Here is a 437,964-nt window from a genome sequence, read left to right as displayed (position 1 = left end):
GGGCGTACAGGACCCCGCTACGCTTGCCTTTGTCGATCAGCCGCCGACGATAACACTTAATGAGGCGCGCGCGCTGCTGCGGCAGCTGGGAGCATTGGACGCCGACAATGGGCTGACCGCGCGCGGGCGGCTGATGCGCGATCTGGCATTGCCACCCCGGCTATCGGCCATGGTGATCTCGGCGGCGGATTTCGGCCAGGCGCGGGAGGCAGCAATGCTCGCCGTCTTGCTAACGGAACAGGGGCTGGGTGGGCCGAGCGTCGATCTGGAAGAGCGACTGCGACGGTTCAAGATGGAAAAGGGCGAGCGCGCCGAGGCGGCGCGCCGACTGGCCGGAAGGCTGGCGACGGCGGCGGGCGGTAGCAAGAGCACGACCGCGGGTGCGCCGATATTGGCCGGTTCCCTGCTGCTGCACGCCTTCCCGGATCGTATTGCCCTGCAACGCGGAGGACGCGGACGTTTTGTCATGGCGAACGGGCGTGGGGCCGAGCTGCCGGAAACGGAGCGGCTTGCCGGCTCGCAGATGCTGGTGATCGCCGATCTGACCGGCCGGGCCGCGCAAGCCCGTATCCTGGCGGCGGCGGAGATTTCGCGAGGCGATGTCGAAGAGCATCTACCCGGCGAAATCCGCACGGAAGACCAGAGCGTTTTCGACAAGACGAGCCGACAGGTGCGCGCGCGGCGCGTCACTCGCCTCGGCGCCATCATATTTGAAGAGACCCCCTTGCCGCGCCCATCCGGTGAAAAGGCGGCAAAAGCCTTGGCCGAGGGCATTCGCGAGCTCGGGATCGGCGTGCTGCCGTTTTCCAAGGAAGCAGCACAATTACGGGACCGGATCGGTTTCCTCTACCGCACGATCGGCGAGCCCTGGCCCGACATGAGCGACGAAGCTCTTCTTTCACAGCTTGACGACTGGTTCACGCCGTTCCAGACGGAGGCGCGCGGCCTTTCCGATATCTCTTCCGGCGGGCTCTCCAATGGATTGATGTCGCTGGTGCCACACGCGCTGCAGCGCGACCTTGGCCGGATGGCACCAACGCATTTCGAAGCGCCGACCGGCCAGCGCCACCCGATCCACTATGAGGGCGAGGAGCCGCTGTTGACGATCCGCGTACAGGAACTCTTCGGGCTGAAGCAGCATCCGGCCATCGGCGGCGGTCGCTTGCCGCTGGTGCTGGAACTGACGTCTCCGGCACATCGGCCGATCCAGACGACGCGCGATCTGCCCGGTTTCTGGGCGGGATCGTGGAAGGATGTGCGCGCCGACATGCGCGGGCGCTATCCACGGCATCCCTGGCCGGAAGACCCGGCGGAGGCTTCCCCCACAACACGAACCAAGCCGAGAGGAACCTGAACATGGCCAGCTTCTTCAGAGGATTGGACAAGATAGCAATTGCGGACGCCAAGCTGCAGGACGACTACCACACCAGCCGGCGGCTGAGATTGCAGACGTTGGTGCGCCTACGCTGGCTTGCCGTCGGCGGCCAGACGGCCACGGTGATGATCGTCGCCTTCTGGCTGAAATTTCCGATGCCGCTCCTGGCCTGCTGCGTGCTGATCGCCTGCTTGGCCTGGATCAACTTCTTCCTGACGCTGCGCTATCCACCGACGCACCGGCTGGAGCCGGCCGCCGCCTTCGCGCTGCTTGGGCTCGACCTTCTGCAGCTCTGCGGGCTGCTGCTGATTACCGGCGGGCTTGCCAATCCGTTTTCAGCGCTAGTCTGCGTGCCGGTCATCATCTCGTTTGCCTCGCAGCCGATCCGCTACAGCATGGTGTTGATCGTGCTGGCGATGATTTGCATCACCGGTCTTGCCTTCTCGCCCTTTCCCCTGCCCTGGTATGGCGGTATCGAGGTCAACGTCCATAGCGTCATGCAGCTTGGCGTCTGGTGCTCGATCGCCTCCACCATGGCCTTTGCCGCCTTCTATGCCTATCGTGTCTCCATGGAGGCGTCGCAGCTCGCCGATGCGCTGGCAGCGACGGAACTGGTGTTGCAGCGGGAAAAGCATCTGTCTCAGCTCGACGGGCTGGCGGCCGCCGCTGCCCATGAGCTCGGCACGCCGCTTGCGACCATCAGCGTCGTTGCCAAGGAGATGGAGCGCGAACTCAAAGAGGATGACCGTTTCCGCGAGGACGTGGCGCTGCTGCGCAGCCAGAGCGAACGCTGCCGCGATATCCTGCGGCGGCTGACGACGCTGTCGGCCGAAGACGAGGCGCATATGCGGCGGCTGACGCTGTCGTCGATGATGGAGGAGGTCATCGCGCCGCATCGGGAATTCGGGATAAAATTGGAGCTGATCGAAAAGAGCCCGAGGGCCGGCGAGCCGGTGCTCAACCGCAATGCCGGCATCATGTACGGGCTCGGCAATCTCGTCGAAAACGCCGTCGACTATGCGCGCAAGAAGGTGACCGTCACGGTGGAATATGGCCCTGACACGCTCATCATCATTATAGAGGACGACGGCAACGGCTATGCGCCCGATATTCTGACCAGGATCGGCGAACCCTATGTCACGACCCGGCAGCGTGACGACACGGCCGGCGGCCTTGGGCTAGGGCTGTTCATCGCCAAGACCCTGCTGGAGCGCTCGGGTGCTGCCATTTCCTTCGGCAATCGCGATCCGGAGACGCCGGGCGCCCGGATCCGCGTCGAATGGCCGCGCGTTTTGATCGACAGTAATTCGACAAAATGAGTTTCACGGCTTAAAACACCGATCGTTAAAATCAGTAGGACTGTGCAGGCGGGATGCCGCCGGGATTGAAGATGATGACGGATAAAGAGCTTGCCGACCCTCATGCGGGGGCCAAGGATATTGCGGACCATATCGGCCCGGATGCGACATTGTTGATCGTCGATGATGACGGCCCCTTTCTGCGCCGGCTGGCGCGCGCCATGGAAACGCGGGGCTTCACCGTCGAGACGGCAGAATCGGTGGCGGAAGGTGTCGCCAAATCCAAGACCAATCCACCCAAATACGCCGTGGTCGATCTTCGCCTCGGGGATGGCACCGGCCTCGAGGTCATCGAGGCGATCCGGCAGCGGCGCGACGACACGCATATCGTCGTCCTGACCGGCTACGGCAATATCGCAACGGCGGTCACTGCCGTGAAGCTCGGCGCGCTCGATTATCTCGCCAAGCCGGCGGATGCTGACGATGTCTATGCGGCGCTGACGCAGCGGCCGGGCGAAAAGGCCGAAGTGCCGGAAAACCCGATGTCGGCGGATCGGGTTCGCTGGGAGCACATTCAGCGTGTCTATGAAATGTGCGAGCGCAACGTTTCCGAAACGGCCCGTCGCCTCAACATGCACCGCCGCACGCTGCAACGCATCCTCGCCAAGCGCGCGCCAAAGTAGCCATCATTCAGGTGAAAAATCCTTGCCTGTCGCCCATTCGGCCAATAGCAGCCGCTGGGCGGCGGCGCGGGAGAAGTTCAGCGTCACCGACTTGCGCGTCGCCGGCGGCAGGCGATGCTCGGACGCCTCGCGGATCATATGGGCACCGTAACCATCCGACAGGAACAGCCCGCAGTCTTCCGGGAAGATATCGAGCGGCACATCCTTGTGCGTCGCGAAGAACAGACGGTCGCAATGCTGGCGGTAATCCGGCCATTTGCGATCGACACGGAAGTCCTCGATCGAGGTCTTGATCTCGATGATCCAGATCTCGCCCTTTTCCGACAGGGTGATGAGATCCGCCCGGCGGCCGCTTGCGAGCGGCAACTCCGGCAAGATGGCGTGACGCATCTCATGCAGTAATAGTTGCATGCCCCTACGTACAAGCATCGCCCGTTCAGACTGGCGGCCATCTATTAACGGATTATTATTGTAAACATTCAAAATCGTCATGAATTGCCTCGGGAACCGGCAAGAATCGTTGCAAAAAAGCCATGTCCCTTTAATTTGCGCAGCGGCGCCATTGAAGTAGGAGCGCTGCCGCTTGCAAAGCTAAGTTTAATGGAAAATAAACCATATTCAAAGATGGTGAATACCATCCCATTCCCTGCCACAACGCACCAAGAGACTTCCATGCGCACCCGCAATGCTATCACCGCACTCGGCCTTGTCGCAACGCTCGCTATGGCTGGCTATGCCACCACCGCCGCAGCCACGCCGACCGCCACAGCCAATTCCTCCGCCGACACCGTCCAGACATTCGACAGTGACTACGGCGTCACGAGCGACAACGGCTTCCAGCTGCCGGCGATCCCGATCCAGAAGGTGAAGCCGCAGTTCCGCCGCCAGATCGTCAGCTACACGTCTGGCGAAGCTGAGGGCACGATCATCGTCAACACGCGCGAACGTCATCTCTATTATATCCTCGGCAACGGCGAAGCGATGCGCTACGGCATCGGCGTCGGCAAGCAGGGTTTCTCCTGGTCCGGCACCGCCTATGTCGCCTGGAAGCAGGAATGGCCGACCTGGCATCCGCCGAAGGAAATGGCAGTGCGCCGTCCGGAAATCGCCAAGTATGTCGACGGCGGCATGAACCCGGGCCTCTCCAACCCGCTCGGCGCCCGCGCCATGTATCTCTACAATGAAAAGGGCCAGGACACGCTGTTCCGCCTGCACGGCACGCCGGAATGGGCCTCGATCGGCACGGCTGCTTCTTCGGGCTGCATCCGCCTGATCAACCAGGACGTCATCGATCTCTACAGCCGCGTTCTGCCGGGGCACAGCACCAAGGTCGTCGTGATCCAGTAATCACTGGCACTCGGAATTTAGAAAGGCCGCCGGACATCGATCCGGCGGCCTTTTTGTTTAGAGAATTGGGTCGATGCTATACCGCCCCATCCGCCCTCGTCCTTCGAGGCTTCGCTTCGGCTGCGCACCTCAGGATGAGGGCTGATCTTTCCGCCTAACCGCAAGATCCTCTCCACCTCATCCTGAGGTGCCTTGCCGTCAAAGCGTCAGCGCAGACGACAAGGCCTCGAAGGATCGAGGTGGCCTCCGATGGAGCGCAGGCTTACCCCGCCTGCTTCGCCTTCAGTTCGATGCGGCGGCGATGCAGGACCGGCTCGGTATAGCCATTCGGCTGTTCGCGCCCCTTGAGCACAAGATCGAGCGCAGCCTGGAAGGCGACAGAGCCGTCGAAATTGCCGGCCATGGCGCTATAGAGCGGGTCGCCGGCATTCTGCTGGTCGACCACAGCGGCCATGCGCTTCATCGTCTCGACAATCTGCGCTTCGGTGATGACCTTGTGATGCAGCCAGTTGGCCATGTGCTGCGCCGAGATGCGCAGCGTGGCGCGGTCCTCCATCAGGCCGATATTGTTGATGTCGGGCACCTTGGAGCAACCGACGCCCTGATCGACCCAGCGGACGACATAGCCGAGAATACCCTGACAATTGTTGTCGATCTCACGCTGGATCTCTTCCGGCGTCCAGTTCGGGCGCGAGGCGACCGGCACAGAGAGGATATCGGAAAGTTTGGCGCGGGCGCGGCTCTTCAGGGTCTGCTGGACATTGGCGACATTGACCTTGTGATAATGCGTGGCATGCAGCGTCGCGGCCGTCGGCGACGGCACCCAAGCGGTGTTGGCGCCGGCTTTTGGATGGGCGATCTTCTGTTCCAGCATCGCCGCCATCAGGTCCGGCATGGCCCACATGCCCTTGCCGATCTGGGCATGGCCGGAGAGGCCGCATTCGAGGCCGATATCGACGTTCCAGTTCTCGTAGGCGGCGATCCAGGCGGCCTACTTCATGTCGCCCTTGCGGATCATCGGGCCGGCTTCCATCGAGGTATGGATCTCGTCGCCGGTGCGGTCGAGGAAGCCGGTATTGATGAACACGACGCGATCGCTGGCGGCGCGGATGGCTTCCTTGAGGTTGACCGTGGTGCGGCGCTCCTCGTCCATGATGCCCATCTTGATGGTGTTGCGCGGCATGCCGAGCACATCTTCGACGCGCGAGAAGATCTCGACGGCGAAAGCGACTTCTTCCGGCCCGTGCATCTTCGGCTTGACGACATACATCGAGCCGGCGCGGGAATTCTTGCGACGACCGTTCGGGCCGATGTCGTAGAGCGCGATCAGGCCGGTGATCATGGCATCCATGATGCCCTCCGGCACTTCGTTGCCGTCACAGTCGAGGATCGCCGGATTGGTCATCAGGTGACCGACATTGCGTATCAGCATCAGCGAACGGCAATGCAGCTCGAAGCTCGAACCATCGGGGGTGGTGTAGACGACATCCGGGTTGAGACGGCGCGTGAACGTCTTGCCGCCCTTGGCGACGTCCTCCGTCAGATCGCCCTTCATCAGGCCGAGCCAGTTGCGATAGACCTCGGCCTTGTCTTCGGCATCGACGGCGGCGATGGAATCTTCGCAGTCCATAATCGTGGTGATCGCCGATTCCAGCCGGACATCGGAAATATGCGCCGGATCGGCCTTGCCGATATCGGTGCTTGGATCGATGACGATCTCGATGTGGATGCCGTTGTTCTTCAGGAGAATATGCGAAGGAGCGGCGACATCGCCGAGATAACCGGCGAAACGCCTGCCGTCGGCAAGAGCGACAGTGCCGGTCTTCGTCGTAATCGTTAGCGCCCCACCATTGACGGCAAAGCTCGTGACATCCTTCCAGCTGGCACTGGCAAGCGGCGCAGCAGAGTCGAGGAAATCGCGCACCCAGGCGATGACCTTCTCGCCGCGCTTGGAATTATAGCCCTTGCCCTTCTCGGCGCCGTCGGTCTCGGGGATGGCATCGGTGCCGTAGAGCGCGTCATAGAGCGAGCCCCAGCGGGCATTGGCGGCGTTCAGCGCGTAGCGGGCGTTCATAACGGGAACGACGAGCTGCGGGCCGGCGATAGAGGCGATTTCGGGGTCGACATTAGCGGTCGAGACCGTGAAGGCCGGGCCTTCGGGGATGATGTAGTCGATCTCGCGCAGGAAGGCCTCGTAGGCGGCCATGTCGACCGGCGCACCGTTCTTGCGATACCAATCGTCTATCATTACCTGCATCCGGTCACGCTTGGCGAGCAAATCGCGGTTTTTCGGAGCGAGGTCATGGACGATCGCCGAAAAGCCGGCAAAGAAGGTATCCGCCTCGACGCCGGAGCCCGGCAGGGCCTCCTTGACGAGGAAATCATACAGGACCGGTTCGATCTGAAGCCCGTTTTTCTCGATGCGGCTCATACACTCAACTCCTCACGGCCGTTTGACGGCTCAATTCTGACATGGTGCCACTTTGCGGTCAGTTTCGCCTTCCGTCAATTTGGCAATAGTTCGAAAGATTTATGCAATTCTGGAAACAATCAATCCACGGCAATCCGCGGGCGACCACTGGCTGTCGCGATAAAGCGCGCCTCGACCAGCTTGCGATTGCCCTCGACCTCTGGCGCATCGACCTGCTCATCCATGGCGATGACGGGATCGACGGCACCGTTCAGCCGTGCCTGCGCCATCGCCACCGCGATTGCCCGCTCCCGCGCCATGGAGAAACTCTTCTCCTCATCGGTAAACCGCAAGGTCTCACCGGCGCCGTTCAGCACATAGATGCCGTCCTCCGGCATGGTGACGAAGACGGTGGCGCTGATGCGGACCTGGCCGACGACGGCGCCAATGGCGTTCGCCACGTCCGAATCAGCGGGAATGGCGCTCTCGCTCGCCAGCATCGCGGCGATGGCTGGGTAATAGACCGGGGCGGAAGCACCGAGGCCGACCAGGGGACGATCGAGCGAGATGGAGAAACGGGCGATGCCTGGCGCGCGGCGAAGAGCGCGGTCGATCGAGATCGACTTGGCCGGATCGAGATCGGCAACACCGTCCTCGGCAAGACAAGCTGCGAGGATGACATCGGCGGACTGCCGCGTCAGGCGATCGACGATCTTTTGCGCCAGCTCCTCGACGGATGCCGCGATCGGGCGGCCGGAACCGTCCTTCATCCGCATTGCCAGCCCGAGGCCAAGTCGCGCGGCCTCCCCGTTCCACTGGCTCTGGCGACCAAGCACATGCATGGCATCCGATGGCGTCAGGCCGCTAAGATGTACGAGGCCGCGCGCCACCAGCCGATCCAGCGTCGCCTTCTGCGAGGTCGAGGTCAGAAGCTGGTCGAGGGCCAGGGGTGTCGTCCCGATCTTGTCGAACAGCGCCTGTTCCAGTGGCGTCAGCCCGCTTGCCAGATGATCCGGCACGCCGGTTCGCACCGCAAAGCGGCCGGCGTTGCGGCCGAGATGCGGCGCGCGGAGCTGCTGTTCCAGCACGGCGATGATGGTCTCGCTATGCGTATGGGCGACAAGGCTGAGGGGCAGCAGGCGGCGCGGCCCAAGCTCGAAGCCGGCGACAAGGCCACGATCGTTGATCTTCACCTCGGAATCGCCGCCGAGGCCATAGGTGCGCATGGCGACAGCTTCGACCATGGTGCGGTAACCGCCGACGACGGCGCCATCGGCATCGAGTCGTGGCCGGCCAGCCTCCATGACCGCGACATCGGTGGTGGTGCCGCCGATGTCGGACACCACGGCATTGTCGAGACCGGTCAAATAACGCGCGCCGACAAGGCTCGCGGCCGGGCCGGAGAGAATGGTCTCGATCGGACGGAGCTTGGCCTCGGCGGCCGAGATCAAAGCACCATCGCCGCGCACCACCATCATCGGTGCAGCGATGCCGCGCTCAGCCAGAAAGCCTTCGCAGGCGCCGACTAGTCGGTCGATCATCGAGACCAGGCGGGCATTCAGCAGCGTCGTCAGCGCCCGGCGCGGGCCGCCGAGCTTGGAGGAAAGTTCATGGCTACAGGTGACCGGCAGATGCGACAGCTCGCGAATGGCATCGCGCACGCGGATTTCATGGGCCGGATTCCGCACGGCGAAATAGCCGGCGATAGCAAAGGACGAGACACTCTTCGAAAGCTCCGGCAGCGCCTCTTCCAAGGCCGTCAGATCGAGCGGGCTCTCATTGCCGTGGACATTGTGCCCGCCGGGCAGGAACAGCACGGGATCGGATCCCAGCGCCTCGGCGAGACCATCGCGCTTCAGATCCTCCGGGCCGAAGCCGATCATCACCAGCCCGGCACGGCCGCCCTGCCCTTCGACCAGCGCATTGGTGGCAAGCGTCGTCGATAGCGACACGAGGCCGATGGCGGAGACGGGAACCCCGGCCTTGGCGATGACTGTATCCACGGCGCCGGCGATGCCGACAGCCAGATCATGCCGCGTGGTCAGCGACTTCGCCTTGGCAATGATGCCATCGGTTTCATGAAAGAGAACGGCATCGGTATAGGTTCCACCCGTGTCGATGCCGAGCAGGAAGTGAGATGTCACGCTGATATAGAACCTCTGGCCCCGGTAATAACTACGAACATCCGCAACACCGATGAGACACGGGCGAAGCAGCAAGCGCTGAGCCTATCTCGCCCTTGGCGGGCGAGAAAGCAATTTCATTGGTTTAGGAATTGCGACACGGAAAGCTCCACACGCTTAAAACCTAGCGCAATTTCTAAGCCATTGAAATTGCAAGAGAGGGGATTCTTTTCTTGCTCGAACAAGGTCAGAGCGCAGCATGCCCCTGCCTACCCCCGCCCTTGAAATTCCTAAGAAATTGCTTTCTCGCCCGCCAAGGGCGAGATAGGCCCCGCATTCACCGGACCCCCTACCGCCTCGACACCCGCATCGGCAGCCCGCCTTGCGGCTGCGTCGTCAGCTTCTGCACCGGCCAGGGATTGGTCTCGTCGGTGAGGTCGAAGCGGAAGCGGTGCATCATCACGGCAAGGGCGATGACGGCCTCCTGCAGGGCGAAGGTGGCGCCGATGCAGACGCGCGGGCCGGCGCCGAAGGGCAGGTACTGGAAGCGATTGATCTTGCCGCGGTTTTCCGGAAGGAAGCGTTCGGGCATGAAAGCGCGGGGCTTATCCCAATAAAGCGCGTGGCGATGCAGTGTCCACGGCATGATCAGCACGGTGATCCCGGCCGGTATCTCGACGCGTTCGCCGCTGGGGCTCGTCCATTCATCATCGGCGATGGAAGCGCGGTTGATCGAGGGTGCCGGCGGATAGAGGCGCATCGCCTCCTCGAAGGCGGCGCGGACATTCGGCATCAGGTCGAGCCAGGCGACGGGCTCGGCGCCGGTGGCAAGCACGCGGTCGATTTCCGCCTCCATGGCCTCGCGTATATGCGGGCTATTGGCGACGCAATAAAGCGTCCAGGCAAGCGCGCGGGCCGTCGTCTCGTGGCCGGCGCCAATGAAGGTGAGAATATTGTCCTCGATCTCCTCCATGGTCAGGCCGTCGGGGCCGGTCTTTTCCAGGAGCAGCGTCAGGAAGTCATCGGGTGCGGACGCGCGATCCCGGCGCATCTTGTCGAGGCGCAGGTTCATGGTATCGCGGACGATGCCACGAAACTTGTCGAGTACCTTCTGGCCGCCGATGCGGGTGACGCGCGGCACCCAGGAGGGCGCACGCAGGAGGTCCATCGGATCGACGCGGCCCATGCGATGCAGCAGCTGGTCGACGTCATCGGCGAAACTGTTGCCTTGCGTGACGATCTCGCCGGAAAACAGTGTCTCGGCGAGAATGACAAAGGTGAGCTCGGTCATATCGACAGCGATATCGAAAACCTCTCCCTCGCTGCCGACCTCTTCGTATTTGCGAACATAGTCCTCGCTCTGGCTCAGCATCTGGCCGGCGAAACCCTGGGCATGGCGCGGCGTGAAGACCGGGGCGACGGCCTTGCGCGAACGTTTCCAGACGGGGCCTTCCGCTGTCAGCAGACCGTCGCGCAGGATCGGTCGGAGTATGAGCTGGCGGATATCGGACATGCGGTAGTTGGAAGCATTGTCGACCAGCACATGCTTGATCAGGCCTGGATCGTTGACGATCAGCGTGCGCTCGCGAAAGAAGCGCGTCATGATCCAGGGCAGCGTATAGGAGGGCTCGCCCCATAATTCGAGCGGATTGCGCAGGATGGTGCGAATGATCGTCAGCCGCGACGGCGGCACGGTGCGCGGGATCGGGGCCGGCGGAGAAAAGGCTTCCGGGATCATATCCATGAGATCAAATCTCCTCGAAAACCTTATTTTCCCGACAGTTTGGAAGTCTAGAGCAGTTTAGCGTTTCACGGAAACGCTAAACTGCTCTATCTGTTGTTTTGACGCAATTCCGGACGGAAAACCGCTGCGCACTTTTCCTGGAATTGCTAGAGCAGCGACTTCAGATCGTCCAGCTTCTCATTGATCAGCCAGCCATAGTAATTTTCTTCCGGCCATACCGATTGGCCCGCGCCCCGGTTTTTGGCGGCAAGTGCTGCGGCGCGCTGGCGGGAATTGCCGACATTGTAGAGCGTCGCCGTGAGGCCGGGATTGCCTGATATATCCATGCCGGCGATCGAACGGTAGTCGTCGATCGACTTGCGGATCGAGCCGGCAACGAAGGCAAGCGACAGATCCGGATCCATGATCGCCTTGTAGACGCCGCTGGCATCCTTTTCATCCAGCTTCGGAATGCCCGACGTGGAGCTGACGAGATCGGAAAGCTCCAGAGCGGTCAGCGGATTGATCTGGCCGAGGCCGAAGGTCTGGCCGGCATAGAAGGGCTGGAAGAACACGGCGCTGAAACGATTGTCGGGGAAGGATTTTCCATCGACCTTCTTGCCCCGGAAAGCACTGTCCCAGACATCTTCGCGGCAGGTCCAGAGACTATAGGAATCCCTCTTGGCCTTGCAGACGTCGAATTGCGGCCGGGCAACGAAATCATCGATATTTTCGCCACTATAGGCAAAACGGAAGCTCTGGCCGGCATAGGAAGCGGCCTTGACGTAATAGGACTGCAGGCCGTCATAGGCGTCGACATTATAGGTATGCTCGCCGACCAGCGCGCCTATGATGTGGATCGGATCTATGCCGTAGTCGCGCGCCGTCGACTTGATCTTCGACATCAGCCTTGTGTCGGTCGCCAGCAGCTCGCGAACCTTCTGGTATTTGCGGTCGAAGGTCGAATTCGTGCCCCTTGTGCGACGCACGGAGGCGCCGGGGATCGCCGGCTGCTCGGCATTGCGGTTGCCGGGCGGCACCATGGTCGCCGCATCCGCATAGGCCGGTATCCAGGAAAAGCTGACAATCGCCAGGAGAAGGGGGATCAGTATGCGTCGCACGATGGCTGCCCTATCGAAGTTTTATCCGATGCTTCCATGCGGCTGCCTGAGGGACAATCTTGGCCGAATAAAGCCAAGCCACGCAAAGAAACGGGCCCCTAACTAAAAAGTTAACGGCCCGCTGTCGAGTGATTAATATTTCAAGATGCCGAAGCCGGCATCGGTCGCGCTAAAGGATGAAGCGCGACAGGTCGGTATTGTTGGCGAGATCGCCGACATGCTCGCGGACATAGTCAGCATCGATGGTCACCGATACGCCGGCACGATCCGAGGCATTGTAGGAAATCTCGTCCAGCACCCGCTCCATCACCGTCTGCAGGCGGCGGGCGCCGATGTTCTCGACGGTGGAGTTCAGATGCACGGCGACATCGGCCAAAGCGTCGATGGCGTCATCGGTGAAGTCGAGCTTCAGGTCTTCTGTCTCCATCAGCGCCTTGTACTGACGGATGAGGCTGGCTTCCGGCTCGGTCAGGATGCGGCGGAAATCTTCCTTGGTCAGCGGCCGAAGCTCGACGCGGATCGGCAGGCGGCCCTGCAATTCCGGCAGGAGATCCGAAGGCTTCGAGACATGGAACGCGCCGGAGGCGATGAAGAGGATATGGTCGGTCTTGACCGGACCATACTTGGTCGAAACCGTCGTACCTTCGACCAGCGGCAGCAGGTCGCGCTGCACGCCTTCGCGGGAAACGCCGGCACCCATGCCGCCGTCGCGGGCCGCGATCTTGTCGATTTCGTCGAGGAAGACGATGCCGTCATCCTCGGCGGAGCGCACGGCCTCGCGCTGGATCGCCTCATTGTCGATCAGCTTGTCAGATTCGTCGCGCACCAGTTCCTTATAGGAATCCTTGACCGTCGTGCGCACCTTCTTGGTGCGGCCGCCCATGGCCTTGCCGAACATTTCGGAGAGGTTGAGCACACCGATATTGGCGCCGGGCATGCCGGGGATCTCGAAGCCGCCGGGCATGCCGGAGCCGCTGTCGGCAACTTCGATATCGATTTCCTTGTCGTCCATCTGCCCGTCGCGCAGCTTCTTGCGGAAACTGTCGCGCGTCGCCGGCGAGGCGGTCGCGCCAACCAGGGCATCGAGCACACGCTCTTCAGCGCTCATATGCGCCTTGGCCTGCACCTCGGCGCGCTTCTTTTCACGCACCAGGCCGATGCCGACTTCGACGAGATCGCGGATGATCTGCTCGACGTCGCGGCCGACATAGCCGACTTCGGTGAACTTCGTGGCTTCGACCTTGATGAAGGGGGCGCCAGCGAGCTTGGCGAGGCGACGGGAGATTTCCGTCTTGCCGACGCCGGTCGGGCCGATCATCAGGATATTCTTGGGCATGACTTCGTCGCGCAGATCGGGCTCGAGCTGCTGGCGGCGCCAGCGGTTGCGCAGCGCAATTGCCACGGCGCGTTTGGCCTCATGCTGGCCGACTATGTAGCGGTCGAGTTCGGAAACGATCTCGCGGGGAGAAAAAGTGGTCATTTCGTTTGTTTCCCGTCAGGGCTGGATACGATCAAGATAGGAATTCAGGCTTCGGCATCGAGCGTCTCGATCACCACATTATGGTTGGTGTAGACGCAGATGTCGGCGGCGATATCGAGGGCGCGGCGGGCGACCTCCTCTGCGGATTTGTCTGTATCCATCAGCGCACGCGCGGCGGCGAGCGCATAATTGCCGCCGGAGCCGATCGCCAGCGCGCCGTGTTCCGGCTCGAGCACATCGCCGTTGCCGGTGATGGCGAGCGTCACGCTCTTGTCGGCAACCAGCATCATCGCTTCGAGGTTGCGCAGATATTTGTCCGTGCGCCAGTCCTTGGCGAGCTCGACGGCCGCGCGCATCAACTGGCCGGGATATTGTTCGAGCTTCTTTTCAAGCCGCTCCAGCAGCGTGAAGGCATCGGCGGTCGCGCCGGCGAAACCGGCGATCACGTCGCCCTTGCCGATGCGGCGAACCTTGCGGGCGTTGCCCTTCATTACGGTCTGGCCAAGACTGACCTGGCCGTCACCGGCCATCACAACCTTGCCACCTTTGCGAATAGTCACAATTGTCGTCATGTAACACCTGTTTGCCCCCATTCTGGCGGGCTTTCTGCCGGGCCGCGTTTCGGCCCCGTCGTGATCTATGTAAGAGGGCTTTTTGCGATTGCAAATGCCTTCCATTTTGGAATGATGCTTGGAAGCCGGCTAGATAAGTCATTGGCGACTTAACTTCTGGATATTTGCCGATGTGCCTGATAAGGAACGGCCGTCATCCCGATGGAGCAGCCCATGGCAGAGACTGTAGCGAGCCGCACGGCAAGCGTTTCCCGCAAGACCAACGAGACCTCGGTCTCCGTATCCGTCAATATCGACGGCAGCGGCAAGTCGACCATTTCGACGGGCGTCGGTTTCTTCGACCATATGCTGGAGCAGCTGTCGCGACATTCGCTGATCGACATGGAGATCGACACCAAGGGCGACCTGCATGTCGACGATCACCATGCCGTTGAAGATACCGGCATCGCCATCGGCCAAGCCATTTCCAAGGCGCTGGGCGACCGGCGCGGCATCACGCGCTATGCTTCGATCGATCTCGCCATGGACGAGACGATGACGAAGGCGGCCGTCGACCTCTCAGGCCGGCCATTCCTCGTCTGGAACGTTGCCTTCAGCGCCCCGAAGATCGGCACCTTCGATACCGAACTGGTGCGCGAATTCTTCCAGGCCTTAGCGCAGAATGCCGGCATCACGCTGCATATCCTCAACCATTATGGCGCCAACAATCACCATATAGCCGAGACATGCTTCAAGGCCGTTGCCCGCGCGCTGCGCACGGCAACCGAGATCGACCCGCGGCAGGCAGGCCGTGTGCCCTCGACAAAGGGCACCCTCGCCTGAGCCCCATCAATGGGGGAAGTGAAGAGATGGCAAGCTATCTGATTTTGACGCCACCCGGAGGACCGGACGGTAACCAGGACAAGACGCGCTTCATCCGCGACGGCTTTTCCTGGAGAGCGTTTCTGTTTCCGAGCCTGTGGATGCTTTACCACCGGCTGTGGCTGCATGCGGCCGCCGCCTTTCTGATGCAAGGCATCGCCCTTGAGTTGATCCGCCAGCCGGGATTTTTCGCCGCCGGTATCACGATCCTCATCGGCGTGCGCATCCTTGCCGCGCTCGAAGGCCCCCATGCCGCCTATCGTCGTCTTACCGACGCCGGATGGAAGGCGGAAGGGCTGGTTTCGGCGTATAATCTGGCGACGGCTGAAGAGATCCATTTCTCGGGCATCGAGCCGAAAGCGCAGGAAAATATCCGCGCGAACGGCTGGGATATTCCTTCCTATCCAAACAATAATTCCGGCCACGGCGGATCGACATTCGGTCTTCCCGGCTATGACGGAGGACGCTGATTATGCGCGTCGCGATTATCGACTACGGCTCGGGCAACCTGCGTTCGGCCACCAAAGCCTTCGAACGCGCTGCCCGCGAAGCCGGCATCGACGCCGAGATTGATCTGACCGACGATGCCGAACGCGTCGCCACGGCTGATCGCATCGTGCTTCCGGGCGTCGGCGCCTATGCCGACTGCCGTCGCGGGCTGGACGCGGTTTCCGGCATGGCGGAAGCCGTCATCGACGTCGTGGAACACAAGGCCCGCCCCTTTCTCGGTATCTGCGTCGGCATGCAGCTGATGTCGGCGCGCGGGCTGGAAAAGACGATCACTGAGGGCTTCGGCTGGATCAAGGGCGACGTCAAGGAGATGACGCCAAGCGATCCCTCGTTGAAAATTCCGCAAATCGGCTGGAACACGTTGGATCTGAGGCACCCACACCCGCTCTTCGACGGCATTCCGACCGGGCCGGATGGGCTGCACGCCTATTTCGTGCATTCCTACCATCTGGCGGCCGATCACGCCGACGACGTCATCGCCACGACGGGCTATGGCGGGCCGATGACCGCTTTCGTCGGCCGCGACAACATGGCCGGCTCGCAGTTCCACCCGGAAAAAAGCCAGAAGCTCGGCCTCGCCCTAATTGCTAATTTCCTGCGCTGGAAGCCTTAGAGTGCGCATGATCCTGTCCGAAAACCGCTTCACACTTTTCGGGATCATGCCTAAGGCTCGCGCGGAAGAAACGGAAAAAGTAAAATGATCTTGTTCCCCGCCATCGACCTAAAAGACGGCCAGTGCGTGCGGCTGAAACTCGGCGATATGAACCAAGCGACAGTCTATAATCCCGACCCCGGCGCCCAGGCCAAGGCCTTCGAGGACCAGGGCTTCGAATGGCTGCACGTGGTCGATCTCAACGGCGCCTTTGCCGGCGAGACTGTCAACGGTGCTGCCGTCGACGCCATCCTCAAGGCGACAAAGAACCCGGTGCAGCTTGGCGGCGGCATTCGCACGCTCGACCATATCGAGAACTGGCTGGCACGCGGGCTCACCCGCGTCATCCTCGGCACCGTTGCCGTGCGCGATCCGGCGCTGGTGATCGAGGCTTGCAAGAGGTTTCCGGGCCATGTCGCCGTCGGCATCGATGCCAAGGGCGGCAAGGTGGCGGTCGAGGGCTGGGCGGAAGCCTCTGAACTCGGCATCATCGAACTGGCAAAGAAATTCGAAGGCGCCGGTGTCGCCGCGATCATCTATACCGACATCGACCGCGACGGCATTCTGACCGGCATCAACTGGGCTTCGACGCTGGAATTGGCCGATGCCGTTTCGATTCCCGTCATCGCCTCCGGCGGGCTGGCTTCAATGGACGATATCCGCCGCATGGTCGAACCGGACGCCCGCAAACTGGAGGGTGCGATTTCCGGCCGGGCGCTTTATGATGGCCGTATCGATCCGAAGGAGGCCCTGGCGCTGATCAAGGCGGCCAAGGCGAAGGAGATCGCGCAATGACCTTGAAAGCCCGCGTCATCCCCTGCCTCGACGTCAAGGACGGCCGCGTCGTCAAGGGCGTCAATTTCCTCAATCTCGTTGATGCCGGCGATCCTGTCGAAGCCGCCAAGGCCTATGATGCCGCTGGCGCCGATGAACTCTGCTTCCTCGATATCACCGCCTCTTCCGACAACAGGGAGACGATCTTCGATGTCGTCGCCCGCACCGCAGAACAATGCTTCATGCCCGTGACGGTCGGTGGCGGCGTTCGCGCGATCGCCGATATCCGCAAGCTGCTGCTGTGCGGTGCCGACAAGGTGTCGATCAACTCGGCGGCGGTGAACAATCCGGATTTTGTCGCTGAAGCCGCCGACAAGTTCGGCAATCAATGCATCGTTGTCTCGATCGACGCCAAACGGCGGCGTACGCAAGAACTCGGCGGCGACAATCTGAGCGCCTGGGAGATCTATACCCATGGCGGCCGCAACGCGACCGGCATCGACGCCGTCGATTTTGCCCGCAGGATGGTCGAGCGTGGTGCTGGCGAGCTGCTCGTCACCTCCATGGACCGCGACGGCACCAAGGTCGGCTATGACCTGGAACTGACGCGGGCGATCGCGGATGCCGTGCGCGTGCCGGTCATCGCATCGGGCGGCGTCGGCGACCTCGACGATCTCGTCGCCGGTATCAAGGAAGGCCATGCGACCGCCGTGCTCGCGGCGTCGATTTTCCACTTCGGCACCTATTCGGTCGGCGAAGCAAAACGGTATATGTCAGAGCATGGCATCCCCATGCGGCTCGATTAGAAGGGACAAGGCGGATGAGCGGATTTACCCTTTCCGACCTCGAAAGGATCGTCGACGAGCGCTCCAAGGCGCCGCCGGAGGAATCCTGGACGGCGAAGCTTTGCGCCGCCGGCCAGCCGAAAGCTGCAAAGAAGCTGGGCGAGGAAGCGATCGAGGCCGTGATGGCCGCCGTGACCGGCGATCGCGACAATCTCACCTATGAGGCAGCTGATTTGCTTTATCATCTCATGGTCGTATTGAAGATAGCAGGCATTCCGTTGCAGAATGTCATGGGTGAGCTCGAAAGGCGCACCGCTCAATCCGGCCTTCAGGAGAAGGCAAGCCGGTAGAACGCGATGACAATAGCAACCAAAACCCCGACCACACCCGAGACGCTCGATATTTTTCAGGCGAAAGCCTATTCGCCCTACTATTTCTTCTCCACGGAGGAATGGGCGAAATTCCGGGCCGATACACCGCTGACCTTGACCGCCGACGAAGTGACCCGGCTGCGCTCCATGGGCGACCCCATCGATCTCGACGAAGTCCGGCGCATCTATCTTTCGCTATCGCGGCTTTTGTCGTCGCATGTCGAATCCTCGCAGATCCTGTTCGAACAGCGCAACCGGTTCCTTAGCCTCAACGGTGTCGCCAAGACGCCCTTCGTCATCGGCATCGCCGGCTCAGTCGCCGTCGGCAAGTCCACCACAGCCCGTATCCTGAAGGAACTGCTGCGCCGCTGGCCTTCGAGCCCGAAGGTGGACCTGATCACCACCGACGGTTTTCTGTTTCCGAATGCCGAATTGCAGCGCCGCAACCTGATGCAGCGCAAGGGCTTTCCGGAGAGCTACGATACCGCCGCCCTGCTGCGCTTTCTCTCGGCCATCAAGGCCGGGCAGCCGGACGTCAAGGCGCCCTGCTATTCGCATCTCGTCTATGACGTGCTGCCCGACGAATACAAGACCGTCGACCGGCCGGATATTCTGATCTTCGAAGGCATCAACGTGCTGCAATCGCGGCACCTGCCGGCCGACGGCAAGATCATACCTATGGTCTCGGACTTCTTCGACTTCTCGATCTACATCGATGCCGACGAGCCGCTGATCCACAATTGGTATGTCACCCGGTTCATGCGGCTGCGCGAAACCGCCTTCCGCGATCCGCACTCCTTCTTTCACCGCTATGCCTCGATCACCGAGGAAGAGGCGCTCGGGATTGCCGAGGGACTGTGGAAGAACATCAACCTGAAGAACCTGCGCCAGAACATCCTGCCGACCCGCCCGCGCGCCGACCTGATCCTGCAGAAGGGCAAGAACCATCTGATCGAGCAGGTAGCGCTGAGGAAGCTCTGACGCCCGCTCAGGGATTGACGCGCCGCAGCGTCAAATTGATCCGCCCGCCATTTTTCAGGAGCGTCGATGTCGCCGGATGGATGCGATCGACGCCGTGGAAGCAGAGCCTGCCCTCGCCACCGAGGACGACGATGTCGCCACTGGAGAGCTTGAAGGATAGCGTGCGATCATTGCGGTTGAGACCACCGACGCGAAAGAGGCAGGTATTGCCGAGCGAGATCGACAGCACGGGTGCCGCCAGATCCTGTTCGTCGCGATCCTGATGCAGGCCCATGCGGGCATCGTCATTGTAGAAATTGACGAGACAGGCTTCGGGCGGCTTTTCATAGCCGGCTATATCGCTCCAAAGTTCCAACAGTTGCGGTGGGATCACCGGCCACGGCCTGCCCGTAGCAGGATGGGTCGGCTGATAACGATAGCCGCGCTGCTTGTCCGTCACCCAGCCAAGCGGGCCGCAGTTGGTCATGCGCACCGACATCTCCTTGCCGGTGCCAGGCATGGCCGGCGTGTAGAGCGGTGCCTCGGCAACGACAGCGCGGATGGCCTCGACCAAGGCTTCCTGTTTGGGCCGGTCGAGATAGCCGGGCAGAGGGCGAATTCCGTTGGGAAGAAGCATCGATGTTTTCCTGTGGGTAGTGCCGGTCAGGTAGATGCGTGTCGCTGCATTTTTGCGGTCTTGTGTAGCAAAGGCTACCAATAATTTTGGCTCCACGCGCTCATCGACTTGGCGACTTGCCTATTGAAGGCGACAATTGAAGCCTATTGCTAGAAGCTAGAAAATTCATAAGCTGCGCTTACTATCTATTCGAATGGTTGAGGGAGTGACTGAAATGGGCCAGCATATTGGTGATTTGGTTGTGACCAAGATTGTGGTTGCAAGCAACACTGTCACCGGAGTTACCCATGTTAAACGCGGCGGAAAGCTGGTGTCGTCAGGAAGCCTGCTCGGTGGGCTCGTTATTGATGCCGGGGGAAACGCTGTGGTTTCTGGTAGGATAGGTCGAAATGTCGTGAATGACGGAAATTTCGTTTTGAGCGGCGAGGTCGCGGGGCGAATTGTCGGTCAAGGCATAGTCGTTATGGGTTCTAGCGCTCATGTTTCCGGTGACGATCTACCGATTAAGCCCGTGGCGGAGAATTCAGCCGCTTAAAGTCCTCTATTGGAGCTGCGGTGACACGAAACTCGCTTGAAAGCTCAGACAAACCACGGCCTGAAGTCTAGTCGCCGCCCGGCTTACCGCGCATCTTCTTCACCTCGGAGCGGCCGGATTTCTCCTTCAAGCGCCGCTCGATGGAGCCTTTGGTTGGCTTGGTCTTCTTGCGTGGCGGCGGCGGCGGAACGGCGGCTTCGAGAATTAATTCCCTCAGGCGCTCGCGCGCATCCTCGCGATTGCGGTCCTGGCTGCGGAAACGGCTGGCCTCGATCATCAGCACGCCGTCCTTGGAGACCCGGCGGCCGGCGAGCCTCACGGCATTGGCCTTGACGCGGTCGTTGAGCGACGGCGAATTCACGAGACCGAAGAAGAGCTGGACAGCGGTTGCGACCTTGTTGACATTCTGCCCGCCGGGACCGCCCGCCAGAACGAATTGTTCCGTCAGTTCCCAGCCGGCAATGGTGATCCGGTCGTTGATGTAAAGCGCGTCGCTGGCCATGGTTTTCTCCGCGCCTGTCTATCCCATATTGTTCGGCGGTTGAAAACAGCATGGCGGCAAAATGAAACCCCGGCAGACCAGCTGCCGGGGTTTCACGTGAGTCATCAATGCGATGCGGCCGATTATTCCGCCGCGGCGCGCAATCCCGGTGCCGCGTCGCGAACGTTGCCGTCGACATGGTCCTCGAACTTGGCGAAGTTCGACACGAACATCTGCACCAGCTTGGCTGCCTGCGCATCGTAGGCCTGACCATCGGCCCAGGTGGAGCGCGGGTCGAGAATGGCGCTGTCGACGCCCTCGACGGCAACCGGCACGGCAAACCCGAAATTCGGGTCTATGCGGAACTCGGCCTTGTCGAGGTCACCCTTCAGAGCGGCGGCCAGCAGCGCGCGCGTCGCCTTGATCGGCATGCGTCGGCCCGTGCCATAGGCACCGCCGGTCCAGCCGGTGTTGACGAGCCAGCAGCCGGCACCGTGGCGAGCGATCAGCTCCTTGAGCAGATTGCCGTATTCGGTCGGATGGCGCGGCATGAAGGGAGCGCCGAAGCAGGTCGAGAAGGTGGCTTCCGGCTCGACGACACCCTTTTCCGTGCCGGCGACCTTGGCGGTGTAGCCGGAGAGGAAGTGGTACATTGCCTGTTCCGGCGTCAGCCTGGCGATCGGCGGCATAACGCCGAAAGCATCAGCCGTCAGCATGATGATCGTCCCGGGATGACCGGTCATGCCGGATTCCGAGGCGTTCGGGATGAACTCCAGCGGGTAGGCGCTGCGGGTGTTCTCCGTCAGCGAGCCGTCGTCGAGATCCGGTACGCCATGCTCGTCGAGCACGACATTTTCCAGCACGGTGCCGAAGCGGCGAGTGGTTTCATAGATTTCCGGCTCGGCCTCGGCCGACAAGCGGATGGTCTTGGCGTAGCAGCCGCCTTCGAAGTTGAAGATGCCGTTTTCACCCCAGCCGTGTTCGTCATCACCGATGAGCGTGCGCGTTGGATCGGCCGACAGCGTCGTCTTGCCAGTGCCTGACAGGCCGAAGAAGATCGCCGCATCACCTTCCGGCCCGACATTGGCCGAGCAGTGCATCGGCATGACACCGCGTTCCGGCAGGAGGTAGTTCAGCACGGTGAAGACCGACTTCTTCATCTCGCCGGCGTAAGACGTGCCGCCGATCAGGACGATGCCGTTGACGAGGTCGCAGGCGATCACTGTTTCCGTGCGGCAGCCATGACGCTCGGGATCGGCGCGGAAGCTTGGCAGGTCGATGATCGTCAGCTTCGGCGCGAAGCTTTCCAGCGTCAAGCGTTCGGGGCGGATGAGAAGATTGCGGATGAACAGCGAGTGCCAGGCAAATTCCGTGACGACCCGCGTCGGCAGGGCGTAATCGTGGTCAGCGCCGCCGATTAGGTCCTGGACGAACAGATCCTTGCCGTGCACATGCGCCAGCATGTCCTTGTGCAGCAGTGCGAAATGCTCCGGCGACATCGGCTTGTTGTTGTCCCACCAGATCTGGTCTTCGGTGACGGCGTTGCGGACGACGAACTTATCCTTCGGCGAACGGCCGGTATGTTGCCCGGTCAATGCCCTCAGCGCGCCATGAGCGGTCAGATCGGCTTCGCGCCGACGAATCGCTTCCTCGTACAGGTGGGACTCCAAGAGGTTATAGCGCACGCTAGCGGCGGCTCCCAGGCCGATCGAGTCGAGTTCGATTGCGGGATTACGGACGCCGATTTGCTCCATCGCTTCATTCCTCTACAGGGCCGTGGCCGTTAAACTAAATCAAACGTAGCGGCGTCTTTTTAAAAGCACAAGAGCAAATAACGAGAAATATCGAATGATATCAGTCATTTAATCGATTTAGATAAATATCAATAATTTTAAATCGTTTGAATGTGCGCCATCGGGACGTTTCGTCGCACAACTCCTGATCAGGGTTTTTCGGGCTCGACAATCTACCCCTTTATCTTTGCCACAATTTGTTCCACCTTTACCCCCATAAGCGCGCCAGGTTATCGCCAACGAGCTGGCAACCCACCTGGGCTGGATTCCAAATCCGGGAGATGCGCACTAATGACGGAGACGAACACCATGTTGACAATCGCGCTCGTAGATGACGACCGCAATATCCTGACTTCCGTGTCGATTGCCCTGGAAGCCGAGGGATATAAGGTCGAAACCTACACCGACGGTGCTTCCGCGCTCGATGGTCTGCTCGCCCGGCCGCCGCAACTGGCAATCTTCGATATCAAGATGCCGCGCATGGATGGCATGGAGCTTCTGCGCCGCCTGCGACAGAAGTCGGATATACCGGTGATCTTCCTGACTTCGAAGGATGAGGAAATCGACGAACTCTTCGGCCTGAAGATGGGCGCCGACGACTTCATCACCAAGCCCTTCTCGCAGCGCCTACTGGTCGAGCGCGTTAAGGCCGTGCTTCGCCGCGCCTCCGCCCGCGAAGCAGCAAACAATGTCGGCAGCGGCACAGCCCCGAAGCCGGGTGCCACCCAGCAGGCCCGCTCGCTGGAACGCGGCCAGCTTGTCATGGACCAGGAACGCCATACCTGCACCTGGAAAGGCGAGCCGGTGACGCTGACAGTTACCGAGTTCCTGATCCTGCACTCGCTGGCACAGCGCCCCGGCGTCGTGAAGAGCCGCGACGCCCTGATGGACGCCGCCTATGACGAGCAGGTCTATGTCGACGACCGCACCATCGACAGCCACATCAAGCGGCTGCGCAAGAAATTCAAGATGGTCGATCTCGATTTTGATATGATTGAAACGCTGTATGGCGTCGGCTATCGCTTCCGCGAAGCTGCCTAGAGCCGGATGTCGTCCGGAAACCGCTTACACTTTCGGCATCATGCTCGAATAGCTAACTAGACCATGCGGCGGACAATGGAATAAGAGCATGCGGGCGGGATCGACGATCCCGCTCTTCGAAAGGGCCGTTGGCTTGGCACAGCTGGTGCAGCACAGAGATATCGACGACGCAGAAAACCCGAGCGGTGCCAGAGCCGCCCGCCGTCGATGGACTCATCCTTTCACGCTGATCCGCCGCATCTTCGGCAATGCCGTCTTTTCGAGCCTGACCCGGCGCATCCTGTTTTTCAATCTGGCCGCCCTCGTCGTTCTCGTCGGCGGCATCCTCTATCTCAATCAATTCCGCGAAGGGCTGATCGACGCCCGTGTCGAAAGCCTGCTGACCCAGGGCGAAATCATCGCCGGCGCCGTCTCTGCGTCCGCCTCCGTTGACACCAACTCCATCACCATCGACCCGCAGAAGCTGCTGGAGCTCCAGGCCGGCCAGAGCATCACGCCTGTCCCGAACGACGAGGACCTGGAATTCCCGATCGACCCGGAAAAGGTAGCGCCCGTACTGACGCGGCTGATCTCGCCGACGCGCACCCGCGCCCGCATCTTCGACGCCGACGCCAACCTGCTGCTCGACAGCCGCCATCTCTATTCGCGCGGTCAGGTGCTGCGCTACGACCTGCCGCCGGTCGATGACGAGAAGCAGAGCTGGTCCGACTGGTTCAGCGGGTTGCTCAACAAGATGCTGCAACCGGGCAACCTGCCCGTCTATAAGGAAGCGCCGGGTGGCGACGGCTCGATCTATCCGGAAGTGATGAATGCGCTGACCGGCGTGCGTGGTGCTGTCGTGCGTACCACGGAAAAGGGCGAGCTGATCGTCTCGGTCGCCGTTCCCATCCAGCGTTTCCGCGCCGTGCTCGGCGTGCTGCTGCTCTCAACCCAGGCCGGCGACATCGACAAGATCGTCCATGCCGAGCGGCTGGCGATCATGCGCGTCTTCGGCGTGGCGACGCTGGTCAACGTCGTCCTGTCTCTGCTTTTGTCCTCGACGATCGCCAATCCGCTGCGCCGGCTTTCGGCCGCGGCGATCCGCGTGCGTCGTGGCGCCAAGGAGCGCGAGGAGATCCCCGATTTCTCCGCCCGCCAGGACGAAATCGGTAACCTGTCGATCGCGCTGCGCGAAATGACCACGGCACTTTACGACCGCATCGACGCGATCGAAAGTTTCGCCGCCGACGTCAGCCACGAGTTGAAGAACCCGCTGACATCGCTGCGCAGCGCCGTCGAAACGCTGCCGCTCGCCAAAAGCGACGACTCCAAGAAGCGGCTGATGGACGTGATCCAGCATGATGTGCGTCGTCTCGACCGGCTGATCAGCGACATCTCCGACGCATCGCGCCTCGATGCCGAACTCGCCCGCTCGGACGAGAAATCCCTCGACCTCGAAGTTCTGCTGCGCGACATGATCGATATTTCCCGGCAGGTCGGACACAGCAAGAAGTCGGTCGAAATAGAATATATCGTCGACCGCAAGCCCGGCGCGAAAACCAAATTCACCGCCAACGGCCATGACCTGCGCATCGGGCAGATCATTACCAATCTCATTGAAAACGCTCGCTCCTTCGTTGCCAAGGAGACGGGAAAGATCACGGTCAAGCTGACGCGCACGAGAACGCGCTGCGTCATCTATATCGAGGATAACGGCCAGGGCATCCAGGCGGAAAATATCGACCGCATCTTCGAGCGCTTCTATACCGACCGGCCGGAAGTGGAAGATTTCGGTCAGAATTCGGGTCTGGGCCTGTCGATCAGCCGGCAGATCGCCGAGGCGCATGGCGGGTCGCTGCGCGCCGAAAACATCGTCGATGCCGACGGGACGACGCTGCTCGGCGCTCGCTTCATCCTCTCGCTGCCCGCCGAAACACCGGCATGAGTACCGAGACGACCAACGTCCACGCAACGGCGATCGTCGTCGGCAAGACCGGCCTGCTGTTTCTTGGGGCCTCGGGCAGCGGCAAATCCTCGCTTGCCCTTTCCTGCCTCGCCGCCGCCAAGCCGCTCGGCCTTGCCGCCGCTTTGGTCGCCGACGATCAGGTTTTTATCACGCGTCGGGACGGCGCCGTCATCGCCGAATGCCCGCCTTCGATCGCCGGCCTGATGGAGATACGCTACACCGGTATTGTCCGGCTTGCGCATGTTTCTGAGGCCGAAATGCATTTCGCCATACGCCCTGTCGATCCGGCAACGGCGGAGCGGCTTCCGCCCGAGAATGAGCAGGTCGATGTCACCGGATCCATCTGTCTGCCGCTGATCCGGCTCTCGGCAATATCGGTTAATCCGCTCGCCGTAATTATGGCAAAAATCGCTGTGGATTTAGATTAATCGGCCATTCTCGCCTCTACAACCGCGCAATTATCGTATTTTAAGCTTGCACTTCGTCTTTTCATCGCCAAGATGTCCCCCCACTGGTGGACGACATTGCTGCATTGCGATATGGCCCACCTGTTTGCGTGTGCGATGGGAGCAGTAATATCATGATCGGACTTGTGCTTGTCACTCATGGCAAGCTGGCTGAAGAGTTTCGGCATGCGGTCGAGCATGTCGTTGGTCCGCAGAAGTTCATAGAGACGGTATCGATTGGTCCCGAAGACGACATGGACAAGCGGCGGCAGGATATCCTGCAGGCCGTGACCAGCGCTGACGATGGGCATGGGGTCATCATCCTGACCGACATGTTCGGCGGTACCCCCTCCAATCTTGCGATCTCCGTCATGAATAGCGGCCACACCGAGGTGATCGCCGGCGTCAACCTGCCGATGCTGATCAAGCTCGCAGGCGTGCGCGGCGACAACAACATGGAGCGGGCCCTGGTCGAAGCTTCCGAGGCCGGGCGCAAATACATCAACGTGGCCAGCCGCGTACTCAGCGGCAAATGACGAGACAAGCATCCCGCCTATGACAACAGCGCTTTCCCGGGAACTTCTGATCATCAACAAGCGCGGCCTCCATGCCCGCGCCTCCGCCAAATTCGTACAAACCGTCGAAGCCTACGACGCCACCATCACCGTCTCGAAGGACGGGACCACGGTAGGCGGCAACTCGATCATGGGCCTGATGATGCTTGCCGCAAGCCCAGGCTGCAGCGTGCTGGTAACCGCCAGCGGTAAGCAGGCTACAGAAGCGCTCGAGGCGCTGGACCAACTCGTAGCCAACAAGTTCGGCGAAGAGATGTAAGCACTCGCTGCTTGGTCTCACGAATTGGGATATAAAGACATAAAGACTTCTTTATATCATTATTGATTTCCAGCCTGAAGCCTGCTACACGGCATCATCCTACCACGCTGTCAGCGTGCAATTTTGTTGCATTCGGCCGAGGCGTTAGCCCAGGCGCGATTGCATCGTTCAGGCTGGAGACCTCTGATGAGCACTGAAAACGACTACATCGTCGCGGATATCGGCCTTGCCGACTTCGGCCGCAAGGAAATCACGATCGCCGAGACCGAAATGCCGGGCCTGATGTCCTGCCGCGCCGAATTCGGCGAAACGCAGCCGCTCAAGGGCGCGCGCATCACCGGCTCGCTGCACATGACGATCCAGACCGCCGTTCTCATCGAAACGCTGGTCGCCCTTGGCGCTCAGGTTCGCTGGGCCTCGTGCAACATCTTCTCCACCCAGGACCATGCCGCCGCCGCGATCGCCGCTTCCGGCGTTCCGGTCTACGCCATCAAGGGTGAAAGCCTCGAAGACTACTGGATCTACACCGACAAGATCTTCCAGTGGACCGACGGCGGCGTCTCCAACATGATCCTCGACGATGGTGGCGACGCCACCATGTACATCCTGCTCGGCGCCCGCGCCGAAGCCGGCGAGGATGTCCTCTCCGACCCGCATTCGGAAGAAGAAGAAATCCTCTTCGCACAGATCAAGAAGCGTCTGGCGGCTTCGCCGGGCTGGTTCACCAAGCAGCGCGACGCCATCAAGGGCGTCACCGAGGAAACCACCACCGGCGTCAACCGTCTGTACCAGCTCAGCCAGAAGGGCCTGCTGCCCTTCCCGGCGATCAACGTCAACGACTCAGTCACCAAGTCGAAGTTCGACAACAAGTACGGCTGCAAGGAATCGCTGGTCGACGGCATCCGCCGCGCCACCGACGTGATGATGGCCGGCAAGGTCGCCGTCGTCTGCGGCTACGGCGACGTCGGCAAGGGTTCGGCTGCCTCGCTCTCGGGCGCCGGCGCCCGCGTCAAGGTCACGGAAGTCGATCCGATCTGCGCGCTCCAGGCTGCGATGGACGGCTATGAAGTGGTCCTGCTCGAAGACGTCGTCTCCAGCGCCGACATCTTCATCTCCACCACCGGCAACAAGGACGTCATCCGCATCGACCATATGCGCGCGATGAAGGACATGGCGATCGTCGGCAACATCGGCCACTTCGACAACGAGATCCAGGTTGCAGCACTGCGTAACCTCAAGTGGACGAACGTCAAGCCGCAGGTCGACCTGATCGAGTTCGCCAAGGGCAACCGCATCATCCTTCTGTCCGAAGGCCGCCTCTTGAACCTCGGCAATGCCACCGGCCATCCGTCCTTCGTCATGTCGGCTTCCTTCACCAACCAGACGCTGGCGCAGATCGAGCTCTTCACCAAGCCCGACCAATACCAGAACCAGGTCTATGTGCTGCCGAAGCATCTCGACGAAAAGGTTGCGCGCCTGCATCTTGGCAAGCTCGGCGTGAAGTTAACCGAGCTTTCTGGCGAGCAGGCTGCGTATATCGGCGTCTCAACGCAGGGCCCGTTCAAGTCTGACCACTACAGATACTAATCTTACGATCTATATCCACAACATCTTGTGGCCCCGGCATTGACAAATGCCGGGGCTTATTTTTTGGCCGACTCCCTTCCCGACGATTCCCTTAGGCGGTATTGTTTTTAGACTTGATTCGTGACGAACCGGGGCATGCCCGGAGCCATGAAAATGGGATGTCTTGTCGAGATGCGGCACATTATGGGACGGAGACAGACCGCTTATGTCTGAAGCGAACGACAACCTGCTTGAGTCGGCAATGCCCGAAAAGGCATCCGCGCGGCGATGGCAGGGCGGCGCAAATATGCTTTTGCCGTGGATGAAGCGGCGCAGGGATATCCGCCCATTGGCCTCGTTGGCGCGCTTGTTGCGCCTCAGCATTTTCGGCGGCATCGCAACCGGCCTGGCGGGTCCAGTTCTTGCGCAGACCATTTCGACCTCGCCGACGGTAGTCCGCCTCTTCACCTCCTCCGAAATGGCCGTGTTTTCGGTCATCATCGGCGTGATTTCAGCGGCGCTGCTGTCGACCGTATGGATGGTCCGCCAGCGCGGCAATCTGGAGAGCGAGAGCCGCGAAATCCGCACGGCGCTCTCCGATGCCAACCAGCGCATCTCGCAATATCAGGCGCTGATCGCCGACAAGAACCGCCGCATTATCATCTGGGACGGCCAAAACGCACGGCCGGAGCTGCTGGGCCAGCTCCCCGTCGAGACCGGCGCGCCGCAGGACAACGAGTTTCTCGCTTTCGGCCGCTGGCTGAAATCCTGGTCGGCCGGCGAGCTGGAAAAGGCGATCGACAAGCTGCGCGGCAATGGCCAGAGCTTCGACATCGTGGTCGAAACGAACCGCGAAGAGATATTGGAAGCGCAGGGCCGCATCTCCGGCGGTCGCGCTTTCGTCCGCTTCATCGCGCTCAACAATCTGCGCGCCGAACTGGCCGAGCTGAAGATCGAGCGCGAACGGCTGATGACTTCGATCTCCGCCTTCCAGAACCTGCTCGACGCCATCGACCTGCCGGTCTGGCAACGCGACGCCGACGGCCAGCTCACCTGGGTCAACCACGCCTATGGCGAAGCGGTCGAGGCCGTGTCGCCGGATGAGGCTATTCGCGAAAGCCGCGAATTCCTGACCACCATCGCCCGCGAGCGCATTCGCGCCTCCGCCACACCGGAATCGCCCTTCCACGACAAGATTTCCACCGTCGTTCACGGCAACCGCACCTTCTTCGACGTCGTCGACGTCAAGTTGCCGAGCGGTTCGGCCGGCATGGCCATCGACGTTTCTGAAACGGAGACCGTGCGCGCCGAGCTGGAACGTACACTGAAGAGCCACGCCGAAACGCTCGATCATCTGGCAACACCGGTTGCGATCTTCGACGGCGACCGGCGGCTGCAATTCTACAATCAGGCCTTCGTTCAGCTCTGGGAATTCGATATCGCCTTCCTCGAGAAGAAGCCGGACAACAGTGAGCTATTGGACCGGTTGCGCAGCGCCAAGAAGCTGCCGGAGCAACTGAACTGGAAGACCTGGAAAGACGGCGTGCTCTCCGTCTACCGCGCGCTCGACACGCAAACCGACCTCTGGCACCTGCCGAACGGCCAGATTCTCCGCGTCTTCGCCACCGCCCATCCGCAAGGCGGCGCCACCTGGGTGTTCGAGAACCTGACCGAGCAGGTCGATCTCGAAACGCGCTACAATACGCTGGTCAAGGTGCAGGGCGAGACCATCGACCATCTCTCCGAAGGTGTGGCCGTGTTCGGCCCCGATGGCCGCATTCGCCTCTCCAACCCGGCGTTCCGCATCCTGTGGAACATCACCGAAATCCAGGCCAAGCCCGGCACGCATATCCAGACGCTGGCCGAAGCCTGCACGCCCTCCTATGACCGGCCGGATGGCTGGAAACGCTTTGCCGAGCAGATCACCAGCTTCGACGACGAACGTCCGTCGTCGCAGGGCACGCTGGAGCTCTATTCCAACCTCGTCCTCGACTATGCCGTCATTCCGCTGCCGAACGCGCAGACCATGCTGACCTTCGTCAACAAGACCGACAGCGTGCGGGCCGAGCGGGCGCTCACCGAAAAGAACGAAGCGCTGCTGAAGGCCGACGAGCTGAAGAACGATTTCGTCCAGCATGTGTCCTACGAGCTGCGCTCGCCGCTGACCAACATCATCGGCTTCACCGATCTCCTGAAAACGCCCGGCATCGGTTCCCTGAACGACCGGCAGGCGGAGTATATCGACCATATCTCCACTTCGTCCGCAGTCCTCCTGACGCTGGTCAACGACATTCTCGATCTGGCGACCGTCGATGCCGGCATCATGCGGCTGAACTATTCCGAGATTGCGCTCGACGACCTTCTCGACGAAGTGTCGATGCAGATCGCCGACCGGCTGCAGGAAAGCGGCGTGACGCTGGAAATCACCGTCCCCGCCCATCTCGGCTCCGTCGTCGCCGATCAACAGCGGCTGAAGCAGATCCTGCTCAAGCTTCTGACCAACGCCGCCAATTTCGCGCCTGAAGGATCGACCATCGCGCTCAAATGCGCGCGTGACGGCACTGATTTCGTTTTCTCGGTCGCCGACAAGGGTCCGGGCATTTCGGAAGAGATCATGCGCACGGTGTTCAAACGCTTTGCCTCCAACGGCAAGGGCGGCAAACGCAGCGGCGCGGGCCTCGGCCTCTCCATCGTCGAAAGCTTCGTCAGCCTGCATGACGGCCATGTCTCGATCGAAAGCCAGCCAGGCAAGGGAACCACGGTCAACTGCCGGATCCCTTCCGCCGAATCGCCGCACTCCGTCGCAGCAGAATGACAGCAGCAAACACCAGCATCTCCCTTTTCCTGGCAGACGACGCAGCGACCACCCGGGTCGGCGAGGATTTGGCGCTGGCGCTAAGGGCCGGCGACTGCGTGGCGCTGTCGGGTGATCTCGGCGCCGGGAAATCGTCGCTTGCCCGCGCCCTCCTGCGCGCCATGGCCGACGACACCGAACTCGACGTGCCAAGCCCGACTTTCACGCTGGTGCAATCCTACGAGCTGCGCATTCCGGTCTCGCATTTCGACCTCTATCGCCTCGGCGATCCGAGCGAACTGGCCGAACTCGGCTTTGACGAAGCGCTGCAAACCGGCATCTGCCTGGTGGAATGGCCGGAGATGGCCGAGAGCGAGCTGCCGAGAGAGCGCATCGACCTCAAGCTGGAGCACGAGGGCGAAGGGCGCCGGGCGACGATAACGGCGCCTGCCAAGCAATTGGCCCGCATCCAGCGCGTTTTGGCGATCCGCGCTTTTCTCGATGCCAACGGCTATGCGGCTGCCGAGCGCCGGTTCCTGACGGGCGATGCGTCACTGCGCGCCTATGAATCGATCTATCCGCAGGACGGCGGCAGCCAAGTGATCCTGATGGACTGGCCGCGCCTGCCGGAGGGACCGGCGGTGCTCGACGGCAAGCCCTATCCCAAGGTCGCGCATCTGGCCGAAGACGCCTATCCTTTCGTGGCGATCGCCAATGAATTGCATAAAAACGGCTTTGCCGCCCCGGAGGTCTTTGCGGTCGATTACAACAAGGGCATCCTGCTGATCGAGAATCTCGGCACCGACGGCGTGCTCGACGATGATGGCAGGCCGATTGTCGAGCGCTATCGCGCCAGCGTTGCCTGTCTCGCGCATCTGCACGGTCTGACTATTCCACGGGATATTCCGGTCACGCCGAACCATATCCATCACGTCCCCGATTTCGACCGCACGGCCATGAAGATGGAAGCGCGGTTGCTCATCGACTGGCATCTGCCGTGGAAACGCGGCACACCCGCCACCGACGAAGAGCGCGCCGACTATCTGGCGATCTGGGACGCTCTGATCGATCAACTGGACGGTGCCGAAAAGAGCCTGTTGCTGCGCGACTTCCACTCGCCCAACCTCATCTGGCGGGCAAAGGAAAAAGGCATCCAGCGCGTCGGCCTCATCGATTTCCAGGATGCGATGATCGGGCCGACTGCCTACGACCTCGCTTCGATCGTCCAGGATGCGCGCGTCACCATCGAGCGTCCGCTGCACGACCAGCTGATGGCCGACTATCTCACGCTTCGACATGCGCAGGGCAATTTCAATGAAGCCGGCTTCCAGAAGAGCTGGGCGATCATGTCGGCGCAGCGCAATTGCAAGCTTGCCGGCCTCTGGGTGCGGCTATTGCAGCGCGACGGCAAGCCCGGCTACCTGAAGCATATGCCGCGCACACTCAGCTATCTCGCCATTGCTTTCGAGCATGAGGCGCTCGCCCCCTTGCGCGACTGGTGCGCGAAGGCCGGGATAGGCGAGGCATAGCCCTCGAGACCGGGCGACGGTTTTCCGGCGTTATGCTAAAGGAAGACAGCAGCCGAATCACGAGTTCGAGACGAGATGACCATCAAACAAGCCATGGTGCTGGCCGCGGGGCTCGGAACCCGTATGCGCCCGATCACCGACACCATCCCGAAACCGCTGGTAAGGATCGCCGGCAAGCCGATGATCGACTATGCGCTGGATGCGCTGGCAGACGCCGGCGTCGAGCAAGTAGTGGTCAATGTCCATCACCATGCCGACCAGATGGAGGCGCATCTGCGCAATTACCGCAAGCTCGAAATCCTGATTTCGGACGAGCGGGAGGCGTTGATGAACAATGGCGGTGGGCTGGCCAAGGGGCTGAAGCTTCTGGGCCGTGACCCGGTTTTCGTCATGAATTCAGATTTGTTCTGGATCGGTGAAACACAGGGTCGCCCCACCAATCTGCAACGCTTAGCCGGATTCTTCGATGCCGAGCGCATGGACATGGCCATGCTCTGTGTCGCGCTCGAAAAGACCACCGGCCATAATGGCAAGAACGATTTCGGCCTGGCTGACGATGGCCGGCTTTCGCGCTATCGCGATGTCGCTCAGAATGGCGTCGTCTATGCGGGTACGCTGGTCATGACCCCAGCCGTTCTTGACGATGCGCCTGATGATGCCTTCAACGTCAATACCTATTACGACAAGTCGATCGCCAAGGGCCGGCTTTACGGCACGATACTCGACGGTCATTGGCTGACTGTCGGCACGCCGGAGGCGGTCGGCGAGGCGGAGGAAACGATCCGGACTTTCCGGGCGTTTGCGTGAGACGATGACGAGTGGGCACCGGCAACGCATCCTGACGATCCCGGCGGGCCTGCCCTTCCTGAAGACCCTTGCCAGCGCCCTTTGCGACGGCCGGCTGACCGAGCATTTCCGCCATGATCCGAGCGATCCGCTGTCGCTCGCCAAGGTCACGATCTTCCTGCCGACACGGCGCGCGGCGCGCGTGCTGCGTTCGGAATTCGTCGATCTGCTCGGCGGCCGCTCCGCCATCCTGCCGGTGATCCGTCCGCTCGGCGAGACCGACGACGACAGCGGCTATTTCGAGGAGACGCTGCCGGCGACTGCGGATCTGGCGCAGCCGCTCGCCAATACCGCCCGCCTGCTGGAGCTGGCACGGCTGATCCTTGCCTGGCGCAACAAGCTGCCGCAGATCGTGCGCGACATCCATTCGGACTCGCCGCTGGTTGCCCCCGCAAGCCCGGCGGATGCCATCTGGCTCGCCCGCAATCTTGCAGAACTCATCGATTCCATCGAGACCGAAGATCGCGATTGGGCAGCCCTTGCCGATCTCAGCGCCGACGACCATGCGCTCTGGTGGCAACTGACCGCCGAATTCCTGCAGATTGCCAGCGCCTTCTGGCCGGCGCGGCTGGAGGAACTCGGCAAGTCCTCGCCCGCCCGGCACCGCAACGCCATTCTGCGCGCCGAGGCGCAGCGGATCGCCACCATGCAGCATGCCGGCCCGATCATCATCGCCGGCTCGACCGGTTCGGTGCCGGCAACGGCGGAGCTGATCGCGGCTGTCGCCTCCCTGCCGCAAGGGGTGATCGTCCTGCCGGGGCTCGATCTCACAATGCCGGAAGAGGACTGGCAGCTGGTGGCACCGGAAACCGGCATCGGCGAAAGGGTCGATCCGACGACGCGCAGCCATTCGCAATATGGCCTGTCGTTGCTGTTGAAGCGGCTGCACACGCCCCGCAGCGATGTCGAAGCCATCGCCGAGGCGACCGGGGACATGCAGATGCGCGCTGAGATCCTGTCGCGCGCCCTGGCGCCGGCAAAGGCGACCAGCGGCTGGGGCGCGTGGCAGCAAACACTTGGCTCCGACATGATCGCCAATGCCTTTGCCGATGTCGCCCTGATCGAGGCGGCAAACGAGCGCGAGGAGGCGACGGCGATTGCCATCGCCTTACGTCTGGCGCTGGAAAAGCCGGGACGGGATGGCGGCGAAAGCCAGGCGGCACTGATCACGCCGGACCGTAATCTGGCGCGGCGGGTGACGGCGGAGCTGGCGCGCTTCGGCATCACCGCCGACGATTCAGCCGGCACGCCGCTGACCGCCACGCCGCAGGGCGCGCTCTTGCAGTTGCTGCTCGAAGCGACGCTGCGCCCCGGCGATCCCGTCGCCATCGTTTCGCTGCTCAAGCACCCCCTTGCCCGTTTCAGCCTTCCGCAGGACGCGTTGCAACTCGGCGTCGATGCGCTGGAGATCTTGGCGCTCAGGGGCGGCATTGCCGATGTCGACATCGGCGCGCTGGAACCGCTGCTCGACCGCCAGCTTGCCGAACAAGCGAAAAGCCGCCACGCGCCGCAATGGCGCAAATCCTTGGCCCCCGAAGCGGTGGACCGGGCGCGCGAACTGGCACGCCAAGTCACCAGGGCATGTGAGCCCCTGGCATCCGCGCTTTCGCAGCAATCACCTGACGGCCTCCCCACCCTTTCCGAATGGGCCGAGCGCACCGGCCGGGCGCTGGAAGCCGTCGCCGCCGACGAGCGCGGCGATCTGGCCGCACTCTGGTCCGGCGAGGCAGGCGATACGCTCGCCAGCCTGCTGAAGGAAATCATCGATACCGACGGGCAGCTGGAAGCGGACGGGCCGCAATGGATCGATATCATGGCGGCGCTCTGCGCCGGCCAGGCGGTCAAGCCACGCGCCTTGAGCCATCCGCGCCTGTTCATCTTCGGTACGCTGGAAGCACGCCTGCAGAGCGTCGATACGCTGATCCTCGGCGGGCTGAACGAAGGCTCCTGGCCCGGCCAGACCGCCAACAACCCCTTCATTTCCCGCACGATGAAAACCGAGATCGGCCTGGAGCCGCCGGAGCGGCGCATCGGCCAACTTGCCCACGATTTCGAAATGGCGAACGGCACGCGCGACCTGATCTATTCGCGCGCATTGCGTCAAGGTTCGACCCCGACCGTGGCCTCTCGCTGGCTGCAGCGGCTGATGGCGCTGGGCGGCAAGGCATTTTCCAGCGAATTGAAGGCGCGCGGCGATCAATATCGTCATTGGGCCGGGATGATCGACCAGGGTGAAAATCAGACTCCGGCGCAAAGACCGGCACCAAGACCGCCCGCCGAGCTGCAGCCGAAAAGCTATTCCTTCAGCGAGGTTGGCCGTCTCCGCCGCGACCCCTATGCGATCTACGCCCGGCGCGTGCTGCGGCTCGACCCGATCGATCCCTTCAACCGCGATCCCGGCCCGGCCGAACGCGGCACGCTCTATCACAAGATCATCGACCGCTTCATTCGCGAGGGCCATATCGCCGGCACGCCGGATGCATCGCTGGCTATGGACTGTATTCTCACCGAGCTGTTCGATGCGGAACAATTGCCCGTTCATATCGACAGCGTCTGGCGGCCGCGCTTCCGCGAAGTCGCGCGTGCCTTCCTTATCTGGGAAGCGGAGCGACGGCCGGAGATCCGCAGGACGGCAACGGAAGTGCCGGCCGGCGTCCAGATCGAACCGATCGGCATCCGGCTCACCGGCGTCGCCGACCGCATCGACTTCAAGGGTGGCAAGGCTGCCGATATCATCGACTACAAGACCGGCTACAATCCCTCGCCGGCGCAGGCCCGCACGCTGCTTGATCCGCAATTGGCGCTGGAAGCCTATGCGCTCAAGGCCGGCGCCTTCCGCGATATCGACGCACTCGTCCCGGAAAACCTGCTTTACGTGCGGCTGAGACCCGGAGATCGCTTCAAGGTCGATCAGGTCAACAACGAGCTCTCGAGCCGTGGCGGCAAGACGGAAACGAAATCGGCTCTGGATCTGGCGCAGGAATCGATGGACCAGCTCGTGAAATTCGTTTCCCTGCTGCAATCCGGCGAAAAGGGCTTCTCCTCGCGGCTGATCCCGGCGCAGCAATTCGAATATGGCGGCGATTACGATCACCTCGCCCGCGTCTCGGAATGGTCGACGGCGGAGACCGAGCAGGAAGGCGGCGGCGATGAGTGATCTTCCCGTAAGCGAACTGGCCGCCCTGCCCGAGAGCGACGATGCCGGCGCCTGGATCGGCTGGACGACGGTGCAGCAATCCATCGCCTCCGATCCCGAGCGCTCCGCCTGGGTCTCGGCCAATGCCGGTTCCGGCAAGACGCATGTACTGACACAGCGTGTCATCCGCCTGCTGCTCGACGGCGCGCGGCCTTCGGCCATTCTCTGCCTGACCTATACCAAGGCCGCCGCCTCCGAAATGTCGAACCGCGTCTTCGACCGGCTGGCCGCCTGGGCAACCTTGTCGGATGAAGAGCTTAAAACGCGGATTACCGAGATCGAGGGCGCGGAGCCGGATCTGTTCAAGCTCGCCGAGGCCCGGCGGCTCTTTGCCAAGGCGCTGGAAACGCCGGGCGGGCTGAAGATCCAGACGATCCACGCCTTCTGCGAGGCGCTGCTGCATCAATTTCCGCTGGAGGCCAATGTCGCCGGCCATTTCTCCGTTCTCGACGACCGCGCAGCCGCGACCCTGCTGGAAGACGCACGTCGCTCGTTGCTGACGGCAACGACGCCGCAGCGGGATGCCGAACTTGCGGAGGCCTTTTCCTATGTTCTCGATCTCGGCGATGAATCCGGCCTGGAGACGCTGCTTGGCGATATTGTCGCCAAGCGCAACGCCATCCGACGCTTCACCACGGATGCAGAGCGGAAAGGCGGCATCGACGCCGTGCTGCTCGCCCGGCTTGGTCTTTCCGCCGATGACACGGAAGCCGGCATCGCGGAGCAATATTGGCCGCTGCCCGGCCTTTCCGGCGCGACGCTGGAGCTTTATCTGACGCTTGCCGACGAGAAAGGCGGCGCGAAGGCGCAAGAGGTTGCCTACGGGCTGCGTCTCGCCAAGCGCGAGGTAAATCCGGTCGCCCGGGCGGACATCCTCGAAAAGGTGATGCTGACCGGCAAGGGCGAGCCGAAATCCGACAGCCAGTTCTTCGTCAAGGCGATGCTGGCGGATGCGCCGGCACTTGCCGAAGCGGTAGCCACCGCCCGCGCTCATGTCGTTACCTGCCGCGACAGACTGAAGCTGATGCGGATGTATCGCGCCACCCGCGCGGCGCTCGTTCTGGCCGACCGGCTGAACCGCGACTATGAAGAGCTGAAGAAACGCCGCAGTCAGCTCGACTTCGAAGACCTGATCACCCGCACCGCCGATCTTCTGACCAAGAAGGATGTCGGCCCCTGGATTCACTACAAGCTCGACCAGGGCATCGACCATATTCTCGTCGACGAGGCGCAGGATACCAGCCCGATCCAATGGAGCGTCATCCAGTCGCTGGCGGAGGATTTCTTCTCCGGTGAAAGCGCGCGGCAGACGCTGCGGACAATCTTCGCGGTCGGCGACGAGAAACAGTCAATCTATTCCTTCCAGGGTGCGCGGCCCGAACGTTTCTCCGAGGAGAGCGACCGGACACGGCGGCGGGTGGCAACCAGCGGCCAGCAGTTTTCCTCGATCCGCCTGCCGCTCTCCTTCCGCTCGACAGCCGATGTGCTCGCCGCCGTCGATCATGTCTTCACCGCGCCCGAAAATGCCCGCGGGCTGAGCGCCGTCGACGAGCCGGTCGTGCATCGCTCAAGCCGCATCGGCCATCCCGGCGCCGTCGATCTCTGGGAGATGATCGCGCCGGAGCCGGCGGCGAAGGAAGAGGATTGGACGGCACCGTTCGATTCGACGCCGGAAAGCGCGCCGGCGGCGATCCTGGCGCGGCGCATGGCGCAGACGATCGGCAATCTCATTGGCCGCGAGACGATCATCGACAAGGGCAAGGCCCGTTTCATCGAGGCCGGCGACATTCTCGTGCTCGTGCGCAAGCGCGACAGCTTCGTCAATGCGCTGACCCGGGCGCTGAAGCGACGCAACAATATCCCCGTGGCCGGCGCCGACCGGCTGGTGCTGACCACCCATATCGCCATTCAGGATCTGCTAGCGCTTGGCCGCTTTCTGCTGCTGCCGGAAGATGACCTGTCGCTCTCTGCTCTTTTGAAAAGTCCGCTGTTTGATCTCGGTGAAGACGACGTCTTTGCCGTCGCGGCCCTTCGCGACAGCAATGAAAGTGTGTGGACCCACCTGCAGAAATTTGCCGATGACGGCAATGAGCGGTTCCGATATGCGGTCGACCGGCTGAAAACCTTCCTCGCTTTGTCGAAAAGCCTGTCCGTTCATGATTTCTATGCCCGCGTGCTCGGCAGCTTCGGCGGCCGGCGGCAGTTTCTGGCGCGGCTCGGCACCGAGGTCAGCGATATCCTCGATGAATTCCTGACTTTCACGCTCGACCACGAGACCTCCGGCCTGCCGGGCCTGCAGTCCTTCGTCTCGACGCTAGAACTGGAAGCGCCGACGGTGAAGCGCGAGCAGGACAAGGGCCGCAACGAGGTGCGGATCATGACCGTGCATGCCTCCAAGGGCCTGGAAGCGCCGATCGTCTTCCTCGTCGATGGCGGCGGCAAGGCCTTCACCCATACGCACCTGCCGAAGATGCGGTTGATCGAGACCGGCAAACAAGACATCCCGCTGCCGGTCTGGGTGCCGGTCTCGGCGCTCGCCAATTCATTGACGCAGGCCGATACAGCCAGACTGCAATCGCTGACGGAAGAGGAATATCGCCGCCTGCTCTATGTCGGCATGACCCGCGCCGCCGACCGGCTGATCATCTGCGGCTATCGCGGCATCCGTGAGAATGCCGATACATGGCACGCCATGATTTCCGCGGCACTGCGCCAGGACGGCGAGCGCTGCACGCCCGTCAGTTTCTCCGGGCCGGATGGCGAGTGGCAGGGATTGAGCTGGCGCGTCACCCAGGTCGAGCGCAGTTTCGAGCGTATGGAGCAAGCGGAAAAAGCCATCGACCGTGGCGCGCTACCCGTCGGGCTCAGCCGACCGCTGCCGCCGCAGCGAAACCTGCCTCGGCCGCTCAGCCCTTCCGGCGCCGGCACCGTCATCGACGACGAAGCTGACAATCTGCTCGTCGCCTCGCCGCTGTTCACCGAGAAGGCCAAGTCGGATCGCTCGCTGGAAAAGGGCCGCTTCATCCACCGCATGCTGCAGACATTGCCGGAAATCGCGCCAGCGGATCGCGCCGAGGCAGCGCGGCGCTATGCCGAACGGGCCGCACGCTTCTGGCCGCAGGCAGAACGCGATGCGCTGCTCGGCTCAGTGATGGCGTTGCTATCGCACTCGGAACTGCAGGGCGTTTTCAGCGCCCATGCCCAGGCCGAAGTCTCGATCATGGGCACGCTGACACTCGATGACCAGGCCTATGCCGTCTCCGGCCGCATCGACCGGCTGACCGTGCTCGACGACCGCGTCGTCATCCTCGACTACAAGACCAACCGGGTGCCTCCACGCTCGGCAAAGGAAATTCCCTTCGCTCATCGGGCGCAGCTTGCCATCTATCGCGAGATCCTCTCGCCGCTCTATCCGGGCAAGCGTATCGATTGCGTGCTCGTCTATACCGAGAATGCCTCGATCCACACGCTGTCCGGCGAGGCGCTAGCATTGACGCTTGCGGAGCTCAAGACAAAGTGAAATACCGAACATTGAAAATGAGGCACCGTACCCTCACATACATTCCAACCGCAAATCCCGGTAAAGGAGCAGCCTATGGCTACCGTAAAAGTCGATAATGCTAACTTCGCCTCCGAAGTTCTTAACTCCGCAGAGCCTGTCATCGTTGATTTCTGGGCCGAATGGTGCGGTCCGTGCAAGATGATTGCCCCGTCGCTCGATGAACTCTCCGTGCAGTTCGAAGGCAAGGTGAAGATCGCCAAGCTCAACATCGATGAGAACCCGGAACTGGCTGCCCAGTTCGGTGTTCGCTCGATCCCGACGCTTGCCATGTTCAAGGCCGGCGAAGTCGCCGACATCAAGGTTGGCGCCGCTCCGAAATCAGCTCTGGAAAGCTGGATCAAAGGCGCTGCCGCCGCCTGATCAGGTATCGACTGATATGAATCAAAAAGCCCGGTTTGTCCGGGCTTTTTTGTTGGGCTCAACTGCTTTGCAAAGGTGGCTCATCGCCCGATAGATCAATTGTCGTCCCAAACCTCTACGTCCGCATCGATGAGATATTGCGATCCATCGTACCAAACATAGGCAATGACGAGTTCCTTTTGGCCCGCACCTTTTGCGACCTCATAACGGCACATCAGACGATAAGCTCCCTGACGATCACGATTGGTGCCGCGCCGATCGGTGAAATTGCCTTCGCCATCGTCGACCTCACCAGTCACTCTCAGATTGTCGTCACCGCGCAGCCGGCGAAGCGCACTTTGGGCAACAGTGACCGGAGCGCAGGCCGCGCTCGTCTCCGCTGGCTTTCCTGTCTTGTCCAGCAGAACCGCCCAATGGCCTTTGGAAAAGCGGAATGGGATTTCCTGAAAGCCATCATAGGAGCCCTGTAATTTCAGGACGCAGAGCCGCACATTTTCCGGCCGCTGAAAAGCTGGCAGACAACCGGGAAACTCCGCAATCCGGGGAACACCCGACTTTACCGCTTCCATCGCGCTGTGCAATTGCACGGCGGTCGGAGGCGGCGGCGTTGCTGTGGAAGGAGCCGATTGGGCTGGAGCGGCTAAACCGAGATACAATGCGCCAATGGTAACGAGAGGCAGATACCAGGTGTTGAGAACGCCCTTCTTCATTTAGCCTCCTCGCAAGCCGTATTTGTTACTTCGGCGGCGTGCCGTTGTCGGCAAGGACATCACCGACGAGATAGAGCGAGCCGCCGATCAGGATGCGCGGAGCGGGCATGTTGGGTACGGCCAGTTCCCGGATTTCGTCCAGCGCCTGGCGGACCGTCAACATGGGCTCGGCCACCAGGCCGGCGTCATAGGCCGAATTTGCCAGGATGACCGGATCGATCATCGCTTCGCTGCCACGGATCGGCACGCAATAGACCTTTTCCGCCAGACCCGTGAATGCCTTGAAATAGCCTAGGGGATCCTTGGTGTTGATCATGCCGATGATCAGGAATAGCGGGCGCGGCTGACGCTCCTCGAAACTGGCCATAGCTTCGGCAATGACCTCGCCGGCGCCGGGATTGTGACCGCCATCGACCCAGATTTCCGCGCCTTCCGGAGCGTACGGCAACAGCTCGCCCTCTGTCAGGCGCTGCAGGCGACCCGGCCATTCGACCGAGATCATCGCCTTTTCCATCATCGTCTCGGTGACGACAAAGCCTGCGGCCTTGACGGCGCGGATGGCGGCGGCGGCATTGGCATATTGATGCCGGCCCGGCAGGCGCGGCAGCGGCAGGTCGCCAAGGCCGAATTCGTCCTGATAGACCAGTCGGCCATATTCCTCATGGGCAGAAAAGTCCTGGCCGAAGACGGCGGTCGGGCAGCGCAGCCGCTCGGCGGTCGATACCAGTACGTCGAGAGCCGCATCATGGTCCTGATGACCAATGACGACAGGCCGGCCGGCCTTCATGATCCCCGCCTTTTCGGCGGCGATCAGCTCGACCCGGTCGCCAAGATAGGGCTGGTGATCGAGCGAGATTGGCATGATCACCGAAACGGCCGGCTCGGAAATAACATTGGTCGCGTCGAAACGACCGCCGAGGCCAACTTCGATGACTGCGGCGTCGGCCGGATGCTCGGCAAACAGGATGAAGGTCGCCGCTGTCAGGATCTCGAATACCGTGATCTTCTCGCCGCCATTGGCATCGGCGATACGCCGAAGCACTTCGGCAAAGACCGCGTCGTCAACCAGCTCGCCACGGCTGCCATTGACGCCGATGCGGTAGCGCTCATGCCAGTTGACGAGATGCGGCGAGGTATGGACATGCACGCTGTAGCCGCCCGCTTCGAGAAGCGCGCGGCAGAAGGCCGTCACCGAGCCCTTGCCGTTGGTTCCAGCGACATGGATCACCGGCGGCAGCTTGTTCTGCGGATTACCGAGGATGTCGAGAAGGCGGGTGATCCTGTCCAGCGAGAGATCGTAGCCCTTGGGGTGCAACCCCATCAGCTTGGCGATTTCCTGCGCTGCCTCGCTCACTGCGGATTGATCCATCGCCGTCACCCGCACCTCCGCCTTTCGGCCATCCGCTTCAGGTCAGCCGTTCGCCACCAGCGGCGCTGCTGCGCCGTTCAGGCTCTTCGCGGACACATCATTTGCCGGAGCCTTGGTCAGGATCTTCAAAAGCGTCGCCAGGGTATCGGGGATATCATGGCGCTTGATGACCATGTCGACCATGCCGTGCTCAAGCAGGTATTCCGAGGTCTGGAAGCCTTCGGGCAGCTTCTCGCGGATCGTCTGTTCGATGACGCGCTTGCCGGCAAAGCAGATCTCCGCGCCCGGCTCCGCCAGGTGGACATCGCCGAGCATGGCGTAAGAGGCGGTGACGCCACCCGTGGTCGGGTTGGTCAGGACGACGATATAGGGCTGGCCGGCCTCCTTCAGCATGTCGACGGCAACCGTCGTGCGCGGCAGCTGCATCAGGGACAGAATGCCTTCCTGCATACGGGCGCCACCCGAAGCCGGGAACATCACCAGCGGGCACTTCTCGGCAATCGCACGCTCAAACGCCTTGACGATCGCCTCGCCGGCAGCGATGCCCAGCGAGCCACCCATGAAATTGAATTCATGGACGACGGCCACGAGCTTCAGGCCACGAACCTTTCCGACGCCGGCGACAATCGTGTCTTCCTGATCGGTCTTGATGCGGCTGTCCTTCAGACGGTCGGTGTATTTCTTCGAGTCGCGGAACTTCAGCGGGTCCTGCGCGACCTTCGGCTGCTGCAAGGCTTCGTATTCGCCCTTGTCGAAAAGATCGGCAAGGCGGGCCTTGGCCGGCATCTTCATATGGAAGCCGGAGGCAGGAATGACCCACTTGTTATCTTCCAGATCCTTGTGGAAGACCATCTCGCCGGTCTCCGGGCACTTGATCCAGAGATTTTCCGGTACTTCGCGGCGGCCCAGCATAGAATTGATCCGCGGGCGGACGTAATTGGTGATCCAGTTCAATTCGAAAACTCCTGATCGACTGAATTAATCGATATCGTAGTCGTCACCTAATGCCCATAGGCCTTTTCTTCAACCGTTTCCGATCGAAGGGTCCAGCCTATGTGGGGAAACTATTCGGCGGCAACAAGGCGCGCCGAGCGCGTTCCCGTCGACAGGCCTCGCACCAGCGTCGCAACAGACTGAATAGTGTCGGGGCCGGCCTTGCCATCCTTGGTCAGGCTGGTGGCGATCTGGTTGACAATCGCCGTGCCGACGACCACGCCATCCGCGGAACCGCCGATGACCTTCGCATGCTCAGCCGTCTTGACGCCGAAGCCGACGCAGACCGGCAGATCGGTATGCTGCTTGATGCGCTTGACGGCGCCGGACACCAGGGACGGATCCGGCAGGGCCGAGCCAGTGATGCCGTTCATCGAGACATAGTAGACGAAGCCGGATGTGTTTCTCAGCACGGTCGGCAGGCGCTTTTCGTCAGTAGTCGGCGTCGCCAGACGGATGAAGTTGATGCCCTTGCGGATCGCAGGGATGCAGAGCTCGTCGTCCATTTCCGGCGGCAGGTCGACAACGATCAGGCCGTCAATGCCGGCGGCGATCGCGTCATCGAGGAAGGTCTCGACGCCGTAGATATAGATGGGATTGTAGTAGCCCATCAGCACGATCGGCGTATCGACGTCCGTCTTGCGGAAATCGGCGGCGAGCTGCAGCGTCTTCTTCAGCGTCTGGCCGGCCTTCAAGGCACGCTGGCCGGCAAGCTGGATCGCCGGGCCGTCGGCCATGGGATCCGAAAAGGCCATGCCGAGTTCGATGACGTCAGCGCCGGCTTCCGGCAGCGCCTTCATGATACCGAGCGAGGTGTCGTAGTCGGGATCGCCACCCATGAAATAGGTGACGAGTGCCGGGCGGCCTTCAGCCTTCAGAGCGGCGAAGCGTTTGTCCATACGTGCGGTCATGGTGTCTAACTCACATTCCCAGAATCTTGGCGACGGTGAAGATGTCCTTGTCGCCGCGACCGGAGAGGTTCATCAGGATGATCTCGTCCTTGCCCATCTTCGGCGCGCGCTTAATGACTTCGGCAAGCGCGTGGCTCGGCTCAAGTGCCGGAATGATGCCTTCAAGTCGCGTCAACGTCTGGAAAGCTTCCAGCGCCTCGTGGTCCATGATCGGCACATATTCGGCGCGGCCGATATCGTTCAGCCAGGAATGCTCCGGGCCGATGCCGGGATAGTCGAGGCCGGCCGAAATCGAATGTCCCTCTTTGATCTGGCCGTCGCTGTTCTGCAACAGGTAGGTGCGGTTGCCGTGCAGCACGCCGGGCGAACCGGCGGTGATCGAGGCGCAATGCTCGTCGCCCTGCAGGCCCTTGCCGCCGGCTTCGACGCCGACGATCTTGACGCTTTCGTCATCGAGGAAGGGATGGAAGATGCCGATCGCGTTCGAACCGCCGCCAACAGCTGCGATGACGAGATCCGGCAGGCGGCCTTCGGCTTCCAGCATCTGCTGCTTGGCTTCGGTGCCTATCACGGCCTGGAAATCGCGGACCATTTCCGGATAGGGATGCGGGCCGGCGGCCGTGCCGATCAGGTAATAGGTGTCATCGACATTGGTGACCCAATCGCGAAGCGCCTCGTTCATGGCGTCCTTCAGCGTGCCGCTGCCGGCCGTCACCGGAATAACCTCGGCGCCCAGCAGCTTCATGCGGAAAACGTTCGGCGCCTGACGCTCGACATCGGTCGCGCCCATGTAGACGACGCAGGGCAGGCCGAAGCGGGCGGCAACGGTTGCCGAGGCAACGCCATGCTGGCCGGCGCCAGTCTCGGCGATGATGCGAGTCTTGCCCATGCGCTTGGCAAGCAGGATCTGGCCGATGCAATTGTTGATCTTGTGCGAGCCGGTATGGTTCAGCTCTTCGCGCTTGAAATAGATCTTGGCGCCACCAAGCTCGGCCGTCAGACGCTCGGCGAAATAAAGCGGGCTCGGGCGGCCGATATAATGGGTGCCGAGCGACGTCAGTTCGGCCTGGAAAGCCGGATCGTTCTTCGCCTTTTCCCATTCCGCCTGTAGGTCCAGGATCAGCGGCATCAACGTCTCAGCGACGAAGCGGCCACCATAAATACCGAAACGGCCGTCCTCATCGGGACCGGCGCGGAAGGAATTCAGCTTTGGCGTCTGGTTCACTCTTAACTCCCTGCTGCCGGTTCCGGCAGGCATGCTTCTGCAACAGCGTCGAAAAATTCGTCGATCTTCTTCGGATCCTTCACACCGGGCGCGCTTTCGACGCCGGAAGAAAGATCGATGCCCGTGGCCTTGGTGGATGCCAGTGCCTGGGCGAAATTGTCCTTGTTCACGCCGCCGGACAGCATGTAGTCGACGCTATCGTCGAGCCAGCTCATCAGGCTCCAGTCGAAGGACACGCCGTTTCCGCCCGGCAACTCAGAACCGGCCGGCGGCTTGGCGTCAAACAGGAAGCGGTCGGCAATACCGATATAGGCTTCGACCCGCTTCAGATCGTCGGCGTCACGCACCGACATGGCCTTCATAACAGGCAGATTATAGACCGCTTTGATCGTCAGCACACGCTCCGGGCTTTCATTGCCGTGAAGCTGGAGGATATCCGGACGCACCAGCGAGATGATCTCATCAAGATCGTCATTGGTCGGATTGACGGTCACCGCAACGATCTTTGCCTTGCCGCGAGCGCGCTCGGCAAGCTTGCCGGCAAGATCCGGCTCGATATAGCGGGGGCTTTTTTCAAAAAGATAAAACCGACATGCGTGGCACCGCGCTCAAGCGCACGATCCATAGCTTCCGGCGTTTTCAGACCGCAAATTTTGATATCGGGGTTCATGGCAGCGGAGTGACATGAAAATTAGAAAGAGTCGAGCCTAAAGGCGACAGACTGGGAATTTTACGCGTCTCCTACGGGGCCGAATATGGCTCAATCGAAATCGATCGCATGCAGGTGGCTGCCATGGCGCTTCAGCCAGGCCTTGGCCTCGTCCATGTCAGGGCAGAGCTTGCGGCAGAGCGCCCAGAAGCGCGGGCCATGGTTCATTTCGCGCAAATGCGCGACCTCGTGGGCGGCGAGATAATCGATCACCAGCGGCGGCGCCATGACGATGCGCCAAGAGAAGCTCAGATTTCCCTCCGACGAACAGGATCCCCAGCGGCTGCGGGTATCCTTCATGCTGATCGAGGAGACGGGCGCACGGATCGCTCCCGCATGCACAGCCACCAGTCTTTCCAGATCGGCACGGGCCTCCTTCTTGAGGAAGGTGGCGATGCGCCGGCCCGCATGTTCCGGCATGCCGCTGACGCGCAGCACCGGTGCGCCGTCGATAGTGGTCGCCTCAGTCAGGCCGCGCAGGGTGCCGGTATGCACGATGCGATGGCGGATGCCGCGCAGAAGGATTTCGCCGCCGCTGCGCAGGCTGCTTTCAGTGGAGAATTTAGCGAGCTTGGTGAGCAGCCAGCCCTGATGCCGGTCGAGGAAGGCGTTGACCTCGCGCGCCGCAAGGCCGCGTGGAATGGTCATCTTCAGCGCCCGTCCACCGGGCTCGATGCGAAGCGTGATCCGTGTCGCCCGCTCGTTCTGGCGGATCGTCAGCGGCATCAGCCGGCCGGCAACCTCGAGCGTGCGCGTTTCCGGCGCAGGCGGCTGGGGAGCGGATCGGCGGGATCTGGACAGAAGCGGAAACATGAAGAGCAGTTTTATACGATTCGCACGGGTTTCTGGCAAAGAAAAACCGGCATCGTTGGATGCCGGTTTTGTCGGAAAGCTGGCTGTCGACTACGGCGTCTTGAATTCCGGAGCCGGGCCGTTGTCGTCATTGCGCTTGACGTTGTTACGGTCGCGCATGAAGCGGTCGAACTCGTCCTGATCCTTGGCGCGGCGAAGCTCGCGGGCATAGGTGTCGAAGTCGGCACGCATTTCATCGAGCCTGCGGCGCTCCTCGTCGAGGCGCTCCAGCTCTGCCCGGCGCCAGTCGTCGAAGGCGACGTTGCCGGTGGTGAAATGAGCGCGATGACGGCCACGGTTGCGACCGCAGCCGGAGAAGCCATTAAACATGCCGTCGGCCTTCTGGTTCACATCCCGTTTGAAATCCCTCAGGCGTTCGCCGAAGAGAATATAGGCAAGCATGGCGAGACCTAGCGGCCAGAAGACCACGAAGCCAAGCACCATCAGAGCAATGGTGGCCGGAGTCCAATCCGGGCGAAGCAATGCTGACTGGTTCATCGTGAGGTATCCTCGCAGTAAGTCGGTTCGACCACATGCCGAACCGCTGGAATCGAGATGGTTACCTCGTCATGAGCCTTCAATGGTATTTGCCGGGGAAATCGAGCAAGCCTTTGATTCAAGCTCAATAATTCAGCAAAAGCTAATTCTTTGCGATCTCAGGCGGATTTGCCGCCCTTGATCACACGCTTGACGACCGGCTTGCCGCTGCGCGCGTGCTCGCGGGTGAAGGCGATGATGCGCGGCGCGATCTCGCGGCGGAAGCGTGAACCGTTGAAGACGCCGTAATGGCCGACATCGGGCTGCAGGTAATGCATCCGCATGTCGTCGGGAATATTCGTGCAGATGGTCTGCGCCGCCCCGGTCTGGCCGACGCCGGAAATGTCGTCGTTTTCGCCCTCGACCGTCAGCAGCGCCACATTGCGGATCGCCGCGGGATCGACGCGCTGGCCGCGATGCATCAGCTCGCCCTTCGGCAGCGCATGCTTGATAAAGACCTCATCGACGGTCTGCAGATAGAATTCCGCCGTCAGGTCCATGACCGCCAGATATTCGTCATAGAAATCGCGATGCTTCTCCGCCGGCTCGCCGTCGTTCTTGACGAGGTGCACGAAGAACTCTTTGTGGGCGATCATGTGCCGGTCGAGGTTCATCGACATGAAGCCGGAGAGCTGCAGGAAGCCGGGATAGACCGGACGCATGAAGCCCGGCTGCGGCCAGGGCACATTCATGACGACATTGTCGGCGAACCATTCCAGCGGCTTGTCCTTGGCGAGCTGATTGACCGCCGTCGGATTGATGCGCGTGTCGATCGGACCGCCCATCAGCGTCATCGAGGCAGGCGACAGTGGGTCACCGGCCGCTTCCATCACCGCGGCTGCGGCCAGAACCGGCACGGAAGGCTGACAGACGGCGACAACATGGGTATCCGGCCCGAGATGGTGCAGCATCTCGATGACGTAGTCGATGTAATCCTCCAGATCGAAGGTGCCCTCGGTCATCGGCACCATGCGGGCATCGATCCAGTCGGTTATGTAGACATCGGCGCCCGGCAGCAGCGCTTCGACGGTGCCGCGCAGCAGCGTCGCGTAATGGCCGGACATCGGCGCGACGATCAGGATACGCGGATCGCTGACATGACCGGCAGGCAGGCTGCGCTCGAAATGGATCAGATTGCAGAAGGGCTTCTTCCAGACGATCTTTTCATGGACCGAGACCGGCTTGCCGCCTATCTGGGTTTCAGGGAGCCCGAATGCCGGCTTGCCATATCGCCGCGTGGTGCGCTCGAACATCTCGAGGCTTGCCGTCATCGTGCGGCCAAGCACCGTATGGGAGACAGGATTGAGCGGATTGGCATAGGCCAGGCGCATCATGTCGGCGGCGGCGCGGAACGGCGCGAGGGCGGCATGATTGAGTTCATAAAGCTGATAAAACATCGGAAAGCGTCTCCTCTCGAGAAGCTGGTGCTAAGCCTCGAAAATCAGCGATTTCCGGAAAGCTTAAATGCGCCTTTAAGCGTTACTGCGTCCTCCGCAACGTGCTCCCGGACACGCTGCACAATCAGATAACGACCGCTCCCCACGCGTGGTCCTCATCCTTTGAGCCAAGATAGCATCTTTTGCTGCGAAGCAATATAAATTTTGCGTCGCACCAACCAGCAAAAATGCCGGGGAACAGGCTCCCCGGCATCCAGAATGGTCTCAAAACCTTAACGCACCGATTATCAGGCGTCGGCCAAGAACGTCTGGCGCTGCGAACCGAGGCCTTCAATCCCGAGCTCGACGACATCGCCGGCCTTCAGGAACTGCGGTGGCTTCATGCCCATGCCGACGCCGGGAGGCGTGCCGGTGGAGATGACATCACCCGGATGCAGCGACATGAACTGGCTGAGATAGGAAACCAGATAGGCGACGCCATAGACCATGGTCTTGGTCGAGCCATCCTGCATCGTCTTGCCATTGACCTTCAGCCACATGCCGAGGCTCTGCGGATCGGCGGCTTCGTCCTTGGTGACGAGCCAGGGGCCGATCGGGCCGAAGGTGTCGCAGGACTTGCCCTTGGTCCACTGTCCGGAACGCTCGGTCTGGAAGGCACGTTCGGAGACGTCGTGCGAAACGCAATAGCCGGCGACATAATCCAGCGCATCGGCTTCGCTGACATATTTGGCAGTCTTGCCAATGACGACGCCGAGTTCGACTTCCCAGTCGGTCTTTTGCGAGCCGCGCGGGATCAGCACATTGTCGTTCGGGCCGACGATGGCCGAGGTCGCCTTCATGAAGATGATCGGCTCTGGCGGCACCGTCGCGCCGGTTTCGGCAGCGTGGTCGGAGAAATTCAGGCCGATGCAGATGAACTTGCCGGTGCCGGCAACGCAGGCGCCGATGCGGTCTTCTGCCAATTCCGGCAGGCTCTTCGGATCGAGCGCGGCGATCTTCGCGAGGCCCGCGGGCGAAATCGCCTCGCCACCGATATCGGCGACATGCGCGGAGAGATCGCGGATCTTGCCATCGCTATCCAGAAGCGCCGGCTTTTCCTTGCCGGCCGCGCCAACACGCAACAATTTCATAGGTCTTCCTTCCCTGCATTTTAAAAGACGAGATTGATTTCACCATATATGAACGAATTATTCACCAGTGTCATCAATCGATTTCGGAGCATAACACGTCCTGTTTGGCCGCGCCGGAACAACAGCTTTTCCTATGTCGTCGGCAAGGATCGCGCAATCTCAACAATCGTCGCGAAGGCCACATCGATATCTTCCGCCGTGGTCTCGAACTGGCCGGCCTGAAAACGGATGACAAGCCGGCCGGCGACCCGCGTCTGCGTCAGATAGATACGGCCGTCATTGTTGATGGCGGCGACAAGGCGCTGAGTATGGCTCTCCTGATCGACGCCGGCTGGCGCCTTGTGATCGAAGGAGAACAGCGACAGGAACGGCTCCGTGACAATCTCGAAATCCGGCTCCGCCGCCAGGCGCTTGGCCAGATTTTGCGACCAGGTGACATGGTTTCGGATCATCGTCCGCAAGCCTTCAAGTCCATGATAACGCAGCAGGAACCAAAGTTTCAACGCACGAAAACGGCGGCCAAGCGGCACCGACCATTCGGAGTAATTGGTGATGCCGTCATGACCGTGGGTGCGTAGGAATTCCGGATGGATCGCCAGCGTCCGCACCAGCGATTCCGGCTCACGGATAAACTGGACCGAGCAATCAAACTGGGCGCCGAGCCATTTATGCGGATTGAAGACAATGGAATCGGCCTGCTCGACGCCTTGCCATAGCGTCCGGAATTCCGGGCAGATCATCGCCGAACCGGCCCAGGCGGCATCGACATGCACATAGAGACCATGAGCATGCGCGACATCGACAACCGCCGCAACATCGTCGCAGCCGCCGATGCTGGTGCCGCCGACACAGGCGATCACGCCGGCCGGCAGCAGGCCCGCAGCACGGTCCCGCTCGATCGCGGCCGCAAGCGCCTGCGCATCCATGGCACTGTTCGGGCCGATTGAAGGGATGCGAACAAGGTTGTCCGCGCCGATGCCGGAGATCCAGATGGCGCGGTCGATCGAGGTATGAACCTGATCCGTGCAATAGATCCGCACCGTCTTGTTTGCCGTGAGGCCTTGCTTGTTGCCCTGCCAATCCAGCGCCTTTTCGCGCATGACCAGCACAGCCGCGAGTGTCGCCGTCGAGGCGGAGTCCTGGATGACGCCCGTAAAACTGTCAGGCAGACCAAGGGCTTGGCGCAGCCAGTCAACCACCTTGGTTTCCAGCTCGGTGGCCGACGGCGAGGTTTGCCAGAGCATGCATTGGGCGGCGATGGCGCTGACCAGATACTCGGCGACAACCGAAACCGGAGCCGCATTGGCGGGGAAATAGGCGAAGAAGCGCGGATGCTGCCAATGGGTCATGCCGGGCACGAGGATATCCTCGAAATCCTTGAAGATATCCTCCATGGGTTCGCCGGATTCTGGTGGAAAATCAGCGATATGCGCCGCGATTTCGCCGGGCGCCGTTTGCGCCCTGACCGGCCGGTCGCGCAGCGATGCACGATAATCCGCACCCCAATCCGCCGCCTTCTCCGACCAGCGCCGAAACTCCTCCCAGTCCATGACGACCTCCCCGTTCCACCGAAGCGAGCGGACCTTAGACCGGTTTTACGAGATGGTCGAGTATCAGAAAGATGCGTCCAGCATTGAGCCGATCGGCATGATTCGGGATAGGATCTCCCCGAAATAACGCAATGTTGAAGCAGACTATCTACCTGGCAAAGCCGGATACGACTATGTAAGAAAACCTGTCCTTCAAATTCCAGTTATTGGAGTGCCGCATGCCCACCTCCGTTTCCTCCGTGAAAACCGACCATGCCAGCCGCTATCTACAGCAGCTCTGCAAGCATTGGAGCCACAAATTCACCATTGAATTCAACGAGACCGCCGGAAAGGTGCCTTTCAACCCCGAGACCTCGCTTGAGCTGAAGGCGGATGCCTCCGCATTGCTGATGACCCTGCATGTCGAAAATCCGCAGGACATCGACCGCATGCAGACCGTCGTGGCCGATCACCTGAAGCGCTTCGCCTTCCGCGAGGAGCTCGACGTGGTCTGGACTGCTGACGCGAGCAAGGTATAGATTTCCCGCGTACCCCCCCAGGGTTTGTCGCCCCGACCCACTCCCAGTGGTCAGCGACAGCCTCCTTCAGATGAAAGACCTCTCATGACGTCCAGCAACCACCGCGAATCGCAATATCCGATCGACAAGCTCTTCCTCGACCGTTGGTCGCCGCGTGCCTATTCCAACGAAACCATGCCGGAAGCCGACCTGCTGACCATTCTGGAAGCCGCCCATTGGGCGCCGTCCGCCTCCAATGTGCAGCCCTGGCGCTTCGTCTACGCGCTGCGCGGCTCGGAAAACTGGGACAAGTTTCTGAGCCTGCTGATCGACTTCAACCAGGGCTGGGCCAAGTCGGCCGCCGCCCTGCTTTTTGTCGTCTCGCGCACGCATAGCGGCGAACTTGGCTCCGCCGAGCAGAAGCCCAGCTACAGCCACTCCTTCGATGCCGGTACGGCCTGGGGTTTCCTGGCGCTGCAAGCGCACCTGGCTGGTTACGCAGCCCATGGCATGGGCGGCTTCCATGTCGAGAAATCCTATGAGGTTCTCGGCATTCCCGAAGGCTTCCGCGTCGAGACGGCCGTTGCCATCGGCAAAATCGGCGACAAGAGCCAGCTTCCGGAAAAGCTCCAGGAACGCGAAACCCCGAACGACCGCAAGCCACTTTCCGAAGTTGCCTTCAACGGTACTTTCATCGCCAAGTAATTGATCTCAACATAAAAAGGCCCGCCTGAAAATCAGGCGGGCCTTTTTCATTCGTCGGTATTCCGACAATCAGATGTCGAGGTTGGCGACGTTCAGCGCATTTTCCTGGATGAACTCGCGCCGCGGCTCGACCTCGTCGCCCATGAGCCGGGCAAACAGGCCATCGGCATCGGTCGCGTCGGGAACCCTGACCTGCAGCAGCGAGCGAGCGTTCGGATCGAGCGTCGTTTCCCAGAGCTGTTCGGCATTCATCTCGCCGAGACCCTTGTAACGCTGCATCGTGAGGCCCTTGCGGCCGGCGGCAAAGACTGCGTCCAGCAGCATGCCCGGGCCGGAAATCTCGGTCTCGCCATCACGGCGCGCCAGCTTCGGCGGCTGGTCGTAAACTTCCTTGAGGCGCGAGCCAACCTGATCGATCAGACGCGCGTCCTGCGAGCCGATCAGCGCCATGTCGAGAACAACGGCTTCCTTGACGCCACGCACCATGCGTTCGAAACGCAGGCCGCCTTCGCTGGTCACAGTACCGCTCCAGCCACGTTCGGTTTCCTCGGCAATCATATCCAGCCGTCTGGCGACATCGTTCACCAGACCCTCGGCACGCGCCGGATCGCTGACGAGTTCGGCGTTGAGAGCGCCGGCAATCGCCGCCTGCTCGACAACGGCACGATTGTAGCGCGAATGCAGATTGCCAAGCAGCGTACGCAGGCGCAGGGCATCGGAGATCAGTTCGTGCAGATCCACGCCGGCGCGGACTTCACCGGTGCCGAGCCGCAGGCTGGCATCGTCCAGACCCTGGCCAATCAGATATTCCTCGAACGCCTTCTCATCCTTCACGTACTGAACGGACTTGCCGCGCGTCACCTTATAGAGCGGCGGCTGAGCGATATAGAGATGGCCGCGCTCAATGAGGGCTGGCATCTGCCGGAAGAAGAAGGTGAGCAGCAGCGTGCGAATATGGGCGCCATCGACGTCGGCGTCCGTCATGATGATGATCTTGTGATAGCGCAGCTTGTCGGGGTTGAACTCGTCCTTGCCAATGCCGGTGCCGAGTGCTGTGATCAGCGTTCCGATTTCCTGGCTCGACAGCATCTTGTCGAAACGGGCACGCTCGACGTTGAGGATCTTGCCGCGCAGCGGCAGGATCGCCTGGTTTTCGCGCGAACGGCCCTGCTTGGCCGAACCGCCCGCCGAGTCACCCTCGACGAGGAAGACTTCAGACTTAGCCGGGTCGCGTTCGGAGCAATCGGCGAGCTTGCCGGGCAGCGATGCGATATCGAGTGCGCCCTTGCGCCGGGTCAGTTCGCGCGCCTTGCGGGCGGCTTCGCGGGCGGCGGCGGCTTCGACGACCTTGCCAACCAGCACCTTGGCATCAGCCGGATGTTCTTCGAGCCAGGTGCCGAGCGCTTCGTTGACGAGGCTTTCGACCACGGGGCGGACTTCGGAGGAGACCAGCTTGTCCTTGGTCTGCGACGAGAATTTCGGGTCCGGCACCTTCACCGACAGCACCGCCGTCAGACCTTCGCGGCAGTCATCGCCGGTCAGCGTCACCTTTTCCCTTTTGGTGATGCCCGATGACTCACCGTAGGAAGTAATCTGGCGCGTCAGAGCGCCACGGAAGCCGGCCATATGCGTGCCGCCGTCGCGCTGCGGGATGTTGTTGGTGAAGCAGAGTACGTTTTCGTGGTAGCTGTCGTTCCACCACATCGCCACTTCGACGGTGATGCCGTCTTTTTCGCTGCGGATGGAGACAGGCTTATCAACCAGGGGCTTCTTGGCGCGGTCGAGATATTTGACGAAAGCCTCAAGGCCGCCGTCGTAGAGCATCTCTTCCTGCCTGACGTCGGAATGACGCTTGTCGGTGAGCAGGATGCGGACGCCGGAGTTCAGGAACGCGAGCTCGCGCAGGCGATGCTCCAGCGTACTATAGTCGAACTCCGTCATGGTGAAGGTTTCCGTGCTCGGCATGAAGCTGACTTCGGTGCCGGTCTCGGTGCCGGCATCGCCCGTCACCCGCAGCGGCGCATCGGCGACGCCGTGCGTAAAGCTCATTTCATTGATCCTGCCCTGACGGCGGATCTTCAGCTTCAGCCAGACGGACAGAGCGTTGACGACGGAGACGCCAACGCCGTGCAGACCGCCGGAGACCTTGTAGGAGTTTTGGTCGAACTTACCGCCGGCATGGAGCTGGGTCATGATGACTTCCGCCGCCGAAATGCCTTCGCCGGTGTGGATATCCGTCGGGATGCCGCGACCGTTGTCGGTGACCGTCACCGAGCCGTCGGGATTGAGCGTCACCGTGACGATATCGGCATGGCCGCCGAGCGCCTCGTCGATGGCGTTGTCCACGACTTCATAAACCATGTGATGCAGGCCGGAACCGTCATCCGTATCGCCGATATACATGCCGGGGCGCTTGCGCACGGCGTCAAGACCCTTGAGGACCTTGATGCTGTCTGCGCCATACTCGGCATTGCCGTCGTTTTCGGTTACGGATATGTCGGTCATTTATTGAAGTCTTTCCAGTGTTTTAGAGAACACCGCCGATCGTTAACGAATCAGCAGTTTTTCTTTCCCTGAATATAGGATGTTTCGTCCGCAACTTCCAAACGGAAGGCCCCTATATGGGGTATAAATCAGGGGATTAAGGCGGTTTTCAGCCCCTTTTTCCGGCATTTTCCAGAACCAGGGACAGTTCCCCGATCGTGGTCGCATCGAGATTGCGAATCCGGCCCGCCAAGCGGTTGACAAACGCCGTATATTCCGGTGCCAAACCTGACGTATCGACGACGACACGCGGGTCGGAGAAGCGCGCCAGGAGGAACAATTCCTCCGCTTCGTCCCAGATGATGTTGAAATATCCGGCGACGCGCTGCAGCAGATCGAAGGTCGGCGTGCCGCGCTTTCCATGCTCCAGGGCAGATAAATAGGCCGGCGTCACATTCAGCGCCGCCGCCATGTCCTTCTGCGAAACACCTTTGCGGGCCCTCAGTTTCCGGACCGCTTCGCCGAAAGGGGTCAAGGCCTGTCCCCCTTTGGCCGCGACAGGCGGATATAGAGGGCGCCCTCGCCGCCATGGTGCTGCGCCGCAGTTTCGTAGGAGGAAATCAGGAAGCGGAATTCCGGCTTGGAAAACCACAGCGGCACGGCACGCTTCAAGGCACCGTCGCTGCCCATGGAGCTCCCCTTGCCGGTGATGACAAGCACATGGCGAAGGCCGCGCTCATGCGCCCGGAAAAGGAAATCCAGAAGCATCACATGCGCCTCGCTCTGGATCAGCCCATGAAGGTCGATCCGCGCTTCCAGCGCCAGCCGGCCCTTGGCGATCTTGCGCTTGACCGGCCGTTCCAGCGGGTAATGCGCACCAGAGGGCTGTTTTGCCACCGATGGCGGAGTTTGCGGATCGGCTGGTGTTATCGGAGCGACCCTCGCCTTTTCGGCGCGCACGGTCTCCTCCGCCCTTGCCTCTGCCGCCAGGACTTCCTCGAAAGCCTCCATGTCGGCCTGTCGCCCTGGCATCGGCCGGGTGCTTTTCGCCACCTTGCCCCAGAGGACACGCTCATCCGTGCTGAGCTTTCGGTCTTTGCTTTTGCCTTCTGGGCTTCTGCGTTCTGGGGCCATCAGCCAAACCTCTGAGCTGCCGCCTTTGGAACCAATATATAAAAATCCGCGTCGTTGCGCACAGTTCCGGCAAGCTCTCCGGCATCGTAGCCGGAACCGGTGAAGATATCGCCACGCGCCGGACCGACGATCGCCGAGCCGGTATCGAGCGCCAGCATCAGCCGCCCGAAGGACTGGCCGGCATCGAGATGGGTCAGACTTTCCGACTGGATGAAGAAGGGAAAGCCGAAGGTGTGGATCAGCCGGTCGACCGCCAGCGAACGACCAGCAACCAGCGGCACTTTCGCTGCCGCGATCGGGCCGAGCCCGGGATCACTGACATCGGCCTCGCGAAAAAAATATAGGACCGGTTATGCCACAGGACTTCGTCGACTTCCTGCGGATGGGCGTAGAGCCAATCGCGGATCGTCTGCATCGAGATCGTTGCCCGCTCAAGCAGACCACGCTCGATGAGCAGGCGGCCGACGGCCGAGAAAGCGTGGCCGGCCTTGGCGGCATAGGTGATACGGCCCATGTGCCCATCGGGATAGCGCAGCCGGGCAGCCCCCTGCACATGCACGAAGAAGACATCGACCTTGGACTTCGCCCAGGCGATCTCCAGGCCCCTGCCCTCCAGATAGCCGCGATCGATTTCGCCCCGGTCGGGATAGGCGGAGATCACTCCGTCTTTCGACCTGCCGAACATGTAGGATGGATCGAGCCCGGCGGGCCTGTTGGCATCATCGAGATCGATCAGATCATCCGGCCGGCGATAAAAGGGATAGCGATAGGTCTCCTCCGGCGTCGCGGAAACGGTAATTTCCGGCTCGAAAAAGGCGGTCACGAAACCTCTGCCGCCATCTCCACGTCGGATGAAAAAGGGCTGGCAGCGTTCTTCGAAGAAAGCGCGAGCCTCGGCCGCGTCGCGCGGCTCATAACCTTCGGCATCGTCGAGCAGGGTCAGGAGATCTTCGGCATTCAGGCCGGCGGCACCGGTGCGATAGGGCTTTACGTCCCGGACATGGTAACGACAGTCCCTCATCGCACGAAAAAGGCTGGAGGGATCATCATCCCCCCAGCCCTTCAGATCGGCGAAGGTTGCCGGCTCCAGCCTGAAATCCTTCGATGCGGTCGTCATTGTTCGGATTCGGTCGCCACGAGTTTCCAGTTGGGATCGCGCGAGCGGCTGTCGCGGGCAAAGGTCCAGACATCGCTGATCTCCGCCACAGACTCGGCATCGCCATCGATCAGCGTGCCGCCCTTGTCGTAGGTCGCCGAAATCATCTGGCTGACGATGCGCATGGTCACCGTGGCTTCCGTGTCCTTCATCTCGGCGCTGACGAGATCGGCCTTGTCGATGCCGACGAACGTGGATTTCACCTTTTCGCCCTTGCTCTCGCGCTCGGTGATGGCCGCATCGAAGCCTTCATAGACCTCGGGCGACAACAGACCCTTGAGCGCGTTGCGGTCGCCATCGGCAAAAGCCATGACGATCATCTCGTAGGCCATGCGGGCGCCGTTGACGAATTCCTTCGGATTGAAGCTCGGATCGGCCTTGTTCAATTCGCGCAGCGAATCATTGAGCGGCGTGCCGGCTGCCGTGAAGGCATCGATTGCGGCGAAGCGGTCCTCATCCTCGGTCGCATCGCGGCGCGGCAAGGTCACCACCTTGCCAGCATCAGGAGCATTCGGGCCAGCGGCCTGATCGGGCGAACCATAGAGATCGCGCGGCGGCTTCTCATTCCCCGTGCGGCGGCCAAGGACGCTGCGCAGCTGAAAGAAAATCAGCACCGCTGCCACCAGGAAAAAGATCGTCACAAAGTCGTTTGCACCCATCTCGTGTCGGAACCACCATTAAAATTAAGAGTTTCATTCCCCATATAGTCTGCATCCATCCATCATTCAAATAGCGGACCGGTATCTTTATTACATACGATGGACTAACGCTTTAGCATCATTCCCTAAAGTGTGACGCGGTTTTCGAGCCAAATCATGCTAAGTCAGAGATACGACCGCTTCCAGGACACCGTAACATGCGCCTATCCCTTGTACCTATCTTCGTCTTCCTGATGCCGCTTGCCGAAATCGCCGGATTCATCGTCGTCGGCAAAATGCTCGGAGTGTGGGCGACATTGGCACTGGTCATCCTGAGCGCCGTTCTGGGCGCAGCCCTTCTCAGGATCCAGGGCATCGGCATTCTGCAGCGCATTTCGGCTGAAAGCCGCAATGGTGGCGACCCCGGCCGCGAGATGGTGCATGGCGCCATGATTGTCATTGCTGCATTCTTCCTGATGCTGCCCGGCTTCCTATCCGATATAATCGGCCTACTGCTCTTCATTCCTGCCGTGCGCGAGCTTGCCTGGAAAGTCCTGCGCAAGCGTATCGTCGTCCTTGGCAGTACGCGCCCGTTCAGACGCGGGCCTGGCCCGAATACAGCGCCCGGCCCTCAACCCCGGCCGTCCGGCACTGGACGGGTCGTCGATCTGGACGAGACCGATTTCCATCGCGAACCCGATCGCAATTCGCCCTGGTCGGACCGCAAACGCCTTGAAGAGTAGGGCGACAGGGCTCCGGATCGCCTAGGGCTTGAGGGTTGTAAGCCCTTGTTCGAAATGCTAGATGGCGACACCTATTGACGTCAGAGGAAACCCCATGGCCAACGAAAACAGCAACGGCGCAGCCAGCCCGAGCCTTACCATCCTTGCTCAATACACCAAGGATCTTTCCTTCGAAAATCCAGGTGCACCGCGCTCGCTGCAGGCTCGGGAAAACGCTCCCGATATCAACATCAATGTCAACGTCAACGCCAACCCGCTGTCGGATTCCGATTTCGACGTCGTGCTGACGCTGAATGCCGACGCCAAGGATGGCGACCGGGTTCTCTTCCATACCGAGCTGGTCTATGGCGGCGTTTTCCGCATCACCGACTTCCCGCAGGAACATATGCTGCCGCTGCTCTTCATCGAGTGCCCGCGCCTGCTGTTCCCCTTCGCCCGTCAGATCATCGCCGACATCACCCGCAACGGCGGCTTCCCGCCGCTGATGATCGACCCGATCGATTTCGCGCAGATGTTCACGCAGCGCATGGCCGAAGAACAGGCCCGCGCCCAGGTTTCGGCGGTTCCGAACTAAGCCCACGGCCGGTTCCATCGATAGAAATAAAAATGCCCGGATGATTGATCCGGGCATTTTTCGTTTGGAGAACACGCCAGGCATGACTTGCCATTTGGTCGAAATTTGCTAGACGGGAATTCCGGCTCCATCCGAAGGGAAGACTTATGCCGGATCTCTCCACAATTGCACTTTTTGCCGCCGCCGCCGTGGTTCTCACCGCCACACCCGGCCCCGATATGCTGCTGATCGCTTCGCGCAGCGTCAGCCAGGGACGGGCCGCGGGTTTTCTGACCTATGCAGGCATTGCGCTTGGCACCTACTGTCATGCTCTTGCTGCCGCGCTCAGCCTCTCGCAGCTCTTCATGACCGTGCCGATCGCCTATGAGATCGTGCGTTGGGCCGGCTGTGTCTATCTTCTCTATCTGGCCTACAAAACGATCCGCTCGCAAGGATCGAGCTTTTCTCCAACTTCAGCGCTGAAGCGGCTTTCAAACAGGCGGATTTTCGCAGAAGGCCTTGCGACCAATCTTCTGAACCCGAAAATGGTGCTGTTCGTCCTTGCCCTGTTCCCTCAATTCGTCAGCACCGAGGGCGGCTCGATGATCGGGCAAATGCTTCTGCTCGCCACGATATTGAACGGGATCGGTTTCTTGGTGAATGGCTCGGTGATCCTGGTTGGCAGCCATATTCGCGCCCGCCTTGCCGGATTTTCCCGATTTCCGAAACTGCCGCAATATCTTCTCGCGACCGTGTTTGCGGGGCTGGCCTGCCGGCTTGCTCTGGGAACCAGGACCTAGCTCAGCCTTCGAGCGCTTGAGATATCCCTCAGTTCGATGTGCGATATTTCGCCCAGATGCCCTTTTCGCCCAGCTTGGCAACGAGGGCGGTGTGAGCGGCCTCCTCAGTCTCGCTCACCCTGCCAGGCAAGGGCTGAGGCCGCGCCAGAATATCCGCGACGACCTCTTCCGCGTCATCATTCTGGCGGGACCGCGCGGACGAACCGTTGCTGCTGCCAAGCCCAAGCGCCGTCTGTCGGCCGCCGATCATTTCGATATAGACGTCTGCCAGCAATTCGGAGTCGAGAAGCGCGCCATGTCGGGTGCGGTGGGAATTGTCGATGCCGTAGCGCCGGCAGAGCGCATCCAGCGAGTTCGGCCCCATCGGATGCTTGCGCCGCGCCATGGCCAAAGTGTCGGTCACCATGTCGGGTAGGATCGGCGGACGGCCAAGCCGGGCGAACTCGGCATTGACGAAGCCCATGTCGAAGGTGGCATTGTGGGCGATCCACTTGGCTCCTTCGAAAAAGGCCAGTATCTCGTCGGCAACGTCGGCAAAGGGCGGCTTGTCCTTCAGGGACTCGTCGGTGATGCCGTGCACGGCCAGCGCGTCCGGATGAACCTTGCGGTCGCCGGGATTGATATAGAGATGCAGGGTCTTGCCGGTCGGAAAGTGATTGAAGAGCTCAATGCCGCCGATTTCGATGATCCGGTCGGCCTTGTTGTCGAGCCCGGTGGTTTCCGTATCGAAAATGATCTCGCGCATATCAGGGCTCTCCGCCTGTGGGTCCACCGTCCACCGCTTGGCGCCGGAGGTCCGCTATGATGTCTCTTATCTGCTCTCGCGTCACGTCGATGCTGTGACTGGTATCGATAATATAGTCGGCCCGAGCCCGTTTCTCCGCATCCGGCGTCTGACGGGAGAGAATCATGTTGAATTTTTCCTCCGTCATGCCGGGCCGGGCAAGCACTCTTTCTCTCTGAATCTTTGGATCGCAGCTCACGACGACGATCTTCTCGACCCTTTGATCCGCACCGGTCTCGAACAACAGCGGAATATCCAGCACGACGATATCGGCACCGGCGGAGCGTTGATGATCCAGAAATATCCGTTCACGCTGCCGCACCAACGGATGGACGATCGCCTCCAGGCGCTTGAAGCCGGAGGGATCGACGGCCAATTGACGGCCAAGCTCCTGCCGGTCGACGGTCCCATTTTTCGTCGTTCCCGGAAAAGCGGCCTCGATCAGCGGAACGGCTTCGCCGCTATCGCTATAAAGATCATGCACCACCGCATCGGCATCGTTGACGGGAATGCCGGCCTCGGCGAACAGTTTGCCCGAGGTCGACTTTCCCATGCCGATCGAACCGGTGAGGCCAACGCGTATCATCGGTGCTTATCCATATCGGCGATAATCAGAGCTCGCAGCACCTCATCGACCAAGGGACGCTTGCCGAACCATTTTTCAAAACCCGGCACCGCCTGATGCAGCAGCATGCCGAGGCCATCGACAATGGCAAGGCCCTGTTCCTCGGCCTGCGCCAGCAATGGGGTTTTCAACGGCACATAGACAATGTCGGTGACAACAGCGTTTTCAGCGAGCGGCGAAAAATCGATTGTGGGCGCCACTTCGTTTTCCATGCCGAGCGACGTCGTATTGATGAAGAGACCGGCGCCTCGCATCACCTCGCCCAGCGCGCCCATAGGATGGGCATGGACATGCGCGCCAAAGCGATCCGACAGTTCTTGTGCCCGCTCGACGGTGCGGTTGACGACATGAATCTCTCCGACACCACGGTCCCGCACCGCCTGGATGACGGCACGGCTGGCGCCGCCGGCACCGAGGATCACTACCCGGTCGGTGTGGTCCCAGCCGGAATGACGCTCGTCGAGGTTGGCGGTGAAGCCGCGGCCGTCGGTGTTGGTCGCGTGCAGCAGCCCATCCTCGATCCAGAGCGTGTTCGACGCGCCAAGCTCCTCGGACAGTTCGTCCGGCCGATCCGCCAGCTTGAAGGCGATCTCCTTGTGCGGGATCGTCACATTGCCGCCGATGTAGCCGCTTGAGCCATCTTTCAAAGCCGCGATGAAGGCCGGAAAGCCATCCGGGGAGACTTCATGCGCACGATAGCTGCCCGCAAGCTCGAGCGAGCGCAGCCAATAACCATGGATCAACGGGGAGCGCGAATGCTTGACAGGATAGCCCGTGACGAAGGCATTCTGGCCGTGTGTTTCACGTGAATCACCCATCGATCGCCCCCAATTCGCGAAGTTTTTGCAGGAGCGGCAACATCGGCAACCCGATAATGGTGAAATAATCGCCGTCGATTTTCGAGAAGAGCTGGATCCCCTCACCCTCGAGCTGATAGGCGCCGACGCTCGACAAGGCCTTGCCGCCGACACGGGTCAGGTGGCGATGGACGAACTCAGCGGAGAGATCGCGCATCGTCAGTTCGGCGTGGGACACATGCTCCCAGATGATATCGCCGTTGCGTGCCAAGGCGATGGCGCTGTTCAGGCGGTGGGTCTTGCCCGACAAGCTCCGCAGATGGTTCTCCGCCTCCGCCATTGTCTTCGGCTTGTGGAAGACTTGGCTGCCGAGCGACATGGTCTGATCCGAGCCGATGACGAGTGATCCCGGAAAACGGTCGCTCACCTCTTTGGCCTTGGCCTTGGCCAGCACCAGCGCCACAGCATCCGGTCCGGCGCCATCCCGCTCCAAAGGCGCTTCGATCGCGCGCTCGTCGATATCAGCCGCAAGCGCCTGGAAATGCAGGCCGGCATTTTCCATCAACATCCGTCGGAACGAACTGGAAGAGGCAAGGATGAGCGGCGTGGTCATGATCAGACGAACCTTGAAAATATAATGCTATGCAGCGCTTAGCGCAGCTTCGGGCGCAGGGCAACAATCGCGGCTGCCGTCTCCTCGATCGAGCGGCGGGTGACATCGATGATCGGCCAATTATGCCGCGCGCAGAGCGACCGGGCATATTTCAGCTCTTCGGAGATGGTGGCGCGATCGGTGTAGCCACCACGGTCGAAGCCGGTGGTCGCGCCGAGAATGCGGTTTTCGCGCACCTGGGATATCCGATCGGTCGTGGCTACGAGCCCGACGATCAACGGCCTGGTTGCCAGGATCAGGCTTTCGGGTAAGGGCACGCCAGCGATGATCGGGATATTGGCGGTCTTGATGCCCCGGTTCGCCAGGTAAATGCTCGTCGGCGTCTTCGACGTCCGGCTAATGCCGATGATGACGACGTCGGCATCATTATAATCATCCTGCATCTGACCATCATCGTGGTCCATGGTGAAGTTCAGGGCTTCGATGCGCGCGAAATAATCGGCGTTCATGACATGCTGGGCGCCAACCCGGCGACGCGACGCCGTACCGAGATAGGTCTGGAAGACGTTCATGACCGGTTCAAGCACATTGACGCAGGGTACACCCATCTCCCGGCAACGCTCGTCGATGAAATCGGCAAGCTCGCGATCGACGATCGTATAGAGGACAATGCCAGGGCTATGATCGATCGCTTCCAGAACCGGCAGCAGCTGCTTGCGATTCCGAATCAGTGGGTAGACATGCTCAATCGGCTGGCTGGCATGGAATTGCACGGATGCAGCACGTCCGGCGGAGATCAGAGTCTCGCCGGTTGAGTCAGAAATCAGATGAAGATGAAAGAAGCTTGTCCGGTTTTCCACGCTACTTTCCATCACCTGTTGATATCATGGGAGAAAAGAGAGGTACGGGAACCGCCCGGTCGGGGGCAAGTGGAAAACCTCCGACTTTTCCACATTTCGGTTTTTCGGGAAGGCGTTCAGCGGCGCTTGTGGGTAATGTGGATAAGCTATTTTGAGCAACACGTCTCCCCAGTTTATCCCCAGATGGGATCGATAGGGAATCTGAGCCAAGCACTTAGAATTATTGATCTAACGCTTATCTTTTCCACATATCCCGGAGAGAGCCTGAACTTTTTGCGAAATCCGGGATGGAGGCGCGACAAATTGGATCAGCCGTGGATGAATTTTAATCCTTGATAGTCACAGACTCTAAGAAATAGAAACTTAAGATATATCTTTGTTTTTATATGGGATGATGACTGTGAACAGTGCGCGCCGGAAGATCTTAAGGGTACTCAGCGGGGAAACGCTGACCCCTCCCCCCATCTGGCTTATGCGCCAGGCGGGACGCTATCTTCCGGAATATCGGCAGACGAGAGCAAAGGCTGGAAGCTTTCTCGATCTCTGCTACAGCCCGGAGCATGCGGTCGAAGTGACGATGCAGCCGATCCGGCGTTATGGCTTTGATGCAGCGATCATGTTTTCGGATATCCTGGTGATCCCCGACGCACTGAACCGCAATGTCCTTTATACCGAGGGACATGGCCCAGAAATGGATCCGATCGACGAGGCGGGCATTTTCGCGTTGAAAGCGGATGGCGTGCTTCAGCATCTCGCTCCGGTCATGGAAACGGTGCGGCGGCTGCGGGGGGAACTGCCGGATGAGACGACGCTTCTCGGTTTCTGCGGAGCACCCTGGACGGTTGCGACCTACATGATCGCCGGACACGGCACGCCGGACCAGGCCCCTGCCAGGCTTTTCGCCTACCGATATCCAAAAGCGTTCGAGCATTTGCTGATGCTGCTTGCGGAGATATCAGCCGCCTATCTCGTGGCGCAGATTGATGCCGGCGCCGATGCTGTGCAGATTTTCGATTCCTGGGCGGGTGTGCTTGGCGAGCAGGAATTCGAGGCTTTCGCCATCAAGCCGGTGGCAAGGATCATCGCTTCGGTGAAGGCGCAACGACCGCACGCGCGGATCATCGCATTCGCCAAGGGAGCGGGGTATCAGCTGAAGACATATCGCCAGAAGACGGGCGCCGATGCGATCGGACTCGATTGGTCTGTGCCGCTCGCCTTTGCCAAGGAGTTGCAGCGGGAGGGACCGGTGCAGGGAAATCTCGATCCGATGCGTGTTGTTGCCGGCGGCAAGCCGCTGGAGGACGGGATTGACGATATCCTGCAGCAACTGGGCCACGGCCCGCTGATCTTCAATCTGGGCCACGGCATCACGCCGCAGGCCGATCCAGCCAATGTCACCGCGCTGGTGGAACGCGTTCGTGGATGGAAGGGCTGAGGCCATGAGCGAGCAACCGACGGAAAAACAGACGGATGCGGCTGCGGGCGCCCGCGCCAGCCGCCGTGCCTATTTCATGATCCTGCTGTTCGTGGCGCTGGCGATCGGCCTGTTCGCCTGGCATCCGGACGATCTCTACCTCTGGGTCAAGGCGCTGCATATCATCGCGGTGATCTCGTGGATGGCGGGTCTGCTCTATCTGCCAAGGCTGTTCGTCTATCACACGGATGCCGAGCCAGGTTCGCAGCAATCCGAGAATTTCAAGGTGATGGAGCGCCGGCTCCTGAAGGGGATCATGACGCCGGCGATGATGCTGACCTGGATTTTCGGGCTCTATCTCGCCTGGTCGGTCTATGGTTTCCATGGCGGATGGCTACATGCCAAGATCGGGCTTGTCGTGCTGCTGACGGGCGTGCATATGTTCCTCAGCCGCGCGGTGCGGGCCTTTGCCCGCGATGACAACCGCTATTCAGCCCGGCATTGGCGGATTATCAACGAAGGGCCGACCCTGTTAATGATCGTGATCGTCATCCTGGCGGTGGTAAAGCCCTTCGCGTAAAATCGGCGGAACTGCGCGTTAAAGTAAAATTTTCCTCATTTCGCCGGCCCCCCTTGCGGGGCGCCAACTGAATCGCTATTTTCCCGCCATCTCTTCTTCGTGGCATGTATCAGTTCTATCGCCCGCGAGCTCCCCCATCGCGGCTCTGAATACGACCAACATTGCCTTTCCCCTTCTAAAAATAGAGTAATTCCCTTCATGGCTGAAATGAAGCTTCAAGAACTTAAGAACAAATCCCCGACCGATCTTCTGGCATTTGCTGAATCGCTCGAGGTCGAAAACGCCAGCACGATGCGCAAACAGGAACTGATGTTTGCGATCCTGAAGGAACTCGCCAGCCAGGATGTTGAAATTATCGGTGAAGGCGTCGTTGAGGTTTTGCAGGACGGCTTCGGTTTCCTGCGCTCCGCGAATGCTAATTATCTCCCAGGTCCGGACGATATTTACATCTCGCCGTCGCAGATCCGCCGCTTCTCGCTGAAGACCGGTGATACCGTCGAGGGACCGATCCGTGGACCGAAGGAAGGCGAGCGCTATTTCGCGCTGCTGAAGGTCAACACCATCAATTTCGACGACCCGGAAAAAATTCGCCACAAGGTCCATTTCGACAATCTGACGCCGCTCTATCCGAACGAGCGTTTCCGCATGGAGCTCGACGTTCCCACCACCAAGGATCTTTCGTCCCGCGTCATTGATCTCGTAGCGCCGCTCGGCAAGGGCCAACGCGGATTGATCGTAGCGCCGCCGCGCACCGGTAAGACCGTGCTGCTGCAGAACATCGCCCACTCGATCACGGCCAATCATCCGGATTGCTATCTGATCGTTCTGCTGATCGACGAACGTCCGGAAGAAGTGACCGACATGCAGCGCTCGGTGCGCGGCGAAGTCGTCTCCTCGACCTTCGACGAACCGGCTGTGCGCCACGTTCAGGTTGCCGAAATGGTTATCGAGAAGGCCAAGCGCCTTGTCGAACATGGACGCGACGTTGTCATCCTGCTCGATTCGATCACGCGCCTAGGCCGTGCCTACAACACCGTCGTTCCCTCGTCTGGCAAGGTCCTGACGGGCGGTGTCGACGCCAACGCCCTGCAGCGCCCGAAGCGCTTCTTCGGTGCTGCGCGTAATATCGAAGAAGGCGGTTCGCTGACGATCATCGCCACCGCGCTGATCGATACCGGCAGCCGGATGGACGAAGTGATCTTCGAAGAATTCAAGGGCACCGGTAACTCGGAAATCGTGCTCGACCGTAAGGTCGCCGACAAGCGTATCTTCCCGGCCATGGATATCCTCAAGTCCGGTACGCGTAAGGAAGACCTGCTGGTGCCGCGTCAGGATCTGCAGAAGATCTTCGTCCTGCGCCGTATCCTCGCACCAATGGGTACCACCGACGGGATCGAATTCCTGATCGACAAGTTGAAGCAGACGAAGAACAATCCGGATTTCTTCGACTCGATGAACACCTGATCCTTAACCGGATTGACCGTCGCTCATGGGTGACGGACGCTATGACAATATGGATCGGGTCGCGTTTGCGGCCCGATTTCGTTTATTGTCCTGGAGGTACCATATGTTTCGATTGACCGGGTGTTACTGATTTTGCGGAGCGAGATCTTTGGTCTCATTCGCTCCGTGCTGCAAATCGTGAAACACTTCGCTTTGAGGTAATCGGACGAAAGACTGATTAGTTTGGAAGATAGTAAGAGATCGACTCCTTTGCCGCAGAGTGCCGGGAATCGATTCGGATGCGGATCAATTAGATGAACACAATCGGTGATACGATCTTTGCGCTTTCAAGCGGTGCTCTTCCAGCTGGGGTAGCGGTGGTGCGGATTAGCGGTCCTGAGGCACTTGCCGCGGTACATGCACTGGCTGGCTCATTGCCGAAGCCTCGACAGGCGGCATTGAAAACGATTCGGACTCGTAACGGTTTAACGATCGACCAAGGTCTGGTGCTGATCTTCCCCGCGCCAGCCTCGTTTACGGGTGAAGACTGCGCGGAAATCCAGGTTCACGGTGGCAAGGCCGTTGTTGCCGCGCTTTTGGATGAACTTACCGACTTCGATGGCTGCCGCCTGGCGGAGCACGGTGAATTCTCTCGTCGCGCCCTGGAAAACGGCAAGATGGATCTTGTCGAGGTTGAGGGCCTTGCCGATCTCATCGCCGCCGAGACAGAAATGCAGCGGCGCTTGGCTGTAGAGCATGCTGCTGGTGGCCTTTCGAAACTCTATGAAGGGTGGGCTGATCGCCTGACTCGCGCCCGTGCCCTGATTGAAGCTGAGCTGGATTTTGCCGATGAAGACGACGTGCCCGGCTCGGTATCCGATCTGGTCTGGGATGATATGGCGAAGCTGCGGGCGGAACTGTCAGCGCATCTTGCCGGCGCCGGCTTTGGCGAGATTGTTCGCGACGGTTTGAAGGTCGTCATCGCTGGTGCGCCCAATGCCGGAAAATCCAGCCTGATGAATGCGCTGGCGCGTCGCGAGGTGGCGATCGTCACCGACATTGCCGGCACGACGCGCGACGTCCTGCATGTTGATCTCAATATGGAGGGTTACGCGGTTCGGCTCTACGATACGGCCGGATTGCGCGAAACCGAGGAAGTCATTGAGCGCGAGGGGATAAAGCGCGCATTGAGGACAGCGGCGGAAGCCGATGTTGTTCTTTCTCTCGCGGAGATTGGCACGGAGGCGCAGACCGATTTTCCCGGCTTTGGCGGCCGGATTTTTCGCGTCGGCACCAAAGCGGATATTCATCGGGCCAGGGACTATGAATACGATCTCTGTATTTCCTCGAGCACTGGCTCCGGTCTCGCGGAATTGCATCAGCTATTGGTTGGAGATCTCCAGGAACGCTCTACTTCTCTGTCGTTGGCCCTGCCGAGCCGTTTGAGGCACCGGACTCTATTGGCTGAGAGCCTGGAGGCGCTGACGGAGGCGGTTAGCGCCGCTTCTGCCGGATTGGATATTCGTGCGGAATACCTTCGCCAGGCCGGGCATAGTCTCGGCCGGATTACCGGAAGGGTCGATGTCGAGGATCTTCTCGACGTGATCTTCTCCGAATTTTGCATCGGAAAGTGATTCACGTGAAACACGGCCTATGAGATAGGCGATTCAAAAGGTTTCACGTGAAACGTTCTTGACTCCTTAAATTGGTGTGCCAAACAGACGGCAACACTGAGGGCTTGGCAATGCTCGAGACTAGTTATGATGTGATCGTCGTCGGAGGCGGGCATGCGGGCAGCGAAGCTGCGGCCGCAGCTGCTCGGCTGGGCGCCAAAACGGCTCTGCTCACGCACAAGCGCGATACGATCGGCGTAATGTCCTGCAATCCGGCGATCGGCGGCCTAGGTAAGGGTCATCTGGTTCGTGAGATCGATGCGCTCGATGGCCTGATGGGCCGCGTTGCCGATGCCGGCGGCATTCAGTTCCGGATGCTGAACCGAAAAAAGGTCCGGCTGTCCGTGGTCCGCGCACGCAGGCCGACCGCAAGCTCTACCGCCTTGCCATGCAGGCTGAGATCGCCGCGATTGAAAATCTTGACATTATCGAAGGTGACGCCTTCGATCTGACCATTAGTAACGGTCGTGTCTCCGCTGTGGTGCTGAAGGATGGTCGGACATTCCGCTGTGGCGCCGTTGTCCTGACGACCGGCACATTTCTGCGCGGCTTGATCCATATTGGCGACAGGAAAATTCCTGCTGGCCGCGTGGGCGAAGAACCGTCGGTGGGCCTGTCGGGGACGCTGGAGCGCTATGGGCTGGCGCTGGCCCGCCTGAAGACGGGAACACCTGCGCGTCTTGATGGCACGACAATTGATTGGAATGCGGTCGGGCGCCAGGGCGCCGATGACGTGCCAGTGCCTTTTTCGTTCATGACGGATAGCATCGTGAATCCGCAAATCGAATGCGGGGTGACGCGGACGACGCCAGCGACGCATAAGATCATTGCCGATAATCTTATGCGTTCGGCGATGTATTCCGGGCAGATCGAGGGTGTCGGACCGCGCTATTGTCCGTCGATCGAGGATAAGATCGTCAAGTTCGGCGAGCGTGACGGGCATCAGATCTTTCTGGAGCCGGAGGGGCTCGACGATACGACGGTCTATCCCAACGGCATATCGACGTCCCTCCCTGAGGACGTTCAGGATGCTTTCATCAGGACTATTCCGGGTCTGGAACGAGTCCGAATCCTTCAATGCGGTTATGCGATTGAGTATGATCACGTCGATCCGCGCGAATTGAAGCCTTCGTTGGAAGTAATGAAGATCCCGGGCCTATTCTTGGCGGGGCAGATCAATGGAACCACGGGGTATGAGGAAGCGGGAGCGCAGGGGCTGATTGCTGGCCTCAACGCGGCGCGATTGGCCTCAGGTGGCGACGCGATCCAACTCAGCCGAACGGACTCTTATATTGGTGTGATGATCGACGATCTCACCTCGCGTGGCGTCGCCGAACCCTATCGCATGTTCACATCGCGCGCCGAATATCGACTGTCGCTGCGCGCTGACAATGCTGATGTTCGTTTGACGCCTCTTGGCCTGACTATCGGTTGTGTCGGTACTGCGCGCGCAGCTCGCTTTGGTGATTACATTGAGAAGCTCGACTATGCGCGGACTCAACTGAAGACGCTGAGCGTCACGCCGAATGAGGCAGAGAAGGCTGGTCTGCATCTTAATAAGGATGGTCAGCGCCGGACGGCCTATGATCTCTTGTCCTATCCGGAGCATTCGATTGAATCACTGTCCGGTCTATGGCCGGAACTGCGTTCGATCGATCGGCGTGTCGTTGAAGCTGTTGAGATCGAGGCGGCCTATGCGGTCTATATGGATCGCCAAACCTCGGATATCGTCCAGGTTCGGCGCGAGGAAGAGCGGCTCATCCCTACTGACTTCGATTTCTCGATATTGTCGGGGCTATCGAATGAGCTGAAGCAGAAGTTGATGAAAGCACGGCCGAAGAATATCGCCCAGGCTTCGCGGATTGACGGAATGACGCCGGCGGCGATATCGCTATTGTTGGCCCATCTGCGCAAGCTGACGGCGGTGGATGAGCGCAAGCTTGTTTCGTAATATCAAGGCATTGCAAGGTGTGAGAGTCCTGCCATGGAATTAAACGGTTTGCGTGTTTCACGTGAAACACAGGGGCGGCTGCAGCACTTTGCCGAGCTCTTTCAGAAGTGGGCGAAGACCATCAATCTGGTCGCGCCTTCGACCATCGATGATCTTTGGCGTCGGCATATTGCCGATAGCGCCCAGATTTTCCAGCTTCATCAGAAGCCGGCGCGCTGGGCCGATCTGGGAAGTGGCGGCGGTTTTCCAGGCATCATCACGGCAATTCTTCTGGCGGAGCAGAAGGACGGGCATGTCGATCTGGTGGAAAGCAACCAGAAAAAGGCCGCCTTTCTAAGGGTTTGTCTCCGGGAATGCGAGGCCCGCGGCGCCGTTCATGCGGTGCGCATCGAGGAGGCGCCGAAGATCATTGTTGATTGCGATGTCATCTCTGCGCGGGCGCTTGCCGAGCTGGATACGTTGCTGGACTATGCAGCGCCATGGGTCGAACGTAATGAAAATGTACGTTTGCTGCTGCATAAAGGCAGGGATTACGAACGTGAGGTCCAGAAAGCCCGTGGTCGTTGGGAGTTCGATCTGGTAAAACACAACAGTGTTGTCGAGAGCGATTCCGTGATCTTAGAGTTAACTCGCCCTCGTCGTCGAATTTAACCATGATGGATATGCGGCAAATGATCGGCGAGCGAAACCGGATTATTACTATCGCAAACCAAAAGGGTGGTGTTGGTAAGACAACCACCGCGATCAACTTGGCTACGGCTCTGGCCGCTATTGGCGAGCGTGTCCTGATCGTCGATCTCGATCCGCAAGGAAATGCCAGCACGGGCCTCGGAATAGACCGTCGCGACCGAAAAGTATCCTCTTATGATCTTCTGGTTGGCACGCATACGATCCTCGATACGGTTCAGGAGACGGCTGTGCCGAATCTCTATATCGTCCCCTCGACGATGGATTTGCTTGGTGTCGAAATGGAGATTGCGCAGCAGCCTGATCGGGTTTTCCGGCTGCGTCGGGCTCTGAACGGCGCTGGCGCGACGGCTTTCTCCTATATTCTGGTGGATTGCCCGCCCTCGTTCAACCTGTTGACCATGAACGCCATGGCGGCCGCGCATTCGGTCCTGGTGCCGCTGCAGTGCGAGTTCTTCGCGCTGGAAGGCCTTAGCCAGTTGTTGGAGACGGTCGATCAGGTGCGTCGTACTGTCAATCCGACCCTGGATATTCAGGGGATTGTGTTGACGATGTTCGATTCCCGCAACAATCTGGCGCAGCAGGTCGTCAATGATGTGCGCACGCATCTGGGCGAAAAAGTCTACCATACGTTGATTCCGCGCAACGTGCGCGTGTCCGAGGCGCCCTCCTATGGCAAGCCGGCGATCCTTTACGATCTGAAATGCGCCGGCAGTCAGGCCTATCTGCAATTGGCGTCGGAAGTTATCCAGCGGGAACGGCAGCGGAAGGCCGCCGCCTGATAGTGTATTTGTTCTGGAGTGAGTGTTGCGATGAATGATGATCTTTCGAAACGGCGTCTCGGGCGCGGCCTGGCAGCTCTCATCGGAGAGATGGATCAGCCAACGCCTGTTGAGGCCGGCAAGCCGGGCGTCAATCCGGATCGCTTGGTGCCGATCGAATTCATCAACCGCAATCCGAAGAATCCACGCCGTTATTTCGATGAAAGTGAGCTGCACGACCTCGCCAGCTCTATCCGTCAGCACGGCATTGTGCAGCCGGTTGTCGTGCGCACCGTTTCTGCCGATCGCTATGAAATCATAGCGGGCGAAAGACGCTGGCGCGCGGCGCAACTGGCTGGTTTGATTGAGATTCCGGTCATCGTTCGCGACGTTGACGATAAGACCGCGCTGGAAATCGCCATTGTTGAAAACGTTCAGCGCGCCGATCTCAACCCTCTCGAAGAGGCGTTGGGCTACGAGCAGCTGATCGCCGAGCATGGCTATACGCAGAACGACCTCGGCGAGATCATCGGCAAAAGCCGCAGCCATGTCGCCAATTCGCTGCGCCTGCTGAAACTACCGGAACAGGTTCGCGACATGCTCGCCGGCGGTAGCCTTTCGGCCGGTCATGCCCGCGCGCTCGTATCGACCTCCGATCCGGCGACACTTGCTCGCACGATCGTCTCCAAGGGCATGTCGGTGCGTGATGCCGAGCGGCTGGCGCAGAACGATATCAAGGCGCAAAACGATCCACGGCCCTTGGCCGCGCGCAAGGATGACAAGGATTCGGATACGCTGGCGCTGGAACGCACCCTGTCCGACACGCTTGGGCTGGATGTTGCGATCAACCATCGCGGCAGCGGCGGTCAGGTGAAGATTTCCTATAAGACCTTGGAGCAACTGGAAGAAATCTGCCGGCTGCTTGAGCGGCGTTGAGCTTTTTCCCGTGAAACACCGGGACATCCGCTTTCGGACAGTATCGTTCGAAAGCGGATATTATTATTTAAAATCAATATCTTGAAGTGATCGCCTCGCCTTTAAATGAGGGCGGCGCTCTAGCCCTTGCGGGCGGATTGCAGCGTGGTCGACAGCAGCGTCTGTGTGGCGATGGTATCTTCGAGGCTGGCGCGCTGTCTGGTTTGAAGGATGGCCGACTGCAGACGGTTCATCTCGCGGGCAATTGCCGGCGCCGTCCAGCTCCGAAGCGCCTGTTCGATGATCGGCTTGCGACGAAAATGCAGATGCCGGCCGAGCGTTTGCATAACCTGCGCCGGCGGCACACGTTTTTCATCCATCTCTGTGCGCATGACGTCCAGTAGCTGAAATTGTCTCAAGCAGCCTTGCAGGACAAGAAACATCGATGTCTTGGATGCGGCGATCTTCTGCATTGCATGCAGAAAAGCATCCGAATCCCCCTTCAGAACGGCATCCACGGCGTCATCCGCGGAAATGGCGCTGGCGTCGCCGATGATGTCGACGACATGTTCTTCCTCGATCGTCCCCTGCCCGCGGCAATAGAGCGCCAGTTTGCGGACCTCATTGCGCGACGCGATCCGGTCACCGCCCAGCAGTTCAAGCAGCACTTGCCGTGCTCCGGGCGAGATGCGTAGATTTTCGCTTGCAAGCTCGGTATCGATCAGGTTGTTCAGCGCGCGTCCGTCATCGGCATAGCACGGGACGGTCGCGATCTTGCGGGATGCTTCCGCCACTTTGCGCAGACCGGAGCCTTTTTTGAGATCGCCAGCCTCGATGATGACAAAACTGGCGTCGGGAGGATTGTCGGCGATGATCTGCAGCGAATCGATCAGCGCCTTTTCATTGGCTGCGCCGCGAATCCAGATCAGCTTCTCACCGCCGAACAGGCCGATGGAGTTGACCTCATCAAGCAGGCGGCCGGCATCGTTGTGGAGATCACCGACATCGAGCTTGATCAGCGAAAAGGCGTCCTTCAGGTCGACGCCTGTCTTGCCGGCCACCTGCCCTGCTCGCTCGGAGACAAGACCACGGTCCGGGCCATAGATGACAAAAAGGCGGTAAGTGCGGGCGGCGTTTTGAAGGAATCCGTCAAACTCGTGGGATTTGATCTCCGACATACCGCGCGCTCAGATCAGCGGCTAAGTGCTGCGCCGATATCGGCGGCAACCATCTCGGCAACTTCACGCGCGGCGCGGTCTTCCGAATCGCGAATGGCACGCTGCTTGGCGAATTCCTGGGTCGGGAAGTCCACCAGCGAGGTGACGGCGCGGCTGCCGGATTTCAGCACTTTGCCGTCACTGGCATTCTTCAGCGTGAAGGACGCGGTGACGGTGGTGCGGCCAGCGGCCGAGGTCGCCGACGATGGCAGGTAGAGAACGCCCGCCGTGCCGGAGCTGACGCTCAGATCGACCGTATATTTTGCCAGCTTCGTCTCACCAGCGCCGCGGCCGGCGATGAAGATCAACTGATTTCGGACTTCCTGGCCGACGCGCGAGTTGGCGTCGGAGAAGGAAACTTCGGCAAGCTTCTGGGTGACACCCGTGCTCACGGCGTAAAGTGGCCGAACCTGGCAGGAGGACACGAGACCCGCAACGGCAATCAGCGACGCGACGCCCGTAAGGCGGGCGAGTTTGAAGAGCTTATCAGACGACAATGTTTACGATCCTCTGTGGAACGACGATAATCTTCTTTGGCGCCTGACCATTCAATGCGCTTGCGACGGCATCCAAGGCGAGTGCCGCCTGTTGCACGGCATTCTGATCCGCATCGCGCGCAATTGTCAATTCGGCGCGCTTCTTGCCATTGATCTGCACCGGATACACAATCTCATTCTCAACGACGAGCGCTTCGTCATAGACAGGCCAGGCGCTCATGGCGATGAGATGCGCGTTGCCGAGCGCGGTCGAGCATTCTTCCGCTAGATGCGGTGTGATCGGCGCGACCAGCGCGATCAGGATTTCGACCGCCTCGCGAGCGGCGGAACGATAGCCGGTATCGGTTCCGCCGGCGGCGATCTTGGCCAGCGGCGCGGCCAGTGCGTTGACGAATTCGTAGATGCGGGCGACCGCCTTGTTGAAGGCGAGCTTGTCGTAATCGCCCTGAACGGCCTTCAGTGTGCGATGAGCGACTTGAGAAATAGCCAGTGCTTCGCCTTCCCTAGCCGGAACCGGATCGACTGCTTTCAGCTCGTCGGCGGCTTCCGACACCAGGCGCCACATGCGCTGGGTGAAGCGATAGGCGCCTTCGACACCGGCTTCCGACCATATGACGTCGCGGTCGGGCGGCGAATCGGAGAGCACGAAGAAGCGGGCAGTATCGGCGCCGTAGGAGGCGATGATATCGTCCGGGTCGACGACGTTCTTCTTCGACTTCGACATCTTCTCGATGGCGCCGATGGCGATATCCTCGCCGGTCGACAACAAGGTCGCGCTGCGCCGGCCGTCGGTTTCCTCGATGCGAATATCGGCGGGCGACACCCATTCGCGTGTCAGGCCATTGCCGCGGCTATAGGTCTCGTGAACCACCATGCCCTGCGTAAACAGGCCCTTGAAGGGCTCCCTGGCGTCGACATGGCCGGTTTCGCGCATGGCGCGGGTGAAGAAGCGCGAATAGAGCAGATGCAGGATCGCATGCTCGATACCACCGATATACTGATCGACCGGCAACCAGTGATCGGCTGCGGCCTTGTCGGTCGGCTCATCGGCCCAGGGTGCGGTGAAGCGGGTGTAGTACCAGCTCGAATCGACAAAGGTGTCCATGGTGTCGGTTTCGCGACGGGCATCCTTGCCGCATTGCGGGCAGGAGACGTGCCGCCAAGTCGGATGGCGGTCCAGCGGGTTGCCCGGCTGATCGAAGGTGACATCATCCGGCAGCTTGACCGGCAGGTCCTGTTTTGGCACCGGCAAGACGCCACAATCATCGCAATGGATGACCGGGATCGGGCAGCCCCAATAGCGCTGACGGGAAATGCCCCAGTCGCGCAGGCGGAAATTCACCTTGCGTTCGGCCTGCGGCGTATTGCCGAGGCTTATGGCCGACAGTTTCGTGGCCACCGTCTCAAAGGCTTCTTCCGGGCTCATGCCGTCGAGGAAGCGCGAATTGATCATCACGCCGTCGCCGTCATAGGCGACATCGCCGATGGCAAAGCTTGCGGCGTTGCCGTCTCTGGGCATGACGACGGGAATGACCGGCAGGTCATACTTGCGGGCAAAATCCAGGTCGCGCTGGTCGCCGGAGGGGCAGCCGAAGATCGCGCCGGTGCCGTAGTCCATCAACACGAAGTTGGCGACATAGACCGGCAGCTCCCAGGACGGGTCGAGCGGATGGCGAACGCGGATACCCGTGTCGATGCCCTTTTTTCGGCTGTTTCCAAGGCGGCGAGCGACGTGCCGGCGCGGCGGCATTCTTCGCAGAAGGCGTCGATGTCAGGATTGAGGGCCGAGGCTTCCCTGGCCAGCGGATGATCCGCCGAAATCGCCAGGAAAGAGGCGCCGAACAGCGTGTCGGGGCGCGTCGTATAGACGGCGATCTCGCGATCGGCGTTGGGCGCCGTTTCCGGCACGATTTCCCAGCGGATCGTCAGGCCTTCGGAACGGCCGATCCAGTTCTTCTGCATCAGCCGCACTTTTTCCGGCCAGTGGTCGAGTGTATCCAGCGCGTCCAGCAGTTCCTGGCTGAAGTCGGTGATCTTGAAGAACCACTGCGTCAGCTCGCGCTGCTCGACCAGAGCGCCGGAGCGCCAGCCGCGGCCGTCGATGACCTGCTCATTGGCAAGCACGGTGTTGTCGACCGGATCCCAGTTGACCTTGGATTTCTTCCGATAGATCAGGCCCTTCTGCATCATGTCGATGAAGAGCATCTGCTGGCGATGGTAATATTCGACGTCGCAGGTGGCGAATTCGCGGCTCCAGTCCAGGGACAGGCCCATAGCCTTCAGCTGCGCCTTCATCGAGGCGATGTTCTGGTAGGTCCACTCTTTCGGATGTACCTTATTGTCACGAGCGGCATTTTCCGCCGGCATGCCGAAGGCGTCCCAACCCATGGGATGCAGGACATTGTAGCCGCGGGCGCGCTTGTAGCGGGCGACAACGTCGCCCATGGCGTAGTTGCGCACATGGCCCATATGGATGCGGCCCGATGGATAGGGGAACATCTCTAGGACGTAATATTTCTCGCGCGGATCGGCGTTGTCGGTGAGAAAGACGTTCTCATCGTTCCATTTCTGCTGCCAGCGAGGCTCGGCATCGCGCGGATTATAACGTTCGGTAGCCATCTGATCTTGTATTCCAGAAAATCATGGGGAGTTGGCCGTGACCTTCATCATGAAACCAACCAAGCGTCAAGTTTAGCGGGCGCTGCAAGTGCTTTATCTTGCAAAGCAAAGTCGGATTCGGCAGCTTCTGCCCTTGGCAAAGGCCGCCTGTCTCATTACTGCAAAGTCTTGCGAGTAGGCATGGATATCGAGGCGAAAAGATGGAACTTCAAGAGCGGTTGAACGAGGTTCGTTCCCATATCGCGGCAGCGGGCCGTCAGGCCGGCCGGCCCGATGGCGCCGTGCAACTCGTTGCCGTCTCCAAGACCTTCGATGCCGAGGCGATCCGCCCGGCGATCTCGGCCGGCCAGCGGGTATTCGGCGAAAACCGCGTGCAGGAGAGCCAGGGCAAATGGCCGGCGCTGAAGGCCGAGACATCAGGCATCCAACTGCATCTGATCGGACCGCTGCAATCGAACAAAGCCGCCGATGCCGTGGCGCTGTTCGATGTCGTCGAAACCGTCGATCGGGAAAAGATCGCCCGCGCTCTGGCCGATGAAATCAAGCGGCAGGGTAAAGCCACCAGGCTTTACGTACAGGTCAATACCGGCCTGGAGCCGCAGAAGGCAGGTATTGCGCCCGACGATACCGTCGCTTTCGTCGATCTCTGCCGCAATGAGCTTGGGCTTTCGATCGAGGGATTGATGTGCATTCCGCCGGCAGACGAGAATCCGGGGCCGCATTTCGCGCTTCTTGCCAAGCTTGCGGCCAAGGCCGGCGTCGAGAAGCTGTCGATGGGCATGTCGAGCGACTATGAGATCGCCGTTGCCTTCGGGGCTACGAGTGTCCGCGTCGGCTCGGCGATTTTCGGAACAAGATAAAGTCCGGTCATCAAAAAAATAAAGCCCCGGTCGGGAAACCAGGGCTTTTAAAACATGCGGTCGATCACGTCTCAGTACTGATCGTCGTCTTCGTCCGGCGTGGCGGACTTCAGCGACTTCAGCTTGGCGAAGACAGCGTCGGCGTCGAGTGCTTTTTCCTTGGGTTCGTCACGCTCATAGCTGAAGCCGAGCTTCTCGGTCTCCTGCGCCGGCTGCAGCGTCGCGCCGAGTTCGGCGGCGGTCGGCAGCGGACGGCCCTTGGAGGCCTTTTCGACTTCCATGTCGAGATCGATCTGGCTGCAGAGGCCGAGCGTTACCGGATCCATCGGAGCCAGGTTCGTCGAGTTCCAGTGGGTGCGGTCGCGGATCTGCTCGATGGTCGACTTGGTGGTGCCGACGAGGCGGGAAATCTGCGCGTCCTTCAATTCCGGATGGTTGCGCACCAGCCAGAGAATGGCGTTCGGGCGATCCTGGCGCTTGGAAACCGGTGTGTAGCGTGGGCCACGACGCTTGGATTCCGGCACGCGGACTTTCGGCTCGGAAATCTTCAGCTTATGGTTCGGATTGGCTTCAGCACGCCCGATTTCGTCGCGCGAAAGCTGGCCGGTAGCGATCGGGTCGAGGCCCTTGATGCCCTGGGCGGCTTCGCCATCGGCAATGGCCTTGACTTCGAGCGGATGCAGCTTGCAGAACTGCGCGATCTGGTCGAATGACAAGGCTGTATTATCGACAAGCCAGATGGCCGTTGCCTTCGGCATGAGCAATTGTTGAGCCATAGATATAGTCCTTCTGTCAGTCCGCGCCGGTGTCGCGGTCCGGGGTGTAACACCACAATTTCCGGGAAATATGGCCCTATATAACCGCAGCGTCGTGGAATTGCAATTCTTTGCGGATGAAATGCGCTTTGTCCAATTGCTGTCGTAACTTGAGCTGCTATTGATTGCTTGGAAAGGGTGCCCATAATTGCGAAAAGGGTGCCAGGATTCGAGGAGGAAACCATGTCGGAAAAGATTCATCCGGTGACGAAACCGGTCAAGGCGCGCGCTCTGATCGACGAGGCGAAGTATCAGAAATGGTACAGGCAGAGCGTCGAGGACCCCGACAAGTTCTGGGGCAAGCATGGCAAGCGCATCGACTGGTTCAAGCCTTACACCAAGGTCAAGAATACGTCGTTTACCGGCAAGGTCTCGATCAAATGGTTCGAGGATGGGCTGACCAACGTCTCCTATAATTGCATCGACCGTCATCTGAAGAAGCACGGCGATCGCGTTGCCTTCATCTGGGAAGGCGATAACCCCTATATCGACAAGAAGGTCACCTATAACGAGCTCTACGAGCATGTCTGCCGGCTGGCGAACGTCTTGAAGAAGCATGGCGTCAAGAATGGTGATCGCGTCACCATCTACATGCCGATGATCCCGGAAGCGGCCTACGCCATGCTCGCCTGCGCCCGCATTGGTGCGGTGCATTCCGTCGTCTTTGGCGGCTTCTCGCCGGAGGCGCTGGGCGGCCGCATCGTTGATTGCCAATCCACCTTCGTCATCACCTGCGACGAGGGCCTGCGTGGCGGCAAGCCGATCCCGCTGAAGGAAAACACAGATACGGCGATCCATATCGCTGCCAAGCAATTTGTTACCGTCGAGAAGGTTCTCGTCGTGCGCCGTACCGGCGGAAAAACGGGCTGGGCGCCTGGCCGCGACCTCTGGTATCACGAGGAAACCGCCAAGGTGAAGGCGGATTGCCCGCCGGTGAAGATGAAGGCGGAAGATCCGCTGTTCATCCTCTATACCTCAGGCTCGACCGGCAAGCCGAAGGGTGTGCTGCACACCACGGGCGGCTATCTCGTCTATGCGTCGATGACGCATGAATATACCTTCGACTATCACCCCGGCGATATCTACTGGTGCACCGCCGATGTCGGCTGGGTGACCGGCCATTCCTACATCGTCTATGGGCCGCTGGCGAATGCCGCGACCTCGTTGATGTTTGAGGGCGTGCCGAACTACCCGGATCAGGGCCGCTTCTGGGAGATCATTGACAAGCACAAGGTCAATATCTTTCACACCGCGCCGACGGCGATACGCTCGCTGATGGGCGCCGGCGATCATTTCGTCAAGCGCTCGTCGCGCTCCAGCCTACGCCTGCTCGGCACGGTCGGCGAACCGATCAATCCGGAAGTCTGGGAATGGTATTACAATGTCGTTGGTGAGGGCCGTTGCCCGATCGTCGATACATGGTGGCAGACGGAAACCGGCGGCCACATGATCGCGCCGTTGCCGGGCGCCACCGATCTCAAGCCCGGTTCGGCGACGAAACCCTTCTTCGGCGTCATACCGGAACTGATGGACGGCGACGGCAAGGTGCTGGAAGGGGCGGCCAATGGCAATCTGGTCATCGCCGATAGCTGGCCAGGGCAGATGCGCACGGTCTATGGCGACCATGAGCGTTTCATCCAGACCTATTTTTCCGCCTACAAGGGCAAGTATTTCACCGGCGACGGGTGCCGGCGCGACGAGGACGGCTATTACTGGATCACCGGCCGCGTCGACGACGTGCTCAATGTCTCGGGCCACCGCCTCGGTACGGCCGAGGTCGAATCGGCGCTTGTCTCGCACCACCATGTCTCGGAAGCCGCCGTTGTCGGCTATCCGCATTCGATCAAGGGTCAGGGCATCTATTGCTATGTGACGCTGATGGCCGGTCAGGAGGGCTCCGACGCGCTGCGGCAGGAGCTTGTGAAACACGTTCGCACCGAGATAGGCCCGATCGCCTCGCCCGACAAGATCCAGTTCGCCCCTGGCCTGCCAAAAACCCGTTCCGGCAAGATCATGCGCCGTATCCTGCGCAAGATCGCCGAAGACGATTTCGGCGCGCTCGGCGATACCTCGACGCTGGCGGATCCGGCTGTGGTGGAGGATCTGATCGCCAACAGGCAGAACAAGGCGGACGCGGCTTAGGTGATTAAAACGCCACCTTAGAGAACCAAGGTGGCGTTTTCCAACAACCTATTAAGTCACTAAGTGCAATCGTCGACGGTAGGAATCAGCTTTTAAGTTCCGCACAAATGTAGGTTTCAGTGGCCAGTTTTTGTTGTGCTTCCCTCAAAAAGAACCGAGTGAAACCAAACAGTTGAATCATTTTATGCCGTTAAGTAAATGATTCTATTGACTGAATCGAATAATGTTCTACTCTAACGCTGCAACCCTTGCTTAGTGATAAAGGCCCCTGGGACTTTCAAAGGATAGCTAAGATCGCCGATATGGCGGGTTGCGCCCTACTCAGTAGTATAGTTCTTTGCCGTTTTTCCAGAGTTCGTATTCGTAAGAAATACGGTCCTTAATAAGGGCGTACGACCTATTATCGTCCCTTTCCCATTTCCTCTGAATTGCCCATGCGCAGTAGTCAGCCAACTGCAGGCAAGGATCACAATTAGATGGTCGGAAATCGACAGCCCATTGCACGTTGCGGATCGTTTGCGACATCACGTCACTAAGAGCGGTTGTGAATGTTGCTCTTTCTTTTTTCGTACCGATCGATGCAGCGGTAACTAACACCCGCGTATTTCTGTCGACGTGTTTCGCAACGCCATGTTTAAATTGATAAAACCAAGGATACTTATAAAATCTGGACTTGTCTTGACGAATATGCGGCTGAGCTTTTGCCTTTTCGCAAATAGTAGCTTGAACTTGGAAATCGTGTCTCAGAATTTCCTGGAAAACTCGATCTCTGACAGATTGAGAATCCACAGTAGCATGGAAAAAATCTCCGATATCGAATTTTTCCCAGAGCAATTGATGGCGAAGCTCCTGAAGCGCATGGCCAACGTCAAGTTTGTTCATTGTAACGGTGCAAATTATAAAGTACTTGCTCACATTTTGATTTCTATTAAATGTAAAGCACCCCGCCTCGTCGGCGAATATATAAGTATTATTTGCAGATTTTTGCTTTGAAACTGGAATAATTTGTTTGGTTTCAGATGGTGTTATTGGGAGTCTATAATCGACTTTTTCGCGCAATATTGTGTCAGAAGCGGACTCTTTCACTGCAATCTCCTACCCAGCGAATCGCGCCCTCCCAAACGCTCAGTAAATATAAGCTCGATTAGAAGTGAAGACGAATCTTATTTGCAATCTATGATTCCATCAAAAAAGGTGACTCGCCCTGGTTGAGCAAAATTTAATTTTAGTAGTTACTTCAAAAATCAATCGTACGCCCATTGATCTCCCAGTCGCCGAACCGTGAAGGGTCGGCGCCGCCGCGGCCGCCGATTTCGGGGGGAGGTCGGCTTGCGCCTGCGCCTTGCGGCGCTCCTCGGCCTCGGCGAGTGCGCGCTTGGCGGCTGGCGAGAGCGGTTTGCGGGGTGCTTCGCCGGCTTCGATGTCGGTTTTATTGTCGTTATCTGCTGTCTGCATGGCTTGGTGCGGCCTGGAACTGTTGAAATAGCCGGGTGAATAGCCAAATCATAGTGCGTCTGGCCGCAAAGAGAAAGGTTCGGACCGCCGATGTCTTGGAGACCTGAATGAATATCATGCGTACTGCCATGCTGCTTGCCTTCATGACCGCCCTGTTCATGGGCGTCGGCTATCTGATCGGCGGGCAATCCGGCATGATGATCGCGTTTGTCGTTGCCGCCGGCATGAACTTCTTTTCCTACTGGAATTCCGACCGCATGGTGCTGTCCACCTATAACGCACAGGAGGTGGATGAGCGTAGCGCGCCGGAATTCTGCGGCATCGTGCGCGATCTCGCCCGCAATGCCGGCCTGCCGATGCCGAAGGTCTATCTCTATGACAATCCGCAGCCGAATGCTTTTGCCACCGGCCGCAATCCGCAGAATGCCGCCGTTGCCGCCTCGACCGGCCTTCTGCATGCCCTGACGCCGGACGAAGTGGCGGGTGTCATGGCGCATGAACTGGCGCATGTGCAGAACCGCGACACGCTGACCATGACGATCACGGCGACGCTTGCCGGCGCCATCTCCATGCTCGGCAATTTCGCTTTCTTCTTCGGCGGCCGGCGCGACAACAACAATCCGCTCGGCGCCATCGGCGGGCTGGTGGCGATGATCGTTGCCCCCTTGGCGGCCATGCTGGTGCAAATGGCGATCAGCCGCACGCGCGAATATTCGGCCGACCGCCGCGGCGCGGAGATCTGCGGCAATCCGCTGTCGCTTGCCTCGGCGCTCGGCAAGATCGCCCGTGGTGCGGCGCATATTCCGAACGAGGAAGCCGAGGGACATCCGGCGACGGCACATATGTTCATCATCAATCCGCTCTCCGGCGCGCGCATGGACAATCTGTTTTCCACGCACCCGAATACGGAAAACCGCATCGCCGCGCTGCACGAGATGGCGCAGCGTGGCGGCGGTAGCGCAGGCCCCTCCGTGGACACGCCGACCCGCCCCGGCTCGACGGGACAGGCTATGACTGCTAATCCGGAGCGTAAATCGCGCTCCGTGCCGAATACGGGTCGCGGTGGTACGCAACCGCCGAAGGGACCTTGGTCTTGAGTTCTGATAATAAAAACAAGCATTTCAATAAAGACGGAAAGCAAGCAGGCAACCGGTCGGGAGAGGCTCGGCCGCGTGATTCGGTTTCCTCCAAGCCCGGATTTGCGGCGCGCGCCGCCGCGACGAAGATTCTTTCGGCTGTCATCGACCGCAAGACACCGCTCGATGGCATGCTCGATGCCGAAGGCGGCAATCCCGCCTACAAGGCGCTTGGCGACAGCGACCGGGCGCTGGTGCGCGCCATTCTCAACTCGGCCCTGCGGCACCTGCCGCGTATCGAGGCGGCGATCGCTTCGCTGCTGGATTCGCCGCTGCCGGAAGGGGCTCGCGCCCTGCATCATGTGCTGGTAGTGGGTGCCGCGCAGATGCTCTATCTCGACGTGCCGGATCACTCCGCCGTCGATATCGCCGTGGAACAGGCCAACCAGGATCCGCGCAATCGTCGCTTCGCCAAGCTGGTCAACGCCATCCTTCGGCGCATCGGCCGGGAGAAGCAGGATATTCTTAGCCAGGGTGCCGATGTGCCGGCCATGCCCAAATGGTTCCTGTCCCGTCTCGAGGCTGCCTATGGCAGGCAAGCGGCGCTGAAGATTTCGGATACGCAGCTGGAGCCGGCCGCCATCGACGTCACGGTGAAATCCGATGCCGAGGGCTGGGCGAAGCGCTTGAATGGTGTGGTTCTACCGACCGGCGGCGTGCGGCTTGCCGCTTTTGAAGGCTCCATCCCGTCGCTGGATGGGTTTACGGAGGGCGAGTGGTGGGTGCAGGATGCCGCCGCCAGCATTCCGGCAAAATTGTTCGGCTCGCTTGCCGGCCAGCGGGTCGTCGATCTCTGCGCTGCGCCCGGCGGCAAGACGGCGCAGCTCATTCTGGCCGGTGGCAAGGTGACCGCGCTCGACCAGTCCGCCAATCGCCTGAAGCGACTGTCCGGCAATCTGGCGCGGCTCGGGCTGGAGGCGGAAACCGTCGTTGCCGACATGGCGAAGTTCCAGCCTGACGATCTCTTCGACGCGGCCCTTCTCGATGCACCCTGCTCGTCCACGGGCACGACGCGCCGTCATCCCGATGTGCTCTGGACCAAGGGTCCGGAGGATATAGCCAAGCTCGCCGCGTTACAGGAGCGCCTGCTTCGCCATGCCCTGACCCTGGTCAAGCCCGGCGGGCTGGTGGTGTTTTCCAATTGCTCGCTCGATCCCGAAGAAGGCGAGGATCTGGTCGCGCGTGTTCTGTCCGACACGGACATGGCGGAGCGTTTGGCGATCAAGCCCGAGGATTGGCCGGGTCTGGAAGCGGCGATTTCCCCGCTCGGCGCCTTCCGCACCACGCCCGACATGCTGCAACTCTCCGGCGGTTTTGCCTCCGGCCTCGATGGCTTCTTTGCCGTGGTGCTCCGTCGCACGCATTAGTGGCGAAGCTCAACCGTTTGCTCTCGGTTGATGGAAAACTGGGCATAATGTCCCGATTTGACATAGTCCTAACCTCTTCTTAACCACCGGCATTGAGAGTAAGCACAAGCAAATATGCAGTTTTGCGGCAGGATTTAGTGAAATTACACATGCGGGAAGCATGGCGGCGGATGTCTCGCCGCGCGGCGTTGGCGCGATTGCGTCTCACCCGCCACACGATGCGTGTGCCGGAACGGCTGATCGTGGCTCCGACGGATCTGCGCAGCATCGATCCCTTCTTTGCGGAAGAACTTATCAATGGCCGCATCCTGCTGGCGGGCCGCGTGCTGGAAACCGAGGGCGGTTCGCCTTTCGCGCTGGAGCTTCCGTCACAAGTCTTCGCAACGCGTCTGCATAATTTTCGTTGGCTGAGGCACTTGCGGGCCGAAAAGAGTGATCAGGCATCGGCCTTGGCGCGCTCTATTCTCAATGATTGGATGGCCGTTCATGGTCGACGGCTGCAGGGCATCGCCTGGGCGCCCGATACCGCCGCCGAGCGGCTGATCGCTTGGCTGTCGCATTCGCCGGTTTTGCTGCAGGGCACGGATAGCGGCTTTTATCGCCGCTTCATGCGCATGCTCGTCTTGCATGTCCGTTATCTGCGCCGGGTTGCGGCAACGACGCGGGATGGAACGACACGCTTTCGGGTGCGGATCGCGCTTGCCATGTCTTCGGTCGCCATGCCGAATGGCGCCTCCGTGCTGAAGCGCGCCGGCCAGGCGCTCAACCGGGAAATCGATCGGCAGATCCTGCCGGATGGCGGGCATATCTCGCGCAATCCGCGCGTGGCGCTGGAGTTGCTGCTCGACCTGCTGCCGCTGCGCCAGACCTATGTCAATCTCGGCCACGACGTTCCGTCGCGGCTGATCCCCGGCATCGACCGTATGTATCCGGCCCTGCGCTTCTTCCGGCATCAGGATGGCGATCTGGCGCTGTTCAACGGCGCGACCTCGACGCTTGCCAACGAGCTGATGTCGGTGCTGCGTTATGATGAAACCGCCGGCCAGACGTTCAAAGCGCTGCCGCACGCGAAATACCACCGGCTGGCCGCCGGTCAGGCCGTCGTCATCGTCGATACCGGCTGTCCCGCCTCCGCCGACCTTAGCCGCACGGCCCATGCCGGTTGCCTTTCCTTCGAAATGTCGTCGGGCAAGGCCCGCTTCATCGTCAATTCCGGTGCGCCGGAATTTGCCGGCGATCGCTACCTGCAGGCTGCCCGCGCGACGGCGGCGCATTCGACCGTAACGCTCAACGACACCTCGTCCTGTCAATTTTCCAAGTCGAAGACCCTTGGTCCCGTCATGGTTGGTGGGGTGAAGAAGATTATCGTCGAGCGCGCCGAGACCGAAGACGGCCGCGACTATGTGCGAGCCGCGCATGACGGCTATCTCTCCGCTTTCGGCTATGTTCATGAGCGCGAGATCAGCTTGAATGCCGCCGGCACCATCCTTACCGGCCGCGACCGTTTCTTCGTGCCCGAAGGCAAGAAGCATCCGCCGAGGGGCGAAAGCCTGGCTTCGGCGCGCTTCCATGTCCATCCTTCCATCAGCCTGTTGCAGACCGAGACCGATAGTGCCCTGCTGATCGCGCCGGATGGCGAGACCTGGGTCTTCTCCTCGCCGGGCAACGAAGTGCTGGTAGCCGAGGATATCTTTTTCGCCGATGCCTCCGGCATGCGCTCATCCGACCAGCTCGAGATTGTTTTCCCGATCGCCGAAAAGCCGGAAATCCGCTGGTTTTTGTCCCATCGGCCATAGGCTAATAGCGTCAGCTATGCTAACGGGGCGGGCATATCGTCCCGCGCCGTTTTCGCCGGACATTTCGTCTCCCCATGTTCGACCGGAGAAAAAGCCCATGGCCGTCGTTTCCAAGAAAATCCCCGCTCCCGACAAAGTACAGGTGAAGACCGCGCTTCTGTCCGTGTTCGACAAGACCGGCATCGTCGAGCTGGCGCGTGCGCTTAGTGAACAGGGCGTGCGGCTGCTGTCGACCGGCGGCACGCACAAGGCGATCGCGGCGGCCGGCCTTGCGGTGACCGACGTTTCCGAAGTCACCGAATTTCCGGAGATCATGGACGGCCGCGTCAAGACGCTGCATCCGAAGGTGCATGGCGGCCTGCTCGCCATCCGTGACGACGCCGAGCATCAGGCGGCGATGAAGGAACACGGCATCGAGGGCATCGACCTCGCCGTCATCAACCTCTATCCCTTCGAAGACGTGCGCAAGGCTGGCGGCGATTATCCGACGACGGTGGAGAATATCGATATCGGCGGCCCGGCAATGATCCGCGCTTCGGCCAAGAACCATGCTTATGTGATCACCCTGACGGATCCGGCAGATTATCCCGAGCTGCTGGAGCAGCTTTCCGCCGATGCCGGACAGACGAGCTACGACTTCCGCAAGCGCATGGCCGCCAAGGCTTTTGCCCGGACTGCTGCCTATGACGCGATGATCTCCAACTGGTTTGCCGAAGCCCTCGATATCGCCACACCGCGCCACCGCGTCATCGGCGGCGTGCTGCGTGAAGAGATGCGTTATGGCGAAAATCCGCATCAGAAGGCGGCTTTCTACGTCACCGGCGAAAACCGCCCAGGCGTTTCCACGGCAACGCTGATCCAGGGCAAGCAGCTTTCCTACAACAACATCAACGATACCGATGCGGCCTATGAGCTGGTTGCCGAGTTCTTGCCGGAAAACGGTCCGGCTTGCGCGATCATCAAGCATGCCAATCCCTGTGGCGTCGCCACCGGCCCGAGCCTGGTCGAAGCCTACAAGCGGGCGCTCGCCTGCGATTCCGTCTCGGCTTTCGGTGGCATCATCGCTCTGAATAGCATTCTTGATGCGGCAACAGCCGAAGAGATCGTCAAGCTCTACACCGAAGTTATCATCGCGCCTGAAGTGACCGAGGAAGCCAAGGCGATCATCGCCCGTAAGCCGAACCTTCGCCTTCTCTCGGTCGGCGCCTTGCCCGATCCGCGCGTGGCCGGCCTGACCGCCAAGACCGTTTCCGGCGGCCTGCTCGTCCAGAACCGTGATAACGCGCTGGTCGAAGACATGGAGCTGAAGGTCGTCACCAAGCGCGCGCCGACAGCGCAGGAACTGGAGGACATGAAGTTCGCCTTCCGCGTCGCCAAGCATGTCAAGTCGAATGCCGTTGTTTACGCCAAGGACGGCCAGACGGCCGGCATCGGCGCCGGCCAGATGAGCCGCGTCGATTCGGCCCGTATCGCCGCGATCAAAGCGGAAGACGCCGCCAAGGCCATGGGGCTTGCCGAGCCGCTGACGCGGGGTTCCGCTGTCGCTTCCGAAGCCTTCCTGCCCTTCGCTGACGGCTTGCTGTCGGCGATTGCCGCTGGTGCTACGGCGGTCATCCAGCCGGGTGGCTCGATGCGCGACCAGGAAGTCATCGACGCGGCCAACGAGCATAATGTGGCGATGGTGTTCACCGGCATCCGCCATTTCCGCCATTAATTGGCGGATATACCAGATCCTGAATTAGGATATCCCGGTTGACTAGCTCAACCGGGATTTTCTTTGCCTATTTAGCCCTATCGGCGGGATAGGGTGTCCGCAGCAGAAGCAGCAGGCCGCCGGCGAGGAAGATGACCAGTGTCGCCATGCCGAAACGAGCCGACCCGCTCCAATAGGTCATTAGCGAGAAGAATAGCGTTGCCATGAAGCTGGTGGCGCGGCCGGAGAGCGCATAGATGCCGAAATAGCGGCCGGCTTCGGCAACGCTGACGCTGCGGGCGAGAAAGGAGCGCGAGGAGGCTTGCACCGGGCCGAAGGCGATGCCGATCAGCAGGCCGTAGCCGATATAGGCCTTCTCCGCCGCCGTCCCGAACAAGCCGCCGGAATCCACGGTGGAAAGCGGCACAAGGCCGAAGAGCGTGAAGCCTGGTCCTGTGGAGACGATGCCGAACGTTGCGACGAGCAGCAGGGCGAGGCTGATGACGACGGTTATCTTCGAGCCCAGCCAGCGGTCGACATAGCCGGCGATGAAGCAGCCGAAAATGGCGACGATGTTGAGGATGATGCCGTAGATGCCGATCTCGATGGTCGCCCAGCCGAACATTCCGGCGGCGAAGGTGCCGCCAAGGATCAGCAGGCCGTTGACGCCGTCCTGGTAGATCATGCGGGCAATCAGAAAGAGGCTGATGCCTCGTCGGCGCTTCAACTCACTGAGCGTCGCTTTCAGTTCGCGCAGGCCGGAGCGAACCGCGGCGGCGAGCGGCAGGCCGCGCGCGGCATCCGGCGTGAAGAAGAACATCGGCAGGATGAAGAGGAAATACCAGACGGCGGCGATCGGCCCGGTGATGCGTGCATCCTCGCCGAGTGCTGCGTCGAGGCCGAAGAGTGGTGTCAGGCCGAGAATGGTCTTGCCGGTTTGCGGATTGCCGGCCAGAAGCGCCACGACCGCGATCAGCACGATCATGCCGCCGAGATAGCCGAGCCCCCAGGCGGCATTCGACACGCGGCCGACATCGTCCTTGCTGACAAGCCGGGGCATCATCGAATCGTTGAAAACGATCGAAAACTCCGCCGAGATCGAGGCGAGGATCATGAAGATGACGGGATAGATGATTGGCGAGCCCGGAGCGGCACTCCAGAGGCAGAAGAGGCTGGCGATCTTGATGACGGCAAAGAAGGCGATCCACGGTTTGCGCCTGCCGGATTGATCCGCGATCGAGCCGAGGACGGGCGATAGCACGGCGATGATCACCGAGGAGATCGTCGCCATATTGCTCCACGTCGTCTGCGCGGCAACCGGATCGGCGGTCAGCCGTGCCACGAAATAAGGACCGAAGATGAAGGTGGTGACGACGGTGAAGAAGGGTTGCGCTGCCCAGTCGAAGAACATCCATCCCCAGATGCCCCGCGCCGGCACTTTTGCCGGCGCTTCGTCCCTTATCTCGGTGGTCACCAAATTCCCGTCCTTGATTCCGCCGATGGGCTATTGAGTCGGGCGGACTGTCTCACCTCGCTCGATCATGCGCAAGGTCGGTCAGAAGGCCTGCAGCAACCGTGATGCGCGCCAGGTTTGGATCACCGCTTTCGCTGAGGCTGGCCAGTTCTTCGGCAATGCGGTTGATGCGGATACGGTCCTCCGCATGCCATGCCTGGATCGGCTGTTTGTCCTTCGGATGGTTCGACAGCGCCGAAATGACGATATCGCGGCGGGCACCGGCGATCTGGTCGAGGCTGCGCGCAAGCGCCAGGCTCTCATAGTGATCGCCGGTGAGGATGCGGCTGCCGGCCAGCAGCAGGCGGCCGACACGGAAGGTCTGCGACACGGTGAAGTAGCTTTCGGCGGCGCGGTTGAGGGTATCGCCGGTGCGCTCGGCGATCTGCATGATCTCCGGCACGAGGACGAGCGCGTAGATCATGGCGATCTCGCCGGCGAGTTTTTCCGGCAGGCCGGCGGCTTGATAGTCCGTCTGGCGGGCGGCGATCTCGGCGGCGAAATCGGCCGGGATATGGCTGAGGAAGAGCGGCCGCAGCTTTTTCAGGGCCGCCTGGAGCCGGCTGATGGTTTCCTCGATATTGCCCTTGGCCGCGCCGGTTTTCAGCAGCAGGCGGGTGAGCGCCGTATAGACATCGGTGATTTCGCCGTAGACACGGTTCTGCATCTGTCCGGCGACCTTGCCATCAAGCGCATCGGTTTCGTCCCAGAGCCGGTCGAGATCGAAGCCGTCGCGGGCAAGCACCGCAGCCTTGACCACTTCGGCGGCAGACGCTGCCGTCGCATCCATCATGCTGACGGCAAAGCCCGGTCCGCCACGGTTGATGACTTCGTTCGCCAATACGGTCGCGACGATTTCACGCTTCAGCCGGTGGCCGGTGATATCTCCGGCATTCGAGCGCTGCATCTTCCCCGGGAAATAGTGGCTGAGCGTCGCGGCAAAATAGGGATCGTCCGGCAGGTCGCTTGCCGCCAGCGCGTCGAAAAGGACGATCTTGGCATAGGAGAGCAGAACCCCGATTTCAGCGCGCGTCAGCGGCCGGCCATTGGCGTAGCGCTCAGTGAAGGTCTGGTCGTCCGGCAGGGTCTCGACCTTGCGGTTGAGCTGCTTGGCTGCTTCCAGCACGCTCATGAAGCGGCTGAGCTCTAGGGCGTTGCCGGTGCCCTTGCGTTCCGTCAGCGAGATTGCCAGCGATTGCAGGTAGTTGTTGCGCAGCACCAAGGTGCCTACTTCGTCGGTCATCGACGCGAGCAGTGTATCGCGTTTCGCCCGCGTCAGGCGGCCGTCATGCATGGCAGATGCCAGCGCGATCTTGATGTTGACCTCGACGTCGGAGGTGTTGACGCCGGCCGAGTTGTCGATGGCGTCCGAGTTGCAGCGTCCGCCCTTGAGACCATAGGCGATGCGGCCCTTCTGGGTGACGCCGAGATTGGCGCCCTCGCCGATCACCTTGGCGCGAACCTCTTCCGCCGTGATGCGGATCGGGTCGTTGGCGCGGTCGCCGACATCCGAATCCGTTTCGACCGGAGCCTTTACATAGGTGCCGATGCCGCCGAACCAGAGCAGGTCAACCGGGGCCTTCAGGATCGCGGTGATGATTTCGAACGGCGTTGCCACCGTCTTGTCGATGCCGATCGCGGCCTTGGTTTCCGGCGTCAGCGTCACCGATTTCGCCGAGCGCGAGATAATCATCGCGCCCTTCGACAGGACGGACTTGTCGAAATCCTGCCAGCTCGAGCGCGGCAGGTCGAAGAGACGTTGCCGTTCGGCGAGCGTCTTTTCCATGTCCGGATCGGGATCGATGACGATGTCGCGATGGTCGAAGGCGGCGATGAGGCGGATCTTCGGCGACAAAAGCATACCATTGCCGAAGACGTCGCCGGACATGTCGCCGACACCGACAACCGTGAAGGGGGTCGTCTGGATGTCGATGTCCATTTCGCGGAAGTGCCGCTTGACGGTTTCCCAGGCACCACGGGCGGTAATGCCCATCTTCTTGTGGTCGTAGCCGGCCGAGCCGCCGGAGGCGAAGGCGTCGTCCAGCCAGAAGCCGGCTTCCTGCGCCAGCGCATTGGCGGTGTCGGAGAAGGTTGCTGTGCCCTTGTCGGCGGCAACGACGAAATAGGGGTCGTCACCATCCAGCCGCACGGTATCCAAGGGCGCGATGATATCGGCGCCGGAGATGTTGTCAGTGATCGACAGCAGCGTGCGGATGTAGGTCTTGTAGGCCTCGCGGCCGGCATTGAAGGTCTCGTCACGGGTGCCGCCAACCGGCAGTTTCTTCGGATAGAAGCCGCCCTTGGCTCCAACAGGCACGATGACGGCGTTCTTCACCTGCTGCGCCTTGACGAGGCCGAGCACTTCGGTGCGGTAATCCTCGGCACGGTCCGACCAGCGCAGACCGCCGCGCGCCACCTTGCCGAAGCGCAGGTGCACGCCTTCCACTTCGACGCCGTAGACGAAGATTTCGCGGAAGGGCCGCGGTTCCGGCAGGCCGTCCAGCAGTTTCGGGTCGAGCTTGAAGGCAAGCATCGCCTTCGGCGTGCCGTCGGCGTTTTTCTGGAAATAGTTGGTGCGCAGCGTTGCGTCGATGGCGTTGACGTAGCGTCGGAGAATGCGGTCGTCGTCGAGGCTTGGAACATCGGCGAGTTCGGTTTCGATGGTCGCATGCAGCTCGGAAAGCTTCTTCGTGCGGTTCTTCTCGCTGAGCTTGGGATCGAGCGTGTCGTAGAACAGCCGGAAGATTGCGGCGGCGATGCGCGGATATTTATCCAGCGTCGCGGCGATATAGTCCTGCGAATAGGCGATGCCGGCCTGGCGGAGATAGCGGGAATAGGCGCGAAGCACATTGGTTTCGCGAGCGGAAAGATCGGCGGAGACGATCAGCCGGTTGAAGCTGTCATTGTCGATCGTGCCACCGAAGGCGGCGAGGAAGGCTTCCTCAAGGGCTGCGCCGTGACGGGCGAGATCGATCGCCGTGCCGCTGCGGGCCTCCAGCTCCATGTCGTGGAGGACCACATGGCCGGGCTCGCCGTCCTTGCCCGTGACATAGATGTCGAAGGTCCGCTCGCTGATGACGTTGAAGCCGAGATTTTCGAGCAGCGGCACGCGTCGCGATAGCGCCAGATTGCCGTCGCCATGAAAGATCTTCAGCGACAGGATATCGCCGCCGTCATCCTTGCGGCTGTAGAAGGCGATGCGGATCGGCTCAACGCCGGCGGTGGCGGTGATATCCGGCAGGTCGGTGACGGCATCTTCCGGCGTGAAGGCTTCCTGGAAAGCCTGGCTGACGGAGATACGCGGCGCTTTCGGCCCGGCCAGCATGACGAAACGATCGTCCCAGCGGGCGGTGATGGCGCGGATCGCCTCTTCGAGCTTGGCTTGGGGAATATGCGGCGTCTTGCCGCCGCTGCGGCCGATGATGAAATGCACGCGCGCCACGCCGCCTTCCGGGAAAGCCGGATAATAGGCGGAAACGCGGCCGTCATAGACCGTTTTCAGATAGTTTCCGATCTTCTCGCGCACGAGCGAGTCGTATTCCTCGCGCGGAACATAGACGATGACCGAGACGAAGCGGTCGAAATGATCGATGCGGGGCAGCGCGCGGACGTGCGGCCGGTCGGTCAGGTCGTTGATCTGTTCCGCGAAGCTTGCCAGCAGTGCCGTGTCGATCTGGAAGAGATCGTCGCGGGGATAGGATTCCAGCGTGTTCTCCAGCAGGCGGCCGGAATGGCTGGCTGGATCGAAGCCGAAGTGATCCTTGACCTTCTGTACCTTCGAGCGCAGCAGTGGCACGTCGACGGCGGCGCTGGTATAGGCGGTCGAGGTGAAGAGGCCGACGATGCGCAGTTCACCGGTGACGTTGCCGTCTGCATCGAAGCGCTTGACGCCGACATAGTCCATATAGGCGCGGCGGTGGACGATCGACTTGACGTTGGCCTTGGTGACGATCAGGAAATCCGGCCCGTTGAGGAAGGCAAGGATCTCCGGCGTGGTGGTGACGGCGTCCTTGCCCTGGCGGAGAACGAGGACATCCGGATTGGAGAGGATGCCGAGGCCGGTGCCGCGATCGCGCTCCACCTTGGCGTTGGTGCCTTTTCCGGAATAGACGTATTCGCGCATGCCGAGGAAGGTGAAGTTGCCGTCGCGCAGCCAGGAGAGGAAGGCCAGCGCTTCGTCGCGGTCAGCCTTGCGGCGCCCGGTCGCTTCGTGGATGGAAAGTTCCGATATCACGGTATCGAGCCGCGTCTGCATCGACTTCCAGTCGGAAACGGTCAGATGCGTCTGGTCGAGCACGGTCTGCACGCGCTTGATCAGGTCGGCTGCTTGCGCTGCGGTCAGCGGCGCCAGATGCAATTGGATGTGGCTGACGCGATGGGCCGGATCGCTCGGATGATCGGCGGAATAAAGGCTCGGCTGCTTGCCATGCTCGATGATCAGGATCGGGTGCACGGCCATATGGAGGTCACGGTAGCTGCTTGTCACCTCGCCCATGACCGATTCGTAGAGGAAGGGCATGTTGTGGTCGGTGATCGACAGGATCGAGACGGGTACGCCATCAGGATCGATATCGGTCACCTGCTCGATTGAAACACGAGGAGACGTACCGCTCCAGGCCGCCAGCTCCTTGGCGGCGTGCACCGCAGCAAGGGCAAGCATTTCCGGGCTGTAGCGTTCCATGTCGTCATTGCTTGCCCGGCCGAACAGGATCTCCGGATCGAGATGTGTCTCTCCGGTCGCGGCAGCGATCTTTCGCGCCGCCTCAATCTGTTTTTCCCGTTTCGGATTGGTCCTCGACGCCATGAATTTCCTCCAAATTTCAAGATTTTGACCACAGTATCAGAAGATTTATCGAAAAAACTGGCAAAAAGAATACGAATTTGATCGCTTTTCGACGGATTCTGTCTCAAATCGTGAAGATTCTTGCCGAACGTCGTGATCCCGTTGCAAAGCGCATGATAGGGGCGCGGAATTGTCACCATAAGCTCCTCAACAGACGTTTTCATGACTCTGTGAAGCGCGGTTGACAGAGTGACGATAAAGAGATCATCACAACCCATCGAAGTCGGAAGATCGTAACCGGAAGCAAGCATCATGTCGGACAATTCGGCGGGCGCCGTTATCGTCATCTCCAGCCATGTCGTTAGAGGCTCCGTCGGCAATCGTGCCGCCGTCTTCGCGCTGGAAACCCTCGGCCATCCCGTCTGGGCGCTGCCAACCGTCGTTCTTCCCTGGCATCCCGGCCATGGCCGCTCGACGCGGCTGACTTTCAATGAAGATGATTTCGACCACGCGATCGACGATCTCATCGCCGCGCCCTGGCTGACGGAGGTTAAGGCGGTGCTGTCGGGTTATTTCGGCAATGCGGCGCAGGCGCGCTCCGTGGCCCGGCTGGTTCGGGCGCTGAGGGAAAAGAACCCCGATCTCTTTTATGCCTGCGACCCGGTCATCGGCGATGCTGGCGGTCTCTATGTGCCCGAGGCGACGGCGGAAGCGATCCGCGATCAGCTGATCCCGCTGGCGTCATTGGCGACGCCGAACCGCTACGAGCTTGCCTGGCTTGCCGGAGCGCCGCTGGAGGACAATAATGCCGTCATGGAGGCAGCCCTGGCGCTGGGACCGTCGCGCATGCTGGTGACCTCGGCTGTGCCGATGATGGCCGGCGGCATCGGTAATCTCTATCTCAGCGGCCGAAACGCGCTGCTTGCCGAACATCGCAGCATCGACAATGCCCCGAACGGGCTCGGCGATCTGCTTTCGGCCCTATTCCTGTCACGGCTCCTGTCCGGCATGGACGAGGAGCGAGCCCTGCAAATGACCACGGCGAGCGTCTACGAGGTACTGGCAAGGGCGGTGAAGCGCGGCAGCGACGAGCTGACGCTAGCGGCGGATGCCTCCAGCCTGTCGACGCCGATGGCGATGGTGCAGATGCGCCGGCTGATGCATCCGGCGCAGCGCAAGAGGTAGCGGTCGAGCCGATCAGAAGCTTTTTGCAGTGCAATAGTTGCCATCGACGGCGGCGCGCTGTAATTCAATCGCTATGGACAGCTTTCCCAACTCCCTTCTGAGCGGTTATCGCAACTTCATGAGCGGGCGCTATGTCGATGAGCGCGAGCGCTATCGCAGTCTCGCCGAGAGCGGCCAGAGCCCATCGACCCTGGTGATTGCCTGTAGCGACTCCCGTGCTGCGCCGGAGATTATCTTCGATGCCGGCCCGGGAGAGCTTTTCGTCATCCGCAACGTCGCCAATATGGTGCCGCCCTATGAACCGGACGGCCATTTCCATGCGACGTCGGCAGCACTTGAATTCGCGGTGCAGTCGCTGAAGGTCTCCGACATCGTCGTCATGGGTCATGGCCGTTGCGGCGGCATCCGCGCAGCACTCGATCCCAATGCCGAGCCGCTCTCGCCGGGCGATTTCATCGGTCGGTGGATGGGGCTTCTCAAGCCCGCTGCAGAGCAGATCCAGAGCAATGATATCATGACACAGGCCGAGCGGCAGACGGCGCTGGAGCGCATCTCCATCCGCAATTCGCTCGACAATCTGCGCAGCTTTCCGGATATCAAGGTGCTGGAAGAAGAAGGAAAATTGAACCTGCACGGCGCCTGGTTCGATATCTCGACCGGCGAGCTGTGGGTGATGGACGCAGAGACCCGCGACTTTATTCGCCCCGAAGCCTGAAAATACTCTATCTCTTTGTTTTTATGCAATTCCGGATGGAAAATCGCAGCACACTTTTCCTGGAATTGCTGTAGATCAAATGAAAAGGCGCTCCGGACCATCAGGTCGAAGCGCCTTTTTGATGTGTGTGGCTTTGATTACTGGCCGTCGATCTGCTTGCCGATAAAGGCGATCGCCTGCTGATAGACCCTTGCATCGTTCCAGCCGCCGATAGCCGCGAAATTCGTCTCGCCTGGCTGATAGGGAGCGCCTGCCTGCCAGCCATGGCCCTTCAGGAAGTTTGCGGTCGACGAGAGCGCGTCGGCGCGCGAGCCGACGAGATCGACCTTGCCGTCGCCGTCGCCGTCGACGCCATACAGCACGACATTCTTCGGCATGAACTGCGTCTGGCCGATTTCGCCATGGGCGGCGCCGCGAGCGGATGGGCTGAGATAGCCTTCGCCGACAAGCTTGAGGGCGGCATAGAGCTGATCGGTGAAGTAGGCGGAGCGGCGGCAGTCAAAGGCAAGCGTGGACACGGCCGAAAGCGTATTCTGATCGCCCATGAAGCTGCCGAAACCGGTTTCCATGCCCCAGATGGCGATGATCGGGCCGGGGGGGACGCCGTAACGCTTTTCGATCCTCGAGAACAGAGCGGCGTTAGCCTGCTTCATGCTCTTGCCGCGGTTGATGATCGTCTGACCACCGCGCTTCTTCATGAATTCATCGAAGGAGAGCTTGAAGCTCTTCTGGCCGCGGTCGGCGCGGATGGTCGGCTGATTGTAGTGGACGTTGGCGAAGGCGCGATCGAGTGTGGACTGGCTGATGCCCCGGCCCTGCGCTTCCTGCTTGAACTCGCTAACCCAGTTGTCGAAACCGGCTGATGTGTTGCTACAGGATGCCGCGTTTGCCGCAAACGGCGTGACCAACAACAACCCGCCTGCCAAGAGAGCTGCCATTCCAGACTTAGTGATGCGCATTCAGAATCCCCAAATTCTTACCGCGCGAAAGACGCGGCAACGTTTTTGAATGGCGCTCGAGCCTCTCCGTTCTCCGGGCTCATGCGCTGTCTTGTCGCCACAGGACCATGCCAGTATCCGATGGTTCTGTCATTATCCCATTTTAGCGATCAATGTTTTTCGCTTCGCTTGAAACAAGACCGCTCAAGAATATTTTGAAAAAGCCCCGCCTTTCGGTGTGAAATGGCGAGGCTTTTCCTCAAATCCTGCTTAGATGGACAAGGTTTATAAACCGTAAATTGGTCGATAGACGCTTATGCAGCCTGCTTGCGCGGCTTGATCAGGCCGCGGTTGATCAGGAGTTCTGCGATCTGTATGGCGTTCAATGCCGCACCCTTGCGCAGATTGTCGGAAACGACCCAGATGTTGAGGCCGTTTTCGACCGTGGCATCCTCGCGGATACGCGAAATGTAGGTCGCGTCTTCACCGGCGCACTCATAGGGCGTGATGTAGCCGCCCGGTTCATGCTTGTCGATGACAAGGCAACCCGGCGCCTCGCGCAGGATGTCGCGGGCCTGATCGGCGGAGATCTCGTTTTCGAACTCGATATTGACCGATTCCGAATGGCCGATGAACACCGGCACGCGCACGGCGGTGCAGGTGACCTTGATCTTCGGGTCGAGGATCTTTTTGGTCTCGGCCAACACCTTCCATTCTTCCTTGGTGTAGCCGTCTTCCATGAAGGTATCGATGTGCGGGATGACGTTGAAGGCGATGCGCTTCGGGAACTTCTTGTTCTCCATCGGATCCGCGACGAAGACGGCGCGGGTCTGGTTGAAGAGTTCGTCCATGCCATCCTTGCCGGCGCCGGAAACGGACTGGTAGGTGGAGACGACAACGCGCTTGATCTTGGCGAAATCATGCAGCGGCTTCAGCGCTACGACGAGCTGCGCGGTTGAGCAATTCGGGTTGGCGATGATGTTGCGCCGCGTAAACTGCGTGATGGCGTCCGGGTTCACTTCCGGCACGATCAGCGGCACGTCGGCGTCGTAGCGCCAGGCGGACGAGTTGTCGATGACGACGCAGCCCTGGGCGCCGATCTTCGGCGAATACTTCTTCGAAACCTCGCCACCGGCGGACATCAGGCAAATGTCGGTGTCGGAGAAATCGTAGTTCTCCATGTTCGAAACCTTCAGCGTCCGGTCGCCGAATGAAACTTCGGTGCCCTGCGAGCGGGCCGATGCCAGCGCCACGACTTCGTCAGCGGGAAAACCGCGCTCAGCCAGGATGTTGAGAATTTCGCGACCGACATTTCCGGTCGCGCCCGCTACTGCAACTTTGAAACCCATTTCTCAAGCTCTCTTTCTCTTCTCTCCTCTGTGGCGAGGGGGGAACCACGGTCATAACGACCGGTTCCTGTCCCCAGCCGAGCCGGGGAGAGAGCGGCAGGCCAGAGACGTCAGACGGTTTTCGTCGTCGTTTTGGCCTTGGTTTTGGAAGAAACCGGAAAATAGACATCCCGCCCGGCAAATTGCGCCAGGTGGTTGAAGCTATCGATCTGTTCGAAGCGAACCATGGAGGTCTTCCTTTTCCGTCGCCGGTTCTAAGAGGTTTTCCACAGGAGTCAAGGATTTTGCGTTCCCACCCCGGTGGGAACGCGCAGTTCTGCTCGCTCGCAGCCGTCAGCGATTGGTGCTGCGCGTAGCCTCGAACAGGAACCAGGTGCGGCGCTCGGTCTCGTCCAGCCAGTTTTCGAGCAGGCTGGCGGTGGCAATATCGCCATATTCGTCGCAGACGTCGTGAGTGGTGCGGATTTCGGCTGAAAGCTTGAGATTGTCGTCGGCCAGTTCAGCGAGCATGTCCTGAGCGTCGACATATTCGGCGTCATTGTCGGGAATGCGCTGCAGCTTGGCGATCTGGCCGATGGAGCGCAGCGTGGTGCCGCCGATTTTCCGGGCGCGCTCGGCAAGCGGATCGGTCATGGCGAAGAGCTGCTCACCCTGTTCGTCCAGCAGCAGGTGATAGTCGCGGAAATGCGGACCGCTCATGTGCCAATGGAAATTCTTGGTCTTGAGATAAAGGGCAAAAACATCGGCAAGGAGTGCCCTCAGCGATCTCAGAAAGATTTTTAGCGGAGTTTGATGACATTCGCTGTTGCGTGGGTGGGATGGATCTATCGCGAGCGTTTCGCGGCAGAACCGGCTGCGATGATCTGCGGAACCCCCGAATGGCAATGATAGTATGAAGACGGAAAGGGTTTGGCAATTGCCCGCTAATATAGGGATCGTGTCGCGGTATGCAAAACAACGCCGCTTCCCTGGGGAGGGAAGCGGCCGGAGAGGTGCGTGGTTATTTCAGGCCGCCGCCGGCATAGAGGGTTTCGCCGGTGAGCCAGGCAGAATCCTTTGATGCGAGGAAAACCGCGACTGGGGCGATGTCCGTCGGCTGGCCGAGGCGGCCAAGCGGCGTTTGCGAGACCAGATGCTTTTCGAAATCACTGCCGATGACGCCGGCCGCATGCACGCCTTCGGTCTCGACGCCACCCGGCGAGATGGTGTTGACGCGGATGTTGCGGGGGCCGAGTTCCTTGGCAAGGATCTGGGTGATTGAGGTAACGGCCGCCTTGGTCGCCGTATAGACGGCGGTGGTCGGCAGGTTCAGGGTAACGGCATTCGAGGCGATGTTGATGATATTGCCGCCTTCCGGGCCGAAGTATTTCACTGCTTCCTGCGTCGTCAGCAGCGTGCCGAGAACATTGATGTTGAATTCGCGGTGGAATTCCTCCTCGGTGATCTCTTCCAGCGGGGCGAATTTGTAGACGCCGGCATTGTTGACAAGGATGTCGACGCCGCCGAAAGCCTCCTTGGCCTCAGCGAAAAGCCGCTTCACATCAGCGGATTTTGAAACGTCGCCATGCGCCGCGATCGCCTTGCCGCCCTTGGATTTGATTTCGGCTACGACCCGGTCGGCGCCTTCCCGGCTTGATGCATAATTGACCACGACGGCTGCGCCCGCCTCGCCAAATGCCTTGGCGATGCCGGCGCCGATGCCCTTGGATGCTCCGGTCACGATCGCGACCTTGCCTTCTAGCTTGCTCATGTCATCTCCTGTCGAGATATTGTTAGATAGTTTTATAATTATCGAACTATTGACGTGAACAAAGCCCCAAAGTGGCGGCCATCATCCCGTCACTTTGATATTTAGATAATCATCTAATTGATACAAGAGCGAGCGCGCGTGGCAGGCAAAGAATTGTCAGATGTTGGAAAGCTCGGCCATGTAGGCGTTGAGCACATCGCGCCGGAGCAGCAGGCTCGCGAACTTGCCGTCTCGCAGAATCTCGATGAGACCGGCGTTCTCGAGTTCCTTGACATGATGGGAGATCGTGGCGGCGCTGACGGTGTGGCATTGGTTCAGCACGCTGCAAGGCATCGGCTCGGCGGTACCGCCGATCTCCTTCAGTATCTGCACGCGACGCGGCTCGGCAAGTGCGCGGGCAATCAATCCCATCTGCCTCTCGCTCAATCGTGTCTGCCCGGCATCGGTCATCGTCTTTACCACATCGCAAGCGGGATGGATTTCCCGCAGCTTCACCGCTCCAGATATATGAATGCGAGGGATGCTTGGCAACCATTCGGGGTGTAGTGAATGGGAGGCTACGACATATCGGAGAAGAGATCCCCTACTTCCCCTTCAGCAACGGCAATCTCGGAATCGGCCAGCTGGTCTCGCCGATACGAAAGAGCAGGCCGTAGCGGGAATAGACGATCGCCATCATGAAGGAGAACCAGCCGCCGAGCGCCAGGCCGGCAATGACGTCGCTTGGATAGTGCGCGCCGATCATCACGCGTGTCGCGGCGAGCCAGAGGGCACAGGCGATGAAGATGTAGCGATAGCGCGGGAAGAGGAAGGCCAGTGCCACGAAGAAGGCGCCGATGGTGGTCGCATGGCCGGACGGGAAGCTTTCGAAGCCGGCATGGCCATTGAAGGGCGAGAAGCCGAAGGGACCCCAATCCTGGAAATACGTGGGTCGGGCGCGGCCGATGGCGCGTTTCAACAGGTTGGCGAGAATGCCCGAAAGCGCGATCGTCGTCAGCAGATAGCCGCCGATCTGACAGATACGCAGTGCCTGGCAGCGGCAGCGCGCCGATTGCAACAGCCGGCTACCGGCCCAGCCCTCGAAGAACAGGAAGGCACTGATCAGGATGAGCCAGCCGGATTCGCCGAAGTTCGTGAGCATTTTGCCGAAAAAATGGATGGGCGGCGCCATGTTCTTGATGTTGGCGCCCACCGGCCAGTCGAACAGCAGGGCTGAGAGCAGGACAATATTGGCGGTCAGGAACAGGCAGATTTTCCAATGCGACGGCGCGAAGCCATGTCTGCTTCGCCGCCACCGCCTGTCGAGAGTCGTCAAGATCGCCTGCATGTCCACCGCCCGTTGCCGACATTTTCACCCCAGTCAACGACTACGCGTAGCAGGCTCCTGCTACAGTTTTTTTACAGATTTGAGACGGCCGGCGAGACCGCGAAGCCATGGTTTGTGTCCGGTTGCGGCTTCAACAAAAAAAGCCCCCGCTCCGCAGACCGAGAGCGAGGGCTTTGATGTTTCACGTGAAATATATAGCCGGCGATTTATGCCGATAGCGCCTTGAATTCGGCGAGGATGGCGTCGCCCATTTCGGTGGTGCCGACCTGGCGGCTGCCGGCGGACATGATGTCGCCGGTGCGGATGCCGCTGTCGAGCACGTTGGCGATCGCCTTTTCCAGCGCGTCGGCTTCGGTCACGAGGCCGAAAGAGTAGCGCAGGCACATGGCGAAGGAGGCGATCATGGCGATCGGGTTGGCAATGCCCTTGCCGGCGATGTCGGGTGCCGAGCCGTGCACCGGCTCGTAGAGCGCCTTGCGCTTGCCGGTCTTGGCGTCGGGGGCGCCGAGCGAGGCCGATGGCAGCATGCCGAGCGAACCGGTCAGCATGGCGGCGACGTCGGAGAGCATGTCGCCGAACAGGTTGTCGGTGACGATGACGTCGAACTGCTTCGGCTGGCGCACGAGCTGCATGCCGCCGGCGTCGGCCAGCATATGTTCGAGCTGGACGTCGGCATATTTTTCCTTGTGCGTCGCGGTGACCACCTGGTTCCAGAGCACGCCCGACTTCATGACGTTGCGCTTTTCCATCGAGCAGACGCGATTGCTACGGGTGCGCGCCAGTTCGAAGGCGACGCCGGAGATGCGCTCGATTTCATAGGTATCGTAAACCTGCGTGTCGATGCCGCGCTTCTGGCCGTTGCCGAGATCGATGATCTCCTTCGGCTCGCCGAAATAGACGCCGCCGGTAAGCTCGCGCACGATCAGGATATCGAGGCCTTCGACCAGCTCCGGCTTCAGCGAGGAAGCCGATGCCAGCGCCGGATAGCAGATGGCCGGGCGCAGGTTTGCGAAAAGCTGGAGATCCTTGCGCAGGCGCAGCAGGCCGGCTTCGGGGCGGACTTCGTAAGGCACGTCATCCCACTTCGGACCACCGACGGCGCCGAAGAGAACGGCATCGGCGGCCATTGCCTTGGCCATATCGGCATCGGAGATCGCCGCGCCGTGTGCGTCGTAGGCGCTGCCGCCGACCAGACCCTCGTCGGTAACGAAACCGGCACCCTTCGCCTCGTTCATATAGGCGATGACCTTGCGGACTTCGCCCATAGCTTCAGGGCCGATGCCGTCACCCGGCAGAAGAAAGAGATTGCGCACTGTCATGGGAAGAGCCTCCGCAAAAGAAACAAGTTGCCGGGTTCTTAGACCTGCAAATGCGGCTTTTCAAGCGAGGAAGGGCGGGAAACGGTACGGTTTTGCGGCTTTTGCGGCCAATCACCCGCCTCCCGGCCTTTCCGTGATGCTTACTCAGCCAGACCCAGCGAAGCCAGATAAGCAGCCGATGCCGGGATCTTCGACTTGTCCTTGATCTCGATGATCAGGCGCGGATTGCTGTCGAGCTTGGCAAGGGCGGCGAAGACGGCGCGCCAGTGGATGTTGCCCTCACCGAGGCTCCAGTGGCGGTCGGCATAGCCATCGGCATCCTGCAGGTGGACATGCTGCAAGCGGTTGCCGGCGGCGTGGACGTAGTAGTCGACCGGCGGCGCACCGGTGTAGCCGTGGGCGTAATGGGCATGGCCGGTGTCGATAGATACGGCGACGGCGGGAGAATTGAAGCTGTCGGCGAGGCCGACGCGGATATGGGGATCCTTGTCCTCGATGTTTTCGATGACCATGGTCAGCCCGATGTCTTCGGCGCGCTTGACAGCCTCTTTCAGAGTCTCATGCGTGTATTCGATGATCTTTTCGCGCTCGCCCTTGTTGTTGTCGAGGTTGTTGTAGGACCACGATGTGTAGGGGCTATGGATGACCATCTGCGTGGCGCCGATGTTGGCGCAGACGTCGAGTGCCTGCATCAGGCGCCTGGAAACGACGGCGCGGATATCGGGGTCCTGCGAGGCGATGATGAAGCCCCAGAACGGGCCGTGGATACCGAGGCGGCCCTGATGGCCGTCGAGCAGCTTTTTGGCGCGCTCGGCAAGCGGCGCCCAGTCGCCGTTCAGGATTTCGGCGTCGACGAAGCTCTGCAGTTCCAGGTCGCGCGGCTTTTCAAGCAGCCAGCCGCGATGGGTTTCGACGTCGGCAAGCGTCATGGCGGCGCCGACAATAGGAAGGGAGGTCATGGAATGCTCCAGTGGGGAGGAGGGAAATCGAGGGGCGGGAGAGGCCCGAAGGGCTCCGCGGAAGCTGTATGATCCCTATTTTTGTCGGGCATATTACAGCCGGCCGGATCTCATGACCTTTATCGTCGGGCAAAGAAAAAGCCGGGCTTTTCAGCCCGGCTTCGACACGCAAATGTGATGATGAAATCGATCAGGCGGCCCAGGGATGGGATGCGGCGTTCGACTTTTCGAACGTGTCGATCGCGGATGCCTTTTCCAGCGTCAGGCCGATATCGTCGAGACCGTTCAGCAGGCAGTGGCGCTTGAATTCGTCGAGTTCGAACTTGAGCGTGCCGCCGTCGGGGCCGGTGATCTCGAGGTTTTCAAGATCGATCGTCAGGATGGCGTTGGAGCCGCGCGAGGCGTCGTCCATCAGCTTGTCGAGATCTTCCTGGCTGACCATGATCGGCAGGATGCCGTTCTTGAAGCAGTTATTGTAGAAGATGTCGGCGAAGCTGGTCGAGATGACGCAGCGAATACCGAAGTCGAGCAGAGCCCAGGGAGCGTGTTCGCGCGAGGAGCCACAGCCGAAATTATCGCCAGCGACGAGGATCTTGGCGTTCTGATAGGCCGGCTTGTTCAGCACGAAATCCTGGTTCAGCGAGCCATCTTCATGGTAGCGGGCTTCGGCGAACAATCCCGTTCCGAGACCGGTGCGCTTGATGGTCTTCAGATAATCCTTCGGGATGATCATGTCGGTGTCGACATTGACGACCGGGAGCGGTGCCGCGACACCGGTCAACTTCACGAACTTGTCCATAGGTCCTGCCTTCAATTTTAGTCTATGCACGATTTATCCTGCCAATAGAGCAAATCCGGCCCAAAATGAAGGGGAATCTTGGAAATGCTCCGCAGGTGGGCGCATCAGTCGCGGTGCTGCAATTTAAGGATTGCGCACGGACGAGCGCATCGGGCGCGGCAAAGCGCCGCCCTGCCCGATATCAGAGGTCGATGATCGTGCCGCGACCGTCGTTCCAGATGCGCATCTCGCGCTGACCGTTGTTCGCCTTGGCGCGCACCGGAACAGGCTTCATCCGCAGCGAAATCGCGCGGCCCACCATAAGCGCGGTGAGAATGCCGCCGACGGCAAGCGTCAGCGAAACGGTAAGCAGCGCCATCGCCGCAAAAACGGTGATGCCGGTAAGCGCGATAAACAAGGAACGGATGTTTTTCATGGTCGAGACCTCTCTACTCATGGAAATGTGGCCCTCTCTTCTCCCATCTGCAAGAGGAGCATGGCTTTTTGTTGTCTTGTTGTTGTCATCTTGCCTGAAGATCGAAAGCGCGGCAAAACTGGAGGATGAGTAGAGCTGCCCTTCCCCGTTCCGTCTGCCTGCGCCGTTCGGTATTGAGCGTTCCCGCGATCAACCTTCGCGCGCTTGAAAAGATTGCCAGTCTCGATTGCGATGCGGTTATCTTCGATCTCGAGGATTCCGTGGCGCCGGAGAAGAAGGCGGAGGCGCGGGAGAACCTGCGGCGCTTTTTCGCCGGCCCGCCGCTTGTCGGCAAGGAGCGGATCATCCGCATCAATACGCTGTCGTCCGGTTTTGGTGCCGACGACCTGGATCTGGTGCTGGCGCTCGAACCCGATGCAGTGCTTTTGCCCAAGGTCGACGGACCGCAGGACGTGACTGTTGTCAGCGACAGGCTTGCCGAGGCGGATGCGCCGGAAAGCCTGCGCATCTGGGCGATGATCGAGACGCCGCGCGGCATCCTGAATGCCGCTGCCATCGCCGAGGCCGGACGCACGCCGGGAAGCCGGCTCGATTGCTTCGTCGTCGGCCTCAACGATCTGCGCAAGGAGACCGGCGTGTTGCCGCAGCCGGGCCGCGCCTATCTCGTGCCCTGGCTGATGCAGGTGGTGCTGGCTGTCAGCGCCTACGGGCTCGACGCCATCGACAGTGTTTTCAACGATTTCAAGGATATAGAGGCGCTGGATGCCGAATGCGGCGAAGGCCGCGCCATGGGCTTTGCCGGCAAGATGCTGATCCATCCGAACCAGATCGAGGCGGCCAACCGGCATTTCGGGCCGGACGAGACGGCGGTTGCCGAGGCGGAAGCGATCATAGCGGCCTTTTCTGATCCTGCCGCCGCCAGCCTCAATGTCGTCAATCTCGACGGGCGCATGGTCGAGCGGCTGCATCTTGTCCAGGCGGAAGGACTGGTTCATAAAGCTCGCCTGATTGCAGAGCGCCATCGCCCTTCGGCACGCGGAGGGTGAGGCTGATATGTTACGAAGGACGCTTCGATGAAACTCTATCGCTTCCTCACCGGACCCGACGACGCTTCCTTCTGCCACAAGGTCACCGCCGCGCTGAACAAGGGCTGGGACCTCTCGGGCTCGCCGACCTATAGCTTCAACGCCGCAACCGGCGTGATGCAGTGTGGCCAAGCTGTTGTCAAAGAAGTTGTTGGCAAGGATTATGATCCGGAGATGAAGCTTTCCGAGCAATAAGCGCTCGGCAATAGGGCCGCTATTCTAGCGATCCGTCGCTTCTTCCGCGCTTTCCTCGATGCGCTCCATGTCCTCGTCGCTCAGGCCAAAATGATGGCCGATCTCGTGGATCAGGACATGGGTGATGATGTCGCCGAGGGTTTCCTCGTTTTCCGCCCAGTAATCGATGATCGGGCGGCGATAGAGGCGGATCTTGTTCGGCATTTCCCCGGTCTGGGCGGTGAAGCGCTCGGATATCCCACGGCCTTCGAACAGGCCGAGCAGGTCGAAGGGCGTTTCCAGCGCCATGTCCTCGAAGATGTCGTCGTCGGGAAAATCCTCGATCAAAATGATGAGGTTACCGGTGAGCGAGCGGAATTCGTCCGGCAGGTGGCTATAAGCCTCCGTGGCCAGCGATTCAAACGTGCTGATTGAGGGCGCGTGGCGGTCCCGCCAATCCTCGCTCTGGTCAATGCGGGCCATGAATGCTTCCTTCCATAGCTGGTCATATAGAGCCTTTGCTCGGCTTTTTCGAGAGCCGATTATGGCAGAGGAATATTTTCTCATAAATTGGTGTTGACTCTTCCGCCGACCTCTGGAATCCATAAGAACATAACAGGAACATAATTGATCTGGAGCTAACGTCATGGCCGAGACCGCCGTGGCGCGGGAAACGCTTTCTACCCTGCGTGAAACCATCGCCCGACTGGAAGGCAGGCCGATACCGGCACTGACGGCGGCTGCGTATGAGACGCAGGCGGCGGAACCGGATGCCGGTTCGGCGGATACTGCCCAGTCGCTGCTTGCGACCGGGGTCGCCGATCTCGACGAGGCGATGCAGGGCGGCGTGCCGCTCGACGCGCTGACGGAGATCCGTTCGCTGGCCTTGCGTCATGCGGGTGCGGCCAGCGCTTTTACGCTTGCTCTTGCCGCGCGGCTTGGGGCGCAAGTCGTCGGCAAGACCGCGACCGTGTCTCCGGTTCTATGGATCGTTGACACGGTTGCGGCGATGGAGGCGGGCCTGCCCTACCCCATCGGCATCAGGGATTTCGGATTGGAGCCGGCCGGCTTTTTGCAGGCCTCGCCGCGCAAGCTGGACGAGGCCTTGTGGCTGGCGGAAACGGCACTCGCGAGCGCTGCCTTTGCGGTCGTCATCCTGGAGGTGCGCGGCAATCCGGCCCGTTTCGGTCTGACCGAGAGCCGGCGGCTCGCGCTTAGGGCCAAGGCGGCGGGGCGGCCTTTGTTTTTATTGCGGCAGGGGGGCGAAGAGGAGGCGAGCAGCGCCCTCTTCCGCCTCTCCGTCGAACCCGCGCCGGCTTTGGCGCGGCCTCTACCGGACGGATCGATGCTTGGCGGTAGCATCGGTCATCCGGCCTTTCGTCTCACCCTGGAAAAGAGCCGCAACCCGGCGCCTTTTTCCATAACCCTGGAATGGAATGCACATGACCGCCAGTTTTCCTCTGTCCCCGACGCTCAGCGTCCTGCCTTTCCCGGCGAACACGCAGCGCATTCTGGCGCTGACCTTTCCGCATCTGCCGACCGACCGGATCGCCCGCAAGCGCTGGGGCCTCTCCTGGCGTACAGCCGGCCGGCTTGAAGCGCCGCCGCTCGCCTGCGCCGGCAAGCTCAGCAATGCCATGCGGCTCACCGCGCTCAACGAAAAGGCGGAGATCGTCGGGCTGAAACTCGGCCTGGGTGTTGCCGAGGCCAAGGCAATCTGCCCCGCTCTCGACGTCATCGAAGAGGATCCGGGGGCGGATCGCAAGCTTTTTGGAGGCGATCGCCGATTGGTCCGATCGTTATACGCCGCTGGTGGCGATCGACGGCAAGGATGGGCTTTTCCTCGATATTACCGGCTGCGCCCATCTCTTCGGCGGCGAAGAGGCGCTGCTCGAGGATATATTGATCCGCATTTCCGGGCTGGGGCTCGATGTTCGCGGCGCCATTTCCTCCGCGCCGGGCCTGTCCTGGGCGGTTGCTCGCTTCGACGACAGCCGCGTCGTGCCGCCGGACGCCATGGAAGAGGCGTTGGCGCCGCTGCCGGTTGCTTCGCTGAGGCTCGGCGAGGAAACCGTTGCCGCCCTGCAGAAGCTGGGATTGAAGCAGGTGGGCGATCTTCTCGCCGCGCCGCGCGCGCCGCTCACCCGCCGTTTCGGCGCACAACTGCTTCTGCGGCTCGATCAGGCTATCGGCCTGAATGAGGAGCCGATCTCGCCGCGCCGGCCGGTCGCGCAATTGTCGGCCGAGCGGCGGCTTGCCGAGCCGGTGCAGGCGGAGGCCGATATTCTGCAATTGGCCCGGGAGCTTGCCGAAACCCTGAAGCCGGGACTGGAAGCGCGTGGCGTCGGCGGCCGCCTGTTCGAACTCCTGCTGTTTAGGGTCGATGGCGCAGTGTTCCGCATTGCCGCCGGCGCATCGCAGCCGTTGCGGGAACCAAGGCGGATCGCGAGCCTGTTTACCGAGCGCTTTACCGCCATTCACGACGATCTCGATGTCGGATATGGCTTCGAGATCGTCCGCCTCAACGTCCTGCAGCACGCACCTTTCGACGCGATGCAGGGCGATTTTGTCGAGGAGGACCGGCAGGGCACGTCGCTCGCCGCCTTCGCCGACCGGGTCGCGGCGCGGCTGGGACCGGATTGTCTGCAGGGTTTCGAGTTGCGGCAAAGCCATATCCCCGAACGGGCCTCTCGGCCGGTGCCGGCCATGGCCATCCTCGCCGCTCGCAGGCGGACGGGTAGCGAGCATGCCGGTCACGGCTTTTTCCGGGGTGAACGGCCGTTGCGGCTGTTTCGCATGCCGGAGCCGATCGAAGCCTTTGCCGCTGAAGTGCCTGACGGCCCGCCCCGGCAGTTCCGCTGGCGGCGGATGATGCACCGGGTTCTGCGGGCCGAAGGGCCGGAGCGGCTGGCGGCGGAATGGTGGATCGAGGAAAAGGAAGACGTCCCGGAGCGTGATTATTTCCGCATCGAGGACGAGGGCGGTCATCGCTACTGGCTGTTCCGCAAGGGACTTTATGGTCGAGGCGAGACGACGCCGGACTGGTATATGCATGGGGTCTTCGCGTGAGCGGCCATCCGTCCGCTTCCGGGCCGCTCCCCTTTTTCGAGATTGGAGCACGGTCGAATTTCTCCTTTCTCGAAGGTGCCTCGCATCCGGAAGAGATGGTGCTGGGCGCGAAGATCGCCGGCCTTGCCGGCCTCGGCCTTGCCGATCGCAACAGCGTCGCCGGCGTGGTCAAGGCGCATGTCATTGCCAAGCAGCATGGCTATCGCTTTCAGCCCGGCGCGCGCCTGGTGTTTTCGGACGGCACGCCCGACATTCTCGCCTATCCGCAGAACCGTCAGGGCTGGGCGCATCTCTGTCGGCTGCTGAGCGCCGGCAATTTGGCTGGTGAGAAAGGCGTTTGCATCCTGAACGAAAGCGATCTGTTGCAATGGGGCGACGAGATGATGCTCGCGCTCGTTCCGAAGGCGGCGAGTGTGGAGACACCGGAAGGACAGGCAAAGCTGGAGCAATGTCTTGCGCGGCTATGGATGCGGTTCGGCAGGAAGCTCCACATGGTCTTGTCGCCTGCTTATGACGGGCAGGATCGACTGGCCTTTGCGAGCCTTTCCATCCTCGCACTTCGAAATGGCGTGCGGCTGATCGCCAGCAACGAGCCGCTCTATCACGCAACCGAACGCAAGCCGCTTGCCGATATCGTCGTTTCGATCCGCGAGCATGTGCCGATCGCCGAGGCAGGCTTCAAACTCGCGGCCAATGCCGAACGCTATCTGAAAGGCGGGATCGAAATGGCGCGTCTTTTCAGGGACTATCCAAAGGCCATCGCCAACACGCAGAAATTCTTCAGTCGGCTGTCTTTTTCGCTCGATGAGCTGAAGCATAATTATCCGGACGAAAGCGTTCCGGGCGAGACCGTATCGGAAACGTTGGAGAGGCTGGCGCGAGAGGGTGCGAAACGGCGTTATCCCGATAAGATCCCCGAAAAGGTCGCCAAGCAGATCGATTATGAACTCGAACTCATTCGCGAACGGCAATACGAGCCTTATTTCCTGACGGTGCATCGCATCATGGAATATGCCCGCAGTCAGAATATCCTCTGCCAGGGTCGCGGTTCCGCCGCCAATTCCACGGTCTGCTACTGCCTTGGAATTACCGAGGTCAATCCGGAGATCACGACGCTCTTGTTCGAGCGTTTCATCTCCACGGAGCGCGAGGAGCCGCCGGATATCGACGTCGATTTCGAGCATGAGAAACGCGATCAGGTCATCCAGTTCATCTATGACTATTATTCCAAAGAGCATGCCGGGCTGACGGCGGCGGTGACCAGCTATCGGGCGCGTTCGGCCGGCCGCGAGGTGGCGAAGGCTTTCGGCCTGTCGGAGGATGTGCAGTCGGCCTTGGCAAGCGGTGTCTGGGGCTGGTCGACGGAGGAGCTGTCCGAGCGCGAGGCAAGGCTGGCGGGCCTCGACCTCAAGGACAAGACGACGAAGCGCGTGCTCTCCTATGCTTCGACGCTGATGGGGTTTCCGCGCCATCTGACCCAGCATGTCGGTGGTTTTGTCATCACCAAGGACCGGCTGGATGAAGTCGTGCCGATCATGCATACGGCGATGAAAGATCGCTACATGATCGAGTGGAACAAGGACGATCTCGACAGTCTCAATATATTAAAGATCGATGTTCTGGCGCTCGGCATGCTCACCTGCCTTGCCAAGGCTTTCGATCTCCTTCTGCTGCACTACGATGTGAAGAAGCAGCTTGCCGATCTTGGGAGTGGCGAATATCCCGATCGCATACCTGTCTATGACATGATCTGTCGCGCCGACACGATCGGCGTCTTCCAGATCGAGAGCCGGGCGCAGATGAGCATGTTGCCGCGTCTGCGGCCGGAAAAATTCTACGATCTGGTCATCGAGGTGGCGATCGTCCGGCCCGGCCCGATCCAGGGCAATATGGTGCATCCTTATCTCAAGCGGCGTGAGGCCGATCGGGCGGGAAAAGAGCTCGACTATCCGAGCCCTGAGCTGAAGGAGGTTCTGAAGCGAACGCTGGGTGTCCCCCTGTTTCAGGAGCAGGCCATGCAGATCGCTATTACGGCTGCAGGCTTCACCCCTGCGGAGGCCGACAAGTTGCGCCGGGCGATGGCGACTTTCAAGCGAACCGGGACCATCCATACCTTCGAGAGGAAGATGATCGAAGGCATGGTCGCGAAGGGATACGAGCGTGAATTCGCCAAGAACTGCTTCGAGCAGATCAAGGGTTTTGGCGAATATGGCTTCCCCGAAAGCCATGCGGCTTCCTTCGCGCTGCTCGTCTATGCCTCTTCCTGGCTCAAGACCTATTATCCTGATGTCTTCTGCGCGGCGATCCTCAATGCTCAGCCGATGGGTTTCTATGCGCCGGCGCAGCTCGTGCGCGATGCGCGCGAACATGGTGTCGAGGTCCGCCCGGTGGATATCAATATCTCGGAGTGGGATTCGCTACTGGAAGAGGCGGGTTTCGACAGGAATGCGATCGAGCCGCGCCATGCGTCGATGCGGGAAGTGATCCGGACGAACCGGGCCGTCCGTCTCGGCTTCCGGCAGGTCAAGGGCTTGTCGGAAACCGATATGGGTGAACTCGTTGCCCGTCGTGGCTCCGGCTATGCCTCCGTGCGCGATCTCTGGCTGCGTTCCGGCCTTGCCAAATCCGCCATTGAACGGCTGGCCGATGCCGATGCCTTCCGGTCGATCGGGCTCGACCGCCGCGAGGCGCTGTGGGCCGTCAGGGCGCTGGATGCGCAAAGTGCCGCCGAAAAGCTCCCCCTCTTCGATCTGGCCGACCGCGCCGACCTGCAGGTCGAGCCAAATGTTTCCCTGCCGGAAATGCTGCCCGGCGAGCAGGTGATCGAGGATTATCGCTATCTCTCGCTCTCCCTGAAGGCACATCCAGTTTCCTTCCTGCGCGCGGATTTCGCCCGCATGGGCATCGTGCAGAGCCGGGATCTGCCCATGATAGCCAATGGGCGGATGGTGACTGTGGCGGGACTGGTGCTGGTGCGCCAGCGGCCGGGCTCGGCGAATGGGGTGATCTTCATGACACTGGAGGACGAGACCGGCGTTGCCAATGCGATCGTCTGGCCGAAAATGTTCGAAAAATACCGCGCCATCGTCATGGGCGCCCGGCTGGTCAAGATCCGTGGTCGCCTGCAGAGCGAGAGCGGTGTCATCCATGTCGTGGTCGATTATATCGAGGACATGACCCCGGCGCTCGGCATCCTGCAACGCGAAGCCCGGCGATTCGGCGTCAGCGACCGGGCGGACGAGGCCCTGCGTCCGACCATGGATCATCGGCAGAGCAAGCGGCGTGCAAGCTCGGGCCAGCTGGATCAGGGGCATGTCGATATCGCGACGGATGGCCGCAGCGATATTGCTGGGACCGCCAGAGTCATGCCGCGAGGCCGCAATTTTCATTGAAATCTGGGGAAAGTCGGGACGCCGCACCTCGCCAGGCGCGATATCCTTGGCTTTGCCTAATGAAAAATGAATCGATTCTTTACTTGACAAGAACCGTCTTCTTTCGCAGATAAACAGGATAGCAAATGTCATGTTTGACGGGCTGAGCGAAGAATGCTGGTTTGTAGCTGTAATTACATCACCGACAAAGAAATCCGGGACGTCATCAACGAGTTCCTGGATGAGGACTGTTGGCAGCTGATCGTCCCCTCCAAGGTGTATCACGCCATGTCGAAGCGCGGCCGCTGCTGCGGCTGTTTCCCGAATGTCGTTGATATCATTATACAGACAACCGAAGACTATCATGCCCGTCGCCACTCGACGGAAGCCGAAATATTTGATTTCATGTCCCGCCTGAAAAAATTCCACGAAGAAAACAGGAGAGCGGACATTGAAAGGCGACAAAAAAGTCATCGAGCGGCTTAACGAGGCTCTGTTCCTCGAGCTCGGCGCAGTCAACCAATATTGGGTTCATTACCGGCTTCTCGAGGATTGGGGCTACACCAAGCTTGCCAAGAAGGAGCGTGCGGAATCCATCGAGGAGATGCAGCACGCCGACCGTCTCGTCGCCCGAATCATCTTCCTTGAGGGACATCCGAACCTGCAGACGCTGGCACCGCTGCGCATCGGTCAGAATGTCAAGGAAGTGCTGGAAGCGGATCTTGCCGGCGAATACGACGCCCGCACCGCGTACAAGAAGTCGCGCGACATCTGTCACGACGCCGGCGACTATGTGTCGATGAAGCTGTTCGAACAGCTGCTGATCGACGAGGAAGGCCATATCGACTTCCTGGAGACCCAGCTCGAGCTGCTCGACAAGATCGGCGAGGCCAAATACGGCCAGCTCAACGCCGATTCGGCTGACACCGCCGAATAATCGCATTCAGGTCCGGCCGCTTTCCCGGCGGCCGGATCTCACTTTGCGTCAGTCTTCGGCCTTCAGACCGGCCAGGTGCTGGAATTCAGCAACCACTTGGTCGTAGACCGGACGCTTGAAGGCGACGACCAGGCTGGGCAGTTCCGCCATAGGCTTCCATTCCCAGGCATCGAATTCCGGCTCATGGCCGCCGGGCGGCGGGTTGATGGCGATTTCGCTCTCGTCGCCATCGAAGCGGAAAGCGAACCAGCGCTGGGTCTGGCCGCGAAATTTCCCCCTGAGGCCGATGCCGATCAGTTGCGGCGGCAGATCGTAGTTGATCCAGTCCTTCGCCTGCGCCAGCAGCGTTACCGTCTTCATGCCGGTCTCTTCATAAAGTTCGCGATAGGCCGCCTCCAGCGGATCTTCGCCCTTGTCGATGCCGCCTTGTGGCATCTGCCAGAGCTGCGGCGAGCCGTCATATTCGGAATTGCCGATCGGAATGCGCTTGCCGGCCCAGACCAGCCCCTTGCGGTTGAGCACCATGATGCCGACGCAGGGACGATAGGGCAGGTCTTCGGCTTTGACGGGTGGGTGGGTCTTGCTCATCTTGTCCTCTAGCGATCAGGGGTGTTTGGGATCGACGGCAAGCGCCGAGACGGCGACGATCTCGATGCCGCGCATGGATGCCTCCTGGCTCCATTTGCTGATGGCGTCGATGCTCTCGTCAAAGGCGGATGCGACGCCGATCGCCGTGCCATTGCGGCGTGCGACGCGCTCCAGCTCGTCGAGCTTCTTCAGGATGGCATCCTGCTGCAATTCGCCATCGAGCTGCATGTCGGCGAAAGCATGCGGCGTTTCCAGCGCCTTGGCGACAGTGCCGGACTTGGATTGCGCGGACGAGCCGTCGTCGAGGAACAGCAGGCCGCGCTTGCCGATATCGCGCATAACCGGCTGCATGGCATCGGTGTTCGACAGGAAGCGTCCGCCGAGATAGTTCATCACGCCGGTATAGTTGGTGATCTTGCTCATGGCCTTGTGCAGGTTTTCGATGTTTCTGGCCGCCGGCTGCGAGGTCAGAAGCGTCTCAGGCCCGGGATTGTTGCCGGGATAATCGAAAGGCTCGAAGGGCACCTGGATCAGGATCTCATGGCCACCGCGCCGTGCCTCCTGCATCCAGCGCTGCAGGCTGTTGCCGCTGGCGGCAAAGGCGAGCGTGATCTCTTCCGGCAGCTTCTCGATGGCGCGCTGTGTGCCGGTCTGGCTGAGGCCGAGGCCGCTGACGACAATGGCGACGCGCGTGCCGCGAGCGCCGGACCAGGGCCGCGCATATTGATCCATTGGTCTGAGCCCGCTCGATGACGTGATCGGCAGCTTGCCGAAGGGTGAATCCTCCAGCAGGTTCTCGTTCGGCGTCGCCGCCATGCGCGGGTCCTGGCCGACCTGGTTGGCATTGATCAGCACCGGACCGCTGCCGTCGCGCGCGGTCGGGCTGAACATGGTCACCACAGAGCCATCGCTGGTGACGATGCGCGAGGTATTGGCGCCGGATTGAGGATCGACTTGTGTCAGGTTTGGCTGATCGGTCGTGGCGGGTTTGTCGTCGGCCGGTGGCGTGGGTGCCGTCTTCTCAACCGTCTCGACCGGCGGCTGGGTTTTCTGGAGAGTGTCGCGCAGCAATGCCGAATAGAGGGAAAAGCTGGCGATTGCGATCAGACAGCAGCCGGCAATGAGGCGCCCGAAGGGCGGCCGACGCCGCTTGCGGTCTGGGCCGCGGTCCTGGCCGAGCGGTGCATGCAAGTCCGTTCCCAAAGTCCGTATCCACCCCAAACGGGAAACTGTCTGCCCCAGACTCAAAACACGAAAGCATGATCTGAATAGATTTCGAATGAGATCGCGCTCATTCAAACGGTGACAGCGAGATGAAACCAGTCACCTCGCTCCCGGATATGAAAAGCGCCGGGTCTGTTTCCAGCCCGGCGCTGTTTCCTTATTTGGAGGAAACCGCCTTTTCCGGATTCGGCGGGAAGGCCGCATCGGTCTTGGCGCCGCGCAACAGGTCAAGCGCGTAGTTGAGCTGGATATCGTCCTTCGGATCCGGCGGCACGTAGGCGGCCGAGCCGGATCCCTGGTCGGTTTCGCTCTGGCCCTTGATGTGGCCCGGCAGGCTGGATTCGCCTTCAGTCACCAGCTTGCCCTTCAGCTCGTCCGGCAGCGGCTGGTCGACCTTGATGTCAGGCGTGATGCCGGTGCCCTGGATCGAACGGCCCGACGGCGTGTAATAGAGCGCCGTCGTCAGGCGCAGAGCGCCGTTGCCATCGCCAAGCGGGATGATCGTCTGCACGGAACCCTTGCCGAAGGACTGGGTGCCAAGCACGGTGGCGCGGCGCAGGTCCTGCAGGGCGCCGGCGACGATTTCCGAAGCCGATGCCGAGCCGCCGTTTATCAGCACGATGATCGGCTTGCCGTCAGTGATGTCGCCCGGGCCGGCATTGAAGCGGCGGGTTTCATCCGGATTGCGGCCACGGGTGGAGACGATCTCGCCGCGCTCCAGCACATCGTCGGCAACGTTGATCGCCTGGTCGAGCAGACCGCCCGGATTGAGGCGCAGGTCGAGGACATAGCCCTTCAGCTTGTCGGCCGGGATATCCTTCTTGATCTTGGCGATCGCGGCTTCGAGATCCGGCGTGGTCTTTTCGGAGAAGGAGATGATACGGAGATAGCCGACATCGCCCTCTTCGCGCGATTTGACGGCGGTAACGGCGATCACGTCACGGATGATGGTGACTTCGATGGGCTTGTCGGCGCCCTTGCGCTGCAGCGTCAGCTTGATCGGCGTCTTGACCGCGCCGCGCATCTTCTCGACCGCGTCTTCCAGCTTCAGGCCGCGTACGGACTGGCCGTCGATGGCGGTGATGTAGTCGCCGGCGAGAACGCCGGCCTTGGCGGCGGGCGTGTCGTCGATTGGGGTGATGACCTTCACCAGGTCGTTGTCCATCGTCACTTCGATGCCGAGGCCGCCGAATTCACCCTTGGTCTGGGTGCGCATATCGTCGGCATCCTTGGCATTCATGTAGCTCGAATGCGGGTCCAGCGAGGTCAGCATGCCGTTGATGGCGGCTTCGATCAGCTTGTCTTCCTGGGGCGGCGTCACATACTGCGCGCGCACACGTTCAAAGACATCGCCGAAAATCGACAATTCCTTGTACGTGGAAGAACCAGCGGCTTCCGCCGGCACTACCGCCGTGTAGATAACGCTCATCGCGGTCGCACCCATCAATGCGCCAACGAGAACAAGAGAAGCCCTACGTATCATTGCGTGCCTTTCCAGTATCCTTTGAGGTCCACCAGGGTCGAGAATCGACCGGCTTCCCATCTTTTCGAAATTCAATGTAAAGCGTTGGCCGGTCTGTTTCCAGCGCCAATGCAGTCGCACTCGCGACTCTTTTTTGGCCCATCACAGCGAGCGGCTCGCCGGCGAAAACAAATTTGCCCAGACGCGTCTTGATCGCGTCCATTCCCGACAGCACCATGTGGTAGCCGTCGCCCGTGTCTAGAATGACCATCTGGCCGTAGCTGCGAAACGCGCCGGCGTAGACGACTGTCCCATCGGCAGGAGCGGTGACGAGTGCGTCGGGGCCGGTTGCGAGCGTGATGCCCATCGCCGTGTGTCCCGTACCGTCGCCGTCGCCGAACTGGCGGAGAATATCGCCCGCCACAGGCAGCTCCAATTTCCGTTTAAGATCGGAAAACGGATATGCGGGCGCAATGCGGTTTTTATCGGGCACTCCGCTTTCGGCCAGGGCCTTGGCCTGCTCGCGCTGCTGATCCGTAAGCTGCTCTCGGCGGGCCTGTTCCGCCCGCGCCGCGGCGGCGGCGTCCCGCACCGAGCCGATCTGGCTTTCCAGCGAGGCGACAAGGCCTTCGAGGCTGGTTGCCTGGCTCGCCAGCTCCTCGGAGCGCTTGCGCTCGGTATCGAGTTTCGCGGCATTCTCATGGCTAAGCTTGTCGTTCTCGCTGAGCAGCAGATCCATGCGCCGCTCTTCCTCCAGACTGTTGGTCATGGTGGTGGTGAGGTCGGCCTTCTCGGTGGCGGTTGCGGCATGCAGCTTCGTGAGGTCGGTCAGGTCGGCGATGAGCTTGTCCGTCTCCTTGCGCATGCCGGGAACCACAGCGCCGAGCAGGATGGCGCTGCGAACCGAGGCAAGCGCATCGTCGGGCGTCACCAGCAGCGCCGGCGGCGGGTTGCGGCCCATGCGCTCCAGCGCGCCGAGAACTTCAGCGAGCAGCGCGCGGCGGTCGTGCAGCGATTTGCGGATCTTGTCTTCCTTGACGGCGAGATCGGTCAGCGTCTTTTCGCTCTGCTGGATCTTGCGGTCCAGGTCCCTGCGGCGGGTGGCGCTGTCGATCAGTGCCTGGCGCAGGCTGTCAGTGCTCTTGTCGAGCGAAGCGATACTGTCTGTCAGGGCTTTCGTCTTGTCGGAGGAAAGGCTGATCGTCTTCGACAGATCCTCCAGTGCCGCGCGGGTCTCGTCGCGCTTGCGGGCAAGTTCGGCGGCCGGATCCGGCGCTTGCTCCGCCGGTCCCGCCGATGGCGGTGCTGCGGCAGGCTGCTCGCCCGTCGCCTGCGACGTCGAACCGCCATCTTCCTGCGCCAGCGCCATGTCCCGGAACTGAAATGGCCCCGCCACATAGGCACCCACGCCAAAACACACTGCCAGACATGGCAGCAGCAGGCGGGAAAGCGTGGGTGGAGTTTTTCTCATCCGGTCGGTTCGGGCTTGGTCCCTTTAGATCGCGTGAAATTAAGCTGATTTGCCGCGATTACCTAGGAAGCATCATGACTTTTCCGGCGGGAATCAAAACACGCCTGTGTGAGCGTTCCGTTAACGCAAAACGGCGGAAAGCCAAACTGTTTTCGAAGGGCTGGATTCTCGCGTGCGGACTGTCAAACCCGGTGGTAGGGGTGTCCCGAGAGAATGGTGACGGCGCGGTAGAGCTGTTCGGCGATGAGAATGCGCACGAGCTGGTGCGGCCAGGTCATCTTGCCGAGGCAGATGGTGGCGTCGGCCTTGTCGTAAAGGGAGGGATCGAGACCGTCGGCGCCGCCGATGGCGATCGTCAGGTCGCGTTTGCCCTGATCGCGGAAGGTGCCGAGCAAAGCGGCGAAGGCTTCGCTGTCGAGCGCCTTGCCCCGCTCGTCGAGGAGAATGAGGATCCCGCCGTCCGGATGCGCTTTCTGGAGTAGAACCGCTTCTTCGCGCTTGCGCGTTTCGCCGTTGGAGGCGCGGCTTTCGGCCACTTCGGTCATTCGGGCCAATTCCAGGCCAATCGCCGGGCCGGCCTTGGCGAAGCGGTCGAGATAACGGGCCGCAAGATCCTTTTCAGGGCCGGTTTTTAACCGTCCCACAGCAAAAAGACCTATTCGCATTCCTACTCCCAAGCATATCCGCCGTCATAGCGGCACGCATATAGACTATAGCCGGACACTATGTCCGGCGCTTCAAGGTAGCCTGCCGGGACCGGGAAATGCTTCCGGGAACCGGTTAGTGCAACGTGCCCTCGTCGAGGTCAGGCGCGGCCCACATCTTCTCGATGTTGTAGAACTCGCGGATCTCAGGACGGAACACGTGGATGATGATGTCACCGGTGTCGATCAGCACCCAGTCGCCGCCTTCGAGGCCCTCGACACGGGCAGAGCCCAGGCCTTCGTCCTTGAGGTCGGTGGTCAGGTGGTCGGCAATCGCCAGGACATGGCGGCTCGAACGTCCGGAGACGACGACCATGTGGTCTCCAAGCGCAGATTTGCCAGCAATGTCGATAGTGACGATATTTTCGGCCTTGGAGTCCTCGAGGCTAACGAGGACGGCTTGCAGGGCTCGGGCGGCGGCATCGACGCCACGTTCCGGGCTCTTCGGGATAACGACAGGCGTTCTTCCCTTAGCGTGTACTGTTGTCAGTGCTTTTCCTTCCTTGAGTAACAGAACATGCACATAGGTGATCTGAGTCGATCACACTACAAAGATAGGCATCAAAGCATAAAGGTTTCAAGACGCCGGCTGGTATCTATTGGCTGTGAAGACAAGCTTTTGTATCAAAAGCTGGCTCTTGCGCACCATATATGGGCAATTGTTCGCTCAAGGGTCTGATCAAAGCTTTCGGCAAGGCAATATCTCCCGAGCTTGCGTCCCATGTACAGGCGTGCGAAGGCCGCGTATACACGAGAGCAGACCGAAACGCCCCGATGCCATGACCAAAGCTCCGCAACAATCCCTGAAGCCCATCCTCCGCATCAGCTTTCCGGAGCAGGAGCGGCTTGGGCGTGGCAAGATGGAACTTCTCGAGCATATACGCGAAACCGGCTCGATCTCGGCGGCCGGCCGCGCCATGGATATGTCCTATCGCCGCGCATGGCTGCTCATCAGCGAATTGAACCACATGTTCCGGGAGCCGGTGGTCGAATCGCAGCGCGGCGGCCAGAAGGGTGGCGGCGCGGTGCTGACGCCGTTCGGCGAGGAGCTGTTGCAGCGGTTCCGCTCCATGGAAGGCGCGGTGCGTGCGGCGATCGCCGGCGACCTCGAATGGCTGGAGGCCAATCGTAGCGATGGCGACGTGGCTTCAGGGCCCTGATCGATTTTACGATTCGAGCGCCACGGTCTTGATGACCGCATGGATGGGCAGCCCAACGCGCAGATCCATGCGTTCGGCGGAAAATTGGGTGATGCGGGCGAGTACGATGTCGCCGCCGCAATCAACCTTCACCTCGACCGTGCCATCATCATCGACACCCATCCCCAGCACGTAACCATCGAGAATGTTGAGGGCACTCAGGCCCTCCGGCCTGCCTGTCGCCAGCATGACGTCGCGGGCGGGAATATGGACGCGGACGGTCTTACCGATGCCGGCCGCTTCGCCGGGCACGAAGAGTTTCGCTGCTTTCAGCGCGACGATGGTCAGGCGGTGTTGGTGGTCGATGTGCTCGACGCGGCCCTCGAGCAGAACGCCGGCTTCTCGGCGGTCGCTCGTCTGCGGGCCGGAAAGCTGGCTGAAGATCTCGACTGCCGGTCCCATCGCTTCCACCTTGCCATCGCGCATGACGACGACGCGGTTCGCCAGTCGTGCCACCTCGGCGATCGAGTGGCTGACGTAGATGATCGGCACCTTGGTTTCATCGCGGAGCCGTTCGAGATAGGGCAGGATCTCGGCCTTGCGGGCTTCGTCGAGTGCGGCCAGCGGTTCGTCCATCAACAGCAGCCGTGGCGAAGACAACAGGGCGCGGCCGATGGCGACACGCTGTTTCTCGCCGCCGGAGAGCTTTCCCGGCCGCCGATCGAGAAGAGCTTCGATGCCAAGGAGATCGACGACGCCGCCGAAGCTTTCGCCGCGCTCGTTCTTCGGCGCGAACCAGCGGCCGTAATTCAGGTTTTGGCGCACGGAAAGATGCGGAAACAGCCGTGCCTCCTGGAAGACATAGCCGAAGCGGCGGCGGTGGCGCGGCACGAAGAGATGCTTGTCGCTATCGGCAAGCACGTCGTCGTCGAGGCTGACGCGGCCATGGTCGGGGCGGATGAGGCCGGCGATGATGCGGATCATCGAGGTCTTGCCAGAGCCGGAGCGGCCGAACAGGGCGGTGACGCCGCCGTCGGTGGTGAAGGCGGCGTTGAGCGAGAAGGCGCCCAGCCGATGGCGGATATCGACGGTAAGCGTCATTCGAAATCCACCCTCTTGCCGGCGAGGTGGGCGAGGAATTCCGAGGCGAGCAGGGCCGCCATGGAGATGATGATGGCGATGATCGTCAGCCGCATCGCGCCGGCATCGCCACCCGGCACCTGCGTAAAGGTGTAGATCGCCGAGGACAAGGTCTGTGTCTCGCCGGGGATGTTGGAGACGAAGGTGATGGTGGCGCCGAATTCGCCCATCGCCTTGGCGAAGGAGAGGATCATGCCGGCGATGACGCCAGGCAGGATCAGCGGAAGGGTGACGGTGAGGAAGATCCAGAGCGGGCTGGCGCCGAGCGTCCCGGCCGCCTCTTCCAACTTGCGGTCGACCGCTTCGATCGACAGGCGGATGCTCCTGACCATCAACGGAAAGCCCATGATGCCGCAGGCAAGGGCCGCACCCGTCCAGCGAAAGGACAGCACGATGCCGAGATACTGGTCGAGCAATGAGCCGATCGGTCCCTTGCGGCCGAAGAGGATGAGCAGGATGAAACCGGTGACGACAGGCGGCAGGATCAGCGGCAGATGGATAAGGCCGTTGAGGATCGACTTGCCCCAGAATCTGCCGCGGGCGAGCAGCAATGCTGCGGCGATGCCGAAGGGCAGGCTCACCAGCATGGCAACGGTCGAGACGCGCAGGCTCAGCTCGATCGCCGTCCATTCGTCGCTGCTCAAACCCAATACGTCCAAGTTCCGCCTCACAACAAAAACATGTCAGGCTCGCCTTTACCGGCGAGCCTGGAGATGAGCTCTTTGCCTATGGTCGAACGATGAGGCTCAACGCTTCAGGACCGTGAAGCCTTCATGCTCGAAGAACGGAACAGCCTTAGCCGATTTCAGATAGTCGACATAGGCCTGCGTGTCCGGGTTGGTGCTGGTGGTCGTGATTGCGATCGGATAGACGATCGGCGGATGGCTGTCTTCCGGGAAGGTGCCGACGACGGCGACGCCCGGATCGGCGGAAACGTCAGTCTGGTAGACGATGCCGTAGGGTGCTTCGCCGCGCGAAACCAGAGCGAGAGCGGCGCGTACGCTTTCAGCGCCGGCAACCTTCTTCTCGACGGAAGACCAGATGCCGAGCTTTTCGAGCGCGGCCTTGCCATACTTGCCCGCCGGCACCGATTCCGGCTGTCCGATCGCCAGGCGTCCGTCGCCGAGAAGACCGGCAAGGTCCAAGCCCTTTTTGATCTCGACGGGTGTGGCCTTGTCCTTGGCGGCGACGAGGACGAGCTTGTTGCCGAGCAGGTCGACGCGGCTGTCATCCTTGATCAGTTTCTTCTCTGCGACATAGTCCATCCAGTTCTTGTCGGCGGAGATGAACACGTCGGCGGGGGCGCCGTTTTCAAGCTGCTTGGCCAGTGGCCCGCTGGCCGCGTAGGAGACGGTGACCTGCTTGCCGGTTTCCTTGGTGAAGGCGGCGTCGAGGTTGTCGAGCGCGTTTTTCATGCTGGCGGCGGCAAAGACGGTGATCTTGTCGGCGGCGAGTGCCGGTGCCGGAATAGCCGACAGGCCGAGCCAGGCGGCGGAGAGGGCGGCAGTTGCAAGTTTAAACCATTGGCGGCGACCGGTGGCCATCATATTTCTCCCAGAGATTGTCGAGATATCTCGAGAGATATAACGGTCGAGGAAGCTTGGCTAGGGGATATATCTGAAAAAGCATAGCGCCACCGCAGCCGTAACCACACGAATTTAATGGGGTTTTCCATTCTCTGTGCATATTGAGGGGCTCTGATGTTGCGAAAATGCATGACTATAATCGCCCAAGGCAATGGCGAACGCTCACGACCTAAGACATAACGTTACGAATCGTGCGTTTTCGCCGATAATTCGCAAAAGTATGATTTTTTGAAGCGGCTACTCACCGCTCCGGATGATGTAAAAGAAGCGTTTTTTGGGCAGGAGCTTTTCGCAGCTATGATATATACGCATTGCTGCATTGCGCTATCGGTGATTTATCTTTTGGTAAAATCTGGTAGAAATTAAGCATCGGAACGGCGATCTCCTCCTCCCAATGCCTTCCGATATGGGTCAGCAACTCTCCTCCTCCCTGTTGCTGATCAGGTTTGAAAGCCCGACGGATCTCCTCCCCCGTCGGGCTTTTCATTTTTGGAGGATTTTTCCTGAAAATTCAGCTTGATCTTGTGCCTATGCCGTTACTGCGCGGCGCGCAGGGCCGTCGAGCTTAGTCCCGAGCGACGGCCGTGGATGAAGGTCCAGGCGGGTGCCTGCCTCTTCCAGAGCACGCGGGCATCGTCCTCATCGACGCGGGCATATTGAAACGTCTTGGCCATCTTCGCGGAGAGATAGGAGAGCGTCGATCCCGGCCGGTCGATGACGGCGATCGGGAAGGTACGGGCGATCTCCTGCCATTTCTGCCAGCGATGAAACGTATTGAGGCTGTCGGCGCCCATGATCCAGATGAAATGAATATGGGTGTTGCGCGCCTTGATGTAGGCGAGCGTGTTGGCCGTGTAGCTCATGCCCAGCCTCTGCTCGAAAGCCGTCACCTTGATGCGCGGATCGTGGGTGATCGCCTCGCTGAGCGCGATGCGCTCGGCAAGTGGCGCCAGATGATTGCGGCTCTTCAGCGGATTGCCGGGTGTCACCATCCACCAGAGCTGGTCGAGGCCAAGCCGGCGGATGGCGATTTCGGCTACCAGCGCATGGCCTTGGTGCGGCGGGTTGAAGGAGCCGCCGAAAAGACCGACCACCATGCCACGTTCGGCATGCGGCATGCGTAGATGGCGGTAATCGATCTCTTGGCTGTGCACGTCAGGGCCGTATCTGTCCGGTGCCGCGCACGCGGTATTTGAAGGAGGTGAGCTGCTCGACGCCAACCGGCCCGCGCGCATGCATCTTGCCCGTGGCGATGCCGATTTCCGCGCCCATGCCGAACTCGCCGCCATCGGCGAACTGCGTCGAGGCATTGTGCAGCAGGATCGCCGAATCGATCTCGGTGAAGAAGCGCTCGACCACGGCAGGGTCCTCGGCAATCACTGCTTCGGTGTGGTTGGACGAATATTTGCCGATATGGGCAATCGCGCCGTCAATGCCGTCGACAATGGCGACCGAGAGGATGGCGGCAAGATATTCCGTCGACCAATCTTCTTCCGTGGCGGCCTTCAGGCCGGGCACGAGGCGAAGCACCTCGGCAGAGCCGCGGATTTCGCAACCGGCCTCAGTCAGCCCATCGAGCAACGGCTTCAGATGCGTCTGCGCCGCCTTGGCGTCGACCAGCAGCGTCTCGGCGGAGCCGCAGATGCCGGTGCGGCGCATTTTGGCGTTGACGACGATCGCCTTCGCCATGTCGAGATCGGCGGAGGCGTCAATATAGACGTGGCAGAGGCCTTCGAGATGGGCGAAAACCGGCACGCGCGCTTCGTTCTGCACACGCGCCACCAGGCTCTTGCCGCCGCGCGGCACGATGACGTCGATCGTGCCTTCCAGACCGCGCAGCATGGCGCCGACGGCAGCGCGATCGGTGACGGGCACGAGCTGGATCGCATGTTCCGGAAGGCCGGCGACCTTCAGGCCCTCGACCAGGCATTCATAGATGGCCTGCGACGACCGGCGGGAATCGCTGCCGCAGCGCAGGATCACGGCATTGCCGGCCTTCAGGCACAGCGCGCCGGCATCGGCGGTGACATTCGGGCGGCTTTCGAAGATGACGCCGATGACGCCGAGCGGCGTGCGGACGCGCTCGATTTTCAGCCCATTCGGCCGATCCCAGGCGGCGATGACTTCACCGACCGGATCCGCCAGCGCGGCGATGGCGCGGATGCCCTCGGCCATCTCGGCGACGCGCTTGTCGTTGAGTGTCAGGCGGTCAACGAAGGAGGCGAGGATATCAGTGCCTTCGACATCCTTCAGATCCTTGGCATTCTCGGCGAGGATATGATCCTTGCGGGTGAGAATGGCGTCGGCCATGGCATGCAATGCCTTGTTCTTGCTCTCGGTCGAAGCGAAGGCCAGAGGTCGCGACGCAGCCCGGGCCTTGCGGCCGATATCGTTCATCAGCACATCGATGTCGGGGCTTTGTGCGACGGTATCAAGCATGAGCTTCATCCTTCTTCAGTTTTTCGGCCTTCGTCTTGACGGACGCGGTCATGACGAGGTCGTCGCGGTGCACCATGGCGGCGCGGCCGGCATAGCCGAGGATTGCCTCGATCTCCGCCGATTTGCGGCCGGTGATCTGACGGGCTTCCTCGGCATCGTAGCCGACGAGGCCTCGGGCGATTTCCCGGCCCGAGGGACCGATGACGGCGATGGTGTCGCCGCGCCCGAAATGACCGGTGACCTTGCGCACGCCGGCGGGCAGCAGGCTTTTGCCGGCGCCAAGCGCGGTGACGGCGCCCTCGTCGACATGCAGTTCTCCGGCCGGCTGCAACTGCCCGGCAATCCAGGTCTTGCGGGCGGTGACGGGCGTGCCAGATGGCGCGAACCAGGAGGAGCGCGCGCCGTTTGCAATTGATTTCAGCGGGCGATCGGTCTTGCCCGACGCGATGATCATGGCGCAGCCGGCGCCCGTGGCGATCTTGCCGGCATCGATCTTGGTGCGCATGCCGCCGCGCGACAGTTCCGAGGCCGCACCGCCAGCCATCGCCTCGATCTCGGGCGTGATGTCGGCGATGGTTTCCAGGAACTTGGCGTCCGGATCGAGATGCGGCGGGGCGGTGTAGAGGCCGTCGATATCCGACAGCAGGATCAGCAGATCGGCGCCGGTCATGGTGGCGACGCGGGCGGCGAGGCGATCATTATCGCCATAGCGGATTTCACTGGTGGCGACCGTGTCGTTCTCGTTGATGATCGGCACGGCGCCGATCTTCAGCAACTGGTTGATGGTAGCTCGCGCATTGAGATAGCGGCGGCGCTCTTCGGTGTCGCCGAGCGTCAGCAGGATCTGGCCGGCGACGATATCGCCGTGCGACAGGCTTTCCGACCAGGCGCGCGCCAGCGAAATCTGCCCGACGGCCGCAGCTGCCTGGCTTTCTTCCAGCTTCAAGGCGCCGGAGGGAAGGTCAAGCACCGAGCGCCCAAGCGCGATGGCGCCGGAAGAGACGACGAGGACATCGACGCCCTTAGCCTTCAGCGCGGCGATATCGGCGCACATGCCATCGAGCCAGGTCTTCTTCAGGCCGGTCTTGCGGTCGACGAGAAGCGCTGAGCCGATCTTGATGACGATGCGGCGGTAGCGATCGAGCGACTTGCGGGCAGTCATCCCTGCTGCTCCTCGCCGTCACTACGGCGCTCGTCATCGTGATCGCTGTTGTCTTCGCTTTCGTCTTCATCGATGGAGGACGGCATATCGCGATGGCGCACCTTCAGCGCCTTCATCGGCGCTTCTTGCCCTGCGCTGCCATTGGCTTCGACGATGATGTCGCGCAGTGCACGCAGCACTTCGGTCATACCGCTGCCGGTGATGGCGGAAATGAGGAATGGTGTCTTGCCGCAGGCTCGCGCCAGTTCGCGCTTCTTCTTCTTCAGCGTTTCCTCGTCCACCACGTCGATCTGCGACAGCGCCACGATCTCCGGCTTGTCGGTGATGTCGTTGCCATAGGCCTCAAGCTCGTGCTTCACTGTCTTATAGGCCTTGCCGACCTTTTCTTCCTGGGCGGAGACCAGATGCAGCAGCACGCGCGTGCGCTCGACATGGCCGAGGAAGCGGTCGCCGATACCAACGCCTTCATGGGCGCCCTCGATCAGGCCGGGAATGTCGGCCAGCACGAATTCCTGGCCGTCGATGGTAGCGACGCCGAGATTGGGGTGTAGCGTGGTGAAGGGATAGTTGGCGATCTTCGGCCGGGCGCGGGTAACGGCGGCGAGGAATGTGGATTTACCGGCATTCGGCAGGCCGACCAGACCAGCATCGGCGATCAGCTTTAGCCGCAGCCAGATGGTCTTCTCTTCACCCGGCAGGCCGGGATTGGCCCAATCGGGAGCCTGGTTGACCGAGGACTTGAAATAGGCGTTGCCGAAGCCGCCATTGCCGCCGGCGGCGACGCGGTAGCGCTGGCCTTCCTGCGTCAGGTCGCAGATCAGGGTTTCCTCGTCTTCCTCGAAGATCTGCGTGCCGACTGGCACTTTCAGCGTGACGTCGGCACCCTTGGCGCCGGAGCGGTTGCGGCCCATGCCATGCGTGCCGATGGTGGCCTTGAAATGCTGCTGAAAGCGGAAATCGATCAGCGTGTTCAGCCCGTTGACGGCCTCGACCCAGACGTCGCCGCCACGGCCACCATCGCCGCCATCGGGTCCGCCGAACTCGATGAATTTCTCGCGCCGGAAGGAGACGCTGCCCCCGCCGCCGTCACCAGACTTGATATAGACTTTTGCTTGGTCGAGAAATTTCATGTTACGTCCGTCACTCGGTATCGGCGCATGACTTTCCCGGATCGAACGGGATTGGGGAAAGCCTACGCGCGCTTTTCAATTGTTACCGCATCTTTTGCATATTCGTCAGCATATGCAGCGCGGTCATTTGCCCGTCATGTCGCCTTCGATATAGGCGGTTCAGCCGGAGGTCAAAGATTATCGTGCGGTCGATGACCCATAACATCAAGGATCATGCGATCAATTCTATCGACGCTTCCGATCTTACATCCAGTGGATCAAGATCGACGGGCGGCAATGTCATCGCCGGCGGAACCGGCGATGACTGATTTTGAAGACTTCACATCGCCCGCGGGGCTCGCAGCGCGCCCGGCTTCAGCACGGTTTCGATATGCGGAACCATGGTGTTGCGGGCAAAGCTGTAGACCTCCGAGCAACCGATGATCTCGAAGCCGAGCTTCTGCTGCAGCTTCAACGAGGCCGGGTTGTCGGCAAAGATGCCGGAGAACACCGCGACGTCGGGCATGCGGCGGGCAAAGCGTTCGAGAGTGGCCGCGACCGCCTCGCCCATGATGCCGCGCCGCCAGTAGTAGCGGTTCAGCCAGTAGCCGAGATGCCAGCGGCCGTGCCTAAGATCGATACCGACCATGCCGATATGGACATCGTCCTTCTCGGTGATGGCCAGCTTCCAGTCGGTGCCGAGGCCGGAGGTTTGCTGGACCAGCCAGTCCAGCGCATCCTGCCGATCATAAGGTGTCGGCACGCGGGCCAGCATGCGGGTAACAGCGAAATCCGACAGGGATTCCGTGATCGCATCGGCATCGCTCAGCCGATGCGGCCGCAATGTCAGCCGTCCCGTCTGGATGACCGGCGTCGGTCCGGGCGTCAGGGGCCTGACGTCGCGGCGGTTGAGGGCGAGGGCGTTCATCTCAGACCTCCCCAGCTTCTCAGCGATATCCAGGTCTTGCGATCGAGCCGGTACCATTCGACCGATACCGTGCTGCCGAGCGCCAGCGAGGCGGCAAGGCCGGATCCCTGGAACTGGAAGCCGCACTTCTGCACGACCCGTCTCGAAGCGACGTTCATGACTCGGCAACGAGCGTCGATCTGGGCGACGTTTTCACGTGTGCGGAAGACCATGTCGATCAGGGCATGGGCGGCTTCCGTCGTATAGCCCTGGTTCCAATAGGGCTCGCCCAGCCAATATCCGATCTCGACGGTGTTTGGATCGGCCGTCGGTTCGACGCCGCAGCAACCGAGAAAGGCGCCGTTTTCGGCTTTGGTAATCGCATAGACGCACTTGCCAATCTCGCCAAGTTTCGTGCGTCGCACGAAATCGGCGGCATCATTGGTCGTATACGGATGCGGCATACGCGATACCATAGTGGCGACGTTGGCATTGTTGGCAAGATGGGCAAGGGCGTCAATGTCTTCTTCGTGAGGCGCGCGCAGAACGAGCCTTTCCGATAACAAGACAGGGCAATCGGTCCTTAACCGCTCCGGCCTCAGCCGTTCTTCGGGAGACCTTGATTGGTCTTCCCTTAACAATTCGCCTTGCATGGTTCAGTCCTCCTTGAGGGTAAAGAAAAAGGGGAGATGGTGTCCCATCTCCCCTTTTCTTGACTGAACCTGATGCGTCAGCCGGGTCAATGAGACACCGGCTGTTTTTGAGCGCTACCGGTTTATTCCGCTGCTTCTGCTTTCGGCATGACAGATACGTACACGCGGCCATTGGCCTTCGTACGGTAGTTCACATTGCCCGCCGTAAGCGCAAAAATGGTGTGATCTTTGCCGAGACCAACATTGGTGCCCGGATGCCACTCGGTACCGCGCTGACGCACGATAATGTTGCCGGCGATGACATTCTCGCCACCGAACTTCTTCACGCCAAGGCGCTTGGATTGCGAATCGCGACCGTTACGCGACGAACCGCCAGCTTTTTTGTGTGCCATTGGAGTTCTCCTTTAAACCTTGTCCCGTGATCTTACTTGGCAGCCACGATGTCCGTGATACGGACGACCGTGTGATGCTGGCGATGGCCGCGCGAACGCTTCGAGTTCTGACGACGACGCTTCTTGAAGGCGATGACCTTCTTTGCGCGGTTGTGCTCGACTACTTCAGCCTTGACGGAAGCGCCCTGAACGAAGGGAGCACCGATCGCAGCGTCGGCGCCTTCGCCGATAACAAGGACTTCGGTGAATTCTACGATGTCGCCGGCGGTGACTTCCAGCTTTTCGATGGTCAGCACGTCGTTGGCTGCCACACGGTACTGTTTACCGCCGGTCTTGATGACTGCGAACATTTTTTATCCTTTCATGTTCGTTCCAGCTCTCTTGTCCCGAGGGACAAGCGGCCGTCTTTTTATCAGTCGAAACTTAGCAGGGATTTCAAAGGCTTGCGGCCTCAAGAAAGATCTGCCGGTGAAGCCCCGCACAGAGCGAGGCGGCCAAGGCACGGACTTATCCACACCTATTGCGTTGCGGGGATACATAAGGGTCTCAAATCTGTCAAGGCAAAAGGATGAAAAGCTTGAATATTCACCCTTGCCATCCCATCCTTCTCTCGCTATGAGAACGCCGCGCCAACAAGCGCCGACCAGCATAACCGGAGAGGTGGCAGAGTGGTCGAATGCACCGCACTCGAAATGCGGCATGCCTGCAAGGGCATCGTGGGTTCAAATCCCACCCTCTCCGCCATTTTGGGCGTTAGTTGGCAGTGTTCCCCCTATTTTTACTATCTTTCGTTCGGTTTGGCCGCTGTTGCAGTTATCAGTTTGGGCCACTCTGCAGGCACTTTTGGGTCGCGGGCGCTAACCATGACCTGATATCAGGAAGACGCGTCGTTCATCAGCCTTCGTCGTCCCCGTTAAATGGATTGACAACAAAAGCAGCTTGGGCTCAGAAAAAAAACCGCAGGAGAGAGATGTGAAACGGGTCGTTAACCAACCCCAATAACCAATATCTCCAGGCGCTCTGCTCCCTCGCTATGCGATCCGATAGATACTAATCTGCTCGAACTCCCGTAGCGCTACATCTGGCATCTAAGTCTGCGAGTGCTGGTAGCGCCAACTCTTTCTCGAGATGTTGGTCTTCAAGCTATCGAAATTCAGCCTGGAGAAGGCTTCGAACATTAGGACTTGGAACTGAAGTCGCTTTTTAAGAGTTTACGGACTGTCAACAGAAAAATGCGAGAATTGCGTTGAAAGCTGTTGACTCGGGTGTTAAATCATCGATAGCGGCAGCCGTGCTTCGATTCGCCAGGCGACTATGTAGCGGGATTTCGTATCCCATCAGGAGGTTTCCATGTTGGCAGCTGTCAGACCCGTCGAACGGGACGATCTCAACTTATTTTGTGTTGCACTCTCAATGGTTGCTGGTAACCAAGAAGTGCCGCCTTCGTTGAAGAGTTATGTTGTTCGGATTTTGACTGAAGCTAAATCCGTTGCTGCAGACATCACTAAGGCTAACTCGGCGGTATCGCCTGAAGCGATAAGCTTGGCATTCGATCTAATCGACCAAGTCGACCTCTTTGACTCTGCGAAGTCAGTTGACAGTTTCGAAAAAATAAGCCCTGAAATTGCGAACAAATTTCTGATGCGCGTTGAAGGTGTAGATGTTCGCAATTGATGATCTTTGTCTTATACGAGATCAATTGGTTAAGATAAAGCGATCCAGCTATTTTGAGAGGCCGCTGCTGGATCACTCAGATTCGCTTATTAGCTTGATCGATTATATTAATCAGAATGAAGCAACGATTTCATCACCTATTATCATGGAAGTTCGCCGAATTTTGTTCAGCGAGCAGATGTTCTTGAGCGGTAGCGTTTCTGGGGAGGTTCCATACGAGGTCGTTTTCAGTCTCAAACTTGCTCTAGCTGACTGGGGACACAAGAACGATATCATAACTACTGCACTTTTAGATGATCAAAATTTTTATTTTAGGCCCTCAAAAGGTATTTGGAAGTTCGTTGCGAATGCGATTCCTGGTTTCCAATTACCCACAAATCAATACTCGTTGATCCAGATCGCTTTTCCTCGCCTTTACCGATCAAAGCCACTATTCGCGATCCCGTTGTATCACGAATTAGGCCACTTCATCGACATGACCAATCGAGTGAGCGAGATTGTGTTGATGAGTATGAATCCCACCCCGCCGCAACCGATGGTAGTTCTCAATCATCTCCGAGAGCATTTTGCGGATTTGTTTGCCGCAAGTTATTGTGGCGAGGTGTCAACCGGCCTTCTCATGCTCCTCGCCGGGGTTCAGCCAGCCTCTTTCACTCACCCGGCGACAGTTGCGAGAAGGGCTCTTGTCTCTGATTTTCTATCGGGAACACTGAATGTTCTGATAGATGCCTTTCAACAAGCACTAAATCAACTCGGGATGCCATCCTTACAAGTTCGCTATCACAGGCCGAACGTCGCTAAATACTTCGACAATATGCGCCCCGTTACTTTTTCATCACCCAATGAAATTCACGGCGTTTACGTGTCGGGATTCGAATATATGGAAGACAAGCGGCAGCAACAGACAGGCGTGTGGATAGGCCAGTCACCTAAAGAAGTGGTTCGAATAGTAAACGACCTAGTGGAGAAAAGTATTCGGAATTTCGACATCGGTGAAAGGTGGAAAAATGGAAATCCTTGATAAGGCAGATATAGATGTTCTTCTCAAGGCCGACGATCCGAACTCCCTTTTCATTGAACCTCTATTGGAGAACAATCAAGTTGGAGCGGTCTCCGTTGACCTACGGCTGGGATACGATTTTCTGGTATCAATCCTTAGCAGGAAAGCATTTATAGGCGTAGATGGAGACGGCGACGGATCGCGTGGGGCCGAGCGGCACTTCCAAGGTACTCGCCGCGATCTGGGTGAGCGCTTCATACTCTATCCGAATCAAATCGCTCTAGCGAATACCTTGGAATACGTTTGTTTGCCGTCAAATGTTTTTGGTGACGTCATTGTTCGCTCAAGCTACGCTCGCCTCGGAATCCAGCTTAATACGATGTTGCAGCCGGGATATCGCGGTTGCATTTCTCTCGAACTGGCGAACCATAGCAATACGCCACTCGAACTCGTGGTTGGAAGTCGCCTCGTCCAATTACGTCTGTACAGTATGGCTAAAGAACTTGGGTATCTGAACGGCGACGCCCGCAAATATTACGGCGATGTGCGTCCTACTGTCTCTCGTTTCGACCGTGATCCTGATCTAGCGGCGCTATCTAAGATCGCTACCAAGCCTTGACTTGATACCGTGATCGAACAGATACGGATAGTAGCGATGATGCCGATATGTTTAGTGTTGCTATAGATACACTCGGCAGAAGGCGAAAGTCCCGCCCTCTTCGCCATTTATGCCGATGTAGATCGAAGCCGATCAATCACAGCGGCCCTATCGCACCATTCGTTAGAATCCTTTGAAATCCCACAATAGAACCCGGACTTATCAATCCTCCCCAAAGCGATAGACCACGTCTTCGAAGGAGCCGGTGGGAAACACGTAGAACAGTTTTACATTTGCGTCGGAATCGTTGCGGATGCCGTGTTCTGCGTTGCCGGGGATGAAGACGGCTGTGCCGGCAGTGACGATCGTTTCGCGGCCGTCGACCGTGAGGATGCCGGTTCCCTCCAGTATGTAGTAGATCTCGGGCTGCTCGTGCCGGTGGAGCTGAAGGCCACCTCCGCCCGGCACGATCTCGGCGACGCCTGCCGTCAGGCTGTCGGTTGGGGTTCTGTCGCTGCTGAAAAGCGTGTGCCAGGATATTTTGCCACGAGATGGATCATTCCACTCTTCAAGCGGTCGCTCTTCGGCGGTGGTGATAACGGCCTGTGAATGCTCGCTCATTTTGCCTCGACCCGTTGTTCAGGATGCCGCCTTGAACGGTGTCATAACGATAGCGGATGTCAATGAGCCAGACACCGCCAACGTCGCCGACGATGCGCTTCTCCAGCCCCGTTAGACGCTGCTGCCTCATTCCTATTCCTCCGAATCGTCGGTCTCCGCCGTCTTGGACTTGCCTGTGAACAAGCCTTTCAATGCGCTGGTCTTGGCCTTCACTGCCTTGTTGGCCTTCATTGCGCGGCTGGCGGCCTTGGCTTGTTCCAGCATCATCTCGATCTGGATCTGCTGGATTTCGGTGAGCCGCTCCCATTGGCGATTGAGCAGGTGGTCGACCTTTTCGTGCAGGTGGCGGATTTCCAGTTCGGCTTTCAGGTTGACCTTGTAGTCGTTGAGCGCGCGAAGCCGGTCTTTTGCTTCCTGCCGCCGCTGGCTCATCATGATGATCGGCGCCTGCAGGGCGGCGATCGTCGAGAGGATGAGGTTGAGCAGAATGAACGGATAGACATCGAAAGCCTTGTTTTCGCCCAGGAGGACATTGATGCCCATCCACACGGCCAGGAACAGACAGAAGGAAATGATGAAGGTCCAGCTGCCGCCGAAGGAGGCGACGATATCGGCCATGCGGTCGCCGATAGAGCGGTGATCCTCGTAATCCTCTTCGATGTTCTCGGCGAGCGTATCATGCGTCTTAAGGCTTTCGACGACCTCGTCCTCGAGGGTCGAAAGCTCGCCGCGCTCGTCCGTCAGCAGCTCGGCGATATATTGGGCGCGATAGTCGTCCATTGCCTTGCGGCTGATATAGTCGTCGGCGCGAAGTTCGGGATGTTTCAACCGCATGAAATCCGCCAGCGAGGGGCGGAGGTCATCGATGTGCACGGCATCCTTCTTCTTGAGCGTTTGGCCGGTAATGGCATCGACGAGCTTGACCGACTTGGCCTTCGCCTGGGCAAGGCTCTTGGTATAGTCGTCCATCTCCACCACGGTTGCCGCTTCGCCTTCGCCGGCGTCGAAGTCGACGATACCTTCGGTCGGATCAACGGTCTTTGTCTCTGTCATGTGCGGCCCTCGTTTGCAGTTTTTCGTTCATCTAGCCAATGATCGGAACAGGATTGTGACTGTAAGGAGACTGTCGAGACAGGTGTCGACAAAAACCATTACCGTTCGTCTCAATCTTCGCCGGTTATCCGCTCGCCGCAAATGATCGTAGCGATGTTGTTCTAAGCAATGGCAAACAAATCATGCCGCAGTTGCGTTCATGGCACGATATGTCCGCCGTCTCGGCTACGGTGCGATCGGGCCTGCGGACATCGTTTAACAACTGATCCGTGAGCCATTGAAAATATTTGTAAAATCGGAGCGTGTCAGCACTGTCGATTCTTCGGAATGAATCGCGATTGTGCATTTTCAGCCCCTTGACCGTGGCCTACGGGCTTCTATTTGCCGCAATGCAACATGCGTCTTGCTGCACTGAATGAATGAGTATGCTTTAACGGACTATTCAACAGGGGTGTTGGGCCTGTTGTCATGGGTTCGCACATGTGCGGAAAGGATACCTATGCACAATCCTCCGGCAAATGACCTGGAGTCCATCGCCCGACAGGGTGGCCGTTTCAAGCGAATGGCTGTCCGAATACCGACCTACCTGACGGATTTGAGGGAAAATCCGGCCTGGTTGCCCATGTTCCTGCTGGCCCGGACATTGCCGTTCCGGCGCCTGCACTGGGCGGCGACCAGGCGGCCGGTGGCGCGCCCCGCTTCCGGTACATCCATGTTCACCGGGATCGAATGCGATGCGGTCGTCAACGCGCTGCGGACAGACGGGCTGTTTTCCGGCCTCACCCTGCCGGATAATATCCATCAGGATATTGCCGAGTTTGCTCGAACCACGGGCTGCTTCGGCAATTTCAACCGTAAACTCGAATTCATCGCGCCTGAGCACGCGCAAGCGGAAACGCAATTCGGGCGACCCCTTCTCAGCGGGCATTTCTTCGAGCGCTCTCTCGATTGCGATGCCGTCCTGGCGGTCCAGCGCGATCCGCTGCTGACCGACGTCGCCAAACATTATCTCGGCGGGCAGGCCGAGGTGATTACCACCCGCGTCTGGTGGAGCTTTCCGACGCAGGCCTCGGAGGCGGACCGAAGCATGGCCTCGCTCGACAAGTTTCATTTCGATCTCGACGACTGGCGGATGCTGAAATTCTTCTTCAATCTCGTCGATGTGGATGAAGGCACCGGGCCACACGTCTTCGTCAAAGGCAGCCACAGGCGCCGCGCCATGAAGCATCAGTTGACGCTTATGGTCGGCCACCCAGCAGATGAGGTTCTCGGCTATTACGGCAAGGACAGCACCGTCACGCTGACCGGCAAGGCCGGCTTCGGCTTCGGCGAGGATCCCTTCGGCTTCCACATGGGCACCGTGCCGACGACCAAGCCGCGCTTGATGATGGAAGTCGGCTTCGGCGTCTCGAAGCCGTCGCAACGCCGGTTCCATGGAGAGCCGGTACTTAGGTAGACGAGAGCCGATCACTGGCATTGCCGGGAACTGTTGTCCAGGCAATGCCAGTGGTGTCCTATATTCGTCGCTACACGCCACGGCGGAAATACCGGGCGATGAAATGGTCAACGGCGATGCGGCCCGGCCCGCCGGCGATGATCACCAGGAAACAGGTGGCCCAGGTGCCGTGCGTCGGCCAGGCGTCGGGATAGACTAAGATCTCGATCACCAGCGTCATGCCGAGCAGCGCCAGCGCCGACAGCCGGCTGGCGAAGCCGATCACCAGCAGTACCGGAAAGAAATGCTCGCTGAAGGCGGCGATATGGGCGGCGATCCAGGGATCGACGAGTGGCAGACGGTATTCCGTCTGGAAGAGATAGACGGCATTGTCGGTGACATGCCAGCCGTCGACCTTGGTCTGGCCCGATTGCCAAAAGACGGCGGCGATCGACAGGCGTGCGATCAGTGCGATCAGATCGTGCGGAATGCGGTCGAGTAATTTGAGCGTGCCGTAAAGCCTATGCGGCACGGTTTCGCGCTCGGCCATTGCGGCCGTCATCATATGGTCTGGCATGGCGGTTCTCCTAAACGACGTCTAGCTGAGGGTCGTGAATGCGCCGGCGGCAAGTGCTCCGGCGAGATTGGCTGAGAGATCGAAGTCGGGCGCTGTGGCAACCGCCGCCTCCATGGCTGCCGCAAGATCGGCGCCGGCGGCGAGCGTTTCGAGAAAAGCGGCGCCGCCTGCCGGCAACCGATGTATCTCGACCGTCATCTCCGGCCGCACGACGAGGGCATCCTCGCCGCTCCAATTATCGATCGGGCCGAGCTCCATCTCGCCGGCGTTCATCGCCCAGATGGTGACAACCGGAAAGGGCGAGCACAGGATCGAGGCGGACGGATGCTGCGTGAAAGTCAGGCTTGAGAGCCGTCCCGGTTCGATCGCCGCCAGCAAAGCGGGGTCGAGCGGCGCGGTATCGGCGGCGTGGTAAGCCTTGCCGCGCGCTGCCTCCAGACGGATGACATCGGGCAGATAGTCGATGTCGCGGGCCGGATCGAAGGTTCCGACGAAATCGGCGAAGTCTTCGCCATAGGCGAGCAGCAGCGGTGATCGCGGCGGATGCAGCCGGATGAATTCATGTGCCATGGCGGCGAAGAAGTCCTTGCCAACGATCTTTTCGGTGGCCGGAAAACGCGAGGCGAGGGCGCCGATCAGTCCGACCACGACATTATTGCGGTAGACGTCGAAGCGCCGCTCCGGTTGAGGAGCGTTCCAGGCAAAAAGCCCTTCAGGAAGGGCACGATCCGTATCGAGGAGCGCTGCGGCGAATTCGCTCTGGGTGGTGACGGACATGGTTGCTCCCTATGCCGCCCGGCGTTCGGCGGCGCGGCACAGGATGGCGCCGGCCGCCTCCGCCTCGGCCTTGAGAACTGGCCATTCGGGGACGTCGTTGTCCCATTCGACCAGGCTGGCAATCGGCCCGGTGCGCGCGATCAGCTCTTCATAGAGCGCCCAGACGGGATCCTTGACCGGCGTGTCGTGGCTGTCGATCAAAAGCGGCGCGCCAGCGTCATCGACGGTTTCGGAATGACCGCTCAGGTGAATTTCGCGCACTCCTTGCACCGGAAAGCGGGCGAGATAGTCACGTGGGTCCATGTGGTGATTGGTCGAGGCGACGAAGACGTTATTGACGTCGAGCAGCAGGCCGCAGCCGGTGCGCCGGACGATCTCGGCAAGGAAATAGGTCTCGTCGATCGTGCTTTCCTCAAATAGCAAGTAGGTGGCCGGATTTTCGAGCAGCATCTGCCGGCCAAGCAGCGTCTGCACCTGGTCGATATGGGCGCAGACCTGGACAAGCGTCGTGTCCGTATAGGGCAGGGGCAGCAGGTCGTTGAGAAAGGTCGTGTCGTGGGTCGACCAGGCGAGATGTTCGGAAAAGCTTTCCGGCTCGTAGCGGTCGCAGACGATCTTCAGCCGAGCGAGGTGTTCCGTGTCGAGCGGCTGCATCGAGCCGATCGACAGGCCGACGCCGTGGATCGACAACGCGTAATCCTGGCGCAGCCTGCCGAGCTGGGCATGCGGCGGCCCGCCGGCACCCATATAGTTTTCGGCATGCACCTCGAAAAAGCCGACCGGCTGCGGAGCTGCGTCGATGGCGGAAAAGTGCTCCGGCTTGAAGCCGACGCCGGCACGGCGGGGAAGCTCTGAGGGTTTCATGGTGGACCTCATTGATCTTGGGAGACGGCGGCGCGACCGGGATTGCGCCGCCCGTCATTGCTTGCTCCGATCAGACCGGTGCCGGCCCCTGGGCCAGTGTGCCATGGCCGTTCGGCGTCTTCATCGTTTCGCAGGTGCCGGCTGGAACCAGCTTCCAGGAATTTTTCTGGTAGTCGGTCTTCGATGTGCCGGCGCAGGTCGTGCCCGGACCGGCAGCACAATCGTTCTGACCCTTGAGGGCGATGCCGTAGCATTTCTCCTTGGCATCGGCGGCTGAGGCTGAGGGAACACTGGCGATCAGCGTCAGCGCCGCGGCGACCGAGGCTGCGAAGGCGACTGCAGGAATTTTGGTCATGACAAACTCCGGATATCGTGTGGTTCGGATGATAAGCCGACGAATGGATCAGGCCGGGGTCAGCGAGCCGTGACCCTTAGGTGTCTTCATGGTGGTGCAGGTGCCGGTCGGGACAAGCTTGAAGGACATCTTGTCGTAGCTCATGGTCGACTTGCCGGCGCAGTCATGCTTGCCGGCGGCGCAATCGTTCTGGCCCTTCATGGCAACGCCGTAGCACTTTTCCTTGGACATGCTATCGGCAGCGGAAGCCGGAGCAGCGACGACGGATGCGAGCGCTGAGGCCAGCGAACCGGCAATAGCCAGGGTGAGGATGCTGTTTTTCATAGGTCTGTCTCCGTGATGGGTGCCAGCCGTGATTGGCTTGCACTGACGTCTACGGAACCGCCACGGCGAATATTACAGATGCTGCGAAATTTTTCTTGGATGCCGCCCGAGCCCCAGAGGGGACAGTCTAGTATATCAGGGACGAGAGGAGCGCTCGGCTTTGGTACGAACTGCATCCACGCTTAAGGATGATAACGTGTGCTTGATCGGGCAAGCACGTTCTTTTCATGCCGTGCTCTGGCAAATTCTCGAATAATGTCCAATCCTCAGTGCAGACGTTTCGGTTGAAATCCGATCCGGGGAGGATCTTGAAAAAACATGGCCATTGCCGGTAACAAAATCGTGCGGCCGCGCGTAGAGGGGAATGTCGGGTGAAGCATTCGGCGCGCGAAGAGGAGTGGGCAGTCTGGATGCGTGCCGCCATCGCGGGCGATACGCAGGCCTATCATCGCTTCCTGTCCGCTGTTACGCCATATCTGCGTGCCATGGCGCGGCGGCGCTGCGATCAGTTCGGCGCGCCGGCGAGCGAGGCCGAGGACGTGGTCCAGGAAGTATTGTTGGCCATTCACCTGAAGCGCGGAACATGGGATGCGTCGCGCGCCATCGGGCCGTGGATATCGACGATCGTGCGCAACAAGCTGATCGACAGCCTGAGGCGGCGCGGGCGGCATGTGAATGTGCCGATCGACGATGTCATCGATAGTCTGGAAGCGGAAGAGCAGACGGACGCCTTGGATCGGCTCGATGTCGATCGTATGCTGGCGCAATTGCGGGATCCGCAGAAGACCATCGTGCGCTCGATTTCCGTCGAGGGAACCAGCGTGCGCGAAACCGCCGACCGGCTGAAGATGACCGAAGGTGCGGTGCGCGTGGCGCTGCATCGCGCATTGAAGGTGCTTGCCGCCTTGTATCGGAGTGAAAACAGTGAAAACCGATGACCTCATCCATCTTCTGGCGCAAGACGCGCCGGTCCGCACGCGGATCGGACAGGCGCTGACGCTTGCGGCCATCGGCGGTATTCTGATCAGCGGCGCGATGTTTTTCGCGGCGATCGGCTTTCGCGCCGACATCGGCAGTGCGATGGAAACGGTTCGTTTCCTGTTCAAATTCGTAGTGACGATCGCGCTTGCCGTCACCGCAAGCACCGTCGTCTTCCGCATCGGCCGCCCCGGCGTGTCACTGCGCCCCTGGGGCTGGACGTTGCTCGCCGCGCCGCTGCTGCTGGCAGTCGCCGCGCTCATTGAAATGATGGTCATGCCGGCCGATAGCTGGGGTGGGCGGATGATGGGGCATAATGCGCGCTTCTGCCTGACGATCATTCCGCTGCTGTCGATCGGCCCGCTTGCCTGCTTCCTCTTCGCGCTGCGCCAGGGCGCGCCGGAAAAGCCAGGCATTGCCGGCGCGGTCGCCGGGCTTGCGGCCAGCGGCATCGCGGCTACCTTCTATGCCGCCAACTGCACGGATGACAGTCCTCTCTTCGTCCTGCTCTGGTATCCGTTGGCCATCGCCATCGTGACGGCGGTCGGCTATGTCGCGGGCAGACGCCTGCTACGCTGGTAAATGATCGGGTGCCGCGCCGCGCGGGAGGTCATGATCCATTGCTTTCGTCGAGCCTTGCCAAAAAAAAGCATTTGTCTGCGTTAAACTATTTGCATCCGCGACGAATTCTATTATAGAGGCGCAGCCTTCACCGCAAAGGGTTTCATCGCCTCGCGGTCGTTGGGGAATAGTTCAATGGTAGAACGACGGACTCTGACTCCGTTAATCTTGGTTCGAGTCCAGGTTCCCCAGCCAAATTAAGCCTCTTAATCATTTGGATGGCCCTCGGGGGCGGTAGGCGTTGGCCCTTGTTCGGCCATCAGATATAGGTGCCGGGGACGCGGCGGCTAAGCTCGATCTCGCGCCAAGTTGCTGGTGTCAGAAATGAAGATGGTATAGTAGCTCGCTGGATTGTTTCCGGATTTTTTACCGAGTGAGTCAGCCTAGTGTCCTCCAATACCATCATTTCATACGCCCAGAATTTCGAAGATGTTATGTTATGGCGAGCTCTTGGCCATATTGAGCAAGGTTTTTATATTGATGTCGGGGCGTGTTCGCCTGACGATATGTCCGTGACTAAATTGTTCAGCGAACGAGGTTGGAGCGGTATCAATGTCGAGCCCAATCCAGCCCACTACGAGGCATTGAAGCGTCGTCGACCCCGTGACACGAATCTGCCAATAGCGCTTGGCTCACAGGTGGGGCAGGTGGATATCCACTTGTTCGGTGATACAGGTCTGTCGACCCTAGACGATTCCATTGCGCAAAGTCATCGCGAAAACTGGAAGGAAACGACCCATACGGTCGAATTGCGTCGATTAGCCGATGTGTGGCGTGAATCCGTACCACAAGATCAACCAGTTCACTTTCTTAAGGTTGATGTCGAAGGTTTCGAGCGCGATGTACTTCTCGGCGGCGACTGGTCTGCACATCGTCCGTGGATCGTGGTGGTAGAGGCGACAGCTCCGCTCAGTCCGGAGCTGCGCCACTCCATGTGGGAAGATATTCTCCTCAACGCGGACTATAGATTTGTTTATTTCGATGGCTTGAACCGCTTTTACGTGGCTTACGAGCATGCCGATCTAGAAGCAGCCTTTTCCGCGCCGCCCAACATTTTTGACGACTACATTTCAGTTGCTCTCCTCGAACGCGATGCCGTGATCGCGTCTCTCAGAGACGAGGTTCGTGTGACCCGTGATACGGCTGAGAAACTCGCAGCCGAACATTTGCATAGCGAGGTAATGCAGTTAACCGATAATGTAGCAAGACTGGGTGTTGAGCTCGAGCGTAGAACAAGCGAGCTGCGTCGGCGCGAAAAGGAAAGCGCCAATTTGGCAGCGCGTGCCGAGCATTTTGAGCGTGAGCACAACATATTGCTGTCATCTAAGAGCTGGCGGCTTACTGAGCCCCTACGCACGTTTAATAGCAAAGTAACGCCTGACCGGCGCAAGCAGGCTCGCCGTATCCTCAAGGCGGCTTGGTGGTTGGTTACACTCTGGCGTATGCCCGCACGCCTGCGCTTCATTCGCGCGCGCAACGCAGCGGCTGCCGCAACCGGTGCGGCAGCGATGGTTGCCAATGCTCCACAGTCGAAATATCTCGCAGGGGTCCGCGGAGGCGTGCCTGCCGCGAATGCTGTTACCTTCCCGCGCAGCGAAAAGCCGTCAGTCACCTTCTTGCTTGATGCTGGCTTGCAGAACAATGATGTAGCGTTAGGACGCACGCTTGCTTCCTTGCGCGGACAGAAACCCACTGTTTGGGAGGTGGTGATCTACGGCGCCTCTGCCACTCGTCGGAATCAGCCGTCATTTATTAGTCTCCTCGCCGGAGATGAGCGCATCATTGTTGTTGAAGGTGTGAACGGAGCCGCGCCCGAACCAGCCCACGCATTACAAGAGGCGCGGGGTCACTTTGTCGCCGTTCTCGAGGCAGGCGACCTGCTTGCTCCTGCTGCACTCGATGAGATTGCTGCCGCACTGGCGGAAACCCCGCAAGTGGACATTCTTTATAGTGATGAGGATCGTCTCTCCGAAGCAGAGGCACGCGAACTGCCATATCTCAAGCCAGGCTTTTCACCAGATCTACTTTATGCATTCAATTATTTCGGCCGTCTGACCTTACTGCGGCGCGAACTTGCCTTCGGGGTAGGAGGCTTTGACGATAGAGCCGGTACGGCGTTCGAATGGGATTTGAATTTGCGCGTTGCCGACGCTGCGCAGATGGTCATGCGCATTCCGAAAGTGCTATGCCATCGCCGCCCCGGGAGTGATGGTGGCAGACCTGCTCCCGACACGCCTGCGGCAGATGATGCACGCCGGACGATTGAGACCTATTGGGCACGCCGCGGTTTTCAGGCGACAGCAACAACCCAGATAGACGGAACACAATCGTCGATCTGGCCGTTGGTTGACGAACCGCGTGTGTCGGTCATCATCCCAACCAAAGACAAGGCGCAACTGTTGCGCATGTCGACGATGGGGCTGTTGGAATTGACTGATTACAGCAATCTCGAGTTGATAATAGTTGATACGGGTTCGATTGAGCTCGAAACATTGAAGCTATATGATGAGTTGCGTGATGATCCGCGTGTGCGCATATTGAATTTCCGGCCCCGTTTCAATTATTCGGCTGCTTGCAATTTTGGCGCTGCGGCAGCGACGGGTGAGATCTTGCTGTTCCTAAACAATGATGTCGAGGTGATTTCGCGGGGCTGGCTCTCCGAGATGGTTCGCTTTGCCCTGCGTCCAGGTGTGGGTTGCGTCGGGGTCAAATTGATCTTCCCTTCGCGTGAGCTTCAGCACGGCGGCGTGGCGGTTGGCCCGCATCTTGCGGCTCTCACCTATCGCGGCGAAGAGGCATTGGGTTTCGATTTGTTTGGATCGCCTCATCATCCCCGCAACTGGATGGCGGTGATGGGGGCTTGTCAAATGGTAACGCGCGAAGCTTTCGATGCGGTCGGTGGATTCGATGAATCTTATACGATTGCGATGAGCGACGTTGCGCTGTGTATCCAGCTTTGGCGAGCGGGTTACCGCATTGCATATGCGCCTGACGGAGTGCTGGTGCACCACGAGGGCGCTACCCGTGGCCACTCCAATCCATCCGAAGATTTGCGTCGCTTAGCTGATGACATCCGAGCTTTGGGTATTGACGAGGATCCTTATCTCCATCCTGACTTGGACGGGCGTGATGCGACCCCGCGCCTACGTGGTGAAGGCGGGGAAGGGCCTCGCGAGACGTTGCAGCGTCTGATTACGCAGTTCGGTTCCTACGAACCTATGCCAATGGATCTCGATCTCTCGTGTGATGGGCGTGTGCTGGCATTGGTCGAGCAGCCAAGAGCACGTGTGCTATGGTCTCCGCAGCCTGCCTACAAAGTCAATGATATTTGGAGTGCGGCGCGCTGGACGCTTGATCTGTTGCGCAGGCGCCCGGACATAAGCGCTCGTTTTCCTCGCGCGCTTTCGGACGGATGGAACGGTGCCTTTGCGCGTTGGCTGATTAGTGATGGTCGTAGACAGTTCGGTTTACCACAGGACGCGGTAGAGGCGCTGCGCGCCATGTTCACGGCTGATTTAGGTGCGCGACCTCGCGGCGTCTTTCTTTGGCGGGAGGATATTCGGCGTGCATGGCCCCATGGATTAACGCCAGCCGGTCGGCGGGATCTCTTTCGTTGGTTTATCCAGAGTGGACGAAATGAAGAGAGTTTACGGCTCGAGGAGATTTGGTGGCTGTTCCAGGAGGTAAGCGAGCGCCCTGAGCAGGAAGTCATAACTGCTCTTTGTCTTACGCCCGCGTGGCAAACGATGTTTGGTGATGGTGCATCGCCCTTCGGCGCGGATCGTTTCGCGCGGTGGTTCGGTGCGACTTATCGCGTCGTTGGGCCTTGGCTCGATCCCATGAAGTGGCCTTTTCCTGGCTCTCCGGCGGACCAAATTCGTCTCGCCTGGCGGTCGAGGGAAGATTGGCGATACGCTCATCCTTTGGCAACTAAGGAACTGAGTGCCGCATGTGCGTTCCTCGATTGGCTCGCTTCCGGCTCGGTCCCGATGGAGCCTTGGGTTGCCACTTGGTTAAGTGGTCTCGATCGGGATGCTGTCGCGGTTGAGTTGGTCAGGCCTGGCTTCAATATGATTGCTCATTTCTGCTATCCGTCGGGCTTGCGTATTTCTGCCGAAGCCATGGTCGAAGGCATGCGTGAGATAGGCGCGGGAGTCTCATTGCGCGATGTGCGTACCGATCGGAAGGATGATCCTGGTCATGAGCGTTTCGCCGACTTCGAAACCTATGATGTTAGCATCATACACACTCAGCCTGAGCCGTTTTTTGACAAGGTCTTTGAAAAATCTGATCTTTCCGAAAGAGGACCTCGCTCTTACCGGGTTGCTTACTGGTACTGGGAGTTCGATACGATTCCCGACTCTTGGCGCGTTCATGCCGCACGTGTAGATGAGGTGTGGGCGGCGACCGAATTTGTTGCCAAGGGTCTGCGTGAGAAGCTATCCATCCCAGTTCGCACGATGTTCCCCGGCGTGCGTCTTGCGCCCTTCGAAACACGCGGGCGAGCGTATTTTGGTTTGCCGGAAGATGAGACCCTCTACTTATTTACGTTCCATATGATGAGCATCATGGAGCGCAAAAATCCTCTTGGGCTTATTCGTGCCTTCAAGCGGGCCTTCCGACCGGACGAGCCTGCGCGTCTAGTGCTCAAAACCTCGTTCGGCGACCGCCTTCCGAAGGAGATCGAAAAACTGCGCAAAGCGGCCGAAGGTTTTCGGATCACTATCATCGACGAAGTTTATTCGCCGAATGATGTTCTGGCTCTGATGGAGACTTGTGACGTTTATGTTTCACTCCATCGCAGTGAGGGGCTGGGCCTTACGATGGCAGAAGCCATGCTGATGGGTAAACCCGTGGTCGCGACAGGGTATTCTGGCAACACCGAATTTATGAACGAAGAGAATAGCTTGCTTGTCAGCTATAAGCTTGTAAAACTTGGCGTGCCAATTCCGCCATACGAAGCAGATTATGAATGGGCAGAGCCGTCCGAAGAGGATGCCACGCAGTTCCTGCGTCGATTATACGACGAGCCAGATTTCGCGCGCGCACTTGGCAGAAAAGCCAAGGCGGATGCTGAGCAACGGCTATCGGTCGTTGAAGCGGGTCGCAGAATAGTGGGTCGCTTAGCCGAAATCGGGGTTTCTCGTTCGGGGGAAGCTCGCCGCAGGAGATACCAAAACATCGGTCTTGATATAGGATCTGCTCCAGCGTGTATCAGGGAAGAAGTTTGGAATAGAGCTTTTCAAAGTTTTCGAGGTCATTGTAGAAATCTGACCTTCGTTCCAGAGCACTCTTGGGGCAATATAGGCTTGGTGGCCGCTATTGTATTGAGATAGGTCTAGATAGGAATAGAAGCGAAATGACGATCTTGGTTTCTGGGGGCGCCGGCTTCATCGGCGGGAATTTTGTTCTCGATTGGTTAAGTCACTTCGATGAGGCTGTGATCAATCTCGACAAGCTGACCTATGCCGGCAATCTGGATACGCTAAAGGGCCTGACCGGCAATAATCGTCATGTTTTCGTTCATGGCGATATCGGCGACCGCGATCTGATCGGCAATCTGCTGGCCACGCACAAGCCTCGCGCCGTCCTCAATTTTGCCGCTGAAAGTCATGTCGACCGTTCCATTCATGGCCCCGGCGAGTTCATTCAGACGAATATCGTCGGCACCTTCAACCTGCTGGAATCGGTTCGTGGCTACTGGGACGGTTTGCCGGACGGCGAGAAGCAGGCGTTCCGCTTCCTGCATGTCTCGACCGACGAGGTCTATGGCACGCTCTCCAAGGATGAGGCGCCGTTCAACGAGCTCCATCAATATGAGCCGAACAGCCCTTATTCCGCGAGCAAGGCGGCGTCCGACCATCTGGTGCGCGCCTGGCATCACACCTACGGCCTGCCGGTTCTGACCACGAATTGCAGCAACAATTACGGTCCTTATCATTTTCCCGAGAAGCTGATCCCGCTGGTGATCCTGAACGCGCTTTCGGGCAAGAGCCTGCCGATCTATGGCGACGGTCAGCAGATCCGCGATTGGCTCTATGTCAAGGATCACTGCAGCGCCATTCGCCGTGTGCTTCAATCCGGCAAGGTCGGCGAGACCTACAATGTCGGTGGTTGGAACGAGAAGCCCAATCTGGATGTGGTGCATACCATCTGCGCCATCCTCGACGATCTGAGGCCGAAGGCCGGCGGTAGCCGTTACAAGGACCAGATCTCCTTCGTGAAGGACAGGCCCGGTCATGATCGCCGCTATGCGATCGATGCGCGCAAGCTCGAGCGCGAGTTGGGCTGGAAGCCGGAGGAAACGTTCGAGACCGGCATTCGCAAGACGATCGAGTGGTATCTCGCCAATGAGGATTGGGTGAAGAATGTCACCAGCGGCGCCTATCGCGAATGGGTGGGCAAGCAGTATGAGGTTCAGGCGTGAGTTCGGTCCTGGTCACCGGCGCCAACGGGCAAGTCGGCTTCGAATTGCAGCGTTCTCTCGCACCATTGGGTAACGTAGTAGCAGTCACGCGCGCCGAGATGGATTTGGCGAATGAGGCAAGCATTCTCTCGGTCCTTGAGGAACATAAGCCAAGCATCATTGTGAACCCCGCAGCCTACACTGCCGTCGATCGCGCCGAGAGCGAAAGAGAGCAGGCAATGGCGGTGAATGCGGCGGCGCCAGGTGTGCTGGCACGCTGGGCTGCGGATCGCGGCGCCTATCTCGTGCATTATTCGACCGACTATGTCTTCGACGGTACCAAGGCCGATGCCTATGTCGAGACCGATCCGGTCAACCCGCAGTCGGTCTATGGCGAAAGCAAGTGGCTGGGCGAAAAGGCGGTGCGTTCTTCCGGCGCTGGTCACGTCATCCTGCGGACAAGCTGGGTCTATGGCCATCATGGCAACAATTTCCTCAAGACCATCCTGCGCCTTGCGCAGGAGCGCAACTCCCTGAACATTGTCGCCGATCAGATCGGCGCACCGACATCTGCGGCGCTGATCGCCGACGTTACGCGTGGCGTCGTCGAATTTGTCAGCCGCTCGGAGGGACCGGATGTCTCCGGCACCTACCATCTGAGCGCGCAGGGCAACACGTCCTGGTATGGTTACGCGGAGCAGATCGTCCGCGAGGCATTGACGAAGAATTTCACTCTTGCGCTTCAACTTGATGCTCTCAAGCCTATCACGACCGCCGACTATCCGACGCCGGCGAAGCGTCCGCAAAATTCAAGATTGAACTGCGCCAAGCTCATGGATTGCTTTGACTTGCCTCTTCCTGCATGGCAGGAGGGCGTGAATGACGTCATTGGCAGACTTGCACCCGCCGCGCATTGAAATGCGCAAGGTTTGTTTAAATTATCGGTTGCAGCTGACGAGCTAAGCGGCTGTAAAACGAAATAAAGACGAGACGCTAGACTATGACCAAAGCACGTAAAGGTATCATCCTCGCAGGCGGATCCGGCACACGCCTCTATCCGGCGACCCTTGCGGTCAGCAAGCAGCTTCTGCCGATCTACGACAAGCCGATGATTTACTATCCGCTGACGACTTTGATGCTGGCCGGCATCCGTGAAGTTCTGATTATTTCGACACCGCAGGATACGCCTCGCTTCGAGCAGTTGCTGAAGGACGGAAGTCAGTGGGGCATGAAGCTTGAGTATGCGGTGCAACCGAGCCCGGATGGGCTTGCGCAGGCATTTCTCATCGGCGAGGAATTCCTCGATGGCGCGCCGTCAGCCTTAGTACTGGGCGACAATATCTTCTACGGGCACGATTTCGCCAAGCTCCTCCATCAGGCGAGCGACAAGGAAAATGGCGCTACGGTCTTTGCCTATCATGTGCATGATCCGCACCGTTACGGCGTGGTCGAATTCGACGCGCAGGGCCGCGCGGTCAGCCTTGAGGAAAAGCCGACAGTCCCGAAGAGCAATTATGCTGTCACCGGGCTTTATTTCTATGACGCCGATGTTGTCGATGTCGCAAAATCGATCCGTCCTTCGCCACGCGGCGAATTGGAAATAACCGATGTCAACGCGCATTACCTCAATGCCGGGCGGCTGGATGTGCAAACGATGGGCCGGGGCTATGCCTGGCTCGACACTGGCACGCATGAATCGATGCTGGAGGCGAGCCATTACATTGCTACGATCGAAAGCCGACAGGGGTTGAAAGTCGCCTGCCCCGAGGAAATTGCCTATCGGAGCCATTGGATCGACGCTTCCCAGGTGGAGGCGCTGGCCGAGCCGCTGAAGAAGAACGCCTATGGGCAGTATCTTCTGGGAATTCTGCGCGAACAGATATTTTAACGGCGCACTCGGTCGAGTTGCGTGGAGCTGGCCTGTCGAATGCCGGCAGCGTGAAGCAGGAAAGACACATGAAAGCCATCGATACCGCCATACCGGACGTCAAGATCATCGAACCAGCCGTGTTCGCCGATGACCGCGGATTTTTCCTTGAGAGTTTCAACCAGGCTAAGTTCGAAGCGGCGATTGGGCGAAGCGCAGCCTTCGTACAGGACAATCACAGCCGGTCGGGCAAGGGCGTTTTGCGCGGCCTGCACTATCAGTTGCCGCCGCATGCGCAGGCCAAGCTCGTCCGGGTCGTGGTCGGCGAAGTCTATGATGTCGCCGTCGACATCAGGCGGTCGTCTCTGACATTCGGTCAGTGGGTCGGTGTTCTCCTGTCGGAGGAGAACAAGCGCCAGCTTTGGATCCCGGAAGGCTTTGCCCATGGCTTCCTGACGCTGAGCGACCGCGTCGAATTCCTCTACAAGACCACCAACTACTACGCCCCCGCGAGTGACCGCGGGATCCGCTGGGACGACCCGAAGATCGGCATTGACTGGAAAACCGCCGAAGCGCTCACGCTCTCCGCCAAGGATCAGCAGCAGCCGTTGCTGGTGGATGCTGAGGTATTTGATTGATATCGGCTCGATGTCAGACCCGGTTGTAGTCGTCGCTGAGCCGGATGATATCGTTCTCGTCGAGGAGCTCGCCATATTGAATCTCGATGAAAACGAGCGGCGCGTCGCCGGTGCATGAAGCCCGGTGCGTCGCCTTCAGCGGAATATCGACGGTATGCCCGAGCTGCAGGACGTGTTCCATTCCGTCGATCTCGGCAATGCCATGCCCTGAAACGGCGGTCCAACGCTCCGAACGATGGTTGTGATATTGCAACGACAGCCGCTCGCCGGGGTTCACCACGATGCGTTTGACGACGTGGCGATCACCGATATCGAGCACATGCCATCTGCCCCAAGGGCGCTGATCATTGTCGCCAATCTTATAACAGCTTCCAGATTTCAACGAAACTTCCTTTGCAAAATCTCGATCGACCGCCGCACGACCAAAAATTATGCGCGGGATTAGTTCACCGATGCTGGCAGAGCAAGGTTTTTTTGGCCGATGCCGGCAAAGAGCCTTCTTTGCGCGCTCCTGTCCAACCTGCTTCGGCATTCTTGTTTAGCTCGGGTAGCTTTTGCAGGCTCAGCAATGCCCTAGGTGACGCCGCGCTCGCTTTTCGATACAGGGATGGCATGCGCGTTCTACATTTCTTCAAAACATATTGGCCTGACACATTCGGCGGCGTTGAGCGGACGATCCATGCGATCGCCAAGGGCACCGCCAAATATGGCGTGGAGTCAGATGTCCTATCGCTCAGCGAAACACCGGTGGAAAACAGCATCGAATTCGATGGTCATATGGCTCACAAGGCCAAGCTCGATTTTGAATTCGCCTCCACCGGCTTTTCGCGCGAGGTGTTCGGACGTTTTCGGGAGTTGAGCCAGAAGGCCGACATCGTCCACTATCACTTTCCGTGGCCGGTAATGGACATCGTTCATCTCACCGTTCCTCCCGGCAAGCCGACGGTCGTCACCTATCATTCCGACATCGTGAAGCAGAAGGTTTTACTGCAGTTTTACAAGCCGTTGATGTTTCGATTTCTGAAAAGCGTCGACCGCATTGTCGCGACATCTCCCAATTATCTCTTGTCGAGCGATGTCCTGGAAAGGTTCAAATCCAAGACAACCGTTATCCCGTTGGGCCTGGATGAAGCAGACTATCCGAAAGCGGATGAAGTGACGCTCGCTCGTTGGCGCGACAAGCTTCCCAATCGCTTTCTCTTATTCGTCGGCGTCCTGCGGTATTACAAGGGGGTCCATATCCTGCTGGAAGCCGCGAAACGCAATGGCCTCGATATCGTGATCGTCGGCAGTGGGCCGATGGAGGCGGAACTGAAGCAGGCCGCTGGGCAAAATCCGCACAATATCCATTTTCTCGGATCCTTGTCAGACAGCGACAAGATTGCTCTGCTCGAGATGTGTGCAGGGTTTGCGTTTCCCTCGCATCTTCGCTCTGAGGCCTTCGGGCTTTCTCTTGTCGAAGCGTCAATGTTCGGCAAACCGATGATTTCATGCGAAATCGGCACGGGGACCAGTTTCGTCAATCTGGATAAGCAGACGGGGTTCGTGGTGCCGCCGAACGATGTCGATGCTCTGTCGAATGCAATGAAATCCCTCTGGGACAACGAGCAGAAGGCTGCTGCACTGGGTGCCGCGGCGCGTGATCGCTATCTTGCATGTTTCACGGCGGAGAAGATGTGCTCGGCCTATAGTCGCCTCTATGGCGAATTGACGGGCTCCCGTGCGGGCTGAGCCTGGAAAACGCTGTCCATGTCATGGCTCTTTCCTGTTCGACTGTTGACGTATGCTTGGACATCGCCACGATATAGCCATCTCGGTATTTGAATGAGTACTGCGAGCTTCATCGGTTCACCCTTCGGAGAATAGACAAGCAATGGTTGGGCAGTGGAGCTTAACGAGCTTCGATTTCTCCAATCTGTTGTAAATTGCTCGCGCATACAGCAAGAGATTAGGGTGCGGATTTTCTGCAATTGGTCTTGCGCCGTTGAGGGGGCGCATCCAGGACGAATTGCTGATGGTCGTTGTCATTAGGCCCCATACGAGCTAAATGGCGCTAGAAATTGATGGCCAAGTATGGTGCGCGCTCGGCGGCGTTCTGCGAACTTGGTGTACCTGCATGAAATGAATGCGGTAATAATTGGAGATGGAACTTGGCGAAGAAAGCATTAGTAACGGGTATCACGGGTCAGGACGGCGCCTATCTTGCAGAACTTCTGCTGAAGAATGGCTACGAGGTTCATGGGCTTGCACGTCGCTCCAGCACCGCGGATGTCAATCTTACTCGCCTGCAATGGCTGGGTATCGAGCGTGACGTCCACATTGTCGACGGCGACCTCCTGGATCTTTCCGGTCTTATCAGAACGGTCAAGGACGTGAAGCCGGACGAAGTCTATAACCTTGGGGCTCAATCCTTCGTCAAATCGTCGTGGCAGCAACCGCTGCTGACCGGTCAGGTGACGGCCCTTGGTGTGACGAATGTCCTGGAGGCGGTCCGCATAGAAAGACCTGAGGCTCGTTTTTATCAGGCTTCGTCCTCTGAAATGTACGGGCTCATTCAGGAGCCGATGCAGTCGGAAGAAACGCCTTTCTATCCGCGTTCGCCCTATGCGGTTGCCAAGCTCTACGGTCATTGGATCACCATCAACTATCGTGAGAGCTTCGGGCTGCATGCATCCAGCGGCATTCTCTTCAACCACGAATCTCCGCTTCGCGGCATTGAATTCGTTACCCGCAAGGTGACGGACGCCGTCGCACGCATCAAGCTTGGTATGGCAAAGGAGCTGCGGCTCGGGAATATCGATGCCAAGCGCGATTGGGGCCATTCGAAAGACTATGTCCGCGCCATGTGGATGATGTTGCAGGAGGACGTTGCCGACGATTATGTGATCGCGACTGGCCGCACGACCACCGTCCGCGACATGTGTGCTATTGCTTTCAAGCATGCTGGTTTGACGATGGACGATCATCTCGTGATCGATCCTGAGCTCTTCCGTCCGGCGGAAGTGGATGTGCTGCTCGGCAATCCGGAGAAGGCTCGGAAAAAATTCGGATGGGAGCCCAAAATCGGCCTTGAGGAGATGATCGTCGAAATGGTCGAGGCCGATCTTCAACGATTGACGAAGTAAACCTTCCGGCCGAATGACGAGACACTCCCATGCCGAGAGAACACCGTATTCTCATTACTGGCGCCAGCGGCTTTGTCGGGGCGTGGCTGCAGCGTGAATTGCACGAGCGGCGGCTGAAACAGGATCCTGACCTGGTGGTTTTGACCGCCGGTCAGGGAGATGCGTCGGACTGGAAGACAGATATCACAGATCGGGATCAGGTGACGGCCCTGATCCGTGATTGCCGCCCAACGGCAATCATTCATCTCGCCGCAATCGCAGCCCCTGCGGATGCCCGCAAGATGCCGCAGCGAGCCTGGGGTGTGAATTTTCAAGGTACCATGAATCTCGCCTACGCCACGATGGAGCTTGCGCCCGAATCGCGCTTCATCTTCGTGGGCAGTTCCGAAGCCTATGGTGCTTCGTTCATCGACGCGGCAAACGCGCCGGTAATGGAGAGCGCCGCCCTCAAGCCGATGAATGTGTATGGCGCAACGAAAGCGGCGGCAGACGTGCTCATCGGGCAGCTTGCCTATGATGGATTGAAATCTATCCGCTTCCGTCCGTTCAACCACACGGGACCCGGCCAGACGGATGCTTATGTTGTCTCTGCTTTCGCCAAGCAACTTGCGGAAATTTCGGTGGGTGCCAAAACTCCTCGCATCAGTGTCGGAAATCTCTCTGCCTTCCGTGATTTTCTTGACGTGCGAGACGTTGTGCGTGCCTATGCCGACGCTGCTCTGATCGAGGATGTGTCGGATATGCTCGGCGGCGTCTTCAATCTATCTTCGGGCCGCTCCGTGCAGATTCAGTCGATACTCGACAGGCTGATCGCGGTTTCGGGATTGGACGTGGAAGTCGAGATCGATGCGCAACGGCTGCGCGGGCCCGAAATCGTGGCGGCCTCAGGCGACAACAGGGCGGCTTTGGCGTCCTTTGGCTGGAAGCCGGAAATAGAATTAAGCCGTACACTTGGCGATGTTCTTGAAGATTGGAAGATCCGGGTTGCGCGTCGATAATATTATCGGTTCCATGCCGGATCTTATGCCGGAAATATCGGAGAGATAACATTTGCTAAATAGCGTTTGGAAATACAGACATTTTATTCTCGCCTCGATCAAGGGCGAATTGCGCGGACGATTCGCCCGGTCGCGATTGGGTGCGCTGTGGTTCATCCTTCATCCGCTGGCGCAGGCATTGATATTTTCGATCGTCTTATCGGAAGTCATGCGGGCAAAAATGCCGAATATGACCAGTCCGGCCGCCTATCCAATCTATCTTTTGTCGGGTATGGCCGCATGGGGTCTGTTCAGCGAGATCTTGACGCGGAGCATGACCGTTTTCATCGATCAAGCTCAAGCGTTGAAGAAGATTTCGTTTCCCCGGCTTTGCCTGCCCATCATCGTTTGGGGTAGTGCGATGATCAATCACCTTCTCTTGCTGTGCGCCATCGCCGTCATTTTTCTTTTCTTCGGCCATTATCCAGGCTTTGCCTGGTTCTATCTGATACCCGGCATGCTGATGATTTCAGTGGTCGCATTCGGGATTGGCGTATTTCTCGGCGTGCTGAACGTTTTTGCTCGTGATGTCGCCCAGTTCATGACTGTGGTGATGCAGCTGTGGTTCTGGTTTACGCCGATCGTATATGTTACGTCCGCCGTGCCGGAGAGGTTTCAGCAGATTCTGCGTTTCAATCCGATGATGCCGCTGGTCACTCTCTATCAGAATGCCCTACTTCTAGATCAGGGGCCCTCTTGGAGCGGCCTCTGGCCTGCCATTGCGCTGGGCGCACTGATGGTTTTGCTATCATTTGTTGTATTTCGTCGTGCCAGTGCCGATCTTGTGGATGCGCTTTGATGACTTCAATACTCACGGTTGACCACGTCAGCAAACGATACCCGACTTATCGAAGCAACCTGCAAAGGTTCGCAAACTGGTTCGGGGCCTCGTTCACTCCTGTCTCGGAATTCTGGGCCAGTCGCGATATTTCGTTTGAGGTAGGCGCTGGAGAAGCTGTAGCCCTGATTGGTCAAAACGGCGCAGGCAAGAGCACCTTGTTGAAGATCGTTACCGGAACAGTACGGCCGACCAGCGGGAGCGTTCACGTTTCCGGCCGTATCAGCGCCATCCTGGAATTGGGACTCGGCTTCAATCCCGAATTCACCGGTCGACAGAACGTCTACCAGGCCGGTGGTCTGATGGGATTTTCGCAACAGGAATTAAGCGAACTTATGCCGGCTATCGAAGCTTTCGCAGAGATCGGCGATTTCTTCGATCAACCGGTGCGCGTTTATTCCAGTGGCATGCAGGCGCGACTGGCCTTTGCACTTGCGACTGCCAAGAGGCCGGACATTCTGATTGTTGATGAAGTGCTTTCAGTCGGAGACAGCTATTTTCAGCATAAGAGCTTTGACCGCATCAGGCAGTTCAAGGCGGAAGGCACGGCAATCCTCCTCGTCACACATGGCCTTGGAGACGTCAAAGCGCTTTGTGAACGCGTGATCCTGCTGGACAAGGGCGCGATTGTAAAAGATGGCCCACCCGACGAAGTGGTAGATTATTATAATGCGATGGTCGCTGAGCGTGAAAACAGCAATTTGACCATACAGCAGAAGCGCAATAGTGATGGATGGTTGCACACGCAATCGGGTACCTATGAAGCCCGTGTCGAGACGCTTGAGCTATTGGATCAGCATACGCTGCAACCGGTAAATACTGCTCGTGTCGGCCAACACCTTCTGTTGCGTCTCGAGGCTAAAGCGTATGCGGATATTCCCAAACTTGTTCTGGGCTATATGCTTCGCGACCGAACTGGCCATGTCATTTGGGGTACAAATACCTGGCATACCAGGCAGGTTGTCGAAAACGTCACCTCGGGAGAGAAAATAGTCTACGAACTACCTTTCACCTGTACACTCGGTCCTGGCTCCTATTCGTTTTCGCCGGCACTGGTGAATTCCGACACCCACCTCGACAAGAACTACGAGTGGCAGGATAATGCCATGGTCTTTGACGTAGTAAACGCGGGGCAGTTCATGTTCATTGGGAGCAGTTGGCTGGATGCGACGTTTCGCATTGCAAGGGTAGGCTAAGCTAATCGTGTTCACCTCCTATGCGCAGAACTTCGAGGATGTCGTTCTTTGGCGAGCTTTGAAGCACGTTGAGAACGGCTTCTACATCGATATAGGCGCTCAGGATCCTGTTGTTTATTCGGTTAGCCGTGCATTCTATGAAAATGGTTGGCGTGGTATTCATGCAGAAGCCACGACATATTATGCGGAGCAGCTACGTCGAGATCGACCGGATGAATTGGTTGTACAGGCCGCAATTGGCACCGGCGACGGCCCCCTGCGGTTTTTCGAGATCCCGGAGACCGGATTAAATACCAGCAGCTACGACATAGCGATGAAGCATCAAGCCGCAGGCCATAGGGTAATTGAAACCGAGGTCCAGCTTATCCCCTTGTCGGCTGTTTTAGCACGTGCGGGAGGCCGCGAGGTTCATTGGCTTAAGGTGGATGTTGAGGGCATGGAAGCGTCCGTCGTCGATAGCTGGGCATCGTCGCCCATACGACCTTGGATTGTTGTACTGGAAAGCACTCTGCCCAATTCGCAGGAAACGAACTATGAGGTATGGGAGCCTAAGCTGTTAAGCTTGGGGTACCGATTTGTATATTTCGATGGGCTAAGCCGTTTTTATGTCAGCGAACGGCATCCTGAGTTACTCCAGTCTTTCGGACCTGGCCCAAATGTATTTGATGATTCTGCTCTCAGTGAGCACACGCCTTATGCCTCTCGTCTTCGGCACCAGCTTACAGAGCAACGTATTCAGGCGGAAAAGGGCGCCGCCGAACAAACTTTGAGAGTGGACCGCCTCCAACAGACTGTCGGAGAAAAAGAACAGCAAATAGAGGCCCTGGAGAATGTCATCTGGAATGCCGGCCTTCAGGAAAACGCTGTTCGCGAAGAGCTGCATCGCACCTATAGTAGTTTTTCGTGGCGGTTTACGCACCCGTTTCGCGTGGGGGCTTCATTGCTGTCTAATGCGAAAAGATTACCACGGCTCGTCGTCGCGATTTTGCTTGAAAAGCTTATTCGTTGGCTTTCCAAGAGGCCGCAACTGAAAGACAAGTGTCTTCGGTTGGTCTATCGCTTTCCAGGGATGAGAGGAAGGCTTATGGCCTTCGCAAGAGTCCGAGGATATGGCGTTCAGCCGGTTGACTGGTTGGATGACGGTCAGGAAGGACAATGGTATATCGATGCGCCCAAGGGCGCGGCGGACCAGTGGGATGTGTTTCTCCGAGATACTTCAAGATCGCAATGAAAGACTATCGTTGATGCGTCTATGGATTGACGGGCAATGTTTCCAGACCGCAAGCAGGCGGCGTGGAATCGGGCGTTATGTGCAAGAACTGATCCTTGGTATTATCGACAATTATCCCCACGTCGAACTTCTCGTTTCTCTTAACGCTGGTATGCCGCTGGAAGCGCTCGCAGCTCGTGATCATCTTCAGCAATGGATAAAGCCTGCCAATATTTCCATGTGGCATGGAGTTGCCGAAGGTGGAGAAGCGATAGATGGCTATACGGAGAAGAGGCGACTGAGCGAGGTCGCTCTGGCTTATCATGTTGCGTCGCTGAATCCCGACGTAGCGCTATCTGCAAGTCCATTCGAGGGTAGCTATGACAAGGCCGTTCCGCTCATGCCGAATGGTATATCGAAAATTCCGCTCGCATCGATCTTCTATGACGCGATACCTTATCGCTATCCTGAGCAATATCTTTCATCTCCGGCATTGCGTGCTTATTATGAGCGGCGCCTTGCCTCCTACTCAGAATTCGATTTGAATCTCTGTATTTCCGAATATTCCCGACGCGAATGTGTCGAGATCTCGAGAAATCCTCGCGCGTTCAACATGCTTGCGGGCGTATCGAGAGATTTCAGAAATGCGATGGAGCACGCCGAAACGAGAGTGCCAAGACCGACAGAGAAACCCTTTATCCTTTATGTCGGAGGCCTGGATTGGCGCAAGAACGTGAGGTCTGCCATTGAGGCATTCGCGCAGTTACCGGCAGATTTGCAAGAGCAATACAGTTTTGTGCTGGCCGGTGATCACCCGCAATCGCTATTGCGAGACGAACAAGAGAGATGGAAGAAGCTGGGGCTGCCGGAACAGAGTTTCGTGGCTATTGGCCATGTGACGGACAGCCAGCTCGTGGCGCTCTACAAGGAGACGGATCTCGCCATTCAACCTTCGCTATTGGAGGGGTTTGGTTTGACCGCGCTGGAAGCAATGACATGCGGCACGCCTGTCATTGCGTCGAACACTGGCGCCCTGCCTGAAGTCATCGGAGATAGAGAGTTCCTTTTCAATCCAGCAGATGTCAAGGATATAGCGCGAGTAATGAAGCGGGCACTTGGCGATCGCCAAGCGACGAAGGCCACGGCAGAAAGACAGCGCAATCGTGCCGCGGCATTCAGTTGGGCGAAATCGGCTGCTATTGCCGTTGCTGCGCTGAAAGATGCCATGGTCCGCGCGGCGGAGAGCGGCAAGATCGAAGCGGTCTCGGCGATCCAATATGCGGCTTTGCAGCGACTTGGAAATATGGATCTTCCGGCGGATTTCATCGCGCAGACATTTGCACGTTCGGAGTTAGCCAAATCCAGCGGACCACGCCTGATCGTTGATGCGACATCAACATATCGCGTGGACCACAAGACTGGGATTCAGCGTGTCGTCAAGAATATTTGTGCCAATCTCGAGATGCTGCAGGGTGACGACGTCGAACGGATAGTCGCATATAGCGATTCTCTCGACGGTTGGTTTGCCATTCCGAAGACGCTGGAGAAACCCAGCACCGCAATTAGCTTCACGGAAGATATTCGGCTGGAATTTTCCCCGAATGACCGCATTTTGATGCTCGATAGCTCCTGGGAGTTCTATAGGCATCACTACAAAACGTTGCGCGCTGCCCGCTTGAGGGGAGCTATCGTCATTTCATGTCTCTATGACACGATCCCGTTAAGATTCCCGGGTTTCTGCGACCCTGGCATGCCCCCCACATTCTCGAACTGGTTTCAGGCGGCCCTATCCTATTCGAATGCATTTATCTGCATCTCAAAGGCTGTTGCCGACGAATTAATTGCAATATTCGAAGCCATCCAGTTTCCAAGGGAGATGAAGATAGGCTTTTGGCATCTTGGCGCTGATTTTGCCAAGGCGGCCATCTCTGTGGACATCCCGCCCGTTCGCCGAAATGGGCGATGGAACTTCCTTATGGTCGGGACGCTCGAACCGCGCAAAGGGCACGGAGTTGCCCTGGAGGCTTTCGATAGGTTGTGGGACGAGGGTATAGATATTGGGCTGACAATCGTCGGGAAGCCCGGCTGGGAGGGCGAGCATTTCGTTCGGCGAATTGAGCAGCATCGCGAATATGGAAAGCGTCTGATCTGGCTCAACGGCATTTCGGATGAAAAACTACAGAAAGCCTATGGCGATAGCGATGCCCTGATCGCCGCCTCGTATGCTGAGGGTTTCGGCCTTCCAATTGTCGAGGCTGCGCATTTTGGAAAAGCCGTGATTGCAAGCGATATTCCCGTTTTCCGCGAAGTCACCGCAAGTGGCCAGAATTGCTATTTCTTTACCGTCGGTTCGCCAACATCACTCGTAGAGACGATCCGCTCGTTCCTTGAAACAGGAAAGAATGGCATCGAAACCCTGCCTTTGATAGGAAGGGTCAATGGAGGGATAAGCTGGAAGGAAAGTGCCGAAGAATTGCAGAGAGTCGTGCTTACTGATGATTGGTATCGGATGTACCGGCCGCAGTCGAACAAGACCTACGTTCCGATAAGTGATATAGGCATCACGAAAATGGGAGAGGTACTGACTTCCGATGAAACCCGGCACAAGATCGAGTTGGTGGAAGGGCCGATTGTCGGTGACAATGGTATGCTGAAGTACATGGTGCGTGTCGCCAATTTGTCCCCCCAATTATGGTCAAGCGTGGGCAACCCGGATGGTTCGCTGGCGGTGATGGCAAGCTATCGCATTCTGTCGAACAAGGGAGAGACGATCTTTCCGGAGAACCATAGATCCCGTATTCCATTCGTGTTGCCACCTGGCAACAGCCTATATATGTCAATCGAGATCCCTTCGGCATTCAAGAGGAAGGGCGGCGCTTTCACCGATATCGGCTTGCTCCAGGAATCGGTCGGTTGGTGGAGTAATCCGCTGCGGGTTCCCTTGTGATGGCAAGACTGCGAGATGCGGTGGCACATTGGTAGCTAGCGAATGAAAATCGGTATTGATGCGCGTAACTTGGTAACGAGCATGACCGGGATTGGACGGTACGTGCTGGAAATGAGCCGGCATCTTGCGTTTCTCGGCCATGAATTGCATTTCTACCTACCGCAGGCTCCATATGGGGATCCGAAAGATCTGCCTGCGACGAAACTGCACGTTGCGCGCTTTCCTGGCGGAATAAGGCGGATGATCTGGGCGCAGACGGAGTTGCCGCGCCGTGCGATGAAGGACGAGATCGATGTATTTTGGGGGCCGGCGCATCGCCTGCCGTTTTTTCTCGACCGCCGTATCGCACGCGTCATCACGATTCATGATCTCGTCTGGCGAGACATGGCTGCAACCATGCGATGGCAGACGTGGATGGCTGATCGATGGCTGATGAAGCCTGGGGTTGCGGTTGCCGACGAGATCGTTGCGGATTCCGCCGCGACAGCCAATGCGCTAAAGGCTCAATTTCCAGGATGCGGCGAGAAGCTTAGCGTTGTCTATCCCGGGTTAACGATCATCGGCGGAGTCGCGAACCCAAGGGATTTGTCGCAGTTTGCGATCGATCGCCCCTACATTCTCTTCGTCGGAACGCTTGAGCCCCGCAAAAATCTACTCAGGCTGCTGCAAGCCTATGCGTCCTTACCTGAAACCACGCGACAACAATTTCTGCTGGTGCTTGCCGGTGGCCAAGGTTGGAGGTTGGGTGATCTGAAACGGCATGTCGCGGAGTTGCAGATCGAATCATCTGTTCGGCTGACCGGCTATGTGCCCGATACCGACTTGGCACAGCTATACAGCCATGCACGATTTCTTGCGATGCCATCGCTTTATGAAGGCTTCGGTTTTCCGATTATAGAAGCCAATGCATTGGGGATACCAGTGCTAACGTCAAATACATCCTCCATGCCCGAGGTCGCCGGTAAAGCTGGCATTCTTGTTGATCCCAACGATGTGCAATCCATTCGCAATGGTTTGGAAAGCCTTGCGACCAATAACTTGCTTCATGCTCGGCTTGTTGAAAATGCAAGGCCAAATTCCGCTCGATTCAATTGGACGGAAAGCGCGATTCAGCTGGAGCGCATTTTTGAGAAGGCAATAGCCAAGCGCGACAATGACATGTAGCCGTGCTACGTGACAAGGAACTGCGGTAGTGGCCTTTAAAGCGTGAAATCCTTCCGGCGGCAAAAAGAGTCGACCGGTAATTCCAACCATCCTTGAGGCTAGATTCGATCATCAAAGCCGCTACGATATGGAAATGGGCACCTTATCTCTATGAGCAATACCACCACGAACGACTCGACGGCGTCGGAGGACGTCGTCAATGCCGTGCGCAATTTTCATCTCGCGGGAATGTTGGGCTGGCAGGATGTCGCGCAGCGTTACAGGCGGTCGAGGGTCGGCGCCTTCTGGTTGACGATCAACATGGGCGTGCTCATCGGTGCCATGGGTCTCGTCTTCGGTGCGATCTTCAAGTCGCCGATGTCGGAGTTCCTCCCCTTCATTTGCGTTGGCTTGATATTCTGGACCTATTTCTCGCAAACCATCAATGAGGGCTGCACAACCTTCATCTCGAACGGCGAAACGATTCTTCAGCTGCCGATCCCGTTTTTTACCTATGTGATGAGAACATGGTGGCGAAATACGATCATCGTGGCGCACAATCTCGTCATATTTCCGATTGTGCTCGCGATTTTCCTCAAATATCCGCCTTGGGAGAGCCTGCTCTTCATACCTGGATTCATCCTTGTCTCGGCGAACATCCTTTGGATCGTCACTTTCGTTGCCATTCTCTGCACACGGTATCGCGATCTTTCCCAGATTATTCAAAATATCATGCAGGTGGGCATGTATGTGACGCCGATCATGTGGATGCCGGATCACATCAGCAGCCGCGCCGGCTTTATCTTGCTCAATTTCAATCCCTTCTCCCACTTCATAGCTCTTATCCGAAATCCCCTGCTTGGCACGATGCCATCGGGTCTCAACTGGATCGTTTCGCTGGTGCTTGCCGTTGTCGGCTGGGCTGTGACGATGGTCCTCTTCAATCGCTATCGCGGCCGAATTGCGTACTGGCTCTAGGTTATCGACATCGAAAGTATTTGAAATGGCAAGTATCAATCTGGACAACGTCTCTGTCGACTTCCCGGTGTTCAATGCCCGCAGCCGTTCACTGAAGAATCGCGTTCTCAATATTGCGACGGGCGGCCGGATCGAAGCGAATTCGGAAGGGCATGTGATCATTCGTGGTCTGGAGAACGTCAATATCAGTCTGAACGATGGCGATCGCCTGGGCCTTGTCGGCCACAACGGCTCCGGCAAGACGACACTCCTGCGCGTCATGAGCGGCGTTTACCGTCCGTCCGCGGGGAAGACGTCGATTGTCGGAAAATGCACCTCGTTGATCAATATCTCGCTGGGAATTGATCCTGAAGCCGCTGGCCGTCAGAACATCAAGATTCGCGGTGCGCTTCTCGGACTCTCCAAGGGACAGCTACGTGCTCGCCAGGAAGAGATCGAAGAGTTTTCCGAGCTCGGTGACTTTCTGGACATGCCGGTGCGGACCTATTCGACAGGCATGCAGCTGCGTCTTGCCTTCTCGATTTCGACGGTGATCCAGCCGGAAATCCTAATCATGGATGAATGGCTCGCGACTGGAGATGAAGGCTTCAAGGAAAAGGCCAACAAGCGGCTGCATGAGCTCGTCAATCAGACGAAAATATTGATCATCGCAAGCCATTCCAGGGAGCTATTGCTGGAAAATTGCAACCGCCTCATCTGGCTCGATCACGGTTCCATTCGCATGGATGATAAGCCGGAAGTTGTCGCTGAAGCCTATTTCGGCTCTCATTAGAATATCAGCTTTCAGGTGGCGCTCAGCCGCTCGCAATCGGCACGACGTGAACTGCAATGTAAACTCGAGGCGTCGGCGGTATAAAATTTAACATCCTATCAATGCTGTTTTCGGCGAAATCAACCCGCTGCCGCATCTTTCCTTTCCACCTTCGACATCGCCAGCCGCTCCCCCTTCAGCCGCATGTTGCACCAGCAGGCGAAGGCGGAGCTGGCGAAGGCCAGGCTTTCGCCGATGGCAAGGCGGTTGTTGGAGTTGCTGAGCAGCGTCAGTGAGAAGAAAAACAGACAGACGGCGTAGGCGTGCCAGGCGGCACGGGGGATGATGGCGGCCTTGTAGGCGCGCCACACCGTCCGAATGAAGATGGCGAGCATGAAGGCCATGATGGCTGCGCCGAACAGGCCGTAGCGCACTAGGATTTCCAAGTAACCATTGTGCAGCAGTGTGTATTGGATATGTGAATAGCGCGTCTCGTGCCAGCGCTCGAGCCAGCGGTTGCCCCAGCCGAAGACCGGCGCGGAAGAGAAGACTTCCCAGCTGTTCGACCAGAGTTGTAGCCGCTCGTCCATCGACACCGGCGTATTGGTGGAGCCAATGGTGTTCGAAACCGCGCCGCCTAGGTCATGGCCGCCGGTGACGCTTTGCAGCATGGCGATGGTTGCCGATACGGTCGGGCCGGCGGTCTTGTCGAGATTGTGCCGCACGGTGTAGACGCCCGCGATGAGCAGGACCGCGGCGACGGCGATGACGATGGCGCCGAGCTTCAGGCGCAGATAGCTCAGAGCCACCAGCCCCAGCAGCGGCAGAGTAATGCTCAGCGCCAGCCAGACGCCTTTCGACTTGGCGCCGTAGATCGCGATGAAACAGAGCCCGACGATGAAGGGCGAGACGATATAGGCAAAGCGTGCGATCCTGCGGTCGCTCGACTTGTCCGTCAGATAATGCAGCAGCCAGAACAGCGTGAAGATCACGATCATGCCGCAGGCGACGGCGCCATGGATCTGGTTGTTCATGATCAGCGGGCGGATGGTCTCGCCGGCGAAAACCTCGCGGAAATGCTGCGTGGCGATCAACATGATCAGGACTGCGGCGAAATAGGCGGCGATGATCTTTTCGAATAGCGGTTCGTAGAGCAGGAACGCAACGCCGAGGATCGGGAAGAAGAAGGGAAAAGCGTAGAGCCAGTCGGAGGCGCCGATATCATGTTCGGGCGTCAGCCAATAGGTGATGGCGAAGCGGGTCATGACATAGGCACCCCAGCCCATGCATAGCCAGCCGATCCAATCGGTGCGAGGCCGTACCGGCGCTTTCAGATAGTAATAAAACGCGATCAACGAGAGCAGGGCGGCCGCATAGCGGTAGGCATCGCTTTCCACAAGGGTGGCGGATGCGACGAGAATCCAGAGCAGGCTTCCGAAGATCGCTACGGGCCATGTCATGATGCCCACGGGCACCTTGCCGGCTATGGTCCCGGTTGCGGGATCAGCATGCGGTTTCTTCGCGCGCAAGTCGTCCAATAGTCTCTCCGCCTTCGTCCATAGTCGATTCGTTTGGCATGCCGGAGCATCACGACAGCCAGTAGGGCTGTAAAGGGGCATGAATACGGCATTTCGGCGGTTGTGCTTCCGCGGCGCCTTTTTCTGCCCGAGGCTTGTTAATGGGCCACACCATCGCTGCGAACGACCTTCAGTGCCGTGAGGATGATGATCTTGAGATCGAAGAAAAACGAACGCCGGCGCAGATAGTCCTCGTCCAGCGCCACCTTTTGCGGGATCGGCAGCTCGTCGCGGCCGTTGACCTGCGCCCAGCCGGTCAGGCCCGGCAAGAGGACGTCGACGCCGCGCTCTGAGCGTAGCGCAATCAGGTCATGCTGGTTGAAGAGCGCCGGGCGCGGACCGACGATGCTCATTTCGCCCTTGAGGATGCACCAGAGCTGCGGCAGCTCGTCCAGGCTGGACTTGCGCAGGAAGGAGCCGATCGGCGTCAGATAGGCGCCGGCATCCTTCAGCAGATGCGTGGCGACCGCCGGTGTGTCGGTCCGCATGCTGCGAAATTTAGGCATGCGGAAGATCTGGTTTCTGCGGCCGACCCGGTCCGACCAGTAAAGAATAGGGCCGGGGGAGGTCAGCCGCACGGCGATCGCGACGATCAAGATCGGGATGGAAAAGACGACGACAGCCGCGAAGGCGGCGAGGAAGTCGAAAAGGCGTTTGGCGATCGTATAGGGCATCGTCTCTGATGGTTTTACCGGCGCTGGTTTCGCAGCGCGAATGATGGCTTCTGCGCAGTCCATGTCATATCAGGCATTTCTGCACAATCGTTCGGGGCACGAATTTTGCCGAGCCTGTCCTTCCAGGATGCCTTGTTTCTCACGGAGATAATGTGCGAAGCATGGCCCGAACGGACGCATGGGCGTCATTAAGGGACGATGGGCGCATGATCCTGGTTACGGGTGCAACGGGTTTTGTCGGGCAGGCGCTTTGTGCCGAGCTTGCCCGGCGGCGGATAGGCTATCGCCCGGTCAGCCGCGCACCGCAGCCGGGTTTCGTGGCCATGGGTACGTTCGATGATGCGACCGATTGGGCGGGAGAGCTTGCGGGCGTAGAAACCGTCGTGCATCTGGCGGCGCGCGTTCACGTCATGAACGATACCTCGTCAGATCCGCTCGCCGCCTTTCGTGCCGCCAATGTCGACACCACGGTCAATCTGGCGCGGCAGGCGGCTCGGGCCGGCGTCAAGCGCTTCATTTTCCTGAGCTCGATCAAGGTCAACGGCGAGGCGACCTTGCCAGCTCGTCCGTTCACCTCGTCCGACACGCCGCATCCGGAGGATCCTTACGGCCAGTCGAAGCGCGAGGCGGAGAAGGCGCTCCTTGCCATCGGTGCTGAGACGGGCATGGAGATCGTCGTCATTCGCCCGCCGCTCGTCTACGGGCCGGGCGTGAAGGCGAATTTCGCCAGCCTGATGAAATGGGCCGGGCGACCGTTTCCCTGGCCTTTCGGGCTCGTCACCAATCGCCGATCGCTCGTCTTCGTCGGTAATCTCGTCGATTTCATTCTGCTCTCGGCGCATCATCCGGGCGCGGTAAACCGGGTGTTCCTGATCAGCGACGGCGCCGATCTTTCCATCGGCGAATTGATCGGCAAACTTTCCTCTGCAATGGGGAGGAGAGCCCTGTTGCTACCTATCCCGCCACGCCTGCTGGAAGGGTTGGCGGCGCTGCTCGGCCGTCGTGCGGCGGCACAGCGCCTTCTCGGGTCGTTGCAGGTCGATATCGGCGAGACGGTGGCAATCACCGGCTGGTCGCCGCCCTTTTCGGTCGAGGAGGGGCTGCGGTTGACGGTCGCTGCATCCTCCAGGGATCATTAAGCGACGCTTACAGGCTCCAGACCGCGTGACCTTCAAGCCGCGGATTGCTCTGCTCCAGCGCCGCCTTCACGTCGACCACCACGCCGTTCTCGCCCAGGAGGTTGAGAATCTCCGCCGCGCCGTCGACAAGATAGGATTTGTGCGGCACGGCAAGCACGATGGCGTCGAGTTCACCGAAATCGTCGAGCGCCGAAAGCCGCACGCCATATTCCTCCTCCGCCTCGCCATGGCTGGCCATCGGGTCGTGCACCAGCGGCTTGATGCCGAACTGGTGCAGTTCGCGGATGATGTCGGGCACGCGGCTGTTGCGGAGATCCGGCACGTTTTCCTTGAAGGTCAGGCCGAAAATGCCGATCCGGGCGCCATTGATCGGCTTTTGCGCCGTGACCAGCATCTTGATCAGCTTCTGGGCGATGAAGGCGCCCATGCCGTCATTGATGCGGCGACCGGAGAGGATGACTTCGGGGTGATAGCCGAGTTCCTCGGCCTTGGCGGTGAGGTAATAGGGATCGACGCCGATGCAATGGCCGCCGACCAGGCCGGGCGTAAACGGCAGGAAATTCCATTTCGTCCGCGCCGCCTTCAAGACATCGGCGGTGCGGATATCCATCTTTTCGAAGATGATCGACAGCTCGTTCATCAGGGCGATGTTGAGGTCGCGCTGGGTGTTTTCGATCACCTTGGCGGCTTCCGCCACCTTGATGCTGGGCGCCCTGTGGATGCCGGCCTCGACGACCGCGCCATAGACGGCGGCGATCCTCTCCAGCGTTTCCTCGTTGTCGCCGGCGACCACCTTCACAATGCGCTCGAACGTGTGCTCCTTGTCGCCGGGGTTGATCCGCTCCGGCGAATAGCCGAGATGGAAATCCTCGCCCTGGCGAAGGCCAGAGACTTCGGCGAGCACGGGGCCGCAGACGTCCTCGGTGACGCCGGGATAGACGGTCGATTCATAGACGACGATGCTGCCCTTCTTCAGAGCCTTACCGACTGCGCGCGAGGCGGAAATCATCGGGCGCAGATCCGGCTGCCGGTTGCGATCGATCGGTGTGGGAACGGCGACGATGAAGATATCGCGGTCGCGCAGATCCTCTATGTCGCTGCTGATGCGCAGCCCGCTTTCTTTCAGGCGCGCCGGCGAGATCTCGCGCGTGTCGTCTTCCCCCGCCTTCAGGGCCGCGACGCGGGACTCCTTAATATCGAAACCGACGACATCGGGAAATTTCCCGGCCAGGGCGATCGCGACGGGCAATCCAACGTAACCCAGGCCGATGACGGCAATTTTTTCGCTCAACACATTATACCTCGAACAATCGATCTGAATTAGCCCATATCCGCGCCGCATGTCAGCGCAAATCTTTGTCTTGCCGGGCTAATTCAGGTGCATGTCAGATCAATGTGAATATCAGGCTGGGGCTTTGCAATAGGCGCATCGACGGTGTGACGTTCTATGCCGCCCATCGTCTCGAGGTGGCCGAATAAAAAGGAAGTCCGACGTGTTTACTGCTCGTTCCTCCCATGGAGATCGTAAATCATGAGTAATTTCAATGCCGCCGCCGCAGATAAGCGGGCGGCCCGCTACGACCATTTCACCATCATGCTTCACTGGCTGACCGCCATTCTGGTCCTGGTTCTGTTCGCGATCGCGCAGGTCTGGGACTTTGCCGATCGTGGCACGCCGCTGCGGCTGGGGTTGATTTCGTTGCATGTCTCGCTCGGTATTCTGTTTGCCGCCGTCCTCGTCCTGCGCATCGTCTGGCGCCTGATGACGCATCGGCGCACGGCGCCCGCTGTTTCCGGACTTCAGCATGTGGCGTCGACCCTCGTGCATCTCTTGTTATACGCGCTGATGATCTCGCAGGCATCCTATGGCTTCCTGATGCGCTGGGCTTCCGCAAAAGATCCGGAATTCTTCGGTCTCTTCTCCATCCCGCCCTTTGTCATCGTCGATCCGACAATGCGCCGCCTGTTCAGCGAGCTACACAGTGCCACCGCCTGGGCAATCATCGCTATTGCCGGCATTCATGCCGTGGCCGCCCTCGTGCATCATTATGTGTTGCGTGACCGCCTGCTTGCCCGGATGATGCCAGCGCGCGGATAGATGCTGAGGCGATACCTATCGAAACTTTTTGCTCGCATGCCCATTTAGTATCCTGAGACATGTTTTCTCGGAATGCGTGGTTCCCTATGCGTAACAAATATCTCAAGCAATTATATGCCCGACGCACGGAGCTTGAATCTAAGCTCGAGCTGCATATAGCGCGCTATTGTTTTGGCGACGGAGAGGTCGAGGATGGCACCGAAGCGGATCTGAAAGAGAGGATCCGTGAGGTATCGGACGAGATCTTGGCGCTGGAGCAGGGGGCATAATAGCTAGACATCGCTTTCGTTTCCGCGTGATAAAGATCCATATTTCTGATGGATCAACACGGAGACGAGGTTTTCGATGAAGCCGAGCCTGCCCACTCTCCTGAGCATCAATGGCGGCTATGTCGATACCGCCGGTTTCCTGGCCCTGCATGGACTGTTTACTGCCCATGTCACAGGCAACTTCGTCACCTTCGCCGCCGCAATGGTGCTGGGAACGTCGGGTGCAGCGGGCAAGCTGTTGGCGCTACCGGTCTTCTGCGTCGTCGTGATCCTCGCTCGCCTCCTTGGCGGTGAATTGTCGCGGCGCAATTTGCCGGTACTGCCGGTGATCCTGATGCTGAATTTCCTCCTATTGGCGCTTGCCGCCGTCTTTGCCCTTGGTTTCGGCCCGTTTGCCAGCGGTGACGGCTGGCAGGCGATCCTGACGGGGATGACGCTGGTGTCGGCGATGGCCGTGCAGAACGCCTTGCACCGCGTCCATCTCGGCACGGCGCCGCCGACGACGATGATGACCGGGACGACGACGCAGATCATGATCGATATCGCCGATCTCTTGCGCGGGGTAGAACCCGAAGCGAAGGCTGCCGCCAAGGCGAGGCTTGGCCGGATGGGGGCGACGCTCGGCGGCTTTGTCTGTGGTTGTGCGGCGGCGGCCCTGCTTTTCATGCTGATCGGCGTGGCATGTTTCCTCGTGCCGCCGGTTCTGGCGCTGGCCGGAATTCTGTTGCATGCGAGCAGGGCGGCGGCCCGGCCTGCATAAAGATAGCGCTCGAAATCCTCGTCTTTGCTGCACTTGCGAAGCCATCGCCTTTTTATAGTCTTGCAACTCTCCCAGAGGTCTCTAACTCTACGCCTCGGATATCAAGCACGATCCTGTGTGTTTGGGCGGTACATCGTTGAGAAGGGATGGCTATGGCAGGGGAAACGGTTCTTGTGGTCGGGGGCGCCGGCTATATCGGCTCGCATACATGTCTGGATCTGGCGAATAAGGGCTTTCAGCCCATTGTCTATGACAATTTTTCCAACGGTCATCGCGAATTCGTTAAATGGGGTCCGGCCGAAGAAGGCGATATCCGCGATCGGGCGCGGCTTGACGAGGTTCTGGCGAAATACAAGCCAGCCGCCATCCTGCATTTCGCGGCGCTGATCGAGGTGGGCGAATCCGTCAAGGATCCTGTCTCCTTCTACGAAAACAACGTCATCGGCACGCTGACGCTGCTGGCGGCAGCGCAGGCGGCCGGCGTCGAAGCTTTCGTGTTTTCCTCCACCTGCGCCACCTATGGCCTGCCGCAGAGCGTGCCGCTGGACGAGAGCCACCGACAGGTGCCGATCAATCCCTATGGCCGCACCAAATATATCGTCGAGCAGGCGCTTGCCGACTACGACCAGTACAAGGGCCTGCGCTCCGTGGTGCTGCGCTATTTCAATGCCGCCGGCGCCGATTTCGAAGGGCGCATCGGCGAGTGGCACACGCCGGAAACCCACGCGATCCCGCTGGCGATCGACGCGGCGCTTGGCCGCCGCCAGGGCTTCAAGGTCTTCGGCAGCGACTACGACACGCGCGACGGCACCTGCGTGCGCGACTATATCCATGTCCTCGATCTCGCGGATGCGCATGTCCGGGCGGTGGAATACCTGCTCAGGGGCGGCGAGTCCGTCGCGCTGAACCTTGGCACCGGCACCGGCACGACGGTCAAGGAACTGCTGGGAGCGATCGAAACCGTATCGGAACGGCCGTTCCCGGTCGAATATGTCGGCCGCCGCGAGGGCGATTCGACCACACTGGTTGCCAACAATGACAAGGCCCGCGATATCCTTGGCTGGTCGCCGCAATATGATCTGTCGCGCATCATCGAATCCGCCTGGAACTGGCATGCCAAATCCAACCAGCATTGAGCGGCCCGCCTTGGGCAAGCGCCCGAACGTATTGCTGATATCGGCCGATCAGTGGCGAGGCGATTGCCTCTCCGCTGTCGGCCATGCCAGCGTGAAGACGCCGAATGTCGACGCTCTGGCGCGTGACGGCGTACTGTTTGCCCGGCATTTCGCCGGCACAGCACCCTGCTCGCCGGCGCGGGCGACGCTTTATACCGGCCTCTACCAGATGAACCATCGCGTCTGCCGCAATGGGTCGCCTCTGGATGCCCGGTTTGACAATCTGGCACTTGCCGCCCGGCGCGGCGGCTATGATCCGACGCTGTTCGGCTATACCGATACGGCGCCTGATCCGCGCAGCATGGATCCGAACGATCCGCATCTGACCACCTATGAGGGCGTGCTTCCAGGCTTCAGCGCCCGCCAGCTCCTGCCTGAGCATGAGAAGCAGTGGCTTTCCTGGCTGCGCTCGCGCGGTCATGCGGGGGCGACGAGCCGCGATATCCATATCCCCGTCGGAGCGAAGCCCGGCGAAATTTCCGATGACGCGCCCGCCTATTCCAGGGACGAGACGCAGACGGCCTTTCTGGCCGGCGAATTCATCCGCTGGCTCGGCGAACAGGAGGCGCCCTGGTTCGCGCATGTCTCGTTTCTGAGGCCGCATCCGCCGTTTTCCGTGCCGGAGCCCTATAACCGCATGTTTTCCGCAAACGATGGGCCGGATTTTGCGCGTGCGGCCGATCGCGAAGCGGAGCAGGCGACACATCCTTTTCTTGCCTTTGCCCTACCACTGATCGGTAAAGCCAGCTTCATTCATGGCGGTGAAGGATCCGCGAGCGACTGGACATCAGAGGATCTCTCGGCGATCCGCGCTATCTATTACGGCATGATCGCCGAGGTGGATGCACAGCTCGGACGGATCTGGCAGGCGCTCAAGGATGCGGGTGCCTGGGATGATACGCTGATCATCTTCACCTCCGACCATGCCGAAATGATGGGCGACCACTGGATGCTCGGCAAGGGTGGCTTTTTCGACGGTAGCTATCATGTGCCGCTGGTCATCCGCGATCCTGGCCATCCGGCAGGCGCGGGCCGGCAGGTGGAGCGCTTCACCAGCGCCGCCGATATTTTTCCGACGCTGTGCGATAGGCTCGGCCTCGTGCCCGACAATCACCTCGACGGCGAGACGCTGGTGCCCTTCCTGGAGGGCAAAGAGCCGGTGGGTTGGCGCGATGCGGCATTCTGGGAATTCGATTTTCGCGATATCGCCGGCGGCGAATCGGAGCGGCATTTCGGGTTGAAGTCCAACGCCTGCAATCTCGCTGTCATCAGGGACGAGCGCTTCAAATACGTACACTTTGCCGGCCTGCCGCCGCTGCTCTACGATCTGGCGAAGGATCCGATGGAGTTGACCAACGTCGCTGGTGACGCCGACTATGCGGCGGTTCGGCTGGACTATGCCGAAAAGCTGTTGTCGCTCAGGGCACAACACCTCGACCAGACGCTTGCCTATACCGAGCTGACGGAAAAAGGGCCGGTTTCGTACCGGCCCTGATCGAGTTTCAATAGCAGACTATCAAATGAATGCGCCGAGATAGGTCATCTTGCCAACCGGCAGGCCGCGACTGCGCAGAATGGCGTGCACTGTCGTGACGTGGAAAAAGAAATTCGGCAGGGCGAAGGTTGTCAGCAGACCTTCGCCGGTGAAGACCATCGTCTTGCCGCCGGGAGAAATCGTCACTTCACGGCTTTCGCTGCCTGCCATCGTCTCCGGCGTAATCGTCGCCAGGAAATCCTGTGTCTTCTTTAGGCGTTCGCGCAGTTCGGCAACGGTCGTCTCGTTGTCCTCGAAGCGCGGCGCCTCGATGCCGGTCAGCCGGGCGATCGTGAGCTTGGCGCCGTCGGAGGCGCGCTGAAACTGGCCGGAGAGCGGCAGCATGTCATCGATGAGCCGTGCACCGATAAGCTCCTTGGGATCGATGCCTTTCTCCGCGGCATAGGTCTCGATTGCATCGAGATAGGTCGCAAGGATTGTAAGGCCGCGCTGAAAGACGGGAACTGAGAAACTGTACATTGTGGGCATGCTGGTTCTCCATTGTCGGCCGGTGGGGATATTCGGCCCGATGTCGTCGGCGTTTTACGCCACTTCGATGTCGATGGAATGTCCGTTCCATCGGATCGAGTGGCCCTGATGTGGGTTCGAACACCGCCTTTTACAGCCTTTCGCCGTTGAAAATTCCCTTGTCGTCCGCCGCCCGCCGTCTCCGCCGGGACGATTGTAAAATAGTGTTGACGTTTCACCCTGGAAATGGAATAAATATTCCGCACAATGAATTTAACGGTTTGTTTGTTCCGTTTTAAGTCCGCTGTTATGGGAGTGATGGCGGCCTGGATTTTTGGCCCTGCGGTCGAAACCGAGGGTTCCGGTATCAATGAGGGGTGTGGCCGGACACCGCAATTGGGAGGAAAATCATGAGAAAACTTATTCTTGGCTCCGCTATGGCGCTGATGCTCTCGACCGCGGCGCATGCCGAAACTATCGGCGTGTCGATGGCGCTGTTCGATGACAACTTCCTGACCGTTCTGCGCAACGGCATGCAGGATTATGCCAAGACGACGCCGGGCGTGAAGCTGCAGGTCGAGGACGCACAGAACGATATCGCCAAGCAGCAGAGCCAGATCCAGAACTTCATCGCCAGTAAGGTCGATGCCATCATCGTCAACCCGGTTGATACGGATGCGACTGCTGCCATTTCGAAGCTGGCGGCAGAAGCGAAGATCCCGCTGATCTTCGTCAACCGCGAGCCGGCAAACGTCGACAGCCTGCCGGAAGGGCAAGCCTTCGTGGCCTCCAACGAGCTGGAATCCGGCACGCTGGAAGCCAAGGAAGTGTGCCGTCTTCTGGGTGGTAAGGGTAAGGCCGTCGTCATGATGGGCGAACTGTCCAACCAGGCAGCCCGCATGCGCACCAAGGACGTGCATGACGTTCTCGCCACCGACGAATGCAAGGGTATCACCATCGTCCAGGAACAGACTGCCAATTGGCAGCGCACCCAGGGCGCCGACCTTGTGACCAACTGGCTCTCCAGCGGTCTCGAATTCGATGCGGTCATCGCCAACAATGACGAAATGGCGATCGGCGCGATCCAGGCGCTGAAGGCTTCCGGCAAGTCGCTGGATAAGATCGTCGTTGCCGGTGTCGACGCGACGCAGGACGCCTTGGCCTCGATGCAGGCCGGCGATCTGAAGGTCACGGTGTTCCAGGACGCCGCCGGCCAGGGCAAGGGCGCCGTTGATGCCGCGCTGACGCTTGCCAAGGGCGGTAAGGTCGAGAAGAAGGTCTACATTCCCTTCCAGCTCGTGACGCCGGCAAACGTCAAGGACTTCGTCAAGAAGAACTGACGCCGTCGCTATCGACGGATGCGGGCGCGTGAGCCCGCATCCTCACAAATTCCGCCACATTACGGGAGAGAAAAGATGGTTGTCAGCCCATCCACCATGGCTGCGGTGCGCGCCAGCGGCGTGGTTCCCAATGCCGCTTATCTGTTGAGCGCCGAAGGCATCCGCAAGGAATTTCCGGGTGTGGTGGCCCTCGATGACGTTTCCTTCCGTTTGAAGCGTGGCACGGTGCATGCGCTGATGGGCGAAAACGGTGCCGGCAAGTCGACACTGATGAAGATTCTGGCCGGCATCTATGTACCGGATCAGGGCGAAGTGCTTCTGAAAGGCGTCGCGATCCGCCTGAAATCACCGCTTGATGCGTTGGAAAACGGCATTGCGATGATCCATCAGGAGCTCAACCTGATGCCGTATATGACGGTTGCGGAGAATATCTGGATCCGCCGCGAGCCGAAGAACCGCTTTGGCTTCGTCGATCATGCAGAGATGAGCCGGAAGACGGAGGACCTCTTCCGTCGTTTGAACATCAACATCGATCCGGAAATCCAGGTGGGCGAGCTTTCGGTCGCCAGCCGCCAGATGGTCGAGATCGCCAAGGCGGTCTCCTATGATTCTGACGTCCTGATCATGGACGAGCCGACCTCGGCGCTGACCGAGCGTGAGGTTGCGCATCTCTTCGAGATTATCCGGGGTCTGCGCGAGCAGGGCATCGGCATCGTCTACATCACCCACAAGATGAACGAGCTGTTCGAGATCGCCGATGAATTCTCGGTATTCCGCGACGGCAAATATATCGGCACGCACGCGTCGACCGACGTCACGCGCGACGACATCATCCGCATGATGGTCGGCCGCGAGATCACCCAGATGTTCCCGAAGGAAGAGGTGCCGATCGGCGAGACGCTTCTTTCCGTCAAAAATCTCAACCTGGATGGTGTTTTCTCCGATATCTCCTTCGATGTCAGGGCCGGCGAAATCCTCGGCGTTGCCGGGCTGGTCGGCTCCGGCCGCTCGAATGTCGCCGAGACGCTGTTTGGCGTGACGCCGGCTTCCTCAGGCACGATCGAGTTGTTCGGCAAGCAGGTCGACATCTCCTCGCCGGCGGTGGCGATCAGCCATCGCATGGCCTTCCTGACGGAAGACCGGAAGGACACGGGCTGTCTGCTGATCCTCAGCGTGCTCGAAAACATGCAGATCGCCGTGCTGCAGGACAAATTCGTCCGTGGCGGCTTCGTGCAGGAGGGTGCGGTCGCGGACGTTTGCGAGGAGATGGCGCGCAAGCTGCGCGTCAAGACGCCGAACCTCGACGAACGCATCGAGAATCTCTCCGGCGGCAATCAGCAGAAGGTGCTGATCGGCCGCTGGATGCTCACCAATCCGCGCATCCTGATCCTGGATGAACCGACCCGTGGCATCGACGTCGGTGCCAAGGCGGAGATTCATCGCCTGGTCACGGAAATGGCGCGCAACGGCGTCGCTGTCATCATGATCTCCTCGGAGATGCCGGAAGTGCTCGGCATGAGCGACCGTATCATGGTGATGCATGAGGGGCGGGTGACCGGTTTCCTCGATCGTGCGGATGCAACTCAAGTGAAGGTGATGGAGCTGGCCGCGCAGTGACGCCGCCAATTATCGCAAGGGAGGATTGAACCATGGTTAGCAAAGTTGCAGAGACGGTCGCACCGTCGCTGACGCGTTCGAGGCGCAGTCGCGTGCCGCCGGAACTCGGCATTTTCCTCGTGCTGATCGGCATCGCGCTCCTCTGCGAGATCCTCGGCTGGATCTTCGTCGGCCAGAGCTTCCTGCTCAACATTCAGCGCCTGAAGATCATGATCCTGCAGGTCTCGGTCATCGGGATCATCTCGGTCGGGGTGACGCAGGTCATCATCACCGGGGGCATCGATCTATCGTCGGGCTCAGTTGTCGGTTTGACGGCGATGATCGCGGCTAGTTTCGCCCAGTCCTCCACATGGACCCGGGCGCTTTATCCCGCGCTTACCGATCTGCCGTTTTTCGTTCCGATCGGTGTCGGCCTGCTGATCGGTCTTGCCGCCGGCTATGTGAACGGCCTGCTCATCACGAGAACGAAGATACCGCCTTTCATCGCCACTCTCGGCATGATGGTCTCGGCGCGCGGCCTGTCGAAGCTCTACACCAAGGGACAGCCGATCTCGGGCCTCACCGACCAGTTCAACTTCATCGGCACCGGCATCTGGCCCGTCATCGTCTTCCTGGTGGTCGCGTTCGCTTTCCATATCGTGCTGCGCTACACGCGCTACGGCAAGTTCACCTATGCGATCGGCGCCAACATTCAGGCGGCGCGCGTCTCCGGCATCAATGTCGAGGGGCATCTGGTCAAGGTCTATGCGATCGCCGGTCTGCTGGCGGGTCTTGCGGGCATTATCACGGCGGCCCGCGTCCAGACGGCGCAGGCCGGTATGGGCGTGACCTACGAGCTGGACGCGATTGCAGCGGCCGTCATCGGTGGCACCTCGCTCACCGGCGGCGTCGGGCGCATCGCCGGCACGGTGATCGGCACGGTCATCCTCGGCGTGATGATCTCAGGCTTCACCTTCCTGAACGTCGACGCCTATTATCAGGAAATCGCCAAGGGCGTTATCATCATCGCGGCTGTGGCCATCGACGTCTATCGTCAGAAGAAGCGAGCGAAACGTTAGAACAGCCGAGGCTTTCACGGATGTCTCAAGGCGGGGGCATGACACTGATCGGCGTCGATCTTGGCTCTAACCTCTCCCTACCGGCTTGCTGGCCACGATTTTGTGGCTTGCCGCTTTACGCCGGTAGGGCCCGCACTGGGGGCATGGGCTTTCCTCAAGCTAGGCATCATCGTGATGTTTCCGGCGCTGATCCTATCGCTGGCCGTCCTTTTGTTGGTCGGACGGAGAGCTTGGCAAGCCCATTCGTTCTGGAGATTGTAGCCAATACCAATTAACTGCGATTCTCGCTGAAATGTTGGTTCGTTTTGGATCTGCACTTCAGTGGCGGGCAGATGTTAAGATGCGGCTATAGCCTGCCCGGGGTCATGGCGGCGGGAAGCGGCCGTGGCTGGTCGTGGTTCTGCATTATGCAGAGCGCCGATAATTCTCCGGAGCGGAGTTGAACTCGGCGTCACAAACACGGTTTCGGCCTGCGGCTTTAGCCAAATACAAGGCGCGGTCGGCTTCCCGGCAAAGATCCGAGAGTTCCGAATATTCCTGCACGGTTCTTGCTATACCAATGCTCGTGGTCACGGTCATCTCGGTCCCAAGTGTAGGATAGCGAAGCTCCGCGACGGCTTGGCGGATCCGCTCGGCATGGAGTAATGCGTCCCCGGCTTTTGCAGGTAGGAAAACTATGAATTCCTCTCCCCCGTGACGCGCAAGCAATGCCGACTGCGGTAAAATCGATTGCACCGCCTGAGCCATCGTCGCGAGAACTTCGTCGCCTGCTGCATGCCCCCAACGATCGTTCAACTGTTTGAAATGATCTATATCGAGATACAGAATTGCATCGCCCCGTAGGGGCTGCTTGGGCGCGTTCGCATTGAAAAAGCGACGATTGTGAAGGCCTGTAAGAGCGTCATGATCGGCCAGATGCCGAATCTTCATATGCTGGCGTTCGCTGATGAAAATCACGATCGCAATCGCGAGCACGAACTTTGAAAGGATCATCAGGAAAAAGCCGCTCGCCACATCGAGGAGAGGAAAGGCGTCGAACCAGAACTCCAGACCCATGATCAAGGAGAGGAGGCTGGCAGCTGCAAGAATCGCCGCAACGAGTTTCCGGATGGGAAGCGGCTCACGGTGTGCATCAAGGAACACGACGGCCGCCGTGGCCGCCATCGTCAAGCAGCCGAGAAAAGTAAAGGTCGTGGCTCGATACGTGTTGTTCAGATGGAATGCTGTGATCAATCCCGTGGCTAGCGTCACTGCTGCAGGTATAACCACGAATACCGTCTTGATTTTCCGCTCGGGGTTACTGATCACGATAAAGGCCAACCCGAGCAGGCAATATCCCAGTACCGCAAGAACGATATTGATGAGGCTGAGAGGACCGTAGAGCGCGGGATGGATTTCGGCATGTCCGGCAAGGGTTGAGCCTCCAGCCAGGACAACGAAACTGGCCGCGAGCAGTCCGACCCCGCGGCTTTCGGTCGAGGTAGCTCGCAGATACCCTAAGGTCATTGCACCGGCGATATAAGATGTCTTCTGTAAGAAGAGCACCGTTGGCATATCAAGTTCGTTGATCATCAAGTAATGCACCAATGGTCATTCAATGGCGCCGCATTATCTGGAAGAGTTGAATATTTTGCGAACATTGACGGAAATCTAGATTTCCGGTTCTTCCTCAAATTATTTGGTAAACAGACCGTGTAGGCACCGGAAATGTGGACGACGAACTTTCACGGACGCGACGGCGTCAAATAGCCAAGGGCTGTGTGAGGACGGCTCTCAATGTAATCCCTACGCCAGGTTTCGAGTGTCCGTCGCGACGTTGCGGATACCAGAATAGTTGCGGCCATCAAGCCGCAGTCTTTTTCCATCCCGCCGCGAGCAGACCGGCACCGATCATCAGCGTTCCGCCAGTTCGATTGACCAGACGTTGCACGCTTGGCTTACGGATCGTCTTTCGGGCCATTGAGGCCATGAGACCATAGGTGGTGGCATTCAACGTCGCCAGAGTGAGGAATGTCACCTCAAAGACGACCATCTGAAAAGTGATGGGCTGCGAGGTGTCGAGGAATTGCGGAAGAAAGGCGACGAAGAAAATGATGCTCTTCGGATTGAGCGCGGTCACCGCATAGGTGTGCAGGAAAATTCGGAACGGCCGCTCTTTCCCCGCCCCGGTGTCCTCCGTTTCTGATGCTCTGTCAGAGACCGGAACGCGCCAGAGCTTGATGCCGAGATAGATGAGATAGGCCGCGCCAATCCACTTGAGGCCGGTAAAGATCGCAGCCGATGTGGCAAGCAGCGCGCCAAGGCCAAGCATGGAGGCGGTCATTGCCGTGAAGTCGCCAAGCGCGACCCCTGCAACGGTTGCTGTCGTCGCCTTGCGCCCATGCCCGAGGGCGTAGGATATGACGAGAAGGATTGTCGGTCCGGGGATCGCCAAAAGCACGGCGGATGCGGCGACAAAGGCAAGCCAGTGTTCGACAGACATATGATGCTCCCAACTATTTTAGTGGAGCAATCCACAAGACCAAACGCTTGGCAAGCGTCGTCGCAAAATTTCCGAATGAGACGACACACTTACTTCTGACCGTTGCTCCCGCTTCTGTCCGCCTGCACCCTTCATGCTGATGAAGATTTTTTTCATTTAGGGATGGCGAATCCTGTCATCTTTTCTATTCTGGCCGCTTTCCCTCTGCTCGTTCGAGCTTTTATCCAGGATAGACGATGCAATCCGTATTCGATGGCCATAACGATGTTCTGCTGAGGCTCTGGCATCATACAAATGAAGGTGCCGATCCAGTCGCCGAATTCAGGGATGGGATAGCGACCGGTCATATCGATGCGCCGCGCGCCAAGGCGGGGGGTCTCGCCGGCGGTCTCTGCGCCATCTATATCCCCTCGGGCCATCTCGTCTTTGCAGAACCCGACCGCAACGGCCACTATGCGACGCCGCTCGCGGCACCGCTGGAGCGGACGCCGTCGCTCGATATCGCGCTGGAAATGGCGGCGATCGCGCTCAAGCTCGACCGCGCCGGCGCCTGGAAGCTTTGCCGCTCGACCGCCGAAATCCGCGACAGCATGGAAAAAGGCATCTTCGCCGCCGTCATGCATATGGAGGGTTGCGAGGCGATCGACGTTGATCTTGTCGCGCTCGAGACTTTCTATGCCGCCGGCCTGCGCTCGCTCGGCCCCGTCTGGAGCCGCAACAACGTCTTTGCCCATGGCGTGCCGTTCGCCTATCCAAGTTCGCCGGATACCGGTCCCGGCCTGACGGATGCAGGTTTTGCGCTGGTGCGCGAATGCAATCGGCTGGGTATCGTCATCGATCTCGCCCATATCACCGAAAAAGGTTTCTGGGATGTGGCGAAGACATCGGACCAGCCGCTGGTTGCCAGCCATTCCAATGCCCATGCGCTGACCCCGGTCGCGCGCAACCTCACCGACAAACAGCTCGACGCCATCAAGGAGAGCCGTGGGATCGTCGGCCTCAACTATGCGACCGCCATGCTGCGCGAAGACGGCCGCTCGGATGCCGACACGCCGATCGAGGTGATGATCCGCCATCTCGACCATCTCATCAAACGCGTCGGCATCGATTGCGTCGGGCTCGGATCGGACTTCGACGGGGCGACTATCCCGGCAGATATCGGCGATGCCGCCGGCAATCAAAAGCTGATTGCCGCTCTTCGGAACGTTGGCTATGGTGAGGCCGATCTTGCGAAGCTGTGCAGGGAGAATTGGCTTCGTATTCTGGCGTCCGCCTGGGGAGAGGGCAGCGCCTCGCGTGCATAATCAGACTGATAAAAATCCAAATAAGGGAACAAGAATATGATGATCACCAGGATGAACCGCAGCTTCCGCGCCCTTTCGGCCGGCGCGGCTCTCTCGATTTTGCTCGCGGCGGCGCCGAACGCCTTCGCCGAAACGCCGAAGGATACGCTGGTTGAAGGTTTCGCCTTTGACGACATCCTCAGCATGGACCCGGCTGAGGCCTACGAGCTCTCCGCCGCCGAAATCACCGGCAACACCTACAGCCTGCTTGTCCGCCTCGATATCAAGGATACCTCCAAGATCCAGGGCGATCTTGCCGAGAGCTGGTCGGTTTCCGACGATCATCTGACCTATACGTTCAAGCTGAAGCCTGGCTTGAAATTCGCCTCCGGCAATCCGATCACCGCCGATGATGTGGCTTATTCCTTCGAGCGCGTGGTCAAGCTTGACAAGAGCCCGGCCTTCATTCTCACCCAGTTCGGCCTGACCGGCGACAACGTCACGGAAAAGGCAAAGGCCACCGATCCGAACACCTTCGTCTTCACTGTCGACAAGCCCTATGCGCCGAGCTTCGTGCTGAACTGCCTGACCGCCACCGTCGCCGAAGTGGTCGACAAGAAGTTGGTCCAGCAGCACGTCAAGCCGGCGACGCCGACGGCCGACTACAAGTATGACAACGACTTCGGCAATAGCTGGCTGAAGACTGGCTTTGCCGGTTCCGGCCCGTTCAAACTGCGCGAATGGCGCGCCAATGAGGCAGTGGTTCTCGAGCGTAATGAAAATTTCTACGGCGACAAGCCGAAGCTTACCCGCGTCATCTACCGCTTCATGAAGGAAAGCTCGGCGCAGCGTCTGGCGCTGGAGAATGGCGATATCGACATTGCCCGCAATCTGTCGCCGACCGATCTCGCCGCCGTGGAAAAGAACGCGCAATTGGCCTCGACCAGTGCGCCGAAGGGCACGATCTATTACATCAGCCTCAACCAGAAGAACCCGAACCTTGCCAAGCCGGAAGTGCAGCAGGCTTTCAAATACCTGATCGACTACGACGCCATCGGCAAGACGCTGATCAAGGGCATCGGCGAAATCCATCAGACTTTCGAGCCGAAGGGCCTGCTTGGCGCGCTGGACGAAAATCCGTTCAAGCTCGATGTCGCCAAGGCCAAGGAACTGCTGGCCAAGGCCGGCCTGCCGGACGGCTTCTCCGTGACCATGGACGCGCGTAGCATCGAGCCGGATACCGGCATCGCCACCACGATCCAGCAGACGCTCGGTCAGGCTGGCATCAAGGTGGAAATCATCCCCGGCGACGGCAAGCAGAAGCTGACCAAATATCGCGCTCGCAATCATGACATCTATTACGGTCAGTGGGGCAACGACTATTGGGATCCCCATTCCAACGCTGATACTTTCACGAACAATCCTGACAACTCTGATGCCGGCACCAACAAGACGCTTGCCTGGCGCAATACCTGGACGACGCCGGAACTCGACAAGGAAACAAAGGCCGCCCTGTTCGAGATCGATACCGCCAAGCGCACCGCCATGTATCAGGATATCCAGAAGAAGTACCTGGAAGCCAGCCCCTTCATCTTCCTCTATCAGCAGACGGAAGTGGCCGGCTATCGCAAGGACGTGAAGGATTTCAAGCTCGGTCCAAGCTTCGACACCAACTTCGTATGGCCGATCTCGAAGTGATAATCCGGCAGGATTGATCCCTTGAGCACTGTCGAACGGAAAATGGAGGTGCGGCCCAAAAAGGGCCGTACCGCGCCCATTCTAATGGGCGTCTTGCGCTTCCTGGTCGTTGCCATCACGACCTATCTCGGCCTTCTGGCCGTCACCTTCTTCATCGGACGGGTGATCCCGATCGATCCGGCGCTGGCGATTGCCGGCGACCATGCGCCTGCGCAGGTGATTGAACGCCTGCGCCGCGAAATGCATCTCGACCAGCCGCTGTATCAGCAATTCTACTTTTATCTGGTGAGCGCGCTCACCGGCGATTTCGGCACCTCGGTGCTGACGACCAATCCGGTGATGGACGATATAAGGCGCGTCTTTCCGGCGACCATGGAACTCGCGACCGTCGGCACGATCATCGGAGCCGTCTTCGGCGTTCCCTTCGGCGTGCTTGCCGCCGTGCGCCGCAACAACCTGATCGATCAGGTCGTCCGCGTCATCGGTCTCGTCGGCTATTCGGTGCCCGTCTTCTGGCTGGCGATGATATCACTCCTTATCTTTTATGCTGAGCTGCGCTGGGTGGCCTATCCCGGCCGCATCGACATTGCCTACGAATATACGTTCACGCCGATCACTGGCTTCTACCTGCTCGACAGCGCCATGCAGGGGCAATGGGACGTGTTCTGGGACGTGTTCCGCCACATCATCCTGCCCGCCTCGCTGCTCGGTTATCTGTCGCTCGCCTATATCAGCCGCATGACGCGCAGTTTCATGCTGAACGAACTGGGGCAGGAATATATCGTCGCTGCCCGCGCCAAGGGACTTTCGGAAACGCGGGTGATCTGGGGCCATGCGCTGCGCAGCGCCGCCGTGCCGCTGATCACGGTGATCGCGCTCTCCTATGCATCGCTGCTGGAGGGGTCGGTGCTGACGGAGATCGTGTTCTCCTGGCCGGGCATCGGCTTTTACATCACCAGTTCGCTTCGCAATGCCGATATGAACGCCGTGCTCGGCGGCACCATCGTCATCGGCACGGTTTTCATCGGCATCAACCTGCTTTCCGATCTGCTCTATCGGACCCTCGATCCAAGGACGCGACGTAAATGACGGCTGGGACCACGCAAATTGGCTGGCGTGACTGGCTGCTGTCGGACCGGCCGCAGTCGCGCCGGCAGGCAAGGCTCGGGCGCGCCTACGTCACCTGGCGGCAATTTTCCGCCAATCGCCTCGCCGTCGTCGGATTGCTGATCATCCTCGCACTTGTGCTGATCGCAGCACTTGCCGATGTCATCGCCCCGCATTCGCCCGTCATCGGCGATCTCAGCAACGCCTATCTGAAGCCGCCGGGTACGGAGGGCTACCTTCTCGGCAGCGACGATCTCGGGCGCGACATCCTCTCCCGGCTGGTCTACGGATCGCGCTGGACCTTGTATATCGTCGTGCTCGTCACAGTCATCTCTGCGCCGATCGGCCTGATCATTGGCATGGTCGCCGGCTATCTGGGCGGCTGGGTCGATACCGTGCTGATGCGCATCACCGACATCTTCCTTGCCTTTCCGAAGCTGGTGCTGGCGCTGGCCTTTGCTGGCGCGCTCGGCGCCGGCATCGAAAACGCCGTCATCGCCATCGCCATCACCTCCTGGCCGCCCTATGCGCGTCTGGCAAGGGCCGAGACGATGACGGTGCGGCGTTCGGACTATATCGCCGCCGTGCAGCTGATGGGCGCCTCGTCGCTACGCATCATCTTCCGCCACGTCATGCCGCTTTGCATTTCCTCGTTGATCGTGCGCGTCACGCTCGACATGGCCGGCGTCATCCTGACGGCCGCCGGTCTCGGCTTTCTCGGCCTCGGCGCGCAGCCGCCATTGCCGGAATGGGGCGTGATGATCGCCAGCGGCTTCAAATACTATCTCGACCAATGGTGGGTGGCGGCCATGCCTGGCATCGCCATCCTGATCGTCAGCCTCGGCTTCAACCTGCTCGGCGACGGCCTGCGCGATGCGCTCGATCCGAAGGAGAGCGGCCAATGACGACGATGTTGACGGTCGAGAACCTGAAAATTCACTATCCAACCCGCACCGGTGTCATCGAAGCGGTGCGCGGCGTCTCCTTCACGCTCGGCCGCGAGCGGCTCGGCATCGTCGGCGAGAGCGGTTCCGGCAAATCGCAAACCGGTCGCGCCATCATGGGTCTGACGCCGCCGCACGCGCTCGTCAGCGCCGACAGGCTGAATTTCAACGGCATCGATCTGCTGTCGATCTCGCCTAGGGAGCGCCGGTCGCTGCGCGGCAAGCGCATCGCCATGGTGCTGCAGGACCCAAAATATTCGCTGGACCCTGTGATGCCCATCGGCAAGCAAATCACCGAAACGCTGCGCACGCATGAAAAGGTTGGCAGGGGGGGAAGCGCGCGACCGCGCCATGGCCATGCTGGAAGCGGTGCAGATCCGCGACCCGAAGCGTGTCTACGACCTGCATCCGCATGAAGTTTCCGGCGGCATGGGCCAGCGCGTGATGATCGCGATGATGCTGATCGCCGGGCCGGAGCTGTTGATTGCCGATGAGCCGACCTCGGCGCTTGACGTTACCGTGCAGCTCGATGTGCTCCGGATCATAGATAAGCTGGTATCGGAGCGTGGCATGGGACTGATCTTCGTGTCGCACGACCTGCGGCTGGTCTCCTCCTTCTGCGATCGGGTCATCGTCATGTATGCCGGTAAGATCGTCGAGGAATTGAAGGCTTCCGAGCTGAACAATGCGCAGCATCCCTATACGCGTGGCCTGCTGAACTGCATGCCCGTGATCGGCGAAAACCGCCATCCACTGCCGGTTCTCGACCGCAAGCCGGAGTGGGCGGCATGACGGCGGCGCTTTCTGTTGACGGTCTCAGCGTCGTATATGACGGTTATTATGCTCTGGATGCGGTCAGCATCGATGTGAACAGGGGCGAATCCTTCGGCCTCGTCGGCGAGTCCGGTTCTGGCAAGTCGACTTTGTTGCGGGCCGTTGCAGGTCTTGCGCCGGTCAACGGCGGCACGATCCGTATCGACGGCGAGACGCTGAAGGGCTCGAAGCGCGCCAAGTCGTTCTATCGGCAGGTCCAGATGGTGTTCCAGGATCCCTACGGTTCGCTGCATCCGCGCCAGACCATCGATCGGCTGCTGCTGGAGCCGCTGGCGATCCACGGCATTGGCGACAGCGAGACGCGCATTGCCAGGGCGCTCGATGAGGTCGGTCTTGGCAGCGGTTTCCGGTTCCGCTATCCCCACCAGCTTTCCGGCGGCCAGCGTCAACGCGTGGCGATCGCCCGCGCCCTGATCGTCGAGCCGTCCATTCTGCTGCTCGATGAGCCGACCTCGGCGCTGGATGCATCCGTGCAGGCGGAAGTGCTCAATCTGCTGGAGCAGGTGCGCAGGGATCGCCACCTGACATTCGTCATGGTCAGCCACGACCTCGGCGTTGTCACCCATATGTGCGAGCGCCTCGTGGTCATGCAGAACGGCGCCATCGTCGAGCGGCTGAGCGCGAAAGATCTGGCGGCCGGCAAGGTCGAGGAAGACTATACGCGCAATCTGATGATCGCGAGCAAAGGGTTTGTTCGCGATTGAGCGCCTGCGCTCATTGAGCCTTTAGTCGACCCCGTGGGGGAACTGAGCCAATGACGCCAACGGATCATCGCCTTAGTGAAAACTAAAAATTGAAGCTTCTCGACTGAGGAGAAACGAATGGACCAACTTTTCGAAAGTGCGGTTCGATCAAGCGGGGATCTTGCTGGAGTGTTCGAGTTCGATGGCGATGTCGGCTACTTTTATCTTTGTGCGACCGAGGAAAACAAGGCAGTAAGATAGTAGATTCAATAGGAATATTTTTGAATACGCCTATGTCTTCTTTGCCGAGCATTGCAGTTGAATGGGACGCCAGCGAGCAAAATGTCGGGCTGGTAATAGATGGCATATTGTGGGCCATATTTGACTGCACCAACGGGAAAAAATTCGGCGAGGCATATAGTAAAAACACCAAGCCGAATTTCTCAACTGACGTAGCTCAAGGGTTTCGGAGAATGTGAATTTTGAGCTATAGACGACCAATCGTATAGACTATTGACACGTGCCGCATTTCTGTCATGATGTTGTTAATGACGGTTAACTTTCGTGATCCTTACCGGGTCGTACACGAGTGGAGGCAGGCATGTTTTTCATGGGTGGAATGACCATGGGCTATCTTCATCCGCCGATTCCGGCGAAGGAAGAGGACGTCTTGACTGTTACTATACCGGAAGAAAAGAGCCGTCATCTGATCGGCCAGCCCGAGACGTCGGCTTCTGAATCAAGCGCCGTGGAGCGCACCTTGATCTGGGCTCGCCGTATTCTCTGCTGAGCTCTTGCTCCGCCGATTATCGAGCCCCACCTGAAACCAGTGGTTTATTTTTCCCCTCGCGGCCCTCTGGACGGAAAATTATCTCTACCTAATTGATAGAGACTATATAAATGTCAGGCATGGGCTCGTCCCCTGCGACAATAAAAAATCAACGGAGGCAACACATGGCGAATTTGGGTATGTCGAATACGCATGTGAACCGGTTCGATGCTTCGAAGCGTGCTGCTGCGACGCGGCACAAGATCCACACCGTGATCAACGTTGCGCTGTGTTCCGCCGCGTTCATTTTCGTTGCCGCCATCGTTTGCGGCATCGTGGTCTGATTTTCATTTTGGAGATGATGCGATCGGGTTTGACCGATCGTGGCTGAGGCGTTCTTCTCTCGCCTGTTCCCTAGGGACGATAGTATTTCATCGTGCCGATGTTCAGGTCTGGTCGGCTGTGACTGGCGGCTTGCTCCGCCTCTTTCCAAATTCAATCCTTCCCCCACGGTAATTCTTCTTCCGGCATGCGGCCAGAACTTTGCCGGACAAAGAAATTTTGTCCTGCCCAATAGAATGCGCCTCGTTAAAACAGTAAGCTCCGCCAAAATACAAAAATAGATTGGGGCGGAGGCATGACCAAGGTGGAGGCTGGGCGCAGCGGCAGGCGGAGTAGTGCTCTTGATGCGAAGGCAATTCTGAAACAGGATCCACACGCCCTGCGCGACGCGAAGGAGAACAACCTCGAAATGGCGATCGGCCATGAGGTTCGTGCCTATCGCAAGAAGCTTGGCATCACCGGCGCTGATCTCGCCTCGGCCACGGGCATATCGCTCGGCATGCTGTCCAAGATCGAAAACGGCAATACCTCGCCGTCGCTCACCACGCTGCAGGCCCTGGCGCGGGCGCTCGGCCTGCCCGTCACAGCATTTTTCCGGCGTTTCGAGGAGAAGCGCAATGCCGTCTTCGTCAAGGCCGGCGAGGGTCTGGAGATGGAGCGGCGGGGTACGCGCGCCGGTCACCAGTACAATCTGCTCGGCCATATCGGCAATGGCTCCAACGGCCTGCAGGTCGAACCCTATCTCATTACCCTGACGGCCGATTCGGATGTATTTCCAGCGTTTCAGCACGCAGGTCTGGAATTGATCTATATGCTGGAAGGCGAGGTCAAGTATCGCCACGCCGACAAACTCTATGCCATGCTGCCCGGCGACAGCCTGTTCTTCGATGCCGATGCGCCGCATGGCCCGGAAGTGCTGGTCAGTCTGCCGATCCGTTTCCTGTCGATTATTTCCTATCCGGAAAAAAGTGGCGCTTGAGACGAATTTGTGAATCTTTTGAGGGAGTTCAGTTTAAGTTCATCTTCTGCGGGATATGGAGGGCTCAGTCTGAAATACCCTGCTTCCTGTTTGCAAGAAGTCAGCCCAAGGAGAATGCCTCGTGACCCTGATCGATTGTTTTTGACATAACGGGACTGCTGTCGGAACCATCCGGCCGCGTCTCAAGTTTCATGGGAGCCTGTTTCGAATGGTGGCGTAAAAATTGCCATGATCCCGAAAAAGAGCCCATGAAAATCTTCGCCTGAATCGTTTGTTCTAAGCCGCCACCTCCAGTTCACCCCCTTCGCGCGCCGGGAAGCGAAGCAAAAGGGTCCAAATGTGTGAATGGTTGTGTCGGGCAGGACAAAGACATCAAAGGCGATAATGCCTGTCACTCTGTTTGGACCCAGAACCCGAATCCATGACGACTCAAAATCTCTCCACTGTTTCGCTACGCGCTTCTGACGCCAAGCAGATCGATCACAATGAATCGATCCGGGCCACCTATTTCTCCAACGAGCAGATACGGGAATGCGGCGCGACGTTCGCCCGCAACGGCGTCAAGACGACGCTGCCGGGCTTTGCGCCTTTCGACTTCTTTGCGCGTCATAAGGAGAACGAGAAGGAGATCCTTCGGGTCTACCGTTCGGCCAATGCCGATGTCGACGCGGGCGAATCGATCACGCCGGCGGCCGAATGGCTGCTCGACAACCACTACGTCATCGAAGAGGCGATCCAGGAAGTCCGTCGCGATTTCCCGAAGAAGTTCTACGATCAGCTCCAGACGATCACCATCGGCGGCATGGTCATGCCGCGCACCATGGCGCTCGCCTGGCTCTATGTCGCCCATACGCACAGCTCCGTAACCAACCAGGGCCTGCTGGCGCTGGTGGAGGGCTTCCAGTCCGTTGAGATGCTGAAGATCGGCGAATTATGGGCGGTTCCGTCGCTGGTGCGCTATATCCTGGTCGACAATCTGCGCCGTATCTCCAGCCGCGTCGAGCAGAGCCGCATCACGCGCAAGAAGGCCAATGAGGCCGTCGATGAGTTGATCCGCCTCAACGACGACGCCAAGGTCGCCGAATTCCTGAAGACGCTCGAGCCCTATACGTCGGACAATACCTTCGCGACGCAGTTCCTCTATCGCCTGCGTGATGGCTCGCACACCTCCGGCCTCGCCGTCACCTGGATGGAAAAGCGCATGGCGGATGCCGGCACGGACGCTGAAAGCGTCATGATGGCCGAGCATAACCGGCTGTCGTCCGGCAATGTGACGATGGGCAACATCATCAAGAGCCTGCGTCTGATCGACGATACGGACTGGTCGGTCTGGGTCGAAGAGGTCAGCGCGGTCGACAAGCTGCTGTGGGACGAGACCGACTACGCCAAACTCGATCCCGGCTCGCGCAACAGCTATCGCCGCCGCATCGAAAAGCTCGCCCGCCGTTCCAAGAAGACCGAAATGGAGATCGCCCAGGTCGCCATGGCGATGACGGAAGCCGCCAAGGCTTCGGGGGAACCGCAGCCGCAAGAGCCGAATATCGGCGACTACATCATGGGCCAGCAGACGGAAAAGCTGGAAAAGGCGATCGGTTATCGCCCCTTCCTGTCGGCGCGCTTCGTGCGCCAGTGGCGCAAGCTCAACTGGCTGGCGATCGCAGCGCCCGTGATGCTTTTGACAGCCCTTGTACTGGCTGTCGTCGGCTATTTCATGATTCAGGCCGGCATGGGCTGGGCTGAAACCATTCTCATGCTGCTGATGTTCTCGCTGCCGGCGTCCGAAGGGGCGACGGGCCTGTTCAATTTCGTTGTTACCATGTACCTGACGCCGGCGCGCCTCGTCGGCTATGAGTTCAAGGAAGGCATTCCGGAAGAGGCCCGCACGCTGGTCGTCGTGCCGACGCTGATCGGCAACCGTGATAGCGTCGACGAGCTCGTGCGCAATCTCGAAGTCCATTACCTCGCCAATCCGCGCGGCGAAGTCTATTATGCGCTGCTCAGCGACTGGCCGGACAGCCAGGAGGAAGAGAGCGAACGCGATCTGGAAATCCTGGATTATGCTCGCCGTGAAGTCGCCAGCCTTGCGGCCCGCTACGCCGAGGACGGCCAGCAGCGCTTCTATCTCCTGCATCGCCGCCGTCTCTACAATCCGGCCGAAGGCTCTTGGATGGGTTGGGAGCGCAAGCGCGGCAAGCTGCACGAGCTGAACCTGCTCCTACGCGGCGACCGCGACACCACCTTCCTGCCCGGCGCCAATACCGTGCCGAAGGACGTCAAATACGTCATGACGCTCGATTCCGACACGCGTCTGGTGCGCGATACGGTCACGAAGCTCGTCGGCAAGCTGCATCATCCGATCAACCGGCCGGTCTTCGATCCGGATACCAAGCGCGTCGTTCGCGGCTATGGCGTATTGCAGCCGCGTGTCACCCCGTCGCTGACGACCGGCAAGGACGCCTCGGTGTTCCAGCGCGTCTTCTCGGTCAATCGCGGTCTCGACCCTTACGTCTTCGCCGTTTCCGACGTCTATCAGGATCTGGTTGAGGAAGGCACGTTCACCGGCAAGGGCCTCTATGATGTCGACGCCTTCGAGGCATCGCTGAAGGGCAAGATCGATGAGAATGCCGTTCTCAGCCACGATCTGCTCGAAGGCTCGATGGCGCGCTGCGCGCTGGTGACCGATTGCGAGCTCGTGGAAGACTTCCCGATCCGCTATGAAGTCGAAGTCTCGCGCCAGCATCGCTGGGCCCGTGGTGACTGGCAGCTCCTGTCCTACCTCTTCAATCCGAAGCGCGGCGTCACCGGCCTCGGCCGCTGGAAGATGATGGACAATCTGCGTCGTTCGCTGACGCCGATCGCCTGGTTCTTCGCCTCGGTTCTCGGCTGGTATTTCATGGGGCCGTTCGCCGCCCTGATCTGGCAGATCCTGCTGATCTTCTGCCTGTTCGTTGCGCCGACGCTGTCGCTCATCAACGGTATCATCCCGCGCAGCAGCGATATCATCGCCCGCGCCCATCTCTATACGGTCTGGACGGATATCCGCGCCGCCAACGCGCAAGTGGCGCTGCGTATCGTCTTCATTGCGGACAGCGCCTGCGTCATGGCCGACGCCATCGGCCGCTCGCTTTACCGCGCCTTCGTCAGCCGCAAGCTGATGCTGCAATGGCGCACCGCCGCCAGCGCCCAGGCCGCGGCGCAGACCACCATTCTCGGCCATTACCGCGTCATGTGGCATGCACCGGTGCTGGCGCTGCTGGCTCTCGCCTTCGCATCGCTGTCGGGTGACAATGCCTTCCTCGTCGGTATTCCCTTTGCGCTGCTCTGGGTCCTGTCGCCGGCGATCGCCTGGTATGTCAGCCAGTCGGCGGAAACCGAGGACAAGCTCGAAGTGCCGGAAAGCGTATCGTCGGAACTGCGCAAGATCGCGCGGCGCACCTGGCGCTATTTCGACACCTTCGTCGTCGAGCAGCAGAACCACCTGCCGCCGGATAACGTGCAGCAGACGCCGCATCCGGTTGTTGCCTCGCGCACCTCGCCGACCAATATCGGTGTCTACTTCCTCTCGATTATCTCGGCCCGCCATTTCGGCTGGATTTCCTTCGAGGAAACCATTGATCGCATGGAAAAGACCATGGCGACGGTCGAGAAGCTCGAAAAGTTCCGTGGCCATCTCTGCAACTGGTATCATACGGACACGCTGAAGCCGATGGGCGCGCGCTATGTCTCGGCGGTCGACAGCGGCAATTTTGCCGGTCACCTGATCGCCGTGTCCTCGGCCTGCCGCATCTGGGCGGAAGCCCCGTCCGCGCATATGCAGGGCAATCTCGACGGCGTCGGCGACGTCGCCGGCATCCTCGCCGAAATACTTGCCGAGCTTCCCGATGACCGCAAGACGGTGCGCCCGCTGCGTCATCGCCTGGAAGAGCGTATCCTCGGCTTCCAGAACGCGCTGGCGGCGGTCAAGCGCGAGCATGAGTTCGCGTCTATCCGCATCATCAACCTTTCGGTCCTGGCGCATGACATCCAGAAGCTTGCCGCCAATCTCGACCACGAGGTCAAGTCGCCGCAGAGCGGCGAGGTGCTCACCTGGTCGCAATCGCTGGTGAAGGTCTGCGAAGGCCATATCGCCGACAGCGTCTTCGATCTCGCCAATGTTGACGCGCTGCGTCAGCGCCTGGCGAAGCTGCGCGACCGCATGCGCGAAACCGCCTTCGGTATGGAGTTCGCCTTCCTCTATCGTCCGGAACGGCGCCTGCTCTCCATCGGCTTCCGGGTGGAAACCAACGAGCTTGATGCCGCCTGCTACGACTTGCTGGCGTCCGAAGCCCGTCTCACCAGCCTGTTCGCCATCGCCAAGGGCGACCTGCCGACGGAGCATTGGTATCGCCTCGGCCGTCAGGTCGTGCCTGTGGGCTCGCGTGGCGCGCTGGTCTCCTGGTCCGGTTCGATGTTCGAATATCTGATGCCGCCGCTCGTCATGCAGGAGCGTCAGGGCGGTATTCTCAACCAGACCAACAATCTGATCGTCCAGGAACAGATGAATTATGCCAAGCGCCTTGGCGCCGGCATTCCTTGGGGCATTTCGGAAGCGGCTTTCAACGCCCGCGACCATCAGATGCAATATCAGTACACCAACTTCGGCGTGCCCTCGCTCGGCCTGAAGCGTGGTCTCGGCCAGAATGCCGTCATCGCGCCCTATGCCTCCATCCTCGCCAGCCAGTATCGGCCGGAAGCGGCGCTCGAAAACCTGCAGAAGCTGCGCAAGGTTGGCGCGCTTGGGATCTACGGCTTCCATGATGCTGTCGATTTCACCCCGACCCGCGTTCCCGAAGGCAAGAAGTGCGCGGTGGTCTTCAACTACTATGCCCACCATCACGGCATGTCGATTGCGGCTGTTGCCAACGTTGCCTTCAATGGTCGACTGCGTGAACTCTTCCACGCCGATCCGGTGATCGAAGCGGCCGAACTGCTGCTGCAGGAAAAGGCGCCGCGCGATATTCCGGTCATGGCCGCCAAGCACGAGAGCGACCAGCCGGCCAATATCCAGGAAGACATGCTGCGTCCGGAGATCCGCAAGATCGCCGATCCGGCCACGCAGGACCGCGAACTCGCCTTCCTCTCCAATGGCCATTATTCCGTCATGCTGACGGCGACCGGCGCCGGCTATTCGCGCTGGAACGGCCTGTCCGTGTCGCGCTGGCGGCCCGATCCGACGGAAGACCGCTGGGGCACCTTCATCTTCCTGCGCGATACCGTGTCCGGCCAATGGTGGTCGACGACTGCGGAGCCACGCAGCATCGAAGGCGAAAAGGTCAAGGTCGCCTTCAGCGACGAAAAGGCGGAATACAGCAAGACTATTGGTGACTTCACCAGTGAGGTCGAGTGCATCGTTGCGACTGAAAACGATGCCGAAGGCCGCCGCGTCACGCTGCTCAACATGGGTTCGGAAGATCGCTTCATCGAAGTGACCTCCTATCTCGAGCCCGCGATTGCCACCGACGACGTCGATTCCGGCCATCCGGTCTTCGCGCGCATGTTCGTGCGCACCGAGATTGGCGGCAGCGGCGATGTGCTGCGCGCCGAGCGCAACAAGCGCGACTATAACGAGCCGGACATGGCGATCGCGCATCTGGTCGTCGACAATGCCGGTTCCGAGCGTCCGACGGAATTCGAGACGGATCGCCGCAAGTTCCTCGGCCGTGGTCGCACGCTTGCCGAGGCCGCCGCCTTCGATCAGGGCGCGACGCTGTCGGGCACGGAAGGCTTCACGATGGATGCCTGCCTGTCGCTGCGCCGTGTCGTGCGCGTGCCGGCCGGCAAGAAGGTCAGCGTGATCTTCTGGACCATCGCCGCGCCGAACCGCGAAGAGGTGGACAAGGCAGTCGAGCGTTACCGCAATCCGGATGCTTTCGCAGCCGAGTTGACGCAGGCCTGGACGCGCACGCAGATGCAGATGCGCCATGTCGGCGTTTCTTCACAGCAGGCGGCCGCATTCCAGAAGCTTGCCCGCTACCTCGTCTATCCCGACATGCATCTGCGCGCCGACAGCGCCACCGTCCTTGCCGGTCTGCATTCGCAGTCGGCGCTCTGGCCGGTGACCATCTCGGGCGATTTCCCGATCTTCACGCTGCGCATCAATGACGAAATCGATATCGAGATCGCCAAGGAAGCGCTGAGTGCCGGTGAATACCTGCGCTCGCGCGGCATCGCCGCCGATCTGGTGATCCTCAACGAATGCGCCGCCGAGCATGCGCAGGCCATGCAGCACGAGCTGGATGCGCTTGCCGATCATATCCGCCACAATCAGGGGGATGGGCTGCGCCAGCACATCTTCGCGGTGCGCAAGGATCTGATCGAAAACGAGACTTATCAGCAGATCCTCGCCTCTTCGCGCGTCGTCTTCCATGCCCGCAACGGCAAGCTGGTCGACCAGATCGCCCGGGCGGCGACGCTGTTCGGGTCGTCGCCGAAGGATGACCAGGCTCCGGTCGATCGCCGCGCCGTGGTGCTTGCACCACAGGAATCGGTGTTTGCGGCCACAGAACTGGGAGCGCAGACCGATCTCGACTTCTGGAACGGCTACGGCGGCTTCGCCGAAAACGGCCGCGAATATGTCGTCCGGCTTGCCGGCGGCCAGTCGACGCCTCAACCGTGGATCAACGTCATCACCAACGAGCGCTTCGGCTTCCATGTGGCCGCCGAAGGCGGCGGCTTCACCTGGAGCCACAATTCGCGCGACTATCAGTTGACCCCATGGACCAACGACATGGTCATCAACCGTCCGGGCGAGGCGCTTTATGTGACCGATCTCGACAGCAATACGGTGATGACCCCCTATGCGGGCCTGTCGCGCAATCCAAAGGTACAGTTTGAGGCCCGCCACGGCCTCGGCTATTCGGTTTTCTCGAGCGAAGAGAACGATATCGCGCTGGAACTGACGCAGACGGTCGATCGCGATCGTCCCGTGAAGGTCTTCCGCCTGCGCGTCAGCAACAAGGGTAAGGGCACTCGGCAGCTGCGGCTTTACAATTATGCGGAATGGGTGCTCGGCATCAATCCGCACAAGACCAAGCCCTTCATCCTCTCGTCGCTGGACGAGGAGACGGGCGCGCTGTTTGCCAACAATCCCTACAGCATCGACTATTCCAAGCGGGTCGCCTTCATGGCGGCAAGCGAGGCGCATTCGAGCTTCTCGGCCAGCCGCCGCGAATTCATCGGCCGTCACGGCACGGTGCAGATGCCGGAAGCCGTTGTTTCCGGTGCCGTCCTCTCCAACTCGACCGACCTCGAAGGCGATCCCTGCGCAGCACTCGCCTTCGACCTGACCGTCGGTGCGGGTGAAGAGAAGGTCGTCTGCTTCTACATGGGCGATACCGCCTCTCTCGAGGAGGCGCGCGCATTGGTGGCCGAGATCCGCAAGACGGATTTCGAGACCGTGCTCTCGGCAACCCGAGGCTTCTGGGACGGCTTTACCGGTCGTCTGCAGATCTCGACGCCAGACAAGGCGATGAACAACATGATCAACGCCTGGCTCCCCTATCAGAGCCTCGGTTGCCGCATCATGGCGCGTACCGCCTTCTATCAGGCTTCGGGCGCCTTCGGCTTCCGCGACCAGTTGCAGGATACGCTGGCCTTCCTGACGCATGCGCCGGAACTTGCGCGCAAGCAGATCGTCAATGCGGCGCAGCGTCAGTTCCGCGAAGGCGACGTGCAGCATTGGTGGCTGCCGGGCAGCGGCGCCGGCGTGCGTACGCATATCTCGGACGACGTCGTCTGGCTCGCCTATGCGATCAACCAGTATTGCACGGTGACGGGCGACAAGTCGCTTCTGGACGAAGAGCTTGCCTTCGTCGAGGGTGCCGCGCTGATGCCCGGCACGCATGACGCCTTCTACCAGCCGACGGTGTCGGAGGATAAGGTCAGCGTCTACGAGCATGCGGCGCTGGCGCTCGATCTCGCCATCAAGCGCAAGGGTGGCAACGGCCTGCCGTTGATCCTTGGCGGCGACTGGAACGACGGCATGAACCGCGTCGGCATTCAGGGCCGTGGCGAAAGCGTCTGGCTCGGCTGGTTCCTGGCCGGCACGCTCACCGCCTTCCTGCCCTATGCGGAAGCACGCGGCGACAAGGAGCGTGTCGAGCGCTGGACCAAGCATGTGCCCGAACTGCGCAAGTCGCTGGAAACGGCGGGCTGGGACGGCAACCATTATCGCCGTGGCTATTTCGATGATGGCAGCCCACTCGGTTCGAACGAAAGTTTCGAATGCCAGATCGATTCGATTGCGCAGTCCTGGAACATTCTCTCCGGCGAAGGCGATCCCAAGCGCGGCGAGACGGCGATGAACGCCGTTCTCGAAAAGCTGGTCGACGATGACAACCGGATGATCCGGCTGTTCACGCCGCCTTTCTCCAAGTCGACGCGCGATCCGGGCTACATCAAGTCCTACCCGCCGGGTGTCCGCGAAAATGGCGGCCAATATACCCACGCCGCCACCTGGGTGGTCATGGCTCTGGCGGAAATGAACCGCAGCGACGATGCCTGGCATTGCTTCGAGATGTTGAACCCGGTCAACCATGCACTTGATCGGGATCAGGCCGATACCTATCGCGTCGAGCCCTATGTCATCGCCGCCGACATCTATGGCGAGGGGCAATTGACCGGTCGTGGCGGCTGGACCTGGTATACAGGCTCGGCCGGCTGGTTCTATCGCGTCGCGATCGAGGGCATTCTCGGTATCCGCGTCAAGAACGGTCGCCTCTACGTCAAGCCGGCGCTACCGTCGACGTGGGACGGCTTTGCGGCGGACCTCGATCTGCCGAGCGGAAAATACCGCATTTCCGTCTCAAAAGCGCCCGATGCGAGCGGATACTCAGTCACAGTGAATGATAGGGCACTTGCTAATCCCGAAGAGGGCTATCCGATCGAACAGTAACGCTTTTGTGCACTGTTTTGCATTGATCGATAGGGCCAAAGAGGGAACTCTTTGGCCCTATCCGCATTTGAATGCCGGAACAGGAGATGTTCATGAACATCAGGGCACATATCGACACACGGTCGGGAAGCGCCGGCGGCTCGCCGAAAGTGTCGGCAGGGCGCGACACCAGGCTGGATGTTCTGAGGGCTTTGGCCCTGATCATGATCTTCATCAATCACGTGCCCGGCCAGTTCTTCGAGCATCTGACGACCAAGAATTTCGGCTTCTCCGATGGTGCCGAGGCTTTCGTGCTGATCTCCGGTATTTCCGTCGGTCTTGCCTATGGCACGCGGTTCAAGCCCGGCAATCGGCTCATGACCGCCTGGAAGGCGGTCAAGCGCGCCATCACGCTCTATACGGCGCATATGATCACCACCTTCATCACCCTGGTGCTGTTCATTTCCGGTGCCTGGATCTTCCACCAGGTGGGCCTGCTCTGCGAGGTGAACATCCTTGCCGTATTGATGGATCCGGCTCGCGGCATTCCGGCCCTGCTGCTACTCGGCCACCAGATCGGCTATAACAATATCCTGCCGATGTACGGAGTGCTGTTCCTGCTGCTGCCGCTGATACTGGTGCTGGAAGCGAAAGGTCCGCTGCTCCTGTTGCTGATCTCCGGCGCCGTCTGGCTGCTGGCCGGCATCTACCAGATCGCGCCGCACACGACACTGCTCGACGGCTTCTGGTTCCTGAACCCGCTCTCCTGGCAGTTCCTGTTCGTCATCGGTTTCGTCTCCATCATGCATGTGAAGCGTGGTGGCCGGATTGCCTATAACCCGATCCTGTTCGCGCTTTCGCTCGCCTATGTCATGCTGTCCTTCATCTGGGTCACCGACAAGCTCTGGATACTGGGCGACCAGTTGGCCGCGCTCGGCCTGCCCACGGTCATCACCGGCTTCGACAAGACGTTCCTGTCGCTGCCGCGGCTGCTGCATGTGCTGGCGCTTGCCTATCTCATCGTCTGCATCCCGTCCGTCTCGCGCGTGCTGCGGCGGCCTGCCAATCATCCGCTGACGATCCTCGGGCGGCACTCCCTCAGCATCTTCGTTGCGGGCACCATCCTTGCCATGGTGGGGCAGGTCATCCTCTATATCACGGAGAAGGATCCGGCTGTTGGCGCCGCCTATGTCGTCGTCGGCATCGTCGTGCAGTTTGCCTATGCCTATTATCTCGAGCACAAGCGGCTAGATACGGCCAACCATCGCCCCGCCAAGACATTGGTGGGTCCGCTTCGCCTAACGATGCGGGTTGAACGGCACCGATAGCCTGTTTGGCGGCACATTCTGTGCCGCAATGAGCAACATTGATTCCCAAAGAAAATCGATTCACGACACTTTCGTGAAGGACGTGTGACGTGATGTTTCTGCAACGCGGCAGCGCTTCGGAGCGTCGCTGCGAAAATTCCATTGCTCAAAATCTTGTTGTGCAAAATTTAAACGCCTACATCGACGCCGTGGCGGTGCTCGGGGAGTGTCGCCATCCCGGCGCCACACGCGCCCGAATGGGTGCTTGACGCAATCGTGGGGATCGTCAAACGGGAATGGGGTAGGAGGCGTCGAATTTTCGGCGCGCACGCTCATGCCCAATCGATACTGGATTGGAGTATTCTATGAATATCAGAAGTCTTCTTCTTGGTTCCGCCGCCGCCCTGGTCGCTGTCTCGGGAGCGCAGGCAGCTGACGCCATCGTGGCCGCCGAGCCGGAGCCGCTGGAATATGTCCGGATTTGCGATGCGTTTGGCGCGGGCTATTTCTTCATTCCTGGAACCGAAACCTGTCTGAAGGTCGGCGGCAAGGTCCGCACCGAGGGTTATTGGAAAGATCCGAAGAACGCGGCAAGCAACATCGGCACACAATGGCATACCCGCGCGGAACTTTCCTTCGATACCGCAACGGATACGGAATATGGTCCGCTCAAGACCAACACCGTTTACCGGTGGGATTGGCAAGATGGCGGCACGACCAACGCCCGGCTGCTGTTTGCCAATATCAGCCTCGCTGGTTTCACCGTCGGCAAGCTCGACTCCCAATATACGATGTACATGGGTTACACGACCAGTCTCGTAAATGACGAGGTCGTCTACGAAGGCCCGAAGGAGCTCAACCAGCTCACCTACAAATACGAGTCCGGCAACGGCTTTACCGCACTGGTGTCGCTGGAAGATTCCAATTCCTCGGCGACGAGCTCTTCCTATCGTGGCGCATGGCAAACCGGAAAAGCTGATCACTACGCTCCGGATGTCGTGGCTGGTGCCGGCTACAAGGGCAGCATGTTCCAGTTCAGGATCGTCGGTGGATATGATTCCGTCGTCGAAGAGGGTGCCATCAAGGCACGCATCGATGGCGACTTCGGTGCATTCAAGCCGTTCTTCATGGGTGGCTGGAATACGGACGGCGACAAGTTGAACAAATATGCCGGTTCCTTCCTCAACACCAATGCGGCGGCTTGCCCGAAGAGTGGTGCGGACTGCGGTTGGGGGGACTGGGCCTTCTGGACCGGCTTCAGCTACACCTTTACGCCGAAGCTGCAAAATACCACCATGGTCGCCTATACCGACAGTGGCATTCTGCAGGCGACGACGAACCTGGCCTGGCGTCCGGTCAAGGATCTGGTCGTCATGCCTGAACTCACCTACATGCGCTACGATGCCGCCAATACCGACCAGTGGACGGGCGCGCTGCGTTTCGAGCGCAAGTTCTGATCTGATCCCGGCGGGAGGCCGGCCCTACCCGGCTTGACGCCAATCATAACCGGTTTGATGCCCGTCATAACCGGTTTGATGCCCGTCATAACTCCGCGGGCATTACGACCGATTTGACCTCCGATCAGAGAAGGAGAAAGGTCCGGTTTTCCCTACCGGGCCTTTCTTGTTTCTGTCCCCCGGTTTCCGTTAGGGGAAGTGGCCGCACAAAAAAACCGGGGGAGCATTGCTCCCCCGGTTTTGACTTTTGGGCCCCATTCGAATGATCAGGCGGCTTCGTATTCCGTGGTATGTGCCTTGCGGACTTCCTCGTCCGTCAGGATACCGCTGGCGCGCAGCAGGGCGGCGAAGCGGCCGTTGCTCTGGCTGAGTGCGCTGAAGCTGCCGTTCTCGATAACGCGTCCGTTTTCGAGGAAGAGGACGATATCGGCCTCGCGTACCGTCGACAGGCGGTGAGCGATGATGAAGGTCGTGCGGTTCTGCCGCAGATTGTCGATCGCTGCCTTGACGCGGTTTTCCGTTTCCACGTCGAGCGCGCTGGTCGCCTCGTCGAGCACGAGGATCGGCGCGTCCTTGAGGATGGCGCGGGCAATGGCAATACGCTGGCGTTCACCACCGGAGAGCTTGTTGCCCCGTTCGCCGACGCGGGTTTCATAACCGCTTTCACGAGTCTCGATGAAGTCGTTGGCGGCAGCCGCCTCGGCAGCGCGCATCATCTCCTCCTCGGTCGCACCCTCGCGGCCGAGACGGATGTTGTCGCTGATCGAGCGGTTCAGCAGGCCGGCATCCTGGAAGACGGTGGCGATGTAGCGGCGCAGCGACTTGCGCGTCACCTTGGTAATGTCGTTACCATCGACAAGGATCTGGCCACCCTGTGGGTCGTAGACACGCTGCAGAAGGTTGACCAGCGTCGTCTTGCCGGCACCGGTCGGGCCAACGATGGCAACGGTCTGGCCGGCCTTCACCGTGAAGTTGATGTTGTGCAGACCCTGTGAGCTGTTGCCGAAGCCGAAGGAAACGTCGCGGAACTCGACTTCGCCCTTGACGTCCTTGATCTCGGCAAGGCCAGCCGGCTCTTCACGGTCGCGGACGGAATCTTCCAGCGTGTAGAAGTCCACCAGCTTGGCGCGGGCTTCGAAAATCTGGTTGGCGAAGTTGCGCAGCAGCTCCAGGCGACCGATCAGCACGTTGGCGAAGGCGATGAAGGTGATCAGCGCGCCGATGCTGAGGCTGCCGTCCTGGACAAGCACGGTGCCGATCATCAGGATCGCCATCATAGCAATGGTGGAAGCCGTGCGGTTCAGCGCACCAGCCAGCGCCCACCAGTCGAGGACCGGATACTGGGCGGCAAGCAGGCGCTCGGTGAAGGACTTCAGCGCCCTGGTTTCGGCTTCGATGCGGTTGTAGCTATGCAGAACCGAGACGTTGCTGATCGAGTCGCTGACATGCGAGAAGACGGTATTGTAGTGGCTTTCGACCGAGGTCTGGCCGTCCTTGGTGCGGTTCATGACCACGCTGCCGATGATCCAGTAGAAGATACCGAGCAGAATGAGAACGGCGGACAGGCGCAAGTCCATGGCCATGGCGGTCGGGATCATCACGACAAGTGCTACAGCCGTGGTCAGGTGATTGCGCATGAATTCGAGCCACAGGCCGAACAGAGCTTCGCAGGCACGCAGCAGCGTGTTCAGCGCGCTGGCCGTGCCGCGCTGGCTGTGCCAGGACAAGGGCATGGAGATGATGCGGCTGAACGCTTCCGTCAGCAGCGATGCGCGGCGACCATGGGCGAGACGGTCCGCCTCGCGGGAAACGATGATGAAGGCGACCGCACTGAAGACGGCGAAGCCGGCCCAGAGCATCATGGTCGGCGTCACGGCCTCTTTTTTGCCAATGGCGTCAAAGATGCGGCCGAACAGAACCGGCTCATAGATGGTGGTCATGGCCAACGCGATGTTTGCGATGACGACCATCCAAACGCGGTAACGATACGCGCCTAGATACTTCAGGGCTCTTGCATAGACTTTGAAAAGGGACACGTCTGGCAACCTCTGTGCATCAGCAAATTCGGAATGCTGTGGACACTACAGATCGCTACCTGAACCGGCGATTAACGGAATCTGACGCTGTTTTCTTGGAGGAATTTTCATGAATTGCAGGCCCGGCCGTTATGGCCGGTCCTCGGGCACTTGAGAAATATGAGGATTCAGGAATACTTGCGTTTAATAGCATTGTCGTGCGGCGAGGCGATTGCTATGCGAAGTTGAATTCTGAATTTCTCGCCGTAGACGTTCAATTTTATTTCGATCCGAGTATGTTTGCCCGCCATCCGCCGCGCCGGAGGCCGAGCGAATATCGGTGGGGTGTCCGTCGATGAGGAACCAGGCTTTTCGGGCCAGGGGGTATGTGTGAATATTCATTCGTTAATGCAATTGCTTGTGGTCGTTGAAGAATGCAATCAGGCCAAGAATGTCGTGACGGAACTCGAGCTGGTGCTGCGCTCCTATAAGTTCGATTTCTACGGTTTGCTGAGGCATCCACGGCCGGCGGTCGACATTATCAGCGTCATGCTTGCCGGTCGCTGGCCGGACAAATGGCCGCTCACCTATGTCGCCCGGAAATATGTGCTGGTCGATCCGACCATGCGTTATCTCGGCCAGGCGCAGCGGCCTTTCCGCTGGCGCGACGCGATGGCGGCGCTAAAGGGCGATCCGCTCCGTCGCCGCATGGAGCAGATGATGGCCGATGCCCGCGCCAACGGCCTCGTCGATGGCTATATCTTTCCCATTTTCGGCCGCAGCGGCTTACTTGGCACGATGACGATCGGCGGCAATTCGGTCGATCTGTCGCCTGCCGAACTTTCGCTGTTCGACGCCGTGGCCAAGAAAGTCTTCTGGCGGCTTCTGGAGTTGCGTGATGAGGCGCGGCCGCTTGAGGAGGCCCCGGCAATAGATGCCAAGTTGACCAGGCGCGAGATTGAGGTGCTCAATCATCTGGCGGAAGGCATGACCTCGATGGACATCAGCCGCACGCTGAAGATTTCAAATCACACAGTCGATTGGTACATGAATAGCATCCAGGACAAGCTGAATGCCCGGAACCGCCAGCATATCGTCGCAATCGCCTTCAGAAACGGACTTGTTCCATAGCCGCAACTATTTTGGTTTCTGACGCTACGGGAAATTGAACTTCTCGTGACAAGAAGTTAAGAATTCTCTTCGCGGGTGCAGCATTGCCCGTTTCGATGCCGTGAGGAGACTGCATTGCCTATTTCGAAGATCCTGGTTGCCAACCGTTCCGAGATTGCCATCCGCGTGTTTCGCGCCGCCAATGAGCTCGGCATCAAAACAGTCGCCATCTGGGCCGAGGAAGATAAACTGGCATTGCACCGCTTCAAGGCGGACGAAAGCTATCAGGTCGGCCGCGGCCCGCATCTGGCGCGTGATCTCGGTCCGATCGAGAGCTATCTGTCGATCGACGAGATCATCCGCGTCGCCCGGCTGTCCGGCGCCGACGCCATTCACCCCGGCTACGGCCTTCTGTCGGAAAGCCCTGAATTCGTGGACGCCTGCGATGCCGCCGGCATCATCTTCATTGGCCCGCGCGCCGACACGATGCGCCAGCTCGGCAACAAGGTCGCAGCCCGCAACCTGGCGATCTCAGTCGGCGTGCCCGTCGTGCCGGCGACCGAGCCGCTGCCCGACGATATGAAGATCGTGGCAAAGATGGCCGAGGAAATCGGCTATCCTGTCATGCTGAAGGCCTCATGGGGCGGCGGTGGTCGCGGCATGCGCGCCATCCGCGATCCCAAGGATCTCGCCAAGGAAGTGACGGAAGCCAAGCGCGAGGCGATGGCTGCCTTCGGCAAGGACGAGGTCTATCTCGAAAAGCTGGTCGAGCGCGCCCGCCATGTCGAAAGCCAGGTTCTTGGCGACACCCACGGCAATGTCGTCCATCTGTTCGAGCGCGACTGTTCCGTTCAGCGCCGTAACCAGAAGGTCGTCGAGCGCGCGCCCGCGCCCTACCTCAATGACGCCCAGCGTCAGGAACTGGCTGCTTATTCGCTGAAGATCGCCGGTGCGACCGGTTATGTCGGCGCCGGCACCGTCGAATATCTGATGGATGCCGATACCGGCAAATTCTACTTCATCGAAGTCAATCCGCGCATCCAGGTCGAGCATACCGTCACCGAAGTCGTCACCGGCATCGATATCGTCAAGGCGCAGATCCATATCCTCGACGGCTTTGCCATCGGTACGCCGGAATCAGGCGTGCCGAAGCAGGCGGATATTCGCCTCAACGGCCATGCCCTGCAGTGCCGCGTCACCACCGAGGACCCGGAACACAATTTCATTCCGGATTATGGCCGTATCACCGCCTATCGCTCGGCCGCCGGCTTCGGCATCCGTCTCGATGGCGGCACGGCCTATTCCGGCGCAATCATCACCCGGTTCTACGATCCTCTGCTGGTCAAGGTGACCGCCTGGGCGTCTTCGCCGGACGAGACGATCGCCCGCATGGACCGGGCGCTACGCGAATTCCGCATCCGCGGCGTGGCGACCAACCTCACCTTCCTCGAAGCGATCATCACCCACCCGAAGTTCCGCGACAACAGCTATACGACGCGCTTCATCGACACGACGCCGGAGCTGTTCCAGCAGGTCAAGCGCCAGGACCGCGCCACCAAGCTGCTCACCTATCTGGCCGACGTCACCGTCAACGGCCATCCGGAGGTTCGCGGCAGGCCGGCGCCGTCATCGAAGGCGTCCGAGCCGGTGCTGCCCTATATCGACGGCAAGATCCCGGATGGCAGCAAGCAGCTCCTCGACAAACTCGGCCCGCAGAAATTCGCCGAATGGATGCGCAATGAGAAACGCGTACTTTTGACCGACACGACGATGCGTGACGGCCATCAGTCGCTGCTCGCCACCCGCATGCGCACTTTCGACATCGCGCAAGTGGCCGGCACCTATGCCCGCGCCCTACCGCAGCTTCTGTCGCTCGAATGCTGGGGCGGCGCGACGTTTGACGTCTCGATGCGCTTCCTCACCGAAGATCCTTGGGAGCGCCTGTCGCTGATCCGCGAGGGTGCGCCGAACCTGCTTCTGCAGATGTTGCTGCGCGGCGCCAACGGCGTCGGCTACACCAACTATCCCGACAATGTCGTGAAATACTTCGTCCGCCAGGCGGCCAAGGGTGGCATCGATCTCTTCCGCGTCTTCGACTGCCTGAACTGGGTCGAGAACATGCGCGTGTCGATGGATGCCATTATCGAGGAGAACAAGCTCTGCGAGGCGGCGATCTGCTATACCGGCGACATCCTCAATTCCGCCCGCCCGAAGTACGATCTGAAGTACTATACCGATCTTGCCGTCGAGCTGGAAAAGGCAGGCGCCCATATCATCGCGCTGAAGGATATGGCGGGTCTTCTGAAGCCAGCCGCCGCCAAGGTACTGTTCAAGGCGCTGCGTGAGGCAACCAGCCTGCCGATCCATTTCCACACCCATGATACATCGGGCATTGCCGCGGCGACGGTGCTGGCCGCCGTGGACGCCGGCGTCGATGCGATCGATGCGGCGATGGATGCGCTCTCCGGCAACACCTCGCAGCCTTGCCTCGGCTCGATCGTCGAAGCCTTGAAGGGCACCGAGCGCGATCCGGGGCTCGATCCCGAATGGATCCGCCGCGTCTCCTTCTACTGGGAAGCGGTGCGCCATCAGTATTCGGCCTTCGAGAGTGACCTCAAGGGACCAGCCTCGGAAGTCTACCTGCACGAAATGCCGGGCGGCCAGTTCACTAACCTCAAGGAACAGGCGCGCTCGCTCGGTCTGGAGACCCGCTGGCACCAGGTGGCGCAGGCCTATGCCGACGCCAACCAGATGTTCGGCGATATCGTCAAGGTGACGCCGTCGTCCAAGGTGGTCGGCGACATGGCGCTGATGATGGTCTCCCAGGACCTGACGGTTGCCGACGTCATCAATCCAGACCGGGAAGTGTCCTTCCCGGAATCGGTGGTCTCGATGCTGAAGGGCGATCTCGGCCAGCCGCCAGGCGGATGGCCGCAGGCGTTGCAGAAGAAGGCGCTGAAGGGCGAAGCGCCTTACACGGTGCGCCCCGGTTCGCTGCTGGCCGAGGCCGATCTCGATGCGGAGCGCAAGGTCATCGAGACCAAGCTCGAGCGCAAGGTCGATGACTTCGAATTCGCTTCCTACCTGATGTATCCAAAAGTGTTCACCGACTATGCCTTGACCGCCGACACTTACGGCCCGGTCTCGGTGCTGCCGACGCCTGCCTACTTCTATGGATTGAAGGAAGGCGGCGAACTCTTCGCAGAGATCGAGAAGGGCAAGACGCTTGTTGTCGTCAACCAGGCAATGACGGCGACCGATGAGAAGGGCATGGTGACGGTGTTCTTCGAACTCAACGGTCAGCCGCGCCGCATCAAGGTGCCGGACCGTGCCCATGGCGCTGCGGGCAGTGCCGCCCGTCGCAAGGCGGAACCCGGCAATGCGGCCCATGTCGGCGCGCCGATGCCGGGCGTCATCTCCCGCGTCTTCGTCACACCCGGCCAGGCGATCAAGGCCGGCGACGTGCTTGTCTCCATCGAAGCGATGAAGATGGAAACGGCGCTGCATGCGGAGAAGGACGGCACCATCACCGAAGTCCTCGTCCTTGCCGGTGACCAGATCGACGCCAAGGATCTGCTCGTCGTCTACGGAGCTTAGTGTCCGTCACCAGACAACGGAAGTGGCCGGCTCCTGGGCCGGCCTTTTCCTGAACGTGGCCTTCAAGGCGGGATCGCATCAATGACCGACAGTCGCCGACATTTCGGGCAGTATGACGTTATCCTTTTGCGCGACGGCGTCTTCGAAGCTCCGGCGGATGTGCTGATCCATACGGATGGCGGCGCAGCTCGGCAGCGCGCGATCGAAGCGTTGGGCAAGCCGATGCTTCAGGTGGATGTAAACTGTTTTGCCCTGCGCAGCGCTGATGGCATCATTCTCGTCGATGCCGGTACCGGGACCGCTTGGGGACCAAAATACGGCCATGCGCGATCGGCGTTACAGGAGGCCGGCATCACGCCGGAGCAGATCCGGTTGATATTGCTGACCCATATCCACGGTGATCATGCGCTCGGTCTGTTCGACGGAGACGCTCCGTATTTCCCCAATGCCGAAATATTCGTGCCGGCCAGGGATTTTGCCTTTTTCACCGATCCGGTCGCTCGAGAGGCAACACCTGAGGCGCGTCGTGGTGGCTTCAAGGTGGCTGAGCAACTCGTCCGCGTCTATGGGTCCCGGGTCCGGCAGATTCCTGATGGCCCTGTGTTGGCCGGCATAGAGGCCCGCCCTCTGCCGGGTCACACCCCCGGCCACACTGGCTATCTGATGCGCGGCGGCGATCGGATCGACGCCGGGGACAACGATCTCCTGATCTGGGGCGACGCCTTACATCTGGAAGATCTTCAGCCTGGTGATCCGAAGATTGGCCTGGTCTTCGATCTCGACCCCGAGATGGCGGTGCGAACGCGTCAGGCGACATTGGAAGATGCCGCCCGCGAAGGCTGGATCATCGCCGGTGGCCATATCACCGGCTTCGGTCGCGTAGAGCGAGCCTCCGAGGGCTACCAAATCCTGCCGGCGTGAAACGTCGGCCGATTTACTCCCGCCCCGCCGCCGGGCCTGTTGCAGACGATCCGATTGATTTGTGCGTGTGGACGATGAAGCCCAAATCGACCATGCCGAGATGACATTGTTGCTTCATCGTCACACTACCTCTCAAAGTTCAGTGGGAGCGTGAACTGAAAATCTGAAGTATGCGTAAATCACTTTATAGACGACAATCCCGAATCTATGAGTTTATTCGCGGGATGCAGGAATCTGCCTCTGGAAAATAGGCGGAAGAACCCAGGTCGTCGAATTTAGTTTTCGCTTCATTAAGCGTAATTATGCGTAACGGATGCGGATTCGTCGACCGGACGACGATGTTTTCTCACTCCGCTTGAATAGAACGCTTTGCGGTTTTACAAATTTCTTACCTCTCGGATGCATATTGATCCCGGCTTCTGTTGCACACCACGCTTTCGTATCGAGTCCGCCGTCCTTTTTCTGCGGATCATCCAGAGTGCGAGTGGAACTAGCCTCTAATCAACGGCCCGACGATTAACCGATCAACTATCAAGAGCATTCTGGAGCATATGGCTAACGAGCGCGAAGAGTTATCTGAAATTTCCAGGAACGCGAACAGCTCGATCTTGTTGAAGAACGTTGCCCTGGCAACCTTCCATCAGAACGACTTCCATTTCATTGCAGCAGCGTGAGCGGGGTTTGAGTTTGTCTAGCACGACTACGAAGCCTCCACAGATGTTCCTTGTGGCCGTTTTATCCTCCTTGAAGAAAGCCTTTCTCGGGATTGGTGCGACCAGCGCGATTGTCAACATTCTCGCATTGACCGGCTCCTTCTTTATGCTGCAGGTCTACGATCGCGTCATTCCTGGCCACAGTCTGCCTACGCTGGTTGGTCTGGGCATCATTACGGCCACACTTTACGCGTTTCAGGGGATTCTCGAACTCATCCGTTCAATGCTTTTGGTGCGCGTCGGCCTATCGGTAGATGAGCGCTTCGGAAGCACTGTCTACGATTCCCTCGTCTTATTTCCGTCGCGCATGCAGGTGCCTGGAAATGGTCTTCAGTCGGTGCACGACCTGGATACTGTACGAGGGTTTCTTTCGGGGCCAGGGCCAACTGCTTTGTTCGATATTCCCTGGATGGCATTTTATCTCGGTTTATGCTTCCTGTTTCATGTATGGATCGGTATTACGGCCTTGGCCGGAGCCTTAATGCTCATCGGTCTGACGATATTGGCCGAACTGAAGTCACGTCAGCCGGCTAAGGAGGCAGCGAAAATCGCTTCGGAGCGAATGGCTCTTGCGGAAGCAACGCGTCGAAATTCAGAAGCTGTGCTTGCGATGGGTTTTGGTCATCTGCTTGGTAGACAGTGGAGCGAAATCAATCGCCGCTATCTCAGCAATCATCTGCGTGCGTCAAACGTAACAGGCATACTCGGGACAATTTCCAAGATCTTGCGAATGGTGCTGCAGTCAGCGGTGCTTGCCGTTGGGGCCATACTTGTCATCCGCCAAGAGGCCTCGGGCGGCATTATGATAGCGAGTTCCATCCTTGTTAGTCGGGCGTTGGCGCCGGTCGAACTGGCGATTGGTCAATGGAAGGGTTTCGCCGCAGCGCGTGATAGCTGGTCACGGCTGATGAAGCTCGCGCAACTGATGCAGGCTGACGAAAAAGAAGTTTCCCTTCCCAGGCCGGAAAGCGTCCTCAAAGCTGAAAATTTGCATCTCGCGGCGCCGGGCTTAAAGCTCGCGATCGTGCGCGGCGTTTCCTTTGAGCTTCAGGCAGGAGAAGCCGTCGGCGTCATCGGCCCAAGCGCATCAGGTAAATCCTCGCTCGCGCGGGGCCTCGTCGGGATTTGGCCGCCGATTTCAGGTGCGGTCCGCCTGGATGGGGCGTCTCTGTCGCAATGGGATCCGCGAGCGCTCGGCCAACACATAGGATATTTGCCGCAGGATGTTTCGTTGTTTGGTGGATCTATCGCTGAAAACATAGCCCGTTTCGATCCGGATGCGCCGTCAGAAAAAATCATTGCTGCTGCGAAGGCGGCTGGTGTCTACGACATGATTGTGCAGTTCCCCGAAGGCTTCGACACGAAGATCGGCGAACAAGGATCGGCGCTGTCGGGCGGACAGCGCCAGCGTATCGCGCTGGCACGTGCGCTCTATGGCGAGCCGTTCCTGATCGTTCTCGATGAGCCTAACTCAAACCTCGACGCGGAGGGGGAGGCGGCGTTGTCACGTGCGATACTGGATGTGAGGGCGCGTGGCGGCATTGCTATCATTATCGCTCATCGCCCAAGTGCACTTGGCGTTGTCGACAAGGTTCTCGTTCTGGCGAATGGTCAGATGCAGGCATTTGGGCCGAAGGATGAGGTTCTCAGGAAGACGACGCAGCCAGCGCCGTCCGGGCTGCAGCCTGTTCGACTAATGATCGCTGGTGAGGAGATGACGCAATGAAGGATGATCACGCGCCGCTTGCCGAGCACGCCATCCGTCGCCTGACGCTCGTTGCTATCACCGCAATTATCTTTCTCGTTGGAGTCCTGGGAGGTCTAGCTGCCACCATTCGTCTTCAGGGTGCTGTCATTGCCGCCGGCACGCTGGTCGTCGACAGCTACGTTAAACCCGTTCAGCACCAAAAGGGCGGTACTGTCGGCCAAGTGTTCGTCAAGAACGGGGATCGTGTCGAAGCTGGCCAAATACTCATACATCTCGATGACACCCAAGCGCGTGCCAATCTTGCGATCGTTTCGAAGCGTCTGAAGGAACTTACCGCGCGCACCGCACGGCTTTCCGCCGAACGAGATTCTAAAGAGGAAATCACCTTTCCTGAGAGCCTTTTAAAGGAGCAGGAGGTTGGCGAAGTGGCAGCGATGCTTGATGGTGAGCAGCGGCTGTTTCATGATCGGCGGTCTTCCAAGATGGGGCGCAAAGCGCAGTTGGCCGAACGGGTGCGTCAGCTTTCGAAGGAGGCGGAGGGGCTGAGCGCCCAACAGGACGGCAAACGGCAAGCGATTGCCATTATCAACAAGGAACTCACCAGCCTTCAACCCTTGCTCGATCAGGGCATTATCCCGGCGACCCGAGTTTATAACTTACAGCGCGATGCAGCAGACCTCACCGGTGAGCTCGGCAGTCTGATCGCCTCCGCGGCCCAAACCAACGGCAAGATCGCTGAAACCCAGCTGCAGATCATTCAGGTTGATGATGATCAAAGAACTGAGGTATCGGACCAACTGCGTCAGGCCGAAAGCGAAATCGGTGAATATTCCGAGCGCCTCGTTGCTGCTGAGGACGAGTTGAGACACATCGATATTCGTGCACCACAGGCAGGCATCGTTCATCAACTGGCCGTGCATGCATCAGGGGCGGTCGTTACGCCCAGTGAAGCGATCATGCAGATCGTGCCCGATAACGATTTGCTGACACCGGAGCTTAAGTTGTCGCCGCAGGATATCGATCAGGTAGTTGCTGGGCAGGAGGTAACGCTTCGGTTTTCTGCGTTCAATCAGCGCACTACACCGGAATTGAGTGGCCGCATTACAAAGATTGCAGCCGACCTGACCACTGATCAGCGCACCGGGCAAAGCTATTATAGTCTCAGGGTCGCCGTCTCGGCGACCGAATGGGGCCGGTTGGGCAACCTTGCACCGGTGGTCGGGATGCCGGTGGAGGCGTTCATTCAGACGGGCGAGCGTACTGCACTGGCGTATTTGGCAAAGCCGTTTACGGACCAAATGGCTCGGGCGTTTAGAGAAGAGTGACGATGTCGAAGGTGCCTTATTCTCAGGATTTCGGTCCTGAACCGGTACTAATTCGCCGGTTTTGCGCCGCGTCGATCGCTCTCACTCTCACATGGTAGCGAAAGATGTTGATAGAAAATTCTACCCCTACTTGCAGATCAGTTGTTTGCCGTTTAAGCATCTCAATGAACAGTGGTCATTGAATTTACAGTACGTTTGGAGACGTTTTGAATGCTTACTTCGTATTTTCCGGTTCCGTGGTCTAGCACTTCGAATGATGTTAATGGTCTGATCTACGGACAGTATTGGGCGTCCTCCGCGCTGGATTTTTCGTTTACCACCAGCGGTGCCCAATATGGTAGTTACAGCGGGGAGGAACTGACGTTCCAGCCCCTCAATGCAACCATGCAGGCAGCGGTGCACTCAGCCTTTGCGCAGTATAGTTCCATCTCGAACCTTACTTTCATGGAAGAAACCTCGGTTCCTGGAAACGCTACCCTGCGTTTTGGCATGTCGGACGCTGCGCAGAACGCCGCTTATACCTATTTCCCCTCGGATAGTGCTCAGGGCGGCGATGTTTGGTTCGGTACACAGAGCGGACTGAATGCCATGACCGATCCGGTCAAGGGTAATTATGCTTGGGTATCTACTCTGCATGAGATTGGGCATGCACTTGGCCTCAAGCATCCGCACGAGCCGTCAAATACCAACTCCGTGACAACGAGCCTTGCGCACGACAGCATGGAGTTTACGGTCATGAGCTACCGCTCCTATACGGGAGTGTCTGTGAATACCGGCTACACAAATGAAGACTTCGGCTTTGCACAATCGCTGATGATGTACGACATCGCCGCGATCCAAAAACTGTATGGAGCTGATTTTGCTACGCATGCTGGCAATACCATCTACACTTTTTCTTCCACGACTGGCGAGATGTTCATCGACGGAGTCGGGCAGGGAAAGCCTGGAGACAACCGTATCTTCCTCACCGTGTGGGATGGTGGTGGCGCCGATACCTACGATTTCTCGAACTACACTTCGGCTCAATCCATAAACTTGGCACCCGGCGGCTGGTCGGCGATGTCGAACTCACAGCTCGCGTATCTTGGTGATGGCCACTTTGCGCATGGAAACGTCTACAACGCCCTTCAGTATAACGGCGATAATCGCTCGTTGATCGAAAATGCAATCGGTGGATCCGGCAGCGACACGATTATCGGCAACGCTGCCAACAATTCGCTAATGGGGGGAGGTGGAAACGATTGGCTCAGTGGGGGTGCCGGGAATGATTGGCTTCACGGCGGCGCGGGTATCGACACGGCGGCCTTCAACTTCAGCCTGAAGCAAGCAACGGTCGATTATGGCAATCGCGCGATGCTGATTAAGGGTAGCGAAGGTCAGGACAGCCTGATCTCAATTGAGAAGCTGCAGTTTTCCGACAGGACAATCGTTCAAGATGACGGCTCCCCCCTCGTCGATGATATGTTTTATTATACTCACTACCATGACGTTTTTGACGCGGGTGCTGACGCGGATCAGCATTACTCAAACTCCGGATGGCATGAGGGCCGTGATCCGAACAAATTCTTTGATACCTCCGAATATCTGGCGAAATACCATGATGTAGCGGCTTCCGGCATTAATCCGCTTCAGCACTACGACCAGTTCGGCTGGAAGGAGGGACGAGATCCATCGAGCCTCTTCCATACGGCGGAATATTTACGGCTCAATCCGGACGTTACCGCGGCCAAGATCGATCCACTTGAGCATTATCTGAAGTTCGGTATCTACGAGGGTCGCAATGTTAATGCCAAAGATCTACTGATCGACGACACGTTCTATTTCAAGAATAATCCAGATGTGGCTGCAGCCCATGCGGACCCCGAGCAGCACTACAATCAATTCGGCTGGCATGAAGGGCGTGACCCCAACCCGTTTTTTGATACATCAGGATATCTGGCAACGTACCATGATGTGGCTGCTGCCGGCGTCAATCCGTTCACCCACTATCTGCAGTACGGCTGGCATGAGGGACGCGACCCCTCCCGCAACTTCGATACGGCGGGCTATTTGAAACTCTATCCAGACGTTGCTGCCGCCGGCATCAATCCTCTTGAGCACTATCTGGAGTTTGGGGTTTTCGAAGGCAGAACCTATGTGAGTGACGGTACGTTCGCGTAGCTGTGGGCATGGATGAACGGATCCGTGTACCGTAGCACTTAGATGTGCGATGGCTGACTATTTCATAGTCGCCCGCGTGCTGTCGGAACGGCTAAGCGATTTCGTTGACCGCCGTCCATGGTTGAAAGCGCCATGGCGCATGGCAGGAGGCTTCTAGCTGAAAATCCGGACCGATTACAACGGCGCGGCGGGTCTACATGGTGGACTTCTGGTAGGGATCAACGGGCAGGTCGCCCAAAAGATTTTAGTTTCGATGTATGGGAAAAGGACGGAACGCCGCGAAAGGAGCCGCTTTAGCTCCGAGCGATCGAGAAGGTGACTCGCCAAGCCTCTGGCCTCCCTTCACGTTGTTCACGCAGAGAAGAAGCCCCGCGCTCATATATCGTAGCTATGCCCCGCATTCAGCGTCGAGATGAACTGTTTCGTCCGTTCCTGCTGAGGGGCACCGAAGATGGTGCGGGAGGGGCCGGTTTCGACGATGTTACCGGCTTCGAGGAAAACGACGCTGGTGGCGATCTTCGAGGCGAGGCGCAGGTCATGCGTCGCCATCACCATGGTCGTGCCTTCATTAGCGAGCTTGCCGAGAACATCGACGACTTCGGCGGCCAGTTCCGGATCGAGCGCCGAGGTCGGCTCGTCGCAGAGAAGAACGCGGGGCGAGGGGGCGAGCGCGCGGGCGATTGCCACGCGCTGCTGCTGCCCGCCGGAGAGTGTCGAAGGCCAGGCGTCGATCTTGTGCGCCATGCCGACCTTGGTCAGAAGCTCGACGGCGCGGGTGCGAGCCTTGTCCGCCGGCCAGCGCAGCACGGTCGTCAGGCCTTCCATGACGTTTTCGATGGCGGTCCTGTGCGGAAAGAGCTGGAAATTCTGGAAGACCATGCCGGTCTGGCGGCGGATCTTCTGGATGTCCTGCCAGGCGGTCTTCTTGCCCAGCTGAAAGGTTGTGCTCTCCTCGCCGATGCGGATCGTGCCGGCACTCGGGATTTCCAGGAGGTTGATGCAGCGCAAAAGCGTGCTCTTGCCGCCGCCGGAAGGGCCGACCAGCGCCGTCACCGTACCTTCCGGGATGACCAGGCTGATATCCTTCAGAATGACACTGTCGCCGAAGCGCTTTTCGATATGTGACAACTCGATCATGTCCGTGCCTCCAGCGTGCCGCCAGAGCGGGCGAAACGGCGTTCGAGGTAGCCCTGCAGCGTCGAGAGGAAGGTGCTGAGCACGAGATAGATAATGGCGGCCTCAATATAGAGGATCAGCGGCTCATAGGTGGTGGCGACGATGCGCTGCGCGGCCTGGAACAGTTCCGGCACGGTGATCGCGGCGGCAAGCGAGGTGTCCTTGACCAGCGAGATGAAGGTGTTCGACAGCGGCGGCACGGCGACGCGGGCCGCTTGCGGCAGGATGGTGCGGCTCATCGCCTGGCGCCAGTTCATGCCGATGGAATAGGCGGCTTCCCACTGGCCCTTCGGCACGGAAGAGATGACGGCGCGGATGATCTCGGACGAGTAGGCACCGACATTCAGCGTGAAGCCGATGACGGCGGCCGGAAAGGCGTCGAGCAGGATGCCCATGCTTGGCAGGCCGTAGAAGATGACGAAAAGCTGCACCAGCAGCGGCGTGCCGCGGATCACCCAGACATAGAAGCGCGCGACGGCGACCAGCGGCTTAGGTCCGAACAGCCGCGTGACGGCCGTGACGAGGCCGAGCAGCAGGCCGAGAACGAAGGTGATCAGGGTGAGCGGGATGGTGAAGACGAGCCCCGCCCAAAGCAGCGTGCCCAGCGACTCCCACATCAATTGCAACCAGTGCTCCACGGAGAAGCGACCTTTCCATAACAGAATGCGTCCGGGGATGGCCCCGGACGCATCTTTTTCACAATTTGGCGTTTATGCCTATTCCCACTTACTTCGAAACGTCCTGGCCGAAGTATTTGTCGGAGATCTTGGCATAGGTGCCGTCAGCCTTGATGTCGGCCAGCGCCTTGTTGATGGCAGCCTGCAATTCCGGCTCGCCCTTGCGGATGATGGCGGCTGAAAAATCGGCATTGGCCTGCTGGGCGACGATCTTCACCGGCGCGTCGGGCTTGTGCTTCTTGAAATCGAGGAAGGACAGGCTGTCGTTGATTGTGGCGTCGGCGCGGCCGGTGAGCACGAGCTGGATCGACTGGTCGAAACCGTCGGTGCCGACGAGTTCAGCGCCGGACGCTTGAGCGAGCTTGCCGAAATTGCTGGTCAGCGATTGTGCGGACTTCTTGCCCTTGAGATCGGCGAAATCCTTGATGTCGGTGTTGCTGTCCTTGACGATCAGCACGGCCTTGGAGGCGATGTAGGGATCGGAGAAGTCATACTTCTGCTTGCGGGCGTCGGTGACGCCGACTTCATTGATGACGGTGTCGTAGCGCTTGGCGTCGAGGCCGGCGATCAGGCCGTCCCACTTGCCTTCCAGGAATTCGGCCTTGACGCCGAGCTTGGAAGCGATGGCTTCGGCGATCTCGACATCGAAGCCCACGAGCTTGCCGCTTGCGTCATGAAAGGTGAAGGGCGCATAGGTGCCTTCCGTGCCGACCTTCAGCACGCCGGCGGCCTGGATCGCCTTGAGATTATCGCCGGCATGGGCGGGCAAAAGGAAAGCGGCCTGCACGAGGGCAGCGGCGGCAACGGTCTTCAACCAGTTCATTGTTTTCTTCCGTTTCTGGAACGTGTTGCAATCAATGTTGCATACATCGCAGAAAAATCGGAGCGGGGAAGCGTAGAAAACTGCGAAAGAAATCGGCAATTGCGAATATTTTTCTCAAGGGGTGGTGGTTTTGACGGCTTTGCCGAGCACGCCGCAACTATGCGCCGACAGAACGCGCATAGTTCAGCGGCTGCAGCGCTCCCTATTCTGCGGCATTGCCGGTTGGTGCCCTGATCGCACTCAGGTCACCGGAACTATAGGCAGATCCTCTTCGCGAACCCGGAGGATGCGGTCGATAAGGCCCCATTCCAGAGCTTGTTCTGCGGTCATGAAATGATCGCGGTCCATCGCGCGCTCGAACTCCTCGTAGGTGCGTCCGCAATGTTCGGCATAGAGCCGCGTCATGCGGTGCTTGGTCCGCTCCATTTCCGCGGCATGGATCAGCATGTCGGAAGCCTGCCCTTGGAAGCCACCTAACGGCTGATGGATATGGATGCTGGAGTTGGGCAGCGCGGTTCGCTCACCGGCTTGGCCCGCCATCAAAAGGAACGACCCCATCGAACGGGCAGTCCCCATGCATAGTGTGTGCACCGGCGCGCGGATGTAGTGCATGGTGTCATACATGGCGAGGCCGCTGGTCACGACGCCGCCCGGCGAGTTGATGTAGAGACTGATCGGCTTCCTGGGGTTTTCCGCTTCAAGAAACAGCAATTGCGCGCAGACCAGGGCCGCGACGGTATCGTTCACTTCACCATTGAGAAAAATGATCCGTTCACGCAGGAGGCGGGAATAGATGTCGAAAGATCGCTCTCCTCGGCTGGATTGCTCTATGACCATAGGGACGAGTTGCATCGCTTCGCGCATCGGCGAACTCCAATCTTCCAGGATTTTCGGGGTTCTCGCGGCCGTCAGGCAGCGAGCATCAGAGTCGGACTGTTCTTGTTTGCGGCGGCCCTCGTCATCTGGTCGAACCTCATGTCAGTCAGTTCGTGGATGATCCGCAGGCTGGTTCCCCCGGTCGCGTTCGGAGTAATCCTGAACGTCACGCTGCTTTCAAGGAATGGCGGTGCGTTGTCGCGCATCCTGTAGCAAATTTCCTCGCCAGGCGTGACATAGGTCGCCTCGGGATCCGCCAACGCCTCCTTCGGCAACCAGCTTTCGCGAAACTCCGGAATGCTGATGGCGCGCCAGACTTTTTGCGGGGACTCATCGAGCTCATACTCAAGCGCGATCCCGTTTTTTCTGCTCCACGGTCTTTTCGTCGTTCATTGATCCATATCCTTCAGCAAGACCTTGAGAGCGTCGATGCGCTCGGGCCAATAGGCGCGATATCTAGCCAGCCATTCTGCGATGAGAGCCAGCCCATCCGGATCAACTTCATAATTCACGAAGCGCCCCTGTCGTTCTTCCTTGATAAGCCCGGCGCTGCGGAGAACCGAGAGGTGCTGGGACATTGCCGGTTGGCTGATTTCCATGCCCTCGCGCAAGGCGCTGGCGTTCGTGCTGCCTGCCGCCAGCTTTTCAAAGATTGCCCGACGGGTCGGATCAGCCAAGGCTCGGAATATATCGTTCTCGATCATGCCAAAACATAAGCACGCACTTATGCGATTCGCAAGACCTTTCTCTCTTTGCACAAACGTTCAAGATCGATCCAAGGCCGCGGTCCATAGTCACCCTTCTTGTATTCGAAAGGGAGGATCATGAGTGAAGCAAGCGCGGCAGCGACCAGGCAATCCATCAATTTCCAGGAGAAGCTTGGAAAGATTGAGGGGTTTTGGCAGCCCCGGGTCGTCGCTGAAATGAACGACTACCAGTTCAAGCTCGTCCGCATCGAAGGGGATTTCATCTGGCACGATCATCCGGAAACGGATGAAGCTTTCATCGTTCTCGAAGGGCAGCTGCGGATCGATTTTCGCGATGGCGCCGTTCAAATCGGGCTAGGCGAGATGTTCGTCGTTCCGAAGGGCGTGGAACACAAGCCTTTCGCCGAGCAGGAAGTTCGGATGATGCTGATCGAACCGCGCGGCACGTTGAACACTGGCCATGAGGGCGGCGAGAGGACAGCGCCGAACGATCTCTGGATATAGATCAGGTTCCGCCGTCTGGTCACGGAAGCCGGACTTGTTGACGCCGATATCGGCGATGTGGCAGCGTTCGCGGTAGTGGGCGCCGCCTCGTCATCTTGATCGCTGCGGTGCCAGGCCCGAAACAAATGCGGCGTGTCCCGATGCATCCTCGACTTCTCAAGACATTCCTCGCGGTTGCCCGGAGCAAAAGCTTCACTCGGGCGGCCGAGGAGGTTCATCTGGCGCAGTCGAGCGTCAGCGACCAGATGCAGTCGCTGGAGGCCGAGCTGGGCACGGCACTTTTCACTCGGTCGAAGCAGGGCCTGGAGCTGACGCAGGCGGGTGAGACGCTGGTCTCCTATGCGCAGGAGCTATTGGCGCTGGCGGATGAGGCACGCGCGGCGGTCGCGGCAACCGCCGGAGATGAGGCCGGATCGGTCACCATCGGCGCGCTCGAGACGATTGCCGCCGTCAAGCTTCCCGCATGGCTATCTGCCTTCCAGACCGACCATCAGGGTATCAGTCTTCGGCTGAAGGTGGGAGGCAGCGGCGATCTCTTGCGAAAACTCGAGACCGGCGAGATCGATGTTGCCTTCTGTTTCGATCAGGGACGTCTGGACGAGCGTTTCGTCAGCCGCGCAATCGCGACCGAGCCGCTGATCCTTGCGACATCCCCTGCGGCCAAATTTGCGGCGGGGGAGCCGGATCTGGCCGAGCTTGCCTCGATGGATTTTTTGACGACCGAAATTGGCTGCACTTATCGGGCCATGTTTGACACGGCATTTGCGGAGGCCGGTATCGTGGCACCGAAGCCCGCCGCCGAGCTCGGCAGCATCGGCGCGATCGCACGGCTTGTGGCGGCCGGTGCAGGTATCGGGCTGGTGCCACGCCTAGCGGTTGCCGAGGCGCTCGATCGCGGTGATATCGGCGAATTGCCGTGGCCGGGGCCGACGCAGACGGTCTCGCTGGTGATGATATGGCGGCGCCGGCGCGTGCAGCCGCCGGCGCTGAGACAGTTGCTGGCGGCCGCGAGCGATCATTTTGCGCCAACTAGATCAGCCGATGTCCGCCCTCGACATGCAGTGTCGTCCCCGTCGTAAAGCCGTTGCCCATCAGATAGCCGATAGCGTCGGCGATATCCTCCGGTTGCCCGACGCGCCCGACCGGCAGCCGCTTTGCCATGGCGTCCAGCGTCTCGTCCTTCCTGTCGCCGGCAACGAATGTCCAGATGGGTGTGTTGACCCAGCCGGGCGAAACGGCATTGACGCGGATAGGTGCGAGCTCGACCGCAAGCGCCCGCACCAGTCCCTCGAGCGCTGCGTTGACGGCGGCGACGACCGAGCCTCGCGCCGATGGGCGATAGGCTGCGATACCGGAGGTGAAGGTGATGGAGCCGGTGGCGGAGAGTTTTGGCGCACCATATTTGGCGAGCAGTAGCGGCCCATAGAATTTGCTCTCCACCACCCGTTGCGCGGCTTTCAGGTCTAGCGCCGGCAGCAATTCATAAGCGCCTTCGATATCGGCGGCCGTGCTGACGATATGATCGAGCCGGCCGATCTTCTCGAACAGTGCTGCGACCTGCGCTTCCTGCGTGATATCGACCGCGACCGTGGAGAGGGCCGGATTTTGCAGTTCCGCGCCGGCGCGCCGAAGCTTGTCCTCGTTCCGTCCGACGATGATCACCTCCGCGCCGGCGGCAAGCGCGCACTTCGCCAACGCCAGGCCCATCCCGGAGCTGCCGCCGACGATGAGGATTCGTGAATTCGCGATGTCTGCAAGTGCCATGTCTTTTGCTCCCGAAGGTGAATGATTGCGGGCGAAGACTTGGCAGAGAGGTGCGGGGGAGGGGAAACGGAGAAAAACGATGGTGTTATCGGAGATTCCGATGATGGGGTGTTGGCTATGGTTATGTTTGCGCTGGACAGCCCCAAACTTGTACACTGCTAAGGCTCTTCCTCGAAGCAAAGCGTTAGTGCAAGATTCACCGCGTTACTGCGATCCCGCTAGTATTTTCGAATATCGCGTTCTGTCCTGTGATTAAAAGCCATAGACAAAAATAATTTTGCAGTAGTCATCCTGCGGTCGTCTGCTAAAGTCGTCTCTCGTCGGGCTTTTTATATCTCGATCTGTGGGGAAACATGGTTAGTACTGTTACGATCAAGACCGAGGGCGAGCCGATAGACGGAACGCCCGACAAACGAGTCTTCTGGTCTATTATTGCGGACTATGGTCTACGCACGGGACTTTCTGAACTCGTTGACAATGCACTCGATCTCTGGATGCTCAATGAGAGAGTAAAGCCTCTCACCATCGATATAGACCTCGATTTGCAACGGCAGCTTATCTCAGTACAAGACAACGCTGGCGGTGTGAAGGCACCGGAACTTCGACTTCTTATTGCTCCCGGCGGCAGCGGAAACACCCCGGCAATGTCGATCATTGGTGTCTTCGGCGTCGGCAGCAAGCGGGCAAGCGTCGCCATTGGTGAGCACGTCGAGATTAAAACGCGATACAAAACCAATCCGAGCCGACAACTCGACGTCACTAAGGATTGGCTGGAATCTGACGATTGGAATCTAGCCTCATATCTGATCCCCGATATCGCACCAAATACGACACGTGTGGAGATCTCGAAGCTTCGGCGCCCGTTCGGTCAACGCGAGATCGATCAGCTGAAAGTGCATTTCGCTGAAACCTACAGTTGGTTTATTGAGCAAGGCTGTATGCTGCGGGTGAATGATGAAGTGCTCAGGCCAATCCGCTTCGACGCGTTCGCCTTTCCCCAACAGTACCCACCGCAGAGGTCAACTTTCAGAATCCCAGTGGCTGGATTCCAGGATGTATTGGCGAAGGTCGAGGGTGGCCTCATCATCGACCGTGACCCGGAGGCAGAGAACTATGGAGTCTACATCTACTGCAATCATCGCCTCATCGTAAAGGAATTGAAGACGAGGGACGTCGGCTACCAGGTGCCTCGTGAAGCAGGTGTACCTCACCCGGACGCTTCACTCGCCCGAGTGATTGTCGAGCTTAAGGGCGCCGCGCGAACGATGCCATGGAACAGCAGCAAGAGTGGCGTGGATATTGATCACTACGTCTTTCATCATATCCAACAAACTATCATCGCACTTACAAGCTATTTCAGTTCGCTCTCCCGTCGCTTGAAACATAACTGGGAAGAGGAAGTCTTCAATCACCGCACTGGCGACTTTCAGGATGTTCCGACCGAGGCGCCTGGATATATGCCACGATTCATACTGGCTCCTTTGCCTCGCGTGAACAAGGTGCGGGTAGAGGTTCTGAAAGAGAGGAACAAGACGATCATCCGAGACCAGCCTTGGACGCTCGGTCTCGTCGAAGCGATCGCAGCGACTGACGTGGTCATGAAGCAGCGTTTCGACACACGAAACCGGATCGCTTTGATCTTGCTAGATAGTAATTTTGAGATTGCGCTAAAAGAGTTCATCGTCCATCGGACGGACCTCTTCCCGCCGAGAACCTACACAGATGCACATATCGCCACCTTATTCACCAATCGTCGTAATGTGGTAGATACAGTGAAGGTCGCCGTCCCGAGCATTCCTCAGGTGCATATCGATAAGGCGAAGCATTTCTACATGATGCGCAACAAGCTAATTCACGAGCGCGCCTCGGTGGGTATTACGGACAACGATGTGAAGAGCTACAGAGAGACAGTTGAGGCTTTGCTCAAGATTTTGTTCAAGCTTAAGTTTTCTTAGCCGAGACGGGCGGCGTAAACGCTAGCGGATATTGCTCATCTTATCTGCATCACGCGTATATGCCGGGTGAAAGCGTCCGCTTTTGGCGCTATTTTCTGTTAATTATGACGGCGATTGCCACCGAAGAACTCATCCATCCACCCCGATGCGACACCGCATAGCGAGCCCGACACCCCAACCCCACCTCAAACCACCGACACCCGCCGCCGTTTCCGCTCACTGATGATAATGATCAGCCCGGCGCTGAGGATCAGGATCGCGCCCAGGAAGGTGTTGATGCCGGGTACGTCGCCCCAGATGAGATAGCCGAGCGCAAAGGCCCAGACGAGCGAGGTATATTCGAATGGGGCGAGCACCGAGACCGGCGCCTGGCGCATGCCTTCGAACAGCGCCAGTTGGCCGATGCCGGAGAAGATGCCGGTGATGCAGAGCAGGATGAGTTCGTGGCTTGTCGGCGTCTTCCAATGCAGGATCGCCATCGTGCCCGTCATCAGGATTAGCATGATATTGGAAACGGCCATCTGGATATGGCTCTTTTCATGCAGCGCGGTCTTGCGCAGCAGCACCATACCGGTTGCCCAGAGGACGGCGGCCTGCAAGGCGAGATAGACCGGCCAGGAGATCGACAGTCCCACGGGATTGGAGGCGATAACTACGCCGCAGAAGCCGACGCCGACAGCCATCCAGCGGGCGACGGTGACCTTTTCCCTAAGCACGATGGTCGCAAGGATCGTGCCGACGATCGGGGCGGCATAGTAGAGGGTGGTGACCTCGGCGAGCTGGAGATATTGGGCGGCCGAATAATAGGAGATCCAGGCGACCAGCAGCAGCATGCTGCGCACGATCATCGGCTTGACCACCGGCGAGCGCGCCACTTTGCCCACCAGCGATGGCCCTTCGTAGAGGAAACAGCCGGCAAGGATGGCGCAGCTTCGAAGGAAGAGCACCTGCCAGACCGGGATGGTGACGACCAGCAGTTTCACTGCCGAGTCATGGGCGGTGAACAGCATATAGCCGAAGGCCGTAAGCAGGATGCCGTAGCTGATGGGGTTTTTCACTAGAGTACCAAGGGGGAAGGGCCGATGCGAAGCAGTCGAGGAATCTTGTCTGGCTCAACCGATAGGAGCCTACCTTTTCGTCGTCAATAGGGCATATGAGCAGGGCAGATCGGGTGGGAGATATTTATGCGTGGTTGTGGCCCCGTTGCTTCCGTTTTAACAGATGGAGACGAAACGTGACCAATATGATTCTTTTCGGATATTGCGATTTCAATCGATTTAAATATGTTGCGAGCTCTGATTTGGGGGATTTTCCATGAATGATATGATGCAATCCGAGAGTCTTCAGGCGCGCAGAAGCGGATTCTTTGCGAAACCGCGCGCAGCCGTCTCGCTGCTGTTTCTAATGAACGGCTTCAGCGTCGGTTGCTGGGCACCAAAGATTCCGGAGTTTGCCGAGCGGCTGCAACTGAGCAAGTTTGAACTCGGTCTGATGATCCTGGTCTTCGGCGTTGGCTCGCTGGTGATGATGCCGATTGCCGGCGCGCAGATTGCCGGGCGCGGCTCGAAGATCGTCGTCAAGGCCTTCGCCGTGCTGCTGGTGCCGATGCTGCTCGCCATGACCCTGGTCGAAAGTGTGTGGACCGCGGCCATTGCCATCTTCTTGTTTGGCGGTTTTATCGGGGCCATGGACGTGGCGATGAACGCCAATGCCGTCTCGGTGGAGAAATCCATGCGTCGGGCGATCATGTCGTCCTGCCACGCCTTCTGGAGCCTTGGCGGTCTCCTCGGTGCGGCGATCGGCGGTTTCCTGATCTCGCATCTGGGCTTCCTCGGCCACGCCGAGGTCGTCACCGTGCTTTCCATCCTCATCCTGGCCGTGGCATGGCCGATGATCCTGGGCGACCAGCCGCATCCAGACGAGGCGAAGCCGAAGGCGCGGTTGCCGATGGTGCCGCTGCCCTGGCTGCTCGGCCTGATGGCGCTGTTCTCGATGATGCCGGAGGGTGCCGTGCTGGATTGGAGCGCGCTCTATCTCAGCCAGGAAAAGGCAGCCTCCGTGACGCTGTCGGGCTTCGGCTTTGCCGCTTTCTCCCTCACCATGGCGGTGATGCGCTTTGCCGGCGATTTCGTTCGCGACCAGCTGGGTGCCGTCAGGACGCTGCGCGTCTGCACGGTTTTCGCCATTGTCGGCATGGTGATCGCGGCGCTGGCGCCGAATGCGGAATTGGCCATTGTCGGCTTCGCGCTGTGCGGCATCGGTATTTCCAACATGGTGCCGATCGCCTTTTCCGCCGCCGGCAACATTCCGGGGTTGCAGCCGGGCATCGGCATCTCGGTCGTCACCACGCTCGGCTATTCCGGCATGCTGGTGGCGCCCTCCGCGATCGGTTTTGCCGCCGAGCATGTCGGTTTCTCGCCGGTCCTGCTGGCACTGCCGGTGCTGCTGCTCGTCGTCTTGGCTCTCTCGTCGCTGGCGCGTTACGCCGACGGCATCGGCGAGAATTCGCATTAATTCGGCCGTCTTGACCCGCTAGGGTCATGTTCCAGGCCGAGAAAGTGATATCCGGAGCGGTTGACAACGACCGCTCCGTGATCCACCTGAAAGGCAGCAATTCCCCAGGGCTAACGAGAGTTTTCCATGTCGTCCGCCAGTGATTTTGATCCGAGCCCGCGCCGTTCCTCCGTTGCCGTCGATGTCGGCGGCGTTATCGTCGGTGGCGGCGCGCCCGTGGTCGTGCAGTCCATGACCAATACCGACACCGCCGATATCGATTCGACGGTGGCGCAAGTGGCCGCCCTGTTCAAGGCCGGCTCGGAGCTGGTGCGCATTACCGTCGACCGCGACGAAAGTGCCGCCGCCGTGCCGAAGATCCGTGAGCGGCTGCTGCGGCTCGGCATGGACGTGCCGCTGATCGGCGATTTCCATTATATCGGCCACAAGCTTTTGGCCGATCATCCGGCCTGCGCCGAGGCGCTGGCAAAATACCGCATCAATCCCGGCAACGTCGGCTTCAAGGACAAGAAGGACAAGCAGTTCGCCGAGATCATCGAGATGGCGATCCGCTACGACAAGCCGGTGCGCATCGGCGTCAACTGGGGGTCGCTCGATCAGGATCTGCTGACGGCGCTGATGGACCAGAACTCTGCCGCCGGCTCGCCGCTATCTGCCCGCCAGGTGACGCGCGAGACGATCGTGCAGTCGGCGCTGATCTCGGCGGATCTCGCCGGGGAAATCGGCCTGCCGCGCAACCGCATCATTCTCTCGGCCAAGGTCAGCCAGGTGCAGGACCTGATCGCCGTCTATTCCATGCTCGCCCAGCGCTCCGACCATGCGCTGCATCTCGGCCTCACCGAGGCTGGCATGGGCAGCAAGGGCATCGTCGCCTCGTCGGCTGCCATGGGCTATGTGCTGCAGCACGGCATCGGCGATACCGTCCGCGTCTCGTTGACGCCGGAGCCGAATGGCGACCGCACCCGCGAGGTGCAGGTGGCGCAGGAGCTGCTGCAGGTGATGGGTTTCCGTCAGTTCGTGCCCGTTGTCGCGGCTTGTCCCGGCTGCGGCCGCACGACCTCGACCGTGTTCCAGGAGCTGGCGCAGAACATCCAGAACGACCTGCGCAAGAACATGCCGGTCTGGCGCGAGAAATATCCTGGTGTCGAAGCGCTCAACGTCGCCGTCATGGGCTGCATCGTCAATGGTCCCGGCGAGAGCAAGCATGCCGATATCGGCATCTCGCTGCCCGGCACCGGCGAATCGCCCGCCGCCCCCGTCTTCATCGACGGCCAGAAGGCAATGACGCTGCGCGGCCCGAGTATCGCTTCGGACTTCGAAGCGCTGGTCGCCGATTATATCGAGAAGCGTTTCGGCCAGAAGAGCGTCGCGGCGGAGTGATCCGCCGCCAAATCTTGCCTTAGATGTTGCTGGTCAGCAGCTTGATGCCGGCAAAGCAATAGAAGCCGGCCATCGCGCCTTCGATCCAGCGGCGCGCGCTCCTGTAGATCTTCAGCGCATGCGGCGTCGAGAACAGCAGCGCATAGCCCATGAAGGCGATAAAGCCGGTCGTTCCGCAGACCGCTATGATCAGCACAGCAACCGAGGCCGGTGCGCCCTGCGGCATGCCGAGCGCGATGATGGCGAGCCAGGCGAAGATCGCCTTCGGATTGGTGACGTGGATGCCGTAGCCGCGCAGGATCAGCGATCTGTAGCTTGGTGCTTTTGCCTCCGTCACGGCCGCTTGCAAGTCGCCGCTTGCGCGCGCGGCGCGCAATGCCTTGTAGGCGAGATAGAGCAGATAGAGCCCGCCGAAGACTTTCAGAATCTCGAGCGCGATCGCATAGCTATGCAATAGGGTCGCAAGCCCGGCGGCCGCCGCGATCGCCCAGGTCAGCGAGCCGCCGAAGATACCGAGCGAGATCGCCATGCCCGACTTGCGGCCATGCGTCATCGACGTGGCGATGATGGCCATGATCGCCGGTCCGGGACTGACGACGGCGATGATATAGGCGATATAGGCCGGCAAGATCTGCGGCAGATAGGCGAGCGCCTCATGCATGGGATAGCTCCGGGGGATTTCAGGCGACGATATCTGCCACGGAAAGGCAGGGAGGTCACCCATTTTCCACGCGATTTCTTGTCACGGGGACATGTCCGGCGATCCAATAACGCCTGAAGCGAAGGCTCAGCTCTTCCGGTTTGCCACGAAACGCGCGGTCTCGATCAGGATGACCGCCTTTTCCCCATAGGGAGACAGCAGCTCCGTTGCTTCGCGCACCAGTCTTGCAAGTGTCGTCTCGGCCCATGCCTGGCCGTGTAGCGCCACCAGCGTGCCCTTGCCGCGCGCGGCATCCTTGCCGGTTGCCTTGCCCATGGTGGCGGCGTCGGCGGTGAGGTCGAGGAGGTCGTCGGCAAGCTGGAAGGCAAGCCCGATCTTTTCGCCGAAGCTGCGCAGTCGTTGCCGGTCCCCGGCCGATGAGCCGGCAATGATGGCGCCGGCTTCGCAGGCGTAGCGGATCAGCGCGCCGGTCTTCATGGCCTGCAGCGTGGTGATGCCCCGTTCGTCCGGCGTCACTTTCTCGGCGGCGAGATCGAGCGCCTGGCCGCCGGCCATGCCGCCGATACCGGCGGCGCGAGACAGCGCCAGCACGAGCTCCATCTTACGGTCTGCTGGCAGCTCCGTTTCAGGAGCGGCGATGATATCGAAGGCGTAGGTCAGCAGGCTGTCGCCGGCAAGGATCGCCGTTGCGTAGTCGAAGGCGATATGGACGGTCGGCTGGCCGCGGCGCAGATCGTCGTCATCCATGGCCGGCAGGTCGTCATGCACCAGGGAATAGCAGTGAACGCATTCGAGTGCCGCACCGATCCGTAGCGCCGCATCGCCGTTGCCGCCGAGAAGTGCCGCGGTCTCCATCACCAGAAAAGGCCTCAGCCGCTTGCCGCCGTTCAGCACGCCATGGCGCATCGCCTCCAGCAGGCGGGCAGGGCGGGCGATCTCGTCGTCCAGGCGGGCATCGGCGAGAAGTCGGCTCAGCACAGCCTCGACCTTGCCGGCATTGTCCCTGAGGCGATGTTCGAAGGAGGAGGTGCTGTCCATGGCCGCTGTTTGGCATGAGTGCCGGTCGCTGGCAACGGGAATTGTCAACAGCCCGGAGGGGAATTTCGTCGCACTCTGGTCATCGCTTTGTGTAGACGGTATGACGATTGGAGCATTCCCAGCGCGTTCCCCGAATGTGCAAGGCATGTTCCGGGATGGGGTGATGGTGGACCTTCGGCAATTGGACATATCGACGGACAGCGAGGAGGAAGCCGAGATGCCAAGACGGTCGGCCCTGCTTGCGCGGTTTATGGCCCGTCCGCTCCCGCAGCGCATCGCCCTCGTCGTCGTCGGTTTGCTGCTGCTGCCCTATGTGCTCATCGTTCTCTACATCCTGCCCTTCGTCCATCCGGTTTCGACCCTTATGCTGCGCGATGCCGTGACCTTTCAGGGGTATGACCGCCGATGGGTTTCCTTCGACGAGATATCGCCGGTGCTGGTGCGATCGGTCATGGCGTCCGAGGACGGGCAATTCTGTTTTCACGGGGGTGTAGACTGGGGTGAGATGCGCGCGCTCGCGCAGCAGACGCTGAAGGGCCAATCCACGCGCGGTGGCAGCACGATCCCGATGCAGACCTCGAAGAATCTTTTTCTCTGGAACGGCCGCTCGTTTGTGCGCAAGGCGATGGAGCTGCCGCTGTCCGTGTCCTCCTCCTTCGTCTGGTCGAAGCGGCGGATGATGGAAGTCTATCTGAACATCGCCGAATGGGGGCCGGGCATTTACGGCATCGAGGCTGCCGCGCGCTATCATTTCAAGGTGCCGGCCTCGAAGCTCAACGCTCGCCAAGCTGCCCTTCTCGCCGTCTCCCTGCCCAATCCGATCGACCGGGTGGCGAGCAAGCCGGGACGTGGGCTGCGCCAGCTCGCCTCGCTGATCCAGCGGCGAGCGGCGAATTCCGGCGAGTACATCAAATGCCTTTATAACTGATATCAGAACTTGTCGTTCGATCGTGCGGCTGACATCTGGCATTTTCAGCTAAAAATAGGACGTTTGCTCGAATTGCGCCGGCGGCCTTTCGAGGACGAAAAGGGACGAACCATGGACAGACTGACCCTCTATATCGGTAACAAGAACTATTCCTCCTGGTCGTTCCGACCATGGATTGCGCTGGAGGGTTGCGGCGTCCCTTTCCAGGAGGTGCTCATCCCTTTCGATTTCGAGGCCGGCAACCCGGACATCCGTGCGGTCTCGCCGACGGGCAAGGTGCCGATGCTGGTTCATGGCGGGTTCAAGGTCTGGGAATCGCTGGCGATCATCGAATATGCGGCCGAGCTTTTTCCTGAAGTGGGGCTCTGGCCTGGGGATCGGCAGGCGCGCGCGATTGCACGGTCCTACGGCATGGAGATGCTGGCCGGTTTCAGTGCCCTGCGCGGTGCCTGCCCGATGAACATGCGCCGTCCGACCGGCCGCCGTCTCGATCTGCCGCAAGGCGTCATGGACGACGTGGCGCGCATCGAGACGATCTGGCGCGAGGCGCGGGATCGTTCCGGCGGCCCTTTCCTGTTTGGCGCGTTTTCCGCTGCCGATGCGATGTTCGCGCCGGTCGTCAGCCGCTTCGAGATTTATGACCTGGTGAGCTCTGCCGACACGCTGGACTACATGGCGACGATGAAAGCACTGCCCGCTTGGCAGAAATGGGAAAAAGCGGCGCTTGAAGAGACGTGGATCGTGGGCGTAGATGAAGCCTGATCGCTGATTCGGCTTCAATCCGTCTGAATCCGGTGGCGCGGGCAAAAAATGCTGTGAGGGACTGGTCAAAGCCCCGCAAGGTATGTATAAGCCCGACCAAATTCCGAAATTGATCCATGTCTGTTTCGGCCGCCTGGCTGGCCGCTGACATGTTTCGTCCGCAAAGTGGAGTAACGAAAATGGCTGTACCGAAGAGAAAAACTAGCCCTTCCAAGCGCGGTATGCGCCGTTCGGCTGATGCGCTGAAGGCTTCGACCTACGTTGAAGACAAGAACTCCGGCGAACTGCGTCGCCCGCACCACATCGACCTGAAGACAGGCATGTACCGCGGTCGTCAGGTTCTGACGCCGAAGGAAAGCGCATAATCTAAGCGCTCCCTTAAAGGGTGAGATTAAAGGCTGGCGTTTCGCCGGCCTTTTTCTGTTTTGATCGGGGATGTGATGGTGGAAGACAAGCGGTCTGTTGATATGCCGCACCTCTGATACCCCCCCTCTGTCCCTTTCGGGACATCTCCCCCACAAGGGGGAGATCGTTGGGAGCTTGCTGCCCGTCATCTTCAAAACAACGAACTGCAGTTTCCGCAGATTCTATGCTTGCTGGGCGAGAGGGTTCCGCGAGTTACCAATCTCCCCCCTTGTGGGGGAGATGTCACGTCAGTGACAGAGGGGGGGTATGCACTCTCCGCAAATTTAGGGCCGATTTTCTCGCGCGCTACCTTAGCTCACAAGCTATCCAGCTTGCTCTGCATCGCGCGGAGCTGTTCTTTCAACTCGTCGATGTCCTTGGCCTCCGCCTTGCGGCTTTCTTTTGCCGGCGGCTTCATGAAGGGCGAGAACATCTGCATGGCCTGCTGGAACATTTCGGTGTTGCGGCGCACCTGTTCCTCGACGATCTGGATCGGCAGTTGCAGGTTCTTGACGAGCGGCGTCTCGCCGAAGGCGCGGTTCATCTGTTCACGCATCTGCACCTGCTGCTCGGTGAAGGAGCGCATGGAGTGCTCAAGAAAACTCGGTACGACCACCTGCATCTGATCGCCGTAAAAGCCGATCAGCTGCCGAAGGAAGGAGATCGGCAGGAGCGTGTTTCCGGTTTTCGATTCCTGTTCGAAAATGATCTGCGTCAGGACCGAATGCGTGATGTCGTCGCCGCTTTTCGCATCCTGGACGGTAAATTCCTCTCCCTTTTTCACCATTTCCGCCAGGTCATCCAAGGTCACGTATGTGCTGGTACCGGTATTGTATAGGCGGCGGTTGGCGTATTTCTTGATTACGATCTGGCCCTCATTCTTTGCCATTACTCAGTCTCCTGACCCCGTCTGATTGTATGGAATACTCCTCCATTACCAAGTGTAGACGCAAAAGAAGCTTGGTGACAATCGCTTTGTGCAATGCGGCAAGCCCTTTCTACTGGTTGTATTTTTCGCTGGTAGTGAAGGCTGGGTGAAATATGAGAGATGGCCGTCTTGTGGTTTGACTCGGGCGCAAAGCTTTGACAGTTTCACCTCATATATGTTCATCCTGTGAGGAGGCTTCCATGAGCAATCCATCCATCGTCATCGCCAGTGCTGCCCGCACCGCCGTTGGTTCCTTCAACGGCGCCTTTGCGGCTATTCCGGCCCATGAGCTCGGCGCTGCCGCTATCAAGGGCGCGCTGGAGCGCGCCGGCGTCGATGCCAAGGAAGTCGATGAAGTCATTCTCGGCCAGGTGCTGCAGGCCGCCGAAGGACAGAATCCGGCCCGCCAGGCCGCGATGAAGGCCGGTATCCCGCAGGAGGCGACAGCCTGGAGCGTCAACCAGCTTTGCGGCTCGGGCTTGCGCGCCGTTGCGCTCGGCATGCAGCAGATCGCCACCGGCGACGCCAAGATCATCGTTGCCGGCGGCCAGGGTCCATGTCGATGGCGCCGCACGCGGCCCATCTGCGCGCCGGCACCAAGATGGGCGACATGAAGATGATCGATACGATGATCAAGGACGGCCTGACCGACGCGTTCTACGGCTATCACATGGGTATTACGGCGGAAAACATCGCCCGCAAGTGGCAGCTTTCGCGCGATGAACAGGACCAGTTCGCGGTTTCTTCCCAGAACAAGGCCGAGGCCGCGCAGAAGGCCGGGCGGTTCAAGGACGAAATCGTTCCCTTCACGATCCAGACCCGTAAGGGCGACATCATCGTCGATGCCGATGAATATATCCGTCATGGCGCGACGCTGGACAGCATGGCCAAGCTGCGCCCCGCTTTCGACAAGGACGGCACGGTGACGGCAGCCAATGCCTCCGGCCTCAATGACGGTGCGGCTGCTGCCGTGCTGATGTCCGAGGCGGAAGCCTCGCGTCGCGGCATCACGCCGCTCGCCCGCATCGTCTCCTGGGCAACGGCGGGTGTCGATCCGCAGATCATGGGCTCCGGCCCGATCCCCGCCTCGCGCAAGGCGCTGGAGAAGGCTGGCTGGTCCGTCGGCGAGCTTGACCTCGTCGAGGCCAACGAGGCCTTCGCCGCCCAGGCCTGCGCCGTCAACAAGGATCTGGGCTGGGATACCTCGATCGTCAACGTCAACGGCGGCGCAATCGCCATCGGCCACCCGATCGGCGCTTCCGGTGCCCGCGTCCTCAACACGCTGCTGTTCGAAATGAAGCGCCGTGGCGCAAAGAAGGGGCTTGCCACCCTTTGCATCGGCGGCGGTATGGGCGTGGCCATGTGCTTAGAGGCGTTCTGAGGCATTTCGCGTATCCCCAGGGCCGCGCAAAGCGGTTTTGAGCCAGATTTTCCAGAAGAAACGACGAGGGCGGAGCGGGCGACCTGAGGATCGGTCGTCCAGTCTCCGCAGCAACAAAGGGGAGTGGATCATGAGCAGAGTGGCGTTGGTGACAGGCGGTACGCGCGGCATCGGGGCGGCCATTTCGATGGCGTTGCGCAATGCGGGCTACCAGGTTGCGGCAACCTATGCCGGCAATGAGGAGAAGGCGCGGGCGTTCCATGAGGTGACGGGCATTTCCGTCCACAAATGGGATGTGACCGACTACGAGGCCTGCGGCAGGGGTATCGCCAAGGTGCAGGAAGAGCTTGGCCCGGTCGAGATCCTCGTCAATAATGCCGGCATTACCCGTGACGCCATGTTCCACAAGATGACGCCGCAGCACTGGAACGAGGTCATCAATACCAACCTCACCGGCCTGTTCAACATGACGCATCACGTCTGGCAGGGCATGCGCGACCGTAGCTTCGGCCGTGTCATCAATATCTCGTCGATCAATGGCCAGAAGGGCCAGATGGGCCAGGCGAACTATTCCGCCGCCAAGGCCGGCGATCTCGGCTTCACCAAAGCGCTGGCCCAGGAAGGGGCGGCCAAGAACATCACCGTCAATGCCATTTGCCCCGGTTATATCGGTACGGAAATGGTGCTTGCAGTGCCGGAAAAGGTACTGAACGAGCGGATCATCCCGCAGATCCCTGTGGGGCGGTTGGGTGAGCCGGAGGAGATCGCCCGCGTGGTCGTCTTCCTCGCCGCCGATGAGGCCGGTTTCATCACGGGATCGACGATCAGCGCCAATGGCGGCCAGTTCGTCGTCTGAGCTTATGGGGATAATGTGTTGGCTGATTGTCGGTGGTGTCCGGCAATCAGGGCCGGCTTGAACTCTCGGAGCGCTGTTGCCTGGGTTTGAATTCCAGGACGACGGGCTTGAAGACCATCCGGCGCATTTCCCGGTCCCGTACCCGGGAGGCGTGGATCAGCACGATGAAGCTGGTGCCGATGAGAGCGAGCGCTGCAATGCCTGCGATAATTGCAACCATGGTGTCCGTCCCTTTTCAAAAACGTTGACCCATCCCTGCGCGATCGGCGCGGGTGCTTGTATTCGCCTGAAAATTCCGGTTTGAAGTTTTCGGCATGACGATTTGGCTTTCACGGCCGGTCGTCAACAACGTGCTGACGGCCGGCCGTGAAATCTGTCTTAGCCTGTCACTGCCTTAGCGGCAGCGAGCCTCGTAGCGGCTGCCGTAGCGGTCGCGGTAGACGCAATAGCCGCGGCGCTCATGAGAGCGGCCGATGAGGTTGCCGACAACACCGCCGGCCACGGCGCCGACTGCAGCACCTCCCCAGCTATTGGTGGCAACACCGCCGATGACTGCGCCGGTTCCGGCACCGATGGCCGTGCCTCTCTCCGTGGCACTGCATGAGGCGAGTGCGCCCACAATGGCGATCGCGACGATGATTTTTTCATGGTATTTGCTCCCTGTTATGACGAGGTTTTCAACATTATCAGCCCGATCAAATCCGGCCCATCAGCAGTAGAATGAGAACAATGACGAGAACGAGGCCGAGACCGCCGGATGGACCATATCCCCAGCTTCGGCTGTAACCCCAGCTCGGGAAAGCGCCGACCAGCATGAGAATCACGATTACAAGTAAAATGGTACCAAGCATGGCTTATTTCCTCCGCGTCCAGCGCTTGAAGTTTCCGCTGGAGTGAGGACTTCGCTCAAGCGGTTGCTTCAATCGGTGTGCCCTTTTACCTCGTTTACGCAAAACGGGCGGCACACCGTGTTCGATACCCGAAGAAACTCGCGCCGCACGAAATTGTTCCGGCTCAGAAATAACCGTCGGTATGAGGACGCATCTGCATGCCGAGGTAAAAGGTTAATGCCGCCGCGCGTTGCGCGCGGAAAAATGCCGGTCAGCGAGCTTCTCTTATGGTTAAAAATTTATTTAAATACAACATGTTGCGGTGAACGAAACGGGAAAATGGAGCTGTCCGTGATTCGTCAGCGATTCGTTCTGCGTTTGAGCTTTGGTTAACGGCGGCGGGCGAAACTTTTATCTTTTTGGCATGCGGATTTGAGATTGATCGCCACAAGGTAGTGCCCATCGATCGAATTCGTTAAAATCGGGAGTTTTCCGGCTCATCCACTCCGTCTTCCCGTTCTTCATCTGGATCAGCTTCCTCATCCGAGTGCTAGATGTAGCCGTGAACAAATGGGATACATGGTGGAATCAGCGATTCGTCGCCGATTCGTTCCGGCTTTGATCGAAGTGTTAATGGATTCAATCATTGCGGGAATTTATTGTTTTCTTTTATTCGGTTTCTCTTAAAGGTTAATTGCAATCCCTGATTCGGGTCGATTCTGCGCTTCAACCATCCAGAGTCCTATGCATTTTGATCGCAAATACGCTAGATATTGTGGAGAACAAAGATGGAATCCCCGAAAGTCGGTGATTCGTCGCCGATTCGTTCCGGCTTTGACCCGAATCTTAACAGGGGGCTTTCCTGAGCCGGATTCCCAACGGAAGTCTTCAGATTTACAAATATTTAACCATGTTTTCCGCAGGCGTCCCGATCTCGATCAGGTAGCGATCCGACTCCCTTTCTGTTGGAAAAGCAAGTCAAAAGGCGATTCAGTATGTGGTGGGACTCTATGAATTAAAATCTATATATTGTAGTGAACAAAAAAGGAACTCTCCGGAGTCAGCGATTCGTCGCTGATTCGTTCTCAAGCTGTTCCGGACTCGACGGGACTCGCCTGGGATGTAGTGATAATGTAGCTTTTGGTTGAGATCGCTATTTATGAAATCGAATGTTGCGGCGGTTGTTTTTTGATTCAGGTCTTGCCTTTGTCACATATGGTCGTCATCTGTTCTTCTCTTTCCTGGGGAGCTTGCTGATCGCAAGACAGTGGTTTCTCGCCCATGCATGGACCTATGACTCAGACCTCGCAGCCAATGATCCTGAGCGGACGCGGCGTAACCGCGGTGCTCGGACCGACCAATACCGGCAAAACCCATTACGCTATCGAGCGCATGGTGGCGCACGGCAACGGCGTGATCGGCCTGCCGCTGCGGCTGCTGGCGCGCGAGGTCTATACGCGTGTTGTCGAGAAGGTCGGAGCGCAGAATGTTGCGCTGGTCACCGGCGAAGAGAAGATTTCACCGCCCAATGCGCGCTATTCGGTCTGTACCGTCGAGGCCATGCCGCGCGAGACGCGTGCTTCTTTCGTCGCCATCGACGAGGTTCAGCTCGCCGGCGATCTGGAGCGCGGCCATATCTTCACCGACCGTATCCTGAATTTGCGGGGCCGCGACGAGACGCTGTTGCTCGGCGCCGGCACGATGCGGCCGATCCTTGAACAATTGCTGCCGGGGATCACTGTCGTCGAACGGCCGCGCCTGTCACATCTTTTCTATGCCGGCCAGAAGAAGATCACCCGCCTGCCGCAGCGCACCGCGATCGTCGCTTTTTCGGCCGACGAGGTCTATGCCATTGCTGAGCTTATCCGCCGCCAGCGCGGCGGGGCGGCCGTCGTGCTCGGCGCGCTCAGCCCGCGCACCCGCAATGCGCAGGTGGCGCTCTATCAGGCCGGCGACGTCGAATATCTGGTCGCGACCGATGCGATCGGCATGGGCCTCAATCTCGATGTCGATCACGTTGCCTTCGCCCAGGACCGCAAGTTCGACGGCTATCAGTTCCGCAATCTCAATCCGGGTGAACTCGGCCAGGTAGCCGGCCGCGCCGGCCGCCATCTGAGGGACGGCACCTTCGGCGTGACGGGGCAGGTCGATCCCTTCGACGATGAGCTGGTGCGACGCATCGAGGGTCACGAGTTCGACACGGTCAAGGTGCTGCAATGGCGTACCAAGCATTTCGACTTCTCGTCGATCGCTTCGTTGCGCGCGAGCCTTGAGGAGGCGCCGCGCGTGCAGGGCTTGACGCGGGCATTGCCGGCGGTCGACCAGCAAGCGCTCGAACATATGGCGCGTGATCTGGAGATTTCCGTTCTCGCCAGCAGCCCCGAGCGGGTCGAAAAATTATGGGAAGCCTGTGCGCTTCCCGACTATCGGCGTATTACGCCCGCCCAGCATGCCGATCTTATCGCTACCCTCTTTTCGGACCTCGTGCGCTATGGCACGGTAAAGGAGGATTTTCTTGCCGAGCAGGTGCATCGTGCCGATCGGACGGATGGCGATATCGACACGCTTTCGGCGCGAATCGCGCAGATAAGAACTTGGACCTATGTGTCGAACCGGCCCGGATGGCTTGCCGATCCGACACACTGGCAAGAAAAGACGCGGGAAATCGAAGATCGATTGTCCGACGCGTTACATGAAAGGTTGACGAACCGCTTTGTTGATCGCAGGACATCTGTGCTCATGAAGCGCCTGAGAGAGAATGCGATGCTGGAAGCTGAAATCAGTGTGAATGGGGATGTCTTCGTTGAGGGACATCATGTGGGACAGTTGACCGGATTCCGGTTTACGCCTGTCTCGGGAACCGAGGGGCCGGACGCCAAGGCTGTCCAGACGGCCTCGCTAAAGGCGCTCGCGCTGGAGTTCGAGGCGCGCGCGGCTCGGATGCATGCGGCCGGCAATAGCGATCTGGCGATCAGCGCGGACGGTCTCGTCCGCTGGCTCGGCGATCCCGTGGCGCGCCTGACGGGTAGCGATCACATCATGCGGCCGCGCGTCATCCTGCTCGCCGACGAGCAGTTGACGAGCAATGCGCGTGATCACGTCGCTGCGCGCATCGAGCGCTTCGTGAACCACCATATCAGTACGGTCCTGAAGCCGCTCGACGACCTGTCGCGCGCCGAGGACCTGCAGGGGCTTGCCAAGGGGTTGGCCTTCCAATTGGTCGAAAATCTTGGCGTGCTGTTCCGCCGCGACGTTACCGAAGAGGTAAAGTCGCTGGATCAGGATGGACGCGCCTCGATGCGCCGCTACGGCATTCGCTTTGGCGCCTACCACATCTTCGTGCCTGCCCTGTTGAAGCCGTCGCCTGCCGAACTCATCACCCTGCTCTGGGCGCTGAAGAATGATGGTCTCGACAAGCCGGGCTATGGCGACCTGATCCCGGTCCTGGCCGCTGGCCGGACCTCCGTCGTTACCGATCCGACCTATGAGCGCACGTTCTACAAACTTGCCGGCTTCCGATTCCTCGGCAAGCGCGCGGTGCGTATCGACATTCTCGAGCGCCTGGCGGATATCATTCGTCCGCTGCTGCAGTGGAAGCCGGGTCAGGCTTCGCGTCCGGAAGGCGCCTATGACGGTCGCCGCTTCACCACGACAACGGCGATGCTTTCCATCCTCGGCGCGACGCTGGAAGACATGGAAGAGATCCTCAAGGGTCTCGGCTACCGTGCTGATGCCGTGAAGCCCGAAGATGCGACGGCCCACCTCGCACTGCAGGATGCCTCCGCAGCGCCCGCTCAGGCGCCGCAGGTTGCGGAAGCCGCTGCCGATGGTGCCGATCACGATGATGCCGATGGCGCCAGCGACGAGCCGGCTACGGAAGGCGAAACCGTCGCTGAGGATGCAGCTTCTATTGCGGAAGCCCCTATTACCGAAGCCTCTCCCACGGAAGCTCTGGCCGAACCGGCTGTTGCCGTCGCTGCCGAGCCTGTGGAGGCCGTAGCGGTTGAGGCTGGCGACGCAGTTGTCGCCGAGCCGACTGAGCCGAAGCCGGTTCTGCTTTGGCGTCTTGGTGGACGCAGCGACAATCAGCAGCGCCAGGGCGCACGCGGCCAAGGCGATCGCCGCGGCCAGCAGGGCCAGGGCGAGGGGCGCGGCCAGCAGGGCAATCGCCGCAACAGCAGCGGTGGCGAGCAGCAGCCGAGCGGCGAAGGCAATCGCGAAGGGCGGGAAGCCCGTGGCGACAACCGTGGCCCGCGCGGCAACAACCGCGACGGCGGCCGTCCTCAGAATCAGGGCAACCGCCCCGAACGCGGCGACCGTCAGGATCGCGGCGAGCGGAAAGAGCGCAATGACCGGAACGACCGCAACAATCGCGCCGCGCCGCAGCCACTGCGCTTCGAAGCCAAGCCACCGCGCAAGGAAAAGCCGATCGATCCGGATTCTCCCTTCGCCAAGCTTGCGGTGCTCAAGGAGCAGATGAAGAAATAAGCCATGACGGACGAAAGACAGCCATCTTCCGGTTCGCGCCAGCGCATCGACAAGTGGCTGTTCTTTGCCCGTATGGTAAAATCCCGCTCGCTCGCGCAGGTTTACGTCCAGAAGGGCAATGTGCGGGTGAACGGCGAGCGGATCACGCAGCCTAGCTACGGCGTCAAGGCGGGCGACCGCCTCGAACTGTCGCTCGAGCGGCGTGATGTCATCCTGATCGTGCGGCTGCCGGGGGATCGACGGGGGCCTTTCGAGGAGGCGAAGCTGCTTTACGAGGACCTGACGCCGCCACCGGATGAGACAAAACGCCTCACGCCGTTCGAACAGGCGCTGCGCGCGCCGGGCAGTGGTCGGCCGACGAAACGCGAACGGCGAGCCATCGATCGGCTCACCTCAGGCGACGATTAGAAAACTCCTTGCCGCCTCTGGGATTTTTCAGGATTGTTTGTCCTTGAATTTGGCTGTCAAAGTCGATACCTGACGGTCAACCCGCTGGTAATTTGCCGGGCGGCATGCTTGTGCTTAGCGCATCTGCTTGTCCGTTCCGGCTTCCGAGGGAAAGGCGCGACGTTCCAGGTTGCCCGTCCACGGAAAACGAGAGTCATTCCTGGAGTGCTTCATGACATATGTCGTGACCGACAATTGCGTTCGCTGCAAATACACCGACTGCGTGGAAGTCTGCCCTGTCGACTGCTTCTACGAAGGTGAGAACTTCCTCGTCATCCATCCGGACGAGTGTATCGACTGTGGCGTTTGCGAGCCTGAATGTCCCGCAGAGGCGATCAAGCCCGATACGGAACCAGGCCTCGACAAGTGGCTGAAGATCAATGCGGACTATGCATCGATCTGGCCGAACATCACTGTGAAGCGCGAGGCGCTGCCCGAAGCCAAGGAAGTGGATGGCGAAGAGGGCAAGTTCGAGAAGTATTTCTCGGCCAATCCCGGTTCCGGCGACTGATCGAAGGCCGTGACAGGCTGTCGATTAGGGTGTAGTCGGTAGGGCATAGAGACGAATCATAGCCGTTGGCTTGCCAAGCGGTCAACGTGGCCGCTTTGCGCGTGTAAAGCAAATTATTGATTTCCTCAGATTTTTGTGATAGCTTCCTCACACTGATCCACGGCGGCATCTCTCGTGCCCCCAAACCATCACGAAAGCAAATAACCAATCCGTACGCGGTTTCCTTGACATATCAACGATTTGAGTTGTCGGGTCTAGGATCGCGATGAACGGATTTCTTTTTTTATGCGTATGGTTGGAACAGAATGAAGTCACCCCGACGGTGCTTCCGTCTCATCCGGGCCTGACTGACCCGGCCCCGGCCCTCACCGGTGCGTAACAGGGAGTTTTTGAAAAGAATGACGACCCAGCAGAAAAAACCTTCAGCAGCACGCCATGGCTTCAAGACAGGTGAATCGATCGTATATCCCGCTCATGGTGTTGGTATGATCACCGCGATCGAAGAGCAAGAAGTCGCAGGCATGAAGCTTGAGCTTTTTGTAATCGATTTCGAGAAAGACAAGATGCGTCTGAAGGTGCCCGTGGCCAAGGCCATGAGCATTGGCATGCGTAAGCTTTCCGAGACGGATTTCGTCGAACGGGCACTGAAGGTCGTCCAGGGCAAAGCCCGCGTCAAGCGTACCATGTGGTCGCGCCGCGCCCAGGAATATGATGCCAAGATCAATTCCGGCGATCTGATTTCCATTGCCGAGGTGGTTCGCGATCTCTATCGCGCCGAGAACCAGCCGGAGCAGTCCTATTCCGAACGTCAGCTCTATGAAGCCGCGCTTGATCGCATGGCGCGCGAAATTGCCGCCGTCAACAAGATGTCCGAAACCGAGGCTGTCCGCCTGGTCGAGACCAATCTGAACAAGGGCCCGAAGCGCGGCAAGCTCGTCGAGGAAGACGAATCTCAGGACGAAGCCGCATAAGGCCGAAAGTCAAAATACCATCTCCAAAAAACCCGGCCTTCGTGCCGGGTTTTTTCTTTGGAACCTTTTGCCGCTTGCTGCGTTTAGGCCAAGTGTTTCGCGGCCGGTGTGGGTTCTCGTAATTGCGAGCTCTTTCGGACTGGCCGTTTCCCCTGACCTTCACGAGGAACGGCCGATGCGTTTTGATAGGAAATTTCCCGGCGATCTGAAGTTAGATTGTTCGTCAGGTTATTTCGGTGAAGTAGAATTAGACCGGTAACCGATCGTCCGGTTATCCGGGCCCCGATCTTCAACCGCATTGCATTCATAGCTTTTCATCCGCGCAGCGATGTTCGGAAACGATGTTCGCTGCTTTTTCCGTCGACCCGCGGCACAGAGATGATTTTGAGGCCGAATTTAGGGAGATGCATATGAATATGTCCGCAGATCGGCGCATGATAAAGATCGCGATGGCCGCTCCCTATCTCGCTCGCGACGAAGAGCACGATCTTGCCATTCGCTGGAAGGACCACGAGGATCGTGGTGCTCGCAACAAAATTGCCACCGCCCACATGCGCCTGGTGATCTCCATGGCGGGGAAATTCCGCAATTTCGGCCTGCCGATGAGCGACCTTGTACAAGAAGGCTATGTAGGGCTTCTTGAGGCGGCGGCAAGGTTTGAGCCGGAGCGGGAGGTGAGATTTTCGACTTACGCAAGCTGGTGGATCCGTGCGTCGATCCAGGATTATATCCTGCGCAACTGGTCGATCGTGCGCGGGGGCACGAGTTCGGCGCAGAAGGCGCTGTTCTTCAATCTCCGTCGCCTGCGCGCCAAGCTTGCCAGGGGTAACGCCGGCGTCACCGTCCAGTCCATTCATGAGGAAATCGCCGTCGCTCTCGGGGTCAGCCTCGCCGACGTGCAGACCATGGATGCGCGTCTTTCCGGCAATGATGCCTCCCTGCAGGCACCGTCGATATCCGGCGATGCCGAAAGTGCCGAACGCATGGATTTCCTGATCAGCGATGAGCCTTTGCCGGACGAACAGGTCTCCAACATGATCGATGGCGAACGCCGTCGCGTCTGGCTTGCTTCCGCGCTGAAGCAACTGAACGAACGCGAAATGAAGATCATCCGCGCGCGCCGCCTGGTGGAGGATGGCGCGACGCTGGAGGAGCTGGGCACCGCTCTCGGCATTTCCAAGGAACGCGTCCGTCAGATCGAAAGCCGCGCCATGGAGAAGCTCCGTAGCGCCCTGGTCGATGCAGATCCGCGCATGGCGAGTTATGCCTGACAAACCGTTCTCCCCTCGGGGAGAAGGTGCCTGGAGGGTGGTAACGGGACGAGGAGCGTTCGTTCCTACCGCCTTGGACGTGGGTGAAGGGTAGCGCCTCGGCAATATCCTCATCTGCGCTCGCAGCGCACCTTCTCCCCGTTGGGGTGAAGCCGAGGTTCCCCCTATTCCGAGATAATCTTGACCTTGTCGCCGGGTGCAATCGATGCGCCGGTCGGCAACGCATTGATCAGCTTGAAGAGATCGAGCTTGCGGTCGGTGCCCATCATACGGGCGGCGAGCGTGGTGATCGTATCTCCCGCCTTGACGGTGACGACGCGCACGCGCAGCGGCTTCAGCGACGAGGCTTCCTCCGGTGTCATGTGCCGGAAGCTTGAGCGCAGCACATCGGCCGTCTGCTCGAGCTGGGTGATGCTGCCTTTCGGCACCGCCGTCAGGAAGCGGAAGATCTGCGCGCGGTCACGCACCACGGTGACATCGAAATCCCAGCGGTCGGCCGAAGCGCGCGCGGTTGCCGCTTCCATGCCGTTGACCGTGATCGACTTGATCGATGTCGGGTCGAGGCCGGTGACCCAGCCGCTGGAAATATAATTCGTCAGGTTCTGGTTCTGGCTGTCGGCAACGCCGTCGAAGCGGACGGCGATATCGCCGGGGCCGGTTGCCATCACCGCTTCGACCTTGTTGTCGATGCGGAATTCGGGCGGCACGTCGAAGCGGATGCCAAGCCCGCCATGCAGGAAGGTCTGGCCGCGCACATAGCCTTCCTCCGGGCTGTCGCCATAGAGCAGGCCATCGATACCGTTGAGGTAATAATCGCGGCCGGTGTCGCCGACCTTGCCTTCCTCGCCGAATTCGCGGGCATGCGCCTTGGCGAGATCGATGCGCTGCGGCGTGCTCGGATGGCTCGACAGGAAGTCCAGGCTCTGGTCGGCGTCGGAGTTCGCCGTCATGAAGCGGCTGTAGTCTTCCATGGCGTTGAGGAAGCGGGAGGCGGCGTAAGGGTCGTAGCCGGCCTGGCCGAGCGTGCGGATGCCGATCTCGTCGGCCTGCAGCTCCTGCTGGCGCGAGAAGGCGGCAAGGCGCAGCTTGCCGCGCGCAAGCGCCTGCTTGCCGGCGAGATCGCTGGATAGGACCTCAGCGACGACACGGCTGGCGATGACCTCGGCCTCTTCGCGCTTCTGACGCTCGATACCGTGATTGGCCGTGACATGCGCCATCTCATGCGACAACACGGCGGCGACTTCCGAGGCGTCATTGGCAAGCGCCAGCAGGCCGCGCGTGACGTAGAGATAGCCGCCGGGCAGCGCGAAGGCGTTGATCGAGGGCGAATTCAGGATGGTGATGCGGTAGGACTGCTGCGGGTTTTCCGAAACGCTGGTCAGCGCGCCGGCGATGCGGGCAACGAGGCGCTCGGTCTTTGCGTCCTTGTACTCGCCGCCGTAGCTCGCCAGAATGCGTGGATGCTCGCGGGCGCCCATCTGCGCGCGCGGATCGTTCTTCTGCACTTCGGACACGATCTGCGGATTGGCGGAAGGCGACACGTTCGGCTGATAGGACTGATCCATCACCGTCTGGCAGCTGTTGAGCACCGTCGCGGCAAGAAAGACGAGAGCGAGGCGGCGCGCATGGGCCGCAGTAGTCGCACTGATCCTTCGTCCTGCGTGCTTGCTCTGCTTCAGTACCTGTATCCCACTCATTTCGCTGCCATACCGGCTGGGCGCCAAACTTGCTTGATCATAACCGGGCCGATCATAGCCGCGTGTCGTCTAAGGTTGCATCCACCGCGATCAGACCTGAGTTCAACCGGATGATCCGAGCTTTTGCTGTAGCCGATTTCGGCAGCCGTTGCATAGCGAGACTCCGCTTAATTGTGACTGCGTTGTATTTTGGCAAGCATTTACGAGGACTTTCAGCCGGATGCCGCGACAAAATTAAGGCAAAATCGCCGCTGAAATGCTGCATTGCGCTTAATGCTGTAAAAATGTGGTCAGTGCCGGGATGTTGTCCTGTGTCAGGAAGCGGTCGATGGGCGCCGAAAGCCGGATCGCGCCGCCGTCGATGAAGACGGCGTGATCGGCGAGGCGCCGGACTTCCGAGGGATCGTGCGAGACGATCAGCACCGTATTGCCGGTTTCGCGGTGGAGCGTGGTCAGAAGTTCGGCCATGCCGGATCGCAGGCCGGGGTCAAGCGCGGCGAAGGGCTCGTCGAGCAACAGGATCGGCTTGTCGCGCACCAGCGCCCGGGCGAAAGCGGTACGTTGCCGCTCGCCGCCGGAGAGCGTGCCCGGTTTGCGCCGTTCGAAACCGGCAAGCCCGACACGCGCTAGCGCCTCCGAAATCCGTTTCCGGTCGTCCGCCGTGAGTTTTAGCGATGGGCTGATGCCCAGCCCGACATTGGTGAAGAGATCGAGATGGGAAAAGAGGTTGTTGTCCTGGAAGACCAGCGATACCGGCCGCTCGGAAGGATGCAGGCCTGTCGCATCCTGCCCGGCGAGCAGGATGCGGCCACGGTCCGGCGTCTCGAAGCCGGCGAGCAGATTGAGGAAGGTCGACTTGCCCGATCCGGATGGGCCGGTGATGGCGATGATCTTGCCGTGCGGCAGATCGCAGTCGAAGCGGAAATCATGCGTGCCGAGCCGCAGCTCGACGCCGGTCATCGCGATGCTCTGTTCCGCCATGTTCTGCCCGTCAGTCATTCCGCCTGCCTTCATCCTCATGCCTGCCCTGTCCGGTCGTGCCGGCAATGGTCAGCAGAAGACATACCAGCCCCAGGATGAAAGCAAGCCCGTCGGCATCGTTGGTGCGGTAGCTGCCGAGCTTGCTGTAGACCAGCCATGGCAGGGTCATCAGGCTATCGGAACCAAAAAGGGCGACGGCGCCGAGATCGCCAAGCGACAGCGCCATGGCGAAGGAGAGGGCGGTGAAGAAGGGTTTGCGCAGGCCAGGCCAGTCGATGAGGCGCAGCCGTGCAAGACCGGTAAGCCCGAGACTGGCGGCGAGGCGCTCCGTGTGGCGGCGGTGGATGATATAGGCCGGTTCGATGACGCGGATGACGAAGGGTAGCGCCATCAGGGCGTTGATGACGATGATTAGCAGGGCGGCGAAGCGGGCGGGGTCGCCGAGCGGCCGCAGCGCCAGGAACCATCCGGTTGCCAGTACGATCGGCGGCACCAGGAGGACCAGCGAGGAGGTGCCGCTCAAACCGATGGTCAGCCCGCGCAGGCCGGGTGTTTTCCGGCGTTCGGTCGATATGGTCGCACGGGCGCGGACGATGGCGAAGGAGGTCAGCACCGCCAGAAGACCGGCGGCAAGAGCGATGGCAAGGCTCGTTGCGGTTGCCTGCAGGAAGATCGTCTGGCTGACGAGTTTCAGAAGATCGGCCTTGAGGCCGGTGACGACCACCGAGGCGAGCGGCAGGCCGATAAACAGGGCGGCGATCAGCAGCAGCGCGCCGTCGGTCCATCGTGCGGCAGGCAATGTCCCGTCGGTGCGCCGCGTTGCACGACCGCTCGTCAACCCGTGCTCGTCCGGCGCTGGCGTTAGCGCCATGGCGCCGAGAATAGCGGCTGTGACGACGATCTGTAGCAGTGACAATGTGACGGCGCGGCCGGGATCGAAATCGAAGCGGAGCGCCTGGTAGATCGCCACCTCGATCGTCGTTGCTGCCGGGCCGCCGCCAAGCGTCAGCACCAGCGTGAAGCTGGTGGCGCAGAGCATGAAGATCAGGCCGGCGATACCGGGGATCAGGCCGCGCAGCACCGGCCATTCGATGAAGCGGAAGACGGAGCCAGGGCGCATGCCGAGCCCGCCGGCCATCAGCCAATATTCCGCCGGCACGCGTTCGAGCCCGGCCAACATCAGGCGGGCCGCCAGTGGCAGGTTGAAGAAGACATGCGCCAAGAGGATGCCCGTCAGCCCGTAGATGCTGATCGGCTGCGACAGGCCAAGCCTCGCCAGCGCCTGATTGAGAATGCCCTGGCGCCCCCAGATGCCGAGCAGGCCGAGCGCGCCGATCAGCACCGGCAGGCCCATGGGAACGGCCATCAGCCGGATCAGCCAGAGCCGACCGGGGAACCGCGGCTGTCGTGCCAGGGAGCGGGCAACCGGGATCGCAAAAAGGATGGAGAGCAGGGTGGAGAGCGTCGCCTGCAGCAGGGTGAAGCGCAACACGCGGAGAAGATAGGGGTCTGCGAGTGGATTGCCGCCGCCGGATCCGATGCCGGCGGCAAGCAGGATGATGATGGCGAGGCCGATGAAGACGGCGATGCCGGCAAGGCTGAATGCCCCGCCGGCTATGGCATGTCGTCTCTCAGGCGCCGTCAGTATCATGTCGGTGTCAGTTGGTGCTGGTGGCCGTTAGCCATTCGTCGATCCAGGCCTTGCGGTTCTTCTCGACGACATCCGGGCTCATCAGGAAGGTCTTGGCGGGAACGACCAGCTTGCTGAAGGCATCCGGCAGCGGCTCGGAGGTGGCGGAGACCGGCATCATCCAGTTGTTGGTCGGGATTGTGTCCTGGAAGCCCGGCGTGACCATGAACTTCAGGAAGTCGCGAGCAAGATCCTTGTTCGGCGACGACTTGATCAGGCCGGCCACTTCGATCTGGATGTAATGTCCTTCGGAGAAGGAGGCCGCCTGATAGCGGTCGGTCTTCTCCTCGATCATGTGATAGGCCGGTGAGGTCGTATAGGAGAGCACCATCGGCGCTTCGCCCTTGGTGAAGAGGCCATAGGCTTCCGACCAGCCGGGCGTCACCGTCAGGATGCGGCCCTTGAGCTTCGTCCAGGCGTCGGCGGCCTTGTCGCCATAGACCGATTTGACCCAGAGCAGCAGACCGAGGCCCGGCGTCGAAGTGCGCGGGTCCTCGATGACGATCTTCTGCGACGGATCGCCCTCGACCAGTTCCTTCAGGCTCTTCGGCGGGTTCTTGATGGTCTGGGTGTCATAGATCACGGCGAAATGGCCGTAGTCATAGGGCACGAAAACATCGTCCTTGAAATCACCTGGGACCTTGAGGGCGGATGTATCGACGCCGCTAGTGTCGAACAGGCCTGTGTCCTTGGCCTCGTCGACGAGGTTGGTGTCGAGGCCGAGAACGACGTCGGCCTTGGTGCCCGCGCCCTCCAGCTTCAGCCGGGAGAGCAGCGCCACGCCATCGGTGACGCTGACGTAGTTGACCGTGCAGCCGCAGGTCTTCTCGAAGGCGGCCTTGACCTTGGCGCCGGGACCCCACTCGGCGGTGAAGCTTTCATAGGTATAGATGGTGAGCGTCTTGTCGGCGGCCTCTGCGGCCTGCGCGGCAAAAAGGTGGTGCCGGTGGCAAAGGCCAGCCCGGCAAAGAATGTCATCAGCGATCGGTTGGGCATGGCAGCGCCTCCTCTTGGTTTCGTCTTGAACGGGAAAAGGGCGCTATGATTTCGTCACGCGTCTAATCCCTCCGCCGGTGTTAGCCGGATCAGGTTCCGCGGGTTGGCCGGTGAAGGCCTCTCAGCCAGATGTCTTTGAAAGACATAAGGCACCCCGTTAGAGCGTTGGCAGGTTTAGCCCCGTGACGAGGGGATGACAAGGGGGTGCCCCCTTGTCGATTGCGAGGATGCGCAGCTTACTCGGCGGCGTGAGCGGCGGCCTGGCTATCGAGCTTCTTGGTGGCGCTCGGGAGCTGGACGTTCTTCAGCGTGATCGAGGTCAGCAGGCCGACAAGGCAGATGGCGGCGGCCGTCATGAACAGCGGGCTGAAGGCGCTGGCATAGGCGCTGGCGACCGCTTCGCGCGTGGCGTCCGGCAGGGCGGCCATCATCTTCGGCGTCAGTTCCTTGATGTTGGTGACGCCGGGAATGGAGACGCCGACATTGCCGAGCTTGGCGGCGATGATGGCGCCGTAGATGGAGATGGCGATGGAGGCGCCGCCCATGCGCGACAGCGTGACGGCGCCGGTCGCCGCTCCGACGTCACGACTGGCGGCGGTGTTCTGGATGCCGATGACCGGCACCTGCTGAGCCAGGCCGATGCCGATGCCATGCAGCAGCATCAGGGCGCCGATAAAGGCGATCGGCGTACCTGCATGAACCTGTGCCAGTGTTGCGAAGGCGATAGTGCTGCAGGCGGCGCTGGCAATCGCAAAGGGCTTGTAGCGGCCCCTGGCCGAAATCAGCCGGCCGGCCGAAAGTGAGCCGCAGACGATGCCGCCGGTCAACAGGATGAAGAGCAGACCCGCCACCGACGGCGACAGGCCGGTCGTCGTTTGCAGGAAGAGTGCGAAATAGTTGACCATGCCGATCGCAACGGCGCCGCTGGTAATGGAGATAATCAGGAGCAGGCCGAAGGTCGGGTTGCGGAACAGCGTTAGCGGCACGATCGGCTCCGGCGCGCGGCGCTCAACGAAGACCCAGGCGACCGCGCAGAGCGCCCCGAAGGCGATGATCCCAAGGCATTGCGGCGACAGCAGCGAACCGAAGAGTTCCGTACCGTCGGCGGCAAGCACGATGCTGGTGGTGGTGAGCGCCAGCAGGATCGCGCCGGCATAGTCGATCTTCGGCTTACGGGCCGGCTTGCGGTAAGGCAGCATGAAGGCGAGGCCGGTGAGCACAATGAAGCCGATCGGCACGTTGACGAGGAAGATCGAGCGCCAGCCGAAGAGGTCGCTCATCGTGCCGCCGAGAACGGGGCCGATGGCACCCGATGCCATCAAGACCAGGCTGGAATAGCTCTGGTAGCGTGCGCGCTCACGCGGCTCGAAGAGGTCGGCGTTGACGGCGAAGATCGACACCAGGATGCCGCCGCCGCCAAGACCCTGCAGGACGCGGGCGGCGATCAGCGTATCCATCGACACCGCAAGACCGCAGACGGCCGAGCCGACGGTGAAGATCGCGATCGCGGTCATCATCACATACTTGCGGCCGAAGAGGTCGCCGAGCTTGCCGTAGACCGGCATGACGGCAGAAAGGGACAGCAGATAGGCAGAGCCGATCCAGCCGAAGCGTTCCAGATGCCCGAATTCGCCGACGATCGTCGGCAGCGCCGTCGATACGATCTGGTTGTCGAGCGTTGCCATGAACATGGCGGTCATCAGGAAGAAGAAGAGGATAAGCCGGCGGCGGTGATCCGCAACGAGCGGCGCGGGCGTGGTCTGCATGTCCATGGAACGAGAAATCCGAGCTTGCCTGGAGTGCCGCGCGTTCGACCGAACGGGCATGGGTCGCTCCAGTTCCTGAATCCGCAGCATCTTGCTTTCGGGTAGGCTATTCGAGGGCAACATGTTGCAGGGCAATATATGTGCTATTGGCATATAATTGTCAACGGCAGATGAATGCCGTTTGCATATTTTAATGTCTGCCCATCTTTGATATGCTGGCGGAATGACATCAGCAACGACCACACGAGAAATTGAAGCGACGCCGCTGCCTGAAGACGAGAACCTGCTGCGCATCGGCCAGGTGATGACGCGTATGCGCCTAATGACGGGCCGCCGCATGATCGGGCGGCTGGCGATCCAGAACGTTGCGCCGGGGCTGGAGCTTTCGCATCTGGACGTCATCGATGCCGTCAGGCGGGCGGAAGTGTCCGGTGAAGTGACCGTCGGGGCAATCGCCGAGATCCTGCGCATCGACCCCTCGCGGGCAAGCCGCATCGTCGCCGAGATGGTGACCCGAGGCGTGCTGCGCCGCAAGGCATCGCAGGCGGATGCGCGGCGCATCGTCGTGGTGCTGACCACGCTCGGGCAAAGGTTGCTCGCCGAAATCCAGGCGCAGAAGTTCGCGCTCATCGAAAGCATCCTTGCGGATTGGTCGGCCGAGGATATCGAGGCCTTTTCGCATCTGTTCGACCGCTTCATCGGCGGCTACGAGCATGCTTTTCAGACGCGTCTCAAGGAAACCGCCGACTGAATGCCGGCTTGGCTCCAAACAGCGCTCTTCCCTAGGGACATGTCTTTGCGCTATGGGCTTGGCGCATGAGCCAATCCACGACCTTCACCATCCTCCTCGGCGGCGAGCTGCGCCTCACGGACCGGCTGCGCGCGGCGACGGCCGGCAGCCGTTTCATCGCGGCGGATGGCGGCATGCGCCACGCCGTGGCGCTGAATGCGACGCCTGAAGTCTGGGTCGGCGATTTCGACTCGACGCCAGCGGACCTGCGCGGCGCTTTTCCTGGCGTGCCGAAGCAGCCCTATCCGGCGGCGAAGGCGGCGACGGATGGCGAGATCGCCATCACCGAGGCGATCGATCGCGGCGCTAAGCGGCTGATCCTTGTCGGCGCCATGGGCGGAGAGCGTTCGGATCATGCGATCCAGCATCTGCTCTACGGCATTCAGCTTGCCGAAAAAGGCTTCGACGTGCTGCTGACCTCGGGTGACGAAGAGGCGGTGCCGCTGCTGCCGGGCGACATGGATCTGGCGTTGCCCCCCGGCTCGCTGTTTTCCGTTCTCGGCTTCAGCGACCTGACGGGCCTCTTCATTCACAATGCCCACTATCCCTTGCGCGATTTCCATCTGCCCTTCGGGGCGTCGCGCACCATTTCCAATGTCGCGGAAGGCCCTGTGCGCCTTTCGCTCGGCAGCGGCAGGGCGATCGTCCTTGCGCGCCCTTATGACCTTACCGGAGTCTGATCTTGGCCCCTCCCATTCTGAAACTGGACGACATCTTCCTGAGCTTCGGTGGCGCTCCGCTCCTGGCCGGCGCTGGGCTGCAGGTGGAGCCGGGCGACAAGATCTGCCTGGTCGGCCGCAATGGCTCGGGCAAGTCGACGCTTCTGAAGATCGCCGCCGGCATGGTCGAGGCCCAGTCCGGCGAAGTCTTCCGTCATCCGTCATCGACCGTGCGTTATCTCGAGCAGGCACCGGATTTCGCCGACTACAAGACGGTCGCCGCCTATGCTGAGGCCGGGCTTGGGCCGGGCGACGATCCCTATCGTGTCACCTATCTGCTCTCGCATCTCGGGCTGACCGGCGAGGAAGATCCGAAGACGCTCTCGGGTGGCGAAGCGCGCCGCGCGGCACTTGCCCGTGTTCTGGCGCCGGAGCCGGATATCCTTATGCTCGACGAGCCGACCAACCATCTCGATCTGCCGACCATCGAGTGGCTGGAAGGCGAGCTGCAGAAGACCCGCAGCGCCCTGGTGCTGATCTCGCACGACCGTCGTTTCCTTGAAAAAGTCTCGACGGCGACCGTCTGGCTCGATCGCGGCACCTCGCGGCGGCTCGATCGCGGCTTTGCATTCTTCGAAGCCTGGCGCGACCAGGTGCTGGAAGCCGAGGAGCTGGAGCAGCACAAGCTCGGCAAGGCGATCGAGCGCGAAGAACATTGGCTGCGCTATGGCGTCACCGCGCGGCGCAAGCGCAACATGCGCCGCCTCGGTGAATTGCACGACATGCGCTCGCGCCATCGTGGTCATAGGGGCGCCTTGGGTTCCGTGCAGGGGGCTGCCGCCGACGCCCAGGAGAGCGGCAAGCTGGTGATCGAAGCACATAAGATCACCAAGGCCTATGACGAGCGCGTCATCGTCGCGCCGTTTTCGATCCGCGTGCATCGCGGCGATTGTATCGGCCTCGTTGGCCCGAACGGCGCCGGCAAGACGACGTTGCTGAAGATGCTGACGGGCCAGCTGAAGCCGGACAGCGGCAATGTGAAGCTCGGCACCAATCTGGAAATCGCCACCCTCGACCAGAAGCGCGAGGAGCTCAATCTGGAGGATACGCTCGCCAACTATCTGACCGACGGTCGCGGCGAGAACCTGCTGGTCAATGGCGAGCAGCGGCATGTTACCGGCTATATGAAGGAATTCCTCTTCCAGCCGGAACAGGCGCGCACGCCGATCAGGAATCTCTCCGGCGGTGAGCGTGCCCGGCTGATGCTGGCGCGCATCCTGTCGCGGCCGACCAATCTTCTGATCCTCGACGAGCCGACCAACGATCTCGACATCGAGACGCTGGATCTGCTGCAGGAGATCGTCGCCGGCTTTAATGGCACGGTCATCCTCGTCAGCCATGACCGCGACTTCCTCGACCGCACCGTGACCTCGACCATCGCGCCCGCCAATCCTGATGACCCAGACGGCCGCTGGATCGAATATGCCGGCGGTTATTCCGATATGCTCGTACAGCGCAAGGGCGCGCTGGAGGAGCGCAAGCGGGCTGAAAAGGCGGCTGAGAAGCCCAAGGCGGCCGGGTCCTCGGCGCCTGCGGCCGAGGCTTCGAAGGGCAAGGTCAAGCTCTCTTTCAAACAAAAATTCGCGCTTGAAAATCTGCCGAAGGAAATGGCCAAGGCCGAGGCGGAAATCGCCGCCCGCGAAAAGAAGATGGCCGACCCCAACCTCTTCACCAAGGATCCGGCGAGCTTCAACAGGCTGGCGGCCGAGATGGAAAAGCTGCGCGAGAGCGTGCTGAAGATGGAAGAGGAATGGCTGGAACTGGAAATGCTGCGGGAAGAGCTGGAAGGTTGAGGATCGGCTGAGACAATGCCCACTCTGCACGTGGAGGGCGAAAATTCCCGCCCACGGACCCCGCGTCATCCCCTGGGTGTCCAGCTATATTAGAAAAAACAAACAGTTGCGCGTGGCTGCGTCACACTAATGTTTGTTGTCGAATTCGATAAACCGTTTATATATATGCTGCAGCTACCAGCCCTTGGGCTGGGCGATATGCAGGTCAACACGATCTGCGATGTGGTGGGGAATTCGAAGGACTTGATTGGATTTCGCCGTTGGGGCGACAGGTCCTTCGTGGAAGATTGCAGTCAGACATGACGAACGCTTAACACGGCTTCCGGCCGTGGGTGGCTTATTGTTTTAGGGGGCCTTCATGCCGAAGACGCTGGCGCGTATCGCTATATTCAGCTTCACAATTGCTATTCTCACGGGGTCTCAGGTGCTGGCGCAGAGCGCGCCGCCCGCCGCACCCGTCACGGTCGCCAAGCCCGTCGTCCGCGATGTCATCGACAGCGACGAATTCATCGGGCGCTTCCAGGCGGTCGACGAGGTTTCCGTCCGTTCGCGCGTCGGCGGCTATCTCCAGGAGGTGCATTTCGAGGACGGCACCATGGTCAAGCAGGGCGACCTGCTCTTCGTGATTGACCAGCGGCCGTTCATCACGACGCTCAACGAGGCGACGGCATCGCTGGAAGTGGCAAATTCGTCCCTGACGCTCGCCGATGCGCAATTCAAGCGCGCCCAATCGCTGTCGACGACGGGCAGCCAGTCGGCCTCGACCCTGGACGACCGCCGCCGCGATCTTCTCTCCGCGCAAGCGAATGTCCGTGGCGCGCAGGCGTCCGTCGATCGTGCCAATCTCGACATGGACTTCACCAAGATCACCGCGCCGCTCAGCGGCCGTATCGACCGGCGCCTGATTTCGGTCGGCAATCTCGTCCAGGCCGATCAGACCATTCTGACGACCATTGTCTCGCTCGACCCGATCGATTTCTACTTCGACGTCGATGAGCGCCGGCTGCTTTCCTATGCCGACGAGGCGCGCAAGCATGGCAGTGCCTTGCAGCAGGGCGGCGGCGGCCTTAACGTCACCGTGAAGATCGCCGACGCCGGCCAGAAGGAGTTCAAGGGCAAGCTCGATTTCGCCGAAAACCGGGTCGACAACCAAACCGGCACGATCCGCGTGCGCGCCCGCTTCCCGAATGCGGATCTCGTGCTGCAGCCCGGCCTGTTCGGGCGCGTTCAGGTCGAAGGTTCCAATAGCTACAAGGCGATCCTCGTGCCCGATGAAGCCATCGGTTCCGACCAGAACCAACGTGTCGTCTATACCGTCGGCGCGGATGGCAACGTGACGCCGAAGGCCGTCCGGCTCGGGCCGAAGCTTTACGGCTATCGCGTTATCCGCGAAGGCATGACCGGCGACGAGACGATCGTCGTCAACGGCCTGATGCGCATCCGGCCCGGCGTCAAGGTCGCGCCGCAATTGATCGAACTGCCGCAGGAAGCTGCGAATGACGAGGCGCCCGCTCATGCAGGGGCACAGGGGACCGACCAATGAGGTTTTCCCATTTCTTCGTCGACCGACCGATTTTCGCGTCGGTCCTGTCCATCGTGCTGCTGATCGTCGGCGGCATCGCCTATTTCCAGCTTCCGGTCGCGCAATATCCTGAGGTTGCGCCGCCAACCATCGTCATTCGAACATCCTATCCGGGCGCCGATTCCCAGACGATCGCCGATACGGTGGCGACGCCGATCGAGCAGGAGGTCAATGGTGTCGAGGACATGCTCTATATGTCCTCCTATTCCAGCGCCGACGGCTCGATGTCGCTCACTATCACTTTCAAGCTCGGCACGGATCTCGACAAGGCGCAGGTTCTGGTCCAGAACCGCGTCGCCATCGCTGAGCCGCGCCTGCCGGAAGAGGTTCGCCGGATCGGCATCACGACGGTTAAGAGCTCGCCCGACCTGATGATGGTCGTGCACCTGCTGTCGCCGAGCAATCGCTACGACCAGCTCTATATCTCCAATTATGCCCGCTCGCGTATCCGCGACCTTCTCGTCCGTCTCGACGGCGTCGGCGACGTGCAGCTCTTCGGCGAGCGGCAATATTCGCTGCGTATCTGGCTCGACCCGGAAAAACTCGCCTCCTACGGCATGACCGCCGGCGACATCGTCCAGGCGCTGCGGGACCAGAACGTACAGGTTTCGGGTGGCTCGATTGGCGGGCCGCCGGTTTCGGGTACCAACGCTTTTCAATATACGGTAACGACCCAGGGGCGTTTTTCCGATGCGCGGCAGTTCCGTTATGTCATCGTCAAGGCGACGGATAGCGGCCGGCTGGTGCAGTTGCAGGACGTGGCGCGCATCGAGCTCGGGGCGCAGGACTACGTCACCAACAGCTATCTGAACGGCAACCCAGCCGTTGCGCTTGGCATCTTTGCTCGCCCCGGCACCAACGCGCTTGACGCCGCCGCAAGCATCAAGAAGACGATGGAGAGCCTGGCTCAGGATTTCCCCCAGGGCCTCGAATATCGCATCGTCTACAATCCGACGGAATTCATCGCGGAATCGATCTACGAGGTCTACAAGACGATCTTCGAGGCGGCGATTCTCGTTGCCATCGTCGTGCTGGTCTTCCTGCAATCGTGGCGGACGGCGATCATTCCGATCATTGCAATTCCGGTGTCGCTGATCGGCACCTTCGCCTTCCTGCTCGCCTTCGGCTTCTCGCTGAACATGCTGACATTGTTCGGATTGGTGCTCGCCATCGGCATTGTCGTCGACGACGCTATCGTGGTCGTCGAGAATGTCGAGCGCAACCTGGCGCTCGGGATGACGCCGAAGGAGGCGTCGCATGTGACGATGAACGAGGTCGGTACTGCGGTGCTGGCGATTTCGCTGGTCCTGGTCGCCGTCTTTCTGCCGACGGCCTTCATTCCCGGCATCACCGGGCAGTTCTATCGGCAGTTCGCGGTGACCATCTCCATCGCAACGGCGATTTCCTGCCTGAATTCGCTGACGCTGTCGCCGGCGATCGCCGCGATCGTGCTGCGGCCGCACGATCATAAGAAATCCAACAATATCGTTTCGCGCTTCGGACGCGCTCTGGGTGATGGCTTCAACCGGGGCTTCGAGTCGATGAGCCGGGGCTATTCCTGGATCATCCGTCATCTCGTCACCACCTGGGTGGCGCTCGGCTGCGCCCTTCTCGTGTTCGTCGGGTTGCTCGGTGCGACATGGTACATGGGCCGGATCGTGCCGCAGGGCTTCGTTCCGACCATGGACCAGGGCTATGCCATCGTCGTCGTGCAATTGCCCGACGGAGCATCATTGGCACGCACCAATGCGGTCATTGAGAAGGCGACCGCGATCATCAACAAGACGCCTGGCGTCGAGAATGCCGTCGCTTTCGCTGGCTTCAATGGCGCGACCTTCACCAATGCCTCGAATTCCGGCGTCATCTTCACGCCGTTCAAACCTTTTGAGGAGCGCTTGAAGAGCGGCGATACGGCCGGCAAGATCATCGGCCAGCTCTACGGCAACCTGCAGGGTATTCAAGAGGCCTTTATCATCGCCATTCCGCCGCCGTCGATCCGTGGCGTCGGCAATTCCGGCGGCTTCAAGATGCAGATCATGGACCGGGAAAATCCCGACATGCGCCGTATCCTGCCGCTCGCTTACCAGCTCATGGGAGCGGCTGCGCAGAACAAGGGCGTGAGTGGCGTCTTCACCACCTTCTCGGCCAATAGCCCGCAATATTTCCTGGCGATCGACCGTGACAAGGCTCGGGCACTCAACGTGCCGATCCCCAACATCTTCGAGACGCTGTCGATCAACCTCGGCACGTCCTATGTCAACGACTTCAACGCCTTTGGCCGCGTCTATCAGGTGCGGGCGCAGGCCGACCAGCAATATCGCATGGACCGCGAGGACATACTGGCGCTGAAGGTTCGCTCGGCCACCGGGGCTCTGGTGCCGCTCGGAACTCTCGTCGATATCAGGGATACGACCGGGCCGACGCTGGTGCAGCGCTACAACATGTATGTCTCAGTTCCCATCCAGGGCAATCCCGGTCCGGGCGTTTCGACCGGCAGTGCGCTCGACACCATGGAGGGACTGGTGAGGAACCTGTTGCCGGCGGGCACGACCTTTGAATGGACGGAACTCGCCTATCAGGAAAAGAATACCGGTAACACGGCGGTCTATATCTTCGCCCTGTCGGTCATCTTCGTCTTCCTGGCGCTTGCGGCCCAGTATGAAAGCTGGACCCTGCCGCTCGCCATCATCCTGATCGTGCCGCTGGCGGTGCTGGCCGCGTTGATCGGGGTGCACTTAAGGGGCATGGACAACAATATCCTGACGCAGATCGGCCTGATCGTGCTGATTGGCCTTGCGGCAAAGAACGCGATCCTGATCGTGGAATTTGCCCGTCAGGCGGAATTGGAGGGCAAGAGCGCCGTCGAGGCGGCGATCGAGGCCAGCCATCTGCGTCTGCGGCCGATCCTGATGACTGCCTTCGCCTTCATCTTCGGCGTCGTGCCGCTGATGATTGCCACTGGCCCCGGCGCGGAAATGCGCCAGTCGCTCGGCACGGCGGTCTTCTCCGGCATGCTCGGCGTGACGATATTTGGCTTGTTCCTGACCCCGGTCTTCTATGTCGTGCTGCGCAGAGGGCGCAAGCGGCCGGAGGCTCCGGCGGCGGAGACCGTGGTTCCGGATGCTGCCGTGCACTGATGCCGATCAAAGGTGAGGATTGCGCGGCCGGTATTTTTTGACCAGCCGCTGGTTGGTTTCCTTGGCGCCCGGCATGTTGGCGCTGAGGTAGACCGGCGGGTCGCCATCCTTGGAGAGTTCAGCGGCGACTTCGGCGAAGATGGCGTTGAGCAGGGAGGCGCCGATCGCGGTCGATGCCGGCCCCACCTTCAGCTCGCTTCCCGGCAGGCCGATGATGGCGTCGCCCGGCGGCAGGCCGTTGTCGAGCACGATGTCGGCGATATCGGCAAGCCGGCGGCGGCCATTGGCAATGGCGGCGGAATAGGCGAGCGAGGTGATAGCGATGACCGTGGTGCCGAGCTCACGGCCATAATCGGCCGCCTCGACTGGAGCGGCATTGACGCCGGAATTGGAGGCGATGATCAGCACATCGCCGGGCTGCATCCCATAGCGCTCAAAAATCGGCCGGATCAGGCCTTCGGTGCGTTCATAGACCGAACTAATGACGGCGCCTTCGTGCAGCATGGCGGAACCGACCAGCACCGGGATGGTGAAGGCGAGGCCGCCGGCGCGGTAATGCACCTCTTCCGCCAGCATATGCGAATGGCCGGTGCCGAAGACATAGACGCGGCGGTCGGCGCGCGCCGCCGCGCTGATGACGTTGGCGGCCTTCGCCATAGGCTCGGCAAGCGCCTCGCGCAAGGTTTCCAACCGGCCGATCAGGGCGGAGAAATAGCTGTCCGTGACTGCGGTCATCCCGAGCTTCTTTCGTTGTAGCTTAGGCCGATGGCTGGCCTGAAATCCATGTCTGGGTCACGTCGATGCCGTCGGTGATATGGACGAGATCGGCGCGGGCGCCGGGCGTCAGGTAACCGCGATCGGCAAGCCGCAGGAAGCGGGCCGGATAGGAGGTCGCCATGCGCAAAGCTTCCGCCAGCGGCAGTTCTAGGATGTTGACGCCGTAGCGGATGGTCGAGGCCATATCGACGTCGGAGCCGGCGAGCGTGCCGTCGTCCAAAGTCAGTTTCGAGCAATAGCCGCCCTTGGTGCGATAGACCGTGCGGCCGTTCAGCGAGAAGCTTTCGAGATCGGTGCCGACCAGTGACATGGCGTCGGTGACGAAGAACAGCCGACCCTCGCCGCGCTTGGCGCGGATCGCGATACGCAGCGCGCGCGGATCGACATGATGGCCGTCGGCGATGATGCCGCACCAGGGGGCGGGATGATCGATGGCAGCGCCCACGAGGCCGGGTGCGCGGTGGCCCATCTGGCTCATGGCGTTGAAAAGATGGGTGACGCCGCGAGCACCTGCGTCAAAGCGGGTGTCTGCCGCATCCGCGGTGCAATCACTATGGCCGATGCTGACGATGACGCCGGCTTCGCTCAGCGCCTGCACCTGACGTTCTGTCACCTGTTCCGCGGCCATGGTGATCAGCAGCGTGCCGATCGCCTCGCGGGCGCGGATGAAGGTTTTGACGTCGCTGTCCTCGACCGGGCGCATCAGCTCGGCCAGATGCGCGCCCTTGCGGGCCGGGGCCAGATGCGGGCCCTCGAGATGCAGGCCGGCGACGCCGCGATTGGCCTTGACGGCCTCGATCGCCGCTTCGATGGCTGCCGTGGTGGCGGCCGCGACATCGGTGATCAGTGTCGGCAGCAGTGCGGTGGTGCCAAAGGGGCGATGCCCCTCGGCGATCATGTACATGGATTCGGGCGACGGATCGTCGTTCAGCATGCGGCCGCCGCCGCCGTTTACCTGCGCGTCGATGAAGCCGGGCGACAGCACGCCGCCGTCAAGGCGGATCGCCTCGGCATTGTCGGGCGCATCATTGGCGGCGGTGATCGCCTGCACTCGGCCATTGCCGATCACCAGCGCGCTATCCTCGTGAAACCGATCGCCGTCGAAGATGCGTGCGCCGGTAAAGACCTGATAGTCCATCACATGGTCTCCGTCACCTTGAGAAGATTGGCCGGCTTGTCGGGATCGAAGCCCTTGCGCCGCGTTACCGCTTCGATGAGGCGATAGTAGCAGAGCAGCGACACCAGCGGGTCGAGCAGGCCGTTGCCGGTAGTGGGCATGCGCAGGTTGATGCCGGGGAGGGGTGCTGTGGAAAAGGAGACGGCGGTGGCGCCGAGCTTCTGCAGGCGCTCCAATGCCTGGGCATTGTTGGCGAAGGCGGCATCGTCGGGCGAGAAGGCGACAATCGGAAAGCCCGGCTGCACCAGCCGCATCGGGCCGTGCATCAACTCGGCGAGCGAGAAGGCTTCGGCATGCAGGCCGGCGGTTTCCTTGGCCTTCAACGCCGCTTCCAGCGCGATGGCGAAGGCCGGGCCGCGACCGCCGGTATAGAGCGAGGTGGCGTTGAAGAGCACGTCTTCGGCAGCCTTGCCGTCGATCCCCGTTGTCGCGGCCAGCGCTTCAGGTAGTCGGGCGAGGCCGGCAGCAAGTGTTTGGTCGCCCGAGATTGCTGCCGTGACGCCAGTCAGCGCCGCGACGGCGGCGATGAAGGACTTGGTGGCGGCGACGCTTTTTTCCGGGCCGGCATTGAGGCCGAGCACGAGATCGGCTTCCTTGGCGAGCGGGCTGTCGGTGACGTTGACGATGGCGATGGTCGTGGCGCCGCCCAGCTTGGCGGCGGCCTGCAACGCGATGATGTCGGGGCTGCCGCCGGATTGCGACACGGTAAAGTGGATGCCGCCCTTCAGGTGCAGGGGCGTGCCATAGACCGAAGCGATCGACGGGCCGATCGAGGCGACGGGCACGCCGCAGGAGATTTCGAAGAGATATTTGAAGAAGGTGGCGGCATGGTCGGAGGAGCCGCGCGCCGCCGTGGTGATCAAGGAGGGGCGGGCCGAGGAGAAGAGCTTTGCGATTTCGGCAAAGACGGGCTTTTCTTTCTCAAGCAGGGTCGCGACCACCTCCGGCGACTGGCCGGCCTCGGTCAGCATCAAGGATTGGGTCTCGCTCATAGGTCTTCTCCGATTCTCAATTCAGCAACGAAATCATAGGCATCGCCACGATAGTGCGAGCGGGTGTATTCAACGACGCGCTGGTCTTCCAGCCGGGAAATACGTTCGATCAAAAGCGCGGGCGCGCCGGATTTTACATTCAGGATCGACGCAGAAGATGGATCGAGCGTCACCGCCGTCAGTCGCTGCAACGCGCGGACCGGCTTGAAGCCGTTCCCCGCCAGCGCATCATAGAGCGAACCTTCGGAAACCGCATCCTCGCCCAGAAATTTGATCGGAACGACGGCGCGTTCGATGGCGAGCGGCTGCCCGTCCGCCAGTCGCAACCGGTCGAGCCGTAGCACGGGTTCATCGAGGCGAAGGCCAAGCAGGAAGGATTCTTCCGGGGCGGGGGCGCTGACGGTGCGCGACAGGATCCTTGCCGCGGGCTCGCGGCCACGCGAGCGCATATCGGCGGAGAAAGACGAGAGGCGCCAGAGTGATTGCTCGATACGCTCGACATGCTGTGACACGAAGGTGCCGCTGCCATGGCGCGATTCGATGGCGCCGGAGGCAAGCAGGTCGCGATAGGCGGTGCGAACCGTGACGCGGCCGACCTGCAAGGCTTCGGCGAGATCGCGCTCGCCCGGCAGCGCCGCTCCCGCTTTCAGCAGGCCTTCCTGAATGAGGCCCGCGAGCGCCTGCGCCAGGCGCTTGTACAGCGGGCCGGTCCCCGCTTCGTCGCGCAGGCCACGGCTGTTCAGCTCAGCGATTAAACTGGTTCTATCCATGGAGATTATGTAGAACCTATTTAGAACCAGTCTGCAAGATGATTCTGGCGTGCTGGCTGAAAATCAAACGGCCGGGCGTGATAAGCGCCCGGCCGATGCCAACGGGATAGAGCGCTGTCGGCTCAGCTCTTTGTGAAGATATAGTCGGTTTCCTGCCGCAGCACTTCGCCGGGGCGAAGGACGGCATTCGGAAAGCCTTCATGGTTGATGGCGTCCGGCCAGACCTGGGTTTCGAGGCAGAAGCCGGCGAAGGGGCCGATCTTCTGACCGTCATGGCCGGGAACGGGAACATCGAGCTTGAAGCCGGCATAGAACTGTACGCCGGGTTCGGTCGTGCGCACTTCCAGCGAGACGCCGGAATTGACGCTGCGCGCCAGCACCACGGAGCGCTTGGCGGTGCGTTCCGGCGACAGGCAGAAATTATGGTCGTAGAGCGCCTGTTCTGATCCGTCGAAGCGCTTCATCGATGCCATTTCGCGGAAGTCGAAGGTGGTGCCTTCGACGGAGCGCACTTCGCCGGTCGGCACCTGCTTCTCATCCGTTGGGGTATAGTGATCGGCGGCGATCATGATGTCGTGGCCAAGCGCGTCGTCGCGGCCGTCGAGATTGAAATAGGCATGCTGGCAGACATTGGCGAGCGTCGGCTGGTCGCTGGTCGATTCATAGGTGACCGAGAATTCGCCATTGCCATGCACCCAATAGGTCGCCTGGATCGTGCAATTGCCGGGATAGCCGGCGCGGCCGTCGGGATCGACGATCTTCAGCACGACGCGGTCGACCGCATGCTCAACGATCGTCCAGTTGCGCTTGGCGGTGTTGTCCTTGCCGCCGTGCAGGTGGGTGACGCCCTTCTCGTTGAGCTCGAGCTGGTAGTCCTTACCATCAAGCGCGAAGCGGCCGGCGCCGATGCGGTTGGCACAGCGGCCGGGCGTGGCGCCGAAATAGGAGGAATGGGCCGGATAGTCGGCGAAATTGTCGAAGCCGAGGAGGAGTGCCGGGCCGTGGCCGTCGAGCCGCAGGTCCTGAATGACAGCACCCCAGCTGATGATATGCGCCGTCAGGCCGCCGCCAACGATCTTAGCGCGATAGACTGTTTCACCGCTCGGCGTCGTTCCGAAAACTTCCCGTTGCAAACTGTTTTCCGTCATATCAGCTCATCCATTCCTATCAGAAATTCGAGGCCAGACCCTGCCCCCATTCGCGCCGATCCGCAACCAGTTCGAATGCGAAATTTAGGGGCGATGGAATGCCGATTAAGGCTTGGTTCGGGTTTCTCTTCATCGGCTTCGGAGTTGTCAAACTGCGCTGTAAATGTGCAGTGCATACGACAGATGGGTTCGTTTCCTGTTCGGAATTGTCACCGCGACAATTCCCGCGTCGCCCTCTCTAGCCCGCCGAGCGTCAGCGGATACATCCGGTCGGAAAACAGGCGGCGGATGATGGAGATCGAGGTGGTGTGGCTCCAATAGTCCTCGGGCACGGGATTGAGCCAGACGCATTTGCGGAAATGGCCGGTCATGCGGTTGAGCCAGGCTTCGCCGGCTTCCTTGTTCCAGTGCTCCACCGAGCCGCCTGGTTGGACGATCTCGTAGGGGCTCATCGAGGCGTCGCCAACGAAGATGATGCGGTAATCGGGGCCAAAAGTGCGGATCAGGTCTGATGTCGCGGTGATGTCGACGCGTCGGCGGCGATTGTCCTTCCATACGCCTTCATAGAGGCAATTGTGGAAGTAGAAATATTCCATGTGCCGGAATTCGGCGCGCGCGGCGGAGAAGAGTTCCTCAACCACGCGGATATGGTCGTCCATCGAGCCGCCAATATCGAAGAACATCAGCAGCTTGACGGCATTGCGCCGCTCCGGCCGCGTCTGGACATCGAGATAGCCGTGTTCGGCGGTGGAGCGGATCGTGCCGGAGAGGTCGAGTTCGTCGGCGGCACCTTCACGCACCCAGCGGCGCAGCCGTTTCAGCGCCAGCTTGATGTTGCGGGTGCCGAGTTCGACGCCGTCGTCAAGGTTTTGAAATTCCCGCCGGTCCCAGACCTTCACCGCCTTGCGGTGCTTGGATGTCTCCTGGCCGATGCGCACGCCCTCGGGATTGTAGCCATGCGCACCGAAGGGCGAGGTGCCGGCCGTGCCGATCCATTTCGAGCCGCCTTGATGCCGCCCCTTCTGCTCGGCGAGACGCTGGCGCAGCGTCTCCATCAGCTTTTCGAAGCCGCCGAGCGCCTCGACCAGCTTCTTTTCCTCTTCCGTCAGATGTTTCTCAGTGAGCTTGCGCAGCCATTCCTCGGGAATGGTGGCCGCCTCACTCGCCTCAGTGCCGCCGCCGATCGCCTCGACGCCACGGAAATAATCGGCGAAGACCTGGTCGAAACGGTCGATGAATCGCTCGTCCTTGATCAGCGTTGTGCGGGCCAGATAATAGAAGGCTTCGACGTCATAGTCGGCGATCCCTTCCTCCATTCCCTCCAGAAGCGACAGGAATTCCCGGAGCGTCACCGGAACCTTCGCTTCCTTCAGTTTCAGGAAGAAGAGAATGAACAAGGGTCAGGACCTCTCGTTGCCGATCTCCTCCAGATCATAGGACGTGGTCTGGTAGAGTTCGTTGATCCAGTTGCCGAAGAACAGATGCGCATGGCTGCGCCAACGGTTCTGCGGTGGGATTTCCGGGTCGTTATGCGGGAAATAATTATGCGGCATCTTGATCGGCACGCCGGCATTCACGTCCCGGAAATATTCATCCGCCAGCGACGTGGAATCATACTCCACATGATTGAACATGTAGAGCCGGTTGCAGTCGCGCTCATGCACCAGGCAGATGCCCATCTCGCTCGATTCCATCAGGATCTCGAGGTTCGGCACCTTCTCGATGTCGGCGCGGCGCACTTCGGTCCAGCGCGATACCGGCACGGCAAAGTCATCGGAGAAGCCGTTGAGATAGACCGAGGATGGCTTCAGGTTCTGGTGACGATAGACGCCGAAGGCTTTCTCCTTCAGCGTATATTTCGGCACCTTGTGGAAGTGATAGGCCGCCGCCATGGCGCCCCAGCAGACATTCAGCGTCGAATGGACATTGGTCGTCGTCCAGTCGAAGATCTGCTTCATCTCGTCCCAATAAGTGACCTCTTCGTACTCCAGCAGCTCGATCGGCGCGCCTGTGATGATGAAGCCGTCGAACTTGCGGTGCTTCACCTCTTCCCAGGTATGATAGAAGGAGAGCAGATGTTCTTCGGACGTGTTCTTGGCCTTGTGGCCGCCGACGCGGACCAGCGAGAATTCCACCTGCAACGGCGAGGCGCCGACCAGGCGCGCCATCTGCACCTCGGTTTTGATCTTGTTCGGCATGAGGTTGAGAAGCCCGATCTGAAGGGGACGGATATCCTGACGGATCGCCATCGTTTCAGTCATCACCCGCACACCCTCGTTCTGAAGGGCTTCGAACGCGGGCAGCGTGTCGGGAATCTTGATGGGCATCGTTACCACTCGACCAAAAAACAAAAACCGGCCGCGATCATGAATCGCTACCGGTCCGCACGCGGCCCTTTAGCGACTTATTTAACGTGGCTGCAAGCCGGCCGGCCAAATCACCACAAGGCAAATTCAATAAACCCGCGGCCTCTATCGGTCAATGGGGAAGCGCTTGAGGGAAAAGCCGGTGTCGGGCTGCATGCCGGTGGCCTCTACAGATCTTCAAGGAAGTGCTGCATGCCGTAGCCGAGACGCTGCCTTGCCGCCACGATCGGCAGCCAGAAGAAGCGGAAGCGGATCGGGTCGCTGCCGTCGAACGGCGTCATTTCGAGATGGAGCCAGCTATCCGGCGTTGCTTCGGGCAGGGTGCAGCGGAAATAGTGTCTCTGATGATGGTATTCGCGCCCGTCCTTTTCGAAGCGGTAGTCGTGAATGCCAAGCGGACGTAATTCGGTCGCCGCAAGCCCGGTCTCTTCCTCGAATTCGCGTCTCGCCGCTGCAGCTATATCCTCGCCGGGCTCGACGGTGCCGCCGGGAACCTGCAGCTCGACAGCGGGAAAGTCCGGTTCGTCGAAGACCAGCAAATGCCGGTCGCGCAGTGCATAAATCAGGACTTTGACGGCATCCGGCCGCATTATTTCGACTGACCCCGCGCCATGAAAGCCAGCCGTTCGAAGAGGTGGACATCCTGCTCGTTCTTCAACAGCGCGCCGTGCAGCTTCGGCAGGACGGTCTTCGCATCGACACGCAGGGTGGCCGGATCGACATCGTCGGCGACAAGGAGGCGGATCCAGTCGAGCGCCTCTGAGGTGGACGGCTTCTTTTTCAGGCCCGGCACATCGCGGATCTCGAAAAATTGGGCCAGTGCCGCCCGCACCAGCGTCTGCTTGATGCCGGGATAATGCACCTCGACAATGCGCGTCAGCGTCTCAATGTCGGGAAAGCGGATGTAGTGGAAGAAGCAGCGGCGCAGGAAGGCGTCGGGCAACTCCTTTTCATTGTTGGAGGTGATGATGACGATCGGCCGGATGGCGGCGCGGATGGTTTCGCCGGTCTCGTAGACATGGAATTCCATGCGGTCGAGTTCCTGCAGCAGGTCGTTCGGGAATTCGATGTCCGCCTTGTCGATCTCATCGATCAGCAGCACGCATTTCTGCGACGCCGTGAAAGCCTGCCAGAGCTTGCCCCGCCGGATATAGTTCCGGACATCATGGACGCGCTCGTCGCCTAGCTGGCTGTCGCGCAGGCGAGAGACGGCATCGTATTCGTAGAGGCCCTGCTGCGCCTTCGTGGTCGATTTGATGTTCCATTCGATCAGGTCGAGACCGAGAGCGGTTGCCACCTGACGGGCCAGCTCCGTCTTACCGGTGCCCGGCTCGCCCTTCACCAGAAGCGGCCGTTCCAGCCGGATGGCGGCATTGACGGCGACCATCAAATCCTTGTCGGCGATATAGTCCGCAGTTCCCTGAAATTGCATCGGAAGGCTTTCATCAATATTTGAGGCGCAAGCTAGTCCCTGGCCTTAATCGGTTCAAGGCATGAGTCGGTGTATATATTGAACGTGATCGCCCTGATGAACTGCGTGGATGGACATGTGGGCAGGTGATGGTTAACTGACGGTACGTGCGTCGCAGGGAAGTATTGATGGCAGTTGAAACGCAAGCCGCGCCGAATAATCAGGGAAACGACCGGGTCGGATACGATTTCAGCGTTCTCTATCGGCTGAGGATGATGTTTTCCGCCTTTTGGGGTTCGGCGGTCCGCATCAAGATCATTTCGCTGACAGTCTCGCTGTTCGTGATCATTATGGTCACGGCCTATGTCCAGGTCCTGCTCAATAGTTGGAATGCGCCGTTTTATGATTCGCTGGCGCGGCGCGATACTGGCGCCTTCTTCCACCAGCTTGGCGTTTTCGGCATCATTGCCGGCTCGCTTCTCGTCCTCAATGTCATCCAGGCCTGGTTCAACCAGATGACCGCGCTCTATATGCGCGAGGGCCTGGCGCGCGATCTCGTCGATCAATGGCTGAAGGCCAAGCGCGCCCTTCGTCTCGCCTCTTCCGGCCTGATCGGCGTCAATCCCGACCAGCGACTGCACGAGGATGCGCGCAATCTCGCTGAGAGCACCACGGGCCTGGCGATCGGCCTGGTGCAGGCGACGATCCTGCTCCTGAGCTTTATCGGCGTGCTCTGGGAACTGTCCAATGGCATGGTCTTCCATTACAACGACATGAGCTTCTCGATCCCCGGCTACATGGTCTGGGCGGCGATCATCTATGCCGGTTCGGCGTCGTTCCTCAGCCAGTTTGTCGGCCGCCGGCTGGTGCGGCTGAATGCTGACCGCTACTCCAAGGAAGCCGAACTGCGCTTTGCGCTGATGCATGCCAACGAACATATGCCGGCGATCACCATTGCCAGCGGTCAGGAGAACGAGCGCCGGCGGATCAATCTCGATATTTCCGCCGTGCTTGCCGTCATCCGCCAGCTTGCCATCGCCAATACCAATCTCACATGGGTCTCGGCCGGCTACGGCTGGCTGGTGCTGATCATTCCGATCCTGGTGGCTGCGCCCGCCTATTTCTCCGGCGGGCTGACTTTTGGCCAGCTGATGGTGGCGGTCGGCGCCTTCAATCAGGTCAATACGGCCCTGCGCTGGTATGTCGCCAACTTCGGGCCGATCGCCGAATGGCGCGCGACGCTGATGCGCGTCACCGATTTCCGCCAAGCGCTGATGGAAATGGACGATACGACGCCGATGCCGCACACCATCACCTTCGACCAGGCAGCCCCCGGTACGATGGCATGGACCGACATGGAGATTTCCACCAAGACCAGTGAGGATGCCATGGAAAATGGCTTCCGCATTCGCGAGGGCTCGGTGACCATTGCCGCCGGCGAGCACATCATGGTCAATGGCGATCATGGCGTGAACCGCAGGCTGCTGTTCCAGTCGCTGGCGCATCAATGGAATTGCGGCTCGGGCACGATCAGCATGCCGCCGATGGAAGACATGCTGTTCATGCCGCACACGCCCTATGTGCCGGGCGGTACGCTCCGGGAAGCGATCTGTTTCCCCGAGGATCGGGATGCCTATGATGATGCCGCCATCGAGGCTGCGATGGACAAGGTCGGCCTTAGTCGCCTCAAGGCCCGGCTCGACACGCAGGCGCGCTGGGACCGACTGCTGGACAATGACGAGCAGAAGGCCATCGCTTTCGCGCATTTGCTGCTGGCAAAGCCGAAATGGATCATCCTCGACGAAGTCATGGAAGGGCTGGAACTGGATATCCAGGCCAAGTTCTCGGCGCTGCTGACGGAGTTTACCGAGGCGACCGTGATCTATATCGGCCGCTCCGACGCCTATCTCCAGGCGATGTCGCCGCGCGTGCTGCATCTGCAGGCGCTGGTGCCGCATGAGGAGGAAGTCGCCGAGGCAACCGCGCAGCCGGTACCGGACGAGGAGCCGGAGGTGGATAGCAAGAAGGCGAATGCGCCTTCGCGGTGAGCGATCTCTGCTTGGATGTTGACTTAGAAAACAAAAAAACGCCCCGTCGATCAAGACAGGGCGTTCTTTATAAAACCACAAGGCCGATTGCTCAGTCCTTGGCGCGCTCGACGTAGGAAACGTCTTCCGTGGCGATGACGACGCGGGTGCCGGCGTTGATGTGCGGCGGCACCAGGGTGCGCACGCCATTCGACAGGATCGCAGGCTTGTAGGAGGAGGAGGCGGTCTGACCCTTGACGACCGGTTCCGTCTCGGCGATTTCCAGCGTGACGTGGCGCGGCAGCTGGAGTGCCAGCGCAATACCTTCATGCATCGACAGCACGCAGGTCATGCCTTCCTGCAGGAAAGCCTTCTGGTCGCCCATGGTTTCGACATCGACGACGACCTGATCATAGGAGGACGGGTTCATGAAGTGGAAGCCTTCGCCGTCTTCATAGAGATACTGGAAGTTCACGTCTTCGACGAAGGCGCGCTCGACCTGCTCGGTGGTGCGCCAGCGCTCGGATACCTTCACGCCATCGACGATGCGGCGCATGTCGACCTGGGTAACCGGCGTACCCTTGCCCGGATGAAAGTTCGCGGCGGTGAGAACGACGTAGAGCTTGCCGTCGACGTCGAGAACGTTGCCCTTGCGGACCGAAGAGGCGATGACCTTGACCATAAGACTTCCTTGTAACTCGGCTTGTCGCGTCGTAGAGGACTGTCGAAATACACCTCAAGACGCAGTATTGTTTGCTTGGGGGCGCAACTATCCTAAATCAGGGGAAATAGCCACCCCCCAACCCAGGCGATACCGAGAAGAAGCGAGCGATGGAGCCAACGAGCAGCAGAGCGTCCCCCCTGGTGGACCCGCAGCGTCCATGCGGACCGGCGGCCGTTCCTCCTTGGCCGTAACGCCATCCAGGCGGCGCTGCGTGGTTTCTTCGCGCGCAACGACTTCATCGAGGTTGATACGGCAACGCTGCAGGTGTCGCCGGGCAACGAGGCGCATCTGCATGCCTTCGCCACCGAGGCACTGACGACGGACGGCCAGGCGGCGCCGTTCTATCTGCATACCTCGCCGGAATTTGCCTGCAAGAAGCTGCTGGCCGCCGGCGAGGAGCGCATCGCCTGCTTCGCCCATGTCTATCGCAATCGCGAGCGCGGGCCGCTGCACCATCCGGAATTCACCATGCTGGAATGGTATCGGGCCGGCGAGACTTATGAGGCGTTGATGGCCGATTGCGCCCAGTTGTTGGCGCTGGCGGCGGAGACGGTCGGCGCGAAGAAGTTTACCTATCGCGGCGCGGAGACCGATCCGTTCCTCGTGCCGGAACGTATCAGCGTTGCTGCCGCCTTCGAGCGTCATGCCGGGATCGACCTGCTCGGGTCGGTCGGTCTTGACGGCTCCACGGATCGCGAGCATCTGGCGGCCGAAATGCGGCGTGTCGGCATGCGTGTTGCGAATGACGATCATTGGGCTGATCTTTTCAGTCGCGTGCTCGTCGAGAAGGTCGAGCCCTATCTCGGCTTTGGCCGGGCGACGATTCTCGACGAGTACCCGGTTTCGGAGGCGGCGCTTGCCCGGCCTTCGGCTGGGGATCATCGCGTGGCGGAACGCTTCGAGCTCTATGTCTGTGGCGTCGAGCTTGCCAATGCTTTCGGCGAACTCACCAATGCTAGAGAGCAGCGGCGGCGGTTCGAGATCGAGATGGCGGAGAAGGTGCGGATCTACGGCGAGACCTATCCGCTGGATGAGGATTTTCTTGAAGCCCTTGCCGTCATGCCGGAGGCGAGCGGCATTGCGCTGGGCTTCGACCGGCTGGTAATGTTGGCGACAGGGGCTTCCAGGATCGAGCAGGTGCTCTGGGCGCCGGTATCGGAGTTTGGTTCATGAATGTGATGCGCCCGATCAGGAATGTCGATGATCTCGAGCAGGCCGGCTTGATTGATAGCGGCGAAGCGCTTTCGCTGGAGGCGGTGGCGGAACGCTATGCCATCGCCCTGACGCCGACGATCGCCCGTTTGATCGACAAGGCCGATCCCGCCGATCCCATCGCCCGGCAATTCGTGCCGGATATGGCCGAACTCGTTGTCACGCCGGAGGAGCGGGCCGATCCGATCAGCGATCATGCCTATAGTCCGGTCGAGGGTATTGTTCACCGCTATCCCGACCGCGTTCTGCTGAAGGCCGTGCATGTCTGCCCGGTCTATTGTCGGTTCTGTTTCCGCCGTGAGATGGTCGGGCCGCAAGGGCTCGGGACGCTGGACGGGCCGGCGCTTGATGCCGCCTTTGCCTATATCCGCGATCACGAGGAAATCTGGGAGGTCATCCTCACCGGTGGCGATCCGCTGGTGCTGTCGCCGCGACGGCTGGAAGAGATGCTGCGGCAGCTTGCCGCTATCGAACATGTGAAGATCGTTCGCTTCCATACCCGCGTGCCCGTGGTCGATCCGCTGAAGATCGACGAGGCGCTGATTGCCGCGCTAAAGGCGAGCGGCAAGACCGTATACGTGGCGTTGCATGCCAATCATCCGCGCGAATTGACGGCGAAGGCGCGCGTTGCCTGCGCCCGCTTGGTGGATGCCGGCATTGTTCTGGTCAGCCAATCTGTGCTGTTGAAGGGTGTCAACGACGATCCGGATGTGCTGGCTTCTTTGATGAAGGCTTTCGTCGAAACGCGGATCAAGCCCTACTATCTGCACCACCCGGATCTTGCCCCCGGCACCAGCCATTTCCGGCTGACGATCGCGGAAGGCCGGGAGATCGTCGCGGCGCTGCGCGGCCGCATTTCCGGTCTTTGTCAGCCCACTTATATTCTCGATATTCCCGGTGGCCACGGCAAGGCGGATATAGGCAAGAGTGCTGTTCGTGACGTCGGCGAAGGTTGCTATTCCATCTCGGACTATCGCGGCGGCGAGCATGTCTATCCGCCGGAGGGATAGGGTGGCTATATTGTGTTTCTTCTTGTCTCACGACACCCGCTACATGGCATTTTCTGAGTGAAACGCCTTTCGTAACTCGGCGCATTAACCTTGCGGCCAAGTGCCATTTTTCCGCATGAAATCCCATATAAACTTTAGAATTCCAAGATATTGCTTCATAACCGATGGGTTGCATGGCTTAAATAGCGTTAACTTTATTTAGTATATGCTTAAATATGGGATTTTATTACCAAGTATAGCCTATTTATATTTACCACGTCGCTTAGCGGAATTTTTTATGTTATCTGTTACTTCCTGACCCAAGATTAAGGCGATGTTGTCGCCGTCATGTTGCGATTGCTTGGAGGGACTACGGATGAATGAGACGATTCGCGATTTGCTGGCCAAGTTTGGCGCGCTTCCCGTTACGCTGGACCAGGTTGCCGACGATGCCGATCTCTATGCGGCGGGGCTGTCTTCCTTTGCGTCGGTGCAGTTGATGCTCGGCATCGAAGACGCCTTCGACATCGAATTTCCCGACAATCTGCTCAACCGCAAATCCTTTGCCAGCATCATTGCCATCGAAAAGACGGTCGGCATGATCCTGGACAGCCGAAAGGTCGCCTGATGAACGTGGCGGTCGCTTTGGTTGATGCTGGGGCCGGCGACAAGATGGCCGTGCGGGCTGCCCGCGTGGCGGCGATCGCAGGCACGCATGCCGATGCTGTCGACCTCGAGGGCCGCTTCCCACAAGAGGCAGTCGAAGCGATGCGGGCCGAGAAGCTGTTGTCGGTCCAGATCTCCGAAGAACTTGGCGGCGAGGGCGCCTCGATCACCGAGATCGCCGAGCTTTGCTCCATCCTCGGGCAGACCTGTGCCGCCAGCGCCATGGTGTTCGCCATGCATCAGATCAAGCTGTCGAGCCTGGTCGAACACGGCGCCGGCAGCGACTGGCACCGCGATTTCATGCGCCGCATCGCGGGGGAACAGCTTCTGCTGGCCTCGGCGACGACGGAAGGCGGGATCGGCGGCAATCTGCGCAACAGCATCTGCGCCATCAAGGTCGAGGGCGACAGCTGTTTTCTGGAGAAGGACGCGACCGTCATCTCTTATGGCGCCCATGCCGATGCGATCCTGATTACCTCGCGCAGCCATGCCGAAGCGGCCTCGTCCGATCAGGTACTGACCGTTTTTCTGAGGGGTCAATACACGCTTGAACGCACCGTCGAGTGGAACACGCTCGGCATGCGCGGCACCTGTTCCGACGGCTTCCTCTTCAAGGGCGAAGCGCCTGCCGTGCAGATCCTGCCGAAGCCCTTTGCCGAGATTGCCGCGCAGTCGATGCTGGCAAGCTCGCATCTGCTCTGGAGCGGCGTCTGGTATGGCATCGCCGCCGATGCCGTCGCCCGCGCCCAGGCTTTCGTGCGCGCCGCCGCCCGCAAATCGCCGGGCACTCAACCGCCCGGCGCGTTGCGGCTGGCGGAGGTCTCCGGCCTGCTGCAAATGGTGAAATCCAACGTCGTCGCCGGGCTGAAAACCTATGAAGAGGCGAAGGTCGATGCTGATCGTCTCTCCTCCATGGCCTTTGCCGTTGCCATGAACAACGTCAAGATCGCGTCGTCGGAGATGATCCTGCCGATCATCAACCACGCCATGCTGATCTGCGGCATCATGGGCTACAAGAACGGCACGCCTTATAGTCTCGGACGCCATCTGCGCGACGCCCATTCCGCTCAATTGATGATCTCGAACGACCGCATTCTCGGCAATACGTCGACCATGCTGCTCGTTCATAAACAAGATACCAGCCTGTTGGGGTAATCGTCATGGATATGCAAACATCGTTTCTCGACCGCCTTTTCGAATCCGGTCTTCTGATCGACACCGGCGTTGACGGTCTTTATGGCCGTAGCGGCCAGTTCGAAGATGTCATTGCCGCTTTCGAGCGGCTGATCGACCGTTTCGGCGGCGCCGATGGCGCTGAAGCCATCCGCTTTCCGCCGGGCATGAACCGCGCCTTCTTCGAGACCAGCGGCTACATGAAGAGCTTTCCGCAGCTTGCCGGCACTGTGCACAGCTTCTGTGGCAGTGAACTCGACCATATGAGCCTCTTGAAATGCATGGAGGTGGGCGAAGACTGGACGAAAGAACAGCAAGCGACCGATATCGTGCTGACGCCGGCTGCCTGCTATCCGCTTTACCCGACGGTCGCCAAGCGTGGCGCATTGCCGGAAGGCGGCGCGCTCTTCGATCTGCAATCCTATTGCTTCCGCCATGAGCCCTCCAAGGATCCGGCCCGCCAGCAGCTGTTCCGTATGCGCGAATATGTCTGCATGGGCACTGACACGCACGTGACCGACTTCCGCCAGAGCTGGATGGATCGTGGTATCGAGATGATGAAGGCCGTCGGCCTCGACGTCGTCATCGATGTCGCCAATGATCCGTTCTTCGGCCGCGCCGGCAAGATGCTCGCCAACAACCAGCGCGACCAGAACCTGAAGTTCGAGCTGCTGATCCCGATCACATCGTCCGCCAATCCGACTGCCTGCATGAGTTTCAACTATCATCAGGACGCCTTCGGCGCGAAATGGGGCCTGAGTTTTGCGGATGGCAGCGTGGCGCATACGGCCTGCGTCGGCTTCGGCCTGGAGCGCATCGCGCTGGCGCTGTTCCATCATCACGGCCTCGATACCAAGGATTGGCCAGAGAGCGTGCGCAAGGCGCTGTGGGGCTGATCGTGGCTTCCATCTTTGCGGGCCTGGATCCTGCCGCCTACAAACCACATGCGCTGCACGACAGCGAGCGCATGTGGCCGGAAACCAATTGCTATATTGATCTCTGGATCGAAGTACTGTCGAGCCTTAAGCTGCCGCCGGAAGCCATGCTCGGCTTCACCATGGGTCAGGATTTCGAGGGCGACCAGTTCACCTTCTTCAAGGCGCCGCTCGAGGATCTAGAGGCGCTCTACGGCATCCGCTGCACGGAACTGGCGATCTACGACAAGGTGGAGCGCCATGTCCCCGAGCAGATCGACCGCGGCCGGCTCTGCCTCGTCGAGATGGATTCTTTCTACATGCCCGACACGCAGGGCGTCGGTTATCGCCGTGAGCATGGCAAGACGACGGTCGCCATTAACCGGCTGGATCTGGCGGGCCGCGAGCTGGATTATTTCCACAATGGTGGTTTCTTCCAGCTGTCGGGCGAGGATTTCGACGGGCTGTTCCAGCTGCATCTGACGGACGAAGACCTGCCCTTCCTGCCCTATACGGAATTCGCGAAGTTTCCGCAGACCAAGCCCGGCGAGGCGGCTATCCGGCAGACGTCGAGACAGCTCCTGGTCTTCCATTTCCGCCGCCGTCCTGTCGCCAATCCCATCCGCGCTTTCGCGGCGGTTTTCCCGGCGCAGGTGGAAGCTTTGGCCGAGCGACCCTTCGGCTTCTTCCATAAATATGCCTTCAACACGCTGCGCCAGCTCGGTGCCAATTTCGAGCTGGCGGGCAGTCATCTCGATTGGCTGTCGGCGGATTTTGCCGAGGTTTCCGCGCAGGCACGGCGGATTTCTGAAGTGGCGAAATCCGTGCAGTTTCAGCTCGCCCGCGCCATCACGCGCAAGAAATTCGAGCCGTTGCAGACGGCGCTTGATCCGGCGGCGGATGCATGGGATTCCATGATGGGGCTGCTGGAACAAAAGCTTTAGGGATCCAATGCACGGGCGTTTGGCTGATATCAGCGGCAAGACGTTGCTGAGCGAAGGATGGAATCTGGTTCTGACGGATGCGGGCGCCTGCGCCTCGCCTTCGGACCTGTCGTCTTCGGCCGGTCTCATCCCGGCACCGGTACCGGGCACGGTGGCCGAGGCACTGGAAAAGGCCGGGCTTTTCGACCGGGAACATCCGCACCCGCTGAACGACCGGGACGCCTGGTATCTCTGCCGATTGGTCGATGCCGAGGCCGGCCATGCCGTGCTGCGGCTCGAGGGATTGGCGACGCTCTGCGAAGTCTTCCTGAACGGACGGAAAATCCTGGTCTCCGAGAGCATGTTCGAAGCGCATGATCTCGCTGTTCACCTGCAGGGCGGCGATGAGCTGGCTCTATGTTTCCGCGCGCTGGAACCGCGCCTTACTGAGCCCGGCCCGCGCGCCCGCTGGCGACCGCAGATGATCACGCCGCAGGGCTTGCGGCTGGTGCGCACGACGCTGCTTGGCCATATGCCCGGCTGGTGCCCGGAAATCCATGCGGTGGGTCCGTGGCGGCCAGTTTCGCTGCTGCGTCCGCACAAGCCGATCATTCGCGACCTTTCGCTGCGTCCAGACCTGCTGGAGGACGGCGAGGGCCGGCTCTATGCCTCTCTGTCGATCGAGGGGCATGTCAGCGAGGTCATGCTTCGCTGCGGCGAGGTCGAACAGGCTTTCGAGCGGGATAGTCACGGCCGCTGCACGGCGATCCTGAAGATCCCCGGCGTGACGCCATGGTGGCCACACACGCATGGCACACCGCATCTCCATGACGTTACGCTGGTGATCGATGGCCTCGAGCATCCGCTTGGGCGCACCGGTTTTCGCCGGCTGGCTGTCGATCGCGGCGTGGATGGCCGGGATTTCGGCCTGATCGTCAATGGCGAGCGCATCTTCTGCCGTGGCGCGGTCTGGACCACGGCGGATATCGTGCGGTTGCCCGGTGGTCGAGAGGATTACGAACCCTGGCTGCGGCTGGCGACGGAGGCCGGCATGAACATGATCCGCATCGGCGGCACCATGGCCTATGAGACGCCGGAGTTCTTCAAGCTCTGCGACGAGCTAGGCCTGCTGGTCTGGCAAGATTTCATGTTCGCCAACTTCGACTATCCGAAGGGTGACAAGGGTTTTAACGCCCATGTCGAGGCGGAAGTCTCGCAGTTTCTCTCCGGCACGAGGCTGTCGCCTTCGCTCGCTGTGCTTTGCGGCGGTAGCGAAATGCATCAGCAGGCGGCGATGCTTGGTCTGCCGGAGCGCTTTTGGGCAAGTCCCATCGTGGAGGAGATCATTCCAACGGTCGTGCAGTCTCTGCGGCCCGACGTGCCCTATGTCGTCAACTCTCCCTCCGGCGGCGCCATACCGTTTTCCGCGAATGAAGGGGTGACGCATTATTACGGCGTCGGGGCCTATATGCGGCCGCTCGACGATGCGCGTCGCGCCGATGTCCGTTTCGCAGCGGAAAGCCTGGCTTTCGCGCATGTGCCGCAGGCCCGGACGCTGTCGCGGCATCTGCCGGTCCCTCCAGTCCATAGTCCGCTATGGAAGGAGCGCGTGCCGCGCGATCGCGGCGCCTCCTGGGATTTCGAGGATGTGCGGGATCATTATCTTAGAGAGCTCTACGGTTTCGAGCCGGATCGGCTGCGGCGGGAGGACCCTGACCTTTATCTTGCCCTCTCGCGGGCTGTCACCGGCGAGGTCGCGGAAGAGACCTTTGCCGAATGGCGCCGGCAGGGTTCGGGCTGCAACGGCGCGCTGGTCTGGACGCTGCAGGACCTGCTCCCCGGCCCCGGCTGGGGCGTGATCGATTCGACCGGCGAGCCGAAGCCCGTATGGTATGCGCTGCGCCGCGCTTTCCGGCCGGTGCAGGTGCTGCTTACCGACGAAGGCACCAACGGGCTGGATGTGCATGTGATCAACGAGAGCGATCTGGCGCTTGAGCTCGATCTTGAAGTTTCCTGCCTGCGCGACGGACGGCAGAGGGTCGTGGGTGGAAGGCGAGAGTTGACGATCGAAGCGCGAACCAAGGAGAAGATCGCCTGCACCGACCTCTTCGGCGCCTTCTTCGATACCACCTATGCCTTCCGCTTCGGCCCGCCCTCGCATGATGTCACGGTGGCACAGCTTACGGCTCGCGATACGGGTGCGTTGATTACCGAGGCTTTCCATTTTCCTTTAGGCAGGACGAAAGCCTTCCACGCGGCGGAAATCGCGACATCCGTTTCACAGCAGGATGGCGACTGGTTCCTCGATCTGCGTAGCGATCGCTTGGCGCAGTCGGTCCAGGTCGATTTCGAAGCCTATCGGGTGGAGGATGACTGGTTCCATCTGGCACCGGGCGTGACACGGCGGCTGCGGCTTCAGTCGAGAGCCGGAATTGCGGTCGAAACGGTTCCGACAGGCCAGATCAAAGCCGTCGGTAGCCGGAAAATAATCGAAGTTTAATGGTCGCGGAAAATTCCAAGCCATTAAAATTGCAAGAAGGGAGGTCCGTTTCTTGCGCTGGTAGGCCGGAAACTAAATGCGTCCCTGCCTACCCATGCTCTGGTAAAAACCAAGAATTAGACGAGGGACGAACCCTCGCCTAATCCTCAGCTTCTGCGTTCTCGCCCACCAGGGGCGAGACAGGCCCCACCTGCGTCAGCAGCCTTTTTACAACGTTGTCCCATCCGGCCCGAACAAATGACAACGCTCGGGATCGATGCGGATATTCACGGTTTCGCCGGCGCGGATCGCCTGCTGGTCTTCCAGCGCGATCGTCAGCGACTGGCTCCCGTGCAAGGTGGCATAGAGGATTGTCTGACCGCCGAGATGTTCGACCAGATCGACATGGGCACTGCCGAGTGCGAGGCCGCGATCGCTGACGTTCAGATGTTCCGGGCGTGCGCCGAGCGTCACGCTGTCTCCGGGCTTAATGCCGCCCAGCCGTCGCGGCAGGCGAACGGTCTGGCCGTTGAGGTCGATGACGGCGGAGCCATCGTCCGATGCGACGATCTTCGCTTCCAGGAAGTTCATCTTTGGCGAGCCGATGAAGCCAGCGACGAATTTGTTCTTCGGCTTGTTGTAGAGATCGAGCGGCGCGCCGACCTGTTCGATGCGGCCGCCGTTCAGCACCACGATCTTGTCGGCCATGGTCATGGCCTCGGTCTGGTCGTGGGTGACGTAGATCATGGTATTGCCGAGCCGCTGGTGCAAACGGGCGATCTCGACGCGCATCTGCACGCGCAATTCGGCGTCGAGGTTGGAGAGCGGTTCATCGAAGAGGAAGATGTTGGGCTCGCGCACGATGGCGCGGCCGATGGCGACGCGCTGGCGCTGGCCGCCGGAAAGCTGCTTCGGCTTGCGTTGCAGGAGCTGCGTGATCTGCAGGACCTCGGCCGCCTTTTCGACGCGCGGGTGGATGTCCTGCTTCTTCATGCCGGCTGTCTCCAGGCCGAAAGCGAGGTTCTTGTAGACCGACATATGCGGATAAAGCGCATAAGACTGGAACACCATGGCGATGCCGCGCTTGGAGGCGGGAACATCGTTCATGCGGGTGCCGTCAAGATAGAGCGTGCCGCCGGAAATCGGCTCCAGCCCGGCGATCATGCGCAGCAGCGTGGACTTGCCGCAGCCGGATGGGCCGACGAAGACGGTGAACTCCCCCGGTTCGATTTCCAGGTCGATGCCGTGAACGACCTCGAGTTCGCCATAACGCTTGATGATTTTCTGCAGCGAGACGCTGGTCGCCATGGGCGCATCCTCCTTGTTCGTCCTGATGGCTCGCGCGGCAACGTTCATGCCGGCCTCCAGCTCTTGTATTTGGTGCTTTCCGGACCGACCGGAAAACGGACTTCGGTGCGGGTTTCCGACGATTCGTAGAAGGCGGTCACCAGCTCCAGCGCCTGACGCGCGTCGACGGTGGTCACCGGCAGCGGCCCGCCGGAGACCAAGGCCTCATGAAACAGCTTCATCTGCGTGTTGAAGCGGATCGGGACAGGCGTCCAGTCGGCAAGCAGCGCGTCGATCTTCTCTGCAATCTCGTCATTGGCGGGGACGATTTTCCACGGATCCTGGCCGGGGCTATAGGGCTCGTGATTGCTCTCGATCAATACGTTTTCGAAGCAGAGGCGCAGGCGGCTGATCTGCTCCTGCGAGCCGAGCGTGGCGCTGATCGTCGCAAGCGCGCCATTCTCCATCAGCAGGCTGGCGCTGGCACAATCTTCCACCTCGATATCGTTGACGCGGGTGGCGACACGGCCGAAGAGCCCGGCGATCGGTCCCATAAGGAAGGTCAGCATGTCGTGCAGGTGGATCGAATGCGTCATCAGCACGCCGCCGAGCTCCGTCGCCCATTTGCCGCGCCAGGGGACGGCATAATAGTCGGCGCCGCGCACCCAATGGGTTTCCGAGGTGGCGACGTAGGCTTTGCCGGCAATACCGGCCTCGATGATGCGCTTGGCCTTCTGGATGCCGTCGCCGTAGCGGTACTGGAAGATCGGCATCAGCCGGCCCTTGGCTGTCTTTTCCGCCGCGATCACGGCGTCGATATCGGCAAGCGAGCCGACCAGCGGCTTTTCGCAGACGACACTCTTGCCGGCGGCGAGCGCCTGCAGGATCATTTCGAAATGCGAGCCGGGCGGCGTGCAGATATCGATGATGTCGATATCCGGCATGTTCAGCACTTCGACGAAATCCTTGAGGCGTCTGGTGATGCCGAATTCGTCGCCGACAGCGTTCAGGCGTTCCTCGTTGAGATCGCAGAGCACGGCGACCTCGAAGCGATCGGAATGCGGCAGATAGCCCTCGACAATATGGGAGCGGCCGATGCCGAGACCGATGACCGCGACTTTCTTGATGTCGGACATGTCCAGATTACCTCTGCAAGCTGTTGAGCGATGTCGCTTCGGCCAGAGCCTGCGCCTTCAGCGCCAGCTCCATGGCCTTGAAGCAATGTTCCTGCCCCATCGCGGTTTCGGTGCGGTCGCGAATATCGGCGGCCAGTTGCCGGCCAAAGGGCAGCTCGACCTCGCTGCAATCGATATGCTGCATGCCCTTGCGATCGGTGAGGAAGAGATGGTCCGCGCCGGGACGGCCGGCAACGTCGAGATATTTGCGCAGTTCGATCGTGCCTTCGGTGCCGACGATGAACAGGCGGCCATCGCCCCAGGTCGAGAGACCGTCGGGCGTGAACCAGTCGACGCGGACATAGCCGGTGACATCGGGCGTTCTCACATGGAAATCGCCATAGTCCTGCAGGCCCGGTGTCTCGGGATTGGCGCGGTTGGAAACGGTTGCCGACAGGATCTCGGCTTCGAGCGAGCCGGCGAAGAACAGGAACTGTTCGCATTGATGCGAGGCGATGTCGGCAATGATGCCGCCATAGCGCTTGCGGTCGAAGAACCACTCCGGCCGGGTCGGCTTGCGCAGCCGGTGGGGGCCAAGGCCCGTGGTGTGGATGACCTTGCCGATGGCGCCGGCCTGCACCAGCTCGCCGGCCTTGACTGTGGAGGCTGTCTCGAAATGCTCGGAATAGAGAATGGAGACGATGCGCTTGGTCTCGGCCTGCACCCGGCGGACCTCGGCGAGCTGATCCAGCGTCACCATGCCCGGCTTGTCGAGCATCACGTCCTTGCCGTGGCGCATGGCCTCGATCGCAAGGCCGGCCCGTTCGCTGGAGATTGCGGCGCTGAGGATCAGCGCGATGGAACGATCTTCGAGGATCTCTCTCTTGTCGGCAACGCGCTTTGCCTGCGGAAAGCGCTCCGCGAAGACGGCCGCAAGGTCGTCCTCGATGGCGTGGAAGGCGACCAGTTCCGCGCCTGCCCGGAGCATGACGTTGACCTGGCCGTAGATGTGATCGTGGTTGATACCGATGGCGGCAAAGCGCAGGGCGCTCATGCGATATTCCTTTCAGTGGATTTGGCGATACGATCCCAATTGCTCCGCGGCTTTTGGGATCGCGTTTTCGTTTTCAGCGTTTGAGACCGGCCGTGGCGATGCCATCGATCAGCAGTCTCTGGAAGAACAGGAAGATCAGGAAGACGGGGATCAGCGAGAGGCTCGACATGGCGAACAGGCTGCTCCAGTCGGAGCTTCCGGTCGAGTCCACGAAGGAGCGCAGGCCGAGCTGCACCGTGTAGGTATTGATATCTGAGAGATAGATCAGCGGACCGAAGAAGTCGTCCCAGGTCCAGATGAAGGAGAAGATGGCGGCGGTGGCGAGAACCGGCAACGACAGCGGCAGCATGATGCGCCAGTAGATGCGCCAGGGGCTGCACCCGTCCATCATCGCCGCTTCGTCCAGTTCGCGCGGGATGCCGCGGAAGAACTGCACCATCAGGAAGATGAAGAAGGCGTCGACCGCGAGGAATTTCGGAACGACGAGCGGCAACATGGTCTTCACCCAGCCGAGCTTGAGGAAGAGGATATATTGCGGGATCAGCGTCACATGATAGGGCAGCATCAGCGTGCCGAGCATCAGCGCGAACCAGAAACTCTTGCCCCAGAAATTCAGCCGCGCGAAGGCATAGGCCGCCAGCGAGCAGGATATGACGTTGCCGATGACCGAGAGCACGGCGATGACGACGGAGTTCCAGACGAAGGAGCCGAAGTTCACCTGTCCGCCGAACCAGCCGCGCGGAAACGAGCTGAAGTCGAAATGCGAGGGGATCAGCGATGCCGTTCCGAAGATCTCGTTCTGATCCTTGACCGAACCGGAGAGCATCCACAGCAGCGGATAAAGCATCAAGATCGACGCACCGATTAGCGCGACATGGATGAGGATGGAGAAGAACCAGGGGCGCTCGCGCGGCGGGCTCAGATCTTCGGGAAAGTGGGTGAGCTTCGCGTCAGTCATCGTAATGAACCCAATAACGAGCGGAGAGGAAGGAGAAGGCGGTGAAGATTGCGATGATGATCACCAGGATCCAGGCGAGCGCCGAGGCATAGCCCATGCGGAAATAGCCGAAGGCTTCCTGGTAGAGGTAGAGGGTATAGAACAGCGTCGAGTCGATCGGCCCGCCGGTGCCGGAGGAAATCACATAGGCCGGCGTGAAGGCCTTGAAGGCGTCGATGGTCTGCACGACGGCGTTGAAGAAGATCACCGGGGTCAAAAGCGGCAGGGTGATCTTGAAGAAGATCCGCACCTTGGAGGCGCCATCGAGACTGGCGGCCTCATAGAGATCGGTGGGGATCTGCCGAAGACCGGCCAGAAAGATGATCATCGGTGAGCCGAATTGCCAGACGGCCAGGATAACAAGCGTATAGAGCGAATAGTCCGGATTGGAGATCCAGCTCGGGCCGTTGATGCCGAAGAGATACCAGAGCAGCGTGTTGACGACGCCGTCGGCATCGAAAATCTGCCGCCAGAGCACGGCGATGGCAACGCTGGAGCCGAGCAGTGACGGCAGGTAGAAGATGGCGCGATAGACCGGCAGGCCGCGAATGCCGCGGTTGAGCAACAGCGCCACCAGCAGCGCGAAGGTAAGCTTCAGCGGCACGGAACAGACGACATAGAACAGCGTCACCTTCATCGACGAGATAAACTTGTCGTCGGCGGTGGCGATGCGCACGTAATTGTCCAGCCCGACCCAATCCGGCGCTTGCAGCAGGTTATAGTCGGTCAAGGACAGATAGAGCGAGGCGATCGCCGGCCCCAGCGTCAGGCCGAAAAAGCCGATCAGCCAGGGCAGGAGAAAGAGATAGCCTGGCGCATTGCGCGAGAACGCGCTCGGCGCCTTGTAAATGGTCGTGACGCGCGCTGGCGCGTTCGCGCCGATGGCCAAGCCATCGGCAACGCTGTTGCTGTTTGTACCCACGGTATCAGCCTCGCGTTATGTTTGCTGCTGCCTGTTCGACGAATTTCGTTGCGCCGTCCTGCGTGCTGCTTTTGCCAAAGGCGACTTCCTCGGCGATTTTTTTCAAGAGGAACGCATTTTCGCCGGCGCCGTTCGGCGGAGCTGGCGGCAGTGCTCCGACATGCGGTGTCAGGCGGCCGATATAGTCGACGACCTGCTTGCTGATTGCATCGAGGTCCTGCGTCAGAAGATCGCGGATCTTCGGCGAGGCGGGAACGCCGCGCTCGACGCCGAGCGTCTTGGCGCCGTCAGGACTTTCGACCAGATAGTTGATGAAGGCGACGGCGGCGTCCTTGTTGGCGGAACTCGCCGAAACCGACATCAGCATCGACGGCTTCAGGTATTGGCCGGGCTTGCTGTCCGGGTTGCTGGGATAAGCGATCAGATCCAGCTTTTCCTTGACGAGGCCCTGGATGGCGACGAACTGGTTGGAATGGGCGTAGCTGACAGCCGCCTTTTTGGTCACGAGCATGTCGGTTTCAATGGTCTGCTGGTCGAGTGCCTGCACGTCGGCCGGCACGCAGGCGCCGCTTTTGCGCAATTCGGCCCAGAAGGCGAACCATTCGGCGGCGTCCTTGGCCTCGAAGCCGAGCTTGCCGTCATTGGTGTAGAGCGCCTTGCCGTGTTGGCGCAGCCAGCATTCGAGAGCGGGCTCCCCGCCGCTTTGATCGCCGGTGCCGTAGAAACCACGGCGCTTCTTGGCGGCGGTGACCTTGGCGCAGGCGTCGCCAAGCTGCTCCCATGTAATGCCGTCATGCGGCTGTTCAACGCCAGCTTCCTGCCAGGCGGCGGCATTGACGACGACCATCGAGGAGTTGACCCCGAGGTTGACGCCATAAATCTTGCCGTCGACTTTGCCGGAATTGATGTTGGGAGCGCCGAAATCCTCTATCGCGAGGCTCTTGCCGAGGTAGGGCGTCATATCGAGCAGCGTGCCGCGGCGCGCATATTCGAAGATGTAGCGATAATCCATCTGGATGAGGTCGGGCGCATTGCCGCCGGCGGTCTGCGTGGCGAGACGCGTCCAGTAGCTGTCCCAGCCGAAGGTTTCACCGGCGATGCTTACGTCCGGGTTCTTCGCCTGATAGGCCTTTACGGCTGCGAATGTGCGGTCGGCGCGTTCCTTGGATCCCCACCAAAGAAGCCGCATCGCTGTTGCCGCATTGGCGCGGCCAAGTCCGATACTGCCGAAAGCAAGCGTTGCTGCCATGCCGGCAAGCAATTGCCGGCGGTCGATCGTTAAAGTCATCCTGGTCTCCTCCCCAGTTAACCGATGATCTACGAACTGCTATGCAAGATATAACTATTTGGTTACAAGTTGGATAGAAACGCGACCGCTGTCAAGCACCAATCGTATCACAATCAAAACGACGCGCGCTGAAGCTAGAGGCGCTCGTCGTCAGAGAGATAGATCGGGGAGGGGAAATGCCAATGGCGACAAAGGCAGGGCAAGGACCTGAAAAATCTGCAAAGGCCGAGGTGGATGGCAATGCGATCACCAAGCCGAAGAAGGTGCCGCGCAATCCGCAGCGCACCCATGCCATGATCCTGGATGCGGCAATGGCGGAATTCGCCGCGCATGGCTTCGGTGGCGCCAGGGTGGATGCGATTGCTGCGCGGGCGCAGACCAACAAGCGCATGCTTTATCATTATTTTGGCGACAAGGAGGGCCTCTATGTCGCCGTTCTGGAGGCAACCTATGCCGAAATCCGCAGCGCCGAGAAACAACTGGATCTCGCCAACCGCAATCCCGAGGAAGGAATGCGGGAACTGGCGCTGTTCACCTGGCATCACTTTCTCCATCATCCGGAGTTTTTGAGTCTGCTCGCCACCGAAAACCTGCATGAGGCGCACTATCTGAAGCGCTCCGACAAGATTCTGGCAATGCACTCGCATTTCATCGACGAGCTTGCCGGCGTGCTGCGACGTGGTGAAGCAGCCGGCGTCTTCCGGCCGGCCGTCGATCCGGTCTCGGTCTACCTGACCGTCGCAGCACTCGGTTTCTTCTATTTGTCCAACCGCCATACGTTGTCGACGATTTTTGCCCGCAGGCTGATGGCACCCGCCGCGCTGAAAGCCTGGGGCGAGCACATCGTCTCGGTGACGCTCGCCTCGATCAAGGTCTAGAGAAATTTTCGAAAGGCGATTGACAAGCCCGGATGGATCGCGCCATCGTGTAACTATATAGTTACATTGGCTGCTTGGCCAAGCCTTTGCTTTTCCTGACTCGGGAGGGAGTCGGGTCAAACGATCGGGAGGGATCATGAAACGCATCGGGATCATCATGCACGGCGTCACGGGACGCATGGGGCTGAACCAGCATCTCATCCGCTCGATCGTGGCGTTGCGCGCCGAGGGCGGCGTGCTGCTGTCCAATGGCGAACGAGTCATGCCGGATCCGGTCCTTGTCGGCCGCAATGCGGCGCGGCTGGAGGAGCTGGCCCGTACATACGGCATCGAGCGCTGGACCACCGATCTCGACGGCGCGCTCGCCGATCCCGACGATGCGATCTTCTTCGATGCGGCGACGACGCAGATGCGCGCCGAACTGGTTTCCAAGGCGTTGGACGCCGGCAAGCACATCTATTGCGAAAAGCCGATCTCGGACGATCTCGATGCGGCCGTGGCGCTTGCCCGCAAGGCCAAGGCATCCGGGCTGAAGAATGGCGTGGTGCAGGACAAACTGTTCCTGCCCGGTCTTCGCAAAATCGCCATGCTGCGCGACAGCGGCTTCTTCGGCAAGATCCTCTCGGTGCGCGGCGAGTTCGGCTATTGGGTCTTCGAAGGCGACTGGCAGACGGCGCAGCGGCCGTCTTGGAACTACCGCAAGGCGGACGGCGGCGGCATCATCCTCGATATGCTTTGCCACTGGCGCTATGTGCTTGATAATCTCTTTGGACCGGTGAAGGCGATCAGCTGCCTCGGCGCTACCCATATTCCCGAACGCGTCGATGAGGCCGGACGGCGCTATGTCGCCGACGCCGACGATGCGGCCTATGCCACCTTCGAGCTTGAAGGCGGTATCGTCGCGCACATCAATTCCTCCTGGGCCGTGCGCGTCCGTCGCGACGATCTCGTCACCTTCCAGGTGGACGGTACGCATGGCTCAGCTGTCGCCGGATTGAGCCGCTGCTTCACGCAACACCGCGTCAACACGCCGAAGCCGGTGTGGAACCCGGACCAGCCGCAGACGATCGATTTCTTCGACACCTGGGACGAGGTGCCGGACAATCAGATCTATGACAATGGCTTCAAGATCCAGTGGGAAATGTTCCTGCGCCACGTACTCGAGGACGCGCCCTGGCGCTACACGCTGACGGAAGGCGCCAAGGGCGTGCAGCTTGCCTCACTCGGCCTGCAAAGCTGGGCCGAGCGCCGCTGGCTGGATGTCGAGCCGCTGGAAATCTAAGCCGGCTCACCGCCGCAAGAGGAATGTCCTGCCATGACCGAGCCATTGAAAATCAGACTTGTCGAGGCGGAGGCTTTCGAGCGCCCCGTCAAGTTGCGGCTTCCCTTCCGCTTCGGCGCTGCGACGCTGCGGGAGGCGCGGCAGATTTTTCTGCGTGTCCGGATCGAGGATGCGAGTGGTCGTTCGGCAAGCGGGATGGCGGCCGAGCTGATGGTGCCGAAATGGTTCGACAAGTCGCCTGAGCTCACCAATGCCGATAATGAAAACCAGCTTCGCCGCTCGTTGGCTTTGGCGCTCGATGCCTTGCAAGGCGCGGGGCTGGGGACGGCTTTCACGCTGCATGCGGCCGTTGAAGCGGCCCATCATGCGCGGGCCGCCGCCGAGACGCTGAACGGACTGGTCGCCTCCTTCGGCCTGGCGCTCGCCAACAGGGCGATGCTCGATGCCCTCTGCCGGCTGGAAGGGTTGACGGTCGCGCAGGCAATCAAGGCCAACCGTCCCGGCATCGACGCATCGACCACGCCGGATCTGGAAGGTTTCGATCTCTCAGGCTTCCTTTCGACATTGGCGCCGGCCCGGAGCCTCGCCGCCCGCCACACCGTCGGCCTCGTCGATGCTATCGAGACGCGCGATATCGCAGCGGACGAGCGTCTCAACGACGGGCTGCCGGAAAGCTTCGAAGAGGCGATCGATACCTATGGCCTGACCTTCTTCAAGGTGAAGGTGTCGGGCGTTCCCGATGCCGATATCGATCGCCTTTGCCGGATTGCCGCGGTGATCGACGCCAAGGTGCCGGTCTATTCGGTGACGCTGGATGGCAACGAACAGTTTTCGTCCGCCGAGGCGGTGGCCGATCTGCTGGCCCGCATCCAGGCCGAGCCGAGACTGGCGCGGTTCGCGACGTCGATCCTGTTCGTGGAGCAGCCGATCGCCCGCGCCTATGCTTTCGAGAAACCGGTGTCGGCGCTTGCGGCCTTCAAGCCGGTTGAGATCGATGAATCCGATGCCGACATCAATGCTTTCATAACGGCGAGGCGGCTTGGCTATACCGGCATCTCCTCCAAATCCTGCAAGGGGTTCTATCGCTCGCTATTGAACCGGGCGCGGGTCGCCAAGTGGAGCGCCGATGACGGGATACCCTATTTCATGTCGGCCGAAGACCTGACGACGCAGGGTGGTCTTGCCGTGCAGCAGGATCTGGCGCTCGCTTCGCTGATCGGCATGACGCATATCGAGCGCAACGGTCACCACTATGTCGACGGCATGGCCGGCGCGCCCGAAGCCGAGCAGGCGGCTTTCGCGCGGGCACATGACGATCTCTATGCCGTTCGTGACGGGCGGACTCGGCTGAGGATCGAAGGCGGAAGGATCGCCATCGGCTCGGTCGTCAGCGCCATCGGCCTCGGTTCGTCCATCGCGCCCGACTGGAGCGCGATGGAGAGATGATTCCTTCTCTCCCTGGGGGAGAAGGGGAAACCAGACTCTGGAGGAAGAACATGCCGTCGTCATCGAAGAAGCGCTATGCCCTGGTTGGAACCGGCAATCGTGGCGTTACCATGTGGGGCAAGGATCTGGTCGAGCGTTGGGGCAACGAGGTCGAGCTTGTCGCCGTCTGCGATCTCAATGCGATGCGGGCGAAACGGGCGTTGGAGTATATTGGCGCCCGGGTGCCGGTCTATACCGATTTCGACGAGCTGCTGCGGGTCGAAAAGCCCGATCTCGTCATTGTCTGCACGCGCGATTCCGCCCATGACGACCTGATCGTCAAGGCGATGGAGGCCGGTGCCAATGTCATCAGCGAAAAGCCGATGACGACGACGGTCGACAAGATCAAGCGCATTCTCGATGCCGAGGCGCGGACCGGCAAGCGGCTCGACGTCTCCTTCAACTATCGCTTCGCTCCGACGGCGGCAAAGATCAAGGAGCTGATCAATTCCGGCGTCATCGGCGATGTCACTTCCGTCGATTTTCACTGGTATCTCGATACCAGCCATGGCGCCGATTATTTCCGCCGCTGGCATGCCTTTGTTGAAAATTCCGGCAGCCTCTTCGTTCACAAGGCGACACATCATTTCGATCTTCTGAACTGGTATCTTGATTCCGATCCGGAAACGGTCTCAGCCTTCGCCGATCTCAAGCATTACGGCCGCAAGGGCCCGTTCCGCGGCGAGCGCTGTCGTGGCTGTCGGTACAAGGACGAGTGCGATTATTATCTCGATATCAGCGCGACGCCGCTGCTCGAAAGTCTCTATGAGGATCCGTCGACGGTCGATGGTTATGTCCGCGATGCCTGTGTCTTCCGCGAGGATATCGACATTCCTGACACGATGGTCTCCTCGATCCGTTATCGCAACGGTGTCAACGTCTCCTATTCGCTGAACACCTACATGCCGATCGAGGGCCACCACATCGCCTTCAACGGTCACAAGGGCCGTATCGAGATGCGGCAATATGAGAAGCAGAAATGGACGACGCCGCCGGCGGACGAAATCGTCGTCATGAAGAATTTCGGCGATGTCGAGCGCATCTGGGTGCCGCATTCCTCCGGCGGCCACTATGGCGGCGACGACCGGCTGCGCAACATGCTGCTGCGGTCCGGGCCGAATGATGAGCTGAGACAACGCGCCGGTTCACGCGCCGGCGCGCTCTCGGTCCTCTGTGGCATCGCGGCGCTGGAAAGCAGCCGCACCGGTCAGCAGGTTTCGATCGCTGATATCTGGGGCGAGGATGGCGGCTTGAATTTGCTGGAGGCGCGGCCGTAAAGGCGCGGGCTGTCGCTAGCTACAGCCCGGCAATTGCTGCGCGTAAATCGCGGTCATGCCGTTGAAGCGCTTTGCGCCGGCGAGCGCCGTCGCATTGCCGCGCCATGATCCCTGCAGATAACCCTTCGTGCCGGAATAATAGGCGAGATAGAGATCATAGGAATCGTTGAGCGCGATGCCGGTCTCGAGGTGCGTCCGGTAGTGATACCAGCCAACGAAATCGATGGCGTCGGAGAAGCTGGTGCGGCTTGCGCCCCAGTTGCCTGTCTCGCGCTTATACTTGTCCCATGTGCCATCCAGTGCCTGCGAGAAGCCGTAGGCGCTCGATGGGCGCTTCCAGGGAATGAAGCCGAGCAAATATCGTCTGGGCGGACGGGCGCGCGGCTGGAAGCCGGATTCGGTGTAGATCGTCGCCATCAGGATTGGCACGGGAACGCCGTATTTGCGCTCGGTGCGCTCGGCCGCTCGCTGCCAGTTGTTGAACCAGCCGTCGCGCTGATCGAAGATCGCGCAGACATTGCGGGTACGACTGGGCGCGGTGGCGCAGCTTGCCAGCACGCCGAGCAGCAAGACAGCCAGAATGGAAAGAACGCGAGTACGCATGACTAGAACCTCTTCATTGCTGCGCCGCGCGTCTTGTGGACGCGCAAAGGACGCAGCAACAACTTCGTTGGCGCATGATCCTTTCCAAAAATTCGAAGCCGAACTTTTGGGGTCATGCGCTAAGAGATTGCTAGCCGGGAATGATTAAAAACCGGTTTTTCAGGCGTGCCGAAATGGGGCGTTTTCAGGGTGTTTTCGTGAAATTGCTGCGTTGCGTCACGCCATGCGCGCCAGATCCTCACGACGGATTTCATAGAGCAGCGGTTTTCCCTCGATGAAGCGGATGGCTTCTTCGACTGCCATCTCGCCGAGGCGGGTGCGTTCCAGGCCGACGGCGCCGGCGATATGCGGTGTCAGGAAGACGTTCGGCAGATCGTAAAAGGCCGAGCCTGCCTCCGGGATCTCGGGATCTGTGACGTCGATGATCGCATCGATCCGGCCGGTTTTCAGGATGGCAAGCAGCGCTGCTTCATCGACCAATGCGCCGCGCGCCGTGTTGATGAAGGTCGCGCCGGGCTTCATCAGGGACAGGCGGTGGACGTCGATCATATGCCGCGTTACCGGCAGTGAAGGGGCATGCAGCGAGACAATATCGGCGCTGGCCATCAAGGCGTCGAGTTCGGTCTTCTCGACGCCGAGACGCGAGGCTTCCGCCTCATCGACCATCGGATCGTATAGCAGGATCCGGTAGTCGAAGGGTGCAAGCAGTTCGATCACCCGGCGGCCAATGCGCGATGCGCCGATGATACCGACCGTGCTGCCGTAATTGCCGATGGCTTCGGCCTGGATCGGCTGGGTGCGGTGGCGGTTACGGTCGGCGACATAGAGGTCGTGAAAGCGGAAGACCTGCTTGCCGGCAAAGATGATCGCCGCAAGGGTGAATTCGGCGACCGGCAGGGCATTGGCTTGCGCCGCATGACTGACGACTATGTTCCTGTCGAACAGGCCGTCCTCGATCAGGCCCTTCACCGTGCCCGCCGCATGCGCCACCAGCTTCAGATGTGGCGCCTGCGCCAGTGCAGCCTCGTTAATGGGCGGCGAACCCCAGCCGGTGATCAGGATCTCCGTTTCGCCGAGCAGCTTGCGTGCTCTTTCGTCGTCGAAGCGCACCATCGGCTCACTATCGAGCACACGGCCGATCGTGTCGAGGCGCTGGATCAGGCCAGGCGGTAGCACATGCTGCGTACGCGTCGGCTGCATGGAGAAGGCAATGGTCGGGCGGGAGGCAGATGGTGTCATGGCAGGCGTCCCGGCGCTTCGATGGCGCTGACATCGATGCCTTTCTCGGCGATCAGGGCGCGCAGGGCGTCGATGTCGGGTTTTGCGGGTGGCTTCGTCCAGGCGCCGGAGATAGCCGAGGGATCGCGCTCGGCGAGAATGGCAGAGACGAGAATGGTCTCGCCCGCCGGGATCGTGCCGCGCAACTGCGGTACCAACGTCTTGGCGACGATCAGGTTGGTGTTCGGCGGCGCCTTCTGTGCCACGCCGTCGCGGGCGACTGTCGAGCCGAGATCAACAATGCCGCTGAAATCCTCTTCGCCGATGGCATAGGCAGCACCCTTGCCGGCTGAGAGCGTGTCGGCCTCGAAATCGCGCCGCGCGATGGCAAAGCCGCCTTCGGCCGTTTGCAACGGCCGTGGCGTGGTAATCTTGTGCAGGCGGACATGCCAGGGCGTGGCGGGGATCAGCCAGGTCTCGACGGTCACGTCGGGCAAGGGCGACCATTTGGCATAGAGCGTATCGCCGGCGAGCTTCGCTTCCTGATTGGTCTCGCGGACGCGGTAGTGCAGGCCGTCATCGCTGAAGGCGAGCATCGAGTCGAAGACAGCGCCGGTGAAAGCGCGTTCGTCGCTTTCGATGCTGAAGCCATAGCGGGCGGAATAGGCGAACTTGGCGTATTTTTCCGCCCCGAAGCGCATCTGCTGATTTTCCTGACCGGAAGACAGCGCCACGACATCGGCCTTGCTGTGCATCATTACCATGCCGGGATGCTTGAGCGGCACGATAGCTGGCTCAGCACTTTGCGGCTTTTCCTCTGCCGTCCAGAAGGGATGTGTCTCGGGGAGCGCCAGCGGTAGGAAGGCCTTGAAAGCCCAATAGGGCGAGCCGGCGGAATTGTAGTTTTCCGACATCAGCAGGTTGGGATAGGCGTAGCCGATCGGCAGCGTGCCGTCGCGATTGGCGATCGGCTTGTCGGCCCACCAGCGCAGATGCCGGAGGCAAAGCCCCTTGATCTCGCCCCAGGGCAGCGCCTCGACATCGGCGAAGGCCAGTGCCGACCAGAAGCCGGCGCAGGCGAAGCGGTAGGTCAGGCTGCGGCCGAAGGGGGATGGTGGCGCCATCGGGGGCGAACCAGTGGCGGAAGTCCTTGGCGAAGAGCACGGCGCGCTCGCGGTAGCGCTCGGCGCGGTCGTCATTGACGAGCTTGGAATAGATCAGCCCGTAGAAATGCATGGCGAAGGGTACGTAGTGGTCGATGCGCCGGATATTGCCGTCGCGATACCAGCCGTCGGCGATGTAGAACCCGTCCAGCTCCTTGAGGTAATCCTCCGTCAGGCTGCGGTCGAAGGTGGCGCCAAGCCGGTCCAGCGCGATGTCCACCAGCACGCGGAAGAAGCGCCAGTTGTTGTCGGCATAGTCGAAGGTACGGGCGTGCTTGAGGTAGGCGATGAGATTGCCGCGGGCGCGGGTATCCAGTGGCTCCCAGATCTTCTCCGGCACCAGAGCTAGTGCAAAGCCCAGGGCAGCGAGTTCGACCATGCGCTGGTCGCGGCCGTTGACACCGCCCCAATATTCCGGATGGCTGGGGTCAACGCCGTTGGCGATCCCCTCGGCAAAGCGGGCCCAATGGGCGAAATCTCCGCCGCCGGCGCCGAGCGGCGCAAGGCCCCAGAGGGGGCGGGCAAAACCTTCGAGATCGGCGGCGGCACGGTCGAAATGCGCGCCGGCGGCGTCGATGCGGACGCGAGCATTGCCCTTGGAGAAGTAAGGCAGCAGCGGATCGAACAGGTCGGTCAGCGCGCAACGCATGTCGGCGCGGTTTTTGAGCGGATTGCCGGCGAGCGGATTGGTGCTGACGGGGTCGTAGATCATCGGTCTGGCTCTTGCTTGGCGCCTCCGCAGGAGACGCGGTTCAGGTTTCGGGCGGAAGGGTGCCACCGGGGACGGGTGTGACGGCATGGCAGACTTGACGGGCGGGCGCGTCGCGATCGCGCAAGCGGGCGATCATCAGGTTGATCGCCTCGCGCCCGAGGGCAGCGCGGTCGACACGCATGGTGGCAAGACGCGGATTGGTCATCAGGGCACAGGGCAGGTCATCGAAGCCAACGATGGCGAAATCCTCGGGCACACGCTGACCGGCTTCCACCACGGCATCAAGCACGCCGACGGCGATGAAATCGTTCATGCAGAAGGCGGCGGTGAAGCTGCGGTCTTCGGCGAGGATAGCGGCGGTGGTATCATGGGCTTCATGGCTGGAGCTGCCGCGAAACGTCATCGGCACCAGCCGGCCTTCGGCGCCCTCCACCGAGGCGATCGCCGCCTCGAAGCCGCGGACGCGTTCGCGGATGGTCTGGCGATGGGAGCCGGTGAAATGCAGGATACGGCGATGGCCGGCATCCAGTAGCCGGCGGGTCGCGGCATAGGCGCCGAAGAAATTCGAGGGCGAAACGCCGTCGAAGCGCAGCTTCGGGTCGTTTCCGTTGACGAGTACGGTCGGCGTGCCGCTTTCCTCCAGCCAGGGGCGCAGGTCGTCGGGCGGATCGATACCAACGAGGAACAGCCCCTCGGCGCCAGCCGCCTGAAGCTGCTCCTGGATATGCTCCGGTGACGTCCTTGCCTCGCGGACGAGGCGGATGTCGAAGGGCATGCCACGTTCGGCGGCACCGGCGCGCAAGCCCTCGAGAATGCCTTCGTAAAAGACGCTGAGGCCGCCCGTGGCGCTGTCGCTGGCGATCAACGCTAGTCCTCCCGGCATGGTATCGGCAGCGGCTTTTAGCGGATAGCCGAGATCGCTCGCCACCTTGAAGATCTGCTGGCGGATCGTGTCGCTGATGCCGGGTTCATTGGTCAGTACCCGCGACACGGTGGAGACGGAGACGCCGGCCCTGCTGGCAATATCGGCTTGGGTGATGCGTTTGGATCGAAGCTCGTTCATAGCGCAACAATCGTGCAAATTACGCAAATTTGCAAGAAAAAGATTGTTTCTTGCGTTTCGCAATGAAGTTGCATATCTTCACGCAGAATTTATCCGCAGAAGGCGTCGGGGAGATCGTCGCGGATATTAACGCAAGAGAAGGAGGAATCTCATGCGCCTGAATCGTCGTTCATTCATGATGGGAACTGCCGGTGCCGCAGCGGGGCTCGCTTTCGGTGGAGGGGCCATGCCCGCCTTTGCCGACGCGACGCAATTGCGGGCGATGTGGTGGGGCTCGCCCGATCGCGGCAAGCGCACGATCGGTGTCGCCGAGCTGTTCCATGCCAAGAACCCGGATGTTTCCGTCATCGGCGAAAGCATCAGCGGCGACGGCTATTGGGCAAAGCTCGCGACCGGCATGGCCAGCCAGAACATAGCGGACGTCTTCCAGCTTGAGCCGAGCACGATTTCGGATTATTCCAAGCGCGGCGCCTGCATGCCGCTCGACCAATTCGTGCCCTCGACGCTGAATGTGGACAGTTTCGGCAAGGATGTGCTGAAGCTGACCACCGTCGACAACAAGCTCTATGGCGTCGGCCTGGGGCTCAACTCCTTTGCGATGTTCTATGACGAGGAGATGTTCAAGAAGACCGGCCTGACGCCGCCCGGTCCGACCACCACATGGGCGGACTATGCCGATCTTGTCGTTGAAATGACCAAGGCGGCCGGCAAGCGCGGCTATTGGGGCGGCCCTTATGGCGCACGCTACAACTACGTGCTGGATGCCTGGCTGCACCAGCGTGGCAAGAGCCTTTACTCGGATGATGGCGGTCTCGGCTTTGGCGTCGATGATGCCAAGGAATGGTACTCCTATTGGGAAGACCTGCGCCAGCGTGGCGGCACGGTCTCGGCCGATGTCCAGACGCTCGACCAGAACGTCATCGAAAGCAACTGCCTGGCACTCGGCAAATCGGCCATCGGCATGGCCTATTCCAACCAGCTCGTCGGCTATCAGCTCGTGGTCAAGAGCAAGCTCGCCATCACGATGCTGCCGCGCGAAAAGAAGGACGGCCCGTCCGGCCATTACTATCGCCCGGCCCTGATCTGGAGCGTCGGCGCCACCAGCAAGAATGCTGAGGCGGCCGCGAAGTTCATCAACTTCTTCGTCAACGATCCCGATGCCGGCAAGATCCTCGGCGTCGAACGCGGCGTGCCGATGTCGCCCGCCGTGCGCGCCGCCATCCTGCCGACGCTGAACCCGGTGGAGCAGGAGACGGTGAAATATGTCGAGCTGTTGAAGGATCAGGTCGGCACCTATCCCGCGCCCGCGCCGCTCGGCTCGCAGGAGTTCGACCAGAACGTCATGCGCCCCGTCGCCGACCAGCTCGCCTTCGGCAAGATCACGGTCGCGGAAGCGGCACAGAAGCTGGTGGAAGAGGGCGCGCTGAAGTTGAAGCGGAAGAGTTGATTGATAGCTGGCTATATTGGTGACGGTCAGGTGAGTTCGGCTTTGCTGTAGCTCTGTGCCTGGCCCCTCATCCTAGCCTTCTCCCCGCAAGCGGGGAGAAGGGACGACAGCGTGAACGATCAGCTTTTCCGCTCTAGCGGAAGCTTATTGTAGAGCCCCCTCGCCCCGCAATGCGGGGAGAGGGTTGGGGTGAGGGGCCAGGCACCGAGTTACGGCAAGCGTGAACTCACCTGACAAGCCTCTATCGAGGATCGTTACTTCCCATCCCAGGGCTTCAAAGCATCCTGCTTCAGCTGGCGCTGCTTTTCAGGCGGAAGCTTGTAGTCGCCCTTGTAGGGCGCGCTTTCGAACGAGCCGTAGGTCGGGTTGGCGATGGCGATCCAGTCGTGGCCGAAATGGGCGGCGTTGGCGTCGAAGGCTTTCTGGCGTTCCTCGATCGTGCCCTTGTAGTCATCGGTGAAGTCGCCGAAATTATCGCCGAACAGCAGCAGAATACGGTAGTTCTTGGCGATGAAGGCGCGGCGCGTGCCCTTGGCGGAGCCCCAGTCGGGCTGTTCCTTGGCGCTGAGGAAGGTATCGACATTGTCGCCCATCGGGAAGCCGAAGCGCTTCATTTCCTCGACGGTCGGGCCCTCCTCATCGGCGGTGCGGTTGGTGACGTAGAAGACTTTCACACCCTTGGACGCCGCATATTGCGTGAACTCGACGGAGCCCGGAATGGGACTGTCCTGCTGGGCGTTGACATATTTGGTCCAGCTATCCGGCGTGAAGCTGGTGCCGGCGGTGATGTTATGGGCCTGATAGGGCGATGTGTTGAGCACGGTATCATCGACATCGAGGATGATTGCGGGCAGGAGGCCCTGGAAATTGCCGGTTTGTTCGACCGGCGCTGCGGTCCAGCTCTTGTCCGCGAGCGCTTCGTCGAGCCGGATGCGGCCGAGCGCGTAGGCGCCGAGCGCATTGGCCTTGGCCTCGACCGAGGTCTGGTCCCAGAGAACCGCGTTGAGATTGTCGTCGGGCTGGGCTGCCGGCAAGTCGGCCGCCAGAGCCGGCAGGGCGGCGGCAAGGCCGACGGCGACGACGAGCGCCCGGCGCCCAAAATATCCGTTTCTCACGCTGTTCTCCTTATCATTATTGGCTATTGAAAATCCGCAAAGCATATCAACGACTTCTGATGTATGCCGATGCCGTGTTCCGGATAGTTCGTGCTCGCAAGAAATGTGTCAAGTATGTGACAGCCTCTAGGCGGTTAGTTTTTTTGTTTTTCCGTCTTTGGCGACCACGCGAAAATGCCGGAGCCCTTTCAGGCCCCGGCATTCGTATTGCGTTACAGGCTCGGCTTACTTCTGTGCGTCGGCCCAGCTCTTGACCAGTTCGTCGTAGTTGACGGTGACCGGCTTTTCCTTCTCGGTGGCGATCTTCAGCTGCGGGGCGAGATGGCCGTTCTTGACGGCATCGGCGTTCCAGTAGGCGAGATCGTGTTCCTCGGCGAGCTTCGGACCGATATCGCCCTGAACGCCGGCGCGTTCGATGCGCTGCATCACCTTTTCCTGGTCGGCGCAGAGCGCATCCATGGCGCCTTGCGCGGTCTTGGCACCCGATGCGGCATCGCCGATCGCCTGCCACCAGAGCTGTGCCAGCTTCGGATAGTCCGGAACGTTGGTGCCGGTTGGCGACCACTGGACACGAGCCGGCGAACGATAGAACTCGATCAGGCCACCGAGTTCAGGCGCACGCTTGGTGAAGCTCTTGTCGCGGATGGTGGATTCGCGGATGAAGGTGAGGCCGACATGGCTCTTCTTCACATCCACCGTCTTCGACGTCACGAACTGCGCGTAGAGCCATGCGGCCTTGGCGCGGTCGATCGGCGTGGATTTCATCAGCGTCCAGGAACCGACGTCCTGATAGCCGAGCTTCATGCCGTCCTTCCAGTAGACGCCATGCGGCGACGGAGCCATGCGCCATTTCGGCGTGCCGTCGGCGTTCATGACCGGCAGGCCAGGCTTGACCATGTCGGCGGTGAAGGCCGTGTACCAGAAGATCTGCTGGGCGACATTGCCCTGCGACGGAACCGGACCGGATTCCGAGAAGGTCATGCCTTGAGCTTCCGGCGGTGCGTAGGCCTTCAACCAATCGAGATACTTCTGGATGGAGTAGACGGCGGCCGGGCCGTTGGTGTCGCCGCCGCGAGCAACGCAGGAGCCCACCGGACGCGAATTGGCATCGACCTTGATGCCCCATTCGTCGACCGGCAGACCGTTCGGCAGGCCCTTGTCGCCGTTGCCGGCCATGGAGAGCCAGGCATCGGTGAAGCGCCAGCCGAGCGACGGGTCCTTCTTGCCATAGTCCATATGGCCGAAGACTTTCTTGCCGTTGACGTCGCGGCCGGTGAAGAATTCGGCGATATCCTCATAGGCCGACCAGTTGACCGGCACGCCGAGATCGTAGCCGTACTTGGCCTTGAAGTCGGCCTTGTTCTTCTCGTCGTTGAACCAGTCGTAACGGAACCAGTAAAGGTTGGCGAACTGCTGGTCGGGAAGCTGGTAGAGCTTCTTGTCCGGAGCGGTGGTGAAGCTGGTGCCGATGAAATCGGCGATGTCGAGGCCGGGATTGGTGACGTCCTTGCCTTCGCCGGCCATCCAGTCGGTGAGGTTGCGGACCTGCTTGTAGCGCCAATGCGTGCCGATCAAGTCGGAATCGTTGACCCAGCCGTCATAGAGGTTCTGGCCGGTCTGCATCTGCGTCTGGATCTTCTCGACGACGTCGCCTTCCTGGATGACGTCGTGGGTGACCTTGATGCCGGTGATGGCGGTGAAGGCCGGTGCCAGAACCTGCGATTCATACTGGTGGGTGGTCAGGGTTTCCGAGACGACCTTGATCTCCATGCCCTGGAAGGGCTTGGCCGCGTCGACGAACCATTGCATTTCCTTTTCCTGGTCGGCGCGCGCGAGCGTCGAAACGTCGCCGATCTCCTTGTCCAGGAATGTCTTGGCTTCATTCATGCCGGCCTGAGCCGACCCGGCCAGAGCCAGCAGCACGACTGCCGTCGTTGTTAAGAGATTCCGTCGCATATATTCCTCCCTACAGGTTGCGAACGCAGTGTCAGGCGGCCGGATACCCGGCCATCTGTATCGACTTGTCTTACTGCGCCACATGTCCGAAGACGGGCATGGGACGCGGTAACTCTTGAAACCGTGTCAGAGCCCTTCACGGGAGCGCTCTGACTTTTTGTTTTCACGCAATTCCGGACGGAAAGCCGCTGGCGCACTTTTCCTGGAATTGCTCTAGACTAGGCGGAAGACGCCAATGGCGTAGACCACGGAAATTGCGACCGCCCACCAAAGGCTAGGCCCGATCAGACCCAGCCATCCGATGTGGATGAAGGCGGCGCCGAGCAGTGAGACGAACAACCGGTCGCCGCGCGTTGTTTCGAAATGCAGGATGCCGATGCGCGGATTGCCGCCGGGCGAAACATATTCCCAGACGGCCATGCCGATCAGCAGTGCCAGGATCGTGGCAAAGAACAGCGCGGTCGGCGGCGTCCAGGCCATCCAGGAAAAATCGGTATTCATGATGGTCTCCCTTCAGACGCGACCGAGCGCGAAGCCCTTGGCGATGTAGTTGCGGACGAAATAGATGACGAGTGCGCCAGGGACCAATGTCAGCACGCCGGCGGCGGCAAGCAGACCCCAATCCATGCCCGAGGCCGAGACCGTGCGCGTCATGATGGCGGCGATCGGCTTGGCGTCGGTCACCGTCAGCGTGCGGGCGATCAGAAGCTCGACCCAAGAGAACATGAAGCAGAAGAAGGCTGCGACGCCGATGCCGCTGGCGATCAGCGGAATGAAGATCTTGATGAAGAAACGCGGGAACGAATAGCCGTCGATATAGGCCGTCTCGTCGATTTCCTTCGGCACGCCGGACATGAAGCCTTCGAGGATCCAGACCGCGAGCGGCACATTGAACAGGCAGTGCGCCAGCGCCACGGCGATATGGGTGTCGATCAGGCCGAAGGCCGAATAGAGCTGGAAGAAGGGCAGTGCGAAGACCGCCGGCGGCGCCATGCGGTTGGTCAAGAGCCAGAAGAAAACGTGCTTGTCGCCAAGGAAGCGGTAGCGCGAGAAGGCGTAGGCGGCCGGAAGCGCACAGCCAACCGAGATCACCATGTTCATGACGACATAGGTGATCGAGTTGATATAGCCCTTGTACCAGGACGGATCGGTGAAGATGATCGTGTAGTTGCGCAGTGTCGGCGCATGCGGATAGAGCGTCAATCCGCCGACGATCTCCTCATTGGTCTTGAAGCTCATGTTGACGAGCCAGTAGATCGGCAGGAGCAGGAAGATAATGTAGAGCGTCGGCACCACCCAGGACCAGCGTCCCTCTTCACGATGACGGCTTACCGATTGTGTGCCGGTGGTGGCCGGAGCGTTCGCGGTGGAGCTTGAGGCGGCCAATTGGTGCATCGTCGCATCGTCGGCCGTGGTGGAAAGAGGTTTGGCGCTCATCGCGTCGCTCCCGCATCATAATTGGTCATGACGGTGTAGAAGACCCAGGACAACAGCAGCACGATCAGGAAGTAGACGAGCGACATTGCCGCTGCGGGGCCGAGGTCGAACTGGCCGAGCGCAATCTTCACAAGGTCGATCGACAGGAAGGTCGTGGAATTGCCGGGGCCGCCGCCGGTGACGACGAAGGGTTCGGTATAGATCATGAAGCTGTCCATGAAGCGCAGCAGCACGGCGATCAAAAGCACCCGGTTCATCTTCGGCAGCTGGATGTAGCGGAAGACGGACCAGCGTGAGGCGCCGTCGATCTTGGCGGCCTGGTAGAAGGCGTCGGGAATGGAGGCAAGGCCCGCATAGCAGAGTAGCACGACAAGGCTGGTCCAGTGCCAGACGTCCATGAGGATGATCGTCGCCCAGGCGTCGACCGGATCGGACACGTAATTATAGTCGATGCCGAGGCCGACGAGGACATAGCCCATCAGGCCGATATCGCTGCGCCCGAACACCTGCCAGATCGTGCCGACGACATTCCACGGGATCAGCAGCGGCAGGGCCATCAGTACCAGGCAGAGCGGCACGCCGACGCCCTTCTTCGGCATGTTGAGGGCGATGAAGATGCCGAGGGGCACCTCGATCGCCAGGATGGTGAAGGAGAAGATCAGGTTGCGGAACATCGCGTCCCAGAAGCGGCTGGAACGGAGGATCTCCTCGAACCATTGGGTGCCCGCCCAGAAGAAGACGTTGTTGCCAAAAGTGTCCTGCAACGAATAGTTCACCACCGTCATCAGCGGAATGACGGCCGAGAAGCCGACCAGCACCAGGACAGGAATGAGCATGAACCAGGCTTTGTTGTTCCAGGTCTTGTCCATCATCAGGCTCCCATCTCGACGCGCCAGGAGTTGGCGTAGATATTGATGCCGGCGGGATCAAACGCGATGTGCGGTTCGGCCGGCACGGTCTGGTCCTCGCCGATGACGGCGACGATGTCCTGTCCATCCAGCTTGGCGCGCACCACTTTGCGGCGGCCGAGATCCTCGACCTTTGTGACTGTCGCCGGCATGCCTTCGCGGCAGAGGCGGACGAATTCCGGGCGGATGCCGAGTTCGGAGCGGCCTTCGCGGCGCTCGAGAGGCGCGCCGGGGAGGGCGATGGTGCGGTTGCCGAGCCGTGCATTGCGGCCGTCGATCTCGATCGGCATGACGTTCATGCCCGGCGAGCCGATGAAATAGCCGACGAAGGTATGGCGCGGCCGCTCGAACAGGTCGTTCGGCGTGCCGATCTGCACCACCTCGCCATTGTACATCACCACCACCTTGTCGGCGAAGGTCAGCGCTTCGGTCTGGTCGTGGGTGACGTAGACCATGGTGAAGCCGAAGCGGCGGTGGAGCTGTTTCAGCTGCGAGCGCAGCACCCATTTCATATGCGGATCGATAACCGTCAGCGGCTCGTCGAACAGGATGGCGTTGACGTCGGAGCGCACCAGGCCGCGACCGAGCGAGATCTTCTGCTTGGCGTCGGCCGTCAGGCCCCGCGCCTTGCGATTGGCGCTGTCGGACAGACCGATCATCTCGATGATCTCATCGACCTTGCGCTTCACGTCGGCTTCCGGAATGTGCCGGTTGCGCAACGGGAAGGCGAGGTTCTCATAGACCGTCATCGTGTCGTAGACGACCGGGAACTGGAAGACCTGAGCGATGTTGCGCTCCTGGGTCGATAGCCGGGTCACGTCCTTGCCGTCGAAGAGGATGCGGCCTTCCGAGGCGCGCACCAGGCCGGAGACGATGTTGAGCAGCGTGGTCTTGCCGCAGCCGGACGGCCCGAGCAGCGCATAGGCGCTGCCGTCCTCCCAGCTATGATGCACTTCCTTCAGCGCATAATCCGCGTCGGACTTCGGATGGTCGTTATAGGCGTGTCTGATATGATCAAGGTCGATGCGTGCCATTGGCCGTTTGTCTCCTCAGGCCGCCTGTTGCAGGGCGGGTGTAACGGCGGCGCCATCGGTGTCGAACACCATGATGTGGCGCGGGTCGATGTAGACGTCGATCGCATCGTCGACGTCGATGTCCTGGACGCCCTGGATCAGCATCACCCAGCGCCGGTCAGCGAAATCGATGTGGATGTAGCTTTCCGAACCGGTGATCTCGGTCACCATCACCCTTGCGGGTGCGGCGACGGCGTCCGGCGTCTGCGGCTTCAGCGCCAGATGATGCGGCTGGAAGGCGATCGTGTAGGGACCGTCCGTCCGGTCCTCGAGGCCCTGCGGCACTGGCAGGCGAATGCTGTCGTTCAGCACGAACTGATTACCGCGCTTGTCGAGCGTGATGGTGTTCAGCGGCGGATCGGCGAAGGTGGTGGCGGTCATCAGGTCCTTCGGGCTGCGGAAGACATCGATCGTCGGCCCGAACTGGGTGATGCGGCCCTTGGACAGGGTTGCGGTATTGCCGCCCAGAAGCAGTGCTTCGGAGGGTTCGGTGGTGGCGTAGACGAAGATGGCGCCGGATTCGGCGAAGATTCTTGGCAGCTCGGCGCGCAGTTCTTCGCGCAGCTTATAGTCGAGATTGGCGAGTGGCTCATCGAGCAGCACCAGGCCGGCATTCTTGACGATGGCGCGGGCAAGCGCCGTGCGCTGCTGCTGGCCGCCGGAGAGGCTGAGCGGCAGGCGATCGAGGAAGGGGCCGAGCCGCAAAATGTCGGCCGCCTTCTTCACCTCGCGGTCGATCGTCTCCGCGTCGGTGCCGCCGAGGCGCATGGGCGAGGCGATGTTGTCGTAGACGGTCATCGCCGGATAGTTGATGAATTGCTGGTAGACCATGGCGACGTTGCGACGCTGCACGGGGACGCCGGTGACGTCGGCGTCATCGACATGGATTGTGCCCGTCGTCGGCTTGTCGAGACCGGCCATCAGCCGCATCAGCGACGTCTTGCCCGACAGCGTCGGTCCGAGAAGGACATTCAGCGTGCCGCGCTGTAGCGTCAGGTTCGTTTCAGCAATATGCGTTTCGCCGCTGACCGACTTCGACACGTTTCTGAGTTCAAGCACGATAGATTCCTTCCATGCGCGGCATGTCGATGTCGCCGCGAGGAGATTGATAGTTCTGGGTCGGTTACGTCTTATCGGGCGATGTTTTTTACCAAAGCCAGCTCGGCACTTGTCATGCCCGGCCGTGCCTTGGTGCCAGATTCCGAATGGTTAAATGCTCTTGGGAAATGCGGCGTCTGAAGCTGGATGCAAAAGATCTGCCTTCGCGCAGGCCATGGCGCGCAGGCTGAATGGCAATGCAGCTTGCGCTACAGACAATGCCATTTTTACTGTCGATTAGATCTATGAACAATGGAACCTCCCCCTGTTTCACTTTGCGCCCCTCACGCAAAAACCGAAACCATAACGACGATAAATGAAGATAAAGGAATGTCAAACGAAAACTAGCCGCGTTTCAGTTTCGCTTCATAAATCTCGTTTTAGTGCTTTTTTAGGGGGTTATAATAAGTAAGGTAACCGATTGATCGGGATGGGAAATGGCTTAAAATCTCTGTCCGGTCGCGAAAAGGCGAGGCAGTGGCTAAAGCCAGTTGATGCGCTTCAACACCCAGAGGGTGGCGATCGACGTGACCGTCACGAAGAGGACTATGACGACGAAGGCCCAAGTGTCGTTGACGCCGGGAATGCCGCCGACATTCATGCCGAACAGGCCGGCCACCACGCTCGGCGGCAGGAGCAGGGCGGCAAGGGCGGCGAGGCGGTTGGAGTTGCGGGCGATGCGCTCGCTGATGACGGTCGACAAGTCGTCATGCAGGATGCTGGTGCGGTCGCGGATGGCGTCGAGATATTCGATATAGCGCATCAGCTTGTCGATGACCTCTCGCATGCGCAGCTTGTCGCGTTCGGCAAGCCAGGGGGCATCGTCATGTTCGATGCGGTTCAGCGCGTCGCGCTGCGGCGCGAGATAACGGCGAAGCTGCACGGCCCGTCGGCGCAAAAGCTTCAGGCGCTCGCGCACCTGACCGGCTTCGCCGTGAAAAATCAGCTCGTCAAGCTCATCCACCTCTTCGTCCATGGCATCGAGCACGGGTTCGAGATCGCGCACCAGCTTGTCGCCGATGAGGGCCAGCAGGTCGCCTGAGCGCTGCGGCCCCTTCTTCTTTTCCAGCGCTAGGCGGATATCGCGCAGCGCCGTGATGTAATGGCCGCTGTCGCGCAGCGAAACGATGCGGTCGCCATCGACCCAGAGATGCAGCGGCACGAGGTCGATATCGGTGGGCTTCTGCGTCGTACCATCCGGCGATGTCGCGCAGACGCCGCGCAGGATGATCAGCAACCCGTCGCCCACCGGCTCGACGCGCGGACGGGATTCTTCTTCCAGCAGCGCTTCGATGACGAAAGGGTCAAGGCCGCTCTTGTGGGTGATCCAGTCGGCGGTGGCGGGATGATCGCGCTCGAAATGCAGCCAGGTGACACCCTCTCCGGGCTTGCAGGAGCCGCTCTGTTCCAGGCTGAGCTGTCGGCAGCCGCCCTGTCCGTCGAGCAGGGAAGCGAAACGCAATCCCGGTTCGGTGCCGTAGCTGACCGTCGAGCTGTTCGATGCTTCCATGGCGCCCTGATCCATCCCACCCCCATGGCAGCAAAAAGCGCGAGCATCACCGGAGTTTGTGGTGTGCTGGTGGGTAGCTTACCAGTTCGGATCAAAGTGGCAAGGTGCCTGCCTCCCACCATCAATCGGGAGAATTGAAGACGGCTTCGATATGATGGCCATCCGGATCGATCACGAATGCCGCAAAATAATGTGGCCCATAGTGTGGTCGAAGGCCGGGGAAACCGTTGCCTGTTCCTCCATGTTCGATAGCCGCTTCATAGAAGTCGACAACACCTTGTTTGCTTGGCGCGGCCAAGGCCAGATGAAAACCCGGACCGGGCGGCCGCTGACCTTCCGGACAGAACTTCAACGCCAGCTTGTCGCCACCGCCGGCAATGCCGTAGCCGACGGCCTGATCCATTTCTCCCGGCCTGAGATCCTCCCAAACGCGAATATATCCAAGCGGGGCAAGAGCAGCATCGTAGAATGTCGCTGCGCGTTCAATGTTGGAGACGCCGAAGGAAATATGATGAAGCATATGTCTGGAAACTCCGGTTTCGGCCTAATTCTCGCACATTGCAGAACATGCAAGGCGACAACATAACTTCCGTATCGTCTTCATCGTGCATTTTTCAAATACAAAACCGCCCGCAGCAGGTTGCTTCGGGCGGTTCCAGGGCTTCATCGGATATAGCGGCCACCTATAGCGCTGGCCTCAACCGGCTCGTCGTCAACGCGCCGCCCAGTTGGCGCCGCGGCGGAAGATGGTTTTCATCTGCGGGACGTTGAATTCCTTGGCCTGATGACCGAGCGAAGAATAGAAGACGCGGCCCTTGCCGTATTTGCGCTTCCAGGCGACCGGCATGACGACGCCGTCGATCCAGTGGGCGTGATCGCCGGTGAAGGTGGTGGTCGCCAGCACTTCGTTCGACGGGTCGACATGCATGTAATATTGCTCCGACGTGTAGGGGAAATCGGTGATCCCCTCCATGATCGGGTCGTCGGGCCGGGTGATGTTGACGGTGTAGTCGATGATGTTGCCGGGATGGGCGACCCACTGGCCGCCGATGATGAACTGGTATTCGACGCTTTCGCGGAAACTGTCACCGGCGCCACCATGATAGCCGGCAATGCCGACGCCGCTTTCGATGGCTTCGGCGAGGTTCTTCACCTCTTCCTTCTCAATCTTCGACATGGTGACGATCGGCACGATTAGGCTGAGATCGTGGATCGACGGATCGGCGAAGGCCTCGGTGCTGTTTTCGAGGTAGACCTTGAAGCCGTCCTCCTCCAGCATGTCGCGGATGACATGGGCGCATTCCTGCGGTTCGTGGCCGCTCCAGCCGCCCCAGACGATAAGTGCTTCACGCATGATATTCCTCCTGCAATTGCGCGGTTAGCGGCCGATTTTTCCGTCTACGAGGGACTCTGACAGAGGGGCCGGACGTTCCGTTTGTGTTGATATCGCGACCGTGCGGCCGGTGTCGGACGCGGTCTGGAAGGCTTCCATGACCTCGAGCACATGCAGCGCTAGGCTGCCATCGGCGCGGTGCGGCCGGTTGGAGCGGATGGCGTGCGCCAGATCCGCGACGCCGAGCGAGCGATAATTGCCGTCGGCATAGGGCGCCGTGACCTCGCGCGCCTCGAACTGGCCACCCTTCTTGAGATACTCGACCTCGCCGCCGAAATGGTTCGGATCGGGCACGATCAGCGTGCCCTCGGTGCCGTAGACTTCGAGCGGCACATGCTTGTGGCCGGCGACGTCGAAGCTCATGCCGATCTGCACGACGGCACCGCTGGCAAAGGCCATGACGCCGGCGACGTGGGTCGGGACATGCACGGGGATGTGCTCGCCGTTGCGCGGCTCGCTGGTGATGATGCGTTCCTTGCGCGGTGTCACCGTAAAGCCGGCGACCTGGGAGACCGGGCCGAGCAGGTTGACGAGGTCGGTGATGTAATAGGGACCCATGTCGAGCATCGGGCCGCCGCCGACTTCATAATAGAAAGCCGGATTCGGATGCCAGCGCTCATGGCCGGGGCACATGAAGGTGGCGGTGCCGCCGACCGGAATGCCGATCGCACCTTCGTCGATGATGGCGCGTGCCGTCTGATGGCCGCCACCGAGAAAAGTGTCGGGAGCCGCGCCGATGCGCAGGCCCTTGGCGGCGGCGGCATCCGCGAGCCTCTTGCCCTCGGCGAAGTTGATGCCGAGCGGCTTTTCCGAATAAGTGTGCTTGCCGGCATCGAGCGCCTGCAGGCCGACGGCGACATGCGCCTTCGGAATGGTCAGGTTGACGATGATCTCGATCGAGGGATCAGCGAAGAGGGCTGCGATATCGACGGCCTTCAGGCCGAATTCGGCGGCCTTGGCTTCGGCCAGTTCGCGATTGAGGTCGGCGACGCCTTTGATGTCGAGAATCGGAAACGATTTCATCGCTTTGAGATAGGCGCCGGAAATGTTCCCGCAGCCGATAATGCCAATGCCGACCTTTTCCATAAAACTTCCTCCAGATGAAATGCTTATCCGTCCTTGCGGGTCAGAGGGCCGATGCCGGCCCCGTCGTTCCCCAAGGCGATTCGTAGAGCTCGCGCAGTGCGACGACCGCCGCCCCCTGCGCCCAGGTTTCGTCTGTCGACTGGTCGAAGACGAGTTCCGCTACCCCCTTGATCGACGGAGGGATCGCCAGCGAATAGGCCTCCCTGAGGCTGTCCAGGAAGGGCTGGCCGAGCGCCAGGCTCGAGCCGACGAGAATGACACGCGGCGGCGCGAAGAGCGTGACGATGTTGGCAAGCGCCATGCCGCAGGCCTCGCCGGCACGGATCGCCGCGCTGATCAGCGCATTGTCCTCGGCGGCGATTAGGGTTTGCGCATGCGCCATGCCGCGACCGAGGCGGATGGCTTCCGCAAAGCGGCCGTTGGGCTGGTCGCCGAGAATGGCGCTTTCGCCGGCGAGGCTTGAAAGCCTCACCGTTCCCTGCGACCCGATGCTGAGTGCAAGGTCGCCAAGATTATGGCTGAGGCCGCCGGCGCCGCGAAACAGCTGGCCGCCATGGAGCACGCCGAGGCCAAGCGTTTGCTCCAGCGACACCAGCACCACATCGTCCAGGTCCCGCGCCTCGCCGAACCAGTGGTGTGCCAGCGTGATGGCATGGGCATCGCTCTCGACAATGGTGGCGACGCCCAGCCGCTCGGACATTTCCTTGGCAAAGTCGACGCCGCTTTCGCGGAAGATCGGGCTCGTGCGGACATGGCCGGTGCGGTGCTCGATGACGCCGGGCAGGCCGAGGCAGACCTGGTCGATCTCATCCAGCGCCAGATTGGCGTCGAGGACGCAGCGGCGGACGCCATCCTCAATCAGATCGGCGATGACGCTGATCGGCTGCCGATCGACACGAAGGGCCAAGGTCAGCTTCGACAGTACCTCGCCGCAGAAATTGGTGACGACGAAGACCATGCGGTTGGCGGCGATTTTTGCACCAACAACCCGGGCGGCATCCGGATTGAGCTCCAGCATGACCCGTGGCCGGCCACGGGTGGCCGCCTCGCGCAGATCGCCCTCGGTGCGTGCCAGGATCAGGCCGTCATCGAGGAGCGAAGCGGTGATCGCCGAGACCGTGGTGGTCGAAAGCTGAGTGTATTCACTGATTTCAATACGTGCGATCGAGCCCGCCCGCCGGATCGTATCCAGCACATTGAAGCGGTTTATCGCCCGCATAAGCTCGGGATCTGCTGTTTTCATGAGAATGGTGCCGAATGATGATTCCGCTCGGTTGCGGCCTGGTATTTTTGACGGGATGCGAATTAAATAGCCTATGCTTGCAGCCCGATGTCAAGCCACTTCCCGCCGCTTCTGCCGAAAATTTAGGAATGGTGGTTGACATTTCAGCAAAGCTCCGTTGAATTAATCCGCATAAGGGAAAAATTATCGAGACTGATGTTCCCTTGGGAGGAGACAATCATGTTTTATGAACGTGGGGCGAAGGCCCTTCGCGGTGTGCGTATCGCCGCCATTGCTGCTGCCACCGGACTTGCGCTGCTTTCCGGCGCCACAAGTGCCGCGGCTGATACGACCGTCAAGTGGCTGCATCTGGAAACCGATCCGAGCTATGTCGCCGTCTGGCGCAAGATCGCCGATCAATACGAGGCTCAGCATCCGGGCGTGAAGATCCAGATGCAATTCCTGGCGAACGAGGCGTTCAAGGCAAAGCTGCCGACGCTGCTGCAATCGAGCGACGCGCCGGATTTCTTCTTCACCTGGGGCGGCGGCGTGCTGAAGCAGCAGGAGCAAACCGGTACGCTGATGGACCTGACCGCGGCGATGAACGCCAAGGACGGCGCCTGGCTGAAGACCTATAATCCGGCGGCGGTCAAGGGTCTGACCTTCGACGACAAGATCAGCGCCGTACCCTACAAGCTCGGCACGGTTTCCTTCTTCTACAACAAGGCGCTCTTCGCCAAGGCCGGCGTCGACGCGACGGCTATCAAGACCTGGGACGACTATCTGGCCGCAGTCAAGAAGATCAAGGCGGCCGGTATCGCGCCGATCGCCGGCGGCGGCGGCGAGAAGTGGCCGATCCACTTCTACTGGAGCTATCTGGTGATGCGCGACGGTGGCCAGCAGGTCTTCAACGACGCCAAGAACGGCAAGGGCAACGGCTTCAACGATCCGGCGATCATCAAGGCCGGAGAACAGCTAGCCGAGCTCGGCAAGCTCGATCCGTTCCAGCCCGGCTATCTCGGCGCCACCTGGCCGCAGACACTCGGCATTTTCGGTGATGGCAAGGCTGCGATGATCCTCGGCTTCGAAAACACCGTCGCCAACCAGCGCACCAATTCTGGCGACGGCAAGGGCCTGGCCGACGACAATGTCGGCCGTTTCGCCTTCCCGGCGGTCACAGGCGGCGCCGGTCTCGGGACCGATACGCTCGGCGGACTGAACGGCTGGGCCGTGACCAAGAAGGCCCCGCCGGAAGCACTCGATTTCCTCGCCTTTCTGACCAACGCGGAGAATGAACGCACGATGGCGCAAGCCGGCATGCTCATTCCGGCGACGGTCGGTTCCGAAGATGGCGTCAAGGGGCCGCTGATGGGCGACGCCGCCGAACAGCTGGCGCATTCGACCTGGCACCAGAACTTCTTCGACCAGGATCTTGGCCCCTCCGTTGGTCGCGTCGTTAACGACATGGCGGTCGGCATCGTCTCGGGCCAGATCACGCCGAAGGATGGCGCGCAGCAGGTCCAGGACGCCTTCGAGCAGGATCAGCTTTAAGCATCGGCTGGCGCCGGCAAGTCAATTTGGCCGGCGCCGTTCCTCTTTCGAATTGCAAATGTCGAGACCATCCATGACTGATGTGAGCGCAACGACCGCCATGCCGCCCATCGCAAGAGCGAAGCCGTCCGCGAAACGAAAATCGCCGGCCGCCCGTGGTCGCATGCCCGTCATCCTGTTGTTCCTGCCGCCGGCGCTGCTGCTTTTCAGCATCTTCGTCATCCTGCCGATGGGAGAAGCCGCCTGGTACAGCCTTTACCGATGGAACGGCTACGGACTGCCGACGGAGTTCGTTGGCCTGCGTAATTTCCAGGTGCTGTTCAAGAACACCGCGTTCCTGACCTCGCTCAAGAACAATGCGCTGATCATCGTGGTGTCGATCGCCGTGCAGGTGCCGCTTGCCATTTGGCTGGCGACAATGCTGGCGCACCGCATTCGCGGCGTCGTGCTCTTTCGACTGATCTTCTTCTTGCCTTATGTGCTGGCGGAAGTGGCAGCAGGCCTGATCTGGCGCTTCGTCTATGACGGTGACTACGGCCTGTTTGCCGCGATCGCGCATTTCCTTGGTACGGCCACGCCCTATGTGCTCGCTGACAAGGATCTGGCGATGTATGCGGTGCTCGGCGTGATCGTGTGGAAATATTTCGGCTTCCACATGATGCTGTTCATCGCTGGGCTGCAATCGCTCGACAAGAGCGTGCTGGAAGCCGCCGAAATCGACGGCGCCACCGGCTGGCAGAAATTCCGCTATGTCACGCTGCCGCTGCTCGGCTCGACGTTGCGCCTGTCAGTCTTCTTCGCCGTCGTCGGCTCGCTGCAGCTCTTCGACATGATCATGCCGCTCACCGGCGGCGGACCGTTCAACTCGACGCAGACGATGGTGACTTTCCTCTACAATTTCGGCGTCACCCGCATGCAGGTCGGCCTCGGCAGCGCCGTCGGCGTCGTGCTGTTCGTCATCTGCGTCACCCTCGCCTTCGGCTACAAACGGATATTTATGCGCAATGACTGATATCGCCTCATCCGTTCGACTGAAGATCGGCACGAAGATCTATCTCTATGCGTCGCTGACCATCATCGCCGCCATCGTGCTGATCCCGCTGCTGACGACCATGCTCGGCGGTTTCAAATCGCTGGGCGATCTCCGGGTTAATCCCTTCGGCCTGCCGGCCGAGTGGCATTTCGAGAATTATACCGGCATTCTGTTCGGCGACCGCTATTGGCGGCAGATGATGAATTCGCTGATCATTGCGGTGCTGACCGTGTTCCTCACGGTGTCGGTTTCGGCGATGGCCGCCTTTGCCTTCGCGCATGTAAAATTCTTCGGCTCGAACTTCCTTCTCAACTATTTCCTGATTGGGCTGATGTTCCCGGCGGCGACCGCGATCCTGCCGCTGTTCATCCGCATCCGCGATCTCGGCCTGCTCAATACATATTGGGGCGTTGTGCTGCCGCAGGTGGCCTTCGGCCTCGGCATGAGCATTCTTCTGTTCCGAAACTATTTTCGAAACCTTCCGGAAGAATTGTTCCAGGCGGCTTTTGTCGATGGCTGCGGCTATATCCGCTTCTTCTGGTATATCTCGCTGCCGCTCTCCCGGCCGATCATCGCCACCGTCAGCATCATCTCCTTCGTCGGCAGCTGGAACAGCTACATCCTGCCGCTGATCATGCTGAACTCGGATTCGATCTATCCCTGGCCGCTCGGCATGATGGTCTATAGCGGCGAATTCGGCACGGAATGGGAACTGGTGTTGGCCTTCATAACGCTCACCATCCTGCCCACCATCATCGTCTTCTTCCTGGCGCAGAAACACATCATCGCGGGTCTCACCGCCGGTGCCGTGAAGTCCTGAGCCTAGAGCAGTTCAGCGTTTCACGGAAACTCTGAACTGCTCTATCTCTTTGTTTTCTAGCAATTCCGGACGGAAAACCGCTACGCACTTTTCCTGGAATTGCTCTAATCGGAGCAAAAAGCATGGCATCCGTCGAACTGCACAACATCCACAAGGCCTATGGCGCGCTGCCGGTCATTCACGATATATCGCTGGCAATCGACGACGGCGAGTTCATCGCCCTCGTCGGTCCCTCCGGCTGCGGGAAATCGACCCTTCTGCGCATGATCGCCGGCCTGGAAGAAATCACCGATGGTGACGTCTCGATCGGTGGACAGGTGGTCAACGCCATGACGCCGCGCGAGCGCAACATCGCCATGGTCTTCCAGTCCTATGCGCTTTATCCGCACATGACCGTCGCCGAGAACATGGGCTTCAACCTGAAGCTCTCGGGCGAGACAAAGCCGATGATCGAGCAGCGGGTCAACGAAGCCGCGCGCATGCTCGACCTCACCAAGCTGCTCGACCGCAAACCGGCGCAGCTTTCCGGCGGCCAGCGCCAGCGCGTCGCCATGGGCCGCGCCATTGTGCGCAACCCTGCCGTCTTCCTGTTCGACGAGCCCTTGTCGAACCTCGACGCGAAGCTGCGTGTGCAGATGCGCTCCGAGATCAAGGCTTTGCATCAGAAGGTGCAGACGACTTCTATCTACGTCACCCACGACCAGATCGAAGCCATGACGCTTGCCGACCGCATCGTCGTCCTAAACCAGGGGCGGATCGAACAGCAGGGCACGCCGATCGAGCTTTATAGGCAACCAGCCAATCTCTTCGTCGCCGGCTTCATTGGCTCGCCGGCGATGAATTTCCTCGATGGCGTGGTGGAGGGCGTCAACGGCTCGGCTTACGTGCGGCTGACGGATGGTACGCCGCTGCGCATCGCCAGCGAACGCAAGGTGCAGCCCGGTCAGAGCGTGAAGATCGGCCTGCGGCCGGAGCATCTCAGTCTGACGGGGAACGGTTCGCCGCTCACTGGCCAGACGCTGCTGGTCGAACCGACCGGCGCGCAGACGCATGTGCTGTTCGATCTTGCCGGCGAACAGGTAACCGCCGTCGTCGACGGCGAAGCGCCTGTTCGCTACGGCGAGCAATTGAAGGTCACCGTCAATCCCGATCAGGTCTATGTCTTCGACGCGACAAGCGGGCTGACGCTTTAAGCCTCCACAGTGATCGCATCGACGCGATCGGGGTAGAAAGCCATGTAACCTTTGATCCGGCCGACGGAAGGATAGGGATTTTCGTAGGTCCAGATCGCATTCACCGAACGCTTGCCGCCGGCCGGAATGCTGTAATAGGAGCAATCGCCCTTATAGGGGCAGTAGGTCGTATGGTCGGTTCTCCCGAGGGCTGACATGTCGACATCCTTGCGGGGGATGTAAAGGACCGCCGGATAGGAGGCTTCCTTCAGCGACAGTGCTTCCCGCGTATCGGCGATGACCTTGCCGGCGACTGTCACGGTGACATGCGCATGCTTGTCCTCGATCGTGATGGGGTGATCGGGGCCGGGGATTTTGACCGGTTTTTCGGGCATGATGGCCTCCTTGGGTGTGCCTGAGCATCCGCATTCAAAAGGATATAGGAACACTTCGGTGGATTATCAGGCTTTCATCGCCCCCCAGCGCAAGCCGTCCATCGCTCTTGACGATGGGGCGGCCGGCAAGTTCCGCTCAAGGGCTGCCGAAGTTGCCGCCGCCAGGACCCGGTCCGGGGCCTCGCCCGAAGCCGAAGAAGGGTGGCGGTGGCGGCGGATCGTGTTCGGCCGGAACGTCGAGATAGCTCATGATGTTGTCGACGTGATTGACCTGCGAGCGCAGATTGTCGAGCGACTTTCCGGTGAGATTGGTGCCGGCCGGGAGCTGGGCGGTCAACGGGTTCTCGTAGCGGCCGTTGACGCGCAGTTCGTAGTAGAGATGCGGGCCGGTCGAATAACCTGTCGAGCCGACATAGGCGATGACCTGGCCCTGGGTGACGCGTTCACCGATATGCAGGTCCGATGGCGTCGCGGAAATATGGGCATAGGTCGTCTCGTAGCCGCCGTCATGGCGAATGCGGACATATTTGCCGTAGCCGGTTTCCCAAGAAATCTTTTCGACGACGCCGTCGCCGCCGGCCATGATCGGGCTGCCCATCGGCGCGCGGAAATCGACGCCGTTGTGGAATTTCTTGACGCCCAGAATAGGATGGATACGCCAGGCGAAACCGTCGCCGAGTTTCCCATTGGGTACGGGTCGGTGGTTCAGCACCTTGGCGACGGAATGGCCGCCCTCGTCGTAGAATTCCGAGGGGCCTTCGCCGCTTCCCTTGTGCAGATAGTAGCGGTGCGTGTCGCCATCGGTATGGAATTCGATGAACAACAGCTCGCTTTTGTCATCGTCCGCCTTGCGGGACAAAAGGTCGACGCTGTCGGGTGCGTTGTCGCCACCGGTCAGCGAAATGCCGTTGGCCTTGGCGAGCTTGATCAGCTGGGCAGCACTTGCCTCGGAAAGGCCGGCCTTCTCCAGCTTGGCGTCGATTGTCGACTCATTGTCGTCGTCTATGCCCTTGAGATCGACGGCAGCGACTTCCGAAGAGGACGGCGCGTCGGCCTGGCTCTCGCTATAAAGCGTCGAAAACAGCCGGTCGTCGGTCATCGGCACGAAGCCGTCGGCATCGTCGCGGGCGACGATGCGCTCCGGTGTCTTGCCACCGCTGAGGCGGGCCATGATCAGTTTCGGCCGTGCGTCGGCGGTCTTCTTCTCCAAAAGCAGTTCCAGGCTGTCGCCGGGCGAAACCGTGTCGGTTTCCAGCGCCCGCTGCAGCTCGTCGCCGGCATCTCCGTCGAGACCGGCGGAGGCGAGGATGTCCTGCAGGTCCTGCCGATCCTTGGGCATGGAAACCAGCCTCTTGAACTCGCGGCCGGATTCGCCCGCAGCGGCCCTCGAGACGCTGACATTCAACGGCACGCCCCGGATCGGGAAGCGTGAGCGCCGGGCCGAGTCGTAGTGATTGGTCTGCGGATAGATGCCGTGGCGGATCTCGGTAAGTGCCGGCGGCGAGAACAATGCGGTCTCGGCACGCATATCGCCGCCATAGGCTGCGTTGATCGCCCTGGCGTCGCCGGTGGAGGGCTCGGTATTCTCGGCTTTGAAGACCAGCGTGGTGCGATGATAGGTGAAAATGCGGGTTTCGCCGCTCGAAAGCTTTTCCGCCACCTGAGCAAAGCGGGCGCCGTCGAAACGCTGTTTCGTGGCAAGCCGGTTGGCTTTGGGTGTTGCCGGCTGCGAGCGGACGATCTGGGCTGTCCGCATCGGCACGGCCTGTTCGATCGTGTGGCGGGCGAGCAGTGGATAGAGAACTATGGCGAGAAGGCCGAAAGACGCCGTGCCGGCAAGGCCGATGGCGATCAGGTGGCGAAGATGGGCAGAGCGCGGCAGAAAGGGGATATGAAATTCCTGCTGAGGCCGCGCCTGAATCGCAGCCTCTGCAGGAAATTGGACGCGCAATGGACTTTCGACCATGAAGTGAGGAACCCTGCAGACTGCGGTGGGCCCAAACTAGGGCAAATCATGGCGAAATCTAGGCAAATATTACGAGTCTGTTAATTGCCGTGATCGTCCACAGGGGTAGATTCACGCTTTGCGGGCGATTCGTCAACCGAAGATGGTGTCGTAAAGCAGCTTGAAGTTCAGCACCAGGATGATTGCGACGACAAGCCAGGAGAGAATGGCAACGCTCCTGGACACGACGAATTTGCCCATTTTCTGGGGGTCCGTGACGAATTGGACTAGCGGAATGACCGCGAAGGGCAACTGCATGGAGAGCACGACCTGGCTCAGCACCAACAGATCGGCAGTGCCTTTTTCACCATAAAATGCAGTGACGAACACAACCGGAATAATTGCAAGACCACGGGTCAAAAGCCGTCTTGCCCAGTGCGGAATGCGCAGGCGGAGGAACCCCTCCATCACGATCTGGCCGGCGAGCGTCGCCGTCACGGTGGAGTTGAGGCCGGAGGCAAGCAGCGCCACGGCGAACAGGGTCGAGGCGATGCCGAGGCCGAGGAGCGGCGACAACAACTCGTAGGCTTGGCCGATTTCGGCGACATCGGCATGTCCGCTGGTGTTGAAAGCGGCGGCGGCGACGATCAGGATCGCTGCGTTGACGAAGAGCGCCAGCATCAAGGCGATGGTGCTGTCGGTCGTAGCCCACTTGATCGCGTCGCGACGACCTTCGTCATCGCGCTTATAGGCGCGGGTCTGCACGATCGAGGAGTGCAGATAAAGATTATGCGGCATGACGGTGGCGCCGATGATGCCCATGGCGATGTAGAGCATCTCGTGATTGGTGACGATCTCCGGCGAAGGGATGAAGCCGTGAAGGATGGCGGCGATCGGCGGCGCGGCTGCGATGATCTGGACGGCGAAGCAGGTGGCGATGACGATCAGCAGTGCGATGACGAAGGCTTCGAGGAAGCGGAAGCCCTTGTTCATCAGGAGCAGCAGCAGGAAGGCGTCGAGCGCGGTGATCAGCGCGCCGCCGATCAGCGGAATGCCGAAGAGCAGTTGCAGCGCGATCGCCGTGCCGATGACTTCGGCAAGGTCGCAAGCGATGATGGCGAGTTCGCAGGCAAACCACAGGGCCAGATTGACCGGCCTTGGGTAATGATCGCGACAGGCCTGCGCCAGATCGCGGCCGGTGGCGATGCCGAGCCGGGCGGAGAGCGCTTGCAGCAGGATCGCCATCAGGTTCGACAGCATGATGACCGAAAGCAGGGTGTAGCCGAATTGCGCGCCGCCGGCGAGATCGGTCGCCCAGTTGCCCGGATCCATATAGCCAACCGAGACCATGTAGCCAGGACCCATGAAGGCGAGCAGCCGTCGGACCCAGGTGCCGGTATGCGGGACATAAACAGTGGCGTTGACTTCGGGAAGACTTGGACGGGCGTCCTCATCCGGGCTGGCGAATTTCCATGCGCGCGGCGCGGCAGTTTCTTGGATCTGCGTCATACTAAGGGGGCTCCGGGGGATTGAGCTATGATCTGTCTAAAGAAATATGCTGGATATCAACATTATGCAATAGGCTATATTTCATAGATTCGGCATTATAATCGACCGGCGCCACCCTCGTAATCCGAGCCGATGCCGCCTGTGTTTGCGCTGCTTTACCCACCCATCTCCACACCAGGGAGAGGGAGTTCTCCACCGCCGAATTCGGGAAAATCGGCTCGGCGGTTGCAGCAAGCTCGGCGAGCGGGTAACTGGGCGCACAAAATTCTGGCGAAGCGGGGAAATGCCTCAGGCTGCAAAGGCGGCATCCGCTTATGCCCAGGCTTTCAAGATTGAAGCCGGTGCTATAAAGATGAAAGTGAGTTTACCGGGACTCATGGGGAGAAGAACCTAGTTGCCGACGAAAAGACCGCCTATCCAACGAGATGAACCATTGCTGGATGCGGAGACGCATTCGGAGGGCTTTCGGCATACGAGGGAGGCCACGCGCGGCGCGCTCGTGGAGGATTATGTCGAGCTGATCGCCGATCTCATCGACGACGGCAACGAGGCCCGGCAGGTGGATATCGCGGCAAGGCTCGGCGTCTCGCAGCCGACCGTCGCCAAAATGCTGGCGCGGCTCTGCGAGGACGGGCTCGTATCGCGGCGGCCCTATCGCGGCGTTTTCCTGACGGATGCGGGCAACAGGATCGCCCAGGACATCCGCGCCCGCCACCAGACGGTTGAAGCTTTTCTGCGCTGGCTTGGCGTCAGCGCCGAAACGGCGCGGATCGACGCCGAGGGCATTGAGCACCATGTCAGTGCCGAGACGCTGGAGGCGTTCCGCCGCGCGATGCAGCACGAGGGCTGATCGCGGGCGACTGCCCCTATTCGGCGGCGTCGTGCTCGGAGATGGAGTTCTGACCCTCGACCGGCCGCCGCATCGACCCGATCACGCTGCGCACCAGCCTCTCGCCGACGTCGGTCACCGGAAACGACTTGCTCGAGCGAAGCCATTCGGCAAAGAGGCCGTTCATGCAGCATTGGAAGGCGCGGGCGGCGGTGTCGACGGTCCAGTTGGGCGCGAGCTTGCCTTGCCGGTCGGCCATGTCGATCAGCTTCTGCAGTTTGTCGTACATTTCGGCATTGGCGGTGATGATGCGCAAGGCGGCGTCGGAGGGGTCTTCGGTGAATTCGCAGCCCAGAATCATGATGGCGAAGATGCGCTGCTGATGCTCGTCGTTCGCCAGGATATGCACAACCTCGATCGATGCCTGTTCGATCAGGCTCAAGGGATCGTCATGGCCATGCTCCAGGGCGTGGTCGACGAGGTCTTCCTGCGGCAGGCGGATTTCGCTGTGCAGCGCCGTCAGCACCTCGGCCTTGTCCTTGAAATGCCAGTAGATCGCGCCGCGCGTCACGCCGGCACGTCTGGCGATCTTGTCGAGGGTGGAGCCGCTGACGCCGTTTTCATAGAAAACCTCAGCGGCGGCCGCCAAAACCTCCTCCCTGGTTTTGGCAGCATCTTCCTTGGTCCTGCGCATTCGATCTTCCCACTTTTGCGCGAGGCGAGAAACTTTATTTCATCTCTCCTCATCTAATTGATTTTATGTGAGATTGTCCGGAAACTCTTGCGCCGTCCCGGGGCTCATGTAACAGGTCACGCCGATTTGATATTTACAATCATTCATGTATGTTTGTATGCTGCGACGCAATAAAAATGTCAAAACTCGTGGTGATTTTTTATGACGGCGCATTCCCGCTCCTTTTTGCGCGGCAGCTTTCTCGCAGCCGGTGTCCTCCTTCTCAGCGCGTATTCCTCCCTTGCCCAGCAGGCGGGGCAGATGCCGCCGCCGCAGGTGACCGTGGTCGACGTTAAGCCCGAGACCGTGCAGCTCACCTATGAATATGCTGCGCGCATCTCCGCCTATAGGCAAGTCGATGTCCGCGCTCGCGTCGGCGGTATCCTGTTGAAAAGGAATTTTGTCGAGGGTGCCGAGGTCAAGGCCGGCGACGTGCTGTTCCTGATCGACCCCGCGTCCTTTGAGGCGGTGCTTGCGCAGGCTCAGGCGCAGTTGCAGCAAGCCGACGCGCAGCTAAATCAGGCGCAGCGCGAGGAAAAGCGCAATATCAATCTCTTCGACCAGAACGCCGTTACGCAAAAGGCGCGGGACGACGCGATTTCCACGCGTCAGCTGGCGGATGCCGCGGTCGCCTCGGCCCGGGCGCAGGTGCAGACGGCGCAGCTCAATCTGGACTACACCAAGGTCACGGCACCGGTCGGCGGCATTACCACCCTGGAACAGGTCTCCGAGGGCAGCCTGATCGGCACGACCGGCGATACGGGCCTGCTTACCAGCATCACCCAGCTCGACCCGGTCTATGTCAATTTCTCCTTCTCGGACACGCAGGCCGCCGAAGTGCGCCGTTTGATCGATCTCAAGAAGGCCAAGGGCGAAGCGCCTAACCTCGGCGTGAAGATCTCCTTCGGCGACGGCACGACCTATGACCATGACGGCGTCGTCGACTTCACCTCGTCCACCATCGACGCTTCGACCGGCACGTTGCAGGCGCGAGCCGTGGTGGACAATCCCGTTCGCCGGCTGCTGCCCGGCCAATTCGTGCGCGCTACCGTTACCGGTGTCTCGCTCGACAATGCCATCACCATTCCGGAAGTGGCGTTGATGCAGAGCCCGCAGGGGCAGTTCGTCTACACCATCGACAAGGACGGCAAGGCGCATGTCAATCCGGTGACGCTCGGCCAGAAGGTCGGCGGCAACTGGCTCGTCCTGTCGGGCCTCAAAGCCGGCGATAGACTGATCGTCGAAGGCATCATCAAGGTGCGCCCCGGCGCGCCCGTGCAGGCGGCGGCAGCCGCCACGCCCAGCGACGCGAACAAGGTAGTGCAGAACTGATGTTGGGAAACAGATTCTTCATCGATCGCCCCGTTTTCGCGGCGGTGATCTCGATCGTCATCCTGCTTGCGGGCGCCGTCTGCATCCGCATCCTGCCGATCGCGCAATATCCAGAGCTGACGCCGCCGCAGGTGGTCGTCACCGCCACCTATCCCGGCGCCAGCGCCGAGACCGTCGCCCAGACCGTTGCCGCTCCGTTGGAACAGCAGATCAACGGCGTCGAAAACATGCTCTACATGCAGTCGTCGAACTCCAATAGCGGCGCAATGCAGATCACGGTCACCTTCGCGCTCGGCACCGATCCGGACCAGGCGGCGATCAACGTCAACAACCGCGTGCAGCGCGCCGTCACCACCCTGCCGCAGGACGTGACCCGTCTCGGCGTCGTCGTCACCAAGCGCTCGACCTCGATCCTCGGCTTCGTGGCGATGTATTCGACAGACAGCCGCTACGACCGCGCCTTCGTCGGTAACTACGCGCTGCTCAACGTCATCGACGATCTCAAGCGCATTCCCGGCATCGGCGACGTCAACCTGCTTGGCGACATCGATTATTCCATGCGGATCTGGCTGCGGCCGGACAAGCTGGCGCAGTATAATCTGACGCCGAGCGATGTCTCGGCCGCCATCCAGGAACAGAATTCGCAGTTTGCGGCCGGTAGGTTCGGCGACCAGCCGAGCAACACTGCCCAGCCCTTTACCTATACGGTGACGACGCAGGGACGCCTTGCCGATATCGACGCCTTTGGCGACATCATCCTGCGTTCGAATGCCAATGCCGCGACGCTGAGGCTGAAGGACGTGGCGCGCATCGAACTCGGCACCAAGAGCTATTCGGTCCAGAGCAGCCTGAACGGCACGCCAGCCATCCCGATCGCCGTCTATCTCCAGCCCGGTGCCAACGCGCTGAATACGATGGCGGCGCTCAAGGGGCGTCTCGACGAGTTGCAGAAATCCTTCCCGCAGGGCGTCGCATACCAGATCCCCTACGACACGACCAAGTTCATCCAGGTGTCGATCGAGGAGGTGCTTCGTACCTTCCTTGAGGCGATCGTGCTCGTCATCATCGTCGTCTTCGTCTTCCTGCAGAACTGGCGCGCGACGCTGATCCCGGTCATCGCCGTACCGATCTCGATCATCGGCACCTTCGCCGGCATGTATGTGCTCGGCTTCTCGATCAATCTTCTGACGCTGTTCGGCCTGGTGCTGGCCATCGGTATCGTGGTGGACGACGCTATCGTCGTGCTCGAAAACGTCGAGCGCTTGATGGCAACAGAGAAATTGTCGCCGAAGCAGGCGGCGATTAAGGCGATGGGCGAAGTGACCGGTCCAGTCATTGCGATCGTGCTGGTGCTCTGCGCCGTGTTTATCCCGGTCTCGTTCATGGGCGGGCTCGCCGGCCAGATGTACAAGCAGTTCGCCGTCACCATCGCGATCTCGGTCACCATCTCGGGTATCGTGGCGCTGACGCTGACACCGGCGCTCTGCGCGCTGATCCTGAAGCCCGGCCATCACGAGCCGGTGCTGCCCTTCCGTATCTTCAATCGTGCCTTCGACCGGTTGACGCGGGGCTATACGGCCGGCGTCGCCTTCTTCCTGAAGCGCATGGTGCTTGGCTGCGTGCTGGTTGCCGGCATGCTCGGCGCGACCGGTTATCTTTTCTATACTCTGCCGGGCTCGCTGGTGCCGGACGAGGACCAGGGCTCGCTGTTCCAGATCGCCATCCTGCCGCCGGCGGCCTCGCTGACGCGCACGCAGGCTGTCATGGATCAGGCGCTGGTCAATACCGAGAAGCTCCCCGGCGTCGAGAACGTCTTCGCCGTTGCCGGCTTCGACCTGCTCTCGGGTGGTCTGAAGAGCAGCGCCGGCGTCGCCTTCGTGACACTGAAGGACTGGAGCGAGCGCAAGACGCCCGAACTCGACGCCCGCAACATGGCTGGTCCGCTGATTGGCGCCAACATGGGCATCAAGGACGCCATGGTGCTCGCCTTCAACCCTCCGCCGATCCAGGGCCTTTCGACGACGGGCGGCTTCGAAGTCTATGTTCAGGACCGCTCCGGTAAGGGCGTCGCGGGACTTTCGGAGGAAGCACAAAAGCTCGTGGCGGCTGCTTCCAAGCGGCCGGAGCTGGCGGGCGTGCGTACCACGCTCGATACCAACGTGCCACAGTTCCGCGCCGATCTCGACCGCGAGAAGGCGAAGGCTCTCGGCGTGCCGATCAACTCGGTCTTCGATGCCATGCAGGCGACCTTCGGCAGCCTCTATGTCAACGACTTCACGCTTTATGGCCGCAACTATCAGGTCAACCTGCAATCGGAAGCGCCGTTCCGCGAATCGCCCGACGACCTGCGCCAGGTCTTCGTGCGCTCCGACAGCGGCAAGATGATCCCGCTCGACACGCTGATCAAGGTGACGCGCACCATCGGGCCAGACCAGCTCGAACGCTACAACGCCTTCAACGCCGCCAAGGTCACTGGCAATCCGGCGCCCGGCTATACCTCCGGCGATGCGATCAAGGCGATGCAGCAGGTGGCGACTGAGACCCTGCCGGAAGGCTTCCAGATTGCCTGGACGGGCTCGGCCTATCAGGAACTGGAAACCGGCGGTGCGGGCACGCAGGCGATGATCTTCGGCGTCATCATGGTGTTTCTGATTCTGGCCGCGCAATATGAGAAGTGGAGCCTGCCGCTCGCCGTTCTCACCGCGATCCCCTTCGCGCTGTTCGGTGCCCTGCTTGCCACCTATCTGCGCGGGCTCACCAACGACGTCTATTTCCAGATCGGCATGGTGACGCTCATCGGTCTGGCGGCGAAGAACGCCATTCTGATCGTCGAGTTCGCGGTGATGAAACGCAAGGAGGGCATGAGCGCCGCCGAGGCGGCGCTGGAAGCCGCGCGCCTGCGTTTCCGTCCGATCGTCATGACCTCGCTCGCCTTCATCCTCGGCGTCGTGCCGCTGGCGATCAGCACCGGCGCAGGCTCCGCCAGCCGCCATGCCATCGGCACAGGCGTCATCGGCGGCATGCTGGCGGCGACTTTCCTTGCCACCTTCTTCATCCCGATGTTCTACCGTCTGATCGCTTGGAAACAGCCGAAGCCGGAAGAGGACGACAAGGATGATGTCGTCGTCCACCGGCAGGCGGCGGAATAGGTCGTCACTATCGAATGTCTATTATAAAAATGGCGCCCTCGGGTGCCATTTTTATTGCCCTGAAAGAGGCATCGATTACATCGGCGGAACGGTGCCGTTGAGGCCGACGGCGATGCGGTCGGCGGTGACTTTGCCGTCGTCGGATGCTTCGGCGGTGATGAAGACGGCGGCGCCGGCTTTCATGTCGTCCTTGGTGGCTGACGTTAGCGTTACGACCGGAGTGCCGTCCGGAATATTGATCTTCTTTTCACCGCCCTTATAGGTGAGGGTCAGCGTCGGGCCGCTGACCGATGTGACCGCATTGGCAACCGTGGCGTTGGTCATGGAACTGTTCGGCTTCGAATCCCATGGGCGGTCGCCCTCGCCGGTGCCTTTCATCGCAGCCGGAAAAATGACGACTTCGATGGCGCCGGCGACGCCGCTGGCGGTCGGCTCATTGGCAATGCCGACGAAATCGCCGGGCTTGATGTCGGCGGCCGAAGCCTTGACGACGCCGGCGACATTCCAGCCGGATTTCAGCGTGACGGCGATATCCTTGCCCTCGCGGGACTTGATCTTGAGGGTGTCTCCCTCGAGGCTCTCGATCGTGCCGCGCACGCGGACGCGTTCGGCGGCGTTGGCATCCTGCAGTGCTACGAGCGTCGCGACGACACCGGCGGCGAGCGTCAATGCGCCCTTCGTCAGAAGCTTGCGGTCCATGGACAGTCTCCTTGAGACATTCACTAATCGGTGGGTTTTCGATATGGCGGCCGGAGCCGGCCATCAAAGTTGCCGGCATGAGGCCATGCTCGACTGCAACGGGGCGATCCTATCGACCGCCCCGTAACCCCGCCAATCAAACAAGCGTGAGAGAGGTGTTCCCTGCCGGCAGGGCATACGCGGTGCTCACGCGGATGGCGGATCGCGCTCGGATATGAGCTGCCGTACCGCCTCGATATCGCGGTTCAGCGGCCGGTCGTCATGATAGTGGGCGACATGCGATCGCAGCAGTTTGTGGATCGCGTCAGTGCCAGGGGCGCGATTAGCGGTCGTTTCGAGGAAATCATGTGCCTGCGCCGCCGCCATCAATTCGATGGCGAGGATATGGTCGGCATTGTCGAGGATGGCGAGCAGCTTATTGGCCGCTGCCGTGGGATGCGCGAGAAAATCCTCCTGCAGGCCTGAAGTCAGGCCGCCGTCGAGGCTGGCGGGCGCGGCGAGCCGGCGGCTGTCGTTGACCAGCGCGGCTGCGGTATATTGCGCGATCATGAAGCCGGAATGGCTGCCTGCGTCGCTCGCGAGAAATGGCGGCAGGCCACTCACGAGTGGATTGACCAGCCGGTCCATGCGGCGTTCGCTCATCGTGGCGATCTGCGCCAGGGCGATTGCCAGGCTATCGGCGGCCTGAGCGAGCGCCGGCGCGACCGCGTGCGCCTCGGAGGAGACGACCGGCTCTTCCGGCGTGCCCGAGACGGCGGGATTATCGGTGACGGAGGCAAGTTCGCGGTCGGCGACGCTGGCGACGAAATCGAAGACGTCGCGCGCCGCGCCATGGGCATGCGGGATGGCGCGCAGGCTGAGGGCGTCCTGCGTGCGCCGGCCGATGGCGGCGGCAATCAGCCCGCTGCCCTGAAGGCACGCCCGCAGGGATGCGCCGACGGTCGCGATGCCCGGCGACTGGCGCAAATCCAGCACGGTCTCGTCAAAGGCCGCCATTTGTCCGCCGGCCGCCTCCAATGTCAGCGCCGCTGTGGCATCGGTCCAGGCGAGCAGGCGCTGGGTGCGGGCCAGCGCAACGCTGAAGAGGCCGGTGGCGCAGGCTGTGCCGTTGACGAGGCTCAGGCCTTCCTTGGCGCCGAGCACCAGCGGCTCCAGGCCGATCGCCGCCAGCGCCTCGCGACCGGACATGGACTTGCCGCCGACCCGGGCCGATCCCTCGCCGATCAGCACCAGTGCCGTGTGGGCATTGTGCGTCAGATAGCCGGCCGATCCCTTCGACGGTACGTCGGGAACGCAATCTTTTTCCAGAAAGGCGAGCAGATGCGCGACGATCTCCCGCCTCACGCCGGAATAACCATGGGCGAAATTGGCGATCTGGGCGGCGATGATGGCGCGCACCTCGCGCGGCTGCAACAGACTGCCGACGCCGCAGGCATGACTGAGGATGATGTTGCGCGACAGTTGGCTTTGTGAAGCCCGGTCGACCACCGTATCCGAGAGGGCGCCGACGCCGGTATTGATGCCGTAGGCGCGCACGCCGCGTTCGACGATGGCCTTGACGATCCGGCTGGCATGCTCGATCCGAGCCCAGGCGGCATCGTCCAAAACGAGCGTTTCACCGGCTGCGACATCGGCGATATCTCGCCAGGTGAGGGTGGTTTTGATTGTCACGGTCATTGCCGTATTGTCCTTGAGAGATCCCGGAAATCCGGGGTTTTGGTTTGAACTTTAAGGTTTCGTAGAGAGTTTAGGCCGCAAAACAGGCCAATTGCCTCAAAATGCCCTTCCTGCCGTGGTACTACTTTGGGCGTGGGAAATTGGAGGACCAAGATGACAGCGATTCGCCCATTTTTGATCGGCCTTACCCTCATTCTGGTGCTGGTGCTGATCGCGCTCAGCATCCTGCTGGTCAATCCTGTGCAACTGCCCCGTCAATCCGGAAGTCTTATTCCGATGCAGACCGAGCCCGGCGGTGCTAATGGCAACGGCGGCAGCGTTCAGCTCGAGGGCGCAAAACGCGCCACAAGCGAGTGACGGTCGCCAGGATAGGTAAGGCGAACGTGGGTGATCGGGCCGAGACCGCTCCAGGTGCGTCGCTCGACGACGAGGCAGGCGGTGCCCCTGGTGATATCAAGGCTTACGGCCGCTTCACTGTCCGCCGCAATGGCGCGGATCTGATGTTCGGCCGTGCTCCACGGCACCTGATTTAGCAGCCATGGCCCCGGCGGCAGCTCGTCGAAACCGGCATGACCGGCCTCGGGAACCGCATCGAGATTGATGACGCGATCTTCCAGGCAGAAGGGCCTGCGGCCGGCATAGTGAATGCAGATGACTTCGAGCGTCGATACCGAGCCGGCAAACTCCAGCCGCCGTGCGTCCTCGGGGCGGCCCCTGTGCTTGGCGTGTTTTACGATCTTATGGGAATAGGGCAGGTTCAGCGACTGAACTTCCGATTTGATGTCGTGGATTTCCAGCACCGCCGACTGTGCCTGCGGTTGGGTGACGAAACTTCCCGAGCGTTTGCGCCGCTCGATCAGTCCCGCCCGGGCAAGCTGCGTCAGCGCCTTGTTCACCGTCATGCGCGAACAGTCATATTGTTCCGCCAGCGCCAGCTCGAAGGGAATCCGGTAGCCGGGCGGCCAATCGCCGGAGACGATCCGGCCCTCAATATCGCTCAGGATACGCTGATGCAGGGTCGCCTCTTTGCCTGTGGTCATGCCGCCGATCATTCCCTCGTGAGACCTGGGTATTCGCCGCCTGATGTATTTAGGCGTCAATCGCCGTCAGGAAAAGTTCTTTATCAACCGAGCAATTCGGTCATCGTGGCGCGGAACCGTTCCGAGATTGCCTGCCGCTTACTGTGACGGCCGCCTTCGACCTGCTTGCGGCCTTGCGTCCAGACGCAGTCGATGGTGACGCCACCGGCAAACATCCATTGATCGAGGATCTGATCTCCCGAGAGATAAGGCACGGCGCTGACGTCGAGCGAGACCAGATCGGCGTAGTGCCCAACGTCGAGCCCAGCTGGCGCCTTCAATGCCACACCGCCGCCGGCAAGCGCATGGTCGAACAGCGTGCGCGCCGTCGAGCCGCCGGGTGCGGCGACGACGTTGCGGGCGCGAAGTGCCAGGCGCTGCGAATATTCGAGCTGGCGCAGTTCTTCAGGGACCGAGATCAGGATATTGGAATCCGAGCCGATGCCATAGCGCCCGCCTTCCTCCAGGAACAGCGGCGCGGAAAAGGCGCCGTCGCCGAGATTGGCTTCGGTTATGGGGCAGAGGCCGGCTATCGCGCCGCTTTTCGCCATCCGCCGGGTCTCGTCGTCGGTCATGTGGGTCGCATGGATCAGGCACCAGCGCGCATCGACCGGGGCGTGATCGAGCAGCCATTGCACCGGCCGCGCGCCGGACCAGGCGAGGCAATCCTCGACCTCCTTCACCTGTTCGGCGACATGGATATGGATCGGCCCGTCACCGGCCAGCGGCACGAGCTTTTCCAGCTCCTCCGGCGTGGCCGCCCGCAAGCTGTGCGGCGCAAGGCCGAGTTCAGCGCCGGGCAATTGGTCGACGATCGTCCGGCATCCGGCCATCAGCGCCTCGAATCGGTCGAGCAAATTGATGAAGCGGCGCTGGCCGTCGATGGGGGCCGCACCGCCGAAACCAGAATGGGCGTAGAAGACGGGCAGCAGCGTCAGCCCGATACCGGTCTCGGCGCTGGCAGCGCCGATGCGCTCCGCCATCTCGGCGATGTTGGCATAGGGGCTGCCGTCTTTGTCGTGATGCAGATAGTGGAATTCGCCGACGCGGGAAAAGCCGGCTTCCAGCATTTCCATATAGAGCTGGGCCGCTACCGCCTCGACATGATCGGGGGTCATCGATAGCGCGAATTTGTACATGACGGTGCGCCAGCTCCAGAAGCTGTCATTCGCCGGGCCGCGGACCTCGGCAAGGCCGGCCATGGCGCGCTGGAAGGCGTGGCTGTGGAGGTTCGGCATGGCCGGCACGAGAACCTCGTGCCGCTCGTCGCCGGCCTCGGCCGCGACGCCAATTTCGATGCCGGCAACGCGGCCGGCGTCCAGGGTTATCCGGACATTTTCCTGCCAGCCATCATGAAGCAGTGCCGAGCGTGCATGGAGTTTCGTCATGGTCCAACCCTTTCCTTTTGGATGCCGAGTCCAAAATCCCTCTTGTCAGGCTTTTTATTATGTATATACATTATGAACCCATGAGGAAAGGCGTAAAGCTGATGCGTGGGAACAAAATTTCCGAAGATGGTGTGAAGTCCGACGGCAAGAGCCGCCTTTGGCGCAATGCCCGACTGGCGACCTTGAAAGAGGGTGAGCCTGGGCTCGGCATTGTCGAGAAGGGTGCGATCCTGACCAGGGATGGCCGTATCGTTTTCGCCGGTCGCGAAAGCGATCTGCCTGAGACCGGTGGTGCCGAAAGCGTCGATCTTGAGGGACGCTGGGTCACGCCCGGTCTCGTCGATTGCCATACGCATATCATCCACGGCGGCAATCGCGCCCGAGAATTCGAAATGCGGCTGCAAGGCGCGAGTTATGAGGAAATCGCGCGGGCCGGCGGCGGCATAGTTTCCTCGGTCAACGCGACCCGGGCTCTTTCCGTCGATGGGCTCATTGAAACCGCCCTGCCACGCCTCGATACGCTGCTGGCCGAGGGCGTCACCACGATCGAGGTGAAGTCCGGCTACGGCCTTAGCATCGAATCCGAACTGAAGATGTTGCAGGCTGCTCGCGGACTGGAAAAGCTCCGTCCGGTCCGCGTCGTCACATCTTACCTCGCCGCACATGCGACGCCGGCTGACTATAAGGGCCGCAACGGCGAGTATATCACCGATGTTGTGCTGCCGGGGCTGGAACTGGCGCATGCCGAAGGTCTCGTCGACGCCGTCGACGGCTTCTGCGAGGGCATCGCATTTTCGACAGCGGAAATTGCCCGCGTCTTCGATCTGGCCAAGTCGCTCGGCATCCCGGTGAAACTGCATGCCGAACAGCTCTCCAATCTCGGCGGCGCCAAGCTTGCTGCTTCCTATGCTGCGCTCTCAGCTGACCATGTCGAGTATCTCGATGAGGATGGCGTCAAGGCGATGGCGGCAGCCGGCACGGTGGCCGTTCTTCTGCCCGGTGCTTTCTACGCTATTCATGAAAAGCAGAAGCCGCCGGTCAAGGCGCTGCGCGACGCCGGTGTTCCGATCGCCATCGCCACGGACTGCAATCCCGGCACCTCGCCACTGACTTCGATGCTCTTGACGATGAATATGGGCGCGACCCTTTTCAGCCTGACGGTCGAGGAATGCATCGCTGGTGCCACCCGAGAAAGTGCCCGTGCGCTTGGCCTGTTGGCTGAAACCGGCACGCTGGAAGCCGGCAAGTCGGCCGATTTCGCCATCTGGGATATCGAAAGCCCCGCCGAGCTTGTCTATCGCATCGGCTTCAATCCGCTTCATGCCCATGTTTTCAAGGGCGAAAGGTTCGACCGATGACCACTACTCTCCATCCGGGCTCTGTTTCGCTCAAGCAACTGGCCGCAATCTACTGGACCGGTGAGCCCGCCAAGCTCGATGCTTCTTTCGATGCGGGCATCCTCAAGGCTGCCGCCCGTATTGCCGAAATCGCTGCCGGCAATGCGCCGGTCTATGGCATCAACACCGGCTTCGGCAAACTGGCCTCGATCAAGATCGACAGCGCCGATGTCGCCACCCTGCAGCGCAATCTCATCCTTTCGCATTGCTGCGGCGTCGGCCAGCCGCTGCCGGAAAATGTCGTCCGCCTGATCATGTCGCTGAAACTGGTCTCTCTCGGTCGCGGCGCTTCCGGCGTGCGCCTGGAATTGGTGCGGTTGATCGAAGCGATGCTGGAAAAGGGCGTCGTGCCGGTTATCCCCGAGAAGGGTTCCGTCGGCGCGTCCGGCGACCTTGCTCCACTCGCGCATATGACGGCCGTGATGATGGGCCATGGCGAAGCCTTCTATGCCGGCGAACGGCTTGATGGTGCCGCGGCGCTCGAAAAGGCCGGGCTGACGCCGGTCGTGCTCGCCGCCAAGGAAGGCCTGGCGTTGATCAACGGCACGCAGGTTTCGACCGCGCTCGCTCTGGCCGGCCTGTTCCGGGCCCATCGCGCCGCCCAGGCAGCCTTGATCACCGGCGCCATGTCGACAGATGCCGCCATGGGCTCTTCCGCGCCGTTCCATCCCGATATTCATACGCTGCGTGGCCATCAGGGCCAGATCGACACCGCCGCCGCCCTTCGCGGCCTGCTGGCCGGCTCGGTCATTCGCGAAAGCCATATCGAGGGCGACGAGCGGGTGCAGGATCCCTATTGCATTCGCTGCCAGCCGCAGGTCGATGGCGCTTGTCTCGATTTGCTGCGCTCCGTCGGCCGCACGCTTGAAATCGAGGCGAATGCGGTCACCGACAATCCGCTCGTCCTTTCCGACAATTCCGTCGTCTCCGGCGGCAATTTCCACGCCGAGCCGGTGGCCTTCGCGGCCGACCAGATCGCCATCGCCGTCTGCGAGATCGGCGCGATCTCGCAGCGCCGCATCGCACTTCTGGTCGATCCGGCTCTGAGCTATGGCTTGCCGGCCTTCCTTGCCAAGAAGCCGGGCCTGAATTCCGGCCTGATGATCGCCGAAGTGACCTCGGCGGCGCTGATGTCGGAAAACAAGCAGATGTCGCATCCGGCCTCGGTCGATTCGACGCCGACCTCTGCCAATCAGGAAGACCATGTTTCCATGGCCTGCCATGGCGCGCGTCGCCTCCTGCAGATGACCGACAATCTCTTCGCCATCGTCGGCATTGAGGCGCTGACGGCGGCACAGGGCGTCGAGTTTCGCGCGCCACTGGCCACCAGCCCCGAACTGACCCTTGCCATCGCCACCATCCGCTCCGTCGTGCCGACGCTCGATGAAGACCGCTACATGGCAAATGACCTCAAGGCCGCCAGCGACCTTGTCGCTTCCGGCGCACTCAACGCATCCGTATCCGCCGATATTCTGCCTTCCCTGGAGATATGACATGACCAACCCACGCCATAACATCCGCGAAATCCGCGCGCCTCACGGCCCAGAACTCAATGCCAAGAGCTGGATGACCGAAGCGCCGCTGCGGATGCTGATGAACAATCTCGATCCTGACGTCGCGGAAAATCCGAACGAACTGGTCGTCTATGGCGGCATCGGCCGCGCCGCCCGCACCTGGGAGGATTTCGACCGCATCGTCGCGACGCTGAAGACCTTGACCGAAGAAGAAACGCTGCTGGTGCAATCCGGCAAGCCGGTCGGCGTGTTCCGCACCCATAAGGATGCGCCGCGCGTGCTGATCGCCAATTCCAACCTCGTGCCGCATTGGGCGACCTGGGATCATTTTAACGAGCTGGATAAGAAGGGTCTTGCCATGTACGGCCAGATGACTGCCGGCTCGTGGATCTATATCGGCACGCAGGGCATCGTGCAGGGCACCTATGAAACTTTCGTCGAAGCTGGCCGTCAGCACTATAACGGCAGTCTCAAGGGCAAGTGGATCCTGACCGGCGGTCTCGGCGGCATGGGCGGCGCGCAGCCGCTGGCGGCCGTCATGGCCGGCGCCTGCTGCCTCGCTGTCGAAAGCGACGAGACCCGCATCGATTTCCGCCTGCGCACTCGTTATGTCGACGAGAAGGCAACGACGCTCGACGAAGCGCTCGAGATGATCGGCCGCTGGACTAAGGCCGGCGAGGCGAAGTCGGTTGGTCTGCTCGGCAATGCCGCCGAAATCTTTCCGGAACTGGTCAAGCGCATGAAGGCCGGCGGCCCGCGCCCCGACATCGTCACCGACCAGACCTCGGCGCATGATCCGCTGAACGGCTACCTGCCGCTCGGCTGGACAGTGGCCGAACACAAGGCAAAGCGCGAGAGCGATCCGAAGGCTGTGGAAGCCGCCGCCCGGGCCTCGATGAAACAGCATGTCGAAGCCATGGTCGCCTTCTGGGACGCCGGTGTGCCGACGCTCGACTATGGCAACAATATCCGCCAGGTCGCCAAGGATGAAGGCCTGGAAAATGCCTTCGCTTTCCCCGGCTTCGTGCCGGCCTATATCCGCCCGCTGTTCTGCCGAGGCATCGGCCCATTCCGCTGGGCGGCTCTGTCGGGCGATCCGGAGGATATCTACAAGACCGACGCCAAGGTGAAGGAACTCACCCCCGGCAACACCCATCTGCACAACTGGCTGGACATGGCGCGCGAGCGCATCGCCTTCCAGGGCCTGCCGGCGCGCATTTGCTGGGTCGGTCTCGGCGATCGTGAACGTCTCGGCCTTGCCTTCAACGAAATGGTGCGCAACGGCGAGCTGAAGGCTCCTGTCGTCATCGGCCGCGACCATCTCGATTCCGGCTCCGTTGCCTCGCCGAACCGCGAGACGGAAGCGATGAAGGACGGCTCGGATGCCGTCTCCGACTGGCCGCTGCTCAACGCCCTCCTCAACACCGCGTCCGGCGCCACCTGGGTGTCGCTGCACCATGGCGGCGGCGTCGGCATGGGCTTCTCGCAGCACTCCGGCATGGTCATCTGCGCCGATGGCACCGACGACGCGGCCCGCCGCATCGAACGCGTTCTCTGGAACGACCCGGCGACAGGCGTCATGCGCCACGCCGATGCGGGCTACGACATCGCGCTTGATTGCGCCAAGGACAAGGGCCTCCGGCTGCCGGGCATCCTGGGGAACTGATGAGACGTCTCCCGGCCTCAATATTTTCGATTGAGGCCGGGGTACCGTAAAACGGTTTCGTCGACGGTGATCAATGGAATACCTTCGACAATGGCCTGAGCGATCAGAATGCGATCGAAGGGATCCTTGTGAAGAAGCGGAAGCCCGGCAATTGCGATTGTATGCTCGCTGGTGATCGGCAGTTCTGCATAGCCGTTTTCCATTAGTTTATGGCGCAACCGAAATGGGTCGACGTGAAAGTCGCTTCGTCCGGAACCGTGCTTAATCGCGACTTCCCAAATACTCGCCGGGCTGAAGAGGAGCTCGTTTTCGTCGTCGTCGATGAGCGCTCTCACTTCCTGCGAGAGAAGCGCGATATCCCCCGCCGCCCAGATGAGGATATGCGTATCGAGGAGAAATCTCATTTGTCGGTAACGTCGTTTGGCTTGCCGTAGAACATCTCCTCGATTTCATCAGCCATCATGGTGTCGAAATTTGCGGGAACCACGATCTCGCCTTTCATGAAGCCGATGCGCCGTTTCTTTGGCGTTTCGGCCTCTTCGATCGGCACGACCTTGACCATCGGTTTGCCCGCCTTGGCAATAATGAACGCCTCGCCCTTGGCGGCCTTCTCGATCAGCCGCGACAAATGCGTCTTTGCCTCGTGTATATTGACGGTTTCCATGGTCACCTCCAAGCGGACTTAGTCCACTAAACTTAGTTTACTCTTGCCCAAATTGCAATGATTGGACTCGAACACATGGCAGCTCAGAAGTTCTCAATCCTCCGCCACGACAGCTACAAGCGCATGCCCTGGAAAAACGGCGGCGGGGAGACGGTGGAGATCGCCGTCTCGCCCGAAGGCGCGGGGCTTGCCGATTTCGACTGGCGCGTCAGCATGGCGACGGTCGCCACGGATGGGCCGTTCTCGGTCTTCTCCAGCATTGATCGCACGCTATCGATCCTCGAAGGCGCGGGCATGACGCTCTTCATCGAAGGGCGCGAGCCCGTACTCTTGACGCAGGAAAGTACCCCGCTGCCCTTCGCGGCGGATGCGCCGACATCGGCAACGCTGGTGGATGGTGCGATCACGGATCTGAATGTGATGACGCGGCGGGGGCGATTGTCGCATTCGGTGCGGCGCGTCCGTGTTGATGGGAGTGATGAACTCGCGCTTGGCAGCGAGACGGCGCTGGTTCTCTGCCATCGCGGGCATCTCGATATTGGTGATCGGACGCTTTTGGCGGGCGATTGTTTGCTTGTCGAGGAAGCCGCGGGAACGCAGCACTCGATTTCAGGAATGGCGCAGTTATTTGTGATCGAGCTTCACGAGGTCTAGTTCGCATCCAAGCACCAGCCGTCCGCTTGACACCCATCGGTCTCCGTTATCCTATTGCTTCTCAGCAAAAGGGATGCCCCGATGAGCGACGATCAGATCCCCACCGATAGCAAGCTCACCACCTCCAAGCGCCGTTGGGCGGCCGAGGGCAAGTTTTTGACCGGGCGGATCAGCCGGCCGGAAACGGAGCGTTTGCCGCCGGGGCAGCATCTGGTCAAGAACTGGCCGGTGCTTGATCTCGGTCAGCAGCCGCAGGTGTCGCTGTCGAGCTGGCGGCTTGATGTGCGCGGGCTGGTGGAAACGCCGCTTAGCCTTGATTGGACGGCCTTCCAGGCGATCGAACAGAGCAGCAAGGTCAGCGATATCCACTGCGTCACGACATGGTCGCGTTACGATAACCGCTGGGAGGGCGTTTCTACTCGCGACCTGCTCGACCTCGCCATGCCGAAGGCCGAGGCGCATTATGTCATGCTGACCAGCTATGACGGCTATACGACCAATCTTCCGCTTGCCGATTTTGCCGCTGAAGATGCGATCCTCGCCACCGCCTGGGAAGGCCAGCCTCTGACACGCGAGCATGGCGGGCCGATGCGCCTCGTCGTGCCGCATCTCTATTTCTGGAAGAGTGCCAAGTGGCTGACCCGCATCGAGCTGATCGCCACCGACAAGGCCGGTTTCTGGGAGGAAAACGGCTATCACATGTTCGGCGATCCCTGGCGCGAGCAGCGTTATTCCGACGACTGAGGTCATCGCTCCCGACCGCCTTTCTTATGGGATCGGGCATATTTTTAATACCTCCGGGGTTCGATTGCGGCTTTGCAACCGGCGGCAACGGGCGTATGCATTGATCATATGATTGCTGTCGGGCATGCCCGGCTATCCATAACACCATCTCCGAAATTCCATGCCATGACCGTCGTTCAGACCACAGAGCAGCCTTCCGAGGAAAGTTTCGGCCGGCAATCCCGCATCGTCGCTTTCGTCGTTGCCGTCGCCTTCTTCATGCAGATATTGGACGGCACGATCGTCACGACGTCGCTGCCGCAGATGGCCAGCACATTCGGCATCGAGCCAGTGTCGATGAGCATCGGCATCACGGTCTATCTGCTCACCATGGCGGCCTTCGTGCCGCTGGCGGGCTGGGCGGGGGATCGTTATGGCGCCCGGCGGGTGTTTCTGGCGTCGATCACCCTCTTCACCGTTGCCTCGCTGTTCTGCGGCCTGTCCGGCAATCTCACGGAATTCGTGATCGCGCGCGCCGTGCAGGGGATCGGCAGCGCGCTGATGACGCCGGTCGGCCGCATCATCGTGCTGCGCAACGCCCGCAAGTCCGATCTCGTGCATGCCATGTCGATGATCACCTGGCCGGCGCTGACGGCGCCCGTCATCGGTCCTATCCTTGGCAGCTTCATCACCACCTATCTGAGCTGGCACTGGAATTTTCTGATCAACATCCCGATCGGCATTATCGGGCTCGGCCTTGTGCTGCGCTTCGTGCCGGATCAGCGCGAGGAGAAGGTCGCAAGGCTCGACCTCGTCGGCTTCTTCCAGTCGGCGGCGGGACTGACCTTCATGCTCGCCGGCCTCGAATTCGTCGTACAGGGGACGACGGGCCTGGCGGTCAGCGTCGGGCTGATTGCCGCCGGCGCGGTGTTTTCCGTCATCGCCACCCGGCATTTCATGCGGGTTGACGCGCCGCTGCTCGATCTCTCCGCTTTCAAGGTCCAGACCTTCGCCATGTCGACGCTTTCGGCCGGCACGGCAAGCCGTCTGGCGATCAACGCCACGCCCTTTCTATTGCCGCTGCTTTTCCAGGTGGGTTTCGGCCTGACCGCGATCGACGCCGGCACCTATCTGCTCTTCTATTTCGCCGGCAATCTCGGCATGAAGGTGATCACCACGCGGACGCTGAAAACCTTCGGCTTCCGCAACGTGCTTGTCATCAATGGCCTGATCTCGTCCGTCAGCATCGGCTGCTTCGCGCTGCTGTCGCCGTCGACCTCCAACTGGTTGATCTACTGTCTCCTGCTTGCCGCCGGCCTGTCGCGCTCAATGAACTTCACGGCGCTGAACACGCTGGGTTTTGCCGATATCCACGCGTCGCAGCGCAGTTCCGCCTCGACCCTGTCGAGCATGCTGCAGCAGGTCTCGTTGCTGCTCGGCGTCGCCGTTGCCGCAGCCGTACTCAATCTCTCGCGCACCATTCATGGTGGCGAGGCGCTCTCCCTCGTCGATTTTCGCTGGGCTTTCCTGGTTATCGCGGTGATCGGCATCGTCTCGTCGCTGCGCTTCCTCAGCCTACGGCACGATGCCGGCGCGGAGGTATCGCGGCACAAGATCAAGGCGTGACCGGGTCCCTCGAACTCATGCGATATTTGGGTCGGCGGCGGCTGTAAATCGGCTCGCCGGGTCCCATATAGATGGGACTTCAACTCCCAAAGGAGGCAGTCTCATGCTGCTCAAAACTCTCGCCATCTCGGCTCTCGTCATCGGCGTGTCCAGCGCCGCTTGGGCGGAATCCGTGCAAAAGCACCATCCCAAGAGACTAAAGGTCGATGCGGCTCAGGCCGATGTCGGCAATGTCGATCACTCGAAGGACGCGATCTTGCCCGACGGCACGATCAATACCGACCCCTCGGTGACCGGCCCGATCCGCGCCGGCGATTCCATCTCCCGGCTGCAATGCGCCGCGGCGCCGAATTCGGTGGGCGCGCGCTCGAACTCGTTTGCCGCAGGCTCTGCCTCGCTTTGCCCTTGACGGCAATGTGGCATCGGGTGGCTTAGGCCACTTCGATGTCGGTCCGGTTGAATTGCTCGCCCTTCGACAATAATGGCTGGCGATAGTAGCGTGCGCAGGCATAGGTCATGCAATCGCCAAGGCTGAGCGCCGCCGGATGGCGGCCCTCGCCGAAATGGTCATATGCCTCTACCGCCAGAAAGGCGGCGCGAGGAGGAATGGCCAGAAGCTGGATGTTCATCAGTTGCAGAAAGGTCCGCACCGCGTCGCCGGCCTCGGTTGCCGTCAGGCCGAGGCGGGCAGCGATATCGATTGCCGCCTGAGCCGCCGCCATTGGCGAGGTCATGCGCGCGGTCGCCATCTGCATGCGGACGGCGAGGCGGCGGGCCTCTTCCTCATCGGTCATCATCGCGGTCAATACCGAGGCGTCGATGAGCATCAGGCGTCTCCCGCCGTGCTGCCATCGGCGGCTTTGGCGGCGGCCTTCTGCTTGAGATTGCGGCAAAAGGCGACGGCGATGTCGGCAAGCGCCGGCTTGGTCAGTTCCTCATCCAGTGCCTTCTGCAATGCCAGTCGCACGGCTTCGGTTTTGGTCGAGCTTTTCGTCAGCGCCTGATAGCGCCGCGCCAGCCGATCGATGGCGTCGTCCTTGATATAGAGAGGCATGGGATATCCATTTTTTGAGAGCAGGATATCCATAGGGCATGTCGATGACGAGGACAATCGGCATTGCTGTAGCGACGCAACCGTCTTTCCGAAAGGATATTTCCGAGATATTTATATGACGAACATCATCTAACGTGCTAGCAATAGCGTCGATTCAGAAATTGCAGGCTGGGAGGAGCCATCATGTCCGCAATCGATCCCGTCGTCATCGTTTCCGCCACGCGCACGCCGCTCGGCCGCTTCCAGGGGGAGCTGTCATCCTTGCAGGCGCCGGAGCTTGGCGCCCATGTCATCCGCGCCGCGCTGGAGCGGGCCGGATTATCGGCGGAGAAGGTGGATGAGGTGCTGTTCGGTTGCGTGCTCCCGGCAGGACAGGGGCAGGCGCCGGCGCGGCAGGCGGCGCGCGGTGCGGGATTGCCGGATGCGGTGGGCGCGACGACGATCAACAAGGTCTGCGGTTCGGGCATGAAGGCGACCATGCTGGCGCATGACCTGATCCTGGCCGGTTCCGCCTCTATCGTGGTCTCCGGCGGCATGGAATCGATGTCGAATGCCCCCTATCTGCTTGCCAAGGCGCGTGGCGGCTACCGCATGGGCCACGACCGCATCTTCGACCACATGATGCTCGACGGGCTGGAAGATGCCTATGAGAAGGGCCGCTCGATGGGTGATTTCGGCGAACTGGCGGTCGAAGCCTATCAGTTCAGCCGCGACGATCAGGATGCCTATGCCGTGGAGACGCTGACGCGTGCCCGCAAGGCGATCGAGACCGGGGCTTTCGAGGCCGAGATCACCCCGATTTCCGTCGCGGCCAAGGGTGGCCCGGTGACGATCGGCAAGGACGAGCATCCGCAAAAAGTCTCGCCGGAAAAGATCCCGACGCTGAAGCCGGCGTTCCGCAAGGATGGCACGATCACCGCCGCCAGCGCATCGGCCAATGCCGATGGCGCGGCCGCCCTGATCCTGACCCGGCGCTCGATCGCCGAGCGCGAAGGTTTGCCGATCCTCGCCGAGATCAAGGCGCACGCCACCCATTCCCAGGAACCCGCCTGGTACACGACCGCGCCGATCCCGGCGATCCGCAAGGTGCTGGAAAAGACCGGCTGGAAGGTCGGCGATGTCGATCTCTTCGAGATCAACGAGGCCTTCGCCGTCGTCGCCATGGCCGCCGCCAAGGACCTCGGCATCGCCCGTGACCGTCTCAACATCAACGGCGGCGCCTGCGCACTCGGTCACCCGATCGGGGCCACGGGCGCACGGCTGATCGTGACGCTGCTGCATGCCCTGGAGCGGCAAGGGGCGACACGCGGCGTCGCGGCGCTCTGCATCGGCGGCGGCGAGGCGACGGCGATTGCGGTGGAGAGGGTTGGGTGAGGCACGGGCCACCTCGTCCTTCGAGGCTCAGTCGTTTCCGCTATCGCTTCACCGTCTGAGCACCTCAGGATGAGGTGGAGAGAATGTGTCGTTTGCCGAGCAGATTGGCCCTCATGGTGAGGTGTGTAGGCTTCCTGAGCTTGTCGAAGGGGGGCCGGAGCCTCGAACCACGAGGGCGGGTGACTCAGCGCATTATGTGTGCTCCGACAACTCCTCCAAAATCGGGCAATCCGGCCGCGCATTGCCATGGCAGGCATGTACCAGATGTTCCAGTGTACGGCGCAGTTCGGTCAGTTCGCGGATCTTGCGGTCGATTTCGGTGAGTTTTGACGAGGCGATGTCCTTGACGTCGGCGCTGGCGCGGCTCTTGTCTTCGTAGAGGGCCAGCAATTGCCGGCACTCGTCGACGGAGAAGCCGAGGCCGCGGGAGCGGTGCAGGAAGCGCAGCTTGTGCACGTCGTCGGCGCCATAGTCGCGGTAGCCGTTGCCGCCGCGGTCGGGGCGAATCAGGCCGATATCCTCGTAATAGCGGATGGTCTTGGCCGGCAAGCCGGAGCGGCCGGATGCTTCGCCGATATTCATCTGAACTCTCCTATTTTGCCAGCCGCAGCCTGAGCGCATTGGCGATGACCGAGACCGAGGACAGGCTCATGGCCGCAGCCGCAATCATCGGCGACAGCAGCAGGCCGAAGACCGGATAGAGCACGCCAGCGGCAAGCGGCACGCCAAGCGCATTATAGCCGAAGGCGAAGGCGAGGTTCTGCTTGATGTTGCGGATCGTTGCTTCGGACAGATGCCGTGCCCGGACGATGCCGTTGAGATCGCCCTTCACCAGCGTGATCCCGGCACTTTCCATGGCGACATCGGCACCCGTGCCCATGGCAATGCCGACATCGGCGGCGGCGAGTGCCGGCGCGTCGTTGATGCCGTCACCGGCCATGGCGACGATGCGGCGCTTGGCGCGGAGCTCGTCGATCAGCGCCTTCTTGCCTTCCGGCAACAGGTCGGCCCTGATATCGTCGATGCCGAGAGTTGCTGCAACGGCCTTGGCGGTCTCGGCATTGTCGCCGGTTGCCATGATGATCTTCAACCCGCTGTCGTGCAGCGCCTTGATGGCAGCCGCAGTCGTCGGCTTGATGCGGTCGGCGACGGCGACGAGGCCCGCCAATTGACCATCGACGGCGACGAACATCACCGTCTTGCCTTCGCCGCGCAGGCGTTCCGTTTCGGCCTGTAGCATGTCGGTCGCAACACCGAGATCGGCCATCATCGCGGCGTTGCCGAGCGCAATCGCGGTATCGCCGGTGCGGCCTTCAACGCCCTTGCCGGTTTTTGCGGCAAAGCCCGTTATGTCGACAAAGGTCGCGCCACGCTCCTCTGCCCCGACGACGATGGCTTCGGCCAGCGGATGCTCGGAGCCGCGCTCCAGGCTGGCGGCGAGCGACAGCAGCCGGGCTTCGTCCGTGCCGTGGGTAGTGACGACGTCCGTGAGGTTGGGTCTGCCTTCCGTCAGTGTACCCGTCTTGTCGACGATCAGCGTGTCGACCTTGGCGAAACGCTCCAGCGCCACGGCGTCGCGCACCAGCACGCCCTCCTGCGCCCCCCGTCCGGTGGCGATCATGATCGACATTGGCGTTGCGAGCCCAAGCGCGCAGGGGCAGGCGATGATCAGCACGGCGACGGCGGCCAGCAATGCATGCGCCAACTGCGGTTCCGGCCCGATCATCGCCCATATGATGAAGGTGACGATGGCGGTGGCAACGACGGCGGGCACGAAGATGGCCGCAACGCCGTCGACCATCGTCTGGATCGGCGCGCGCGAGCGCTGCGCCTTGGCGACGAGTTCGACGATGCGCGACAGCGTCGTGTCCGCTCCGACCTTCTCGGCCAGCATGATCAGCGTGCCGTTCCTGTTGATCGTGCCGCCCGTCAGCGCGTCGCCCTTGGTCTTTTCAACCGGCAGCGGCTCGCCTGATATCATCGATTCATCAATGGTTGATTGGCCGTCAACGACGGAGCCGTCCACCGGTACGCGCTCGCCGGGGCGCACGCGCAACCGGTCGCCGGCCTGGATCTGATCGACGGGCATATCGGTCTCGCTGCCATCGGCACCGATGCGCCGCGCGGTTTTGGGGGCGAGGTCGAGCAGGGCACGAATGGCCGAGCCGGTGCGCTCGCGTGCCTTCAGTTCCAGCACCTGGCCGACAAAGACCAGCGCGACGATGACCGAGGCCGCCTCGAAGTAGACGGGTATGGCCTGGCCGTGGCCGTGAAAGCCCATCGGGAACAGGCCGGGCGCCAAGGTTGCCACCAGGCTGTAGAGATAGGCCGTGCCGACGCCGAGGCCGATCAGCGTCCACATGTTGGGGCTGCGGTTGAGGATTGAATTCCAGGCGCGGCGGAAGAAGGGCAGGGCGGCCCAGAGCACGACCGGCGTCGCCAAGGCGAGCTCGATCCATGTGGCGGTGGGCTCGCCGATCCAGTCGCGCAACGGCAGGCCGAGCATCGGGCCCATGCTGAGGATCAGAAGCGGCAGCGATAGCGCAGCACTGATCCAGAGCCGGCGGGTGAAATCGACCAGCTCCGGGTTCTGGCCTTCATCGGCCGCGGGCACGCCCATCGGCTCCAGCGCCATGCCGCATTTTGGGCAATCGCCCGGATGGTCGCTGACGACCTCGGGATGCATCGGGCAGGTATAGAGCGTGCCCTTCGGCACCGGTTTCGGCGTGGGCCTGTTGCCGTCGAGATAGGCGGTGGGATCGGCCTCGAACTTCGCCTTGCAGCCGGCGGAGCAGAAATAGAATTTCTCGCCCTCATGTTTCAGGAAATACCGCGCGCTGGCGCGATCCACGTTCATGCCGCAGATCGGATCCTTGGCGGTCAGATAGTCTTCCGGTGCTGCCTCGAATTTCTTCCGGCAGCCGTCGCAGCAGAAATAGAACGTGCGGCCGTTATAGTCGAGCGATGGCTTGCCGGCCCTGGGATCGACGGTCATGCCGCAGACGGGATCGCGGATCACCGCGCCCTGTTGTTCGCCGTGGTGGTGATCATGGCCGTGATGGCTGTGATCATGTTCGTCATGCAATGCCATGGAAGACTCCAGTGCCCGGAAATGAGCGTCGGATAGGTTTATGAACCTTCCTGTCACTGGAAGGTCAAGCGAAAAAATAGGAAATCCTGTCCACAGTTGAAAGAGGGTGTTTTCTGGCCCGATGCCTCGAGCGATGATAAGTTCCGCAAGATCGAAGCAATCATGTGATTCCAATGCGATATGATCTTTCCGCCTTGCCGTTGACGACGCTTCTGCCCGCGATGACCAAAGCGGAGGATATGCTGGCGCGGCTGGATGAGCGGGTTTTGCGGCATGTGGTCGCCGATGGTTTCCGGGAGCGTGGGCATTTTTTCGATGCGGTCGGCGCGCTCTGGGTCGGCGGCGAGCTGGTGCATGTCGAGGATCTGGTGCTGCACGATGCGCGTATGGATGCCCGCACGCCGACGCATGAGCTGACCATTGCCCATGCCGTGCTGCGCGCCCGGCGACGGCTATGGAACGCCGATCCGTCCTGGGGACTGGAGGCCAGCGGTCTTGCGACGTTGCGCGGGGATATCGGCGAAGTCGAGGAAACTGCCACGCCACGTCCAGCACCCGCCGCAATCCTGGGGGCGGAAGAGGTTGATGAGGACGAAGATGATTTCGGCGTGGATTTTGCCGAGATCGATGCGGTGATCGCCCGTTCCGATCAGGTACTGAACGGAGAGATTCCGGATGCCCGGCCTGAGAGCGTGGACGATCCGCTGGGCCTGATCCATGATGAGGACTGGGATGAAGGCGAGCGGCTGGAGAGCTGGCGTGCCGTTATCCGCCAGGCCGACCTTCTGCCGCCGGCCCTGGGTGCCGCCGTGCTTTTCGACGCTTGGGAGCGGATCGAGCCGCTGCGGCGGCAGCATTGGCTGGGCAGCCTGCTGGTCAGCGCCTATCTGCGCAGCCGTGGCAAGGTCGCCTCGCATCTTCTCAGCCTGAATGTCGGCCTGAAATCCGTTCGCCATGAACGCCGTCGCGCGCCCGATCGCACCACGCGTCTGATGGCGTTTCTCGAGGCGATGACACTCTCGGCCGATGCGGGGCTGAAGGAGCTCGATCGTCTGTCGCTTGCCAAGTTGCAGATGGAGCGACGGCTGAAGGATCGCAGGTCGAACAGCAGCCTGCCCGGCGTCATCGAGATCGTGCTGTCACGGCCGATCGTTTCCGCCAAGATGATCGCCCGCCATGCCGGTGTCACCTCTCGCGGCGCGCTCAACCTCGTCGCCGAGCTCGGCGTGCGCGAAATGACCGGGCGTGGGCGCTATCGCGGCTGGGGTGTGCTTTAGGCCGGCACGGGCCGGATTTCCGAGAGGACAGCGGGGACGTGCGCTGGCGTCCGTCTTTTTGCAACCACAACCCTAGTTTTTGTTCAATGTGACAGTTTGTTAAGCTAAGCCACGCGAAAATGGACAAAATTTAATGGCTATACCAAATTCCTAAGTGGGGCGATGCAAGCTAAAGTCGCGCTCATATTGCGTCGGCGGATTGTTTGAAAGCCGGGCGCCCTGAAGGAAGGTGTATTGATGGCTCGGACATTTCGGGTCCTGATTTCGGTAGCTGTGATTGGCACCGTGGCTTATGGTGCCTATGTGACGCGGGATCGCTGGCTTGGCGATGCCGAGCGCCTGCTTGGCATTCAAGGCACGGCGGCACCCGGTGAGCAGGCCCAGGGCGAACGCCGGAGTGGTCAACGCCAAGGCGGTGGCGGGCGGCGCGGCGGTCTCTCACAATTCAGCGGGCCTGTTCCGGTGCTGGCGGCGGACGCGACGACCACCGATGTGCCGGTCTATATCGACGGCGTCGGCTCGGTAAAGGCGCTGAACACGGTCACGGTGCGCGCCCAAGTCAACGGCAAGATCGTCGAAATCGATTTCGACGAAGGCCAGGACATCAAGAAGGGTGACGTGATCGCCCGCATCGATGATGCCGTCTACAAGGCGCAGCGCGATCAGGCGGTCGCCAAGAAGGCGCAAGACGAAGCCTTGCTCGCCGGTGCCAAGCGGGATCTGGATCGCTATCAGAAAATGGTGCTGACCGCCTCCGGCACGCAGCAGCAGGTGGATACGCAGCTGTCACTGGTCGCCCAGTACACGGCGCAGGTCCAGGTCGATCAGGCGGCCATCGAAAGCGCCCAGGCGACGCTCGACTATACGACGATCAAGGCGCCGATCGACGGACGCACCGGCATCCGCAATGTCGATGTCGGTAATCTCGTCAGTTCCTCCGACGCGACGGGCATCGTCACGCTGTCTCAGATCCGGCCGATCTCCGTGCTCTTTTCCGTCCCGCAGCAGCAGCTTGCCCGCGTCAACGCGGCAAATGCCGCCGGCGCGCTTTCCGTGCAGGCGATGGCGAGCGACGGCCAGACGGTGGTCGACAATGGCACGCTGGCGGTGGTTGACAATCAGGTGGATCCGACGACCGGTACGGTCAGGCTAAAGGCCAATTTCCCCAATGACAAGCTGGCGCTCTGGCCGGGTGCCTTCATCAATGCCCGCCTGTTGGTCGAAACGCTGAAGGGCGTCACGGTCATTCCGACCGCTGCCGTGCAGCGCGGACCGAACGGCACTTTCGTCTACATCATCAAGCAGGATCAGACGGTTGCCATGAAGCCGGTGACGGTGCGCCAGCAGGATGATGTGCGGGCCGTCATCACCAGTGGTGCGGCCGCAGGCGACAAGGTGGTGACGACCGGCTTTGCCCGCCTGCAGGATGGTTCGAAAGTGCAAATTTCCGCAAGTCCCGCTCCGGCAGCGCCGGATGCAACGGCACCGGATGCCAATGGGCAGCCCGTTGCCGGCGCAGCGACCCAGACCGACGGAAATGCGGCCAGTGACGGGCAGCGGCCGCATCGCCAGCATGATGGCCAGGACGGTGGCAATGGCGGTCATCGCAAACATAACGCCGATGGCGCCAATGCTGCCAATCCCGCTCCCAGTGCCGATGGAGGCACTGCCGCCTCGACCAATTCAACCGCCACGCCAGCGCCGCAGCAATGAACGTCTCGTCGCTCTTCATCTCCCGGCCGGTCGCCACCTCGCTTCTCGGGGTAGCCGTTCTGCTGGGCGGTATTCTCGGCTTTCTTTTCCTGCCGGTCGCGCCGCTGCCGCAGGTCGATTTTCCGACGATCCAGGTGACGACGCAGCTTCCAGGAGCCGATCCCGATACCATGGCGGCGTTGGTGACCGCGCCGCTGGAGCGGCCGCTTGGCCAGATCCCGTCGCTGGCATCGATGACCTCCTCGAGTGCCTTCGGCATCAGCCAGATCACCCTGCAATTCGATCTCGGCCGCGATATCGACGGGGCGGCGCAGGATGTGCAGGCGGCGATCAATGCCGCCGGCTCGACATTGCCGCGCACGTTGCCCTATCCACCGACCTATTCGAAAGTAAACCCGGCCGATACGCCGATCCTGACGCTTGCGCTGCGCTCCGACAGCTATTCGATCCGCGAACTCAGCGATTTCGCCGATACGATGATGGCGCAGCGGCTGAGCGAAGTCACCGGCGTTGGCGACGTCAACATCCAGGGCGGCGTCAAGCCCGCAATCCGCATCCAGGCCGACCTGCCGCGCCTTGCCTCCTATGGGCTGGCGCTGGAAGACCTGCGCACGGCGATCACCAATGCCAGCGTTGCCGGCGCCAAGGGCGCGCTCGACGGCACGCATCAGAGCTTCACGCTCGCCGCCAACGATCAGATCGTCGATCCCGCCGTCTACCGATCCATCATCGTCGCCTATCGCAACAATGCGCCCGTGCAGCTGAAGGATGTCGCCACCGTCGTCGAGGGCTTGGAGAATACCCGCGTCGGCGCCTGGTATCAGGGCAAGCCTGCGGTCATCCTCGACGTGATGCGCCAGCCAGGCGCCAACGTCATCCAGACGGTCGAGGGCGTGCTGAAGCAGATTCCGCGGTTGAAGCAGGCGCTGCCGGCCGGCATTTCGATCGACATCGTCAACGATCGCACCGAGACTATCCGCGCTTCCATCGACGATGTGCAATGGACGCTTGTCATCAGCATCGGCTTGGTCATCCTCGTCGTTCTCCTGTTCCTGCGCACGGTGACGGCAACCTTCATCGCCGGTGTCGCCCTGCCGCTGTCGCTGATTGCCACCTTCGGCGTCATGTGGTTCGCCGGCTTCAGCCTCGACAATCTCTCGCTGATGGCGCTCACCATCGGCACTGGCTTCGTGGTCGACGACGCCATCGTGATGATCGAGAATATCGCCCGCCATATCGAGGAGGGTGAGACCCCGATGCAGGCGGCGCTGAAGGGCGCCGGCGAAATCGGCTTCACCATCATTTCGCTGACCGTGTCGCTGGTTGCCGTCTTCATCCCGCTGCTGTTCATGACCGGCATCGTAGGGCGCATGTTTCGTGAATTCGCCTTGACGCTGACCATCGCTGTCGTGGTCTCGGCGGTGATTTCGCTGACGTTGACGCCGATGATGTGCGCCCGCATCCTGCGCAAGCCCAGAGAGCGCCGCACTGGCATTCTGGCGGGTGCCGATCGCGGCATGGAACGGCTGATCGAAGGCTACCGCCGCAGCCTTGTCTGGGCGGTGGATCGTAGCGCCTTGATGCTGATCATCACGGTGGCGACACTAGCCGCGACCGTCGCACTCTATATCGTCATTCCCAAGGGTTTCCTGCCGGCGCAGGATACCGGCCTGATCACCGCCGTCATCGAGACCGAGCCGACCACCTCCTTCGAAGCCATGAAGCAGACGCAGGCAACGGTCGCCGATCGGCTGCGCAAGGATCCTGATGTGTCGGGCGTCGTTTCGGTCATCGGCACCAGCGCCAGCAACCTGACGCTCAACACCGGCAATCTCAGCCTGGTGCTGAAGCCGAGGAGCCAGCGTAGCGATTCTGCCGCTGACATTATCGACCGCATGCGTGGTGAAGTGGCCGATTTGCCCGGTATCCACGTCACGTTCCAGAGCGTGCGCGACATCTCGATCAGCACACGCGCCAGCCGCGCGCCCTATCAATACACGCTGACGGCGACGGATACCGCGACTGTGGTGGACTGGGCCGGAAAGCTGGCGCAGCGGCTGCAACAAAGCCCGAAGCTGATCGACGTCACCTCGGAAGTCGAGATGGGCGGCGGTCGCATCTTCGTCGATGTCGACCGTGAAACCGCGTCGCGTCTCGGCGTCTCGATGCAAGCGGTCAGCGATACGCTGAACGACGCTTTCGGCCAGCGGCAGATTGCCACGATCTACGGCCAGGCCAATCAGTATCGCGTCATTCTGGAGGCCGCGCCGCAATATCAGTCGGATCCGAAGTCGCTCAACAAGCTCTATGTCGCGGGCGCCAATGACACGCAGGTTCCGCTCAACGCCTTCACGACGGCAACGTTCATGACGGCGCCATTGGTCATCAGTCACGATGAGCAATTTCCGGCCGTGACCATCAGCTTCGATCTCGCCAAGGGTGCTTCGCTCAGCGAAGCGGTGGCCGAGGTCCAGGCGGCCGAGCGTGATATCGACATGCCAGATACCATCCAGCGCAACTATTCCGGCGATGCCGAGGAGTTTGCGTCATCGCTGGCAGGCGAGCCCTGGCTGATCCTGGCAGCCGTTGTCACCATCTACATCGTTCTCGGCCTGCTCTACGAAAGCGCCGTGCATCCGATAACGATTCTCTCGACCTTGCCGTCGGCGGGTGTCGGCGCGCTGCTGGCGCTGATGCTTTTCGGTCAGGATCTATCGATCATCGCTTTGATCGGCATCGTGCTCCTGATGGGTATCGTCAAGAAAAACGCGATCATGATGATCGACTTTGCGCTGGAGGCTGAGCGCAAGGAGGGGCTGCCGCCGCGCGAGGCGATCCTGAAAGCCTCGATCCTGCGTTTTCGTCCAATCATGATGACGACGCTGGCTGCACTCTTCGGCGCGCTGCCCCTGGCATTGGCGCATGGCACGGGATCTGAACTGCGCATTCCGCTCGGCATCACCATCATCGGTGGCTTGGTGCTCTCCCAGCTTTTGACGCTCTATACGACGCCGGTGATCTATCTTGCCTTCGAGAACCTGCGTGCCCGCATCGTCGGTCGGCCGACCGGCACGCCGGCTCCGGAGCTGGACGACGTTGTGGGTGATGAGACATGAACCTCTCCGAGCCATTCATCAAACGTCCTGTCGGCACGACGCTTCTGGCTATAGGGCTGGTGATCCTCGGCATCGTCGCCTATCGCTTCCTGCCGGTGGCAAGCCTGCCGACCGTCGATCTGCCGACCATCGTCGTCTCGGCCAGCCGTCCCGGCGCCGACCCGGCCAGTATGGCGGCGAGCGTCGCAGCACCGCTTGAACGGCATCTCGGCACCATTGCCGGCATCACGCAGCTGACCTCCGTCAGTTCGCTCGGGTCGAGCAGCATCGTCGCCCAATTCGATCTGTCGCGCAGCGTCGATGGCGCGGCACAAGACGTGCAGGCGGCGCTGAATGCAGCGGCGACCGATCTGCCTGGCGACCTGCCGACATTGCCCTCCTTCCGCAAGATCAATCCGGCGGCAGCTCCCGTCCTGATCCTGGCGCTGACCTCGGACAATGTGCCGGCAAGCGCAGTTTATGACGCCGCCGATACCATCGCCGTGCAGCGCATCTCGCAAGTCGATGGCGTCGGGCAGGTGTCGGTCAGCGGCGCCGATCAGCCTGCTGTTCGCGTCAGGCTCGATCCGGACAGGCTTTCCGCCATGGGCCTGGCGCTGGACAATGCGCGCACGGCGATCGTCAATGCCAATACGCTCGGCCCGGTCGGTTCGATCGACGGCAGCAGCTCCGCTTTCTCGATTTCTCTGAACAGCCAGTTGCGGACACCGGAGGCCTATGGCCGCCTCGTCGTGAGCAATGCCAACGGCACGGCCGTCCGCCTCTCGGATATTGCCACAGTCGAGCCCGGTGTGCGCAACAGCCGCTCCGACGCCTGGTTCGATGGCAAGCCTGCCGTGCTGCTGAACATCACCAAGGAAGCGGACGCCAATGTCATCGCCACGGTCGAAGGCGTCAAGACGCTGATTCCGGAGCTGCAACGGCTGATCCCGGCCGGCATCCACATTGCCGTTCTCTCCGACCGCACCACGACGATCCATGCCAGCGTCACCGATATGCAGTGGACGCTACTGGCCACCATCTGCCTGGTTATGGCCGTGGTCTTCACGTTTCTCCGGCGCGCCACGCCCACTTTTGCGGCCGGCGTTACCGTGCCGTTGTCGCTGTGCGGCACCTTTGCCGCCATGTGGCTCTTCGGGCTATCGATCGACAATCTGTCGCTGATGGCGCTCGCGGTCTCCGTCGGCTTCGTCGTCGACGACGCGATCGTGATGATCGAGAACATCTATGCCAATCTCGAAGACGGCATGAAACCGATGCAGGCGGCACTCGAGGGGGCGAAGCAGATAGGTTTTACCGTCGTTTCGATCAGCCTGTCGCTGCTGGCCGCCTTCATTCCGCTCTTCTTCATGGGTGGCATCGTCGGCCGGTTCTTCCAGACCTTTTCGCTGACGCTCGGTTTCACCATCGTCGTCTCCACCCTGGTATCGCTAACGCTGACGCCGATGATCTGCGGCCATCGCCTGCGCGCCCACGACATGGAAGCCCAACCGGGCCTGTTTGCCCGGATCGTGGAGGGAACGCTTGGCGCGATCACCAATTTCTATGGCCGGACGCTGAAGGCGGTGTTGCATCATCGCGTGCTTTCCGTCCTCGTTATTTTCGCCTGCGTCGTCATGTCCGCCTATCTCTACGTCAAGGTGCCGAAGGGTTTCATCCCGCAGGACGACACCGGCTTCATTCAGGGCGGCACGCAGGCGGCGACCGATATTTCCTACCCGGCCATGGTCAAATTGCAGCTGCAGGCCGCCGAAATCGTCGGCAAGGACCCGGCCGTCTCCGGTGTCGGTTCGTCCGTTGGTGGCGGCGGATTTTCCAGCTCGATCAATCGCGGCTCGCTGTTTATTTCGCTGAAGCCGGAATCGGAGCGTGTGTCGACTGCAGAGGTAATCGACCGGCTGCGCAAGCAGTTGATGGCCATTCCCGGTCTCAGCACCTTCCTGTTTTCGCCTAGTGATATCCGCGCCGGCGGGCGCCAGTCTCAATCGCAATATCAGTTCACCATCTGGGGCGCGAATTACGATGAGCTGGTGGAATGGGCACCGAAAGTGCTCGAACGCTTGCAGGCGCTGCCGCAATTGACCGATGTGGCCACCGACCGGCAGCCGAACGGTCTGCAGGCGACGGTCAACATCGATCGCAGCGAGGCCTCGCGACTGGGTGTCAGCATCCAGTCGATCGACGCGGCACTCAACAATGCCTTCGCGCAGCGGCAGGTTTCGACGATCTACACCCAGCGCAACCAATATCGCGTCGTGCTGGAGGCCAATCCCGACTACGCCCGTGATCCTCACGATATCTCCAAGCTCTATGTGCCAGCGTCCGGCGGCATCCAGGTTCCGCTCAGCGCCGTCGCCTCGATCCAGCGGACGCTGGCGCCGCTGGTGGTCAATCACCAGGGGCAATATCCCTCCGTGACGATCTCCTACAATCTGGCGCTCAACGGTGTGCTGCAAGTGGCGAATGATGCCATTCAGAAGGCGGTACTCGAGATGCATCTGCCCGACGAACTGCATGCGGATTTCGCCGGTGATGCCGCCAGCGTCACGCAATCCTCGGGCAGCCAGCCGCTGTTGTTGCTGGCGGCGTTGCTGACGGTCTATATCGTCCTTGGCATTCTCTACGAGAGCCTGGCGCATCCGCTGACGATCATTTCGACTCTACCGTCTGCCGGTCTCGGCGCGCTGCTGGCGCTGGTCATCAGCGGCACGGAGCTGACGATCATCGCCTTCATCGGCATCATCCTGTTGATCGGCCTCGTCAAGAAGAACGGCATCATGATGGTGGATTTCGCACTTCAGGGCGAACGCAAGCTCGGCCTGTCGTCGGAAGAGGCGATCTACCAGGCCTGCCTGAAACGCTTCCGTCCGATCCTGATGACGACGCTTGCCGCGTTGATGGGTGCCATCCCGCTGATCATCGCCACAGGCCCCGGGGCGGAACTGCGTCGTCCGCTGGGGATCACCATCGTCGGCGGCCTGGTCGTCTCGCAGATCCTGACGCTCTATACGACGCCGATCATCTATCTGATGCTGGCGAAGCTGCACGGCCGGTGGTCGGCGAAGCAGGAGCCTTCACCGCCGGTCATTTCCGCTTCGACTTGAACCGGCCGGCTATGGGCGGCAGCTTGATCTGCCAGCTTTGGTAGTCCCCTGAGCGCGCATATGCTGCTGTCTGGTGATCGCCCATATCCAGACCAAAACACCACGGGCTCCGGCGATATCGTCGGAGCCCGTGGTGTTTATGACGGTATGTAGGACCGAGCGGATAGTCCGTCGGTTTGTCGCGCGTCAGGGTTGGGCGGTCTCCGGCGTTGTCGTGCCTGTCGCCGGCACCTTGCCCTTGAAGACGCGCCGGACGGAGACGAAGAGCAGCGGGATGAAGAAGACGCCGAGTACGGTCGCCGAGATCATGCCGCCCATGACGCCAATGCCGATCGAGTTCTGGCTGCCGGAGCCCGCGCCATTGGCGATCGCCAGCGGCATGACACCGAGGATGAAGGCAAGCGACGTCATCAGGATCGGCCGCAGACGCTGGCGGGATGCCTCCAGTGTCGCGTCGATCAGGTTCTTGCCGTTGTTCTGCTGCTCGATGGCAAACTCGACGATCAGGATGGCGTTCTTGGCCGCCAGTCCTATGGTCGTCAGCAGACCAACCTTGAAGTAGACGTCGTTCGACTGACCGAAGAGGGTAGCGGCCAGCAGAGCGCCGAAAATACCGATCGGCACCGACAGCATGACGGCAAGCGGGATCGACCAGCTTTCGTAGAGAGCGGCGAGTGCCAGGAAGACGACAAGGATGGAGATGGCATAGAGCTGGCTTGCCTGATTGCCGGAGAGCTTTTCCTGGGCCGACAGGCTGGTCCATTCATGGCTGAAGCCGGGCGGCAGGGTCGCCATGATCTGGTCGATCTCGTTCATGGCATCGCCGGAGGAGACGCCGGGAGCGGCAGCGCCCTGGATTTCGACGGCAGACGAGCCGTTATAGCGTTCCAGACGCGGCGAACCATAGGTCCATTCGCCGCTGGAGAAGGCCGAGAACGGCACCATGTCGCCGCCGGAATTGCGGATATACCAGCGTCCGAAATCCTCCGGCTGCATGCGGAAATCCTGGTAGGCCTGGACGTAGACGGGCTTGACGCGGCCACGATCGATGAAGTCGTTGACATAGGTGCCGCCCCAGGCGGTCGACAGCGTGGAGTCGATATCCGCCAGGCTGATATTCAGCGCGCTCGCCTTCTCCTGATCGATATTGACCGAATATTGCGGCGTGTCCTCCTGGCCGTTCGGGCGAGTGCCGAACAGTTTCCCACTCTTGCCAGCGGCGCCCAGCAACTGATTGCGGGCGGCGATCAGGCTGGCGTGGCCGGCGCCGTTGATGTCCTTGATGAAGAAGTCGAAACCACTCGAACTACCGAAACCGGGAATGGCTGGCGGAGCCAGCGCAAAGACGCTACCGTCCTTGATCTTGGAGAAGGCGCCCATGGCGCGGCCGGCGATTGCTTGCGCCTTCGATTGCGGGGTTGAACGCTCCGCGAAGTCCTTCAGCCGGACGAAAACGATACCGACATTCTGACCCTGGCCGCTGAAACCGAAGCCGGCAACGGCGAAGGCGCCTTCGACATAGTCCTTCTCGTTGTTGAGATAATAGTCCTTCACCTGATTGAGCACAGTCCAAGTTCGGGACTCCGCAGCGCCCGGAGGGAGCTGGATCGCGGTCAGCAGGATGCCCTGGTCTTCATCCGGCAGGAATGAGCTCGGCAGGCGATTGAACAGGTAAGCGACGGCGCCGCCGATCAACACGAAGATCAGCAGGAAGACGGCACTCCAGCGTATCATGCCGTGAATGCTGCTCTGATAACGAAGCGTCGCGCGCTCGAAATTGCGGTTGAACCAGCCAAAGGCGCCGCGTTTCTTCGATCCATGCTCGGGCGCCTTCAAGATCGTGGCGCAGAGTGCCGGCGTCAGGATGAGGGCGACGATGACCGAAAGCACCATTGCTGAGACGATCGTCACCGAGAACTGGCGGTAGATGACGCCGACCGAGCCCGAGAAGAAGGCCATCGGGATGAACACGGCCGACAGCACCGTGGCTATGCCGATTAGGGCGCCGGTGATTTCCTGCATCGACTTGATCGTCGCCTCACGCGGCGACAGACCTTCTTCCTCCATCACGCGTTCGACGTTTTCGACAACGACGATCGCATCGTCCACCAACAGGCCGATCGCCAGCACCATGCCGAACATGGTGAGGGTATTAATCGAATAGCCGAACAGCGACAGCACGCCGAAGGTACCGAGCAGGACGACGGGGACGGCAAGCGTCGGGATCAAGGTCGCGCGGATGTTCTGCAGGAAGACGAACATGACGATGAAGACAAGCACGATGGCTTCGAACAGCGTCTTGACCACATCCTCGATCGACAGCTTGACGAAGGGCGTCGTGTCGTAGGGATAGACGATTTCGACGTTCGGCGGCAGCGTCTGCTTCACGCTGTCGATGGTCGACCGCACGGCCTCGGCCGTGTTGATGGCGTTGGCGCCCGAGGCGAGCATGACGGCGAGACCGGCCGAGGGATGACCGTTATAGGTACTCGAGGTGGTGTAGGACGAGGCGCCCAGCTCGGCGGTCGCGACATCGTTGAGGCGCACGAGCGAGCCATCGGGCAGGCTCTTCAGGATGATGTTGTTGAACTGCTCCGGCGTCTGAAGACGGCTCTTGGCCGTGACCGTCGCGTTGAGCTGCTGGCCCTTGCGCTGCGGCAAGGCACCGAGCTGGCCGGCCGAGACCTGCGAATTCTGCGCCTGGATCGCCGTGGTGACGTCGCTCACCATCAACTGGTATTTGGCGAGCTTGTCCGGATCGACCCAGATACGCATGGCATAGCCGGCGCCGAAGATCTGGGTGTTGCCGACGCCTTCGATACGCTTCAGCGTGTCGTTCAGCGTGCTGGACACATAGTCGGCGAGGTCGTTGGAGTTGAGCTTGCCGTCGGTCGACACGAAGCCGACGACCATCAGGAAGTTCGATGTCGACTTGGAAACGACGATACCTGTCGACTGCACCGTTTGCGGCAATTGCGCGGTGACGAGCTGCAGCTTGTTCTGCACCTGCATCTGCGCAACGTCGGGATCGGCCTTGTTGGTGAAGGTCAACGAGATCGACGCCTGGCCCGTCGAGGTCGAGGTCGACGTCATATAGTCGAGATTGTCGATACCGGTCATGCCCTGCTCGATGACCTTGGTCACCGAGTTCTCGACGGTTGCGGCATCAGCGCCCGAATAGTTCGCGCTGATGCTCACAGTCGTCGGGGCGATCTGCGGATATTGCGAGATCGATAGCGTCAGGATCGACAGCGCGCCGGCAAGCATGATGACGATGGCGATGACCCAGGCAAAGATCGGCCTGTCGATGAAAAAACGCGACATCGCTTATCTCACTTCTGGGCGCCGGAGGCGGCTTTGGTATCGGTCTTTTCCAGCTCGGCTTGCTGTTCGGCGGGCTTGCTGTCGGCAGCGGCCTGCTTCACCTCGCCGGTCGCGTCGTCGATGGTGACTGCGGTGGCGTTGACATCCTGGCCGTCGCGCACGCGCTGGCCGCCTTCGACGATGACGCGATCGCCGTCGGTCATGCCCTCGTTCACCAGCCAGCTATTGCCGATGTTCCGCTGTACCTTGAGTACCCGCTGCTGAACCTTGCCATCGGCGGTGACGAACATTGCTATCGGTTCGCCCTTGGTGTTGCGGGTGACGGCGCGCTGCGGCACGAGGAAGCTGTTTTCGGCAACGCCCTCCTGGATGGTGGCGCGAACATACATGCCGGGCAGCAGCAGGCGGTCCGGATTGGGGAAGACGGCGCGTACGGTGATGGTGCCGACGGTTTCGGCGACCGCGGCTTCCGCGAATTCCAGCTTGCCGGTTTCCTTGTACTGGGTGCCGTCTTCGAGCATCAGGTGGACGGAGACGTTGTCGCCGCTGGTCTTCAACCGGCCGTCCGCGATGGCGCGGCGAAACGCCAGGAGGTTCGTGCTCGATTGGGTGACATCGACATTGATCGGATCGAGCTGGCGGATGGTGGTGAGCGCTGTCGTCTGATCGGCGGTGACGAGTGCGCCGACGGTCACTGCCGAGGCGTCGACACGACCGGCGATCGGCGCGCGCATCTTGGTGTAATCGAGGTTGATGCGTGCGGTTTCCAGGGCCGCCTTGGCGGACGCCACGTCGGCCTTTGCCTGCGCCAGGGTGGACAGTGCATCGTCGAGATTCTGCTTGCTCACCGCGTCCTGCGCCGTGAGGCTCTTATAGCGATCCACTTTCGACTGCGCGCTCGGTATGGCGCCCTCAGCCTTCTGCAAGGCGGCGGTGGCGCTGTCGTAGGATGCCTGATAGGAGGCCGGGTCGATTTCGTAGAGCACGTCGCCGGCGGCGACCTCGCTGCCTTCCTTGAAATTGCGACTGCGAATGATGCCGCCGACCTGCGGCCTGACTTCGGCGATCAGGTAGGCGCTGGTGCGGCCGGGCAATTGGGCGGTGATCGCCACGGATTGAGGATGCAGCGTCATGGTGCTGACCTCAGTCTTGATGGCAGGGGCGCTACCCTGCGCAGCCTTCTGCTCGTTGCAGCCGGCCAGCAGCATCGTGGCGGCGATCCCTGTGACGAGGAGCGAGATCCGGATGGCCGGAAAACGTCCGTTTCGCGCTGGATGTGCGGATACAGGGGTAGAAGAGGCGAGCTTTCCCACGTTGCTATTTCCCATTGCCTTATTTACAGTACCAAGTAGTACAGAAAATATTTGTACCACCGTAAATGTCAATCTCATTTGGCTTTTTTAGGTTAAGATGGAAGTGCGGATGAAAGCAAGGGCGAGCGATGCGGAGCAGGCTGTTGTTCCCCGCAAGCGCGGCCGTCCGAAAACGGTGAGCGACGATGCAAGGCGGGCGGAGATCATCGCGGCGGCCCGCGCGACATTTCATGAGCTCGGTTATGGCGGCACGACCACGGATCTCGTGGCCGCGCGATGCAAGATTTCGAAGCAGACCCTCTACCGATTGTTCTCGAGCAAGACAGAGCTTTTCATGGCGCTCATGGCCGAGCACCGTGCCTCGATGCTGGCCCTGCCGCGCGACCTCAAGGAAAATCTGCCGCTCACCGAGGCGCTCGAACAGATTTTCATGATCGATATCGATGAAGCGGCCGAACGTGACCGCGAGGCCTTCATTCATTTCGTGATGAGCGAGGCGCAGCGATTTCCCGAGATAGCGGCGCTGTTGCGAACGCAGGGTGCTGAGCAGTCGCGAAAAATGCTGGCGGGCTGGCTGGATGTGCAGCAGCAGCGCGGCCTGATCGAGATTGCCGATGCCGAAAGCGGCGCTCGCATGCTGATGAACATGATCTTCGGCGCAATGATCACGCTTCCCGGCAAGACGAACGACTGGCCGGACCGCGAAACCCGTCTGCGGCATTTGCGGCAATGCATTGCGATCTTCGTGGCCGGCGTTCAGCCGCACCGGAGCAGCTGAGAGGTAAAAACAGCAATGCCGGCAGGGTTCAGGACCATGCCGGCATCGTTTCCGTCTCCGCCCCCAAAGACAGAAAATTCAAGACATCACGCTTAATGCGCGACGGCCATGTTCGCCTTGTCCATGCCCTCGTCGAAGAGCGGCATTTGCAGGCCATTTGCGTACATTTCCTGCAGTACGGCGCCGAGCGCGAGATCCAGGCACCAGACCGGAAACTCGGCCTCCATGCTCTTCGCACTCTGGCGTGCATAGGTGATCAGTCGTGCGATGGATGCCAGTTCCTTCAGAGAGTCCGAATCGTGGCCTGCCATTTCGATAGGAAGTATTGCTGTCATTTTATGCCCCTTTTGCCCCCTGTTTCTGGCGGACGCGATACCCGTCGCCAGGAACATGAGGAGACCCTACCGTATGTCCCGGGCCTTGGCGCGTGACATACAGCGTGACACGAGGCGAGATTGCGCGGGGAATTTACAATGCAATTTCAAGGTGGTGAAAGGCGGAATGCCACAAACTGTTGGTCTGAAAGGTCCAGTCGCGCGGTGGTTGCCGGCGCTCGTCGGGGCAGTCGGCAAGCGCGCGCAGCAATTGCAGCGCGTCGCTGCGCTTCTGGTTGACCGTATTGGCGCGCAAAAGATCGGCAATTGCCGGCCGTCGCGCCGGGTCCGGCAGGTCTGCGGCCTCTGCCACCGAACGATAGGTGAGCGATTTGAAGAACATGGTCTCGGCGCAAGCCTGAAGTGCCGCTCGCTCGGGCTCGCCGATTGCACCGGTCTCGGCGAGTGCTTGCAGTGTCGCCTGCACATTGACCAGCGGCTCGCTCAGCGGACGATATCCGAGTTCGGCGGGTGCATGGATTTGCGCCACGGCGGAGTCATCGGCAAGCGCTCCACTGGCATAGGCCTCGAAGATGCGGCCGACGCCGATCATGCCGAAGGCGGCGCATTCGGCGGCGCGCAGCGCTCCCATGCTGGCGGCGCCATAGATGTGGACGCCCCTCGACAGGGCAAACAGGATTTCCTTGTGCCAGACGGGCGCGACATTCTCGAAAAAACCGTCGATCAGACCGATGGCATTAACGCCGTCTTCGAGGGCTTTGACGATGTCGCCCTTCTGTGCCGGCGGACGCAGCGTGATGCCGGGATCGCTGATCTCGGCAGCATCGGGAAGCGTCGGGCCGACGAACAGGATCTTCATAGCAGTTGCAACGTCTTCGAGATGGCGCGATAGCCGAAGCGGCGCTTGCGGTCTCCGTCCGGATTTTCCAGTTGCGGCACCACGAGCTTGGCGACGGCAAAGGGAAGCGAGGGGTCGCCGAGCGAAACCGCGATGGCGGAGTTGATGCCCGCCCGCCGCAAACGGTCGATCGTCAGTTGCAACAGCCCCTCGGCTCCTTCCGGCAAGGCCGCATTCGATGGTGTTGCCGCCCTCGGGACGGCATCGAAGCAACGGCGGATGCTCTCTGGCAATTCGCGGGTAAAATTTTCGGGCCGGATATCGTCGCGGGCGCCGCTGATGAAGGTTAGGCGCGATTGCGCGGCTTCCGTCACGGCGCGGATCGCCGCCCGCACCGGCGAGGGATGGGCGCCACTGCCGATCGTGACATCGAGGTAGCGGACGCGCCTTGCCTGGGCGATTTCCCTGGGGCCGAGAAGGGCGACGATAACGGGTATGCCGATATCGCTGGTGACATCAAAGAGCCGCAGCGTCAGGTCCGCGGACGTGATCTTGGCGATCAGCCCATCCAGCACCGGATCGGCGAACGAGGCCGGGTCGATGCAAGCAGCCATCCGCAGTTTCGGCTCGGAAATCTCCCAGAGCACCTCGGCATCGCGCTCGATACGTTCAAGCAGACCGTGCAGGCTGGCCTCGGTAAGATTGTTGCCGGAGGCGAGGCCGTCGGAGGATTGCCAGAAGCGTGGATTGCGGATGGTGCGGTCGAGTGTTGCCGCGTTGAAAGGGATCCAGGCGGGCCTGCCGGCAATGAGATCATGACCCTCGGCCCAGGCAATCTGCTCGTCATCAGCGACATCGGTCTGCCCCTTGGCGATAAGCGAGGGCAGCGGATCGGCGTGATACCCTTCGGCCAGCAATTGCCGGCGGCTGGTGATGACAGTCGCGAGGGCAGGTGCGCCGGCGACGGTCCGCTCCAGCGCCTCCATGGCCGCCGAGACCTTGGCGTCGAGATCGGTGATGCCCTTGCCATTGTTGATGACGATCGAACGGGCGTTTGGGCTGACCGCCTGCCAGACGGGGATGCCGATCTTGTCGAGCCCCGTCAGGCGGCCGAGGCGGGTGACGCCGTGGGTCGCGAGGCAGGGCTCGATGCGCCGAAAAGTCTCCTCGGCGGAACATGTGCGATCCGAATAAGGAGAGGCGGTGACCGGCAATGTCCCACCGGAAACCTTGTCGAAAAGTTCCGGCGGGCAGGAAGCCAATGGCGCGGCGATTATTGCCAAGGCGGTGTTCGGCTCTTCAATCCAGCCGGCCGCTGGGGGTACTTTCGTCCAGCCTGCCGCCGGCGGCAGCGTCGTCCAACCTGCCGGAGCCGGCGCTTGCAGTGCTGCCGACAGTAATGGCCAGATTGACGCCCTTGATGATGGTGGCTCCAGCATTGCGCAATTGATCGGCTACACCGAGATCGCTGCCTGCCGGTACGTTGAGCGGAGATATGGTACCTGCGCGGATATCGGCAAGATAAAGTTGGGAATCGCCAGGAATGCCAAAAACTACAAAGTTTGCCATCTTCAATCTCTTTCCCTGTTCGCTCAGAAACCCGGATTGAATTTCCGAGAATCCATACGCAGTTTTAATGTGACATAATTTAAAATCCAGCTCGCTGGAGCCCTTCTCGATATAAGTCTTTCTGCCATTGTTCTCGCAAAGGAACAATAGAGAGCCAAGTATCAATATCAAAATCTGGATATGTTTCCTTGACTTTTCGCACTAAAGTCTTGGCTTTACGCATGTTACCCGACATGGCGGCACTTGCGGCAGCAAGTCGCGCAGCCTGAGAAGGGTCGGCCATACGTGCGATATAGTCGCTCGCGTCTTCATAGCGCTCCAGATAGAAGCTGGCGCCCGCAGCGGTCCAGAAATAGAGATCCGGGCTTATTGGATTAAGCTCGATTGCGCTCCTGATCTTGGCCAGGCCGTCCCTTGGCCTCGACGCGTGAATCAACGTATCCGCATAGTCTGCGATGGCGTCGGCATGATGCGGGCTGATGGTTTCGGCAAGCTCGAAGACCTCGATGCTTTCATCGAAGGCTCCCTGGTAGAGCTTGATGACGCCGAATTGATGGTAACCGCCAGCGATGTCCTGGCCGGTGGTAATCGCCTTTCCGGCCTCCTCCTCGGCACGCTTCAACAATCCTGCGTCGCCCTGCGCCGTCACCAACCATTCGAGATGATAGGTGCGTGCCACCCCGCTCAGCGCCGGCGAGAAATAGGGGTTTTCCTTCAGGGATGTCTGAAATTCTTTTCGGGCGCGGCGAATGTCCGGCAGGTCGAGGCTTTTCAGATGGCGCTGGCCGAGCAGATAGTGATGATAGGCTTCGGGGTTGCGCTCGAAATAGTCGCGGGTAAACTCGTTGCGCTCGATATAGCTGGCGATGGACGCCACGATGCGCTGGGTGATTTCGCGATGTTGGCGCGGCAGATCCCGCGCTTCCATGCTGAAGCGTTCCGCCCAGATCACTTCGTCATTGCCGGCATAGATCAGCTGCGTGAAAAGCCAATAGGTATTGCCATCGAAGCTGAGCCTCGTGTCCAGCACGTAGTTGATGCCGTGCCTTTCCAGCGTCGCGCCCCGGTCCAGATCAAGCGCGATCTTTTCTGCTGTATAGTGCGCCACCATCGTCACGGTCTTCAGCACGCAAAGTCCGACAGTGATGTCTTCCAGCAGCATCGAGGAGAGAAAGATGGCCGCCTGGTGGTGCCTCGCGAGGTTCACCGGTGGCAGCAAAGTTAGCCTCGGGGGCCCGCGCAGCGCCGGTGGAGCGACTTCAGCCCGTGGTCTTGCCTCCTGTCGGGCTTGTGGCGCAATGCCACGCTGGCGTTCGAACAGTCGCCGGGCCACGCCGAGCGTCTGCGGGTCGGGATCGACCGGCAGTTCGCCCCAGCGGTATTTCCGGCGGTTCTCGAAAACGTTTCGGGCGTTCTCAAGTTGGGGTTCGCCGGCATAGGTCTGCCCGAGGATCTGGTAGACAGCCTCGTCCTCGGGATAGGCCTCGAATAGCCGCAGGGCCGCCTCCTTGACGATGGTGGTTTCGGCATCCTCACTCATAGCTGCAATAGCGTCGCGAAGCGTCGTCAAGATCTGCGTCCTGACCCGGTCGCGCTGCGCGCGCAGCCACATGCGCGCAGGGCCGCCGATGACTTCGGTGCGGGCGAGAAAATCCCAGCGGCCGAGTTGCAGCAATTCGCCCAACGCCACGTGAGGGCTGGTTTGCGAGGCGGCATCGAGCAGCGCAAGATCGCTGGTGAACGCACCGATGTTCACGCTCACGGTCGCCTGCTCGATCAGGAGCAGCTCGATCCCGAGCTCATCTTGGCGGCTTTTGACGCGCGATAGCGTCTGCCGCAAATTGGCAAGCGCCTTGTCGAGGGGAATGTCGCCCCACAGGAATTCAGCAAGTTCCGTGCGGGATTTGTGCGGCGAGGAACCCGTCAGCAGGAAACAGGTGGATAGCAGGCCCTTTTCCGGAAAAGGCACAGCTGAACCTGTTTCGTCGACTAGACGCAGGTCTCCGAATGTCAGTAGCCTGAAATTCATGCATCCCCAACTGCACCCGGCAGCTTCCCGGCATGGCAAGCGCCATCCCGGTATCGCCTGCAATCACCTTTGTCGTCGGTGACCACGGGTGTCATTCACGATCTAGAATCCTACATTACGATGACTGCAACTTTATCGCAATCACTTGCGTATCCCTGCTTTCAGGTAGAAACCCGCAAGCAGAGGGACGTTCTAGATAGAGAAACTGGAGCGATCCTTGTGTGTCCTAGCGGATACCGGGTGCTCCAGTGTCGTTTCGATTGCACATTTCGCAATCGTGATCCGTGCCTTACCGTTGGGGTAGGTGAGGCGCGGCGATCAGTTCCGCAGGCCGAACGGGATTTCGGTTGCCTGCGGTGCACGTACAAGTGCCGGCTCGGAGGTGTTGGCCAGCGACTTGATGAGCATCAACACGGATTGGCGGACGCTCGGATCGTTGATCTTCATGAAGGCCTTGTTGAGGCTCAGGCCTTCCTTGGACGTCAGAAAGTCTGAGAGATCCTCAAGGCCGCTGATGGCGCCGAGGCCGTCCGTCGCCAGTGGTTGTGTGTTGTCTTGCTGGAAGAAGAAGGCGACCGGCACGGCCAGAACGCTCGCAATCGCCTGCAGCCGGCTGGCGCCGATGCGATTGGTGCCTTTTTCGTATTTTTGCACCTGCTGAAACGTGACGCCGATCTGATCGGCGAGCCGTTCCTGGCTCATGCCAAGCATAAGCCGCCGCATTCGCACGCGTGAACCGACATAGGCGTCAATCGGATTTGGTACTTTTGCACTCACTGTATAATCTCCTCATTTGAACGGGGACCCAGCGGACGCGCCTTGCAGATGCCCGGGGGAAGGCAAGGAACATGCCCCAGTCTGCCCGCTCAGTGTGTATTAAATGGTGGCGAAATTCAACTAAAAGTCTTTGGTGGCGAAGGTTTGTCCGTTATCGGCCGTTTGAGTAAGCGGTAGGAAAGAAGCGTGGCATCAATGTGGATTGAAGACGGAAGACGATCTGCAGTTGTAAACGGGGCACGTCGGGTTATCCTTGGTCGGCACGCTGGTGCGTGCAGCATAGTTGCTCGTACCGCATTGGCTATCGCTGGCCACGTAACGGTCGTAAAGGACGATATTGCCGCTTCGCGAGGGATAGCGCAGCAATACCGCCCGCTCTTTCGAAACGATCTGCTGCACGGATGCACAGCTCTGGCCAAGTGAATCATAGCGGGAAATAGCCTGAGCCGAGCCGACGGAAGTGACCGTCAACAGAATGAGCGCTGCGGCTATTGCTTTCATAGTTCGTCCTTTTCGTGGCGACGGATATTTTACATAGGCGTCAACGGCGTTTCGCCAAGGGTATGACGTATGATGTGGTTTCGTTTGAATTCAGGCAGGGCGGCGGCAAAATAAAATCGGAGGTGTCGTCATGCGGGATTTTCCACTGAAAGCTGACTGAAAGGTTACCTGCGCTAGCTTTGCCCGGCTTCGTGGAGGAAGCGCATGCCGTGCGATTACAGAATGACGCAGGCATCTAACAGGAGGAGATACCCATGCGTTCATCGCGCACGCTTTTTCATACCGTAGCCCTTTCCCTCGTCATATCAGCCGCCTCGCTCAGTGCGACGGCAGCGCATGCCGCCGACAAGATTTCCATTATGGTGGGCGGTTACGAAAAGCAGATCTATCTGCCGGCCAAGCTTGCCGAATCCCTCGGTTACTTCAAGGATGAAGGCCTCGAGGTCGATCTTCTCAACGAGTCTGCCGGCGTCGATGCCGAAAACCAGCTGCTGGCTGGCGCTGTTCAGGGTGTCGTCGGCTTCTACGATCACTGTGTCGACCTGCAGGCCAAGGGCAAGTTCATCAAATCCGTCGTGCAGTTCAGCCAGGCGCCCGGCGAAGTCGAGCTGGTCTCGACCAAGCATCCGGAACTCAAGTCCTTCGCGGACCTGAAGGGCAAGAGCCTCGGTGTTACCGGCCTCGGCTCGTCCACCAACTTCCTGACGCTCTATATGGCGTCGAAGCACGGCCTTTCGCCGTCTGATATCTCCACGGTTCCGGTCGGTGCCGGCCAGACCTTCATCGCCGCCATGCAGCAGGACGCCATCCAGGCCGGCATGACCACCGAGCCGACGATTTCGCGCATGCTGAAGACCGGTGAAGCTTCGATTCTCGTCGACTTGCGGACCCTGAAGGGCACCGAGGAAGCACTCGGCGGCACCTATCCGGCAGCCTCGCTCTACATGGACGCGGCCTGGGTCGATGCTCATAAGGAAGACGTACAGAAGCTCGCCAACGCCTTCGTCAAGACGCTGCGGTTCATCAATACGCATTCCGCCGCCGAGATTGCCGACAAGATGCCGAAGGATTTCTACGTTGGCGACAAGGACGGCTACATCAAGGCTCTCGACGCCGGCAAGGAAATGTTCACGCCGGATGGCGTGATGCCGGAAGACGGTCCGAAGACGGTTCTCGCCGTGCTCTCCGCGTTCTCGAAGAACGTCAAGGGCAAGACGATCGACCTGTCGAAGACCTACACGACCGAGTTCGTCAAGAACGTCAAGTAAGCAGTCATCGCGCTGCCTCCGGCCGGAACCGGAGGCGGTATCTCACGGGCTTTTGCGTGCACGCCCAAAGGCACGCGTCAGGATCAGCACCATGCAACAGGATGGACGCCGGACACCGGCGATCGAGCTCATCAATGTCAGCCGCCGTTTCGTCTCACCGACCGGCAAATCGCTGACGGCGCTGCGCGATTTCAATATGACTGTCGAGCGCGGCGAATTCGTCGCCGTCGTTGGACCGACCGGCTGCGGCAAGTCGACGACGCTCAACCTCGTCACCGGCCTTGCCAAGCCGAGCGCCGGCGAAGTTCGCCTGATGGGCGGCCCGGTCGACGGCATCGATCCGCGCGTCGGCTTCGTCTTCCAGACGGATGCGCTCTTTCCCTGGAAGAACGTCATCGACAACGTCATGTCCGGCCCGCTGTTCCGCGGCAAGTCCAAAGCGGAAGCGGAGGCGACCGCCAAAGACTGGCTCGCCCGCGTTGGCCTGACGAAGTTTCTGCATCACTATCCGCACCAGCTCTCCGGCGGCATGCGCAAGCGCGTTTCGCTGGCGCAGACCTTCATCAACGAGCCGGAAATCCTGCTGATGGACGAGCCATTCTCGGCGCTGGACGTGCAGACCCGCACGGTCATGCACGAGGAGTTGCTGAAGCTCTGGGCCGAGCGTCAGGCGTCGGTGGTGTTCGTCACCCACGACCTCGAAGAGGCCGTGGCGCTGGCCGACAAGGTCTATGTGCTGACGGCGGGTCCCGCCACGGTGAAGTCGGTCTACAAGATCGACCTGCCGCGCCCGCGTGTCGTCTCGGAGATCCGCTACGAGCAGACCTTCATCGATTATTGCAAGACGATCTGGGACGACCTCCGCGAAGAGGTCGAGACCAGCTATCGCCGCGCTGCGCAAGCGGCATAAGGGGAGGATTGATCATGGCAAATACAGCCCTTGAAACAGGCAATGCGCCGATCTTCCGCGCCGGCACCTCGGACGTGGAAATAGAAGCAGCGGCACTGAAGGCGATCACCCGGCGCAAATTCGTCGTCGTCTTCTGGCAGGTCGCGATCCTCGTGGCGATCCTCGGTGTCTGGCAGCTGGCCTCCGACCTGCACTGGATCGACCCCTTCTTCTATTCCAGCCCGACCGCTATCGGCTATAGGCTCTACGAATGGGTCACCGAAGGCACCGAAAATGGTTCGCTCTGGTATCACCTCGGCGTCACCATGGAAGAAGCGCTGATCGGCTTCGTCATCGGCTCGGTCACCGGCGTGCTGGTCGGCGTGGCGCTCGGCCGCAATAGGCTGGCCTCCGATATCCTGTCGATCTACATCAAGGCGATCAACTCGATTCCGCGCGTCGTGTTGGCGCCGATCTTTGTGATGATCATGGGCCTTGGCCTGCCGTCCAAGGTGGCTCTGGCCTTCATCATGGTGTTTTTCGTCGTGTTCGCCAATGCCTTCCAGGGCGTGCGCGAAGCGGACCGCAACATGATCGCCAATGCCCGCATCCTCGGTGCCTCGAACTGGCAGGTCACCCGCAACGTGATCCTGCCGTCGGCGATGAGCTGGATCTTCGCCAGCCTGCACGTCTCCTTCTCGTTCGCCATCATTGGTGCGATCGTCGGCGAGTTCGTCGGTTCGCTGGCCGGTATCGGCTACCTGATCTCGATCGCCAAGGGCACCTACGATGCGGCCGGCCTCTATGCCGCGATCATCCTGGTGATGCTGGTGACGCTCGGTGCGGAGTACGTGATGACGCTGGTGGAAAATCGCATCACCCGTTGGCGTCCGCAGCAGCATATGGACACGCAATAAGCCCAGCCGGATAATCCGGCACCTCCCAAGGCAAAGGCCGGGCGTTTCGCCCGGCCTTTTGTGTTTTTAGGCTCGGTGCGTGCGATTTTCCTTGGGTGCGAATCAGGCTATGCTTCGTCTCAGGCAAGGCCCATGCCTCCCCCCCTCCGATCGGGAAAGTATCATTCATGCGGGGCTGACCAACCATCGAACCGACTGTTCGAGCGCCAAGCATAAGGAGGGATTGCGATCGCAGCTCGCAATAGGAGGTTTTTCATATGAGGCTTTCCGCCCCACTGTATCGTCTGAAACGCAAGGCGCGATTGTTGTCACGCCATGAGACTATCCCGCTGCACGAGGCGCTCGATCGGATCGCCGTCGAAGAGGGCCTCCGCAGCTGGAGCCTGCTCGCAACCCGCGCGGATGAGAAGACACCCGCCGGCGAGATGTTTTCGCGGCTGAACCTCGGCGACCTGGTGCTTCTCGGCGCTCGTCCGCGCCACGGCAAGACCTTGATGAGCCTCAGGCTCGCCATCGAGGCCATGAAAGCCGGCAACCGGGGTATCTTCTTCACGCTGGAATACACCGAAAGGGATATTCAGGATCGCTTTGAGGCGATCGGCGAGACGTTCGAGCATTTCAGGGATCTGTTCGAATTCGACACCTCCGAAGCAATCAGCGCTGACTATATCATGCAGAGGCTGGTGTCGGTGCCCAAGGGAACGCTGGTGGTCGTCGACTATCTGCAGATACTCGACCAGAACCGGCAGAAACCGGACTTGATGGTTCAGGTCCGTGCGCTGAAGGCCTTTGCGCATGAGAAAGGCTTGATCATCGTCTTCATCTCGCAGATCGACCGGTCTTGTGATTTGTCGGTGAAAGCCTATCCGGATCTGGAGGATGTCCGCTTGCCCAATCCGCTGGATCTGGGACTTTTCGACAAGGCGTTTTTCCTGAACAAGCGCGAAGTCCAGCTTCGGGCGGCAGGATAGCGATCTCTTCGGTTGTCGGTGGTTTTTGAAGTAATCAGACCGCCGGCAGCCTTACAGTCACCAGCAGGCCGCCTTCGGCCGCGTCGCCGAGCGTCACGGAGCCACCGGCGCCGTCGACCACTTCGCGGACAATGGCAAGCCCGAGGCCGCTGCCCTCCGGTTCCGTGCCGATGATGCGATAGAAGCGTTCGAACACCTGGGCGCGTTCGGCTTCCGGAATGCCGGGGCCATTGTCTTCCACCGTCAACATGGCGTCGTCGCCATCGCGGGCGACGCCGAGCGTGACCCGGCCGTTCAATGGAGTGTAGCGCAGCGCATTGTCGACGAGATTAACCAGCATCTCGCGCATCATCGTGCCATCGCCTTCGACACGGATCGGTGCATTGTCTGCCTCCAGCCCAAGATCGATATTACGCCGCAATGCCTCCTCGGCGAGGTTCTCCAGGACGTGCCGGGCGGTGGCGACGAGTTCGATCGTATCGCTGCGCGGCCTGCGGCTGCCCGGTTCGGCCCGCGACAAGGTGAGAAGCTGGCTTGCCAGCCGCGTCACCTGCCTGGTGCTGGAGCGCAGTGCCTGCAGCGCCTCGTCGCGCTTGCCTGTGTCGGCCTCGCGTGCCGCGACGCTTGCCTGTGTCGAGATCAAAGCGAGCGGCGTGCGCAGCTGATGTGCGGCGTTGGAGACGAAGCGGCGCTGTGCCGCCATCTGGTTTTGCACCCGCTCCATATGATCATTGAGGGCGTGGACCAGCGGCCGCAGCTCGCTCTGCACCATGTTCGGTTCCAGCGGATCCAGCCGCTCGCGGCCGCGTTCGCGCACGGCGTCGCGCAACCGCAGCACGGGCGCCAGACCCCGCTGCAAGCCGAGAATGGTTACCAGGCCGGCGATCAGTACCAGCACGAGCTGCTTGCTGAAATCCGATAGCCACAGCCTGCGGCGCATGGCGTACTGGCTGTGATGGGTGACGGCGACGGTGACGGAGATCGTGCTGTCTACGCCGAGTCCGACGATCGGCTGGTTCAGCAGCATCAGCCGCACTTCGTCGGCGCGAAACGTCGTGTCTTCGCCGGTCTGCTGCCTTTTCGGCTGCGGCAGATCGGGATAACCGGCGATGAGGTTCCCCCAGGCGGTCACCACCTGATAGAAGACGCGATCGCCGTTGCCTGTATCGAACATTTCGAGAGCTGCGGGGGGAATGTCGAGCTGGACGGTTCCGCTGGGATCGGTATGCACGGCCTCGGCGATGACGCGGGCTGAGGCGAGCAGCGTGTGGTCGATGACGAGATCGGCGGTGGCGTCCGCCGACCGGTAGCTGAGATAAAGATTGACGCAGATCGCCCCGATCAGCGTCAGCACTACCCAGGCGAACAGTTGTGCCCGCAAGCTGGCGGTCAGCCCTGCGATGGCGCGGCTGAGGCGACCTTCCTGCGGGAGGCTTTCATCATTGCGCATGGCGAAGGAGATAACCGAGGCCGCGCAGCGTGGCGATCTGCACGGTGCTGCCTTCGAGCTTCTTGCGGACGCGGTGCACGTAGATTTCGATGGCGCTGGTATCGGCGAAATCGTCGAAGCCGAAGACGCTTTCCGATAGCGCGGTCTTGGTCACCGTCGTGCCGACCTTCATGACCAGATGTTCAAGCACGGCATGTTCGCGCGGCGTCAGCGCCAATGTCTCTCCACCGAGAGAGAACTGCCGCGTGCCGCCATCGAACAGCAGATCGCCGACGGCGATTTCGGGTGCGGCGCGATCATGGCCGCGGCGGACGGCGGCGCGAATGCGAGCTTCCAGCTCGGCGATTTCGAAGGGTTTGGCGAGATAGTCGTCGGCGCCGCTGTCGAGCCCAGTGATGCGGCCGTCCAGGCTGGCATTGGCCGTGAGGATGATGACCGGCACCTTGTTGCCGCCCTGGCGCAGCCGCTTCAAGAGCGTCAATCCGTCGATTTTCGGCAGGGACAGATCGAGAATGACGACCGCATAGCTCGCCACTTTCAGCATGTGCTCGGCGTCCTCGCCGTCATGGGCGATGTCGACGGCATATTGCGCCTGACGCAGCGCCTTGCCGAGCCAGGACGCCAGTTCGCGGTTGTCTTCGACGATCAGGAGCCTCATGCGGCGAGTATACAGCAAGTGCCGGATGTTGCGAGTGTTTTGGCTATTCAGCGTCTATCCCGCCCCTTGCGGGCGGGAAAGCAAAATCAGCATTTAGCCGTCAGGCTAAGTGCTAGATTTTGCAAGGGTGGGGGTAGGCAGGGACGCACTTGCTTACCGGAAGCGGAATGAGCAAGAAAAGACCCCCTCTCTTGCAATTTCAATGGCTTAGAAATTGCGCCGGGTTTTGAGTATGTGAACCGTCCTGTGCCGCAATTCCTAAACCAATGAAATTGCTTTCTCGCCCGCCAGGGGCGAGATGGCTTCACCGCTTCCCCAGCCTCAATCCCATCTCCCTCACCTCCCGCAAATAGACCTTGCGTGCATAGGGGGGCGTCAGATTGTGGTCGGCGCCGGGGATGATGGTGAGGCGGATGTCGGGGAAATTTCTGAGTGCTGAGGCGTCCTCGCCAAAGTGCTCGCGGAAATGGTCGAGGCCGATATCGTGGGCGCTGTAGATCAGCGATATGTCGACCCGGCGCCTGGCGAGCGAGCGGAAACCACCCATGACGATTTCGTGCTCGCCGGCGAAGAAGGGCAGGACGCCGAGCAGGGGGCGGCCGAGCCGGACGGCGCGTCTTGCCAGCGCCGTGACGATATTGCGCGCAGCACTTCTGGCGTCGATCTGGCCGCCATAGAGCCGCTTCAGTGTTTCCAGTTGCAGGAATTTGTAGCCATAGGTTTCAAGCGAGCGCGGCACGAAGCGAAGGCCTTCGTCGACCGATTGCGTTTCATCCCAGAAGAAGGCGTAGGGGTTGACGGTGATCAAGCCGTGGCATCGGTCATCGTTCATTGCGGTCTGGTAGGCGAGATAGCCGCCGCTGCAGCGGCCGACGGCAAAGGCCGGCAGCAGTTCTCTGGTCTCCAGCAGGTCGAGCGCGGCGCTGACATCCCGATGCTGGTCGCGAGAATAGAGCACCTGGTCGGGGGCATCGGGCAAGGGCGGGCTGTCGGCGACATTGGCGGTGTCGAAGCGTAGCGAGGCGATGCCATCGCGGGCAAGCGCCCGCGCCATGGTCACCGACGTCCGGCCCCAGCCGGCGTGCCGGTCATAGGCAGTCGTGAGGAGCAGCGCCGTCGCGCCCGCCCGCTCGCCCATGGGTTCGCAGAGGATGCCGAAGAGGCGATCCCCTTCGCCGAAGCGCAGAGGCGTCTCGCGGAAACCGTCGCCTTCAAGCGCTTCGGCGCGCGGTGCGTGGACAATCTTGCGTGTCGTCGTGACGGGCTTCGTCGCGATCGACTGTACCCAATCCAGAATCTTGCGGCCGGCGTCGAGTGGCATGGCGGCGATGGTCGGGTTCGACACCAGCTCGTCATAGCCGTCATAGGCGGCTTGTTCGACGCGCGGTCCGAGAGTCCCGAGATGGGTTGCGAAGTCGGCATCGCCCGGCCGGCCGGGCCGGGTCAGGACGAGGCAGTCCGGCGTGCTGACATGGCCGCGCGTCATCAGGTTGAGTGTCCTGACCGTGGCGGCAATGGCGTCCGGCATGCGCAGGCTGGCGACGGTGACGCCTTCGGTTTGTCGCTGTGCCTCGTCGAGCCCCATGCTTTCGTCGATCATTTTCGACCAGATGGTCAATTCGCGCAGATAGGCGCGCCCGGAAATTGTCGGCGCTAGGAGGGCGATGCCGTCGATGGCTTCAAGCCGCTTGGCAATATCGAGGGCGATGGTGCTTCCGAGCCCCTGGCTCACCAGGATAAGCCGTTCGCAGCCGGAGAGTGATCGCAGCTTGGCGGCAGCAGCCAGTGCCGTATCTTCCCAGAGCGCCAATCCTTGCCCCTGATCGGCTACGTCGAGTGCGTCACCCGTTCCGGCATAGTCGAAGCGCAGGCTGGCGATACCGGTCTTGGCAAAATCCTCGGCGAGGATGCGCCAGAACTTGCGGGTGCACATTTCCTCGAAGCCCCAGGGGCTGAGGAACATGACGGCCGTGCGGCTTGGTGGCGCGGCGGCAGGCATGAACAGGCCGACGGTGCCGGCGAAGGTCACCGGCACGGCGGCGGCCGTAATTTCTTTGACTGTGTCCACGTATTCGGCGGCTCCCCAACCAGCCATGATCGTCTCCTCACATTCGGCGCGGCGCGAGCAGCGCCAGCGCGTGAACGGCAATCGGATGGGCGCGCCGTGGCAGGCGCGCGGCAATCTGCTGCATAACGGCGATATCCTCCGGCGGCACGGCGCCCAGAAGCCGCAGTGCCAACCCGTAGACCAGCGCGCCGGCGATGATAGCGCCGGCAAGGCCCGGAATGCCCGGCAGGACATGAAGGAAGCCATAGGCGGCAGCGGCGCAAAGCATGGCGGCGGCGGTGACCTTGGCGAGGTTGACGAACATGCCGCGCATCGAGCCTTCGAATTTCATCAGCCGCACCATCAACAGGCACATGGCGGTGAAGGCCAAGAACCGCACCAAAGCGGCACCTTCGCCGCCATAGAGGGGCACTGCGATCAGGCAGCCGGCGACCATGATGACGCTGGCGACGCCGCCGATGATCGTGCGTTCGCGCGTGCGGTCGATGGAATAGAGATATTGCGTGCAGATCTGCATGAAGACGTAAGGCACCGCCGTCAGCGACAGCAGCGCCACCATGCCGCCGCTCGGTGCGAAGGGTTTGCCGAAGATGGTGACCACCAGCTCGGGCGCGATCGCGGCAAGGCCGAAGCTCATCGGCAAGGTGATATAGGCAATACTGCGAGCTACGCCCTCGAAGACGCGGATCGGCAGCTTTCCGGATGGCTGTGCGTGCATCTGTTCGGAATAATAGGGCAGCAGGCTACCGCTCAACTGCACCGGAAGCTGCAGCGCGAGATTGGCGAGCGACAGGCCGACGGCATAAAAGCCGACCGCTTCGATACCCCAGTAATGCTGCAGGAAAAGCAGCTCGATGCGGTTGAGGAAGATCGAGCTGTTGATGAGTTCGATCGAGAGAATGAGCGAGGAACTGACGAGCGCGCCGAGGCCGACGCCGCAGCTGTTGCGGCGGGCGATGGCGATCTTCAGGGTCGCGAAAAACATCGGTAACTGGCCAATGGCATAACCGGCAAGCGCACCGCTGACGCCGAAGAAGATCGCGCCCAAGAGCACGGTTACGAGCTGTAGCGCCGAGCTTGTCAGGGTGATGCGCAGGAAGGTGCCGAGTTGCTGCTCGCCAATCAGGTAATTCTTGCTATAGGCGCCGAGCGACTGAAGAACGAAAAACGCGCCGGTGATGGCGATGACGGCGGATGCGTCGCCGGCCCAGTGCAGTCGCTCCGTATCCCAGTAATAGGCGGTGTAACCGACGAGCAGGATTACGGTTGCCAGGATCGTCGGCTGCAAGAGATAGGCGGCAAAGCCTAGTCGTTCCTCTGTCGAATAACCCCGTCCCTTCAACTGCGGCAGGACACGCAGCAGCGTGACACCGGCGCCAAGCTCGGCGATGAGCGCGCCTGTGGTCGTCAGCCACAGCGAAAAGGCAATGATGCCGTTGGCCTCGGGGCCGAGCAGGCGGGCGGCGATGATCGAGCAGGCAAAGCCGGTCGCGAGCAGGGTCAGCCCCGCCGCCGCGTTCAACGCCGAATTCGCCATGATGCTCTTCGTCATGAAGATTACCGTTCTCATAGTCGCAGAAAGTGGCCGAGACTATTCGGCTCTTCATGGAGATAGCCTCTGCTCTATTTCATATGCCTTAATATTTACCGTCTATTCCTAATGTAAATTTTGTTTTTACTTCAGCTAATATTCAATTTCCCTGATATTGGCTGCTTTGCCGCTTGTTCAGAGGAACTTCATTGTTCAGCCTTATCGTCTGTACGATCGATCGCTTCGACCAGCTGGAACGCTTGTTCCTGTCGTTGAGCAGTCAGCGACACCGGGATTTCGAGGTCGTTCTCGTCGACCAGAATCCGGATGACAGGCTTTCGGCGTTGGTCGGGCGGTTCTCACCCCTTTTCACCATCGGGCATATCCGCTCCCTCAAGGGGCTTTCGCGGGCGCGCAACAATGGGATGGCGGCGGCGAGTGGCGATTATGTCTGCTTTCCCGACGATGACTGCTGGTATGAGCCCGATACGCTCGAGATGGCCGAGCGGCTGTTCGTCGCGCATCCGCAACTTGCCATCGTCACCGGCCGCACGCTTGACGCCAGCGGCACGGCCTCGGTCAGTCCGACGGGCGAGGTCCCGCTCGCGGTGACGCGCTGGAACTATCTGAAGTGCGGCAACTCCAACGGCATCTTCGTCCGCCGCGCGGCGCTGGCCGATATCGGCGGCTTCGACGAAAACCTCGGGGTCGGCTCCGGACACGCCGTTTCAGAGCGGCGAGGAGGCGGATTTTCTGTTGCGGGCGCTGGCCGCCGGCAAGCGGCTGATGTTCTTTCCGGAGTTGATCGTCCACCACGACCAGGTCACCGACGAATATGGTCCACGTCAGGTCGAGCGGGCGCGGAAATATGGGCGCGGTTTCGGCGCGTTGATGCGCAAGCAACGCTTTCCGCTCGTCTATGTCGGCTATCGCCTCTTGCGGCCCGTCGGCGGCTGGCTGGCGGCGCTCGTCCGGTTCAACGCCGATGCCGCGCGTTACAAGCGCGCCTGGCTCATGGGAATTCTCGAGGGTTATGCCACCTGGCCGCGCTGGCGCAACGGTTGATGCCGTTCGCCTCTCGGGGTCATCGCGTCTGCATAGGCGTCCACATAGCGCTGTGCGACTTCGTCCCATGCATAGGCGCGAGCATCGCGGATCAACTCCTCGCGCAAGCTGAGGCCGTCGGTCTCAAGGCGCTCGAAAGCAGCGGTCAGGGTATCGGCGGCAGCTTGCTGATCTGAGAAGTCGGAGAGCATCAGCGCCGGATGGGTCTCGGCCAGCGCGATATAGGCGTCGTTGGTGTGCAGCACCGGCAGCAGGCCGGCGCTCATCGCCTCGATCGCCACCAGGCCGAAGCCTTCATAGTCCGAAGCGGAGGCAAAGAGAGAGGCACGGGCGATGATGTTGCGGATGGCGCTGTTGTCGATCGATACATGCAGCGTCACGTGGTGGCCGAGATCGCGGGCGGCAATTTCCTTTTCCAGCGTCGGCTGGTCGAGGTCGGAGACCGCGCCGATGATGTCGAGATGCCAGTCCGGATCGCGGGCGGCCAACACCCTGATAACGTCAAGCATGCGGTCGAGCCGCTTGTTGACCGAGAAACGGCCGATGGTGACGATTCGACGGCGTGCCTCGAGCGCCGCGCAATTGGCGAATTTGGCGACGTCGGCGCCGTTCTCGATCAGACGGGTCCGGCGTCCGGCAATGCTCGAAAACAGCCGTTCGTCTGACTGGCTGCAACAGATCAGCTCTGCATAGGCGAGCGCCGAGAGCCGGGTTGCGGTGTTGAACCAGAGCTTCTTGATGGCTGCGAATTTCGGCGTGTGGAAAAAGCCGCCATGGGTGGTGGCAACCATCGGTCGGCCATGAAAAAGCTTTCCCCAGGCGAGCGCGTCGAAGAAGAAATCGACGGCATGGACATGGACGAGGTCGGCATCGGCGATATGCTTGAACACCTTTGGCGCCACCGGGTAGCGGCTGGAGCCGGACCAGGGGATGCGGACGATCTCGATGCCATCGATGATTTCGCTCGGTGCCAGCTCACGGGCCGGATCGGAAAACAGGCTGTTGCAGGTCACGACGCGAACGCGATAGCCACGGCCGATCAGCTGCCGGCAGAGATTGGCAACCACATCTTCCAATCCGCCCTTGTTGGGCAGAAACTGGCGCACGACATGCACGATCAGCGGCCCGCCCGGCTTCTGTGCCTGAATATCCGATGTCATCGATCCGCCCTCGATCCTTGGGCCACGTACTACCGCGGCGATCAGGCGCACGACAGCGCCATCCGTTGACCAGCACGCAAAACTGCTCAACGGACGGTTAAAAAGAGCTTAATTGCGAGCGAAAAGCCAAGCGGTTTCGGGCAAGAGGGTTAATATCGGGGCTGTTCGTTGGCGATAACCCAAGAGCCGCCGTTCTTCATCGCTTCCGCAAATGACCAAATCGGGTGGAATTCCAACTGGCGGCAAGCGGGATCGGTGGTGTCTTATTGTACCGCCGAAAAGGCGGTCGGTGACAATAGCTGGTTTGAGATATTGGAGAGGATTTGCCCGTCGCGCTCAGACTCGTCGCGGGCCTTAAGCCATGCAGGATCAGTGGTGAAAGCTTTCCATTTCACCTCGCGATCGGCTAGCGATTCCCAGGCGATGAGATAGGTGAGACGCTGGCTGTTTTCGCCCACGATCGTGGTGAAGAAACCCGCCTGCTTGATGCCGTGCTTGTCCCATATTGCCAGCGTATGTTCGGCAAAGCGTTTGAGCAGCGCGGGCAATCGGCCGGGCAGGCAGTCGTAAATTCTGATCTCGTAGATCACAGTCTTGCTTCCCTATGTCCCTTGAGAGCGACAGGTGTTTGGAACTTGCTCCCCTGCGCCTACAAACGTCAATATCCCTATTAGAACAGGCCCTGCAGGTATGTGCGAACCGCTATTCTTCTGTCAAGCTGATCGCCTGTGTTTAGGCGCGGAATCCCGCTGATTGGCCATGACGTTACAGCGATGCCCGCCCATCTTCTGGACCTTTTAGAACGCCCTGAATGTCAGCGTCGTCAGCGAGCGGACGATGCCGGGGATATTGGCGATGTTGTCGTTGATGAACTTGCCGATCTCCTGCTCGTCCTTGATGTAGACTTTCAGCAGCAAGTCGTAGTCGCCGCTGGTGGAATAGAGCTCCGAGACCAGTTCCGTCTGGTAGATGGCGTCGGCGACCTCGTAGGTCTTGCCGGGGGCGCATTGGAGCTGAACGAAAATGGGCTTCATGAGACGATCCTGCTTCTGTCTGCGGCCGCGATTGTAGCCGACGCTTTGCTCTATAATGGTCGAAAGCGCCATGGCCATGCAAGTTTTTCTCTGTCCACCGGATGTCGCTCTCATGAATTCCGCAGTCGGGCGGGAGCGCCAGCCGACAGGTTCGTCGTCGCGTGCGGCCAAGCCAGTCATTGTTGCATTGCGATGGGCAAGATCAGGGCGTAGGAATATCTTGCCCTCCTCATTCATTCCAAGGTCTCTCATCATGCATCTGTCGCTCGCCGAAGCCGAAACGCTGGTTGTGGAGGCCTTGCTGCGAAATCGGGTCAGCCCGGAGAATGCCCGCGCGGTCGCCATCGCGATTGTTGCGGCGGAGGCGGCTGGACAGAGCGGTCATGGCCTGCGCCGCGTGCCGGCCTATGCTTCGCAGGCGAAGGCCGGCAAGACTGATGGTTTCGCCAAGCCGCAACTGACGCGGCCCTATCCTGCTGTGCTGCGCATCGATGCCGGCAACGGCTATGCCTATCCGGCGCTCGATCTTGCGGTTGCCGAGCTTTCCATCATTGCCCGCGAACAGGGGATTGCGCTTGCGGCCATCAGCCGCTCGCATCATGCCGGCGTGATGGGGCTGACGGTGGAGCGCTTTGCCGATCAGGGGCTGGTGGCGTTGATGGTCGCCAATGCACCGGCCTCGATGGCGCCCTGGGGCGGCAAGACCCCGGTCTTCGGCACCAACCCGATCGCCTTTGCCGCACCCTTGCCGGACGCCGATCCCATCGTCATCGATCTGGCGCTGTCGAGGGTGGCGCGCGGCAAGGTGATGGCCGCGCGGCAGAAGGGCGCACCGATCCCGGACGACTGGGCCTTCGACCGCGACGGCAAGCCAACCACCGACGCCGAGGAGGCGCTGATCGGCACGATGATCCCCGCCGGCGAGGCGAAGGGGGCGGCGCTGGCGCTGATGGTGGAGATTCTTTCCGCTGGCCTGACCGGCGCCAACTACGCCTTCGAAGCTTCGTCGCTCTTTGACGACCAAGGCCCGCCGCCCGCGCTCGGCCAGACGATCATCGCCATCAATCCGGCCGCGATGAGCGCTGCCGACACGGCAAAGCGGCTGGCGCTGCTCGCAAGCGAAATCACCAGCGACCCCAATGTCCGCCTGCCCGGACGTCGCGGCCAGACGGCGCGGCGCGAAGCGCTGGCGAGCGGCATTTCCGTCGAGGACGATGTGATCGCGATGATTGAGGGGCTTTAAGGGCTCAAGCGATTGCCGGCCGTGCCTGTTTTTCCTCCAGCCAGCCGCCGGTAAAGCCGGCGCGGTCCAGGCCACGGCGCAGGATCGGCGATTGGCGCATCAGGTTCCAGATCATGCCCGTACGTTCATTCTCGATCATCATCACAAGCAGGCCCTGGTCGATGGCGACCGAGCGGTCGTCGACCCAGCCTTCGGGACCGGATCCCTTGACGCTCGGATTGAAGCCGCCGGGAAAGCGCCCTTCCAGGAGCAGGTTCGGATAGGTTGCAAGCAGGGCCTTGGTGCCGTCGAGTGCCACCTGACGGTCGAACGGCAGGCAGGAGAGTGGTCCCCAGGGCGCGATCGTGCCGTCATCGGGACCGAGCGGTGCGCCGCGCGCCGCATAGCCTAGAACTTTCGGGCTGTAGCGCCGGCTGTGCTTGGTGCCGGTCGGGTTCGGCCCATCGCAGGCCGACAGGCCCCAGATGTCCTTGCCATAGCCGACGAAGTGGCCGGGATTGCGGTCGGCGTAATCGCGCTGGACGGCGATTGCCGTCTGCGTGTTACGGAAATAATCGATTTCCTTCTCGGCGACATACCTGTCGCTGATGCCACGGAAATCGATCCAGGCATGTGAGAAGAGATGGATGAATAGCGGCCCGGCATAGAGAAAGGGCGTGTCCTTGAACATCATCCAGGTGTAGGTCGAGGCGAAGGCGTCATAGCTGGACGAGGGGATGGCATGCGTCGGCGAGGCGAGTGCGAGAACGTAGAGGAAAACAGCCTCGTCATAGCCCTGATAGCGCCAGCGCAGGAAACCGCTGCTCGGCTTCCAGCCCATGCTGATTGTCGGCCCCTTGTTCAGCGCCCAGTGCCAGTCGCAACGCTCGTAGAGGAATGTTGCCCGCGCGCGAATATCCTTCTCGGTCTGGCTGGAGCCGTTGAAGTAGGCGGCCGCCGTTAGGACGCCGAGCAGCAGCAGACCGGTGTCGATGGTCGAGAGCTCGCTGTTCCAGGCGCGCTTGCCGGTCTCCATGTAGAGGAAGTGATAATAGAAGCCGCGATGGCCGGTGGCCCCGCGCTCCTCGCCCTGCTGGCTCTCGGCAAAGAAATTGAGCGCGGCAAGCACCCGCTTTGCCGCATCAGCCCGGCTGATCCAGCCGCGCTCGACGGCAACCGGATAGCTCGATAGCGCAAAGCCGACTGCGGCAATGCTACAGTGGCTCGTCTTGATCGAGGTATCCGCCACCAGCCCGTTTTCCGGATTGGTGTGCAGCATGAAATAGTCGAAAGCCGACCGTTGCAGGCGGTCGATCAGTGCATCGTCGGTATCGGTAGTTTGTTGCAGCATCTCTATCCATCTCCTCGGCGCTCCCGTTTTCTGCTGAGCATAGGAGCTTGGACAGTTGCAAATCAAAGATGATTAATGCTGCCACGCTTTTGTGGATGATTGCTTAAGATCGCGGCATTCGCTGGATTTATGGGCGATTGCTAATGTTCCCGCGCTAGCCGGGCATAATTGCTCCAGGCCCGGCCTTGTCCGCGATCGACGTGAAGTTCGGTTCCGGCTGGCCGCGAAATTCACCCCGCCCTTCGAATTTGCCCCGCCTGTCCTGCAGCCTTTTCCAGGGTTTCCTCCGCCCATTGATTCAGGCTCTTGCCTGCAAGCTCGGCAGCCATGGCAGCGCGGCGATGAACTTCAGGGTCAACCCTGAACATCATCTTGCCGGAATAGGGTTTCTGGGGTTCCTTGCCGATCCGCCGGCAGGTGTCGATGTAGTCGTCGACGGCTTCGTGAAAGGCTTTCTTGAGTTCCGCGACGTTTTCAGCATGAAAACCGATGATGTCGGAGATGCCGGCGATCTTGCCGAAAAAGATCTCATCTTCATCGTCATATTCGATGCGAGCATGATAGCCGTTATAGCTCATGGTGTTCATGGTCTTACTCCAATCTGGATCAGGAATTCCCTGGCATCACGGACCTGATATCGCTTGGCCTCCTTGTCTGGATGCGGGCGATGAAAGCTTGCTACCACACCGTCTTTCTCGAATTTGACGCGCGAACCGCTTCCTTCGATGACGGTCGCGCCCGTTGCGATGAGAAGGCTTTCGATATCGGTCCAATCGATCGTGCCGGATACCGGGTTTCTGAAGACCGCCGCAAGAGTCCTGATCTGCTTGCCGTTCATGCTAGCAACATAGGGAATGCTAGCGGATTATGCAAGCATTTGATCGGGCCCGGCTTCGCCAAGTTTGGCTTTTAACCGCCTCAATGCCCGCCCAAAAACCCGATCATCTCCGAGTGCTCTCGCAAGCATCAGTGCGCCCTGTATACCGACGACCGCCTCTTCCGCGAGAGCATGTGCCTCCGCTTCCTTGACGCCGCCTCTTATTAAGGCGCCGGCGAGCGCTTCGATCCAGCGTTTGAAATAGCCCCTTATCGCGCCGGCGAAACGGTCGCGTGTTTCGTCGAGCGCGAAGGCGCCGATGAGGCAGATGCGACGGCCGGAGCGGAAATAGGTGTCGGTGGTTTCCCACATCAGGGCAATGGCGGCACGGGGTTCGTCCTCCTCGAGCGGCCTGAACATTTGCGTGACGAACCAGGCATCGATATTGGCCATGATCTCCGCCGCCATCTCCTCCTTGCCGTCGGGAAAAAAGTGATAGAGGCTGCCCTTCGATAGCCTGGTGCGGGCCGTGATGCTGCTCATCGATGCGCCCTCATAGCCGAGTTCGCGAAAGACCTCTGCTACAAGGGCAATGGCATCCGATTTTTCGAAGATGGTGCGCGTCATGACCGATCTCAGAGGCCGAGATCGGTGAGGCCGGGATGGTCGTCGGGGCGGCGGCCGAGCGGCCAATGGAATTTCCGGTCTTCTTCCCTGATCGGCATGTCGTTGATCGACGCGAAGCGGCGCTGCATCAGTCCATCGGCATCGAATTCCCAATTCTCGTTGCCATAGGAACGGAACCAATGGCCGCTGTCGTCGTGCCATTCATAGGCAAAACGCACGGCGATGCGGTTGCCGTCGAAGGCCCATAATTCCTTGATCAGGCGGTAGTCGATTTCTCTCGCCCATTTTCGGGTGAGGAATTCGACGATCTCCTTGCGGCCGCGCGGAAATTCGGCGCGGTTCCGCCATTGGCTGTCTTCGGTATAGACCTTCGAGACGCGCTCCGGATCGCGGCTGTTCCAGCCGTCCTCGGCCATGCGGACCTTGGCGATGGCGGTTTCGCGGGTAAACGGCGGTATGAGTGGAGTGGCCATGGTTTGCTCCTAGTTAGACTGATTGGATCACAATAAACCGATCAGTCTAGTTGTGCAAGGCCACTCTGCGTGCTTCCGGATACGCGCTCTATCGCGCGAATTTCTTCGCGCCCACCACGCAGGCGACGACGCTGAGGGTCACGGCAAACATGGACCAGCTAACGCTTTCCTTCAGCAGCGTAGCGGCGAGTGCCAGGCCGAAGAACGGCTGGAGGAGCTGCAATTGTCCGACGGCGGCGATGCCGCCCTGTGCCAGCCCGCGATACCAGAAGATGAAACCGATCAGCATGCTGAAGAGCGAGACGTAGATCAGGCCGATCCAGGCTGGCTCGCCGATATTGTCGATGGTCTGCGGCATCGTGAAGAGGGAAAGCGCAATCATGGCCGGCAGCGAGAGCACCAGCGCCCAGCAAATCACCTGCCAGCCGCCCAGCCGGCGCGACAGCACCGCGCCTTCGGCATAGCCGAGGCCGCAAACCAGGATTGCCGCAAGCATCAGCAGGTCGCCGATCGGCGAGGCGGAGATGCCCTGCGCGAGCGCATAGCCGCAGACGATGGCGCTGCCAATCACCGAAAATATCCAGAAGGCCAGCCGTGGCCGCTCGCCGCCGCGCAAGACGCCGAATATGGCAGTCGCCAGCGGCAGCAGTCCGATGAAGACGATCGAATGGGCCGAGGTGACATGCTTGAGCGCTAGCGCCGTCAGCAGCGGAAAACCGACGACGCAGCCGATTGCGACGATGATGAGGGAGACGAGATCGCCCCGAACGGGCCGCTTTTCCCGGAAGGCAAACAGCAGGCAGAGCGACAGGATGCCGGCGATCGCGGCGCGGGCGACGGTCAGGAAGACGGGATCGAAATCCATCACCGCCACCCGCGTTGCCGGCAGCGAGGCGCTGAAGATCAGCACGCCCGTCAGTCCGTAGATCCAGCCACTCGTTGTCTTGTCCATGCTCATGCTCCTGGTTTGTCGTCCGCGATATCGGCGAAGTCGGCTGGCTATTCCAGAGACGGTGCAGTACAATTCGTATGAACTGTTATGGTATGAGGTGTGGTACGGATGAACGGCTTTATTGCGGCGAACGGGAGCGGCGTCACGCGGATAGAGGGCGTGATGGCGGCGATTTCGGAGCGGATCGCCGCACGGAGCCTCCCGCCCGGCGCGAGGCTCCCTTCGGTGCGCAGCTTCGCCAAGACCATGCAGGTGTCGGTCTCCACCGTGGTCGAGGCCTATGAGCGGCTGGCGGCCGAAGGTGTGATCCGTTCGCGGCCCGGTTCCGGCTTCTATGTCTGCGGGCCGCTCGCGCCGCTTTCCCTGTCCGAGATCGATCCCCGGCTTGACCGTGACGTCGATCCGCTCTGGATTTCGCGGCAATCGCTGGAGGTGGGCGAGGATGTGCTGAAGCCCGGCTGCGGCTGGCTTCCGCCCTCCTGGATGCCGCAGGCGGCACTACGTCGCGCGATGCGCAACCTGGCGCGCACGGAGGGTGGGGTTCTCACCGACTATGGAACGCAGCTTGGATTACCGCCCTTGCGGCAGCTTCTGGCGAGGCGCATGGCGGAGCACGGCATTATCGCCTCGCCCGATCAGATCATGCTGACGGAGTCCGGCACGCAGGCGATCGATCTCATCTGCCGGTTCCTGCTCGAACCCGGCGATACCGTGCTGGTCGACGATCCCTGCTATTTCAATTTCCATGCCCTGCTGCGCGCTCACCGGGCCAATGTCGTCGGCGTACCCTTCACGCCGAAAGGGCCGGATATCGCGCTGTTTGGCGAGGCGCTCGAAAAGCACAGGCCGCGCCTCTACATCACCAATTCCGCGGTTCACAATCCGACCGGCGCGACCTTGTCGCCGGTAACCGCGCATCGCCTGTTGAAGCTCGCGGATGCATCCGACCTGATCATCGTCGAGGACGATATCTTTGCCGATTTCGAGCAGATGCCGGCGCCGCGGCTTTGCCGCCTATGACGGGCTTGACCGGGTGATCCATATCGGCAGCTTCTCCAAGACCCTGTCGGCTTCGGTGCGCTGCGGCTTCATCGCCGCGCGGCCCGACTGGATCGATGGCCTTGTCGACCTGAAGGTGGCCACCAGTTTCAGCAGCGGCCAGCTTTCGGCGGAACTTTTGTTTTCGGCATTGAAGGACGGCAGTTACCGCAAGCATATGGAGGCTCTTCGGGCGCGGCTTGCCAAGACGATGGGCGAGACGGCCTCGCGCCTGGAGGTGAACGGTATCGTCCCCTGGCTGAAGCCGCAGGCGGGCATGTTCCTCTGGTGCCGGCTGCCGGAGGGGATCGAGGCGGCCGGTCTTGCCCGCGCCTGCCTTGCCGAGGGCGTCATCCTCGCCCCCGGCAATGCCTTCAGCCTGATGGATACCGCCGGCCGCTTCCTGCGCTTCAATGTCGCGCAATCGACCGACCCGCGAATTTTCGATGTGCTGGCGGCATCCATGCGGAGGTTGGGCGGGCGCATCTAGCCCCCGCCTCATGTGATCGAGGCTCTGGCCTATTTGGCAAACAGGCTGTTGATATCGGCAAACGCCTTCAATTCGACGGCATTGCCGCTCGGGTCCTTGAAGAACATGGTTGCCTGTTCGCCGGGTTCGCCCCTGAAACGGATATAGGGCTTGATGACGAATTCGATATTCGCCTTGGTCAGCCTCTCCGCCGCGACCTCCCACTCTTCCATCGACAGAACGACCCCGAAATGGCGCACCGGAACGCCGTGACCGTCGACCGCGTTAGCCACGACTTCACCGGTTTCCTGAGGAGCCAGATGGGCGACGACCTGGTGACCATAAAAGTTGAAATCGATCCAGTCGGGAGAGCTTCGGCCCTCCGAGCAGCCGAGAAGACCGCCATAGAAGGTGCGTGCGGCCGCGAGGTCGTTGACGGGGAAGGCAAGATGGAAAGGGTGAAGGGGTGTTGCAGTCATCGTTCATCTCCATGGGGTGAAATCCAATGCCGCGATTTATAAGAAACATTTATTCTTATGAAAAACGATATATAGTGAGCCTGAGAAACAGGAAAAATTATCAATTGTGATTCCGGAACTGAAAACGCTGGTGGCCGTCGCCCGCTTCGGAACCTTTGCTGCCGCGGGCGACCGGATCGGGCTGACGCAAGCAGCGGTCAGCGGCCAGATGAAGCGGCTGGAAGAAAAGCTTGGCGTCCAGCTGTTCGAGCGGACAGGCCGCTCCGCCACGCTGAACGCCGCCGGGCTGAGAACGCTCGAGCGGGCGAAGGACATCATCGCGAAGTTTGATTCGATTGCCGATCCGTCGGATGAAGATAGGGGCGGGCGTCTGCGTGTTGGCGCCATTGCCTCCGTCCAGTCAACCGTTCTTGCCCGCGCGCTCGTGTCGTTTCGCGATCACTTTCCAAAGCATCACATCCATATCGTGCCCGGGATTTCTCTTCATCTGCTCGATCTGCTTGATACGGGCGAGCTCGACCTGGCCGTCGTCATCAAACCTTCTTTCGGCATACCGAAGGATCTGGCTTGGCAGCCGTTGATGCGCGAGCCCTATGTGCTGGCGGTCCCAAGCCATGTGGAGGGTGACGACTGGCTGGCCTTGCTGCAGGAGCAACCGTTCATTCGTTATGAGCGCAGTTCGTTCGGCGGCAGGCAGGTCGATCGGTTCCTGCGGTCCCTGTCGGTCACTGCCAGGGAATCAGTGGAGATCGATGACATATCCGCGATGGTGGCTTTGGTTGGACAGGGACTTGGCGTGGCGCTGTTGCCGATGACCGAGGGGAACTTGCCTCTTCCACCGTCGGTCCGCGTGGTGTCGCTGGCCGACAGGATCTTTTACCGGGAGATCGGTATATTGAAGCCACAGGCGGATCAGCCGGCGATCGCGCATTTCGCCGATTGTCTGACCGCAGCCGTGTCCTGACACTTTTCAGATAGAGCTATTTTTCCAGCCGCTCCCTGCGTTTCAGCATCAGGGAGTCGGCCAGGTGCGGGTTTCGTTTGATTCGTTATATCCAGCATTCACGCTGCCGAATTGACAACATATCATTTAGTCATCTATATGACTGTATGACCTCTTTAGATGACCGACTTCCCCGCTATCAACGATTGCGCGACGATCTTGCCGCGAGGATCAATCGTCAGGAATGGCGACCTGGCGAATCGATTCCGTCGGAGGCGGAGCTCTCGGCAACCTATGGCGTCGCCGTAGGCACCGTCCGCAAGGCGATCGACCAACTCGTGGCCGATGGCGTCGTCGAGCGCCACCAGGGGCGCGGCACCTATGTGCGGCGGGCGCGCTTCAACTCCTCGCTCTTCCGCTTTTTCCGTTTCCAGTCGGAGAGCGGCGAGCGCCGCGTGCCCGAGAGCCGCATTCTTCGGCGTGAAAGTATCGCGGCACCCTCGGCCGTCGCCTCGGCGCTGCGGCTGCGCGAGGGAGACCCTGTCATTTCCCTTTCGCGCCTTCGCCTCATCGGCGGCGTCCCGCTGCTGGCCGAAGAGATCTGGCTGGAAAGGTCGCGCTTCGAAGCGCTGCTGACGATCGATACCTCCGAATTCGGCGATCTTCTCTATCCGCTTTATGAGGAACGTTGCGAGCAGGTGGTTGTATCGGCGGAGGAAACGCTGACCGTCGAGATCGCACCGCCGCTTCAGGCACGCCTGCTGGGGTTGGAACCGGGATCGCCTTTGGTGGTCATCGAGCGTGTTGCCTTCGATCTGGAGCGACGACCCATTGAATGGCGGCGTTCACGCGGTCCCGCCGACCGATTCCGCTATCACGTCGACATACGCTGATCTGTAACCTTTAGGAAAATGAACTGGCGCGCTGGGATAAGGCGCGGGGAGGAGAATAATGTCTAGTTGGTACAAGGAGTGCTCGCCATTGGAACGCAAGACGTTCTGGGCGAGTTTTGGGGGGGTGGGGTCTCGACGCGCTCGATGTTCAGATGTTCAGCCTGGTGATCCCGGCGCTGATCGTCGCTTTCGACATCACCAAAGCCGATGCCGGTCTCCTCAGTTCGATTACCCTGTTTTTCGGCGCGATTGGCGGCTGGTTCGGCGGAGCCCTCGGCGACCGTTTCGGCCGGGTCAAGGCATTGCAGATCACGGTCGCGACCTTCGCGCTTGCCACCTTCGCTTGCGCCTTCGTCACCACCTATAACCAGCTTCTGGTGCTGAAGGCGATCCAGGGTCTCGGTTTTGGTGCGGAGTGGGCCTGCGGTGCCGTGCTGATGGCCGAAATCATCCGGCCGGAAAATCGCGGCAGGGCGCTTGCTGCGGTGCAGAGCGCATGGGCGGTCGGCTGGGGCGGCGCGGTCCTGCTTTCCGCCATCATCTTCACCTTTGTCGAACATGATATTGCGTGGCGTGTACTCTTCGCGATCGGGCTGCTGCCGGCGCTGCTGATCATCTTCATCCGCCGCGGCATCGCCGAGCCACCGAGAGCCACGGCCAAGGCCGACCAGCCGCCGTTCTGGCAGACGGTCGCAGGCATTTTCCGCCCGGACGTATTGCGCTTCACCCTGGTTGGCGCACTTTTTGGCACAGGGGCGCATGGAGGCTATGCGGCGCTGACGACGTTTTTGCCGACCTATCTCCGCGAGGTCCGCCAGCTTTCCGTGCTCGGCTCCAGTGCCTATCTTGCCGTGATCATCGTCGCCTTTTTCTGCGGCTGCATTGTTAGCGGAATGCTCAGCGACCGGCTTGGTCGGCGCGTCAATGTCACCTTGTTCGCGGGTGCCTGCGTGGCGACGGTTCTGATCTACATCTTCGCGCCGCTGTCGAACTGGCAGATGCTGTTTCTGGGCTTTCCGCTCGGTTTCTTCTCGGCAGGCATTCCGGCGAGCATGGCCGCACTTTTCAGCGAGCTTTATCCCGCCGGTGTTCGTGGCACCGGGGTGGGCTTCTGCTATAATTTCGGCCGGATTGTCTCCGCCGGCTTCCCGTTGCTCGTCGGGTACCTGAGCGACAGGATTGGGCTCGGTCCAGCCATTGGCATCGATGCGGCCTTCGCCTATTCCCTGGTGCTGGTCGCCGTGTTCATGCTGCCGGAAACGCGCGGCAAGGTATTCGAGCAGCCCACTTCCTCGGCGCAATCATAGGCTTGCAACCGAATGTCACGAGATACCACCATGATTGAAATCTCTGTCGCTGCCGTCGTGGCTTGCTTCTCGATGGCTCCGGATCCATGGTCTCCATGGGTCCGGACCGCATAGCGATCAACATCATGACTGTATCCTCCTTTCGTATCGATACCCACGCGCATGTCTTTGATCGCAAGCTGAAGCTGGCGCCGGGCAGGCGCTACGCGCCGGAGTACGACGCGCGCCTGAATGCCTATCTGCGTCAGCTCGATGAGAATGGGCTGACCCATGGCGTGCTCGTACAGCCGAGCTTCCTTGGGACCGACAATTCCTATCTTCTCGATTGCCTGAAAGCGGCGGGCGGCCGGTTGCGCGGCATTGTGGTGATCGACCCCGGCACCTCGCTGGAGCAGCTCGTCGCTTATGACGAAGCTGGAGTGGTCGGTATCCGTCTCAACCTCGTTGGGCAGGCCTTGCCGGATTTCGCGACGCGGGAATGGCGGGATCTGCTGGCGACACTGAAGTCACTCGACTGGCAGATCGAGATCCAGCGCAACGCCGCCGACCTCGCGCCACTCGCACAAATGTTGGCGGACAATGGGATGAACGTGGTCGTCGATCATTTCGGCCTGCCCGATCCCAAACTCGGCATCGCCGATCCGGGCTTCCGCGCCTTGTTGGAACTCGGGTCGTCGGGATGGGTCTACGTCAAGCTCTCCGCTCCCTATCGCAATGGGCCGGAAGGGAGAGATTTCGCCCGGCAGGCCTATCCCCTGCTGCGTCATGCCTTTGGTCTGGACCGCCTCATGTGGGGCAGCGACTGGCCGCATACCCAGCATGAGGCGGCACAGACCTATGCCAGCAACCTGGCTTTTTTGGATGAGCTGGTGACGGACGAGGGCGAAAAAAGCCAGATTCTTGCTATGCCGCGAAATTTGTTCAAGTATTGAGCCGGTGCGCAAGCTCGACAGCTTTGCCACAAGGCCGCTCCAATTGCGGTTCACATCGGGTGCATAACCCCCATCGGCGAAGCGAGATCGGCTGTGCGTGTTCTGTTAGTTGAAGACGACAATATCCTCGGATCATCCCTGAAGAAGGCTTTGGAGAAGCACGCATACGGCGTCGATTGGATGCGCGACGGCGAGTCCGGTCTCGAGGCTGCCCGGCATTCGGATTTCGCGGCAATCGTGCTTGATATCAACCTGCCGAAGCTCAGCGGCATGGAGGTCTTGAGAGGCATTCGGCAGAGAGGCAATTCGGTGCCGGTCCTGCTTCTGACGGCGCTCGACGCCGTGCGCCAGAAGGTCGAGGGGCTCGATGAAGGCGCCGACGATTATCTGGTCAAGCCGTTCGATCTCGACGAGCTGCTTGCCCGCATGCGCGCGCTGATCCGCCGTCGCGACGGACGAACAGAAAGCGTCATTCGCTGTGGCGATATCGAGGTCGACCCTTCGGCGATGGTTGCCCGCAAGGGCGATGTACAGGTTCACACCACGGCCAAGGAATTCCATCTGCTGAAGCTTCTGATGGAGCGCAGCGGCCGATACGTGACCAAGAACGATATCGAATATGCGCTTTACGATGCCGAAAGCACGGTCGAGAGCAACACGATCGAGGTGACGATCTACAATCTGCGCAAGAAGCTCGGCAGCGATTTCATCAAGTCGATCCGTGGCGTTGGTTACATGATCGAGCGATGAACAATTCCACACTCACCCGCAAGCTTTTCCTCAGGATCGCGCCGGTCGTGGTGGTGACGATCGTAGTGATCGCCGCTTTCGCGTTCAACAGCGCGACGCGCGAAATCGATAATATCTACGATGCCCAGCTGATCAATGACGCAAATGTGCTGTGGAGCCTGCTGCGTCACCCTCTGGAGAGGTCGCCCGATCGCGCTCCGAGGCAGGTCGACGACATCGACTTCAACATGGATAACCAGCTCGCCTTCAATGAGGACGCGGACGATTATGCCGACGCCCATATGTTTCGCGCCTGGGACGACGGCAGTATCCGCTTCTACAGCAGCACGGCGTTCATGTCCGACGTCCCGCGGCAGAAGGTCGGCTTCACCACCATCACCTATCGAGGAGAGGAGTGGCGCGTCTATTCGCTGCCGATACCGAACTCGACGATCGTGATGGAGGTCGGCGAAAAGATTGCCCTTCGCGAAACTCTGGTCTCTAACATCCTGCTCAATCTCTTCTTTCCGCTGCTCGTGCTGGTGCCGATCATCGGCTTTCTCATCTGGCTCGGCATCAATAGCGGCCTTCGAACGATCCACGGGCTGGTGCGTCAGATCCGTACCCGATCGCCGGACGATCTCTCGGCTATTCCCGTCGAAGGCCTGCCGCGGGACCTGTTGCCGCTTGGTCGCTCGATCAACCAGCTTCTCGAGAAGCTCGGCCATTCCCTGACGCTCGAGCGGCGTTTCTCCGATCTTGCCGCACATCAATTGCGCACCCCGCAAGCCAGCGTGAAGCTGTTGCTGCAAATGCTGGGCAACAGCGATAGCGAGCAGGAGCGGCAGGCCATTGTCGCTGATCTCGTTGCCAGCAACAACCGTGCCATCCATCTGATCGAGCAATTGTTGCGACTTGCCAGGGTCAGCCATCATCCCCTCAATCCGACGCCGGTGCCGCTCTATCATATGGTGGCGTCGGTGCTGGCGGAGTTTGGCAACATCATCAACAGCCGGCAGCTCGATGTCGTGCTGGAGGGTGACGAGGCGGCGCAGGTGAAGACGGATGAATCGCTGCTGCGCATGATGGTCAGCAATCTCCTGGACAATGCCATCAAATACACACCGGTCGCCGGTAGGATCGAGGTCATGATCACCGCTGAAAGCGGGCTCTGGCTGATATCAATCAGCGATAGCGGGCAGGGTATTCCGGCCGACGAACGTGAAGCGGTCTTCCAGCGCTTCTATCGGATCGATACGCTGCATACCGAAGGCGCCGGGCTTGGCCTGGCAATTGTCGCCGATACGGCGGATCGGCTTGCCGCCACGATAGAGTTATCGACGCCGCGTTGGGGCTCGGGCCTGCGGGTCGACCTGCGATTGCCAAAGACGGAATAGAGTCAACTTTACCACGATTTCATTTCCGCATCATTCTCCCCTCATGCCTGGCTCATCCACGGTTGTTAAACGCAACCCAAGGATAAGGCGAAAGGGCGTTTCATGCAGGTGTTTTGCGATTTTGATGGGACTATCTCCATCGAAGACGCGACGGATATGGTGTTATCCCGTTTCGCCGATCCAGAGTGGGAAGACATAGAGCGCCAGTGGAAACAGGGGCTGATGGGGTCGGGCGAGTGCATGCGCCGCCAGATCGCCCTGGTCCAGGCAAGCCGGCAGGACATCGACGCCCTGCTGGACACCGCGTCCATCGATCCCGGCTTTGAAGAATTCCTGTCCTATTGCCGCAGCAGTGATCTGCCCGTTACCATCGTCAGCGATGGTGTCGATTACTTCATTCGTCATATTCTGGCGCGCCATGGCATCGACGACATGGCGATCGTCGCCAACGTGCTGACCTATTGCTTCGCCGATGGTCATGAATCCTATTCCCTCTTCCCGTCGCCGACCGCAAACGGCTGCATGTCCGGGTCCGGCGTCTGCAAATGCCGGGTCGTCAAGAGCCCCGATCTGCAGATCTATATCGGCGATGGACGAAGCGATTTCTGCGTTTCCGACAAAGTCGATCTCATCTTCGCGAAGGCCAAGCTGATCGACTACTGCGAAGACCGCGGCATTCCCCATGTCGCCTTCGAAACCTTCACCGACCTGCTTCCAAAGATGAAAGCCGTTCTTCCCGGCGTCACGCGCGGACAGCGCGCGCTGCTGCATTCAAAGACCGCATGAACAAGACCAAGAGGCATCTTATGAAAACCAATGTAGCCGAAGCCTTCAGTGGCGAGACGCAATTGCCGATCAAATCCGAAGAGGAATTGCGTATCCTTGAGGAGGCCTATTGCTCCCACGGCGATACCGTCCACTACACGGCAAAACCGAAATTCTTCGAAGAATGCGAAGGCTCCTTCGTCTACGACCGGACTGGGACGCCGTTCCTCGATCTGCAGATGTGGTACTCCGCCGTCAATTTCGGCTATCGCAACGAGCGCCTGAACAACGCCGCGCATCGCCAGCTCGATCGGCTGCCGCAGGTCGCCTCGCAGTATCTGCACCGCGAAAAGGTGGAGCTGGCGGCGATGATTGCTCAGGATGCCGAGCGCAAGTTCGGGCACAAGGGCCGCGTTCATTTCAACGTCGGCGGTTCGCAGGCGGTTGAGGATTCGCTGAAGCTGGTGCGCAATTACACCGGCGGCAAGAGCCTGATGTTCGCCTTCGAAGGTGGTTATCACGGCCGCACGCTCGGTGCTTCCGCGATCACCTCGAGCTATCGCTATCGCCGTCGCTACGGCCATTTTGGCGACCGGGCACAGTTCGTCGAGTTTCCCTATCACTTCCGCGGCCCGAAGGGCATGTCGAAGGAAGAATATGGGCATTACTGCGTCCAGAAATTCGCCCGTCTGTTCGAGAGCGAATATAACGGCGTCTGGGATCCGAAGGCCGGCAAGTCGGAATATGCCGCCTTCTACATCGAGCCGATCCAGGGCACGGGCGGCTATGTCATTCCGCCGATGAACTTCTTCGTCGAGCTGAAGAAGGTGCTGGATGAACATGGCATTCTGCTCGTCGTCGACGAAATCCAGATGGGCGTCTATCGCACCGGCAAGCTCTGGTCGATCGAGCATTTCGGCGTGTCGCCCGACATTCTTGTCTTCGGCAAGGCGATCACCAACGGGCTCAATCCGCTTTCAGGCGTCTGGGCACGGGAAGAGATGATCAACCCGACGATCTTCCCGCCCGGCTCGACACATTCCACTTTCGCCAGCAATCCGATGGGGACCGCCGTGGCTCTCGAAGCGATGAAAATGTTGGAAGAAGAGGATTTCGGCACGGCCATCATGGCCAAGGGCGCGTATTTCCTCGATGGGCTGAAGCAGTTGCAGAAGCGCCATGCCATCGTCGGCGAAGTCGACGGCCTTGGCCTCGCTCTGCGGATGGAGATCTGCAAGGACGACAGCTATACGCCCGACAAGGCGACGATGGACTGGCTTTGCGATGAAGGCATGAAGGGTGACCTGCAGGTCGGCGCCAAGATGTACGGCCTCGTGCTCGATGTCGGCGGCTACCATAAGAACGTCATCACCTTCGCGCCCAACCTGCTCATCACCCGCGAGGAGATCGATCTGGCGCTTTCCCTGCTCGATCAGCTTCTGACGCGCGCGGCCCGGAGATAAGACGGTGCAGCTCCTTCTTCTTCATCTCGATGATGCATTGGAGCTGCAGCCGGATTTCGTGCGCGCCTGCGAGCTTGCGGGCGCGTGCCAATATTTCGACAAGGGAGCCGGCAAAGCCGTCCGGCTCTGGGGCAAGCAGAAGGCGCTCGCCGAACTCGGGCGTGAAATTGCCAAGAGCACCCCCACGCTCGGCAAGGATCCCCAGCTCTCCTTCATGGGCTCGGGCGACTTTCATCATGTGACGGCCTTGCTTCTCGACGGAGCTCTGGAGCGGCAGCCGGTCGCCACGACCCTCATTCATTTCGACAATCATCCGGACTGGGTCACCTTCGAAGGCGGCATGCATTGCGGATCCTGGGTCAACAGCGCTCTTGCGAACCGCAACATCCAGAAGGTGATCACCATCGGCGTTTGCAGCCGGGATCTGCGCAGCCCGGAGCGCAAGGGCGCCAATCTGCACTGGCTCGGCGAAGGCAAGCTGGAACTCTACCCTTATGAGCATCCGCCGAGCCGGGTGCTGGCCGATTACGGCAGCGGCGCCAGCTACCGGCAGGACAAGGGAGCATTGCACTGGAAATCCATCTCCGAGATCGGCGAGGACAATTTCATCGACCGGATGCTGAGCCGGATTCGCACCGAGGCCGTTTACCTGACGATCGACAAGGATGTGCTTGCTGCTGATGATGCCGTCACCAACTGGGATCAGGGCCGCATGCGGCTGCCCTATCTCCTGGCGCTGATCAGCGAAATCGGTAGCCGGCATCGTATCATTGGTGCGGATGTCATCGGCGATTATTCCACTCCGAGCTATGCCGGCGATTTTCGGACCAAGCTGATGAAGCGGGCCGAGATCTTCATCGATCAGCCACGCATCCGGCCGAAGGTCGAGACGACCAGAAACATCAACAGCGCCGCAAATCACGCGCTGCTCGAAGTGCTGGCGGAGTACATGGGATGAGCGGCACCCTGACCCTTCCCATGCTCGGCCTCATCCTTTTCTGCGTGCTGGCGGAAACGGCGCGCGAGGTCTGTTTCAAGCAGTCGGCAAGCGAAAACGCGTTGCTTGCGGCAATGACAAAGCCTGTCACATGGCTTGGCATCGTCTTCTGGGCGGTAGAGCTATTCGCCTGGACCGCCGTTCTCGAGCGTGTCCCCCTCACCATCGCCTTTCCGCTGATGGCGCTGAGCTATGTCGTCGTCGTGCTCGCAGGGGGCATGATCTTCAAGGAAAACATCAATCTCCGCCACGCGATGGGCGTGTTCCTGGTGACCGCCGGCGTGGCCTGTGTGGGAGTAACCGGACTATGAAAATCTTTGCTCATACCAGATGGGATGTGGCGCCGGTTCTGGCCGCCGTGGCGCATCTCGCCTTCGACGTCTACCTGATCGTCGGCTTCGAAAGCCGGCCCTTGTGGCTCTCGACGGTTCTCGGCTGCCTCTATGCCGTGTCGATCTCGTGGAACATCAACAGCATATCCCATAATTTCATTCACACGCCCTATTTCAAGCCGCGCTGGATGAACTATGCCTTCAGCCTGCTGGAATCGGTCGCGATCGGCTTCTCGCAGACCTATTATCATTGGGTGCATATGCGTCACCATTCCGGCAACAGCGACCGGCCGGACGACAAGGGTGAGACGATCGACATGCTGTCGATCTACCGCCACGGCCACAACGGCGAGCCGGAGAATGTGTGGTCCTACACGTTCCTGAGCTTCTTCCGCGACAGCCTTGGCGACATCCACAAGGCGATTGCCCGCCGCCGCCCCTTCGATGCGAAATGGGGCCGGTTCGAGCTGTTTTTCTTCTTCGGTCTCGCCGCGATTGCATTGATCTATGACTGGAAGGCCGTGCTGTTCTTCGTGCCCTTCTATTATCTCGGCAACTGCCTGTCGTCGCTGAACGGCTATTACGAGCATCTGCACGGCGATCCAGACGAGCCGATTGCCTGGGGCGTCAGCAGCCACAAGCCGTTCTACAATTGGCTGTGGTTCGGCAATGGCTATCATGCCGAACATCACTACCGCCCGAAGACCCACTGGACGAAACTGCCAACCTTGCACGAGCAGATCAAGGACGAGCAGGAAAAGGCCGGCACGCATGTGATCAGCACCTGCCACGCCCTCGGCTTCATGGCCAAGGAGAACCGGCAGTCGGAGCTTTCTCATGAAAGCTGATGAACTGAGCTTCTTTCTGGAGGGCACCAATGGAAAAGGGGTCCTCCTGATCCATGGGCTGACCGGGGCTCCGGCAGAAATGAAGCTGGTCGCGCGGCACCTCAATCGCAAGGGCTACAGCGTCTATGCGCCGTTGCTGGCCGGGCATGGGGTGGATGCGGGCACGCTGCGGCGCTCGCGATGGGAGGACTGGCTGGACAGCGTCGTGCAGGCATCGTCGGTGCTCGCCGAAAGAACGCAGCAGGTCTTCGCCGCGGGTATCTGCGTCGGTGGCAAGCTTTCGATGCTGGCGGCTGAACGTCAGCCGGAAACGATCCGTGCCGTGGCCATCTATTCCCCCTGCTTTCACTATGACGGCTGGGACGTTCCCTTCTATTATCCGCTTTTATCCTCGCAGATCAGCTGGCTGTCGCGCATTCCTTTTCTCGATCGTCTCAATTTCCGCGAGACCGCATCCCTCGGGATCAAGGACGAGCGCATGCGTCGGCTGATCGGGACTATGGCCGGGGAAGGCGTGCTCGAAACATTCCCCGGCAAGGGGCTGGTCGAAATGCATCGGCTGGGCAAGACCCTGCGCGGTCGGCTGCCGCAGATGAAGACGCCGACGCTGATCCTGCACGCCGAGGACGATGACCTCAGCAGCCCTAAACATGCGCGTTACATTTCCGATCACATCGGTGGTCCGCACGAGCTCAGATGGATCAAGGACAGTTACCACATGATCCATGTCGACCGTCAGCATCGGCAGGTGGCGGATTTCACTGCGGATTTTTTTGAGGCAAGCCATGCTCAAGCCCTTGCCTAAATATTTGCCGGCACCGGAACGAGATCCTGTCGCCGAGGTGCATTTCAGCATCCGCGCCGTCGGCCGCGATGCCTGGAATGCCTGCTTCCACGATCAGGTCGAGGATTATGACTGCCTGCTGGCCATCGAGGAGGCCGGTATCGCCGGTTTCGACTGGCGCTACATCACCATCGTTGAGGACGGGCGGGTCAGTGCCGCCATGCCGGTCTTCCTCTGCCCGTATGCGCTGGACACGACATTGGAGGACGGCTGGCTCCGCAGGGCGGTGCGCCGCGTGCGGCAACGCTTTCCGGGTTTCCTGACGCTGCGTCTTGCCTGCCTCGGTTCTCCCTGTACCGAAACGGGCGCTGTCGGTTTTCACCCCGACGTGCCGCCGGAACGCCGCACGGTGCTGTTTGCCGAGCTGCTGTCGTTCTTTGAGGAGCTCGCGGCCACGGAAGATTGCTCGCTGATGGGCATCAAGGATATTCCCGAGCCGGTCACCGCCGAATTTGGCGGCCTGCTCTCGGGCCGCGGCTATGCCTCGATCGGTGGCCTGCCGACCGCGTGGCTCGACGTGGATTTCAAGACGATCGACGAGTATCTTGCCAGGCTGTCGGCGGGCACCCGCAAGGACATGCGCCGCAAGCTGAAATCCTTCGAGCAGGTCAGGGTCGAAATGCGGACGGATTTCGGCGATTTCCTGCCGAAGGTCATGGCGCTCTACCACGACACGCGCAATCGCAGCGAATGGCAGTTCGAGGAACTCACCCCGGACTATTTCGAGGGCATCCTCGCCCGGATGCGTGGCCGCTCCTTCTGTGCCTTCTATTTCGTCGAAGACAAGCTCTTGGCCGCCAATCTGATCGTGCATGACGAACACATCGCCATCGACAAGTTCTTCTGCATGGATGGGGAAGCGGGGCGGCCTTACAATCTCTATTTTCTCAGCTGGTTCACCAATCTGCGCTATTGCCTCGAGCATGGGATCGGCCGTTATCAGAGCGGCCAGGCCTATTATGAAAACAAGGTGCGGCTCGGGAGCCAGTTGACCGCCAATACGATGTTCTTCCGGCATCGCAATCCTGTTCTCCAGAAGATATTGCGGCTGGTTTCGCCACTGCTTTCCACAGATGAGGCGGGCCAGTGATGTCATCAATGCGCCTATCCTGGCTTGCCGTGCCGGTGTTGAACACGCTGTTCCAGTTCTTCATCAAGCACGGCGCCGAGCAACTGGGTGACGCGACCGGTGCCGGCTGGCTATGGCAGGCGCTCGGCTCGCATTGGATCCTGGCGGCGATCGCCGTCGAGATCGCCTGCTTCTTCATCTGGATGAACGTGCTTTCCGAACTCGACCTCAGCCGGGCCTTCCCGCTTTCCGGTGTAAGCTACGTCTTGATCATCGCCACCGGCTGGTTCGTCTTCGGCGAACCTATCGTCGGCCTTCAGGTGGTCGGCAGTGGCCTGATCCTGACGGGCGTCTGGCTGATCGCCGGCGCGGCCGGTGAGGCGACGAGCGGAGATGGCTGGACGAAGCGCGGTTCGCTGCGCGCCGACAGCGGTGAGGATCGATAATGTCCGGATTGCCAGCGGAAGACCATCGCCAGAATACAATGGCATCCAGTCTTGCGGATTGGAGCCTGAAGCGAGCGCTGTCGAGCATCGTGTCGCGGGGATCGCTGATCGTGATGACGGCGGGCGGTCGCGCGCTGACATTCGGCGACGGCACCGGCGAGCTCGTCTGCGTCCGCTTTACCGACAACCGCGCGCAATGGGCTTTCCTGATTGATGCCGATGCAAGGCTCGGCGAGCTTTACATGGACGGCCGCTTTCTCGTCGAACATGGCTCGCTCTACGATTTCGTCGCGATGATGTTGCGGGAGGCGCAGAACAGCACGCATCCGCTGATCGCCCGCATCATCGATCATGTCCGCACGAAGCTGCGGATTTTCCGTCATCGCAACCTGCCGAGACGCTCGAAGACCAATGTCGCGCATCACTACGATCTCGACGGGCGGCTCTACGCGCTTTTCCTGGATGCGGACCGGCAATATTCCTGCGCTTATTTCGAGCATCCCGACCAATCGCTGGAAGAGGCGCAGCTGGCCAAGAAGCGGCACCTCGCCGCCAAGCTATCGATCGAGCCGGACAACAGCATTCTCGATATCGGCTGCGGCTGGGGCGGCCTTGCGCTGCATCTGGCCGAACAGGCGCCGGGAGGGTATGTCCTCGGTGTTACGCTGTCGGAAGAGCAGCATGATTATGCTTCGAAGCGGGTGCAGGCCAGCCTCAGTGAAGCGCCGGCGGAAGTGCAATTCGCGCTCAGGGACTATCGCAGTCTGACGGGCCGCTTCGACAGGATCGTCTCGGTCGGCATGTTCGAGCATGTCGGCCTGTCCTCCTATCGGACCTTTTTCCGCAAATGCGCCGAGCTGCTGGAGGACGATGGCATCATGGTTCTTCACACCATCGGCTGCTCATCGACACCAGGCTTCACCACGCCCTGGCTCGACAAATACATCTTCCCCGGCGGCTATATTCCGGCACTTTCGGAGATCGTGCCCGAGATCGAAGCGGCGGGATTGTCGATCACCGATGTCGAGGTGCTGCGCCTCCATTATGCCTACACGCTCGAAAGCTGGCGCGAGCGTTTCATGGCGCGTTGGGATGAGGTGGCGAAGCTTTATGACGAGCGTTTCTGCCGCATGTGGGAATATTATCTTTCGACCGCGGAAGCGGCCTTCCGCTACGAGGATCTCGTCGTCTTCCAGATCCAGATCACCAAGCGCAACGACGTCCTGCCGCTGACGCGCAACTACATCACCGATCATGAAGCGCGCAGTGCCTCAAAAATCGATGTTGAAGGTCCTGTTGAGGGTAAAGCCGATCATATTCTGGTCGGGTGAGCCGAACCGCGACGTGATCGGGCTGTCGGCGGCGTCGCCCACTAGACGGTTATATTTCTCATAGACCTGCACGCTCCATTGAGGCGTGATCGTATAGGTCGCCGCCACCGTGAAGCCGACCGATTTCAGGCCGCCGGCCGCGTCGAAGGCGCTGACATGACCGTTTCTTGCGGCTTGACCCGCCGAGATGCCAAAGTTGCTGCGCATGTAGGTGGTGTCTGCCAGTGACATGCGTGGCCCCGCCGACAGAACCAATTTGTTGCCAACGGGCTGAAACCAATCAAGCGCCAGATCGGCGACCAGACCGTCGCCGCCCCAAAGGGACTGGCGTACTTCCGTCCGCAACCGAAGCTGATTTTCCATCAGCCAATATTGTGCGAAGCCGCCGGCATCGAAATTCCAGCGCACCCTGCGCTGGCTCTGTATATGTAGATTGTTGAGGTCCAGGCGATCGTCCCTCAAGCCGACGACGGGACCGATTTCAAGGCTACCGAGGTCGAAGAGCGTATAGTCGAAATTGTCGTCCGGGGCGCTGTATTCAGGGGCCTCACCGAGGCGATAAAAGTCGAAAGACGGAAGGGCACCGAAGGTATAGCGCTTCGAGCCTTCGTAGCTCGGCCCATACTCCACCGTGGTGCCGAGCGTCACGACCCAAGTGTCGGATGTGGACTTCGTGGCTTCCTGCGCCAAGGATGGTGTCGGAAACGCGCCGATTGCGCACGCAGTCACCAGGCCAATCCCGGTCAAGGCCAGCAACCGGGCGGATAAAGATGTCTCGACTACTAACACTCTGACAACACCCGATCCCTGGACGCCCCTGCGGCATTGTTAGCGCAGCTTACGGTTCCCAAAACAGCAAAAAGTTCAAAAGCAACCGGTCATGGACGAATTGGTCCTTTCCGGCGTCGCGATTGCGAAAGTACGGGCGAGAATAGCGGCACAACATTTCATGAACCTGAAAAAATCGGCGCCAAACGCGGCGCTATCATTTTTTCGTCGTGACGGCATTCTCCGGTCCTTCGCATGGGATCAACACTGGACTTCCAGCCGTGTTGCGACGAGCAGCGAATAGTCCGTACCCTTGGGATCGCTGAAGAACATGCTGGTCAGCGCCGCCTGGTTCTCCGCCATGACTTCCTTGGGATTGGGCCGCACGACCTTGCGCTTGCAGCGGCCCAAGGCGGAGCCCGAGATGGTCATATCGTCGTCGGTGGCGAAGTCGACTGCTGTGTAGAGCGTCTTGTCATAAATCCCGAAGGATGTGGTTCCCTTGAGGAAGGTCTTCTGTTCGGGCTTCAGCGAAAAGGTCAGGGTTAGTGAACCGTCCTTGTAATCGGCCTGGATCGCATCGGGCTTGGCCATCGGCACCGCTTTGCCGTTACTGGTGACGTTCGTGTAGTAATTATACTGCGCAAGCGAATCCCTGACCGTCTTACCGACCGCCTTGAGTTCGCTCGCGCTCAGCGTCTGATTGTCGCCCTTGTCGAAATCCATGACGACCGAGGAGGAAAACACCTCATCGAAGTGCCAGATATTGCGCAGCTCGCTGATCGAGCCGTCGGGCGCTGCGACAACCTCGAATTTGGCGTCAACGAAGATATGCGGATGGGCGAGAGCCGGGACGGGCAGGAGCGACAGCATCGCGAGCAGCAGGATTGTTTGTCGTTTCATGCTGGCTCTACCGTGATCTGTCCGCAGCTTGGTTGCAAAGACCTGAACGTCAATTGAGACTGATTTGAGACCCTGAAATGCGACTTTCGGGAGAATAATGAGCCGCGTAGTCCCGACATCACGGAATCTTCTGCCGGCGATATCCGATATGCGGCAGCGCTCTCGGAATGGGCACGCTATTCTGCTATTCGATCAGGGAAATGCGAGACGGCCAAGCGATGGAGACAGCCATGGAAAACGCCCACAAATTCTATATCGACGGCAAATGGGTCGATCCCGAGGTGTTGAAGACGCTCGAGGTCATCGATCCGGCGACCGAGCAGTCCATGGGAACGATCGCATTGGGCTCGGTCGCGGATGCCGAGAAGGCCGTCAAGGCCGCCCGCGCTGCCTTCGATAGTTTCTCGCGGACGACGAAGGATGAGCGGCTGTCGTTGCTGAAGCGCATTCTCGAGATCCTGAGACGCCGCAACGACGAGATCGGCGACATCATTTCCCGCGAGATGGGCGCGCCGCTCGCCATGGCGCGGTCGGACCAGGCCGGTATCGGCATCGCCCATTTCGAGAAGACGATCGAAGCCTTCGAGGCTTTCCAGTTCGACTATATGCAAGGCTCCACCCGGATCGTGCACGAGCCGGTCGGCGTCGTCGGCATGATCACGCCGTGGAACTGGCCGATGAACCAGATCGCCTGCAAGGTCGCGCCGGCGCTGGCGGCGGGCTGCACCATGGTGCTGAAGCCCTCCGAGATCGCGCCATTCAACGCCATCATCTTTGCCGAGATTCTCGATGAGGCAGGCGTCCCCAAGGGCGTCTTCAACCTCGTGCAGGGCGATGGCCCTACCGTCGGTGCCGTGCTGTCGAGCCATCCTGATATCGACATGGTGTCCTTCACCGGCTCGACCCGCGCCGGCATCGCGGTTGCGCAGGCCGCCGCCCCGACCGTCAAGCGCGTCCATCAGGAGCTCGGCGGCAAGTCCCCCAATATCGTGCTGCGCAGCGCCGATCTCGAGGCGGCTGTCAGTGGCGGCGTGCGCCGCTGCTTCAACAATTCCGGCCAGTCCTGCAATGCGCCGACGCGCATGCTGGTGCCGGCGGAGCATATCGACGAGGCTGGCGCGATCGCTGCACGCGAGGCGGCGTCGCTGGTCGTCGGCGCTCCCTCGGATCCGCGCACGGCACTCGGGCCGGTCGTCAGTGCTCTCCAGTTCGAGAAGATCCAGGCGCTGATTGCCAAGGGGATCGAGGAGGGCGCGGAACTGGTGGCGGGTGGACTCGGACGGCCTTCGCATCTCAATGCTGGCTACTACGTGCGCCCGACAGTGTTTACGCGCGTAACCAATTCGATGACCATCGCCCGCGAGGAGATCTTCGGGCCGGTGCTGTCGATCATCGGCTATGAGACTGAGGATGAGGCGGTGGCGATTGCCAACGACACGCCCTATGGCCTTGCCGCCTATGTCCAGGGCGATCCGCAGGAGGCGCGGGCGCTTGCCGGACGGCTGCGCGCGGGCACGGTCCGCCTCAACAGCTCGGCCTGGGACGGGATGGCTCCCTTCGGTGGCTACAAGCAATCGGGCAACGGCCGCGAATACGGCAAGTTCGGCCTGCATGAATTCACGGAGATCAAGGGCGTCGTCGGTTACGATGATGCCTGAGCGGGGTCGACGGCGATGGCCCGGATGTCGAATGGAGGGCCAGGTATCAGGCGATCAAAAGGTCATCGGCGATCGATTTTGGCGTCAGAAGCTCGGTACTGTCCAAAGTTGCATTGAGCAGTTCCTGCGCATAGGCAATCGCTGAGTCAGCATCCGACGCACCCAGATGAATATCATCGCATTTTGCCCGCATGGCTTTCCGAATGGTCGATAGTACATGTTGAGCCGCACGCTTGTCTCCGGCCTGAAGCAAAAGCCCGAGTGAAGTCATGGCCACAACCTCGAGAACCGTGATCCGCCCCTCAATGAGACCCATTGAGGGGATTGCGCTTGAGACGCCGCCACCTTGTCCATCACGTTTCGCGTTGTACATTACGTATTACTCCATATTCACCAGGGACATGCCCGAATGCACGGCTAAGATTGTCGACGAGAACGGCTTGGATCTAAGAATTTTCCACGATCGCCAAGTTGGCCACCGGGAGAGACGCTTCAGTTGAAACGGCATTGGACGCCTTAGAGTTCCTTCATTCGATGCGTTTGAACACCGAATGTGCGAATAGGCATCGCGTAATGGCTCCGGTCGCCTCTGCAAAAACAATTGCTTATGGCGTCTATCAGCAACGGAAACCTGCGCCGATTCACAGCTCGCGAACACACCCGTTGCTGCGATAAGCCACTGCCAGGTAGGTTTGGTTGACCACAGCGATCCCGGTAACCTCAACGCTGTCGGTGGTATCTCGTTGGAAAATATCAAACGCACTTCGCTCAACGAAAGAGCTAGTCTGCTGTTTTTAAGAAAAACGGAGCGGGCGAAGGGATTGGAGCCCTCGACCTCAACCTTAGCAAAGTTGCAGTTACCTTACGCTACGGTCGCCGAATGTGCGATAATATAATATTATATCAATAAGTTATTTTGATGCAGTCTGGGAGGCCTCGAATGGTGCGAGGTTAATCTGTTGGACGGCGGCTCGAACTGGACGAAAGCAAGGCCCGGAAGCCGATCCGTCAGTTATCCGTAGGGAGCGTAACCGCTAACGGACACAGAGAGGCCAGCTAAGCCGGCCTGACCCGCCGCTGTCGCCAAACAACAAGCAGCAGCACGATCGCCAAGCCCACAATGACGGCCATCGCGATGCCAATGCGTGCGAGCAGCAGGAGCGAAGACGCAGGGCCGCCGGCCCGCACCTGCGCGACATCGGCCGGTGTGACCGGGGTGCCGGTGCGGCCGTAGTTGTCAATCACGTAGTTCGCCAGCGTCGCGACTTGGGTGTCATTCAGAGCATTGATGTCGTTCGCCTTGCCACCGAAACCGGGCATGAAGGCCTGGCCCTTGGGTGTCGTCCGGTTGACGCCGTTCAGGATCGTGGCGATCAGATTGCTGTGATTAGCCGCACCGGTCACCGAATTGTGGAACAGGCTCGGATAATAGGTATCTTTGCTGCCTTGGCCGGAAGCCTGGTGGCAGGAAGCGCAATTGCCGTAAAACAGCACCGCGCCGCTGGCTTGCTCGTCCGTATCCGAACGGATCGGGTTCGCCCCGCGCAAGCTTGCAAGCTGCGAGACGGGCTTGCCGTAGCCAAACCTGGACTGCTCATCCGACGCATCATGCAGCGGCGCCACGGTTTTGATATAGGTTGATATCGCCGAGATGTCGTCCAGCGTGAGCTGGGAAAAGCTGTGCTCGACGGCCTCCCCCCATGCTGCCCGCGGCCTGCGCCTTGCCGGGCAGCGAGCCGGTCGCCAGATAGCGAGCCAGTTCGTCCTTGCTCCAGCTTCCAATGCCGCTGGTGGCATCCGAGGTGATGTTTGGCGCATACCATTGGCCGACTTGCGCGCCACCCAGATAGTGCGCAGACAGTTCCTGCATCAGGAAGCCGCGCGGCGTATGGCAGGTGCTGCAATGCGCCGCCCCATCGACCAGATATTTGCCGCGATTCCACTCGGCAGACTGCGTGACATCGGCCTCGCTATGGCCGCTGCCGAGGAACAGCAGGTTCCACGCCATCATCGACAGGCGAATATTCATCGGAAACGGTAGCGCGGTGCGCGTCGGCGCGGTGTCGACGGGTGCGACGCCGTGCTGAAAGTAAGTGTAGAGGTCGTGGATATCCGCGTCCGTCAGCACGTTATATGATGTGTACGGCATCGCCGGATAGAGGTGCGCACCATCGGCCCGAACGCCCGCCCGCACGGCCCGGGCAAATTGCTCTTCCGTATATTGCCCAATGCCTGCCGTCGCAGAAGGCGTGATGTTGGTGGAGAAAATCGTGCCCACCGGGGAGACGATGCCAAGTCCGCCCGCGAATGGCTTGCCACCTGGCGCCGTGTGGCAGGCCGAACAGTCCGAAGCGGTGGCGAGATATGCGCCGCGCTTGACGGAGGCCGCTTGCGCATCATCATCGGCAGCAAAAGCCGTCGAGCTAGCGGACATCAGACAGATTGCAGCGCCGAGAAGACGGAAGAAAGTGTCCACGCTCAGCCTCGCTTCAACTGGTCAACGATGGCATCGGAGGCCTTCATGGCCAAAGCCGCCATGGTGATGGTGCTGTTGCCACATCCGCCCGTGGTCATCGCCGCGCCGCCCGGCAGAAAAAGATTCGGATGATCATGCGCGCGACAGTCGACATCGACGACAGAGTCCGTGGGATCGGTGCCCATGATGCAGCTCCCCATCATGTGGTCGCTATTGGTGAAGGTCGTGGCGATGCTGCTTTCGACGGCGCCAAGTTCCGCGATCAGTTTCTTCAGCAGCGGCAGGGTATATTCCTGATGGCCGCGGCGGACATAGTCGCCGACATCATAGTAGATGTTCGGCTTGCTGAGGCCCAGCCAGTCCTTCTTATCCGACAATGTCAGACGGTTATTGGGATCGGCCAGGATCTCGTGCTCGATCGTCAGTCGCGCGGTGCAGGCCGAGAGCCTGCGTATCTCTGCGTCCAGCGCTTTGCCGACCAGCCCCTTCGAGAGCGCTGCAAGACCGCCCACGGCGCTGAGAGCCGCATTTTCGCAGCGAAGCATGGCGCCGGCATGTTCGCTTCGGAAAGCGCCTTGCCCCGTCATCATGATGCTGCTGCCTTGCACAGGCCCCACGCCCGTCCACATCGGCTCTGCGAGTACCATCTGTGCGCTGATCTTGGGTTGATCCATCAGATTGCGCCCGACCTGATCCGAATGATTGGCAACGCCATTCGGATTGCGCTCGTCCTTGGACATCAGGAGGAGTTTCGGCGTCTCTATGGCATTGCAGGCGATGACGAAAAGCCTGCCGACAACCCTTTGCGTTTCCTTATTTGGATTGAAGAAATGCACCGCCTGGATGTTCTGCTTTGCATCCGTCTCCACCCGGTAGACGACCGCATTGGCAAGAATCCTGCCGCCCTTCGACTCGATCCTCGGCAGCGCGGATGCCGCATCGTATTTCGCGGAGATCGGACAGACCGGGAAACAATTGTTGTTGCCGCAACAGGGCGGTCGTCCGTCGTAGGAAACGCCGCTATTGCGCGCTTGAGGGGCGGGAAGATTGGTGATGCCAACCCGTGCCGCAGCCTCTGTAAACCGTTGCTCACCCTGGCCGAAAGGAATACGGCCCATGGGAAAGGGCTTGGAGCGCGGCAATGGCGGCCATTGTAGCTCAACCTCGGAGGGGCCGCACACACCCAACGCGTATTCGGCGCGGGTGTAATATGGTTCAAGCGTGTTGTAATCAAACGCCCAGTCGCGGCCGACGCCGTAAAGGCTTTTCATCCGCATATCATCGGGATGCAGCCGCCAACAGATGCCGGCCCAATGCCACGTAGCGCCGCCGGCATAGCGCACATAACCCTGACGGTATGCACGCCCATTCGGCCCTTCCAGCTGCAGATAGTCGGTCGTGGCGTCTGCCAACTCTGATTCTATATGCGGTGCCCAGGGCTTCGCCGGATAGGGCGCATTCCAATTTTGCTTGAAGCGCGGCGGCACGTTTCGATAATTTTCAACGATCTGCCAGCGCTCCACGCGAGGGCCGGCTTCCAGCATGAGAACGGATAGGCCTGCGTCCAGCGCCTGTTCGGCGACGAGGCAACCGACAACGCCTGTTCCAACGACAATGACGTCCGCACTATAATCATTTGCCATCTTATCGATTCCAACTAACCAAAGACTCGAATAGGCACGTCAAACCTCGCCGCAAGCCGATCCCATGACAAAGTCCTCCACAGGGGCGTCTCGCTCGATTTGTGTGAAAGCCGCCCGCTACGCGCCTTCGCGCACGGGGCGGCTGTCGTCAGAATGTCGGCATATCGCCAAGAGCCGGGGCCTCCGCATTCCATCCATTCGGACCGGATATCGCGTAGGTCGGGATTGTCATGACGTCATGGGTCGGCTGGTACATAAGCGCCGTCTCGAAGGCGAAGACCTCCGCGTTGGCGGAATTTTCCACAACGCCCGTATACCAGGCCGAAATGATGGCGAGGGCGGTGTCCTTCAGGCGTCCTTCCGGAATATCGGCGAAGAAATCTTCGACGATCCTGGCGTTCTTTTTCTTTGCGATGTCAATAATTGCGCCGATGTCCTGCGCAATCTCCGGATTTATCCGCAGCATGGCGGCAGCCATGCGTGCCCCGACCTCAGGATCCAGATGGTGGTCGATGAGAAGAGACGACACGTCCATGAAGTTTGATGAAACCTCCGGCGCGACCGCACCTAGAGTTTGAGCCGAAATCTCCGGAGACAGCAACATGCCTCCAGCGAACAAGGCACCGCCTACCATCAATTTCCGACGTGTGAGATTGAATTCCTCGGGACAGTCATCGCGAGACGGGTCGGTCATGTCCATCAAGATGCCTCGTCAGCCAGTTTTGTCATGTTTTAACGCAGGCGCACGGCAAGAATATTACAAAAACCTATGCATTGCATACGATAGAGTCAATCCAACATTCGGCGGGGCCCGTTTGTCAGAATTACAAAAAATCAACTGTAGCACTCAGGTTGAGCTGTTTATTCTCGCGACCGCGCCGCATCGAGTGGCCGGGGGCGTGATGCCAAATCCGCATCGCCCGATGCCCCAGGTGATCCCAGTTACCTTAACGCTACCGGCGGTAGCTCGGTGGGAGCAGTAAAATGCTTCGCTCAACGAGAGAGCTTAGCTATTGTTTCTCTTAGGAAAAAATGGAGCGGGTGAAGCGATTCGAACGCTCGACCCCAACCTTGGCAAGGTTGTGCTCTACCCCTGAGCTACACCCGCTCATCCCTAACAGTCCGGGGTAGTGTGTTGGACCGTTCGGCGTCGTCTTGCGGCGACGGGGGCTATATGGCCCAATCGTTTTTCAAATGCAACAGGGAAATGACGAGGTTGCGAAGAAAAATTCGCGGTTTTTTCAGTGCTGACCGGAAAGCCCGGAAACGCCGGGCTTTGTCGTCTCGAAGATTGCAAAGGAATTGTGGGCGACGTATCAGGGGCGCGTCAAATTTTCTTTGCGAGACGCCATGACCGAGAACAGCCCGAAAACCCGCGACGATCTTTTCCGCTTTCTGGATGGGTTGGGCATTTCCCATAGCACCAAGGATCATGCGCCGGTGTTCACCGTCGCCGAATCGGTATCGCTGCGCGACGAGATTCCCTGGCGGGCATACGAAGAACCTTTTCGTGAAGGACAAGAAAGACAATTTCTTCCTTCTGACCGTCGAGGAGAACGCCAGCGTCGATCTGAAGACGGTGCATACGCTGATCGGCGCGGCCAGCAAGGTCTCCTTTGGCAAGCCGGAAAAGCTGTTGGAATATCTGGGCGTCATTCCGGGTTCGGTGACGGCGTTCGGTGCGATCAACGACACTGGCGGGAATGTCACCTTCGTGCTCGACGCCGAATTGATGGAACATGACATCGTCAACTGCCATCCCTTGTCGAACGACGCGACGACGTCGATTGCCAGCAGCGACCTGCTGCGCTTCATGGAAGCGACGGGTCACGCGCCGCTAGTCTTGAAAGTGACGGGCTAACGCACGATTTTAGCGCTACAATGCGAGCGATATGACATATCTTCGAATTGTCGTGTCGTTATGGCTATTTCATCGAGCCTTGATCTGATCCAAGGCGACGCCCCATTTTTGGGGTTCATGTTTTAAAAGTCCGGAATGCCGGCAGGCGGGAGACATCTATGAGCGGTTCGAACAATCCCTATAACGCTTCCTTCGGCGGCCAGATGTCGGCCTCTGCCTCCTTTGGCGCCGCACCCGCGGCGTCGGGCGGCGCTTCGCCGATCAAGGACACCACGACGGCGAATTTCGCCAAGGACGTTATCGAAGAATCGCGCAATCAGCCGGTGCTGGTGGATTTCTGGGCGCCCTGGTGCGGTCCATGCAAGCAACTGACGCCGGTGCTGGAAAAGGTCATCAACGAGGCCAATGGCCGCGTCAAGCTGGTCAAGATGAACATCGACGATCATCCGTCCGTTGCCGGCCAGCTCGGCATCCAGTCGATCCCGGCGGTCATCGCCTTCGTCGATGGTCGTCCGGCCGATGGCTTCATGGGCGCTGTGCCCGAGAGCCAGGTCCGTGAGTTCATCGACCGCCTCGGTGGTCCGGCCGATGGCGCCGGCGATCCGGCAGCCGAGATCGCAGCGGTTCTGGAAGAGGCAACCGGCCTTCTCGCCGGGGGCGATATCAATGGTGCGGCCGAGCTGTTCGGCGCTGTGCTGCAGGCCGATCCGGAAAATGCCAAGGCGCTTGCCGGCATGGCAGAATGCATGATTGCCGCCGGCCAGAGCCAGCGTGCACGCGAGGCGCTGACGGACCTGCCGGAAACGCTTGCCAGCGATGCGGGCATCCAGGCCGTGGTGAAAAAGCTCGATCAGATCGAGGAAGCCCGCAAGCTCGGCGATCCCGTCGCGCTCGAGCAGGAGCTGGCGGCCAATCCCGACAATCACGAGCAGCGCGTCAAGCTCGCCAAGATCCGCAATGTCGAGGGCAAGCGTGACGAGGCGGCCGAGCATCTTCTGACGGTCATGCGCCGAGACCGCGCCTTCGACGATGACGGCGCGCGCCGGCAGTTGTTGGAATTCTTCGAGGTCTGGGGCCCGAAGGACCCGGCGACGATCGCCGCGCGGCGCAAGCTGTCGTCGATCCTGTTTTCCTAAGGCGTCGTTGAAGCGAGGGCGTCCTACCGGGAGCCCTCGTTTGTCTCGATTAGACGGGAAAGCGAAAGGCTGTGACCTTTTCCCGGAAATACTCTTGTGTTTTCGCAGGACGAGGCCACACTGTTCTGTGGTGCGGCGTGGGATGGAGCAATCGCCGCCGAGCGTCGTTCCTGCGTCTCTCAAGGGATACGCGGTACAGTGATGTAGCGGGACGGAAATCATGCAAGTCGGTAATGCCAGATATCTAAAGCCCGGTGACCTGCCGGAAACGGTGGTCATCTTTCCCCTGTCCGGTGCCTTGCTTCTGCCTACCGGGCAATTGCCGCTCAATATTTTCGAGCCGCGCTATCTCGCGATGTTCGATGCTGCCATTGCCGGCAACCGGCTGGTCGGCATCGTGCAGCCGGCGCTCGGCGAATCGCCGGAGACGCCCAATCTTTCGCATGTCGGCTGCTTGGGGCGCATCACATCTTTCGCCGAGACTGGCGATGGCCGCTACATCACATCGCTGACCGGCATCTGCCGCTTCCGGTTGATGGATGAGGTCACCGGCCATCAGCCCTATCGCAGTTTCCGTATTGCCCCCTTCATGGCCGATCTCAAGTCGGCTGACGAGGAGCATAGCGTCGATCGCGTTGCGCTGCTGTCGGCCTTCCGCGCCTATCTCGATGCCAACAAGCTGGAGGCGGATTGGCAGAGCGTGGAGCGCGCCAGCAATATGACGCTGGTGAATTCGCTGGCGATGATGGCGCCCTTTGAGCCCGCCGAAAAACAGGCGCTCCTGGAGGCGCCCGACCTGAAGACCAGAGCTGAAACCTTCATCGCGATCATCGAAATCGTGCTTGCTCGCTTCGGCGACACCGATTCCGTACTGCAATAGGATCTGCGATGGACATCACCGTCAGCAAGGTGGACCCGAAACTGCTCGACCTGCTGGTCTGCCCGCTCACCAAGGGGTCGCTGAGCTATGACCGCGAGAAGAACGAACTGGTCTCGGAAAAAGCGCGACTCGCCTATCCGATCCGCGACGGCATTCCGATTATGCTGATCTCGGAAGCGCGTCGCATCGAAGATTGAGGTCAGCTCTCTCTGGGAATGAGCATGTGACCGGATGGCTGAGGAGGCGCAACCACGCGCTACGCCTCTCCGATTGCTGAGGGTCACCGAGCGCTGTCGATGATTGCGCCGCCATCGGGGGTGAGGCTGTACCCCGTGATAAACTGTGAGTCCTTGCTGGCGAGGAACAGAACGACCGGGGCGATGTCATCTTCCGGCGAGCCGAAACGGGCGAGCGCGTTGGTTGGCGGAGGAACTTCCTTTTCCGCCGCACCCCAGGTGTCAGCGACCGGCAGAACATTGTTCACGGTGATGAGGTCCGCGCCCCATTCGCGTGCCGCAGTACGGGTCAGGGCACGCACGGCCTCCTTTGCCATATTGTATGGACCATAGCCGACCAGTCCGAGGGTCCCAGCCATGGAGCCGAAGTTGATGATCCGGCCCTCTCCACTTTCCTTGAGGTGAGGGTAGCAGGCCTGCATGAAGCGCAGATATGCGATCGGGCCGGTATCGAAGTTCCGCTGTAATTGCTCCACTGAAAGGTCGATGACCGAGGACAGGACAACAGACCCATCGAATGCATTGTTCACGAGAATGTCGATGCGACCATAGGCGGCCACGATCTTGTCGACCGCAGCCTCGATCTGATCGGCCTCGCCAACGTCGCAGATGACACCGAGCGCCGCACCGCCCGCTTCAACGATATCCGCAACGACGCGTTCGACGCTTTCGGACGTTCGCGAAAGAACTGCGACCTTGGCACATTCGGCTGCAAGCAGCTTTGCAGTGGCGCGGCCTATGCCACGGCTTGCGCCCGTGACGATCGCGACTTTTCCATTGAGTCGACCCATATTCATCTCCATTTGGTTGAGGTTTGTGATTGTCGCTGTGTCAGCGCATCGCAACGTGGACGTAAGGGGATGGCACATCTCGGGCATCATTCTGAGTAACGAACGAGGTCACGAGGAGGGCCAGGCCAATTGCCGCGGGCAGAGCGCCGGCGGGCTTGCGAACACCGAGATGTGCCAGGCCGGAGAGCAGCAGGTGAAAGAAAATGCCGGCGTAAGCGAGATCGCTGAGCGGAACGCTGACGCGTGAAAGGATTGCGACGGGACCGAGAACCTTTACAACGATCATGAACGGCACGAGGAAGGCAGCGTTGTACCCGAGTTCTGCCAGAACCCGGTGAACCCAGTCTCCTTTGGTGGCGTACATGAAGGCTGAAGTCAGATAAAGCAGGGACAATAGTGCTGTGCTGATCCAGTATGCATAATATTCAGTCATGATCTCATCCTTGCTGCCGGTATCCCAGCAACATTCTTATTTGTTGAGTATATCGTTTGATGCTGGAGGTGGTTTTACTGCGCTCCCTGGTACATGACTGGAAAATGTCGTCTAAGATCGATAATTGCAAGTAGGATGAATTACTTGCTGTTAGTATGGAAAAGCAGACTATGGCTGATGAAGAAATCAATATGCACGAGGAAATGCGGCGCGCCTTCGCGCTGCTTTCCGGCAAGTGGAAGCTCGAAATCATGTGGCTTCTCAATCAGAGAATCTACAGGTTTGGAGAGCTGAGAAAGGCCATTCCCGGCATCACCCAGCACATGCTGACGGCACAACTCCGCGAACTCGAAGCGGACGGGCTCGTGTCACGTACGGTCTTTGCGGAGGTTCCTCCACGCGTCGAATATGAGATCACGCAGAAGGCACGGGGGCTTGGCCCCACAATGGAGGCTTTGGCAGCCTGGTGGAGTGAATACGGAAAGAGCGTTCCGGCGAAACTGAGCGGGCGTGGCCGGAAAGCCAGAAATGCTTGAACGACCGTGGAGACGATCGGCAAAGCAGTTCTTGCATTTATCGGTTCAGGGCGCTGCTACCGAAACGTGCTTTCTTCGGCTCTAGCCGTTCAAATCGTCTCGCCCGCCAGCAGCCTTGGATTGTCCTTGGTGGTGGTGCCGGCTGCCTGGCCGATGAAGAAGGATTTCAGCTTCGGCAGGCGATCGACGAGGCCGAGGCCGAAATCACGGGCGACGCGCACGGGCGTGATGTCGTTGGAAAACAGCCGGTTCAGCACGTCGGTTGTCACCCCCATGCGGAAGGTGTCGAAGCGCCGCCAGGTCTGGTAGCGCTCGAGAGTGTTGATCGAGCCGATATCGAGGCCGAGACGGTCGGCTTCGACCACGGTTTCGGCCAATGCCGCCACATCCTTGAAGCCGAGATTGAGGCCCTGGCCGGAGATCGGGTGAATGCCGTGGGCCGCGTCGCCGGCAAGCGCGAAGCGCGGCGCGACGAAGGCGCGGGCAAGCGTCAGGCCGAGCGGGAAGGCGCGGCGGTCGCCGATCGTGCGCAGCGCGCCGAGCTTGTGGCCGAAACGGCGCTCCAGTTCTTCCTCGAATATCAAATCGTCTGAGGCAACCAGCCGGTCGGCATCGGCGATGCGTTCGGTCCAGACCAGCGACGAGCGGTTGTTTTTCAAAGGCAGGATGGCGAAGGGGCCGGAGGGCAGGAAATGCTCCTCGGCGCAGCCATTGTGTGGCCGCTCGTGCTCGACGGTGACGACGATGCCGGACTGGCCGTAGTTCCAGTTCACCGTCTTGATGCCGGCCATGTCGCGCAGCTTGGAGCGCACGCCGTCGCAGGCGACCAGCAGCCGCGTTTCCAGCGTGCTGCCGTCCGAGAGCGTCAGCGTGACACCGGCGTCCTCCGTCTTGAAGTCCGTCGCGCTGACGCCGTGGCGGATAGCGATGCCGAGGCGCTGACAGGCGCCGCGGAGCGCGCCGACCATGGCGACGTTCGGGATCATATGGGCAAAGGGCTGGCCTTCCGTAACTTCGCCGTCGAAGGTGAGGAATACCGGGCGCACGGGATCGCTGGTGCGCGAATCAGTGACGATCATGCGGGTGATCGGCTGCGCTTCCGGTTCGATCTCATTCCAGACGCCGAAGACCTCCAGCATCTTCGAGGCGGCGGCGATGATCGCCGAGGCGCGTGTGTCCTTCTTCCAGGTGGTTTCCGGGGCGGCCTCGACGACCATAACGTCGAGATGGGGGGCTGCCTGCTTGACGGCGACCGCGGCGGCAAGACCCACATAACCGCCACCCACTACCAGCATGTCCAACATAGCGCTTCCCTGTGTCCTACTGTCACTTCCTGTTCTATATAGAACATCCCGTTCGTCGTTCCTACCGTTGGAGTTCATTCAAAATGTCGCGTGAGAATGAGAAGTCGACCGCCATGCAAGTCACGCTCGCGACACTGGATCTCGAAACGATCGAGGTGAACCTGTTTCGCGGCAACAGCCCGCAGGTCGGCTGGCAGCGCGTCTTCGGCGGCCAGGTCATCGGCCAGGCGCTGATGGCGGCGCAGAGGACAGTGGCGGGCGATCGTTTTGCGCATTCCCTGCATGCCTATTTCATGCTTCCCGGCGATCCGAGCGTGCCGATCGTCTATCAGGTCGACCGGCTGCGCGACGGCGCAAGCTTCAACACCCGCCGCGTTCTGGCGATCCAGCACGGCAAGGCGATCTTCGCACTGACGGCCTCCTTCCAGATCGACGAGCCCGGCTTCGAGCACCAGAGCGAGATGCCGAAAGTGCCGGCTCCCGAGGAGCTGATGGACGAGCAGCAGATCAAGGAGCGCTACCTCGCCAACGCGCCGGAGACGGTGCGCCGCTACTGGGAACGCAAGCGCGCGATCGAAATCCGGCCCGTCTCCATTGAGGATTATTTCTCCCGTTCGCGGCCGAGCCAACGGCAGGATATCTGGGTTCGCCTGACCGGGCCGGTGCCGGATGACCGGCTCCATCAGAATGCGGTGCTCGCCTATCTCTCGGATATGACGCTGCTCGATGCGGCGTTGCATGTGCATGGAACCTCGGTCTTCGATCCGCGCCTGCAGGTCGCAAGCCTCGATCACGCCATGTGGTTTCATCATCCGTGCAAGCTCGACGATTGGCTGCTCTATAGTCAGGACAGCCCTAGCGCTTCTGGCGCGCGCGGTTTCACCCGCGGCAGTCTTTTTACGCGGAATGGTGTCCTGATTGCGTCGGTGACGCAGGAGGGGCTGATTCGTAAAAAGGCAAATGATTAAATAAAGTGCAAATTTATAAATTTGCACTTTATTTGTGCGGTCGCCGCGCCGCTAACTGCCGCTTTATTGGGTTCTCAAAGTAATTCTCTTATATTTCAATTGGTTACAATTGTGTCACGAATCTGGCACGTCCCTTGAATGTGTATCCCCGGTCGCTGCTGAAACATGTCGGCGGCAAAGGAGAGTCGGCTTCGCGCCGAGGGTAAACAAAGGATGGGAAACCAGATGAAAATTGTGATGGCCATTATCAAGCCGTTCAAGCTCGATGAGGTCCGTGAGGCTCTTACGGCTGTCGGCATCCAGGGCCTGACTGTGACCGAAGTAAAGGGTTACGGGCGCCAGAAGGGGCATACCGAAATCTATCGCGGCACGGAATATGCCGTCAGCTTCCTGCCGAAGCTGAAGATCGAAGTCGCGGTCGCAACCGAAATCGTCGACAAGGCGGTCGAGGCCATCGCATCCTCCGCCAAGACCGGCCAGATCGGCGACGGCAAGATTTTTGTCTTTTCGATTGACCATGCCGTGCGCATCCGTACGGGCGAAACCGATTCAGAAGCGCTGTAAGACACGGCCGATCAGGGAGTTATCTGCAATGACGTTTTCCAAGCTTTCCTCCACTCTGGCACGGGTGGGTACGCTTTCTGCGGCCCTGCTGGCGCCGGCGATCGCCTTTGCGCAGGATGCTACAGCCACTGCCGCAGCTGCCGCCGCGCCGGTTCCGGACAAGGGCGACACCGCCTTCATGTTCATCTCCACCATCCTCGTCCTCTTCATGCTGGTTCCGGGTCTGGCTCTTTTCTACGGCGGTCTCGTCCGTTCGAAGAACATGCTGTCCGTGCTGATGCAGTGCACGATGATCGGTGCGGTCGTCATGCTTCTCTGGGTCTTCTACGGCTATTCCTTCGCCTTCGGCGGCGGCACCAGCCCGTATTGGGGCGGCACTGCCAAGATGTTCCTGTCCGGCGTTTCGACGTCGACGACGGCGGCTACCTTCTCCAAGGGCGTCGTCATTCCGGAATTCATCTTCATGCTGTTCCAGATGACCTTCGCGGCCATTACGCCTGCCCTGATCATCGGCGCTTTCGCCGAGCGCATCAAGTTTGGCGCATCGGTTCTCTTCTGCGCACTCTGGGCGACCTTCGTCTACTTCCCGATCGCGCACATGGTCTGGGATTCAAACGGCTTCCTCTTCAAGATGGGCGCGCTTGATTTCGCAGGCGGCACGGTCGTTCACATCAATGCCGGTATCGCCGGTATCGTCGGTGCCATCATGGTCGGCAAGCGCGTCGGCTTCGGCAAGGACATGATGGCTCCGCATTCCATGACGCTGACCATGGTCGGTGCTTCCATGCTCTGGGTTGGTTGGTTCGGCTTCAACGCCGGTTCGAACCTCGAAGCTTCCGGCGGCGCGATGCTCGCCACCGTCAACACCTTTGTCGCGACGGCAGCCGCCATCATCTCCTGGTCGGTTGTTGAAACCTTCACCCGCGGCAAGGCCTCCATGCTCGGCGGCGCTTCGGGTATGGTTGCCGGTCTCGTCGCCATCACGCCTGCCGCCGGTATCGCCGGCCCGATGGGCGCGATCGTCATGGGCCTGATCGTCTCCCCGCTATGCTACTTCTTCGTCTCCGTGGTGAAGAACAAGTTCGGCTACGACGATACGGCCGACGTTTTCGGCGTACACTGCGTCGGTGGTATTTTCGGCGCTCTGGCGACCGGTATTTTCGCCAGCGCATCGCTCGGCGGCATCGGCTATGCAGAAGGTGTCACCATGAGCAGCCAGTTCATGGTTCAGGTCACCGCAGTCGTCACTACCATCCTGTGGTGCGGTATCGGTTCGGCCATTCTCTACAAGGTCGTCGATGTTATCATCGGCCTGCGTGTGGCACCGGAAGCCGAACGCGAAGGTCTCGACCTCGCGTCCCACGGCGAAGCTGCCTACCACAACTCCTAATCACAGGCTTGCAGCGCCGGGGCAAAGTTCCCCCGGCGCTGCTGAATATCCCGTCGCGGCCTATTTCATCAAAAGTAAGCCGCTCTTGGCCCGGACCTTGGTTCGGGCCTTTTTTATGCCGGTCAGCCCGTTCGCCAGACAGCCATAAATTCGTTGATAAGCCCGCCTGCGCCTGCATGGTTAACATGCCATTAACTCTCCTCTGATTAGGTAGAGGTGACGTACTGGGTGAGTGGCATGACGCCGATTCGCGCGTGCCTTCGACAACGAACGGGCTGGATATCATGGGCAGAAGCAATTCGGCAGCGCTAGGCGGTTCCCCCGACCGTTTCTCGCTTTCGGGCGTGGTTTGGCGGCAGGTGAGGGGCCTTATCGGCTTCGCGCTGCTGTTCCTGCTGGCGCTCGCGGTCGCCGCCCTGGCGACCTGGAACGTCATGGATCCCAGCTATTCCTACGCCACAAGCAATGCGCCGACGAACATATTGGGCTTTCCGGGTGCTGCCTTCGCCGACATTCTGATGCAGGCGCTCGGCCTTGCCTGCGTCGTCGTGCTGTTGCCCATCGTTGCCTGGGCTTTCGCGCTTATTTCCAACCGCAAGATCCATCGGCTACCGGCCCGGCTCGGTGCGTGGGTCGGTGGCTCCATCATTGCCGCCGGTTCCATCGCCTGTTTCCCTGCCCCTCCGACCTGGCCGATCCCCAATGGTATTGGCGGCGTCATTGGCGATATTCTTCTGCGTTTTCCCGCTCTTTTCATAGGCACCTATCCGAGCGGCGTCTTTGCCACTGTGTTTGGTACAGTCCTCGCGATCCCAGCTGCCTGGCTCATGCTGTTTGCCGCTGGCCTGGTCGGCCGTAGCCTGCCGGAAGACGAGGAGAGTGATGAGGACTACGAGGAAACGCAGAGCCGCGCCCGCAGCGTCGGCGATGACGACGAGGATGACGACCGTGGCGGCTTCATGGCCTTCGGCGCCCTCATGCATTCCTGGTATAATGCGCATGCCCGCCTTCGGCGCCTGTTCGGCATGGGTCCGCGCAAGCGGCGTGATCATGCCTTCGACGCGCCCTACGACTTCAACGATGACGAATTCGGCACGCTGAACGAGCCGGCTCGTGCCAAGACTCCGGTTGTCCGGGGCGAGCGTGTCGAACCGTCGCTGGACGGCGGCTCGGCTCAGCGCCGCGTGGTATCCCCGCCGTCGATCAGCATGGGTGACGACGACGATGACGAGGATGCGTCCTACGAGCGCGATCCGCCACGTCCGGCCGGTATCCTGCCGGATGACGAGGAAGACGAGTGGGCACTGCGCGCCGCTTCGTCGAAAGCTTCCGGTGCTCCGGCCGGCCCCCGCGTCATTCCCGCCGCCCCGCGACCGAAGCCCGGCGCGCGTGCCGAGCGCGAGGCGCAGACCTCCTTCATCCGCTCTTACGGCTTCCAGCTTCCGGCCGTGCACCTGCTTGCCGAGCCGAAGACCATCGTGCGGGACGCGACCTTGTCCTCCGATGCGCTGGAGCAGAATGCCCGCATGCTGGAAGGCGTGCTCGAGGACTTCGGCGTCAAGGGTGAGATCATCCATGTCCGCCCCGGCCCGGTGGTCACCCTTTATGAGCTGGAACCCGCTCCGGGCATCAAATCCTCGCGTGTCATCGGCCTTGCCGACGATATCGCCCGTTCGATGAGCGCGATCGCCGCCCGCGTCGCCGTCGTTCCCGGCCGCAACGCCATCGGCATCGAACTGCCGAATTCAACGCGCGAAACCGTCTATCTGCGCGAACTCATCGCCAGCCGCGATTTTGAAACATCCAAGGCCAAGCTTGCCATGGCGCTCGGCAAGACCATCGGCGGTGAGCCTGTCATTGCCGATCTTGCCAAGATGCCACATCTGCTCGTTGCCGGCACCACCGGCTCGGGCAAATCCGTCGCCATCAATACGATGATCCTGTCGCTGCTCTACCGGTTGTCACCGGAACAGTGCCGCCTGATCATGATCGACCCGAAGATGCTGGAACTTTCCGTTTATGACGGCATTCCGCATCTGCTCTCGCCAGTCGTCACCGATCCGAAGAAGGCCGTCGTCGCGCTGAAATGGACCGTCCGCGAGATGGAAGAGCGCTACAAGAAGATGTCGAAGATCGGCGTGCGCAACATCGATGGCTTCAACACCCGCGTCGAGCAGGCCGTCGCCAAGGGCGAAGCGATCAGTCGCACCGTCCAGACCGGTTTCGATCGCCAGACGGGCGAGGCGATCTACGAGACCGAAGAATTCGACCTAAAGCCCATGCCTTATATCGTCGTCATCATCGACGAAATGGCCGACCTGATGATGGTGGCGGGCAAGGACATCGAAGGCGCGGTGCAGCGCCTGGCGCAGATGGCGCGTGCGGCCGGCATCCATGTGATCATGGCGACACAGCGTCCCTCCGTTGACGTCATCACCGGCACGATCAAAGCGAACTTCCCGACGCGTATTTCCTTCCAGGTGACCTCGAAGATCGACAGCCGCACTATCCTTGGCGAGCAGGGCGCTGAACAACTCCTCGGCATGGGCGACATGCTCTATATGGCAGGCGGCGGGCGCATCCAGCGCGTCCACGGCCCGTTCGTTGCCGATGGCGAGGTGGAGGACATCGTCTCCTATCTGAAGACGCAAGGCTCACCGCAATATCTCGACGCGATCACCGCCGATGATGAGGACGACGAGGATGGTCACGGCCCGGCGGGCACGGCCAATCTTGCCGATTCGGACGACCCTTACGATCAGGCGGTTGCGATCGTTCTTAGCGACGGCAAGGCCTCGACCTCCTACATCCAGCGCCGCCTCGGCATCGGCTATAACCGTGCTGCCTCGCTGATTGAGCGCATGGAGGAAGAAGGCGTGATTGGCCCGGCCAACCATGCCGGCAAGCGCGAAATCCTCGTTCCTACCAAGGCGGATATTCTGGATCGCTGAGGCCACAGGCCCTTTTCACGTCGTATATCCCGGCTATGTTCAGGGAAATTTGATCGCGGCCCATAATCGAGCATGGGCCGTCGCGCCATGAAGACGCCGATTTTGCGCGCCATGGACAAAGCATGAAGGAGAATTCGATGAAAAAGACCGATGCGCTGCCCTCGTCCCGCCTGACCTTGACCCGCCGCCATTTCCTTGGCGCTGTCGTGGCTGCGGGGGCGGCAAGCATGGCGCCTGTCGCCGTCTTCGCGCAGACTGCATCCCTCAATCCCGGCTTGGCGCAGCAGATCGCCGATCATTTCTCGTCGATCAAGTCCATGAAGGGCGGCTTCCTGCAAATCGGGCCGCGCGGCGACCAGGTGAGCGGCAGCTTTTTCATCCAGCGTCCCGGCAAGATGCGCTTCAACTACGATCCGCCATCGCGCATGCGCGTCATCTGTGACGGCAACAACGTCCAGGTCATCAACGACCAGACGCGGACGAAGAACATGTATCAGCTGTCGAAGACGCCGCTGAGCTTGCTGCTCGCCAACAAGATCGACCTTTCCGCCGACATGGTGCGCGGTGTCGAGTCGCAGTCGGATCTCACCAAGATCACGCTCGGCAACCGTACCGTCTTCGGTGATTCGACCATCGCCATGCTCTTCGATTCAAAGACCTTCGACCTGCGCCAGTGGACGGTGATCGACCCTCAGGGCAAGACAACAGACGTCATCATCAACAATGTGAAGCCCAATGTTGCCTTCGACGATAGCGTCTTCCGCATCGACTATACGCGCTGATTGCCGTCTCCATCCTTGGCAACAGGGGAAGCGCCGAATGGCGCTTTCCTTTCGCTCAAAGCCGGTCTAAAGCCTTATCCTGACTAGAGGATAAGGGCTTTGGGCATGGGATTTTCGATAGCGACCTGGAACATCAATTCGGTGCGGCTGCGCATGCCGATCGTCGAGCAGTTCCTGATGCAGTCCCAGCCCGATATTCTCTGCCTGCAAGAGACCAAGGTTGTGAATGAGCTCTTTCCCTATGCGCCGCTGAGAGCGCTCGGCTACGAGCACATCATCATTCACGGCCAGAAGGGCTATCATGGCGTCGCCATAGCCTCGCGCATTCCGCTGACCGAGGATCATCGGCAGGATTATTGCAATGTTGGCGACAGCAGGCATATCTCGGCGATCTTCGAGCGCGGCGGCCGGCGCATCCGTGTGCATAATTTCTATGTTCCTGCCGGCGGCGATGAGCCGGACCGGACGATCAATCCGAAGTTCGGCCACAAGCTCGATTTCATCGAGGAGATGAAGCACCTGCATGCCAATGCCGAGCAGAACACCTCCGCCATCCTCGTCGGTGACCTCAACATCGCGCCGTTCGAGCACGACGTCTGGTCGCACAAGCAGCTTTTGAAGATCGTCAGCCATACGCCTGTCGAGACCGATGGGCTCATCGAAGTGATGAAGCGCGGCGCCTGGCTCGATCTGATGCGCCAGAATGTGCCGGAGAGCGAGAAGCTCTATACGTGGTGGAGCTATCGCGCCAAGGATTGGGAAGCGGCCGATCGCGGCCGTCGTCTCGACCACATCTGGTCCTCATCCGATCTCGGCCCGCTGCTACAGCGCATCGATATCCTGAAGGCCGCCCGAGGCTGGGATCGCCCGTCCGACCATGTGCCGGTGACCGCGCATTTCAATCTTTGAGACATTGGGGCCACCTCGATCCTTCGAGGCTCCAGCCTTCGGCTTCCGCTCCTCAGGATGAGGTGGTGAGAATCTCGCGGCTGGGCGAGACCATCGGCCCTGATGATGAGCATGTAGCTCGCCCCGCCCTCATGGTGAGGTGCGCAGGCTCCTGAGCCTGTCGAAGGGGCCGGAGCCTCGAACCACGAGGGTCGGCCTCGGCAGCCGCCAAGGCCCGAGTCTCAGGAAAAGCGCCCGAGCAGCGCTGCCGTTTGCCTGGCGAGGGCAGCGAAACTTTCTCGGATGCGATTCTGGATCAGCAGGCCGGCGTCGGGATATTCCTCGATCAGCCGGTGAAACAGCGCCCGTGTGATACGGATGACATCGGAATCTTCCAACGCCACGGCGGTATATTTACGTTCCACCAGCGTCACCAGCGCCAGCTCGGACAGCATGGTGCCGGCCTGCACGGTGGCTTCGACCTTTGACTGTCCGGCGGCATCGACGGTGCTGAGCTCGAAACTGCCGTGGATGACCACATAGGCGCATTCGGCCGGCGACTTTTCCCTAAACAGGGTCTGGCCCGGCGTGACGTGACGACGATCGGCACCGAAGGCGATCAGCCGCAACGGCTCTTCGCCCATGCCGTGAAATAGCGGCAGTTGCGACAGCAGGCGGATATCGTCGGTGAGCGCCATATGGATCGCCTATGGAATAATCTTGTAGCCGCCGTTTTCCGTTACCAGAATTTCGGCATTGGAAGGATCGCGCTCGATCTTCTGGCGCAGGCGATAGACGTGGGTTTCGAGCGTGTGGGTGGTGACGCCGGAATTATAGCCCCAGACCTCTTCGAGAAGGATGTCGCGGGTGACGACCTTCTGGTCGGCGCGGTAGAGATAGCGGATGATCGCCGCTTCCTTTTCCGTCAGGCGGATCTTTTGGCCGTCTTCCGTGGTCAGGAGCTTCTGGCTCGGCTTGAAGAGATAACGGCCGACGGTGAAGGTCGCGTCCTCGCTCTGCTCATGCTGACGAAGCTGCGCGCGGATGCGGGCGAGCAGCACGGCGAAGCGGAACGGCTTTGTGACGTAATCGTTGGCGCCGGCTTCGAGGCCGAGGATAGTGTCGGAATCGGTGTCGTGACCGGTCAGCATGATGATCGGTGACTTGAAGCCACCCTTGCGCAGGAGCTTCACGGCTTCGCGGCCATCCATATCCGGCAGGCCGACATCCATGATCAGGAGATCGACGGGGGCGGCGCGCGCAGCCTGCACGCCCTTGCCGGCGTTCACTTCCTGCAGAACCGTGAATTCCTCGTAAAGCGACAATTGCTCGACCAACATCTCGCGCAGGTCGTTATCATCATCCACCAGTAGAATGGTGCGTGCGGTCATGCCGTTCCGGTCCTCGTTCGTTTGCCTCCCAAGTCCTACGCCAAATTGCGTTTTTAGCAAGTCGGGAGGCGGCTCAGGCTTGGTCGTCCAGTTGAAACTGCTATGATTTCAAATCAAATCACGTGCAAAGCAAAAACATGTGAGAAAAATGGAAAAAACAAGGGTAGGCGGTAGGCGGGCCGCTTCTACAATCGTTGTGCGCCCCGCACCGGGAAAGCCGACGCGGGCGCTGGTGCAGCTTGGGCCGCTGACGGTGCCGGCGGCAATCGGCCGGTCCGGTCGTAGCGTGCTGAAGCGCGAGGGGGATGGGGCTACGCCGATTGCGTCCATGAAGCTCCTGTACGGCTTCACGCGCGGCGATCATGTCCGCTTCCTGCGCACTCCCTTGCCGATGCGGCGTATCCACAAGGACATGCTCTGGTGCGACCAGCCGGAGGACGCCAATTACAACAGGCTCGTCAAGGCGCCGTTCAAGCCGAGCCATGAGCAGATGCGGCGGCGCGATGGGCTCTATGACATCTGCCTGGTGCTCGACTGGAACATAAGCTCGCGCCGGCGCCACCGGGGCTCGGCCATCTTCTTCCATCTGATCAAGCCCGGCTACGAGCCGACCGCCGGCTGTATCGCCGTCAGCCTCAAGGACATGCAACGCATCATCGGCTTTTTGCGGAAGGGCACGACAGTTCGCGTCCTTTGATGGTCATGCCGGGGTGATAATCGGACAGTCCCGCCTTATATAGGTTTCCGGAGGGCGCATCGGTTGCGATGCGCGGGGAAATCCCAGGTTTGTCGTTCGGGTTCGTAGACGCCTCACTCCATCCACGCCCAAGTCATTTTGGAGACTATCGTGACCACTCAATCGACAATCACTTTCAACGACGGCAATTCCATTCCGCAGGTCGGCCTTGGTGTCTGGCAGACGCCGGAAAACGTTGCGCCCTCGGCGGTCAGCACCGCATTGAAGGCCGGCTATCGCCACGTCGACACCGCCGCCATCTATGAGAACGAAGACGGTGTTGGCGAAGGCATTCGCCAGTCCGGCGTTGCCCGTAAGGATATCTTCCTCACCACCAAGCTCTGGAACGAAGCCCAGGGTTTTGACTCGACCCTGAAGGCCTTCGACGCAAGCCTGAAGCGGCTCGGCACGGATTATGTCGACCTCTATCTCATCCATTGGCCGGCTCCGCGTCGTGACCTCTACGTCGATACCTGGAAGGCTTTCCTGCGTCTCAAGGAAGAGGGCCGCGCTCGCTCTATCGGCGTTTCTAACTTCGCCAAGGAGCATCTCGACCGCATCATCGGCGAAACCGGCGTAACACCAGTGCTGAACCAGATCGAGCTGCACCCGACCTTCCAGCAGAAGGCACTCCGCGAGGTACATGAAAAGCTCGGCATCAAGACACAGTCCTGGAGCCCGCTCGGCCAGGGCAAGCTTCTGACCAATGCCGTGATCAGCAAGGTCGCCGCCAAGCACGGCCGCACGCCGGCCCAGGTGATCATCCGCTGGCACATCGACAACGGCCTGATCGTCATCCCGAAATCCGTGACCCCGAGCCGCATCGAGGAGAACCTGAAGGTGTTCGACTTCAAGCTCGACGCTGAGGATCTGGCGGAGATTGCCAAGCTGGATTCGGCCGGCGGACGCATCGGGCCGGACCCGGTGACGGCGACGTTCTGAGCGGACGATAGGGTTTCGATTTCCATGTACTTCAGAGGCCTGGGGCGTTAACCCCGGGCCTTATTTGCGTTGGTATCCTAATGTAATTTGCAATGAAAGCCTTTGCTTCTTCATGCTGTAGTCGAATTTTCGGGTCGTGGATGCAAGATTAACTTGTGCTTGCTTTAATGCGTCTGTGAACAAACGCTCGAAATCGGGATTTTCTGCACGATGTGCGTTCAAAACGACGCGATCTCTGCCAATGAGGCGACTTCACAGAAGATGACCTCTTTGGAAGCGATGCGCGGCATTGCGTCCATAGTCGTACTTTTTCATCATTTCTGTCTGGCGTTTCTTCCGTGGCTTAAGGGACCATATCCGGAAGGTCTATCGGAGACACCGTTCGCATGGATCATGCGCGGAGAATCCGCCGTGGTCTTCTTCTTCGTCCTTTCCGGCTTCGTTCTGGCTCTAAAATTCTATCAGCGGCCCGACTACGGCAGCTTGCTCGTGTCGGCGGTGAAGCGTCTGCCGAGATTGATGGGACCCGCAGCGGTTGCGATCATCTGCGGTTTCCTGATCCTTCGCTTCCATTTGAACTACAACGAACAGGCTGCGACGATAACCGGGTCAGAATGGCTCCGGACGTTTGGAAATTCCCATTTTCCGCAGGATTTCACGCCGACACTACCCTCGGCAGTCGAGCAGTTTCTGCTCGTTTTCCTGCTGCATGATAACTTCTGGTATAATTCGAATCTCTGGACGATGACGCTGGAATATTATGGCAGCCTGTGCGTTTTCCTTGTGTGCGGCTTGACGATGCCTAGATCGATCGCCGTTCGTCATGTCTTGACGTTGGGGGCAGTCTTTATCGTCTGGAAAATTGCTTACAGTCTGTTGCCGTTCGTAATCGGTGCATACCTGGCGCTCGTTTTCGCTTGGATCGGACGAAAAGCCACAGCCAATGTTTGGATCGGCGCTGCGATCGGTTTGAGCTCCGTCATGATGCTCTGCTCTCTCGAAAAGAGCTGGCAGATCGCGGGGTCGGTCGGGCTGATGATTTGCCTGATCTATTGCCCCAGGCTGGCGCGACCGTTATCCGGCGAGTTCGGCCGGTTGCTGGGGCGTTTCTCTTTCCCATTATATCTGGTTCATTTCCTGGTGATCGTGTCGGTTTCATCTTATGGGTTCAACTCGATCTATGTATGGACCGAATCCTACACGGCCTCGGTCGCTGCCGCAGGGATCATCACGCTTCTATTGAGCATCGCCGCTGCGGTGCCATTGCTCATCTTTGACGAAAGATGGGTCGCGCTTGTAAACGCTAGCTTCGCCAGACTTGTTAGAAAGTGTACGGCAATGGCGAGAGGGTGTCTGGCGGGTTCGAGGACCTTTCATCGACCTGCCTGTGAGTCGCCTATCGGAGGTTCCAACTGCGATGTCTCTTCCCCGAGTAGCGATCTAAAAGCCGGCTAAATACTTCCTGAGCAAGACATCGAGTGCTGCCTTCTCCTCTTCCGAGAGGCTCGACACGAGGCGGGCCTGCGTCTCGACATGGGCAGTCACCGCGCCGTCGATCAAGGCAAAGCCCTTGTCCGTCAAGGACACCAGAAAGCTTCGGCCATCATCGGGATTGGGGCTGCGGGTGACGAGGCCCGCTTTTTCCAGTTGATCGATGCGATTGGTCATCGTGCCGGAGGTCACCATCATGGAGGCGATCAGGTCGTTGGGGGACAGGGTGTAAGGCGGGCCCGAGCGGCGCAGGGTTGCGAGCACGTCGAAAGCGGCACGGTTCAGATCGAACTGTGCAAAGGTCTTGCCCATCTCATGGCCAAGGTGGTGGGCGAGGTTTCCGATGCGGCCGATCAGGCCCATCGGGGTGACGTCGAGGTCAGGCCGTTCCCGGTTCCATTGCGCGAGAATTTTGTCGATGCGATCCATGGGGAGACATCGCCATGAAATTATCTTGACGTCAAGGCAATTTGGATTATCTTGAGATCAAGATAAATTTGGAAAACTTCGAGATGACCCGCAATTCCGACCTGCTGCTGACGGCTATCGCGCCGGCGATCTGGGGCAGCACCTATCTGGTGACGACGGAGCTCCTGCCGGCCGGCTACCCGCTGACGGTCGCCATGCTGCGCGCCTTGCCGGCGGGTCTGCTGCTGCTTGCCATCGTGCGGCGATTGCCGCATGGCATCTGGTGGGTGAGGTCGCTCGTTCTCGGCGCACTGAATTTCTCGATTTTCTGGTGGATGCTTTTCATCTCGGCCTATCGGCTGCCGGGCGGGGTGGCGGCCACCGTCGGCGCGGTCCAGCCGCTGATCGTTATCGTGCTTGCGCGGCTATTGCTTGGCTCGCCGATCCGCGGACTGTCCGTTATCGCGGCGATTGCCGGTATCGTCGGTGTCGCGCTCCTCATTCTGACGCCGCAGGCAACGCTCGATCCGATCGGCATTGCGGCGGGCATTGGCGGCGCAGTCTCCATGGCGGCCGGCACGGTGCTCAGCCGTCGCTGGCGGCCGCCGGTCTCGCCGTTGACCTTCACTGCATGGCAACTGACGGCCGGGGGCCTGCTGTTGCTGCCTTTTGCTTTGATGCTCGAGCCGCCGCTTCCGCATTTGACGGGTGCCAACATTCTGGGTTTTGCTTATCTCGGCCTGATCGGCGCCGCGCTCACCTATATTCTCTGGTTTCGCGGCCTGTCACGGCTGGAGCCGTCGGCCGTCTCGCCGCTCGGGTTTCTGAGCCCGACGACCGCCGTAATCCTCGGCTGGTGGGTGCTGGGTCAGCAGCTGAGCCCGATACAGATATTCGGCATCGTCATCGTGCTTGGCAGCGTCTGGCTCAGTCAGCGGGCGCAACTGGCTCCGTCCGCTGAAAAAAGCACCGCTCGCTGAGCCTTCCACACTTGCGTCGAAGCGATAAGGCCTGCTCAAGTCCAATAAAAAAGGCGGCCCGGAGGCCGCCTTCTGCAGTCTATCAGTCGAAACCGATCAATTCCATTCGCGGATGTCGACGAAGTGGCCGGCGATTGCCGCTGCTGCTGCCATGGCGGGCGAGACCAGATGGGTACGGCCCTTGAAGCCCTGGCGGCCTTCGAAGTTGCGGTTCGAGGTCGAAGCGCAACGTTCGCCCGGCTTCAGGCGGTCGTCGTTCATGGCCAGGCACATCGAACAGCCCGGCTCGCGCCAATCGAAGCCGGCAGCCTTGAAGATCTTGTCGAGGCCTTCGGCTTCCGCCTGTTCCTTGACCAGACCGGAGCCCGGAACGATCATCGCGTCGACGGTGGATGCCACCGTCTTGCCTTCGACGACCTTGGCAACGGCGCGTAGGTCTTCGATGCGGCCGTTGGTGCAGGAGCCGATGAAGACACGGTCGATGTTGATCTCGGTCATCGGCGTGCCCGGCTTCAGGCCCATATAGTCCAGCGCGCGCCACTTGGAGGTGCGCTTGTTCTCGTCCTGGATCTCGTCCGGGTTCGGAACGATGCCCTGGATGGAGACGACGTCTTCCGGCGAGGAGCCCCAGGAAACGATCGGCGGCAGCGAAGCGGCATCGAGTACGACGACGCGGTCATAGTGAGCGCCTTCGTCTGTCTGCAGCGTCTTCCAGTAGGCGATTGCCTGTTCCAGCGTTTCGCCCGTCGGCGAGCGCGGCTTGCCTTTGATGTATTCGAAGGTGATCTCGTCCGGAGCGATCAGGCCGGCGCGGGCGCCGCCTTCGATCGACATGTTGCAGATCGTCATGCGGCCTTCCATCGACAGCGCGCGGATCGCTTCGCCCGCATATTCGATGACGTAGCCGGTGCCGCCGGCAGTGCCGATTTCGCCGATGATGGCAAGGATGATGTCCTTGGCGGTGACGCCTGGCGGCAGCTGGCCGTCGACGCGTACCAGCATGTTCTTCGCCTTCTTCTGGATCAGCGTCTGGGTCGCCAGAACGTGCTCCACTTCAGACGTGCCGATGCCGTGCGCCAGCGAGCCGAAGGCGCCGTGGGTCGAGGTGTGGCTGTCGCCGCAGACGATGGTCATGCCGGGCAGGGTGAAGCCCTGCTCAGGTCCGATGATGTGGACGATGCCCTGGCGCTTGTCGCTTGCCGAATAATATTCGACGCCGAATTCGGCGGCATTGGTGGCGAGCGCCTCGACCTGGATGCGGCTTTCCTCGTTCTTGATGCCGAGATGGCGATCAGGGGAGGTCGGAACATTGTGGTCGACGACAGCAAGTGTCTTTTCCGGCGCGCGGACCTTGCGGCCGGTCATGCGCAGGCCTTCGAAGGCCTGCGGCGACGTCACTTCGTGAACGAGGTGACGGTCGATGTAGAGAAGACAGGTACCGTCGTCCTGGCTGTCGACGAGATGGTCATCCCAGATTTTGTCGTAGAGGGTACGTGGAGCGCTCATGGCTACAGATCCATATTGGCATTGTCGAAATTAGGGGGTGACGGATCAGGACCGCCGGCCTCGAGTGTGATCAGCGAAGTCGGCTGTTGAGCGCGCCCGAAATCATCGCAAAGAATCGTGCCGGCAGGCGCTTGTGGTCCTGCAGCACAAAAATCGTGACGAATTGTCCGTCTTTGCTCATGATCCTAGTCATGGCGTTGCTCATATCAATTTTCCGATGTCTCGGCAATGCTGACGTTTGACCGCAGAGGATTGTGATGAGGCGTCACGTCAGCGCATATGCCGCTCGCGCATCCGCTTCTCGAACTTTCGCAGCACCAGCGATAGGCCGATCGTCAGGATCAGGTAGATATAGGCGAGGATCGAGTAGCTTTCAAAGTAGCGGAATGAGCCGGACGAATAGATCTTCGCAAGCTGGGTGATGTCGGCGACACCGAGCACCGAGACCAGCGAGCTGTCCTTCACCATCGCGATGAAATCGTTGGAGAGCGGCGGGAAGATGACGCGGAAGGCCTGCGGCGCGATGACATGGCGGAAGCGCCGGTAGCGCGACAGGCCAAGCGCCTTTGCCGCCTCGATCTGGCCGGGGTCGACAGCCTGGATGCCGGCGCGAAAAACCTCGGCGATGAAGGAGGCGTAGGCGATCATCAACGCCGCGATCGCCCGCCACATCAATGGTACATCGCGCACCAGCAAAGGCTCGGTCCAGCCGGCGGAGGCGAGCGGTGAGGTGATGGTATTATAGAGCGCGACGAAGGCAGGCGCGCCGACGAAGGCGATGTAGGACAGCAATACCAGGATCGGGATGCCGCGGATGACTTCGACATAGAAGCGGGCGGTCTGGCGCAGGATCACGCTGTCGGAGAGGCCCAGCAGCGCAATGCCGAGGCCGAGCGCCATCGCCAGCGCGAAGGCGACGAGCGTGACGAAGATGGTGGTGCCGATGCCCTGGACGATGGTCTTGAAGACCTGAGCGTAGAGGTCGCTGGTGACGATGGCGACAGCAACGGCAATGCCAATGAGAACAAGGACGACCAGCCACCAGGGGAAGTCGTCCTTGCTATGGTTCCCGCTCGGGCCTGCTTGCAGTGCCATCAGAGCGGGCTTCCGGTTTCAGATTGCATCCGGCTTACTGGCCCATCTTGTAATCGACGAACCACTTCTTGCTCAGTGCTTCGAAGGTACCGTCAGCCTTCAGGCTGGCGATGGCGGCATTGACCGGCGTGACCAGGTCGGAGCCCTTCGGGAAGATAAAGCCGAAATCCTCGGTACCGAGCGGGCCACCGATCAGCTTCAATGCGCCGTTCGAGGCGTCCGCATAGCCCTTACCGGCGGTGCCGTCGGTCAGAACTGTGTCGACGTCGCCGGTCTTCAGCGCCTGGACGGTGGCGCCGAAGGTTTCGAACAGCTTGATGCGCGGGTTCTGCTCATTGCCGTCGAGCACTTCGTAGACGGCGGTGTAGAAAGGGGTCGTGCCCGGCTGCGCGCCGACCAGGCCGTCCTTGAAGGCGGAGAAGCTCTTGGCGTCGGTGAAGCGCTTTTCGTCGCCGCGCACCAGCATGAACTGCTGCGAGCGCATGTAGGGATCGGAGAAGTCGACCTTCTGCTTGCGGTCTTCCTTGATGGTGATGCCGGTCATGCCGATATTGTACTGGCCTTGGGAGACGGACTGTATCATCGCATCCCAGCTGGTGTTCTGGTACTCGACCTTGAAGTTCAGCCGCTTGGCGATCTCGTTCATCGCGTCATATTCCCAGCCGATGGCCTTGCCGGACTTGGGATCGACGAATTGCAGCGGCGGATAGGCATTCTCGGTGACGACGACGACGGTCTTGCCGTTGAGATCAGGTAGGTCTGCGGCGAAGGAGGCGAAAGGTGCAAGCACGAGGGCCGTAAGGCCGAGAAGAAACGAACGACGGAATGCCATGGAAATTCCCCTTATAGCGTGTTGGAAAATTGTCATATTTTTAAAGCCGATGGCAAGGCTATTGCCACGGTCATCACGATAAAAACAGAAAAGCCGCTCCAAAGCCGCTGGCTTATGGGGAATTTCTCTTCACGCCCAGCCGCCCTTGGTCGTTCCCAACAAAAAAGGCGACCCGAAGGCCGCCTTGATGTCCACAATCCGAAAGGATCGAGATTTATTCTGCTGCCGGTTCAGCGGCTGCTGCTGCTTCCGCTGCTGCGGCGGCCTCGGCTGCTGCCTTTGCTTCGGCGGCTTCAGCTGCTGCCTTTTCGGCTGCGAGAGCCTGGGCTGCTGCGACCTTTTCGGCTTCGATGCGAGCCTTTTCAGCGAGAAGAGCCTGACGTTCTGCGTCGTTGAGCTTGCGGGCGCGGGTGCCGGTGTTTTCAACGATACGGGCAGCCTTGCCGCGCAGGTCGCGCAGGTAATAGAGCTTGGCGCGACGGACCTTACCGCGACGAACGATTTCGACGCTTTCGATCATCGGCGAGTAAACCGGGAATACGCGCTCGACGCCTTCGCCGTAGGAGATCTTGCGGACGGTGAAGTTTTCATGCAGGCCGCCGCCAGAGCGGGCGATGCAGACGCCTTCATAGGCCTGAACGCGGGTACGGGTGCCTTCCGTGACCTTCACGTTGACGCGAAGAGTGTCGCCAGCGGAAAAGTCGGGGAGCGTGCGCTTGGCTTCGATCTTGGCAGCCTGTTCGGCTTCCAACTGCTGAATGATATTCATGTTATCAACCTCGTTGTTGCTTCAACAGCCAGAGCGCCCTGAGTGCTCTATCCTTGGTCGGACCCTTAGGATCTCGCCTTGGATATATGCCTGTAAAGGCAGGGGCGAATGCGTCTGCTTTTCTTTGGTGGTTGATGGGAAATTTCCCATGCCGGCGCGCACATACCCTATTGCCACGGGTTTGTCACCCCTTGGCGGGGAATTTCGTGAGCGAGAGGCCGCTTTTCGGGCTTTTTGCTATGTGAGCGACGCCAGCCAACGTGAATACCAGCCGCAAGCTTCAGGTGTCAAAAACCTCAAGCAACGATCCATTCCAGCAGCGCGTTCTGCGCATGCAGGAGAAAAGCCTTGGCCGCTTTGCTCTGGCAGGTCGAATGGGTCATCGCGTTCGTTGTGACTTCCTGCCCCCTGGCAACGGGCGGGCAGGGGAGGAAGATCGCCTCGGGGCGGCATTGGTCGAGGATGGCGGCTGATATTCGGTAGTCCCATAGTTCGGCTTGCGCCGCATCATCAGGCCATGAGTCCGTGACGATCACGTCGGCGTCCAGCAGTTCTTTCATATCGGTGCTGGTGCTGAAGTTCGCGTTCGAAAGGTCGGGGTCGCGGAGGTGCCATTTTTCCGGATAGACCTGCGCGACCTTGATCGGCAAGGCGAGCGAAGCCTCGACCCATGATCGCAGGATGTTGGCATCAGGCGCGACGCCGACGACCTTGAGTCCATCAACGCGACCTCTCCGGCTTTTGACATAGGCGAGGTCGCCCAGCGTTTCGCATGGGTGGTTCAATTTGGTCCGGGCATTGATGACGGGCGCCTCGGCGGTCGCCGCCAGTTCGCGCAGGGCGGTCAGCAGCTTTGTGCGGACGATCAGGATGTCGAACCAGTTGTCGAGATGGCCGGCGAGGTCGGCGGTCTCCTCACGCGCGTTGAAGCTGATCGGCGCTGGCACGCAGATGCCGCCCATCGCCTGCACGCCGAGGCTGAAAGCCGTGGTATTCCTCCATCCGCCGTCATCGGCGATCAGCGCGACATGCTTGCCCTGCAGGCTCTGTGGCATGCGCCGATCGGCCCAGGCGCCGGCCAGGACGTTGGCGCGGTCGAGCAGTGAAAGGATGATGTCCGGTGGCAGGTCATGGAATTCGAGAAAGCTTTTTCCGGTTCTGCCAGGCATCTTCGCTCCGCTCGCTGAAACATGTCCATGGTGTCATTAGCATCTGAAAATGGTCGGCTCGCAAGAGCTTCCGCATTCATTGGTGGTTCATGCGTGTCTGATAGGCAGGCAACTTCCCAACATTGCTTGGAGATTGCCATGACACTCGCTGACCAGTTCGAAATCATCCGCTCGGGCAGGATGTACAATGACCTGACGCCGGAATTGATCAAGGCGCGCGAAGAAGCCGTTTTTCTGACCAATGATTACAATGCCAGTTTCGGAAAAACATCGGCTGAAAGAGAAAGCATATTGCGCGAGTTGTTGGGGGCGATTGGCAAGAGTGTTCATTTCGAGCCGACGTTCCGTTGCGAGTTCGGCCGGAACATTGTCGTCGGCAATAATTTCTATGCCAACTTCGACTGCGTGATGTTGGACGGCGGCGGCATCGAGATTGGTGATGACGTCCTGTTCGGGCCTCGCGTGGGCATTTACACCTCCAACCATGCCATCGACGCTTCCGAACGCGCAGCTGGAGGCTGCTACGCAAAGCCGGTGAAGATCGGCAACCGGGTATGGATCGGCGCCGGCGTTCACATCAATCAGGGCGTGACCATAGGCGACGGCGCAGTCATCGGTTCGGGTAGCGTCGTGACCAAGGACATTCCCGCAGGTGTGATTGCAGCCGGTGTTCCTTGCAGAGTCATCAGGGATATCACCGAGAAGGACAAAACGGGCTTCGAATAACGTTCAGGCAGGTTCGGTGAACCAGCTTGAGGCGGCTCGAGCCGCTTCCTCTGGCAGCCACTGGGCAATTTGCTCTGGCGTAAGATTTGCTCCGCACAGTATCGTTGCGACCCGAGCGTCCTGCATGGTCGCGGCCGTTGCCAAAACACCGGCCAGCCCCGCAACGCCTGCCGGTTCAACGAGCCGATTCCATCTGGAATGCGCGAACCGCATGGCATCGACGATGCAGGCATCGTCGACAAGCACGATGTCATCGATCGTCGTGGCCAGCCAATCGACGGCAACCGGAACCGGATCGCGTACAGCGATCCCATCCGCGATCGTCGTCGCCTTATCTGTTGGAACGGGGTGGCCTGCCTGCCATGAAAGCTGCATGCAGGGAGCACCTTTCGCGGCGACAGCGATGACTTTGGTGGCGGGCGACGCCGTCTTGAACCAGCAGCCAATCCCTGCTGCCAGCGCACCATTTCCGAGCGGCACAAAGATCGCATCGATATTGCCGAATGCCTCGGTGAGTTCCGCCGCGATCGTTCCGGCACCTTCCGCGATGCTGGCGCTTGCGCCATCCTCCACGAACGTTGCCCCTCTTTCTGAGGCGTATTCCCGGGCTCTTGCTTTCGCTGCGTCGAAGTCATCCCCAAACAGAATGACCTCCGCCCCGAGCCTGCGCATAGCCTCGATCTTTAGCGGGTTTGCGGAAAGGCTGGCAAATACAGTCAACTCGCGGCCCAATTTTGCCGCACCATAGGCGAGCCCCTGGCCAAAATTGCCTGCCGACGCTGTGACCAGCGGTCCTCTCTCCGCGCTTGTGCACGCCAGATAGTAACCGGTTCCCCTGCCTTTGAAGCAACGGATTGGATTATCCGTCTCATCCTTGGCCGCGAGCGTCAGGCCGAGTGTAGCGTCGGTGAGCACCGCCGAGTTCAGGAAGATCGGATCGATCCGACGTCTGGCATCGAAAATATTCGAAGAGGATAGCTGAGATTGTTTTGTCATGAGGGCGATGATAGATCTGATTGACGCGGAAAATCATCGATCTTCACCGTAACTGCGCTGTTCTTCCGTATAGAGGGCCACATGTTCGGGAGAAATACGCGTGGATGAGAAAGATCGCGAAATTCTGTTGATCCTGCAGGACAACGCTGACCAGCCGGCGAAAGCCATCGCGCAAGCCGTCAATCTTTCGCCTTCCGCAGTCGAGCGGCGTATCAGCAAGCTTAAACGCGAGGGCGTGATCGACCGGATCATCGCTGTTGTCAGTCCTGCCGCCGTCAGTCGGAATCTCAGGATTTTGGTCGAGATCGAGATACAAAACGAGTATCGCCACAATCTTGAAGCTTTCCAACGTTGGCTTATCCAGGCGCCGGAAGTCCAATCATGCTGGTACGTCACCGGCGACACGGACCTTGTGTTGTCGGTAGCGGTGCGGGATATTGATGAGTACAACGCCTTCATTGAGCGGATGATGACAGATCAGCAAGAGCTTGTGCGTAAGTACAAAAGCCTGATCGCGCTCAAGACGATCAAGCATGGGATGGCTCTTCCGTTGGATGAATAGGGCTTAGCCAGGCGTTGTCAGCGGTGAACAGGCCGCACAGGTGCAGACTACCTGAAAGTCCGAGCTTCTTGATATGCTGAACGGCTGCAATCGGCTCTAAGGGGACTCTTGCTTCTACCCCACCTCCTTTATGGTAGGCATGCCTCGTTTCAGTATGGCGAACCCATAGGAGCTAGCCGCAATGAAGTGCCTGCGCATCTATGCCACCCCCGATGGCGAGTCGCATTTCGACGAAATCGAATTGCCAACGACGAAGACGTCGGTGCACCCCGATGCCATCCAGTTCGATGTTACGGCCAGTTATCCGGCGTCCCGCGTCCGCCTCACCCACATCCCGGCCGGCATGCGCGAGGTCGCTTGGCATAAGGTCCCGGAGCCGGTGCTTACGGTCAGGCTGGATGGCTCGGTCGACTACGAGACGAGCGACGGAGAAGTGCGCCACGTTCCGGCGGGGAGCTTCGTGTTGGTGGAGGACACACATGGCAAGGGTCATCTGTCACGTCATTCCCCGGAGGCGCAAACTGTCATCTGGATTTCACTGCCGAACGGCTTCGAATTGCCGCCGGCATAGTTCGTCTGGACACGCTGTCAGCTCCGCGATTGAGAGCGATTGCTTCTGGTGCAGTGTGGTCACCGGAGGCTCAGGCATGGATATGGCCCGTCTATCCGCCAAAACTGCTTAGACCGCTCGAACTTCGGCAAGCCGCTTGACTGCGTACTCGTCCTGCCAGCAAACGGCGGCTTCCCACGCGGCTGACGCTTGCGCGGCGATGTCATGCGCGCCGTCGTCAAGATCGGCAGCGTTGCCAGGCAGCACGAGGTCAAGGTCGGGGACGTCGACATGTGACTCATCCCAGTCGATCAACGCGACCCGATCTGCTGTCATGAGAACATTGCCAGGATTGTTGGGGGTTCCGTGGACAACGCATGTCTGACGCCCGATGAGCCGTGCCCATGCTGCACGACATCGAATGACGCCCTCGGGCGGCATCGCGGCAAGGTTGATCCTCGTTCCGGTTTCGGCATGGAGGAGGTCGGTCGATGATCGCCAACCGGGGCGCTGTGGCCAGCCATGCGTCAACCGATGCAGCTCGCGGAGCGTTTCGGCGACGCGACGCCAGTCGGTTGCTGTCTCGGGCGGTCCGCCCTCCATGTATCTCATCACCACCAGACCGTCCACGAACAGCCGCCCGTCAGTTGTCGGGATCGGCGCTGGAACGGTCATACCTTCACGGTCGAGGTGTTGGAGCAGCTCGGTTTCCCATGCGAGATCAGCGTCAGTCCTGGAACCGAGGCGACCGACCGCGATCTGCCCGTTGACGCGAACGCTCCATACGTCGTTGGCAACCCCACCAATGAGTGGTTCGATGCGAGCGGCGTCTTCACCCCATTGCCCGAGTGCTTCCCATCCCATTGGCGATGTCCTTGGGTTTGGATGACAGCTGTTGGCCCTAAGTGGACTAAATCGGCGGGCGCTTACGGTCCGCTGGTTTCGTTATTTCTTCTTCTCTTGATCGTGATGCCACTTGATGGCGAAGAACATGCCCGTGCCTAACACGAGAAGCTTGAGCGGAAAGAAGACTATAGGGAACCAATCCCACATTTCGGATATTTCCAGGCTATTACTTGACACTATTTATCGTGAGGGAGCACTACCTCAAAACTGCTGCATACAACATCAGCCATGTTGACGCAGATGAGATCATAACATTCCCATCACATGGCATGAGTGGGCTTGCCCCATGTTTCCGGACAGGTTGTTTAACCTAACAAGCTGGTGACCGCTTCTGGCGCAAAGCAGCCATACTGCCGCCTAGCGCGGCGGCATCAAATGGCATCGCACCCGCAGTCCAGTCTGTCGCTGCTACTTCTCCGGCTGCTTCTCCAGCAGATCCGGGCGGCGCTCTTTCGTCAGCTTCTCGGCTTCCTGCCTTTGCCATTTGGCGATGGCGCCGTGGTTGCCTGAGGTCAGGACGGGGGGGATTTCGCGGTCTTCCCAGACTTGGGGGCGGGTATAGTGCGGGTGCTCGAGCATGCCGCCCTCGAAGCTTTCGTGCAGGCCGGAGAGATCGTTGCCCATGACGCCGGGCAGGATGCGGACGATGGCGTCGAGCAGGATCAGTGCTGCCGGCTCGCCGCCGGAGAGAATGTAGTCGCCGATCGAGACCTCTTCGAGATCGCGGCCGTCGATCACCCGCTGGTCGACGCCCTCGAAGCGGCCGCAGACGATGATGACGCCGTCGCCGGCGGCAAGCTCTCGCACGCGCTTCTGCGTCAGCGGCTTGCCGCGCGGGCTCATCAGCAGGCGCGGGCGATTGTCGTTTTCGGAAGCATGGTCGATGGCGCGGGCGAGCACGTCCGGCTTCAACACCATGCCGGCGCCGCCGCCGGCCGGCGTATCATCGACGGTGCGGTGCTTGTCGGTAGCGAAATCGCGGATCTGCACGGTGTCCAGCGCCCACTGCCCGCGCTCCATCGCCTTGCCGGCGAGCGACGTGCCGAGATGGCTGGGAAACATCTCGGGGTAGAGCGTCAGGATGGTCGCCCGGAAACTCATAGCCTTATCACTTCCAATTGGTGGTTACTTCTTCGTCTTGCCGGGCGGCTTTTCCGGCTTGCCGGTGAAATCGTCGGGGCTGTCGATCAGGCCGGCGGCCATGGGATCGATCAGGATCTTGCCGCCTTCGAGGTCGATTTCCAGCACGGCTGCCTCGGAGAAGGGGATCAGCACCGGGCGCTTGCCCGGCCCCTTAAGCTCCAGGAGATCGCCGGCGCCGAAATCATAGACGCCGCTGACGGTGCCGTAGCCGGTGCCCTTGTCGTCGACCGCTTCCAAGCCCTCGAGATCGGCATAGAAGAACTCGTCTTCTTCCAACTCGTCATCAGGCAGGTTGTCGCGTTCGATATAGAGTTCAAGCCCGTTCAGCGCCTCGGCGGCATCACGGTCGTTGACGCCGCGGAAACGCACGACCACGACATTCTTGGCCTCGCGGACTTCCAGCACTTCGAAGATGCGACCGTCCATGCTGTGCAGATGGCCGTAATCGCCAAGCGCCGTGGGATCGGAGGTAAAGGCGCGGGCGCGCACTTCGCCCCGCAGGCCCTGCGCGGCGCCGATGGTTGCCATCAATACCGGGTTTTCAAGTTTCGTCATGGTCTCGTTGCCGACTGCCGGAGGATCGATTGCGTTCTCTCATAAGGTGAACGCTCACGAATAGGAAACAAAAAACGGGCGGCATGTCGCCATGCCACCCGTTTCCAATCGTCGTTACGGCTGATTATTCAGCGGTAGCAGCGGCGGCGTCAGCAGCCTTCTGTGCCTTTTCAGCAGCGCGTTCCTGGGCGCGCTTGCCCGGCTTTGCCTTTTCCGGGTTGCTCTTGACTTCGCGCTTTGCAACGCCGGCCTCGTCGAGGAAGCGCAGAACGCGGTCCGTCGGCTGAGCGCCGTGGTCGAGCCAATGCTTGATGCGGTCGGCGTCGAGTTCAACGCGCTTGGCATCGTCCTTGGCAAGCATCGGGTTCCAGGAACCGACCTTCTCGAGGAAGCGGCCATCGCGCGGCGAACGGGCGTCGGCGATAACAACGTGGTAATACGGGCGCTTCTTGGAACCACCGCGGGCGAGACGAATTTTCAGTGCCATGTTTCTTACTCCTTAGGCTTTTTGTAACCGCTTTCTGGGGCGGTATGTTTACTTGACGTTGCTGAGATCAGCAGCGATCTGTTCATGATGCCGGATGACTTCCTTGATGACGAAGTTCAAGAACTTCTCGGCGAAATCCGGGTCCAGATTGGCGTCCTTTGCCAGGTGGCGCAGGCGTTCGATCTGGAATTCCTCGCGCGCCGGGTCGGCCGGCGGCAAATTGTATTTGGCCTTCAGCACGCCGACCTCTTTGGTACAGCGGAAGCGTTCGGCCAGCATGTGCACCAGTGCGGCATCGATATTATCGATCGACTGGCGGTAGTTGCCCAATTGGGCTTTGATGTCCGGATCAATCATGGGGTTTTACGATCCTTCTCACTTCTTCTTCGGCAAACCGGGCAGGCCGGGGAAACCACTACCGAGGCCCGGCAGCTTGGCGCCGCCCAGACCTGGCAATCCGCCGCCGCCAAGGCCCGGCATGCCGCCTGGACGGCCGAGACCGGCGGCCTCTGCCTGCTTCTGCAGGGCTTCGAGCTGCTTGGGATCCATGTTCGACAGGTCGGGCATGCCACCCATGCCGCCGCCCAGACCCATCTTGCCGGCAAGGCCGCCCATCATCTGCTTCATCATGCCGCCTTTGCCCTTGCCGCCCATCATCTTCATCATGTCCGCCATCTGGCGGTGCATCTTCAGAAGCTTGTTGATGTCGGAGGCGTCGGTGCCGGAGCCGCTAGCGATACGCTTCTTGCGGGAATGCTTGAGCAGGTCGGGATTGGCGCGCTCTGCCTTGGTCATCGAGGAGATGATGGCCATCTGGCGCTTGAACAGGCGGTCGTCGAGACCGGCGGCGGCCATTTTGTCCTTCATGCCGGACATGCCGGGCATCATCCCCATGATGCCACCCATGCCGCCCATCTTCTGCATCTGGCCGAGCTGGTCTGCGAGGTCGTTCAGGTCGAACTTGCCCTTGGCCATCTTGGCGGCCATGGCGGCTGCCTTCTCGGCGTCGATGTTCTCGGCTGCCTTCTCGACCAGCGAAACGATATCGCCCATGCCAAGGATACGATCGGCGATACGGCGGGGATGGAATTCTTCCAGCTCGCCCATCTTTTCGCCGACGCCGATCAGCTTGATCGGCTTGCCGGTGACGGCGCGCATCGAAAGAGCGGCACCGCCGCGGCCGTCGCCGTCCATGCGGGTCAGCACGAGGCCGGTGATCCCGACGCGTTCGTCGAAATTGCGGGCGAGGTTGACGGCGTCCTGACCGGTCAGCGAATCCGCGACCAGCAGGATTTCGTGCGGATTGGACCGCTTCTTGATATCCGCCATCTCGACCATGAGCGGCTCGTCGATATGCGTACGGCCGGCGGTATCGAGGATGACGACGTCATGGCCGCCGAGCTTGGCAGCCTGCACGGCGCGGGCGGCGATATCGGTCGGCGACTGGCCGGCGATGATCGGCAGCGTGTCGATACCCGCCTGGACGCCGAGCTGGCGCAACTGCTCCTGTGCTGCCGGACGGCGCGTGTCGAGCGAGGCCATCAGGACCTTCTTGCGGTCGCGGCTGGTCAGGCGGTGGGCGATCTTGGCTGACGTGGTGGTCTTGCCCGAGCCCTGCAGACCGACCATCATGACGACGACCGGGGCCGGCGCGTTGAGATCGATGCCGACACCTTCGCCGCCGAGCATCTCGATCAGCTCGTCATGGACGATTTTGACGACCATCTGGCCGGGCTTGATCGATTTCAGGATCCCGGCGCCGACGGCCTTTTCGCGGACGCGGTCGGTAAAGGAGCGTACGACATCCAGCGCCACGTCGGCTTCCAGCAGCGCGCGGCGAACCTCGCGCAGCGCTGCGGAAACATCGGCTTCCGAGAGCGCACCGCGGCCTGTCAGTCCATTCAGAATGGAACCAAGACGGTCCTGGAGGTTTTCAAACATCGTTTCTTCCTTATCGATCGCTTAGGGCTTTTGATTTGCGCCTATGCCTTATCTTTCTCGGCTTTACCTCAAAAGGGACATGCGCAGTTCATCGCCCGAAAACGTCGTGCTTTTCCATGACGAAAACAAGACGCATAGCCAAAAAGCACCCGAGGGCGCGACGCGCTGTCGGGTGTTGACCTCCGGGATCTCTTTATACCTTGTAGGGTCCCGGTCGGTGGCTCGGAGGCTTGTGCTCGTCGCAGATGAGCGCGGATAAACAGGAAACAGGCGGCAAAGTCAAGCCGAAGGGCAAAAATGCCACAGCCCAGCTATGTGAGCAGTCGCGGACGTGGATGGGATTTCGCTGATAGCACAGTCCGCTATTGTTGTATCCAACTGCCGTGACGATGTGATTCCCCGAGACAGACGCGAATGAATGATGCAGCCCTGACCAATCTCCTGACCGCCTGCCGTGTGTATGGCGGCGGTCGCGTCGATGCGCGCTTCAACGAGGCGGCGCAGGCCTTTTATGCGAGTGCCAAGGCGCAGCCGAAGATCGTGTCGCGGGCGGCGCGCGAACTGCGCGGCCTGCCGCCTCCGGGTGCCGCGATCCTTGCGAATATGCTGGGCACCATTGCCGAAACGGGTGGTGCGCCGGAGCGCAGCGGTCC

Annotated in this window: 380 protein-coding genes, 3 tRNA genes, 17 pseudogenes and 2 riboswitches (1 of these 402 running past the window's edge); of the genes and pseudogenes, 201 read left to right on the top strand and 199 right to left on the bottom strand. The window is 60.3% G+C overall.

What is annotated here, in order from left to right; translation table 11 throughout:
• The 3 genes from hrpB to HB780_RS26010 form a co-directional block, all read left to right on the top strand.
• On the top strand, positions 1-1,354 hold the 3' portion of the coding sequence (gene hrpB / locus HB780_RS26020) for an ATP-dependent helicase HrpB (RefSeq protein WP_183690407.1). The gene continues 1,115 nt to the left of window position 1, outside the view; 1,354 of the gene's 2,469 nt are visible here — the last part of the coding sequence; the start codon falls outside the window, past its left edge; its stop codon occupies positions 1,352-1,354.
• Between the two features lie 2 nt (positions 1,355-1,356).
• Positions 1,357-2,694 (top strand): ActS/PrrB/RegB family redox-sensitive histidine kinase, encoded by a 1,338-nt coding sequence (locus HB780_RS26015; RefSeq protein WP_183690405.1) that lies wholly within the window; start codon positions 1,357-1,359, stop codon positions 2,692-2,694.
• A gap of 74 nt (positions 2,695-2,768) precedes the next feature.
• The gene (locus HB780_RS26010; RefSeq protein WP_047453954.1) at positions 2,769-3,356 is read left to right on the top strand and encodes an ActR/PrrA/RegA family redox response regulator transcription factor; all 588 of its coding nucleotides are present in this window, start codon (positions 2,769-2,771) and stop codon (positions 3,354-3,356) included.
• A 3-nt stretch (positions 3,357-3,359) separates the two neighbouring features.
• Here the strand turns inward: HB780_RS26010 and HB780_RS26005 are convergent, their stop codons facing one another.
• Together HB780_RS26005 and HB780_RS26000 are read right to left on the bottom strand one after the other, a co-directional pair.
• Positions 3,360-3,848 (bottom strand): MmcB family DNA repair protein, encoded by a 489-nt coding sequence (locus HB780_RS26005; protein ID WP_183690403.1) that lies wholly within the window; start codon positions 3,846-3,848, stop codon positions 3,360-3,362.
• Entirely contained in the window at positions 3,845-3,994 is a 150-nt protein-coding gene (locus tag HB780_RS26000) for a hypothetical protein (RefSeq protein ID WP_183690401.1), read from the bottom strand. Before HB780_RS26000 ends, HB780_RS26005 begins: the two co-directional genes overlap by 4 nt.
• Positions 3,995-4,028: 34 nt before the next feature.
• Here HB780_RS26000 and HB780_RS25995 point away from each other — a divergent pair, with 34 nt between their 5' ends.
• Positions 4,029-4,703, top strand: a complete 675-nt coding sequence (locus tag HB780_RS25995; RefSeq protein WP_183690399.1) for a L,D-transpeptidase — start codon at positions 4,029-4,031, stop codon at positions 4,701-4,703.
• 262 nt (positions 4,704-4,965) lie between these two features.
• On the opposite strand, the pseudogene HB780_RS25990 reads toward HB780_RS25995, so the two are convergent.
• The 6 genes and pseudogenes from HB780_RS25990 to hslV form a co-directional block, all read right to left on the bottom strand.
• A pseudogene (locus HB780_RS25990) lies at positions 4,966-7,134 on the bottom strand (malate synthase G).
• A gap of 119 nt (positions 7,135-7,253) precedes the next feature.
• Positions 7,254-9,257, bottom strand: a complete 2,004-nt coding sequence (locus HB780_RS25985; protein WP_183690397.1) for a hydantoinase/oxoprolinase N-terminal domain-containing protein — start codon at positions 9,255-9,257, stop codon at positions 7,254-7,256.
• 328 nt (positions 9,258-9,585) lie between these two features.
• Positions 9,586-10,980: a cytochrome P450 gene (locus HB780_RS25980; protein WP_183690395.1), complete on the bottom strand. Its 1,395-nt coding sequence runs from the start codon at positions 10,978-10,980 to the stop codon at positions 9,586-9,588.
• A 146-nt stretch (positions 10,981-11,126) separates the two neighbouring features.
• Positions 11,127-12,080 (bottom strand): DUF1402 family protein, encoded by a 954-nt coding sequence (locus HB780_RS25975; protein ID WP_183690394.1) that lies wholly within the window; start codon positions 12,078-12,080, stop codon positions 11,127-11,129.
• 169 nt (positions 12,081-12,249) lie between these two features.
• Positions 12,250-13,560 (bottom strand): ATP-dependent protease ATPase subunit HslU, encoded by a 1,311-nt coding sequence (gene hslU, locus HB780_RS25970; protein WP_183690392.1) that lies wholly within the window; start codon positions 13,558-13,560, stop codon positions 12,250-12,252.
• Between the two features lie 44 nt (positions 13,561-13,604).
• Entirely contained in the window at positions 13,605-14,132 is a 528-nt protein-coding gene (gene hslV / locus HB780_RS25965; protein ID WP_183690390.1) for an ATP-dependent protease subunit HslV, read from the bottom strand.
• 213 nt (positions 14,133-14,345) lie between these two features.
• Between hslV and hisB the strand changes: the two genes are divergently transcribed.
• From hisB to coaA, 7 genes are all read left to right on the top strand, one after another.
• Positions 14,346-14,954, top strand: coding sequence for an imidazoleglycerol-phosphate dehydratase HisB (gene hisB / locus HB780_RS25960; RefSeq protein ID WP_047453908.1), 609 nt, complete (start codon positions 14,346-14,348; stop codon positions 14,952-14,954).
• Between the two features lie 26 nt (positions 14,955-14,980).
• Positions 14,981-15,463 carry a DUF2628 domain-containing protein gene (locus HB780_RS25955; RefSeq protein ID WP_183690388.1) on the top strand — a complete coding sequence of 161 codons (483 nt, stop codon included), beginning with the start codon at positions 14,981-14,983 and terminating at the stop codon, positions 15,461-15,463.
• A 2-nt stretch (positions 15,464-15,465) separates the two neighbouring features.
• Positions 15,466-16,116: an imidazole glycerol phosphate synthase subunit HisH gene (gene hisH / locus HB780_RS25950; protein ID WP_183690386.1), complete on the top strand. Its 651-nt coding sequence runs from the start codon at positions 15,466-15,468 to the stop codon at positions 16,114-16,116.
• Between the two features lie 84 nt (positions 16,117-16,200).
• The gene (hisA, locus tag HB780_RS25945) at positions 16,201-16,950 is read left to right on the top strand and encodes a 1-(5-phosphoribosyl)-5-[(5-phosphoribosylamino)methylideneamino]imidazole-4-carboxamide isomerase (RefSeq protein ID WP_183690384.1); all 750 of its coding nucleotides are present in this window, start codon (positions 16,201-16,203) and stop codon (positions 16,948-16,950) included.
• Positions 16,947-17,735, top strand: a complete 789-nt coding sequence (gene hisF, locus HB780_RS25940) for an imidazole glycerol phosphate synthase subunit HisF (protein WP_183690382.1) — start codon at positions 16,947-16,949, stop codon at positions 17,733-17,735. The genes hisA and hisF overlap by 4 nt, the downstream gene beginning before the upstream one ends.
• A gap of 14 nt (positions 17,736-17,749) precedes the next feature.
• Positions 17,750-18,064 carry a phosphoribosyl-ATP diphosphatase gene (locus HB780_RS25935; RefSeq protein WP_007698556.1) on the top strand — a complete coding sequence of 105 codons (315 nt, stop codon included), beginning with the start codon at positions 17,750-17,752 and terminating at the stop codon, positions 18,062-18,064.
• Between the two features lie 6 nt (positions 18,065-18,070).
• Entirely contained in the window at positions 18,071-19,066 is a 996-nt protein-coding gene (coaA, locus tag HB780_RS25930; RefSeq protein WP_183690380.1) for a type I pantothenate kinase, read from the top strand.
• A gap of 7 nt (positions 19,067-19,073) precedes the next feature.
• Here coaA and HB780_RS25925 read toward each other — a convergent pair whose 3' ends face one another.
• A complete protein-coding gene (locus HB780_RS25925) occupies positions 19,074-19,682 on the bottom strand; it encodes an alpha-ketoglutarate-dependent dioxygenase AlkB family protein (RefSeq protein WP_183690378.1) in 609 nt (202 codons plus the stop codon).
• Between the two features lie 214 nt (positions 19,683-19,896).
• Here HB780_RS25925 and HB780_RS25920 point away from each other — a divergent pair, with 214 nt between their 5' ends.
• Positions 19,897-20,217 (top strand): hypothetical protein, encoded by a 321-nt coding sequence (locus tag HB780_RS25920; protein ID WP_183690376.1) that lies wholly within the window; start codon positions 19,897-19,899, stop codon positions 20,215-20,217.
• 67 nt (positions 20,218-20,284) lie between these two features.
• Here HB780_RS25920 and arfB read toward each other — a convergent pair whose 3' ends face one another.
• Both arfB and HB780_RS25910 read right to left on the bottom strand, forming a co-directional pair.
• The gene (gene arfB, locus HB780_RS25915) at positions 20,285-20,719 is read right to left on the bottom strand and encodes an alternative ribosome rescue aminoacyl-tRNA hydrolase ArfB (RefSeq protein ID WP_183690374.1); all 435 of its coding nucleotides are present in this window, start codon (positions 20,717-20,719) and stop codon (positions 20,285-20,287) included.
• A gap of 122 nt (positions 20,720-20,841) precedes the next feature.
• The gene (locus HB780_RS25910; protein ID WP_183690372.1) at positions 20,842-22,452 is read right to left on the bottom strand and encodes a phosphoenolpyruvate carboxykinase; all 1,611 of its coding nucleotides are present in this window, start codon (positions 22,450-22,452) and stop codon (positions 20,842-20,844) included.
• A 348-nt stretch (positions 22,453-22,800) separates the two neighbouring features.
• On the opposite strand from HB780_RS25910, the gene HB780_RS25905 reads away from it, so the two are divergent.
• From HB780_RS25905 to trxA (HB780_RS25850), 12 genes are all read left to right on the top strand, one after another.
• Complete coding sequence (locus HB780_RS25905; protein ID WP_191997512.1) at positions 22,801-23,532, top strand: response regulator transcription factor; 732 nt, start codon at positions 22,801-22,803, stop codon at positions 23,530-23,532.
• An 88-nt stretch (positions 23,533-23,620) separates the two neighbouring features.
• The gene (locus HB780_RS25900) at positions 23,621-25,456 is read left to right on the top strand and encodes a sensor histidine kinase (RefSeq protein WP_286203069.1); all 1,836 of its coding nucleotides are present in this window, start codon (positions 23,621-23,623) and stop codon (positions 25,454-25,456) included.
• Positions 25,453-25,905, top strand: coding sequence for an HPr kinase/phosphorylase (locus HB780_RS25895; protein WP_183690368.1), 453 nt, complete (start codon positions 25,453-25,455; stop codon positions 25,903-25,905). The genes HB780_RS25900 and HB780_RS25895 overlap by 4 nt, the downstream gene beginning before the upstream one ends.
• A gap of 152 nt (positions 25,906-26,057) precedes the next feature.
• Positions 26,058-26,459 (top strand): PTS sugar transporter subunit IIA, encoded by a 402-nt coding sequence (locus HB780_RS25890; protein ID WP_042475150.1) that lies wholly within the window; start codon positions 26,058-26,060, stop codon positions 26,457-26,459.
• Positions 26,460-26,478: 19 nt separating this feature from the next.
• Positions 26,479-26,757: an HPr family phosphocarrier protein gene (locus HB780_RS25885; RefSeq protein WP_183690366.1), complete on the top strand. Its 279-nt coding sequence runs from the start codon at positions 26,479-26,481 to the stop codon at positions 26,755-26,757.
• 186 nt (positions 26,758-26,943) lie between these two features.
• Positions 26,944-28,344 carry an adenosylhomocysteinase gene (gene ahcY, locus HB780_RS25880; protein WP_183690364.1) on the top strand — a complete coding sequence of 467 codons (1,401 nt, stop codon included), beginning with the start codon at positions 26,944-26,946 and terminating at the stop codon, positions 28,342-28,344.
• A 286-nt stretch (positions 28,345-28,630) separates the two neighbouring features.
• Positions 28,631-31,138, top strand: coding sequence for a PAS domain-containing sensor histidine kinase (locus HB780_RS25875; protein WP_435693930.1), 2,508 nt, complete (start codon positions 28,631-28,633; stop codon positions 31,136-31,138).
• A complete protein-coding gene (gene tsaE, locus HB780_RS25870; RefSeq protein ID WP_183690360.1) occupies positions 31,135-32,646 on the top strand; it encodes a tRNA (adenosine(37)-N6)-threonylcarbamoyltransferase complex ATPase subunit type 1 TsaE in 1,512 nt (503 codons plus the stop codon). The genes HB780_RS25875 and tsaE overlap by 4 nt, the downstream gene beginning before the upstream one ends.
• Positions 32,647-32,721: 75 nt before the next feature.
• Positions 32,722-33,453, top strand: a complete 732-nt coding sequence (locus tag HB780_RS25865) for a nucleotidyltransferase family protein (RefSeq protein ID WP_183690358.1) — start codon at positions 32,722-32,724, stop codon at positions 33,451-33,453.
• 4 nt (positions 33,454-33,457) lie between these two features.
• The gene (gene addB, locus HB780_RS25860) at positions 33,458-36,649 is read left to right on the top strand and encodes a double-strand break repair protein AddB (RefSeq protein WP_183690356.1); all 3,192 of its coding nucleotides are present in this window, start codon (positions 33,458-33,460) and stop codon (positions 36,647-36,649) included.
• The gene (addA, locus tag HB780_RS25855) at positions 36,642-40,208 is read left to right on the top strand and encodes a double-strand break repair helicase AddA (protein WP_183690354.1); all 3,567 of its coding nucleotides are present in this window, start codon (positions 36,642-36,644) and stop codon (positions 40,206-40,208) included. Before addB ends, addA begins: the two co-directional genes overlap by 8 nt.
• A gap of 75 nt (positions 40,209-40,283) precedes the next feature.
• Entirely contained in the window at positions 40,284-40,610 is a 327-nt protein-coding gene (gene trxA / locus HB780_RS25850; RefSeq protein WP_183690352.1) for a thioredoxin, read from the top strand.
• A 95-nt stretch (positions 40,611-40,705) separates the two neighbouring features.
• Here trxA (HB780_RS25850) and HB780_RS25845 read toward each other — a convergent pair whose 3' ends face one another.
• The 11 genes and pseudogenes from HB780_RS25845 to HB780_RS25795 all read right to left on the bottom strand — a co-directional run bounded on the left by HB780_RS25845 (position 40,706) and on the right by HB780_RS25795 (position 51,993).
• Positions 40,706-41,320: a hypothetical protein gene (locus tag HB780_RS25845; RefSeq protein ID WP_183690350.1), complete on the bottom strand. Its 615-nt coding sequence runs from the start codon at positions 41,318-41,320 to the stop codon at positions 40,706-40,708.
• 25 nt (positions 41,321-41,345) lie between these two features.
• Positions 41,346-42,689: a bifunctional folylpolyglutamate synthase/dihydrofolate synthase gene (locus HB780_RS25840; RefSeq protein ID WP_435693891.1), complete on the bottom strand. Its 1,344-nt coding sequence runs from the start codon at positions 42,687-42,689 to the stop codon at positions 41,346-41,348.
• A gap of 42 nt (positions 42,690-42,731) precedes the next feature.
• Complete coding sequence (gene accD, locus HB780_RS25835) at positions 42,732-43,643, bottom strand: acetyl-CoA carboxylase, carboxyltransferase subunit beta (RefSeq protein ID WP_183690348.1); 912 nt, start codon at positions 43,641-43,643, stop codon at positions 42,732-42,734.
• A gap of 110 nt (positions 43,644-43,753) precedes the next feature.
• On the bottom strand, positions 43,754-44,593 hold the full coding sequence (trpA, locus tag HB780_RS25830; protein ID WP_183690346.1) for a tryptophan synthase subunit alpha: 840 nt from the start codon (positions 44,591-44,593) through the stop codon (positions 43,754-43,756).
• Between the two features lie 10 nt (positions 44,594-44,603).
• Positions 44,604-45,818, bottom strand: coding sequence for a tryptophan synthase subunit beta (trpB, locus tag HB780_RS25825; RefSeq protein ID WP_183690344.1), 1,215 nt, complete (start codon positions 45,816-45,818; stop codon positions 44,604-44,606).
• Positions 45,819-45,820: 2 nt separating this feature from the next.
• A pseudogene (locus HB780_RS25820) lies at positions 45,821-46,488 on the bottom strand (phosphoribosylanthranilate isomerase).
• Positions 46,489-46,578: 90 nt separating this feature from the next.
• Positions 46,579-47,340, bottom strand: coding sequence for a M48 family metallopeptidase (locus HB780_RS25815; RefSeq protein ID WP_183690342.1), 762 nt, complete (start codon positions 47,338-47,340; stop codon positions 46,579-46,581).
• A gap of 90 nt (positions 47,341-47,430) precedes the next feature.
• Positions 47,431-47,877: a DUF2852 domain-containing protein gene (locus HB780_RS25810; protein WP_183690340.1), complete on the bottom strand. Its 447-nt coding sequence runs from the start codon at positions 47,875-47,877 to the stop codon at positions 47,431-47,433.
• A 158-nt stretch (positions 47,878-48,035) separates the two neighbouring features.
• On the bottom strand, positions 48,036-49,313 hold the full coding sequence (gene phaZ / locus HB780_RS25805) for a polyhydroxyalkanoate depolymerase (RefSeq protein ID WP_183690338.1): 1,278 nt from the start codon (positions 49,311-49,313) through the stop codon (positions 48,036-48,038).
• A 287-nt stretch (positions 49,314-49,600) separates the two neighbouring features.
• The gene (locus HB780_RS25800) at positions 49,601-50,443 is read right to left on the bottom strand and encodes a fumarylacetoacetate hydrolase family protein (RefSeq protein ID WP_183690336.1); all 843 of its coding nucleotides are present in this window, start codon (positions 50,441-50,443) and stop codon (positions 49,601-49,603) included.
• A 131-nt stretch (positions 50,444-50,574) separates the two neighbouring features.
• Positions 50,575-51,993, bottom strand: coding sequence for a pyridoxal phosphate-dependent decarboxylase family protein (locus HB780_RS25795; protein ID WP_183690334.1), 1,419 nt, complete (start codon positions 51,991-51,993; stop codon positions 50,575-50,577).
• A gap of 218 nt (positions 51,994-52,211) precedes the next feature.
• On the opposite strand from HB780_RS25795, the gene HB780_RS25790 reads away from it, so the two are divergent.
• Positions 52,212-52,511 carry a DUF2218 domain-containing protein gene (locus tag HB780_RS25790; protein ID WP_183690332.1) on the top strand — a complete coding sequence of 100 codons (300 nt, stop codon included), beginning with the start codon at positions 52,212-52,214 and terminating at the stop codon, positions 52,509-52,511.
• Between the two features lie 84 nt (positions 52,512-52,595).
• A complete protein-coding gene (locus HB780_RS25785) occupies positions 52,596-53,195 on the top strand; it encodes a nitroreductase family protein (protein WP_183690330.1) in 600 nt (199 codons plus the stop codon).
• Between the two features lie 69 nt (positions 53,196-53,264).
• Here HB780_RS25785 and gyrB read toward each other — a convergent pair whose 3' ends face one another.
• The 5 genes and pseudogenes from gyrB to HB780_RS25760 all read right to left on the bottom strand — a co-directional run bounded on the left by gyrB (position 53,265) and on the right by HB780_RS25760 (position 58,628).
• A complete protein-coding gene (gene gyrB / locus HB780_RS25780) occupies positions 53,265-55,700 on the bottom strand; it encodes a DNA topoisomerase (ATP-hydrolyzing) subunit B (protein ID WP_183690328.1) in 2,436 nt (811 codons plus the stop codon).
• Between the two features lie 148 nt (positions 55,701-55,848).
• Positions 55,849-56,214 (bottom strand): helix-turn-helix domain-containing protein, encoded by a 366-nt coding sequence (locus HB780_RS25775; protein WP_183690326.1) that lies wholly within the window; start codon positions 56,212-56,214, stop codon positions 55,849-55,851.
• A complete protein-coding gene (locus tag HB780_RS25770; protein ID WP_183690324.1) occupies positions 56,211-56,813 on the bottom strand; it encodes a Smr/MutS family protein in 603 nt (200 codons plus the stop codon). The genes HB780_RS25775 and HB780_RS25770 overlap by 4 nt, the downstream gene beginning before the upstream one ends.
• Positions 56,813-57,930: pseudogene (mltA, locus tag HB780_RS25765) on the bottom strand (murein transglycosylase A). Before mltA ends, HB780_RS25770 begins: the two are co-directional and overlap by 1 nt.
• Positions 57,927-58,628, bottom strand: a complete 702-nt coding sequence (locus HB780_RS25760) for a Tim44/TimA family putative adaptor protein (protein WP_183690322.1) — start codon at positions 58,626-58,628, stop codon at positions 57,927-57,929. The pseudogene mltA and the gene HB780_RS25760 overlap by 4 nt, the downstream one beginning before the upstream one ends.
• Positions 58,629-58,825: 197 nt before the next feature.
• Between HB780_RS25760 and HB780_RS25755 the strand changes: the two genes are divergently transcribed.
• The 3 genes from HB780_RS25755 to HB780_RS25745 all read left to right on the top strand — a co-directional run bounded on the left by HB780_RS25755 (position 58,826) and on the right by HB780_RS25745 (position 60,703).
• Positions 58,826-59,350, top strand: coding sequence for an FxsA family protein (locus HB780_RS25755; protein ID WP_183690320.1), 525 nt, complete (start codon positions 58,826-58,828; stop codon positions 59,348-59,350).
• 94 nt (positions 59,351-59,444) lie between these two features.
• Positions 59,445-59,924 carry a protein-export chaperone SecB gene (gene secB / locus HB780_RS25750; RefSeq protein ID WP_183690318.1) on the top strand — a complete coding sequence of 160 codons (480 nt, stop codon included), beginning with the start codon at positions 59,445-59,447 and terminating at the stop codon, positions 59,922-59,924.
• A gap of 146 nt (positions 59,925-60,070) precedes the next feature.
• The gene (locus HB780_RS25745) at positions 60,071-60,703 is read left to right on the top strand and encodes a LysE family translocator (protein ID WP_183690316.1); all 633 of its coding nucleotides are present in this window, start codon (positions 60,071-60,073) and stop codon (positions 60,701-60,703) included.
• 28 nt (positions 60,704-60,731) lie between these two features.
• Here HB780_RS25745 and dnaQ read toward each other — a convergent pair whose 3' ends face one another.
• From dnaQ to HB780_RS25720, 5 genes are read right to left on the bottom strand one after another with little or no spacing between them, the layout of a single operon-like run.
• Positions 60,732-61,448, bottom strand: coding sequence for a DNA polymerase III subunit epsilon (dnaQ, locus tag HB780_RS25740; RefSeq protein WP_183690314.1), 717 nt, complete (start codon positions 61,446-61,448; stop codon positions 60,732-60,734).
• Position 61,449: 1 nt separating this feature from the next.
• Complete coding sequence (gene coaE / locus HB780_RS25735; RefSeq protein ID WP_183690312.1) at positions 61,450-62,073, bottom strand: dephospho-CoA kinase; 624 nt, start codon at positions 62,071-62,073, stop codon at positions 61,450-61,452.
• Entirely contained in the window at positions 62,070-62,930 is an 861-nt protein-coding gene (locus tag HB780_RS25730; protein ID WP_183690310.1) for a shikimate dehydrogenase, read from the bottom strand. The genes coaE and HB780_RS25730 overlap by 4 nt, the downstream gene beginning before the upstream one ends.
• Complete coding sequence (locus HB780_RS25725; protein ID WP_183690308.1) at positions 62,923-63,522, bottom strand: Maf-like protein; 600 nt, start codon at positions 63,520-63,522, stop codon at positions 62,923-62,925. The genes HB780_RS25730 and HB780_RS25725 overlap by 8 nt, the downstream gene beginning before the upstream one ends.
• Before the next feature lie 38 nt (positions 63,523-63,560).
• Positions 63,561-64,382 (bottom strand): pyruvate, water dikinase regulatory protein, encoded by an 822-nt coding sequence (locus HB780_RS25720; RefSeq protein ID WP_183690306.1) that lies wholly within the window; start codon positions 64,380-64,382, stop codon positions 63,561-63,563.
• Between the two features lie 400 nt (positions 64,383-64,782).
• On the opposite strand from HB780_RS25720, the gene hemE reads away from it, so the two are divergent.
• From hemE to HB780_RS25680, 8 genes and pseudogenes are all read left to right on the top strand, one after another.
• Entirely contained in the window at positions 64,783-65,817 is a 1,035-nt protein-coding gene (hemE, locus tag HB780_RS25715) for a uroporphyrinogen decarboxylase (protein WP_183690303.1), read from the top strand.
• Positions 65,818-65,821: 4 nt separating this feature from the next.
• The gene (hemJ, locus tag HB780_RS25710) at positions 65,822-66,376 is read left to right on the top strand and encodes a protoporphyrinogen oxidase HemJ (RefSeq protein ID WP_183690301.1); all 555 of its coding nucleotides are present in this window, start codon (positions 65,822-65,824) and stop codon (positions 66,374-66,376) included.
• Between the two features lie 198 nt (positions 66,377-66,574).
• Positions 66,575-67,840 carry a transcription termination factor Rho gene (gene rho, locus HB780_RS25705; RefSeq protein WP_183690299.1) on the top strand — a complete coding sequence of 422 codons (1,266 nt, stop codon included), beginning with the start codon at positions 66,575-66,577 and terminating at the stop codon, positions 67,838-67,840.
• Positions 67,841-68,133: 293 nt separating this feature from the next.
• Positions 68,134-69,453, top strand: a complete 1,320-nt coding sequence (mnmE, locus tag HB780_RS25700) for a tRNA uridine-5-carboxymethylaminomethyl(34) synthesis GTPase MnmE (protein WP_183690297.1) — start codon at positions 68,134-68,136, stop codon at positions 69,451-69,453.
• 110 nt (positions 69,454-69,563) lie between these two features.
• Positions 69,564-71,443, top strand: a pseudogene (gene mnmG / locus HB780_RS25695) (tRNA uridine-5-carboxymethylaminomethyl(34) synthesis enzyme MnmG).
• Between the two features lie 33 nt (positions 71,444-71,476).
• Positions 71,477-72,094, top strand: a complete 618-nt coding sequence (gene rsmG / locus HB780_RS25690) for a 16S rRNA (guanine(527)-N(7))-methyltransferase RsmG (RefSeq protein ID WP_183690296.1) — start codon at positions 71,477-71,479, stop codon at positions 72,092-72,094.
• Between the two features lie 20 nt (positions 72,095-72,114).
• Positions 72,115-72,912 carry a ParA family protein gene (locus HB780_RS25685; RefSeq protein WP_047453820.1) on the top strand — a complete coding sequence of 266 codons (798 nt, stop codon included), beginning with the start codon at positions 72,115-72,117 and terminating at the stop codon, positions 72,910-72,912.
• A 30-nt stretch (positions 72,913-72,942) separates the two neighbouring features.
• Positions 72,943-73,827 (top strand): ParB/RepB/Spo0J family partition protein, encoded by an 885-nt coding sequence (locus HB780_RS25680; protein ID WP_183690294.1) that lies wholly within the window; start codon positions 72,943-72,945, stop codon positions 73,825-73,827.
• A 119-nt stretch (positions 73,828-73,946) separates the two neighbouring features.
• On the opposite strand, the gene holA is transcribed toward HB780_RS25680, so the two are convergent.
• The 4 genes and pseudogenes from holA to HB780_RS25665 all read right to left on the bottom strand — a co-directional run.
• On the bottom strand, positions 73,947-74,984 hold the full coding sequence (gene holA, locus HB780_RS25675; protein WP_183690292.1) for a DNA polymerase III subunit delta: 1,038 nt from the start codon (positions 74,982-74,984) through the stop codon (positions 73,947-73,949).
• A gap of 14 nt (positions 74,985-74,998) precedes the next feature.
• Entirely contained in the window at positions 74,999-75,520 is a 522-nt protein-coding gene (lptE, locus tag HB780_RS25670; protein WP_183690290.1) for an LPS assembly lipoprotein LptE, read from the bottom strand.
• Positions 75,510-76,085 (bottom strand): class I tRNA ligase family protein, encoded by a 576-nt coding sequence (locus HB780_RS33405; protein WP_353622971.1) that lies wholly within the window; start codon positions 76,083-76,085, stop codon positions 75,510-75,512. The genes lptE and HB780_RS33405 overlap by 11 nt, the downstream gene beginning before the upstream one ends.
• A gap of 93 nt (positions 76,086-76,178) precedes the next feature.
• Positions 76,179-78,037 (bottom strand): annotated as a pseudogene (locus HB780_RS25665) (class I tRNA ligase family protein); the annotation flags it as partial.
• Between the two features lie 302 nt (positions 78,038-78,339).
• Here HB780_RS25665 and HB780_RS25660 point away from each other — a divergent pair.
• On the top strand, positions 78,340-78,999 hold the full coding sequence (locus tag HB780_RS25660; protein ID WP_183690288.1) for a YggS family pyridoxal phosphate-dependent enzyme: 660 nt from the start codon (positions 78,340-78,342) through the stop codon (positions 78,997-78,999).
• 71 nt (positions 79,000-79,070) lie between these two features.
• Here HB780_RS25660 and HB780_RS25655 read toward each other — a convergent pair whose 3' ends face one another.
• Positions 79,071-79,775 (bottom strand): DUF1013 domain-containing protein, encoded by a 705-nt coding sequence (locus HB780_RS25655; RefSeq protein ID WP_183690286.1) that lies wholly within the window; start codon positions 79,773-79,775, stop codon positions 79,071-79,073.
• 222 nt (positions 79,776-79,997) lie between these two features.
• Between HB780_RS25655 and acs the strand changes: the two genes are divergently transcribed.
• Positions 79,998-81,956 (top strand): acetate--CoA ligase, encoded by a 1,959-nt coding sequence (gene acs / locus HB780_RS25650; protein ID WP_183690284.1) that lies wholly within the window; start codon positions 79,998-80,000, stop codon positions 81,954-81,956.
• Positions 81,957-82,277: 321 nt separating this feature from the next.
• On the opposite strand, the gene HB780_RS25645 is transcribed toward acs, so the two are convergent.
• Both HB780_RS25645 and HB780_RS25640 read right to left on the bottom strand, forming a co-directional pair.
• A complete protein-coding gene (locus HB780_RS25645) occupies positions 82,278-83,042 on the bottom strand; it encodes a DUF3800 domain-containing protein (RefSeq protein WP_183690282.1) in 765 nt (254 codons plus the stop codon).
• Between the two features lie 151 nt (positions 83,043-83,193).
• Positions 83,194-83,411 (bottom strand): annotated as a pseudogene (locus HB780_RS25640) (DUF1674 domain-containing protein).
• Positions 83,412-83,518: 107 nt separating this feature from the next.
• Here HB780_RS25640 and htpX point away from each other — a divergent pair.
• The 4 genes from htpX (at position 83,519) to purH (ending at position 89,424) form a co-directional block, all read left to right on the top strand.
• Positions 83,519-84,508, top strand: coding sequence for a zinc metalloprotease HtpX (gene htpX, locus HB780_RS25635; protein WP_183690280.1), 990 nt, complete (start codon positions 83,519-83,521; stop codon positions 84,506-84,508).
• The gene (locus HB780_RS25630; RefSeq protein ID WP_435693890.1) at positions 84,499-85,914 is read left to right on the top strand and encodes an RsmB/NOP family class I SAM-dependent RNA methyltransferase; all 1,416 of its coding nucleotides are present in this window, start codon (positions 84,499-84,501) and stop codon (positions 85,912-85,914) included. The genes htpX and HB780_RS25630 overlap by 10 nt, the downstream gene beginning before the upstream one ends.
• Positions 85,915-86,063: 149 nt before the next feature.
• Positions 86,064-87,710, top strand: a complete 1,647-nt coding sequence (locus HB780_RS25625; protein WP_183690276.1) for a heparinase II/III family protein — start codon at positions 86,064-86,066, stop codon at positions 87,708-87,710.
• 97 nt (positions 87,711-87,807) lie between these two features.
• A complete protein-coding gene (gene purH / locus HB780_RS25620; RefSeq protein WP_183690274.1) occupies positions 87,808-89,424 on the top strand; it encodes a bifunctional phosphoribosylaminoimidazolecarboxamide formyltransferase/IMP cyclohydrolase in 1,617 nt (538 codons plus the stop codon).
• 67 nt (positions 89,425-89,491) lie between these two features.
• Here purH and HB780_RS25615 read toward each other — a convergent pair whose 3' ends face one another.
• Together HB780_RS25615 and HB780_RS25610 are read right to left on the bottom strand one after the other, a co-directional pair.
• Entirely contained in the window at positions 89,492-90,880 is a 1,389-nt protein-coding gene (locus tag HB780_RS25615) for an MFS transporter (RefSeq protein ID WP_183690272.1), read from the bottom strand.
• A gap of 49 nt (positions 90,881-90,929) precedes the next feature.
• Positions 90,930-95,720 carry an NAD-glutamate dehydrogenase gene (locus HB780_RS25610; RefSeq protein ID WP_183690271.1) on the bottom strand — a complete coding sequence of 1,597 codons (4,791 nt, stop codon included), beginning with the start codon at positions 95,718-95,720 and terminating at the stop codon, positions 90,930-90,932.
• 291 nt (positions 95,721-96,011) lie between these two features.
• Between HB780_RS25610 and pdxY the strand changes: the two genes are divergently transcribed.
• A complete protein-coding gene (pdxY, locus tag HB780_RS25605; protein WP_183690269.1) occupies positions 96,012-96,884 on the top strand; it encodes a pyridoxal kinase PdxY in 873 nt (290 codons plus the stop codon).
• A gap of 73 nt (positions 96,885-96,957) precedes the next feature.
• Positions 96,958-97,599 (top strand): carbonic anhydrase, encoded by a 642-nt coding sequence (locus HB780_RS25600; protein ID WP_183690267.1) that lies wholly within the window; start codon positions 96,958-96,960, stop codon positions 97,597-97,599.
• A gap of 137 nt (positions 97,600-97,736) precedes the next feature.
• Here HB780_RS25600 and HB780_RS25595 read toward each other — a convergent pair whose 3' ends face one another.
• The 10 genes and pseudogenes from HB780_RS25595 to HB780_RS25550 form a co-directional block, all read right to left on the bottom strand.
• Positions 97,737-98,558: a lytic murein transglycosylase gene (locus HB780_RS25595; RefSeq protein WP_183690265.1), complete on the bottom strand. Its 822-nt coding sequence runs from the start codon at positions 98,556-98,558 to the stop codon at positions 97,737-97,739.
• A gap of 293 nt (positions 98,559-98,851) precedes the next feature.
• Entirely contained in the window at positions 98,852-99,886 is a 1,035-nt protein-coding gene (locus tag HB780_RS25590; RefSeq protein ID WP_183690263.1) for an aspartate-semialdehyde dehydrogenase, read from the bottom strand.
• A 333-nt stretch (positions 99,887-100,219) separates the two neighbouring features.
• A pseudogene (locus HB780_RS25585) lies at positions 100,220-100,651 on the bottom strand (Dps family protein); the annotation flags it as partial.
• Between the two features lie 235 nt (positions 100,652-100,886).
• The gene (locus tag HB780_RS25580) at positions 100,887-101,636 is read right to left on the bottom strand and encodes an SDR family NAD(P)-dependent oxidoreductase (protein ID WP_183690261.1); all 750 of its coding nucleotides are present in this window, start codon (positions 101,634-101,636) and stop codon (positions 100,887-100,889) included.
• 156 nt (positions 101,637-101,792) lie between these two features.
• Entirely contained in the window at positions 101,793-102,086 is a 294-nt protein-coding gene (locus tag HB780_RS25575) for a winged helix-turn-helix domain-containing protein (protein WP_183690259.1), read from the bottom strand.
• A 133-nt stretch (positions 102,087-102,219) separates the two neighbouring features.
• On the bottom strand, positions 102,220-102,963 hold the full coding sequence (gene lpxE / locus HB780_RS25570; RefSeq protein WP_183690257.1) for a lipid A 1-phosphatase LpxE: 744 nt from the start codon (positions 102,961-102,963) through the stop codon (positions 102,220-102,222).
• Positions 102,964-103,169: 206 nt separating this feature from the next.
• Entirely contained in the window at positions 103,170-104,282 is a 1,113-nt protein-coding gene (gene leuB, locus HB780_RS25565) for a 3-isopropylmalate dehydrogenase (protein ID WP_183690255.1), read from the bottom strand.
• Between the two features lie 140 nt (positions 104,283-104,422).
• Positions 104,423-105,241, bottom strand: coding sequence for a sugar phosphate isomerase/epimerase family protein (locus tag HB780_RS25560; protein ID WP_183690253.1), 819 nt, complete (start codon positions 105,239-105,241; stop codon positions 104,423-104,425).
• A 190-nt stretch (positions 105,242-105,431) separates the two neighbouring features.
• A complete protein-coding gene (gene leuD, locus HB780_RS25555; protein ID WP_183690251.1) occupies positions 105,432-106,040 on the bottom strand; it encodes a 3-isopropylmalate dehydratase small subunit in 609 nt (202 codons plus the stop codon).
• A 181-nt stretch (positions 106,041-106,221) separates the two neighbouring features.
• Positions 106,222-106,455: a hypothetical protein gene (locus HB780_RS25550; protein WP_183690249.1), complete on the bottom strand. Its 234-nt coding sequence runs from the start codon at positions 106,453-106,455 to the stop codon at positions 106,222-106,224.
• A 125-nt stretch (positions 106,456-106,580) separates the two neighbouring features.
• On the opposite strand from HB780_RS25550, the gene HB780_RS25545 reads away from it, so the two are divergent.
• Positions 106,581-107,501 carry an HpcH/HpaI aldolase/citrate lyase family protein gene (locus HB780_RS25545; RefSeq protein ID WP_183690247.1) on the top strand — a complete coding sequence of 307 codons (921 nt, stop codon included), beginning with the start codon at positions 106,581-106,583 and terminating at the stop codon, positions 107,499-107,501.
• 27 nt (positions 107,502-107,528) lie between these two features.
• Complete coding sequence (locus tag HB780_RS25540) at positions 107,529-107,735, top strand: DUF1737 domain-containing protein (protein WP_174162121.1); 207 nt, start codon at positions 107,529-107,531, stop codon at positions 107,733-107,735.
• Between the two features lie 24 nt (positions 107,736-107,759).
• On the opposite strand, the gene HB780_RS25535 is transcribed toward HB780_RS25540, so the two are convergent.
• A complete protein-coding gene (locus tag HB780_RS25535; RefSeq protein ID WP_047453764.1) occupies positions 107,760-108,197 on the bottom strand; it encodes a metallopeptidase family protein in 438 nt (145 codons plus the stop codon).
• 163 nt (positions 108,198-108,360) lie between these two features.
• Here HB780_RS25535 and HB780_RS25530 point away from each other — a divergent pair, with 163 nt between their 5' ends.
• The 5 genes and pseudogenes from HB780_RS25530 to bfr all read left to right on the top strand — a co-directional run bounded on the left by HB780_RS25530 (position 108,361) and on the right by bfr (position 115,091).
• Positions 108,361-109,311, top strand: coding sequence for an ImuA family protein (locus tag HB780_RS25530; protein WP_183690245.1), 951 nt, complete (start codon positions 108,361-108,363; stop codon positions 109,309-109,311).
• 40 nt (positions 109,312-109,351) lie between these two features.
• Positions 109,352-110,783 (top strand): annotated as a pseudogene (locus tag HB780_RS25525) (Y-family DNA polymerase).
• Positions 110,780-114,175 (top strand): error-prone DNA polymerase, encoded by a 3,396-nt coding sequence (locus tag HB780_RS25520; RefSeq protein ID WP_183690242.1) that lies wholly within the window; start codon positions 110,780-110,782, stop codon positions 114,173-114,175. The pseudogene HB780_RS25525 and the gene HB780_RS25520 overlap by 4 nt, the downstream one beginning before the upstream one ends.
• A 153-nt stretch (positions 114,176-114,328) precedes the next feature.
• Entirely contained in the window at positions 114,329-114,640 is a 312-nt protein-coding gene (locus tag HB780_RS25515) for a (2Fe-2S)-binding protein (protein WP_183690241.1), read from the top strand.
• The gene (bfr, locus tag HB780_RS25510) at positions 114,606-115,091 is read left to right on the top strand and encodes a bacterioferritin (protein WP_183690239.1); all 486 of its coding nucleotides are present in this window, start codon (positions 114,606-114,608) and stop codon (positions 115,089-115,091) included. Before HB780_RS25515 ends, bfr begins: the two co-directional genes overlap by 35 nt.
• Before the next feature lie 48 nt (positions 115,092-115,139).
• Here the strand turns inward: bfr and HB780_RS25505 are convergent, their stop codons facing one another.
• The 6 genes and pseudogenes from HB780_RS25505 to rsfS all read right to left on the bottom strand — a co-directional run bounded on the left by HB780_RS25505 (position 115,140) and on the right by rsfS (position 121,059).
• Positions 115,140-115,679 (bottom strand): RNA pyrophosphohydrolase, encoded by a 540-nt coding sequence (locus tag HB780_RS25505; RefSeq protein ID WP_183690237.1) that lies wholly within the window; start codon positions 115,677-115,679, stop codon positions 115,140-115,142.
• 15 nt (positions 115,680-115,694) lie between these two features.
• Entirely contained in the window at positions 115,695-116,882 is a 1,188-nt protein-coding gene (locus tag HB780_RS25500) for a divergent polysaccharide deacetylase family protein (protein ID WP_183690235.1), read from the bottom strand.
• 178 nt (positions 116,883-117,060) lie between these two features.
• Positions 117,061-118,386 carry a S41 family peptidase gene (locus HB780_RS25495; RefSeq protein WP_183690233.1) on the bottom strand — a complete coding sequence of 442 codons (1,326 nt, stop codon included), beginning with the start codon at positions 118,384-118,386 and terminating at the stop codon, positions 117,061-117,063.
• Positions 118,376-119,806: a murein hydrolase activator EnvC family protein gene (locus HB780_RS25490; RefSeq protein ID WP_435693929.1), complete on the bottom strand. Its 1,431-nt coding sequence runs from the start codon at positions 119,804-119,806 to the stop codon at positions 118,376-118,378. Before HB780_RS25490 ends, HB780_RS25495 begins: the two co-directional genes overlap by 11 nt.
• 212 nt (positions 119,807-120,018) lie before the next feature.
• On the bottom strand, positions 120,019-120,501 hold the full coding sequence (gene rlmH, locus HB780_RS25485; protein ID WP_183690229.1) for a 23S rRNA (pseudouridine(1915)-N(3))-methyltransferase RlmH: 483 nt from the start codon (positions 120,499-120,501) through the stop codon (positions 120,019-120,021).
• A 115-nt stretch (positions 120,502-120,616) separates the two neighbouring features.
• Positions 120,617-121,059: pseudogene (gene rsfS, locus HB780_RS25480) on the bottom strand (ribosome silencing factor).
• A gap of 260 nt (positions 121,060-121,319) precedes the next feature.
• Here rsfS and HB780_RS25475 point away from each other — a divergent pair.
• Entirely contained in the window at positions 121,320-121,700 is a 381-nt protein-coding gene (locus HB780_RS25475) for a winged helix-turn-helix domain-containing protein (protein ID WP_183690225.1), read from the top strand.
• A gap of 6 nt (positions 121,701-121,706) precedes the next feature.
• Here HB780_RS25475 and modC read toward each other — a convergent pair whose 3' ends face one another.
• The 11 genes from modC to rplU all read right to left on the bottom strand — a co-directional run bounded on the left by modC (position 121,707) and on the right by rplU (position 131,417).
• Positions 121,707-122,780 carry a molybdenum ABC transporter ATP-binding protein gene (modC, locus tag HB780_RS25470; RefSeq protein WP_183690223.1) on the bottom strand — a complete coding sequence of 358 codons (1,074 nt, stop codon included), beginning with the start codon at positions 122,778-122,780 and terminating at the stop codon, positions 121,707-121,709.
• Entirely contained in the window at positions 122,777-123,478 is a 702-nt protein-coding gene (gene modB, locus HB780_RS25465; protein ID WP_183690221.1) for a molybdate ABC transporter permease subunit, read from the bottom strand. The genes modC and modB overlap by 4 nt, the downstream gene beginning before the upstream one ends.
• Before the next feature lie 87 nt (positions 123,479-123,565).
• Positions 123,566-124,363, bottom strand: coding sequence for a molybdate ABC transporter substrate-binding protein (gene modA, locus HB780_RS25460; protein WP_183690219.1), 798 nt, complete (start codon positions 124,361-124,363; stop codon positions 123,566-123,568).
• 578 nt (positions 124,364-124,941) lie between these two features.
• The gene (locus HB780_RS25455) at positions 124,942-125,523 is read right to left on the bottom strand and encodes a nicotinate-nucleotide adenylyltransferase (protein ID WP_286203190.1); all 582 of its coding nucleotides are present in this window, start codon (positions 125,521-125,523) and stop codon (positions 124,942-124,944) included.
• A gap of 37 nt (positions 125,524-125,560) precedes the next feature.
• The gene (locus tag HB780_RS25450; RefSeq protein ID WP_183690215.1) at positions 125,561-126,844 is read right to left on the bottom strand and encodes a glutamate-5-semialdehyde dehydrogenase; all 1,284 of its coding nucleotides are present in this window, start codon (positions 126,842-126,844) and stop codon (positions 125,561-125,563) included.
• Positions 126,837-128,006, bottom strand: a complete 1,170-nt coding sequence (proB, locus tag HB780_RS25445) for a glutamate 5-kinase (protein WP_183690213.1) — start codon at positions 128,004-128,006, stop codon at positions 126,837-126,839. The genes HB780_RS25450 and proB overlap by 8 nt, the downstream gene beginning before the upstream one ends.
• Positions 128,003-129,136 (bottom strand): GTPase ObgE, encoded by a 1,134-nt coding sequence (gene obgE / locus HB780_RS25440; protein WP_183690211.1) that lies wholly within the window; start codon positions 129,134-129,136, stop codon positions 128,003-128,005. The genes proB and obgE overlap by 4 nt, the downstream gene beginning before the upstream one ends.
• Positions 129,137-129,455: 319 nt before the next feature.
• Entirely contained in the window at positions 129,456-130,043 is a 588-nt protein-coding gene (locus HB780_RS25435) for a GNAT family N-acetyltransferase (RefSeq protein WP_183690209.1), read from the bottom strand.
• Entirely contained in the window at positions 130,040-130,675 is a 636-nt protein-coding gene (locus tag HB780_RS25430; protein WP_183690207.1) for a GNAT family N-acetyltransferase, read from the bottom strand. The genes HB780_RS25435 and HB780_RS25430 overlap by 4 nt, the downstream gene beginning before the upstream one ends.
• A 122-nt stretch (positions 130,676-130,797) precedes the next feature.
• Positions 130,798-131,067 carry a 50S ribosomal protein L27 gene (rpmA, locus tag HB780_RS25425; RefSeq protein ID WP_047453730.1) on the bottom strand — a complete coding sequence of 90 codons (270 nt, stop codon included), beginning with the start codon at positions 131,065-131,067 and terminating at the stop codon, positions 130,798-130,800.
• A gap of 32 nt (positions 131,068-131,099) precedes the next feature.
• The gene (gene rplU / locus HB780_RS25420; protein WP_183690205.1) at positions 131,100-131,417 is read right to left on the bottom strand and encodes a 50S ribosomal protein L21; all 318 of its coding nucleotides are present in this window, start codon (positions 131,415-131,417) and stop codon (positions 131,100-131,102) included.
• A gap of 304 nt (positions 131,418-131,721) precedes the next feature.
• On the opposite strand from rplU, the gene HB780_RS25415 reads away from it, so the two are divergent.
• From HB780_RS25415 to dcd, 4 genes are all read left to right on the top strand, one after another.
• Positions 131,722-131,811, top strand: a tRNA-Ser gene (locus HB780_RS25415).
• 606 nt (positions 131,812-132,417) lie between these two features.
• Positions 132,418-132,741, top strand: coding sequence for a hypothetical protein (locus tag HB780_RS25410; RefSeq protein WP_183690203.1), 324 nt, complete (start codon positions 132,418-132,420; stop codon positions 132,739-132,741).
• Positions 132,728-133,762, top strand: a complete 1,035-nt coding sequence (locus tag HB780_RS25405) for a M48 family metalloprotease (protein WP_183690201.1) — start codon at positions 132,728-132,730, stop codon at positions 133,760-133,762. Before HB780_RS25410 ends, HB780_RS25405 begins: the two co-directional genes overlap by 14 nt.
• Positions 133,749-134,360: a dCTP deaminase gene (gene dcd, locus HB780_RS25400; protein WP_183690199.1), complete on the top strand. Its 612-nt coding sequence runs from the start codon at positions 133,749-133,751 to the stop codon at positions 134,358-134,360. Before HB780_RS25405 ends, dcd begins: the two co-directional genes overlap by 14 nt.
• Before the next feature lie 201 nt (positions 134,361-134,561).
• On the opposite strand, the gene HB780_RS25395 is transcribed toward dcd, so the two are convergent.
• Positions 134,562-134,960, bottom strand: a complete 399-nt coding sequence (locus tag HB780_RS25395; protein WP_183690197.1) for a cupin domain-containing protein — start codon at positions 134,958-134,960, stop codon at positions 134,562-134,564.
• 132 nt (positions 134,961-135,092) lie between these two features.
• Complete coding sequence (locus HB780_RS25390) at positions 135,093-136,013, bottom strand: DUF1003 domain-containing protein (RefSeq protein ID WP_183690195.1); 921 nt, start codon at positions 136,011-136,013, stop codon at positions 135,093-135,095.
• 499 nt (positions 136,014-136,512) lie between these two features.
• On the opposite strand from HB780_RS25390, the gene HB780_RS25385 reads away from it, so the two are divergent.
• Positions 136,513-137,469, top strand: a complete 957-nt coding sequence (locus HB780_RS25385) for a phytanoyl-CoA dioxygenase family protein (protein WP_183690193.1) — start codon at positions 136,513-136,515, stop codon at positions 137,467-137,469.
• Between the two features lie 70 nt (positions 137,470-137,539).
• On the opposite strand, the gene HB780_RS25380 is transcribed toward HB780_RS25385, so the two are convergent.
• From HB780_RS25380 to HB780_RS25360, 5 genes are all read right to left on the bottom strand, one after another.
• Positions 137,540-138,025 carry a DoxX family protein gene (locus HB780_RS25380; protein WP_183690191.1) on the bottom strand — a complete coding sequence of 162 codons (486 nt, stop codon included), beginning with the start codon at positions 138,023-138,025 and terminating at the stop codon, positions 137,540-137,542.
• Between the two features lie 21 nt (positions 138,026-138,046).
• Positions 138,047-138,802, bottom strand: a complete 756-nt coding sequence (locus tag HB780_RS25375; RefSeq protein WP_183690189.1) for an HvfC/BufC N-terminal domain-containing protein — start codon at positions 138,800-138,802, stop codon at positions 138,047-138,049.
• A gap of 9 nt (positions 138,803-138,811) precedes the next feature.
• Positions 138,812-139,666 (bottom strand): MNIO family bufferin maturase, encoded by an 855-nt coding sequence (gene bufB / locus HB780_RS25370; protein WP_183690187.1) that lies wholly within the window; start codon positions 139,664-139,666, stop codon positions 138,812-138,814.
• 70 nt (positions 139,667-139,736) lie between these two features.
• Positions 139,737-140,021 carry a BufA1 family periplasmic bufferin-type metallophore gene (locus HB780_RS25365; protein WP_183690185.1) on the bottom strand — a complete coding sequence of 95 codons (285 nt, stop codon included), beginning with the start codon at positions 140,019-140,021 and terminating at the stop codon, positions 139,737-139,739.
• A gap of 48 nt (positions 140,022-140,069) precedes the next feature.
• Entirely contained in the window at positions 140,070-140,345 is a 276-nt protein-coding gene (locus HB780_RS25360) for a BufA1 family periplasmic bufferin-type metallophore (RefSeq protein ID WP_183690183.1), read from the bottom strand.
• 371 nt (positions 140,346-140,716) lie between these two features.
• Here HB780_RS25360 and HB780_RS25355 point away from each other — a divergent pair, with 371 nt between their 5' ends.
• The 8 genes from HB780_RS25355 to rfbC all read left to right on the top strand — a co-directional run bounded on the left by HB780_RS25355 (position 140,717) and on the right by rfbC (position 150,855).
• The gene (locus HB780_RS25355; RefSeq protein ID WP_183690181.1) at positions 140,717-141,283 is read left to right on the top strand and encodes a sigma-70 family RNA polymerase sigma factor; all 567 of its coding nucleotides are present in this window, start codon (positions 140,717-140,719) and stop codon (positions 141,281-141,283) included.
• Complete coding sequence (locus HB780_RS25350) at positions 141,270-141,905, top strand: NrsF family protein (protein ID WP_183690179.1); 636 nt, start codon at positions 141,270-141,272, stop codon at positions 141,903-141,905. The genes HB780_RS25355 and HB780_RS25350 overlap by 14 nt, the downstream gene beginning before the upstream one ends.
• A 160-nt stretch (positions 141,906-142,065) precedes the next feature.
• Positions 142,066-142,139: transfer RNA gene (locus tag HB780_RS25345), tRNA-Gln, on the top strand.
• 191 nt (positions 142,140-142,330) lie between these two features.
• Complete coding sequence (locus HB780_RS25340) at positions 142,331-147,280, top strand: FkbM family methyltransferase (RefSeq protein ID WP_183690177.1); 4,950 nt, start codon at positions 142,331-142,333, stop codon at positions 147,278-147,280.
• A 23-nt stretch (positions 147,281-147,303) separates the two neighbouring features.
• Positions 147,304-148,371: a dTDP-glucose 4,6-dehydratase gene (rfbB, locus tag HB780_RS25335; protein ID WP_183690175.1), complete on the top strand. Its 1,068-nt coding sequence runs from the start codon at positions 147,304-147,306 to the stop codon at positions 148,369-148,371.
• Entirely contained in the window at positions 148,368-149,267 is a 900-nt protein-coding gene (rfbD, locus tag HB780_RS25330; RefSeq protein WP_183690173.1) for a dTDP-4-dehydrorhamnose reductase, read from the top strand. Before rfbB ends, rfbD begins: the two co-directional genes overlap by 4 nt.
• Before the next feature lie 83 nt (positions 149,268-149,350).
• A complete protein-coding gene (gene rfbA / locus HB780_RS25325) occupies positions 149,351-150,238 on the top strand; it encodes a glucose-1-phosphate thymidylyltransferase RfbA (RefSeq protein WP_183690171.1) in 888 nt (295 codons plus the stop codon).
• A gap of 68 nt (positions 150,239-150,306) precedes the next feature.
• Positions 150,307-150,855, top strand: coding sequence for a dTDP-4-dehydrorhamnose 3,5-epimerase (gene rfbC / locus HB780_RS25320; protein ID WP_183690169.1), 549 nt, complete (start codon positions 150,307-150,309; stop codon positions 150,853-150,855).
• 13 nt (positions 150,856-150,868) lie between these two features.
• Here the strand turns inward: rfbC and HB780_RS25315 are convergent, their stop codons facing one another.
• Positions 150,869-151,237 carry a phosphomannose isomerase type II C-terminal cupin domain gene (locus HB780_RS25315; protein ID WP_183690167.1) on the bottom strand — a complete coding sequence of 123 codons (369 nt, stop codon included), beginning with the start codon at positions 151,235-151,237 and terminating at the stop codon, positions 150,869-150,871.
• Between the two features lie 230 nt (positions 151,238-151,467).
• Between HB780_RS25315 and HB780_RS25310 the strand changes: the two genes are divergently transcribed.
• From HB780_RS25310 to HB780_RS25265, 10 genes are all read left to right on the top strand, one after another.
• Positions 151,468-152,586: a glycosyltransferase family 4 protein gene (locus HB780_RS25310; RefSeq protein WP_183697466.1), complete on the top strand. Its 1,119-nt coding sequence runs from the start codon at positions 151,468-151,470 to the stop codon at positions 152,584-152,586.
• Positions 152,587-153,005: 419 nt separating this feature from the next.
• On the top strand, positions 153,006-153,980 hold the full coding sequence (gene gmd / locus HB780_RS25305) for a GDP-mannose 4,6-dehydratase (protein WP_183690165.1): 975 nt from the start codon (positions 153,006-153,008) through the stop codon (positions 153,978-153,980).
• Positions 153,981-154,078: 98 nt separating this feature from the next.
• Positions 154,079-154,978, top strand: coding sequence for a GDP-mannose 4,6-dehydratase (locus HB780_RS25300; RefSeq protein WP_286203068.1), 900 nt, complete (start codon positions 154,079-154,081; stop codon positions 154,976-154,978).
• 52 nt (positions 154,979-155,030) lie between these two features.
• Positions 155,031-155,816 carry an ABC transporter permease gene (locus tag HB780_RS25295; protein ID WP_183690161.1) on the top strand — a complete coding sequence of 262 codons (786 nt, stop codon included), beginning with the start codon at positions 155,031-155,033 and terminating at the stop codon, positions 155,814-155,816.
• A complete protein-coding gene (locus HB780_RS25290; protein WP_183690159.1) occupies positions 155,816-157,051 on the top strand; it encodes an ABC transporter ATP-binding protein in 1,236 nt (411 codons plus the stop codon). Before HB780_RS25295 ends, HB780_RS25290 begins: the two co-directional genes overlap by 1 nt.
• Before the next feature lie 7 nt (positions 157,052-157,058).
• Complete coding sequence (locus HB780_RS25285) at positions 157,059-158,282, top strand: FkbM family methyltransferase (RefSeq protein ID WP_210334178.1); 1,224 nt, start codon at positions 157,059-157,061, stop codon at positions 158,280-158,282.
• A 79-nt stretch (positions 158,283-158,361) separates the two neighbouring features.
• Positions 158,362-161,208 carry a glycosyltransferase family 4 protein gene (locus HB780_RS25280; RefSeq protein WP_183690157.1) on the top strand — a complete coding sequence of 949 codons (2,847 nt, stop codon included), beginning with the start codon at positions 158,362-158,364 and terminating at the stop codon, positions 161,206-161,208.
• A gap of 42 nt (positions 161,209-161,250) precedes the next feature.
• Complete coding sequence (locus HB780_RS25275) at positions 161,251-162,372, top strand: glycosyltransferase family 4 protein (protein WP_183690155.1); 1,122 nt, start codon at positions 161,251-161,253, stop codon at positions 162,370-162,372.
• A gap of 150 nt (positions 162,373-162,522) precedes the next feature.
• Positions 162,523-163,329 carry an ABC transporter permease gene (locus HB780_RS25270; protein ID WP_183690153.1) on the top strand — a complete coding sequence of 269 codons (807 nt, stop codon included), beginning with the start codon at positions 162,523-162,525 and terminating at the stop codon, positions 163,327-163,329.
• A gap of 25 nt (positions 163,330-163,354) precedes the next feature.
• A complete protein-coding gene (locus tag HB780_RS25265; RefSeq protein ID WP_183690151.1) occupies positions 163,355-164,101 on the top strand; it encodes an ABC transporter ATP-binding protein in 747 nt (248 codons plus the stop codon).
• 119 nt (positions 164,102-164,220) lie between these two features.
• Here the strand turns inward: HB780_RS25265 and HB780_RS25260 are convergent, their stop codons facing one another.
• Together HB780_RS25260 and HB780_RS25255 are read right to left on the bottom strand one after the other, a co-directional pair.
• Positions 164,221-165,618 (bottom strand): O-antigen ligase family protein, encoded by a 1,398-nt coding sequence (locus HB780_RS25260; protein ID WP_183690149.1) that lies wholly within the window; start codon positions 165,616-165,618, stop codon positions 164,221-164,223.
• A gap of 137 nt (positions 165,619-165,755) precedes the next feature.
• Positions 165,756-166,331: a sugar transferase gene (locus tag HB780_RS25255; protein ID WP_183697461.1), complete on the bottom strand. Its 576-nt coding sequence runs from the start codon at positions 166,329-166,331 to the stop codon at positions 165,756-165,758.
• A gap of 206 nt (positions 166,332-166,537) precedes the next feature.
• Between HB780_RS25255 and HB780_RS25250 the strand changes: the two genes are divergently transcribed.
• Complete coding sequence (locus tag HB780_RS25250; protein ID WP_183690147.1) at positions 166,538-167,470, top strand: NAD-dependent epimerase/dehydratase family protein; 933 nt, start codon at positions 166,538-166,540, stop codon at positions 167,468-167,470.
• A gap of 7 nt (positions 167,471-167,477) precedes the next feature.
• On the opposite strand, the gene HB780_RS25245 is transcribed toward HB780_RS25250, so the two are convergent.
• Positions 167,478-168,764 (bottom strand): nucleotide sugar dehydrogenase, encoded by a 1,287-nt coding sequence (locus HB780_RS25245; protein WP_286203067.1) that lies wholly within the window; start codon positions 168,762-168,764, stop codon positions 167,478-167,480.
• 237 nt (positions 168,765-169,001) lie between these two features.
• On the opposite strand from HB780_RS25245, the gene HB780_RS25240 reads away from it, so the two are divergent.
• The 5 genes from HB780_RS25240 to HB780_RS25225 all read left to right on the top strand — a co-directional run bounded on the left by HB780_RS25240 (position 169,002) and on the right by HB780_RS25225 (position 173,267).
• Positions 169,002-169,568: a cytochrome b gene (locus HB780_RS25240; protein WP_183690141.1), complete on the top strand. Its 567-nt coding sequence runs from the start codon at positions 169,002-169,004 to the stop codon at positions 169,566-169,568.
• Between the two features lie 86 nt (positions 169,569-169,654).
• A complete protein-coding gene (locus HB780_RS33240) occupies positions 169,655-169,837 on the top strand; it encodes a hypothetical protein (RefSeq protein WP_286203066.1) in 183 nt (60 codons plus the stop codon).
• Between the two features lie 76 nt (positions 169,838-169,913).
• Positions 169,914-170,597 (top strand): YoaK family protein, encoded by a 684-nt coding sequence (locus HB780_RS25235; RefSeq protein ID WP_183690139.1) that lies wholly within the window; start codon positions 169,914-169,916, stop codon positions 170,595-170,597.
• Positions 170,598-170,749: 152 nt separating this feature from the next.
• Positions 170,750-171,733: a UDP-glucose 4-epimerase GalE gene (galE, locus tag HB780_RS25230; protein WP_183690137.1), complete on the top strand. Its 984-nt coding sequence runs from the start codon at positions 170,750-170,752 to the stop codon at positions 171,731-171,733.
• Positions 171,711-173,267 (top strand): alkaline phosphatase family protein, encoded by a 1,557-nt coding sequence (locus tag HB780_RS25225; RefSeq protein ID WP_183690135.1) that lies wholly within the window; start codon positions 171,711-171,713, stop codon positions 173,265-173,267. Before galE ends, HB780_RS25225 begins: the two co-directional genes overlap by 23 nt.
• Positions 173,268-173,288: 21 nt before the next feature.
• On the opposite strand, the gene HB780_RS25220 is transcribed toward HB780_RS25225, so the two are convergent.
• Positions 173,289-173,795 carry a DUF1993 domain-containing protein gene (locus tag HB780_RS25220; protein ID WP_183690133.1) on the bottom strand — a complete coding sequence of 169 codons (507 nt, stop codon included), beginning with the start codon at positions 173,793-173,795 and terminating at the stop codon, positions 173,289-173,291.
• A gap of 389 nt (positions 173,796-174,184) precedes the next feature.
• On the opposite strand from HB780_RS25220, the gene HB780_RS25215 reads away from it, so the two are divergent.
• From HB780_RS25215 to HB780_RS25205, 3 genes are all read left to right on the top strand, one after another.
• A complete protein-coding gene (locus tag HB780_RS25215; RefSeq protein ID WP_183690131.1) occupies positions 174,185-175,114 on the top strand; it encodes a sugar ABC transporter substrate-binding protein in 930 nt (309 codons plus the stop codon).
• A gap of 75 nt (positions 175,115-175,189) precedes the next feature.
• Complete coding sequence (locus HB780_RS25210; protein WP_183690128.1) at positions 175,190-176,731, top strand: sugar ABC transporter ATP-binding protein; 1,542 nt, start codon at positions 175,190-175,192, stop codon at positions 176,729-176,731.
• Between the two features lie 32 nt (positions 176,732-176,763).
• Positions 176,764-177,789 (top strand): ABC transporter permease, encoded by a 1,026-nt coding sequence (locus HB780_RS25205; protein ID WP_183690126.1) that lies wholly within the window; start codon positions 176,764-176,766, stop codon positions 177,787-177,789.
• Between the two features lie 405 nt (positions 177,790-178,194).
• On the opposite strand, the gene HB780_RS25200 is transcribed toward HB780_RS25205, so the two are convergent.
• The 3 genes from HB780_RS25200 to HB780_RS25190 form a co-directional block, all read right to left on the bottom strand.
• Positions 178,195-179,361, bottom strand: coding sequence for a GGDEF domain-containing protein (locus tag HB780_RS25200; protein WP_183690124.1), 1,167 nt, complete (start codon positions 179,359-179,361; stop codon positions 178,195-178,197).
• A 152-nt stretch (positions 179,362-179,513) separates the two neighbouring features.
• Positions 179,514-179,633: an integrase core domain-containing protein gene (locus HB780_RS33395; RefSeq protein ID WP_183690122.1), complete on the bottom strand. Its 120-nt coding sequence runs from the start codon at positions 179,631-179,633 to the stop codon at positions 179,514-179,516.
• Positions 179,633-180,271, bottom strand: a complete 639-nt coding sequence (locus tag HB780_RS25190) for a LysE family translocator (protein ID WP_183690120.1) — start codon at positions 180,269-180,271, stop codon at positions 179,633-179,635. Before HB780_RS25190 ends, HB780_RS33395 begins: the two co-directional genes overlap by 1 nt.
• A gap of 236 nt (positions 180,272-180,507) precedes the next feature.
• On the opposite strand from HB780_RS25190, the gene HB780_RS25185 reads away from it, so the two are divergent.
• The 13 genes and pseudogenes from HB780_RS25185 (at position 180,508) to HB780_RS25130 (ending at position 200,585) form a co-directional block, all read left to right on the top strand.
• Complete coding sequence (locus tag HB780_RS25185; RefSeq protein WP_183690118.1) at positions 180,508-181,575, top strand: dipeptidase; 1,068 nt, start codon at positions 180,508-180,510, stop codon at positions 181,573-181,575.
• A gap of 36 nt (positions 181,576-181,611) precedes the next feature.
• On the top strand, positions 181,612-183,252 hold the full coding sequence (locus HB780_RS25180; protein ID WP_183690116.1) for an ABC transporter substrate-binding protein: 1,641 nt from the start codon (positions 181,612-181,614) through the stop codon (positions 183,250-183,252).
• 21 nt (positions 183,253-183,273) lie between these two features.
• Positions 183,274-184,341 carry an ABC transporter permease gene (locus HB780_RS25175; RefSeq protein ID WP_183690114.1) on the top strand — a complete coding sequence of 356 codons (1,068 nt, stop codon included), beginning with the start codon at positions 183,274-183,276 and terminating at the stop codon, positions 184,339-184,341.
• Positions 184,338-185,264 (top strand): ABC transporter permease, encoded by a 927-nt coding sequence (locus HB780_RS25170; RefSeq protein WP_183690112.1) that lies wholly within the window; start codon positions 184,338-184,340, stop codon positions 185,262-185,264. The genes HB780_RS25175 and HB780_RS25170 overlap by 4 nt, the downstream gene beginning before the upstream one ends.
• Positions 185,261-186,095: pseudogene (locus HB780_RS25165) on the top strand (ABC transporter ATP-binding protein). Before HB780_RS25170 ends, HB780_RS25165 begins: the two are co-directional and overlap by 4 nt.
• Entirely contained in the window at positions 186,092-186,841 is a 750-nt protein-coding gene (locus tag HB780_RS25160; RefSeq protein ID WP_183690110.1) for an ABC transporter ATP-binding protein, read from the top strand. The pseudogene HB780_RS25165 and the gene HB780_RS25160 overlap by 4 nt, the downstream one beginning before the upstream one ends.
• Positions 186,842-186,958: 117 nt before the next feature.
• The gene (locus HB780_RS33230) at positions 186,959-187,081 is read left to right on the top strand and encodes a hypothetical protein (RefSeq protein WP_286203065.1); all 123 of its coding nucleotides are present in this window, start codon (positions 186,959-186,961) and stop codon (positions 187,079-187,081) included.
• Positions 187,082-187,421: 340 nt separating this feature from the next.
• The gene (locus tag HB780_RS25155; RefSeq protein ID WP_183690108.1) at positions 187,422-187,610 is read left to right on the top strand and encodes a hypothetical protein; all 189 of its coding nucleotides are present in this window, start codon (positions 187,422-187,424) and stop codon (positions 187,608-187,610) included.
• A gap of 164 nt (positions 187,611-187,774) precedes the next feature.
• Positions 187,775-187,933: a hypothetical protein gene (locus HB780_RS25150; RefSeq protein ID WP_183690106.1), complete on the top strand. Its 159-nt coding sequence runs from the start codon at positions 187,775-187,777 to the stop codon at positions 187,931-187,933.
• Positions 187,934-188,226: 293 nt separating this feature from the next.
• The gene (locus tag HB780_RS25145; protein WP_286203064.1) at positions 188,227-188,910 is read left to right on the top strand and encodes a helix-turn-helix domain-containing protein; all 684 of its coding nucleotides are present in this window, start codon (positions 188,227-188,229) and stop codon (positions 188,908-188,910) included.
• 421 nt (positions 188,911-189,331) lie between these two features.
• Positions 189,332-197,842, top strand: coding sequence for a glycoside hydrolase family 94 protein (locus HB780_RS25140; protein ID WP_183690104.1), 8,511 nt, complete (start codon positions 189,332-189,334; stop codon positions 197,840-197,842).
• Positions 197,843-198,045: 203 nt separating this feature from the next.
• Positions 198,046-199,149, top strand: coding sequence for an OpgC family protein (locus HB780_RS25135; protein ID WP_286203189.1), 1,104 nt, complete (start codon positions 198,046-198,048; stop codon positions 199,147-199,149).
• Between the two features lie 344 nt (positions 199,150-199,493).
• Entirely contained in the window at positions 199,494-200,585 is a 1,092-nt protein-coding gene (locus HB780_RS25130; RefSeq protein ID WP_183690100.1) for a porin, read from the top strand.
• A gap of 266 nt (positions 200,586-200,851) precedes the next feature.
• On the opposite strand, the gene HB780_RS25125 is transcribed toward HB780_RS25130, so the two are convergent.
• Positions 200,852-202,621, bottom strand: a complete 1,770-nt coding sequence (locus HB780_RS25125; protein ID WP_183690098.1) for a glucan ABC transporter ATP-binding protein/ permease — start codon at positions 202,619-202,621, stop codon at positions 200,852-200,854.
• Positions 202,622-202,990: 369 nt separating this feature from the next.
• On the opposite strand from HB780_RS25125, the gene HB780_RS25120 reads away from it, so the two are divergent.
• The 6 genes from HB780_RS25120 (at position 202,991) to HB780_RS25095 (ending at position 214,134) form a co-directional block, all read left to right on the top strand.
• A complete protein-coding gene (locus tag HB780_RS25120; RefSeq protein ID WP_183690096.1) occupies positions 202,991-203,731 on the top strand; it encodes a helix-turn-helix transcriptional regulator in 741 nt (246 codons plus the stop codon).
• 114 nt (positions 203,732-203,845) lie between these two features.
• Positions 203,846-207,307 (top strand): pyruvate carboxylase, encoded by a 3,462-nt coding sequence (pyc, locus tag HB780_RS25115; RefSeq protein WP_183690094.1) that lies wholly within the window; start codon positions 203,846-203,848, stop codon positions 207,305-207,307.
• Positions 207,308-207,388: 81 nt separating this feature from the next.
• Positions 207,389-208,228: an AidB family quorum-quenching N-acyl homoserine lactonase gene (gene aidB / locus HB780_RS25110; protein ID WP_183690092.1), complete on the top strand. Its 840-nt coding sequence runs from the start codon at positions 207,389-207,391 to the stop codon at positions 208,226-208,228.
• 717 nt (positions 208,229-208,945) lie between these two features.
• On the top strand, positions 208,946-210,667 hold the full coding sequence (locus tag HB780_RS25105; RefSeq protein WP_183690090.1) for a type I secretion system permease/ATPase: 1,722 nt from the start codon (positions 208,946-208,948) through the stop codon (positions 210,665-210,667).
• The gene (locus tag HB780_RS25100) at positions 210,664-211,974 is read left to right on the top strand and encodes an HlyD family type I secretion periplasmic adaptor subunit (RefSeq protein ID WP_183690088.1); all 1,311 of its coding nucleotides are present in this window, start codon (positions 210,664-210,666) and stop codon (positions 211,972-211,974) included. Before HB780_RS25105 ends, HB780_RS25100 begins: the two co-directional genes overlap by 4 nt.
• A gap of 210 nt (positions 211,975-212,184) precedes the next feature.
• Positions 212,185-214,134, top strand: a complete 1,950-nt coding sequence (locus HB780_RS25095; RefSeq protein ID WP_183690086.1) for a M10 family metallopeptidase — start codon at positions 212,185-212,187, stop codon at positions 214,132-214,134.
• A 375-nt stretch (positions 214,135-214,509) separates the two neighbouring features.
• Here the strand turns inward: HB780_RS25095 and HB780_RS25090 are convergent, their stop codons facing one another.
• From HB780_RS25090 to HB780_RS25065, 6 genes and pseudogenes are all read right to left on the bottom strand, one after another.
• A complete protein-coding gene (locus HB780_RS25090) occupies positions 214,510-215,271 on the bottom strand; it encodes an amino acid ABC transporter ATP-binding protein (RefSeq protein WP_183690084.1) in 762 nt (253 codons plus the stop codon).
• Positions 215,268-215,948: an amino acid ABC transporter permease gene (locus HB780_RS25085; protein WP_012652881.1), complete on the bottom strand. Its 681-nt coding sequence runs from the start codon at positions 215,946-215,948 to the stop codon at positions 215,268-215,270. The genes HB780_RS25090 and HB780_RS25085 overlap by 4 nt, the downstream gene beginning before the upstream one ends.
• Before the next feature lie 88 nt (positions 215,949-216,036).
• On the bottom strand, positions 216,037-216,810 hold the full coding sequence (locus HB780_RS25080; protein ID WP_183690082.1) for an amino acid ABC transporter substrate-binding protein: 774 nt from the start codon (positions 216,808-216,810) through the stop codon (positions 216,037-216,039).
• 240 nt (positions 216,811-217,050) lie between these two features.
• Positions 217,051-217,674 (bottom strand): ATP-dependent Clp protease proteolytic subunit, encoded by a 624-nt coding sequence (locus tag HB780_RS25075; RefSeq protein ID WP_183690080.1) that lies wholly within the window; start codon positions 217,672-217,674, stop codon positions 217,051-217,053.
• A gap of 44 nt (positions 217,675-217,718) precedes the next feature.
• Positions 217,719-218,079, bottom strand: a pseudogene (locus HB780_RS25070) (SRPBCC family protein).
• Positions 218,076-218,390 carry an ArsR/SmtB family transcription factor gene (locus tag HB780_RS25065; RefSeq protein WP_183690078.1) on the bottom strand — a complete coding sequence of 105 codons (315 nt, stop codon included), beginning with the start codon at positions 218,388-218,390 and terminating at the stop codon, positions 218,076-218,078. The pseudogene HB780_RS25070 and the gene HB780_RS25065 overlap by 4 nt, the downstream one beginning before the upstream one ends.
• A 120-nt stretch (positions 218,391-218,510) precedes the next feature.
• Between HB780_RS25065 and HB780_RS25060 the strand changes: the two genes are divergently transcribed.
• Both HB780_RS25060 and HB780_RS25055 read left to right on the top strand, forming a co-directional pair.
• Positions 218,511-218,897, top strand: a complete 387-nt coding sequence (locus tag HB780_RS25060; RefSeq protein WP_183690076.1) for a cupin domain-containing protein — start codon at positions 218,511-218,513, stop codon at positions 218,895-218,897.
• A 140-nt stretch (positions 218,898-219,037) separates the two neighbouring features.
• Positions 219,038-219,976, top strand: coding sequence for a LysR family transcriptional regulator (locus tag HB780_RS25055; protein WP_183690074.1), 939 nt, complete (start codon positions 219,038-219,040; stop codon positions 219,974-219,976).
• Here HB780_RS25055 and HB780_RS25050 read toward each other — a convergent pair.
• Positions 219,927-220,661: an SDR family oxidoreductase gene (locus tag HB780_RS25050; RefSeq protein ID WP_183690072.1), complete on the bottom strand. Its 735-nt coding sequence runs from the start codon at positions 220,659-220,661 to the stop codon at positions 219,927-219,929. The two genes, HB780_RS25055 and HB780_RS25050, sit on opposite strands and share 50 nt — an antisense overlap.
• 353 nt (positions 220,662-221,014) lie before the next feature.
• Between HB780_RS25050 and HB780_RS25045 the strand changes: the two genes are divergently transcribed.
• On the top strand, positions 221,015-222,616 hold the full coding sequence (locus tag HB780_RS25045) for an ATP-binding protein (protein ID WP_183690070.1): 1,602 nt from the start codon (positions 221,015-221,017) through the stop codon (positions 222,614-222,616).
• 185 nt (positions 222,617-222,801) lie between these two features.
• Here the strand turns inward: HB780_RS25045 and HB780_RS25040 are convergent, their stop codons facing one another.
• Complete coding sequence (locus HB780_RS25040) at positions 222,802-223,674, bottom strand: DMT family transporter (RefSeq protein ID WP_183690068.1); 873 nt, start codon at positions 223,672-223,674, stop codon at positions 222,802-222,804.
• A 256-nt stretch (positions 223,675-223,930) separates the two neighbouring features.
• On the opposite strand from HB780_RS25040, the gene HB780_RS25035 reads away from it, so the two are divergent.
• Together HB780_RS25035 and ispG are read left to right on the top strand one after the other, a co-directional pair.
• Entirely contained in the window at positions 223,931-225,130 is a 1,200-nt protein-coding gene (locus tag HB780_RS25035) for an MFS transporter (protein ID WP_183690066.1), read from the top strand.
• Positions 225,131-225,256: 126 nt separating this feature from the next.
• Entirely contained in the window at positions 225,257-226,510 is a 1,254-nt protein-coding gene (ispG, locus tag HB780_RS25030; RefSeq protein ID WP_183690064.1) for a flavodoxin-dependent (E)-4-hydroxy-3-methylbut-2-enyl-diphosphate synthase, read from the top strand.
• A gap of 19 nt (positions 226,511-226,529) precedes the next feature.
• Here the strand turns inward: ispG and HB780_RS25025 are convergent, their stop codons facing one another.
• Complete coding sequence (locus HB780_RS25025; protein WP_183690062.1) at positions 226,530-227,171, bottom strand: LysE family translocator; 642 nt, start codon at positions 227,169-227,171, stop codon at positions 226,530-226,532.
• Positions 227,172-227,297: 126 nt separating this feature from the next.
• The gene (locus HB780_RS25020; RefSeq protein ID WP_183690060.1) at positions 227,298-228,209 is read right to left on the bottom strand and encodes a polyprenyl synthetase family protein; all 912 of its coding nucleotides are present in this window, start codon (positions 228,207-228,209) and stop codon (positions 227,298-227,300) included.
• Positions 228,210-228,390: 181 nt separating this feature from the next.
• Here HB780_RS25020 and mtgA point away from each other — a divergent pair, with 181 nt between their 5' ends.
• The 3 genes from mtgA (at position 228,391) to rpmF (ending at position 230,264) form a co-directional block, all read left to right on the top strand.
• The gene (gene mtgA / locus HB780_RS25015) at positions 228,391-229,137 is read left to right on the top strand and encodes a monofunctional biosynthetic peptidoglycan transglycosylase (RefSeq protein ID WP_183697450.1); all 747 of its coding nucleotides are present in this window, start codon (positions 228,391-228,393) and stop codon (positions 229,135-229,137) included.
• 111 nt (positions 229,138-229,248) lie between these two features.
• Entirely contained in the window at positions 229,249-229,899 is a 651-nt protein-coding gene (locus tag HB780_RS25010) for a glutathione S-transferase family protein (protein ID WP_183690058.1), read from the top strand.
• A 179-nt stretch (positions 229,900-230,078) separates the two neighbouring features.
• Positions 230,079-230,264: a 50S ribosomal protein L32 gene (gene rpmF / locus HB780_RS25005; protein ID WP_006724402.1), complete on the top strand. Its 186-nt coding sequence runs from the start codon at positions 230,079-230,081 to the stop codon at positions 230,262-230,264.
• A gap of 356 nt (positions 230,265-230,620) precedes the next feature.
• On the opposite strand, the gene phaR is transcribed toward rpmF, so the two are convergent.
• Positions 230,621-231,193: a polyhydroxyalkanoate synthesis repressor PhaR gene (phaR, locus tag HB780_RS25000; protein WP_183690056.1), complete on the bottom strand. Its 573-nt coding sequence runs from the start codon at positions 231,191-231,193 to the stop codon at positions 230,621-230,623.
• Between the two features lie 239 nt (positions 231,194-231,432).
• On the opposite strand from phaR, the pseudogene HB780_RS24995 reads away from it, so the two are divergent.
• Positions 231,433-232,613 (top strand): annotated as a pseudogene (locus tag HB780_RS24995) (acetyl-CoA C-acetyltransferase).
• A 130-nt stretch (positions 232,614-232,743) separates the two neighbouring features.
• On the top strand, positions 232,744-233,469 hold the full coding sequence (phbB, locus tag HB780_RS24990; RefSeq protein WP_183690054.1) for an acetoacetyl-CoA reductase: 726 nt from the start codon (positions 232,744-232,746) through the stop codon (positions 233,467-233,469).
• A gap of 46 nt (positions 233,470-233,515) precedes the next feature.
• Here phbB and HB780_RS24985 read toward each other — a convergent pair whose 3' ends face one another.
• The 3 genes from HB780_RS24985 to HB780_RS24975 form a co-directional block, all read right to left on the bottom strand.
• Positions 233,516-233,689: a hypothetical protein gene (locus HB780_RS24985; RefSeq protein WP_183690053.1), complete on the bottom strand. Its 174-nt coding sequence runs from the start codon at positions 233,687-233,689 to the stop codon at positions 233,516-233,518.
• Positions 233,690-233,863: 174 nt separating this feature from the next.
• Positions 233,864-234,097, bottom strand: coding sequence for a YMGG-like glycine zipper-containing protein (locus HB780_RS24980; RefSeq protein ID WP_435693928.1), 234 nt, complete (start codon positions 234,095-234,097; stop codon positions 233,864-233,866).
• A 67-nt stretch (positions 234,098-234,164) separates the two neighbouring features.
• Positions 234,165-234,320 carry a DUF3309 domain-containing protein gene (locus HB780_RS24975; RefSeq protein WP_183690052.1) on the bottom strand — a complete coding sequence of 52 codons (156 nt, stop codon included), beginning with the start codon at positions 234,318-234,320 and terminating at the stop codon, positions 234,165-234,167.
• Positions 234,321-235,592: 1,272 nt separating this feature from the next.
• Between HB780_RS24975 and HB780_RS24970 the strand changes: the two genes are divergently transcribed.
• From HB780_RS24970 to HB780_RS24950, 5 genes are all read left to right on the top strand, one after another.
• On the top strand, positions 235,593-238,787 hold the full coding sequence (locus HB780_RS24970; protein WP_183690051.1) for a helicase-related protein: 3,195 nt from the start codon (positions 235,593-235,595) through the stop codon (positions 238,785-238,787).
• A 3-nt stretch (positions 238,788-238,790) separates the two neighbouring features.
• Positions 238,791-239,195: an RNA-binding S4 domain-containing protein gene (locus HB780_RS24965; protein WP_183690050.1), complete on the top strand. Its 405-nt coding sequence runs from the start codon at positions 238,791-238,793 to the stop codon at positions 239,193-239,195.
• Positions 239,196-239,406: 211 nt separating this feature from the next.
• The gene (gene fdxA / locus HB780_RS24960; RefSeq protein WP_183690049.1) at positions 239,407-239,745 is read left to right on the top strand and encodes a ferredoxin FdxA; all 339 of its coding nucleotides are present in this window, start codon (positions 239,407-239,409) and stop codon (positions 239,743-239,745) included.
• Positions 239,746-240,143: 398 nt separating this feature from the next.
• Positions 240,144-240,716, top strand: a complete 573-nt coding sequence (locus HB780_RS24955; RefSeq protein ID WP_183690047.1) for a CarD family transcriptional regulator — start codon at positions 240,144-240,146, stop codon at positions 240,714-240,716.
• Positions 240,717-241,126: 410 nt separating this feature from the next.
• Positions 241,127-241,987: an RNA polymerase factor sigma-32 gene (locus tag HB780_RS24950; RefSeq protein WP_183690046.1), complete on the top strand. Its 861-nt coding sequence runs from the start codon at positions 241,127-241,129 to the stop codon at positions 241,985-241,987.
• A gap of 164 nt (positions 241,988-242,151) precedes the next feature.
• Here HB780_RS24950 and HB780_RS24945 read toward each other — a convergent pair whose 3' ends face one another.
• The 5 genes from HB780_RS24945 to HB780_RS24925 all read right to left on the bottom strand — a co-directional run bounded on the left by HB780_RS24945 (position 242,152) and on the right by HB780_RS24925 (position 249,123).
• Complete coding sequence (locus HB780_RS24945; RefSeq protein WP_286203188.1) at positions 242,152-243,552, bottom strand: M48 family metalloprotease; 1,401 nt, start codon at positions 243,550-243,552, stop codon at positions 242,152-242,154.
• A 402-nt stretch (positions 243,553-243,954) separates the two neighbouring features.
• Positions 243,955-244,683: a thiamine ABC transporter ATP-binding protein gene (locus HB780_RS24940; protein ID WP_183690044.1), complete on the bottom strand. Its 729-nt coding sequence runs from the start codon at positions 244,681-244,683 to the stop codon at positions 243,955-243,957.
• Complete coding sequence (gene thiP, locus HB780_RS24935) at positions 244,676-246,316, bottom strand: thiamine/thiamine pyrophosphate ABC transporter permease ThiP (protein WP_183690043.1); 1,641 nt, start codon at positions 246,314-246,316, stop codon at positions 244,676-244,678. Before thiP ends, HB780_RS24940 begins: the two co-directional genes overlap by 8 nt.
• 7 nt (positions 246,317-246,323) lie before the next feature.
• Positions 246,324-247,328, bottom strand: coding sequence for a thiamine ABC transporter substrate binding subunit (thiB, locus tag HB780_RS24930; protein ID WP_183697444.1), 1,005 nt, complete (start codon positions 247,326-247,328; stop codon positions 246,324-246,326).
• 72 nt (positions 247,329-247,400) lie between these two features.
• Positions 247,401-247,518, bottom strand: a riboswitch (TPP riboswitch).
• A 69-nt stretch (positions 247,519-247,587) separates the two neighbouring features.
• Positions 247,588-249,123 carry an MDR family MFS transporter gene (locus HB780_RS24925; RefSeq protein WP_183690042.1) on the bottom strand — a complete coding sequence of 512 codons (1,536 nt, stop codon included), beginning with the start codon at positions 249,121-249,123 and terminating at the stop codon, positions 247,588-247,590.
• 217 nt (positions 249,124-249,340) lie between these two features.
• Here HB780_RS24925 and HB780_RS24920 point away from each other — a divergent pair, with 217 nt between their 5' ends.
• The 5 genes from HB780_RS24920 to HB780_RS24900 all read left to right on the top strand — a co-directional run bounded on the left by HB780_RS24920 (position 249,341) and on the right by HB780_RS24900 (position 257,138).
• Complete coding sequence (locus HB780_RS24920; RefSeq protein WP_183690040.1) at positions 249,341-249,868, top strand: MarR family winged helix-turn-helix transcriptional regulator; 528 nt, start codon at positions 249,341-249,343, stop codon at positions 249,866-249,868.
• A gap of 65 nt (positions 249,869-249,933) precedes the next feature.
• Complete coding sequence (locus HB780_RS24915) at positions 249,934-250,587, top strand: thiamine diphosphokinase (protein ID WP_183690037.1); 654 nt, start codon at positions 249,934-249,936, stop codon at positions 250,585-250,587.
• Between the two features lie 2 nt (positions 250,588-250,589).
• The gene (locus tag HB780_RS24910) at positions 250,590-252,419 is read left to right on the top strand and encodes an ABC-F family ATP-binding cassette domain-containing protein (protein WP_183690035.1); all 1,830 of its coding nucleotides are present in this window, start codon (positions 250,590-250,592) and stop codon (positions 252,417-252,419) included.
• Positions 252,420-252,777: 358 nt separating this feature from the next.
• The gene (locus HB780_RS24905; protein WP_183690033.1) at positions 252,778-253,962 is read left to right on the top strand and encodes an efflux RND transporter periplasmic adaptor subunit; all 1,185 of its coding nucleotides are present in this window, start codon (positions 252,778-252,780) and stop codon (positions 253,960-253,962) included.
• Positions 253,959-257,138: an efflux RND transporter permease subunit gene (locus HB780_RS24900; protein ID WP_183690031.1), complete on the top strand. Its 3,180-nt coding sequence runs from the start codon at positions 253,959-253,961 to the stop codon at positions 257,136-257,138. The genes HB780_RS24905 and HB780_RS24900 overlap by 4 nt, the downstream gene beginning before the upstream one ends.
• 6 nt (positions 257,139-257,144) lie before the next feature.
• On the opposite strand, the gene HB780_RS24895 is transcribed toward HB780_RS24900, so the two are convergent.
• The 9 genes from HB780_RS24895 to HB780_RS24855 all read right to left on the bottom strand — a co-directional run bounded on the left by HB780_RS24895 (position 257,145) and on the right by HB780_RS24855 (position 265,800).
• Positions 257,145-257,873, bottom strand: a complete 729-nt coding sequence (locus HB780_RS24895; protein WP_183690029.1) for an SIS domain-containing protein — start codon at positions 257,871-257,873, stop codon at positions 257,145-257,147.
• Between the two features lie 22 nt (positions 257,874-257,895).
• On the bottom strand, positions 257,896-259,053 hold the full coding sequence (gene nagA, locus HB780_RS24890; RefSeq protein ID WP_183690027.1) for an N-acetylglucosamine-6-phosphate deacetylase: 1,158 nt from the start codon (positions 259,051-259,053) through the stop codon (positions 257,896-257,898).
• A complete protein-coding gene (locus HB780_RS24885) occupies positions 259,053-260,084 on the bottom strand; it encodes an SIS domain-containing protein (RefSeq protein WP_183690022.1) in 1,032 nt (343 codons plus the stop codon). The genes nagA and HB780_RS24885 overlap by 1 nt, the downstream gene beginning before the upstream one ends.
• Positions 260,081-260,854 carry a GntR family transcriptional regulator gene (locus HB780_RS24880; protein WP_047453513.1) on the bottom strand — a complete coding sequence of 258 codons (774 nt, stop codon included), beginning with the start codon at positions 260,852-260,854 and terminating at the stop codon, positions 260,081-260,083. The genes HB780_RS24885 and HB780_RS24880 overlap by 4 nt, the downstream gene beginning before the upstream one ends.
• Before the next feature lie 122 nt (positions 260,855-260,976).
• The gene (locus HB780_RS24875) at positions 260,977-262,002 is read right to left on the bottom strand and encodes an aldose epimerase family protein (protein ID WP_183690020.1); all 1,026 of its coding nucleotides are present in this window, start codon (positions 262,000-262,002) and stop codon (positions 260,977-260,979) included.
• 209 nt (positions 262,003-262,211) lie between these two features.
• Positions 262,212-263,399: a vWA domain-containing protein gene (locus HB780_RS24870; protein ID WP_183690018.1), complete on the bottom strand. Its 1,188-nt coding sequence runs from the start codon at positions 263,397-263,399 to the stop codon at positions 262,212-262,214.
• 3 nt (positions 263,400-263,402) lie between these two features.
• Positions 263,403-264,329, bottom strand: a complete 927-nt coding sequence (gene metA / locus HB780_RS24865; RefSeq protein ID WP_183690016.1) for a homoserine O-acetyltransferase MetA — start codon at positions 264,327-264,329, stop codon at positions 263,403-263,405.
• A gap of 49 nt (positions 264,330-264,378) precedes the next feature.
• A riboswitch (SAM riboswitch) is annotated at positions 264,379-264,456 on the bottom strand.
• 79 nt (positions 264,457-264,535) lie between these two features.
• Positions 264,536-264,958: an NUDIX hydrolase gene (locus tag HB780_RS24860; RefSeq protein WP_183690014.1), complete on the bottom strand. Its 423-nt coding sequence runs from the start codon at positions 264,956-264,958 to the stop codon at positions 264,536-264,538.
• The gene (locus tag HB780_RS24855; RefSeq protein WP_183690012.1) at positions 264,958-265,800 is read right to left on the bottom strand and encodes an AAA family ATPase; all 843 of its coding nucleotides are present in this window, start codon (positions 265,798-265,800) and stop codon (positions 264,958-264,960) included. Before HB780_RS24855 ends, HB780_RS24860 begins: the two co-directional genes overlap by 1 nt.
• Before the next feature lie 167 nt (positions 265,801-265,967).
• Here HB780_RS24855 and HB780_RS24850 point away from each other — a divergent pair, with 167 nt between their 5' ends.
• A complete protein-coding gene (locus HB780_RS24850) occupies positions 265,968-267,827 on the top strand; it encodes an ABC transporter ATP-binding protein/permease (RefSeq protein WP_183690010.1) in 1,860 nt (619 codons plus the stop codon).
• Between the two features lie 91 nt (positions 267,828-267,918).
• On the opposite strand, the gene efp is transcribed toward HB780_RS24850, so the two are convergent.
• A complete protein-coding gene (gene efp / locus HB780_RS24845; RefSeq protein ID WP_183690008.1) occupies positions 267,919-268,488 on the bottom strand; it encodes an elongation factor P in 570 nt (189 codons plus the stop codon).
• Between the two features lie 129 nt (positions 268,489-268,617).
• Between efp and epmA the strand changes: the two genes are divergently transcribed.
• From epmA to HB780_RS24810, 7 genes are all read left to right on the top strand, one after another.
• Positions 268,618-269,703: an EF-P lysine aminoacylase EpmA gene (gene epmA / locus HB780_RS24840; RefSeq protein WP_183697441.1), complete on the top strand. Its 1,086-nt coding sequence runs from the start codon at positions 268,618-268,620 to the stop codon at positions 269,701-269,703.
• Complete coding sequence (locus HB780_RS24835) at positions 269,700-270,752, top strand: lysine-2,3-aminomutase-like protein (RefSeq protein WP_183690007.1); 1,053 nt, start codon at positions 269,700-269,702, stop codon at positions 270,750-270,752. The genes epmA and HB780_RS24835 overlap by 4 nt, the downstream gene beginning before the upstream one ends.
• 355 nt (positions 270,753-271,107) lie before the next feature.
• Positions 271,108-271,359, top strand: a complete 252-nt coding sequence (locus HB780_RS24830) for an acyl carrier protein (protein WP_183690006.1) — start codon at positions 271,108-271,110, stop codon at positions 271,357-271,359.
• Positions 271,359-272,552, top strand: a complete 1,194-nt coding sequence (locus HB780_RS24825) for an acyl-CoA dehydrogenase family protein (protein ID WP_183690005.1) — start codon at positions 271,359-271,361, stop codon at positions 272,550-272,552. Before HB780_RS24830 ends, HB780_RS24825 begins: the two co-directional genes overlap by 1 nt.
• Before the next feature lie 5 nt (positions 272,553-272,557).
• Complete coding sequence (locus HB780_RS24820) at positions 272,558-273,466, top strand: amino acid--[acyl-carrier-protein] ligase (RefSeq protein ID WP_183690004.1); 909 nt, start codon at positions 272,558-272,560, stop codon at positions 273,464-273,466.
• A 2-nt stretch (positions 273,467-273,468) separates the two neighbouring features.
• Complete coding sequence (locus HB780_RS24815) at positions 273,469-274,428, top strand: DUF1839 family protein (protein WP_183690003.1); 960 nt, start codon at positions 273,469-273,471, stop codon at positions 274,426-274,428.
• 7 nt (positions 274,429-274,435) lie between these two features.
• Positions 274,436-276,907: a glycoside hydrolase family 2 protein gene (locus HB780_RS24810; RefSeq protein ID WP_183690002.1), complete on the top strand. Its 2,472-nt coding sequence runs from the start codon at positions 274,436-274,438 to the stop codon at positions 276,905-276,907.
• Between the two features lie 207 nt (positions 276,908-277,114).
• Here the strand turns inward: HB780_RS24810 and HB780_RS24805 are convergent, their stop codons facing one another.
• From HB780_RS24805 to HB780_RS24780, 6 genes are all read right to left on the bottom strand, one after another.
• Positions 277,115-278,194, bottom strand: coding sequence for an ABC transporter ATP-binding protein (locus tag HB780_RS24805; protein ID WP_183697437.1), 1,080 nt, complete (start codon positions 278,192-278,194; stop codon positions 277,115-277,117).
• Positions 278,195-278,238: 44 nt separating this feature from the next.
• The gene (locus tag HB780_RS24800; RefSeq protein WP_183690001.1) at positions 278,239-279,309 is read right to left on the bottom strand and encodes a Gfo/Idh/MocA family protein; all 1,071 of its coding nucleotides are present in this window, start codon (positions 279,307-279,309) and stop codon (positions 278,239-278,241) included.
• A 7-nt stretch (positions 279,310-279,316) separates the two neighbouring features.
• A complete protein-coding gene (locus HB780_RS24795; protein ID WP_183690000.1) occupies positions 279,317-280,342 on the bottom strand; it encodes a Gfo/Idh/MocA family protein in 1,026 nt (341 codons plus the stop codon).
• Between the two features lie 73 nt (positions 280,343-280,415).
• Entirely contained in the window at positions 280,416-281,300 is an 885-nt protein-coding gene (locus tag HB780_RS24790; RefSeq protein WP_183689999.1) for a carbohydrate ABC transporter permease, read from the bottom strand.
• Entirely contained in the window at positions 281,293-282,228 is a 936-nt protein-coding gene (locus HB780_RS24785; protein WP_404944002.1) for a carbohydrate ABC transporter permease, read from the bottom strand. Before HB780_RS24785 ends, HB780_RS24790 begins: the two co-directional genes overlap by 8 nt.
• A 37-nt stretch (positions 282,229-282,265) precedes the next feature.
• Complete coding sequence (locus HB780_RS24780; RefSeq protein WP_183689997.1) at positions 282,266-283,549, bottom strand: ABC transporter substrate-binding protein; 1,284 nt, start codon at positions 283,547-283,549, stop codon at positions 282,266-282,268.
• Positions 283,550-283,731: 182 nt separating this feature from the next.
• Between HB780_RS24780 and HB780_RS24775 the strand changes: the two genes are divergently transcribed.
• The 4 genes from HB780_RS24775 (at position 283,732) to HB780_RS24760 (ending at position 288,471) form a co-directional block, all read left to right on the top strand.
• A complete protein-coding gene (locus HB780_RS24775) occupies positions 283,732-284,427 on the top strand; it encodes a TetR/AcrR family transcriptional regulator (protein ID WP_183689996.1) in 696 nt (231 codons plus the stop codon).
• Between the two features lie 136 nt (positions 284,428-284,563).
• On the top strand, positions 284,564-285,709 hold the full coding sequence (locus tag HB780_RS24770; RefSeq protein ID WP_183689995.1) for a Gfo/Idh/MocA family protein: 1,146 nt from the start codon (positions 284,564-284,566) through the stop codon (positions 285,707-285,709).
• A gap of 33 nt (positions 285,710-285,742) precedes the next feature.
• Positions 285,743-287,155 carry an enolase-like domain-containing protein gene (locus HB780_RS24765; RefSeq protein WP_183689994.1) on the top strand — a complete coding sequence of 471 codons (1,413 nt, stop codon included), beginning with the start codon at positions 285,743-285,745 and terminating at the stop codon, positions 287,153-287,155.
• A gap of 50 nt (positions 287,156-287,205) precedes the next feature.
• Positions 287,206-288,471: a Gfo/Idh/MocA family protein gene (locus tag HB780_RS24760; protein ID WP_183689993.1), complete on the top strand. Its 1,266-nt coding sequence runs from the start codon at positions 287,206-287,208 to the stop codon at positions 288,469-288,471.
• A 15-nt stretch (positions 288,472-288,486) separates the two neighbouring features.
• Here HB780_RS24760 and HB780_RS24755 read toward each other — a convergent pair whose 3' ends face one another.
• From HB780_RS24755 to HB780_RS24740, 4 genes and pseudogenes are all read right to left on the bottom strand, one after another.
• Positions 288,487-289,074 carry a transglycosylase SLT domain-containing protein gene (locus HB780_RS24755; protein ID WP_183689992.1) on the bottom strand — a complete coding sequence of 196 codons (588 nt, stop codon included), beginning with the start codon at positions 289,072-289,074 and terminating at the stop codon, positions 288,487-288,489.
• Between the two features lie 216 nt (positions 289,075-289,290).
• On the bottom strand, positions 289,291-290,313 hold the full coding sequence (locus HB780_RS24750) for a hydroxyacid dehydrogenase (RefSeq protein WP_183689991.1): 1,023 nt from the start codon (positions 290,311-290,313) through the stop codon (positions 289,291-289,293).
• A pseudogene (locus HB780_RS24745) lies at positions 290,310-292,167 on the bottom strand (DUF2264 domain-containing protein). The gene HB780_RS24750 and the pseudogene HB780_RS24745 overlap by 4 nt, the downstream one beginning before the upstream one ends.
• Before the next feature lie 40 nt (positions 292,168-292,207).
• A complete protein-coding gene (locus HB780_RS24740) occupies positions 292,208-293,230 on the bottom strand; it encodes a LacI family DNA-binding transcriptional regulator (protein WP_183689990.1) in 1,023 nt (340 codons plus the stop codon).
• A gap of 151 nt (positions 293,231-293,381) precedes the next feature.
• Here HB780_RS24740 and HB780_RS24735 point away from each other — a divergent pair, with 151 nt between their 5' ends.
• Positions 293,382-294,677, top strand: a complete 1,296-nt coding sequence (locus tag HB780_RS24735; protein WP_183689989.1) for an ABC transporter substrate-binding protein — start codon at positions 293,382-293,384, stop codon at positions 294,675-294,677.
• 254 nt (positions 294,678-294,931) lie between these two features.
• Here HB780_RS24735 and HB780_RS24730 read toward each other — a convergent pair whose 3' ends face one another.
• The 12 genes from HB780_RS24730 to HB780_RS24675 form a co-directional block, all read right to left on the bottom strand.
• On the bottom strand, positions 294,932-295,792 hold the full coding sequence (locus HB780_RS24730; protein ID WP_183689988.1) for a 5'-nucleotidase, lipoprotein e(P4) family: 861 nt from the start codon (positions 295,790-295,792) through the stop codon (positions 294,932-294,934).
• Positions 295,793-296,017: 225 nt separating this feature from the next.
• Entirely contained in the window at positions 296,018-297,748 is a 1,731-nt protein-coding gene (locus HB780_RS24725) for an ABC transporter substrate-binding protein (protein WP_183689987.1), read from the bottom strand.
• Between the two features lie 213 nt (positions 297,749-297,961).
• On the bottom strand, positions 297,962-298,249 hold the full coding sequence (locus HB780_RS24720) for a DUF2160 domain-containing protein (protein WP_183689986.1): 288 nt from the start codon (positions 298,247-298,249) through the stop codon (positions 297,962-297,964).
• A 12-nt stretch (positions 298,250-298,261) separates the two neighbouring features.
• Positions 298,262-299,185 carry a carbohydrate ABC transporter permease gene (locus HB780_RS24715; protein ID WP_080761182.1) on the bottom strand — a complete coding sequence of 308 codons (924 nt, stop codon included), beginning with the start codon at positions 299,183-299,185 and terminating at the stop codon, positions 298,262-298,264.
• Positions 299,182-300,054 carry a carbohydrate ABC transporter permease gene (locus tag HB780_RS24710; protein WP_183697434.1) on the bottom strand — a complete coding sequence of 291 codons (873 nt, stop codon included), beginning with the start codon at positions 300,052-300,054 and terminating at the stop codon, positions 299,182-299,184. The genes HB780_RS24715 and HB780_RS24710 overlap by 4 nt, the downstream gene beginning before the upstream one ends.
• Positions 300,055-300,056: 2 nt before the next feature.
• Positions 300,057-301,127: an ABC transporter ATP-binding protein gene (locus HB780_RS24705; protein WP_183689985.1), complete on the bottom strand. Its 1,071-nt coding sequence runs from the start codon at positions 301,125-301,127 to the stop codon at positions 300,057-300,059.
• A gap of 15 nt (positions 301,128-301,142) precedes the next feature.
• Complete coding sequence (locus tag HB780_RS24700; protein WP_183689984.1) at positions 301,143-302,225, bottom strand: ABC transporter ATP-binding protein; 1,083 nt, start codon at positions 302,223-302,225, stop codon at positions 301,143-301,145.
• A 520-nt stretch (positions 302,226-302,745) separates the two neighbouring features.
• Positions 302,746-303,774: a zinc transporter ZntB gene (locus HB780_RS24695; RefSeq protein WP_286203062.1), complete on the bottom strand. Its 1,029-nt coding sequence runs from the start codon at positions 303,772-303,774 to the stop codon at positions 302,746-302,748.
• Between the two features lie 121 nt (positions 303,775-303,895).
• Positions 303,896-304,294: a VOC family protein gene (locus HB780_RS24690; RefSeq protein ID WP_183689982.1), complete on the bottom strand. Its 399-nt coding sequence runs from the start codon at positions 304,292-304,294 to the stop codon at positions 303,896-303,898.
• Between the two features lie 192 nt (positions 304,295-304,486).
• Positions 304,487-305,128 (bottom strand): ThuA domain-containing protein, encoded by a 642-nt coding sequence (locus HB780_RS24685; protein WP_183689981.1) that lies wholly within the window; start codon positions 305,126-305,128, stop codon positions 304,487-304,489.
• 24 nt (positions 305,129-305,152) lie between these two features.
• On the bottom strand, positions 305,153-306,253 hold the full coding sequence (locus HB780_RS24680) for a Gfo/Idh/MocA family protein (RefSeq protein WP_183689980.1): 1,101 nt from the start codon (positions 306,251-306,253) through the stop codon (positions 305,153-305,155).
• Between the two features lie 40 nt (positions 306,254-306,293).
• Positions 306,294-307,496 carry an ROK family transcriptional regulator gene (locus HB780_RS24675; protein WP_183689979.1) on the bottom strand — a complete coding sequence of 401 codons (1,203 nt, stop codon included), beginning with the start codon at positions 307,494-307,496 and terminating at the stop codon, positions 306,294-306,296.
• A gap of 219 nt (positions 307,497-307,715) precedes the next feature.
• Here HB780_RS24675 and HB780_RS24670 point away from each other — a divergent pair, with 219 nt between their 5' ends.
• From HB780_RS24670 to HB780_RS24655, 4 genes are all read left to right on the top strand, one after another.
• Positions 307,716-309,026 (top strand): ABC transporter substrate-binding protein, encoded by a 1,311-nt coding sequence (locus HB780_RS24670; protein ID WP_183689978.1) that lies wholly within the window; start codon positions 307,716-307,718, stop codon positions 309,024-309,026.
• 73 nt (positions 309,027-309,099) lie between these two features.
• Positions 309,100-310,038 (top strand): carbohydrate ABC transporter permease, encoded by a 939-nt coding sequence (locus tag HB780_RS24665; protein ID WP_183689977.1) that lies wholly within the window; start codon positions 309,100-309,102, stop codon positions 310,036-310,038.
• Positions 310,031-310,879, top strand: coding sequence for a carbohydrate ABC transporter permease (locus tag HB780_RS24660; protein ID WP_183689976.1), 849 nt, complete (start codon positions 310,031-310,033; stop codon positions 310,877-310,879). Before HB780_RS24665 ends, HB780_RS24660 begins: the two co-directional genes overlap by 8 nt.
• A gap of 122 nt (positions 310,880-311,001) precedes the next feature.
• Positions 311,002-312,072: an ABC transporter ATP-binding protein gene (locus HB780_RS24655; protein WP_183689975.1), complete on the top strand. Its 1,071-nt coding sequence runs from the start codon at positions 311,002-311,004 to the stop codon at positions 312,070-312,072.
• On the opposite strand, the gene HB780_RS24650 is transcribed toward HB780_RS24655, so the two are convergent.
• From HB780_RS24650 to HB780_RS24640, 3 genes are all read right to left on the bottom strand, one after another.
• Positions 312,069-312,446 (bottom strand): DUF427 domain-containing protein, encoded by a 378-nt coding sequence (locus tag HB780_RS24650; protein ID WP_183689974.1) that lies wholly within the window; start codon positions 312,444-312,446, stop codon positions 312,069-312,071. The genes HB780_RS24655 and HB780_RS24650 overlap by 4 nt on opposite strands.
• A gap of 136 nt (positions 312,447-312,582) precedes the next feature.
• A complete protein-coding gene (locus HB780_RS24645) occupies positions 312,583-314,412 on the bottom strand; it encodes a M23 family metallopeptidase (protein ID WP_183689973.1) in 1,830 nt (609 codons plus the stop codon).
• A 132-nt stretch (positions 314,413-314,544) separates the two neighbouring features.
• The gene (locus HB780_RS24640) at positions 314,545-315,900 is read right to left on the bottom strand and encodes an Nramp family divalent metal transporter (protein WP_183689972.1); all 1,356 of its coding nucleotides are present in this window, start codon (positions 315,898-315,900) and stop codon (positions 314,545-314,547) included.
• Positions 315,901-316,294: 394 nt separating this feature from the next.
• Between HB780_RS24640 and mntR the strand changes: the two genes are divergently transcribed.
• The gene (mntR, locus tag HB780_RS24635; protein WP_183689971.1) at positions 316,295-316,750 is read left to right on the top strand and encodes a manganese-binding transcriptional regulator MntR; all 456 of its coding nucleotides are present in this window, start codon (positions 316,295-316,297) and stop codon (positions 316,748-316,750) included.
• Positions 316,751-316,766: 16 nt separating this feature from the next.
• Here the strand turns inward: mntR and HB780_RS24630 are convergent, their stop codons facing one another.
• The gene (locus HB780_RS24630; RefSeq protein WP_183689970.1) at positions 316,767-317,423 is read right to left on the bottom strand and encodes a TetR family transcriptional regulator; all 657 of its coding nucleotides are present in this window, start codon (positions 317,421-317,423) and stop codon (positions 316,767-316,769) included.
• Between the two features lie 201 nt (positions 317,424-317,624).
• Between HB780_RS24630 and HB780_RS24625 the strand changes: the two genes are divergently transcribed.
• Complete coding sequence (locus HB780_RS24625) at positions 317,625-318,794, top strand: efflux RND transporter periplasmic adaptor subunit (RefSeq protein WP_183689969.1); 1,170 nt, start codon at positions 317,625-317,627, stop codon at positions 318,792-318,794.
• On the top strand, positions 318,794-321,943 hold the full coding sequence (locus HB780_RS24620; RefSeq protein WP_183689968.1) for an efflux RND transporter permease subunit: 3,150 nt from the start codon (positions 318,794-318,796) through the stop codon (positions 321,941-321,943). The genes HB780_RS24625 and HB780_RS24620 overlap by 1 nt, the downstream gene beginning before the upstream one ends.
• Positions 321,944-322,018: 75 nt before the next feature.
• Here the strand turns inward: HB780_RS24620 and HB780_RS24615 are convergent, their stop codons facing one another.
• On the bottom strand, positions 322,019-322,642 hold the full coding sequence (locus tag HB780_RS24615; protein WP_183689967.1) for a hypothetical protein: 624 nt from the start codon (positions 322,640-322,642) through the stop codon (positions 322,019-322,021).
• 186 nt (positions 322,643-322,828) lie between these two features.
• Positions 322,829-324,319 (bottom strand): HAL/PAL/TAL family ammonia-lyase, encoded by a 1,491-nt coding sequence (locus tag HB780_RS24610; RefSeq protein WP_183689966.1) that lies wholly within the window; start codon positions 324,317-324,319, stop codon positions 322,829-322,831.
• Positions 324,320-324,472: 153 nt separating this feature from the next.
• On the opposite strand from HB780_RS24610, the gene HB780_RS24605 reads away from it, so the two are divergent.
• Positions 324,473-324,676 carry a hypothetical protein gene (locus tag HB780_RS24605; RefSeq protein WP_183689965.1) on the top strand — a complete coding sequence of 68 codons (204 nt, stop codon included), beginning with the start codon at positions 324,473-324,475 and terminating at the stop codon, positions 324,674-324,676.
• On the opposite strand, the gene hutC is transcribed toward HB780_RS24605, so the two are convergent.
• On the bottom strand, positions 324,640-325,359 hold the full coding sequence (gene hutC, locus HB780_RS24600; protein WP_183689964.1) for a histidine utilization transcriptional repressor HutC: 720 nt from the start codon (positions 325,357-325,359) through the stop codon (positions 324,640-324,642). The genes HB780_RS24605 and hutC overlap by 37 nt on opposite strands.
• An 83-nt stretch (positions 325,360-325,442) precedes the next feature.
• Entirely contained in the window at positions 325,443-326,786 is a 1,344-nt protein-coding gene (locus HB780_RS24595) for a formimidoylglutamate deiminase (RefSeq protein ID WP_183689963.1), read from the bottom strand.
• A gap of 101 nt (positions 326,787-326,887) precedes the next feature.
• Between HB780_RS24595 and hutI the strand changes: the two genes are divergently transcribed.
• Genes hutI through hutU form a run of 3 tightly spaced genes read left to right on the top strand, consistent with a single transcriptional unit; the run spans position 326,888 to position 331,363 of the window.
• Positions 326,888-328,144 carry an imidazolonepropionase gene (hutI, locus tag HB780_RS24590; RefSeq protein ID WP_183689962.1) on the top strand — a complete coding sequence of 419 codons (1,257 nt, stop codon included), beginning with the start codon at positions 326,888-326,890 and terminating at the stop codon, positions 328,142-328,144.
• On the top strand, positions 328,141-329,676 hold the full coding sequence (gene hutH, locus HB780_RS24585; protein ID WP_183689961.1) for a histidine ammonia-lyase: 1,536 nt from the start codon (positions 328,141-328,143) through the stop codon (positions 329,674-329,676). Before hutI ends, hutH begins: the two co-directional genes overlap by 4 nt.
• Position 329,677: 1 nt before the next feature.
• Entirely contained in the window at positions 329,678-331,363 is a 1,686-nt protein-coding gene (gene hutU, locus HB780_RS24580) for a urocanate hydratase (protein ID WP_183689960.1), read from the top strand.
• Between the two features lie 17 nt (positions 331,364-331,380).
• Here the strand turns inward: hutU and HB780_RS24575 are convergent, their stop codons facing one another.
• Both HB780_RS24575 and HB780_RS24570 read right to left on the bottom strand, forming a co-directional pair.
• Positions 331,381-331,767, bottom strand: a complete 387-nt coding sequence (locus HB780_RS24575) for a type II toxin-antitoxin system VapC family toxin (protein WP_183689959.1) — start codon at positions 331,765-331,767, stop codon at positions 331,381-331,383.
• Complete coding sequence (locus tag HB780_RS24570) at positions 331,764-332,027, bottom strand: type II toxin-antitoxin system Phd/YefM family antitoxin (protein WP_183689958.1); 264 nt, start codon at positions 332,025-332,027, stop codon at positions 331,764-331,766. Before HB780_RS24570 ends, HB780_RS24575 begins: the two co-directional genes overlap by 4 nt.
• A gap of 75 nt (positions 332,028-332,102) precedes the next feature.
• Between HB780_RS24570 and HB780_RS24565 the strand changes: the two genes are divergently transcribed.
• The 4 genes from HB780_RS24565 (at position 332,103) to HB780_RS24550 (ending at position 335,439) form a co-directional block, all read left to right on the top strand.
• Positions 332,103-332,681, top strand: a complete 579-nt coding sequence (locus HB780_RS24565; protein ID WP_183689957.1) for a HutD/Ves family protein — start codon at positions 332,103-332,105, stop codon at positions 332,679-332,681.
• An 81-nt stretch (positions 332,682-332,762) separates the two neighbouring features.
• The gene (locus HB780_RS24560; protein ID WP_183689956.1) at positions 332,763-333,425 is read left to right on the top strand and encodes a sulfite oxidase-like oxidoreductase; all 663 of its coding nucleotides are present in this window, start codon (positions 332,763-332,765) and stop codon (positions 333,423-333,425) included.
• 165 nt (positions 333,426-333,590) lie between these two features.
• On the top strand, positions 333,591-335,030 hold the full coding sequence (locus tag HB780_RS24555; protein WP_183689955.1) for an MFS transporter: 1,440 nt from the start codon (positions 333,591-333,593) through the stop codon (positions 335,028-335,030).
• 103 nt (positions 335,031-335,133) lie between these two features.
• A complete protein-coding gene (locus HB780_RS24550; protein ID WP_183689954.1) occupies positions 335,134-335,439 on the top strand; it encodes a hypothetical protein in 306 nt (101 codons plus the stop codon).
• A gap of 22 nt (positions 335,440-335,461) precedes the next feature.
• Here HB780_RS24550 and HB780_RS24545 read toward each other — a convergent pair whose 3' ends face one another.
• Entirely contained in the window at positions 335,462-335,857 is a 396-nt protein-coding gene (locus HB780_RS24545; protein ID WP_183689953.1) for a type II toxin-antitoxin system VapC family toxin, read from the bottom strand.
• A complete protein-coding gene (locus tag HB780_RS24540; protein ID WP_007694178.1) occupies positions 335,857-336,084 on the bottom strand; it encodes a type II toxin-antitoxin system VapB family antitoxin in 228 nt (75 codons plus the stop codon). Before HB780_RS24540 ends, HB780_RS24545 begins: the two co-directional genes overlap by 1 nt.
• Positions 336,085-336,267: 183 nt before the next feature.
• On the opposite strand from HB780_RS24540, the gene HB780_RS24535 reads away from it, so the two are divergent.
• Positions 336,268-337,458, top strand: coding sequence for an acetyl-CoA C-acyltransferase (locus HB780_RS24535; RefSeq protein ID WP_183689952.1), 1,191 nt, complete (start codon positions 336,268-336,270; stop codon positions 337,456-337,458).
• A gap of 192 nt (positions 337,459-337,650) precedes the next feature.
• Here HB780_RS24535 and cueR read toward each other — a convergent pair whose 3' ends face one another.
• Positions 337,651-338,040 carry a Cu(I)-responsive transcriptional regulator gene (gene cueR / locus HB780_RS24530; RefSeq protein WP_183689951.1) on the bottom strand — a complete coding sequence of 130 codons (390 nt, stop codon included), beginning with the start codon at positions 338,038-338,040 and terminating at the stop codon, positions 337,651-337,653.
• Positions 338,041-338,050: 10 nt separating this feature from the next.
• Positions 338,051-340,549, bottom strand: coding sequence for a heavy metal translocating P-type ATPase (locus tag HB780_RS24525; protein WP_183689950.1), 2,499 nt, complete (start codon positions 340,547-340,549; stop codon positions 338,051-338,053).
• A 173-nt stretch (positions 340,550-340,722) separates the two neighbouring features.
• Between HB780_RS24525 and HB780_RS24520 the strand changes: the two genes are divergently transcribed.
• The 4 genes from HB780_RS24520 to HB780_RS24505 all read left to right on the top strand — a co-directional run bounded on the left by HB780_RS24520 (position 340,723) and on the right by HB780_RS24505 (position 349,759).
• Complete coding sequence (locus HB780_RS24520) at positions 340,723-341,826, top strand: RHE_PE00001 family protein (RefSeq protein WP_183689949.1); 1,104 nt, start codon at positions 340,723-340,725, stop codon at positions 341,824-341,826.
• A gap of 237 nt (positions 341,827-342,063) precedes the next feature.
• Positions 342,064-343,539, top strand: a complete 1,476-nt coding sequence (locus HB780_RS24515; RefSeq protein WP_183689948.1) for an efflux RND transporter periplasmic adaptor subunit — start codon at positions 342,064-342,066, stop codon at positions 343,537-343,539.
• On the top strand, positions 343,536-346,655 hold the full coding sequence (locus HB780_RS24510) for an efflux RND transporter permease subunit (RefSeq protein WP_183689947.1): 3,120 nt from the start codon (positions 343,536-343,538) through the stop codon (positions 346,653-346,655). The genes HB780_RS24515 and HB780_RS24510 overlap by 4 nt, the downstream gene beginning before the upstream one ends.
• Positions 346,652-349,759, top strand: a complete 3,108-nt coding sequence (locus tag HB780_RS24505; RefSeq protein ID WP_183689946.1) for an efflux RND transporter permease subunit — start codon at positions 346,652-346,654, stop codon at positions 349,757-349,759. The genes HB780_RS24510 and HB780_RS24505 overlap by 4 nt, the downstream gene beginning before the upstream one ends.
• A 186-nt stretch (positions 349,760-349,945) precedes the next feature.
• Here the strand turns inward: HB780_RS24505 and HB780_RS24500 are convergent, their stop codons facing one another.
• Together HB780_RS24500 and HB780_RS24495 are read right to left on the bottom strand one after the other, a co-directional pair.
• Positions 349,946-353,083, bottom strand: a complete 3,138-nt coding sequence (locus HB780_RS24500; RefSeq protein WP_183689945.1) for an efflux RND transporter permease subunit — start codon at positions 353,081-353,083, stop codon at positions 349,946-349,948.
• Between the two features lie 8 nt (positions 353,084-353,091).
• Positions 353,092-354,411 (bottom strand): efflux RND transporter periplasmic adaptor subunit, encoded by a 1,320-nt coding sequence (locus tag HB780_RS24495; protein WP_286203061.1) that lies wholly within the window; start codon positions 354,409-354,411, stop codon positions 353,092-353,094.
• 82 nt (positions 354,412-354,493) lie between these two features.
• Between HB780_RS24495 and HB780_RS24490 the strand changes: the two genes are divergently transcribed.
• Positions 354,494-355,174 (top strand): TetR/AcrR family transcriptional regulator, encoded by a 681-nt coding sequence (locus tag HB780_RS24490; RefSeq protein ID WP_183689944.1) that lies wholly within the window; start codon positions 354,494-354,496, stop codon positions 355,172-355,174.
• 92 nt (positions 355,175-355,266) lie between these two features.
• Here the strand turns inward: HB780_RS24490 and HB780_RS24485 are convergent, their stop codons facing one another.
• The 3 genes from HB780_RS24485 to HB780_RS24475 all read right to left on the bottom strand — a co-directional run bounded on the left by HB780_RS24485 (position 355,267) and on the right by HB780_RS24475 (position 357,561).
• Positions 355,267-355,509 (bottom strand): hypothetical protein, encoded by a 243-nt coding sequence (locus tag HB780_RS24485; protein ID WP_183689943.1) that lies wholly within the window; start codon positions 355,507-355,509, stop codon positions 355,267-355,269.
• 133 nt (positions 355,510-355,642) lie between these two features.
• Positions 355,643-356,368 carry a TfuA-like protein gene (locus HB780_RS24480; RefSeq protein ID WP_183689942.1) on the bottom strand — a complete coding sequence of 242 codons (726 nt, stop codon included), beginning with the start codon at positions 356,366-356,368 and terminating at the stop codon, positions 355,643-355,645.
• Complete coding sequence (locus HB780_RS24475) at positions 356,365-357,561, bottom strand: YcaO-like family protein (RefSeq protein WP_183689941.1); 1,197 nt, start codon at positions 357,559-357,561, stop codon at positions 356,365-356,367. The genes HB780_RS24480 and HB780_RS24475 overlap by 4 nt, the downstream gene beginning before the upstream one ends.
• Here HB780_RS24475 and HB780_RS24470 point away from each other — a divergent pair.
• Positions 357,551-357,994: a hypothetical protein gene (locus HB780_RS24470; protein ID WP_183689940.1), complete on the top strand. Its 444-nt coding sequence runs from the start codon at positions 357,551-357,553 to the stop codon at positions 357,992-357,994. The two genes, HB780_RS24475 and HB780_RS24470, sit on opposite strands and share 11 nt — an antisense overlap.
• A gap of 1 nt (position 357,995) precedes the next feature.
• On the opposite strand, the gene HB780_RS24465 is transcribed toward HB780_RS24470, so the two are convergent.
• The 3 genes from HB780_RS24465 to HB780_RS24455 form a co-directional block, all read right to left on the bottom strand.
• Positions 357,996-359,945 (bottom strand): AfsR/SARP family transcriptional regulator, encoded by a 1,950-nt coding sequence (locus tag HB780_RS24465; RefSeq protein WP_183689939.1) that lies wholly within the window; start codon positions 359,943-359,945, stop codon positions 357,996-357,998.
• A 318-nt stretch (positions 359,946-360,263) separates the two neighbouring features.
• On the bottom strand, positions 360,264-360,722 hold the full coding sequence (locus HB780_RS24460; RefSeq protein WP_183689938.1) for a helix-turn-helix domain-containing protein: 459 nt from the start codon (positions 360,720-360,722) through the stop codon (positions 360,264-360,266).
• A gap of 192 nt (positions 360,723-360,914) precedes the next feature.
• Complete coding sequence (locus HB780_RS24455) at positions 360,915-361,223, bottom strand: hypothetical protein (RefSeq protein ID WP_183689937.1); 309 nt, start codon at positions 361,221-361,223, stop codon at positions 360,915-360,917.
• 254 nt (positions 361,224-361,477) lie between these two features.
• On the opposite strand from HB780_RS24455, the gene HB780_RS24450 reads away from it, so the two are divergent.
• From HB780_RS24450 to HB780_RS24435, 4 genes are all read left to right on the top strand, one after another.
• Positions 361,478-362,491, top strand: coding sequence for an ABC transporter substrate-binding protein (locus HB780_RS24450; protein ID WP_183689936.1), 1,014 nt, complete (start codon positions 361,478-361,480; stop codon positions 362,489-362,491).
• Positions 362,492-362,582: 91 nt separating this feature from the next.
• Positions 362,583-363,401 carry an ABC transporter ATP-binding protein gene (locus HB780_RS24445; RefSeq protein ID WP_183689935.1) on the top strand — a complete coding sequence of 273 codons (819 nt, stop codon included), beginning with the start codon at positions 362,583-362,585 and terminating at the stop codon, positions 363,399-363,401.
• Between the two features lie 14 nt (positions 363,402-363,415).
• Positions 363,416-364,297, top strand: a complete 882-nt coding sequence (locus HB780_RS24440) for an ABC transporter permease (RefSeq protein ID WP_183689934.1) — start codon at positions 363,416-363,418, stop codon at positions 364,295-364,297.
• Between the two features lie 257 nt (positions 364,298-364,554).
• Positions 364,555-365,268 (top strand): DNA helicase, encoded by a 714-nt coding sequence (locus HB780_RS24435; RefSeq protein ID WP_183689933.1) that lies wholly within the window; start codon positions 364,555-364,557, stop codon positions 365,266-365,268.
• A gap of 34 nt (positions 365,269-365,302) precedes the next feature.
• Here the strand turns inward: HB780_RS24435 and HB780_RS24430 are convergent, their stop codons facing one another.
• From HB780_RS24430 to HB780_RS24415, 4 genes are all read right to left on the bottom strand, one after another.
• Entirely contained in the window at positions 365,303-366,718 is a 1,416-nt protein-coding gene (locus HB780_RS24430) for a sensor histidine kinase (RefSeq protein ID WP_183689932.1), read from the bottom strand.
• On the bottom strand, positions 366,708-367,376 hold the full coding sequence (locus tag HB780_RS24425; protein ID WP_183689931.1) for a response regulator: 669 nt from the start codon (positions 367,374-367,376) through the stop codon (positions 366,708-366,710). The genes HB780_RS24430 and HB780_RS24425 overlap by 11 nt, the downstream gene beginning before the upstream one ends.
• Positions 367,377-367,680: 304 nt before the next feature.
• Positions 367,681-369,471: an alpha/beta hydrolase family protein gene (locus HB780_RS24420; protein WP_183689930.1), complete on the bottom strand. Its 1,791-nt coding sequence runs from the start codon at positions 369,469-369,471 to the stop codon at positions 367,681-367,683.
• A 10-nt stretch (positions 369,472-369,481) separates the two neighbouring features.
• Positions 369,482-370,996, bottom strand: coding sequence for a lipopolysaccharide biosynthesis protein (locus tag HB780_RS24415; protein ID WP_183689929.1), 1,515 nt, complete (start codon positions 370,994-370,996; stop codon positions 369,482-369,484).
• Positions 370,997-371,166: 170 nt separating this feature from the next.
• On the opposite strand from HB780_RS24415, the pseudogene HB780_RS33225 reads away from it, so the two are divergent.
• A pseudogene (locus HB780_RS33225) lies at positions 371,167-371,487 on the top strand (glycosyltransferase family 2 protein); the annotation flags it as partial.
• Between the two features lie 244 nt (positions 371,488-371,731).
• The gene (locus HB780_RS33220; protein WP_286203212.1) at positions 371,732-372,040 is read left to right on the top strand and encodes a hypothetical protein; all 309 of its coding nucleotides are present in this window, start codon (positions 371,732-371,734) and stop codon (positions 372,038-372,040) included.
• Here the strand turns inward: HB780_RS33220 and HB780_RS24405 are convergent.
• From HB780_RS24405 to HB780_RS24395, 3 genes are all read right to left on the bottom strand, one after another.
• Complete coding sequence (locus tag HB780_RS24405) at positions 372,007-373,200, bottom strand: glycosyltransferase family 4 protein (protein ID WP_183689928.1); 1,194 nt, start codon at positions 373,198-373,200, stop codon at positions 372,007-372,009. The two genes, HB780_RS33220 and HB780_RS24405, sit on opposite strands and share 34 nt — an antisense overlap.
• A gap of 263 nt (positions 373,201-373,463) precedes the next feature.
• Positions 373,464-373,790 carry an NIPSNAP family protein gene (locus tag HB780_RS24400; protein ID WP_183689927.1) on the bottom strand — a complete coding sequence of 109 codons (327 nt, stop codon included), beginning with the start codon at positions 373,788-373,790 and terminating at the stop codon, positions 373,464-373,466.
• Positions 373,791-373,997: 207 nt separating this feature from the next.
• Positions 373,998-374,234, bottom strand: coding sequence for an Lrp/AsnC ligand binding domain-containing protein (locus HB780_RS24395; RefSeq protein WP_039974084.1), 237 nt, complete (start codon positions 374,232-374,234; stop codon positions 373,998-374,000).
• Positions 374,235-374,487: 253 nt separating this feature from the next.
• Between HB780_RS24395 and HB780_RS24390 the strand changes: the two genes are divergently transcribed.
• Positions 374,488-375,477 (top strand): Ldh family oxidoreductase, encoded by a 990-nt coding sequence (locus HB780_RS24390; protein ID WP_183689926.1) that lies wholly within the window; start codon positions 374,488-374,490, stop codon positions 375,475-375,477.
• Positions 375,478-375,481: 4 nt separating this feature from the next.
• Here the strand turns inward: HB780_RS24390 and HB780_RS24385 are convergent, their stop codons facing one another.
• The 6 genes from HB780_RS24385 to HB780_RS24360 all read right to left on the bottom strand — a co-directional run bounded on the left by HB780_RS24385 (position 375,482) and on the right by HB780_RS24360 (position 379,676).
• Entirely contained in the window at positions 375,482-376,807 is a 1,326-nt protein-coding gene (locus tag HB780_RS24385) for a glucoamylase family protein (protein ID WP_183689925.1), read from the bottom strand.
• 230 nt (positions 376,808-377,037) lie between these two features.
• The gene (locus HB780_RS24380) at positions 377,038-377,394 is read right to left on the bottom strand and encodes a type II toxin-antitoxin system HicB family antitoxin (RefSeq protein ID WP_183689924.1); all 357 of its coding nucleotides are present in this window, start codon (positions 377,392-377,394) and stop codon (positions 377,038-377,040) included.
• A complete protein-coding gene (locus HB780_RS24375) occupies positions 377,391-377,645 on the bottom strand; it encodes a type II toxin-antitoxin system HicA family toxin (protein ID WP_183689923.1) in 255 nt (84 codons plus the stop codon). Before HB780_RS24375 ends, HB780_RS24380 begins: the two co-directional genes overlap by 4 nt.
• A 27-nt stretch (positions 377,646-377,672) precedes the next feature.
• A complete protein-coding gene (locus HB780_RS24370; protein ID WP_183689922.1) occupies positions 377,673-378,251 on the bottom strand; it encodes a TetR/AcrR family transcriptional regulator in 579 nt (192 codons plus the stop codon).
• Between the two features lie 8 nt (positions 378,252-378,259).
• Positions 378,260-378,724 carry a nuclear transport factor 2 family protein gene (locus HB780_RS24365; RefSeq protein ID WP_183689921.1) on the bottom strand — a complete coding sequence of 155 codons (465 nt, stop codon included), beginning with the start codon at positions 378,722-378,724 and terminating at the stop codon, positions 378,260-378,262.
• Positions 378,725-378,812: 88 nt separating this feature from the next.
• The gene (locus HB780_RS24360) at positions 378,813-379,676 is read right to left on the bottom strand and encodes a DMT family transporter (RefSeq protein WP_183689920.1); all 864 of its coding nucleotides are present in this window, start codon (positions 379,674-379,676) and stop codon (positions 378,813-378,815) included.
• 108 nt (positions 379,677-379,784) lie between these two features.
• On the opposite strand from HB780_RS24360, the pseudogene HB780_RS24355 reads away from it, so the two are divergent.
• Positions 379,785-381,204, top strand: a pseudogene (locus tag HB780_RS24355) (PLP-dependent aminotransferase family protein).
• Positions 381,205-381,233: 29 nt separating this feature from the next.
• On the opposite strand, the gene HB780_RS24350 reads toward HB780_RS24355, so the two are convergent.
• Positions 381,234-381,662 carry a VOC family protein gene (locus HB780_RS24350; protein WP_183689919.1) on the bottom strand — a complete coding sequence of 143 codons (429 nt, stop codon included), beginning with the start codon at positions 381,660-381,662 and terminating at the stop codon, positions 381,234-381,236.
• Between the two features lie 106 nt (positions 381,663-381,768).
• Here HB780_RS24350 and HB780_RS24345 point away from each other — a divergent pair, with 106 nt between their 5' ends.
• The 15 genes and pseudogenes from HB780_RS24345 (at position 381,769) to HB780_RS24275 (ending at position 395,958) form a co-directional block, all read left to right on the top strand.
• On the top strand, positions 381,769-382,626 hold the full coding sequence (locus HB780_RS24345; RefSeq protein WP_183689918.1) for a LysR family transcriptional regulator: 858 nt from the start codon (positions 381,769-381,771) through the stop codon (positions 382,624-382,626).
• A gap of 146 nt (positions 382,627-382,772) precedes the next feature.
• Positions 382,773-383,498 carry a GntR family transcriptional regulator gene (locus HB780_RS24340; RefSeq protein ID WP_174161970.1) on the top strand — a complete coding sequence of 242 codons (726 nt, stop codon included), beginning with the start codon at positions 382,773-382,775 and terminating at the stop codon, positions 383,496-383,498.
• 58 nt (positions 383,499-383,556) lie between these two features.
• A pseudogene (locus HB780_RS24335) lies at positions 383,557-384,805 on the top strand (MFS transporter).
• Positions 384,806-384,930: 125 nt separating this feature from the next.
• A complete protein-coding gene (locus HB780_RS24330; RefSeq protein ID WP_286203059.1) occupies positions 384,931-385,737 on the top strand; it encodes an amidohydrolase family protein in 807 nt (268 codons plus the stop codon).
• A gap of 93 nt (positions 385,738-385,830) precedes the next feature.
• Positions 385,831-386,487, top strand: coding sequence for a response regulator transcription factor (locus HB780_RS24325; protein ID WP_183689916.1), 657 nt, complete (start codon positions 385,831-385,833; stop codon positions 386,485-386,487).
• Positions 386,484-387,863: a sensor histidine kinase gene (locus tag HB780_RS24320; RefSeq protein WP_183689915.1), complete on the top strand. Its 1,380-nt coding sequence runs from the start codon at positions 386,484-386,486 to the stop codon at positions 387,861-387,863. Before HB780_RS24325 ends, HB780_RS24320 begins: the two co-directional genes overlap by 4 nt.
• Positions 387,864-387,965: 102 nt before the next feature.
• Positions 387,966-388,649, top strand: coding sequence for an MtnX-like HAD-IB family phosphatase (locus tag HB780_RS24315; protein WP_183689914.1), 684 nt, complete (start codon positions 387,966-387,968; stop codon positions 388,647-388,649).
• A 20-nt stretch (positions 388,650-388,669) separates the two neighbouring features.
• The gene (locus HB780_RS24310) at positions 388,670-390,091 is read left to right on the top strand and encodes an aspartate aminotransferase family protein (RefSeq protein ID WP_183689913.1); all 1,422 of its coding nucleotides are present in this window, start codon (positions 388,670-388,672) and stop codon (positions 390,089-390,091) included.
• Between the two features lie 4 nt (positions 390,092-390,095).
• A complete protein-coding gene (locus HB780_RS24305) occupies positions 390,096-391,049 on the top strand; it encodes an arginase family protein (protein WP_183689912.1) in 954 nt (317 codons plus the stop codon).
• Positions 391,046-391,399, top strand: a complete 354-nt coding sequence (locus HB780_RS24300) for a DMT family transporter (protein ID WP_183689911.1) — start codon at positions 391,046-391,048, stop codon at positions 391,397-391,399. Before HB780_RS24305 ends, HB780_RS24300 begins: the two co-directional genes overlap by 4 nt.
• Entirely contained in the window at positions 391,396-392,268 is an 873-nt protein-coding gene (locus HB780_RS24295; protein WP_183689910.1) for a fatty acid desaturase family protein, read from the top strand. The genes HB780_RS24300 and HB780_RS24295 overlap by 4 nt, the downstream gene beginning before the upstream one ends.
• Complete coding sequence (locus HB780_RS24290) at positions 392,258-393,073, top strand: alpha/beta hydrolase (protein ID WP_183689909.1); 816 nt, start codon at positions 392,258-392,260, stop codon at positions 393,071-393,073. Before HB780_RS24295 ends, HB780_RS24290 begins: the two co-directional genes overlap by 11 nt.
• Complete coding sequence (locus HB780_RS24285) at positions 393,054-394,202, top strand: GNAT family N-acetyltransferase (protein WP_183689908.1); 1,149 nt, start codon at positions 393,054-393,056, stop codon at positions 394,200-394,202. Before HB780_RS24290 ends, HB780_RS24285 begins: the two co-directional genes overlap by 20 nt.
• Complete coding sequence (locus tag HB780_RS24280) at positions 394,202-394,627, top strand: EamA family transporter (protein ID WP_183689907.1); 426 nt, start codon at positions 394,202-394,204, stop codon at positions 394,625-394,627. The genes HB780_RS24285 and HB780_RS24280 overlap by 1 nt, the downstream gene beginning before the upstream one ends.
• Positions 394,627-395,958: an SAM-dependent methyltransferase gene (locus HB780_RS24275; RefSeq protein WP_183689906.1), complete on the top strand. Its 1,332-nt coding sequence runs from the start codon at positions 394,627-394,629 to the stop codon at positions 395,956-395,958. Before HB780_RS24280 ends, HB780_RS24275 begins: the two co-directional genes overlap by 1 nt.
• Here the strand turns inward: HB780_RS24275 and HB780_RS24270 are convergent.
• On the bottom strand, positions 395,899-396,687 hold the full coding sequence (locus tag HB780_RS24270) for a MipA/OmpV family protein (RefSeq protein ID WP_286203058.1): 789 nt from the start codon (positions 396,685-396,687) through the stop codon (positions 395,899-395,901). The two genes, HB780_RS24275 and HB780_RS24270, sit on opposite strands and share 60 nt — an antisense overlap.
• 300 nt (positions 396,688-396,987) lie before the next feature.
• A complete protein-coding gene (locus tag HB780_RS24265) occupies positions 396,988-397,629 on the bottom strand; it encodes a DUF1007 family protein (RefSeq protein ID WP_183689904.1) in 642 nt (213 codons plus the stop codon).
• 230 nt (positions 397,630-397,859) lie between these two features.
• Between HB780_RS24265 and HB780_RS24260 the strand changes: the two genes are divergently transcribed.
• Positions 397,860-399,287, top strand: a complete 1,428-nt coding sequence (locus HB780_RS24260; RefSeq protein ID WP_183689903.1) for an aldehyde dehydrogenase family protein — start codon at positions 397,860-397,862, stop codon at positions 399,285-399,287.
• A gap of 46 nt (positions 399,288-399,333) precedes the next feature.
• On the opposite strand, the gene HB780_RS24255 is transcribed toward HB780_RS24260, so the two are convergent.
• The 6 genes from HB780_RS24255 to HB780_RS24235 form a co-directional block, all read right to left on the bottom strand.
• Entirely contained in the window at positions 399,334-399,660 is a 327-nt protein-coding gene (locus HB780_RS24255) for a hypothetical protein (RefSeq protein WP_183689902.1), read from the bottom strand.
• Positions 399,661-400,343: 683 nt separating this feature from the next.
• The gene (locus HB780_RS33215; RefSeq protein WP_286203057.1) at positions 400,344-400,910 is read right to left on the bottom strand and encodes a c-type cytochrome; all 567 of its coding nucleotides are present in this window, start codon (positions 400,908-400,910) and stop codon (positions 400,344-400,346) included.
• Positions 400,894-401,763: a cytochrome c gene (locus HB780_RS33210; RefSeq protein ID WP_286203056.1), complete on the bottom strand. Its 870-nt coding sequence runs from the start codon at positions 401,761-401,763 to the stop codon at positions 400,894-400,896. The genes HB780_RS33215 and HB780_RS33210 overlap by 17 nt, the downstream gene beginning before the upstream one ends.
• A 2-nt stretch (positions 401,764-401,765) precedes the next feature.
• Positions 401,766-403,406 carry a GMC family oxidoreductase gene (locus tag HB780_RS24245; RefSeq protein WP_183689901.1) on the bottom strand — a complete coding sequence of 547 codons (1,641 nt, stop codon included), beginning with the start codon at positions 403,404-403,406 and terminating at the stop codon, positions 401,766-401,768.
• A gap of 148 nt (positions 403,407-403,554) precedes the next feature.
• Entirely contained in the window at positions 403,555-404,010 is a 456-nt protein-coding gene (locus HB780_RS24240) for a sorbitol dehydrogenase family protein (protein ID WP_286203185.1), read from the bottom strand.
• A 429-nt stretch (positions 404,011-404,439) separates the two neighbouring features.
• Positions 404,440-404,514 (bottom strand) — tRNA-Gly (locus HB780_RS24235).
• 242 nt (positions 404,515-404,756) lie between these two features.
• On the opposite strand from HB780_RS24235, the pseudogene HB780_RS24230 reads away from it, so the two are divergent.
• The 4 genes and pseudogenes from HB780_RS24230 to HB780_RS24215 all read left to right on the top strand — a co-directional run bounded on the left by HB780_RS24230 (position 404,757) and on the right by HB780_RS24215 (position 407,480).
• Positions 404,757-405,267: pseudogene (locus tag HB780_RS24230) on the top strand (prolyl-tRNA synthetase associated domain-containing protein).
• Between the two features lie 158 nt (positions 405,268-405,425).
• Positions 405,426-406,403 carry a thioredoxin gene (gene trxA / locus HB780_RS24225; protein ID WP_183689899.1) on the top strand — a complete coding sequence of 326 codons (978 nt, stop codon included), beginning with the start codon at positions 405,426-405,428 and terminating at the stop codon, positions 406,401-406,403.
• A gap of 220 nt (positions 406,404-406,623) precedes the next feature.
• A complete protein-coding gene (locus HB780_RS24220; RefSeq protein WP_183689898.1) occupies positions 406,624-407,283 on the top strand; it encodes an LON peptidase substrate-binding domain-containing protein in 660 nt (219 codons plus the stop codon).
• 8 nt (positions 407,284-407,291) lie between these two features.
• Positions 407,292-407,480: a Trm112 family protein gene (locus HB780_RS24215; RefSeq protein ID WP_047466290.1), complete on the top strand. Its 189-nt coding sequence runs from the start codon at positions 407,292-407,294 to the stop codon at positions 407,478-407,480.
• Positions 407,481-407,563: 83 nt separating this feature from the next.
• Here the strand turns inward: HB780_RS24215 and HB780_RS24210 are convergent, their stop codons facing one another.
• Both HB780_RS24210 and HB780_RS24205 read right to left on the bottom strand, forming a co-directional pair.
• Positions 407,564-408,310: an SDR family NAD(P)-dependent oxidoreductase gene (locus HB780_RS24210; RefSeq protein ID WP_183689897.1), complete on the bottom strand. Its 747-nt coding sequence runs from the start codon at positions 408,308-408,310 to the stop codon at positions 407,564-407,566.
• 40 nt (positions 408,311-408,350) lie between these two features.
• A complete protein-coding gene (locus HB780_RS24205; RefSeq protein WP_183689896.1) occupies positions 408,351-408,743 on the bottom strand; it encodes a DoxX family protein in 393 nt (130 codons plus the stop codon).
• A gap of 155 nt (positions 408,744-408,898) precedes the next feature.
• Between HB780_RS24205 and HB780_RS24200 the strand changes: the two genes are divergently transcribed.
• Entirely contained in the window at positions 408,899-409,279 is a 381-nt protein-coding gene (locus HB780_RS24200) for a winged helix-turn-helix transcriptional regulator (RefSeq protein WP_183689895.1), read from the top strand.
• 89 nt (positions 409,280-409,368) lie between these two features.
• Here the strand turns inward: HB780_RS24200 and HB780_RS24195 are convergent, their stop codons facing one another.
• Positions 409,369-410,583, bottom strand: coding sequence for a ubiquinone biosynthesis hydroxylase (locus HB780_RS24195; RefSeq protein WP_183689894.1), 1,215 nt, complete (start codon positions 410,581-410,583; stop codon positions 409,369-409,371).
• Between the two features lie 83 nt (positions 410,584-410,666).
• Between HB780_RS24195 and tesB the strand changes: the two genes are divergently transcribed.
• The 6 genes from tesB to HB780_RS24165 all read left to right on the top strand — a co-directional run bounded on the left by tesB (position 410,667) and on the right by HB780_RS24165 (position 418,147).
• Positions 410,667-411,551, top strand: a complete 885-nt coding sequence (tesB, locus tag HB780_RS24190) for an acyl-CoA thioesterase II (protein ID WP_183689893.1) — start codon at positions 410,667-410,669, stop codon at positions 411,549-411,551.
• Positions 411,552-411,764: 213 nt separating this feature from the next.
• The gene (locus tag HB780_RS24185) at positions 411,765-412,115 is read left to right on the top strand and encodes a P-II family nitrogen regulator (RefSeq protein WP_012652738.1); all 351 of its coding nucleotides are present in this window, start codon (positions 411,765-411,767) and stop codon (positions 412,113-412,115) included.
• A 28-nt stretch (positions 412,116-412,143) separates the two neighbouring features.
• Positions 412,144-413,505 (top strand): ammonium transporter, encoded by a 1,362-nt coding sequence (locus HB780_RS24180; RefSeq protein WP_183689892.1) that lies wholly within the window; start codon positions 412,144-412,146, stop codon positions 413,503-413,505.
• 284 nt (positions 413,506-413,789) lie between these two features.
• Positions 413,790-416,456 carry an FtsK/SpoIIIE family DNA translocase gene (locus HB780_RS24175; RefSeq protein WP_183689891.1) on the top strand — a complete coding sequence of 889 codons (2,667 nt, stop codon included), beginning with the start codon at positions 413,790-413,792 and terminating at the stop codon, positions 416,454-416,456.
• Between the two features lie 137 nt (positions 416,457-416,593).
• On the top strand, positions 416,594-417,238 hold the full coding sequence (locus HB780_RS24170; protein ID WP_183689890.1) for an outer-membrane lipoprotein carrier protein LolA: 645 nt from the start codon (positions 416,594-416,596) through the stop codon (positions 417,236-417,238).
• 105 nt (positions 417,239-417,343) lie between these two features.
• Entirely contained in the window at positions 417,344-418,147 is an 804-nt protein-coding gene (locus HB780_RS24165) for an exodeoxyribonuclease III (protein ID WP_183689889.1), read from the top strand.
• A 221-nt stretch (positions 418,148-418,368) separates the two neighbouring features.
• Here HB780_RS24165 and HB780_RS24160 read toward each other — a convergent pair whose 3' ends face one another.
• Both HB780_RS24160 and HB780_RS24155 read right to left on the bottom strand, forming a co-directional pair.
• Positions 418,369-418,824, bottom strand: coding sequence for a cyclic nucleotide-binding domain-containing protein (locus HB780_RS24160; RefSeq protein ID WP_183689888.1), 456 nt, complete (start codon positions 418,822-418,824; stop codon positions 418,369-418,371).
• Between the two features lie 9 nt (positions 418,825-418,833).
• Entirely contained in the window at positions 418,834-419,517 is a 684-nt protein-coding gene (locus tag HB780_RS24155) for a response regulator transcription factor (protein ID WP_183689887.1), read from the bottom strand.
• A 148-nt stretch (positions 419,518-419,665) separates the two neighbouring features.
• Here HB780_RS24155 and HB780_RS24150 point away from each other — a divergent pair, with 148 nt between their 5' ends.
• From HB780_RS24150 to HB780_RS24140, 3 genes are all read left to right on the top strand, one after another.
• On the top strand, positions 419,666-420,214 hold the full coding sequence (locus HB780_RS24150) for a L,D-transpeptidase family protein (RefSeq protein ID WP_183689886.1): 549 nt from the start codon (positions 419,666-419,668) through the stop codon (positions 420,212-420,214).
• Between the two features lie 150 nt (positions 420,215-420,364).
• Positions 420,365-421,195 (top strand): aldo/keto reductase, encoded by an 831-nt coding sequence (locus HB780_RS24145; protein WP_183689885.1) that lies wholly within the window; start codon positions 420,365-420,367, stop codon positions 421,193-421,195.
• Between the two features lie 210 nt (positions 421,196-421,405).
• Positions 421,406-422,650: an acyltransferase family protein gene (locus HB780_RS24140; protein ID WP_183689884.1), complete on the top strand. Its 1,245-nt coding sequence runs from the start codon at positions 421,406-421,408 to the stop codon at positions 422,648-422,650.
• Here the strand turns inward: HB780_RS24140 and HB780_RS24135 are convergent.
• A complete protein-coding gene (locus HB780_RS24135) occupies positions 422,636-423,115 on the bottom strand; it encodes a MarR family winged helix-turn-helix transcriptional regulator (protein WP_183689883.1) in 480 nt (159 codons plus the stop codon). The two genes, HB780_RS24140 and HB780_RS24135, sit on opposite strands and share 15 nt — an antisense overlap.
• Before the next feature lie 83 nt (positions 423,116-423,198).
• Here HB780_RS24135 and HB780_RS24130 point away from each other — a divergent pair, with 83 nt between their 5' ends.
• Positions 423,199-424,074, top strand: coding sequence for an EamA family transporter (locus HB780_RS24130; RefSeq protein WP_183689882.1), 876 nt, complete (start codon positions 423,199-423,201; stop codon positions 424,072-424,074).
• 96 nt (positions 424,075-424,170) lie between these two features.
• On the opposite strand, the gene leuC is transcribed toward HB780_RS24130, so the two are convergent.
• From leuC to HB780_RS24105, 6 genes are all read right to left on the bottom strand, one after another.
• Positions 424,171-425,580: a 3-isopropylmalate dehydratase large subunit gene (leuC, locus tag HB780_RS24125; RefSeq protein ID WP_183689881.1), complete on the bottom strand. Its 1,410-nt coding sequence runs from the start codon at positions 425,578-425,580 to the stop codon at positions 424,171-424,173.
• A 70-nt stretch (positions 425,581-425,650) separates the two neighbouring features.
• Positions 425,651-425,785, bottom strand: a complete 135-nt coding sequence (locus HB780_RS33205; RefSeq protein WP_007693803.1) for a hypothetical protein — start codon at positions 425,783-425,785, stop codon at positions 425,651-425,653.
• Between the two features lie 65 nt (positions 425,786-425,850).
• Positions 425,851-426,675 (bottom strand): amino acid ABC transporter permease, encoded by an 825-nt coding sequence (locus HB780_RS24120; protein WP_183689880.1) that lies wholly within the window; start codon positions 426,673-426,675, stop codon positions 425,851-425,853.
• Positions 426,676-426,709: 34 nt separating this feature from the next.
• Entirely contained in the window at positions 426,710-427,507 is a 798-nt protein-coding gene (locus HB780_RS24115) for a transporter substrate-binding domain-containing protein (RefSeq protein ID WP_183689879.1), read from the bottom strand.
• A 214-nt stretch (positions 427,508-427,721) separates the two neighbouring features.
• On the bottom strand, positions 427,722-428,276 hold the full coding sequence (gene rplS / locus HB780_RS24110) for a 50S ribosomal protein L19 (RefSeq protein WP_183689878.1): 555 nt from the start codon (positions 428,274-428,276) through the stop codon (positions 427,722-427,724).
• 296 nt (positions 428,277-428,572) lie between these two features.
• The gene (locus tag HB780_RS24105) at positions 428,573-429,445 is read right to left on the bottom strand and encodes an ornithine carbamoyltransferase (RefSeq protein WP_183689877.1); all 873 of its coding nucleotides are present in this window, start codon (positions 429,443-429,445) and stop codon (positions 428,573-428,575) included.
• 126 nt (positions 429,446-429,571) lie between these two features.
• Here HB780_RS24105 and HB780_RS24100 point away from each other — a divergent pair, with 126 nt between their 5' ends.
• Positions 429,572-430,171, top strand: coding sequence for a sugar O-acetyltransferase (locus HB780_RS24100; RefSeq protein ID WP_286203055.1), 600 nt, complete (start codon positions 429,572-429,574; stop codon positions 430,169-430,171).
• A gap of 3 nt (positions 430,172-430,174) precedes the next feature.
• Here HB780_RS24100 and HB780_RS24095 read toward each other — a convergent pair whose 3' ends face one another.
• A complete protein-coding gene (locus HB780_RS24095; protein ID WP_183689876.1) occupies positions 430,175-431,167 on the bottom strand; it encodes a threonine ammonia-lyase in 993 nt (330 codons plus the stop codon).
• A 130-nt stretch (positions 431,168-431,297) separates the two neighbouring features.
• Here HB780_RS24095 and HB780_RS24090 point away from each other — a divergent pair, with 130 nt between their 5' ends.
• Both HB780_RS24090 and HB780_RS24085 read left to right on the top strand, forming a co-directional pair.
• Entirely contained in the window at positions 431,298-431,729 is a 432-nt protein-coding gene (locus HB780_RS24090) for an Lrp/AsnC family transcriptional regulator (protein ID WP_353622970.1), read from the top strand.
• Between the two features lie 181 nt (positions 431,730-431,910).
• Positions 431,911-432,300, top strand: a complete 390-nt coding sequence (locus HB780_RS24085; RefSeq protein ID WP_183689874.1) for a cupin domain-containing protein — start codon at positions 431,911-431,913, stop codon at positions 432,298-432,300.
• 108 nt (positions 432,301-432,408) lie between these two features.
• Here HB780_RS24085 and HB780_RS24080 read toward each other — a convergent pair whose 3' ends face one another.
• The 6 genes from HB780_RS24080 to ffh form a co-directional block, all read right to left on the bottom strand.
• On the bottom strand, positions 432,409-433,143 hold the full coding sequence (locus HB780_RS24080; protein WP_183689873.1) for a phosphotransferase: 735 nt from the start codon (positions 433,141-433,143) through the stop codon (positions 432,409-432,411).
• Positions 433,144-433,593: 450 nt separating this feature from the next.
• Entirely contained in the window at positions 433,594-434,286 is a 693-nt protein-coding gene (gene trmD / locus HB780_RS24075) for a tRNA (guanosine(37)-N1)-methyltransferase TrmD (RefSeq protein WP_183689872.1), read from the bottom strand.
• Between the two features lie 24 nt (positions 434,287-434,310).
• Positions 434,311-434,883, bottom strand: a complete 573-nt coding sequence (gene rimM / locus HB780_RS24070) for a ribosome maturation factor RimM (RefSeq protein WP_183689871.1) — start codon at positions 434,881-434,883, stop codon at positions 434,311-434,313.
• A 124-nt stretch (positions 434,884-435,007) separates the two neighbouring features.
• Entirely contained in the window at positions 435,008-435,370 is a 363-nt protein-coding gene (rpsP, locus tag HB780_RS24065; protein WP_183689870.1) for a 30S ribosomal protein S16, read from the bottom strand.
• Positions 435,371-435,418: 48 nt separating this feature from the next.
• Positions 435,419-435,727 (bottom strand): chorismate mutase, encoded by a 309-nt coding sequence (locus HB780_RS24060; protein ID WP_183689869.1) that lies wholly within the window; start codon positions 435,725-435,727, stop codon positions 435,419-435,421.
• A gap of 18 nt (positions 435,728-435,745) precedes the next feature.
• Positions 435,746-437,311 carry a signal recognition particle protein gene (ffh, locus tag HB780_RS24055; protein ID WP_183689868.1) on the bottom strand — a complete coding sequence of 522 codons (1,566 nt, stop codon included), beginning with the start codon at positions 437,309-437,311 and terminating at the stop codon, positions 435,746-435,748.
• Positions 437,312-437,964: the final 653 nt, after the last annotated feature.

This window comes from Rhizobium lusitanum (assembly GCF_014189535.1).
Lineage (GTDB): Bacteria > Pseudomonadota > Alphaproteobacteria > Rhizobiales > Rhizobiaceae > Rhizobium > Rhizobium lusitanum_C.
Note: the sequence above shows the minus strand (reverse complement) of the source record. Positions and strands in the feature narration are given on the sequence as shown.

Excerpts from the sequence above, each read along its gene's own strand:
- rplS (WP_183689878.1), bottom strand. The coding sequence starts at position 428,276 with ATGAATATCATTCAGCAGTTGGAAGCCGAACAGGCTGCCAAGATCGAA.
- HB780_RS25685 (WP_047453820.1), top strand. The coding sequence starts at position 72,115 with ATGATCGGCGAGCGAAACCGGATTATTACTATCGCAAACCAAAAGGGT.
- hisF (WP_183690382.1), top strand. The coding sequence starts at position 16,947 with ATGACCTTGAAAGCCCGCGTCATCCCCTGCCTCGACGTCAAGGACGGC.
- HB780_RS24860 (WP_183690014.1), bottom strand. The coding sequence starts at position 264,958 with ATGCGGCCGGATGCCGTCAAAGTCCTGATTTATGCACTGCGCGACCGG.
- fdxA (WP_183690049.1), top strand. The coding sequence starts at position 239,407 with ATGACATATGTCGTGACCGACAATTGCGTTCGCTGCAAATACACCGAC.
- HB780_RS24390 (WP_183689926.1), top strand. The coding sequence starts at position 374,488 with ATGCATCTGTCGCTCGCCGAAGCCGAAACGCTGGTTGTGGAGGCCTTG.
- HB780_RS25905 (WP_191997512.1), top strand. The coding sequence starts at position 22,801 with ATGTTGACAATCGCGCTCGTAGATGACGACCGCAATATCCTGACTTCC.
- HB780_RS24105 (WP_183689877.1), bottom strand. The coding sequence starts at position 429,445 with ATGCCTGGCAGAACCGGAAAAAGCTTTCTCGAATTCCATGACCTGCCA.
- HB780_RS24240 (WP_286203185.1), bottom strand. The coding sequence starts at position 404,010 with ATGTTGCTGTCTCCGGAGATTTCGGCTCAAACTCTAGGTGCGGTCGCG.
- HB780_RS24835 (WP_183690007.1), top strand. The coding sequence starts at position 269,700 with ATGAATGTGATGCGCCCGATCAGGAATGTCGATGATCTCGAGCAGGCC.
- hutC (WP_183689964.1), bottom strand. The coding sequence starts at position 325,359 with ATGACCACAGGCAAAGAGGCGACCCTGCATCAGCGTATCCTGAGCGAT.
- HB780_RS24565 (WP_183689957.1), top strand. The coding sequence starts at position 332,103 with ATGGCAGCTCAGAAGTTCTCAATCCTCCGCCACGACAGCTACAAGCGC.
- leuC (WP_183689881.1), bottom strand. The coding sequence starts at position 425,580 with ATGAGCGCTCCACGTACCCTCTACGACAAAATCTGGGATGACCATCTC.
- hisA (WP_183690384.1), top strand. The coding sequence starts at position 16,201 with ATGATCTTGTTCCCCGCCATCGACCTAAAAGACGGCCAGTGCGTGCGG.
- HB780_RS25875 (WP_435693930.1), top strand. The coding sequence starts at position 28,631 with ATGCTTTTGCCGTGGATGAAGCGGCGCAGGGATATCCGCCCATTGGCC.
- HB780_RS24875 (WP_183690020.1), bottom strand. The coding sequence starts at position 262,002 with ATGACGGAAAACAGTTTGCAACGGGAAGTTTTCGGAACGACGCCGAGC.
- HB780_RS25050 (WP_183690072.1), bottom strand. The coding sequence starts at position 220,661 with ATGGCACTTGCAGACATCGCGAATTCACGAATCCTCATCGTCGGCGGC.
- HB780_RS24380 (WP_183689924.1), bottom strand. The coding sequence starts at position 377,394 with ATGAACACCATGAGCTATAACGGCTATCATGCTCGCATCGAATATGAC.
- HB780_RS24210 (WP_183689897.1), bottom strand. The coding sequence starts at position 408,310 with ATGGGTCGACTCAATGGAAAAGTCGCGATCGTCACGGGCGCAAGCCGT.
- tesB (WP_183689893.1), top strand. The coding sequence starts at position 410,667 with ATGTCGCGTGAGAATGAGAAGTCGACCGCCATGCAAGTCACGCTCGCG.
- rho (WP_183690299.1), top strand. The coding sequence starts at position 66,575 with ATGGCTGAAATGAAGCTTCAAGAACTTAAGAACAAATCCCCGACCGAT.
- HB780_RS25155 (WP_183690108.1), top strand. The coding sequence starts at position 187,422 with ATGTTTTTCATGGGTGGAATGACCATGGGCTATCTTCATCCGCCGATT.
- trxA (WP_183689899.1), top strand. The coding sequence starts at position 405,426 with ATGAGCGGTTCGAACAATCCCTATAACGCTTCCTTCGGCGGCCAGATG.
- HB780_RS25655 (WP_183690286.1), bottom strand. The coding sequence starts at position 79,775 with ATGGCTCAACAATTGCTCATGCCGAAGGCAACGGCCATCTGGCTTGTC.
- HB780_RS24955 (WP_183690047.1), top strand. The coding sequence starts at position 240,144 with ATGACGACCCAGCAGAAAAAACCTTCAGCAGCACGCCATGGCTTCAAG.
- HB780_RS24120 (WP_183689880.1), bottom strand. The coding sequence starts at position 426,675 with ATGGCACTGCAAGCAGGCCCGAGCGGGAACCATAGCAAGGACGACTTC.
- HB780_RS25250 (WP_183690147.1), top strand. The coding sequence starts at position 166,538 with ATGATCCTGGTTACGGGTGCAACGGGTTTTGTCGGGCAGGCGCTTTGT.
- HB780_RS24165 (WP_183689889.1), top strand. The coding sequence starts at position 417,344 with ATGGGATTTTCGATAGCGACCTGGAACATCAATTCGGTGCGGCTGCGC.
- rfbA (WP_183690171.1), top strand. The coding sequence starts at position 149,351 with ATGACCAAAGCACGTAAAGGTATCATCCTCGCAGGCGGATCCGGCACA.
- mnmE (WP_183690297.1), top strand. The coding sequence starts at position 68,134 with ATGAACACAATCGGTGATACGATCTTTGCGCTTTCAAGCGGTGCTCTT.
- HB780_RS24950 (WP_183690046.1), top strand. The coding sequence starts at position 241,127 with ATGAATATGTCCGCAGATCGGCGCATGATAAAGATCGCGATGGCCGCT.
- aidB (WP_183690092.1), top strand. The coding sequence starts at position 207,389 with ATGACCGACAGTCGCCGACATTTCGGGCAGTATGACGTTATCCTTTTG.
- HB780_RS25920 (WP_183690376.1), top strand. The coding sequence starts at position 19,897 with ATGGGCCAGCATATTGGTGATTTGGTTGTGACCAAGATTGTGGTTGCA.
- HB780_RS24975 (WP_183690052.1), bottom strand. The coding sequence starts at position 234,320 with ATGCTTGGTACCATTTTACTTGTAATCGTGATTCTCATGCTGGTCGGC.
- HB780_RS25135 (WP_286203189.1), top strand. The coding sequence starts at position 198,046 with ATGATCTTCATCAATCACGTGCCCGGCCAGTTCTTCGAGCATCTGACG.
- HB780_RS24490 (WP_183689944.1), top strand. The coding sequence starts at position 354,494 with ATGGAAGTGCGGATGAAAGCAAGGGCGAGCGATGCGGAGCAGGCTGTT.
- HB780_RS24555 (WP_183689955.1), top strand. The coding sequence starts at position 333,591 with ATGACCGTCGTTCAGACCACAGAGCAGCCTTCCGAGGAAAGTTTCGGC.
- trpA (WP_183690346.1), bottom strand. The coding sequence starts at position 44,593 with ATGACCGCACGTATGGACAAACGCTTCGCCGCTCTGAAGGCTGAAGGC.
- HB780_RS24150 (WP_183689886.1), top strand. The coding sequence starts at position 419,666 with ATGGAAAAAACAAGGGTAGGCGGTAGGCGGGCCGCTTCTACAATCGTT.
- HB780_RS24170 (WP_183689890.1), top strand. The coding sequence starts at position 416,594 with ATGAAAAAGACCGATGCGCTGCCCTCGTCCCGCCTGACCTTGACCCGC.
- HB780_RS24750 (WP_183689991.1), bottom strand. The coding sequence starts at position 290,313 with ATGACACCATCTGCCTCCCGCCCGACCATTGCCTTCTCCATGCAGCCG.
- HB780_RS24440 (WP_183689934.1), top strand. The coding sequence starts at position 363,416 with ATGGCAAATACAGCCCTTGAAACAGGCAATGCGCCGATCTTCCGCGCC.
- HB780_RS24900 (WP_183690031.1), top strand. The coding sequence starts at position 253,959 with ATGAGGTTTTCCCATTTCTTCGTCGACCGACCGATTTTCGCGTCGGTC.
- HB780_RS24290 (WP_183689909.1), top strand. The coding sequence starts at position 392,258 with ATGAAAGCTGATGAACTGAGCTTCTTTCTGGAGGGCACCAATGGAAAA.
- HB780_RS25530 (WP_183690245.1), top strand. The coding sequence starts at position 108,361 with ATGGCCGAGACCGCCGTGGCGCGGGAAACGCTTTCTACCCTGCGTGAA.
- rlmH (WP_183690229.1), bottom strand. The coding sequence starts at position 120,501 with ATGCGAATAGGTCTTTTTGCTGTGGGACGGTTAAAAACCGGCCCTGAA.
- HB780_RS24720 (WP_183689986.1), bottom strand. The coding sequence starts at position 298,249 with ATGAATACCGATTTTTCCTGGATGGCCTGGACGCCGCCGACCGCGCTG.
- HB780_RS24675 (WP_183689979.1), bottom strand. The coding sequence starts at position 307,496 with ATGAAAACAGCAGATCCCGAGCTTATGCGGGCGATAAACCGCTTCAAT.
- HB780_RS25365 (WP_183690185.1), bottom strand. The coding sequence starts at position 140,021 with ATGACCAAAATTCCTGCAGTCGCCTTCGCAGCCTCGGTCGCCGCGGCG.
- HB780_RS25065 (WP_183690078.1), bottom strand. The coding sequence starts at position 218,390 with ATGATCGAGAACGATATATTCCGAGCCTTGGCTGATCCGACCCGTCGG.
- HB780_RS24385 (WP_183689925.1), bottom strand. The coding sequence starts at position 376,807 with ATGCTGCAACAAACTACCGATACCGACGATGCACTGATCGACCGCCTG.
- modA (WP_183690219.1), bottom strand. The coding sequence starts at position 124,363 with ATGGCCACCGGTCGCCGCCAATGGTTTAAACTTGCAACTGCCGCCCTC.
- HB780_RS25725 (WP_183690308.1), bottom strand. The coding sequence starts at position 63,522 with ATGACCACGCCGCTCATCCTTGCCTCTTCCAGTTCGTTCCGACGGATG.
- HB780_RS24735 (WP_183689989.1), top strand. The coding sequence starts at position 293,382 with ATGCGCCTGAATCGTCGTTCATTCATGATGGGAACTGCCGGTGCCGCA.
- HB780_RS25800 (WP_183690336.1), bottom strand. The coding sequence starts at position 50,443 with ATGAAATTGTTGCGTGTTGGCGCGGCCGGCAAGGAAAAGCCGGCGCTT.
- HB780_RS24755 (WP_183689992.1), bottom strand. The coding sequence starts at position 289,074 with ATGCGTACTCGCGTTCTTTCCATTCTGGCTGTCTTGCTGCTCGGCGTG.
- HB780_RS24245 (WP_183689901.1), bottom strand. The coding sequence starts at position 403,406 with ATGGCAAATGATTATAGTGCGGACGTCATTGTCGTTGGAACAGGCGTT.
- HB780_RS24665 (WP_183689977.1), top strand. The coding sequence starts at position 309,100 with ATGACTGATGTGAGCGCAACGACCGCCATGCCGCCCATCGCAAGAGCG.
- HB780_RS24450 (WP_183689936.1), top strand. The coding sequence starts at position 361,478 with ATGCGTTCATCGCGCACGCTTTTTCATACCGTAGCCCTTTCCCTCGTC.
- ffh (WP_183689868.1), bottom strand. The coding sequence starts at position 437,311 with ATGTTTGAAAACCTCCAGGACCGTCTTGGTTCCATTCTGAATGGACTG.
- HB780_RS25935 (WP_007698556.1), top strand. The coding sequence starts at position 17,750 with ATGAGCGGATTTACCCTTTCCGACCTCGAAAGGATCGTCGACGAGCGC.
- HB780_RS24680 (WP_183689980.1), bottom strand. The coding sequence starts at position 306,253 with ATGGAAAAGGTCGGCATTGGCATTATCGGCTGCGGGAACATTTCCGGC.
- HB780_RS24945 (WP_286203188.1), bottom strand. The coding sequence starts at position 243,552 with ATGGATCAGTCCTATCAGCCGAACGTGTCGCCTTCCGCCAATCCGCAG.
- HB780_RS24220 (WP_183689898.1), top strand. The coding sequence starts at position 406,624 with ATGCAAGTCGGTAATGCCAGATATCTAAAGCCCGGTGACCTGCCGGAA.
- HB780_RS25100 (WP_183690088.1), top strand. The coding sequence starts at position 210,664 with ATGAAGGATGATCACGCGCCGCTTGCCGAGCACGCCATCCGTCGCCTG.
- HB780_RS25025 (WP_183690062.1), bottom strand. The coding sequence starts at position 227,171 with ATGCATGAGGCGCTCGCCTATCTGCCGCAGATCTTGCCGGCCTATATC.
- HB780_RS25550 (WP_183690249.1), bottom strand. The coding sequence starts at position 106,455 with ATGAAAAACATCCGTTCCTTGTTTATCGCGCTTACCGGCATCACCGTT.
- HB780_RS24515 (WP_183689948.1), top strand. The coding sequence starts at position 342,064 with ATGGCTCGGACATTTCGGGTCCTGATTTCGGTAGCTGTGATTGGCACC.
- HB780_RS24130 (WP_183689882.1), top strand. The coding sequence starts at position 423,199 with ATGACCCGCAATTCCGACCTGCTGCTGACGGCTATCGCGCCGGCGATC.
- coaE (WP_183690312.1), bottom strand. The coding sequence starts at position 62,073 with ATGATACGCGTTGGCCTCACCGGTTCGATCGGCATGGGAAAGTCGACC.
- HB780_RS24880 (WP_047453513.1), bottom strand. The coding sequence starts at position 260,854 with ATGGATAGAACCAGTTTAATCGCTGAGCTGAACAGCCGTGGCCTGCGC.
- HB780_RS24465 (WP_183689939.1), bottom strand. The coding sequence starts at position 359,945 with ATGAATTTCAGGCTACTGACATTCGGAGACCTGCGTCTAGTCGACGAA.
- HB780_RS25185 (WP_183690118.1), top strand. The coding sequence starts at position 180,508 with ATGCAATCCGTATTCGATGGCCATAACGATGTTCTGCTGAGGCTCTGG.
- HB780_RS24295 (WP_183689910.1), top strand. The coding sequence starts at position 391,396 with ATGAAAATCTTTGCTCATACCAGATGGGATGTGGCGCCGGTTCTGGCC.
- HB780_RS24970 (WP_183690051.1), top strand. The coding sequence starts at position 235,593 with ATGACTCAGACCTCGCAGCCAATGATCCTGAGCGGACGCGGCGTAACC.
- HB780_RS24265 (WP_183689904.1), bottom strand. The coding sequence starts at position 397,629 with ATGAAACGACAAACAATCCTGCTGCTCGCGATGCTGTCGCTCCTGCCC.
- acs (WP_183690284.1), top strand. The coding sequence starts at position 79,998 with ATGTCGGAAAAGATTCATCCGGTGACGAAACCGGTCAAGGCGCGCGCT.
- HB780_RS24625 (WP_183689969.1), top strand. The coding sequence starts at position 317,625 with ATGACGGCGCATTCCCGCTCCTTTTTGCGCGGCAGCTTTCTCGCAGCC.
- HB780_RS24320 (WP_183689915.1), top strand. The coding sequence starts at position 386,484 with ATGAACAATTCCACACTCACCCGCAAGCTTTTCCTCAGGATCGCGCCG.
- HB780_RS24630 (WP_183689970.1), bottom strand. The coding sequence starts at position 317,423 with ATGCGCAGGACCAAGGAAGATGCTGCCAAAACCAGGGAGGAGGTTTTG.
- HB780_RS24610 (WP_183689966.1), bottom strand. The coding sequence starts at position 324,319 with ATGACCGTGACAATCAAAACCACCCTCACCTGGCGAGATATCGCCGAT.
- HB780_RS24375 (WP_183689923.1), bottom strand. The coding sequence starts at position 377,645 with ATGAACGGCAAGCAGATCAGGACTCTTGCGGCGGTCTTCAGAAACCCG.
- HB780_RS25790 (WP_183690332.1), top strand. The coding sequence starts at position 52,212 with ATGCCCACCTCCGTTTCCTCCGTGAAAACCGACCATGCCAGCCGCTAT.
- HB780_RS24255 (WP_183689902.1), bottom strand. The coding sequence starts at position 399,660 with ATGTACAACGCGAAACGTGATGGACAAGGTGGCGGCGTCTCAAGCGCA.
- HB780_RS24060 (WP_183689869.1), bottom strand. The coding sequence starts at position 435,727 with ATGATTGATCCGGACATCAAAGCCCAATTGGGCAACTACCGCCAGTCG.
- HB780_RS24360 (WP_183689920.1), bottom strand. The coding sequence starts at position 379,676 with ATGGACAAGACAACGAGTGGCTGGATCTACGGACTGACGGGCGTGCTG.
- HB780_RS25730 (WP_183690310.1), bottom strand. The coding sequence starts at position 62,930 with ATGGGTGATTCACGTGAAACACACGGCCAGAATGCCTTCGTCACGGGC.
- HB780_RS25150 (WP_183690106.1), top strand. The coding sequence starts at position 187,775 with ATGGCGAATTTGGGTATGTCGAATACGCATGTGAACCGGTTCGATGCT.
- HB780_RS24310 (WP_183689913.1), top strand. The coding sequence starts at position 388,670 with ATGAAAACCAATGTAGCCGAAGCCTTCAGTGGCGAGACGCAATTGCCG.
- HB780_RS25865 (WP_183690358.1), top strand. The coding sequence starts at position 32,722 with ATGACCATCAAACAAGCCATGGTGCTGGCCGCGGGGCTCGGAACCCGT.
- HB780_RS25020 (WP_183690060.1), bottom strand. The coding sequence starts at position 228,209 with ATGGACAGCACCTCCTCCTTCGAACATCGCCTCAGGGACAATGCCGGC.
- HB780_RS24445 (WP_183689935.1), top strand. The coding sequence starts at position 362,583 with ATGCAACAGGATGGACGCCGGACACCGGCGATCGAGCTCATCAATGTC.
- HB780_RS24135 (WP_183689883.1), bottom strand. The coding sequence starts at position 423,115 with ATGGATCGCATCGACAAAATTCTCGCGCAATGGAACCGGGAACGGCCT.
- rpmF (WP_006724402.1), top strand. The coding sequence starts at position 230,079 with ATGGCTGTACCGAAGAGAAAAACTAGCCCTTCCAAGCGCGGTATGCGC.
- HB780_RS25760 (WP_183690322.1), bottom strand. The coding sequence starts at position 58,628 with ATGGGTGCAAACGACTTTGTGACGATCTTTTTCCTGGTGGCAGCGGTG.
- HB780_RS25795 (WP_183690334.1), bottom strand. The coding sequence starts at position 51,993 with ATGGACTGGGAGGAGTTTCGGCGCTGGTCGGAGAAGGCGGCGGATTGG.
- HB780_RS25680 (WP_183690294.1), top strand. The coding sequence starts at position 72,943 with ATGAATGATGATCTTTCGAAACGGCGTCTCGGGCGCGGCCTGGCAGCT.
- HB780_RS24420 (WP_183689930.1), bottom strand. The coding sequence starts at position 369,471 with ATGGCTGGTTGGGGAGCCGCCGAATACGTGGACACAGTCAAAGAAATT.
- HB780_RS24330 (WP_286203059.1), top strand. The coding sequence starts at position 384,931 with ATGACTGTATCCTCCTTTCGTATCGATACCCACGCGCATGTCTTTGAT.
- HB780_RS25745 (WP_183690316.1), top strand. The coding sequence starts at position 60,071 with ATGCCGGATCTCTCCACAATTGCACTTTTTGCCGCCGCCGCCGTGGTT.
- rimM (WP_183689871.1), bottom strand. The coding sequence starts at position 434,883 with ATGACGAAACTTGAAAACCCGGTATTGATGGCAACCATCGGCGCCGCG.
- HB780_RS25215 (WP_183690131.1), top strand. The coding sequence starts at position 174,185 with ATGAGAAAACTTATTCTTGGCTCCGCTATGGCGCTGATGCTCTCGACC.
- HB780_RS25180 (WP_183690116.1), top strand. The coding sequence starts at position 181,612 with ATGATGATCACCAGGATGAACCGCAGCTTCCGCGCCCTTTCGGCCGGC.
- HB780_RS25275 (WP_183690155.1), top strand. The coding sequence starts at position 161,251 with ATGAAAATCGGTATTGATGCGCGTAACTTGGTAACGAGCATGACCGGG.
- HB780_RS24715 (WP_080761182.1), bottom strand. The coding sequence starts at position 299,185 with ATGAGCGCCAAACCTCTTTCCACCACGGCCGACGATGCGACGATGCAC.
- HB780_RS25010 (WP_183690058.1), top strand. The coding sequence starts at position 229,249 with ATGGACAGACTGACCCTCTATATCGGTAACAAGAACTATTCCTCCTGG.
- HB780_RS25515 (WP_183690241.1), top strand. The coding sequence starts at position 114,329 with ATGCTGGTTTGTAGCTGTAATTACATCACCGACAAAGAAATCCGGGAC.
- HB780_RS25140 (WP_183690104.1), top strand. The coding sequence starts at position 189,332 with ATGACGACTCAAAATCTCTCCACTGTTTCGCTACGCGCTTCTGACGCC.
- HB780_RS25900 (WP_286203069.1), top strand. The coding sequence starts at position 23,621 with ATGCGGGCGGGATCGACGATCCCGCTCTTCGAAAGGGCCGTTGGCTTG.
- HB780_RS24605 (WP_183689965.1), top strand. The coding sequence starts at position 324,473 with ATGACAGCGATTCGCCCATTTTTGATCGGCCTTACCCTCATTCTGGTG.
- HB780_RS25190 (WP_183690120.1), bottom strand. The coding sequence starts at position 180,271 with ATGTCTGTCGAACACTGGCTTGCCTTTGTCGCCGCATCCGCCGTGCTT.
- HB780_RS25755 (WP_183690320.1), top strand. The coding sequence starts at position 58,826 with ATGCGCCTATCCCTTGTACCTATCTTCGTCTTCCTGATGCCGCTTGCC.
- HB780_RS24740 (WP_183689990.1), bottom strand. The coding sequence starts at position 293,230 with ATGAACGAGCTTCGATCCAAACGCATCACCCAAGCCGATATTGCCAGC.
- HB780_RS25995 (WP_183690399.1), top strand. The coding sequence starts at position 4,029 with ATGCGCACCCGCAATGCTATCACCGCACTCGGCCTTGTCGCAACGCTC.
- HB780_RS24920 (WP_183690040.1), top strand. The coding sequence starts at position 249,341 with ATGACATCAGCAACGACCACACGAGAAATTGAAGCGACGCCGCTGCCT.
- HB780_RS24765 (WP_183689994.1), top strand. The coding sequence starts at position 285,743 with ATGACCGAGCCATTGAAAATCAGACTTGTCGAGGCGGAGGCTTTCGAG.
- HB780_RS25405 (WP_183690201.1), top strand. The coding sequence starts at position 132,728 with ATGTTCGCAATTGATGATCTTTGTCTTATACGAGATCAATTGGTTAAG.
- HB780_RS24940 (WP_183690044.1), bottom strand. The coding sequence starts at position 244,683 with ATGACTGACGGGCAGAACATGGCGGAACAGAGCATCGCGATGACCGGC.
- phaZ (WP_183690338.1), bottom strand. The coding sequence starts at position 49,313 with ATGTTTTATCAGCTTTATGAACTCAATCATGCCGCCCTCGCGCCGTTC.
- HB780_RS24925 (WP_183690042.1), bottom strand. The coding sequence starts at position 249,123 with ATGGACATGCAGACCACGCCCGCGCCGCTCGTTGCGGATCACCGCCGC.
- HB780_RS24500 (WP_183689945.1), bottom strand. The coding sequence starts at position 353,083 with ATGTCGCGTTTTTTCATCGACAGGCCGATCTTTGCCTGGGTCATCGCC.
- HB780_RS25450 (WP_183690215.1), bottom strand. The coding sequence starts at position 126,844 with ATGCTTGATACCGTCGCACAAAGCCCCGACATCGATGTGCTGATGAAC.
- HB780_RS24285 (WP_183689908.1), top strand. The coding sequence starts at position 393,054 with ATGCTCAAGCCCTTGCCTAAATATTTGCCGGCACCGGAACGAGATCCT.
- HB780_RS25375 (WP_183690189.1), bottom strand. The coding sequence starts at position 138,802 with ATGTCCGTCACCACCCAGAGCGAATTCGCCGCAGCGCTCCTCGATACG.
- HB780_RS24850 (WP_183690010.1), top strand. The coding sequence starts at position 265,968 with ATGGCAGTTGAAACGCAAGCCGCGCCGAATAATCAGGGAAACGACCGG.
- HB780_RS24685 (WP_183689981.1), bottom strand. The coding sequence starts at position 305,128 with ATGCGTGAAGCACTTATCGTCTGGGGCGGCTGGAGCGGCCACGAACCG.
- HB780_RS25810 (WP_183690340.1), bottom strand. The coding sequence starts at position 47,877 with ATGAACCAGTCAGCATTGCTTCGCCCGGATTGGACTCCGGCCACCATT.
- hisB (WP_047453908.1), top strand. The coding sequence starts at position 14,346 with ATGGCAGAGACTGTAGCGAGCCGCACGGCAAGCGTTTCCCGCAAGACC.
- HB780_RS25925 (WP_183690378.1), bottom strand. The coding sequence starts at position 19,682 with ATGCTTCTTCCCAACGGAATTCGCCCTCTGCCCGGCTATCTCGACCGG.
- HB780_RS24175 (WP_183689891.1), top strand. The coding sequence starts at position 413,790 with ATGGGCAGAAGCAATTCGGCAGCGCTAGGCGGTTCCCCCGACCGTTTC.
- HB780_RS24830 (WP_183690006.1), top strand. The coding sequence starts at position 271,108 with ATGAATGAGACGATTCGCGATTTGCTGGCCAAGTTTGGCGCGCTTCCC.
- HB780_RS24915 (WP_183690037.1), top strand. The coding sequence starts at position 249,934 with ATGAGCCAATCCACGACCTTCACCATCCTCCTCGGCGGCGAGCTGCGC.
- HB780_RS24300 (WP_183689911.1), top strand. The coding sequence starts at position 391,046 with ATGAGCGGCACCCTGACCCTTCCCATGCTCGGCCTCATCCTTTTCTGC.
- HB780_RS24540 (WP_007694178.1), bottom strand. The coding sequence starts at position 336,084 with ATGCCTCTCTATATCAAGGACGACGCCATCGATCGGCTGGCGCGGCGC.
- hutI (WP_183689962.1), top strand. The coding sequence starts at position 326,888 with ATGCGTGGGAACAAAATTTCCGAAGATGGTGTGAAGTCCGACGGCAAG.
- HB780_RS24670 (WP_183689978.1), top strand. The coding sequence starts at position 307,716 with ATGTTTTATGAACGTGGGGCGAAGGCCCTTCGCGGTGTGCGTATCGCC.
- addB (WP_183690356.1), top strand. The coding sequence starts at position 33,458 with ATGACGAGTGGGCACCGGCAACGCATCCTGACGATCCCGGCGGGCCTG.
- HB780_RS24535 (WP_183689952.1), top strand. The coding sequence starts at position 336,268 with ATGTCCGCAATCGATCCCGTCGTCATCGTTTCCGCCACGCGCACGCCG.
- HB780_RS25385 (WP_183690193.1), top strand. The coding sequence starts at position 136,513 with ATGCACAATCCTCCGGCAAATGACCTGGAGTCCATCGCCCGACAGGGT.
- pdxY (WP_183690269.1), top strand. The coding sequence starts at position 96,012 with ATGTCGGACAATTCGGCGGGCGCCGTTATCGTCATCTCCAGCCATGTC.
- HB780_RS25210 (WP_183690128.1), top strand. The coding sequence starts at position 175,190 with ATGGTTGTCAGCCCATCCACCATGGCTGCGGTGCGCGCCAGCGGCGTG.
- HB780_RS25290 (WP_183690159.1), top strand. The coding sequence starts at position 155,816 with ATGACTTCAATACTCACGGTTGACCACGTCAGCAAACGATACCCGACT.
- HB780_RS25105 (WP_183690090.1), top strand. The coding sequence starts at position 208,946 with ATGTTCCTTGTGGCCGTTTTATCCTCCTTGAAGAAAGCCTTTCTCGGG.
- hutU (WP_183689960.1), top strand. The coding sequence starts at position 329,678 with ATGACCAACCCACGCCATAACATCCGCGAAATCCGCGCGCCTCACGGC.
- HB780_RS24780 (WP_183689997.1), bottom strand. The coding sequence starts at position 283,549 with ATGACTTTAACGATCGACCGCCGGCAATTGCTTGCCGGCATGGCAGCA.
- HB780_RS24435 (WP_183689933.1), top strand. The coding sequence starts at position 364,555 with ATGAGGCTTTCCGCCCCACTGTATCGTCTGAAACGCAAGGCGCGATTG.
- HB780_RS24205 (WP_183689896.1), bottom strand. The coding sequence starts at position 408,743 with ATGACTGAATATTATGCATACTGGATCAGCACAGCACTATTGTCCCTG.
- HB780_RS24595 (WP_183689963.1), bottom strand. The coding sequence starts at position 326,786 with ATGACGAAACTCCATGCACGCTCGGCACTGCTTCATGATGGCTGGCAG.
- HB780_RS24085 (WP_183689874.1), top strand. The coding sequence starts at position 431,911 with ATGAAGTGCCTGCGCATCTATGCCACCCCCGATGGCGAGTCGCATTTC.
- dcd (WP_183690199.1), top strand. The coding sequence starts at position 133,749 with ATGGAAATCCTTGATAAGGCAGATATAGATGTTCTTCTCAAGGCCGAC.
- HB780_RS25980 (WP_183690395.1), bottom strand. The coding sequence starts at position 10,980 with ATGGATATGATCCCGGAAGCCTTTTCTCCGCCGGCCCCGATCCCGCGC.
- HB780_RS24275 (WP_183689906.1), top strand. The coding sequence starts at position 394,627 with ATGTCCGGATTGCCAGCGGAAGACCATCGCCAGAATACAATGGCATCC.
- HB780_RS24425 (WP_183689931.1), bottom strand. The coding sequence starts at position 367,376 with ATGAGGCTCCTGATCGTCGAAGACAACCGCGAACTGGCGTCCTGGCTC.
- secB (WP_183690318.1), top strand. The coding sequence starts at position 59,445 with ATGGCCAACGAAAACAGCAACGGCGCAGCCAGCCCGAGCCTTACCATC.
- proB (WP_183690213.1), bottom strand. The coding sequence starts at position 128,006 with ATGACTGCCCGCAAGTCGCTCGATCGCTACCGCCGCATCGTCATCAAG.
- HB780_RS24550 (WP_183689954.1), top strand. The coding sequence starts at position 335,134 with ATGCTGCTCAAAACTCTCGCCATCTCGGCTCTCGTCATCGGCGTGTCC.
- obgE (WP_183690211.1), bottom strand. The coding sequence starts at position 129,136 with ATGAAATTTCTCGACCAAGCAAAAGTCTATATCAAGTCTGGTGACGGC.
- HB780_RS25540 (WP_174162121.1), top strand. The coding sequence starts at position 107,529 with ATGAAACTCTATCGCTTCCTCACCGGACCCGACGACGCTTCCTTCTGC.
- HB780_RS24775 (WP_183689996.1), top strand. The coding sequence starts at position 283,732 with ATGGCGACAAAGGCAGGGCAAGGACCTGAAAAATCTGCAAAGGCCGAG.
- HB780_RS33230 (WP_286203065.1), top strand. The coding sequence starts at position 186,959 with ATGGACCAACTTTTCGAAAGTGCGGTTCGATCAAGCGGGGATCTTGCT.
- modC (WP_183690223.1), bottom strand. The coding sequence starts at position 122,780 with ATGACGCTTACCGTCGATATCCGCCATCGGCTGGGCGCCTTCTCGCTC.
- HB780_RS24340 (WP_174161970.1), top strand. The coding sequence starts at position 382,773 with ATGACCTCTTTAGATGACCGACTTCCCCGCTATCAACGATTGCGCGAC.
- rsmG (WP_183690296.1), top strand. The coding sequence starts at position 71,477 with ATGGAATTAAACGGTTTGCGTGTTTCACGTGAAACACAGGGGCGGCTG.
- HB780_RS25380 (WP_183690191.1), bottom strand. The coding sequence starts at position 138,025 with ATGCCAGACCATATGATGACGGCCGCAATGGCCGAGCGCGAAACCGTG.
- HB780_RS24800 (WP_183690001.1), bottom strand. The coding sequence starts at position 279,309 with ATGTCCGACATCAAGAAAGTCGCGGTCATCGGTCTCGGCATCGGCCGC.
- HB780_RS24395 (WP_039974084.1), bottom strand. The coding sequence starts at position 374,234 with ATGAAGCCCATTTTCGTTCAGCTCCAATGCGCCCCCGGCAAGACCTAC.
- HB780_RS24155 (WP_183689887.1), bottom strand. The coding sequence starts at position 419,517 with ATGACCGCACGCACCATTCTACTGGTGGATGATGATAACGACCTGCGC.
- HB780_RS24760 (WP_183689993.1), top strand. The coding sequence starts at position 287,206 with ATGCCGTCGTCATCGAAGAAGCGCTATGCCCTGGTTGGAACCGGCAAT.
- HB780_RS25075 (WP_183690080.1), bottom strand. The coding sequence starts at position 217,674 with ATGCGCGAAGCGATGCAACTCGTCCCTATGGTCATAGAGCAATCCAGC.
- ispG (WP_183690064.1), top strand. The coding sequence starts at position 225,257 with ATGTCGTCCGCCAGTGATTTTGATCCGAGCCCGCGCCGTTCCTCCGTT.
- HB780_RS33205 (WP_007693803.1), bottom strand. The coding sequence starts at position 425,785 with ATGAGCAACGCCATGACTAGGATCATGAGCAAAGACGGACAATTCGTC.
- HB780_RS25770 (WP_183690324.1), bottom strand. The coding sequence starts at position 56,813 with ATGGCCCCAGAACGCAGAAGCCCAGAAGGCAAAAGCAAAGACCGAAAG.
- addA (WP_183690354.1), top strand. The coding sequence starts at position 36,642 with ATGAGTGATCTTCCCGTAAGCGAACTGGCCGCCCTGCCCGAGAGCGAC.
- trxA (WP_183690352.1), top strand. The coding sequence starts at position 40,284 with ATGGCTACCGTAAAAGTCGATAATGCTAACTTCGCCTCCGAAGTTCTT.
- HB780_RS25545 (WP_183690247.1), top strand. The coding sequence starts at position 106,581 with ATGAGTAGAGCTGCCCTTCCCCGTTCCGTCTGCCTGCGCCGTTCGGTA.
- leuD (WP_183690251.1), bottom strand. The coding sequence starts at position 106,040 with ATGGACAAGTTCGTGAAGTTGACCGGTGTCGCGGCACCGCTCCCGGTC.
- rpmA (WP_047453730.1), bottom strand. The coding sequence starts at position 131,067 with ATGGCACACAAAAAAGCTGGCGGTTCGTCGCGTAACGGTCGCGATTCG.
- HB780_RS24495 (WP_286203061.1), bottom strand. The coding sequence starts at position 354,411 with ATGGGAAATAGCAACGTGGGAAAGCTCGCCTCTTCTACCCCTGTATCC.
- HB780_RS25580 (WP_183690261.1), bottom strand. The coding sequence starts at position 101,636 with ATGAGCAAGCTAGAAGGCAAGGTCGCGATCGTGACCGGAGCATCCAAG.
- rfbB (WP_183690175.1), top strand. The coding sequence starts at position 147,304 with ATGACGATCTTGGTTTCTGGGGGCGCCGGCTTCATCGGCGGGAATTTT.
- thiP (WP_183690043.1), bottom strand. The coding sequence starts at position 246,316 with ATGATACTGACGGCGCCTGAGAGACGACATGCCATAGCCGGCGGGGCA.
- HB780_RS24725 (WP_183689987.1), bottom strand. The coding sequence starts at position 297,748 with ATGCGACGGAATCTCTTAACAACGACGGCAGTCGTGCTGCTGGCTCTG.
- HB780_RS24795 (WP_183690000.1), bottom strand. The coding sequence starts at position 280,342 with ATGAGCGCCCTGCGCTTTGCCGCCATCGGTATCAACCACGATCACATC.
- phaR (WP_183690056.1), bottom strand. The coding sequence starts at position 231,193 with ATGGCAAAGAATGAGGGCCAGATCGTAATCAAGAAATACGCCAACCGC.
- HB780_RS24620 (WP_183689968.1), top strand. The coding sequence starts at position 318,794 with ATGTTGGGAAACAGATTCTTCATCGATCGCCCCGTTTTCGCGGCGGTG.
- HB780_RS25170 (WP_183690112.1), top strand. The coding sequence starts at position 184,338 with ATGACGGCTGGGACCACGCAAATTGGCTGGCGTGACTGGCTGCTGTCG.
- HB780_RS25270 (WP_183690153.1), top strand. The coding sequence starts at position 162,523 with ATGAGCAATACCACCACGAACGACTCGACGGCGTCGGAGGACGTCGTC.
- HB780_RS25430 (WP_183690207.1), bottom strand. The coding sequence starts at position 130,675 with ATGCAAGGCGAATTGTTAAGGGAAGACCAATCAAGGTCTCCCGAAGAA.
- HB780_RS24215 (WP_047466290.1), top strand. The coding sequence starts at position 407,292 with ATGGACATCACCGTCAGCAAGGTGGACCCGAAACTGCTCGACCTGCTG.
- HB780_RS24185 (WP_012652738.1), top strand. The coding sequence starts at position 411,765 with ATGGGAAACCAGATGAAAATTGTGATGGCCATTATCAAGCCGTTCAAG.
- HB780_RS24095 (WP_183689876.1), bottom strand. The coding sequence starts at position 431,167 with ATGACAAAACAATCTCAGCTATCCTCTTCGAATATTTTCGATGCCAGA.
- HB780_RS25090 (WP_183690084.1), bottom strand. The coding sequence starts at position 215,271 with ATGATCGAGTTGTCACATATCGAAAAGCGCTTCGGCGACAGTGTCATT.
- HB780_RS25885 (WP_183690366.1), top strand. The coding sequence starts at position 26,479 with ATGACAACAGCGCTTTCCCGGGAACTTCTGATCATCAACAAGCGCGGC.
- HB780_RS24415 (WP_183689929.1), bottom strand. The coding sequence starts at position 370,996 with ATGACGAAGAGCATCATGGCGAATTCGGCGTTGAACGCGGCGGCGGGG.
- HB780_RS24200 (WP_183689895.1), top strand. The coding sequence starts at position 408,899 with ATGGAAAAGCAGACTATGGCTGATGAAGAAATCAATATGCACGAGGAA.
- nagA (WP_183690027.1), bottom strand. The coding sequence starts at position 259,053 with ATGGACTATCAGGTCTTTACCGGCGCACGCATCTTCGACGGCGATCGG.
- HB780_RS25895 (WP_183690368.1), top strand. The coding sequence starts at position 25,453 with ATGAGTACCGAGACGACCAACGTCCACGCAACGGCGATCGTCGTCGGC.
- HB780_RS25220 (WP_183690133.1), bottom strand. The coding sequence starts at position 173,795 with ATGCCCACAATGTACAGTTTCTCAGTTCCCGTCTTTCAGCGCGGCCTT.
- coaA (WP_183690380.1), top strand. The coding sequence starts at position 18,071 with ATGACAATAGCAACCAAAACCCCGACCACACCCGAGACGCTCGATATT.
- HB780_RS24525 (WP_183689950.1), bottom strand. The coding sequence starts at position 340,549 with ATGGCATTGCATGACGAACATGATCACAGCCATCACGGCCATGATCAC.
- HB780_RS25840 (WP_435693891.1), bottom strand. The coding sequence starts at position 42,689 with ATGGATCAATCCGCAGTGAGCGAGGCAGCGCAGGAAATCGCCAAGCTG.
- HB780_RS25910 (WP_183690372.1), bottom strand. The coding sequence starts at position 22,452 with ATGGAGCAAATCGGCGTCCGTAATCCCGCAATCGAACTCGACTCGATC.
- HB780_RS25080 (WP_183690082.1), bottom strand. The coding sequence starts at position 216,810 with ATGAACTGGTTGAAGACCGTTGCCGCCGCTGCCCTCGTGCAGGCCGCT.
- htpX (WP_183690280.1), top strand. The coding sequence starts at position 83,519 with ATGAATATCATGCGTACTGCCATGCTGCTTGCCTTCATGACCGCCCTG.
- cueR (WP_183689951.1), bottom strand. The coding sequence starts at position 338,040 with ATGAATATCGGCGAAGCATCCGGCCGCTCCGGCTTGCCGGCCAAGACC.
- HB780_RS25045 (WP_183690070.1), top strand. The coding sequence starts at position 221,015 with ATGGTTAGTACTGTTACGATCAAGACCGAGGGCGAGCCGATAGACGGA.
- HB780_RS24575 (WP_183689959.1), bottom strand. The coding sequence starts at position 331,767 with ATGAGATTTCTCCTCGATACGCATATCCTCATCTGGGCGGCGGGGGAT.
- HB780_RS24820 (WP_183690004.1), top strand. The coding sequence starts at position 272,558 with ATGGATATGCAAACATCGTTTCTCGACCGCCTTTTCGAATCCGGTCTT.
- HB780_RS24805 (WP_183697437.1), bottom strand. The coding sequence starts at position 278,194 with ATGGCGACCAGCGTCTCGCTGCAGAAAATCATCAAGCGTTATGGCGAA.
- HB780_RS24615 (WP_183689967.1), bottom strand. The coding sequence starts at position 322,642 with ATGGACCGCAAGCTTCTGACGAAGGGCGCATTGACGCTCGCCGCCGGT.
- HB780_RS24855 (WP_183690012.1), bottom strand. The coding sequence starts at position 265,800 with ATGCAATTTCAGGGAACTGCGGACTATATCGCCGACAAGGATTTGATG.
- HB780_RS25060 (WP_183690076.1), top strand. The coding sequence starts at position 218,511 with ATGAGTGAAGCAAGCGCGGCAGCGACCAGGCAATCCATCAATTTCCAG.
- HB780_RS25130 (WP_183690100.1), top strand. The coding sequence starts at position 199,494 with ATGAATATCAGAAGTCTTCTTCTTGGTTCCGCCGCCGCCCTGGTCGCT.
- HB780_RS25095 (WP_183690086.1), top strand. The coding sequence starts at position 212,185 with ATGCTTACTTCGTATTTTCCGGTTCCGTGGTCTAGCACTTCGAATGAT.
- HB780_RS25160 (WP_183690110.1), top strand. The coding sequence starts at position 186,092 with ATGACGGCGGCGCTTTCTGTTGACGGTCTCAGCGTCGTATATGACGGT.
- HB780_RS24695 (WP_286203062.1), bottom strand. The coding sequence starts at position 303,774 with ATGGAAGCATCGAACAGCTCGACGGTCAGCTACGGCACCGAACCGGGA.
- holA (WP_183690292.1), bottom strand. The coding sequence starts at position 74,984 with ATGTCGGAGATCAAATCCCACGAGTTTGACGGATTCCTTCAAAACGCC.
- HB780_RS24520 (WP_183689949.1), top strand. The coding sequence starts at position 340,723 with ATGCGATATGATCTTTCCGCCTTGCCGTTGACGACGCTTCTGCCCGCG.
- HB780_RS24905 (WP_183690033.1), top strand. The coding sequence starts at position 252,778 with ATGCCGAAGACGCTGGCGCGTATCGCTATATTCAGCTTCACAATTGCT.
- rpsP (WP_183689870.1), bottom strand. The coding sequence starts at position 435,370 with ATGGCACTGAAAATTCGTCTCGCCCGCGGTGGTTCCAAGAAGCGCCCG.
- HB780_RS24690 (WP_183689982.1), bottom strand. The coding sequence starts at position 304,294 with ATGCTTCATCATATTTCCTTCGGCGTCTCCAACATTGAACGCGCAGCG.
- HB780_RS25845 (WP_183690350.1), bottom strand. The coding sequence starts at position 41,320 with ATGAAGAAGGGCGTTCTCAACACCTGGTATCTGCCTCTCGTTACCATT.
- HB780_RS25255 (WP_183697461.1), bottom strand. The coding sequence starts at position 166,331 with ATGCCCTATACGATCGCCAAACGCCTTTTCGACTTCCTCGCCGCCTTC.
- HB780_RS24895 (WP_183690029.1), bottom strand. The coding sequence starts at position 257,873 with ATGACCGCAGTCACGGACAGCTATTTCTCCGCCCTGATCGGCCGGTTG.
- HB780_RS26015 (WP_183690405.1), top strand. The coding sequence starts at position 1,357 with ATGGCCAGCTTCTTCAGAGGATTGGACAAGATAGCAATTGCGGACGCC.
- HB780_RS25660 (WP_183690288.1), top strand. The coding sequence starts at position 78,340 with ATGGAACTTCAAGAGCGGTTGAACGAGGTTCGTTCCCATATCGCGGCA.
- HB780_RS24705 (WP_183689985.1), bottom strand. The coding sequence starts at position 301,127 with ATGGCACGCATCGACCTTGATCATATCAGACACGCCTATAACGACCAT.
- HB780_RS25610 (WP_183690271.1), bottom strand. The coding sequence starts at position 95,720 with ATGGCGTCGAGGACCAATCCGAAACGGGAAAAACAGATTGAGGCGGCG.
- dnaQ (WP_183690314.1), bottom strand. The coding sequence starts at position 61,448 with ATGCGCGAGATCATTTTCGATACGGAAACCACCGGGCTCGACAACAAG.
- HB780_RS25360 (WP_183690183.1), bottom strand. The coding sequence starts at position 140,345 with ATGAAAAACAGCATCCTCACCCTGGCTATTGCCGGTTCGCTGGCCTCA.
- HB780_RS25785 (WP_183690330.1), top strand. The coding sequence starts at position 52,596 with ATGACGTCCAGCAACCACCGCGAATCGCAATATCCGATCGACAAGCTC.
- HB780_RS25595 (WP_183690265.1), bottom strand. The coding sequence starts at position 98,558 with ATGCGCATCACTAAGTCTGGAATGGCAGCTCTCTTGGCAGGCGGGTTG.
- HB780_RS24985 (WP_183690053.1), bottom strand. The coding sequence starts at position 233,689 with ATGGTTGCAATTATCGCAGGCATTGCAGCGCTCGCTCTCATCGGCACC.
- HB780_RS25145 (WP_286203064.1), top strand. The coding sequence starts at position 188,227 with ATGACCAAGGTGGAGGCTGGGCGCAGCGGCAGGCGGAGTAGTGCTCTT.
- HB780_RS24825 (WP_183690005.1), top strand. The coding sequence starts at position 271,359 with ATGAACGTGGCGGTCGCTTTGGTTGATGCTGGGGCCGGCGACAAGATG.
- HB780_RS25560 (WP_183690253.1), bottom strand. The coding sequence starts at position 105,241 with ATGACCTCCCTTCCTATTGTCGGCGCCGCCATGACGCTTGCCGACGTC.
- HB780_RS25600 (WP_183690267.1), top strand. The coding sequence starts at position 96,958 with ATGGACAGCTTTCCCAACTCCCTTCTGAGCGGTTATCGCAACTTCATG.
- hslV (WP_183690390.1), bottom strand. The coding sequence starts at position 14,132 with ATGACGACAATTGTGACTATTCGCAAAGGTGGCAAGGTTGTGATGGCC.
- rplU (WP_183690205.1), bottom strand. The coding sequence starts at position 131,417 with ATGTTCGCAGTCATCAAGACCGGCGGTAAACAGTACCGTGTGGCAGCC.
- leuB (WP_183690255.1), bottom strand. The coding sequence starts at position 104,282 with ATGACAGTGCGCAATCTCTTTCTTCTGCCGGGTGACGGCATCGGCCCT.
- HB780_RS24545 (WP_183689953.1), bottom strand. The coding sequence starts at position 335,857 with ATGCTCATCGACGCCTCGGTATTGACCGCGATGATGACCGATGAGGAA.
- HB780_RS25955 (WP_183690388.1), top strand. The coding sequence starts at position 14,981 with ATGGCAAGCTATCTGATTTTGACGCCACCCGGAGGACCGGACGGTAAC.
- efp (WP_183690008.1), bottom strand. The coding sequence starts at position 268,488 with ATGGTCAAGGTCATCGCCTCTTCGGTCCGCAAGGGCAACGTTCTCGAC.
- HB780_RS24645 (WP_183689973.1), bottom strand. The coding sequence starts at position 314,412 with ATGGTCGAAAGTCCATTGCGCGTCCAATTTCCTGCAGAGGCTGCGATT.
- HB780_RS24140 (WP_183689884.1), top strand. The coding sequence starts at position 421,406 with ATGTGCGTTCAAAACGACGCGATCTCTGCCAATGAGGCGACTTCACAG.
- HB780_RS26005 (WP_183690403.1), bottom strand. The coding sequence starts at position 3,848 with ATGACGATTTTGAATGTTTACAATAATAATCCGTTAATAGATGGCCGC.
- HB780_RS24965 (WP_183690050.1), top strand. The coding sequence starts at position 238,791 with ATGACGGACGAAAGACAGCCATCTTCCGGTTCGCGCCAGCGCATCGAC.
- HB780_RS24115 (WP_183689879.1), bottom strand. The coding sequence starts at position 427,507 with ATGGCATTCCGTCGTTCGTTTCTTCTCGGCCTTACGGCCCTCGTGCTT.
- metA (WP_183690016.1), bottom strand. The coding sequence starts at position 264,329 with ATGCCCATCAAGATTCCCGACACGCTGCCCGCGTTCGAAGCCCTTCAG.
- HB780_RS24655 (WP_183689975.1), top strand. The coding sequence starts at position 311,002 with ATGGCATCCGTCGAACTGCACAACATCCACAAGGCCTATGGCGCGCTG.
- HB780_RS24885 (WP_183690022.1), bottom strand. The coding sequence starts at position 260,084 with ATGAGCGAGACCCAATCCTTGATGCTGACCGAGGCCGGCCAGTCGCCG.
- HB780_RS24080 (WP_183689873.1), bottom strand. The coding sequence starts at position 433,143 with ATGGGATGGGAAGCACTCGGGCAATGGGGTGAAGACGCCGCTCGCATC.
- HB780_RS25410 (WP_183690203.1), top strand. The coding sequence starts at position 132,418 with ATGTTGGCAGCTGTCAGACCCGTCGAACGGGACGATCTCAACTTATTT.
- HB780_RS24510 (WP_183689947.1), top strand. The coding sequence starts at position 343,536 with ATGAACGTCTCGTCGCTCTTCATCTCCCGGCCGGTCGCCACCTCGCTT.
- hutH (WP_183689961.1), top strand. The coding sequence starts at position 328,141 with ATGACCACTACTCTCCATCCGGGCTCTGTTTCGCTCAAGCAACTGGCC.
- HB780_RS25495 (WP_183690233.1), bottom strand. The coding sequence starts at position 118,386 with ATGATACGTAGGGCTTCTCTTGTTCTCGTTGGCGCATTGATGGGTGCG.
- HB780_RS24570 (WP_183689958.1), bottom strand. The coding sequence starts at position 332,027 with ATGGAAACCGTCAATATACACGAGGCAAAGACGCATTTGTCGCGGCTG.
- hemJ (WP_183690301.1), top strand. The coding sequence starts at position 65,822 with ATGAGCGAGCAACCGACGGAAAAACAGACGGATGCGGCTGCGGGCGCC.
- HB780_RS24660 (WP_183689976.1), top strand. The coding sequence starts at position 310,031 with ATGACTGATATCGCCTCATCCGTTCGACTGAAGATCGGCACGAAGATC.
- galE (WP_183690137.1), top strand. The coding sequence starts at position 170,750 with ATGGCAGGGGAAACGGTTCTTGTGGTCGGGGGCGCCGGCTATATCGGC.
- HB780_RS25390 (WP_183690195.1), bottom strand. The coding sequence starts at position 136,013 with ATGACAGAGACAAAGACCGTTGATCCGACCGAAGGTATCGTCGACTTC.
- arfB (WP_183690374.1), bottom strand. The coding sequence starts at position 20,719 with ATGGCCAGCGACGCGCTTTACATCAACGACCGGATCACCATTGCCGGC.
- HB780_RS24195 (WP_183689894.1), bottom strand. The coding sequence starts at position 410,583 with ATGTTGGACATGCTGGTAGTGGGTGGCGGTTATGTGGGTCTTGCCGCC.
- HB780_RS24790 (WP_183689999.1), bottom strand. The coding sequence starts at position 281,300 with ATGACTGACGCGAAGCTCACCCACTTTCCCGAAGATCTGAGCCCGCCG.
- HB780_RS24810 (WP_183690002.1), top strand. The coding sequence starts at position 274,436 with ATGCACGGGCGTTTGGCTGATATCAGCGGCAAGACGTTGCTGAGCGAA.
- HB780_RS25505 (WP_183690237.1), bottom strand. The coding sequence starts at position 115,679 with ATGAGCAAGACCCACCCACCCGTCAAAGCCGAAGACCTGCCCTATCGT.
- bufB (WP_183690187.1), bottom strand. The coding sequence starts at position 139,666 with ATGAAACCCTCAGAGCTTCCCCGCCGTGCCGGCGTCGGCTTCAAGCCG.
- hslU (WP_183690392.1), bottom strand. The coding sequence starts at position 13,560 with ATGACCACTTTTTCTCCCCGCGAGATCGTTTCCGAACTCGACCGCTAC.
- HB780_RS25395 (WP_183690197.1), bottom strand. The coding sequence starts at position 134,960 with ATGAGCGAGCATTCACAGGCCGTTATCACCACCGCCGAAGAGCGACCG.
- HB780_RS24365 (WP_183689921.1), bottom strand. The coding sequence starts at position 378,724 with ATGGCCACTCCACTCATACCGCCGTTTACCCGCGAAACCGCCATCGCC.
- HB780_RS25035 (WP_183690066.1), top strand. The coding sequence starts at position 223,931 with ATGAATGATATGATGCAATCCGAGAGTCTTCAGGCGCGCAGAAGCGGA.
- HB780_RS24430 (WP_183689932.1), bottom strand. The coding sequence starts at position 366,718 with ATGCGCAATGATGAAAGCCTCCCGCAGGAAGGTCGCCTCAGCCGCGCC.
- phbB (WP_183690054.1), top strand. The coding sequence starts at position 232,744 with ATGAGCAGAGTGGCGTTGGTGACAGGCGGTACGCGCGGCATCGGGGCG.
- HB780_RS24710 (WP_183697434.1), bottom strand. The coding sequence starts at position 300,054 with ATGGACAAGACCTGGAACAACAAAGCCTGGTTCATGCTCATTCCTGTC.
- HB780_RS24180 (WP_183689892.1), top strand. The coding sequence starts at position 412,144 with ATGACGTTTTCCAAGCTTTCCTCCACTCTGGCACGGGTGGGTACGCTT.
- lpxE (WP_183690257.1), bottom strand. The coding sequence starts at position 102,963 with ATGCAGGCGATCTTGACGACTCTCGACAGGCGGTGGCGGCGAAGCAGA.
- gyrB (WP_183690328.1), bottom strand. The coding sequence starts at position 55,700 with ATGACCGACATATCCGTAACCGAAAACGACGGCAATGCCGAGTATGGC.
- HB780_RS25225 (WP_183690135.1), top strand. The coding sequence starts at position 171,711 with ATGCCAAATCCAACCAGCATTGAGCGGCCCGCCTTGGGCAAGCGCCCG.
- HB780_RS25265 (WP_183690151.1), top strand. The coding sequence starts at position 163,355 with ATGGCAAGTATCAATCTGGACAACGTCTCTGTCGACTTCCCGGTGTTC.
- HB780_RS33240 (WP_286203066.1), top strand. The coding sequence starts at position 169,655 with ATGCGTAACAAATATCTCAAGCAATTATATGCCCGACGCACGGAGCTT.
- HB780_RS24370 (WP_183689922.1), bottom strand. The coding sequence starts at position 378,251 with ATGACGCGCACCATCTTCGAAAAATCGGATGCCATTGCCCTTGTAGCA.
- HB780_RS24350 (WP_183689919.1), bottom strand. The coding sequence starts at position 381,662 with ATGACTGCAACACCCCTTCACCCTTTCCATCTTGCCTTCCCCGTCAAC.
- HB780_RS25890 (WP_042475150.1), top strand. The coding sequence starts at position 26,058 with ATGATCGGACTTGTGCTTGTCACTCATGGCAAGCTGGCTGAAGAGTTT.
- HB780_RS33405 (WP_353622971.1), bottom strand. The coding sequence starts at position 76,085 with ATGTGGCGCCTGGTGTCGGAAGCCGCCGACGAGCTGAAAGCAGTCGAT.
- HB780_RS25455 (WP_286203190.1), bottom strand. The coding sequence starts at position 125,523 with ATGCCGCATGCCGAACGTGGCATGGTGGTCGGTCTTTTCGGCGGCTCC.
- HB780_RS25205 (WP_183690126.1), top strand. The coding sequence starts at position 176,764 with ATGGTTAGCAAAGTTGCAGAGACGGTCGCACCGTCGCTGACGCGTTCG.
- HB780_RS24560 (WP_183689956.1), top strand. The coding sequence starts at position 332,763 with ATGAGCGACGATCAGATCCCCACCGATAGCAAGCTCACCACCTCCAAG.
- HB780_RS26000 (WP_183690401.1), bottom strand. The coding sequence starts at position 3,994 with ATGGTATTCACCATCTTTGAATATGGTTTATTTTCCATTAAACTTAGC.
- HB780_RS25055 (WP_183690074.1), top strand. The coding sequence starts at position 219,038 with ATGCATCCTCGACTTCTCAAGACATTCCTCGCGGTTGCCCGGAGCAAA.
- HB780_RS25535 (WP_047453764.1), bottom strand. The coding sequence starts at position 108,197 with ATGGCCCGCATTGACCAGAGCGAGGATTGGCGGGACCGCCACGCGCCC.
- HB780_RS24485 (WP_183689943.1), bottom strand. The coding sequence starts at position 355,509 with ATGACAGCAATACTTCCTATCGAAATGGCAGGCCACGATTCGGACTCT.
- HB780_RS25815 (WP_183690342.1), bottom strand. The coding sequence starts at position 47,340 with ATGTTTCCGCTTCTGTCCAGATCCCGCCGATCCGCTCCCCAGCCGCCT.
- rfbC (WP_183690169.1), top strand. The coding sequence starts at position 150,307 with ATGAAAGCCATCGATACCGCCATACCGGACGTCAAGATCATCGAACCA.
- HB780_RS25590 (WP_183690263.1), bottom strand. The coding sequence starts at position 99,886 with ATGGGTTTCAAAGTTGCAGTAGCGGGCGCGACCGGAAATGTCGGTCGC.
- HB780_RS24640 (WP_183689972.1), bottom strand. The coding sequence starts at position 315,900 with ATGACGCAGATCCAAGAAACTGCCGCGCCGCGCGCATGGAAATTCGCC.
- HB780_RS24405 (WP_183689928.1), bottom strand. The coding sequence starts at position 373,200 with ATGACATCGGATATTCAGGCACAGAAGCCGGGCGGGCCGCTGATCGTG.
- HB780_RS24455 (WP_183689937.1), bottom strand. The coding sequence starts at position 361,223 with ATGAAAGCAATAGCCGCAGCGCTCATTCTGTTGACGGTCACTTCCGTC.
- HB780_RS25200 (WP_183690124.1), bottom strand. The coding sequence starts at position 179,361 with ATGATCAACGAACTTGATATGCCAACGGTGCTCTTCTTACAGAAGACA.
- HB780_RS24505 (WP_183689946.1), top strand. The coding sequence starts at position 346,652 with ATGAACCTCTCCGAGCCATTCATCAAACGTCCTGTCGGCACGACGCTT.
- tsaE (WP_183690360.1), top strand. The coding sequence starts at position 31,135 with ATGACAGCAGCAAACACCAGCATCTCCCTTTTCCTGGCAGACGACGCA.
- HB780_RS25435 (WP_183690209.1), bottom strand. The coding sequence starts at position 130,043 with ATGAACGCCCTCGCCCTCAACCGCCGCGACGTCAGGCCCCTGACGCCC.
- HB780_RS25310 (WP_183697466.1), top strand. The coding sequence starts at position 151,468 with ATGCGCGTTCTACATTTCTTCAAAACATATTGGCCTGACACATTCGGC.
- hisH (WP_183690386.1), top strand. The coding sequence starts at position 15,466 with ATGCGCGTCGCGATTATCGACTACGGCTCGGGCAACCTGCGTTCGGCC.
- HB780_RS24315 (WP_183689914.1), top strand. The coding sequence starts at position 387,966 with ATGCAGGTGTTTTGCGATTTTGATGGGACTATCTCCATCGAAGACGCG.
- HB780_RS24770 (WP_183689995.1), top strand. The coding sequence starts at position 284,564 with ATGAAACGCATCGGGATCATCATGCACGGCGTCACGGGACGCATGGGG.
- ahcY (WP_183690364.1), top strand. The coding sequence starts at position 26,944 with ATGAGCACTGAAAACGACTACATCGTCGCGGATATCGGCCTTGCCGAC.
- HB780_RS24160 (WP_183689888.1), bottom strand. The coding sequence starts at position 418,824 with ATGGCGCTCACCGACGATATCCGCCTGCTGTCGCAACTGCCGCTATTT.
- HB780_RS25240 (WP_183690141.1), top strand. The coding sequence starts at position 169,002 with ATGAGTAATTTCAATGCCGCCGCCGCAGATAAGCGGGCGGCCCGCTAC.
- purH (WP_183690274.1), top strand. The coding sequence starts at position 87,808 with ATGGCCGTCGTTTCCAAGAAAATCCCCGCTCCCGACAAAGTACAGGTG.
- HB780_RS25575 (WP_183690259.1), bottom strand. The coding sequence starts at position 102,086 with ATGACCGATGCCGGGCAGACACGATTGAGCGAGAGGCAGATGGGATTG.
- HB780_RS24480 (WP_183689942.1), bottom strand. The coding sequence starts at position 356,368 with ATGAAGATCCTGTTCGTCGGCCCGACGCTTCCCGATGCTGCCGAGATC.
- trmD (WP_183689872.1), bottom strand. The coding sequence starts at position 434,286 with ATGAGTTTCCGGGCGACCATCCTGACGCTCTACCCCGAGATGTTTCCC.
- HB780_RS24280 (WP_183689907.1), top strand. The coding sequence starts at position 394,202 with ATGTCATCAATGCGCCTATCCTGGCTTGCCGTGCCGGTGTTGAACACG.
- HB780_RS25625 (WP_183690276.1), top strand. The coding sequence starts at position 86,064 with ATGCGGGAAGCATGGCGGCGGATGTCTCGCCGCGCGGCGTTGGCGCGA.
- HB780_RS26010 (WP_047453954.1), top strand. The coding sequence starts at position 2,769 with ATGACGGATAAAGAGCTTGCCGACCCTCATGCGGGGGCCAAGGATATT.
- HB780_RS24260 (WP_183689903.1), top strand. The coding sequence starts at position 397,860 with ATGGAAAACGCCCACAAATTCTATATCGACGGCAAATGGGTCGATCCC.
- HB780_RS25235 (WP_183690139.1), top strand. The coding sequence starts at position 169,914 with ATGAAGCCGAGCCTGCCCACTCTCCTGAGCATCAATGGCGGCTATGTC.
- HB780_RS33395 (WP_183690122.1), bottom strand. The coding sequence starts at position 179,633 with ATGGCCGCAACTATTCTGGTATCCGCAACGTCGCGACGGACACTCGAA.
- HB780_RS24650 (WP_183689974.1), bottom strand. The coding sequence starts at position 312,446 with ATGCCCGAAAAACCGGTCAAAATCCCCGGCCCCGATCACCCCATCACG.
- HB780_RS25475 (WP_183690225.1), top strand. The coding sequence starts at position 121,320 with ATGACCAAAGCTCCGCAACAATCCCTGAAGCCCATCCTCCGCATCAGC.